The 457,860-nt window shown below is 58.6% G+C and carries 397 protein-coding genes, 10 tRNA genes, 9 pseudogenes and 1 riboswitch (2 of these 417 running past the window's edge); of the genes and pseudogenes, 224 read left to right on the top strand and 192 right to left on the bottom strand.

Annotated features, from left to right (window positions below; all coding sequences use genetic code 11):
- The 4 genes from lon to AB4P97_RS17670 form a co-directional block, all read right to left on the bottom strand.
- Nucleotides 1–1,082, bottom strand: partial view of an endopeptidase La gene (gene lon, locus AB4P97_RS17685; protein ID WP_047302950.1) — the start only. The gene continues 1,342 nt to the left of window position 1, outside the view; the window shows 1,082 of its 2,424 coding nt (coding positions 1–1,082); its start codon is at nt 1,080–1,082; the stop codon falls past the left edge of the window.
- Nucleotides 1,083–1,787: 705 nt separating this feature from the next.
- Complete coding sequence (locus tag AB4P97_RS17680) at nt 1,788–2,162, bottom strand: DUF6124 family protein (protein ID WP_395601419.1); 375 nt, start codon at nt 2,160–2,162, stop codon at nt 1,788–1,790.
- A gap of 507 nt (nt 2,163–2,669) precedes the next feature.
- Complete coding sequence (locus AB4P97_RS17675) at nt 2,670–5,081, bottom strand: glucose/quinate/shikimate family membrane-bound PQQ-dependent dehydrogenase (protein ID WP_047302947.1); 2,412 nt, start codon at nt 5,079–5,081, stop codon at nt 2,670–2,672.
- Between the two features lie 223 nt (nt 5,082–5,304).
- Nucleotides 5,305–6,666, bottom strand: coding sequence for a carbohydrate porin (locus tag AB4P97_RS17670; protein ID WP_395601418.1), 1,362 nt, complete (start codon nt 6,664–6,666; stop codon nt 5,305–5,307).
- A 300-nt stretch (nt 6,667–6,966) separates the two neighbouring features.
- On the opposite strand from AB4P97_RS17670, the gene AB4P97_RS17665 reads away from it, so the two are divergent.
- Together AB4P97_RS17665 and AB4P97_RS17660 are read left to right on the top strand one after the other, a co-directional pair.
- Nucleotides 6,967–7,197 (top strand): VF530 family DNA-binding protein, encoded by a 231-nt coding sequence (locus AB4P97_RS17665; RefSeq protein ID WP_042560787.1) that lies wholly within the window; start codon nt 6,967–6,969, stop codon nt 7,195–7,197.
- Nucleotide 7,198: 1 nt separating this feature from the next.
- A complete protein-coding gene (locus AB4P97_RS17660) occupies nt 7,199–7,849 on the top strand; it encodes a Pr6Pr family membrane protein (RefSeq protein WP_395601417.1) in 651 nt (216 codons plus the stop codon).
- An 87-nt stretch (nt 7,850–7,936) separates the two neighbouring features.
- On the opposite strand, the gene AB4P97_RS17655 is transcribed toward AB4P97_RS17660, so the two are convergent.
- Both AB4P97_RS17655 and AB4P97_RS17650 read right to left on the bottom strand, forming a co-directional pair.
- The gene (locus tag AB4P97_RS17655; protein WP_395601416.1) at nt 7,937–8,719 is read right to left on the bottom strand and encodes a siderophore-interacting protein; all 783 of its coding nucleotides are present in this window, start codon (nt 8,717–8,719) and stop codon (nt 7,937–7,939) included.
- Nucleotides 8,716–9,291, bottom strand: coding sequence for a PadR family transcriptional regulator (locus tag AB4P97_RS17650; RefSeq protein WP_115147762.1), 576 nt, complete (start codon nt 9,289–9,291; stop codon nt 8,716–8,718). Before AB4P97_RS17650 ends, AB4P97_RS17655 begins: the two co-directional genes overlap by 4 nt.
- Before the next feature lie 473 nt (nt 9,292–9,764).
- Here AB4P97_RS17650 and AB4P97_RS17645 point away from each other — a divergent pair, with 473 nt between their 5' ends.
- From AB4P97_RS17645 to AB4P97_RS17620, 6 genes are all read left to right on the top strand, one after another.
- Nucleotides 9,765–10,250: a CS1 type fimbrial major subunit gene (locus AB4P97_RS17645; RefSeq protein ID WP_395601415.1), complete on the top strand. Its 486-nt coding sequence runs from the start codon at nt 9,765–9,767 to the stop codon at nt 10,248–10,250.
- Between the two features lie 107 nt (nt 10,251–10,357).
- Complete coding sequence (locus AB4P97_RS17640) at nt 10,358–12,880, top strand: TcfC E-set like domain-containing protein (RefSeq protein ID WP_395601414.1); 2,523 nt, start codon at nt 10,358–10,360, stop codon at nt 12,878–12,880.
- Nucleotides 12,881–12,900: 20 nt separating this feature from the next.
- Complete coding sequence (locus tag AB4P97_RS17635; protein ID WP_052491569.1) at nt 12,901–14,142, top strand: hypothetical protein; 1,242 nt, start codon at nt 12,901–12,903, stop codon at nt 14,140–14,142.
- A 51-nt stretch (nt 14,143–14,193) separates the two neighbouring features.
- A complete protein-coding gene (locus tag AB4P97_RS17630) occupies nt 14,194–14,934 on the top strand; it encodes a molecular chaperone (protein ID WP_395601413.1) in 741 nt (246 codons plus the stop codon).
- Between the two features lie 25 nt (nt 14,935–14,959).
- A complete protein-coding gene (locus AB4P97_RS17625) occupies nt 14,960–15,448 on the top strand; it encodes a CS1 type fimbrial major subunit (protein WP_200612484.1) in 489 nt (162 codons plus the stop codon).
- 112 nt (nt 15,449–15,560) lie between these two features.
- Nucleotides 15,561–16,820 carry a hypothetical protein gene (locus AB4P97_RS17620; RefSeq protein WP_042560779.1) on the top strand — a complete coding sequence of 420 codons (1,260 nt, stop codon included), beginning with the start codon at nt 15,561–15,563 and terminating at the stop codon, nt 16,818–16,820.
- A 73-nt stretch (nt 16,821–16,893) separates the two neighbouring features.
- On the opposite strand, the gene AB4P97_RS17615 is transcribed toward AB4P97_RS17620, so the two are convergent.
- Together AB4P97_RS17615 and AB4P97_RS17610 are read right to left on the bottom strand one after the other, a co-directional pair.
- Nucleotides 16,894–21,954: an NEL-type E3 ubiquitin ligase domain-containing protein gene (locus AB4P97_RS17615; RefSeq protein WP_395601412.1), complete on the bottom strand. Its 5,061-nt coding sequence runs from the start codon at nt 21,952–21,954 to the stop codon at nt 16,894–16,896.
- 154 nt (nt 21,955–22,108) lie between these two features.
- Nucleotides 22,109–25,240 (bottom strand): transglycosylase domain-containing protein, encoded by a 3,132-nt coding sequence (locus tag AB4P97_RS17610; RefSeq protein WP_395601411.1) that lies wholly within the window; start codon nt 25,238–25,240, stop codon nt 22,109–22,111.
- Nucleotides 25,241–25,512: 272 nt separating this feature from the next.
- On the opposite strand from AB4P97_RS17610, the pseudogene AB4P97_RS17605 reads away from it, so the two are divergent.
- A pseudogene (locus AB4P97_RS17605) lies at nt 25,513–26,550 on the top strand (dermonecrotic toxin domain-containing protein); the annotation flags it as partial.
- Nucleotides 26,551–27,003: 453 nt separating this feature from the next.
- On the opposite strand, the pseudogene AB4P97_RS17600 reads toward AB4P97_RS17605, so the two are convergent.
- Nucleotides 27,004–27,096 (bottom strand): annotated as a pseudogene (locus AB4P97_RS17600) (hypothetical protein); the annotation flags it as partial.
- Nucleotides 27,097–29,049: 1,953 nt separating this feature from the next.
- Here AB4P97_RS17600 and AB4P97_RS17595 point away from each other — a divergent pair.
- The 8 genes from AB4P97_RS17595 to AB4P97_RS17560 all read left to right on the top strand — a co-directional run bounded on the left by AB4P97_RS17595 (nt 29,050) and on the right by AB4P97_RS17560 (nt 36,947).
- The gene (locus AB4P97_RS17595; protein WP_042560776.1) at nt 29,050–30,471 is read left to right on the top strand and encodes an amino acid permease; all 1,422 of its coding nucleotides are present in this window, start codon (nt 29,050–29,052) and stop codon (nt 30,469–30,471) included.
- A gap of 197 nt (nt 30,472–30,668) precedes the next feature.
- A complete protein-coding gene (locus tag AB4P97_RS17590; RefSeq protein WP_042560775.1) occupies nt 30,669–31,031 on the top strand; it encodes a GtrA family protein in 363 nt (120 codons plus the stop codon).
- 41 nt (nt 31,032–31,072) lie between these two features.
- Nucleotides 31,073–32,497 carry a UbiA family prenyltransferase gene (locus AB4P97_RS17585; RefSeq protein WP_325166963.1) on the top strand — a complete coding sequence of 475 codons (1,425 nt, stop codon included), beginning with the start codon at nt 31,073–31,075 and terminating at the stop codon, nt 32,495–32,497.
- Nucleotides 32,494–33,810 (top strand): FAD-binding protein, encoded by a 1,317-nt coding sequence (locus AB4P97_RS17580; protein ID WP_395601410.1) that lies wholly within the window; start codon nt 32,494–32,496, stop codon nt 33,808–33,810. Before AB4P97_RS17585 ends, AB4P97_RS17580 begins: the two co-directional genes overlap by 4 nt.
- Nucleotides 33,807–34,547 carry an SDR family oxidoreductase gene (locus AB4P97_RS17575; RefSeq protein ID WP_395601409.1) on the top strand — a complete coding sequence of 247 codons (741 nt, stop codon included), beginning with the start codon at nt 33,807–33,809 and terminating at the stop codon, nt 34,545–34,547. The genes AB4P97_RS17580 and AB4P97_RS17575 overlap by 4 nt, the downstream gene beginning before the upstream one ends.
- Complete coding sequence (locus AB4P97_RS17570) at nt 34,544–35,485, top strand: YbhN family protein (RefSeq protein WP_395601408.1); 942 nt, start codon at nt 34,544–34,546, stop codon at nt 35,483–35,485. The genes AB4P97_RS17575 and AB4P97_RS17570 overlap by 4 nt, the downstream gene beginning before the upstream one ends.
- A 43-nt stretch (nt 35,486–35,528) precedes the next feature.
- Nucleotides 35,529–35,855 carry a hypothetical protein gene (locus AB4P97_RS17565; RefSeq protein ID WP_395601407.1) on the top strand — a complete coding sequence of 109 codons (327 nt, stop codon included), beginning with the start codon at nt 35,529–35,531 and terminating at the stop codon, nt 35,853–35,855.
- An 18-nt stretch (nt 35,856–35,873) separates the two neighbouring features.
- Nucleotides 35,874–36,947 carry a hypothetical protein gene (locus tag AB4P97_RS17560; RefSeq protein WP_395601406.1) on the top strand — a complete coding sequence of 358 codons (1,074 nt, stop codon included), beginning with the start codon at nt 35,874–35,876 and terminating at the stop codon, nt 36,945–36,947.
- 62 nt (nt 36,948–37,009) lie between these two features.
- Here AB4P97_RS17560 and AB4P97_RS17555 read toward each other — a convergent pair whose 3' ends face one another.
- From AB4P97_RS17555 to AB4P97_RS17535, 5 genes are all read right to left on the bottom strand, one after another.
- Nucleotides 37,010–38,629, bottom strand: coding sequence for an FMN-binding glutamate synthase family protein (locus AB4P97_RS17555; protein WP_042560769.1), 1,620 nt, complete (start codon nt 38,627–38,629; stop codon nt 37,010–37,012).
- Between the two features lie 93 nt (nt 38,630–38,722).
- Entirely contained in the window at nt 38,723–40,120 is a 1,398-nt protein-coding gene (locus AB4P97_RS17550; protein ID WP_042560768.1) for an ATP-binding protein, read from the bottom strand.
- Nucleotides 40,117–41,931 carry a DAHL domain-containing protein gene (locus AB4P97_RS17545; protein ID WP_273877585.1) on the bottom strand — a complete coding sequence of 605 codons (1,815 nt, stop codon included), beginning with the start codon at nt 41,929–41,931 and terminating at the stop codon, nt 40,117–40,119. Before AB4P97_RS17545 ends, AB4P97_RS17550 begins: the two co-directional genes overlap by 4 nt.
- Nucleotides 41,928–42,851, bottom strand: a complete 924-nt coding sequence (locus AB4P97_RS17540) for a cytochrome-c peroxidase (RefSeq protein WP_395602955.1) — start codon at nt 42,849–42,851, stop codon at nt 41,928–41,930. The genes AB4P97_RS17545 and AB4P97_RS17540 overlap by 4 nt, the downstream gene beginning before the upstream one ends.
- Nucleotides 42,852–42,877: 26 nt before the next feature.
- Nucleotides 42,878–44,800: a putative bifunctional diguanylate cyclase/phosphodiesterase gene (locus AB4P97_RS17535; protein WP_395601405.1), complete on the bottom strand. Its 1,923-nt coding sequence runs from the start codon at nt 44,798–44,800 to the stop codon at nt 42,878–42,880.
- 252 nt (nt 44,801–45,052) lie between these two features.
- Between AB4P97_RS17535 and AB4P97_RS17530 the strand changes: the two genes are divergently transcribed.
- The 4 genes from AB4P97_RS17530 to AB4P97_RS17515 all read left to right on the top strand — a co-directional run bounded on the left by AB4P97_RS17530 (nt 45,053) and on the right by AB4P97_RS17515 (nt 48,089).
- On the top strand, nt 45,053–46,411 hold the full coding sequence (locus AB4P97_RS17530) for an HD domain-containing phosphohydrolase (RefSeq protein ID WP_395601404.1): 1,359 nt from the start codon (nt 45,053–45,055) through the stop codon (nt 46,409–46,411).
- Between the two features lie 72 nt (nt 46,412–46,483).
- Entirely contained in the window at nt 46,484–46,918 is a 435-nt protein-coding gene (locus AB4P97_RS17525) for an NUDIX domain-containing protein (RefSeq protein WP_042560763.1), read from the top strand.
- 24 nt (nt 46,919–46,942) lie between these two features.
- Nucleotides 46,943–47,581: a LysE family translocator gene (locus AB4P97_RS17520; RefSeq protein ID WP_042560762.1), complete on the top strand. Its 639-nt coding sequence runs from the start codon at nt 46,943–46,945 to the stop codon at nt 47,579–47,581.
- A 1-nt stretch (nt 47,582) separates the two neighbouring features.
- Nucleotides 47,583–48,089, top strand: a complete 507-nt coding sequence (locus AB4P97_RS17515) for a GNAT family N-acetyltransferase (protein ID WP_042560761.1) — start codon at nt 47,583–47,585, stop codon at nt 48,087–48,089.
- A 28-nt stretch (nt 48,090–48,117) separates the two neighbouring features.
- On the opposite strand, the gene metR is transcribed toward AB4P97_RS17515, so the two are convergent.
- The gene (metR, locus tag AB4P97_RS17510) at nt 48,118–49,035 is read right to left on the bottom strand and encodes a transcriptional regulator MetR (RefSeq protein WP_042560760.1); all 918 of its coding nucleotides are present in this window, start codon (nt 49,033–49,035) and stop codon (nt 48,118–48,120) included.
- A gap of 112 nt (nt 49,036–49,147) precedes the next feature.
- On the opposite strand from metR, the gene metE reads away from it, so the two are divergent.
- Nucleotides 49,148–51,460, top strand: coding sequence for a 5-methyltetrahydropteroyltriglutamate--homocysteine S-methyltransferase (gene metE, locus AB4P97_RS17505; RefSeq protein WP_042560759.1), 2,313 nt, complete (start codon nt 49,148–49,150; stop codon nt 51,458–51,460).
- 156 nt (nt 51,461–51,616) lie between these two features.
- A complete protein-coding gene (locus tag AB4P97_RS17500; protein WP_042560758.1) occupies nt 51,617–52,651 on the top strand; it encodes an alpha/beta fold hydrolase in 1,035 nt (344 codons plus the stop codon).
- A 47-nt stretch (nt 52,652–52,698) separates the two neighbouring features.
- On the opposite strand, the gene AB4P97_RS17495 is transcribed toward AB4P97_RS17500, so the two are convergent.
- The 11 genes from AB4P97_RS17495 to AB4P97_RS17445 all read right to left on the bottom strand — a co-directional run bounded on the left by AB4P97_RS17495 (nt 52,699) and on the right by AB4P97_RS17445 (nt 65,178).
- On the bottom strand, nt 52,699–53,028 hold the full coding sequence (locus AB4P97_RS17495) for a GlpM family protein (protein ID WP_164488128.1): 330 nt from the start codon (nt 53,026–53,028) through the stop codon (nt 52,699–52,701).
- A gap of 8 nt (nt 53,029–53,036) precedes the next feature.
- Entirely contained in the window at nt 53,037–54,317 is a 1,281-nt protein-coding gene (locus tag AB4P97_RS17490) for a sigma-54 dependent transcriptional regulator (protein WP_235378459.1), read from the bottom strand.
- A gap of 44 nt (nt 54,318–54,361) precedes the next feature.
- Complete coding sequence (locus AB4P97_RS17485; protein ID WP_042560755.1) at nt 54,362–56,263, bottom strand: sensor histidine kinase; 1,902 nt, start codon at nt 56,261–56,263, stop codon at nt 54,362–54,364.
- A gap of 155 nt (nt 56,264–56,418) precedes the next feature.
- Entirely contained in the window at nt 56,419–57,153 is a 735-nt protein-coding gene (locus AB4P97_RS17480) for an amino acid ABC transporter ATP-binding protein (protein WP_042560754.1), read from the bottom strand.
- Nucleotides 57,150–57,821, bottom strand: a complete 672-nt coding sequence (locus AB4P97_RS17475; protein WP_042560753.1) for an amino acid ABC transporter permease — start codon at nt 57,819–57,821, stop codon at nt 57,150–57,152. Before AB4P97_RS17475 ends, AB4P97_RS17480 begins: the two co-directional genes overlap by 4 nt.
- The gene (locus AB4P97_RS17470) at nt 57,821–58,567 is read right to left on the bottom strand and encodes an amino acid ABC transporter permease (RefSeq protein ID WP_042560752.1); all 747 of its coding nucleotides are present in this window, start codon (nt 58,565–58,567) and stop codon (nt 57,821–57,823) included. Before AB4P97_RS17470 ends, AB4P97_RS17475 begins: the two co-directional genes overlap by 1 nt.
- Before the next feature lie 190 nt (nt 58,568–58,757).
- A complete protein-coding gene (locus tag AB4P97_RS17465) occupies nt 58,758–59,672 on the bottom strand; it encodes a glutamate/aspartate ABC transporter substrate-binding protein (RefSeq protein ID WP_042560751.1) in 915 nt (304 codons plus the stop codon).
- A 393-nt stretch (nt 59,673–60,065) separates the two neighbouring features.
- A complete protein-coding gene (gene glpD, locus AB4P97_RS17460) occupies nt 60,066–61,601 on the bottom strand; it encodes a glycerol-3-phosphate dehydrogenase (RefSeq protein ID WP_042560750.1) in 1,536 nt (511 codons plus the stop codon).
- A 294-nt stretch (nt 61,602–61,895) separates the two neighbouring features.
- A complete protein-coding gene (locus AB4P97_RS17455) occupies nt 61,896–62,651 on the bottom strand; it encodes a DeoR/GlpR family transcriptional regulator (RefSeq protein ID WP_007916700.1) in 756 nt (251 codons plus the stop codon).
- Nucleotides 62,652–62,746: 95 nt separating this feature from the next.
- The gene (gene glpK / locus AB4P97_RS17450; protein ID WP_042560749.1) at nt 62,747–64,249 is read right to left on the bottom strand and encodes a glycerol kinase GlpK; all 1,503 of its coding nucleotides are present in this window, start codon (nt 64,247–64,249) and stop codon (nt 62,747–62,749) included.
- Between the two features lie 77 nt (nt 64,250–64,326).
- On the bottom strand, nt 64,327–65,178 hold the full coding sequence (locus tag AB4P97_RS17445) for an MIP/aquaporin family protein (RefSeq protein WP_395601403.1): 852 nt from the start codon (nt 65,176–65,178) through the stop codon (nt 64,327–64,329).
- 362 nt (nt 65,179–65,540) lie between these two features.
- Between AB4P97_RS17445 and ybaK the strand changes: the two genes are divergently transcribed.
- Together ybaK and AB4P97_RS17435 are read left to right on the top strand one after the other, a co-directional pair.
- A complete protein-coding gene (gene ybaK / locus AB4P97_RS17440) occupies nt 65,541–66,011 on the top strand; it encodes a Cys-tRNA(Pro) deacylase (RefSeq protein ID WP_047302907.1) in 471 nt (156 codons plus the stop codon).
- A gap of 98 nt (nt 66,012–66,109) precedes the next feature.
- Nucleotides 66,110–66,892, top strand: a complete 783-nt coding sequence (locus tag AB4P97_RS17435; protein WP_395601402.1) for a PhzF family phenazine biosynthesis protein — start codon at nt 66,110–66,112, stop codon at nt 66,890–66,892.
- A 79-nt stretch (nt 66,893–66,971) separates the two neighbouring features.
- Here AB4P97_RS17435 and AB4P97_RS17430 read toward each other — a convergent pair whose 3' ends face one another.
- Complete coding sequence (locus tag AB4P97_RS17430) at nt 66,972–68,081, bottom strand: ABC transporter ATP-binding protein (RefSeq protein WP_273877580.1); 1,110 nt, start codon at nt 68,079–68,081, stop codon at nt 66,972–66,974.
- Nucleotides 68,078–68,998, bottom strand: coding sequence for an ornithine carbamoyltransferase (gene argF / locus AB4P97_RS17425; RefSeq protein ID WP_042560744.1), 921 nt, complete (start codon nt 68,996–68,998; stop codon nt 68,078–68,080). Before argF ends, AB4P97_RS17430 begins: the two co-directional genes overlap by 4 nt.
- 404 nt (nt 68,999–69,402) lie before the next feature.
- Between argF and AB4P97_RS17420 the strand changes: the two genes are divergently transcribed.
- From AB4P97_RS17420 to grxD, 3 genes are all read left to right on the top strand, one after another.
- Nucleotides 69,403–69,693, top strand: a complete 291-nt coding sequence (locus AB4P97_RS17420) for a hypothetical protein (protein ID WP_042560743.1) — start codon at nt 69,403–69,405, stop codon at nt 69,691–69,693.
- A 134-nt stretch (nt 69,694–69,827) separates the two neighbouring features.
- Nucleotides 69,828–71,933 (top strand): molybdopterin oxidoreductase family protein, encoded by a 2,106-nt coding sequence (locus AB4P97_RS17415; protein ID WP_395601401.1) that lies wholly within the window; start codon nt 69,828–69,830, stop codon nt 71,931–71,933.
- 97 nt (nt 71,934–72,030) lie between these two features.
- Nucleotides 72,031–72,372, top strand: coding sequence for a Grx4 family monothiol glutaredoxin (grxD, locus tag AB4P97_RS17410; protein ID WP_042560740.1), 342 nt, complete (start codon nt 72,031–72,033; stop codon nt 72,370–72,372).
- A gap of 177 nt (nt 72,373–72,549) precedes the next feature.
- Here the strand turns inward: grxD and bfr are convergent, their stop codons facing one another.
- Nucleotides 72,550–73,023: a bacterioferritin gene (bfr, locus tag AB4P97_RS17405; protein WP_042560739.1), complete on the bottom strand. Its 474-nt coding sequence runs from the start codon at nt 73,021–73,023 to the stop codon at nt 72,550–72,552.
- A 200-nt stretch (nt 73,024–73,223) separates the two neighbouring features.
- Nucleotides 73,224–73,442, bottom strand: coding sequence for a bacterioferritin-associated ferredoxin (locus AB4P97_RS17400; protein ID WP_003227725.1), 219 nt, complete (start codon nt 73,440–73,442; stop codon nt 73,224–73,226).
- A gap of 313 nt (nt 73,443–73,755) precedes the next feature.
- Between AB4P97_RS17400 and AB4P97_RS17395 the strand changes: the two genes are divergently transcribed.
- Nucleotides 73,756–74,358, top strand: a complete 603-nt coding sequence (locus AB4P97_RS17395; protein WP_003227723.1) for a peroxiredoxin — start codon at nt 73,756–73,758, stop codon at nt 74,356–74,358.
- 72 nt (nt 74,359–74,430) lie between these two features.
- Here the strand turns inward: AB4P97_RS17395 and rnt are convergent, their stop codons facing one another.
- Both rnt and pyrC read right to left on the bottom strand, forming a co-directional pair.
- Nucleotides 74,431–75,108: a ribonuclease T gene (gene rnt, locus AB4P97_RS17390; protein ID WP_042560738.1), complete on the bottom strand. Its 678-nt coding sequence runs from the start codon at nt 75,106–75,108 to the stop codon at nt 74,431–74,433.
- Complete coding sequence (pyrC, locus tag AB4P97_RS17385; protein ID WP_042560737.1) at nt 75,105–76,151, bottom strand: dihydroorotase; 1,047 nt, start codon at nt 76,149–76,151, stop codon at nt 75,105–75,107. The genes rnt and pyrC overlap by 4 nt, the downstream gene beginning before the upstream one ends.
- Before the next feature lie 160 nt (nt 76,152–76,311).
- Between pyrC and AB4P97_RS17380 the strand changes: the two genes are divergently transcribed.
- Nucleotides 76,312–77,220 carry an OmpA family protein gene (locus tag AB4P97_RS17380; RefSeq protein WP_042560736.1) on the top strand — a complete coding sequence of 303 codons (909 nt, stop codon included), beginning with the start codon at nt 76,312–76,314 and terminating at the stop codon, nt 77,218–77,220.
- A 129-nt stretch (nt 77,221–77,349) separates the two neighbouring features.
- Nucleotides 77,350–78,567 carry an argininosuccinate synthase gene (locus AB4P97_RS17375; protein WP_042560735.1) on the top strand — a complete coding sequence of 406 codons (1,218 nt, stop codon included), beginning with the start codon at nt 77,350–77,352 and terminating at the stop codon, nt 78,565–78,567.
- A 134-nt stretch (nt 78,568–78,701) separates the two neighbouring features.
- Here AB4P97_RS17375 and AB4P97_RS17370 read toward each other — a convergent pair whose 3' ends face one another.
- A complete protein-coding gene (locus tag AB4P97_RS17370; protein WP_042560734.1) occupies nt 78,702–79,418 on the bottom strand; it encodes a hypothetical protein in 717 nt (238 codons plus the stop codon).
- 179 nt (nt 79,419–79,597) lie between these two features.
- Between AB4P97_RS17370 and AB4P97_RS17365 the strand changes: the two genes are divergently transcribed.
- Nucleotides 79,598–79,759, top strand: coding sequence for a hypothetical protein (locus AB4P97_RS17365; protein ID WP_155401154.1), 162 nt, complete (start codon nt 79,598–79,600; stop codon nt 79,757–79,759).
- 175 nt (nt 79,760–79,934) lie between these two features.
- Complete coding sequence (locus AB4P97_RS17360; protein WP_042560733.1) at nt 79,935–80,561, top strand: response regulator transcription factor; 627 nt, start codon at nt 79,935–79,937, stop codon at nt 80,559–80,561.
- 90 nt (nt 80,562–80,651) lie between these two features.
- Here the strand turns inward: AB4P97_RS17360 and AB4P97_RS17355 are convergent, their stop codons facing one another.
- The 8 genes from AB4P97_RS17355 to metG all read right to left on the bottom strand — a co-directional run bounded on the left by AB4P97_RS17355 (nt 80,652) and on the right by metG (nt 87,668).
- Complete coding sequence (locus AB4P97_RS17355; RefSeq protein WP_042560732.1) at nt 80,652–80,825, bottom strand: PA3496 family putative envelope integrity protein; 174 nt, start codon at nt 80,823–80,825, stop codon at nt 80,652–80,654.
- Nucleotides 80,826–80,932: 107 nt separating this feature from the next.
- Entirely contained in the window at nt 80,933–81,571 is a 639-nt protein-coding gene (nth, locus tag AB4P97_RS17350; RefSeq protein WP_042560731.1) for an endonuclease III, read from the bottom strand.
- Nucleotides 81,568–82,149 carry an Rnf-Nqr domain containing protein gene (locus AB4P97_RS17345; RefSeq protein ID WP_395598167.1) on the bottom strand — a complete coding sequence of 194 codons (582 nt, stop codon included), beginning with the start codon at nt 82,147–82,149 and terminating at the stop codon, nt 81,568–81,570. Before AB4P97_RS17345 ends, nth begins: the two co-directional genes overlap by 4 nt.
- A complete protein-coding gene (locus AB4P97_RS17340; protein WP_395601400.1) occupies nt 82,146–82,751 on the bottom strand; it encodes an RnfABCDGE type electron transport complex subunit G in 606 nt (201 codons plus the stop codon). Before AB4P97_RS17340 ends, AB4P97_RS17345 begins: the two co-directional genes overlap by 4 nt.
- Nucleotides 82,748–83,731: an RnfABCDGE type electron transport complex subunit D gene (locus AB4P97_RS17335; protein ID WP_395601399.1), complete on the bottom strand. Its 984-nt coding sequence runs from the start codon at nt 83,729–83,731 to the stop codon at nt 82,748–82,750. Before AB4P97_RS17335 ends, AB4P97_RS17340 begins: the two co-directional genes overlap by 4 nt.
- Nucleotides 83,718–84,920, bottom strand: coding sequence for an electron transport complex subunit RsxB (rsxB, locus tag AB4P97_RS17330; RefSeq protein ID WP_395601398.1), 1,203 nt, complete (start codon nt 84,918–84,920; stop codon nt 83,718–83,720). The genes AB4P97_RS17335 and rsxB overlap by 14 nt, the downstream gene beginning before the upstream one ends.
- The gene (locus tag AB4P97_RS17325; RefSeq protein WP_042560725.1) at nt 84,917–85,486 is read right to left on the bottom strand and encodes an electron transport complex protein RnfA; all 570 of its coding nucleotides are present in this window, start codon (nt 85,484–85,486) and stop codon (nt 84,917–84,919) included. The genes rsxB and AB4P97_RS17325 overlap by 4 nt, the downstream gene beginning before the upstream one ends.
- Before the next feature lie 130 nt (nt 85,487–85,616).
- Nucleotides 85,617–87,668, bottom strand: coding sequence for a methionine--tRNA ligase (gene metG, locus AB4P97_RS17320; protein ID WP_042560724.1), 2,052 nt, complete (start codon nt 87,666–87,668; stop codon nt 85,617–85,619).
- 133 nt (nt 87,669–87,801) lie between these two features.
- On the opposite strand from metG, the gene apbC reads away from it, so the two are divergent.
- Nucleotides 87,802–88,896, top strand: coding sequence for an iron-sulfur cluster carrier protein ApbC (gene apbC, locus AB4P97_RS17315; protein ID WP_042560723.1), 1,095 nt, complete (start codon nt 87,802–87,804; stop codon nt 88,894–88,896).
- Between the two features lie 131 nt (nt 88,897–89,027).
- Here the strand turns inward: apbC and AB4P97_RS17310 are convergent, their stop codons facing one another.
- The gene (locus AB4P97_RS17310) at nt 89,028–89,786 is read right to left on the bottom strand and encodes an SDR family oxidoreductase (RefSeq protein WP_042560722.1); all 759 of its coding nucleotides are present in this window, start codon (nt 89,784–89,786) and stop codon (nt 89,028–89,030) included.
- 161 nt (nt 89,787–89,947) lie between these two features.
- Here AB4P97_RS17310 and AB4P97_RS17305 point away from each other — a divergent pair, with 161 nt between their 5' ends.
- From AB4P97_RS17305 to groL, 4 genes are all read left to right on the top strand, one after another.
- On the top strand, nt 89,948–90,679 hold the full coding sequence (locus tag AB4P97_RS17305; RefSeq protein WP_042560721.1) for a HugZ family protein: 732 nt from the start codon (nt 89,948–89,950) through the stop codon (nt 90,677–90,679).
- 65 nt (nt 90,680–90,744) lie between these two features.
- Nucleotides 90,745–91,221, top strand: a complete 477-nt coding sequence (locus tag AB4P97_RS17300; RefSeq protein WP_042560720.1) for an FxsA family protein — start codon at nt 90,745–90,747, stop codon at nt 91,219–91,221.
- Nucleotides 91,222–91,479: 258 nt separating this feature from the next.
- Nucleotides 91,480–91,773, top strand: a complete 294-nt coding sequence (locus AB4P97_RS17295) for a co-chaperone GroES (RefSeq protein WP_007916610.1) — start codon at nt 91,480–91,482, stop codon at nt 91,771–91,773.
- 50 nt (nt 91,774–91,823) lie between these two features.
- Complete coding sequence (gene groL / locus AB4P97_RS17290; RefSeq protein WP_395601397.1) at nt 91,824–93,470, top strand: chaperonin GroEL; 1,647 nt, start codon at nt 91,824–91,826, stop codon at nt 93,468–93,470.
- Nucleotides 93,471–93,670: 200 nt separating this feature from the next.
- Here the strand turns inward: groL and AB4P97_RS17285 are convergent, their stop codons facing one another.
- Nucleotides 93,671–94,414, bottom strand: coding sequence for a phosphatase PAP2 family protein (locus tag AB4P97_RS17285; RefSeq protein ID WP_042560718.1), 744 nt, complete (start codon nt 94,412–94,414; stop codon nt 93,671–93,673).
- Nucleotides 94,415–94,632: 218 nt separating this feature from the next.
- Between AB4P97_RS17285 and colR the strand changes: the two genes are divergently transcribed.
- The 5 genes from colR to AB4P97_RS17260 all read left to right on the top strand — a co-directional run bounded on the left by colR (nt 94,633) and on the right by AB4P97_RS17260 (nt 98,360).
- On the top strand, nt 94,633–95,316 hold the full coding sequence (gene colR, locus AB4P97_RS17280) for a two-component system response regulator ColR (protein ID WP_042560717.1): 684 nt from the start codon (nt 94,633–94,635) through the stop codon (nt 95,314–95,316).
- On the top strand, nt 95,306–96,589 hold the full coding sequence (locus AB4P97_RS17275) for a HAMP domain-containing sensor histidine kinase (RefSeq protein ID WP_042560716.1): 1,284 nt from the start codon (nt 95,306–95,308) through the stop codon (nt 96,587–96,589). Before colR ends, AB4P97_RS17275 begins: the two co-directional genes overlap by 11 nt.
- 152 nt (nt 96,590–96,741) lie before the next feature.
- Nucleotides 96,742–97,410, top strand: coding sequence for a class I SAM-dependent methyltransferase (locus AB4P97_RS17270; protein ID WP_042560715.1), 669 nt, complete (start codon nt 96,742–96,744; stop codon nt 97,408–97,410).
- A 3-nt stretch (nt 97,411–97,413) separates the two neighbouring features.
- Nucleotides 97,414–98,130, top strand: a complete 717-nt coding sequence (locus AB4P97_RS17265; protein ID WP_042560714.1) for a lipopolysaccharide kinase InaA family protein — start codon at nt 97,414–97,416, stop codon at nt 98,128–98,130.
- Between the two features lie 2 nt (nt 98,131–98,132).
- Nucleotides 98,133–98,360: a hypothetical protein gene (locus tag AB4P97_RS17260; protein ID WP_042560713.1), complete on the top strand. Its 228-nt coding sequence runs from the start codon at nt 98,133–98,135 to the stop codon at nt 98,358–98,360.
- A 172-nt stretch (nt 98,361–98,532) separates the two neighbouring features.
- On the opposite strand, the gene AB4P97_RS17255 is transcribed toward AB4P97_RS17260, so the two are convergent.
- The 10 genes from AB4P97_RS17255 to AB4P97_RS17210 form a co-directional block, all read right to left on the bottom strand.
- On the bottom strand, nt 98,533–101,568 hold the full coding sequence (locus AB4P97_RS17255) for a multidrug efflux RND transporter permease subunit (protein ID WP_042560712.1): 3,036 nt from the start codon (nt 101,566–101,568) through the stop codon (nt 98,533–98,535).
- A gap of 13 nt (nt 101,569–101,581) precedes the next feature.
- Entirely contained in the window at nt 101,582–102,730 is a 1,149-nt protein-coding gene (locus tag AB4P97_RS17250) for an efflux RND transporter periplasmic adaptor subunit (protein ID WP_395601396.1), read from the bottom strand.
- 179 nt (nt 102,731–102,909) lie between these two features.
- Nucleotides 102,910–104,010, bottom strand: a complete 1,101-nt coding sequence (locus AB4P97_RS17245; RefSeq protein ID WP_395601395.1) for a DUF1513 domain-containing protein — start codon at nt 104,008–104,010, stop codon at nt 102,910–102,912.
- Nucleotides 104,011–104,024: 14 nt separating this feature from the next.
- Nucleotides 104,025–105,089 (bottom strand): imelysin family protein, encoded by a 1,065-nt coding sequence (locus tag AB4P97_RS17240; protein ID WP_200612408.1) that lies wholly within the window; start codon nt 105,087–105,089, stop codon nt 104,025–104,027.
- Between the two features lie 27 nt (nt 105,090–105,116).
- Entirely contained in the window at nt 105,117–106,544 is a 1,428-nt protein-coding gene (locus AB4P97_RS17235; RefSeq protein ID WP_395601394.1) for a di-heme oxidoredictase family protein, read from the bottom strand.
- 316 nt (nt 106,545–106,860) lie between these two features.
- On the bottom strand, nt 106,861–108,213 hold the full coding sequence (locus AB4P97_RS17230; protein ID WP_047302845.1) for an imelysin family protein: 1,353 nt from the start codon (nt 108,211–108,213) through the stop codon (nt 106,861–106,863).
- 234 nt (nt 108,214–108,447) lie between these two features.
- Nucleotides 108,448–110,499, bottom strand: coding sequence for a bifunctional diguanylate cyclase/phosphodiesterase (locus AB4P97_RS17225; RefSeq protein ID WP_042560705.1), 2,052 nt, complete (start codon nt 110,497–110,499; stop codon nt 108,448–108,450).
- Nucleotides 110,500–110,881: 382 nt separating this feature from the next.
- Nucleotides 110,882–111,478, bottom strand: a complete 597-nt coding sequence (locus tag AB4P97_RS17220; RefSeq protein ID WP_395601393.1) for a superoxide dismutase — start codon at nt 111,476–111,478, stop codon at nt 110,882–110,884.
- Nucleotides 111,479–111,653: 175 nt separating this feature from the next.
- The gene (locus tag AB4P97_RS17215; protein WP_042560703.1) at nt 111,654–112,256 is read right to left on the bottom strand and encodes a LysE/ArgO family amino acid transporter; all 603 of its coding nucleotides are present in this window, start codon (nt 112,254–112,256) and stop codon (nt 111,654–111,656) included.
- A 5-nt stretch (nt 112,257–112,261) separates the two neighbouring features.
- The gene (locus AB4P97_RS17210; protein WP_047302843.1) at nt 112,262–112,663 is read right to left on the bottom strand and encodes an ACT domain-containing protein; all 402 of its coding nucleotides are present in this window, start codon (nt 112,661–112,663) and stop codon (nt 112,262–112,264) included.
- A 96-nt stretch (nt 112,664–112,759) separates the two neighbouring features.
- Here AB4P97_RS17210 and AB4P97_RS17205 point away from each other — a divergent pair, with 96 nt between their 5' ends.
- The 4 genes from AB4P97_RS17205 (at nt 112,760) to AB4P97_RS17190 (ending at nt 116,729) form a co-directional block, all read left to right on the top strand.
- Complete coding sequence (locus AB4P97_RS17205; protein WP_042560701.1) at nt 112,760–113,659, top strand: LysR family transcriptional regulator ArgP; 900 nt, start codon at nt 112,760–112,762, stop codon at nt 113,657–113,659.
- Nucleotides 113,660–113,753: 94 nt separating this feature from the next.
- On the top strand, nt 113,754–114,746 hold the full coding sequence (locus tag AB4P97_RS17200) for an NAD(P)-dependent oxidoreductase (RefSeq protein WP_042560700.1): 993 nt from the start codon (nt 113,754–113,756) through the stop codon (nt 114,744–114,746).
- 125 nt (nt 114,747–114,871) lie between these two features.
- Entirely contained in the window at nt 114,872–115,726 is an 855-nt protein-coding gene (locus AB4P97_RS17195; protein WP_042560699.1) for an ATPase, read from the top strand.
- A gap of 154 nt (nt 115,727–115,880) precedes the next feature.
- Nucleotides 115,881–116,729, top strand: a complete 849-nt coding sequence (locus AB4P97_RS17190) for a cache domain-containing protein (RefSeq protein WP_042560698.1) — start codon at nt 115,881–115,883, stop codon at nt 116,727–116,729.
- A gap of 120 nt (nt 116,730–116,849) precedes the next feature.
- On the opposite strand, the gene AB4P97_RS17185 is transcribed toward AB4P97_RS17190, so the two are convergent.
- Complete coding sequence (locus AB4P97_RS17185) at nt 116,850–118,367, bottom strand: MDR family MFS transporter (protein ID WP_042560697.1); 1,518 nt, start codon at nt 118,365–118,367, stop codon at nt 116,850–116,852.
- Between the two features lie 72 nt (nt 118,368–118,439).
- Entirely contained in the window at nt 118,440–119,633 is a 1,194-nt protein-coding gene (pobA, locus tag AB4P97_RS17180; protein ID WP_273877563.1) for a 4-hydroxybenzoate 3-monooxygenase, read from the bottom strand.
- 178 nt (nt 119,634–119,811) lie between these two features.
- On the opposite strand from pobA, the gene AB4P97_RS17175 reads away from it, so the two are divergent.
- Nucleotides 119,812–120,696: a helix-turn-helix domain-containing protein gene (locus AB4P97_RS17175; RefSeq protein WP_395601392.1), complete on the top strand. Its 885-nt coding sequence runs from the start codon at nt 119,812–119,814 to the stop codon at nt 120,694–120,696.
- 135 nt (nt 120,697–120,831) lie between these two features.
- Here AB4P97_RS17175 and AB4P97_RS17170 read toward each other — a convergent pair whose 3' ends face one another.
- The gene (locus tag AB4P97_RS17170) at nt 120,832–121,008 is read right to left on the bottom strand and encodes a hypothetical protein (RefSeq protein WP_395601391.1); all 177 of its coding nucleotides are present in this window, start codon (nt 121,006–121,008) and stop codon (nt 120,832–120,834) included.
- A 133-nt stretch (nt 121,009–121,141) separates the two neighbouring features.
- Nucleotides 121,142–122,047, bottom strand: coding sequence for a LysR family transcriptional regulator (locus AB4P97_RS17165; protein ID WP_220182553.1), 906 nt, complete (start codon nt 122,045–122,047; stop codon nt 121,142–121,144).
- 115 nt (nt 122,048–122,162) lie between these two features.
- On the opposite strand from AB4P97_RS17165, the gene AB4P97_RS17160 reads away from it, so the two are divergent.
- A complete protein-coding gene (locus AB4P97_RS17160; protein ID WP_395601390.1) occupies nt 122,163–123,041 on the top strand; it encodes an MBL fold metallo-hydrolase in 879 nt (292 codons plus the stop codon).
- Between the two features lie 45 nt (nt 123,042–123,086).
- The gene (locus tag AB4P97_RS17155) at nt 123,087–123,701 is read left to right on the top strand and encodes an NAD(P)-dependent oxidoreductase (protein WP_395601389.1); all 615 of its coding nucleotides are present in this window, start codon (nt 123,087–123,089) and stop codon (nt 123,699–123,701) included.
- Between the two features lie 186 nt (nt 123,702–123,887).
- On the opposite strand, the gene AB4P97_RS17150 is transcribed toward AB4P97_RS17155, so the two are convergent.
- Nucleotides 123,888–124,769, bottom strand: a complete 882-nt coding sequence (locus tag AB4P97_RS17150) for a LysR substrate-binding domain-containing protein (RefSeq protein ID WP_042560691.1) — start codon at nt 124,767–124,769, stop codon at nt 123,888–123,890.
- A gap of 228 nt (nt 124,770–124,997) precedes the next feature.
- Between AB4P97_RS17150 and AB4P97_RS17145 the strand changes: the two genes are divergently transcribed.
- Together AB4P97_RS17145 and AB4P97_RS17140 are read left to right on the top strand one after the other, a co-directional pair.
- On the top strand, nt 124,998–126,635 hold the full coding sequence (locus AB4P97_RS17145; protein ID WP_395601388.1) for a 5-guanidino-2-oxopentanoate decarboxylase: 1,638 nt from the start codon (nt 124,998–125,000) through the stop codon (nt 126,633–126,635).
- A complete protein-coding gene (locus AB4P97_RS17140; protein ID WP_395601387.1) occupies nt 126,635–128,083 on the top strand; it encodes an aldehyde dehydrogenase family protein in 1,449 nt (482 codons plus the stop codon). Before AB4P97_RS17145 ends, AB4P97_RS17140 begins: the two co-directional genes overlap by 1 nt.
- Before the next feature lie 150 nt (nt 128,084–128,233).
- Here AB4P97_RS17140 and AB4P97_RS17135 read toward each other — a convergent pair whose 3' ends face one another.
- Complete coding sequence (locus AB4P97_RS17135) at nt 128,234–129,163, bottom strand: AraC family transcriptional regulator (RefSeq protein ID WP_042560688.1); 930 nt, start codon at nt 129,161–129,163, stop codon at nt 128,234–128,236.
- A gap of 358 nt (nt 129,164–129,521) precedes the next feature.
- On the opposite strand from AB4P97_RS17135, the gene AB4P97_RS17130 reads away from it, so the two are divergent.
- On the top strand, nt 129,522–129,875 hold the full coding sequence (locus AB4P97_RS17130) for a putative quinol monooxygenase (protein ID WP_042560687.1): 354 nt from the start codon (nt 129,522–129,524) through the stop codon (nt 129,873–129,875).
- 43 nt (nt 129,876–129,918) lie between these two features.
- Nucleotides 129,919–130,161 (top strand): hypothetical protein, encoded by a 243-nt coding sequence (locus tag AB4P97_RS17125; RefSeq protein ID WP_395601386.1) that lies wholly within the window; start codon nt 129,919–129,921, stop codon nt 130,159–130,161.
- 4 nt (nt 130,162–130,165) lie between these two features.
- Here the strand turns inward: AB4P97_RS17125 and AB4P97_RS17120 are convergent, their stop codons facing one another.
- The 8 genes from AB4P97_RS17120 to AB4P97_RS17085 form a co-directional block, all read right to left on the bottom strand.
- Nucleotides 130,166–130,795 carry a flavin reductase family protein gene (locus AB4P97_RS17120; protein ID WP_042560685.1) on the bottom strand — a complete coding sequence of 210 codons (630 nt, stop codon included), beginning with the start codon at nt 130,793–130,795 and terminating at the stop codon, nt 130,166–130,168.
- Between the two features lie 272 nt (nt 130,796–131,067).
- On the bottom strand, nt 131,068–131,400 hold the full coding sequence (locus tag AB4P97_RS17115; RefSeq protein ID WP_395601385.1) for a hypothetical protein: 333 nt from the start codon (nt 131,398–131,400) through the stop codon (nt 131,068–131,070).
- Between the two features lie 314 nt (nt 131,401–131,714).
- The gene (locus AB4P97_RS17110; RefSeq protein ID WP_042560683.1) at nt 131,715–133,034 is read right to left on the bottom strand and encodes an MFS transporter; all 1,320 of its coding nucleotides are present in this window, start codon (nt 133,032–133,034) and stop codon (nt 131,715–131,717) included.
- Nucleotides 133,035–133,306: 272 nt separating this feature from the next.
- The gene (locus tag AB4P97_RS17105) at nt 133,307–134,635 is read right to left on the bottom strand and encodes a sigma-54-dependent transcriptional regulator (protein ID WP_395601384.1); all 1,329 of its coding nucleotides are present in this window, start codon (nt 134,633–134,635) and stop codon (nt 133,307–133,309) included.
- A complete protein-coding gene (locus AB4P97_RS17100) occupies nt 134,635–136,395 on the bottom strand; it encodes an ATP-binding protein (protein ID WP_395601383.1) in 1,761 nt (586 codons plus the stop codon). The genes AB4P97_RS17105 and AB4P97_RS17100 overlap by 1 nt, the downstream gene beginning before the upstream one ends.
- Nucleotides 136,396–136,481: 86 nt before the next feature.
- Nucleotides 136,482–139,109 (bottom strand): RHS repeat-associated core domain-containing protein, encoded by a 2,628-nt coding sequence (locus AB4P97_RS17095; RefSeq protein ID WP_052491566.1) that lies wholly within the window; start codon nt 139,107–139,109, stop codon nt 136,482–136,484.
- Nucleotides 139,109–143,602, bottom strand: coding sequence for a SpvB/TcaC N-terminal domain-containing protein (locus tag AB4P97_RS17090; RefSeq protein WP_395601382.1), 4,494 nt, complete (start codon nt 143,600–143,602; stop codon nt 139,109–139,111). The genes AB4P97_RS17095 and AB4P97_RS17090 overlap by 1 nt, the downstream gene beginning before the upstream one ends.
- A 213-nt stretch (nt 143,603–143,815) precedes the next feature.
- Nucleotides 143,816–145,339: a fumarate hydratase gene (locus AB4P97_RS17085; protein WP_042560679.1), complete on the bottom strand. Its 1,524-nt coding sequence runs from the start codon at nt 145,337–145,339 to the stop codon at nt 143,816–143,818.
- 579 nt (nt 145,340–145,918) lie between these two features.
- Here AB4P97_RS17085 and AB4P97_RS17080 point away from each other — a divergent pair.
- The 3 genes from AB4P97_RS17080 to AB4P97_RS17070 are packed head-to-tail and all read left to right on the top strand — an operon-like array spanning nt 145,919 to nt 148,730.
- Nucleotides 145,919–147,025 carry a GGDEF domain-containing protein gene (locus AB4P97_RS17080; protein WP_273877554.1) on the top strand — a complete coding sequence of 369 codons (1,107 nt, stop codon included), beginning with the start codon at nt 145,919–145,921 and terminating at the stop codon, nt 147,023–147,025.
- Complete coding sequence (locus AB4P97_RS17075) at nt 147,018–147,953, top strand: iron-sulfur-binding ferredoxin reductase (protein WP_200612354.1); 936 nt, start codon at nt 147,018–147,020, stop codon at nt 147,951–147,953. The genes AB4P97_RS17080 and AB4P97_RS17075 overlap by 8 nt, the downstream gene beginning before the upstream one ends.
- Before the next feature lie 27 nt (nt 147,954–147,980).
- Nucleotides 147,981–148,730 carry an enoyl-CoA hydratase-related protein gene (locus AB4P97_RS17070; protein ID WP_047302809.1) on the top strand — a complete coding sequence of 250 codons (750 nt, stop codon included), beginning with the start codon at nt 147,981–147,983 and terminating at the stop codon, nt 148,728–148,730.
- Between the two features lie 168 nt (nt 148,731–148,898).
- Here the strand turns inward: AB4P97_RS17070 and AB4P97_RS17065 are convergent, their stop codons facing one another.
- Nucleotides 148,899–150,197, bottom strand: coding sequence for a hypothetical protein (locus tag AB4P97_RS17065; protein ID WP_395601381.1), 1,299 nt, complete (start codon nt 150,195–150,197; stop codon nt 148,899–148,901).
- 270 nt (nt 150,198–150,467) lie between these two features.
- Complete coding sequence (gene pyk / locus AB4P97_RS17060) at nt 150,468–151,919, bottom strand: pyruvate kinase (protein ID WP_042560674.1); 1,452 nt, start codon at nt 151,917–151,919, stop codon at nt 150,468–150,470.
- 172 nt (nt 151,920–152,091) lie between these two features.
- Between pyk and AB4P97_RS17055 the strand changes: the two genes are divergently transcribed.
- Entirely contained in the window at nt 152,092–152,478 is a 387-nt protein-coding gene (locus tag AB4P97_RS17055) for a tol-pal system YbgF family protein (RefSeq protein ID WP_042560673.1), read from the top strand.
- A 240-nt stretch (nt 152,479–152,718) separates the two neighbouring features.
- Nucleotides 152,719–153,078, top strand: coding sequence for a PilZ domain-containing protein (locus AB4P97_RS17050; protein WP_042562190.1), 360 nt, complete (start codon nt 152,719–152,721; stop codon nt 153,076–153,078).
- Between the two features lie 94 nt (nt 153,079–153,172).
- On the opposite strand, the gene AB4P97_RS17045 is transcribed toward AB4P97_RS17050, so the two are convergent.
- Nucleotides 153,173–153,550: a DUF6124 family protein gene (locus tag AB4P97_RS17045; protein ID WP_047302805.1), complete on the bottom strand. Its 378-nt coding sequence runs from the start codon at nt 153,548–153,550 to the stop codon at nt 153,173–153,175.
- Between the two features lie 472 nt (nt 153,551–154,022).
- Between AB4P97_RS17045 and AB4P97_RS17040 the strand changes: the two genes are divergently transcribed.
- The 6 genes from AB4P97_RS17040 to AB4P97_RS17015 all read left to right on the top strand — a co-directional run bounded on the left by AB4P97_RS17040 (nt 154,023) and on the right by AB4P97_RS17015 (nt 170,833).
- Nucleotides 154,023–157,100: a hypothetical protein gene (locus AB4P97_RS17040; RefSeq protein ID WP_395601380.1), complete on the top strand. Its 3,078-nt coding sequence runs from the start codon at nt 154,023–154,025 to the stop codon at nt 157,098–157,100.
- 140 nt (nt 157,101–157,240) lie between these two features.
- Nucleotides 157,241–160,918, top strand: coding sequence for a Tc toxin subunit A (locus AB4P97_RS17035; RefSeq protein ID WP_395601379.1), 3,678 nt, complete (start codon nt 157,241–157,243; stop codon nt 160,916–160,918).
- Between the two features lie 51 nt (nt 160,919–160,969).
- Nucleotides 160,970–165,043, top strand: coding sequence for a neuraminidase-like domain-containing protein (locus AB4P97_RS17030; protein ID WP_042560671.1), 4,074 nt, complete (start codon nt 160,970–160,972; stop codon nt 165,041–165,043).
- Nucleotides 165,036–168,776, top strand: coding sequence for a hypothetical protein (locus tag AB4P97_RS17025; protein ID WP_395601378.1), 3,741 nt, complete (start codon nt 165,036–165,038; stop codon nt 168,774–168,776). The genes AB4P97_RS17030 and AB4P97_RS17025 overlap by 8 nt, the downstream gene beginning before the upstream one ends.
- Nucleotides 168,777–168,843: 67 nt before the next feature.
- Nucleotides 168,844–169,821: a hypothetical protein gene (locus AB4P97_RS17020; RefSeq protein WP_395601377.1), complete on the top strand. Its 978-nt coding sequence runs from the start codon at nt 168,844–168,846 to the stop codon at nt 169,819–169,821.
- A gap of 37 nt (nt 169,822–169,858) precedes the next feature.
- Nucleotides 169,859–170,833 (top strand): hypothetical protein, encoded by a 975-nt coding sequence (locus AB4P97_RS17015; protein WP_115146126.1) that lies wholly within the window; start codon nt 169,859–169,861, stop codon nt 170,831–170,833.
- 65 nt (nt 170,834–170,898) lie between these two features.
- Here the strand turns inward: AB4P97_RS17015 and AB4P97_RS17010 are convergent, their stop codons facing one another.
- The 6 genes from AB4P97_RS17010 to AB4P97_RS16985 are packed head-to-tail and all read right to left on the bottom strand — an operon-like array spanning nt 170,899 to nt 177,606.
- Nucleotides 170,899–172,230: a DUF58 domain-containing protein gene (locus tag AB4P97_RS17010; protein ID WP_395601376.1), complete on the bottom strand. Its 1,332-nt coding sequence runs from the start codon at nt 172,228–172,230 to the stop codon at nt 170,899–170,901.
- Nucleotides 172,227–173,228 carry a MoxR family ATPase gene (locus tag AB4P97_RS17005; protein WP_047302798.1) on the bottom strand — a complete coding sequence of 334 codons (1,002 nt, stop codon included), beginning with the start codon at nt 173,226–173,228 and terminating at the stop codon, nt 172,227–172,229. The genes AB4P97_RS17010 and AB4P97_RS17005 overlap by 4 nt, the downstream gene beginning before the upstream one ends.
- Nucleotides 173,225–174,388 carry a DUF4350 domain-containing protein gene (locus AB4P97_RS17000; protein WP_395601375.1) on the bottom strand — a complete coding sequence of 388 codons (1,164 nt, stop codon included), beginning with the start codon at nt 174,386–174,388 and terminating at the stop codon, nt 173,225–173,227. Before AB4P97_RS17000 ends, AB4P97_RS17005 begins: the two co-directional genes overlap by 4 nt.
- Nucleotides 174,385–175,932 (bottom strand): DUF4129 domain-containing protein, encoded by a 1,548-nt coding sequence (locus tag AB4P97_RS16995; protein WP_395601374.1) that lies wholly within the window; start codon nt 175,930–175,932, stop codon nt 174,385–174,387. Before AB4P97_RS16995 ends, AB4P97_RS17000 begins: the two co-directional genes overlap by 4 nt.
- On the bottom strand, nt 175,919–176,896 hold the full coding sequence (locus AB4P97_RS16990) for a stage II sporulation protein M (protein WP_042560664.1): 978 nt from the start codon (nt 176,894–176,896) through the stop codon (nt 175,919–175,921). The genes AB4P97_RS16995 and AB4P97_RS16990 overlap by 14 nt, the downstream gene beginning before the upstream one ends.
- Nucleotides 176,893–177,606 (bottom strand): RDD family protein, encoded by a 714-nt coding sequence (locus AB4P97_RS16985; protein WP_042560663.1) that lies wholly within the window; start codon nt 177,604–177,606, stop codon nt 176,893–176,895. The genes AB4P97_RS16990 and AB4P97_RS16985 overlap by 4 nt, the downstream gene beginning before the upstream one ends.
- 181 nt (nt 177,607–177,787) lie before the next feature.
- On the opposite strand from AB4P97_RS16985, the gene sbcB reads away from it, so the two are divergent.
- Entirely contained in the window at nt 177,788–179,218 is a 1,431-nt protein-coding gene (sbcB, locus tag AB4P97_RS16980; RefSeq protein ID WP_200612328.1) for an exodeoxyribonuclease I, read from the top strand.
- Nucleotides 179,219–179,315: 97 nt separating this feature from the next.
- Here sbcB and mvaT read toward each other — a convergent pair whose 3' ends face one another.
- Entirely contained in the window at nt 179,316–179,693 is a 378-nt protein-coding gene (gene mvaT, locus AB4P97_RS16975; RefSeq protein WP_007933316.1) for a histone-like nucleoid-structuring protein MvaT, read from the bottom strand.
- Between the two features lie 340 nt (nt 179,694–180,033).
- Between mvaT and purU the strand changes: the two genes are divergently transcribed.
- Both purU and AB4P97_RS16965 read left to right on the top strand, forming a co-directional pair.
- The gene (gene purU, locus AB4P97_RS16970) at nt 180,034–180,882 is read left to right on the top strand and encodes a formyltetrahydrofolate deformylase (protein WP_042560661.1); all 849 of its coding nucleotides are present in this window, start codon (nt 180,034–180,036) and stop codon (nt 180,880–180,882) included.
- A 102-nt stretch (nt 180,883–180,984) separates the two neighbouring features.
- Nucleotides 180,985–181,161 carry a hypothetical protein gene (locus tag AB4P97_RS16965; RefSeq protein WP_395598200.1) on the top strand — a complete coding sequence of 59 codons (177 nt, stop codon included), beginning with the start codon at nt 180,985–180,987 and terminating at the stop codon, nt 181,159–181,161.
- On the opposite strand, the gene AB4P97_RS16960 is transcribed toward AB4P97_RS16965, so the two are convergent.
- The 5 genes and pseudogenes from AB4P97_RS16960 to AB4P97_RS16940 all read right to left on the bottom strand — a co-directional run.
- Nucleotides 181,145–182,143: a lysylphosphatidylglycerol synthase transmembrane domain-containing protein gene (locus AB4P97_RS16960; RefSeq protein ID WP_042560660.1), complete on the bottom strand. Its 999-nt coding sequence runs from the start codon at nt 182,141–182,143 to the stop codon at nt 181,145–181,147. The genes AB4P97_RS16965 and AB4P97_RS16960 overlap by 17 nt on opposite strands.
- Complete coding sequence (locus AB4P97_RS16955; protein ID WP_395601373.1) at nt 182,140–182,916, bottom strand: DUF2334 domain-containing protein; 777 nt, start codon at nt 182,914–182,916, stop codon at nt 182,140–182,142. Before AB4P97_RS16955 ends, AB4P97_RS16960 begins: the two co-directional genes overlap by 4 nt.
- Nucleotides 182,909–184,030 carry a glycosyltransferase family 4 protein gene (locus AB4P97_RS16950; protein ID WP_395601372.1) on the bottom strand — a complete coding sequence of 374 codons (1,122 nt, stop codon included), beginning with the start codon at nt 184,028–184,030 and terminating at the stop codon, nt 182,909–182,911. The genes AB4P97_RS16955 and AB4P97_RS16950 overlap by 8 nt, the downstream gene beginning before the upstream one ends.
- 242 nt (nt 184,031–184,272) lie before the next feature.
- The gene (locus AB4P97_RS16945) at nt 184,273–185,037 is read right to left on the bottom strand and encodes a methyl-accepting chemotaxis protein (RefSeq protein WP_390896373.1); all 765 of its coding nucleotides are present in this window, start codon (nt 185,035–185,037) and stop codon (nt 184,273–184,275) included.
- A 141-nt stretch (nt 185,038–185,178) separates the two neighbouring features.
- Nucleotides 185,179–186,018: pseudogene (locus AB4P97_RS16940) on the bottom strand (cache and HAMP domain-containing protein); the annotation flags it as partial.
- 332 nt (nt 186,019–186,350) lie between these two features.
- Between AB4P97_RS16940 and AB4P97_RS16935 the strand changes: the two are divergent.
- The gene (locus AB4P97_RS16935) at nt 186,351–187,838 is read left to right on the top strand and encodes a helicase HerA-like domain-containing protein (RefSeq protein WP_042562186.1); all 1,488 of its coding nucleotides are present in this window, start codon (nt 186,351–186,353) and stop codon (nt 187,836–187,838) included.
- A 106-nt stretch (nt 187,839–187,944) separates the two neighbouring features.
- On the opposite strand, the gene AB4P97_RS16930 is transcribed toward AB4P97_RS16935, so the two are convergent.
- Nucleotides 187,945–188,400 (bottom strand): DUF721 domain-containing protein, encoded by a 456-nt coding sequence (locus AB4P97_RS16930; protein ID WP_042560657.1) that lies wholly within the window; start codon nt 188,398–188,400, stop codon nt 187,945–187,947.
- A 307-nt stretch (nt 188,401–188,707) separates the two neighbouring features.
- On the opposite strand from AB4P97_RS16930, the gene secA reads away from it, so the two are divergent.
- From secA to AB4P97_RS16910, 4 genes are all read left to right on the top strand, one after another.
- A complete protein-coding gene (gene secA / locus AB4P97_RS16925) occupies nt 188,708–191,443 on the top strand; it encodes a preprotein translocase subunit SecA (protein WP_042560656.1) in 2,736 nt (911 codons plus the stop codon).
- 122 nt (nt 191,444–191,565) lie between these two features.
- Entirely contained in the window at nt 191,566–192,783 is a 1,218-nt protein-coding gene (argJ, locus tag AB4P97_RS16920) for a bifunctional glutamate N-acetyltransferase/amino-acid acetyltransferase ArgJ (RefSeq protein ID WP_042560655.1), read from the top strand.
- A 180-nt stretch (nt 192,784–192,963) separates the two neighbouring features.
- A complete protein-coding gene (locus AB4P97_RS16915) occupies nt 192,964–193,596 on the top strand; it encodes a glutathione S-transferase family protein (protein WP_395601371.1) in 633 nt (210 codons plus the stop codon).
- On the top strand, nt 193,593–194,537 hold the full coding sequence (locus tag AB4P97_RS16910; RefSeq protein WP_042560653.1) for a Nudix family hydrolase: 945 nt from the start codon (nt 193,593–193,595) through the stop codon (nt 194,535–194,537). Before AB4P97_RS16915 ends, AB4P97_RS16910 begins: the two co-directional genes overlap by 4 nt.
- A 131-nt stretch (nt 194,538–194,668) precedes the next feature.
- Here AB4P97_RS16910 and AB4P97_RS16905 read toward each other — a convergent pair whose 3' ends face one another.
- The 3 genes from AB4P97_RS16905 to AB4P97_RS16895 are packed head-to-tail and all read right to left on the bottom strand — an operon-like array spanning nt 194,669 to nt 198,255.
- A complete protein-coding gene (locus tag AB4P97_RS16905; protein WP_042560652.1) occupies nt 194,669–195,253 on the bottom strand; it encodes a cob(I)yrinic acid a,c-diamide adenosyltransferase in 585 nt (194 codons plus the stop codon).
- An 11-nt stretch (nt 195,254–195,264) separates the two neighbouring features.
- Complete coding sequence (locus AB4P97_RS16900) at nt 195,265–197,292, bottom strand: HAMP domain-containing sensor histidine kinase (RefSeq protein WP_042560651.1); 2,028 nt, start codon at nt 197,290–197,292, stop codon at nt 195,265–195,267.
- Between the two features lie 45 nt (nt 197,293–197,337).
- Entirely contained in the window at nt 197,338–198,255 is a 918-nt protein-coding gene (locus tag AB4P97_RS16895) for a putative 2-dehydropantoate 2-reductase (RefSeq protein WP_042560650.1), read from the bottom strand.
- Between the two features lie 139 nt (nt 198,256–198,394).
- Between AB4P97_RS16895 and AB4P97_RS16890 the strand changes: the two genes are divergently transcribed.
- Both AB4P97_RS16890 and AB4P97_RS16885 read left to right on the top strand, forming a co-directional pair.
- Nucleotides 198,395–198,880, top strand: a complete 486-nt coding sequence (locus AB4P97_RS16890; protein ID WP_042560649.1) for a YajQ family cyclic di-GMP-binding protein — start codon at nt 198,395–198,397, stop codon at nt 198,878–198,880.
- A gap of 152 nt (nt 198,881–199,032) precedes the next feature.
- On the top strand, nt 199,033–199,875 hold the full coding sequence (locus AB4P97_RS16885) for a mechanosensitive ion channel family protein (protein WP_042560648.1): 843 nt from the start codon (nt 199,033–199,035) through the stop codon (nt 199,873–199,875).
- 228 nt (nt 199,876–200,103) lie between these two features.
- Here the strand turns inward: AB4P97_RS16885 and AB4P97_RS16880 are convergent, their stop codons facing one another.
- The gene (locus AB4P97_RS16880; RefSeq protein WP_395601370.1) at nt 200,104–201,375 is read right to left on the bottom strand and encodes an OprD family porin; all 1,272 of its coding nucleotides are present in this window, start codon (nt 201,373–201,375) and stop codon (nt 200,104–200,106) included.
- A gap of 896 nt (nt 201,376–202,271) precedes the next feature.
- On the opposite strand from AB4P97_RS16880, the gene AB4P97_RS16875 reads away from it, so the two are divergent.
- Complete coding sequence (locus tag AB4P97_RS16875; RefSeq protein ID WP_047302764.1) at nt 202,272–202,697, top strand: HIT domain-containing protein; 426 nt, start codon at nt 202,272–202,274, stop codon at nt 202,695–202,697.
- Nucleotides 202,698–202,700: 3 nt separating this feature from the next.
- On the top strand, nt 202,701–202,907 hold the full coding sequence (locus tag AB4P97_RS16870) for a SlyX family protein (protein WP_042560646.1): 207 nt from the start codon (nt 202,701–202,703) through the stop codon (nt 202,905–202,907).
- A 71-nt stretch (nt 202,908–202,978) separates the two neighbouring features.
- Here the strand turns inward: AB4P97_RS16870 and AB4P97_RS16865 are convergent, their stop codons facing one another.
- A complete protein-coding gene (locus AB4P97_RS16865) occupies nt 202,979–203,581 on the bottom strand; it encodes a cold-shock protein (RefSeq protein WP_042560645.1) in 603 nt (200 codons plus the stop codon).
- A gap of 311 nt (nt 203,582–203,892) precedes the next feature.
- Here AB4P97_RS16865 and AB4P97_RS16860 point away from each other — a divergent pair, with 311 nt between their 5' ends.
- The 19 genes from AB4P97_RS16860 to nadA all read left to right on the top strand — a co-directional run bounded on the left by AB4P97_RS16860 (nt 203,893) and on the right by nadA (nt 218,974).
- Nucleotides 203,893–204,363, top strand: coding sequence for a Dps family protein (locus tag AB4P97_RS16860; protein WP_042560644.1), 471 nt, complete (start codon nt 203,893–203,895; stop codon nt 204,361–204,363).
- Nucleotides 204,364–204,544: 181 nt separating this feature from the next.
- Nucleotides 204,545–204,883, top strand: a complete 339-nt coding sequence (locus AB4P97_RS16855) for a ribbon-helix-helix domain-containing protein (RefSeq protein ID WP_042560643.1) — start codon at nt 204,545–204,547, stop codon at nt 204,881–204,883.
- A 131-nt stretch (nt 204,884–205,014) separates the two neighbouring features.
- Nucleotides 205,015–205,236, top strand: a complete 222-nt coding sequence (locus AB4P97_RS16850) for an FmdB family zinc ribbon protein (RefSeq protein WP_042560642.1) — start codon at nt 205,015–205,017, stop codon at nt 205,234–205,236.
- A gap of 107 nt (nt 205,237–205,343) precedes the next feature.
- Nucleotides 205,344–207,119, top strand: a complete 1,776-nt coding sequence (aspS, locus tag AB4P97_RS16845) for an aspartate--tRNA ligase (RefSeq protein WP_042560641.1) — start codon at nt 205,344–205,346, stop codon at nt 207,117–207,119.
- A 133-nt stretch (nt 207,120–207,252) separates the two neighbouring features.
- Nucleotides 207,253–207,999, top strand: coding sequence for a YebC/PmpR family DNA-binding transcriptional regulator (locus AB4P97_RS16840; protein WP_042560640.1), 747 nt, complete (start codon nt 207,253–207,255; stop codon nt 207,997–207,999).
- Between the two features lie 158 nt (nt 208,000–208,157).
- On the top strand, nt 208,158–208,685 hold the full coding sequence (ruvC, locus tag AB4P97_RS16835; RefSeq protein WP_007912737.1) for a crossover junction endodeoxyribonuclease RuvC: 528 nt from the start codon (nt 208,158–208,160) through the stop codon (nt 208,683–208,685).
- A gap of 115 nt (nt 208,686–208,800) precedes the next feature.
- Nucleotides 208,801–209,409 carry a Holliday junction branch migration protein RuvA gene (gene ruvA / locus AB4P97_RS16830; RefSeq protein ID WP_042560639.1) on the top strand — a complete coding sequence of 203 codons (609 nt, stop codon included), beginning with the start codon at nt 208,801–208,803 and terminating at the stop codon, nt 209,407–209,409.
- Nucleotides 209,410–210,471 carry a Holliday junction branch migration DNA helicase RuvB gene (gene ruvB / locus AB4P97_RS16825; RefSeq protein WP_200612307.1) on the top strand — a complete coding sequence of 354 codons (1,062 nt, stop codon included), beginning with the start codon at nt 209,410–209,412 and terminating at the stop codon, nt 210,469–210,471.
- A 127-nt stretch (nt 210,472–210,598) separates the two neighbouring features.
- Nucleotides 210,599–211,066, top strand: a complete 468-nt coding sequence (gene ybgC, locus AB4P97_RS16820; protein ID WP_042560637.1) for a tol-pal system-associated acyl-CoA thioesterase — start codon at nt 210,599–210,601, stop codon at nt 211,064–211,066.
- Nucleotides 211,056–211,751: a protein TolQ gene (tolQ, locus tag AB4P97_RS16815; RefSeq protein ID WP_008080223.1), complete on the top strand. Its 696-nt coding sequence runs from the start codon at nt 211,056–211,058 to the stop codon at nt 211,749–211,751. Before ybgC ends, tolQ begins: the two co-directional genes overlap by 11 nt.
- A gap of 23 nt (nt 211,752–211,774) precedes the next feature.
- Nucleotides 211,775–212,227, top strand: coding sequence for a protein TolR (tolR, locus tag AB4P97_RS16810; protein ID WP_161806672.1), 453 nt, complete (start codon nt 211,775–211,777; stop codon nt 212,225–212,227).
- Nucleotides 212,227–213,306 carry a cell envelope integrity protein TolA gene (gene tolA, locus AB4P97_RS16805; RefSeq protein WP_042560636.1) on the top strand — a complete coding sequence of 360 codons (1,080 nt, stop codon included), beginning with the start codon at nt 212,227–212,229 and terminating at the stop codon, nt 213,304–213,306. Before tolR ends, tolA begins: the two co-directional genes overlap by 1 nt.
- Before the next feature lie 17 nt (nt 213,307–213,323).
- A complete protein-coding gene (tolB, locus tag AB4P97_RS16800) occupies nt 213,324–214,604 on the top strand; it encodes a Tol-Pal system beta propeller repeat protein TolB (protein ID WP_395602954.1) in 1,281 nt (426 codons plus the stop codon).
- A 52-nt stretch (nt 214,605–214,656) separates the two neighbouring features.
- Nucleotides 214,657–215,154 (top strand): peptidoglycan-associated lipoprotein Pal, encoded by a 498-nt coding sequence (gene pal / locus AB4P97_RS16795; RefSeq protein ID WP_003178634.1) that lies wholly within the window; start codon nt 214,657–214,659, stop codon nt 215,152–215,154.
- 6 nt (nt 215,155–215,160) lie between these two features.
- A complete protein-coding gene (gene ybgF / locus AB4P97_RS16790; RefSeq protein WP_042560635.1) occupies nt 215,161–215,985 on the top strand; it encodes a tol-pal system protein YbgF in 825 nt (274 codons plus the stop codon).
- A 179-nt stretch (nt 215,986–216,164) separates the two neighbouring features.
- Nucleotides 216,165–216,812 carry a 7-carboxy-7-deazaguanine synthase QueE gene (gene queE / locus AB4P97_RS16785; protein WP_395601369.1) on the top strand — a complete coding sequence of 216 codons (648 nt, stop codon included), beginning with the start codon at nt 216,165–216,167 and terminating at the stop codon, nt 216,810–216,812.
- Between the two features lies 1 nt (nt 216,813).
- Nucleotides 216,814–217,506, top strand: a complete 693-nt coding sequence (gene queC / locus AB4P97_RS16780) for a 7-cyano-7-deazaguanine synthase QueC (protein ID WP_042560633.1) — start codon at nt 216,814–216,816, stop codon at nt 217,504–217,506.
- A gap of 62 nt (nt 217,507–217,568) precedes the next feature.
- Nucleotides 217,569–217,644: transfer RNA gene (locus AB4P97_RS16775), tRNA-Lys, on the top strand.
- A gap of 271 nt (nt 217,645–217,915) precedes the next feature.
- A complete protein-coding gene (gene nadA, locus AB4P97_RS16770) occupies nt 217,916–218,974 on the top strand; it encodes a quinolinate synthase NadA (protein WP_042560632.1) in 1,059 nt (352 codons plus the stop codon).
- Nucleotides 218,975–219,108: 134 nt separating this feature from the next.
- Here nadA and AB4P97_RS16765 read toward each other — a convergent pair whose 3' ends face one another.
- From AB4P97_RS16765 to arcD (AB4P97_RS16710), 12 genes are all read right to left on the bottom strand, one after another.
- A complete protein-coding gene (locus tag AB4P97_RS16765) occupies nt 219,109–219,597 on the bottom strand; it encodes an RDD family protein (protein ID WP_042560631.1) in 489 nt (162 codons plus the stop codon).
- A 97-nt stretch (nt 219,598–219,694) separates the two neighbouring features.
- Complete coding sequence (locus AB4P97_RS16760) at nt 219,695–219,907, bottom strand: cold-shock protein (protein ID WP_003227496.1); 213 nt, start codon at nt 219,905–219,907, stop codon at nt 219,695–219,697.
- A gap of 404 nt (nt 219,908–220,311) precedes the next feature.
- Complete coding sequence (gene gcvT, locus AB4P97_RS16755; protein WP_395601368.1) at nt 220,312–221,436, bottom strand: glycine cleavage system aminomethyltransferase GcvT; 1,125 nt, start codon at nt 221,434–221,436, stop codon at nt 220,312–220,314.
- A gap of 139 nt (nt 221,437–221,575) precedes the next feature.
- Nucleotides 221,576–222,952 (bottom strand): L-serine ammonia-lyase, encoded by a 1,377-nt coding sequence (locus tag AB4P97_RS16750; RefSeq protein ID WP_042560629.1) that lies wholly within the window; start codon nt 222,950–222,952, stop codon nt 221,576–221,578.
- A 177-nt stretch (nt 222,953–223,129) separates the two neighbouring features.
- Complete coding sequence (gene gcvP, locus AB4P97_RS16745; protein WP_395601367.1) at nt 223,130–225,982, bottom strand: aminomethyl-transferring glycine dehydrogenase; 2,853 nt, start codon at nt 225,980–225,982, stop codon at nt 223,130–223,132.
- Between the two features lie 11 nt (nt 225,983–225,993).
- Entirely contained in the window at nt 225,994–226,377 is a 384-nt protein-coding gene (gcvH, locus tag AB4P97_RS16740; protein WP_042560627.1) for a glycine cleavage system protein GcvH, read from the bottom strand.
- 429 nt (nt 226,378–226,806) lie between these two features.
- Nucleotides 226,807–228,315 carry a sigma-54-dependent transcriptional regulator gene (locus tag AB4P97_RS16735; RefSeq protein ID WP_047302747.1) on the bottom strand — a complete coding sequence of 503 codons (1,509 nt, stop codon included), beginning with the start codon at nt 228,313–228,315 and terminating at the stop codon, nt 226,807–226,809.
- A 211-nt stretch (nt 228,316–228,526) separates the two neighbouring features.
- Nucleotides 228,527–228,889, bottom strand: a complete 363-nt coding sequence (locus AB4P97_RS16730) for a DUF5064 family protein (protein WP_042560624.1) — start codon at nt 228,887–228,889, stop codon at nt 228,527–228,529.
- Nucleotides 228,890–228,951: 62 nt separating this feature from the next.
- The gene (gene arcC, locus AB4P97_RS16725) at nt 228,952–229,881 is read right to left on the bottom strand and encodes a carbamate kinase (RefSeq protein ID WP_042560623.1); all 930 of its coding nucleotides are present in this window, start codon (nt 229,879–229,881) and stop codon (nt 228,952–228,954) included.
- A 188-nt stretch (nt 229,882–230,069) separates the two neighbouring features.
- Complete coding sequence (locus tag AB4P97_RS16720; protein ID WP_042560622.1) at nt 230,070–231,080, bottom strand: ornithine carbamoyltransferase; 1,011 nt, start codon at nt 231,078–231,080, stop codon at nt 230,070–230,072.
- A gap of 69 nt (nt 231,081–231,149) precedes the next feature.
- Nucleotides 231,150–232,406 carry an arginine deiminase gene (gene arcA / locus AB4P97_RS16715; protein ID WP_042560621.1) on the bottom strand — a complete coding sequence of 419 codons (1,257 nt, stop codon included), beginning with the start codon at nt 232,404–232,406 and terminating at the stop codon, nt 231,150–231,152.
- Between the two features lie 34 nt (nt 232,407–232,440).
- Nucleotides 232,441–233,868, bottom strand: a complete 1,428-nt coding sequence (gene arcD, locus AB4P97_RS16710) for an arginine-ornithine antiporter (protein ID WP_042560620.1) — start codon at nt 233,866–233,868, stop codon at nt 232,441–232,443.
- 421 nt (nt 233,869–234,289) lie between these two features.
- On the opposite strand from arcD (AB4P97_RS16710), the gene arcD (AB4P97_RS16705) reads away from it, so the two are divergent.
- Complete coding sequence (gene arcD / locus AB4P97_RS16705) at nt 234,290–235,717, top strand: arginine-ornithine antiporter (protein WP_210703344.1); 1,428 nt, start codon at nt 234,290–234,292, stop codon at nt 235,715–235,717.
- A 161-nt stretch (nt 235,718–235,878) separates the two neighbouring features.
- Here the strand turns inward: arcD (AB4P97_RS16705) and AB4P97_RS16700 are convergent.
- The 8 genes and pseudogenes from AB4P97_RS16700 to gap all read right to left on the bottom strand — a co-directional run.
- Nucleotides 235,879–236,406 (bottom strand): annotated as a pseudogene (locus tag AB4P97_RS16700) (methyl-accepting chemotaxis protein); the annotation flags it as partial.
- Nucleotides 236,407–236,784: 378 nt separating this feature from the next.
- Nucleotides 236,785–237,744 (bottom strand): annotated as a pseudogene (locus AB4P97_RS16695) (cache domain-containing protein); the annotation flags it as partial.
- A gap of 488 nt (nt 237,745–238,232) precedes the next feature.
- Nucleotides 238,233–238,628, bottom strand: a complete 396-nt coding sequence (locus tag AB4P97_RS16690; RefSeq protein WP_042560617.1) for a YbaN family protein — start codon at nt 238,626–238,628, stop codon at nt 238,233–238,235.
- Between the two features lie 167 nt (nt 238,629–238,795).
- Nucleotides 238,796–239,392: a biliverdin-producing heme oxygenase gene (locus tag AB4P97_RS16685; protein WP_042560616.1), complete on the bottom strand. Its 597-nt coding sequence runs from the start codon at nt 239,390–239,392 to the stop codon at nt 238,796–238,798.
- A 112-nt stretch (nt 239,393–239,504) separates the two neighbouring features.
- A complete protein-coding gene (locus AB4P97_RS16680; RefSeq protein WP_395601366.1) occupies nt 239,505–242,090 on the bottom strand; it encodes a TonB-dependent receptor in 2,586 nt (861 codons plus the stop codon).
- 122 nt (nt 242,091–242,212) lie between these two features.
- Nucleotides 242,213–243,178: a FecR domain-containing protein gene (locus tag AB4P97_RS16675; protein ID WP_200612277.1), complete on the bottom strand. Its 966-nt coding sequence runs from the start codon at nt 243,176–243,178 to the stop codon at nt 242,213–242,215.
- A 101-nt stretch (nt 243,179–243,279) separates the two neighbouring features.
- The gene (locus AB4P97_RS16670; RefSeq protein WP_047300151.1) at nt 243,280–243,807 is read right to left on the bottom strand and encodes an RNA polymerase sigma factor; all 528 of its coding nucleotides are present in this window, start codon (nt 243,805–243,807) and stop codon (nt 243,280–243,282) included.
- A 202-nt stretch (nt 243,808–244,009) separates the two neighbouring features.
- The gene (gene gap, locus AB4P97_RS16665; RefSeq protein WP_395601365.1) at nt 244,010–245,011 is read right to left on the bottom strand and encodes a type I glyceraldehyde-3-phosphate dehydrogenase; all 1,002 of its coding nucleotides are present in this window, start codon (nt 245,009–245,011) and stop codon (nt 244,010–244,012) included.
- 220 nt (nt 245,012–245,231) lie between these two features.
- Here gap and edd point away from each other — a divergent pair, with 220 nt between their 5' ends.
- The 11 genes from edd (at nt 245,232) to AB4P97_RS16610 (ending at nt 258,824) form a co-directional block, all read left to right on the top strand.
- A complete protein-coding gene (edd, locus tag AB4P97_RS16660) occupies nt 245,232–247,058 on the top strand; it encodes a phosphogluconate dehydratase (protein ID WP_395601364.1) in 1,827 nt (608 codons plus the stop codon).
- Nucleotides 247,055–248,005: a glucokinase gene (locus AB4P97_RS16655; protein WP_395601363.1), complete on the top strand. Its 951-nt coding sequence runs from the start codon at nt 247,055–247,057 to the stop codon at nt 248,003–248,005. The genes edd and AB4P97_RS16655 overlap by 4 nt, the downstream gene beginning before the upstream one ends.
- A 166-nt stretch (nt 248,006–248,171) precedes the next feature.
- Nucleotides 248,172–248,903, top strand: a complete 732-nt coding sequence (locus tag AB4P97_RS16650) for a response regulator (protein ID WP_042560610.1) — start codon at nt 248,172–248,174, stop codon at nt 248,901–248,903.
- Nucleotides 248,893–250,362, top strand: coding sequence for an ATP-binding protein (locus AB4P97_RS16645; RefSeq protein WP_042560609.1), 1,470 nt, complete (start codon nt 248,893–248,895; stop codon nt 250,360–250,362). Before AB4P97_RS16650 ends, AB4P97_RS16645 begins: the two co-directional genes overlap by 11 nt.
- A gap of 187 nt (nt 250,363–250,549) precedes the next feature.
- Complete coding sequence (locus AB4P97_RS16640; protein ID WP_395601362.1) at nt 250,550–251,809, top strand: AGE family epimerase/isomerase; 1,260 nt, start codon at nt 250,550–250,552, stop codon at nt 251,807–251,809.
- A 119-nt stretch (nt 251,810–251,928) separates the two neighbouring features.
- Entirely contained in the window at nt 251,929–253,230 is a 1,302-nt protein-coding gene (locus AB4P97_RS16635; RefSeq protein WP_395601361.1) for an ABC transporter substrate-binding protein, read from the top strand.
- Nucleotides 253,231–253,343: 113 nt separating this feature from the next.
- A complete protein-coding gene (locus AB4P97_RS16630) occupies nt 253,344–254,252 on the top strand; it encodes a carbohydrate ABC transporter permease (protein ID WP_042560606.1) in 909 nt (302 codons plus the stop codon).
- Nucleotides 254,245–255,090 carry a carbohydrate ABC transporter permease gene (locus AB4P97_RS16625; protein ID WP_042560605.1) on the top strand — a complete coding sequence of 282 codons (846 nt, stop codon included), beginning with the start codon at nt 254,245–254,247 and terminating at the stop codon, nt 255,088–255,090. Before AB4P97_RS16630 ends, AB4P97_RS16625 begins: the two co-directional genes overlap by 8 nt.
- Before the next feature lie 2 nt (nt 255,091–255,092).
- Nucleotides 255,093–256,253, top strand: coding sequence for an ABC transporter ATP-binding protein (locus tag AB4P97_RS16620; RefSeq protein WP_395601360.1), 1,161 nt, complete (start codon nt 255,093–255,095; stop codon nt 256,251–256,253).
- 193 nt (nt 256,254–256,446) lie between these two features.
- Nucleotides 256,447–257,796: a carbohydrate porin gene (locus tag AB4P97_RS16615; RefSeq protein WP_042560603.1), complete on the top strand. Its 1,350-nt coding sequence runs from the start codon at nt 256,447–256,449 to the stop codon at nt 257,794–257,796.
- 173 nt (nt 257,797–257,969) lie between these two features.
- Nucleotides 257,970–258,824, top strand: coding sequence for a D-hexose-6-phosphate mutarotase (locus AB4P97_RS16610; RefSeq protein ID WP_042560602.1), 855 nt, complete (start codon nt 257,970–257,972; stop codon nt 258,822–258,824).
- Between the two features lie 147 nt (nt 258,825–258,971).
- Here AB4P97_RS16610 and AB4P97_RS16605 read toward each other — a convergent pair whose 3' ends face one another.
- Complete coding sequence (locus AB4P97_RS16605; protein ID WP_171057240.1) at nt 258,972–259,832, bottom strand: MurR/RpiR family transcriptional regulator; 861 nt, start codon at nt 259,830–259,832, stop codon at nt 258,972–258,974.
- A gap of 226 nt (nt 259,833–260,058) precedes the next feature.
- Between AB4P97_RS16605 and zwf the strand changes: the two genes are divergently transcribed.
- The 4 genes from zwf to AB4P97_RS16585 all read left to right on the top strand — a co-directional run bounded on the left by zwf (nt 260,059) and on the right by AB4P97_RS16585 (nt 263,946).
- On the top strand, nt 260,059–261,525 hold the full coding sequence (zwf, locus tag AB4P97_RS16600; protein WP_042560601.1) for a glucose-6-phosphate dehydrogenase: 1,467 nt from the start codon (nt 260,059–260,061) through the stop codon (nt 261,523–261,525).
- Nucleotides 261,512–262,225 carry a 6-phosphogluconolactonase gene (gene pgl, locus AB4P97_RS16595; protein ID WP_395601359.1) on the top strand — a complete coding sequence of 238 codons (714 nt, stop codon included), beginning with the start codon at nt 261,512–261,514 and terminating at the stop codon, nt 262,223–262,225. Before zwf ends, pgl begins: the two co-directional genes overlap by 14 nt.
- Nucleotides 262,226–262,242: 17 nt before the next feature.
- Nucleotides 262,243–262,908 carry a bifunctional 4-hydroxy-2-oxoglutarate aldolase/2-dehydro-3-deoxy-phosphogluconate aldolase gene (locus AB4P97_RS16590; protein WP_395601358.1) on the top strand — a complete coding sequence of 222 codons (666 nt, stop codon included), beginning with the start codon at nt 262,243–262,245 and terminating at the stop codon, nt 262,906–262,908.
- Nucleotides 262,909–263,220: 312 nt separating this feature from the next.
- The gene (locus AB4P97_RS16585; protein WP_395601357.1) at nt 263,221–263,946 is read left to right on the top strand and encodes an intradiol ring-cleavage dioxygenase; all 726 of its coding nucleotides are present in this window, start codon (nt 263,221–263,223) and stop codon (nt 263,944–263,946) included.
- A gap of 5 nt (nt 263,947–263,951) precedes the next feature.
- Here AB4P97_RS16585 and AB4P97_RS16580 read toward each other — a convergent pair whose 3' ends face one another.
- Both AB4P97_RS16580 and AB4P97_RS16575 read right to left on the bottom strand, forming a co-directional pair.
- Nucleotides 263,952–265,133, bottom strand: coding sequence for an aminotransferase class V-fold PLP-dependent enzyme (locus tag AB4P97_RS16580; RefSeq protein ID WP_273876217.1), 1,182 nt, complete (start codon nt 265,131–265,133; stop codon nt 263,952–263,954).
- Between the two features lie 31 nt (nt 265,134–265,164).
- A complete protein-coding gene (locus tag AB4P97_RS16575; RefSeq protein ID WP_003227425.1) occupies nt 265,165–265,401 on the bottom strand; it encodes a DUF3820 family protein in 237 nt (78 codons plus the stop codon).
- A gap of 204 nt (nt 265,402–265,605) precedes the next feature.
- On the opposite strand from AB4P97_RS16575, the gene AB4P97_RS16570 reads away from it, so the two are divergent.
- Nucleotides 265,606–266,073 carry a PA2169 family four-helix-bundle protein gene (locus tag AB4P97_RS16570; RefSeq protein WP_047300134.1) on the top strand — a complete coding sequence of 156 codons (468 nt, stop codon included), beginning with the start codon at nt 265,606–265,608 and terminating at the stop codon, nt 266,071–266,073.
- 87 nt (nt 266,074–266,160) lie between these two features.
- Here AB4P97_RS16570 and AB4P97_RS16565 read toward each other — a convergent pair whose 3' ends face one another.
- Together AB4P97_RS16565 and AB4P97_RS16560 are read right to left on the bottom strand one after the other, a co-directional pair.
- On the bottom strand, nt 266,161–266,631 hold the full coding sequence (locus tag AB4P97_RS16565) for a MaoC family dehydratase (RefSeq protein WP_003227420.1): 471 nt from the start codon (nt 266,629–266,631) through the stop codon (nt 266,161–266,163).
- A 42-nt stretch (nt 266,632–266,673) separates the two neighbouring features.
- Complete coding sequence (locus AB4P97_RS16560; RefSeq protein WP_042560595.1) at nt 266,674–267,618, bottom strand: alpha/beta hydrolase; 945 nt, start codon at nt 267,616–267,618, stop codon at nt 266,674–266,676.
- Nucleotides 267,619–267,817: 199 nt separating this feature from the next.
- Here AB4P97_RS16560 and fadD2 point away from each other — a divergent pair, with 199 nt between their 5' ends.
- Complete coding sequence (gene fadD2 / locus AB4P97_RS16555) at nt 267,818–269,506, top strand: long-chain-fatty-acid--CoA ligase (protein ID WP_210622711.1); 1,689 nt, start codon at nt 267,818–267,820, stop codon at nt 269,504–269,506.
- 348 nt (nt 269,507–269,854) lie between these two features.
- Nucleotides 269,855–271,552 (top strand): long-chain-fatty-acid--CoA ligase FadD1, encoded by a 1,698-nt coding sequence (fadD1, locus tag AB4P97_RS16550; RefSeq protein ID WP_042560593.1) that lies wholly within the window; start codon nt 269,855–269,857, stop codon nt 271,550–271,552.
- Between the two features lie 170 nt (nt 271,553–271,722).
- On the opposite strand, the gene AB4P97_RS16545 is transcribed toward fadD1, so the two are convergent.
- Nucleotides 271,723–272,100, bottom strand: coding sequence for a hypothetical protein (locus tag AB4P97_RS16545; RefSeq protein WP_042560592.1), 378 nt, complete (start codon nt 272,098–272,100; stop codon nt 271,723–271,725).
- 195 nt (nt 272,101–272,295) lie between these two features.
- Here AB4P97_RS16545 and AB4P97_RS16540 point away from each other — a divergent pair, with 195 nt between their 5' ends.
- The 3 genes from AB4P97_RS16540 (at nt 272,296) to def (ending at nt 274,144) form a co-directional block, all read left to right on the top strand.
- The gene (locus tag AB4P97_RS16540) at nt 272,296–272,487 is read left to right on the top strand and encodes a CsbD family protein (protein WP_042560591.1); all 192 of its coding nucleotides are present in this window, start codon (nt 272,296–272,298) and stop codon (nt 272,485–272,487) included.
- Nucleotides 272,488–272,651: 164 nt separating this feature from the next.
- Entirely contained in the window at nt 272,652–273,608 is a 957-nt protein-coding gene (locus AB4P97_RS16535; protein ID WP_047300128.1) for a YihY/virulence factor BrkB family protein, read from the top strand.
- Nucleotides 273,605–274,144 carry a peptide deformylase gene (gene def / locus AB4P97_RS16530; RefSeq protein ID WP_150597740.1) on the top strand — a complete coding sequence of 180 codons (540 nt, stop codon included), beginning with the start codon at nt 273,605–273,607 and terminating at the stop codon, nt 274,142–274,144. Before AB4P97_RS16535 ends, def begins: the two co-directional genes overlap by 4 nt.
- A gap of 126 nt (nt 274,145–274,270) precedes the next feature.
- Here def and AB4P97_RS16525 read toward each other — a convergent pair whose 3' ends face one another.
- Nucleotides 274,271–274,681, bottom strand: coding sequence for a GNAT family N-acetyltransferase (locus AB4P97_RS16525; RefSeq protein WP_042560588.1), 411 nt, complete (start codon nt 274,679–274,681; stop codon nt 274,271–274,273).
- Between the two features lie 754 nt (nt 274,682–275,435).
- Between AB4P97_RS16525 and AB4P97_RS16520 the strand changes: the two are divergent.
- Nucleotides 275,436–276,164 (top strand): annotated as a pseudogene (locus AB4P97_RS16520) (PAS domain-containing protein); the annotation flags it as partial.
- 51 nt (nt 276,165–276,215) lie between these two features.
- Entirely contained in the window at nt 276,216–276,755 is a 540-nt protein-coding gene (locus tag AB4P97_RS16515) for a methyl-accepting chemotaxis protein (protein WP_224787096.1), read from the top strand.
- A gap of 174 nt (nt 276,756–276,929) precedes the next feature.
- On the opposite strand, the gene AB4P97_RS16510 is transcribed toward AB4P97_RS16515, so the two are convergent.
- Complete coding sequence (locus AB4P97_RS16510; protein WP_042560586.1) at nt 276,930–277,370, bottom strand: PACE efflux transporter; 441 nt, start codon at nt 277,368–277,370, stop codon at nt 276,930–276,932.
- Between the two features lie 122 nt (nt 277,371–277,492).
- Between AB4P97_RS16510 and AB4P97_RS16505 the strand changes: the two genes are divergently transcribed.
- On the top strand, nt 277,493–278,365 hold the full coding sequence (locus tag AB4P97_RS16505) for a LysR family transcriptional regulator (protein ID WP_210622714.1): 873 nt from the start codon (nt 277,493–277,495) through the stop codon (nt 278,363–278,365).
- A gap of 251 nt (nt 278,366–278,616) precedes the next feature.
- Here the strand turns inward: AB4P97_RS16505 and AB4P97_RS16500 are convergent, their stop codons facing one another.
- Entirely contained in the window at nt 278,617–279,648 is a 1,032-nt protein-coding gene (locus tag AB4P97_RS16500) for a LacI family DNA-binding transcriptional regulator (protein ID WP_042560584.1), read from the bottom strand.
- A 216-nt stretch (nt 279,649–279,864) separates the two neighbouring features.
- Here AB4P97_RS16500 and AB4P97_RS16495 point away from each other — a divergent pair, with 216 nt between their 5' ends.
- Nucleotides 279,865–280,398: a gluconokinase gene (locus AB4P97_RS16495; protein ID WP_042560583.1), complete on the top strand. Its 534-nt coding sequence runs from the start codon at nt 279,865–279,867 to the stop codon at nt 280,396–280,398.
- Nucleotides 280,399–280,480: 82 nt separating this feature from the next.
- Nucleotides 280,481–281,833, top strand: a complete 1,353-nt coding sequence (locus AB4P97_RS16490) for a gluconate:H+ symporter (RefSeq protein WP_042560582.1) — start codon at nt 280,481–280,483, stop codon at nt 281,831–281,833.
- A gap of 176 nt (nt 281,834–282,009) precedes the next feature.
- Here AB4P97_RS16490 and alaC read toward each other — a convergent pair whose 3' ends face one another.
- Nucleotides 282,010–283,227: an alanine transaminase gene (gene alaC / locus AB4P97_RS16485; protein WP_042560581.1), complete on the bottom strand. Its 1,218-nt coding sequence runs from the start codon at nt 283,225–283,227 to the stop codon at nt 282,010–282,012.
- A 138-nt stretch (nt 283,228–283,365) separates the two neighbouring features.
- Here alaC and AB4P97_RS16480 point away from each other — a divergent pair, with 138 nt between their 5' ends.
- From AB4P97_RS16480 to AB4P97_RS16470, 3 genes are all read left to right on the top strand, one after another.
- Nucleotides 283,366–284,028, top strand: coding sequence for a LysE family translocator (locus tag AB4P97_RS16480; RefSeq protein WP_042560580.1), 663 nt, complete (start codon nt 283,366–283,368; stop codon nt 284,026–284,028).
- Nucleotides 284,029–284,096: 68 nt separating this feature from the next.
- The gene (locus tag AB4P97_RS16475; protein WP_042560579.1) at nt 284,097–284,582 is read left to right on the top strand and encodes a GyrI-like domain-containing protein; all 486 of its coding nucleotides are present in this window, start codon (nt 284,097–284,099) and stop codon (nt 284,580–284,582) included.
- A gap of 323 nt (nt 284,583–284,905) precedes the next feature.
- Nucleotides 284,906–285,394: a GNAT family N-acetyltransferase gene (locus tag AB4P97_RS16470; RefSeq protein WP_042560578.1), complete on the top strand. Its 489-nt coding sequence runs from the start codon at nt 284,906–284,908 to the stop codon at nt 285,392–285,394.
- Nucleotides 285,395–285,509: 115 nt separating this feature from the next.
- Here the strand turns inward: AB4P97_RS16470 and AB4P97_RS16465 are convergent, their stop codons facing one another.
- Together AB4P97_RS16465 and AB4P97_RS16460 are read right to left on the bottom strand one after the other, a co-directional pair.
- Nucleotides 285,510–286,115: a pyridoxamine 5'-phosphate oxidase family protein gene (locus AB4P97_RS16465; RefSeq protein WP_395601356.1), complete on the bottom strand. Its 606-nt coding sequence runs from the start codon at nt 286,113–286,115 to the stop codon at nt 285,510–285,512.
- A 19-nt stretch (nt 286,116–286,134) separates the two neighbouring features.
- Complete coding sequence (locus AB4P97_RS16460) at nt 286,135–286,620, bottom strand: N-acetyltransferase (RefSeq protein WP_042560576.1); 486 nt, start codon at nt 286,618–286,620, stop codon at nt 286,135–286,137.
- Nucleotides 286,621–286,761: 141 nt separating this feature from the next.
- On the opposite strand from AB4P97_RS16460, the gene AB4P97_RS16455 reads away from it, so the two are divergent.
- Genes AB4P97_RS16455 through AB4P97_RS16445 form a run of 3 tightly spaced genes read left to right on the top strand, consistent with a single transcriptional unit; the run spans nt 286,762 to nt 288,809 of the window.
- A complete protein-coding gene (locus tag AB4P97_RS16455) occupies nt 286,762–287,187 on the top strand; it encodes a nuclear transport factor 2 family protein (RefSeq protein WP_042560575.1) in 426 nt (141 codons plus the stop codon).
- 40 nt (nt 287,188–287,227) lie between these two features.
- Nucleotides 287,228–287,572: a YciI family protein gene (locus tag AB4P97_RS16450; protein WP_008081988.1), complete on the top strand. Its 345-nt coding sequence runs from the start codon at nt 287,228–287,230 to the stop codon at nt 287,570–287,572.
- Nucleotides 287,565–288,809 (top strand): RNA polymerase sigma factor, encoded by a 1,245-nt coding sequence (locus AB4P97_RS16445; protein WP_395601355.1) that lies wholly within the window; start codon nt 287,565–287,567, stop codon nt 288,807–288,809. Before AB4P97_RS16450 ends, AB4P97_RS16445 begins: the two co-directional genes overlap by 8 nt.
- Before the next feature lie 131 nt (nt 288,810–288,940).
- Here AB4P97_RS16445 and AB4P97_RS16440 read toward each other — a convergent pair whose 3' ends face one another.
- Nucleotides 288,941–289,795: a LysR family transcriptional regulator gene (locus AB4P97_RS16440; RefSeq protein WP_042560573.1), complete on the bottom strand. Its 855-nt coding sequence runs from the start codon at nt 289,793–289,795 to the stop codon at nt 288,941–288,943.
- Between the two features lie 89 nt (nt 289,796–289,884).
- On the opposite strand from AB4P97_RS16440, the gene AB4P97_RS16435 reads away from it, so the two are divergent.
- Nucleotides 289,885–290,322 (top strand): multidrug/biocide efflux PACE transporter, encoded by a 438-nt coding sequence (locus tag AB4P97_RS16435; RefSeq protein ID WP_395598224.1) that lies wholly within the window; start codon nt 289,885–289,887, stop codon nt 290,320–290,322.
- 108 nt (nt 290,323–290,430) lie between these two features.
- Here the strand turns inward: AB4P97_RS16435 and AB4P97_RS16430 are convergent, their stop codons facing one another.
- Both AB4P97_RS16430 and AB4P97_RS16425 read right to left on the bottom strand, forming a co-directional pair.
- Nucleotides 290,431–291,933 carry an inorganic phosphate transporter gene (locus AB4P97_RS16430; RefSeq protein ID WP_395602953.1) on the bottom strand — a complete coding sequence of 501 codons (1,503 nt, stop codon included), beginning with the start codon at nt 291,931–291,933 and terminating at the stop codon, nt 290,431–290,433.
- 290 nt (nt 291,934–292,223) lie between these two features.
- Nucleotides 292,224–293,246: a transporter gene (locus AB4P97_RS16425; protein ID WP_042560570.1), complete on the bottom strand. Its 1,023-nt coding sequence runs from the start codon at nt 293,244–293,246 to the stop codon at nt 292,224–292,226.
- 274 nt (nt 293,247–293,520) lie between these two features.
- On the opposite strand from AB4P97_RS16425, the gene AB4P97_RS16420 reads away from it, so the two are divergent.
- On the top strand, nt 293,521–295,143 hold the full coding sequence (locus tag AB4P97_RS16420) for a methyl-accepting chemotaxis protein (protein ID WP_115146163.1): 1,623 nt from the start codon (nt 293,521–293,523) through the stop codon (nt 295,141–295,143).
- A 136-nt stretch (nt 295,144–295,279) separates the two neighbouring features.
- Here the strand turns inward: AB4P97_RS16420 and AB4P97_RS16415 are convergent, their stop codons facing one another.
- Nucleotides 295,280–295,585, bottom strand: coding sequence for a PepSY domain-containing protein (locus AB4P97_RS16415; protein WP_042560568.1), 306 nt, complete (start codon nt 295,583–295,585; stop codon nt 295,280–295,282).
- A gap of 139 nt (nt 295,586–295,724) precedes the next feature.
- Nucleotides 295,725–296,852, bottom strand: coding sequence for a glycerophosphodiester phosphodiesterase (locus AB4P97_RS16410; RefSeq protein WP_395601354.1), 1,128 nt, complete (start codon nt 296,850–296,852; stop codon nt 295,725–295,727).
- Between the two features lie 222 nt (nt 296,853–297,074).
- Here AB4P97_RS16410 and AB4P97_RS16405 point away from each other — a divergent pair, with 222 nt between their 5' ends.
- Nucleotides 297,075–297,401: a DUF2025 family protein gene (locus tag AB4P97_RS16405; protein WP_115146165.1), complete on the top strand. Its 327-nt coding sequence runs from the start codon at nt 297,075–297,077 to the stop codon at nt 297,399–297,401.
- A 133-nt stretch (nt 297,402–297,534) separates the two neighbouring features.
- Here the strand turns inward: AB4P97_RS16405 and AB4P97_RS16400 are convergent.
- From AB4P97_RS16400 to AB4P97_RS16380, 5 genes and pseudogenes are all read right to left on the bottom strand, one after another.
- Nucleotides 297,535–297,621 (bottom strand): annotated as a pseudogene (locus tag AB4P97_RS16400) (antibiotic biosynthesis monooxygenase); the annotation flags it as partial.
- Nucleotides 297,622–297,693: 72 nt separating this feature from the next.
- The gene (locus AB4P97_RS16395; RefSeq protein ID WP_042560565.1) at nt 297,694–298,224 is read right to left on the bottom strand and encodes a DUF1003 domain-containing protein; all 531 of its coding nucleotides are present in this window, start codon (nt 298,222–298,224) and stop codon (nt 297,694–297,696) included.
- 183 nt (nt 298,225–298,407) lie between these two features.
- Nucleotides 298,408–299,727, bottom strand: coding sequence for a methyl-accepting chemotaxis protein (locus AB4P97_RS16390; protein ID WP_395601353.1), 1,320 nt, complete (start codon nt 299,725–299,727; stop codon nt 298,408–298,410).
- Nucleotides 299,728–299,904: 177 nt separating this feature from the next.
- Nucleotides 299,905–300,981, bottom strand: coding sequence for a diguanylate cyclase (locus AB4P97_RS16385; protein WP_395601352.1), 1,077 nt, complete (start codon nt 300,979–300,981; stop codon nt 299,905–299,907).
- A gap of 155 nt (nt 300,982–301,136) precedes the next feature.
- Entirely contained in the window at nt 301,137–301,745 is a 609-nt protein-coding gene (locus tag AB4P97_RS16380) for a TetR/AcrR family transcriptional regulator (RefSeq protein ID WP_395601351.1), read from the bottom strand.
- A 215-nt stretch (nt 301,746–301,960) separates the two neighbouring features.
- Between AB4P97_RS16380 and AB4P97_RS16375 the strand changes: the two genes are divergently transcribed.
- Nucleotides 301,961–303,016, top strand: a complete 1,056-nt coding sequence (locus AB4P97_RS16375; protein WP_115146167.1) for an MBL fold metallo-hydrolase — start codon at nt 301,961–301,963, stop codon at nt 303,014–303,016.
- Nucleotides 303,017–303,083: 67 nt separating this feature from the next.
- Here the strand turns inward: AB4P97_RS16375 and AB4P97_RS16370 are convergent, their stop codons facing one another.
- Entirely contained in the window at nt 303,084–303,401 is a 318-nt protein-coding gene (locus tag AB4P97_RS16370; RefSeq protein WP_395601350.1) for an XRE family transcriptional regulator, read from the bottom strand.
- 93 nt (nt 303,402–303,494) lie between these two features.
- Nucleotides 303,495–304,262, bottom strand: a complete 768-nt coding sequence (locus AB4P97_RS16365; RefSeq protein WP_395601349.1) for an AraC family transcriptional regulator — start codon at nt 304,260–304,262, stop codon at nt 303,495–303,497.
- Nucleotides 304,263–304,374: 112 nt separating this feature from the next.
- Between AB4P97_RS16365 and AB4P97_RS16360 the strand changes: the two genes are divergently transcribed.
- From AB4P97_RS16360 to AB4P97_RS16350, 3 genes are all read left to right on the top strand, one after another.
- Nucleotides 304,375–305,190 carry a sulfite exporter TauE/SafE family protein gene (locus AB4P97_RS16360; protein ID WP_395601348.1) on the top strand — a complete coding sequence of 272 codons (816 nt, stop codon included), beginning with the start codon at nt 304,375–304,377 and terminating at the stop codon, nt 305,188–305,190.
- A gap of 178 nt (nt 305,191–305,368) precedes the next feature.
- Complete coding sequence (locus tag AB4P97_RS16355) at nt 305,369–306,043, top strand: DUF6933 domain-containing protein (RefSeq protein WP_115146171.1); 675 nt, start codon at nt 305,369–305,371, stop codon at nt 306,041–306,043.
- 130 nt (nt 306,044–306,173) lie between these two features.
- Nucleotides 306,174–307,370 (top strand): hypothetical protein, encoded by a 1,197-nt coding sequence (locus AB4P97_RS16350; protein WP_395601347.1) that lies wholly within the window; start codon nt 306,174–306,176, stop codon nt 307,368–307,370.
- A gap of 3 nt (nt 307,371–307,373) precedes the next feature.
- Here AB4P97_RS16350 and AB4P97_RS16345 read toward each other — a convergent pair whose 3' ends face one another.
- Complete coding sequence (locus AB4P97_RS16345; RefSeq protein ID WP_395601346.1) at nt 307,374–308,363, bottom strand: hypothetical protein; 990 nt, start codon at nt 308,361–308,363, stop codon at nt 307,374–307,376.
- 108 nt (nt 308,364–308,471) lie between these two features.
- Between AB4P97_RS16345 and AB4P97_RS16340 the strand changes: the two genes are divergently transcribed.
- Complete coding sequence (locus tag AB4P97_RS16340) at nt 308,472–309,629, top strand: HNH endonuclease (RefSeq protein ID WP_395601345.1); 1,158 nt, start codon at nt 308,472–308,474, stop codon at nt 309,627–309,629.
- On the opposite strand, the gene AB4P97_RS16335 is transcribed toward AB4P97_RS16340, so the two are convergent.
- From AB4P97_RS16335 to AB4P97_RS16325, 3 genes are all read right to left on the bottom strand, one after another.
- Nucleotides 309,626–310,183 carry a Bro-N domain-containing protein gene (locus AB4P97_RS16335; RefSeq protein ID WP_395602952.1) on the bottom strand — a complete coding sequence of 186 codons (558 nt, stop codon included), beginning with the start codon at nt 310,181–310,183 and terminating at the stop codon, nt 309,626–309,628. The genes AB4P97_RS16340 and AB4P97_RS16335 overlap by 4 nt on opposite strands.
- Nucleotides 310,184–310,533: 350 nt before the next feature.
- Nucleotides 310,534–311,784 carry a ribonucleotide-diphosphate reductase subunit beta gene (locus AB4P97_RS16330; RefSeq protein ID WP_042560552.1) on the bottom strand — a complete coding sequence of 417 codons (1,251 nt, stop codon included), beginning with the start codon at nt 311,782–311,784 and terminating at the stop codon, nt 310,534–310,536.
- Between the two features lie 551 nt (nt 311,785–312,335).
- Nucleotides 312,336–312,596, bottom strand: coding sequence for a DUF2790 domain-containing protein (locus tag AB4P97_RS16325; protein WP_042560551.1), 261 nt, complete (start codon nt 312,594–312,596; stop codon nt 312,336–312,338).
- Nucleotides 312,597–313,060: 464 nt separating this feature from the next.
- On the opposite strand from AB4P97_RS16325, the gene acs reads away from it, so the two are divergent.
- From acs to argR, 7 genes are all read left to right on the top strand, one after another.
- Nucleotides 313,061–315,016, top strand: coding sequence for an acetate--CoA ligase (gene acs / locus AB4P97_RS16320; protein WP_115146176.1), 1,956 nt, complete (start codon nt 313,061–313,063; stop codon nt 315,014–315,016).
- 733 nt (nt 315,017–315,749) lie between these two features.
- Nucleotides 315,750–316,523 carry an ABC transporter substrate-binding protein gene (locus AB4P97_RS16315; protein WP_042560549.1) on the top strand — a complete coding sequence of 258 codons (774 nt, stop codon included), beginning with the start codon at nt 315,750–315,752 and terminating at the stop codon, nt 316,521–316,523.
- A gap of 91 nt (nt 316,524–316,614) precedes the next feature.
- Nucleotides 316,615–317,304 carry an ABC transporter permease gene (locus tag AB4P97_RS16310; RefSeq protein ID WP_007912702.1) on the top strand — a complete coding sequence of 230 codons (690 nt, stop codon included), beginning with the start codon at nt 316,615–316,617 and terminating at the stop codon, nt 317,302–317,304.
- Complete coding sequence (locus AB4P97_RS16305; protein WP_042560548.1) at nt 317,301–317,999, top strand: ABC transporter permease; 699 nt, start codon at nt 317,301–317,303, stop codon at nt 317,997–317,999. Before AB4P97_RS16310 ends, AB4P97_RS16305 begins: the two co-directional genes overlap by 4 nt.
- A 1-nt stretch (nt 318,000) precedes the next feature.
- Nucleotides 318,001–319,113, top strand: coding sequence for a M14 family metallopeptidase (locus tag AB4P97_RS16300; RefSeq protein ID WP_115146177.1), 1,113 nt, complete (start codon nt 318,001–318,003; stop codon nt 319,111–319,113).
- A 27-nt stretch (nt 319,114–319,140) separates the two neighbouring features.
- Nucleotides 319,141–319,905 carry an ABC transporter ATP-binding protein gene (locus AB4P97_RS16295; protein WP_003227281.1) on the top strand — a complete coding sequence of 255 codons (765 nt, stop codon included), beginning with the start codon at nt 319,141–319,143 and terminating at the stop codon, nt 319,903–319,905.
- Between the two features lie 246 nt (nt 319,906–320,151).
- Nucleotides 320,152–321,132 (top strand): transcriptional regulator ArgR, encoded by a 981-nt coding sequence (gene argR, locus AB4P97_RS16290; protein ID WP_042560546.1) that lies wholly within the window; start codon nt 320,152–320,154, stop codon nt 321,130–321,132.
- 10 nt (nt 321,133–321,142) lie between these two features.
- On the opposite strand, the gene AB4P97_RS16285 is transcribed toward argR, so the two are convergent.
- The gene (locus AB4P97_RS16285; RefSeq protein ID WP_395601344.1) at nt 321,143–328,930 is read right to left on the bottom strand and encodes a dermonecrotic toxin domain-containing protein; all 7,788 of its coding nucleotides are present in this window, start codon (nt 328,928–328,930) and stop codon (nt 321,143–321,145) included.
- 304 nt (nt 328,931–329,234) lie between these two features.
- Here AB4P97_RS16285 and AB4P97_RS16280 point away from each other — a divergent pair, with 304 nt between their 5' ends.
- The 7 genes from AB4P97_RS16280 (at nt 329,235) to astE (ending at nt 337,105) form a co-directional block, all read left to right on the top strand.
- Complete coding sequence (locus AB4P97_RS16280) at nt 329,235–330,455, top strand: aspartate aminotransferase family protein (RefSeq protein ID WP_115146181.1); 1,221 nt, start codon at nt 329,235–329,237, stop codon at nt 330,453–330,455.
- A 202-nt stretch (nt 330,456–330,657) separates the two neighbouring features.
- Nucleotides 330,658–331,677 (top strand): arginine/ornithine succinyltransferase subunit alpha, encoded by a 1,020-nt coding sequence (aruF, locus tag AB4P97_RS16275; protein WP_042560545.1) that lies wholly within the window; start codon nt 330,658–330,660, stop codon nt 331,675–331,677.
- A 52-nt stretch (nt 331,678–331,729) separates the two neighbouring features.
- Entirely contained in the window at nt 331,730–332,755 is a 1,026-nt protein-coding gene (astA, locus tag AB4P97_RS16270; RefSeq protein WP_042560544.1) for an arginine N-succinyltransferase, read from the top strand.
- Entirely contained in the window at nt 332,752–334,221 is a 1,470-nt protein-coding gene (gene astD / locus AB4P97_RS16265; RefSeq protein WP_164488127.1) for a succinylglutamate-semialdehyde dehydrogenase, read from the top strand. Before astA ends, astD begins: the two co-directional genes overlap by 4 nt.
- Before the next feature lie 166 nt (nt 334,222–334,387).
- A complete protein-coding gene (gene astB, locus AB4P97_RS16260; protein WP_042560542.1) occupies nt 334,388–335,734 on the top strand; it encodes an N-succinylarginine dihydrolase in 1,347 nt (448 codons plus the stop codon).
- Nucleotides 335,735–335,791: 57 nt separating this feature from the next.
- Nucleotides 335,792–336,082, top strand: coding sequence for a topoisomerase II (locus tag AB4P97_RS16255; RefSeq protein WP_042560541.1), 291 nt, complete (start codon nt 335,792–335,794; stop codon nt 336,080–336,082).
- Nucleotides 336,083–336,094: 12 nt separating this feature from the next.
- Nucleotides 336,095–337,105 carry a succinylglutamate desuccinylase gene (gene astE / locus AB4P97_RS16250; protein ID WP_042560540.1) on the top strand — a complete coding sequence of 337 codons (1,011 nt, stop codon included), beginning with the start codon at nt 336,095–336,097 and terminating at the stop codon, nt 337,103–337,105.
- Nucleotides 337,106–337,258: 153 nt separating this feature from the next.
- Here the strand turns inward: astE and AB4P97_RS16245 are convergent, their stop codons facing one another.
- A complete protein-coding gene (locus AB4P97_RS16245; protein WP_042560539.1) occupies nt 337,259–337,768 on the bottom strand; it encodes a 6,7-dimethyl-8-ribityllumazine synthase in 510 nt (169 codons plus the stop codon).
- A 103-nt stretch (nt 337,769–337,871) separates the two neighbouring features.
- A riboswitch (FMN riboswitch) is annotated at nt 337,872–338,044 on the bottom strand.
- A 198-nt stretch (nt 338,045–338,242) separates the two neighbouring features.
- Between AB4P97_RS16245 and ltaE the strand changes: the two genes are divergently transcribed.
- The 8 genes from ltaE (at nt 338,243) to AB4P97_RS16205 (ending at nt 344,354) form a co-directional block, all read left to right on the top strand.
- Nucleotides 338,243–339,247, top strand: a complete 1,005-nt coding sequence (gene ltaE, locus AB4P97_RS16240; RefSeq protein WP_042560538.1) for a low-specificity L-threonine aldolase — start codon at nt 338,243–338,245, stop codon at nt 339,245–339,247.
- Between the two features lie 146 nt (nt 339,248–339,393).
- Entirely contained in the window at nt 339,394–342,012 is a 2,619-nt protein-coding gene (alaS, locus tag AB4P97_RS16235) for an alanine--tRNA ligase (RefSeq protein WP_042560537.1), read from the top strand.
- A 90-nt stretch (nt 342,013–342,102) separates the two neighbouring features.
- Nucleotides 342,103–343,344 (top strand): aspartate kinase, encoded by a 1,242-nt coding sequence (locus AB4P97_RS16230; RefSeq protein ID WP_042560536.1) that lies wholly within the window; start codon nt 342,103–342,105, stop codon nt 343,342–343,344.
- 187 nt (nt 343,345–343,531) lie between these two features.
- Complete coding sequence (gene csrA / locus AB4P97_RS16225; RefSeq protein WP_002554426.1) at nt 343,532–343,720, top strand: carbon storage regulator CsrA; 189 nt, start codon at nt 343,532–343,534, stop codon at nt 343,718–343,720.
- A 62-nt stretch (nt 343,721–343,782) separates the two neighbouring features.
- Nucleotides 343,783–343,873 (top strand) — tRNA-Ser (locus AB4P97_RS16220).
- Nucleotides 343,874–343,980: 107 nt separating this feature from the next.
- A tRNA-Arg gene (locus AB4P97_RS16215) sits at nt 343,981–344,057 on the top strand.
- Nucleotides 344,058–344,128: 71 nt separating this feature from the next.
- A tRNA-Arg gene (locus AB4P97_RS16210) sits at nt 344,129–344,205 on the top strand.
- Nucleotides 344,206–344,277: 72 nt separating this feature from the next.
- Nucleotides 344,278–344,354, top strand: a tRNA-Arg gene (locus AB4P97_RS16205).
- A 19-nt stretch (nt 344,355–344,373) separates the two neighbouring features.
- Here the strand turns inward: AB4P97_RS16205 and AB4P97_RS16200 are convergent.
- Nucleotides 344,374–344,892 carry a cell envelope protein SmpA gene (locus AB4P97_RS16200; protein WP_395601343.1) on the bottom strand — a complete coding sequence of 173 codons (519 nt, stop codon included), beginning with the start codon at nt 344,890–344,892 and terminating at the stop codon, nt 344,374–344,376.
- Nucleotides 344,893–345,213: 321 nt separating this feature from the next.
- On the opposite strand from AB4P97_RS16200, the gene mgtE reads away from it, so the two are divergent.
- Nucleotides 345,214–346,656 carry a magnesium transporter gene (mgtE, locus tag AB4P97_RS16195; protein WP_042560534.1) on the top strand — a complete coding sequence of 481 codons (1,443 nt, stop codon included), beginning with the start codon at nt 345,214–345,216 and terminating at the stop codon, nt 346,654–346,656.
- Between the two features lie 121 nt (nt 346,657–346,777).
- Here mgtE and AB4P97_RS16190 read toward each other — a convergent pair whose 3' ends face one another.
- Nucleotides 346,778–347,104, bottom strand: coding sequence for an Arc family DNA-binding protein (locus AB4P97_RS16190; RefSeq protein ID WP_003178899.1), 327 nt, complete (start codon nt 347,102–347,104; stop codon nt 346,778–346,780).
- Between the two features lie 388 nt (nt 347,105–347,492).
- Between AB4P97_RS16190 and phnN the strand changes: the two genes are divergently transcribed.
- Nucleotides 347,493–348,062, top strand: coding sequence for a phosphonate metabolism protein/1,5-bisphosphokinase (PRPP-forming) PhnN (gene phnN / locus AB4P97_RS16185; protein ID WP_042562179.1), 570 nt, complete (start codon nt 347,493–347,495; stop codon nt 348,060–348,062).
- Here phnN and AB4P97_RS16180 read toward each other — a convergent pair.
- Nucleotides 348,037–348,216 (bottom strand): PA3371 family protein, encoded by a 180-nt coding sequence (locus AB4P97_RS16180; protein WP_042560533.1) that lies wholly within the window; start codon nt 348,214–348,216, stop codon nt 348,037–348,039. The two genes, phnN and AB4P97_RS16180, sit on opposite strands and share 26 nt — an antisense overlap.
- A gap of 20 nt (nt 348,217–348,236) precedes the next feature.
- Nucleotides 348,237–348,473 (bottom strand): hypothetical protein, encoded by a 237-nt coding sequence (locus tag AB4P97_RS16175; protein ID WP_047302687.1) that lies wholly within the window; start codon nt 348,471–348,473, stop codon nt 348,237–348,239.
- Nucleotides 348,474–348,768: 295 nt separating this feature from the next.
- Here AB4P97_RS16175 and AB4P97_RS16170 point away from each other — a divergent pair.
- Nucleotides 348,769–348,845: transfer RNA gene (locus tag AB4P97_RS16170), tRNA-Arg, on the top strand.
- Nucleotides 348,846–348,956: 111 nt separating this feature from the next.
- Nucleotides 348,957–350,297 (top strand): hypothetical protein, encoded by a 1,341-nt coding sequence (locus AB4P97_RS16165; protein ID WP_395601342.1) that lies wholly within the window; start codon nt 348,957–348,959, stop codon nt 350,295–350,297.
- Here AB4P97_RS16165 and AB4P97_RS16160 read toward each other — a convergent pair.
- On the bottom strand, nt 350,275–350,892 hold the full coding sequence (locus tag AB4P97_RS16160) for a recombinase family protein (protein WP_395601341.1): 618 nt from the start codon (nt 350,890–350,892) through the stop codon (nt 350,275–350,277). The two genes, AB4P97_RS16165 and AB4P97_RS16160, sit on opposite strands and share 23 nt — an antisense overlap.
- Before the next feature lie 197 nt (nt 350,893–351,089).
- Here AB4P97_RS16160 and AB4P97_RS16155 point away from each other — a divergent pair, with 197 nt between their 5' ends.
- Nucleotides 351,090–351,956: a TIR domain-containing protein gene (locus tag AB4P97_RS16155; protein WP_395601340.1), complete on the top strand. Its 867-nt coding sequence runs from the start codon at nt 351,090–351,092 to the stop codon at nt 351,954–351,956.
- A gap of 87 nt (nt 351,957–352,043) precedes the next feature.
- On the opposite strand, the gene AB4P97_RS16150 is transcribed toward AB4P97_RS16155, so the two are convergent.
- The 9 genes from AB4P97_RS16150 to AB4P97_RS16110 form a co-directional block, all read right to left on the bottom strand.
- A complete protein-coding gene (locus AB4P97_RS16150; RefSeq protein ID WP_395601339.1) occupies nt 352,044–352,478 on the bottom strand; it encodes a hypothetical protein in 435 nt (144 codons plus the stop codon).
- A 44-nt stretch (nt 352,479–352,522) separates the two neighbouring features.
- Nucleotides 352,523–353,107: a tail assembly protein gene (locus tag AB4P97_RS16145; protein WP_395601338.1), complete on the bottom strand. Its 585-nt coding sequence runs from the start codon at nt 353,105–353,107 to the stop codon at nt 352,523–352,525.
- Between the two features lie 3 nt (nt 353,108–353,110).
- The gene (locus AB4P97_RS16140) at nt 353,111–353,473 is read right to left on the bottom strand and encodes a hypothetical protein (RefSeq protein ID WP_395601337.1); all 363 of its coding nucleotides are present in this window, start codon (nt 353,471–353,473) and stop codon (nt 353,111–353,113) included.
- A gap of 52 nt (nt 353,474–353,525) precedes the next feature.
- Nucleotides 353,526–354,359: a hypothetical protein gene (locus AB4P97_RS16135; RefSeq protein WP_395601336.1), complete on the bottom strand. Its 834-nt coding sequence runs from the start codon at nt 354,357–354,359 to the stop codon at nt 353,526–353,528.
- Nucleotides 354,356–354,574: a hypothetical protein gene (locus AB4P97_RS16130; RefSeq protein WP_395601335.1), complete on the bottom strand. Its 219-nt coding sequence runs from the start codon at nt 354,572–354,574 to the stop codon at nt 354,356–354,358. The genes AB4P97_RS16135 and AB4P97_RS16130 overlap by 4 nt, the downstream gene beginning before the upstream one ends.
- On the bottom strand, nt 354,561–354,992 hold the full coding sequence (locus AB4P97_RS16125) for a hypothetical protein (RefSeq protein ID WP_395601334.1): 432 nt from the start codon (nt 354,990–354,992) through the stop codon (nt 354,561–354,563). The genes AB4P97_RS16130 and AB4P97_RS16125 overlap by 14 nt, the downstream gene beginning before the upstream one ends.
- A complete protein-coding gene (locus AB4P97_RS16120) occupies nt 354,989–355,405 on the bottom strand; it encodes a DUF5681 domain-containing protein (RefSeq protein WP_150647854.1) in 417 nt (138 codons plus the stop codon). The genes AB4P97_RS16125 and AB4P97_RS16120 overlap by 4 nt, the downstream gene beginning before the upstream one ends.
- 734 nt (nt 355,406–356,139) lie before the next feature.
- Nucleotides 356,140–357,513 carry a PIN-like domain-containing protein gene (locus AB4P97_RS16115; protein ID WP_395601333.1) on the bottom strand — a complete coding sequence of 458 codons (1,374 nt, stop codon included), beginning with the start codon at nt 357,511–357,513 and terminating at the stop codon, nt 356,140–356,142.
- A gap of 122 nt (nt 357,514–357,635) precedes the next feature.
- Nucleotides 357,636–357,842 (bottom strand): hypothetical protein, encoded by a 207-nt coding sequence (locus AB4P97_RS16110; RefSeq protein ID WP_395601332.1) that lies wholly within the window; start codon nt 357,840–357,842, stop codon nt 357,636–357,638.
- A gap of 621 nt (nt 357,843–358,463) precedes the next feature.
- On the opposite strand from AB4P97_RS16110, the gene AB4P97_RS16105 reads away from it, so the two are divergent.
- The 5 genes from AB4P97_RS16105 (at nt 358,464) to AB4P97_RS16085 (ending at nt 361,572) form a co-directional block, all read left to right on the top strand.
- Nucleotides 358,464–360,038, top strand: coding sequence for an ATP-dependent nuclease (locus AB4P97_RS16105; RefSeq protein ID WP_395602951.1), 1,575 nt, complete (start codon nt 358,464–358,466; stop codon nt 360,036–360,038).
- A 450-nt stretch (nt 360,039–360,488) separates the two neighbouring features.
- A complete protein-coding gene (locus tag AB4P97_RS16100) occupies nt 360,489–360,716 on the top strand; it encodes a hypothetical protein (protein WP_395601331.1) in 228 nt (75 codons plus the stop codon).
- 105 nt (nt 360,717–360,821) lie between these two features.
- Nucleotides 360,822–361,007 (top strand): hypothetical protein, encoded by a 186-nt coding sequence (locus tag AB4P97_RS16095; RefSeq protein WP_395601330.1) that lies wholly within the window; start codon nt 360,822–360,824, stop codon nt 361,005–361,007.
- Nucleotides 361,004–361,249, top strand: a complete 246-nt coding sequence (locus tag AB4P97_RS16090; RefSeq protein WP_395601329.1) for a hypothetical protein — start codon at nt 361,004–361,006, stop codon at nt 361,247–361,249. The genes AB4P97_RS16095 and AB4P97_RS16090 overlap by 4 nt, the downstream gene beginning before the upstream one ends.
- Complete coding sequence (locus tag AB4P97_RS16085; protein ID WP_395601328.1) at nt 361,246–361,572, top strand: hypothetical protein; 327 nt, start codon at nt 361,246–361,248, stop codon at nt 361,570–361,572. Before AB4P97_RS16090 ends, AB4P97_RS16085 begins: the two co-directional genes overlap by 4 nt.
- A 487-nt stretch (nt 361,573–362,059) precedes the next feature.
- On the opposite strand, the gene AB4P97_RS16080 is transcribed toward AB4P97_RS16085, so the two are convergent.
- Entirely contained in the window at nt 362,060–362,461 is a 402-nt protein-coding gene (locus tag AB4P97_RS16080; protein WP_098965117.1) for a hypothetical protein, read from the bottom strand.
- 302 nt (nt 362,462–362,763) lie between these two features.
- A complete protein-coding gene (locus AB4P97_RS16075) occupies nt 362,764–362,964 on the bottom strand; it encodes a helix-turn-helix domain-containing protein (RefSeq protein ID WP_098965115.1) in 201 nt (66 codons plus the stop codon).
- Between the two features lie 116 nt (nt 362,965–363,080).
- Here AB4P97_RS16075 and AB4P97_RS16070 point away from each other — a divergent pair, with 116 nt between their 5' ends.
- On the top strand, nt 363,081–363,599 hold the full coding sequence (locus AB4P97_RS16070) for a hypothetical protein (protein ID WP_098965114.1): 519 nt from the start codon (nt 363,081–363,083) through the stop codon (nt 363,597–363,599).
- A 4-nt stretch (nt 363,600–363,603) separates the two neighbouring features.
- Here AB4P97_RS16070 and AB4P97_RS16065 read toward each other — a convergent pair whose 3' ends face one another.
- Nucleotides 363,604–364,815: a tyrosine-type recombinase/integrase gene (locus tag AB4P97_RS16065; RefSeq protein ID WP_395601327.1), complete on the bottom strand. Its 1,212-nt coding sequence runs from the start codon at nt 364,813–364,815 to the stop codon at nt 363,604–363,606.
- 308 nt (nt 364,816–365,123) lie between these two features.
- On the opposite strand from AB4P97_RS16065, the gene AB4P97_RS16060 reads away from it, so the two are divergent.
- Nucleotides 365,124–365,510, top strand: a complete 387-nt coding sequence (locus tag AB4P97_RS16060; RefSeq protein ID WP_395601326.1) for a c-type cytochrome — start codon at nt 365,124–365,126, stop codon at nt 365,508–365,510.
- 66 nt (nt 365,511–365,576) lie between these two features.
- Here AB4P97_RS16060 and AB4P97_RS16055 read toward each other — a convergent pair whose 3' ends face one another.
- Nucleotides 365,577–366,950: a lysozyme inhibitor LprI family protein gene (locus AB4P97_RS16055; RefSeq protein ID WP_395601325.1), complete on the bottom strand. Its 1,374-nt coding sequence runs from the start codon at nt 366,948–366,950 to the stop codon at nt 365,577–365,579.
- A 218-nt stretch (nt 366,951–367,168) separates the two neighbouring features.
- On the opposite strand from AB4P97_RS16055, the gene AB4P97_RS16050 reads away from it, so the two are divergent.
- The 4 genes from AB4P97_RS16050 (at nt 367,169) to AB4P97_RS16035 (ending at nt 372,374) form a co-directional block, all read left to right on the top strand.
- Nucleotides 367,169–368,773, top strand: coding sequence for a tetratricopeptide repeat-containing response regulator (locus AB4P97_RS16050; RefSeq protein ID WP_042560529.1), 1,605 nt, complete (start codon nt 367,169–367,171; stop codon nt 368,771–368,773).
- Nucleotides 368,770–369,462 (top strand): sensor histidine kinase KdpD, encoded by a 693-nt coding sequence (locus AB4P97_RS16045; protein ID WP_042560528.1) that lies wholly within the window; start codon nt 368,770–368,772, stop codon nt 369,460–369,462. Before AB4P97_RS16050 ends, AB4P97_RS16045 begins: the two co-directional genes overlap by 4 nt.
- 200 nt (nt 369,463–369,662) lie before the next feature.
- Nucleotides 369,663–370,904: a glutamine synthetase family protein gene (locus tag AB4P97_RS16040; RefSeq protein ID WP_395602950.1), complete on the top strand. Its 1,242-nt coding sequence runs from the start codon at nt 369,663–369,665 to the stop codon at nt 370,902–370,904.
- 69 nt (nt 370,905–370,973) lie between these two features.
- Complete coding sequence (locus tag AB4P97_RS16035; RefSeq protein ID WP_395601324.1) at nt 370,974–372,374, top strand: MFS transporter; 1,401 nt, start codon at nt 370,974–370,976, stop codon at nt 372,372–372,374.
- 65 nt (nt 372,375–372,439) lie between these two features.
- Here AB4P97_RS16035 and AB4P97_RS16030 read toward each other — a convergent pair whose 3' ends face one another.
- The 4 genes from AB4P97_RS16030 to flgA all read right to left on the bottom strand — a co-directional run bounded on the left by AB4P97_RS16030 (nt 372,440) and on the right by flgA (nt 375,044).
- Entirely contained in the window at nt 372,440–373,186 is a 747-nt protein-coding gene (locus tag AB4P97_RS16030) for a flagellar brake protein (RefSeq protein WP_115146191.1), read from the bottom strand.
- A 92-nt stretch (nt 373,187–373,278) separates the two neighbouring features.
- Nucleotides 373,279–373,746, bottom strand: coding sequence for a flagella synthesis protein FlgN (locus AB4P97_RS16025; protein WP_042560524.1), 468 nt, complete (start codon nt 373,744–373,746; stop codon nt 373,279–373,281).
- 48 nt (nt 373,747–373,794) lie between these two features.
- Nucleotides 373,795–374,121 (bottom strand): flagellar biosynthesis anti-sigma factor FlgM, encoded by a 327-nt coding sequence (gene flgM, locus AB4P97_RS16020; protein WP_042560523.1) that lies wholly within the window; start codon nt 374,119–374,121, stop codon nt 373,795–373,797.
- A 161-nt stretch (nt 374,122–374,282) separates the two neighbouring features.
- On the bottom strand, nt 374,283–375,044 hold the full coding sequence (flgA, locus tag AB4P97_RS16015) for a flagellar basal body P-ring formation chaperone FlgA (protein ID WP_080896055.1): 762 nt from the start codon (nt 375,042–375,044) through the stop codon (nt 374,283–374,285).
- Between the two features lie 81 nt (nt 375,045–375,125).
- Here flgA and AB4P97_RS16010 point away from each other — a divergent pair, with 81 nt between their 5' ends.
- The 6 genes from AB4P97_RS16010 (at nt 375,126) to flgE (ending at nt 380,268) form a co-directional block, all read left to right on the top strand.
- Nucleotides 375,126–376,058, top strand: coding sequence for a chemotaxis protein CheV (locus tag AB4P97_RS16010; RefSeq protein ID WP_042560522.1), 933 nt, complete (start codon nt 375,126–375,128; stop codon nt 376,056–376,058).
- Between the two features lie 46 nt (nt 376,059–376,104).
- Nucleotides 376,105–376,932, top strand: a complete 828-nt coding sequence (gene cheR / locus AB4P97_RS16005; protein ID WP_042560521.1) for a protein-glutamate O-methyltransferase CheR — start codon at nt 376,105–376,107, stop codon at nt 376,930–376,932.
- A gap of 369 nt (nt 376,933–377,301) precedes the next feature.
- Nucleotides 377,302–377,712, top strand: a complete 411-nt coding sequence (gene flgB, locus AB4P97_RS16000) for a flagellar basal body rod protein FlgB (protein WP_042560520.1) — start codon at nt 377,302–377,304, stop codon at nt 377,710–377,712.
- A 3-nt stretch (nt 377,713–377,715) separates the two neighbouring features.
- On the top strand, nt 377,716–378,159 hold the full coding sequence (gene flgC / locus AB4P97_RS15995; protein ID WP_042560519.1) for a flagellar basal body rod protein FlgC: 444 nt from the start codon (nt 377,716–377,718) through the stop codon (nt 378,157–378,159).
- A gap of 15 nt (nt 378,160–378,174) precedes the next feature.
- On the top strand, nt 378,175–378,903 hold the full coding sequence (gene flgD, locus AB4P97_RS15990) for a flagellar hook assembly protein FlgD (protein WP_042560518.1): 729 nt from the start codon (nt 378,175–378,177) through the stop codon (nt 378,901–378,903).
- A gap of 30 nt (nt 378,904–378,933) precedes the next feature.
- Complete coding sequence (gene flgE, locus AB4P97_RS15985; protein ID WP_042560517.1) at nt 378,934–380,268, top strand: flagellar hook protein FlgE; 1,335 nt, start codon at nt 378,934–378,936, stop codon at nt 380,266–380,268.
- 465 nt (nt 380,269–380,733) lie between these two features.
- Here flgE and AB4P97_RS15980 read toward each other — a convergent pair whose 3' ends face one another.
- Nucleotides 380,734–383,628, bottom strand: coding sequence for a ribonucleoside-diphosphate reductase subunit alpha (locus AB4P97_RS15980; RefSeq protein WP_042560516.1), 2,895 nt, complete (start codon nt 383,626–383,628; stop codon nt 380,734–380,736).
- Between the two features lie 771 nt (nt 383,629–384,399).
- Between AB4P97_RS15980 and AB4P97_RS15975 the strand changes: the two genes are divergently transcribed.
- Both AB4P97_RS15975 and AB4P97_RS15970 read left to right on the top strand, forming a co-directional pair.
- Nucleotides 384,400–385,122 (top strand): response regulator, encoded by a 723-nt coding sequence (locus tag AB4P97_RS15975; protein WP_042560515.1) that lies wholly within the window; start codon nt 384,400–384,402, stop codon nt 385,120–385,122.
- Complete coding sequence (locus tag AB4P97_RS15970) at nt 385,119–386,729, top strand: ATP-binding protein (protein WP_042560514.1); 1,611 nt, start codon at nt 385,119–385,121, stop codon at nt 386,727–386,729. Before AB4P97_RS15975 ends, AB4P97_RS15970 begins: the two co-directional genes overlap by 4 nt.
- 852 nt (nt 386,730–387,581) lie before the next feature.
- Here the strand turns inward: AB4P97_RS15970 and AB4P97_RS15965 are convergent.
- Both AB4P97_RS15965 and AB4P97_RS15960 read right to left on the bottom strand, forming a co-directional pair.
- A complete protein-coding gene (locus AB4P97_RS15965; RefSeq protein WP_395601323.1) occupies nt 387,582–388,307 on the bottom strand; it encodes a 4'-phosphopantetheinyl transferase in 726 nt (241 codons plus the stop codon).
- Nucleotides 388,308–388,456: 149 nt separating this feature from the next.
- Complete coding sequence (locus AB4P97_RS15960) at nt 388,457–389,248, bottom strand: dienelactone hydrolase family protein (protein ID WP_047302675.1); 792 nt, start codon at nt 389,246–389,248, stop codon at nt 388,457–388,459.
- Nucleotides 389,249–389,390: 142 nt separating this feature from the next.
- Between AB4P97_RS15960 and AB4P97_RS15955 the strand changes: the two genes are divergently transcribed.
- The 3 genes from AB4P97_RS15955 to AB4P97_RS15945 all read left to right on the top strand — a co-directional run bounded on the left by AB4P97_RS15955 (nt 389,391) and on the right by AB4P97_RS15945 (nt 392,167).
- Entirely contained in the window at nt 389,391–389,996 is a 606-nt protein-coding gene (locus AB4P97_RS15955) for a membrane protein (protein WP_042560511.1), read from the top strand.
- A gap of 150 nt (nt 389,997–390,146) precedes the next feature.
- Nucleotides 390,147–390,824: a response regulator transcription factor gene (locus AB4P97_RS15950; protein ID WP_042560510.1), complete on the top strand. Its 678-nt coding sequence runs from the start codon at nt 390,147–390,149 to the stop codon at nt 390,822–390,824.
- Nucleotides 390,821–392,167, top strand: a complete 1,347-nt coding sequence (locus AB4P97_RS15945; protein ID WP_047302673.1) for an ATP-binding protein — start codon at nt 390,821–390,823, stop codon at nt 392,165–392,167. The genes AB4P97_RS15950 and AB4P97_RS15945 overlap by 4 nt, the downstream gene beginning before the upstream one ends.
- Before the next feature lie 587 nt (nt 392,168–392,754).
- Here the strand turns inward: AB4P97_RS15945 and AB4P97_RS15940 are convergent.
- Entirely contained in the window at nt 392,755–393,819 is a 1,065-nt protein-coding gene (locus AB4P97_RS15940) for a S8 family peptidase (RefSeq protein WP_115146195.1), read from the bottom strand.
- A gap of 299 nt (nt 393,820–394,118) precedes the next feature.
- Nucleotides 394,119–394,211: pseudogene (locus AB4P97_RS15935) on the bottom strand (hypothetical protein); the annotation flags it as partial.
- 222 nt (nt 394,212–394,433) lie between these two features.
- On the opposite strand from AB4P97_RS15935, the gene AB4P97_RS15930 reads away from it, so the two are divergent.
- Complete coding sequence (locus AB4P97_RS15930; RefSeq protein WP_115146196.1) at nt 394,434–394,880, top strand: hypothetical protein; 447 nt, start codon at nt 394,434–394,436, stop codon at nt 394,878–394,880.
- A 219-nt stretch (nt 394,881–395,099) separates the two neighbouring features.
- On the opposite strand, the gene AB4P97_RS15925 is transcribed toward AB4P97_RS15930, so the two are convergent.
- Nucleotides 395,100–396,098, bottom strand: coding sequence for an AraC family transcriptional regulator (locus tag AB4P97_RS15925; RefSeq protein ID WP_047302666.1), 999 nt, complete (start codon nt 396,096–396,098; stop codon nt 395,100–395,102).
- Nucleotides 396,099–396,447: 349 nt separating this feature from the next.
- Here AB4P97_RS15925 and AB4P97_RS15920 point away from each other — a divergent pair, with 349 nt between their 5' ends.
- Both AB4P97_RS15920 and AB4P97_RS15915 read left to right on the top strand, forming a co-directional pair.
- Nucleotides 396,448–397,782 (top strand): dicarboxylate/amino acid:cation symporter, encoded by a 1,335-nt coding sequence (locus AB4P97_RS15920; RefSeq protein ID WP_042560505.1) that lies wholly within the window; start codon nt 396,448–396,450, stop codon nt 397,780–397,782.
- Between the two features lie 144 nt (nt 397,783–397,926).
- Nucleotides 397,927–399,108 carry a CaiB/BaiF CoA-transferase family protein gene (locus AB4P97_RS15915; protein ID WP_115146198.1) on the top strand — a complete coding sequence of 394 codons (1,182 nt, stop codon included), beginning with the start codon at nt 397,927–397,929 and terminating at the stop codon, nt 399,106–399,108.
- Between the two features lie 64 nt (nt 399,109–399,172).
- On the opposite strand, the gene AB4P97_RS15910 is transcribed toward AB4P97_RS15915, so the two are convergent.
- Both AB4P97_RS15910 and AB4P97_RS15905 read right to left on the bottom strand, forming a co-directional pair.
- Nucleotides 399,173–399,667 carry a SprT family zinc-dependent metalloprotease gene (locus AB4P97_RS15910; RefSeq protein WP_115146199.1) on the bottom strand — a complete coding sequence of 165 codons (495 nt, stop codon included), beginning with the start codon at nt 399,665–399,667 and terminating at the stop codon, nt 399,173–399,175.
- A gap of 148 nt (nt 399,668–399,815) precedes the next feature.
- Nucleotides 399,816–400,418, bottom strand: coding sequence for a Yip1 family protein (locus tag AB4P97_RS15905; protein WP_042560502.1), 603 nt, complete (start codon nt 400,416–400,418; stop codon nt 399,816–399,818).
- Nucleotides 400,419–400,690: 272 nt separating this feature from the next.
- Here AB4P97_RS15905 and ttcA point away from each other — a divergent pair, with 272 nt between their 5' ends.
- Both ttcA and AB4P97_RS15895 read left to right on the top strand, forming a co-directional pair.
- Complete coding sequence (ttcA, locus tag AB4P97_RS15900) at nt 400,691–401,515, top strand: tRNA 2-thiocytidine(32) synthetase TtcA (RefSeq protein ID WP_042560501.1); 825 nt, start codon at nt 400,691–400,693, stop codon at nt 401,513–401,515.
- Between the two features lie 134 nt (nt 401,516–401,649).
- Nucleotides 401,650–402,324 (top strand): DNA-3-methyladenine glycosylase I, encoded by a 675-nt coding sequence (locus AB4P97_RS15895; protein WP_042560500.1) that lies wholly within the window; start codon nt 401,650–401,652, stop codon nt 402,322–402,324.
- A gap of 113 nt (nt 402,325–402,437) precedes the next feature.
- Here AB4P97_RS15895 and AB4P97_RS15890 read toward each other — a convergent pair whose 3' ends face one another.
- Genes AB4P97_RS15890 through arsC form a run of 3 tightly spaced genes read right to left on the bottom strand, consistent with a single transcriptional unit; the run spans nt 402,438 to nt 403,811 of the window.
- Nucleotides 402,438–402,863 (bottom strand): DUF2069 domain-containing protein, encoded by a 426-nt coding sequence (locus AB4P97_RS15890; protein WP_042560499.1) that lies wholly within the window; start codon nt 402,861–402,863, stop codon nt 402,438–402,440.
- Between the two features lies 1 nt (nt 402,864).
- Nucleotides 402,865–403,461, bottom strand: a complete 597-nt coding sequence (gene wrbA / locus AB4P97_RS15885) for an NAD(P)H:quinone oxidoreductase (protein WP_042560498.1) — start codon at nt 403,459–403,461, stop codon at nt 402,865–402,867.
- A complete protein-coding gene (gene arsC, locus AB4P97_RS15880) occupies nt 403,458–403,811 on the bottom strand; it encodes an arsenate reductase (glutaredoxin) (RefSeq protein WP_042560497.1) in 354 nt (117 codons plus the stop codon). The genes wrbA and arsC overlap by 4 nt, the downstream gene beginning before the upstream one ends.
- Before the next feature lie 113 nt (nt 403,812–403,924).
- On the opposite strand from arsC, the gene AB4P97_RS15875 reads away from it, so the two are divergent.
- Complete coding sequence (locus AB4P97_RS15875) at nt 403,925–404,392, top strand: TlpA disulfide reductase family protein (protein ID WP_115146201.1); 468 nt, start codon at nt 403,925–403,927, stop codon at nt 404,390–404,392.
- A 74-nt stretch (nt 404,393–404,466) separates the two neighbouring features.
- Here AB4P97_RS15875 and AB4P97_RS15870 read toward each other — a convergent pair whose 3' ends face one another.
- Both AB4P97_RS15870 and AB4P97_RS15865 read right to left on the bottom strand, forming a co-directional pair.
- Nucleotides 404,467–404,871 (bottom strand): META domain-containing protein, encoded by a 405-nt coding sequence (locus AB4P97_RS15870; protein WP_047302660.1) that lies wholly within the window; start codon nt 404,869–404,871, stop codon nt 404,467–404,469.
- Complete coding sequence (locus tag AB4P97_RS15865) at nt 404,871–405,305, bottom strand: hypothetical protein (RefSeq protein ID WP_042560494.1); 435 nt, start codon at nt 405,303–405,305, stop codon at nt 404,871–404,873. Before AB4P97_RS15865 ends, AB4P97_RS15870 begins: the two co-directional genes overlap by 1 nt.
- Nucleotides 405,306–405,438: 133 nt before the next feature.
- Between AB4P97_RS15865 and AB4P97_RS15860 the strand changes: the two genes are divergently transcribed.
- Nucleotides 405,439–405,885, top strand: a complete 447-nt coding sequence (locus tag AB4P97_RS15860; RefSeq protein WP_261736521.1) for a hypothetical protein — start codon at nt 405,439–405,441, stop codon at nt 405,883–405,885.
- A gap of 12 nt (nt 405,886–405,897) precedes the next feature.
- On the opposite strand, the gene AB4P97_RS15855 is transcribed toward AB4P97_RS15860, so the two are convergent.
- Together AB4P97_RS15855 and AB4P97_RS15850 are read right to left on the bottom strand one after the other, a co-directional pair.
- On the bottom strand, nt 405,898–406,887 hold the full coding sequence (locus AB4P97_RS15855) for a 2-hydroxyacid dehydrogenase (protein WP_047302707.1): 990 nt from the start codon (nt 406,885–406,887) through the stop codon (nt 405,898–405,900).
- A gap of 81 nt (nt 406,888–406,968) precedes the next feature.
- On the bottom strand, nt 406,969–409,722 hold the full coding sequence (locus tag AB4P97_RS15850; protein WP_200616897.1) for a response regulator: 2,754 nt from the start codon (nt 409,720–409,722) through the stop codon (nt 406,969–406,971).
- Nucleotides 409,723–409,941: 219 nt separating this feature from the next.
- Here AB4P97_RS15850 and AB4P97_RS15845 point away from each other — a divergent pair, with 219 nt between their 5' ends.
- The 7 genes from AB4P97_RS15845 to AB4P97_RS15815 all read left to right on the top strand — a co-directional run bounded on the left by AB4P97_RS15845 (nt 409,942) and on the right by AB4P97_RS15815 (nt 418,549).
- Complete coding sequence (locus AB4P97_RS15845; protein ID WP_047302656.1) at nt 409,942–410,664, top strand: response regulator transcription factor; 723 nt, start codon at nt 409,942–409,944, stop codon at nt 410,662–410,664.
- Nucleotides 410,651–412,093: a histidine kinase sensor domain-containing protein gene (locus tag AB4P97_RS15840; protein ID WP_395601322.1), complete on the top strand. Its 1,443-nt coding sequence runs from the start codon at nt 410,651–410,653 to the stop codon at nt 412,091–412,093. Before AB4P97_RS15845 ends, AB4P97_RS15840 begins: the two co-directional genes overlap by 14 nt.
- A gap of 297 nt (nt 412,094–412,390) precedes the next feature.
- Nucleotides 412,391–413,293, top strand: coding sequence for a cysteine synthase CysM (gene cysM, locus AB4P97_RS15835; protein WP_042560490.1), 903 nt, complete (start codon nt 412,391–412,393; stop codon nt 413,291–413,293).
- Nucleotides 413,293–414,693 carry a 23S rRNA (uracil(1939)-C(5))-methyltransferase RlmD gene (gene rlmD / locus AB4P97_RS15830; RefSeq protein WP_395601321.1) on the top strand — a complete coding sequence of 467 codons (1,401 nt, stop codon included), beginning with the start codon at nt 413,293–413,295 and terminating at the stop codon, nt 414,691–414,693. The genes cysM and rlmD overlap by 1 nt, the downstream gene beginning before the upstream one ends.
- 76 nt (nt 414,694–414,769) lie before the next feature.
- A complete protein-coding gene (relA, locus tag AB4P97_RS15825) occupies nt 414,770–417,013 on the top strand; it encodes a GTP diphosphokinase (protein ID WP_042560488.1) in 2,244 nt (747 codons plus the stop codon).
- A 134-nt stretch (nt 417,014–417,147) separates the two neighbouring features.
- Nucleotides 417,148–417,981, top strand: a complete 834-nt coding sequence (gene mazG, locus AB4P97_RS15820; protein WP_395602949.1) for a nucleoside triphosphate pyrophosphohydrolase — start codon at nt 417,148–417,150, stop codon at nt 417,979–417,981.
- A gap of 25 nt (nt 417,982–418,006) precedes the next feature.
- Nucleotides 418,007–418,549: a DUF2058 domain-containing protein gene (locus tag AB4P97_RS15815; protein ID WP_042560486.1), complete on the top strand. Its 543-nt coding sequence runs from the start codon at nt 418,007–418,009 to the stop codon at nt 418,547–418,549.
- Between the two features lie 69 nt (nt 418,550–418,618).
- Here the strand turns inward: AB4P97_RS15815 and AB4P97_RS15810 are convergent, their stop codons facing one another.
- The 7 genes from AB4P97_RS15810 to AB4P97_RS15780 form a co-directional block, all read right to left on the bottom strand.
- Nucleotides 418,619–418,807, bottom strand: a complete 189-nt coding sequence (locus AB4P97_RS15810; protein ID WP_008079144.1) for a hypothetical protein — start codon at nt 418,805–418,807, stop codon at nt 418,619–418,621.
- 72 nt (nt 418,808–418,879) lie between these two features.
- Complete coding sequence (locus AB4P97_RS15805; RefSeq protein ID WP_395601320.1) at nt 418,880–419,179, bottom strand: hypothetical protein; 300 nt, start codon at nt 419,177–419,179, stop codon at nt 418,880–418,882.
- 21 nt (nt 419,180–419,200) lie between these two features.
- Nucleotides 419,201–420,421: a beta-ketoacyl-ACP synthase I gene (fabB, locus tag AB4P97_RS15800; protein WP_042560485.1), complete on the bottom strand. Its 1,221-nt coding sequence runs from the start codon at nt 420,419–420,421 to the stop codon at nt 419,201–419,203.
- Nucleotides 420,422–420,432: 11 nt separating this feature from the next.
- A complete protein-coding gene (gene fabA, locus AB4P97_RS15795; protein WP_042560484.1) occupies nt 420,433–420,948 on the bottom strand; it encodes a 3-hydroxyacyl-[acyl-carrier-protein] dehydratase FabA in 516 nt (171 codons plus the stop codon).
- Between the two features lie 247 nt (nt 420,949–421,195).
- A complete protein-coding gene (locus AB4P97_RS15790) occupies nt 421,196–423,097 on the bottom strand; it encodes a response regulator (RefSeq protein ID WP_047302650.1) in 1,902 nt (633 codons plus the stop codon).
- Entirely contained in the window at nt 423,094–424,026 is a 933-nt protein-coding gene (locus tag AB4P97_RS15785; protein WP_042560482.1) for an ABC transporter substrate-binding protein, read from the bottom strand. The genes AB4P97_RS15790 and AB4P97_RS15785 overlap by 4 nt, the downstream gene beginning before the upstream one ends.
- Nucleotide 424,027: 1 nt before the next feature.
- Nucleotides 424,028–426,151: a TonB-dependent siderophore receptor gene (locus AB4P97_RS15780; RefSeq protein WP_042560481.1), complete on the bottom strand. Its 2,124-nt coding sequence runs from the start codon at nt 426,149–426,151 to the stop codon at nt 424,028–424,030.
- Between the two features lie 196 nt (nt 426,152–426,347).
- On the opposite strand from AB4P97_RS15780, the gene AB4P97_RS15775 reads away from it, so the two are divergent.
- The 9 genes from AB4P97_RS15775 to AB4P97_RS15735 all read left to right on the top strand — a co-directional run bounded on the left by AB4P97_RS15775 (nt 426,348) and on the right by AB4P97_RS15735 (nt 434,384).
- The gene (locus tag AB4P97_RS15775) at nt 426,348–427,373 is read left to right on the top strand and encodes an NAD(P)H-dependent glycerol-3-phosphate dehydrogenase (RefSeq protein ID WP_042560480.1); all 1,026 of its coding nucleotides are present in this window, start codon (nt 426,348–426,350) and stop codon (nt 427,371–427,373) included.
- A gap of 31 nt (nt 427,374–427,404) precedes the next feature.
- Nucleotides 427,405–427,752 (top strand): DUF4389 domain-containing protein, encoded by a 348-nt coding sequence (locus AB4P97_RS15770; RefSeq protein WP_042560479.1) that lies wholly within the window; start codon nt 427,405–427,407, stop codon nt 427,750–427,752.
- Nucleotides 427,749–428,201: a phosphohistidine phosphatase SixA gene (sixA, locus tag AB4P97_RS15765; protein WP_042560478.1), complete on the top strand. Its 453-nt coding sequence runs from the start codon at nt 427,749–427,751 to the stop codon at nt 428,199–428,201. The genes AB4P97_RS15770 and sixA overlap by 4 nt, the downstream gene beginning before the upstream one ends.
- 168 nt (nt 428,202–428,369) lie before the next feature.
- The gene (locus tag AB4P97_RS15760) at nt 428,370–430,025 is read left to right on the top strand and encodes an AMP-binding protein (RefSeq protein ID WP_395601319.1); all 1,656 of its coding nucleotides are present in this window, start codon (nt 428,370–428,372) and stop codon (nt 430,023–430,025) included.
- Nucleotides 430,026–430,056: 31 nt separating this feature from the next.
- Entirely contained in the window at nt 430,057–430,500 is a 444-nt protein-coding gene (locus AB4P97_RS15755) for a hotdog fold thioesterase (RefSeq protein WP_042560476.1), read from the top strand.
- 194 nt (nt 430,501–430,694) lie between these two features.
- A complete protein-coding gene (locus AB4P97_RS15750; RefSeq protein WP_042560475.1) occupies nt 430,695–431,501 on the top strand; it encodes an alpha/beta fold hydrolase in 807 nt (268 codons plus the stop codon).
- Entirely contained in the window at nt 431,498–432,352 is an 855-nt protein-coding gene (locus AB4P97_RS15745) for an alpha/beta hydrolase (RefSeq protein WP_395601318.1), read from the top strand. The genes AB4P97_RS15750 and AB4P97_RS15745 overlap by 4 nt, the downstream gene beginning before the upstream one ends.
- A gap of 115 nt (nt 432,353–432,467) precedes the next feature.
- Nucleotides 432,468–433,274, top strand: a complete 807-nt coding sequence (locus tag AB4P97_RS15740; protein ID WP_047302641.1) for a DUF4892 domain-containing protein — start codon at nt 432,468–432,470, stop codon at nt 433,272–433,274.
- Between the two features lie 69 nt (nt 433,275–433,343).
- The gene (locus AB4P97_RS15735) at nt 433,344–434,384 is read left to right on the top strand and encodes an AI-2E family transporter (protein ID WP_395601317.1); all 1,041 of its coding nucleotides are present in this window, start codon (nt 433,344–433,346) and stop codon (nt 434,382–434,384) included.
- Nucleotides 434,385–434,483: 99 nt separating this feature from the next.
- On the opposite strand, the gene AB4P97_RS15730 is transcribed toward AB4P97_RS15735, so the two are convergent.
- Together AB4P97_RS15730 and AB4P97_RS15725 are read right to left on the bottom strand one after the other, a co-directional pair.
- On the bottom strand, nt 434,484–435,533 hold the full coding sequence (locus AB4P97_RS15730) for a sensor histidine kinase (protein ID WP_395601316.1): 1,050 nt from the start codon (nt 435,531–435,533) through the stop codon (nt 434,484–434,486).
- The gene (locus AB4P97_RS15725; RefSeq protein WP_390896389.1) at nt 435,533–436,294 is read right to left on the bottom strand and encodes a response regulator; all 762 of its coding nucleotides are present in this window, start codon (nt 436,292–436,294) and stop codon (nt 435,533–435,535) included. Before AB4P97_RS15725 ends, AB4P97_RS15730 begins: the two co-directional genes overlap by 1 nt.
- 285 nt (nt 436,295–436,579) lie before the next feature.
- On the opposite strand from AB4P97_RS15725, the gene pyrF reads away from it, so the two are divergent.
- Complete coding sequence (pyrF, locus tag AB4P97_RS15720) at nt 436,580–437,278, top strand: orotidine-5'-phosphate decarboxylase (RefSeq protein WP_042560469.1); 699 nt, start codon at nt 436,580–436,582, stop codon at nt 437,276–437,278.
- Nucleotides 437,279–437,433: 155 nt separating this feature from the next.
- On the opposite strand, the gene AB4P97_RS15715 is transcribed toward pyrF, so the two are convergent.
- Nucleotides 437,434–438,438 carry an NADP-dependent oxidoreductase gene (locus AB4P97_RS15715; RefSeq protein WP_395601315.1) on the bottom strand — a complete coding sequence of 335 codons (1,005 nt, stop codon included), beginning with the start codon at nt 438,436–438,438 and terminating at the stop codon, nt 437,434–437,436.
- A gap of 250 nt (nt 438,439–438,688) precedes the next feature.
- On the opposite strand from AB4P97_RS15715, the gene AB4P97_RS15710 reads away from it, so the two are divergent.
- From AB4P97_RS15710 to AB4P97_RS15695, 4 genes and pseudogenes are all read left to right on the top strand, one after another.
- The gene (locus AB4P97_RS15710) at nt 438,689–439,450 is read left to right on the top strand and encodes an SDR family oxidoreductase (protein WP_395601314.1); all 762 of its coding nucleotides are present in this window, start codon (nt 438,689–438,691) and stop codon (nt 439,448–439,450) included.
- A 186-nt stretch (nt 439,451–439,636) separates the two neighbouring features.
- Nucleotides 439,637–441,037, top strand: a complete 1,401-nt coding sequence (locus AB4P97_RS15705; RefSeq protein WP_115146214.1) for a PLP-dependent aminotransferase family protein — start codon at nt 439,637–439,639, stop codon at nt 441,035–441,037.
- A 108-nt stretch (nt 441,038–441,145) separates the two neighbouring features.
- Nucleotides 441,146–442,201, top strand: a pseudogene (locus AB4P97_RS15700) (HAMP domain-containing protein); the annotation flags it as partial.
- 27 nt (nt 442,202–442,228) lie between these two features.
- Nucleotides 442,229–443,110: a methyl-accepting chemotaxis protein gene (locus AB4P97_RS15695; RefSeq protein WP_395602948.1), complete on the top strand. Its 882-nt coding sequence runs from the start codon at nt 442,229–442,231 to the stop codon at nt 443,108–443,110.
- Nucleotides 443,111–443,677: 567 nt separating this feature from the next.
- On the opposite strand, the gene AB4P97_RS15690 is transcribed toward AB4P97_RS15695, so the two are convergent.
- A complete protein-coding gene (locus AB4P97_RS15690) occupies nt 443,678–444,436 on the bottom strand; it encodes a hypothetical protein (protein WP_047302627.1) in 759 nt (252 codons plus the stop codon).
- A 384-nt stretch (nt 444,437–444,820) separates the two neighbouring features.
- Here AB4P97_RS15690 and AB4P97_RS15685 point away from each other — a divergent pair.
- From AB4P97_RS15685 to AB4P97_RS15670, 4 genes are all read left to right on the top strand, one after another.
- A tRNA-Glu gene (locus AB4P97_RS15685) sits at nt 444,821–444,896 on the top strand.
- Nucleotides 444,897–444,898: 2 nt separating this feature from the next.
- Nucleotides 444,899–444,974: transfer RNA gene (locus tag AB4P97_RS15680), tRNA-Gly, on the top strand.
- A gap of 104 nt (nt 444,975–445,078) precedes the next feature.
- A tRNA-Glu gene (locus AB4P97_RS15675) sits at nt 445,079–445,154 on the top strand.
- Nucleotides 445,155–445,157: 3 nt separating this feature from the next.
- Nucleotides 445,158–445,233 (top strand) — tRNA-Gly (locus tag AB4P97_RS15670).
- Nucleotides 445,234–445,367: 134 nt separating this feature from the next.
- Here AB4P97_RS15670 and AB4P97_RS15665 read toward each other — a convergent pair.
- The 3 genes from AB4P97_RS15665 to AB4P97_RS15655 form a co-directional block, all read right to left on the bottom strand.
- The gene (locus AB4P97_RS15665) at nt 445,368–446,006 is read right to left on the bottom strand and encodes a LysE family translocator (RefSeq protein ID WP_042560463.1); all 639 of its coding nucleotides are present in this window, start codon (nt 446,004–446,006) and stop codon (nt 445,368–445,370) included.
- A 1-nt stretch (nt 446,007) separates the two neighbouring features.
- A complete protein-coding gene (locus tag AB4P97_RS15660) occupies nt 446,008–446,778 on the bottom strand; it encodes a 2OG-Fe(II) oxygenase (RefSeq protein ID WP_395601313.1) in 771 nt (256 codons plus the stop codon).
- An 89-nt stretch (nt 446,779–446,867) separates the two neighbouring features.
- Nucleotides 446,868–447,494: an alanyl-tRNA editing protein gene (locus AB4P97_RS15655; RefSeq protein ID WP_115146216.1), complete on the bottom strand. Its 627-nt coding sequence runs from the start codon at nt 447,492–447,494 to the stop codon at nt 446,868–446,870.
- A gap of 90 nt (nt 447,495–447,584) precedes the next feature.
- On the opposite strand from AB4P97_RS15655, the gene AB4P97_RS15650 reads away from it, so the two are divergent.
- Nucleotides 447,585–448,583 (top strand): LysR family transcriptional regulator, encoded by a 999-nt coding sequence (locus tag AB4P97_RS15650; protein WP_115146217.1) that lies wholly within the window; start codon nt 447,585–447,587, stop codon nt 448,581–448,583.
- Nucleotides 448,584–448,686: 103 nt separating this feature from the next.
- Here the strand turns inward: AB4P97_RS15650 and AB4P97_RS15645 are convergent, their stop codons facing one another.
- Together AB4P97_RS15645 and AB4P97_RS15640 are read right to left on the bottom strand one after the other, a co-directional pair.
- A complete protein-coding gene (locus AB4P97_RS15645; RefSeq protein WP_042560459.1) occupies nt 448,687–449,094 on the bottom strand; it encodes a PA2817 family protein in 408 nt (135 codons plus the stop codon).
- Nucleotides 449,095–449,182: 88 nt separating this feature from the next.
- On the bottom strand, nt 449,183–451,630 hold the full coding sequence (locus tag AB4P97_RS15640; RefSeq protein ID WP_395601312.1) for an acyl-CoA dehydrogenase: 2,448 nt from the start codon (nt 451,628–451,630) through the stop codon (nt 449,183–449,185).
- Between the two features lie 249 nt (nt 451,631–451,879).
- On the opposite strand from AB4P97_RS15640, the gene AB4P97_RS15635 reads away from it, so the two are divergent.
- From AB4P97_RS15635 to AB4P97_RS15620, 4 genes are all read left to right on the top strand, one after another.
- On the top strand, nt 451,880–452,539 hold the full coding sequence (locus AB4P97_RS15635) for a transglutaminase family protein (RefSeq protein WP_395601311.1): 660 nt from the start codon (nt 451,880–451,882) through the stop codon (nt 452,537–452,539).
- Nucleotides 452,540–452,582: 43 nt separating this feature from the next.
- Complete coding sequence (locus AB4P97_RS15630) at nt 452,583–453,206, top strand: glutathione S-transferase family protein (protein WP_395601310.1); 624 nt, start codon at nt 452,583–452,585, stop codon at nt 453,204–453,206.
- A 136-nt stretch (nt 453,207–453,342) separates the two neighbouring features.
- The gene (locus tag AB4P97_RS15625; RefSeq protein ID WP_042560455.1) at nt 453,343–454,275 is read left to right on the top strand and encodes an ABC transporter ATP-binding protein; all 933 of its coding nucleotides are present in this window, start codon (nt 453,343–453,345) and stop codon (nt 454,273–454,275) included.
- Nucleotides 454,272–455,051 carry an ABC transporter permease gene (locus AB4P97_RS15620; RefSeq protein ID WP_042560454.1) on the top strand — a complete coding sequence of 260 codons (780 nt, stop codon included), beginning with the start codon at nt 454,272–454,274 and terminating at the stop codon, nt 455,049–455,051. The genes AB4P97_RS15625 and AB4P97_RS15620 overlap by 4 nt, the downstream gene beginning before the upstream one ends.
- Before the next feature lie 153 nt (nt 455,052–455,204).
- On the opposite strand, the gene AB4P97_RS15615 is transcribed toward AB4P97_RS15620, so the two are convergent.
- Complete coding sequence (locus tag AB4P97_RS15615; protein WP_210622796.1) at nt 455,205–455,723, bottom strand: DUF2062 domain-containing protein; 519 nt, start codon at nt 455,721–455,723, stop codon at nt 455,205–455,207.
- Between the two features lie 136 nt (nt 455,724–455,859).
- Between AB4P97_RS15615 and AB4P97_RS15610 the strand changes: the two genes are divergently transcribed.
- Nucleotides 455,860–457,860, top strand: the 5' portion of a protein-coding gene (locus AB4P97_RS15610; protein WP_395601309.1) for a DNA internalization-related competence protein ComEC/Rec2. 234 nt of this gene lie beyond the right edge of the window; only the first 2,001 of its 2,235 coding nucleotides appear in the window; its start codon is at nt 455,860–455,862; the stop codon falls past the right edge of the window.

Here is a 457,860-nt window from a genome sequence, read left to right as displayed (position 1 = left end):
TGGTGTTTGTCCAGCACCTTGCGCGCGTGCTTGAGGTCGAGTTTGTCCGCGCCATACACGCCCCACGGCACCGACGTCGCCCAGTCGAGGTAGTTGCGGGTGACCGCGTACTCCGGCGAGCCGGTCTCGAGGATCGACAGTTTGTGCGTTTCTTCGTCGAGGCGTTTCTGCACCTGCGCCGGCAGGACTTTACCTTCCAGGCGCTGCTGGAACTGTTCGAGGTCAGCGCTGCGGTCGTCCTTGGTCAGGCCGAGTTCCTGCTGGATGACTTTGAGTTGTTCCTTGAGGAAGAACTCGCGCTGATGTTCGCCGATCTTGCGGTTGACCTCAGCGGAGATTTCTTTTTGCAGGCGCGCGACTTCGACTTCCTTGCGCAGCATCGGCAGGACTTTTTCCATGCGCTTGAGCATCGGCACGCAGTCGAGCACGGCTTGCAGCTCGGGGCCGGTGGCCGAGGTCAGGGCGGCGGCGAAGTCGGTCAGTGGCGACGGATCGTTGGGGCTGAAGCGGTTGAGGTAGTTCTTCAGCTCTTCGCTGTACAGCGGGTTGAGCGGCAGCAGTTCCTTGATCGCGTTGATCAGCGCCATGCCGTAGGCCTTGACCTCGTCGGTCGGCTCGGTCGGCTGATGCGGGTATTCGACTTCCACCAGATACGGCGGGCGATGATGCTTGAGCCAGGTCTTGATGCGGACGCGGCTCAGGCCCTGGGCGACGAACTGGAGTTTGCCGTTTTCGCGGCTGGCGTGGTGCACCTTGACCAGTGTCCCGTACTCGGGGAGGGCGTCGGTGTTGAAGTGGCGCGGGTCTTCCTGGGGCGTGTCCATGAAGAACAGGGCCAGGGAGTGGTGTTCGGATTTGCTGACCAGTTCGAGGGTTTCGGCCCACGGTTCTTCGTTGACGATGACCGGCAGCACTTGCGCCGGGAAGAACGGGCGGTTGTGGATCGGGATGATGTAGACCTTGTCCGGCAGGTTCTGGCCGGGCAGGGCCAGCCCTTTGCCGGAGGTGGTGTGTTCGATGTGGTCTTCGCTGGCTTCGGTGTAGTCGTCGGAGTTATCGGGGAATTCTTGCTGGTCGCTCATGGGGCACCTGCGCAATTGGGTATGGGTGTTAGATGGGGCAGGGCTTGAGTGGTTTCAATGGGGGTGGGTGTTTCTGGTTGTGTTCAGGGTTTTGACAGGGGTCTCGCTTTGGACTTGGCGGCCTTTGGGCCGACCATGTTCTTGGGGGTTTGGGGGTATATCCGTTTTTGCGGTGCCGCTGCTGGCGGTTTCGCTTTTACAGCGAGTCACTTTTGCAGGCGCCCAAAAGTAACCAAAACGCTGGGCCCCGGCGTTCGGCCCGCTCGCTGGGGCTCGGGGTTCCTTCGCTCCGGAATTGATCCGGGGGCATCGCTTCCGGTTTGCTTCGCTGCACCTCCTTTCGATGTATTCGACTTCGTCGAACGGCGCTTCGCGCCCACCCCCGGATCAATCCCTCCACTCAGCCTGCCGAAGGGGCCAGGTAGATCAAGAGCTGCAGCCGAGCTAACGCTCATCCTGTTGAGTGGTGAGGGGCGTGCGGTTGGCTTTTGACACGTATTTGACCCTCACCCCAGCCCTCTCCCGAGGGAGAGGGAGCCGTTTTTTGGGCTTTTCAGGATTTGAGTTCGACTCGGTATTTTACGTCGGCGTATCTCGCCCAGACACCTCGGTCAGTCCCCTCTCCCTCTGGGAGAGGGTTAGGGTGAGGGCTGCTCCAGAGGCTGTTTGAGTTTGTAGAGCAACCCTCAACTTTTTCCATCAGGCTCAGCTGTGTGGCGCCGGTTGTGGGATTTCGAGGTTATCCAGCACCCGATTCACCGCCAGTTCCGCCAGCATGATGATTTGCTGGATCGCCATAATCGTGCGCCGCTGGGGCAGGTCGATGTAGGCGGCGATGTCGCTGCTCATGAGGCTGGCTTGTGCCAGGGATTCGCAGGCGTGGACCAGCAGGCTTTCGCTGTCCTGGTCTGGCGCGACCTGGAACATGGTGCTGGGTGTGTGGAAGCGCAAGGTGAGTGCGTTGGGTTTGAGGTAGTGGTCGAGCGCGCGTTCGGCGGCTTCGTGGAATTTCTTCGAATCGGGGGATTGGTAGGGCGAGGTGTCGTTGGTTTCTGGTGGGTTGGGTGTGGGCTTTTTCATGGTGAATACTCAGTTGGTGAAAGTGGAGCTGCCTTCGATTGCCGCGACGCAATCTGAGGTGGCAGCTGTACGCGGGTTCGCGGACCGATAACTGAGAAATCGGCATACCTCCAAGGACGGTATCCCGCGCACAGCCGCCATGACACAAACAACGGGCACCGAGGTGCCGTCAGGTTGGCGATTATGCATCAGTTATCGGGCCGCGACGCCCCATCGCTGAATTTGCAGCGACCCACCGAGCCTATCCAGCCGGTTTCCGACGCACAACCGACGCGACTTGTCGGAAAACTCCGCGCAATCTCCAGCATCTGTAGGACAAGCACAATTCCTACAACCCCACACATTCCAACCTGTAGGAGCTGCCGAAGGCTGCGATCTTTTGACGTTGATTGTCAGAAACAAGATCAAAAGATCGCAGCCTTCGGCAGCTCCTACAGGGGGAATTGTTGGTAACAAAAAAGGCGATGCCCCTTTCGGGACATCGCCTTCATTACTACCGGTTAAATCTTATTCCGGCAGTTTGTACGCAATCACGTAGTCACCCATCTTGGTGCCCAGCGAGCCGTGGCCGCCGACAACGAGCAGGACGTATTGCTTGCCGTCCTTGCCGGTGTAGGTCATCGGGGTTGCTTGACCACCTGCTGGCAGACGCGCTTTCCACAACTCTTTACCGGAGTTGACGTCGTAGGCGCGCAGGTACTGGTCGAGGGTGCCGCTGAGGAAGCCAACGCCACCGGCCGTCACGATCGAGCCGCCCATGCTAGGCACGCCCAGGGTGAAGCCGATCGGGATTGGCGAGCTGTCGCGGCTGGTGCCGTTTTTGCGTTTCCACACGACTTTGCCGGTGGTCAGGTCGATACCGGCCACGTAGCCCCAGGCCGGAGCCTGGCACGGCACGCCGAATGGCGACATGAACGGGTGCATGATCACCGCGTAAGGCGCGCCGGTGTTTGGTTGCACGCCAGAGGTTTCGCTTTCGCGTTTGCTGCCGGCGGCGACTTGCTCGCGTGGCACCATTTTCGAAACGAAGGCCATGTAGTTCGGGCTGGTGAACAGCATCTGGCGAACCGGATCAACCGACACGCCGCCCCAGTTGAACACGCCGACGTTGCCCGGGTAGATCAGGCTGCCCTGTTCCGACGGAGGGGTGTACTGGCCTTCATAACGCAGTTCCTTGAACTGGATGCGGCACAGCATCTGGTCGAACGGGCTCGCGCCCCACATGGCTTTTTCGGTCAGTTCCGGGGCCAGCAGGTTGAGGTCCGAACGGGCCTGGGTCGGTGCGGTGAAGTCGCCTTTGACGGCGCCTTGCGGTACCGGGATTTCCTTGATCGGGATGATCGGCGTGCCGTCACGACGGTCGAGGACGTACAGGCTGCCCTGTTTGGTCGGGGCGATCAGCGCAGGTTTCACGCCATCGGCAGTTTTCATGTCGAGCAAGGTTGGCTGGCTGCCAACGTCCATGTCCCACAGGTCGTGGTGGGTGAACTGGTAGTTCCAGCGCACTTTACCGGTGGCCAGGTCCAGAGCGACGATGCCGGCGCTGAATTTCTCGGCACCCGGGGTGCGGTCGGCGCCCCATTGGTCAGGCGTCTGGTTGCCCAGTGGCAGGTAGACCATGCCGAGTTTTTCGTCGACGCTGGCCAGCGACCACATGTTGGCCGAGTTGCGGCTGTAGGTTTCGCCCGGTGCCAATGGTTCGGTGGCGTCCGGCTTGTCGCTGTCCCAGTTCCAGACGAGGTGGCCGTCGTGCACGTCGAAGGCGCGGATCACACCCGATGGCTCGTTGGTCGACTCGTTGTCGGTGACGTGACCGCCCATGATCACCAGATCACGGGTAATCGCGGCAGGCGAGGTGGAGTAATAGCCACCAGCCGTGAACGGGCCGATGCCTTGGGTCAGGTCGACCACGCCCTGGTTGCCGAAGCCTTCGCAGATCTTGCCGGTGTCGGCATTCAGTGCGATCAGGCGAGCATCAGCGGTTGGCAGGTACAGACGACGCGGGCAGGCCTGAGCAACGGCTTTGCCAGCTTCGGAGATGACTGCAGAGGCAGCGTTTTCAGACTTGGCGTAATTGGCTTCGTCGTAGTACGACACGCCACGGCAGGTCATGTGGGCGAAGCCTTTGAAGCCGACAGGGCTCTTGATCTGCGGGTCGAAGCGCCACAGTTCTTTACCCGTGTCCGGGTCCAGTGCCAGCACTTTGCTGTGCGCGGTGCAGGCGTAGAGCATGCCGTTGGCTTTGAGCGGGGTGTTTTCGTTGGTCAGCTCAACCGGGTCATCAGCGCTCGGCAGGTCGCCGGTCTGGATGCGCCAGGCTTCTTGCAGCTTGCCGACGTTGGCCGGGGTGATCTGCTTGAGCGGCGAGTAACGGTCACCGAACTCGCTGCGGCCATAGGCCTGCCAGTCGCCATCAGGCATGGCTGGTGCGGTGCTGGTCATGTCCGCGGTGTCGCGGCCCAGTTCGCCGAACGTTTCGCCCGGGTGGGTGAACAGGCTGGCCACAGCGGTAACGCCGGCCAAAACCACGGCCACGGTCAAGCCGCCAGTACCCATGCGGGCAGGGCCGTTGATCAGCAGTGGACGACGGAACCACGGCAGCAGCATCACGAAACCGAGGGCAAACCACAGTGCCAGACGCGGCACCAGTTGCCACCAGTCCAGACCGACTTCCCACAGCGCCCAAACGGTGCTGGCAAACAGCACGATGGCGTACAGGCCCAGCGCCGCGCGACGACGCAGTAGCAACAGAATACCGGTCAGCGCGATGCCGATACCGGCCAGCAGGTAGTACAGCGAGCCGCCGAGCATGCTCAGCTTGACGCCTCCGGCCAACATGGCCAGGCCCATCAGTAGAAGCAGAATGCCGAGCAGGCTTGGTAGCAGACGGCCCCGACTCGAAGCACTTTCGGTGCTCATAGTGTGATTCTCCGTGACGTTTATGTAGTCCCGCGCTGTAGTCACTTTAGATGACGATTTGGCGTGGGCATGGTTCAGATAAAAACTTGTCTAGCTAACGAATTTTTCCCGATCCCTGTGGGAGCTGGCTTGCCAGCGATGGCGGTCTATCTGCCGGCACATCTGCGGTCTGACCCACCGCTATCGCTGGCAAGCCAGCTCCCACAGGTTTTTTCGGTGTTGGTTAGAACGAGGACTGGATCTTGATTCCGCCGATCAGTGCGTCATCAACCTTGTCCACACCGCCCGGATGGCGGATGTATTGCAGGTTCGGGCGCACGGTCAGCCAGTTCGTTACATGCACGCCGTAATACAGTTCGGCGCTGTATTCGGTGTCTTGCGGCGGCAGGAACGATGGATCGTCGTAGTCGTAGACAGCGCGCGCCTGATTGCTCTTCTCGGCGTTTTTGCGATAGGCCGGGTTGACGTGGACGCGGGCCATGGCGAAACCGATGTCGTCTTTGGCGCGACTGGCGAGCAGGCCTTTGTAGACGAGGCCGGCCTGCACGTAGTTGTCGATGGCGTTGGTTTTCTTGTCGTGCAGCGTGCCGTTGGCGAACACGCTCAGGCCCCGCGAGTTGTCGCTGGCCATGCTGGTGATTTGCTGCTGCACGCCGAGCCACACACCGTGTTTGCTGGAGGCGCTGCGGTAGGCTTCGCCGCTCAGGGCGGCAGGTTGACCGTTGTTGTCCTTATAGACATCGCTGGCCTTGGCGTTGCTGTAGTAGTAACCGGCGCGGTACTCGCCCGGCAGGCCGTTGAATTTCGGCGTCCACACCAGTTCAACCGGCAGGATCGCGCCTTGGGTGCCGCTGCCGCTCAACTTGAAGCCGTTGCCGCGATCGAGGTTCGACGGGTTTTGCTCGTAAGCGCCAACCTGCGCGTACAACTCAGGCGTCAGGTGATATTTGACGCGCATCGCCCACTGGCTGACGGGCCAGTTGTACCAGATGCCGCCCACCCAGTTGCCGACCTGCGAGCCGCAGAACGCCAGGTTCTGGAAGTCGCACGGGAAGCTGTTGAAGTCTTCGCCTTCACCGAAACGGCCGACCTTGATGTCGAGTTTCTGATCGAAGAATTTTTGCTGGTACCACATCTGTGTCAGACGCGTGGTCTGGCCACGGCCCCAGACTTCCTGGGCCGACGTGAAGCCTCCGACGCGCGGATCGTTGATGCGGTCGTTGCTGATGTTGTTGCCGCTGCGCTTGGTGATGGTCAGTTGAAACTCGGCGTCGTCCCAGCCAAGGATCTTCTGCAGGTCCAGGTGCGTGCCGAGGCCGAACTGGTCGCTGTAGCGCGCCGTGCGATTGTGGTCGTAACCGCCGTGCAGGTTGCTGCCCATTTCGCCGGTGTAGTCGAGCTTGAAGTCGTAGCCTTTTTCCGAGAGTTCTGTACGCGTGCCGTTCCAGTCACCGAGCATGTACGGCGATTCACTGTCGAACGCGGGAGCGGCTTGGGCGCAGGTGGCGAGGCCGAGGGCGGTGCAGCCGCCAATCAGGCGCAGGGTTGAGATAGCGCTATCTCGAAACAACGGAAAATCGGGCATAAATGGGTCTTTCTGGGTCTTTTTCTGGGGATAAGCTGGCCGCTACGATTTGTCGCAGGCAGTGAAGCGATTCAGCGGAAGGGCGGCAGGATAATGATCTGTAACAAAAAGACAAAGTGCTTTTGTCGACATGCAGCGTTTCGTATTCGGTAACAGTGCGGCAAACGGGCGCATTGTCGGGCGTCTGCGAGGCTGCGATCTTCGCGGGTTGACCTACATTTGAAGGAAGCACTTCCACCCGGTCTGCCCCTCGGCTAAGGTGCGCGGCTTCTGCATTTTCACTTCGCCCAAAGGCCAGGCATGAACGAACAAACCCCCGATCCGCTGCACGGCGTAACCCTCGAACAGATCCTCACCGCGCTGGTGGCCCACTACGAATGGTCGGGGCTGGCGGAGCGTATCGACATTCGTTGCTTCAAGAGCGATCCGAGCATCAAGTCGAGCCTGACGTTCCTGCGTAAAACCCCGTGGGCGCGGGAGAAAGTCGAGCGTCTGTACGTGAAGTTGATGCGCACCAAGCGACCGCTCTGAGATGGACGCCGTGTGGCGCCATCGCTTGATCACCCTCGCAGCCACCCTTGGCTGGGCCGGGTTGAGCATTCAGCTGTACCTGATTTTTATCGCGCGTTTGAGCGTCGAGGCCAGTCTGCTGGGCGGGTTGGTGAGTTTCTTCAGCTATTTCACGGTGTTGACCAATACCTTGGTGGCCACCGTGCTGACCTGCGCCGTGACCCCACGCGAATCCGCCGCACGGCGCTGGTTTTTGCAACCATGGGTCAGTAGCGGTGTGACAGTCAGCATCGTTGTGGTCGGCCTCGCCTACAGTCTTTTGCTGCGGCATTTGTGGCATCCCGAGGGTTGGCAATTCATCGCCGACGAATTGCTTCACGACGTGATGCCGCTGGTGTTTCTGGGCTATTGGTGGTTTTGCGTACCGAAAGGCACGTTGCGCCTGTGGCATCTGCCGGTGTGGCTGATTTATCCGCTGGTGTATTTCGCTTACGCATTGCTGCGCGGGAATTTGCTCGGGGCGTATGCGTATCCGTTCATTGATGTGGCGGTGTTGGGTTATCCACAGGTGTTCATCAATGCTGGCGGGATATTGGCGGGGTTTGTGGGGATTGGCCTGGCGGTGATTGGCCTTGACCATTGGCGCTCCCGCACGAAGTTAAAGTACCTGTAGGAGTTGCTGCAGGCTGCGATCTTTTGACTTTGGCTTAAAAAAACAAGATCAAAAGATCGCCGCCTGCGGCAGCTCCTACAGGGGGTATCACTCTTCCTCAGAGCCCTCGGCACGCCAGTAGCCGACGGCTTTGACCAACTTGTCATCCAGCCCGTGCTCATCCAGCAGCACCCGGCGAATCTGCCGCGAGACTTTGGTTTCGGTCGCCACCCACGCATACAGATTGCCCTTGGGCACCTGCAGTTGCTTGACGGTGGTCAGCAGGTTTTCCGTGCCGCCCTCGCGCAGTACCCAGATCACATTGACCTGCGCGGCGCTTTCCAGCGTTTGCTGCTCGGCACCGTTTTCCACTTCGATCACCACCAGCGCCTTGCGATTGGCGGCCATACCTTCGAGGCGGCGGGCGATGGCGGGCAGGGCGGTTTCGTCGCCGATCAGCAGATAGCTGTCGAATATATCCGGCACGATCATCGAACCGCGCGGCCCGCCGATGTGCAGGAATTGGCCCGGCGTGGCCTGTTCGGCCCAGGTCGAGGCAGGGCCGTCGCCGTGCAGGACGAAATCGATGTCCAGCTCAAGCGTGTCGAGGTCATAGCGACGCGGCGTGTAGTCGCGCATCTCGGGCATCGGGCCTTCGTTTTTACCGCCGAGCACCATTGTCTCGAGTGCGGCAGTTTGTTCGGCGTTCTGCGGGAACAGCAGTTTGACGTGATCGTCAGTGCCCAGGCTGATAAAACCGGCCAATTCGGGCCCGCCCAGGGTGATGCGGCGCATGCGCGGGGTCAGGTCGACCACACGCAGCACTTGCAGGCGACGGCGTTTGATTTCGTGCATCACGCGGTGAATGGTTTGGGTATCGACTGCAGTCATTCGGCTTTCTCCGGGGCAGGTTGAACGGCGGGGCCGTCGACAATCGCTTTGGCGGTGTTGTTGAGCAGATCCCGTACGCGCAGGATTTCTTCCGGGCTCCAGCGCCCGTGGTGCAACTGCAAAGCGTGGCGCAGGTTGTGCACCGCTTCATGGATTTCCGGCGGCCGGTCATGGCCGCGCAGCGAGCGCTTGCTGACGTCGATGCGCATGCGCACACCATCGAGGGCCACTGTTTGCTCGCTCAGGTACAGGCGCCCGGCGTCGGTCACGCTGTAGCGTTTCTTGCCACCCTCGGCGTCACCGCTGATCAGTTCGCTTTCTTCCAGAAAGGTCAGGGTCGGGTAGATCACGCCGGGGCTCGGGCTGTAGGCGCCGTCGAACATGCCTTCGATCTGGCGGATCAGGTCGTACCCGTGGCAGGGCTGTTCGGCGACCAGTGCCAGCAGCAGCAATTTCAGGTCGCCCGGGGCAAACACTCGCGGGCCGCGCCCACCGCGTTCACGGCCGGGGCGTTTCTCGAAGCCGTCGCGGCCGTCGCCGTGCTCGCGGTGGGGGGAATGATGGTCTCTCATTTCTGTCTTCTCTCGTCGTGTTTAGATACAACTTAAGATATATCTTATGGCCGGCGCAAGACATTCGGATCAGTGGTCGACGCTGCGCTTCAACGAAAATGACGCCGTCGTCGATGCGGGATAAATTTTGTATTTTTTTAGAGTAATTGTGCTAATTACAGCACTGTGAAATCGAATGTCAGTTTCGTTATTAGTGCGTAAGCCCGCAATAACAAGTGTTCTGGATAGTTTTAAATCTGTATGTTTTTTTTGCTGAAAACTGTATGTAGTATAGTTCTGAGAGTCACTGTTATCTTAATTGCTGAAAGCAGTTTTTTTCCTCTTTTACATGGGTATCGGTAACTACGGGTAGTGGTGAAATTTCCTACTTACTTTGTGGTTGAATTACTTGATCATGCCTCCGCGTTGAAAGTTAAGTCGGCAACCGACAAAAGTTTTCACGCGCCAATCCTTATCAAAAGCAGGTACTGATCATGTTCAAGAAGTTTGCAATTTCCGCCCCGATGGCCATCTTGGCACTGAGTTCTTCCGTGGCGTTTGCCGCAGACCCGATTAGCCAGACGATCAATATCAAGGCATTCGTGCCGACTTCGCTGTTCAATGTGGCCCCTCAGACGCCGGGCTTCGGTGTTGATGAAACCATGAACCAGCTGGGCAGCGGTGAACTGAGCCCCATCACTGAAATCTTCAACATGAAGCACACCGATAACAAGGGCGCGATCAATGCCGTGCTCGACGGCACCGCTGCGCTGTACAACGGCCGCGACAGCATCCCGCTGACCGTCAAGGTCGGTGGCGTGGAACTGACTAGCGTCTCCACCGAAATCGTTAACGAAACTGATTCCGTACCTGGCGTGCAGCGGGAAATGGTCATCAAGGCTGCCACGCCAACGGCTACTCAATCGGGTAACTACTCGGGTAGCTTCGCTGTGGTATTCGAGACTGTGTTGAAGCCGTGAAACAACTTTTTGAATAACATAATGGTTATTCAATAGTCTTGGCCCACTGGTCATCTTTTGATGATCAGTGGACGCCAGCTCATCAAGTAACTCGAGTATTAAAGACCATGTTCCCGATGACGCCCATCGCGGCAGCGCTCGCACTTTTTTTATGTGCCAGTGCCTTGGCCGCGCCCACTAATAACGCTAACACGCCGCGCAGTCTGCTCGCTCAGGCCAAAGGGTTGCCGGCGGAATTCGAAGAACACTTCTTCGATGTGCCATTAGCTGTTCGGGTTGAGCGTGATCAACAATTTCTCGGTGAGGCGATGGTCGTGTTAAGCAAGGATGATCGTGTCACTCTGCTGGAATTTACCGACACCGGCGACAGCCAGATCCCTGCCAGTGAACGGGATGTACTGGGCAGTTTTTTGAAGCAGGGGGTAAGCCTGGGAGCCTGTCAGGGCAGTTGCCCCGACCAGGTACTGGCGGTGCATTACAACCTGCAGAATTCGCTGGTTTCGATCGCTACCGAAAATGCTGAGCGCGGCAGTGACGCTCTACGCTATTACGCTCTCCCCGAAAAGGGCAGCACCGGGTTGATCCTGCGTAATCAACTGAATCTCAACGGCGGTCAGGAGCAAGACCTCGGCGGTCGCTATGGCCTCGAGGCGAGCAGCAGCCTCGGCAACTGGACGCAACGCGTCAACCTGCAAGTGGCGCGCCTGGGCGGACCTGACGACAAGCTCTATCACGCGATGCACGAGCTGTACGGCCAGCGTGAATTGCAGGGCAATTTTTTACGCCTGGGCTATTTCACCCCCAGCTCCGAAGGCCTGACGCGGCAGTTGCGTTCATTTGGCGCCAGCCCCGATACGGCGGCGGGCGTGATGTTTGGCAGCTCCGACAGTCTGGCGATCAAAAATCCAACGCCCAGCGTTTATCCGATCTACGTCACGGCCAACCGCCAGGCATCGGTGGAAATTTATCGCAACGGTCTGTTGATCAACACACAAGCGGTCAGTGCCGGCCTGCAAACCCTCGACACCCGGGCGCTGCCCGGGGGCATTTACGAAGTCGAAGTGCGGCTGATCGAAGACGGTCAGATCACCTCAACCACCCAGGATCTGGTGTACAAACCCAGCAACTGGCGCAATCACGAAGAGCGCTGGCGCTACAGCCTGTTCGCCGGCCAGGAAAGCAAGCTGTTGAGCAACTGGGACGAGCAGTCTCGTGGCGACATGACGGCCGGCGCAGCGCTGAATTATCTGCTGCACCCGCGGGTGATCATCGGTCTCTCGGCGCGGCAACTGCAAGGCAAGCAGCAGTTGGCTTCATCGATTGACTGGACGTTGGCCAATAACACCAGCCTGTACGCCAACGTTTACCAGACCGAAGACCACGGCACCGGGATGGATCTGCAAGGCATCTACAATTATGGCTCGGGCAACCTGTTCGCCACGCACAACCGCAGCTGGCTGGACACCACCAATCTTTATGAGACCTTGCCGGACGGTACGCGGGTTCGCCAACGCAACGTGTATATCGGCCAGACCGCCAACACTTCGCTGGCGATCAACCATCGACTCAACAGCAAGCAATCGCTCAATGGCCGGGTTTCCCATAGCGAGGGCAACGTCGAAGGCGTCGGTATCGATCTGGGCTGGACGCAACGAAGCCTGTTGCTCGGCAGCGATGCCAGTTGGCGTTTCTCGGTGTTCGATCGTCCTGCCAGTTTCAGCAGCGGGCAGGCGCGCAATCGCGGGGTCGATTTGAGCGTCAGCCTGGCCCTCGGCGCCAAGGGCGAACAGTGGTCGGGCAGCATCGGTACGCGCACGGCCCGCGAGGGTGGCCGCGACAACAATGCATCACTGACCTACAACAAAACTCTGCAAAACCACGTACTGCAAAACGTCTCGGTCACGGCGCTCGCTGACACCTATGGCGTCGGCGTGTCAGGCCTCGGCAGTTTTAGCACCGAGGCATTCAATGGCGATGCGTTCATTCAGCGCTCTTCCTATAACGGCAATTACACCGGCGGTCTCAACCTCGACAGCACCGTGGCCGTGGGCGCAGACAAGATCGTCATGACCAGCCAGCACGCCAGTGGCGGTGCCGGGATGATCATCGACGTCGAAACCGACCTCGACGACATCGCCCTGCGCGCCGACGACCTCAGTGGCGGCAGCACAACCCTGCGTCCGGGGCGCAATTACGTGTCACTGACTGCCTATAAAAACAGCTCGGTGAGCTTCGATTTCGAAGGCAACCACGTGCCGTCCGCCAGCATTCAACCGCAGCGCGCCCGCTATCACATGAACAAAGGCGGGGTGGGGTATCGCAAGATCACCGTGAGCAGAACCCTGACCGTGCTCGGGCGTTTGCTCGATCCGCAAGGCAAGCCGCTCAAGGGCCACCACATCATCAACCACGCCAGTCGCGGTGTCAGCGAGGTGGACGGCTTCTTCTCGATGGAAATGAACGCCGGTTCACCGACCCTCGAAGTGCGCTCCGGTGAACAGTTGCTGTGCCAGTTCCGTCTCGACCCGGCCAATGCGCGCAGTGAAAACGATGTGCTGATGATCGGGGATCTGCGTTGCACGCCGGATACGTTGGCCGATGCCACGCCTGCCCCGACGACGGCAGGTTGAACCCTTTCAGGAAGCGACTGATGCACATGAAAAATCAATCGAGCAGAGTGATGGGCGGGCTCTTTTCAGCCGCCGTATCGCTATGGCTTGTCGCACTACCCGCTGCTGCGGCTACGCAGGAAATCACGGCCGTGTTCAAGCCTGATCCGAATAATCCGCTGGTGAACAAATTTGTTAATACCACCCCGCAAAGCGGCGTCTGTCCGGGGCATATGCCGGCGCGCTGCGAAGCGCTGGGAATTTTCAGCATTCGAACGTGGGATATCAACTTTCGCTCAAATGGCCCTATGCCGGTGCTGCCGGTCCCGGATATACGCAAAGGCGCGATGTTCAAAGTGCCTTCGCAGTGGCGAAGCTTTGAGGTGATTTCAGACAAGGGCGAGCCCGCAACCGTCGAAATGCGCATTTCAGGGATCGGTAACCGCTTTGATATTCCCGATCCCCCAAGTGTTAATGCGTGGGGCCCCAGTGCGCCTAACTGGACGTTTCCACCTGCGCCTTGCGTGCACACCGGAATGTATGCGGCGGGTTCAACGCTTCGCCTGTGGTTCTGGATCGTGCCTGAAGGGGCGGGGGTCTGCGCCTTGACCGCACCGGTTGAGATCCCCAGCCTTTACTATGCGAACTTCGAGTACGCCTATGAACTGAGAACCCCCAACCCCTTGCGCATGGCTACAGGGCAATACACCGGATCGCTCAGCTACACGTTAGGGCCGGGTCAGGACTTCGACTTTGGCGACATCATGATTCCCAACGATAACCTGTTGACCTTTAACTTCAATCTGGATGTGCAACACGCCCTTAAAGTCGAAGTTCCGCCAGGTGGCAATCGTGTGGAACTGTTGCCGCAGGGCGGCTGGCAGGCCTGGCTGCAGCGCAATCGCCGCCCTGAACGTCTGTTCCGCGACCAGACATTCAGTATCTCGAGTTCCAGCCGTTTCAAGATGCAGCTCGAATGCCAGTACGGCGACGGGAGCAATACGTGCCTGATCCGCGAACCGGTTTCCGGAGATGCCGTGCCGCTGAACATTGCCGTCACCCTGCCGGCCGGAATGATCGATGTCGGGGGGCAGCCAGTCAATCGACGTCCATTATTGCGCGACGGTACGGGCACCGAGCTTTTTGAGCCGGCCTATTACGTTGATCGCAAACCGGCAACGCTGCATTTCGAAGTCGGCCGTGAAGCGGTCGAGCAAATGCTTACCGGTGAGGGGAAAACCTACACCGGCGATGTCACCGTGATCTGGGATTCGCAAGTCTGAGCACCCTGTGTGCGTGTTTCGTCCACCGCTCCACATCCAGAGGCTGAAACCATGAATTATCGACTGGCGCTGCTACTCGCGGGCTGGCTACCGCTTATCTCCCACGCCGGGCCCGCGATCAATGTCGGCGTGGTCTACGACTACCTCGACGGTGACAAGAGCACCTACCTGAAGCGGGTTTTCAACAGCGGCGACTCCACGGCGTTCGTCAAGATCAACATCCTCGAAATTGTTTACGACGCCGACGGCACCGCGCGGGAAATTCCGCTGGTCAATCAGACCGAAGCCAATGCCCGTGATGGCTTGATGGCCAGCCCCGCGCGACTGATCGTCCCCGCCAATGGCATGCAGGGCAGTCGTCTGATGTTCATGGGCGAACGGGAACAGGAACGTTATTTCCGCGTGCGATTCGTTCCGGTGGTGCCGGAAAAAGAAGATGAGTTTGCGGTGGCCGAAGAGGAACGCGATGAATACAAAAAAGGCCTGTCGGCAGGCGTCAACGTGTTGGCCGGCTACGGCACGGTGTTCTTCGTGCGTCCCAGGGAGACTCGGTTCAACAGCGTCATCAGCAACGAAGCGACCCGCTATGAAGTGCGCAACAGTGGCAACAGTACGGTGGTGGTCGACGAGTTCAGAAACTGTTCGGCCGATAATGAACGCGACTGCCAACCGACCACGAAACATCACGTATTGCCAGGCCGGTCCTTCAAGTTCGAGAAACAAAGCGGCCGTGAATACAACTTCATGTTGATCGAGGGCAAGTCGAGCAAACCGATCGAGGTCAAGGGCTGATGCCCGGACGTAAAAGGTGATGAAGATGTCAAACCCCACACGCGCAGCTCTTTCACTGGGGCTGCTGTTACCCATGAGCGGCATTGTGAATGCAATCACCGAACGTGAAACGTTCGAAGTCTCGGTGAGTATCCCCAGCGCGGAGTTTTATGTAATCCCCTCCGAGCCCGACTGGATTCATCAGGAGCAGGCGCTGCCGTTCAATCCGGTATCGGGGAAGTTCACCCCGCTGCGCAAGAACTTCGATGTGAAAAACATCAATGGCGGCATTACGGCGCGCATGAGTACCGAGCCCTATCTGAGTAATGGCAGGGACACGGACAACATCCCGTTGACCGTCACGTTCAACCGCAAACGCCTGAGCCTCGTTGCCGAGCCCGTAATCACTGAACTCGATGGCCAGGCAGGCCAGCGGGTGGGTCTGGAAATAGCCGCGGCGTTACCGGTGGATGCTTACCGGCCAGGCAGTTACTACGGCAGCGTGCACATGATTTTTGAAGCGCTGGCGCCTTGAACGTTCAACCGGGAAGGCATCACTGCGCTGGCCGACATCCGGGTCGTTGGTTGGGTAATTGTCAGCTGTGCGGGCGTCGTTCGGCTCAGGTCTCGCCACAAGGATCGTCAAAATGAAAAGCAGTCGCCGATTCAACGATGCTCTAAAGCGTCTGGTTGCGGGCATTACGTTATCTGCGTCACTGAGCCTGCCGGCACAGGCGCTTACGCAAAATATCGACGCGTCGTTTCGACCCGATGCGGCAAACCCGCAAATGAACAAGTTTCGCAACGACACACCCATATCCGGGGTGTGCGAGGGACATATTCCGGCGCAATGCAAGGCGCTTAACATCTTCACGATTCGTGATACGGCTTTTCGCGCTACATCGATCGGGCCCATTCTGCCCGGCGCCGATCTGAGAAACGCTGCGATGTTCAAGGTTCCGTCTCAATGGCGGCCGTTAGCTGTTACCCACCAAATAACCGGCGAGGTGGAAACCGTCGAGGTGCGTATTGCCGGCATTGGCCACCGGTGGGATTTGCCCCATCCGCCGGGGGTTTCTGCGTGGACCTTGCCAGGACCTCCACAAATTGCCTGGAATCGGCGGTGGCTTGACGGGGTTGCTCCTTGTGTTGGGACCAGGTACATCGCAGCGAGCAGTACTATGGTGCTGTTCTTCTGGCTCGTTCCTGAAAATGCCGGCGCGTGCGGGTTGGCACCTGGCACTGAGATTCCCAAATTTTGGTATAGCCACCTGGAATACGCATACGAGCTCAGAACGCCCAATCCGTTAACCATGTCCACCGGCAACTACACCGGCTCCATCACCTATACCATGGGTCCGGGACAAGATTTCGACTTCGGTGATGTCATGATTCCTGCCGACAACCTCTACACCTTCAACTTCAATTTGTCGGTGCAACACACCCTCAAGGTTGAAGTCCCGCCCGGCGGGCAACGGGTCGAGTTGCTGCCTCAGGGTGGCTGGCAAGCCTGGCTGAATCAGGGGCGCAAACCCACGCGATTGTTCCGCGATCAAACCTTCAACCTGTCGGCTTCTTCGCGCTTCAAGATGAACCTGGAATGCCAGTATCCCAGCGGTAACAACTGCGCACTCTGGGAGCCAAATGCCGGACATGTCGTGCCGCTCGAAGTCAGCGTCACGCTGCCGAGTGGATTGACCGACGCGTCGAACCAGCCGGTCAATCGTCGTCCATTGCTTCGCGATGGTGTCGGTACCGAGCTGTTCCAGCCCGGTATTTACGTAGACCGCAAACCGGGCACGCTGCATTTCGAAGTGCCGCGTGATCACGTTGAGGAGATGATCAAGCAGGGGACCGCGCGCCACTACTCAGGCAATGTCACCGTCATCTGGGATTCACAAGTCTGAGCCTTGCCGTGGGGCGAGCCGCGAGTATGACGACAATCGTCGCCATACCCGAAGAGCGGCTGCGGATGCTGTTTCAGATCCCGGCGTTGGCCATCGCTGTGCGGGTCAATCGTCTGCCCAGCTCCTGCTCCTCATTGCCGATGTCGGTGTACAGCCGTTCGTACACCGCGTCGGTCATGGCTTCACCGGTAAACACCGTAGAGTCGGGCACCGATAGCTGTCGGGCCAGATTTCGCAATGCTTCCTTCAGCGCTGCTTGTTGCGCTTCGGGCAAATCTTTGCCATCGGCCCAGGCTTGTTGCGCTGAACGCAATGCGTCCAGTTGCTCGGCTTTGCTTTCGTAGATCCGTGCGTTGTTTGCGAATTGGCCCGGGTAAGTGTCGCGCAAGTATTCCATCCAGAAAATCTGCTCGAGCATGTTGTTCACCAGACCGTCGCCCTCTTCCAGCGCAACAACCGTGTCATACGCTTGATCAATGGCCTTCTGATCGACGCCGGCGACCTCTGACCAACGCCTGCCCTGAGACTGCCAAGGCAGCTCCAGGCGCTCGGCCAGGCCGGTTTCATAGGCTAAATGCACTTCCACTTCATCCGGTCGGCCTGTCCGGCTGGCCATGTCGGCACGGGCGACTTCGTTGACTTGCTCAAGGCGCGCCGCGCCTCTTGCCAGTGTCACCAGCTTGCCTTCCAGTTCTGCCTGAGATGTCGAATACGAATACGCCTCTGAGGCCAGTACCTTGATCCCCATGTTGTTGAACATCTGCGCGCCGGCATTGGCGCAGGTCGTCGGCGCCGTAGATTCGGTGAACAGTTCATTGCGTGTTTTGGGATCCAGATAAGCGGCGTCGATCATGCGCCAGACGCGATCGGTGAGTTGCATGCGAGCGTCACCACCGTTTCGGTAGTCGGCAGAATCCAGCTGTTTTTCGATGACCTGAAAGAACCCCAGGGAATCGGGTTCTGTCGCCAGGTCGTGCCAGGCTTCGAGCCTGAAGGTCCCGCGCCCGGACTCGCTCGTGCCCCAGAATGTCATGCCAGACAGACGCCAGAGCGCCAGATCCTGCTCGGCCAGATTGCTGTAGTAGTGCTGGGGATCGATGCCGACCGATCTTCGATACTCGTGATAAGCCAGCCGATTGGCTTCAGACAGATCCTCGGCATCAAGGCGTGTACGGGCAATGAGCAGCGCGTGATCGGAACCTGCGGTCACCTCCGGGATTCGACTGATGGGGTTTCTCTGCATGTCCAGAAAGAAACCTCTGGGCCGGCGCTTTTTGAAAATCCCCTCCGGCCAGCCATCGATGCCGGTGTTGTTCAGGCTCAATACTTTCAAGCGTGGCATGCGCTCGACATTTACCGCGCGACCCAACGGATTACCGTCGAGCCGCAAGCTTTCCAGGCGCGTCAGGTTGCGCAGACGCTCGACGTCGGCGACGGTCAGTTCAATCAGGTTGTCACTCAGGCGCAGTGTCTCGAGCATATGCATCTCGCCAATCCCCTCTGGCAATCGAGTCAACTGACATTTTCTGGCACTCAGATGGCGCAACTGCTTAAAGTCTTTCAGCAGGCCTTGGGTGTCGACGTTGAAGCGGGAGTTATCAATATTCAGCGCGGTGATCTGTTCAAGGTACTTGCCCAGTTCGGGCAGTTTTTTCCACCACCGTACAAGATCGCTCGGGAACAAGTCGGTCGACAGGTCCAGCGTATATCCCTCGTCCAGGTGGGCGCTGCGTTTGTCGAGGAACTTTGCTTTGCGTTTGAAACAATCGATCAGTTGGTCAGCGATGTGTTGCCCGCCACCGCCGACGAAATTGCGTGGGTCTGATATTGGGTAATCCGGTTGGTCCCATTGCCACCTGCGAAGGAGTACACGCAGGTCGTCGAGCTCTGTTTCCAACTGTATGAGTGTGGCAATCGGGTCGCCCCGGGTACTCAGCGACTGGACAAACTGCCTGACCTCTCGCTGGTTGAAATGGGGATACAGATCCTCTACTCGCGAGGTGAGGTTCGTGTCATGTCTGGACTGCTTGGGCCCTCGGAGCAACAGTAAATCCTCCTGTGGGCATTCAGGCACACGTCCTCGATCATCAAGGATGACCCGCCGTTCGGCTGGCGTTGCGGTCTGCGTGATGACCCAATGTTTGAACAGGTTCCCTTCGCTGCGGCGCAACCCCAGCGTTTTCAATTGCTCGTCAGGCAGCGCCTGCAAAACGCTTTGATACAGATCACTCGGCCCATACAACGGCGTGCCTTGGGCGTCGTGAACTTCATAAAGGCCGTTGCTGCCCTTGACCAGAATCCGCACGGTGGCGGCATCCTCCGGGCCCACCTGGCAAGTCAGCTCGCCATCGAAACGGGCGTTACGCAGCTCGATGCGCACGCTTTCCAGTGTATTGCTGTAAAGGCGCAGCGCATTGAGCGTCAGGCGTTCGGTATCGACGCTGGTCAGCGATTTTCTGTAAAAACCTTCATACGCCCGTGCGGTTCGCGTTTCCAGTTGCAGCTCGCGGGCGATGCGTTTGAGGCGCAGGGGGAGGCGACTCTCGGCGACCATGATCGCCCGTTCGGCGCGGGTGGCGGTGGCCAGGAGATTGTGGATGCCTTGGGCCGGAATGTCGGGAAATGCAGCGCGGATCAGTGGCGCCAGTTCTTTATTCTCGAATACTTCACGACTGGCGTAATCCTCGTTGAACAATTTACCGCGGCCGTTCTCAGTCACGGCGACGATGCGTTTGCGCAAAGCGCGAACGCGCGCGTCCAGCGATGCCGGAAGGATATCTGCCGGGACATCGAGAATGATCGACGTACCGTTTTCATCCAGTGTCTGCATCACGATCTTCAACAGTTCGCCATTGAACAATTGCCGGTCCTGGAGTTGAACAATCAGCTTTTGACCTGCCGAAGCCTCTTTGCCTGTGTGCTCCCAGATCGTTTTGTGGGTAACGTCAATAATCCGCATCGAGGCTTTTTCGGGCCACATGCCATGAGCGGTGAGTATCTGAAGTTGCGTCACGGGGTCCGCTTTTGCGTAGACCAGCGGGTCGTCGCTGCGCAGGTAGTCGATGAACGACCGGATGTCCGAATCAATATCAAGGCGCTTTATCGTATCGGTCAGCAGCGTGGGAGGGCGCAGGTTCTCGACATACATGCCGCGCAATTCAGCGGGGTCGGTGCCGCTGATCCTGCGCGCGGTTTCGAGCTGGGCATCGCTCAGATCCGCCACGGCAGGGCCAATGCGACGCAATAACGTGGCGTCGTCCCAGGTTCGCGGTTGCTCGCCTTCGAGTACGTAGGCACCGGCGCCATTGAGCGTGACTTGCGGTTGATAGGCTTCAGTGCGATCAGGGTGTTTCAAGCGAATCGTGCCGCTTTGTGCGTCGCGCGCGAGTTCGTAGTGTTTGTCCTGCGTACGCAGAATCTCCTTGCCTTCGTACGCGTGCACGCCTGTTGCATCGGGCTTGGCGTCCTTCGGCAGATCGATTGTTCGCTGTTCATAGGGGGCGTGGTCCGGGTGCCAGAGGGTGTCACGGCCATCGGATAGCTTTACGGGCTTCATGCCCTCGATCAGTGGCGATAGCTTGAACTTGAACGCGCCCGCAATCTCGGCCCCGGCTGCAAATGCCACCAGTTGAATGACATCCGTCACCACGCTGACTACGTGCTCGGCCGCCTCAAGGCCCAGGCCTTCAGCAAGATCGACAATGCCTTCGATCACGTCATAGGTCAGTTGATAAACCGTGTAAGCCATCATCAATTCGCCCAGGCCCGGCACGAAGGGTGTCGCTATCAGCAAGGCTACGTTGAAAATGTCCGATACGATTTTCTTGAAGTTGTCCCACCAGGCCCAGCGCGCCCTGGTGTCCGTGTCGGCGGTGGACACGGCGATGACCTTGGCGTCGTTGAGAATCTTGTTGAGTTTTTGCTGATAGGCATGTGTCCAGTAATCGCGGGGTAGTGGCAGGTGCTCGAACCTCAGGTGCGCATTGGGCTCGTCTTCTGTACGCCATACCGGGTGCGAGTCTGTCGGATCAACCTTTTCGTGCCAGACCACGTGGCTGAGGCGTTGTTCGAGGTCGGCGAAGAAGTGCCCGCGCTGTTGATGGTCTACAAACTGGCTGAAGAACTGGCGATAACTGAGCTGCGATGCCGCGCCGGTTTTGTTTTCACGCAGTTGCCGCGTCAGCTCAGTCATGAAGGCATTGAGTGATGTGTACTCCTTCAGCGGATGCTCCGGATCATGGGGGACATAGGCAATAAGCTGGCGGATGCCTCGGCTGTCTCTCACGGCAGGAATCAGCAGCAGAACACCGGTCAGACGTGTCTCCATTATGGAAAGATCACGGCACTGCATGCGTTGGCCATTGAGCAGCGGCAGAGGGGCGCCTTTTGCCAGCGCGTTGATCAGCCTGTAGGCGTCGAGCTGTATGTCGCCGGTGGTCAATGCCAATTCGGCGGCGGCGCTTAATGCATCCTTCAGACTTTGCGTCACCTTGTACTTCATGGCGGCGACGGCCACCGGTTCGCTGGGCAGCAGGTAGCTTTGCAGGTGTTGGTTGTAGAGTTTGCCGATGTCCAGTTCCCTGCACAGCGTCTGGAACTGGCTGATGGTCATCTTTGCCTTGATCGGCAATATATCGAAGTGCCCGCGCTCGTCGGGCTGGCTGGTGTATTGCGAATCGGCAAGCACCGTTTCGTTGGCGGCGAAGTTGTGCAACGCGGCGTCCAGCAGGGATACGATTCGAGTCGTGACACCGCCCAGGGTATCGATCGTGTACCAAGGTCCTTCCTTGGGGATGTACAGGTGCAGGAAGGTTGTCCTGACGTCGTGGGTGACTGCGTATTGTTCCTGGAGCTTCGCCTGAAGCAGAGGCGCCGCGAATGTCCGCACGTCCTGAAGTTTTTCGAACAGCTTGTCGACCTTGTTCTGAGAGCCCCAGGCCTTGAGGTTGGCGGTTTTCAATTGGGCGTGTCGGGCGGCGGGCGCGGTGTTGTACCAGGGCTCGATTTTCAGTGCAGTGCTCGCCAGTGCCTTGCCCCGGCCGAGGCTCGCGGTTTTGATATTTTCGTGCAGGGTGGAGCGTATGAAATCGTAGTGCCGACCTTTGTTCTGGTCAGGGTTGGAAGTATCAGACATGGCAATCATCCTTGATTGTTTGAGGATGACCAGCCTATCCGTTGGAGGGCAAAACAATAGTCTAAAAGTTGCCGCTTCAGCGGCTGTTTTACCCGTTTATCCGTTGAGTATTTGAATCTGAAAAATAACTGACTACCACCTGCCGGCGCGCCAATTAGTGTTGCTCCAGGCGTGCAACGCTTGAACTTTCAACCGGGCGACACTGAGAGTCGCTGCCCGGCTGCAGATACGCCGTGAGAATCGGCGCCATGCCCTTGAGCACTTGCGTCGGCAAGGCCGAGGTGAATTTGAAGTTCTCCGCCGAACGCCCCGGAACGAATGCGGTGAGGGTGCCGAAATGGTGATCGCCGATGTAGAACACGAAGGTCGCGGTGCGGTTGATCGACTTCGAACTGAGGATGCGTCCACCCGAGCCGATGGCTTCGATACGGTTGTCACCGGTACCGGTCTTGCCACCCATGGCCAGTGGGGTGCCGTCCGCGAGTTTGAAACTGCCGGAAACACGTTTGGCTGTACCGGCGTCGACCACTTGCGAAAGTGCTTCGCGCATTGCTGTGGCGACTTGCGATGGCATCACGCGTTTGCCAACGTGCGGGTCGTTGACCAGCCGGGTTTCGTAAGGGGTGCCGGCGGCAAAATGCAGGCTGTCGATCCGCAGGGTCGGCATGCGCACGCCGTCATTGAGGATGGTGCCGATCAGTTCGGCCAGCGCTGCCGGACGGTCGCCGGAGCTGCCGATGGCGGTGGCCAGCGACGGCACCAGGTGATCGAACGGGTAGCCGACTTGTTGCCAGCGTTGATGAATCTCAAGAAACGCCTCGATCTCGAGCATGGTGCGGATGCGGCTGTCGCGCGCGCCCTTGTGCTTGCTCTTGAACAGCCAGCTGTAAACTTCCTGACGTTCAAATTGACTGGCCTTGACGATCTGGGTGAAGGTCGCGTCCGGATGATTCAGCAGATAGCCGATCAGCCACAGATCGAGCGGATGGACCTTGGCGATGAAGCCTTGATCGGGCAAATCGTAGCTGCCCGGGCCGTAGGCGTCGTAGAGGCGGATGAGGCGGTCGTCGGTCAGTTTCTCGTTGAGCTTGGCGCCTTTGAGGTGTGAGCGCACGAACGTGTTGAAGTCTTCCTGGCTGGCGTTCGGCAACAGATAACGGTGCACGGCGGCCATGCGGATCGGGGTCGGGCGCATGCTGTCGAGGAAGGTTTCGAGCCGCGCCTGGGTGTCTTTGTTACGGTATTTCTTCCAGAACTTGAGCAGGAACGAAGTGCCTTCGCGATCGGCGAAACTCGCCAGGTATTCCTGGCGCCGTGGGTCACTATCATTCTTGAGCAACTCGGCGCTGCTGTTGGGACCGGAATAGGTGGTGTAACGCACGATATCGCGCATCAGCCGAATGAACGGCAGGTTGATCGACTCGCGTAGGGAATCGCGCAGGGTCGGCAGGCGACCGTTATCCTCTTTGCGAAAGTTGTTAAACGTGTGCAGACCTCCGCCGGTAAAAAACGCCTCGCCGGGGCTGGCCGAGTATTTGCGATCCAGTGCAGCACTGAGCAGCTTCGACAGATCGTGATCCTTGTTCTGGATCAGGTAATCGACAACCCAGCGGCTGAGGCGATCCTGCTCCGGCACCTCGACCTTTTTCAGTTCCGGCACGCCCATGGCGCCGTACTTGTCGTGCAACTCGGCGATGATTTGCAGGTAGGTGGTGAGCACGCGCATCTTCGCCGTCGAGCCCAATTCGAGTTTGCTGCCTTCGTTGATGTCGAACGGCTGGTCGGTGCTGTCGGTCTGCACCCGTACGCGCGAACCGTCCGGGGTCAGCTCGAACAGGGTGAAGCTGTAGCGCACCTGAGTGGTGCTGGTCGGCGTCAGCAAGCGTTCGCCGAGCAAACCGACTTCGGCAGCGTAGGCCGGGTCGGCGAGTTTCTTCAGGTAGGCGGTGGCCTGGGCTTGCAGCTCGCCTTGCAAGGTGCTGGTGGCCGACAGGTCGAGGCGGTCGAGGTCGTACAGGGGCCGGTTGAGCATGCTCGCCAGACGACTGCGGGCAGCGCTGATGCCTTTGTTGGTTTCGATTGGCTGAATCGTCGGTTGGGTCTGCCAGTCGCGATAGCTGACGGTGCTGGCCAGTGCAGCATCGGCCAACGCGCTGTCGATCACGCCGCTCTGCTTGAGCAGGCGCAAATGGCTGTCGGTGAGGTTGGCGAGGTCTTCACGGCCCCTGGTCAGATAATACGAAGGGCGACGCTGGGCGATCATCAACGAGAGCATTTCGCGCAGGGCCAGGCCTTTGTCGGCCGTGGTTTTCGGATCGGTCTGCGGGCTGTTGAGCTGCTCGTTGGCCTTGGCGAAATCAGTGCCGTACCAGACCCGCAAACCTTCAGCCATGCCGTGCACTTCACCGTGGCCCGGTACGGCGGACAACGGCACGCTATTCAGATAATCGCGAATGATGTTTTGCCGTGCACCCAGGGTTTGCGGACCGTCCTGATACGCACGCACGCTTGCGGAAATCATCTGACGGATCTTCTCGGCACCGGACGCCGTCAGGCCTTCAGGAGAGTGCCGATATTTTTCCAGTTGCGTCGCCAGCGTACTGCCGCCCGCCGATTGCCCGGGCAGGTGAAGCACCTTCGCCACTTGCGACCAGGCGGCCATGCCGAACCGTGGCCAATCCACTGCCGGGTTGGCCAGCGGTTGTTTGGGGTCGAGCAGAAAGCGGTTTTCGATAAACAGCAGGCTGCTGACCACTACCGGCGGAATCGCTGCAAAATTCGAATACAGTTGTTGCGGATAGTTGTACTTGTACAGCGGCGCGGCGCGGCAATCGGTGATCGACAACCCGGCCTGGATCTTCTCGGAAAAAGGCACAAACAGGCCTTTGTCGGTGTAGCTGAGCAGGGCGGGTGAAAAACGTGTCTGTTCGGTGATCACGTAATTGCGCTTGATCAGGCGCGGCAGGAATTCATCCAGTGAGCTGTAACCCAGGCGCAAATCGAACGGGCCATTGCCCGGATAGCGAATCGCTTCACTGGGGCCAGGTTCCAGTTTGTAGGTCAGCGAGGCGGCATATTGGCTGAGTTCACGGGATTGAAAGCGCGAGGTGCGCATCTCTTTGGACGCACCCAGCCCTGCCACCACCGCAATAATCAGCAGCAACAACCAGAAAGCCTTCCACCCGTGCCGGCTACGGCGGGGTTTTTCAGGGACAGGCGCTTGATCATCCACACGTTCAGTCGGAACCACGGCTTTACTCGAATCGGTTTGCCACAAAGCGCCCATAGTCGATTGATCCATTCACGCAGATTGATCGGACTTGTCTGAAGCTTAGACGGTGGTTGGCGCTGGTGAAAAAATTGTGAGGTTCACAACAGTCGCGAACGAGCCTCAGTCTCATCGCCGACAGTGACGCGCCTGTGATGATCTGATACGCAGGTGTCGAAAGTTATTGCAGGTGTAACTTTTTAAGTTGTTTCTTGTTTTTTGGTTGGTTCTGGTTACATACGCGTGCTATGTGATTGGAAAGTTTCGTTGTTCACTCGCTACTCAATTCGATGAACAAGGAAAGTTGTATGTTTGTAACTCGCTATTCTCCGGTATCGGCTGTTGGTGTTACCAAAAGTGGTCACGTATCTGCGCTCGCTGAAAACTATGAAGTTGTTAGTTCAGCCACGCCTTTATCGATACAGCAAATGTCGAAAGATAATCTGCGCATGTTGAAAAAGGTCCCGGTAGAACCGCCTGACTGGTTAGCCAGCCTGACGGCCAGACAGCGCACTGATGCGCAACAGCTCATCGACAATGCAGTTATCGCGCACACCGCATTCAATGAGCGCATGGACGCCGTCAACGCGGCGCAAGAGTTTGCTGCGCCTCTGCTGAGGAAGGCTATCAGGGACAAAGTGGGGCTGGACGTCGATGTCAATAAAGTTCGAGTAAATCTGTCCGTCAGCCAACTGGGGGATAACAGAAACCTGTCGAGTGTCACACTGTTGGAAGCGGCGTTACATAATTTTCCGAAAGCCGATATGTGGGTGCACTTCCTTTTCCCCAACTGCTTTACCGTCGACTTAGACGGCAAGGTGATGGATATCAAACTGGATGTTAATGCATTCGTTGGTATATGCCGTCAGCTCGATTTGGGTAAAAAATACCAGGCGCATATAAGGGCGGCATTGAAATGGGATGAGCCCCATGGGCGAGAAAGCCTGAATGATCTGTTCGTGGTTTATCAGAAATCGGCTTTGAAGGCCGCGAGTTACGTTGCTCTGTGCAAAAAGGATATCGAGCAGAAGCACCATGACGCGCTGGTGGCGATCGTCGAAGGTGACAAAAACGTAAGGATCGATGGAAAACCTGTCTGGTATCGGAGCCTTGATTTCACGGGCATGCCTGTCCACAGCTGCATCATGTTCGAAATCGCCGACCCTGATGACGAAGGTGTCTGGGACGCTTTGTTACCAACGGTCGACGGCTATGCCAAAAACGATTTCATTGCCTACATCCCTGATGATCCCGATCATCCGGTCAAGCATTACAAAACGCTAACGCAGCTCAAGACCCGGTTGATCGAGCAGTTTTTACGACGCGCCGAAAGTGATCCCGCCAAGGCGCCGTCGGCTTATCAGCAATTCTTCAGTCGGTTCATGCGCCATAAGGATCGAGCGAAGTTTTACTACAGTTTTACCGAAGATGTTCCAACTCCGAGTGGCGCCGTGCCGCTTTACGATCACCGTATTCGCCAGCAAAAAAAGGACTTCGACTTCCTGTTGCAGTTCAGGGTACTGGACCCTTCCGGAGATGAATGGGCGCAACACTACGACCTGTGGACAACATTGCGCAGGGAGTTCGACAAGCGGATTTTTCAGGATGCCGCCGACGCGATCGTGTCCACTGAAGATGCCGATGGGCGCGATGCTCACTCGCTGCTCGAAACACTTCTGGACGTTGGCCTGGTCGCACTGAATTTGTTGTCCTTCGCCGTACCGCCGCTGGGTGTGGTGATGTTGAGTATCTCGGCCGTGCAATTGATGTACGAATTGCTCGAGGGTTTCGAGGCGTTGAGCAAGGGCGATAAGGAGGCAGGGTGGGGGCACATCACCGACCTGCTGGAAAACATCGGAGTCAGCGTGGCGACGCTGCCTTTGTTTGTCGGCCTGCATACGGAGTTCACGGCGATTGAAGCCGCCGCGGGGCAAAAGCGGTTGTGGAAGCCAGACCTTGCGCCTTATCGCAGCCATGTGTCGCTGGAAGGTTTGCAGCCTGATGCGCTGGGGCAATATCGGGTTGATGGCAGGCATTACATTCGGCTGGATGATGCTGTTTTCGAGAAAGTCGTCGAGCCGCTCAGCGGGCAGTCGCGGATCGCTCATCCGAGCAATCCAGAGGCCTACCAGCCGTTCCTTGAGCAGGATGAGGCGGGTCAATGGCACCATTCGCTTACCCGCTCGCCGAAACCGGACGCAGCGAAGTCCATGGGCTTTGCCAATGACGAGTTTCGTCGGTATGCCATCAAACCGTCCGACATTGGCGACCTGACCCCGAGCGCCAAAGGCATCAGTAGAAGTGCCGACGGGCGCTTTTTCATTCGCAATGTCGACGCCAGAGGCAAGGTGGCGGTGTACGGGGTCAGGTCCGACTTCCTGATCAACAGCGACATCGTCGACGTAGTGATCGTCGATCCCCATACCAATCGGGCTCAGGGAGCGCGGCTCATACAAGTCGCTGCGGACCAATGGCAGCCACTGTCTCTGCGCGGCGGCAGTCACCCGGAGGCTGACGTTGAGGGCGAGGTCATCGGCGACACCGTGAGCGGGGATTTTGTCGGTGAGATTGTTGACGAAATACTGGCGACGGCCAGCCCGTCATTGAACCGTGAACGACTGCCGAACGGTCTTTGGGAACCAGTTATCGCGACCGGTATACAGCGTGGCGCGGAAGGTATCCCACTTGATTGGGGTCCCCGTCATGACGTGCCATTCACTGCCGAACGTACTCAGATCAACAGTGCGTTGTCGGTCTCGGAGTTTTCACGATTACCGATCAATACGGATTTGTTTTCTCCTGTAAGAGTTCGCTACTCGAGCAACGTCGGCGCTCAGTTGGCAAATCGGCAGGGAGGCGCCAGCTTTGTCTTCGAGATGCAGCGTGTCAAATACTCCGCAGCGGTGAAAGGCGAGTTCAACGCGATCAAAATTGTCGACATCGGTGCCGGTGAAATACCTGACCAATCCAATGCGGTGTCAGGTTTCTGGGCACCTCAGGGAGGGTATGTCGACATACCGGCCAATCCAGGGTGGGGTGAACCCGATCACGTATTTACCCCAGGCTTCGGGGGTTGCTCACTGGTGGTTGATCAACTTGAGGAAAATCTGCTGCGCGTCAGGCATGTTGAAGGCGGCAAGGAAGATGCGCAGTACAACAAGCTTGCGGCCCGCGAGCATGGCTGGGGCCAAAGTGCAGCCATGGAGTATCGGGATTACGGGATCGTTGCGGATCAAAACAGTAACCTCGACACCCTGTTGGGTGGTTTTGCCTTTATGAAATATGACCGCAAGAGCGGCGTATGGAATATCCACTATCAGGCCATTTTGGGCACGCCGACTATCTCCCGCTACTCCACTGCCAGGCCGGGCCTGTTCGGGCAGTCGGCATCCCGCGCCACGGTGTTCGAGCGAGTAATGGTCCGAAAATCCATGACCAAACAAGTGGTCACGGCGCTGTCTCCTGGACGCCTCACTTCCACAAAAACGTAACCGTCTCGTCGTTGTTTCATGACGGGTGTGGCAATGACGCTGCACCATTGTTGTGCAATACTCGCCGCCGTTTTGGCGGCGAGCTTTCCATCAGGTCTCAGGTGATGTTTGTCATCATCTGCTGTTAATGCGAGACCTTGCGCTGAATCTTGTGATTTATAGAGTGAAAAGCCCTGCCATAAGCTTTTTATACTGCACGCCCCGCTGATCTCGCAGGTTGTCCTGCGAGACGCGTCCGCCCACGAAGCCGGCGCGGTTTCATTCAAGCCAAGGCCTATCGGCCGAGGCTTCGACTCTCGGTGGTCATATCCAATAACAAGACGAGGTTGTATCCCTATGCCAGTTGGCAATCACCTGCCTCACGGCGAAACCGCTAACGGCGGTCCGCTCAAACGCGAACTCGGCGAACGGCATATTCGCCTGATGGCGCTCGGTGCCTGTATCGGCGTCGGTCTGTTCCTCGGTTCGGCCAAAGCCATCGAAATGGCCGGCCCTGCGATCATGATTTCCTACATTCTTGGCGGTCTGGCGATCCTGGTCATCATGCGCGCCCTCGGCGAGATGGCGGTGCACAACCCGGTGGCCGGGTCGTTCAGTCGCTATGCGCAAGATTATCTCGGCCCGTTGGCGGGTTTTCTCACTGGCTGGAACTACTGGTTCCTGTGGCTGGTGACCTGCGTCGCGGAAATCACCGCCGTCGCGGTGTACATGGGCATCTGGTTCCCCGATGTCCCGCGCTGGATCTGGGCCCTCGCGGCGCTGGTCAGCATGGGCTCGATCAACCTGATCGCGGTGAAGGCTTTCGGTGAATTCGAATTCTGGTTCGCCCTGATCAAGATCGTCACGATCATTGCCATGGTGATCGGCGGCATCGGCATCATCGCTTTCGGTTTCGGCAATGACGGCGTGGCACTGGGGATTTCCAACCTGTGGGCCCACGGCGGCTTCATGCCCAACGGCGTGACCGGTGTGCTGATGTCCCTGCAAATGGTCATGTTCGCCTACCTCGGCGTCGAAATGATCGGCCTGACCGCCGGTGAAGCGAAGAACCCACAGAAGACCATCCCCAGCGCCATCGGCTCGGTGTTCTGGCGGATTCTGCTGTTCTACGTCGGCGCACTGTTCGTGATTCTGTCGATCTATCCGTGGAACGAGATCGGCACCCAGGGCAGTCCGTTCGTGATGACTTTCGAGCGTCTTGGCATCAAGACTGCCGCCGGCATCATCAACTTCGTGGTGATTACCGCCGCGCTGTCGTCGTGCAACGGCGGCATCTTCAGCACCGGGCGCATGCTCTACAGCCTGGCGCAGAATGGCCAGGCGCCGGCCGGTTTCGCCAAGACCGCAAGCAACGGCGTGCCGCGTCGTGCACTGTTGCTGTCGATCGGTGCATTGTTGCTGGGCGTGCTGCTCAACTATCTGGTGCCGGAAAAAGTCTTCGTCTGGGTAACCTCGATTGCGACATTCGGCGCGATCTGGACCTGGGTGATGATCCTGCTGGCGCAGCTGAAATTCCGCAAAGGCCTGAGCGCCAGCGAACGCGCCGCACTTAAATACAAAATGTGGCTGTACCCGATCAGTTCGTACTTTGCGCTGGCCTTCCTGGTGCTGGTGGTCGGTCTGATGGCGTACTTCCCGGACACACGAGTAGCGCTGTATGTGGGCCCGGCGTTTTTGGTGCTACTGACCGTGTTGTTCTACGTGTTCAAGCTACAACCGACCAATGTGTCGCAAGGCGCGGTGCGTTCGGCTTCGTAAGTTGTAAGCGCTGAAACACAAAAGCCCCGGTCGAGAGATTGGGGCTTTTTTTTGGGAAGATGCCCGGTCACTGCACGGGTAAAGCAGGCACGACCGTTGGTCGGACTCACCCTCGTACCTGTAATTTCTGACAGTAGACAGGCCCACAGGCCAAGGCCTAGCTTGAAAGCCCGCCAGACGGAAAGGGCAGCAAGGCTATGAAGGGATTCTCTGTAACCGGCGTGATCGGCGTGGTCGATGCGTTTATCCATTGGCAAATATTCTTCGTGCTTTACATAGCGGTCGGCCTCGACCAGGCCGCCAGCAATTTTGCGGCGTTCTGTGTGGCCGCATCGTTCTCGTTTTATGTGAACGCGCTTTACAGGTTCGAGAGAGAAACGTCGGTGTTCGCCTACCTGATGTTTATCGTCGTGATGGGCGCGTTAAGTTTCGGCGTGGGCGTGATTGCCGATGCCCGTCATCTTCCCGGCTTGGTGACGGTGGCTGTTTTTTCGCTGATGAATACTTTGTCGGGGTACTGCTTTTTCCGCTTTGTACTGTTTCGGGTGCGTCGCGCATGAACGTATCAGTGACTGATTGCCCGCCAGCGTCCGAGTCTTGCGTGACTTCACAACCCTTCGTGGTCGATCTGGACGGCACCCTGCTCAAGTCCGATCTGCTGTTCGAATGCGCCATGGCCTTTGTGCGCAGCAAGCCTTTGCAATGTCTGAAACCGCTGGCCTGGCTCACTCATGGCAAAGCGTATTTGAAAGAGCAGTTAGCGCAATCGACGGACATCGACGTCGCAACCTTGCCCTACGATCCCGACGTGCTCTGGATGATTGAGGCACAACGCAACAGCGGCCGAAAAATAGTCCTCGCCACGGCCAGCCACTACTCATTGGCAGTGCGCATTGCCGAGCACCTTCAGGTATTCGATGAGGTTTTGGGGACGACCCTTGAGCGAAACCTGTCAGGGACGCACAAACGTGATGTTCTGGTGACGTCGTATGGCGAGGGAGGATTCGACTACGTCGGTAATTCATTTGACGACCTGCCGATATGGCGCTCGGCCAGGCAAGCCTTTGTCGTCAATCCGTTACCGGGCGTTGCGCTTGCCATTCGGCACCTGGGCAACGTTGTTCAGGTGATCCGCTCTGACGCGACGACATTGAGGAGTTGGTCCAAAGCCTTGCGCATTCATCAATGGATGAAGAATGCGTTGATTTTCGTCCCTCTGCTCGCCGCCCATCAACTGGCACATCCGCTGCAGCTTTGGCACGGCGTGCTGGCTTTCGTGTTTTTCGGGTTGTGTGCATCGGGTGTCTACGTCCTCAATGACCTGCTCGATCTTGCCGATGATCGCAAGCATCCAACCAAGCGTCATCGACCCTTCGCCAGTGGCTCTTTGTCGATCAAGTCCGGGTTGATGGTTTTTCCTTTGCTTTTGCTGGTGTCCTTCACGGGCGCCTGGATTTGGCTGCCTCGGTCATTCGTGGCGGTGCTCGCCTGCTATTACGTGCTGACACTCGTTTATTCACTGGTGTTGAAGCGGCTGATGGCGCTCGATGTGATTACGCTGGCGCTGCTGTACACCCTGCGCATTATTGCCGGTGGCGCCGCTTTTGGACTGGAATTGACTGGCTGGATGCTGGCCTTCTCCATGTTCATGTTTTTGAGTCTGGCATTGGTCAAGCGTTATGCCGAACTGTTGGTCGCCCTGCACAGTGGCATCACCGGGAAAACCGGTGGCCGGGATTACTTTCCCGCCGATCTGGCCATGCTCTCATCATTGGGCGCTGCATCCGGTTATCTCACCGTCATGGTGCTGGCGCTGTATATCCATGACAGCGCGACCACTGCGCTCTATGCACATCCTCGATGGATCTGGCTGGCCTGCCCTGTGTTGCTGTTGTGGATCACCCGGATCTGGCTGCTCACCCACCGCGGCCGAATGAATGACGACCCGGTGGTGTTTGCACTGCGCGATCGCTTGAGTCTGGCGATGGGCGTGTTGTTCTGCCTGATTTTCTGGGTGGCCGCATGAAGTCTTTGCTGACCTCATGGGGAGCCTATCCCCGTACCCCGCAAACCGGCCATCCATGCCATTGGCAAACTGAGGTGGGGCCACAGTGGCAGCAGTTGATCGAAACCCACGGCACAACGTTGCCGTTCGGTAGTGGCCGCAGCTATGGCGACAGCTGTCTGGCCGTCAGTGATCATGTGTTGCAGTTACGTCCCATGAGTCGCTTCATCGAGGCTGACTGGGAGAACGGTGAGATCTGCGCCGAGGCCGGAGTGACCTTGGGCGAGATTTTGCAACTGGCCATCCCGCAGGGCTGGTTTTTACAGGTCACGCCCGGGACGCGGCATGTCACGCTGGGCGGAGCCGTGGCCAATGACGTGCACGGCAAGAACCATCACCGGTGCGGTACGTTTGCCCATTCGGTGGTGAGCTTTGGGTTACACCGATCCATGCAACCGCCGATGGTCTGCTCCCCCACAGAGAATCCCCAGTGGTTTGCAGCTACCCTGGGTGGCTTGGGACTGACGGGCGTCATCACTTGGGTCGCCCTGCGCTTGCGCAAGATCCAGTCGAGTCTGATCGACACCACGCGGGTGCGCTTTGACGGACTGGATGATTTCTTTGCCCTGTCGGCCGAAATGGATGCCCGGCACGAATACAGCGTCGCGTGGATCGATTGTCTGGCCCGAGGCCGTGCGCAAGGGCGCGGAGTCTTCACCGCCGGGGATCATCGTGAAACGGGTGCGCTTCAGGCCGCAGCCCCGCGTTCGCTGCACATGCCGATCCGGCCGCCGGTATCGCTGATCAATCCGATCACTTTGAAACTGTTCAATCGCCACTACTGGAAGCGGCAACCGGCGACCCGACAATGTCAGACGGTCGCCTACAGCCCGTTTTTCTATCCGCTGGATCGTATCGAGCACTGGAACCGGATTTACGGGCGCAAAGGCTTCCAGCAGTTTCAGTGTGTATTGCCAAGCGCGGTGGCGCAGGCGGCATTGGCCGAACTTCTCAACGCTATCGCCCGCAGCGGTACCGGCTCTTTTCTCGCGGTGCTCAAACGTTGTGGCGATATGGCTTCCCCCGGGTTGCTGTCCTTTCCAATGCCTGGCACCTCACTGGCACTGGATTTCCCGCAGAACAATGCTCTGACGGAAAAACTTCTGCCGCGTCTCGACTCCATCGTCCGCGAAGCGCATGGCCGTTTGTATCCGGCCAAGGATGCGCACATGAGCGGCAGGGATTTTCGCCAAGCCTATCCCGCTTGGGAGCAAGTGGAAGCAATGCGCGACCCGGCCCTGATTTCCCGTTTCTGGCAGCGAGTTCTCCAATGAAAAAGATTCTGATTGTAGGCGCCACTTCAGCCATTGCCAGCGCATGCGCACGACTTTGGGCGGCTGAACGGAGCGAGTTTTTTCTCGTCGCCCGGGATGGGCAAAAGCTGCAGCAAACCTGCGCCGATCTGCAGGCCCGAGGTGCGAGAGCGGTGACTTCGTATGAGATGGATGTCAGCGATACCGCCGGCCACGCCCTCATGTTCGAGAGCTGTATGGCGGCGTTGCAGACGGTGGACATCTGTCTGATTGCCTACGGCTCCTTGCCGGATCAAAGCGAGTGCGAACAAAGCGTTGAGGTGGCCGAAAGGGAATTCGCCAACAATGGCAGTTCAACGATTGCCCTGTTGACCCTGTTGGCTAACCAGATGGCCGCCCAGCATCGCGGTACGTTAGCGGTCATTTCCTCGGTGGCCGGGGATCGCGGACGTCCTTCCAACTATCTGTACGGCGCAGCCAAAGCGGCGGTTACGGCTTTTTGCGAAGGCTTGCGCGCGCGCTTGTTCAAAACGGGTGTGCACGTAATCACCATCAAGCCCGGTTTTGTCGATACGCCGATGACTCGAGGGCTGGCGCTGCCGGCGCTGCTGGTGGCGCAACCGGATAGCGTTGCCCGACGAATCGTCTCAGGTATCGAACGCAGGACAGCGGTACTGTATGTGCCCGGATTCTGGGCGTGGATCATGTGGTCGATTCGGGCCATACCGCAGCCGATTTTCAAAAGGCTGAATCTATGAAGCAGGCCCTGATGCTTTCCGGGTGGCGCTATGGGGTTCTGATCGGTTCAGTGGTCTGCTCCGCCCTCGCGTATTTGGCGATTTCCCTGTGGGGAGGGTGGCCGGCCGTTAGCGCGGCCGTCATTCGAGTGGGCTGGTGGCAGGGCGGGCAAGTAGTCGGCCTGGTGCTGCTCGGCTACGGTCTGCGCTTTTTGCGTTGGCAGGTCTACCTCAATGCTCTGCGCCATCCATTGCCCTGGTGGCCGAGTCTGAAAATCTATCTGTCGGGATTTGCCCTGACTACGACCCCCGGCAAGGCTGGCGAGGCGTTGCGCGGAGTTTTGCTCAAGCGCTGGGAGGTGCCTTATTCACACAGTTTTGCTGCGCTGTTCAGTGAGCGCCTGTCGGATTTTCTGGCGATGGTGGTATTGGCCTTGTTCGGCCTGAGCGCGCATCCCGAATGGCTGTCGATGATCATCTCCTGTCTGGTGCTATTGGCGTGCTGCATATTGCTGGTGTCCCGTCCAAGTCTTGTCAGTGCCCTTGATCGACGGATGGATCAACGCAGCGGCTGGCTCCCTCGCCTGTTGCGCCACGTCGTTCAAGTGCTGCACCAGTCCCACAGTTGCTACACCCCACGCCGCCAGGTTGGCACGACGCTGTTGAGTCTTTTGGCCTGGGGGCTGGAAGCGCTGGCGTTTTACTCGATTCTCAATGCCATGGGCGCGGATATACCGCTGACATTCGCGGTATTCATTTATGCCGTTTCCATGTTGGCCGGTGCCTTGAGTTTCATGCCCGGTGGGTTGGGCAGTGCCGAGGCGGTGATGGTGGCGTTGCTGGTGTCGGGTGGTGTTGCGTTGCCGGATGCGATTGCGGCGACGGTTTTGCTGCGGTTGGTGACGTTGTGGTTGGCGGTGGGGTTGGGGAGCGTCGTTTTATTTCAAATAAAAGAATAATACCGGTCAAAGGCTACTTAATTTAGAACGTTGAGAGGGATTTATGCGTGATTTTATAAAAAGGGAATCGAGGGGTGTTTATATTTTATTAGGGGCTATCATCGTTTTGGGTGCGATGCTTAGAAGTTATCAGCTTTTCGAAAAAAGTTTGTGGATGGATGAACTGTTCAGCGCGTGGGCCAGTGATCCGGAGAATGATTTCAATACGGTTTTTCACAGAACCGTTGAGGATGTTCATCCTCCGCTATATCAAATATTGCTTTGGGGGATTTATAAGGTTTTTGGCTATGGCGAAATGGTGGGGCGAGTATTCTCAGTGGTCTTGGGGGTAGCAGTCATTCCGATGATGTATGTTTTGGGGCGTAAGTAATATTGTGTGGAAGTAGGGTTGTTGGCTGCACTTTTTTCAGCGATTAATTTCTTTCTGATAGTGTTTTCTCAAAATACTCGTTCTTACGAGATTTTAGTGTTGTTGACGGTTGTTTCTTTTGTGCTGTTTTTTGATCTTGTAAAGAAGAGAAAGTTTTCAACTGCGCTATGGTACGCGGTGGCGTGCGCGGCGCTGGTGAATACTCATTATTTTGGTTTTTTGCCTGTTATGAGTCAGGCCATATTTTTAATCTATTTATCATGTTGGCCACGATTCGACAGGCGTCTATTCGTTCTTGGTGGAGGGGCAGGTCTTTTTATTCTGGTCTCTATCATTCCAATATTCATTTATATATTGAAAAATCTGAAGAAGACCGATACGTGGATTCCGGTGCCTGATGGCAGTTTTATATTGGATTCATTGTTGTGGCCCTTTGGCTATCCATCTGCGGCATTATTGAGTCTTGTGTTTTTATTTGTAGGGTTGGACTCGTTGATAAAAAATGACAGGGAGCGTATGTCATTATCCTTGCTGTTGAGTTGGTGGTTTGTTGGGTATTCAATTGCTTATGTGAAGTCTTTGTTTTCTACTCCTGTACTGTCCATCAAGAATGTTATTGTATTTGTCCCTGCAATGCTGGTTATCGTGGCTTATGGCGTCGGACGGATAAAGGACTGTTTTGCAAAGGGGGTAGTGCTAGTTTTCATGGTAGTGGTCTCTATTGCTTGTTTTTTAACGAGATCTGACCTGGCTGAGTCTCTGAGACTTGAACATGATTTGAGGTCTCCGGCGCTTGAAATTATCAACAGTGGAAAAAATATTCCTGTGTATGCCAGGTGGGATACGTTGCATGCCACCTATTTTAAATTGTTAGGTGCCCCAATCGATGTGACAGGTCTTGATGCTATTGAGCGTGATTTGGCCACCGGTACGGCACCGACGTGCTTTTTCATGATTGCTGATCAATGGGACAGAGAACGTATCAATAACTACCCCAATGTGTTCGCAGTGGAGTTGAAAGATAAGGCCGAATTCAAGAATTCGGCCGTTCTGCAATATTGTGCAAGCGTCAATTCACCTGAGCGCCGGTAAAGTCGCTTTGCGCATTTACGCTCGAAGTACCAAACGGTTGAATATGGCACTCCGTCTGGACTCTAAGCCACTGCCACTTCCTGCGGCTCAAAACTGTCCGCCCGTGCCATCTGCCACATCCGCGAATAGAACTCGCCGTTCACTTCCCCGCTGAGCAATTCCCCCGGTTTCAGGAATACATGCAACTGCGAGAACAGCTTGATCTCGGTCGCCGACATGCGTCGTACCAGGTGCTTGGCCGACAGTTGCGAGGGGTGATCGAGGCCGGCGGCAGCGAGCATTTCTGCCAGCGCCTTGAGCGTGTTGCGATGGAAGTTGTAGACCCGCTGCGCCTTGTCGGGCACGACCAGCGCGCGTTGGCGCAGAGCGTCCTGGGTGGCGACGCCAGTCGGGCATTTGTTGGTGTGGCAACTCTGCGACTGGATGCAGCCGATGGCGAACATGAAGCCGCGTGCGGAGTTGGCCCAATCGGCGCCGATGGCCAGCACGCTGGCGATGTCGAAGGCGCTGACGATTTTGCCGCTGGCGCCGAGTTTGATCTTGTCGCGCAGATTCAAACCTACCAGCGTGTTGTGCACGAACAGCAGCCCTTCGCGCATCGGCACGCCAATGTGGTCGGTGAATTCCACCGGTGCGGCGCCGGTACCGCCTTCCTTGCCGTCAACGACGATGAAGTCCGGGAGAATGCCGGTCTCCAGCATGGCTTTGGCGATGCCCATGAACTCCCACGGATGGCCGAGGCAGAATTTGAAACCCACCGGTTTGCCGCCGGACAGTTCACGCAGTTGCTGGATGAAATGCATCATCTCCAGCGGCGTGGAAAACGCGCTGTGGCGTGACGGCGACACACAGTCTTCGCCCATCATGATGCCGCGGGTTTCAGCGATTTCCTTGGTGACTTTGTGCTTGGGCAGGATCCCGCCGTGGCCCGGTTTGGCGCCCTGGCTCATCTTGATTTCGATCATGCGTACTTGTGGGTTCTGCGCCTGGGTGGCGAAGCGCTCCGGGTCGAATCGACCGTCGCTGGTGCGGCAACCGAAATAGCCGCTGCCCAGCTCCCAGGTCAGGTCGCCGCCGTGTTCACGGTGATAGGGGCTGATGCTGCCTTCGCCGGTGTCGTGGGCAAAGTTGCCAAGCTTCGCTCCCTGGTTCAACGCGCGGATGGCGTTGGCGCTGAGTGAGCCGAAGCTCATCGCCGAGATGTTGAACACCGACGCCGAATAAGGCTGCGTGCACTGCGGACCACCGACGGTGACGCGGAAACTGCTCGGGTCGCTCAACGGCGCCGGACGCATCGAATGGCCGATGAATTCGAAACCGGATTGGTACACATCGATCAGCGTGCCGAATGGTTTATCGGCGCTTTCATTTTTTGCCCGCGAGTAGACCAGTGAACGCTGGGCGCGCGAGAAGGGCAGGGCGTCGCTGTCGGACTCCAGCAAATACTGGCGAATCTCCGGGCGGATGCCTTCGACCAGATAACGGATGTTGCCCAAAATCGGGTAGTTGCGGCGTACCGCGTGTGGGCTTTGCAATAGATCGAACAGACCGAGCAGGCTTAGCACGCCAGTGACGGCGGTGATCGGCCACAGCCAGTCATGTTCGAGAAAAGGCAGGCTGGCGAGGGTGAAAATCACGCAGACGGCAAAGAAGGCGTAGCGGCTCAGAAGGGACAGGCTCATACGGTTTCCTTGGTTCGGACTTTGTAGGGCAGGCAGGGATTCTGCGCCAACGTAGAAACCGTGAACAGGGAGACTTTCTGACTATTTTCGGCGTCAGGCAACAGACTGACGCAGCGGCAACAGCACACGGAACGTGGTGCCAGCCCCGAGTTCGCTGCGTACCGAAATATCCCCGCCGTGTTTTTTCACGATGCCATAGGACAGGGACAAACCCAGTCCTGTCCCTTGGCCCACCGGTTTGGTAGTGAAGAACGGGTCGAAGATTTTCTGCAAGGTTTCGGGCGCAATGCCTGACCCGGTATCGGCCACTTCGATCCACGCGGCTTCCCCTTGCAGCCCCGTGCGCAGAGTGATGACGCCGCGTTCAGGTCCCATGGCCTGCGCCGCATTGACCACCAGATTCATGATGACCTGATTGATCTGTGACGGCAGGCATTCGATGTCCGGCAGTTTCTGATATTCCCTGACCACATCGGCCTTGTATTTGAGTTCGCTGGCGACAATGTTCAGGGTCGACTCGATGCCTTGTTGCAGATTGGCCCACTGCCATTGCTGCTGGGTGTCGACCCGGGAGAAATCCTTCAGGTCCTTGACGATCTGGCTGACGCGACCGATGCCCTCCTTGGATTCTCGGATCAGTACGGGAATATCCTCAAGCAGGAAATCCAGTTCGAGGTCTTCGCGCATTTTTTGCAGTTGCGCGGCGGATTCGGGTGGCAGCGTTTGTCCGGCGGCCTGATAGGCGTCGAGCATGCTCAGCAACTGCTGGAAGTAACCGTCCAGCGAACCGAGGTTGGAGGAAATGAAGCCGATCGGGTTGTTGATTTCATGGGCAACCCCGGCCGCCAGTTGTCCGAGCGAGGCGAGCTTTTCTGACTGCACCAACTGACCTTCCAGTTGTTTGCGCTCGTCGATCTCGCGCTGCAAGGCCACGCTGGCCTTCTTGAACTGGGCGGTGCGCTGATCCACCAGATGCTCCAGATGATGCATTTGCAATGATGCGCGTTCGGTCATCTGCCACTTGGTCAACAGAGTGTTGGCCATTTGCTGGACTTCAATGTTGTCGAAGGGTTTTTTCAGGATCAGCAGACGGTCGTGAGCCTTCAGGCGATCGAGCAACTCGTCCCAGGAATAGTCGGAATACGCCGTGCAGACGACCACCTGCAATTGCGGATCCTGCTGCCAAAGATGTTCGATGGTTTTCGCGCCGTCCCAGCCGTCGGGCATGCGCATGTCGACAAACGCCACGGCATAGGGACATTGCTCCTGCAGGGCGAGGTTGAGTTTGGCCAGTCCTTCCTCGCCACCATAAGCGGAGTCGAGCACGAAATTCGGTCGTTGCGGGCGGGCTTGAGCACCGAACAGCACTGTTTCCATTTCATCCAGTTCTGCCGAGTGCGCCAGAGGCGGGGTGAGAATCTTGCGAAAGTCTTCGTGAATCGACGGCATGTCGTCGATCAGCAAAATGCGACGGTTCGACAGTTCGCTCATGCGTTCTCCGTTACGGTGATCAGCGGAAGCTGCAAGATGAATAAGGCGCCCAGCCCAGGGCCGTCGCTGTGCGCAGTGAGGTGGCCGTTCATTTCGATCGCCGCCAGCGCGCAACTGTGCAGGCCAAAACCGTGGCCTTCTTTGCGCGTGGTAAAACCGTGAGCAAAGATCCGTGTCATGTTTTCCGGGGCGATACCTTCACCATCGTCCCGGACGCTGATTTGCAGAAAGGTCTCGTCAACGATTTCCACCCCAAGCGTCATTGTCCGAGTGCGGTTGCTGAGGTCGGTCATGGCATATTTGGCGTTGCTGATGAGGTTGATCAGAATCAGCAACAGGCGGTGTTTGTCACCCATCACCTGAGGCACTTCACTGTATTGCCTGACCACGGTGACGTGATGGCGAGTCAGCGCGCCGGCATTCATGCGCAGGGCGTCTTCCAGCAGTTCGTCGATGTACAGCGGTTCGGTCATGCTGTTGGCCCCGGCATAGGATTGCTGGGTGGCGACGATGTCTTTGATGTGGTCGACGCTCTTGTTCATCTGGCCCAGCTCATCGGCCATTTCCTGCTGTTCCTTGGCAATTGCGCTTACCAGTTGGTTGAGATAGTCGGGCAGCAATTTGCCCTTGTCGTCTTCACTGAGGAAATGCCCGAGGTCGTTGGGGTGTGCGTTGATCAACTGCATGGCCTTGCCAAGCCCAATTGCCTTGCTGCTGCGCAGTTTTCGCCCGATCAGCTCGCAGGAGATATTCACGCTGTTGAGTACGTTGCCGACGTTGTGCAACACGTTGGTCGCGATTTCAGCCATGCCCGCCTGCCGCGCAGCATCCAGCAGTTCGCTCTGGGCGTTGTTGAGCTCCCGGGTGCGTTCTTCGACCCGTTGCTCCAGCGCATCGTTGGCGTTTTGCAGGGCGTTGTTGACCCGGTGGATCTCGGCGAAGCTGCGGATCAACCGGACGGCCAGCCACAGCAGTGACAGCATCAGCAGTACAGAGAACAGCAGCATGTAGAAGTGGTACTCGCGATCGATTTTTTCGACCCGTTGCTGATCCAGGTTGAGCATGTGGGTAATGTCGTCCAGACGTTCGGCCACGGGAACGACTGCGATGTTTTCCAGCAGTTCGTTGACGACTGGCTGCTCGCGCAAGATCAGCGCGACGTGACTGCTGAGAACTTTCACCGGGGCATGAAACTCTTGCGGCAAGCGTTGCGCGTTAACCGCCAGTTTGTTCAGGCCCACTTCGATGTCCGCGGCCTTGTCGGCAGAGGTGACCTGGGCGAATTCCAGGGCACTGAGCAGCAAGTCGTAGGTGTCGGTGGCGATGTTTTGTACCTGCAGCTTGTCGAGGTCGGACAAGTCCGCCAATTGCGCCTGGATATCATCTTCGGCGGTCGGCAGGAAGGCCAGGGAGTTACGCAACAAGGCGTTGTGTGACTTGAACTGCTCCACCAGACGAGTCTTTTCCTGCATCGCTTTTAAAAAGCCTTCGTGAGCATCGTTCCATTGCCTGGAGTCCTTGCGCCCATGCCCCGATTCCATTGTGGTGAAACGCTCCCACAGCTGATGCATCTCGATCACCGGAGACACGAGCGGGTCGTAGTTGTGGGAAATCGCCACGCGGGCCTTGAGTATTTCGTTCTCCCACAGGGCGTCCTGTTGGGTGATCTGGCGGATCAGGTCGCGCGATTCGGTGTACGTGACGGTCTGTTCGGAACTGGACTTGAGATAGAGAAACAACAGCGTCGAGGCCAGCAGTATGGCTAGCAGCGTGACCAACAGCAGACTGGTTCTGCGTGACATCTTCTTCATCGCTTGCCCTCCCATTGCCCGGACAGGGTCTTGAGAAACAGGATGATCAGCACTTTGTCTTCTGCGCTCGGCATGCGCCCCAGCTGATACTGGAACATGACATCCACGGCCCGTTCGAGGTCGGGGGCCGAACCGTCGTGGAAGTACGGCGCGGTCAGGGCGACATTGCGCAGACTCGGCACCTTGAAGACCGCGCGATCAGCTTCGTCGCCGGTGACATTGAATCGTCCCAGGTCAGCTACCGTCGGGTTGCCACGATCGGCGATGTAATCACCGAATACGCCGAACTTCTGAAACATGTTGCCGCCGATGTTCACGCCCTGATGGCAGGCGATGCAGCCATAGTCCTTGAAGCGTTGATAACCGTACTTTTCTTCAAGGGTGAGGATGTCGGTATTGCCCAAGAGGTATTGATCGAAACGCGACCCGGGGGATAGCAGGGTGCGTTCGTAGGATGCGAGTGCATTCTGGATATTGGCTTGGGTCACGGCATCCGGGTAGGCGCCGTCGAAGGCCTTGCGGTAGTCGGGATCGTCGGTGATGCGTTGCACGACGGTTTTCCAGTCACCGCCCATTTCGTGGGGGCTGGTGATGACATTGTCGGCTTGCTCCTCCAGAGTCCCGACCCGTCCGTCCCAGAATTGCCGGAAATTGAGGCTGGCGTTGAGCACGGTGGGCGTGTTGAACGCCACCGGTTTTCCATCGAACCCCAGAGACCGGGCACGGGTGTCGGCTCCCCCCTTGTCCAGTTGGTGGCAACTGGCGCAGGACAGCGTGTTGTTCGCCGATAGCCGCGGATCATTGAACAATTGGCGACCCAGCGCGACGCGTTCGCGATTGACGGGAGCCATCTCGGGCAGGGGCTTGAGTGGCTGGTTCAACGGCTCGCTGGCAGCGTTGACACAACCCCCGCTAAACATGAAGACCAGCGCGTAACGGAAAAGAGTCACTGGAGATTGTCCCCCGTGCTGCTCGCCGGACTGTCGCTGGAGCTCGATGGATCTGCCCAGGGCGCCGCAAGCCCTGCGCTCAAAAGCCGGGCAAACGCCGGCGCCGGCAAGGCTTCGCTGAAGTAGAAACCTTGAGCTTCTTCGCAATGGTGATCCTTGAGATATTTCAGTTGCGCTGCCGTTTCCACGCCTTCGGCGATGACGTTCAGGCTCAGGCTTTTACCAAGGCTGATGATCGCGCCGACCAGCGCGGCATCGCTGCTGTCAGTGCACAGACCACGAATGAATGACTGATCGATTTTCAGTACATCGATGGGAAAGCGACGCAGGTAGCTGAGGCTTGAATACCCGGTGCCGAAGTCATCGATGGCCAGCTTGATCCCCAGTGCTTTCAACCGTTGCAACGCGCTCATGGTCGCGTCGACGTTTTGCATCAGCACACTCTCGGTGATTTCCAGCTCCAGCAGGCACGGGGCCAGCCCTGTGTCTGCAAGGACCTGTTCGACGCTCTCGACAAAGTGGCGCTGGCGAAAGTCGATGGCCGAGGTGTTGACCGACATGCGGATCGGCGGCAATCCTGCGGCTTGCCATTGCCGCGCCTGGCGGCAGGCTTCGGCCAACACCCACTTGCTCAGCGGGACAATTAGCCCGCTGTCTTCGGCCACTGGAATAAAGTCTGACGGGTAGACCCAGCCATGCCCCGGTTTTTGCCAGCGAACCAGCGCTTCCGCACCGACAATCCGACCACTCTGCAGGGCGATTTTTGGCTGGTAGTGCAAGACAAACTCGTTTCGCTGCAACGCCTGGCGAATACCTGATTCGATACTCTGCTGTTCCCGTGCGCGCGCATTCATCGCCTCGATGAAAAAACCGAAATTGTCCGGACCGCTGTCCTTGACGTTACGCATGGCCGTTTCAGCTTTTTTGATCAGGTCGATGGCTTCGATCCCGTCGTCCGGGTAAACGCTCAAACCCATGCTGGCGGTGACGCTGACGTCATGCCCCGCGATCATCTGTGGAGTGCGAATGACGCCCAGCAGTTTTTCGGCGATGCTGCGGGTCTGCTGGGGGTGGTTGATATCGGTGAGGATCGCCACGAACTCGTCAGAACCGTAGCGAAAAACCGAGTCCGATCCGCGCACGTTTTTGAGCAACTGCTGACCCACCCGTTTGAGCATTTCGTCGCCGGCCGGATGCCCCAGCGCATTGTTGATGCGTTTGAAGCGATCCAGACCGAGGAACAGCACCACCAGTTTTTTGTCATGGCGTCGGCAGGCAGCAAGGTGCTGAGTCAGGCGGTCACCGAGCAGGGTGCTGTTGGGCAGACCTGTGAGGCTGTCGTAATGCAACAGATGCGACACCTTGAGTAATTCGTGGACCCGGGCCTCGATCGTCTGTTCGAGGTTGAACATTTTCAGTGCGGCGTCCTGAGCCAGTTGCCATTTCCAGGTCAGGGCGTTGGCCATCTGACGAATTTCCAGGGCATCGAAGGGTTTTTTCAGGATCAATAACTGATCGCCGAACTCCAGCCGTTCGGCCATGGCCTCCCAGCTGTAGTCGGTGTAGGCGGTGCATAACGCGATTTGCAGGTTCGGATCGGCTTGCCACAGTCTTTCGATGGTCTCCAGGCCATCCCAACCGGGCGGCATGCGCATGTCAATGAAAGCGAGCGCGTAAGGCTTTCCTTGTTCCAGTGCCAGTTGAACCAGTTTCAGCGCTTCCTGCCCCTGATAGGCGGAGTCGAGCTGGAAGGTCAGGTGCGATGCCTGTCGGCTGCCGAACAGCGTCTGTTCCAGGCTGTTCAGATCGGCTTCGCCGCTCGTGTCGGGGGTGAGTATCTTGCGAAAGTCAGCATGAATCGCCGCGGTATCGTCGACGATGAGTATGCGGCGGTTGATCGGCCCGGCTTGCGCACTCACGGCGCCACGCCAGATCCAGACTCGCTCTTGCTCGGGAGCATCCTTTTTCCCTCCTCGCATGCCCGTACGCAGGCCGTTTGTGTCGATCGACCTCTTGAGCATAGTTGGCCGCAGGGCACTTCGCTTGCAGGTGTGTAACCGATGTATTGCGTGAGCCCCGCGAAAATCATCTAGCCTTGCCCTCAAGCGCAGGCAAGTCAGGATGTCTGTCGGCGCACCTGTCAGGTTCACTGTTTCGCTTGAGGCCACCCCATGGACGAACAATCTGCGCCGATTTCACCGTACCGGCCGAAGGTGTTGCTGGTCGATGACGAGGAGTCGATCCTCAACAGCCTGCGGCGCCTGCTGCGCAGTCAGCCTTACGACGTGCTGCTGGCCACCAGCGGTGCACAGGCACTCGAAATACTGACCCAACAGCCCGTCGATCTGGTGATGAGCGACGCCCGAATGCCCAATATGGACGGCGCTACATTGCTGGCTCACGTCCATGAACTCTATCCGGCGACCACGCGGATCATGCTTACCGGCTATGCCGATCCTGCGGCGATCATCAAAGCCATCAACGAAGGGCGGATCAATCGCTACATCAGCAAACCCTGGAACGACGATGAAATGCTCGTGACCTTGCGTCAGGCCCTGGAGCATCAGCATTCCGAGCGTGAACGTCAGCGTCTGGAGCAGTTGGCCCAGGTGCAGAACGATCAGCTCAAATTGCTTAACAGCACCCTGGAAAAACACGTCGCCGCGCGTACTGCCGAGTTGCAGCAGACCGCCGACATGCTTGATCTGGCCTACGAGGAACTCAAACACAGTTACGTGACTGGCACCGAAGTGTTCTCGTTGCTGGCCAACCTGCGTTTGCCGCCGGCCAAGCAGACCAATCGGCAGATCATCGAACTGGTGCGCGTCTACTGCAAAATGCACGGGATCGATGAAGCCAGCAGTCGTGACCTGACCATGGCCGCTGCGTTGTACAACATTGGCAAACTGAGCTGGACCGACAACATGATGGTCACCCCCGCGGATTTGCTTCGCCATACCGAGCGCGATCGTTATCGCGGTTACCCGAAACAGAGCGAATCGCTGCTGATGACCCTCGACCCGATGAAGGATGCGGCCCGGTTGATCCTGCATCATCAGGAACGCTGGGACGGCAGCGGCTTTCCGGACCGGCTCAAGGGCGAGGCGATCCCGTTGGGTTCGCGACTGCTGAAGCTGGCGGTGGATTTCGTCGAATTGCAGCGCGGGCTGATTCTCGAGCGGCAAATGAACAGCGACGAAGCATTGTTATACCTGCGTCAGTACGCCGGCAAACTCTACGATCCCGAGCTGGTCGAGGACTTCATCCAGGTGTGCGCGGCGTTCCTCAGCGATGTGGTGCTGGCCGACCCGGACGTCAAGGTGCTGGGCACACGGGAGCTGGCGGCGGGAATGATTCTGGCGCGCAATCTGAATGCCGACAACGGCATGTTGCTGCTCAATGCCGGCAAGGTTTTGAGCGAACTGCTGGTGGACAAGCTGATCAGCTTCGAGGCCATGGAGGGGGCCAAATACAAAGTGTTCGTGAAGGTGCCGGAGGACGTAGAAGGGGCGCTTCAGGAACAAAGGTGATGGCATGTGAGGTGACGTTGGCGGGGCAGGCATGGGATCCTTGCGGTTTTTCTCCAGGACCGTGGCTGACCCATGACGTGTGCATCCGCCGTTTCACCTCGCATCATCCACATTGCCGCCGCGCTGTTACTCAACGCCGACGGCCAGACCTTGCTGGTACGCAAACGCGCCACCACGGCATTCATGCAACCGGGCGGCAAGATCGAAGCCGATGAGTTGCCGGTGCAGGCACTGGCCCGTGAGCTGGAAGAAGAGTTGGGATTGGTCATCGATCCCACGCAGGCAACGTTCCTTGGCCAGTTTTCAGCTCCCGCCGCCAATGAACCGGGATTTGTCGTACAGGCAGAAATCTTTCAACTGACCATCGATGCTGAAGTCTCCCCGGCGGCTGAAATCGAAGAGGTCGTCTGGGTCGATCCGGCCACTGATCCGGCGCTCGAACTGGCGCCATTGACACGCGACCTGATCCTGCCGTTTTATCGAGCCTCGCTGACCAGAATCGCCTGATCATTAACGCAAGGGACGCCCGCCATGATCCCGCTTCAAGACCTGCTGATTTTCGCTGCCGCCGCGTTGCTGATGGTCCTCACGCCGGGGCCGAACATGATCTATCTGATCTCGCGTTCGATCTGTCAGGGGCGCAAGGCGGGCGTCACGTCGTTGCTGGGTGTGGTCGCGGGTTTCTTTGTGCATATGTTTGCCGCTGCTGCCGGTCTTAGCGCTGTGTTTCTCGCGGTGCCAATGGCTTATGAAGTGTTGAAGTGGGCCGGTGCGCTGTACCTGCTGTGGCTGGCCTGGCAGGCGCTGAAACCCGGCGCGCGTTCGCCGTTCGAAGCCCGGCAGTTGCCGCCGGATTCGTCGCGCAAACTGATCACCATGGGCTTTCTCACCAGTGCCCTGAACCCCAAAATTGCGGTGTTCTATCTCTCGGTGTTTCCGCAATTCATCAGCCCTGAACACGGCTCGGTGTTCGTCCAAAGCCTCATCCTCGGCCTGACCCAGATCAGCGTCAGTTTCACCGTCAATCTGCTGATTGCGCTGTTTGCGGCGGGCATTGCTTCGTGGTTCGTGCGCAACCCGACGTGGCTCGCGGTGCAGCGTTATTTCATGGGCCTGGTGCTGGGCGGTCTGGCCATTCGCTTGATGCTTGAGCAACGGCGAGCCGCCTGAGATGTGGATCGAAAAGCTGGACGCCAGCCATGCCCTGGCCTATCGGGAACTGATGCTCGAAGCCTACGACCGACATCCGCAGGCATTCACCTCAAGCGTGCGTGAACGCGCGGTGATGCCGTTGAGCTGGTGGGAAGCGCGCCTGACCAGCAAGCTCGATGTGGTGCTCGGCGCATTCGAGGGTGGCACGCTGGCTGGCATTGTCGGTTTGGCATTCGAGCCACGCGAGAAGGCCCGACACAAGGCCACGCTGTTCGGCATGTATGTGTCGGCGGATTTTCGTCAGCACGGTTTGGGGTTTGAGCTGGTGCAAGCGGCACTGGCCGAGGCGCACAATCATCCCGAGCTGAAGCTTGTCCAGCTCACGGTTACTGCTGGCAATGAAGCTGCGTTCAAATTGTATGAGCGCTGCGGTTTTATCCAGTTTGGTCTTGAGCCACTGGCGGTGCGGGTAGGCGAAGACTACTTCGACAAGATCCACATGTGGTGTGAGCTCTCCAGAAAATAAGATCAAAAGCTCGTCCGATCGCAGCGTTTCAGCGCACGGCGCTGACCCCATCCAGTGTCGAGAACGACGTGTCCTTGGCCGTCAGCAAAAAGTCGCGCATGTACGGCGCATCGAGCATGTCGGCGCGTATCCCTGCGTACAGCGTGGCAAACAGGCCTTTCTCGCCCAGCCGCTTGCCTTTCACGTAACCGCGCGAGCTGTACTCATGCAGCGCCCAGTGCGGCATGCCGCAGACGCCACGGCCGCTGGCGACCAGTTGCATCATCATCACCGTCAGTTCCGAGGTGCGCACTTGCGCCGGTTCGATGTCGGCCGGTTCGAGGAAGCGGGTGAAGATATCCAGTCGGTCGCGTTCTACCGGGTAGGTGATCAGCGTCTCAGTCAGCAAGTCTTCGGGCACGATGTACGGTTTGCTCGCCAGCGCATGCTGATTGGCCACCGCGAGCATGGCTTCGTAGGTGAACAGCGGCACATAGGTGATGCCGGCGATTTCCTGCGGGTCGGAGGTCACCACCAGATCCAGATCACCGCGCGCCAGGGCCGGCAGCGGCGCGAAGGAGAAGCCCGATGCGAGGTCGAGTTCTACTTCCGGCCAGGCATCGCGGAACTGGTCGATGGTCGGCATCAGCCACTGGAAGCAACTGTGGCATTCGATCGCCATGTGCAAACGCCCGGCCGTGCCACCGGCCAAGCGGCTGATGTCACGCTCGGCGGCGCGCAGCAGAGGCAGAGTTGCGTCGGCCAGTTGCAGCAGGCGCAGGCCGGCGCTAGTAAAGCGCACCGGTTTGGTCTTGCGCACGAACAACTGCATGCCCAGCCGTTCTTCAAGCTCCTTGAACTGGTGCGAGAGTGCCGATTGGGTCAGGTGCAGACGGTCGGCGGCATCGACCAGGCTGTCGGCTTCGCGCAGGGCGTGCAGGGTTTTCAGGTGACGGATTTCAAGCACCGGCTGGCTCCATGAGGAAAACTTGTGATCAACACGAAAAGGTTGAGTTTGTCTCATGTTGGTTTGACTGTCGACAATGGCGCCATCTTTTATGCAATGGAGCACACTCGACATGGCCGTGGCCCACACCCTTGGTTTCCCGCGCATCGGCGCCGACCGTGAACTGAAAAAAGCCCTCGAAGCCTATTGGCAGGGTGATCTCGATCAGACCGAACTGAATCATGTCGGTCGTGAACTGCGCGCCCGCCACTGGCAATTGCAGAAAGACGCCGGCATCGATCTGCTGCCGGTCGGCGACTTCGCCTGGTACGACCAGGTGCTGACTCACTCGCTGATGTTTGGCGTGATCCCCGAGCGTTTCGACAGCGCGCGCGACGAGCGCGGCCTGCCAACCCTCGACACCCTGTTCGCCATGGCCCGTGGTGCGACCAGTCATTGCTGCGGCGGTGAGCACAGCAAGACTCAATACGCGCAAGAACTGACCAAGTGGTTCGACACCAACTACCACTACCTCGTCCCGGAATTCGGCGCTGATCAAGCATTCAAGCTGAGCTGGAACCAGTTGTTCGATGAAGTCGAAGAAGCCAAAGCGCTGGGCCACAACGTCAAACCGGTGATCATCGGCCCACTGACCTACCTGTGGCTGGGCAAGGCGAAAGGTGACGAGTTCGACAAACTCGAGCTGCTCGAGCGCCTGCTGCCGGTGTACAACCAAATCCTCGTGCGCCTCGCCGAGCAAGGCGTGGAATGGGTGCAGATCGACGAACCGATCCTCACCCTCGACCTGCCGCAAGCCTGGAAAAGCGCCTTCGAACGCGCTTATCACATCCTCCAGTATTCACCGCTGAAGAAACTGGTGGCGACGTATTTCAGTGGCCTCGAAGACAACCTGGGTCTGGCCGTGGGTCTGCCGGTGCAGGGGCTGCACATCGACGCGGTGCGCGCGCCGGAGCAACTTGGCCAGGTGCTCGATCGCCTGCCGACCTACAAGATTCTCTCGGTGGGGCTGGTCAACGGTCGCAACGTCTGGCGCTGCGAACTGGAGCAGGCGCTGGCGCAATTGCAACCGGCGCAGGAGCGTTTCGGTGACAACCTGTGGGTCAGCAGTTCCTGCTCGTTGCTGCACAGTCCGGTGGACGTCGAGCGGGAAGACAAACTCGATCCGGAACTCAAAAGCTGGCTGGCGTTTGCCGTGCAGAAGTGCAGCGAAATCTCCGTGTTGCGTGATGCGCTGAACGATCCGCAGGCGCCCAAGGTGCAAACTGCGCTGGCCGAGAGCCGGGCTGTTCACGCCAGCCGTGCGCAGTCGCCACGCATTCATAAGGCAGATGTGCAGGCGCGGATCAAAGCGATCAATGCCGGCGACAGTCAGCGTCATTCGCCGTTTGCCAAACGCATCGCCAAGCAACAGGCGCGTCTGCAGCTGCCGACGTTCCCGACGACCACCATCGGCTCGTTCCCGCAGACCGGTGCGATCCGTCTGGCGCGTCAGGCGTTCAAGCAGGGCAAGCTGTCGCCCAACGATTACCACGACGCCATGCGCAGTGAAATCCGCCACGCCGTGTTGATTCAGGAGCGCCTGGGACTGGACGTGTTGGTACACGGTGAAGCCGAGCGCAACGACATGGTCGAGTACTTCGCCGAGCAACTCGACGGTTACCTGTTCACGCGGTTCGGCTGGGTCCAGAGCTACGGTTCGCGCTGTGTGAAACCGGCAGTGATTTACGGTGATCTGAGCCGGCCGCACGCCATGACAGTCGACTGGATTACTTACGCACAAGGCCTGACCGACAAGGTCATGAAAGGCATGTTGACCGGCCCCGTGACGATGCTGATGTGGTCGTTCCCGCGTGAGGACGTGTCGCGCAAAATTCAGGCGCAGCAACTGGCGCTGGCCCTGCGCGATGAAGTGGTCGATCTGGAAAACGCCGGCATCAAGATCGTGCAGATCGACGAAGCGGCGTTTCGCGAAGGCCTGCCGTTGCGGCGTGCGCAATGGCAGGAATATCTGGACTGGGCGGTCGAGGCGTTCCGTCTGACGGCGTCCGGAGTGAAGGATGAAACGCAGATTCACACGCACATGTGCTACAGCGAATTCAACGACGTGATCAAGGCCATCGCCGACATGGACGCCGACGTCATCACCATCGAAACCTCGCGTTCGGACATGGAGTTGCTCGAGGCCTTTGAAGCGTTCGACTACCCGAACGACATCGGCCCCGGCGTCTATGACATCCACTCGCCACGGGTGCCGGACACTGCCGAGATGGTCAAGTTGATGAGCAAAGCGGTGCAGCGCATTCCCGCCGAACGTCTGTGGGTCAACCCTGATTGCGGTCTGAAAACCCGCGCCTGGCCGGAGACGGAAGCGGCACTGGTGAACATGGTGGCGGCGGCGCGGCAGTTGCGCAGTCAACTGGCCTGACACTCGCCCACAGGATCGATTAGAGGTCGGAGGCTGCGCCCGCCCCGGATGACCGCTCGGCACTCTTCATCAAACTGTCACGTAACTGTGGCAGCGCGCTTGTACAAACTTCATCAGACTCGCGCTCTACTGGGGTTCTGTGTTTCGGTGTTTTTGATGATGAAGGGATGGTTTTCGATCGCGGCTGTTCTGGCCGCGATTTTTTTCGGCGTGCCGGCCTCTGCGGCGTCGCGATGCGATGTGAATGTGCCCACCGAGCGTGTCGATCTGGCGCAGGTCAGCCTGGCGTACCAGAGCATTGGCCGTGCTTCGGATCCGGCATTGCTGTTGGTGATGGGGCTGGGCGGGCAATTGATCCACTGGCCGGACGAAGTGGTCGAGGCGCTGTGTCAGCAGGGTTTTCGAGTGATTCGCTATGACAACCGTGATGTGGGTCTGTCGACCTGGCGTCAGGCACCGGCGGAGGCCAACCTGACCTTTGAAGTGCTGCGATACAAACTCGGTCTGCCAGTGGCGGCGCCTTACAGTTTGACCGACATGGCCGACGATGCGCTGGGGCTGATGACGGCCCTGCATGTCGAGCAATTCCATGTGCTGGGCGCCAGCATGGGCGGGATGATTGCTCAGCACATGGCGGCCATGGCGCCGCAGCGGGTTGAGAGTCTGACGCTGATCATGACCAGTTCCGGCGCTGAAGGTTTGCCGGCGCCCAGCGCGGCGCTGGTGCAGTTGCTGGCACGACGCGGTGCGCCGAACCGAGAAATGGCGCTGGAGCAGCAGGCAGATTTACTCGCGGCACTGGGCAGCCCGGCGGTCAGCGATGATCGCCAGGCATTGCTGCAGCAAGCGGCGGTTTCTTACGATCGCGCGTTCAATCCGGAAGGCGTCAAGCGCCAGATCATGGCGATACTGGCCGAGCCGAGTCGGGTGGCGCTGCTCAATCAGTTGCGCGTGCCGACGCTGGTGGTGCACGGCACGGCCGATCCGCTGCTGCCGGTCATGCATGGCGTGCATTTGGCCGCGCACATTCGCGGCAGTCAGTTGAGGTTGATTCCGGGGCTGGCCCACCGGTTTCAGGAAGCGTTCAAGGAACCGTTGCTGGCGGCGGTATTGCCGTATTTGCAGGCGCATCGTGAAGACAATTCGCATTGGGCGCAGATTGAGCCGGTGGTGGGGCGGAATCTGCTGTAGCCGCGTTACCTTCGTGAGCAGGCTCTCTCCCACACAGGGGGTAGACGTTAGCCATGTACGCGCACCCAAACAGAAACCAACACCGTCGCCGTCATCAACCAGGCCACCGCCGCCACGGCCAGCGAAGCCTCCAGCCGCATCCGGTCGACCATCACATACAACGTCGCCAGATACACAAAGTACGGAATGATCGACCACATCCCGAACACGATGGTGGTCTTCAGATCATCAACCGAGCGCCCCTTGCCGACGATGTAATGAGCAATCAGCGCAAACGTCGGGAACAGTGGCACCAACCCTGCGATGTAATAGTTTTTCGTCTTGGCCAGTGCCGCGAGAATCAACACAACCGCGGCACCGAGTGCCGCTTTCAGCAACAGATCCATCAGTGGCTCAACCCGTATTTTTTCACTTTGTCGAACAGTGTGGTCTTGGCCATGCCCAGTTCCAGGCTGGCCTGGGTCAGGTTGCCGCCGCTGCGTTGCAGCGCGTCGCTGAGCAGGTTGCGTTCGAAGGCTTCCACCGCTTCGGCAAATGCCAAACCCTGGCCCGCGCTGCCGGCACCGGTTTTCTTGAAGGCCGGCAAACCGAGGGCAAAACGCTCGGCGACGTTGCGCAGTTCACGCACGTTGCCCGGCCAGTCGTGGCTCATCAGGTGCGACAGAGTCTGGTTATCCATTTCCGGTAGTGCGCGGTCGAAGCGCAGGGCCGATTGCTGGGTGAAGTGTTCGAACAGTTGCAGGATGTCTTCGCGGCGTTCGCGCAATGGCGGCAACTCCAGCGTCACCACGTTGAGGCGGTAGTACAAGTCACTGCGGAATTCGCCGGCCTTGCTCGATTCGTCGAGGTCGGATTTGGTCGCCGCAATCACCCGGCAGTCCACCGCCACGCTCTGGTTGGAACCGAGGCGTTCGAGGGTGCGTTCCTGCAACACGCGCAGCAGTTTGATTTGCAGCGGCAGCGGCATGCTTTCCACTTCATCGAGGAACAGCGTGCCGCCGTCGGCGTGTTCGATCTTGCCGATGCGGCGCTTGCCGGCGCCGGTAAACGCGTTGGCCTCGTGACCGAAGATCTCGCTTTCGAAAAGGTTCTCCGGCAAGCCGCCGCAGTTCAGCGCTACGAACTGCTTGCTGTGTCGCCGACTGAAGTCGTGCAGGCAGCGGGCGACCAGTTCTTTACCGGTGCCGGTTTCGCCTTCGATCAAGACGTTGGCCGAGGTGTCGGCGACGTTGGCGATCAATTCGCGCAGGTTCTGCATGGCCGGCGAGCGCCCGATGATCCGGCCTTCAAGCGAATCCCGCTCGGCCAGTTGCCTGCGCAGCGACGAGACCTCACGGGCGAGGCTGCGTTGCTCCAGCGCACGGCGTGCAACATCGACCAGGCGTTCCGGCGAGAACGGTTTCTCCATGAAGTCGTAGGCGCCTTTCTGCATTGCGCCGACTGCCATGGAGATGTCGCCGTGCCCGGTGATCAGAACCACCGGCAAGCTGCGGTCGCGTTGCTTGAGCCGGGTCAGCAGTTCGAGGCCATCGATGCCGGGCAGGCGAATGTCGCTGATGACGATACCGGCAAAGTTGTCGCCGACGCGCTCCAGCGCTTCTTCTGCACTGCCGACGCCGATGCTGGGAATGTCTTCCAGCGTCAGCGCTTGCTGGCAGCCGAGCAACACATGGGGGTCGTCTTCGACGATCAATACACTGAGGTCTTGGTTCATATTGGCTCGGCAGGAGTAGGGCTTACCAACGGTAAACTGAGAACGAAAGTGGTACCGCCGCCACCAGGGTGTTCGACACCCAAATGTCCGCCGGTGGCGGCGGCAAGGCTGGCGGAAAGCGTCAGGCCCAGGCCCAGGCCTTGTTCACCGGGCTTGGTGGTAAAGAACGGTTCGAACAGATGCTTGCGCGCTTCGACGTCGACACCGTGGCCATTGTCGCGCACCCGCAGGCGATATTTGCCATTGAACTCTTCACCTTCCAGCCACAGTTGCGGCAGCGGTTGCGCCTGCATGGCGTCGAGGGCGTTGCCGATCAGGTTGACCAGAATCTGTTCGAGGCGGGTCTGGTCGATGTGCAACTGCACATCAATGAATTGCCGGTGCAGTTGCAGCGCCGGATTTTCCAGGCGCGCTCCGAGCAATTGCAGCGCCGCGTCCACGGCTTTGCCGAGGCTGGCCTGGCCCTGATTGTCACCACGCCGGGCAAACGATCGCAGGCTGGCGGTGATCCGGCCCATGCGGTCGATCAGGTCGTTGATGGTTTTCAGATTGGTGCTGGCGACATCGAGCTGGCCGCGCTCGAGAAAACGCACGGTATTGCCTGAGAGAGTGCGCATGGCCGCCAGCGGCTGGTTCAATTCGTGGGCGATGCTCGTGGACATCTGGCCGATGGCGGCGAGTTTGCCGGCCTGCACCAGTTCATCCTGGGCCCGGCGCAGCGTCTCTTCAGCCTGCCGGCGTTCGCGGATCTGACTCTTGAGTCGATCGTTGCTGGCACGCAGGTCGGCGGTGCGTTCGGTAATCCGACGCTCCAGTTGATTGTTGGCTTCCTGCAAGGCTTCGCGGGCGGCGAGGCGGGTGGCGATGACCTTGCGCCGCTCATTCCAGGCAATCAGCAGGAACGCCACCAGGGCAAATGCGACGGCGACCAGAATTCCTTGGTTGATCGCTTCGCGGCGCAAATCCTGAAGCGGCGTCAGCAGGGTGAAATTCCACGGTGTATCGCTAAGGGGCCGGGTCTGCGCCAGATAGCGGATGTCGTCTTCGTCGGAGTCGATTTCACTGTTGGACGGGAAGGTGAGTTTTTCCACGCCTTCGGACAAGGTTTCCCGGGCCAGCGGTTGCAGTTCGGTGAGCGGGAACCAGTAGTACTGCAAGCTGCGGGCGAGTTTCTCTTTGACTTCGTCGCTCAGCGGGATGACCGATTTGAGGCGTCTGGCCGGATCGCTGGACAGAATGATGATGCCGTTTTCATCGCTGACAAACGCTTCGAGGCGCGCCCGTTGCCAGCGTTCTTCCATGGCTTCGAGGCGCACTTTGACCACGGCGACGCCGATGATCTTGCCGTGTTCTTCCAGGCCATGGGCCAGGTAGTAGCCGGGTTCGCCGTTGGTGCTGCCGATCCCGTAGAAGCGGCCGGGTTCACCGCGTATGGCTTTTTGAAAATAAGCACGGAAGGACAGGTCTTCGCCCAGATAACTGTCGACATCGCGCCAGTTGCTGGTGGCCATCACGCGGCCGGTGGTGTCCATCACGTAGATGGCCCGACTGCGGCTGCGCCGGTTCAGGCCTTCAAGGTAATCGTTGACCGTTTTCCGGTGCTCCGGAGTCGGGTCGGCCAGCAATTGCGGGACACTGGTTTCCAGTTCCAGCAGGCTGGGGAGGTAGGTGTATTTGCTGATTTCGCTCTCGACGGCGCGGGCGTGCAGTTCCAGCTGACGCTGGCCATTCTCGCCAAGGCTGCGGATACCGAAATGTTCACTGGTCCAGAAGCCGATAAAACCCAGTCCGACCATCAGGGCGATGATCAGCGGCGGCAAGAACAGGTGACGAATCAGACGGGGCTTCACGGCAAGTGATGGCTTTGCTGCGCGATAAAGATTGGGGTCGCATTTCATCACAGATGCCTTGGGTCAACCAGCACACTTGCAGCAAGTACGCTGTCCCTGTGGGAGCTGGCTTGCCAGCGATAGCGCTCTATCAGTCGACATCATCTTCAACTGACAAGGCCCCATCGCGGGCAAGCCCGCTCCCACAGGTACTGCAGTGTTTTTTAGTGCTGCAAGATTTTCTCGAGGAAGTGCTGCGCGCGTTCGGAGCGGGCGCTGATATCGCCGAAGAACTCTTCTTTCGGGCAGTCTTCGATGATTTTGCCGGCGTCCATGAAGATCACGCGGTCAGCCACTTTGCGCGCGAAGCCCATTTCGTGGGTCACGCACATCATGGTCATGCCTTCCTGGGCCAGTTGCACCATTACGTCGAGCACTTCGTTGACCATTTCCGGGTCGAGCGCCGAGGTCGGTTCGTCGAACAGCATGACGATCGGGTCCATCGCCAGAGCACGGGCAATCGCCACGCGCTGTTGCTGACCGCCGGACAATTGGCCCGGATGCTTGTGGGCGTGAGCCGACAGGCCGACGCGCTCCAGCAGTTGCAGACCTTTTTTGGTCGCCTCTTCCTTGCTGCGGCCCAACACCTTGATCTGCGCGATGGTCAGGTTTTCGGTGATGGTCAGGTGCGGGAACAGTTCGAAATGCTGGAACACCATGCCCACGCGCGAGCGCAGTTTCGGCAGGTTGGTCTTCGGGTCGGCAATCGAAGTGCCGTCGACCACGATGTCGCCTTTCTGGAACGGTTCCAGCGCGTTGACGCATTTGATCAGGGTCGACTTGCCGGAACCCGACGGGCCGCAAACCACGATCACTTCGCCTTTTTTGACCTCGGTGCTGCAATCAGTCAGCACCTGGAAGTCCCCATACCACTTGTTGATGTTCTTGATAGAGATCATACGGCGAACCTTTTTTGCAGACGCTTGACCAGCAGCGAGGCGGCAAAGCTGATTGTGAAGTACACGAGACCTGCGAAGATCAGGAACTCATTGGAGCGGCCAATGATGTCGCCACTGGCGCGCGAGGCATTGAGGAAGTCCACCAGGCCCACGGTGTAAACCAGTGAGGTGTCCTGGAACAGAATGATGCTCTGTTGCAGCAACAGCGGGGTCATCTTGCGAAAGGCTTGCGGCAGGATGATCAGACGCATCATCTGTCCGTAGCTCATGCCCAGCGCTTGCGCCGCGCCCATCTGACCTTTGGGAATCGACTGCACACCGGCGCGGACGATTTCGCAGAAGTAAGCCGCTTCAAACATCATGAACGCGACGATGCATGAGGTGAACGCGCCGATCGGGGTGTCTTCGCCGGTGATCCAGCGCAGCACGAACGGCACCGCCAGATAGAACCAGGTGATCACCAGCAGCAGCGGGATCGAACGGAAATAGTTGACGTAGGCGCCGGCAACCCGCGACAGCAGTTTGCTCGAGGACAAACGCATCAGCGCCAGGATGGTGCCGAGAATGATCCCGCCCACCACGCCCATCGCCATCAGCTTGAGGGTCATCACCATGCCGTTCCACAAACCGGGAATGGCCGGGACGATGCCACTGAAATCAAATTCCATTATTTACCCCCCACGGAGATCAGGCCGGGCACGGCAACTTTCTTCTCGACCACGCGCATCAGCAGCATGAGGCTCATGTTCAGGGTGAAATAAATCAGGGTAGCGAGGGTGAACGCTTCAAACAGGTTGGCCGAGAACTCGGCGGTCTGTTTGGTCTGCGCGAGCAGCTCCATCAGCCCGATCAGCGAGGCCACGGAGGAGTTCTTGAAGACGTTCAAAAATTCCGAGGTAAGCGGCGGAATGATGATCCGGTAGGCCTGGGGCAGCAGCACGTTCCAGTAGATTTGCGGCAGCTTGAAGCCCATGGCGCGAGCGGCCGATTCCTGGCCACGCGGCAGCGCCTGGATGCCGGTACGCACTTGTTCGCAAACACGCGCGGCGGTGAACAGGCCCAGGCACACGACCACGCTCAGGTAAGCCGAGGTGGTTGGGTTGAGGTCCTGTTTGTACCACTCTTGCAGATCGGCGGGCAGCAGGTCGGGCACCAGGAAGTACCAGATGAACAGCTGCACCAGCAGCGGCACGTTACGGAACAGCTCGACATAGCAGGTCGCAATGCCCGACACGATGCGGTTCGGCACGGTGCGCATGACGCCCAGTATCGAGCCCAGCAGCAGAGCGATGATCCAGGCCACGATGGCGATGGCGATGGTCCAGCCCAGACCGGAAATGAACCAGTCGAGATAGGTCTCGCTGCCCACGCCGGTGGACTTGAAGAACACGCTCCAGTCCCAGTTGTAATTCATTAGGGTCTCCCCTCGATTCGATCGATATACAAGTGCCCGCCTGGGAAACTCCGTTCCCTCTGATCGTGAAGATCAGGCACACGCGATCGGCTCGACAGCCACCGGTTCGAGTGTTTCCAGAATGTGCCAGCAGGGAGTGACAAACTCCTGAAAGGGCCGAGCCCCTTCAGGAGATAAGGTTAGTCAGAAATCAGGATTTCTTGTCGTCAGCCGCTTTATCGGTCGGATTGGCGATCAGAGCCTTGAGCTCGTCGCTCATCGGGAAGTTCAGGTTCAGGCCTTTTGGTGGAATCGGCGCCATGAACCACTTGTCGTAGATCTTGGTGATCGCGCCCGATGCGTAGGTCGCCTTGATGGCGTCATCCACAGCCTTTTTGAACGGCTCGTCGCCTTTGCGCATCATGCAGCCGTAGATTTCGTAGGACTGTGGAGTGCCGGTCACGGCCCAGTCGGTGGCTTTCTTGGCCTTGGCCGCTTCGCCGGCCAGCAGTGCGTCGTCCATCATGAACGCAACGGCACGACCCGATTCCAGCATCTGGAAGGATTCACCGTGGTCTTTGGCGGAGATGACGTTCATGCCCATCTGCTTGTCGGCATTCATCGCCTTGAGGATGCGCTCGGACGTGGTGCCGGCGGTGGTCACGACGTTCTTGCCTTTGAGGTCGTCGAAATCCTTGTACTTGGAGTCAACCTTGGACAGCAGACGGGTACCGATTTCGAAGATGCCGACGGAGAAGTCAACCTGCTGCTGACGCTCGACGTTGTTGGTGGTGGAGCCGCACTCGACGTCCACGGTGCCGTTCTGCACCAGCGGGATACGGGTTTGCGAGGTCACCAGGTTGTATTTGACCTGCAGGTTTGGAAGGTCGAGGTCTTTCTTGATCGCTTCTACGATAGCCAGCTGGATATCGTGGGAGTAGCCGACCGGTTTGCCGGAGGCATCAGCGATGTAGGAAAACGGGATGGAGGCATCGCGGTGGCCCAGGGTGATGACACCGGACTCTTTGATCTTCTTCAGGGTGCCGGTGAGTTCGGCAGCGAAAACTGGCGTGCTGATCAGAGCGGCAGCAATGGCTGCGCCCAGGATATGGGGAACGATGCGCATCAAATTTTCCTCGACATTGTTTTTTTTATGGAGCCAGTTTGTCGGCCCTTTTGTGCTTCGAATGCCTGACGGCTCCTGCAGTGTTGGCACAGCAGGCATTCGTCGAGAGAGTGTAGAGCATGAGTCGTGCCATACCAGTCGGTAACACCTAAGGCTCTGATTTATAACGCTATTAAAATTTTATGGCAGTTTTTTGTGGCGTATCTGATCCGGTTAACCGAATCGACCGCAAAGTCGCGTTCGGAAAACCGAATGGTTGGAGGCCTCTTACCCTGGCCCTTCCGAAACGTTGGACCGCGCAGAGGGGAGAGGGCCGGGGTGAGGCAACTGAACCCACATAAAAAAGCCCCTGAATCTCACAATTCAGGGGCTTTCATTTAAGCGATGGTTATATCAAGCCGCTTCAATCTTGCGATTCTGCTCGACCTTGCCCAGATACGCCGCCAGTTTCTCCTGCTCGGCGGGCGTAGTGAACAGCCCCAGCTTGCTGCGACGCCACAGAATATCGTGCGCGGTCGTTGCCCACTCTTCGCTGCACAGGTAGTCGACCTCGCGGGTGTAGAGCCCGCCACCAATGTGTTCACCCATGTCCGCGAGGGTTTCCACGCCTTCGAGCATGCGCCAGGTGCGGCTGCCGTAGGTGGTGGACCAGCGGCGGGCGATCTCGGTTGGCACGAAGTCGAATTTGTCGCGGATCAACGCGCTCAAGGCCTGCGGGGTAGTCATGTCTTCGCCGCCTGGCAGGGTCGCCGAAGCCGTCCAGCTCGGGCGCATCTGGGTGAAGTGCGGCATCAACTGCGCCATCGCCGACTCGGCGAGTTTGCGGTAGGTGGTCAGCTTGCCGCCGAATACCGACAGCAGCGGTGCTTCTTCACCGCCACCCGACAATGCCAAGGTGTAATCGCGAGTCACGGCCGACGGGTTATCGGACTCGTCGTTGCACAGCGGACGCACACCCGAGTAGCTGTGCTGGATGTCGTCGCGGCTGACTTGTTTCTTGAAGTGTGCGTTGACCACTTTCAGCAGGTAATCGGTTTCGCCGTCGGTGATCGCCACTTTGGCTGGATCGCCGGTGTACTCGCGGTCGGTGGTGCCGATCAAGGTGAAGTGATTCAGGTACGGAATGGTGAAAACGATGCGCTGATCTTCGTTTTGCAGAATGTGCGCATGTTCGCCTTCATACAGCTTCGGCACGATGACGTGGCTGCCCTGAATCAGACGGATGCCGTATGGCGATTCCATCTTCAGGTCGTCGCGAATGAACTTGGCAACCCATGGACCCGCGGCGTTGACCAGTGCTTTGGCAGTGATCGAGAACAGGCTGCCGTCGGCGCGCTCAAGATTCAGATGCCACAAACCTTTGGCGCGGCGGGCGCTGACGCAACGGGTCTGGGTGTGCACATGGGCGCCTTTTTCCCGCGCAGCCATGGCGTTCAGCACCACGAGGCGGGCGTCGTCGACCCAGCAATCGGAGTATTCGAAGCCTTTGGTGATTTCGCTTTTCAGTGCGCTGTCGGCGCCGAACTTAAGACTGCGCGAGCCTGCAAGTTTTTCGCGCTTGCCGAGGTTGTCGTACAGGAACAGACCGGCACGAATCATCCACGCCGGACGCAGGTGCGGACGGTGCGGCAGCACGAAGCGCATCGGCTTGACGATGTGCGGCGCCTTGGCCAGCAACACTTCGCGCTCAGCCAGCGCTTCACGCACCAAGCGGAACTCGTAATGTTCGAGATAGCGCAGACCACCGTGGATCAGCTTGCTGCTGGCCGACGAGGTGTGGCTGGCCAAATCATCTTTTTCGCAAAGAAACACCGAGAGACCGCGACCGGCGGCATCCGCTGCGATCCCCACCCCATTGATCCCGCCACCGATGACGGCGATATCGTAGATCTCGGAGATAGGGGGCGTACGCAAGGTAGATGTGGACATCGGCTGGCCTCGGGCTCTTGTGATTTTCTATATTTGAATTCGAACATTAATGTTCATTTGCGAAAATGGTAGCCCATAAACACGCGCACAGCCAGTCGCATTCGATTGAAAAAACTCATCGAAGGGCCGTTAAAGGAAAATTTCCGAACATTAAGTGCGCGAAGGGGCGCTAGAGGTGTGCTGTTTACTCGATTGCATTCGCGAGCAGGCTCGCTCCCACAGTTTGAAATGCATTCCAATGTGGGAGCGAGCCTGCTCGCGAAGGCGTCGGCGCAGCAAATGAAGATTAGGGGGCTAAACGACTTCCAGGCGAATCTTGTGCTGGCTCAACAACTGCGCCAATGCCGGCACCGGTTGCTGGTCGGTCACCAGGCAATCAATCAGGCTGATCGGCCCGAGCCGGATCATCGCGTTACGCCCGAACTTGCTCGAGTCCGCCGCCAGAATCACCTGGCGTGCATTGGCGATGATCGCCTGCGAAACCCGGACTTCCTGATAATCGAAGTCGAGCAGGCTGCCGTCCTCGTCGATACCACTGATACCGACCAGGGCAAAATCAACCTTGAACTGATTGATGAAATCCACACTCGCCTGACCCACAACACCGCCATCGCGACGGACATTGCCACCGGTCAGCAGCACATCGAAATCATCCTTGGCACTGAGCATCGACGCCACGTGCAGGTTATTGGTGATGATTTTCAGGTGGTTGTGGTTGAGCAGGGCGCGGGCAATCGACTCGGTGGTGGTGCCGATGTTGATAAACAGCGAGGCATGATCGGGAATCTGTGCGGCGATGGCTTCACCAATGCGTTGTTTTTCATCGCGCATCTGATCGGCGCGCATCGCATAGGCAGTGTTTTCGACGCTGGAATCATAGGCAGCGCCGCCGTGGTAACGACGCAGCAGATTGGCTTCCGCGAGCTGATTGATGTCGCGGCGGATGGTTTGCGGGGTAACAACGAACAGCGTAGCCATTTCCTCGATGCTCACATAGCCGCGTTCGCGGACCAGCTCGAGGATTTGCTGCTGACGGGGAGGCAGATTCATGGGGCTTCCTTTGGGCTGCCGTGCAAAATTTGCCCATGATGCCGCAGGAATCTCCTCCCGACCAGTTTCCAGCTTTAGTCAGTCCTCAGACTGGCTTATTCGGCGTCCTCACGCGCCCAGTCACGGGTGCGGCTGACGGCTTTTTTCCAGCCTTTGTACAGCTTCTCTTTCTCGACTTCGTCCAGGCTCGGTTCGAACTCACGCTCGATCACCGCTTTGCCACGCAGTTCATCCAGGCTGCCCCAGAAGCCGCATGCCAGACCGGCCAGATACGCCGCGCCCAGTGCCGTGGTTTCGCGCATTTGTGGGCGCTCGACCTGGGTGCCGAGGATGTCGGCCTGGAACTGCATGAGGAAGTTGTTCGCCACCGCGCCGCCGTCTACGCGCAGGGCCTTCAGGCGTTCGCCAGAGTCCTGTTGCATGGCGTCGAGGACGTCGCGGGTCTGGTAGGCGATCGATTCCAGCGCGGCGCGGATGATGTGATCCACGCGTACGCCGCGAGTCAGGCCGAACAGCGCGCCACGGGCATACGGGTCCCAGTAGGGAGCGCCGAGACCGGTAAAGGCCGGTACCAGGTACACGCCGTTGCTGTCCTTGACCTTGTTGGCGAAGTATTCGGTGTCGTGGGCGTCGTTGATGATTTTCAGCTCATCGCGCAGCCACTGCACAGTCGAGCCGCCGTTGAATACCGCACCTTCCAGCGCATAAGCGACTTCGCCGCGCGGGCCGCAAGCGATGGTGGTGAGCATGCCGTGCTTGGATTTCACTGCCTTGTCGCCGGTGTTCATCAGCAGGAAGCAGCCGGTGCCATAGGTGTTTTTCGCTTGGCCCGGCTCAACGCACATCTGGCCGAACAACGCCGCTTGCTGGTCACCGGCGATACCGCCGATGGCAATGCCGCTTTTGGTGCGGCCATAGATCTCGGACGAGGCTTTCACTTCCGGGAGCATTTCGCGCGGGATGTCGAGGATCTCCAGCATCTTCGCGTCCCACTCAAGCGAATGAATGTTGAAGAGCATGGTGCGTGAGGCGTTGGTGTAGTCGGTGACGTGCACCTTGCCGCCAGTGAATTTCCAGATCAGCCAGCTATCGATGGTACCGAACAGCAATTCGCCGTTGCGCGCACGCTCGCGGCTGCCTTCGACGTTGTCGAGGATCCACTTCAATTTGGTGCCGGAGAAGTACGGGTCGGTGACCAGGCCCGTGGTGTCACGGATGTACTCTTCGTGGCCATCGCGCTTGAGCTGCTGGCAGATCTCGGTGCTGCGGCGGCACTGCCAGACGATGGCGTTGTAGACCGGACGGCCGGTGGTCTTGTCCCAGACTACGGTGGTTTCACGCTGGTTGGTGATGCCGATGGCGGCGACCTGATCGTGATGCAGACCGGCCTGGGCCAGCGCTTCGACCATCACTGCGCTCTGGGTGGCGAAGATTTCCATCGGGTCGTGTTCGACCCAGCCGGCTTGCGGGTAATGCTGGGCGAATTCGCGTTGCGCGGTGCAAACCACGTTCGCATCGCGGTCGAAAATGATCGCGCGGGAGCTGGTTGTACCCTGATCGAGGGCAATGATGTAGTTCTTATTCTGAATGTCGGTCATGTCGATTGCCTTGGACGAAATAAGGGAGAGTGGGCCGTGGCGCAGGTTCTAAAGGGCAGGAACCCGCGCCGACTGTTTCAAGAAGTTCTTGGTTTGCCGTCAATGGCCGGTTCTGCATCCTTTGTAGCAGGTGTGGCGCCGGTCAGGTGACGGGCGATGAGCCCGCGATACCCGGCAGCGCCGAGGCAGGCACCGACAATCGGTGCAAAAATCGGAATCAGGAAATACGGAATATCACGGCCGCCAGTGAAGGAAATTTCACCCCAGCCCGCAAAGAAAGTCATCAGTTTCGGACCAAAATCACGCGCAGGGTTCATCGCAAAACCGGTCAGCGGGCCCATAGAACTGCCGATCACCGCGATCAGCAAACCGATCAGAAGCGGTGCCATCGGGCCTTTCGGCAAGCCATTGTTGTCATCGGTCAGGGCCATGATCACGCCCATCAGGATCGCGGTAATGATCATCTCGACCAGGAACGCCTGGGCGGTCGACAGCACCGGGTTCGGGAATGTCGAGAACACCGACGCCAGCTCAAGGCTGGCGGCCGAGCCACGAACCAGTTGATGGGTTTGTTCGAAATCGAAGAAAAGGTTGCTGTACAGCGTGTAAACCAACAGTGCACCGCAGAAGGCGCCGGCAATTTGCGAGAGGATGTAGAACGGCAGTTTGCGCTTTTCGAAGTCAGCGAAGATTGTCAGGGCGATGCTCACGGCAGGGTTCAGGTGCGCGCCGGAAACACCGGCAGTGAGGTAGATCGCCATGCTCACGCCGACGCCCCAGATGATGCTGATTTCCCACAGGCCGAAGCTGGCGCCCGCGACTTTGAGCGCGGCGACACAACCGGTGCCGAAGAAGATCAGGAGTGCAGTACCCAGGAACTCGGCCATGCATTGGCCCGAGAGCGATGGTTGCTGTAAAGCAGTTGTCATTGAAAACCTCGATTTTTGTTGTTGTCTGGCGCGTTGCCAACAGGGCAAGGCGCGATCTTCTCCGAGGCAGGATCCCCATCCTGTTCCCGGTTTACTGCTGGGTGCTGTAATAACCGTAATTCTTACATTATTCAGATTCGAAAAAATATAGACAAGAAACAAAGCTGTCAAAGGTCGAAAGTGAACTGTCGGTCACAATGTAACTATTCGTGGTGTGAATGATTGCGTGCCGTCGGCGCAGTGATGCGTGCTCGGAATGCTGGCAGGCCGCGGGAAACGTGGCCTGGAATAGAGCCTTTTGTGATGTGATGGCCTAGAATCCGGCGCAGGAATTTCCTGCCACTGCCGAGCCTGGAGTTGCCATGACCCCTGCGTTGGACCTGTTGAAAAAAGTTCGTGCCGAACATCGCGTGCACAGTTACGAACATGATCCGAAGGCCGCGTCTTATGGGCTGGAGGCCGCAGAGAAGCTTGGTCTCGAGCCTGCGCAGGTGTTCAAGACGCTGCTGGCGGCCAGTGAAAAAGGCGAACTGCTGGTAGCGGTGGTGCCGGTCGTCGGAAGCCTCGACCTCAAGGGCTTGGCCCATGCCGCTGGCGTGAAAAAAGCCGAGATGGCAGACCCGGCGGCGGCTCAGCGCTCCACTGGGTATTTGTTGGGGGGTATCAGCCCTTTGGGGCAGAAAAAGCGCCTGCGCACCTTTATTGATAATTCAGCCCACGGTTTTGCTTCTATTTATGTCAGCGCCGGTCGGCGAGGGCTGGAGGTCGAGTTGGCGCCGACAATTCTCGCCGAACATACCCAGGCGAAATTTGCCGATATTGGTCGAGCGTGACAGTCACCTGCGCTGTATGAAGAAATTTCGCCGGATCTGTCACTGGCGCTGATTTCATCGCGGTTGCATGCTCTGCCGACTGACTCAGGGAGAAGGTTATGCAGCTCGAATTTCATCAGGTCGACGCGTTCAGTGATCGGCCGTTCAGTGGCAATCCGGCGATGGTCTATCGGCTCGATGCGTGGCTCGCCGATGAGTTGATGCAGAAAATCGCCGCCGAACACAATCTGGCGGAAACCGCGTTTATGGTGCGTGAAGGCCAGGCTTGGCATATCCGCTGGTTTACCCCGACCACCGAAGTGTCGTTGTGCGGTCACGCGACGCTGGCCAGCGCTTATGTTCTGTTCGAAATCTACAAGGAAAATGCTGAACGTATCGACTTCACCTGCAAGTCCGGGCCGCTGAGCGTAAGCCGTGAGGAGGGCCGCCTGTGGCTGGATTTTCCCTCGATTGTGCCGTCGGAGATTGGTGTGACGCTGGATGTCGAGCGTGCGCTGGGTGTCGAGGCGGTGGATGTGCTGGGCTCCAACGAACTGTTCGTGGTGCTTGAATCGGAGCAGGCGGTGCTCGAGTGCACGCCGGACATGGTCGCGTTGGCCAAACTGCCGTGGCTGGGCGCTATCGTCACTGCGCGCGGCAATCAGCACGATTTCGTCTCGCGTTATTTCGCTCCGGCGATTGGCATCAATGAAGACCCGGTGACCGGTTCGACTCATTGCAGCCTGATCCCTTACTGGTCGAAGCGTCTGGGCAAGTCGAGCCTGACCGCGTGTCAGCGTTCGGCACGAGGCGGAGAGTTGTTCTGTCGGTTCGAGGGGGAGCGGGTGAAGATTGGCGGGAATGCGACGCTGGTTGCGAGCGGCACATTAGTGTTGGGTTGAGAAACGAAAAGATCGCAGCCTGCGGCAGCTCCTACAGGGATCACTGTAGGCGCTGCCCAAAGCTGCGATCTTTTGGTCGTCAGAGAGCGGTGCTGTAGCGCCTAACGCCGTTTTCCACCGCGGGAATCTGCGCCGCCGTGCTACCCGAGGCCTGGAACAACACCAGATGTTCGGCCGCAACGCGAATACCGACTTCAGCACCGACCTGATGATCTGCGTGGCTCGGGAAAATCGATTCAAGTTGTGCACCGGTCGGCAGTTGCAGACGATACAGCGTCGATGCGCCCTGGAACGTCTTGCCCACAATGTGCGCCTTCAGCGGGCTATCCGGCGCATATACGATGTCATCCGGACGCAGCAACACATCCACCGCGCCGCCAATTGGCCAGGTATAAGCCCGATTGCCGCGCAGTTCGCCAAGTTCGGTCTGCACCGATTCCGGGCTTGCGAGCTGGCCGCGAATGAAATAGCCCTGACCGATAAAACTGGCCACGAACTGGGTTGCCGGTTCGTGATACAGGTTGTACGGCGTATCCCATTGCTCCAGTCGACCTTCCTTGAAAACGCCGACGTGATCGCTCACGGCGAAGGCTTCTTCCTGGTCGTGGGTTACCAGAATCGCGCTGGTGCCACGAGCCTTGAGAATGTCGCGCACTTCGTGGCTGAGCTTGCGTCGCAGTTCGCCATCGAGGTTGGAGAATGGTTCATCAAGCAGCAGTAATTGCGGCTCTGGCGCCAAGGCGCGGGCGAGGGCTACGCGCTGTTGCTGGCCACCGGAGAGCTCGTGCGGGAAGCGCTTGCCGAGGTTTTTCAGGTTGACCAGTTCCAGCAGCTCTTCGGTGACGCGCGTTTTGTTCGGGTGCTTGCGAATGCCAAAGGCAATGTTGTCCGCAACACTCAGGTGCGGAAACAGCGCGTAGTCCTGAAACACCATGCCAATCCGGCGTTTCTCGGGCGCCAGGGTGAAACCGGCGCTGGAAATGGTCTCGCCGCCCAGGGTGATTTCGCCCTCATGCACCGGTTCGAAACCGGCAATCGCGCGCAGGGTGGTGGTCTTGCCGCAGCCGGACGAGCCGAGCAGGCAACCGATGTCACCGGCGTTGAGGTGCAGATTAAGGTTCTGCACCACACGTTGGTCCTGATAGCCGCAAGCGAGGTTGCGCAGGTTCAGCAGTAATTCATGGCTCATGCGTGGTGATATGCCGGTTCGACGAGGAACTCGAGCAAGGCCTTCTGTGCGTGGAGACGGTTTTCTGCCTGATCCCAAGCGACGGAGCGCGGGTCATCCAGCAGGTCGAGACTGATTTCTTCGCCACGGTGCGCGGGCAGGCAATGCAGGAACAGCACGTCCTCGGCCGCGAGGTCGAGCAGGGCACGATTGACCTGGAACGGTGCGAACAACTTGAGGCGCTTGGCGGTTTCCTCTTCCTGGCCCATGGAGGTCCAGACGTCGGTGCTCACCAGGTGTGCACCGCGCACGGCATCCTTTGGATCGCGGACGATGGTCACACGATCGCCGGCATTGGCGACGAATTCCGGGTTGGGCTCGTAGCCTTCCGGGCAGGCGATGCGCAGCTGGAAGTCGAACTGGATCGCCGCTTCTATATAGCTGTTGCACATGTTGTTGCCGTCGCCGATCCAGGCGACGGTCTTGCCCTGGATCGAGCCACGATGTTCAAGAAAAGTCTGCATGTCGGCCAGCAACTGGCACGGGTGCAGGTCATCGGACAGGCCGTTGATCACCGGCACGCGCGAGTTGGCGGCAAATTCGGTGAGCGTGCTGTGCGCGAACGTACGGATCATCACCGCATCAAGCATGCTCGACATGACGATGGCGCAGTCGCCGATCGGCTCGCCACGGCCCAGTTGCGTGTCGCGCGGCGAAAGAAAGATCGCCTGACCGCCGAGCTGGATCATGCCGGCCTCGAACGAGATCCGGGTGCGGGTCGAGGATTTCTCGAAGATCATCCCCAGCACGCGGTTTTTCAGAGGCTCGAACAGTACGCCGCGGTTACGCAGGTCCTTGAGCTCAACGCCTCGACGGATCACGCTGACCAGCTCTTCGGGCGTGCAATCCATCAGGGAGAGAAAGTGCCTTGCGCTCATCATTGACTACCTTTTGCTACAAACCGCAGATGCTCAAAGCCTTGTTTAACGGAACAACGGGCGAGACCTGCGGCGTAAGCCGCACAGGGGCGACGAAATAGGGGGAGGCGCGATATTGACACTAAATGTCGCGTTTTTCCAATAGGCTACGGTTTTTGCGGGATTCGGAGGGCGGACGGCAAGTTGCAGTCGCGCATTTGAAGCCGGGTTCAGGACAGCAGCGAGCCTCTTTGTACACTGGCCTTACCGGGCTTGGCAATCAGGCGTGGCGGGTATGGCGCCACGCAGGTCGGTTTGATACCGGGTGATCGCGCAATCGATTGGTCGGATGTTCGCGTTGAAACATTTGCTAAAGCAAAGTGCTGAGTTATAAATAGCCTTCGAGCGACGCAGGAAGCCTCCGCATGGAATCGAAAGAACAACTGTTAATGGATTTGCTGGGCCATACGGCTCGCTCCTTGACCCATCTCACCGCTTCAATGACCTCGATGTCCTTCGAACTGCTGCGCAGCGAGGACGAAGTGGTCAAGGCTGCCAGCCGTCAAATGATCGATCGCATGGCGACCATCAGTACCGGGCTCGACGAGCATTGGCGCCTGATCGGCGAACTCACCGGTGTGCACATCGCCCACGAGCAGATCGAAACCATTCAGGAAATCCAGTTGGCGCCGCCACCCACTCTGCCGATCAATTGATCGCGTCGGGCTATCGGCTCGCCTGATGGCCGCCGATTCACAAGACGAACGTCGCTGGCGCCGTTTCGGCACACGGGCCATAGTTTTGTTCCCGCAGGCGTTGTTGCCTGCCCAGAACAAAACAGAGACTGGCCATGACCAAGACTCTTCATCACCGTGCCTGCCACCTGTGTGAAGCCATTTGCGGCTTGACCATCGAGACCACCGAAACCGATGGCGCTGTCGCGATCACATCGATCAAGGGTGATGCCCTCGATACCTTCAGTCGTGGGCACATCTGCCCCAAGGCTGTGGCCCTGCAAGACATTCAGAACGACCCGGATCGCCTGCGCCAGCCGATGCGGCGGGTTGGCAGCGAATGGCTGCCGATCGAGTGGGACGAGGCATTTGCACTGGTGGCCGAGCGTCTGGCGGCGATCCAGGAGCGGCATGGGCAGAATTCGGTGGCCGTGTATCAGGGCAACCCGAGCGTGCATAACTATGGGCTGATGACCCACAGCAATTACTTCCTCGGTCTGTTGAAAACCCGTAACCGGTATTCCGCGACATCGGTCGATCAACTGCCCCATCACCTCAGCAGTTACCTGATGTACGGCCACGGCTTGCTGCTGCCGATCCCCGATATCGATCACACCGATTTCATGCTGATCCTGGGCGGCAATCCTCTCGCCTCGAACGGCAGCATCATGACGGTGCCCGACGTCGAAAAACGCCTTAAGGCGATTCAGGCACGCGGCGGCAAAGTGGTGGTGGTCGATCCGCGACGCAGTGAAACGGCGGCCATTGCCGATCAGCATTTGTTCGTGCGTCCCGGGGGCGATGCGGCGTTGTTGTTTGGGTTACTCAACACGTTGTTTAGCGAGGGATTGTCCCGCGACAGCCATTTGCCGGTGGATGGCCTGGACGAAGTGCGCGCGGCCGTTTCGACGTTTACCGCCGAAGCCATGAGCCCGCTGTGCGCGGTGCCCGCCGAGCAAATCCGCCAATTGGCCCGCGACTTCGCCGCCGCGCCGAGTGCGGTTTGTTATGGACGGATGGGCGTTTCCACCCAGGCGTTCGGCACGTTGTGCCACTGGGTGGTGCAGTTGATCAATCTGGTCACCGGCAATCTGGATCGCGTTGGCGGGGCCCTGTGCACAGAGCCCGCAGTGGATCTCGTGGCGTCGACCTCGGGCGGGCATTTCAACAAATGGCAAAGTCGTGTTTCCGGGCGTCCTGAGTATGGCGGCGAATTGCCGGTGTCGGCGCTGGCTGAAGAAATGCTCACCGCAGGCGAAGGGCAGATTCGTGCGCTGATCACCGTGGCCGGCAATCCGGTGCTGTCGACGCCCAATGGACGGCAGCTCGAACAAGCGCTGGACGGTCTGGAGTTCATGGTCAGCATTGACCTGTACATCAACGAAACCACGCGCTATGCCGACCTGATTCTGCCGTCGACTTCGGCGCTGGAGAACGACCACTACGACACCACGTTCAACCTGTTCGCGGTGCGCAACGTCACCCGTTTCAATCGGGCGATCCTCGGCAAACCCGAGGGCGCATTGCATGACTGGGAAATCTTTGTCGGTCTGGCCAAGGCCTTCGCCGAGAAAACCGGCAAGGAACTGAAGCCGACCATGCCGCCGGCGAAGATGATCGACATGGGCCTGCGCATGGGGATGTACGGTGACGCCTCAGAGCAAAAGCTGTCCCTGGCCACTCTTTTCGATCATCCCCACGGAATAGATCTGGGCGCGTTGAAGCCTAATCTGGCCGCGCGCCTGAAAACGCCGAGTCAACGCGTACAGGCTGCGCCACCAGAGATCCTCGCTGACCTGGCGCGGTTCGCCGCCTTGCAGGCACCGGCCGCCGATGAACTGTTGATGATCGGTCGCCGGCATGTGCGCAGCAACAATTCGTGGATGCACAACTATCACCGTCTGGTGAAGGGCAAGCCGCGTCACCAGTTACTGATGCACCCGGATGACCTGGCCAGCCGCGGGCTCAATGATGGGCAGCTTGTGCGGGTGAGTTCGCGGGTCGGGCAGATTGAAGTGGAAGTGCTCGGCAGTCTCGACATGATGAAAGGCGTGGTCAGCCTGCCGCACGGTTGGGGGCATGCGCGTCCGGGTGTGCAGATGGCGATCGCCAGCAGTCAACCGGGATCGAGCGCCAATGACCTGACCGATGAATGTCAGCTCGACGAGTTGTCCGGGAACGCGGCGCTCAATGGTGTGCCGGTGACCGTGGCGGCGGCTTGAGCATGTCTGTCGGGGAGACCGAGCATGGCGCTCGGGATTCCGTTACAATGCGCCACCGTGCCGACCCGTGAGTCGGAAAGTTCAGCCGAGGTGCTCCATGGATATCATCGAAACGATTAAAGAGCAGATTGCCAACAACACCATTCTGCTTTACATGAAAGGCTCGCCGAATGCCCCACAATGTGGCTTTTCCGCGAAAGCTGCACAGGCTGTGATGGCGTGTGGTGAAAAGTTTGCGTACGTGGACATCCTGCAGAACCCGGAAATCCGCGCCAACCTGCCAAAGTACGCCAACTGGCCGACTTTCCCGCAACTGTGGGTCGGCGGTGAACTGGTCGGCGGTAGCGATATCATGACCGAGATGTCGGCAGACGGTTCGCTGCAAAGCACCATCAAGGCTGCTGTCGAAGCCGCTGCTGCGAACAAGTCCGAAGCCTGATGGCTTGTAGGGAAGCAAGCTTCTTTGCTTCCCCTCCGGTTCATTCGACACACGCTCCCCTTGTAGGGGCTGTCGAGTGAAACGAGGCTGCGATCTTTTGATCTTCAGCCAATAAAAAGCCCCGCACCTCGAAAGAGGGCGGGGCTTTTTAATGTCTTGAATTTGGCGAGTGTTAAATCACTCTTCGCCCATCTGCGATTGCAGATAGTTCTCAAGACCGACTTTGCCGATCAGGCCCAGTTGGGTTTCCAGCCAGTCGATATGTTCTTCTTCGGATTCGAGGATATCTTCGAGCAGCTCACGGCTGCCAAAGTCGCCAACGGTTTCACAATGGGCAATTGCGGCTTTCAGGTCTGCGTGGCCGGTCTTCTCGATACGCAGGTCGCACTCCAGCATTTCCTGGGTGTGCTCGCCGATGTGCAGCTTGCCCAGGTCCTGCACGTTTGGAAGACCTTCGAGGAACAGGATGCGCTTGATCAGCTTGTCCGCGTGCTTCATCTCGTCGATGGATTCTTTGTACTCGTGCTTGCCCAGCTTGTTCAGGCCCCAATCTTCATACATGCGCGCATGCAGGAAGTACTGATTGATCGCGACCAGCTCATTGGCAAGGATCTTGTTGAGATGCTGGATGACTGTAATGTCGCCTTTCATGATCGGAGTCCTGCCCTGTAATAGCTGTATATAAGGCGGAGTTTGAGCTTCGTACTTATAAGTGTCAAACCTAAGTTATTGAATAATATATGAAAATTAATCGGAATAAGAATGTTTGTGTTCCGCGTCTGGAGCCTAAGCGCTTGATTTACAGGCATAAAAAAACCGGACATAAGTCCGGTTCTTTGGAATAGGGGTAGTTACGCAGCAGTAAATTCTACTGGATAAGGAATCGCGGCCTGGGCGGTTTGCAGCTTGGTCAGGGTTTCGCGAACCACTTCCTTGGCAAGGCAGGCACATTTGCCGCACTGGCTGGCGACGCCGGTGGCCTGGCGGACTTCTTTATAGCTGCAGCAACCTTCATAGATCGCTTCGCGGATCTGTCCGTCGGTGACGCCAGTGCAGAGACAAACATACATAAGTGAGAACCGTCGCTGGTTGTGACTCAATTGCGATGGATCTTAATAATAACGAGAATGATTGTCAAAGTGCTTTGCGAGGCCTTTTCACCGAATCGGCCCATGACTGACGAACGGTGATTACTGGCGATCTGCCTGGCCCCGTAAATGCAGCCCTGTGATCGGCAACTGCGAAAAACCGTTAAGGACAGGCGAAAAACGCAGTGTATGATGGTCGGCCCTTGCGAAGGGGGTTCGTGTCACAGGGCTGTCGCCTGAGGGTGGCAGGCTGGCCCGGACCCTGAACTTCAAGTTTCTACACCAGGAGATATCAATGAGCGTACTCGTAGGCAAACAAGCCCCAGACTTCACCGTCCCGGCCGTACTCGGCAATGGCGAGATCGTTGACAGCTTCACCCTGTCCTCGGCCATCAAAGGCAAATACGGCCTGGTGTTCTTCTACCCACTGGACTTCACCTTCGTCTGCCCGTCCGAGCTGATCGCTCTGGACAACCGCATGGCTGACTTCAAGGCACGCAACGTTGAAGTGATCGCTGTGTCGATCGACTCGCACTTCACCCACAACGCATGGCGCAACACCCCAGTGAACAATGGCGGCATCGGCCAGGTGAAATACACCATGGCTGCCGACATGAAGCACGACATCGCCAAGGCTTACGACGTTGAATCCGAAGGCGGCGTGGCTTTCCGTGGCGCCTTCCTGATCGACGACAAAGGCGTTGTCCGCTCGCAGATCATCAACGACCTGCCACTGGGCCGTAACATGGAAGAGCTGATCCGTCTGGTCGATGCTCTGCAATTCCACGAAGAGCACGGCGAAGTCTGCCCTGCCAACTGGAAAAAAGGCGACAAAGGCATGAACGCTTCGCCAGAAGGCGTTGCGGCTTACCTGACCGAGAACGCTGCTGCCCTGTAAGGCGCAACGTTGCGGTAAAAAAAACCGGCCCACGTGGCCGGTTTTTTTCGCGCGGGAGAAAACCGACCAGGATCAGTCGTTGAAGTCTTCCCAGCCGCCCATCTGTTTCCAGCGATTGACGATGCCACAGAACAGCTCGGCGGTTTTCTCGGTGTCGTAACGCGCGGAGTGCGCCTCACGACCGTCGAAATCGATGTCGGCCGCCTGACAGGCTTTCGCCAGTACGGTTTGGCCGTAAGCCAGACCGGCCAGCGTCGCCGTGTCAAAACTGGAGAACGGGTGGAACGGATTGCGCTTCATGTCCAGTCGCGCAACGGCGGCATTGAGGAAGCCAAGGTCGAAGCTGCTGTTGTGGCCGACCAGAATCGCGCGCTTGCAGCCGTTGGCCTTCAGCGCCTTGCGAATGCCACGGAAGATGTCGGTCAGTGCCGTCTCTTCGCTGACAGCCATGCGCAGCGGGTGGTCCAGCTTGATGCCGGTGAACTCCAGTGCTGCTGCTTCAATGTTGGCGCCTTCGAACGGCTCGACACGGAAGAAGTAGGTGTGATCCGGATAAACGAAACCCTTTTCATCCATGGCGATAGTAGTCGCGGCAATCTCCAGCAACGCATCGGTGGCCGAATTGAAGCCACCGGTTTCTACGTCGACAACAACCGGCAGGTAGCCGCGAAAGCGTGCTGCCATTGGGTGACGGGAACCGCCGCCGCCACTTTGACCGTCCAGTTCGTCGTCGAAATGGTCTTCACTCACGCGTGTTCCTCCAGCAGGCGCCAGCGCAGTTTTTCACCGGCGCGCAGCGGGATAACGGTCAGCTCGCCAAAGGGCAGGCTGGTTGGGGCGGTCCATTCGTCACGAACCAGGGTGATGCGATCGGTGTTCACCGGCAGGCCATAGAAGCGCGGGCCATTGAGGCTGGCGAACGCTTCGAGCTTGTCCAGCGCATTGCGTTGCTCAAACGCTTCGGCATACATCTCGATGGCGGCGTACGCGGTGTAGCAGCCAGCACAGCCGCAAGCGGCTTCCTTGGCGTGCTGGGCGTGCGGCGCCGAGTCGGTGCCGAGGAAGAACTTCGCGCTGCCGCTGGTGGCGGCATCGAGAAGGGCTTCCTGATGGGTGTTGCGCTTGAGGATCGGCAGGCAGTAGAAGTGCGGCCGAATCCCGCCCACCAGCATGTGGTTGCGGTTGTACAGCAGGTGATGCGCGGTGATGGTCGCGCCAACGTTGGCCGGGGCCTCGTTGACGAACTGCACGGCATCGGCGGTGGTGATGTGTTCGAAAACAACCTTGAGCGTCGGGAAACGCTCGACCACGCGACGCATGTGCTCATCGATGAAGATCTTTTCGCGGTCGAACACGTCGACATCGCCACGGGTGACTTCGCCGTGAATCAACAACGGCATCCCGACTTCGGCCATGGCCTCGATTGCCGGGAAGATCTTGTCGATGCTGGTGACGCCAGAATCCGAATTGGTGGTGGCGCCGGCCGGGTACAGCTTGGCGGCGTGCACGAAACCGCTGGCCTTGGCCTCGCGAATTTCTTCGGGCTGGGTGCGGTCGGTAAGGTACAGCACCATCAACGGCTCAAAGCGACTGCCGGCCGGGCGGGCAGCGAGAATCCGCTGGCGATAGCCGTCGGCTTCAGCGGCGTTGCGCACCGGTGGTACCAGGTTGGGCATGATGATGGCGCGACCAAACGTGCGCGCAACATCGGCAACGGTATTGGTCAACACGGCACCATCGCGAAGATGAATATGCCAGTCGTCGGGACGCAGCAGGGTCAGGCGGTCGGACATGAGGGGATTCCAGGCGGGTCAAACTGAGGCGAATGCTACCGGAAAAGACTCTTGCAGGCACTCGCTATCAAGTTTTGCGGGAACCTTCCGATATCCCGTAGGTATGCCGTAAACGTAGTGTGAATCGGTCTTTGTGTTTCAGAAGCCAATGGAGCCTCCCGTGCGCCAGCGATATTTAGCCTTGCTCAGTGTGTTTGCCAGTTTTCCTGCGATGGCGCTTACGTACCAGACTCGCCTGGAGAACATTGAGTGGACGGTCGCCGGCGACAAGTTCGAGTGCCGTCTGACACAACCGATCACGGATTTCGGCTCGGGTGAGTTCGTGCGCAAGGCCGGCGAACAGGCGATCTTCCGTCTGAATGCCTACAACGCCATGCTCGGCGGCGGTTCGGCGACGTTGCTCGCCGCCGCAGCACCGTGGCAGCCGGGGCGCGGCGACATCAACCTGGGCACCGTAAGACTGGGCAGCGGCAACGTCCTGTTCAACAGCTCGCAGTCTCAGGCCGGCGGCTTGATCAGTGGTCTGATGGATGGGCGCAGTCCTGTTGTCCGTCGCGCCTCGGGCGATGGTCGGGTCTCGGAAGTGCGTTTGTTGCCGGTCAGGTTCAACAAGGCCTTCAACGATTACCAGGGCTGTGTGGCGAAATTGCTGCCGCAGAATTTCGAACAGGTTAAACAATCGCAGATCGGCTTCCCCGGCGAAGGTATCGAGCTCGATGCCGCTGCCAAGGCCAAGCTGCAAGTGATGCTCGAGTACATGAAGGCTGATCCGACGGTTAATCACATCGAACTCGATGGCCACTCGGACAACAGCGGCAATCGTCTGACCAATCGCGAACTGTCCCGTCGTCGGGCCTTGGCCGTGGTTGATTTCTTCAAGGCGAACGGCATTCAGGAATCGCAGATCACCGTGCGTTTCCATGGTGAGCGCTACCCATTGGTTCCTAACACCAATGCGAGCAACCGCGCGAAGAACCGTCGGGTCAACGTGCACCTTGCGCGAGTAGCCCCGACGACCGCACCTGCACCCACTGCCAGCACGCCAGCGAACGCTGCGGCAACTTCCTGACCCGCCGGTCATCGTCGCGCCTTCGACAGATTCTGTCGCTTTGTCGTCTTAAGCTGTCGCGCCTCTGTAAATTATCGCGTTTGGGCGGTAGACTCCTCGGCTTTCCGTAGAACCCCGTGGAGTGATGGCATGGCGGACGTAAACAAGGTCGTTCTGGCGTATTCCGGCGGCCTGGACACTTCGGTGATCCTCAAGTGGCTGCAGGATACTTATAACTGTGAAGTGGTGACCTTCACCGCTGATCTCGGTCAAGGCGAAGAGGTCGAGCCGGCCCGCGCCAAGGCTCAGGCCATGGGCGTCAAAGAAATCTACATCGACGATCTGCGCGAAGAATTCGTGCGTGACTTCGTGTTCCCGATGTTCCGCGCCAACACCGTTTACGAGGGCGAGTACCTGCTGGGTACTTCCATCGCACGTCCACTGATCGCCAAGCGCCTGATCGAAATCGCCAACGAAACCGGCGCTGACGCCATTTCCCATGGCGCCACCGGCAAGGGCAACGATCAGGTGCGTTTCGAACTGGGTGCGTACGCGCTCAAACCAGGCGTGAAAGTGATCGCGCCGTGGCGTGAGTGGGACCTGCTGTCCCGCGAGAAGCTGATGGACTACGCCGAGAAGCACGCGATCCCGATCGAGCGCCACGGCAAAAAGAAATCCCCGTACTCGATGGACGCCAACCTGCTGCACATCTCCTATGAAGGCGGCGTGCTGGAAGACACCTGGACCGAGCACGAAGAGGACATGTGGCGTTGGACCGTCTCCCCGGAGAAGGCTCCCGACACCCCGCAGTACCTGGAACTGACCTACCGTAACGGCGACATCGTTGCGCTGGACGGCGTCGAAATGACCCCGGCCACCGTGCTGGCGACGCTGAACAAGATCGGTGGTGCTCACGGTATCGGCCGTCTCGACATCGTCGAAAACCGTTATGTCGGCATGAAGTCCCGCGGTTGCTACGAGACTCCGGGCGGTACGATCATGCTGCGTGCTCACCGCGCCATTGAATCGATCACCCTGGACCGCGAAGTCGCTCACCTGAAAGACGAGCTGATGCCAAAGTACGCCAGCCTGATCTACACCGGTTACTGGTGGAGCCCTGAGCGTCTGATGCTGCAACAGATGATCGACGCTTCCCAGACCAGCGTGAATGGTGTGGTTCGCCTGAAGTTGTACAAAGGCAACGTGATCGTGACGGGCCGCAAGTCCGACGATTCGCTGTTCGATGCCAACATCGCGACCTTCGAAGAGGATGGCGGTGCTTACAACCAGGCCGACGCGGCGGGCTTCATCAAGCTCAACGCGCTGCGCATGCGCATTGCTGCCAACAAGGGCCGCAAGTTGTTCTGATTTTTCAGACTGACGCGCAATAAAAGGGCGGCCCCGTCTTCCAGACGGGCCGCCCTTTTTTTACAGAATTCTTTTGTCCAACACTTCGTTGCAATGTTCCTTGTCCATTTGCATGCGGTGCAATGCCGCAATCTTCAAGCTCTTCCCAACAGTGTGACCGTCTGTGAACACAGATTGTAAATAATACAGAGTGTTGTGCCTGAGCCTTTCTTCGCATGCCTGATCCGCAGTAGCGCTCTTTTCGTCAGTGAAACGTCCGACACATGGTTGGAAAGAAATATGATGACCCGCACCGTTTTCCTGTCGGCTCGTCGGATTCTTTCCAGAATTGTGGCGAGTTCTCTCGACGCATCAATATCTCGTGCATCAATGATGTGCAGGTTGCTGAAAGGTGCGGACAGCTGAAGGCTGTATTGAACCTTCAGGGTCGGCTTCGCGCTGATGCCAGACGGCGGGTCGGATGCATTATGGACTTTGCACGAGTCCCTGCGCCCTGCAGTAGAGGCTTCGCTGGGGACGATATGACTTGATATCCCGAAAGTCGCCTGTGTATCGGGCTCATGCGGCGGCGGGTTCCGTTTGCTGTCGCGGTCATCATTGTCGATGACTTTTAAAAAGCTTTTGTCCTTGCCGAAATCTGAGGGTGAATAAAGCGTGCGGTGATTGAAGTTCAAAGTGATGAAGAAAAGAAATAACAAGTAAAATGGGAAGCTAATAAGAAACCAGACGTAAATCTCTCGATCTTCGTTGTCAAGAAATGGCAAAGATACCGCGGCGGAGCCTTCCGAAATTGCGGCAAATATGGCGATAACCGTCATCGGATTAGTAATTCTCTTTCTGATTTTTAACATGCTCTTGCTCTCCTGTTGAGGTGGTGCGTCATGAATGGGTTGTATGTTTTAGTTTGTGGGTAAGTTGGGGTTTGGTGTTTTCTATGTATAGCAAAAGTATTTGTTTGAATATAAATATCTTGTTTCAAGTGTTTATGGTTTTCTGACTTGTACAAGAGGTTTGTAGGAGATTGCCGTCATTGCTTGATGTTTCTGAATTGCGCAATATTTCAGATGTTATGCAGGCATTTCGCACCGTGCTACCGATTGGCTGTCATGAAAACGGCTTTCGAGGCTGTTCTTCGGCAGATATTGGTCGCGCACTGTTACAAGTGAAAATCGAAAGTTTTGCAGACTGGTGAAAGAGTTTTTTTGTCGGATGTTTATAGTGATACGGGTTTTTTGTAGGAATATTCCTCGATGGCTGTAGGGGACGTCTCTCGATGCAAGTGCATGAGAGACCTGACATGCCATAGAGCAAATGGCTGGGCTATTGTGCGTGTTCTAAAAATTCGAACAGCGAAACTGGACTTGCCCATGAATAAAGTGCTGATCGTGGATGACCACCCCGTCATTCGTCTTGCGGTACGTATGCTGATGGAACGTCATGGCTACGAAGTCATTGCAGAAACGGATAACGGCGTGGATGCATTACAACTGGCTCGCGAACAAATGCCGGATATTGTCATTCTGGATATTGGAATACCGAAACTTGATGGTCTGGAAGTAATTGCACGACTGACGTCGGTCGCAATGCCTATTAAAGTCCTGGTATTGACTTCCCAGGCGCCGGGTCATTTTTCAATGCGGTGCATGCAGTCGGGGGCGGCGGGTTATGTATGCAAACAGCAGGATTTGACCGAATTGCTAAGTGCGATCAAAGCTGTTTTATCTGGCTACAGTTATTTTCCCAATCAGGCGTTGCACACGGTACGTACCAGCCTGGGCAATGCCAGTGAAGCAGACATGGTGGATCGCCTTTCCGGGCGCGAGATGATGGTTCTGCAACAGTTGGCGCGGGGTAAGACCAACAAGGAAATCGCCGATGGAATGTTTTTGAGTAACAAGACAGTGAGTACCTACAAGACTCGCTTGTTGCTGAAACTCAATGCGCGTTCACTGGTTGATCTGATCGAGCTGGCCCAGCGAAACGGGCTTGTCTGAATACTTCAGTCGCTGACGGGGTCATGGGCCGATCGAATTCAGCTAGCCATCAAAAGCGAAAAAGCCTCCGTTTCGGGAGGCTTTCAAATATCAGAAATCAAAGTCGTAATCGGCCAACTTCTTTTGTAGTCGGCGCTCCTCCAGCAGGTTGTCGATCGTGCGGCGTTTGCTCAGGTTGGTCTTGGCGACTTCAACCACGGGTTCGGCGTCGTCCGCGGGGTCATCATCCACTTCCAGTTCCAGTTCCTCTTTATCAGTACTCATCAGATTAACTCCCACCCTAAGACTGCCGTTGGCGCCCCTTATATCGACATTCCGGCGGCGGGTAAAAAAGATTTTTTCAATCGATCACTCATTTATTTCTATAACGATCAATCGTCCGATGTTTTTTGTTTGTATTCGCACAAGTCTTCGATTCGGCAACTGCCGCACCGCGGCTTGCGGGCCAGACACACGTAGCGTCCGTGAAGAATCAGCCAGTGGTGGGAATCGAGCAGGAATTGCTTTGGTACAAACTTCATAAGCTTGTTTTCCACCTCGACCACATTTTTGCCGGGAGCTATGCCTGTGCGGTTGCTGACTCGGAAGATGTGCGTGTCTACGGCCATGGTCAGCTGACGGAAAGCCGTGTTGAGCACCACGTTGGCGGTCTTTCGGCCGACACCGGGCAAAGCTTCGAGCTCCTCACGTGTTTGCGGCACTTCACCGTTGTGGCGTTCGACCAGCAAGCGGCACGTCTCGATGACATTTTTGGCCTTGCTGTTGTAGAGGCCGATGGTCTTGATGTATTCGGACAGCCCGTCGACGCCCAGCGCGTAGATCGCTGCCGGGGTGTTGGCGACCGGGTACAGCTTGGCCGTCGCCTTGTTTACGCCAACGTCGGTCGACTGCGCCGAAAGAATCACCGCAATCAGCAATTCGAAGGGCGAGGAGTAGGCCAGTTCGGTTTTCGGCTCGGGATTGTCTTCGTGCAGTCGGCGGAAAATCTCAAGACGTTTTGCGGCATTCATGGGCGATGCGTTTCCTTGGGAATTGAGTTCGAGCGAGTCCAGGCCTGACGGGCCGCGAGCAGCAGGCCCAACATAATCAGCGCGCCGGGAACCAGGGTTGCCAGAGGCAGGCCCTCGCTGAATAAAACCAGACCTTGCCACTGTTCGAGCAGTCCTCGGCCCAAGCGACCCTGGCCTGCGAGTTCACGCACAACGGCGAGTATCACCATCAAGGCGCTGAACATACCGCTTAGCTTGAGGCGCTCGCTCGGTGTCTGGCGGAAAAATCCGTTGTGTTCGAGTACCAGGCACTGCAAGGCAATCAATCCCGCATACAGACCAAAAGCCTGATGCCACGGAAGAAACCAGCGCTGCGCGAAAACCTCGGCACAACTGGTCAGCGTCGCGGCGAGCAGCAGGGCTGCTGACCAGGTGGCCGCAGGCGTCAGGCGCGAGCGTAAAAAAGACATGCACAAGCCATAGGCGCCCACTACCACTGCGAACATCAAGATCGCGCCCAGCGCGCCAGCCAACGAACTCGTCGTCCCGAGCAAAAGCATGAGCATCAATGAATTCGCCACGTGCGCCGTGCGGTTCATGGTGGGCTCCCCAGCAATGCCACACGATGTTGGTCAAAGTAACGCAGAGCGTCATGGACAGCGTTGACCACTGCACGGGAGGTGATGGTCGCACCGGCCATTTGGTCGAATTGCCCCTGATCCTTTTTGAGCGCCCAACCGGCATCTGTCGGCTCATCACTCGATTTCCCGACAAATAACGAAAGCCATGCATTCGGCCATTCGCCCAGATGTCCGCCGAGCGCGGGCGTTTCATTTTGCTTGAGGGTTTTTACCCCCAGCAATTTTCCATGGTCATCAATGGCAATCAGCAGTTCGATGCTGCCTGTATAACCCTTGCTGCGGCTGCGCAGCAACACCGCGACCGGTCGCCCGGCTTTGCTCGCGCGATAGCCACCGGTGAGTGTGCTGTGGCTCAAGGCAACGTCCGCCAGGGCCAGCGGCTGTTCGAGTGGTTGATTGTCGTAGCTGTCCGGTGCGAGCACGTCGAGCAGTTTGCGACTGTCGAGCAGACGCTGTTCGGCGGCAATCTGCGGCGCATTGCTGCGTTGCACAAGATACGTCGCCGTGATGCCGACGAAAGCCAACAGCAGCAGCGTGAGTGCGCTCTTTGTGCGGTTCATGGGCGCACCGGTGCCTGTCGGCTCAGGGCAAAACGCTCGAGTGCCGGCACGCAGAGATTCATTAACAGCACCGCGAACGCGACGCCGTCCGGGTAACCACCCCAGGTGCGGATCAGGTAAGTCAGCAGCCCGACTCCGGCGCCGAACAGCACGCGCGCCAGTGCATTTTTTGCCCCGGATACCGGTTCGGTGATGATGAAAAATGCGCCGAGCATGGTGGCACCGCTCAGCAGATGAAACAGCGGCGAACCGTGGGAGTCCGAGCCCGAGCCGTTCCAGCACAGCAGGCTGACTAAAAACAGGCTGGCGAGCATACCGACGGGCGCGTGCCAGCCGAATACTCGCCGTTGCAGCAGAAACAGCCCGCCGGCGAGAAACGCCAGATTGATCCATTCCACGCCACGCCCGCCGAAGCGCCCGAAGGCCGGGTTGGCGGCGAACAATTCATCGATGATCAGGCTTTTATTGATGCGCAGGCTGTCCAGGGCCGTGGCCTGAACCCAGGCGTCCGGGACCTGCGCCGGATTGAATACCTGCTGCAAGGCGTCGAGCAGCGCCATGCCATGGGCCGGCCATTGGGTCATTGGCTGCGGGAACATCACGATGACCAAGGCAAAACCGAGCATGGCCGGATTGAACGGGTTTTTGCCCACGCCGCCGTACAGATGTTTGCCAAACAGCAGACCTGCGGCGGTCGCCGTGATAGTCAGCCACCAAGGGCAATAGGGCGGCAGGGCGACGGCCAGCAAAGTCGCGCTGACCAGTGCGCTGCCGTCACCGAGCAGCGGCTGCAACGCTTGCCCGCGCAGGCGTGCCACGCCTGCCTCGACCGCCAGTGCGCAGGTGACGCAAAGGATCAGATTGATCAATACGCCCCATCCGTAAAACCACAAAAAGCTCAGCAGTCCCGGCAGCATGGCAAGCAGCACCAGTCTCATCGCCTGTTGCAGGCGATCGTCGGGTGTCTCAAGGGGCGACATGGTCTTGCACCTGGCGCTCGGCGTCCTGCAGGCGGGCGCGGGCCTTGTCGAGGGTTTCGGCCGGGGTGTCAGCGCGTCGTTCGAGTTTGTTCAGGTCCGCGCGGGCGTAGGCCAATTCGGTTTTCAACTGACGAAGTTGGCTGTCGATCGGGCGTTTTTCCACGCGCACCAGGTCAGGCACAGGCTGATCGCTGGCCGCTTCGGCGGCGTGAAGGGCTTGCTCGGCGTCACGTAACGCCTGTTCCAGCGTGGCAATCTGCTCGGTCGGCGCTTCGGCGGTCTGGGCCTTTTTCAGTTCGGCGCGGCGCATGGCCAATTGAATTTTTGCCCGTTTCAGGTCTGCGTCTTTCGCCGGCGCTGGCGGAGTGGCGGGTGCGCTGCTTTCGAGTTTGGCCAAAGCCTGTTCAGCCACTTCGAATTGCTGCTGCAATACGATCAATTGCGACTGCTGTTCAAAGGTCGGCGGATGGCCGAAGGCTTTCAGCGATTTATGCAGTTGCGCACGGCTCATCGCGACATCGATCTTGGCTTTTTTCAGTGCGGCGTCGGCGCCTGCGGATTTTTGCGCGCGCACGCGTTCCAGTGCAGCTTGCACCGGGTCGAGCGTTGTCACTTCAGATTGAGCGGCGCGCTTGGCTCGCGCCTCGCGCTCAGCCTGTTTGTGTTGTTCTTCGCGTTGCAGACGGGCATTGCGTCGTTCAAAGCGCTGGCGGGCGTGATCACGTTTGGCGGCGCGCGCGCGCTGTTCTTCAAGACTGAACGCGAGGCCACCGACCACCGGCAGTGTGCTCGGTGGCAGGGGATGCATTTCGATGCAGTCCACCGGGCAGGGCGCCACGCACAGATCGCAACCGGTGCATTCGTCGATCAGAACGGTGTGCATCAATTTCGCCGCGCCGACGATGGCATCAATCGGGCAGGCCTGAATGCACTTGGTGCAGCCGATGCATTCTGCTTCGCGGATGTAAGCCACTTGCGCTGGCGCCGAACCGCGACTGACGTCCAGTTCCAGCACCGGCACTTTCAACAGTTCGGCCAGCGCCGCGATGGTTTCATCACCACCCGGCGGGCATTTGTTGATCGGCTCGCCGTCGACGATGCCCTGTGCGTAAGGTTTGCATCCTGGATGCCCGCACTTGCCGCACTGTGTCTGCGGCAGAAGGGCGTCGATGCGTTGAATCAGACTCATGTTTTGATCAGTCCACTGAATCCGAGAAAAATCACTGCGATCAGTCCGGCGCCGATCAGGTCGATCGGCAGGCCGCGAAAGGGCAGGGGAATATCGTTGTCGGTTGTACGCTCACGCAAATCGCTGAACAGACTCAGCACCAGCCAGAAACCCAGCCCGGCACCGAGGCTCATTGCTGTCGCGTGCAGCAGGCCTTGATCGCTCTGCGCATTGATCAGCGCCAGCCCAAGCACGCCGGCGTTGCCCAGCAACAGCGGCCACAAACCCTCGAACGGCAGGTTTGGCAACCCGCGCGCCAACAGTTTCAGCAACGGCGCGATCAGCAACACGCTTAATGGCAAAAACACGAACATGCGCAGCGCTTGCAGTTGCAGGGGTACCAGCAACCAGTGCCAGACTGTGTAGCCAACCACGCCGACGATGACCATCAGGCACAACGTCGCCAGCCCCAGCGCATGCACCTGCCGACGACTGCCCGCCAACAGCGGATCGACGCCCAGCGGCCAGTGCAACACGAAGTTGTTGAGCAGCGCGGCACTGATAAGCGTAAGCACGAGTTCGGTCATGGGGCTGCCGGCAAAACGGGCGGATGTCTCATAAGGTTAGGCATTATCCGGCAGCGACGGTGAGTGGGCCAGATATGAAAAATCCCACAGGCATGCGCGCACGCCTGTGGGATCGATTTGCCGCAGAGTCTTACTTGATGCGCTGACCTGGCTTGGCGCCGCTGTCCGGGCTCAGCAGGTAGATTTCCTCACCACCAGGGCCTGCTGCCATCACCATGCCTTCGGAAATACCGAACTTCATTTTCCGCGGCTTTAGGTTGGCGATCATCATGGTCAGGCGACCGTCGAGCTTGGATGGGTCCGGATAAGCGCTCTTGATCCCGGAGAACACGTTGCGTTGCTCGTCACCGATATCCAGGGTCAGGCGCAACAGCTTATCGGCACCTTCCACGGCTTCTGCCTTGATGATCAGCGCAACGCGCAGGTCGACCGCAGCGAATGCGTCGAAGTCGATTTCCGGCGACAGCGGATCCTTGGCCAGCTCGCCGTTGCCCGCAGGGGCGGCTACGCCGGTATCGGTCTGGCTGGCGGTCAGGTCTTCTTTGGAGGCGTCGCTCATGGCTTGTACTTTTACCGGGTCGATGCGGGTCATCAACGGCTTGAATTCGTTGAGCTGATGATTGGCCAGCAGGGTGGTGTGGTCGTTCCAGGTCAACGGGGCGACGTTGAGGAACGCCTCGGCATCGGCGGCCAGCAGTGGCAGCACCGGCTTGAGGAAAATCACCAGTTGGCGGAACAGGTTGATGCCGGTGGCGCAGATCGCCTGGACTTCATCCTGTTTGCCTTCCTGCTTGTTCAGCGACCACGGTGCCTTGTCGGCGATCCAGGCGTTGGCGCGGTCGGCCAGGGCCATGGTTTCGCGCATGGCACGGGCGAAGTCGCGGGCTTCATAAGCGTCGGCGATGCTTGGCGCGGCGGCGAGGAAAGCCTCGGTCAGCTCCGGCGCGGCATTGTTGTCGACCAGCAGGCCGGCATTGCCCTTTTGAATGAAGCCGGCGCAACGGCTGGCGATGTTGACGACTTTGCCGACCAGGTCGGAGTTGACCTTCTGCACGAAGTCTTCGAGGTTCAGGTCGAGGTCGTCGACGCCACGGCCCAGTTTGGCCGCGTAGTAGTAGCGCAGGTATTCCGGCGACAGGTGATCCAGGTACGTGCGGGCCTTGATAAAGGTGCCGCGCGACTTGGACATCTTCTGGCCGTTGACGGTCAGGTAGCCGTGTACGTTGATTGCGGTCGGTTTGCGGTAACCGGCGCCTTCGAGCATGGCTGGCCAGAACAGGGCGTGGAAGTTGACGATGTCCTTGCCGATGAAGTGGTACAGCTCGGCAGTGGAGTCCTTGGCCCAGAACGCGTCGAAGTCCAGATCCGGCGTGCGGTCGCACAGATTCTTGAAGCTGGCCATGTAGCCGATTGGCGCATCCAGCCATACGTAGAAATACTTGCCCGGCTCGCCCGGGATCTCGAACCCGAAGTACGGCGCATCGCGGGAGATGTCCCACTGTTGCAGGCCGGCGTCCAGCCATTCGGCGATCTTGTTGGCCACGGCGTCCTGCAAGGTGCCGCTGCGGGTCCAGCCTTGCAGCATTTCCTGGAAGTCCGGCAGTTTGAAGAAGAAGTGCTGGGAATCCTTGAGCACCGGGGTGGCGCCAGAGATTGCCGACTTCGGATCCTTCAGATCAGTCGGTGCGTAGGTCGCACCGCATTTTTCGCAGTTGTCGCCGTACTGGTCTTCAGTGCCGCATTTCGGGCAGGTGCCCTTGATGAAGCGGTCGGCCAGGAACATTTTCTTTTCCGGGTCGAAATATTGCGTGATTGAACGTTGGGCGATGTGCCCTGCGTCACGCAGCTTGAGGTAGATCTGGCTCGACAGCTCACGGTTTTCTTCGGCGTGAGTGGAGTGGAAGTTGTCGAAATCAACCAGGAACTCGGCAAAGTCGGCGCTGTGTTCAGCCTGCACGTTGGCGATCAGTTGTTCCGGGGTGATGCCTTCCTTTTCTGCGCGCAGCATGATCGCCGAACCGTGGGCGTCGTCGGCGCAGACGTAGATGCATTGATTGCCGCGATGCTTCTGGAAGCGCACCCACATATCGGTCTGGATGTATTCCAGCATGTGGCCAAGGTGGATCGAACCGTTGGCGTAGGGCAGGGCGCTGGTGACGAGGATCTTGCGTGGCTCGGACATGTGGGGCTTCGCTACTTGATGAAACGGAGGTCGGCCACTATAAAGCGCTGGCGCATATTTTTCACCCTGTGCACCTGTTTCATTCAGGTACGATACTCGCCATCTTTTCCCAGTCTTGTTATCGGAGTTGCCCATGAGTGCCGTCACTCGCGCAGCGGTGGAAGCCGTCCTCAGCCAATACACCGACCCTTACCTGAACCAGGACCCGGTCAGCGCCGGTTGCGTGAAAAACATCGAGATCGTCGGTGACCGCGTCAATGTGCAGCTGGAAATCGGTTACGCCGCCGGCCTGTTCAAAAGCGGCTGGGCGCAATTGCTGCAACTGGCCATCGAAAACCTCGACGGCGTAGTGATTGCCAGAGTCGAGGTCAACACGGTGATCGCTGCGCACAAGGCTCAAGCGCAGATCCCGGGGCTGGCCAACGTCAAGAACGTGGTGGCCGTGGCGTCGGGCAAGGGCGGTGTCGGCAAGTCGACCACCGCTGCCAACCTCGCGTTGGCGCTGGCCCGTGAAGGCGCCAAGGTCGGGATTCTCGATGCCGATATCTATGGCCCGAGTCAGGGCATCATGTTCGGCATTCCCGAGCGCACTCGCCCTGAAATCAAGGATCAGAAGTGGTTCGTGCCGCTCAAGGCCCACGGCGTCGAAGTCATGTCGATGGCGTTCCTGACGGACGACAACACGCCAATGGTCTGGCGTGGGCCGATGGTCTCCGGCGCATTGCTGCAACTGGTTACGCAAACCGCGTGGGGCGATCTCGATTATCTGGTGATCGACATGCCGCCAGGCACCGGCGACATTCAGTTGACCCTGGCGCAGAAAGTCCCGGTGGCAGGCGCTGTGATCGTCACCACACCGCAGGATCTGGCCTTGCTCGACGCGCGCAAAGGCGTGGAAATGTTCCGCAAGGTCAACATTCCGGTGTTGGGCGTGGTGGAAAACATGGCCGTGCACATCTGCTCCAATTGCGGCCATGCCGAGCATCTGTTCGGTGAAGGTGGTGGTGAGAAGCTTGCGACGCAGTACGGCGTCGAGCTATTGGCCTCGCTGCCGTTGTCGATGCTGATCCGTGAACAGGCCGATGGCGGCAAGCCAACGGTGATCGCCGAGCCGGACAGCCAGATTGCCATGGTCTATCAGGAACTGGCCCGCCACGTTGGCGCGCGGATTGTGTTGCAGGAAGCGGCAACACCCGCGATGCCGAACATCACCATCAGCGACGATTGATAATTCAGCAACGCTTGGAAACCTGTGGGAGTGAGCCTGCTCGCGAAGAGGAAGTGTCAGTCAACGAAGAGGTTGTCTGACACTGCGCTTTCGCGAGCAGGCTCGCTCCCACATTGGTTTTGTAGTGTCAGTCAGATACGCAACCCGCCATCCATCTCCAGAATCCGACCGGTGTAGTAGTCGTTCTCGAAGATGTACGCCGCCGAATGGGCGATCTCTTCCGGCTTGCCCATGCGCTTGAGCGGAATTCCCGCGGTCATCTTCTCCAGCGCTTCCGGCTTCATGCCCAGGGTCATCTCGGTTTCGATGAAGCCCGGCGCAATGCCCGCTACGCGAATGCCATAACGCGCCAGTTCCTTGGCCCACGTCACGGTCGCCGCTGCCACACCGGCCTTGGCCGCGGAATAGTTGGTCTGGCCAACGTTGCCTGCGCGGGATATCGACGAGATGTTGATGATTGCGCCGCCGGTCTTCAGCTCGACCATTTTTGCTGCGACTTCGCGCGTGCAGAGGAATACGCCGGTCAGGTTGACGTCGATCACCGCCTGCCATTGGGCCAGGCTCATCTTGGTCATTTCGCCGTCCTTGACCTTCAGTAGCAGGCCGTCGCGCAGAATCCCTGCGTTGTTGATCAAACCATGGATCGCGCCGAAATCGGCGGCGACCTGCGCGACCATGTGCTCTACCTGTTCTTCATTGGCGACGTTGCACAGGTAGCTGCGGGCCTCGACCCCTTTGGCTTTGCAGGCGGCGACTGCGTCGTCGAGCTTTTCCTGGTTCAGATCGACCAGCGCCAGCTTCGCGCCTTTGCCGGCGAAATACTCGGCCATCGAACGGCCCAAACCCTGGCAACCGCCAGTGATAATGATTACTTTGTCGTTGAGTTGCATTCGCATGCCCCGATAGCAGGTCAGAGTGGATTTCCTTTAGAGAGCCTCTCGATCTGCGCCCGATGTGGCCTGGCTGCACATGAGAATTGCCCGATGGTGAGCGGAACATATCCCGCGCACCTGTCCGTTTTTTCGACGGATTCTATTTAAGGAGTCATAAATTGAGCGTTGAAGTGGCGAAGAATGCCCGAGAATTGCTTCTCAAGGAATACCGTGGAGTGCTCTCGACCCACTCTAAATCCATGCCCGGTTTTCCCTTTGGCTCCGTCGTGCCGTATTGCCTGGACGAGCAGGGCCGGCCGTTGATCCTGATCAGCCGCATCGCCCAGCACACGCACAATCTGCAAAAAGACCCGAAATGCTCGATGTTGGTGGGGGAGCGCGAGGCAGATGACGTGCAGGCCGTTGGTCGCCTGACCTATCTGGCCGAAGCGCAAAAGCTTGAAGACACCGCCAGCATTGAAGCGGCGGCCGAGCGTTATTACCGCTACTTCCCCGACTCGCAGAACTACCACAAGGCTCACGATTTCGATTTCTGGGTGCTGAATCCGGTGCGCCATCGCTACATCGGTGGTTTCGGCGCCATTCACTGGGTCGATCAACTGACCTTGGCCAACCCGTTCGCCGGCAAAGCCGAGATCAGCATGGTCGAACACATGAACAGCGACCACGCCAAAGCCATCGCGCACTACGTCGATCTGGCCGGGCTGCCGAAAACCGTGCCGGCGCAACTGGCCGGGATCGACACCGAAGGCATGCACCTGCGCATCGGTCAGGCGCTGTACTGGTTGCCGTTTCAAGCACCATGTCATACGCCGATACAAGTGCGCGAAGCCTTGGTTTCTCTGGCTCACGCCGAGCATTGGCCAAAAAATGCAGTGGCCGACGCTTGAATTCACGAAAGGGCGACGTCATCTAAGGCTTACTGCAAGGCATTTCTTGCGTAGAGGAAAGTTAGATGCGCCCTTTTTTGTTGCTCTTTCTGCTGTTTCCGGTGCTGGAGCTGTTCGTATTCGTCAAAGTGGCAGGGGCTATCGGGTTCTTCCCGGCCCTGCTACTGATCATTCTCGGCTCGATGTTCGGGGTATTCGTGCTGCGCGTCGCCGGCTTGGCCACTGCACTGCGTGCCCGTGAAAGCCTGAACCGCGGCGAACTGCCTGCGCAAACCATGCTTGAAGGTCTGATGCTGGCACTGGCCGGTGGTTTGTTGATTCTGCCGGGCTTCATCAGCGACGTGGTCGGTCTGGTGATGCTGCTGCCGTTCACGCGTCGACTGCTGGCCAATAAAATGCGCCAGCGCGCCGAAGATCAGGCGATGCGCCAACGTGCGTTTGCTGACGATCTGCAACCACGCGGCGGGCCTGCCCCACGCGATACGGTGGGCCGTGAGCCCAACGTGATCGAAGGCGAGTTCGAACACCGCGACACCAAGTGACACCTGGATCGACACGGCACCCTCGGGTGCCGGGTTTTTATGTGGGCTGCATCCGGGCGCTGCGATGAAAAATTTTCTGCGTTCGCCCTTGTAATAAGCTTATGCGCCCTTATGTAACGGTCACCGAAAGGTTTCTGGCATTTGCGCCAGTCAGACTTCCGCGTCTCGCTCGACGAGGCGCACCCGGCGAAGGCCGGATTTGTTAAACCCGCCGGGAATACACCGGCCGATGAAAACCACAATTAGGAGAGATCGACAATGAAGCTTCGTCCTCTGCATGACCGCGTCGTAATCCGTCGCAGCGAAGAAGAAAAGAAAACCGCTGGCGGTATCGTCCTGCCAGGTTCGGCTGCTGAAAAAGCCAACCACGGTGTGATTCTCGCTGTAGGCCCGGGCAAAGCTCTGGAAAACGGCGAAGTGCGCGCACTGTCCGTTAAGGAAGGCGACAAGGTTGTGTTCGGTCCTTACTCCGGCAGCAACACTGTGAAAGTCGACGGCGAAGACCTGTTGGTAATGAGCGAGAACGAAATTCTCGCCGTTATCGAAGGCTGATTACCCCGTCCATTTTCCCGCTACTACAAAGTATTTAAGGAATATCGATCATGGCTGCTAAAGAAGTTCTGTTTGGCGATTCCGCCCGTAAGAAAATGCTCAAGGGCGTTAACGTCCTGGCTGACGCGGTAAAAGCGACCCTGGGCCCGAAAGGCCGTAACGTGATCATCGAGAAGAGCTTCGGCGCTCCGACCATCACCAAGGACGGCGTTTCCGTCGCCAAAGAAATCGAACTCGAAGACCGTTTCGAAAACATGGGCGCGCAGCTGGTCAAAGACGTTGCCTCCCGTGCCAACGATGACGCAGGCGACGGTACTACCACCGCCACCGTTCTGGCTCAGTCGATCGTCAACGAAGGCCTGAAAGCCGTCGCTGCCGGCATGAACCCGATGGACCTCAAGCGCGGTATCGACAAAGCGACCATCGCTATCGTCAAAGAGCTGAAGAACCTGTCCAAGCCATGCGCTGACACCAAGGCAATCGCTCAGGTCGGTACTATCTCGGCCAACTCCGACAGCTCCATCGGCGAAATCATTGCCGAAGCCATGGAAAAAGTCGGTAAAGAAGGCGTGATCACCGTTGAAGAAGGCACTGGCCTGGAAAACGAACTGTCGGTTGTAGAAGGCATGCAGTTCGACCGTGGCTACCTGTCCCCGTACTTCGTCAACAAGCCTGAGACCATGGTTGCCGAACTGGAGAGCCCGCTGGTTCTGCTGGTCGACAAAAAGATCTCGAACATCCGCGAAATGCTGCCAGTACTGGAAGCCGTTGCCAAAGCCGGCCGTCCACTGCTGATCGTATCGGAAGACGTTGAAGGCGAAGCCCTGGCGACTCTGGTTGTGAACAACATGCGTGGCATCGTCAAAGTTGCAGCCGTCAAGGCTCCAGGCTTCGGCGACCGTCGCAAGTCCATGCTGCAGGACATCGCTGTTCTGACCGGCGGTACCGTTATCTCCGAAGAGATCGGCCTGAGCCTGGAAGCAGCCACCCTGGAAAACCTGGGCAGCGCCAAGCGCGTGACCATCTCCAAGGAAAACACCATCATCGTTGACGGTGCTGGCGTAGCAACCGACATCGAAGCGCGTATCGCTCAGATCCGTGCTCAGGTTGCCGAAACTTCCTCGGACTACGACCGTGAAAAACTGCAAGAGCGTCTGGCCAAACTGTCCGGCGGCGTTGCAGTGATCAAGGTTGGCGCTGGTTCCGAAGTAGAAATGAAAGAGAAGAAAGCCCGCGTTGAAGACGCCCTGCACGCAACCCGCGCAGCCGTTGAAGAAGGCGTGGTACCTGGCGGTGGCGTTGCGCTGATCCGTGCACTGGAAGCCCTGACCGAACTGACCGGCGACAACGCTGACCAGAACGTCGGTATTGCTGTGCTGCGTCGCGCTGTTGAAGCGCCGATGCGTCAGATCGCTGCCAACAGCGGCGACGAGCCAAGCGTAGTCGTCAACGAAGTCAAAAACGGCAAAGGTAACTTCGGTTACAACGCTGCGACTGGCGAATACGGCGACATGATCGAAATGGGCATCCTGGATCCAACCAAGGTTACCCGTTCGGCTCTGCAAGCTGCAGCCTCGATCGGCGGTCTGATCCTGACTACCGAAGCTGCAATTGCCGATGCACCGAAGAAAGACGGCGGCGCTGGCGGCGGTATGCCAGACATGGGCGGCATGGGTGGCATGGGCGGCATGATGTAACCCAGCCTTACCCCGTAACGCAAAAACCCCGCCTGCGATAAGCAGGCGGGGTTTTTTATTGCCGCTGATTTGAGGTTCACCTGAAACCTGAGCGCGGCCATCGCTGGCAAGCCAGACTCCCACAGTGATCACTGCTGCTCATGGCATCTCTGAACACTGGAGATCCCTGTGGGAGCTGGCTTGCCAGCGATGACGTCAGTTCAGACGCTGACCGGTTGTGTGTTGACCACCGATTCAGCCTTCACCGCCGGGCGATACAGCACCCAGTAATACGATCCCAGACAAATCAGCCAGCAGAAAATCGCCGTCCACACGTTGTGCGAAAAGAAGTGCGCGCCCTGCATCATCCGGCTGATCGAGAACACCGAGCCCAGGGCAAAGGCAAAGACAAATGCCTGTCGCGCCAGACGCGGTCGCCGGTCACGCAACACGAAGAACAGCGCAAACAACGTGAACCCCGTGGCCGCATGACCGCCGGGCCAGCAACGGCCGGGCTTGTCGGTCGGCGGGCGATGATCCATCAGTTTGCTGTAGGTTTCATGGCCGCCGAATTGCTCCAGGCTCCAGGGGCATTGCACGGCCGTCACCGCTTTGACCGGCGTCACGAACGAAGTCGCCAGCCCAAGGGACAGCACCAGACAGCCCAACTCGCGCTTGAACGGCTTGAGCCTGTTGATGAAGAACGCGCCGATGAAACCGAGAATGGCGAACACCGAAAATGCGATCACTACCTGCTTGGCGCGGTCGTGCAGGATGTCTTCGAGGAAGAAGCTGTGCCGGCCGATGAAGTCCCCCGCAACCGGATCGTAGAACAGCCTGGCCAGATCCATGTCCAGATCGGTCAGTTCGAGCAGCATCAGCACCAGTGCAGCCAAGGCAGGAATGCCCAGGCACAACCAGAAATTCAGAGGCCTTGAAACGGGACGGGCAGAGGTCGACACCATGGCAATTCCTTGGTCGGCAAGTGTTGTGAGAGGCGTAATCGCGCGCAGTCTGCGCCCGAGTGCGTGGGTGATTTGTTAACCGAAAGTGAAAAAATCGTTGGCAGGCACAAACAACCGGTTTATCGATAAACATCCCGCTACATGCCTAGCCCTGAGCCACCGTTGGCCGTAAGCTGCGCGAGCCATGACGGCGGTAACCGTGTACGCAAGAGGTGCCCATGCGAATTCTATTGGTCGAAGACAACCGCGACATCCTGGCCAATCTGGCCGATTACCTGGGGCTCAAGGGCTATACCGTCGATTGCGCCCAGGACGGTCTGTCGGGTCTGCATCTAGCGGCCACCGAGCACTACGACCTGATCGTGCTCGACATCATGCTGCCCGGTATCGACGGCTACACCCTGTGCAAACGCCTGCGCGAGGACGCCCGCCGTGACACCCCGGTGATCATGCTCACCGCTCGCGATCAACTGGACGACCGTTTGCAGGGCTTCAAGTCCGGCGCCGACGATTACCTGATCAAGCCCTTCGCCTTGTCAGAACTGGCTGCGCGGATCGAAGCGGTCATGCGCCGGGCGCAGGGCGGCGGCCGGCGTGCCTTGCAGGTCGCCGATCTGAGCTACGACCTCGACACCCTGGAAGTGACCCGCGAAGGCAAGCTGCTCAAGCTCAACCCGGTCGGCCTCAAACTGCTGGCGGTATTGATGCAGAAGAGCCCGCACGTGCTGCGTCGGGAAATTCTCGAGGAGGCGCTGTGGGGGGATGACTGCCCGGACAGCGACAGCCTGCGCAGCCACGTCCACCAATTGCGTCAGGTGATCGATAAACCGTTTGCCAAACCCTTGCTGCACACCGTGCACGGCGTCGGTTATCGCTTGGCCGAGGGGCGTGATGGAGTTTAAGCAAAGCCTTTCTCAACGGATCATCATCGCCTTTGCGCTGATGAGCGCACTGGTTGCCGGCGCTTTCGCCATGGGCATTGTCGCGACGGTGCATCTGGTCGAGGAAAAACTGATTTCGGCAGGGCTGGGCGGCGATTTGCAGCGCCTGTTGCTGATGGACAATGTCTCCGACTGGAGCCATCGCCCGGAGCCGGATCAACTGTTCTACTTCAGTGGTGGCCCCGGCGACTTCGACTTGCCCAAGGATCTGCGTCATCTGGATGCGGGTTTTCACGAAGTCTTCCGCGAGCAGCTGTCATATCACGCCATGGTCGAAGTCGTTGATGGCCGGCGGTATGTGCTGCTGCAGGATCAAAGCGATTTCGAAGAACGTGAGCGCGTGCTGTTTGCCGTGGTGCTGGTGGGCTTTGTGCTCAGCCTCGCATTAGCGGTATTCCTCGGCTGGGTCCTTGCGCGCAAGGTCATGGCGCCCGTGGTGCGCCTCGCACGCCAGGTTCGCCATCGGGATCAATTGCTGGGTCTTGCGCCGCCGCTGGCGCCGGACTACGCGGCCGATGAAGTCGGTGAACTGGCGGTGGCGTTCGATGCCACGCTGGGGCGTTTGCGCCAGGCTCTGACCCGCGAACGGCTGTTCACCAGTGACGTCAGTCACGAGTTGCGCACGCCGTTGATGGTGCTGGCGAGCTCCTGTGAACTGCTGTTGGAAAACCCGGGAATTGACCAGCGCGGCCGTTCTCAGGTCGAGCGTATTGCCCGTGCCAGCGAGGAAATGCGCGAGTTGGTGCAGACCTTCCTGATGCTCGCCCGCGCACAGAATGAAGAGGCCGGGGCGGCACCACAGCAAAACCTGACGCAAGTGGCAGAAAGTCTGGTGTGCCTGTGGCGCGAGCCGATCGAGCGCAAGGGACTGACCCTCACCCTTGATCCCGGTAACCCAGCGGATACCCGCTATAACGCAACCCTGCTGAATGCCGTGATGGGTAATTTGCTGCGCAATGCATTGCATTACACCGAGCACGGTTTCATTCGCCTGACGCTCACCGCCAACGGATTTGTCGTCGAAGACTCCGGCGTCGGCATTCCTGAAGAGAAACGTGAGGCCATGTTCGAGCCTTTCGTGCGTGGCAGCGAGAAGCGCGGGGAAGGTCTGGGGCTGGGCTTGTCACTGGTACAACGCATCTGCGAAAACCAGGGCTGGACTGTCAGCCTGAGCACGATGGAACCTAATGGTTGCCGCTTCGAGGTAGATCTTGGCCATTTCGGACGCAAATAGTGGCTCTAGGCTACTCCCGTCAACCTGTCTAAATCCTGTATAACGTTGTAATAATTTGTCGGTTTACCTGACATTTTTTTCACATTTGGACGACCTGCTGCTGACACGCCGCTCCCTAAGGTGGTGCCATCAGTAATTCAGGAGTCCTGGTGATGACCGGCCCGATCAAGCTCGATTTTTCCGAAAAGTACGACGATCAACACGCTAAGAAATATCTGCGCAAGCATAAAGAAGGCCTCGGACGTCGTCTTTCCCATCTGCGTGACGAGCAACTGGCGCGCAAGGCTCTGACACTGGCTGGCGAACCCGGTCTGGTGCTTGATTTGCCTTGCGGTGCCGGACGCTTCTGGCCGTTGCTGGCGGAAAAGCCCAATCGGGTGATTATCGGTGCGGACAACTCCGAGTCGATGATCAAGACCGCATTGGAAGGACAACCGGCGGATGTGGTGAAGCGGGTTAAACCCTTGCACACCTCCGCTTTCGATATTGCTTTGCCAGATAACGCCGTCGACAGCATTTTCTGCATGCGCTTGCTCCACCACATCGGAGAAGCCGAGCACCGGATGGCGATTCTGCGTGAGTTCGAGCGCGTGACCCGTGACAGCGTGATCGTCTCGTTGTGGGTCGACGGCAATTTCAAGGCCTGGAAACGCAAGCGCGCGGAGAAGGATCGTCCCAACCGTGATTACCAGAATCGCTTTTTGATTCCGGCGGCTACGATCGAAAAAGAATTTGAAGCAGCGGGCTTCCGCATTCAGGAACAACTCGACTTTATTCCGCTCTATGCGATGTGGCGAGTTTACGTATTACGCAAGAGGTAAAGGATGGCAGTGCAAATGGCAGCAGAAGCGCAAGTGACTTCTCAGGATAGTTTCGACTACTACTGGAGTCAGCGCGGTGAGTGGGTCGAAGAACCCAATGTGCGCCGTGGCGGCGAAAGTGGCGTGCAACGGATCGTCGGTCGCGATGGCCAGTTGCTGTATGCCAAACGCCAGACCGGTCACATTTATCGCAGTTGGCTGCATCCGTTCGGACGCCCGACTGTACTGCGCGAGCTGGATGCCCTGACCGGTGTCAGCAAGCTCGGCGTGCGCGTGCCGCAAATCGTTTTCTGCGGTGCCCAGCCTGATCCGCAGCACAAGTGGCGCGCTCTGCTGGTGACCAAGTCTCTGGACGGTTTCCAGGAACTGGAACACTGGCTGGCGTCTGCCGGTGGTCGCGATCAGTGCGGCGACGCGATCTATGAGCGTGTGCTCAAGGATCTGGCCGAAAACCTGGCGCGTATGCACAAGGGCCGCTGGCAGCACAGCTGCATCTACATCAAACACGTTTTTGTACGGGTGACGGGCGAAGGCGAGTCGGCCACCGCTGAAGTGGCGTTGATCGATCTTGAGAAATGCCGCCAGCGTCTGACCGCTCATCGCGCCGCCTCCCATGACATGAAGCAATTGCGTCGCCACTCGTCGTTCCGCGACGCGGACTGGAAAAAACTCGTCTACTTTTACGAGACGGCGTTTGGCAGCGCTATCAAAGGTTTATAGCGATGAAACTCGAAATTGCACGAGGTTTGTTTTTGGTAGGAGCCTTGGCAGTTGCTTCACTGGCGGTGGCTGCCTGGGAGCAGCCGCGCATGCAGGTTCTCGGCGCATCCACGACGGATGCGCACTGTGCAGTACCACGGGTGGCGAAAGCCTCCGTGGCAACTCAACCCGATCATGATTTGTTGTTGTTCATGTTCGGACTGACGCAAGGCATGAGGCCACAGAGTTGAACCGATTGAAGCCCAAATAAAAGGCCTCGCAGATGCGAGGCCTTTTTTATTGTGCTTTATCAGGGTTCACCCCAGCCCCTGTGGGAGCGAGCCTGCTCGCGAAGAGGGCGTGTCAGTCAACATCTATGTAATTTGACACACCCTATTCGCGAGCAGGCTCGCTCCCACATGGTTATTGGGTTTGTTTGGGATCGGGTTTCGCCAGCAGGGTGTAGATGCAGGGCAAAACGAACAGCGTAAACAGCGTCCCGATCGACATCCCCGTCGCAATCACCATCCCGATATCAAACCGGCTGACGGCCCCCGCGCCGGTCGCCAGAATCAGCGGCACCATGCCGAATACCATCGCTGCCGTGGTCATCAACACCGGGCGTAGCCGAATCGCTGCGGCCTCTTCGACCGCTTCACGCGCCGACAGGCCCTTGTCCTTGCGTAACTGGTTGGCGAACTCGACGATCAGGATCCCGTGCTTGCTGATCAGCCCGATCAACGTCACCAAGCCGACCTGGGTATAGATGTTCATGCTCGACCAGCCGAGGAACAGCGGAATCAGCGCTCCGCAGATCGACAGCGGCACCGTCACCAGAATCACCAAGGGATCACGGAAACTTTCGAACTGCGCCGCCAGCACCAGGAAAATGATCGCCAGCGCTAGCGCGAACGTCACCCACAAGGCACTGCCTTCCTGCACGAATTGTCGCGATGCGCCGCCATAGTCAAACGCGAACCCGGCCGGCGCCTCTTCCCGGGCGATCTGCAATACGGTGTCGATCGCTTCGCCCATGCTCACCAACGGGAAACCAGAGATCTTCGCCGCGTTGAGCTGTTGGAACTGGTTGAGTTGACGCGGTCGTGCGCGGTCGCTGACCTTGATCAGCGTCGACAGCGGCAGCAACTCGCCCTGGGTGTTTTTCACGTAGTAGTTGTTCAGCCAGTCCGGGTTGTCACGGAAGGGGCGTTCGACCTGGGCGATGACCTTGTAGCTGCGCCCTTCGATGGTGAAACGGTTGATTTCCGCCTCACCGAGCAATGTCGCCAGCGTGCCGCCCAGATCCTGCATCGACACGCCCATCTGCGCCGCTTTGGCGCGGTCGATGTCGACCACCACTTCCGGTTTGTCGAACGCCAGATCGAGGTCGACGAAGGCAAACTTGCCTGACTCCATGGCGCGTTTCTTGATCCGGTCGGCCACTTGCAGCAGCAGTTCGTAGTCGTTGGCAGTGTTGATCACGAACTCGAATGGCAAGCCTTCACCCGTGCCGGGCAGGGAGGGCAGGTTGAAGCCGAAAATCTGCAAGCCCGGAATGCTCTGCAGTTTGCCTTGCACCTCGGGCAGGATTTCCATCTGGGTACGGCTGCGCTCGTTCCAGGGCTTGAGCAGGAACCCGCCAATGCCCGCCTGTACGCCGTTGTAGCCGTTGATCTGGAACGAGGAGTAGTACTCCGGAAACTCCTTGAAGATCTTGATGAACTCGTCGGTGTAGGTGCTCAGGTAATCGAGGTTGGTCGGCTGCGGGGCGGTGGCAATCATGAAAATGATGCCCTGGTCTTCGTCCGGCGCCAGTTCCGATTTGGTGAACTTGAGGAACACCGGGATCAGGCACAACACAATCAAGGCGAACACCAGCACCACCGGGCGGGTGTTCAACGTGCCATGCAGGGTGCTCTGGTAGCGGCGCTTGAGGCTGTCGAAGATGCGGTCGAGTCGATGCGCCAGGCCTGTGGGGTTTTCCTCGTGGCGCAGCAAAAACGCACACATCATCGGTGACAGGGTCAGGGCGACGACGCCGGAAATCACCACGGCGCCGGCCAGGGTCAGCGCGAACTCTTTGAACAGCGCTCCGGTCAGCCCGGTGAGAAAACCGATTGGCGCGTAAACCGCCGCCAGAGTGATGGTCATCGACACCACCGGCATGGCGATTTCACGCGCGCCCTCAAGCGCTGCGTCAAACGGGGTTTTTCCTTCCTCGATATGTCGGTGGATGTTCTCCACCACGACAATCGCATCGTCGACCACCAGGCCGATGGCCAGCACCATCGCCAACAGGGTCAGCAGGTTGATCGAGTAGCCCATCATCTGCATGAAGAACATCACGCCGATCATCGACAGTGGAATGGTCACCACCGGAATCACCACCGAACGCAGCGCGCCGAGGAACAGGAACACCACGACGATGACGATCAGCACCGCCTCGAACAGGGTTTTCACCACTTCATCGATGGAGGCCTGAATGAACAGCGTGGCGTCGTAGGCGATCTCGCTTTTGAGGTTCGGCGGCAGCTGCGCCTCCAGCTCTGGCATGATCTTGCGTACTTCCTTGATCACATCCAGCGGGTTGGCCCCCGGCGTGGCCTTGATGCCGATATACACCGAAGGCGTGCCGCCGAACGAGCTGATCGAGTCGTAGTTTTCCGCGCCCATTTCGACCCGCGCGACATCGCTGAGCAACACGCGGCTGTCGCCACTGACCTTCAGCGGAATCGCCGCGAAGGCTTCGGCGGACTTTAATTCAGTGTTGGCGTTGATGCTGGTGACCACGTACTCGCCTTTCACTTCGCCGGCGGCGGAGAGGAAGTTGTACTGGCGCACGGCGTTGGTCACGTCGCTGGCGCTGAGGCCGAAACCGGCGAGCTTCACCGGATCAAGCCACAGGCGCATGGCGAATACCTGATTGCCGAGGATCTCCGCTTCGGCCATGCCCGGCAGGGTTGCCAGTTTTGGCTGGATCACCCGTGACAGGTAATCGGTGATCTGCGGGTTGCTCAGGTCCTTGCTGAAGAAGCTGATGTACATCAGCGCCGAGGCGTCGGCGGACTCCTTGCTCAGCACCGGGTCTTCGGCGTCTTGCGGCAGTTTGTTTTTGACTTCGTTGGCCTTGGACAGCAACTCGGTAAACAGGCGGTCGGTATTGGAGCCGATGCGCGCGTAAATCGAAATCACCGAGAAGTTCTGGCGACTGACCGAGGTCATGTAGTCGATGCCCTCGGCGCTGGCCAGACTCTGCTGCATCGGCTGGGTGATATAGCCCTGAATGGTTTCGGCATTGGCCCCGGGGTAGGCGGTGGTCACCGTGATCAGGGCGTTTTCCATTTGCGGGTATTGGCGCAGCGGCAGCTTGCTCCAGGCCTGGAAGCCCAGTAGCACAATCAGCAGGCTGACCACGGTGGCGAGCACCGGGCGGCGGATGAACGGGTCGGTAAAAGCCATGGGGATTCCTTGATCAGTCGGCGCGGGGCGGACTGTTCTGCTCGCCGAGGGTCTTGTCGTCGCTGATGGCAATGTGCGCGCCGTTGTCCAGTTTGATCTGGCCGGCCGTCACCACGTGTTCGCCGCTCTGCACGCCCTTGTTGATCATCACCAGCCCATCGCGGCGCTCGCCGGTTTCGATGAAGCGCCGCTCGGCAATCAGCACTGGTTGGCCCTTGTCGTCTTTTTCGAGGCTGCCGTCCTCGGCTTTCTTCTGCCCGACCACGTAGATCGAGTTGCCGTAGAGGGTGTAGGTGATCGCGCTTTCCGGCACCACGATGTGTTTCTGCGGATCGGGCAGCAGCACTTCGAGGCTGGCGAACATGCCCGGCAACAGTTTGCCGTCGGGGTTAGCCAGGGTGGCGCGGACCAGCACGTTACGCGTGGAGCTTTCTACGAGCGGGTTGATCGCGCTGATCTTCCCTGAAAAAACCTGCCCGGGGTAAGCGGCGGCGGAGATATTCACCGGTTGGCCGATGGCCAGTTTCGGCACCGATTGTTCGGGCACATAGAAGTCGGCATAGAGGCTGCTCAGATCCTGCAAAGTGGCAATTTTGGTGCCGCTGGCGAGGTAGTCGCCGATGTCGACCTGACGGATGCCGATGGTGCCGCTGAACGGTGCGAGGATGCGTTTTTTCGCCAGCGCTGCGTTGAGCTGATTGACCGTGGCCCGCTCTTTTTGCAGAACCGCCGAGAGTCGGTCGTATTCACCTTTGGAAATGGCGCGACTGTCGATCAGTTGGCTGCCACGCCCGAAGTCCAGTTGCGCCAGGCCCAGGTCGGCTTTGGCGGTCTCCAGCAGAGCGGCTTCAACGGCGCTGTCGAGTTGCAGCAGCGGTTGCCCGACCTTGACCTTCTGTCCTGATTCGAATTTGAGCTCGGTGACGGTGCCGGAGGATTCCAGGCTCAGGTCGACGCCTTGCAGCGCCTTGAGGCTGCCGACGGTGGGCAAACGCATCTGCCACGGGCGCTCGCTGGCAGTGGCCACGGCAACGCTGATCGGCGGTTTCGGCTTGGAGAAGCCTTGAACCATGGTGTAAATCGAAAAGGCTTTGTAACCGCCCAGCACCAGGACAATCAGCAAAACAACACCCAACATGATCAGCATGCGGCGACGCAGCATATTTCCAGTTCCTTGGATAAATCAGGTGAGACAGGCGGGCAACATTACTCCGAGTTCAGGGGGGATTCCAACTGGCAGTTTTTACGGGGAATGGAAAAAGATCGCCGCCGTCTGCCGCGCTCCAGGAGACCGTGATCCCCTGTAGGCGCTGCCGAAGGCGGCGATCTTTTAAAGGCGCGTCACGCCATCAGATGAAGATGGTTGTCCCAGAGCCCTGCCGGTAATTCCAGCGGCTTGGCCAGCAGTTCATCCTGACGGCAATCGTAGTAGCGGCAACGCCCCTGACCCGAAGTCACGACAAAGCCGTCCTGCACCGCACCGACGCCGGCGCAATCGGGCAGCGGTGCGTCGAGGCGGACTTCGCCGCTGTCCAGATCCCAGATGAAAAAGCGGTTACCACGCGGGGCGGTCAGCGCCACCAGTCGCAGGTCGCTGTGCACTGCGACGCTGGCGGTGTAGTGACCCATAGACTGCAACTGATGCTCCGGCACCGGGAACGCCACGAACGGTTGCCCCGGACGTTTGATCGCCAGCAGCTCCGAGCGCTCGTGTGACGCGCCCATGAATTGCTGACCGGCGACGATGGTGCCGTCGCTGGCAATCCCCAGGTGGCGCACGCTGTTCATCTGTTGGGCGAGGGTTTCCTTGCTCAGCAGGGTGCCGTCGCGTTGCATCAGGACCAGGCTCGGCTCCATGGCGCTGAGGTTCATGTCGACGCGGCTTTCCGCCTCGGTCCGAATCCCGCCGTTGGCCACCACCAGCGTCTCGCCGTCGGGCATCCACGACACTTGGTGCGGGCCGAGGCCATGGGTGGAAATCTCGCCGCTGTGCACCAGCCGCTCGCCTTCGAACTTGTACACCCCGAGCAGACCACGACCCGGATCGGTGGTGTCGTTCTCGGTGGCGTACAGGTATTCGCCATCCTTGTGCACCACGGCGTGGCCGTAGAAGTGCCGGTTTGGCTGCGACGTCACGGTTTGCAGCAACGTGCCGTCACGCAGGTCGATCAGGTAGCTTTCGGTCCCCGGCCGGCGGGCGACGAACAGCGCAATCGCAAGCGTCGGATGATTGATGATGTCGTGGCAGCGCTGACCCACCTCGGTGGCGAACACGCGCGTGCCATCCAGCCGATAGCCGACGGCGTAGTGTTTGCCGTCGGTATCGTCGCGAGCCGAAAGCAGCAGCGGGCTCTGATCCTTGCGTTTGAACAGCGTCCAGCCGCCCAGCGTCACTGCTCCCAGCAGCAAACTACCTAAAGTCAGAGCCTGGCGTCGCAGCATGGCACTTGCCCTCATCAGTCACCGTCGTTGGCGTTGAAGCCCAGTTGAATGCCCAGCGCCTTGGCCAGTTCGCCTTCGTGCAGGCGATGGACGACGTTGAGGCTGTCGTAGATATCGTTGAGTTGCTGACGACCCGCGTCGTCTTCAAGCATTTCGCCGAGCGAGCGCTGGGTGCTGTCGAACAGTTTCAGCGACGCGGCGTAGGCAGCATCGATCTTGTCCGCCAGTGGCTTTTGCTCAGCCGGCAACAGACCGCGCAGGCCTTTGTTGTCGACGCCTTCCCAAACGGTCTTGGCGGCGGCGAGGCTGGCTTCCAGCGCGGTCATTGACGACTGGCTGCGCCACGCATCAGCCTGGAATGGCTGCGGCACACCTTTGCTCTGACGGCCCATCGGCGTGCCGAGTTTTTTCTTCAGGGTGTCGAGTGCGGTGACCTGCACACGCAGCAGATCGGCGATCGCTTCGTGGGAGTCGGCGTAGCGCTGGTTGGGGAACTTGCTCATCTGCGCGAGCATGCCGTCGGTGTTGTTCCAGCCTTGCAGAATCTCTTCGGCCAATTGCTTCTGGCGTTCGCCGATGGCGATCAGCAGTGGGCAGTATTTGGCTTTCTGCTCGGCGTTGGCGACGTCTGGCTTGGCGTCGAACAGGATGTATTCATACGCCGACAGGCCTTGCACGACTACGCTCGATTTGGCCAGTGCGGCGGCGTCGATCTGCGGTTGCGCGAGGACCAGTTGCTCGACCTGACGGCCGACCAGGTTCTTCTTGTCGGGCCAGAACTGCACCTGCCAGGAACGGTTGCCCTCGGCCAGTGGCCCGATCAGCAACGGTTGCAGCTCGGCCCAGGCTTTCTGCGCGTGGAGGAAGTCGGCGCGGGCGGTTTCCAGCGTCTCTTTGCCCTGGCAGTAGGCGAGGGCGCTGACGGCCAGTTGCTTGTCGGCCTCGGCCCAGCGCGTGTAGGTCGGCAGGATCACCGATTTGGCGATGGCAGCCGAGGTAACCGCTTGCGGATCCTGCGGCGAACAGGCGCCGAGGGCGATGGCGGCAAGGCTGGTGAACAACAGCTTGGGACGGAACATGTCGGGCTCCCGGATCTTTATCTGTATTTAAAGTGAGTTCAAAAACGCCAGCAGCGCGGCACGCTGCTCGGCATTGAAAGCTAAAACCTGTTGCTGCGCAGCTTGTGCTTCGCCGCCGTGCCAGAGCACAGCTTCGAGCAAATTACGTGCGCGACCATCATGCAAAAACTGGGTGTGGCCACTGACTGCTTGCGTCAGGCCGATCCCCCACAACGGCGGCGTGCGCCAGTCGCGGCCGGAGGCCTGGAATTCGGTGCGGTTGTCAGCCAGACCGTCGCCCATGTCATGCAGCAGCAGATCGCTGTACGGGCGAATCACTTGACTGGCCAGTTCAGGTTCGGCCGCGTTGGCCGCGGTGGTGTATTTCGGTGTGTGACACGACTGGCAACCGGCCTGGAAAAACAGGTTTTTGCCGGCCAGCACTTGCTCGTCGTTAATGCCTCGGCGCGCGGGCACGGCCAGGTTGCGGCTGTAAAACAGCACCAGTCGCAGGATGTTATCGCTGACCTCCGGCTCGCCATTCGGGCCATTGCCGTTCGGTGCCTGTTTGCAGGCGGTTTGCGCGTCGGTGCAGTCATCGAACGGTCTCAGGCTGGTGGTGAGGCCCATATCACCTGAAAACGCGTGAACATTCTGTTGATTGAGGTTGGGTTGCCCGGCTTTCCAGCCAAATCGACCGATGACGGTTTTTTGCAGTTCGTCGTCCCAAACGCGGTTCGGCCGGCCATTGATACCGTTTTTGTCTTTGGCCTGCGCGGCGGCGTTGGCGAGGATCGCGTCTTCGGGGATCGCTTCGAGCAGGCCGAGGCCGATCATCGGCGGGGCGACACGCGCCGAGAAACGCGTGTCGGGGTGCATGGGGCCGTAGCCGAGCTGAGTGATCTGCAACACCGGTTTGCGCAGTTCGACTTCGGTGCCGTCCTTGAAACGCACCGGAACCGGCGTGTACTCGACCCGCACCTTGCCTTCCGGCACAACGCCCGGCACGGCCATGTCCTGGAACTGCCCGCCGTACACCGGCTCCGGCACCACGCCGAGCTGCTCGATGACTTTGGCGTATTGCGGCGCGTCGGGGATCGACAGGCGCACCAGCATCGACACCGAATTGGCCGCGTTCGGCAGTGGCGGATGACCGCGACCGTCCTTGATATGGCAGTTCTGGCAGGCGTTGGTGTTGAACAGCGGGCCGAGGCCGTCGCGGGCGGTGGTGGTCGACGGCGCGGTCACCCATGGGCTGCGAAAGAAACTGTTGCCGACGCTGAAATCCACCCGCCGCGACGGCGGCAGGTTGGCCGAGGGCAGGGAGAATGCGTTCTGATCGGTCTTGCGCACGGTCGCCGCACCGCCCGAGCGTGCTTCACCGGGCTCAGCCTTGGTGAAAAGCGGGGCGTCATCGCAGGCACTCAGGCCCAGGGCCAGAAACAGTGCGGACAAGCGAAGAGGCAGCGAGGGCATCAGACATCCTGCGAACGGGCGAAAACAAAGGCGCAAAGTCTAACAGGGCGAGGGAGTTTGAATAAGAGGAATTATCGTTTACTTGATGTGGCGCAAGCCTGAAGCTCATGCAACCCCTGTGGGAGCGAGCCTGCTCGCGAAAGCGGCGTCCGACGCGCCGGGAATGTTGCGCCAGATGACGCCTTCGCGAGCAGGCTCGCTCCCACAGGGATGGGTGGTGCATTGGATATCGAGCGCACCATGGAGCAGGGTTTAGGGAATAGCAGGCATGAAAAAGGCGCCCCGAGGGTCGCCTTTTTCAGTCAGACGCGGTTGATCAGAACTCGTGATCAGCGTTGTCCGGGTTCAGGTCGCTGATGCCCAGTTTGCCGGCAGCGGCTTCGATCGAACCGGTCTGCTTGACCAGGGAGGCGATGGCGTCACGCACGACCTGATTGCCGGCAGTGTTGCCCGCCGCGATCAGTTGGTCGTAGTGCTCACCCTTGTTGGCGTGATCAACCATGACCTGGATCTTGGCTTCGGTAGCGGCCAGATCGGCTTTCAGCGCAGTGTCGGCAGCCGGATCGGCCTTGGCCACCAGCGACGAGAGGCTGGCGCCGGTCATCTTGGTGCCGTCAACACGGGTGTACTCGCCCAGGTAAACGTTACGAATGCCTTTGGCATCGTAGAAGTGCGAGTAGTGAGTGTTGTCGCTGAAGCAGTCCTGTTCGTCTTCCGGAGAGTTGGCTTCCAGAGAAACCTTCATGCGCTCGCCCGCCAGTTCGCCCAGGGACAGACTGCCCATGCCGAAGAGCATTTTGCGCAGACCGGTTTCGCCCGACTCGGCTTCCAGCGTGGCGCGGTAGTTGTCAGCCACGTTCGGCTTCCAGTTACCCACCATTTCTTGCAGGTCGTTGACCAGCAATTGGGTCACGGACTTAAGATAGGCGCGGCGACGATCATTGTGACCGCCAGTGGCACCGGCGCCTTCCAGGTAGTCGGAAGCAGGACGGTTGCCAGCGCCAGGGCCGGTACCGTTGAGGTCCTGGCCCCACAGCAGGAATTCAATGGCGTGGTAGCCGGTGGCGACGTTGGCCTCGGAACCGCCCAGTTCATTCAGGCTGGCGAGTTTTTCCGGGGTGATGTCTTTGACGTCGACCTTGTCTTCGCCGACCTGGACTTCGGTGTTGGCGATGATGTTGGCAGCGGCGCCCGGGTTACCCAGTGCGTGCTCGTAGGATTTGTCGACGTAGTCGATCAGACCCTCGTCCAGTGGCCAGGCGTTAACCTGACCTTCCCAATCGTCGATGATGGTGTTGCCGAAGCGGAACACTTCACTCTGCAGGTATGGAACGCGAGCGGCGACCCAGGCAGCCTTGGCGGCTTTCAGGGTGTCGGCATTCGGTTTGGCAAGGAAGGCGTCGATCGCAGTTTGCAGGGTTTTCGCGGTGGATTCGGCATCGCTGTAAACGGCAAAGACCATGTCGGCGTAGTGCGCGACCACAGCTTTGGCGGCGGCATCGTCAACTTTACCGGCAGCAGGAGCAGGCGCAGCGGCAGGGGCTGGAGCAGCGCTGCTGGAAGCCGGCGTCATTTCGGAGGCTTTTTCTTTGTCTTTGCCTTCGCCGCAACCGGCGAGAGAAATAGCGATGGCCAGCAAACTGGCGGTAGCCAGAGGCATACGAATCATGGCGAACATCCTGCTTCGGTAGTTGAGTGGACTCGCGCTGGAAGCGCAAAACTGCGACATAATGCAAATCTTTCGCATTATGTGTAAAGGGTAGTGCTTGGAAATATTTCTTATTCGCGCTTCAAGATCAAAAGATCGTCCGATCGCGGCCCGAGCCTGCGGCAGCTCCTGCAGGAGAACGCATTTCAAATGTAGGAGCTGTCGAGTGGAACGAGGCTGCGATCTTTTGATCTTCTAGAGGATTGCCGCGTTGCTGCGCTGCGCCTGCTTGAGATAAACGCTCAGCTCCCGCGCCGGCAGCGGTTTGCTGTAGTGATAGCCCTGACCTTCGTGGCAGCCTTCGGAGATGATGTAGCTCTCCTGCTCGGCGGTCTCCACGCCCTCGGCGATCACCTGCATGCCGAGGCTTTTGCCCAGCTGGATGATCGCGCGAACGATGGTCGCATCGTCGTCGTCGTCCAGCAGATCCTGGACGAAGCTCTTGTCGATCTTGATCTTGTCCAGCGGCAGGCTTTTCAGATAACTCAGCGACGAATAGCCGGTGCCGAAGTCGTCGATGGCGATCAACGCCCCCGAGCGACGCAGGCTCAGTAAGTGCTGGGCAGCGGTGCTGATGTCTTCCATCAGGCCGGTTTCGGTGACTTCCAGTTCCAGACTGCGCGGCGGCAGGCGGTACATCTGCATCAGGTTGTTGACCACCCGTGGCAGCTCGGCGTGGTGCAATTGCACGGTGGACAGATTGACCGCCATGCGCAGATCGGCGAAGCCCTGATCGTGCCATTCGCGCAATTGCTTGCAGGCCTGATCGAGTACCCATTCACCGATGGCGATGATCGTGCCGTTTTGTTCGGCCAGCGGGATGAACAGGTCTGGCGGCACCAGGCCGTGTTCCGGGTGCTGCCAGCGAATCAGCGCCTCGACACCGACCACGCGGTGATCGCGATAGCTGATCTGCGGCTGATAGACGAGGTAGAACTGGTCACGCAGCAACGCATCGCGCAGGTCTTTTTCCAGTTCACGCCGGCGGCGCATCTCGCTGTCGACACTGGCGATGTAGAACTGATAACGGTTGCGCGAGCGGGTCTTGGCCAGCGTCATGGTCTGTTCGGCCTTCTGCAACAGCTTCTCGGTGCTGTCGCCGTCCTCCGGGAACAGGGTGATGCCGATGGTCGCGCGCAGGCGGATTTCCTGATGATCAAGGGCGAACGCCGCTTCCAGGTCATCGAGAATGCTTTGCGCCAGTTCCGCCGCTTCGTAGGGTTGTTCAATATCGGCTTGCACCAGGGCGAACTGATCGCCGCCCAAACGGGCGAGGGCGCCGAGGCGACCGCTGTGGGCGCGCAGTCGATCGGCCAACGCCAACAGCAATTGGTCACCGGTCTGATAGCTGAACTGCTCGTTGATGCCCTTGAAGTCGTCCAGCCCCACGCATAACACCGCGACCCGGCGTTGCAGTTTGCCGGCGTCGACCAGAATCTTGTCCAGTTGCTGCTGCAATTGCTGACGGTTAGGCAGACCGGTGAGGAAGTCGTACTGGGCCATGCGCAGCAGGCTGTTTTCCGCCTCGTGACGCAGATGCGTATTGCGCTCGATCGATTCGAGCAACTGGTTGGCGGTGTTGATCCAGATACCCAGCTCGTTTTTCTCGTGGCCCTTGAGCTGCGGGATCTTGTGCTCGCTGGGACGGTCCGGATTGATCTCGGTAAGGTGCTCGATGATCCGCGACAGCGGTTTGGTCAGCAGCCAGTGATAAACCAGATACAGCACCAGGCCCATGGCCAATGCACGCAGAACGCCAGAGATGAAGATGATCACGGAGCTGACGATAAAACCTTCGCCATAGGTGGCGGTGTCGAGGGTGATGCTCAGGTCGCCGTAATATTCGCTGTAGGGGCCGCGTCCCACCAGTTGCGTGGTGAACGTGCGCTCCTGACCCAGGATCAGGTCGGTCAACCAGCGGCTGCTGGAATGCTGCAATTCGCGGGACTTTTGCGCGAGCATGGCTTCGTTGGGATGGCCGATGGACGCCTGGCGCACGGCCTCATCCTGGAACAGGCCTTCGATTACCTGCATGCCCATTTCCCGATCAAGGCTGTAAACGGCCTGAGTCGACGGATCGCGGAACATGTCGAGGATCCGTTCGGCGTCACCAGCCACCGCCTGACGGGTCTTGTAGGCGTCGAAAACAATCTGCGCGCAGCTCAAGACAACGCCGACGATCAATGCTGACAGGAGCACGACCCGGAGCAACTTCACCGACAAGCTGTTCTTGAGTTCCAGCTTCAAAGGGTTATTCCTTGTTCCGTGCGGGTAGCGTCAATTTGCCATGAGTATTGGCAATCCCGTGTTGGCAGTCAAAGGGACAATCGGGCACAGGATAATTTGCCTGAAGGCTTGGCCTGCACCCTGCCATCTGGAGTATTAGCCCTATTTGCACTATGTCGGTAGTTTTAGCCCTCAACTTGAGCGATGCGGGGCAAATTTTCTTCTGTTGGATGTTAGTCCTCTGTGGCACGGCGGCAAGCGGCCGGTGGCGGCATTGCTCGTGAGAACAACGCTATTCTCCTGCAGGCGCTGCTGAAGGCCGCCCGAACCTGCGGTAGCTCCTATATAAATCGCAGGCATAAAAAAACCCGGCCATGGCCGGGTTTTTTATCTGGCGTACAGCTTAAGCAGTGAAGGTTTTGCCTTCGAACTGCTCAGCAACAAACTTCCAGTTGACCAGGTTCCAGAACGCTTCGACATACTTCGGACGAACGTTGCGGTAGTCGATGTAGTAAGCGTGTTCCCAGACGTCGCAGGTCAGCAGCGGGGTGTCGCCGCTGGTCAGCGGGTTGCCGGCGCCGATGGTGCTGGCCAGAGCCAGGGAACCGTCAGCCTTTTTCACCAGCCAGCCCCAGCCGGAACCGAAGGTGCCGATCGAGGTTTTGCTGAACTCTTCCTTGAACTTGTCGAACGAACTGAAGGCTGCGTTGATGGCTTCAGCCAGTGCGCCGGTTGGTTGACCGCCAGCGTTTGGCGCCAGGCAGTTCCAGTAGAAAGTGTGGTTCCAGACCTGAGCGGCGTTGTTGAAGATGCCGCCCGAGGAAGTCTTGACGATTTCTTCCAGGGTCTTGCCTTCGAACTCGGTGCCTGGCACCAGGTTGTTCAGGTTCACGACGTAGGTGTTGTGGTGCTTGTCGTGGTGAAATTCCAGGGTTTCCTTGGAAATGTGCGGCTGCAAGGCATCGTGTGCGTAAGGCAGCGGCGGCAATTCGAAAGCCATGATGATTCTCCTAATCAGGTCTGTTGCGGTGAGCGCAAGGCCGATCACGGGCGGCCAGAAATGCACCGACGAGTTTTTACTCTTTGCGGCGCAGGGTTCGGATCATAGCACCGGGGTTGCGGCTTAACCACGCAACAACTGTGTGGGATAGAGGTTCCAGAGCGGTTTGGAATATTCAGGAGGCAAGTATCAACTGTCCCGCCACCGTGAACATCATCACCGCCACCAACAGATCGAGAATCCGCCACGTGCCTGGTCGAGCCAGCCAGGGCGCCAACCACGCAGCCCCTATCGCCAAAGTGAAAAACCACAGCAGTGACGCACTCGCCGCGCCCACCACGTAAGCGCCAGGCACCGACTGCTGAGCACCGAGCGAGCCGATCAGCAACACCGTATCCAGATAAACATGCGGGTTGAGCAACGTCACCGCCAGCGCACTGAGCATCACCGCCCGCAGCGAACGCACAGTCTGGTTCCCGCCCTGATCCAGGCTTTGCTTCGAAAACGCCCGGCGTAGCGCCTGGCTGCCGTACCAGATCAGGAAGGTCGCGCCGCCCCAGCGGGCGATCGCCAGCAGCGTCGGACTTTGCGCCAGAATCGTCGCCAGACCGAAAACCCCGGCCGCCACCAGCAGCGCATCGCACACCACGCATAGCGCCGCCACCGGGAGGTGGTGTTCACGTCGCAGGCTTTGCGCCAGGACAAAAGCGTTTTGCGTGCCGATCGCCATGATCAACCCCAACGCCACCAGCAAACCGTTCACATAGCTTTGCCACATAAGATTTACTCCGCGTTGGCTGCGAGATCGCGCAGCACTTGCATGGCGCGCTCGGCGTCGGCCTGGCCGACAAACAAATGATCGTGGTAGTAACCGGCGATCACGTTGCAACTGATGCCGGCCTTGCCCAGTGCGGTGGCGAACGCTGCGGTGAGACCGACGGCTTCCAGCGCCGAATGCACGTTGAGGGTGATCCATGCGGCCACGTAGTCGAAGCTGAAACCGGCCTGCTCGGCGTGGGAACGTTCGAGAATCACGGTCAGCCCTTCCTGTTCACGAAAGCTGCCGACAATCTCCAGACCGCTCGGCAACTGGCTGTCGCGCAGGGTGCAGAACACGTATTCGCCGGCATTGAGTTGCGGACTCATGCTGCGCAGCAAGGTCGTGAGTGAAGTTTCGCCAGCCATTGGGGTAGTCCTTGATAAAGAGTGCTTGCTGGCTATTGTCCGGTCGAAAGCTGTATAAGAAAAACCAATAATGCTGATCGCTCATTAGGAAAACTGATGTTCGACTATAAATTGCTTTCCGCTCTGGCCGCCGTGGTCGAGCAGGCAGGATTCGAACGCGCAGCGCAGGTGCTGGGTTTGTCGCAATCGGCGATCTCGCAGCGCATCAAACTGCTGGAAGCGCGGGTCGGCCAACCGGTGCTGGTGCGCGGCACACCGCCGGCGCCCACCGAGATAGGCCGGCGTCTGCTCAACCATGTGCAGCAGGTGCGCTTGCTTGAGCGCGACTTGCAGACCCTCGTGCCTGCATTGGATGAAGAAGGGCTGCCGGAACGCCTGCGTATTGCCCTCAACGCCGACAGCCTCGCCACGTGGTGGGCGTCAGCGGTGGGGGATTTCTGCGCCGAACAACATCTGTTGCTCGACCTGATCGTCGAAGACCAGACCGTCGGCCTCAAACGCATGCGCGCCGGTGAAGTGGCCGCTTGCCTATGCGCCAGCGAACGTCCGGTAGCAGGCGCGCGCAGTGTCTTGCTCGGCGCCATGCGCTATCGCGCACTGGCCAGCCCGGCGTTCATCGAGCGGCATTTCCCCGATGGCGTGCGCGCTGAACAACTGCCGCGCACTCCGGCGCTGGTGTTTGGCCCGGACGATTTCCTTCAACATCGCTATCTGGCATCGCTGGGTGTGGATGGCGGCTTCGAGCACCATTTGTGCCCGTCCTCCGAAGGTTTTATCCGGCTGACGGAGGCCGGTCTGGGCTGGGGCTTGGTGCCGGAACTGCAAGTGCGCGAGCAATTGCAACGCGGCGTATTGCGCGAACTGTTGCCAGATAAACCGATCGATGTGCCGTTGTACTGGCATCATTGGCGCAATGGCGGTCAACTGCTGGGCTTGCTGACCGAGCAATTGGTACGTTGTTCAGCGCAATGGCTGGTGCCCTTGAAGCAGCTGTAAGCGTCAAGCTGCAAGCGACAAGTGAAGCTTGCGCACTGTTTTTATCTTGCAGCTCGAAGCTTGAAGCTCGCAGCTGGTTTTGTTGGAGCTCTACATGAAAATTCTGGTCACCGGCGCAAGCGGCTTCATTGGCGGGCGCTTTGCGCGTTTCGCCCTGGAGCAAGGCCTGGATGTGCGGGTCAATGGGCGCCGGGCCGAAAGCGTCGAGCATCTGGTGCGTCGTGGCGCCGAGTTCGTCCCGGGTGATTTGACGGATCCGCAACTGGTGCGCGACCTCTGCGCCGACGTCGAGGCCGTGGTGCATTGTGCTGGCGCCGTCGGATTGTGGGGCCGTTATCAAGACTTCCATCAGGGCAATGTGCAGGTCACCGAGAACGTCGTCGAAGCGTGCTTGAAACAACGGGTTCGCCGTCTCGTCCACTTGTCCTCGCCATCGATTTATTTCGATGGTCGCGATCACCTGGGGCTGACTGAAGAACAGGTGCCCAAACGCTTCAAGCATCCCTATGCCGCGACCAAGTACCTGGCCGAGCAAAAGGTCTTCGGCGCACAGGAATTCGGCCTGGAAACCATCGCCCTGCGCCCGCGCTTCGTGACTGGCGCCGGCGACATGAGCATTTTTCCGCGCCTGCTGAACATGCAGCGCAAGGGCCGTCTGGCGATCATCGGCAACGGCCTGAACAAGGTCGATTTCACCAGCGTGCACAACCTCAACGAAGCGCTGCTCAGCAGTCTGCTGGCGGCCGGCTCCGCGCTGGGCAAGGCCTACAACATCAGCAACGGCGCGCCAGTGCCGTTGTGGGATGTGGTCAATTACGTGATGCGCAAAATGGACGTTCCACAGGTCACCAGATACCGGTCCTACGCTCTGGCCTACAGCGCTGCAGCGCTGAATGAAGGTGCCTGCAAACTCTGGCCAGGGCGTCCCGAGCCGACGCTGTCGCGCTTGGGTATGCAGGTCATGAAGAAAAACTTCACCCTCGACATCAGCCGCGCACGGCATTATCTGGACTACGATCCGAAAGTCAGCCTGTGGACGGCCCTCGACGAGTTCTGCGGTTGGTGGAAAGCCCAGGACATTCGCTGAAACGCGTGGATACCAATCGGCCGGCCGGCAATGAACCGCATCGCCGCTTGAGGGTCAATCCCAGCGGCTGCGCGGTTATACTTCGCAGCATTTAGCCATCACCGCGATTCACAAAGGTTGCCTCAATGTCCATGCGTAATGATGCCCACGACGATTTCGATGATGTACCGAGCCTGCGTGCCGATACCTTCGACGACGATGACATTCCGACCACTTCCCGCACCACCGTGCACTCGCGTACACCGCCGGTGGTCAAGGTCAAGGCCGCCAGCACCGGGCCGCTGTGGGCGTTGGTTGGCGCACTGTTCTTCGCGTTCATCGGCTTGGCATGGTGGAGTTTTCAGCAGATATCGCTGATGGAACAGCAACTGGTGGCCACCCAGGAAAGTTTCGCGCGGATCAGCGAGGAAGCGGCGGGGCGCTTGCAGGATATTTCCGGCAAGGTCGTCGCCAGCCAGACCAACGTCAGCACCGACAGCGAGGCCTTGAGGCTGCAGATCAAACAGCTGGAAGGCAAGCTGCTCGATCAAAGCAAACAGCAGCAGGGTGTGGCGGGGCAGGCCAGTGATCTGGACAAGCGTCTGGCGCAGATGTCTGCCCAGACCACCGAGCAGCAGGCTGCCAATACTCAACTGCAAGCGCAGGTAAAAGCCCTGGGCGCAGAGCTGGCAACCATTAAAAGCACTACGGCCGACACCAGTAAGGTCGACGCTCAGCTCAAGGCTTTCGATGCCCAGTTCAAGAGCCTTGGCGCGGATATCGCGGCGTTGAAGAAGCAGGGCAACCCGAGCGCCGAGATTGATCGTCTGGCGCAGGAAATCGTCGTCCTCAAAAGCATGCAGGACAACCGCCCGGCCACGCCACAGGGTGGCGGCAACACGGCCGAGTTCGATGCGTTTCGTGGCCAGATGACCCGCAACCTCAACACGCTGTCGGCGCAGATCCAGAACCTGCAGCAGCAGATCAATGCGCGGCCGTAACGCTTGATCAAATGCCGCGAAGAGCCCTTGCGGTGATGGAGTTGATTCCCCTCACCGCACTGGGCTCTGCAATCCCCTGCATCATTCTGAATATCCATACATAACCCCAACCCGTCTACGCTCTTGGAACACCAACAAGAACGAGGGATGCGTCATGGGGTTTTTGCATAAAGTGGCCTGGCTCGGCGTGATGCTGTTAGTGGGGTTGGGACAAGCCAGCGCCGCAACGACGGAGAAGGATGACAGCAAGGCCGCTATTGCCCTGCTGGAAAAAGCACTGGCCTATTACCACGACAACGGTGACAAGGCGTTCGCCGCGTTCAGTCGCCAGGGCGAGTTTGTCGACAAGGACCGCTACGTGTTTGTGCTCGACACCCAAGGCGTGATGCTTGCCAGTGGCGGCCCGTCATCGGCGTTGATCGGCCGCAATGTCAGTGAAGTGCTCGGTCCTGATCTGCAAAAAGCCTTCAAGGAAGCGTTGCGGGTACCGGAAGGCAACGGCATTCAGCAGGCCGAATACCGTTGGCAGAACTGGTCCGACGGCAAGGTCGAACGCAAGCACGTGTTTTATCAGCGCATCGGCCAGCGCATCCTCGCGGTCGGTTACTACCTGCCCCGTGCGTCGGCAGAACAAGCCAAGGCATTGCTCGACAAAGCTGCCACGGATCTTGGCAAAGACGAAAAAGGCACGCTGACGGCGATCAATTCGCTCAAGGGCGGCTATCTGCAGGATGACCTGTATGTGTTCGTGGTCGATCTGAATACCCAGCGCTATGTCGCCCACGGCACCAACCTGCGCCTGATCAATACCGACTTCGGCAAGATCAAGGACCCGGAGGGCAAGCCGGTGGGCGAGCCGATTCTGGCGCTGATTGGCAAGCAGGATGACGGCGAATACGAATACCGCTGGAAGAACCCGGTGACCGGCAAGATCGAAGACAAGCATGCGTACCTGAAGAAGGTCGGGCATTTTCTGGTGGCTGTTGGGTATTACAGTCCTTGATCACCCAGATCCTGTGGGAGCGGGCTTGCCCGCGATAGCGTCAGATCAGACAAAGCCACGTTGACTGACACGACGCCATCGCGGGCAAGCCCGCTCCCACAGGTTTTTGTCATGCGCGTGCTATTTCGCGCCGTGCTCACGTCCGCGCAGCAGGTTGTTCGGCATCGCAATCGCCGCTGCCAGCCCCAGTAGCGACACCGCCGCGCTGACCCACAGCAAATGCCGGAAGGTCACCGCAAGCTCCGCGCGCAAGGCATTCTGTGCATCACCCGGTGCCGCGTTCAAACCGTCCAGCAGCACATTGCCGGAATGTCCCTCGTTGATCAGCGAACTGCTCGCCAAATGGGCGAAATTCGAATCCTGCAGCAACGCCAGCAACAGCGCCGACATCAACGCCACGCCCACCGCGCCGCCCAGCGAACGAAACAGGTTGGTGGTGCTGGTGGCGACGCCAATGTCGCGTTGCTCCACCGAGTTCTGCGTGCCGACCAATGAAGTCGGGAACTGCATGCCGCCGGCAATACCGCTGAGTACCATGAACAACCCGCTCATCAGCGTCGCCTCGGGCGGGCTGAACGCCATGCCGACAATCGAGATCGGCATCAGGATCGCACCCGTCAGAATTTGCGGTTTGTAGCGCCCGGTGATGGACGTGCGCCGGCCGGCAAAAAATGCCCCGATCGGCAGCCCCATGGCCAGCGGCAGCAGGTGCAGCGCGGCGCTGTCGGCGCCGGCACCGGTGACGGTTTGAAAGCGCAGCGGCATCAACACGATCAGCGAAATCGCCTGGAAACTGGTGAAGAAAATCGTGCACCAGCACAGCAACGCATTACGGTTGGCGAACAGATGCATCGGCAACAACGGCTCCCGTGCGCGACGCTCGTGCCAGACGAAAATCGCCAACACCACGACCGCACAAGCGAACAACCCCAGCACTTCGCTGCTGCGCCACGAATGGCCCTGACCGACCTGCGTGATGCCGAGCAACAACGCGGTCAGGCCAATGATCATCAGTACTGTGCCGAGGTAATCGATGATCGGTTTGCGCTGCGGAATCGGCAGCCCGCGCAGATTGCGATTGGCCACCCACCAGGCCCCGAGGCCCAGCGGCAGGTTGATCAGAAACACCCAGCGCCACGACAGGTACTCGGTCATGTAGCCGCCCAGCACCGGGCCGGCGACGCTCGCGACCGCGTACATGCTGCTGAAATAACCCTGATAGCGGCCACGTTCGCGCGGCGGCACGATGTCGCCGATGATCGCCTGGCTGACCGAGATCATCCCGCCCGCACCGATCCCCTGAAGGATCCGCGCCAGCACCAGTTGCTCCATGCTTTGCGCCATGCCGCAGAACAGCGAAGCCAACGTAAACAGGCCCATGCCGAACAACATCAGTTTGCGTCGCCCGTACAAATCACCGAGTTTGCCGTAGATCGGCACCGCCACGGTCATCGCCACCATGTACCCGGAAATCACCCAGGCCAGCAGGCTGACATCCTTGAACTGTGCGGAGATGGCCGGCATCGACACGGCAACGATGGTCTGATCCAGCGCACCCAGAAAAATCGCCATCATCAGCGCGACCAGCACGCTGCGAATGGCCGGTTTGGGCGTTTCAGGCTGGTTGAGATTGGACACGGACAGAACCTGCGGGCAGAGATGAACCCGCTGGCGAGCGGGGGATGCTCGCCAGTGTAAGTCGGTAGCAGGCTATTCGATAGCCTCGTACGGAAGTCCGACGTAATTTTCTGCAATGGTTTTTCGGCCGGCTTCTGAACTGACGAAGTAGTCCAGTTCCGAGGCGCTGATGCGTTGGCTGAAAGCATCGTGATCGTCGAAGCGATGCAGCATCGAGGTCATCCACCAGGAAAAACGCTCGGCCTTCCACACCCGGCGCAGACAGATCTCGGAGTATTTCTCCAGTAGCTCCGTGCGACCGTCGCGATAGACCTTCAGCAGAATGTTGAACAGTGTGCTGACGTCGCTGGCCGCCAGATTCAAACCCTTGGCACCCGTGGGCGGGACGATGTGCGCGGCATCACCCACCAGAAACATCCTCCCGTACTGCATCGGCTCGACGACAAAACTGCGCAGCGGCGCGATGCTTTTTTCAATCGACGGACCGGTGACCAGTTTCTCTGCAAGCTCTGCGGGCAAGCGACGTTTCAGTTCATCCCAGAAGCGCTGATCGGACCAGTCGTCGACGTTTTCGTCTGCGGGCACTTGCAGGTAATACCGGGTGCGAGTCGCCGAGCGCATGCTGCACAGGGCAAAACCCCGCTCGTGGCGGGCGTAGACCAGCTCGTCATGCACGGGCGGGGTGTCGGCGAGAATCCCCAGCCAGCCGAATGGATACACCCGCTCGAACACCTTCAGGCAATCAGCCGGAATCGACTGGCGGGCGACACCGTGGAAACCGTCGCAACCGGCGATGTAATCGCAATCGACACGCCAGGTTTCGCCATCCTTTTCGAAGGTGACAAAAGCTTCGTCGCTTTTCATGCCGTGAGGAACGACATCGCTCGCTGCGTAAATCGTCGTCGCCCCCGCCTCCCGACGAGCGGCCATCAGGTCGCGGGTGACTTCGGTCTGGCCATAGATCATCACGTTCTGGCCACCGGTCAAAGCATGCAGATCGATGTGCACCTGGCGCCCGTTCAAAGCCAGATCGAACCCTCCGTGCACCAACCCTTCGGCATCCATTCGCTGACCGACGCCCGCCTCACGCAACAGCTCTACCATGCCTTGTTCAAGCACACCGGCGCGGATCCGCCCGAGCACATAGTCAGGTGTCTGACGCTCGATGATGAGGGTGTCGATGCCGGCGTTATGCAGCAGCTGGCCGAGGAGCAATCCGGACGGACCGGCGCCGATGATGGCGACTTGGGTTTTTAGCGTTTTCATTGTTTTTATGACTCGCAAGCTTCACGGGACATTCGCCGGTGAATGATTTTTATGGATCGAGTGCTTGCATTTTTCCCTTGCGGGTCTGTCAATTGAAGGTGAAAACTGAGCCGATACCTGTACATTCTGCCAATCGGGGCGATTATCGCCCGCAACACAAGAGGCCTGGATTGAAGTGATGAACAAGCCCGAGCTGCCTTCGATTCCAGTGTTCAAGCTCTACGGTGAAAGCCTGGACTGGCCGACCCCTGACTTGCTGCACTGTGAAACCATTTCCTCACGCAGTCGCGAACATCAATGGGAAATCAAACCCCACCGCCACGCCGATTTGTGTCAGTTGCTCTTCGTATTCAAAGGTCAGGCAGAGCTTGAAATCGAAGGCCAGCGCACCCAGCTCGAAACACCCGCGATTCAAGTCCTGCCGCCGCTGTCGGTGCATGGCTTTCGCTTTACCGAGGACGTTGAAGGGTTCATCGTTACTCTCGCAACGCCGCTGATCCATCACTTGCAGGCGCAACTGGGCGACGCGGTGCACGCGTTGGCGCAGGCGCATGCCTATTCGGCGGGCAACGATGACGATTATTTGAACAGCCTGTTTTCAGCGTTGCAGGCTGAGTACAACGGCCATCAACCGGCGCGGGAAATGCTCATGCATGCGCTGGTCAGCGTGATCATGGTTTGGGTCAGTCGTCAGGCAATTGTTCGCCACAAGGCCAGCCAGCGGCCACAGCGCCAGCGTGAATACCTCAATGGTTTTATCCAACTGGTGGAAGAGACTTATCGCCAGCATGTGAAGGTTGAGGATCTGGCGCATCGGCTAGGCATTTCGGTGTCGCACCTCAACGGCACATGCCGTGAGCTGGCGGGGCAACCGGCGTTGCAGATCATGCACGAGCGTCAGTTACTGGAAGCCAAGCGCTTGCTGACTTATACCAGCATGACGATTTATGAGATGTCGGAATTGTTGGGGTTTTCCGATCCGACCAACTTCACGCGTTTGTTCAGGCGTCGGGTGGGGATATCGCCAAAGGCGTTTCGCGACCGGTTAAAAGCCGAGCAGTAGCCTCATAAACGCTGCAAAAACCTGTGGGAGCTGGCTTGCCAGCGATGGCGGTGCCTCAGTCGACATCAATGTTGAATGTGAGTCCGCAATCGCTGGCAAGCCAGCTCCCACAGGATCGCATTCCAGTCAGCTGAATCAGCGCAACGCGTTCAGCGTGGCATTGTGCGGAATGCAGCGCTCGAAGTTGCAACTCGCGTAGTCACGGGGCAGTTGTCGCTGCTGCTCGACCCGCCAGGCCGCAGTGCCATACAGCGCGAGCGTGGCGGCGCAGGTGATGAAAATCGCGCAGTACCTTCTTGTTTTGATGTTCATGGTGTTCGACCTCTGAACGAATACTCTGCGGTATTACATTCAGCATAGGTCAGTGCCAAGGACTTGCCAGCCAGCGCGATGGCACATGTAACGCGACATTCAGAACAGTGATGGATCCCTGTGGGAAAAGGGTTTAGAGACCCACATCCCATTCAGGATTCTCGGGAAACCTCACCACCAGAAAATCCAGCAGACTGCGCAACGCCGTCGGCATGTGCTTGCGTGACGCGTACACCGCGTAGATGTTCATCTGTCGCGGCTCGGCATGAGGCAGCAGCCGAATCAATTCACCCGCATGAATATGCCCCCCAGCCTGATACGTCGGCAGCATCGCCACCCCGGCGCCGGCCAGGGTCGCACGTAACAGCGTGCTGGCCTCGTTGGCGCTGATGTTGCCCTGCACCGGCACGGACACCTGCTCGCCGTCCTCTTCGAAGTGCCACAGACTCTTGCCGAAATACGAGTGGGTCAGGCAGTTGTGCCGGCTGAGGTCTTCGACGCGCTGTGGCGGCGGATTTTCACGCAGATACGCCGGGGTCGCGCAGACCACCGAGCGGCACACCGTCAGGCGCCGGGCAATCAGGTTGGGGTCCAGATCATTGCTGGTGCGAATCGCCAGGTCGATCCGCTCATCCACCAGATTCACCGTGCGATCGAGCATCTGCAGGTCAATGCTCACGCCCGGATAGCGCTTGACGTAAGCCGCCATCGCATCGGCCAGTTGCGCCTGGCCGAACGAGGTGCTGACGCTGATCCGCAGCAACCCGCGCGGCGCATCGTCGGGTTCACTGACGGCGGCTTGCATGTCGCTGGACAGTTCGATCATCTGCCGGCAACGCGGCAGGATTTCACTGCCGGCAGCGGTCAGGCTCAATTTGCGCGTGGTGCGGTGCATCAAGCGTGCACCGACCCAGTCTTCCAGTTCTGCCAGATAACGCGAAACCACCGGGCGTGACAGGTCCAGATGATCGGCGGCGGCCGACTGGCTGCCCAGGTCCACCACCGTGACGAATACACGCATTGCTTGGAGACGATCCATGATTTGCCCGCTTTCAGAAACAAACTATGTTCAAGCATCGCATTTTTTGCACTGACTCAGGCAACTAAGCTCTGTCCCATCGCCAGACACGGCATTTCGGACACTGGAGCAACAGATGATCGGCTTCACCACAATCAAACGCGTTTTACTCGCCACGGCCTCCCTCGGCTTCGCCGCCCATGCGGCCGCTGCCAACCTGACCCTTGATGTCTATAACCCGGGCACCCAGGCAATCTTCCCGGTGACCTCGGTGCTGGTCAGCGGTGAAAAAGACGCCATTCTGGTCGACGCGCAGTTCGGCAAATCCCAGGCTGAACAGGTGGTGGAAAAGATCCGCGCCAGCGGCAAGCACCTGACCACCATTTACATCAGCCACGGTGATCCGGATTACTACTTCGGCCTCGATACCCTGACCCAAGCCTTCCCTGACGCCAAGGTGCTGGCCTCGCAGCCGACCGTGGATCACATCAACAAAACCGTCGAAGGAAAACTCGCGTTCTGGGGCCCGAAAATGGGCGCCGACGTCCCTGCCAAAACCATCGTGCCGGGCGTCCTCAAGGGCGACAGCCTGATGCTCGAAGGGCAGAAGTTGCAGGTGATCGGGCTGGACGGCAAACAACCTGATCGCAGCTTCGTATGGATTCCGTCGCTCAAGGCCGTGGTCGGTGGCGTGGTCGTCGCCGAGAACATCCACGTCTGGATGGCCGACACCCAGACCGCGCAATCCCACGCCGATTGGCTGGCAACGTTGCACTCGATCGAAACCCTGAAACCGAAAACCGTGGTGCCGGGACATTACCTGGGTGATGGCAGCCGTTCGCTGGCGAGCGTTAAATTCACCGCCGACTACATTAAAGCGTTCGACGCAGAAACCGCCAAAGCCAAGGACTCCGCCGCACTGATCGCCGCGATGAAAAAGCGCTACCCGACGCTGGGCGAGGAAAGCTCGCTGGAACTGAGCGCGAAAGTCGCCAAGGGTGAGATGCAGTGGTAACCCGATTCTGAACAAGCAGCACTCTCAAGCCAACTGGAGAATGTCATGAGCAAAATCGCAATCATTGGTGCCACCGGTCGTGCCGGTAGCCAACTGCTGGAAGAAGCCCTGCGTCGCGGTCATAGCGTCACTGCCATTGCCCGCGATACTTCGAAGATCGGTTCGCGTGCCGGTGTGGTCGGCAAGAGTGTCGATGTGCTGGATTCAGCAGCGCTGCAAGACGCCGTGGCGGGACACGATGTGGTGATCACCGCCGCGCATTTCGCCACGGTGCCGGCCAGCGCCATTGTCGGGCCGGTCAAGCAGGCGGGTGTGAAACGCTTGTTGGTGGTCGGCGGTGCCGGCTCGCTGTTGCTGCCGGACAACACTCGGGTGATCGACAGTGCAGGTTTCCCGGCGGAGTACAAAACCGAAGCCAGTGCCGGTGCTGCGTTTCTTGAGGCGTTGCGCCAGGAGCAGGAACTGGACTGGGCCTTCCTGTCACCGTCGGCGGAGTTTGTCGAAGGTGAGCGCAGCGGCAAGTTCCGCGTCGGCCAGGATCACCTGTTGGTGAGTGAAGAAGGGCGGAGCTGGATCACTTTTGCTGATTACGCGATTGCGCTGATCGACGAGGTGGAAACGCCGAAGCATTCGCGTCAGCGGTTTACTGTCGGCTACTAAACCGACGCACAGCCCCGCGCTGTCGGCTTCTGAACCCACACACACACACACACACACACACACATCCCGTGTAGGAGCTGCCGAAGGCTGCGATCTTTTGATCTTGTCTTTTAAAAACAAAAGTCAAAAGATCGCAGCCTGCGGCAGCTCCTACAGGGGATTAGGGTTCCTGGTTTGACGAGGTGTTCAGCGGGTGTGCGCCTGCTCAACCAGCCACAGCATCAACTCCTCAAGTGGCGGCGAAGTTTCCCCGCCCTGCGGCACCACCAGGTAGTAAGCCAGCCCGGTCTTCACCTTTAGCTCAAACGGCATCACCAGTCTTCCCGCGTGCAGGTCATCACCGATGAGTGACCAATCACCGATTGCCACCCCCGTCCCGTGGGACGCCATCGACATCGCCTGATCCAGCGTTTCAAAATGCTGACCGCTGCTGACATTGTTCAATTGAAGTGCGGCGGCGCTCAGCCACACCGACCAGTCCTGCACATCGTGAGTCGGATGCAGCAGCAGATGTTGTTGCAGGTCGGCGGGTGTCTTCAGCGCCGGCGAGCCTTTGAGCAGCAGTGGCGAACAGACCGGCGTCAGTTGTTCATCGAACAGATGCAACGCCCCCGGCGAGTTGTCTGGCGGTGTTCCATAAATCACCGCCGCGTCGAACTGCTCACGTTGAAAGTCGACGCCATGTTGCAAAGACGCGGTCAGTTTCACCGGCACGTCCGGGCGCTCCTTCTGCCATTGCAGCAACCGTGGCAAAAGCCAGCGCATCACACAACTCGGCGCCTTGAGTTGCAGGGTCTGACGGCGCACGCCGATCTGCTCCACGGCCTCGCCAAGCAGGCCGAACATCTGTTGCACGCGCAACATCCATTCCCGACCTTCGGCTGTCAGCTTCAACCCTCGAGCCAGGCGAATGAACAGCGGATAACCCAAGTGCTCTTCCAGCCCGGCGATCTGTCGGCTGACTGCACCCTGCGTGATGTGCAACTGCTCGGCAGCCCGGGTGAAGTTGCAGCACTGGGCGGTGATCCAGAACGTGTGCAGGGCGGGCAGGGGCGGCAGTCGTTTCATGTGGATCCAAGCTATGACCTGAGGACATGGCTAGTATGACTTTTAATCGATTGTTGCCGCTACCTGCCGACCGTTCAATGAGCCCATTCCCCCGAATCAATGTGGGAGCGAGCCTGCTCGCGAATACGGTTTCACATTCAGCAATCCTGTGACTGAAACACCGCTTTCGCGAGCAGGCTCGCTCCCACATTCAGTTCGGCGTATCGATCAAACAAGAAGGACAATGACATGGCGACGTGTGGCGAAGTACTGGTCAAGTTACTCGAAGGTTACGGGGTCGAGCAGGTGTTCGGCATTCCCGGGGTGCACACCGTGGAACTGTATCGCGGGCTGGCCCGTTCGAGCATCAACCACGTCACCCCTCGGCATGAACAGGGCGCCGGATTCATGGCTGACGGCTATGCGCGCACCAGCGGCAAACCGGGTGTGTGCTTCATCATTACCGGCCCGGGCATGACCAACATCACCACGGCGATGGGCCAGGCTTACGCCGACTCGATCCCGATGCTGGTGATCTCCAGCGTGCAGTCGCGCAGTCAGTTGGGCGGCGGTCGCGGCAAACTCCACGAACTGCCGAACCAGAGCGCACTGGTCGGCGGTGTTGCCGCGTTCTCCCATACGCTGATGTCGGCGTCGGAACTGCCCGGCATTCTGGCTCGCGCCTTCGCGCTGTTCCAGGCCGGCCGTCCGCGTCCGGTGCACATCGAAATTCCATTGGATGTGCTGGTAGAAGAGGCCGATGAACTGCTTGCCAGCGTCCCGGTCAGCATCGAGCGCGCGGGTGCTGCCCCAACGGCCGTGAGCCGCATGACCGAGCTGCTGGCCGGCGCCAAACGTCCGCTGATTCTTGCCGGCGGTGGCGCCATTGATGCCGCCGCCGAACTCACCGAATTGGCCGAGTTGCTCGACGCTCCGGTGGCGCTGACCATCAACGCCAAAGGCATGCTGGCGTCCCGTCACCCGCTGTTGATCGGCTCGACGCAAAGCCTGGTCGCCACCCGCGCATTGGTCGCCGATGCCGACGTGGTGTTGGCGATCGGCACTGAACTGGCCGAGACCGATTACGACGTCACTTTCGCCGGTGGTTTCGAGATTCCCGGCAAGCTGCTGCGCATCGATATCGACGCCGACCAGACCGTGCGCAACTATCCGCCGCATGTCGCCCTGGTCGCCGACTCGCGCAATGCCGCGCAAGCATTGCTGAGTGCGCTGTCGCACAAACCACTGGCCGAGCGCAGCAGCGATTGGGGTCAGGTTCGTGCTGCGCGTCTGCGCGATGATCTGGCCGCCACCTGGGACGCGCCGACGCGGGCCCAGACGTGTTTCCTCGAAACCGTGCTGCACGAATTACCGGACGCAGTATTTGTCGGCGACTCCACGCAACCGGTGTACACCGGCAACCTCACGTTCAACCCGGAGCGCCCGCGTCGCTGGTTCAACTCGTCGACCGGTTACGGCACCCTCGGCTACGCCTTGCCGGCGGCCATCGGTGCATGGCTCGGTGGCCATTGCGATCAAGGTGCGCGCCCGCCAGTGGTGTGCCTGATTGGCGACGGAGGTCTGCAATTCACTTTGCCGGAACTGGTCAGCGCCGTTGAAGCGCGCACACCGGTGATCGTGCTGCTGTGGAATAACCAAGGCTACGAGGAGATCAAGAAGTACATGGTCAATCGCGCCATCGAACCGGTTGGCGTCGACATTTACACCCCGAACTTCATTGGCGTGGCCAAGGCCCTGGGATGTGCGGCCGAAGCGATCAGCTCGGTTGAACAACTGCGTGTTGCGCTGCGTGCCGCGACCGATCGCCAAGGCCCGACAGTGATTGAAATCGACCAGAGCCAATGGATGCAGGCGGTGGCCCAATGATGAATTTCCCCACCACACTCGACGGCCTCTACATCAACGGCCACTGGTCCGCCGGTCGCGAACATCTGCGGGTGATCAACCCGGCCACTGAGGCGCTGCTGACCACAGTCAATGGCGGTGATGAACTGGCTGTCGATCACGCGGTGAGCGTGGCCGTCGAAGCCTTCAAGGACTGGTCACAAACCACGGGCGCCGAGCGCGGCGCGATCCTGCGCAACATCGCCAACGGCGTGCGCGACGGTCGCGAGCACTTGATGACATTGCAGTCGAGCAACAATGGCAAACCGCTATTCGAAGCGGCCATCGACGTCGATGACGTGATCGCCACGTTCGAGTACTACGCCGAACTCGCCGAAGGCCTCGATGCGCAACAGGACAGCAACGTGCCGCTGCCCAGCGATGATTTCAGCGCACGTCTGCGCCGCGAGCCATGCGGTGTGGTCGGGCTGATCGTGCCGTGGAATTTCCCGATGGTCACCACCGCGTGGAAGCTCGCGCCAGCCCTGGCTGCCGGTTGCTGCGTGGTGCTCAAGCCGTCGGAGGTCACGCCGCTGCCGGAGCTGGAACTGGCGGCGATCATTGCTGAGTCCGGGTTGCCGAACGGTGTGTTCAATTTGGTCTGCGGCACCGGTCTGGCGGTGGGGGCGCCGCTGTCGGCAGACCCGCGTATCGCCAAAATCTCTTTTACCGGCAGCAATGCGGTTGGCGTGCAGGTGATGCAGAGGGCCGCCGAAACCGTGAAGGGCGTGAGCCTCGAATTGGGCGGTAAATCCTCGCTGCTGGTTTTGGCGGATGCGGACATCGATCTGGCAGTTGAACTGGCCTGCGGCGGCGCGTTCTTCAACGCCGGGCAAATGTGCTCGGCCACCAGTCGCGTGCTGGTCGCCGAAGAGTTGGAGGAACAATTCCTCAATCGCCTGCAAAAACGTGCACAAGCGATTCGCGTGGCCGATCCGTTCGACCCGGAAGTAGAAATGGGCGCACTGGTCAATCAGGCGCAATACCAGCGAGTGCTTGGGCATATTGATCGGGGGCTGAGTGCTGGCGCGAAGTTGCTCTGCGGCGGCAATCGTCCTGAACATTTGCCGCGTGGATATTTCTTGCAGCCGACCGTGTTCACTGACGTGCCGCTGGACAGTGCGCTGTGGTGCGAAGAGATTTTCGGGCCGGTGGTGTGTGTGCGCAGTTTCAGCAGCGAAACCGAGGCGATTGCATTGGCCAATGACAGTCAGTTCGGTCTGGTCGCCAGTGTGGTGACCCGTGATGCTGACACGGCGGATCGAGTGGCCAATGCCTTGGAGGCGGGGATGGTCTGGCTCAACGCACCGCAGGTGATTTTCCCGCAAGCTGCGTGGGGCGGTTACAAACAGAGCAGCATCGGTCGTGAATTGGGGCCTTGGGGGTTGGCTGCGTTTCAGGAGATCAAGCATGTGATTCGGGCGGTTTGATCACAGAGATGTGTTGACTGGACTGGCCTCTTCGCGGGCAAGCCCGCTCCCACAGGAATCGCTGTCGTGCATAAAATGTGTGCACACCAATAAACCTGTGGGAGCGGGCTTGCCCGCGAAAAGGTCCGTCGCCGCATCAAATAATCTGGATCAGACCGACAAGCGCAACCGCGCCAGATCCCTTAACGGCGGTGCCCCGAACAAGCGGCTGTACTCACGGCTGAATTGCGACGGGCTTTCATACCCCACCCGATACCCCGCCGCGGAAGCCTCCAGCCCCTCGGCCAGCATCAAGCGCCGCGCCTCTTGCAGGCGCAACTGCTTCTGATATTGCAGCGGACTCATCGCTGTCATTGCTTTAAAACGGTGATGCAAGGTCGAGACGCTGAGGTTCACTTCTTTGGCCAGATCATCAATACGCAGCGGCTGTTCGAAGTTGCCGTTGAGCCACTTGATCGCCTGGCTGATGCGATGGCTCTGGCTGTTGGCAATCGCGATCTCATACAAGCGATGACCCTGCGGGCTGCGCAACAGGCGATAGAGAATCTCCCGGCGAATCAGCGGCGCGAGCATGGCGATGTCTTTCGGTGCATCGAGCAAACGCGCCAGACGCAGCACCGCGTCGAGCATCGCGCTGTCGATTTTCTCGACATACAAGCCGCGTCCGGTCGGCCGGGTCGGCACGGCCATGGGGCCGGCGTCGGCGATCAGTGCGGTGATTTCTGCCGGGTCGATATCCAGGCGTACGGCCAGGATCGGCTCTTCAGGCGACACGTTAACCACTCGCCCGCTCAACGGCATCGAAACCGAGACCACCAGGTAATTCAGCGGGTCGTAATTGAAGAACTCATCGGCCAGCCGCACCTCTTTACGCCCTTGCGCCATGATGCACAGCGCCGGTTGCGCGAGCACTGGGGCGAAGTCGTGGGATCGGGTGTGGCGCGACATGAACAGCGAACCGACAGCGGTCTGATAGCTGCCATCGTCGGTGGTGTTGCGGCGGATGATCGCCGCCAGTTCCGCACGCTGCTTTTCCATGTCAGCACTGGGTTCGGCTTGAAAACGATCGAATGACGTCATGCACGGCATCCTCGGCAAGGGAGGGGGAATGGAGCAGAGCATATGTTTGTGCAAGCACCAGCGGTAGACACATCCTGCCAAATGCTTGCCTGATTCTGCACGGGGGCGCGGCGTTGATTTGTCGTCGAACCCTGTATGAGCTGCCGAAGGCTGCGATCTGTTGATTTTTAAAGGTCAAAGGATCGCAGCCTTCGGCAGCTCCTGCACAAAGCCTGTGTGACGGTGTTGCAACTACTTTCGCAGGATTGTGCAACAGGGCGGCAGGAATCGACTAACGGCGTCTGGCACGCGGCCCTTAACCTTGGATCCTGTCGCAGCCTCCCCCCGGCTGCCACGCGACTCCCTGGGAGGGTTGAACATGTCCAAGCAGATTCCCGTCAGTCATATGGCCTTCGTACGAGCGCGCACCGGACGCTCGGCCGAACTCGGTGTACGCCTGAGCGCGTTGATCGATCCTTCTCGTGCCGCCCCCGGTTGCCTGAGCTTTGCCTTGCAGCATTCGCAGTGTGACCCCGAGTTGTGGCTGGTCTCCGGCTTCTGGAGCAATCAGCAGATGATGACCGCTTACTTCAACAGTCCGGCGATGGAAATCTTCGCCGAGCTGGTGCAGGAACTGGTGGTCAACAGTCTGGATTTCCACACCTTCAAGGATGTCTCGGCGGCGCAGGCGCTCGGCCAGTGTTCAGCACCGATACACAAACTCGTCGGTTGAGGGTTTAATGTCCGGCTTAATTGACTGAGCCAGGACTTGCGACATGGCACGTAAAGAGTTCGAACACTTCGAAGCAGTATCCGCAGTTGTCCCCGTCGAACTGGGTGGCAACAAGGGCTATTACGCGGCAATCGCGGTCAAGGCCCTGGTCGACGGCGGTGCGCCACGCTTTCACAAACTGCTGGAAGATCAGGTGTTCCCCGGCGCCATCGCGGCCGATGAGGCCGCCATCCATGAGCTGGACCGCCTCAAGGGCGTCACCGAAGACGCCGAGTTGATCTGGTAATTCGTTACTTCGCCGCGCCCGGACGCCACATCTTGAACAGGGCTTCAGGTCCCAACTGGAAATAATCCGCCGGCCCGCCGCCGCGCAGAATCGGTTCTGCCGCGGCGGTGTCGTAGACCCCGTCTTTCAACAGCCACTTGGCAATATGCACGGCGACCACTTCGCCGAGGATCAGCCAGCTCGGTACTGTCTCGCCATCAGCGCGCTGCAATTGAATGATCTGCGTGACCTTGCACTCGAAGGACACCGGGCTTTCGGCGACGCGTGGCACTGAAATCACTTTCGACGCCACGGTCGTCAGGCCTGCCAGTTCAAATTCGTTGACCTCTGGCGCGACCATCGCGCAGCTCTGGTTCATCTGTTCGGCCAGCGGACGAGTGGCGAGGTTCCAGACGAATTCGCCGGTCTGCTCGATGTTGTTGAGACTGTCTTTGCGCCCGACGCTTGAGAAGCCAATGATCGGCGGAATGTAGTTGAACGCGTTGAAGAAGCTGTACGGCGCCAGGTTCAACTGGCCGTTGGCATCCTGCGAGGAAATCCAGCCGATGGGACGTGGGCCGACGATGGCGTTGAACGGATCGTGCGGCAGGCCGTGGCCGTTGGCGGGTTCGTAGAAGTGGATGTCATCGGGCATGGCGTGTGTTCCTGAGGGGCTGGGGCTGGCGGCTAATAGTGCAAGCACATTGAGGCAATTTCCAGTCAGCCACAGATATTCCATTTAATGGGCAACCTGTGGGAGCTGGCTTGCCAGCGATGGCATTTTTTCATGCGGCATTAATGTCGACTGGCAGTCCGCCATCGCTGGCAAGCCAGCTCCCACAGGTTCTCCAGTGATTTCATAAAATTGCCATCCCCCAGAAATGACTAAGCCCGGCCGAAGCCGGGCTGTGCGCTGTACAGCGGCGCTTAACTGATGGAAGCGGATTGAGTCCGGTCATAGCCATCTTCAGCAACAGTGGCAGAACCAGTGCGATCGTAACCGTCGGCAGCAACAGTGGCAGAACCGGTGCGGTCGTAACCGTCAGCAGCAACAGTGGCAGAACCGGTGCGGTCATAACCGTCAGCAGCAACAGTGTTGGAACCAGTGCGGTCGTAACCGTCAGCAGCAACAGTGGCGGAGCCTGTGCGGTCGTAACCATCGGCGGCAACGGCCGAGCCAGTGCGATCAAAACCGTCGGCAGCAAAGGTGTTGGCGGCCAGTACGGACAGGGTTAGGGCGAGGATCAGTTTGGTTTTCATGTTCGTTACTCCAGATTCGTTGGCGGGTGTGTCTTGCATGGGTTTCATGCTACGCCAACTAAATTGATTAAAAAGCGCAAAATAATGCTAAAAACTATCGATTAACTTGATGTTAAGGGCGACGCATTTAATGGCTTCCATCATCAGGAGCGAACGTCGCGCAGGTAATCGATCAGGTAGGCACAGGATGCCGAGGCAGAATTAACCGGTGATTAATCGCCGGAAACAAAAAATCGCAGCCTCCGACAACCCCTGTAGGAGCTGCCGAAGGCTGCGATCTTTTGATCTTGCGTGACGTTCAGTCAGTCAATCAGTCAGTCAGTGACGATCCGCGAATGCTTCTGGGTGTCCTTCATGGTGATGTACACCAGCAACGACACAGCGATGCACGCCGTCACATACCAGTAGTAACCGGTTTCCATGCCGATGCTCTTGAACCACAGTGCGATGTATTCGGCGGTACCGCCGAAGATCGACACGGTCAGTGCGTATGGCAGGCCGACGCCCAGGGCGCGGATTTCAGTCGGGAACAACTCGGCTTTGACCACCGCGTTGATCGAGGTGTAACCGCTGACGATGATCAGCGCCGCCATGATCAGGAAGAACGCGCCCCACCAGCTCTGGATGGTGTGCAGAGTCATCAGGATCGGCACGGTGAAAATCGTGCCCAGCACACCGAAGGCGATCAGGATCGGACGACGACCGATCTTGTCCGACAGGCCACCGATGATCGGTTGCAGGCACATGAACAGAAACAGCGTGGCGGCAGAAATGGTTGTCGAGTCGGAGATGCTCATGCCGACGGTGTTCACCAGGTACTTCTGCATGTAGGTGGTGTAGGTGTAGAACGCCAGCGTACCGCCCATGGTCAGGCCAACCACGGTGGCCAGCTCCTTGGGGTGACGCATCAAGGTGCGCATTGCGCTTTCCTTGGACTTCTCTTTCTTGGTGAACGACTCGGTTTCTTCCATGCCGCGACGCAGGTACAGCGCGACCACTGCACACAGCGCGCCGATGGCAAACGGAATGCGCCAGCCCCACGCGTACAACTGCTCGGTGGTGAGTGTCTGTTGCAGCACGATCAATACGCCGAGGGCGATGAGCTGGCCGGAAATCAGGGTCACGTACTGGAAGCTGGAGAAGAAGCCGCGACGGTCCTTGGTCGCCATTTCCGACAGGTACGTTGCGGAGGTGCCGTACTCGCCGCCGACCGACAGGCCTTGCAACAGACGGGCGAAGATCAGCAGGATCGGCGCGCCGATGCCGATGGTGGCGTAGTTGGGGCTCAACGCGATGATCAGCGAGCCGAAGCACATCAGGTACACCGAGGCCATCAACGCTTTCTTGCGTCCGACTTTGTCAGCGTACAGGCCCATCAGCCAGCCACCGATCGGGCGCATCAGGAAGCCCACGGCGAAGATCGCAGCGGTGTTCATCAATTGTGCGGTGGAGGAACCAGCAGGGAAAAAGCTCTTGGCGAAGTACAGCGAGAAGGCGGCGTAGACGTACCAGTCGTACCACTCGACCATGTTGCCAACGGAACCGCTGAAGATCGATTTGATCCGGCTGGCGGTGGTTCTTTCTTTGGCCGGCGCGGCAGCCGACCCAAGTGGCAGGGCGTTGGAGTTATCCATTGAAGGATCCTTCGTTTAATTGTTTTTGTGGAGCGCGTTAAAACGCAGCCTGCGGGGGCTATAGCAGGAGCTGTGCCAACGGGGAGAGGGGCGGTTTAGAAGGGGTAGCGGGTTTTGATGAGCGAAAATCCGCTTATGTTGGGTGGGTGTTGAGCGGATTTTCGCTTAAAAGATCGCAGCCTGCGGCAGCTCCTACAAGTTCAGTGTCATGCGCAAATGATGCGGACACCGGAGCTCTGTAGGAGCTGCCGCAGGCTGCGATCTTTTGCTCTTCAAGGGCCGACAAACATCTCCCGGCTCAACCCATGCCGCTGCATCTTTTCATTGAACGTACGCCGCGGCAGTTGCAGCTCTTCAAGCACCGCTTTCACATCACCCTTGTGCCGCGTCAGTGCCGCGCGCAAACACTGCGCCTCGAACGCTTCCTGTTGCGCCGCCAGCGACTGCCCCGGATCAATTCCCGGTGCCGGTTCATCCAGGCCCAGCACCTGTCGTTCGGCGACGTTCGCCAGTTCGCGCACATTGCCCGGCCAGTCATGGCAGAGCAGATGACTCAGCTGTGCAGCCGTCAACGGTGGGAAGCTGCGGCCCAGGCGCTGCGCCGCACTTTGGGCGAATGATTCGAACAGCAACGGAATGTCTTCGCGGCGTTCGCGCAGCGGCGGCAAACGCAGCTCGGCAACGTTGAGGCGATACGCGAGGTCTTCGCGGAAACGCCCGGCACGCGCCTCGTCGAGCAAGTCGGGTTTGGTCGCCGCAACAATCCGCAAATCCACGCGAATGCTCTGGTTCGACCCCAGTCGCTCAAGCTTCTGCTCTTGCAATACCCGCAACAATTTCACTTGCTGGGCCAGCGGCATGCTTTCGATTTCATCGAGAAACAGCGTGCCGCCATCGGCGTATTCCAGCTTGCCGATGCGCTTGCCGGAGGCGCCGGTAAACGCGCCGCTCTCATGGCCGAACAGCTCGGCTTCGAACAGTTGTTCAGGGATCGCCGCGCAGTTGAGCGCCACGAACGGTTTGTCCGCCCGGGGGCCGAAGTCATGCAGGCAACGCGCAACCAGTTCCTTGCCGCTGCCAGTCTCGCCACGAATCAACACATTGACCGGCAACGCTGCCAGATCCAATACCTGCCGACGCAACGTCTGCAAGCCACGGGACACGCCGAGCAACGTCGAATCGAGTTTGGCGCGGTTGTCGGCCTGCTCGTGCAGGGCGCGGTTTTCCAGGACCAGTCGGCGTTTCTCCAGCGCCCGGCGCAGGCTGCCGAGCAAGGTCTCCGGGCTGAACGGTTTTTCCAGAAAGTCGTAGGCACCGTCGCGCATCGCTTCGACCGCCATCGGCACATCGCCATGACCGGTGAGCAGAATCACCGGCAGGTCGGCGTCGCGGCGCTGCACCTCGGCCAGCAGTTCCAGGCCACTAAGGCCGGGCATGCGCACGTCGCTGAGGATCACCCCGGGAAAGTGCGCGGGCAGGGCGGCGAGGCATTCTTCGGCGCGGCTGAACAGTTGCACCTCGAATTCCGACAGGCTCAGCCACTGCTCGACGGCACTGCGAATGCTGCTTTCGTCATCGACCACCATCACCGAGTTGAGCATCAGTTGTGTGCCTCCAGATCAATCGGCAAAGTCAGGATGAACGTCGCACCGCTGTCGCCATTCTCGACGCTCAGACGACCGCCGGATTCGTGCACGATGGCAAAGGATACCGCCAGCCCCAGGCCGAGGCCGTCACCTACAGGTTTAGTGGTGAAGAACGGGTCGAACACCTGGCCCAGATGCTCTTCGGCAATGCCGCCGCCATTATCGATGACGCTCAGACGCCACAATTGCTCGTCGGCTTGCAGACGAATTTCCAGGCGCTTGCACGGTTTGCCCTGCATGGCATCGAGGGCGTTGCGCAGCAGATTGATCAACACCTGTTCGAGACGGATCGCATCACCGCGCACCCACGCCGGGCGGGTCAGGTGCAGCACCAGGCTGACCTGTTCGTCGCGCAGGCGCGCGTCGAGCAATTGCAGGGATTGATCGACCACCGTCGCCAGATCCAGACGCTCGCGTAAACCACCGGGGCTCTTGCGTGCGAAGGTTTTCAGGTGACCGGTGAGGGCGGCCATGCGCGTGAGCATCTCGTCCACCGGTTTCAGGGCCTTGTAGGCGTCATCGACGCGGCCATGGTCGAGCAGCAGGCGCAAAGTCGCCAGTTGCATGCGCTGAGCGGTCAGCGGCTGGTTGATTTCATGGGCCAGGGCGGCGGACATCTGGCCGAGGGCGGCAAGTTTTGCTGACTGCACCAGGCCTTCTTGCGCAGTGCGCAGTTCGCGGGTGCGTTCTTCGACCAGTTGCTCGAGTTCTTCGCGGTTGCGTTGACGGACCTTCGACAGGCGCCAGCGCTGATTGAGGAACAGCAACAAAAACACCAGCGCCAGCCATACGCCAGCGGCAGCGAGCCCGGCGTTGCGCAGGTCTTCGAAAGCCACTTGCGGGCGGCGCAGTAGATGCAGGGTCCAGCCTTCGGTGGTCAGTGGCAGCGACTCCCACAGATAGTCCGCCGTCCCTTGCGGGCCTTCGACGCGGCGCAGGTCGCTGTTGTCATCGAAGCGGCGCAGCGACAGATGAGTCAGTGGCGTCAGCGACTGTTTGTCGTACTGGCGCGTCGTCTTGATTTCGGCCTGATCGCTGGCACTCAAGGGGCGCAACGAGCGATACCGCCAGCCGGGCTGGTTGGCGATAAAAATGATTCCGCGCGCATCGCTGACCAGCAAGGTGTCGTTGCCCTGGCTCCATTCCCGCTCAAGTTCGGGAAACTCTAGTTTGACCACCATCGCCCCGAGGAACTGGTCGTTGTCGCCCAGCACCGCACTGGAGAGAAAGTAACCGGGAATTCCGCTGGTCACGCCCACCGCGTAAAAACGCCCGGTGCCCTGGGTGCGGGTCTGGCTGAAGTACGGTCGAAAGCCATAATTGTGGCCGACATAGCTGCTGGGCAGACGCCAGTTGCTGGCGGCGACGGCGAGGCCGGTTTGATCGAGCAGTTCAAGGGTCGAGGACTGCGCCGCGCCGTTGATCTTTTCCAGTTTCAGATTCAGTACCGTTTGTAACTCGGCATCGACGGGGCCGGCCAGTGTCGAGCGCAATTGCGGGTCCAGGGCCAGGACGGCGGGGAGGGCGCGATAGCGGTCGATCAGGGTGTGCAGCGAATTGGCATAGAGCGCCAGTTGCTGGTTGGCCCGGGCCGCATCTTCTTCCAGCGCCTGACGTTCGGCGTGGCGGATGGCAAGCGTTGCGGCAAGCGCCGCACCAGCGATGATCAGCAGGGTATACAACGACAGACGCAGGGTACGGGAAGTCGGCGGCATACGGGGGCGAGCAAGGTAGGAGTCGGGCGGGCACCATAGCATGGCGCCCGTCGCAAGAAACAAGAACACTGAAACTTCTGTAGCCCTCAGCGCTTGGCTAATTTGCGCGCTTTCATCGGGACGCGCAAACGTACTTGTCGATCAACGGCTACAGTTTGCGTGGACACCTCTACAGCGCTCTCCAGAGGTCGTAATCGGCCTATTTTTTCCAGCTGATTCATGGAGTCCCAGGTAATCCCCGTCAGCTCTTCAACTTCCAGAACCTGATCACGCAGTGCGTTTTGCGCCTTCCTGGATACCTGGTCCATCACGCGGTGTTCGGCAATCAGGCCGTCGATCCTGTCGATCATTTTTTCTGCCTTGGCGTTCTTTGCTCTTATATTTTGGGTGTTTCTCAAATCGTCGACATAACCTCCCACTATCGGTCCCAGCACCGCTCCTGCCAACGTGGCGGCAAGGGTGGCAGCGACGTTGATTTGATTGAACATTCGGTTGGCATCCTGAGTGACTTCTGCAGGCGGCAAGCCGCCACCGGTTGCCGGATCCCAGCTTCCGGGAGGGGACCAACCTGGATTAAAGAGTGTGGAATGCACGACGACCTGCCCAACACTGGCAACCATTGCTGCAACCATGGCTCCAGTGGCCGGCGATGATCCACCGGTTGGAAGCAGTGCCAGACCGACTCTCGAATTGGCGGCGTTGCGGGCGGTGTCCCTGGCCCTCAGTTTCCAGGGTTTACTGGGTTCAGGTGGCGGCAGTGGAGGCGGATTGTCGCGTGGATTACTCACTGATTCCGGGGGCGTCGAGGGATCAGGACTTATTGTAAGGGTCACTGTTTGCGCCGCTGTCCTCGTCGTCCCTTGCCTATCGATAAAGTTGATCGGGTCGTTCCCCGTCATGCAGTAAAGGTTCAGGCCGTCTATCGAGCCTGACGGATCGGGATTTATCCAGCGCTGTAACCAGGGCGCGTAATACCGTTCACCGTAGTAATACAACCCACTGATATCCATTTCCTTACCGCTATAACGCGCGAACTTGTAGCTGACCTCAATCGCCGATTTCGCGGCCAGCCACGCGGTGGCGCCAAACGGGTAGTAGCCTTCGTGGCTGATGGTTTTTGCGTGCTCGTCGAGTTCCATCACAGAGGAGCCCAAATGGTCGACAAGGCTATAGCGCAGTTGAATGCGCTGCACACCTGAAGGTGGATTTTTTACCCAGTGCAGGCAGCGCGCACTGCCTGCACTGATGACGTGCAACTCTTCGCCATTGTCTTTCGTACGGATTTCCAGCCCTGGCAGGTAACGCACCTGATGAAAGTGTCCGGTGGTACCGGCAAAGGTTTCATGGCGCTTGAATACTCGGGCACCCGCGCTGTAGTGATAGTGCTCGGCATCGGCGCGACCGTCTTCGCGGTGAATCCGGGTGACGCTTTGCAGTTCGTCACGAGCGTTCCATTTCAGTGGTTGGCCGGGTTGTACGGCCAGAAGGTTACCGTGGCGGTCGAACAGTTGATCGAAGTCCGGTTCAGGATCGGTCGGTTGCCAGCGCACGCCACGGTTGCTGTTCGCATCCATGCGCATCTGTCGCGTGTAGCTGGCGTCAGCGCGCACATGGCGCAGTTCGAGCAGATTACCGCCGTTGTCGTATTGATACGTCTGGGTGTAATTGAGGCGTTTTTTCGGATCGGTTGGCTGTGGCAGGCCAGGGATATCTGATGGCGGGCTGTCGTCGTAGCCGGTGGCGCGAGTCAGTCGGTAGAGGGAGTCATAGGTGAAGTCGCGGTGGCCGTCGATAACCTGGTTGGCGTAATGGACCGTCTGGAAGGTGTGGTCCTCGATACGGGTGATGTTGCCGACGCGATCATGGCTGTACTCGAAACTTTGCAGCACCGGATCGCTGCCTTTGCGGCTGGACTGGCTCCGCAAGCGACCATTGGCCGGATCGTAAGTCCACTGGCTGATCACCTCGTTGCCAGCACGTTGCTCGGTGATCTGCCCGGCAGCGTTCAAGCGGATATCGAATATCACCGGTTGCCAATCAGTGTTACCGCTCAGTCGTAATCGCACCTGCTTCAGGTGCCCGGTCAGGCCATAGCGCGATTGCTGTTGATGCCCGCCGGCGTCGGTCTGTTCCAGCACCGCGCCCAGTGGACTGAAAATGCGCTGGCTGGTGAACGCCTCGCCATCAAAAAAAGTGCGGGTTTCTCTCAGCGGTTGGCCGAGCAGACCATAGCTGTCCATGTGCAACGTACCAGACGCGTCCTTTTGTGCCAGTAACTGCCCGCGCCGGTTTTGCCCGGAATCCGCCGTGGCATCGGCGTAGGTAAAAATATCGACATCGGCCTGGCCGTTTTCCTCCACTGTCACCACACGCAACCGAGTGTCGAAGGTCGTGCGCCAATGGCTGCAGCGCTCGTCCCAGCGCTCCAGTGGCTCACCGGCCAACCCCGGAAAATTGAGGCGCCAGCCCGCATCGACGCTGTCGACTTTCAGCACCTGGCCGCCCAATCCGTGAACCATCACAAGGTTTGGCACGGTCAAGCGCGGGTCCTGTTGCGTCACGTTGCGCCCGGTCACGTCGTAACCCTGGCGGGTGATCAGCGCGATTGCAGGCTCCCCGGCGACGCTGCGCAGGTAGCCGATCTGCCGAATCGGCAGGCCACGACCATCATTCACCGTGAGTGATGGCGTGCGCCAGTGCACGCTGGCGTGCATCAGCGTAAACGCCCATTGTCCGGTGCTGCTTCAGCGGTGTCGTTGAAGTCCAGGCTGGTTTGGTACCACGGATGATAGATCTTGCAAGAGAAGTCGCCCTTGGCGTTGATCAGTTTGATCATGCGTCCCAATGGGTCGTAGCACAGCTGATCGAAATAGCCCAGTTCGTGCAGTGACTCGTCGTTGACGTAGCCATGGGTATCGACGAAAAGCGGTCGATACTCGCGGACCGCCAAGCCCTTGTTGTTGTATTCGACCCGAGCGCTGATGCGCCACCTCGGGTCGGCGTATACCTCGACATACTTGCCATCCTCAATGACGAGCGCGCCATCCACCACTTTGTACGCCATGCCCGGGTCAACCAGTTGCTGGGTTTGCAGGGCTCGGCCGAAGCCGTCGACACAGGCCTTGATGATCTGGATTTGCGCCTTCACCTCGTCGTAGGGGTAGCGGTCGGCGCTGAGCACGACGCTGTGCACAGGCTCGCGCCAGGCCGATGTGATCGCTTCGAGCAACGCCTGTTCTGCCGCGGTCAGCGTGCTGCGACGTGCGAGCCGTTGGCGTGCGCTGGCCCGAATATGGCCGCTGGGCAGTAGATAGCCGCTGGCGATCCATTCGCTGCTGGAGCTGTCGCTGAGGGGAATCTGCCCCATCCAGCTGAACAAGTCTTTGCGCAGGGTGCTGGCGGCTTTTTGCACCGCGCCCTCCGGATCGGCTATGGCCAGGTCCGGCCGCAGATCCTCGGGACGTTTGTATTCACTCAGCGGGCAGAACCCTGCCCATTCACCGTTTTCAGTGCCGCAGAAACTGGTCGCCAGCGGCTGGCCAGAAGGTTCGTAAATGGCCTCTTGAGTGTTCTCGTTGGCGTCGATGATTTTCTGCGGTTGCAGGGCGTGGTAGTCGTAGACGATGCGAGTGGTACAGCCATCGGGCAACACGACGCTGGTGATAGCGAGGTTGTAGTCATCGTATTGGGCCTTGGTGTGGCCGTGGCTGGGGGTTTCCCGGTAGCTGCGCACTTTGTAGAACTTATCAAGGCCTGCGTATTCGGCAAACCCGAAGTGCGCCGAGTACAGGGCGGGTTCTGCATCGAACGGGGTTGGTGCTTCAAACCGAAACGGCATCGGCGTGTAGCCGATTTTCATCAACTCCGTATGAATGTTGAAGGGGGGCGGCAGGACGCTGTAGGCATCCAGCGCGGTCTTGTCCAGTTGCGCCAATTCCAGCGGACCTGCCAGTGCTTCGAACTCGGCGACGCCGTCCGCCAGCGCAGCGCCATCGGTGCTCATGTAGCGTTGCACGGACTGAGTGGTCAATAGCCGCGCGGTATTCCAGTGGGACGAATCCTGATGCAACGCCAACTGTTCAAACGATACTTGCGCCGGCGTGAGCCCGGTCGGCAGTGTGCCTTTGGGCAGCACCAGTGCATTGCCGCGCTGCAAGTAGGGCAAGCCCAGCCGCCACTTCTGAAAATCCGTTGTCAGGTTAATGGTTTGCGCACGAGTTTCACTCAGATAAAACGACTGCTGCGCCTCATCATGCGCGTCGCGCCACCACTGCTGTTCATCGGGATCGGTAAAGGGCGGTGTGTCCGTTGCAGCCAGTCGCCGCGCATAGCTCACTTGCAGGGCCTGCGTTGGCGAACCAAATTCGTTGCAACGCAGATTGACCTCATGGCTGCACAACGGATCGTTCATGAATCGGTCGTACTGGTAGTTGATCGTTTCCAGAGTCATTGGCAGCAAAACAGCGGATGCGTACTGGTCCTTTCGACGGATTTCTCGCACCAGATAGCGCAGCTCCTGCACCGCGTACGGGATAGCGCCCGGCTTATCCACATCGGCTAAGGCGTACGTTTCAACGCGCGCAACAGAGCCGGCCAGCGCCCGGGCAATCTGGTATCGGGTATCGTCATTGTGGGGCTCGATCGGTTGATCGAATTCCCCGTCGGCCGGACTGAGACTGAACAAGGTTTTACCAAGCGCGACAGCCTCCTTGTCCCCGTCGAAATAAAAATCACGCGACCGATCCATGGATAACGCGCTAAGAAAATAAGTGCGGACCTGCACCGGCTGGCTGAAGCCGACGGCGTCATCGCCGGTGGCGCTCTCGCTGTCGGTTTGCTTCAGACAGCCGAAACCGCCGAACTTGCGTGCGTTGCTGTCGTACACGCCTTCACACCAGGTGAACGACTGCGTCAGACAATTGCCCGTGATCTCATCCCGTTGCTGCTGTTTTTTCACCACGGTAACCGGAAACGGCAAATGCGAAACCGCTGGGCGTTTGAGAGCAATCAACTGTTGTTTCTCGTCCAGCCATTCCTGTGCCGAACTGCGATAGACCACGCTTGTGCTGCAGCCCATGTTGTTGTTACTGGCCGTCAGCAGATACGGTTTGGCCGCGACGAAATCGTAGCGCCAGTGCTGCGGCTTCATGTGCGTTACGGTGAGTATCAGGCTGGCGCAACCGAGGCCTTGCAGATCGGCAAAGTTCACCTGGCACAAACGGTCGTAACGCACACCTTCGGGCCATGGCACGCTGATCGGCGTTTGCTCCAGGCCGTTGCCGCCACGGTTCAGATAGATCTCGAAAACATCGCTTTTGAGGTAGATCAGCGCCGATGCGCCGGAGCCGTCGAGGTCGGCGAGGCGCACTCGCGACGAATCGAATTGCTCGTAGGCGAAGGGCAGGTCACTGATCTTGCGGCCCTCGCCAAAGCGGCCGTGACCGAGGTTGGGCCAGCAGCGGATTTCGTTGTGTCGAATGCGGCACAGTTCGGGCATGTCGCTGCCCAGCAGATTGCCGAGCAGCACCAGTTCAGTGGCGGTATTGCTGAACAACGGCAAGCGGTCATTGGCCGGTTCGTGCGCCACCTCTTCGGCCGGGGCGAAACCCTGTTCGCGTCGGTTGGCGTAAAGCCGCACCGATTTCGGCCCGATCATGGCAATCGAATTCAGACCATCACCACTCAGGTCGCCCAAGGTCGACAGCGTGTGGAAAAACTCCAGCGGGAAGGCATTGAAGGTGAGGTAGTTGGCGAATTTACCCGTCGCTTCAAGCGTGCGGAAACCGGCGCGTCCGGGCTCTGCTGTGACCCAGTCGAGGCGCCCGTCACCCGTCAGGTCGGTGAGCAGTTGTTGTACCGGACGATTGCGATCGGCAACCGGGATGAGGTCCAGCGCCGTCCACGGGCCATAGCCGATGGCATCGCCTCCGTCCTCTGCACGCAGCGGTTCGCGGTAGTACCAGCATTTGTCGTAGCGGAACAAGAAGCCTGGCACGCCTTCGCCGTACAGGTCGACGCACTGATAAAACCGGCCATCCTCGATGCCCGGTTGATGGTCCGTCTCGAACAGGCGAGTGGGGATCTGATTGATCTCGAAAGCGGAATACTCGAACTCGACCGGTGGTGTGTTTTCCACCATGCCGCTGGCATCGAAGGCCTGATAGTGCGCGGCGCTGATCTGGCTGAGCGGCCAGTGCGGCGTGGCATCGCTGTGTTCCAGCAACAGACGCCGCACCAGCACCGGTTGATCCCCTTGGCTGGGCGGGAAGTGATGAAACATCAGCATTTGCCGACAGAGGCGGCGGGTCCTGACTTCAAAGCCTTGGCCGTAGGTCGAGAAGGGATCTGCCCGCACGGGCCAGGGCTGCAGCGTTGCGCCGTCGTAGGCCGGAACCTCGGTCAGCGAAGTGGTTCGCTCACCGTAGTCGAACAGCAATTGGAAATGCCAATCCAGATCGGCCAGGTTTTCCACCGTCCAGGCGTATAAGTCTTTGCTGGCGGTGAAATTGCCGTAGCACACCCGTTCGAGATAGCGCTGGATGCCGTAATCGATGACCGAGTCGGGGCTCTGGTCGTCAGCCTTGTACACATAGGCGATGTGCTCGCCGTGTGGGTTCATACTCTCGCAGAGCAACCAGGCGCTAATGCGCAGCGGGTTATCCGGATCGGCACTGGCACGGCGTGATGCCGGGGTTTTGCCGTAGATGAGCAGCGAACCGTCGCTGCCATGCACCAGCCAGAAGGGCGCTTGGCCGGTCGTCGGCTGCCACAGCTCATGCAGAGCAAAGTCGCTTTCTACTTTCGGCCAGTAGCGCACCACGTTGTGCGGGCCAATGACGACGCCGTCATACGTGGACTCAAGGCGTGACTTGATGTTGCGGTCGGCCTCAAGCTCCGGCATCCACACCTCGCCATCCGCCCCGACGATCTCGTCGTGCTCGGTATAACGCGGCACACCCTTGTCGGTGCGCCGGCTTATCTGACTCACGCCCAGGCTCCATCCGAACCCGAAGGGTCCATTCCCGTCCTGGCTGCTGTAACCGAGGGACATCTGAGGGGCATAGCCACGCCCGGCGGAAAGCGGAATTGGCAGCTCGAACGATGCGGCTCCGGTCTGGCCGACGCTGCCCCAACTCTTGCCAATGGTGGCGATTGTCGAGCTTTTGGCGATGGAGGGCGTAACGATGCTGAGCTCTTGGTCGGCCATGATTGCGTCCGGTGCAGTTGCTGTGGCGTAGTTGAATCGACGCTACCAACAATGGCACGTGGCGTAACCTGTCAGATGTGACAGGTGCACAAGATCGTTTTGTGTGCTTTTCATCGGTTTTTATCGCTAAACAGCACGAGCGGTGAACGGCGGACACAAAAAAGGCCGGCCCGTCGTATGACGGGCCGGCCTCTCTTTACAGCGGTAAAGCGCTTACTGCACTTCTACTGCCAGGCTCTCGCTGATCTTCTTTTGCCAGATCGCAGGACCGGTGATGTGTACCGATTCACCTTGGCTGTCCACCGCAACGGTGACAGGCATGTCCTTGACCTCGAACTCGTAGATCGCTTCCATCCCCAGCTCGGCGAACGCCAGTACCTTGGATTTCTTGATCGCCTGGGCGACCAGGTAAGCGGCGCCGCCGACAGCCATCAGGTACACGGCTTTGTTGTCCTTGATCGCTTCGATCGCGGTCGGACCACGCTCGGATTTGCCGATCATGCCCAACAGGCCGGTCTGCTCAAGGATCTGACGGGTGAACTTGTCCATCCGCGTTGCAGTGGTCGGGCCAGCCGGGCCAACCACTTCGTCACCGACCGGATCAACCGGGCCGACGTAGTAGATGAAACGACCTTTGAGGTCTACCGGCAGGGTTTCGCCCTTGTTCAGCATCTCGACCATGCGCTTGTGCGCAGCATCGCGACCGGTGAGCATCTTGCCGTTGAGCAGGACGGTTTCGCCCGGCTTCCAGCTCTGCACGTCTTCCGGGGTCAGCGTGTCGAGGTTGACGCGGCGAGCCGAAGGACCGGCTTCCCAGACGATTTCCGGGTAGGCGTCCAGCGGTGGCGCTTCCAGCGAGGCCGGGCCGGAACCGTCGAGCACGAAATGCGCGTGACGGGTGGCGGCGCAGTTCGGGATCATGCACACCGGCAGCGAGGCGGCGTGGGTCGGGTAGTCCATGATCTTCACGTCGAGCACGGTGGTCAGGCCACCAAGGCCCTGGGCGCCGATGCCCAACTGGTTGACCTTCTCGAACAGCTCCAGACGCATTTCTTCAATGCGGTTGGACGGGCCACGCTTGATCAGCTCGTGAATGTCGATGGACTCCATCAACACTTCCTTGGCCATCACCGCCGCTTTCTCGGCGGTGCCGCCGATACCGATGCCCAGCATGCCCGGTGGGCACCAGCCGGCGCCCATGGTCGGAACGGTCTTGAGTACCCAGTCAACGATCGAATCGGACGGGTTGAGCATGGCCATTTTCGACTTGTTCTCGGAACCGCCGCCCTTGGCCGCCACGTCCACTTCCACGGTGTTACCCGGGACGATGGAGTAGTGAATGACGGCCGGGGTGTTGTCCTTGGTGTTTCTACGAGCGCCCGCCGGGTCGGCGAGGATCGAGGCACGCAGGACGTTTTCCGGCAGATTGTAAGCCTGGCGCACGCCTTGGTTGATCATGTCGTCCAGGCTCATGGTGGCGCCATCCCAGCGCACGTCCATGCCTACACGCACAAACACGGTGACGATACCGGTGTCCTGGCAGATCGGGCGGTGGCCAGTGGCGCACATGCGCGAGTTGATCAGGATCTGCGCCATCGAATCACGGGCCGCTGGCGATTCTTCGCGCAGGTAGGCTTCGTGCATCGCCTGGATGAAATCCACCGGGTGGTAATAGGAAATGAACTGCAGGGCGTCGGCAACGCTCTGAATCAGGTCGTCTTGCTTGATCACGGTCATGAGTCGCGCTCCTCTAAAAGACGGGAACATTCTATGGGGCAGCTACAAGCCTCAAGTTTCAAGCTGCAAGTTCAAAGCAGTACGCGGACTGCTTCAGCTTGCGGCTTGGAGCTTGCAACTTGAAGCTGGCCCTTCGGGCCGGGCACGCCGGGGCTGCTGGCGCGACGCTAAAAAGGCGCGGCAGTATACCGCGCCTCGGTGGGGCATACACGCGCCGGCAGTCATTCGTTGGTCGCATGTGTTGGCGAGTTGATGGGGATTGCATTTGCAACTTGAAATCCCTTCCCCCTCTCCCCCAAGAGGGCAATGGGGAAGGGCGCTGATCCTGGTGTTGTTTGAAGCTGGGTTCGGCTCGGTATCTCAGGTCGGTGCAGCTTGTGAAAACAACGCGGTCAGTTCCCTCTCCCTCTGGGAGAGGGCTAGGGTGAGGGACTTGTGGCGATACATGCGGGCCACACTTTTGACGTCAAATTTCGGGCCCGAAAATCGGTGGTCATTTATCGACTACGCCTCTAAAGTGGCAGCCGGTCTGTAGGGTAGGACACTCGGTCAGCCTCCAATCGCACGGTGAGTCAACGATTGACCCATAACGCCATTCAACGTCTTTTGCTCAAACGCTTCGCCCTCGCTGCAGCCACCTATGGATTGGCTTTACTGCTGCTGTGGCTGGCGTTTTTCACCGGGCATTACGACCAGTCCTTGGGCACCATTGCCGTCGGCAGCGCGCTCGTAGTCATCAGTCAAGCCATCCTGTTTGGCCTGTTCTGGTCGGGTTGCAACCAGCGTTTTGACGATCCAAGCATGACCGAAACGCAAGTGTTGCTCGGACTCGGCTGGCAGACCTGGCTGATCGCTCATCTGGATGAAGCGCGTGGCGCCTTTCTGGTGTTCTACGTGCTGATCCTGCTGTTTGGACTGTTTCACCTGAGCCGGCGGGCGTTCATCCGCTGTGCGTTGCTGGTGTTCTTCAGTTTCTGTGCAATTACTTTGTGGGACGCTTACCACTTGCGCTTGCCGGAGCCTGCGCTCGCGGCATTGCAGGTGTGCATCCTGGCGATGGTGCTGGCGTGGCTGGTGCTTTACGCGCGATTTGTTCAGGTATCGCGTCAACGCATGCGCCAGCGCCGGTTTGCCTTGCAAGCGCATCAGGACACCCTGCGCGGAATGATGCGTCAGCTCGAAGACCTTGTGGCCACCGACGAACTGACTGGCCTGTTCAACCGTCGGCACTTCCTGCGTCTGGCCTCGCGTGAACTGAATGCGATGGACAATGATGCCGTGCACGGTCTGGCGCTGATCGACCTCGACCACTTCAAACGCATCAACGACTTCTACGGTCACGCCGCTGGCGATCAGGTATTGCAGGCGTTTGCCGGTGTCGCCCAGGCGTGCCTGCGCGACGGCGACGTACTGGCGCGCTATGGGGGCGAGGAATTCGTCGTCTTGCTGCCCGATTGCGATGCCGAGCGTCTGACTGCCTGCTGTGAACGTCTGCGCATTGCTTTCACCGATGTTGAACTGGTCGGCCTGAACGTGCGTAATCTCAGTCTGTCGGCTGGCATGACGCTGCTGGCCTTGGGTGATGACCTCGATGACGCCCTGCAACGCGCCGATCAGGCGCTTTATCGGGCCAAGCGTGACGGGCGCAATCGCTGTGCGGCCGCGTGGGAGAACGTTGATGCCTGAACTTCGCGTCGGTGACCGGCAATGGTCGGTGGCGGCGGGCGGCAATTTGCTCGACGCCCTTAATCAGAACGGTGTGGCCGTGCCCTACAGTTGTCGCGCCGGCAGTTGCCATGCGTGCCTGGTGCAGTGCGTGCAAGGCTTGCCGGCGGATAATCGGCCGGACGCCCTGAGCGCCGAGCAGCGCCAGCAGGGTTGGCGTCTGGCGTGCCAGTGTCAGGTAATCGAAGATTTGCAGGTGCACACGTTCGACCCGATCGAGGATGGCCACCCGGCCATCGTCGAAGCGCTGGACTGGCTCAGCGACAGCGTCCTGCGCTTGCGCCTGAGTGTGCAACGGCCGCTGCGCTACAGCGCCGGACAGCATCTGGTGCTGTGGATCAACCACATCGCGCGGCCCTATTCGCTGGCCAGCCTGCCGCAAGAAGATCGTTTTCTGGAATTCCACCTCGATTGTCGCCAACCCGGCGAATTCTGCGATGCGGCGCGACGCCTGCAAATCGGCGACCCGATCCGCCTCGGCGAATTGCGCGGCGGTGCGCTGCATTACGACCCCGACTGGCACACCCGACCGTTGTGGCTGCTGGCTGCCGGTACGGGGCTCGGTCCGTTGTTTGGTGTGTTGCGCGAAGCCTTGCGCCAGGATCACCAGGGCGCCATCCGTGTCATTCACCTGGCCCATGACGCCAGCGAACACTATCTGGCCAAACCCCTTGTTGCACTGGCTGCCCAGCGTGAAAACCTCACGATCGACCTGTGGACGGCGGCCGAGTCAGCCGCCGCTTTGGCGCAACTGCGCCTTGTTTCCCGGCAAACCCTGGCCTTAGTCTGCGGCTCAACTGCCAGCGTCGACGCCTTTGCCAAGCGTTTGTACCTGGCCGGACTGCCGCGTAATCAACTGCTGGCCGATGTATTTCTCAGCCGTGGTTGAGCGCTTGTTTTCGTAGCGAGACATGCCATGACCGAAACCATCCTGCTGGAACGCGAACGCGGTCTGCTGACCCTGCGCCTGAACCGTCCCGACAAGAAAAACGCCCTCACCCGTGCGATGTACAGTCGTCTCGCCGAGGCGTTGAAGCAGGCCGACAGCGACCCCGAAATCAACGCCGTGCTGATCACCGGCAGCGCCGAGTGCTTCACTGCCGGCAACGACATCGCTGACTTTATCCAGCAGCCGCCTGGCGACCTCGACAGCCCGGTCTTTCACTTCATGCTCAACCTGCTCGAATGCCGCAAACCGGTAATCGCTGCTGTGGCGGGGGCGGCGGTGGGGATTGGCACGACACTGTTGCTGCATTGCGATCTGGTTTACGTCAGCCGCGATGCGCGACTGCGCATGCCGTTCGTCAACCTTGGTTTATGCCCCGAGTTCGGTTCCAGCCTGATTTTGCCGCGCATGCTTGGGCACGCCAAAGCGTGCGAACTGCTGTTGCTCGGCGAAGGGTTTAGCGGTGAACAGGCCGCCGACTGGGGCATCGCGACAGAGGCGCTGGGCAGTGGCGAGGCTGCACTGACCAAGGCTCGGGAGATGGCGTTGCGCTTCGATGAGCTACCGTCGCAAGCCGTGCGCATCAGCAAGCAATTGATGAAAGCACCGGATCGCGAGTTGATCCGCAAAGTGATCGAGGAGGAGGGCGCCTTGTTCACCCAGCGGCTGCGTTCGCCGGAAGCGTTGGCGGCGTTGACCGGGTTTATCAAACGACACTGAAATTTCGTTGCTCTGGCCACCCCCATTGCTGGCCAGCCAGCTCCCAGAGGTTGGTACCAGCTTGCTCGCGAAAGGGGCGGTTCAGTCGATCATCAGGTCCGTCCATGTATTGAAAAACCCCGCCGTCAAACAGCGAGGCTTTTGCAATGACGCAAGTCCCCGGGATGATCAGCCGTGGTAGCGCAACAGCGCCCCTTTCCTGTTGGGCATGTCTGCGCAGATCAGGATCTTGCCGTCGTCCTGTAAAGCCATGCCAGTTGCCACCTCCACGCCACTCTCCAGGTGAGTGGTTACCCAACCCTGACCGTCATTGAAAGTCGGATCCAGCGTGCCATCAATCGTTCGCATCAAGGCGATGTCAACTTCTCCATTCGGCTCGCCGAGCCCCCCGACTGTGACTGCCTTCCCGTCTTTCTGGATACCCGCCGCCAACCAGGCTGTAGCGGCTCCTTCGCCCAGCTCGGTAAACAGTGGCTTGCCACCGTTGAACTGAATGTTCGGGCTGCCATCGCGTTCGAGGCTGAACATCACGGCGGCGCTATCACCGGTAGCTCTCACAGGTGTTTCGCCTACACCGAGAATTCGCTGATTGGACTGCTGGACCATGGCGTTGAATCTGGGTGACTGAGCGTCCTCCACCATGACAAACCCGCCGTTGCCGAATGTCGGGTCAAGTTTCCCCGTGGTGTCGTAACGCACGAACATGCCAGCTCTTTTCGCATCGCTAAACACATTCCCGCAGCCGAGGTAATTGCCATCGGCCTGGACCATGATGCTTCGCAAAGTCGTGTTGTATGTAAGGGCGTCGGGATGAGCGAAGGTGACGTAGCCAACCTGATTGAAACTCAGGTCTAGAGCGCCGTTTTTGTCGAGCCTGGCTATCAGCCCGACCGTTTTTCGACCGTTGAACCCGGTGGATTTGAAGACCAGAATTTTTCCGTCAGCCAGCGCCTGGATGCCACTGGCACTGGCCCCGCTGCTGCCAATTGCGCTCTTCTCTTCTGGTGGTGCTTCTGCGGCCAGCGGCGACAGTTGAATATCGATCAGCGTACGACCGTTGGTACCGAACTCCAGATCGAGTTGGCCTGACATGTCGTACCTGGCAACGCCCATCCCGTCTGCGACCCGATCGCCTCTTAAACGGTAAGCGATCAGTATTTTTCCATCCGCTTGAAAAGTGAAACCCTGGCAATAAGTAACGTCAAAACCGTCAATCACACCCGTGACAAAGCCCTCATTACCAAACTCGTTGTCCATGCTGCCGTCTGAATTGCACCGGCCGAGGAGGTATAGGCGCTCCCCTTGGAAGGGGGTGGTGGTGCCGGCGAAATAGATTTTCCCGTCCGGTCCGATTCCTACGCTTGAAATGTAGATATCTGGATGACCCGGTACGTCGATTCGCATAACGCCGTTATTACCAAAGTCCAGATCGAGCTTCCCTGCATTATTCAAATGTTGCATGTTCATGAGCGACTCCTTCTGCATAAAGAGGATCCTGTGGCCTCGACGAAAATCGCCGCAGGAACATGCAGTGGATACCTAAAAACAGGTTGCTTCTACTGTCAGATATGACAGTTGACAGGGGCGAATTGCAAAGAGTGAAGCCAGTTTGAATGCAACAGAAAACCGAGCCTCACCCACATCGTGCCGTCGCGCCCGCAACACCTTGACTGCCATGCAAGGCCCAAAAAAAACCCGTCATTCTCATGACGGGTTTTTTGTTCGGCAGTTGATCACTCAGACCTGCGGGTCGCCCACATGCAGGATCTTCATGCCGTTGGTGCCGCCGGTGGTGTGGTAGCTGTCGCCCTTGGTCAGGATGACCCAGTCGCCTTTTTCCACAACGCCGCGCTTGACCAGTTCGTCGATCGCCTTCTGGCTCACTTCGTGCGGCTCAAGTGAAGCAGGGTCGAACGGCACGGTGTACACGCCACGGAACATCGCTGCGCGCGCCTGAGTCTCGCGGTGCGGCGAGAACGCGTAGATCGGCACCGAAGAACGGATGCGCGACATGATCAGCGGGGTGTAGCCACTTTCGGTCAGCGCGATGATCGCTTTGACGCCCGGGAAGTGGTTGGCGGTGTACATGGTCGCCAGCGCAATGCTCTCGTCGCAGCGGGTGAATTCCTTGCCGATGCGGTGGCTGGAGGTCTTGCCGGTCGGGTGCTTTTCAGCGCCGACGCAGATACGTGCCATTGCTTGCACAGCTTCCAGCGGATACAGACCGGCAGCCGATTCTGCGGACAACATCACGGCGTCGGTGTAGTCGAGCACGGCGTTGGCCACGTCGGACACTTCGGCACGGGTCGGCATCGGGTTCTGGATCATCGACTCCATCATCTGGGTCGCAACGATCACAGCCTTGTTGTGGCGGCGTGCGTGCAGAATGATTTTCTTCTGAATGCCTACCAGCTCGGCGTCGCCGATTTCCACACCCAGGTCACCACGGGCAACCATCACCGCGTCGGATGCCTGGATCAGGCCGTCGAGGGTTTCGTCGTCGGCCACGGCTTCGGCGCGTTCGATCTTCGCTACCAGCCAGGCAGTGCCGCCGGCTTCGTCGCGCAGTTGACGGGCGTAGTTCATGTCGGCGGCGTCACGTGGGAAGGACACCGCGAGGTAGTCGACTTCCATTTCAGCGGCGAGCTTGATGTCGGCCTTGTCTTTTTCAGTCAGGGCCGGTGCGGTCAGGCCGCCACCGCGACGGTTGATGCCTTTGTGATCGGACAGCGGGCCGCCGATGGTCACGGTGCAGTGCAGTTCGGTGGCCGTGGCGGTATCAACGCGCATCACCACGCGGCCGTCGTCGAGCAGCAGCTCGTCGCCCACGCCGCAGTCCTTGACCAGATCCGGGTAGTCGATACCGACCACTTGCTGGTTGCCTTCGGTCAACGGATGGCTGGTGGAGAAGGTGAACGGGTCACCGATCTTCAGCTCGATCTTCTTGTTGGCGAATTTGGCGATACGGATTTTCGGGCCTTGCAGGTCACCCAGCAGGGCAACGAAGCGGCCGTGCTTGGCAGCGAGGTCACGCACCAGCTTCGCGCGAGCCTTGTGCTCGTCGGGGGTGCCGTGGGAGAAGTTCAGACGGGCGACGTCCAGACCAGCCAGAATCAGCTGTTCGAGAACTTCCGGCGAGTTACTGGCCGGGCCAAGGGTAGCGACGATTTTGGTACGACGGACGGACATGCAAAGACTCCTGAGTTCAAGCGCAGGCAGAGGCTACTATGCTCCGAGGGTGTAGTCATTGTTCGTTTGCACTACTTATTGTTTTCTTTATTGAACCCGGCAACTTTGGGACAAACGCACCTGAAGATTTCCGACCATGGGTCGATACAGAGCTCAAGACAGGAGAACCCCCATGCGATTGTTGCCCATTGCCGCCCTTGCCCTCAGCGTCCTCGCCGTGACGGGCTGCACCCGTTGGTCGATGAACCATCATTTGAACAACGCCTACAGCGCCTATGACCGGGGCAATTGCGAGCAGGTGATGCTCGAGCTGTCCAAGGTCGAACGCGCCAGCCGTGCCCGCCCGTACGTGTGGCCGGAAGTGTCGATGATGCGCGGCCAGTGCCTGGAGCGACAAAAGATGTTTGTCGACGCGGCGCAGACCTATCAATTCATCATCGCTTCGTATCCAAACAGCGAATACGCCTACCGCGCCCGTGCGCGTCTGGAAACCCTGCAGAGCCTGGGCCACTACCCGACGCGCAGTGCGGCAGCCGTGGTGCGTCCAACGCGCTTTTGATGGCAGTTGTCATACAAAATCTGGCCGGTTGTACAGCCTGAGCTATAGTCGAATGATCTGGTTTTAGAGCCGAGGCTCTAATCCGGGGCAACACCTGCGACTGGTCAGTTGTAATGTGGCGGCGAGGTAGCGACCGTCACACCGGAAGCGGGGAGAGCGTGCCTGTGTCGTCTCTGTCGTACAGCACGTTCCGAAGCAAAAGCGCGGCTCTGTGATGGAGCCTTGCATGGCGAACTGCGCATGTTTACCGACCGCCGCATCGAACGGCATCAGCTGCCGTATTTCCTGAAAGTATTCAACAGCGTCACCGACAAACCCATCGGCTTTCTCGGCAATGTGTCCGCGGACGGGCTGATGTTGATCAGCCAGTTGCCGATGATGATCGGTGTGGATTTCAATCTGCGCCTGAAAATCCCCGGCGACGATGGCTGTCATCAGGTGATCGACTTCACCGCGTGTTGCCTGTGGTGCCACGAAGACGCGACGCCACTGCATTACGACGCCGGCTTCATCCTGCAACGACCGCCCCCGGAATACGGGCAACTGGTCGAGGCGTTGCGCCAGTACTTCAGTTTTCAGCCGTTGCCGGCCTCAGCCTGAACCTCAACAGCAAAAGATCGCAGCCTGCGGCAGCTCCTACAGAGGATTGATGTTCATCCAGCAGGAGCTGCCGCAGGTTGCGATCTTTTGATCTTCAGCCAGAAATACTGATAGCCCGCTCGTTATCCAGCGTCTTCTCCGCCAGCAACAAACCCATCTCGCTCAACTGATAAATCGCCATCGCCAGATGTCGCGGTTTGTCTTCAAGGCTGTCTGCCAGATCGAGCAACAGAATGCTCACCGACGAAAACGTCTCGTACGTCTGAATGGCCACGGCTTCGGGATTGAGATCGGGGGCGATCATGAACATCTGCATGCCGCGATCCACGGAATTGCGCGAGGGCGGCGCTGCGGGTTTGAGGTAATGGTCGAGGGCTTTCTCGGCGGCTTCGTGAAGTTTTTTCGAATCGGCTGATTCGTAGGGGGAGACCGAGTCGCCGGTTTCGGGGGGATTTGGAGTGTCTTTGAACATGATCGCGTTTCCTTTAATAGGGCTGCCACCGTCTCGCGACTAAACGAGGGGGTGGCGGCTGAACGCAGGTTAGTCGACCGGGAGAAACGCGAAAACCGGCGCGCCCGAGGGCGCCCTGCGCACAGCCACCATCGAGTGCGGGGATAGGGAATACCCGACTTGATGACGCTTATGCACCTTCGCGTTACTCCCGGGCGACTAAACCCGACCACTGATTGGCAGCGGCACGGACCAAGTTACGGGGCGTCAGCAAAGCGCACAAGCCGGCGGATTCTGAGGGATGTGTAGGCAAAGGCGCAAGGCAACGTAGCCGCGTGTTGGCAGCTGAAGGACGCGACCGGATTGCCTTGTGGGAATAATTACCGTTGGTCGGGACTGTCAGATTTTACAGGTGTGGGTCGCAGGTTTTTTGGCGTATTTAAAAGCTAACTGAAAGTCATCCCGCCCAAAAGTACAAAGAGAGAACTGCGACATGTCGGATATCAAAGTAACAATAGATAATGATCCAGAGGATTCGCCCGTGGTCGGGGATAACGATCATGTCGGAAATGCTGATACTGTCGCGTCAACTGTTAAAGATAATCCGGCCCCTCCGTTAAAGTTTTATCATGAAAACTTTCAAATGCTGGTCAGTAATAATATGCAGCTAAGATTTCGCATTCCTTCGGGTTTCGCTGGAAGGTATGAGGTATGGATAAATTATCGTAGGGGGCCAAATGTCGAAGTTGTTCTTGAACCTCAGTTGTTCGAGGCAGGTCAGTGGCTTTCGATTTACGTTTCCGGTCTGAAAGACGGTACTGGCCAATTTGAGGGTTATTGGAGTATTTGGGGGGGACCTGCGAAAGCAGGAATTCAACGTGTTCTTGTGGAACCACCGGCCACTTTTGATGATGGTTATATTATTCAAAGGCAACTCACAGGTAGTGCTGTGTGGGGCAGTACTGTATACCTTGTAGAGGATGTCGCGGGGCAACAGATAACCAATGCTGTTACTGTTGGGTCCGACGGTAAGTGGATGTTGACTTTGAATTCGGGTGTCAAGCCAGGACATTTCAGAATCCATGAGAAACTACCTGGCTTAGTTGAAAGGATTTCGCCATCGGTGGTTTGTGTCGAATTAGCTGCAGCCGTTTTAACCAGTCCAGTAGAAGCTGCAGTGATGACGGAATTTAAAGGAACCGCTGCCTCCGGTACTACTCTAGTAGTGGTTAAAGCGTCTGATCATTCTTTCAAATTGTCAGAGAGAAAAGTTGTAGGTTTGAACTGGTCGCTTCCGCTAAGGCCAGATACGCCACTATCTTGGGAGCAATTGCAGATTCAATTACAGTTCCAAATCAAGGGGTCGCAACTCCGTTACTCGAAGCCATATACCGTGCAAGCTTTTGGGTTGCCAGTAATAACTCATCCAGCCTCCGGATCAACGCTTGAAATGGCCGCTACTATTTCGGGCGACCGTGGAGTTTGGGGCGCAGTAATCGAAATTTTGCAGGATGGGGGGGGCAGATTGGGTTGGAAAGCGGCGACCCCCACCTGGGATGTGCGTCTTGACTTGCGCCCAGGACCTATATCGCTTGTACCTGAGACGGTTGTGAACGGTGTGCGATTTGGGCGTGGTGTACCGCGCGCCTTCAAAGTTCGCCCCCCCAAAATTGCCGATGTCAATGTCGAAATGATCGACAAATCCATAACCTTCTCTGGCACTGGCTACCCCGGTGCAACGGTTGTGATCACCGTCCAGGGCTGGCAGGTCACCCTGCCACAGCCGGTTGTTGCCGTAGATGGCAAATGGGAAATCAAGGCGACTGACTTGCCGCTCGGCAAGCTCCCTGCAAGCATTTTGCAGAAGGTTTCCGACAATGCCAGCGGCTGGATCGAGTCGTTGCCATACAACTTCGAAATCAACAATTCACTGCCCGACGTGTATGCCGTGAGTTCCACTGATGATTATCAGCCGACCTTCAGCGGCAAGGGTTTTACCGGTGCCACCGTGAGGCTTTTCAACCCCGGCGGCGGCAGTCAGGCCGCACCCGAGGTGGTCGTGCGGGATGGGGAATGGCAGAGCAAAGCCAGTCAACAGTGGGGGCCGACGCTCAACCGGGAAGTGCATATCAAGCAGTTTCTGGACAGGCATCAGTCGCTTAATTGGGTTAAACATCCCGTCACCATCCCGCCGCAGGCTCCGACTATTGATTTGCCAGTCGAGGACGGTCTGTCACCGACTTTTAGCGGCACCTGTTGGCCGAATGCGCTGGTGAACATTGCGTTCAATGACGACCCCGCTCCGTATAACGCAACCGGGACCGCAGGTATCTGGACCTTCCGCCGCCCCACCGAATTCAAGCACGACATCACTTACACGATCACCGTCAGTCAAACCGTTGCTACCCAGACCTCAACTGTCACGACGAAATCCTTCACGGTTTTGAGGTCCATGATCACTCCGGTCATCACTCACCCCAGCGAAGAGAGTGACGTGGGGCACGAACTCGTGATCAAGGGCTCCGGCGGGATGAAAGGCGCCACGATGCAGGTGCGTGATGTGGTGTACGACAAAAACTTGTCTGCGTCCCAAGTGCTGAGTTCGGATGGGGATTGGGAGGTCCTCGTCCGCAGCCTGAATCTCAGGTCATACGGCATCGAAGCACACCAGAGCGACAAGAACCGCGTCTCCAAGAGCAAGCGGCTCAACTTCAACGTGGTGGTGCTGCCGCCGCAAATCACTCAGCCGACAGCGGGCGGAAAACTGCCCCGAACCGCGAAGCTTAAAGGGCTGGGCCGGCCAGGAGCGCGGGTCCAGGTCTGGGTGGTGGGCGCCACCAAACCTTGGCTAGAGGACATTGTCGTGAGGGCGGATGGTCAGTGGGAGCGCGAGGCGGCATCGCCGGTGGGCGTCAAAAACATTCGAGCCCTGCAGAGTTTTGAAGAGGACGGCACGCAGCACCATTCAAGGTTCACGGACGCTGTGCAATACAGCGTCGTCCCGGCGGCGCCTTTTGTCGAGACGCCGGTTGCTGGCCAGCTCATCGGGCAGCGGGTGGTGGTGTCGGGCTTTGGCGTGCCGGGCGACACCGTCAAGGTGAAACTCGGCGCCGTACAAGCCAGCGCTACAGTCATGGCGGACCGTACCTGGTCGATGAACCTTGTGCTCACTCAAACCGGCGGTATGCACAGCCTGGAAGTGACATCGGCGCTGGATGAATTCGAATCTGAAGCCGCACAGCGTCCAGTGGTGTTGGGCACGTTTGTTCCGTCCATCGATATCCCGGCGGCAGGGCGTCGGGTCGAGAATCCGCTGCTGTTTGCCGGACGAGGGCGGACAGGCGTCGGGGAGATAGTGAGCTGGTACGACCCGGATCAGAAGTGGCTGGCGGATGTTCCCGTCACTGGCAATGGCTGGCGAGGCCAGGCCGCGACCCCCCTGAGCTTGGGCGGTCAATGGGTGCGGTTCAGCCAGACGCTGGCCGGAGGAAATGAGGGATCACACTCGGCCTGGGTTATCAGCCCGCGTTTTGAGGTGGAACCCGAGATACCGGGTAAAGCTGGCCTGTAAATCCGACAGGCGGTCATAAAACCTGTCAGATCTGACAGTAGATCTCGGCGTTGAATCGGCGCCAAATCTAAACCAGAACATTGCAGCCTGACGCCATCGTAAGGCTGCAACAGACGGTTATCGACTCAAGGAACAGGATCATGGCTCAAGCCATCCGCCCGGCAGTGCAACTGTACGAGCAGTTGTTCAGTGAAGAGCAACAGATGCAGATCATCGGTCTGCAAAACCTCAAGACTTACCTTGTGGACGGCGGTTCGATTTTTCCATTGGTGCAAAAGGGCGTACCCGGCCTCGTCAGGGAGTACGGCTTGAGTGTCGAAGATGCGCAGCGTTTTTTGCGTCGGGCCAACAGTATGGCCACGTATGTGCGCCGCCAGTTTATCGAGCACATCCTTGTCGCTGACCGAAGCGCGCAGGGCGCTCCTTCTTCAGGGCTGTTGTCGATGGTCGACGGCCCGAAATATGAAGACATTTTCAAAACCGCTTTTGAAGAAATGAGCCCTCCGGACGCGCTGGAATCGTGCATTTCACCGGTGGCGTATCTGATCGATTTGCTGGTCTGGGTTCGCGACCGTATCGAGACTCAAGGCGACGGGGACAAGATCGCGCTCGATAAGCGCCGTACCGACTTGAAGAAGTTGTCGATCGACTTCAATGCGGTGTACCAATCGTTGTCCTCGGTCGACATCATCACATCGGTGTTGGAAGCCTTTATCGTTGCGAACCAACCGAGCAGCGACATTGAAGACACCTTGATCACATCGCGTTATCCCAACGGCCTGCCCTATTACCAGCATTGGGTCACGGTCGACGGCATCGCTCAGCTCAAAGCGCTGTCGGTGGGCGACTTTGTAGACGCTGTGGATTTGTCTTACCCCTATTTTTTAGGAGGATCCAAGGCTGCCCGCCCCGCTCGGGCCCTTTCACATGCTTCGCGTCTGGGGCCCTATCAGCGAGATTTGCTGACGGAAGCGATGCCTGCCGCAGATGCCTGGGAAGATTTTTATCTCGTTAACTTCGGCGCAGGGGAGACGGAGTGGAAGACGCTGCACCATGTTCCGTACTTCGCCGCGCAAACCAAACTCGACACTTTGTCGCTCGAAAGTCTGTTATCGGTCGAGGCATTCGCTCCGGTGCGTTCGGCCAACGTGACCTATGACTCACCACCGACAACGCAGCAGCCCGAAAGCGGCCGATCCGGCTCGGTTTACATCAATGCCAATAGCCATCCTGGTGTATCTATCACCACGGATACCACTTCGCTTTTAAACCGTTTGTCCGTGAGCCCCGATAGTGTCGAAGGACAGTTTGCCTTCGACCGGATGAACCGCAAGATACGTCTGGACATCTGGCTGCAATTGCCCTGCGATGAAGTGGACGCCTTACTGGTGGCCGCGATGCGGGCCGAGAAGCGTGGCGATTCGAGCGGCGATGGTGAATGGCTGATCTCGGACAAAACTGTACATGCGCTCGGGTTGTTCCAGATTTTGCGCCAACGCTACAAATGCAAAGCAGCAGACTTTGCTGTGTTCCTCGATGGCATGTCGATCTACGGTCGCGGCGAAGCGTTCTCGCAGTTTGATCAGGTGTTCAACACTCAAGCGAACTATGGCCAGCCCATGAAGCTTGATAATGGGGCATTCCCGGTGGTGCCGGAACCGGGTGCGAATGACCTGACGATCAACCAACTGTGCGCCGGCCTGCGAATCGACTTGCGTACTTATCAATACCTTGCGGTGGCCGTTGCCCGCGCGCACAACATGACCAACAACCAACTGCAACGCACCCTGCCGATCATCTCGAGCTTTTACCGGTTGGTGTGGTTGCCCCGGGTGTTGCGCATGACACCGCTCGAAGGCGTGCTGATGTTGCAGTCAATGGGGGGCGATAACTGGGTCAATGGTCTTGCGGGGGCACCTGCAATCAAATCCGCAGCCGGCGATAAACCGGATATCTTGACGCTTATTAGCGCCATGGACGCCTGCGCGCAGTGGTGCGAGCAAAGTGAACTGCCAGTGCTGTGGGTGATGCAGCACGCGGTTGAATTGTCGCCAGGGCGAGAGGCGTGGGAGCGCGATCTGGCGCTCTTCGAGCAACTGCGCAATCTGCTGCCGAACGCGCTGTTTACCAATGCCGGTGTGTTGATGGCCGGCTTGCCTCCTGCCGGAGCATCAGACTGGCTGGACTTTCTGACGCACAGCGTCGACCTGGTGCTGCCCGATGGTAGTTTCGAGTCACTGGGGCCGATTGTTGATGCCAGCGGTTTGGTGCTGGCAGCCGTCGGAACGCCGGACGAATACCTGATCTTTGCCCGTAAACGGCTTGGCTGGGCGGTCGATAATGCGCTTGGCGCCACCTGGGCTACTCAACGCGACGCTCTCGTTGAAAGCATGCTCAACGTGCTTTTGGAAGCCCGTGACGCGCAGGTGTCTGTCGTGAAAGAAACGCTGGCAGCCTATGCCGGCGTTGCGGTGGAACTTGCGATTCCGGTCATCAATTGGGCCGGCACAACGGTTTTCCGTTTGTTGAAGCAATTGATCCAGCGGATCGGTTTAACCGGCGACACCCGGGAGCAGAGGCGCAATGCCGAAACCGATTCGTTGATCGATCTGTTGGCCGATGTGCGACGGCGCAGTGAGGTGGTTTCGACCCTGGAACTCACAGCTGAGTTGTTGCAGGACTATCTGGATTACGGCCATCTGGCCTGGCTCGGTCAGACCGATAAATACGCGATTTCAGTGAACACGCTTTATTACCTGTCGGTACTCAAGCGGGCATTTTCACTCAGCGAACAACCGCAGCAGAAACTGCTCGACTACCTGCGTCAGGTCAATGCACTGCCAACCTTGTCCGTTCACGCCCGGGCCCTGGCGCACCAGGCGTCGACCATCAAACTGGCCGAGTTTTTCGGCTGGAGCGTGCAGGAGGTGCGCGAGTGTATCCGTCACATTGACTCCGCTCTGCCGATACTCAAGAACCTCAAACAACTGGATCTGTTGATGCGGGTCCTGGTGCTGTCCACCAGGACCGGTATAGATGCCCTGACGATTTTGCAGATCGGTACCTTGCCTGCAACTGTGAACGACGGCGATTCCAAAAAGGCGTATGCCGACGCGGCCGAGCGCGCCTTGTTGAGCGAAACCGGTGAACAGGCACCCCCCGTCGAGCTGGCGGCTGATTTGAAACAACTGGTCACTACAACGTGTAGCGTCGATAACACAGAACTCATTGCCAGGAAGCCCGGCGAGAAAGCCACCTTCACAGTGACGGTGAAGGATGCTGCGGGACTGGCACTTGAGGGGGTCACGGTTTATTGGCAGACCACACTGGGCACGGTACAGAAGGGCACAACCGACAACAAAGGCACGTTGAAGGCCGACTACGTGCCCGGCAGGACTATGGGAACGGAGACGCCAAAGTATTGGCTCGATCTTTTCGATCCCGAATACGCTCCGACCATCAACATTGTTGCTGATGCCAAGACCATGGAATTCCCGCTCTTCTACAGATCCCCCGATTCATCGGAAGTGGTGCGCAAGGGCGAGGAGCGCGTGCTCTACGCCACGATGATGGATAAGTATGGAAACCTTGGTCAGGACATGTTGGTGGACTGGCTCGTAAGTAACGTCGAGTCCACAAGACGACCTATAGCGAGTGTGCGGCCCTCACAAACCTTCACCAATCAGGAAGGGCTCACGCGGGTTTTCGTCTCCAGTCCCACCGGGGGAACCTTTGTGTTCAGTGTGCTCAGCCAGGGCAGTGAGCAACAGGCCGTGTTCAACCCCATCACGTTCGAGGGCGATGAAGCCCCGGAGTAATCGGTCGTCTCATCAGGGATTTTTCTCGGGTTTCCCCAAGGAGCAAGGATCATGGCACTGAGTGACATTGGCGTTCTGCTGGAAAAACGCCGTTCTGCACTGCTCGAATACTGCATCGGTCAAGTCAATAAAACGCAATACGGGTTTGTGAAGACACCCGCCGATATCTTCGAGCTCTTGCGGATGGACCCGCTGGATACGTTTGCGGTGCAGAGCTCCTGGGTGGCCGAAGCAACCAGTTGTGTGCAGCAATACATACATGCCGTGTATCGCAAGCTGGAACCTGGCTACACCACGCATCAGTTCCCGCCGAGTGACCTGGCCGAATGGCAGCTATACAGCAACTATCCGGACTGGGCAGCGGTGCAGTTGATTTCAATCTACCCGGAAAACTACATCAACCCCTTTGTCCGGCAACGCAAGTCCAGCCTGTTCAAGAATCTTGAAAACGACCTTAACCAGAGCCGCTTGAACAATGATTCGGTGCAGGCCGCGCTGCAAGGCTACCTGCATAGATTCGAGCAGACCTGTGATCTGGATGTGCTCAGTTGCTACATGGACGGCGCCACGCCTGCCGTGGCTGATTACTATTTTATTGGGCGCCAGCGAGCGCAGCCGTTCCAGCACTACTGGCGCAAGGCCGAGATCGAGCTTACGCCCGGCTGCGTTGGCGTCAATCCCGCGGCCTGGAGTGAATGGCAGGAGATAGGCATTCAGCCGGCCCATCGGGTGCTGGATATGCGCCCGGTGTTCTGGAACGGTCGCTTGTGCCTGGTTTGGGCTGAGTGGCGGGACAAGGTGGCCGGCCAAAAAGCTGATGATTTCCTGCCGGCTCATTTGAGTGTCAAGCTCGCGTTCATGACGCAGAGTGGGCAGTGGTCGGCGCCGCTGGATGTCTACAGTGAAGATGCCGAGTCCGACGATGAGCCGAAGAATTTTCGTTTGGTTGCCACCGTGTTGATGGAGAGGCCCCCGTCGAAGGGCAAGCTGGGGATTTTGATCACGGCGGATCAAAATCCAAACAATTTGAGGGTGCACAGGATTTTCGATGTGCTGATGCGCCTGGACACAATTGACGTCGGCACTTGGCTGGATGTGGCAAGGAAGCGATTTGACTCGCCGGAAACTGTTCAGCATTCACTGGGCAATCAGGTAACGATAACTAGCGAGGGCGCCCCCGAGGGGCCCCTGTCGCCTTTTCTGAGTCTGCAAGCCACCGCCGTGCGTGATGGCCAATTTGACAAGGTGACAGTGATCGGTTCGTGTGCACCAACAGGGTTGCCCAACACCCCGCAAACGCTTCGCTTTGTATTGGGGTTGGTGAATAAAACGGTGGACGATGAGGACCTGATCGTTGACCTTCCCCCCGCCGGTGGCTGGACAACCGAACCGCTGACGGTGAGTCGCCAACAAGGCTCATGGCCGCAACCCACGGAGTTCAGGCTCGATACGGAAACTCCCGATTATGGTGGTAGAAAGTTCAAGCTGACGATTGTCGATCTATCAGACTTCACTGCGCCGACCCTGCTGAAAAACAGCGCTGACGCGGCGCAGTTTCTCTGCTTTAACCTGCCGTCGCCGTATCTGAAGTACGCCCGCCTGAATTCAATGTTCGGCCCTGAACTGGTCGAGCGCGGCAATATTTCCGTGAGTGCAGTACTGGATTGGAACACTCAGTTCATCGTCGAACCGCCACCTGAAGATGATCCGACGTTCAAGGAACCCAACGGGGCGTTTGACGGGGCCAACGGGCTGTTTTTTTGGGAGCTGTTTTTCCATCTGGTGCATTTGGTCGCCAAGCTTTTGTGCAACGAAGAGCGCTTTGCCGATTCGCAGAGCTGGCTGCATTACGTGTTCGACCCACAGGCGACGGCGGATCAGTCTGACGTTAATGGCAAACCACTCTACTGGCGCTGCCGACCGCTGGCCAAAAACCAGGGTAACCCCGGTTGTGAAGCCAAGGCCCCCACCGATCCGGATGCCATCGGCTATTCGAAACCCGAACACTTCAAGATTCTGATGTTCTGCGAATACGTGAGAAATCTAATTGCCTGGGGCGACTGGCATTACCGGCAGTTGACCCGCGATAGCCTTGTGGCGGCCAAGCTGTGCTACGTGCAAGCGGGGTTCCTGATGGGCAAGCCACCCACAGCGCGCACGGTGTCGCATTGGCAGACCTCGACGGTTAAAGAACTGTTGGATCAGTGCAAAACCCGCCCAGAGCTTGAAGCCTTTGAACAATCGCTGAACTTCAGCCTGGCGCAAGTGGCCTCCGGCTCCGATGTGGCACCCATGCTGGGCATGCTGGCCTGCGGGCCGTTCAAGGCGCCGATCAATCAACCGCTCGTGGATCTGATTGCGCTGCCAAATTACCGTATGAATAACCTGCAAAACAACCTCACCATTGACGGCAAACCGCTGAATATTCCGCTGTTCAGCCCGCCAACCGATCCGAACCAGTTGCTGCGTGATCTCGCAGCCGGCGGTGGCGCTGGCCCTCGGCCGATGGGCGGAGGGCAGGTGGCTTGCGCGTTTCGCTGGAAGATAACCTTCGAAACGGCATCGCGCGCTGTGCAGATACTGGATGACCTCGGTGCCAAGGTGTTAAGCACGCACGAACGGCGTGATCGCGCCGAGCAGGATGAGTTGCAGCAAACCCATCTGGTGGAACTGGGCGCGTACTCCAAAACCGTGCAGGAACAGTCCATTGCGCAATTGGAAGCCAGCGTGACGGCGCTTGAGCAAAGTCGTGCCGTGGCGCAGCACCGCGCTGAGGCGTACGCACGCAATTATGACGAAAACGTGTCGGCTGCCGAATACGAGGTCATGGACAGTCTGTACTCGTCCAAACAACTCGCGCTGGCGTCCACCCACCTCAAGCCTGCGGCGGCGTCGGCGGCGGCGCTGCCGAATATCCTCGGGTTTTCCAATGGCGGGCATCGCGTGGACCAGGTGATTGAGGCCGTCAGTTTAGTATTGGGCATTACCTCGTCGGTGAAGCTGATGGACGCCGATAAGCAGGCAACCACCGAAGGCTATCGTCGACGCCGTGATGATTGGCAACTGCAACGTGATCAGGCGTTGTTGGAAGTCGATGCCATCGATGCGCAAATCGAGGCGCAACGTCATGCAGTCACTGCTGCCCGAACCAGCCTGGCGCAAACCCTGCGTACCAATAGCCAGGCGTTGACGATCTACAACTACCTGAAAAAACGCGCGACCAATGCGGAGCTGTTCGGCTGGATGCTCGGTCAGCTCAAGGCTTTGCATTACCAGGCTTATGACGCGGTCGTCAGTTTGTGCCTGACGGCGCAGAACTCGATGAATGCCGAAACCGGCGACTACGATACGCAAATCCCCATACCTCAAGTGTGGTTCGACCAGCGTCATGGCTTCACGGCAGGCGAGCATTTGCGTGGGCACTTGCTGCGCATGGAGCGCGAATATCTCCAACGCTATGAGCGGCGACTGGAACTGACGAAAACAGTGTCTCTGAAAAAGCTTTTTGACGACCCGATCGATCGGCAGAAAAGTGCAGACAGCTGGGATGAAGCGCTCAAGCAGTTGCGGGAAACAGGCTCGCTGGAGTTCAGCCTGTCGCAGTTGCTCTTCGACCGCGATCATCCGGGGCATTACTGCCGCCAGATCAATTCGGTAGAAGTCAATCTGCCGGTGCTGCTTGGGCCCTACGAGGATGTTCGAGCCACGCTGGTGCAGATCAGTAGCAGAACGGCGACCCGGGCCACCACGCAATCGGTGCAGTACTTGCACAATCCGCAAGGGATCGCGCCTTCCGATGTGCTGTTCAATTTGCGCAGCGGTCAGCAAATCGCCTTGTCATCGGGCATCGCCGACACAGGCATGACGGCGATGAAACCCGACGAAGGCCTGCTCAATCCTTACGAAAACACGGGTGCCGTATCCACGTGGAGGCTGGACTTCCCGCGGCCGACAAGTCCATCGCAATCGGAGTTGCTGTATGCAATCACCGACATCGTCCCGGTCTTGAAGTACACGTCCAGAACCAGTGATACAACGTTTGCCAGGCAGGTGACGGAGCTGGTCAACGCGATTGAAAATCCCGAACAAGGCAAATCCGGCAAAGGAGCGCGCAATCATGGATGAACCCGCCATTCAAGCGAATGAAAGTCTGGTGGTCGATGGGGATTTCACCCGTCTGACAGGGTGGAAAAAGGGCGGGTTGGTCGGCATTTCAGCGGATTGGTATGGATCGGAGCGGATCAATTTTCTAGAGGCCTCCGACGGGGGATGGGTTAAGCAGACCATCAAGATCCCCTTGGAGCCAGGCATCAATGCGCGATATGTATTGAGCTTTCTTTGTGAGGTGCGACATGTCCAGTCAGGCTGGATGCGAATCCTCAGGGAAAAGGATGAATTGCTCGCTATCGAGCTTAAGCCCGGTGGCGCGAACCGTCTGGATCAAGTTCAGTCTTCTTTAGCCAGCGGGGAGCCACTGGATTTCGTACCGATTGAATATGCTCAGGACCTCGTGTCGGTTGCACAGGATGATGAGCTGACCATTGAGATCACCAGCCCGAAGAATGACCCTTCGGACAGGCAATCGAAAATCTGTATAACGCGCGTAAAAGTGCTGGTGCATCTGACGCCACTGAAGCTGGAAAAAATGCAGCTCGACGAGCAGACGCTGCTGCCAGGCACCCCGCTATACCTGTGCCTGGGAACCAAAGAAGCTGGCCTGCCCCATCAACTGAAGTTCGTACCCGAATCCGACAGTATTTGGCTGGGCAGTGGCGCGTCGCTCAATGCTGACCTCAATCCGCAGGAAGCGGTGACCGCCAAACCCGGCTGGGGGGTGAATCAGTCGCTGGAATCAGCATGGCTGCTCGATATCCCCCGGATCGATGATCGGCAAGGTCATGAATTCCATCTGAGCCTGCGTAACCGCTACAGCGCCATCCCCTACGCTATCCCCGTGTTGCTTGGGCATCACCGATTGGCGTTCACGGATGAGCGCGAAGCCAGCCATTATCCGGTGCTGGAGTACGCGCAGAATGTCGGGCTGGGTGTGCGAGTGGTGTCGTATTACACCGGTCAGCCGATGGCCGGCCACGCAGTCACCTGGTCGGTTGAAGGACAAGGGTTGAAAGCATCGACCGTCACCGACGAAAACGGCTGGTGTGACTATGTCTATGAACCGACGGCTGCCGGTGGTTTTGTTGTCACCGCGTCGGTTGCCAGCCCCTATTACGCCGACGGTGTCGTCATTCGAACGTTTCCGGTCACGGTGCTGGCGAAGGATCCGTGGTCAGAGCTGCAGACCGTTGTGGATGGCAGGTTGACGGCCTGGGAGGCGCAAGGGTATCCGAACCGGGGCAGTGCCCATCCGGTTCGGCTGAGATTTGCCGGGAACAGCCTCTTTGCAGGTACCGAGCTTTCAATGATTTGGCAGGGTGACAGCGCTGCTCAACTCGGCGTTGATGTCAGCCCGGCGCTGGATACTCCGGTGCCTGTGACATCGGCAGATCTGGTGTGGATGCTGACCAGTGAAGACAGAATTGACGGTCGGTTCCAGCTGATACTGCGCTGTTCGAAACTGTTGCACCTCTCGCCGCCAAAACCGATGTCGCTGGCGCGCAACCGGGTCAAAATCGGCAAGGTGCACGAGGCCAACAAGTCGCCGATTGTGGACGAAGACGAAAGCGTACTGTTGCGGGTGCAGGTGCTGTATGAGGCCTCTTTGGGTGATGGCGCTCCGGTCAGCAATGCGCTGGTGGACTGGCGAACACCTGAAGGTGAGGTCATTAAGTGTGTGACCGGCGCCGATGGCTGGGCGAGCTTGTTGTACACGCCGAAAACCGCAGGCGAGGTTGTCGTCACGGCCAGCATCAAGGCGCATCCCGAAGCGGTCTCGCTCAATCGAGACTTCACCGTCCACGCCCTTGCGACCAGTCCCTGGAAAAGCCATGTGAAGATTTTGCTCGACGGCAAGACAGTCGATCTGAAATCGGTCGGTGTGCTCTGCCGACAGGGGCACACACATACGCTGAAGGTCGAGCCAGTCGCCAACAGCCCCTGGATTGGCAAATTCATCAAGCTGAAGTGGCGTGGCGTTGACCCGGACATCGGTCTGACACCCTCTGACCTTGACGATTACAAGGCGTTGCCGGAAACAGGCGCGGAGTGGACGCTGGATTCTGCGGCAGATAACAGTACCAGCAGCTTGTTCGATCTGGAGTTACACCTTAATGGCGAAATGTCTGTTCGAGCGCTGCCCGGGAGGTTGCTGGCGGCGGATTTGAATAAAGAAGTGCAACTGATGCTCGATCAGGTTCGGGCGCAGTTGGACGACCAATTCCTTTATCCGTGCATGGGGGCCATTCACCATTTCAAAATCCTGCCCAATGCTCTGAGTCCGTTGGTGGGGCTCGAGACTGAATTGAAATGGACGGGAGATTCCGCTGAGAAGCTGAATGCAACGATTGAGCCGGCGCTGGATGTTGTGCGAATCCTGGACGATGGTGGCGTGGCCTGGACGCTGGATTTTTCCGCCAGCGAGCAGCGGGGGCGTTTCGATTTGACCGTCGGCCTGCCTGAACTGGACTTTGTTGCTGTCGCTAAACCGATGGATTTGTATCACAACAAAGTCAGGATTCAGACCCTGCTCGAATCGGCTGTGGATCTGGTCTTTGGTCAAGAACCGGTGTGGCTGTGGGCACGGGTCTTTTCGCACTTCACCGGCCGGCCGGTGGGGCAAGCCAACGTGAAGTGGTGGGACGGCGTCGACGGTGGCATTCAACCGACCGATGATGAAGGCTGGAGCCGATTCCCCTTCGCACCGAAAACGGCCGGCGAGCATTCGGTGACCGCGTTGGTAGACAGCAATTTCGATGACTACGCAGACTCGAGCTCAATACAGGTCAAAGCGCTGGCGAGAGATCCGTGGGACGGGTTGATGGTGAGCTATGAAGGGCGGCCGACCCAGGCGTGGGGTGAAAAAACCTACTTCCCGCGGCGCAAAGGCACGTACACGCTCAGAGTAACGGCAGCGCAAAACAGTGAGTTGTTCAATCACCAGCTCGCGCTGGGGATGACGGGCACCGGGCCTGCGCAATTAGGCGTACGTTTCCTTGAACCTGTGCTCGGGAAGCCGATTCCATTTGGCACCGCAGGGTTCGATTACCAATTCACCGTCGATAGCGTTGTCGATGGCAGCTTCGGATTGTGCTTCGCCTCCAATCGACTGGCGAACTTGTCCCCGGTGAACGCGATGTCCTTGGGTGAAGGCTCGCAGGTGGTAAAAATTGCCGAGCGTCAGATCCTCAACCAGACGTTGTTCTGGGGTGATGAGGTGTTTGAACAGATCACGGTGGTCTCCTCCGTTACGGATCAACCGATGGCGGGCATGACTGTAACCTTGAGCAGTCCTGACCTTGGGGAAGTAACAACCGAGAGCAATTTTTATGGGGTAGCGAGCATTCGTTTTGTTCCCGTTACACCGGGGGCATTTGAGTTGACTGCTACGGTCGGCGATGCGCTGTACTCGGAGTCACTTTCGTTGCCGTTTTTCCTTCATGAACCCCGGCAAATTCGCTCACTCACCAGTCCCAATCCCAGTGGCAAACCCGGAGATCCGGTATCAGCTGTCGTTAATGTAGTGTCGGCCCTTACTGGCGAGCCATTGCCGGACGTCGAAGTGGAGTGGGAATACCCTGACAGAATTCTTGCGCCGACCAGAACAGATATCCACGGCGATGCACGGGTCCAATTCAGATTGGCAGGCAAACAACGTGGGGCGCTCCAGGCCTCTGTAAAGGGTGGGTTGGCCGGATGGCAAGTTCGGTCGATTGAGTTTGTGCTGGTGCCGAGTGCTGACTGACCTTATTGGGGAAGTCATTCATCTATTTAGTTAGTTTGCTCTGGCGTTTTACAAGGGAGTTATAAGCATGAGTACTAATGCGATGCCCCACTCAAATACCTGGCTGCAAGAGTTTGCGCCCTACGTTAATGGTCAACGTGTGAAGTGGCCTGACCTGGCGCTGAATTTATTGGATAACGACGAATGCACACTGACACTGGACTATGAATACAGTTGGCTGATCGGCGATCCGGACGCCTTTATTACTATGCGATACCAGTCCGGCCAAGAGGGACACGGGCTGGTTTTCGATCCTCCCTTAGGGCAGTTGATTGAAATGGCCGAAGGTTCCACTTCGTTGACCTGGACTATCAAAACAGATGGCGCACCCAGCGGAGCTTTTGGATTGGAATTTGCCTTGCCTTTAATTGGCGACCTACCACCGTCACCACCTGTGCCGGGGACGATATTGAATATGGCGCAGGAACTGGAAATCAAGTTTGACGAATTTGATGTTGCCTTTGGAGGTGGTGCTTTTCCATGTCTTGGTGCAAAGCACACGTTTACCGTTCGGCCCAAACCCTCCAGCAAATTACTGGACAAGGCTTTCAAACTGACTTGGGGCGCGGAGCCTGGCGCAGATCTCGGGGTGAAGATTGCACCTGCTCTGGGGGCAGAGGAGCTGCTGACGCAGGAAGGAAAAACGTGGGAACTGGACTGTCTCAACAGTACTCAGTCAGGGGATTTTTCCTTGCAACTGACGTTAGTCGAATCGGGAGTAACGTCATCGCCATTAACTCTGTTATTGGCCCATAACCTTGTAACTGTTCAGCGTTGGACAGAGGAACATTGGCAATATCCAGCCCTTACTTGGTATACGCACCATATTCGTGCTACGTCGGTTTTTTTAAATAAGCCTGCTGCGGGCGTTGTCGTAACTGTAATAAGAGATGATTACATCAGTTACCCGAGAACCAATGGGGGTGGCTTGTTTGTTATGGATAATCGCAATAACGCGAATATCAGTATGTCTGTTTTGAATCACTATAACGGGATCGTCGTCTGATCGACGTTTTTTGAGTTTCCACAAGGAAGTCATGAGTATGAGTAATGATCCAACGCCCGACTCGAATACCTGGTTGCAAGAGTTCATGCCTTTCGTAAATGGCCAGCGGGTGAGATGGCCTGACTTGAAGTTGAATTTATTGCCTGGCGACGTCTGCACGCTGACACTGGACTATGAATACAGTTATTTGATTGGCCTGCCTGAGAGTCGTATTGGTCTGTATTACCTGGCGGGTGATGACGAATCCGGACTGGTTTTCGAACCGCCCCTGGAGCAGTTGATCGATATGGCGACAGGCACCACGTCGGTGAGTTGGACTATCACGGCGCAAAACGCACCCAGCACCGCTTTTGTATTGCAGTTTGAACTTCCACTCTTTGGCTTACCCGGGTCACCGCCCGTGCTGGGGACGTTGTGGAATTTGGCGCAGGAACTGGACATTAAATTTGACGAAGTTGATGTCGCCTTCCCGGGCAGCGCTTTTCCATGTCTCGGTGCAAAGCACAAGTTGACCGTTCGACCCAAACCCTCCAGTCGCTTGCTGAATAAGCCAATAAAACTGGAATGGGAAAAGGCTCCTGGCGCGAATCTCGGTGTGGCGATTTCACCTGCGCTAGGGACAGAGGAGCTGCTCACGCAGGAAGGTATAACGTGGGAACTGGACTGTCTCGACAGTACCCAGTCCGGGGATTTTTCCTTGCAGATAACGCTCGTGGAATGGGGAGTAACGTCATCGCCATTAACCATGTCGTTGGCCCATAATCTTGTGACGGTTGAGCGTTGGACGACGGAACATACAACGCCGATAGGTCACGAAAAGTGGATCAAGCGTCATATTCGCGCGACCTCCAGGTTTTCGGGTAAGAGGGCGAATGGTGTCCGAGTTAACAAAGCCGGTTCCAGTCAAACTTTTAGGATCACCGATTCATTGGGTGAGGCAGCTACAAATGTTCATACACAAGGAGTCCGGCGGCTGGAAATTCTCAACCGATATGACGGAACGATCGTTTGACACGGCTTGAGGGGGCGCTGAGCAATAAACACCTTTTCACTGAGAAAGGGTGTTTTGCTCACCGGTTACAAATTACCCGCCTTCTTTAATGCCAGATACCGTGTCACCAAGCCAACCCCTAGCTCAAAGGGGCGCGAATCCAAAAACTGGATTTTATGAGCACTCAATCGCTCATGCAGTTCTGCCCGTTCGTTCAAATAGCTCACGGTGCCGCAATAGGCTAATGCTTCGGGCAGTGTTTGCACTGGCGACTTACGCAATATGTCGAGTGTGTCCTCGCGCAGGCTCGCCACCAGCACTCGGTGTTGCTGGCTCAGACGCTTGACTGCATTTAGCAGTTCCTCATCGTCCTCATCGCGCAAATTGGTGACCAGCACCACCAGTGCCCGGCGTTTTTGTCGGGCCAGGAGTTGGTTGATGGCGGCTTGGTAATCGGCGGGGCGTTGCGTGCTGTCGAGGTCATAGACGCTATTGAGCAGTACGTTGAGTTGGCCATTGCCTTTCACCGGCGCAACGTAGCGCGGTTGATCACTGGCAAAGGTGCTCAAGCCCACGGCATCGCCCTGGCGCAGGGCCACGTAACTGAGCAGCAGGCAGGCATTGAGCGCGTGATCGAAGTGCGACAGTTCATCGTCCTGACTGCGCATGCGTCGGCCACAGTCGAGCATGAAGATGATCTGCTGGTCGCGTTCGTCCTGATATTCGCGGGCAATCGGTGTGCGTTGGCGGGCGGTGGCTTTCCAGTCGATCTGACGCAGACTGTCGCCCTCACGAAATTCACGCAGCTGGTGAAACTCCAGCCCTTGGCCGCGACGTTGCCGTTGGCGCACGCCGAGCTGGCTGAGCCAGTTGTCTACCGCCAGTAATTGGCCGCCGTAGAGTCGCGCGAAATCCGGATAAACCCGGGTGTTGTCGATAACGCTGAGCAGGCGTTTGCCCGACCATAACCCCAGTGGACTCGGCAGGCTGGTTTCGCACTGTTCGAAGCTGAAATGCCCGCGCTTGAGAGGGCGCAGACGATAGCTGATCTGACTGTGCTGACCCGGTTGCAGCGCAACATTCAACGGCAGGTTTTCGAAACTCAGGCCATCGGGCACATGGTCGAAAATCTGGATGTTCAATGGCTCGGCAAAATCGTGTTCAACCTTGAGCTGCACCTCACCCCAGCGTCCTAATGCGAGGCTGCCGGGCATCTGTCGCTTGATCCGTACGGTGGGCAAACGCTTGAGGCGCACCGCGTCGAGTGTCGCCAACGCCAACAGTGCCAGCAGCAGTCCCCAGTTGATCGACAGCAGACTGGCCGGGAGCTCGATTTGCAGTGCCTGCAAAGTGCCGAGCACGATGGCGATGGCCAGCAGCACGGCGACCCAGCTCAATAACAGTTTCGAGGGTTTCACAGACGCGGCGCCGGGACTTGGTCGAGCAGTTGCTGCAGTACCTGATCGACTTGCAGGCCTTCGATGTCCAGCTCCGGGGCAATGCGCACACGATGGCGCAACACCGCCAGCGCGCAGCCCTTGATGTCATCCGGAATCACGAATTCACCGCCGCGTAACAAGGCTCTGGCGCGGGCGCACCGCACCAGCGCAATCGTGGCGCGTGGCCCGGCGCCGAGGCTCAGGCCTGGCCAGGTGCGGGTGCTGCGCGCCAGGCGAACGGCGTAATCGAGCACCTGATCATCCAGCGGCAAATCGCTGGCGATGCGTTGCAGGGCTTGCACGTCCTTGGCTTGCAGCACGGTGCGCAACGGCTGCACATCAAGCATGTCGGCGCGGGTCGAGCGACTGACCTGACGCACCATGTCCAGTTCCTGTTCCGCGTCCGGGTAGTCCATGCGCACCTTGAGCATGAAGCGGTCGAGTTCGGCTTCGGGCAGTGGGTAGGTGCCTTCCTGTTCGATCGGGTTCTGCGTCGCCAGTACCATGAATGGCTGAGCGATCGGCAGGGCGCGTCCCTCCAGCGTGACCTGGCGCTCCTGCATCGCTTCGAGCAGCGCCGCCTGGGTTTTCGCCGGGGCGCGATTGATCTCGTCGGCCAGCAGCAGATTGGTGAACAACGGGCCTTTGCGCAGCTTGAATTGCTCGGTTTGCAGGTCATACACGGCATGGCCGGTGACGTCGCTGGGCATCAGGTCGGGAGTGAATTGAATGCGTGCGAATTCGCCGCCAAAGCAACGCGCCAACGCCCGCACCAGCAAGGTCTTGCCCAATCCGGGAACGCCTTCGAGCAGCACATGGCCGCCAGCGATCAACGCCGTCAGGACGTCATCAATCACCGGATCCTGGCCGATGACCGCTTTGCGCAATTCGCTGCGCACCGCTTGCGCCAGTTGACTGGCGCGCTGGCGTTGCTGGGCGGCGTGGCTGGCGCTGCCGGGCTCGATCTGTTCAGTCATAGCGTGTTCCTCAAGGTTTGCAGGTGGGCGACCTGGCGGCAGAAATCGGCGCTGGACATCCGCCGGTTCGGCACCGGGCTCAAGGCCTGGCTGATGGCGCGGGTGGGTTGTCGGGTCAGACGCGACAACGCCAGCCATTGTTCGGCAACATTCAATTGATCAAAACCAGGATGGCGGCGGCGGGCACGGCGCAACACGTCTTGTTGCAGCGCCTGCAACAGCGCTTGCTGACCGTTGTGCCGAAGCATGAAATCGGCACTGGCGCGCAAGTGTTCCTGCAACTGCCGGCGGCCATTTGCGGCTGGCGCCTGAAGCGGGCCATGGCGCACGCCGGCCTGCCAGAGCCACAAACCGATCAGCGCAAGAAGGGCGACGATGGCTTGCGGAAAATAGCGCCAGAGCAGCGTCAGCAAGCCATCGTGTTCGGTGTTGTAGATCAGCGTGACATCGGTGTCGGCACTCAGATACCAGAGCAGCCAGGCGTTGTCGTACTGGGCGATCGCCGTGGTTTTCCACAACTCGGCATCAGTGACCACTGTGATCGAACCGAGGCTGTAGGCCAGTTGCATCATGTGTGTGGCCTTGGCGCTGTTGGCCCAGGCTTGCGCAAGATTCTTCGGGTCGTCGAGGTGGAAGTCTGTGTCGAACCCGGCGTAGGCCGGGGCGTCTTCGTCCTCCAGATACAACTTGGTCAATTTCGGGTACGGATCCGTCTCCTGATCGGCGGGCGAATCCTTCAGATCCTTGCTCAGGGATTGATGCAGTTGCACCCGATCAAGCAACAGGTCGTTGCTCTGTTTTGACTGTTCATCCCACAACGATTCGGCGACGAACACCAGCCGCCCGCCCGCCCGCGTCCAGTTCAATACCTGATCGACCTGACGCGGAGTCATCCGCGAGCGGTCGTTGAACAGCAGCAGGGTGTGCCCGTGCGGTTCGATATCCGGCAGCACAGCAAGGCTTTCGGCATGGCTGACGTTGATGCCGCGCTCACGCAAGAACATTTCCGCCGCCAGATAGGGATTGGCCTGTGCGGCGGGCGATGGGCCGTGATCGATCTGTTCCTGATAAGGCTTGGCCACAAGGTAGAGAAAAATGCCCAGCACACTCAGCAACGCGACGAGCAATGCGCCGACCCACCACAGCGTGTGCCGATTCAACGGGACGCTCCATGGCCGAATAACGCGCGCCAGCCATCGCACAATTCCTGTTGCAGGTGCACCGCCGGTACGCGATGCCCGTAGGCCATGTTCTGCCAATGGGTGGTCAGGGTGCGGCTGAATGCGAGCAGCTCCGGACGCTGGAGTTGTTCGACTTGCGCCAGCACCTGATTTTCGGTGTCGGCAGCTTTCAGGGTCAGATCGAAGTCGTGGAGCAAGTGCCTGAGCAGGCCACGATAGAGCAGGCTCAGGGCCGCGCGTGGCTGACTCTGCCAGAGTTGTTCGGCGTGGGCGGCGATATCGTCGGGCAAGGTGTCGCGGTTCAGATCCAGGCCGAAGGCTTGCTGCGGCACGGGCCTTTTTGCCCGGGCGGGCAGGGCTGGACGGCGGCTGATAAACGCTTGCAGAAATTCGCGGTAACGCCAGATCAGCCAGCCCAGCGCAGCGATCAATGTGCCCCACAGCAATACTTCGATGATCGTGGCCAAGGCGTTGAAGTGCTGGCCATCCAGCCAACCCAGCAGGGTTTTGAGCCACTGCGGGGCTTCACCGGGTTGTTCTTCTTTGGCGGTGTTTGCCGGGTCATCGCCAAAGCGGTAACGGGTGACGGATTCCGGGTTCTTGAAGGGTGGTTGTTCGAGCAGTGCCTTGATGCTGTCGCGTGATGCCTGACTGGTCAGTGGCTGATTCAACAGACGCGGAGCGTCCGGCGCATCAACAGGCTCGGCAGCCCAGACCGGTTGCACAGGTGGCAGCAACAGACACACCGCCAGCAGCACGCCGAGCACGCTGCTGCTCAGCCGTTGGCGCAAGCGTCGGAACACCAGTTCAATGTCCCACGCTTCCAGTTGCGTGCGCCGGTTCAGATAAAGGCTGAACCCGCAGGCTACGTAGATCGGCTCCCACACCACCAGCACCAGCGCATAGAAGACATTGGTCAGGTGCTCCAGCCAGCGCCATTCGTGATCCGCCGCGAGAATCAACGACTGCCAGTCCCAATCGGTTTCAATCTGCTGCGGCAACAGCAGGTAGAACAGCACCAACAGGCCGATCCACAGCACCGTTTCCAGATGCACGCCGATGATGGTCAGCCACTGCGCGGCGCCGGCGTTGCGTTGCAGCAGCACCTGTAGACGTTGTTGCCGTTCACTGCCGTCCAGGCCTTCGAGTTGCACCACGGGCATCAGGAAACTGCGGCTGAAACTCAGCCGTCGCCACGTCAGGCTGGCCAGCAATTGTGGCTTGAGCAGGCGCGGCCACTCGCGCATGGCTTGCTTGAGCGTCGGGGTTTCGCCGAACAGGGCTTTGGACAGAATGTACAGCGGCAGGCGTTCGTAGGCCGGCTTCAGCCACCAGAAGATGAACACCGTCAGGGATGGCGAGTCCCACAACAATACGCTGAGCAAGGCGAACAGCGGCAGGGTGACGATTGCCCAACTGGTCATTAACAGGCGCCGGTGTTGCTGGCTCATGAGCACGCCCAGATCCATGGCTTCCCATGTTGTGCGCGGGCGGATCACCACGGTGGCATCACTCAGGCGCATGACGGGTCCTTCCGGCGAACAGCAAATAGCTCGCGACCAATATCCACAGACCGGCGCCGACAAGGTATTTGGTGAGCGGCGCGACGCTGGTTTTCGACGACCAGTACGCTTCGATGAACGCTGCGATCAGCAAGAACAGCATGACCCCACAGATCAGCAGCACGCTCTTGCGGGCGGCGCGTTTCAACGCTTCTGTGCGGGTCAGGCGCCCCGGTGCGATCAATGCCCAGCCAAGTTCGAGCCCCGCGGCGCCGGCCAGGGCGATGGCCGTCAGTTCGAAAGCGCCATGGGCGATGACGAATGACCAGAAGGTCTGGCCGAAACCGATTTCGCTCAGGTGCCCGGCCACGGCGCCGATGACCAGACCGTTGTAGAACAGGAAAAATGCGCTGCCCACGCCCATCAGCAAACCGCTGGCGAACGTCTGAAAGGCAATGCCGATGTTGTGCATCACGTAGTAACCGAACATCATCCAGTCTTCGCTGGCAGCCCGCTCGGCCGGGCGCCCGAGGTGGCCGGCCACCGGGTCGTACATGCTTTGCATTTCACGCACTTGATCGGCGGGGATGAGGTTGTAAACCAACTCGGGGAACATGTAGACCAGCACCGCGACACCGATAAGGCTGCCAAAAAACAGCAGGCCGGCGACCAGCACGAAGGGCCATTCGCTGCGCACCAGCCGGGGGAAACCGGCGAGGACGAAGCCGATCAGGTTGGCGCCCAGTCGACTGCGATGCCGGTACAGCTGTTGATGGCCGCGCAACACCTGTTGTTGCAGAGAGTCGATGAGAAAACTGCTGTAGCCGCGTTCCTGCGCCAGCGCCAGGTGTTGGCAAAGGCGTCGATAAGCCTTGGGGAAACCTGCCACTTGCGAGGTTTCCTTGCCTTGTTCGAGGCGTTCAAGGGCCAGCGCAAAACGCTCCCATTCGGCCTTGTGGCGACTTTCGAAAAGACTTTGCTTCATGTGGGGCCCAACAAACCGCGAGCGATCCCGTTGAGTTCGGCGACGGCTTTGGGGGCGGAAATATGCAGCGGCTGGGCCAGCAAACCGGCCAGCTCATTGACCCGTGCGGGTGACAGTTCACCTTGGCGTTCCGCAAACCCGAGCACAGCACGTTGCTCGCTCAGGGTGAGCGGCACGGGCGCACGGCGGGGTTCGGCGTCGGGTAATTGCGGGCGGGTCAGCGGGCGTTCGCTGTACACCACCAGCGTACCGGCGGCGATATCGCCCAGACGTTTGAAGGTTGGGTGTTGCAGGCAACTGATGGCGCCGAGAAAGTAGCCGAACGGCAGCAGGTCGACAAAACGCAGCAGGTTGCGCAGCAAGGAGGCCGACCAGCCGATGGGGGTGCCGTCGTCGTGCACCACCCGCAATCCCATCCATTGTTTACCCGGCGAGCGCCCCTGATGCAGCACTTCGAACAGCACCATGTACCACCAGCTGATCGCAAACAACAGCAGCGAGCCAAGGCCCATACCGAGTCTGCCGAGCAACGCCAGCACAATAAACAGCACGCCCATGATCAAGCCACGAATCCCCAGATCGATCGCGAAAGCGATGGCCCGCACCATCAACCCGGCAGGACGCAACGGCAAGTCGATACCCTCCGGCGTTTCGACCTGATGCCGCGTATCCAGCGGTGCTTTCCTTGGCGGTGCTGTGGGTTCGAGCATGGGCTACCTGATGTTCGCCTGTTCGGGATGCAAGTGGGGTCGATGCTAGCAGCCTCTCGGGGGAAAACGACATAACTATGTATTGCACATCGTGTGTCGCCCGGTGGTTGAATGACGCGAGGCTGGCCGCGACCGCGGTTGAGCGCCTAGACTTCGCCGATCTTCAGTTCAGGAACCGCCCGTGACTTCCATCTTCTGGTACGACTACGAAACCACCGGCATCAATCCCCGTTGCGACCGGCCGCTGCAGGTTGCCGGGATTCGCACCGACCATGAGCTCAACGAAATCGACGAGCCGGTCAATCTCTACTGCCAGCCCAGCGAAGACATCCTGCCGCACCCGGCCGCGTGCGCGATCACTGGCATTACCCCGAGCCAGCTCGCCGAAAAGGGTTTGAGCGAAGCCGATTTCATGACCCGGGTACACGCGCAATTGGCCGCCCCCGGCACGTGTGGCGCGGGTTACAACACCTTGCGTTTCGATGACGAGATGACGCGCTACAGTTTGTATCGCAATTTCTTCGACCCGTACGCGCGCGAATGGCAGGGCGGCAACAGTCGCTGGGACTTGATCGACGTGGTGCGTGCCGCGTATGCCTTGCGTCCGGACGGGCTGGTCTGGCCGACCGATGACGAGGGGCGGGTGACCCTTAAGCTCGAGCGTCTGACGGCCGCCAACAACATTGATCACGGGCATGCCCACGAAGCCTTGTCGGACGTGCGTGCGACCATCGCGCTGGCGCGGTTGATCCGTGAAAAGCAGCCAAAGCTGTACGACTGGCTGTTCCAGTTGCGCAGCAAGCAAAAAGTCATGGATCAGATTCGCCTGTTACAGCCGATGGTGCATATCAGCGGACGCTTCTCCGCGGCGCGCAGTTATGTCGGCGTTGTACTGCCGCTGGCCTGGCACCCGAAAAACCGCAACGCCTTGATCGTCTGCGACTTGCACCTCGATCCGCAGGGCTTGCTCGATCTGGATGCGCAAACCCTGCGCCAGCGTTTGTACACCCGCCGTGACGATTTGCTGGAAGGCGAGTTGCCGGTGCCGCTCAAGTTGATTCATATAAACCGATGCCCGGTGGTGGCGCCGCTGACGGTATTGCGTGCGCAGGATCAGCAACGGCTGGGCCTGGACATGGCGCTTTATCAGGAACGAACGCTGCGACTAACTGACGCACAACAAGTTTGGAAAGATAAAGTTGCGGCGATTTATGCCAGTGAAGATTTCACCCCGAGCGAGGATCCGGAACAACAGTTGTACGACGGATTTATCGGTGACCGCGACCGGCGTCTATGTGAGCAAGTCAGAGCGGCCGATCCTGCTCAATTGGCGCAAGAGCAATGGCCTTTCGATGATGAACGTTTGCCTGAATTACTCTTTCGATATCGAGCGCGCAACTTTCCAGAGACGTTGAATTCTGAAGAGCAGGAACGCTGGCAAATATTTTCGCGGCAGCGTTTGTCCGAGCCTGAATGGGGTGCACCCAATACCTTGAAATCTTTTACGGAGGCCGCAGAGCAATGGTTGCTAAGTGCGACACCGATGCAGAAAGAGGTGCTCAATGAATGGCAGAATTATGTCCAGGCATTACGCAAACGTTTGAATCTTTGAAATCGAACATAGCCGGGAGCAAATTCCAGGCATAAAAAAACGCCAGCATTCGCTGGCGTTTCTTTTTTCGCGGATCGCTCTGCGAAGGCGTTGCGGCTTAGCCCAGCAGGGTAGCCCAGCCTTCAACCACGTCACCGCCCCACTTGGCTTTCCACTCTTTCAGAGTTTTGTGGTTGCCACCTTTGGTTTCGATGACTTCGCCGTTGTGCGGGTTTTTGTATTGTTTAACTTTGCGAGCACGCTTGGTGCCGGTAGTTTTTACTGCGCCGCCGCGTGGTGCTTTGGTTTTCGATTCCGGATCCAGCAGCGCGATGATGTCACGCAGGGATTTGGAGTATTCGCCCATCAGGGTGCGCAGTTTGCCTTCGAATTCCAGCTCGGTTTGCAGTTTGTCGTCTTGCGACAGGTTCTTCAAACGGGCTTGCAGCTCTTTGATTGCTTCTTCGGTGGCGCGATATTCGTTGATCAAGGACATGATTACTACCTTAGTAGAGTGCTGAATTGCAGGGGACAGTGGCGCAATAATAGTCAGGCTGTTTCATCAAGTAAACATTTAACCGGGTTTTTTATTTAAATGAGTTACAAGAATTAGCGGCAAATTGAATGTCCAGTTAAATAGTGTGATGCAGTCATCACAGATATTCACAGTGAACGGCACAAGAGGGGCCATTGGTGGGTGGGCAAAGTTGACGGTGGTCCCGTGAAAAAAACGCCATGCTGCGGGGCCGGTCGCGCGTGCGCGTTCATCAATACTGCAGTTTTCCTGCGCAGTCGCTAGAATGGCGGCCTTTGCGAAGTTCTGGAGTTACCCCCTCATGCGCACTTTTCGGCTGGTGATTTCTTGCCCGGACCGCGTTGGCATCGTTGCCAAAGTCAGTAATTTTCTGGCATCCCACAACGGCTGGATCACCGAAGCGAGCCACCACTCCGACAATCAGGTTGGCTGGTTCTTCATGCGTCACGAGATTCGTGCCGATTCGCTGCCGTTCGGTATTGAAGTATTGCGCGAGAAGTTTGCGCCAATCGCCGAAGAGTTCTCGATGGACTGGCGCATCACCGATACCGAGCAGAAAAAACGCGTGGTGTTGATGGCCAGCCGCGAATCCCACTGCCTGGCTGACCTGCTGCACCGCTGGCACAGCGATGAGCTGGATTGCGAAATATCCTGCGTGATTTCCAATCACGACGACCTGCGAAGCATGGTCGAGTGGCATGGCATTCCTTATTACCATGTTCCGGTCAATCCGCAGGACAAGGAACCGGCCTTCGCCGAAGTGTCGCGTCTGGTCAAACAGCACGACGCCGAAGTTGTAGTGCTGGCGCGCTACATGCAAATCCTGCCGCCGGCGCTGTGCCGCGAATATGCGCACCAGGTCATCAATATTCACCACAGCTTCCTGCCGTCGTTCGTCGGCGCCAAGCCTTATCATCAGGCGTCCCTGCGGGGCGTGAAGCTGATCGGCGCGACCTGCCATTACGTGACTGAAGAGCTGGACGCGGGGCCGATCATCGAGCAGGACGTTGTGCGCGTCAGCCACAGCGACAGCATCGAAGACATGGTGCGTTTCGGTCGTGACGTCGAGAAGATGGTTCTGGCGCGCGGTCTGCGTTATCACCTCGAAGATCGAGTGCTGGTGCACGGCAACAAGACTGTGGTGTTCTGATCGAACTCACGCATGCTTGAAAAAGGAAGGGCCTGGGCGTTCAATCGTCCAGGCCCTTTTTTGTATAAATCCCTTTGCCGTTTTTTGATCCGAGGAAAAGCCATGAGCGATCCACTGGACAAAGCCACTTCCAAAGCACCCGCCACTGTGGGCGAGGGTTGTTTGAGTCGCTATGACCCGGATGACATGAGCCCGGAGGATGGCACCGAGTTTCCCGGTGCGGCCGAGTTGTGGGAACAACTCATGGATGAACAGGATGAGGCTAAGAAGCCTGCCTGACTTTCATCAGTTTCCTCAGCAACGGTCGCCCAAGCATCAGCAGAAACACCGGCCCACCCACCACCAGATAGAAATAAAACGTCACCACCCGCCAGATCAGAATCGCCGCCGCTGCTGTCGATTTGCCGACCATGGGTGCCAGCAGCGCCGCCGAGGTCAACTCCGCAGCGCCCGCGCCACCGGGCAACAGACTGAACTGCCCGGCGCCCAGCGAAAGCATCTGCACCAGAAAACTCCAGGCCCACTGCAAATCCGCTCCCAGGCCGCGCAATGCCAGATACAGCACGCTGTAGCGCAGCAGCCAATGCACACAGGTCAGGGCGAAGACTTTGCTCAAGGTTTGCCATGGCAATTTCAGCGTATCGATAAATGCCGCGAGAAAATGCAGCAGCTTGCGTGCCCAGCGGCGCCGGGTGTTGGGTTGCACGTTCATGCGTGCCAGCACCCGGCCGCTCAGGCGGATCAGTCGGCGATGGTAGCGCGCCAGTAGTACGCAACTGCACAACCCGCCGAACAGCGACACGGCGCTGATAATCAGCAGCCACTCCATACGGTCGCTGAGGTGTTGAAACAGGGCGTAAATCAGAATTCCGCTCAGGGCGCAGAGAAAAAACAGCAGATCACTGAGTTGATCCATGGCAAACACCGCACTACCACGGGCCGGCCGTACGCCGCAGCGGGCCAACAGCGCCATGATTGTCAGCGGTCCGCCGCTGCCGCCGGGTGTCGCGCAATAGGCGAACTCTGCCGCCATGACCACGCCCAGACTTTTCAGCGGCGTGACGCGGTCGCGTTGATCGCCCAGCAACAACCGCAGGCGCAAGGTGTTGATGCCCCAGCACAGCAGAATCATGCCGAACATGATCAGCAGCCACTTCAGGGGAAAACTTTGCAGGCGCGCCCAGATTTCACTGCCGCCGAGCAGCAGCGGAATCAGCACCGCAGCGAGGAGTCCGATCAGCAACACAATGCCGCGGTTCATGCGGCGTGCTCCATTTGATCGCGCTGTTGGGCCAGCCAGTTGATTTTGGTCATCGGTACTCGTCCATCCGTCAGCAACCGTTCGAGGGTATTGCGCCAATATTCGCGGGAGAACCCGTGGCGCATGTCCACCGGGTGCAATCCTAGCCGAATCACCGGCGCTTGGCGCCAGCGCTGTTCACGTTGCTCGCTGAGAATTTTTGACAGGCCACGACGCCAGGCGCTGCGGGCACTCCAGACCAGGCCCGGTGCGTCGATCGGGGTGAAATCCGGCAAACGATACAGATGCTGCGGATCACTGGTGTAGCGCAACGGCAACTCGCGCAGCGCCAGGCGTGTGCCTTCGCTCATCAACCAGGCCGGGGCGACGAAACCGTGCAGTGGCCAGTCGTAGCGCTGGAACATCTCTATGCCGGCGCGAAGACGGGCGAGGGCGGCCTCGTGGGACAATCGATAGAACTCGCCCTCATGGGTATAGACGCGGCGCATGAACCAGTCTCTTGGTGTGCGCGGTCGAGGCTCCTGGTCATCATGGAAAAAACCGTGAAGGGCCAATTCATCGCCACGGGCAACGCGCTCGCTCAGAAGTCGACGAAAGTCCGGGTGCGCATCAAGATTGTCGTGGCGATGAAAGTCCGGCACCACCAGCCAGGTCATCGGCACGTTGCCCAGTGCGTCGACCGCCTCGACAAACGGTTGGTAATCCGCCCAGGTCGATGGCGCCACATCGTGCAACACCAGCAGCACAGCGGGTCGGTTCATGAGATCAGCCATTCGCCACCCGAGGCATCGCGTGGCCGAGGACTGCGTGGTAGTGACTCAGCAGGCTATCGACGACCGTGTCCCAGGCGTAATGGTGTTCGACATGTTGGCGCGCCTGAGCACCGAGTTTGCTAACGCCGCGACTGAACAATTCGCGCACGGCATTGGCCATCGCCTGCGGGTTATTCGGTGCGCAGAGCAGGCCGCAGGAATCGGGGACGATTTCTTCAAACGCCCCGGCCGCCACCGCCACGACCGGAATGCCGCAAGCCATGGCCTCAAGGATCACCAGACCGAAAGTTTCCTGATCACCGGCGTGCAGCAGCGCATCGGCACTGGCCATCAGTCGTGCAACGGTTGGTGCGGTGCAGAATTCATTGATGACACTGACGTTATCCGGCACCACAGCAGGCATCGACGAACCGACCAACAACAAGTGATAGCGCGGGCCGAGGCGTTGCATGCATTTGAGCAGCACCGGCAGGTTTTTCTCTTTCGAACCACGCCCGGCGAAGACCAGCAGGCGTGTGTCTTCGTCGATCCCCAGTTCGGCCCGCAGGCCTGAATCACGGGCGGCAGGGTTGAAGGTTTGCAGATCGACACCCAGCGGTTGCACAAAGACGTTGCGCACGCCGAGGCCGATGAGTTTGTCAGCCATGACCTGACTGGGCGCGAGAACCCGGTCAAAGTTGCCGTAGAGCTTGGTGACGTAAGCCTCGATGTTCGGCGTGACCCAATGGCCCATGCGGTTACTGACCAAAAGCGGCAGGTCGGAATGATAAAAGCCGATCACCGGCACATCCAGTTGTCGCCGGGCATCCAGAGCGGCCCACGCAGTGAGGTACGGATCGCCGACTTCGATCAGATCCGGCTGCAAATCCTGAAGGACATTTCGCCACGGGGCCAGGCGTACCGGAAAGCGATAACCCTTGCCGAAGGGCAGGGCGGGGGCGGGAACCGTGTACACACCATCGTGTTCGCCGAATTTTGCGCCGGGAATCAGCAAGCTGTGGCGAATCCCGGATTTGATGCCCAGCCGACGGTGCTTGGCATCCAGATAAGTGCGTACGCCGCCGCTGGCCGGGGCGTAGAACATGGTGATGTCGGCAATGTGCACGGTGATCATCCCTCCGCTGTTGTTCTCCCTTGGTTGACCTTTATGAAGAATAGATGTTCTGTCGGGATTTTTGCGTTGGAACGAAGAGTCCCCTCTCCCGGGGGGAGAGGGGACTGATCGGGGTGTTTGGGGTTGCTGTGTCGACCTGAGCTTCTGAGCCGAACTCAGATTTGAAAAGCTTGAAGATCGGCTCCCTTTCCCCTCGCCCCCTCTGGGGGAGAGGGTTCGGGTGAGGGGGTAAGCTCTTGATCTTAAATGCGGAAACTCCCCACCAATTGCGTCAACCGCGAAGCCTGCTGCTCCAGATCCGAACACGCGCGCAGCGTTGCGTGCAGGTTCTCCACGCCTTCCTGGTTCAGCGTGTTGATCTCGGTGATGTCGACATTGATCGACTCAACCACCGCCGTCTGCTCCTCGGTCGCGGTCGCCACCGACTGGTTCATCCCGTCGATCTCGCCAATCCGCTGAGTCACGCTGTTCAGACGCTCACCGGCAAGGTTGGCAATCTCGACGCTGTCCTGGCTGTGACGCTGGCTCTCACTCATGGTGCTCACCGATTCCCGCGCGCCGACTTGCAGCTCTTCGATCATGGTCTGCACTTGCTGCGCCGATTCCTGCGTGCGGTGTGCCAGGTTACGCACTTCGTCCGCCACCACGGCAAAACCACGACCGGCCTCACCGGCACGCGCCGCCTCAATGGCCGCGTTGAGCGCCAGCAGGTTGGTTTGCTGGGAAATGCTGGTGATCACTTCGAGAATTTGCCCGATGTTCACGGTTTTGCTGTTGAGCGACTCGATGTTGCTGCTCGACGCACTAAGCATGCTCGACAGTTGATTCATCGCCTTGATGCTGCGATCCACCACTTGCTGGCCGTCTTCGGCGAGGCCGCGGGCGTCGCTGGCCTGATTCGAGGCCTGGGCGGCATTGCGGGCGATCTCCTGCGCGGCGGCGCCGAGCTGATTGATCGCGGCGGCGACACTGCTGGTGCGTGAAGCCTGCTGATCGGAGTTGTACATCGACGAATTAGACGCAGCGACCACGCGCAGGGCGACTTCGTTGACTTGGCCGGTGGCCGACGACACTTCGCGGATCGAGCCGTGGATCCGCTCGACGAAGCGGTTGAACGCCGTACCCAGTACACCAAATTCATCGTTATTGACGATGGTCAGGCGCTTGGTCAGGTCACCTTCGCCATCGGCGATGTCTTCCATGGCACGGGTCATGACGTGCAAAGGCTGAATCAGGATGCGGATCAACATGCCGAGCAGAGCAAGGATGATGCCGACGGCGATGATGGTCGCAATGACGGCAGAGGTGCGGAATTCGCTGAGCATCGCGAAGGCCTGGTCCTTGTCCACCGACAGGCCGATGTACCAGTTCACCGACGGCAAGCCTTTGATCGGCGCGAAGGTAACGATGCGGGTTTTGCCATCGACGGTGACTTCACTGAAATCGCCGCTGATGCGCGGGGTGTCCTGTGGATACGCTTCCTTGAGTGATTTCATCACCAGGGCTTTGTCCGGGTGCACCAAAATCTTGCCGTCGGCGCTGACCAGGAACACATAACCCATGCCGTCGAAATCCCGGGCGGCGAGGGTGTCGACCAGTGATTGCAGGCTCAGGTCGCCGCCGACCACGCCGACGCTCTGGCCGGATTTTTTCGAGGCGGTGGCGACGGAGATGATCAACTGACCGGTGGCCGCGTCGATGTACGGTTCAGTCAAGGTCGAGGTGCTGCTGCTCTCGGCACCTTTATACCAAGGGCGAACCCGCGGATCGAAACCGTCGGGCATCTTCACGTCCGGGCGGATGGTGAAGTGGCCAGTGGCATCGCCCAGGTAGGTGGCCATAAACGTCGACGTCAGGGTTTTCTGTTCCAGCAGACTGGCGACGTTGGCGGGTTCGGGGTTGATGGCGATGTTCTGGGCGGCGTTCTCGACCAGCATAATGCGGCCGCTTAGCCAGGTCTGGATGCTGCCGGCAGTGACTTCGCCCATCTCGTTTAGATAGTTATCCAGATCTTCACGAATCGCGTTGCGCTGCAGCCAGTCGTTGTAAAGCGTAAACGAGGCAAAAGCGGCGATGACGATGAGGGCGGCGGCAAGCAAAATTTTATGGCTGAAGCGCAGATTTTTGTTCATGGCTTGGGGTTCCGCTAAGGTCTTAATGTCCTGGGCGTGCTTTTATAAAGACGCGCAATATGGGCAAAGGTGAATAAAAGCTGATATTTCCGTCTCTCCTTAGGGAAATGTCCTACCGACTTTTCAGTCAGGTCTACGCCTTTATCTATCGGCCATCGCGAATTAAAGATTAACCATTGGGTGACAAAATGCCTGACTCATCGCAACTCGTAATCGGCGCCGATCTCGCGGGGCAACCGATCGCACAGGCCCTGCGCCTGGCAAACCGTCACGGTCTCATCGCCGGCGCCACCGGTACCGGTAAAACCGTGACCTTGCAGCGCCTGGCAGAAGCCTTCAGCGACGCCGGCGTCGCTGTATTTGCTGCCGACATCAAGGGCGACCTGTGCGGCCTCGGTGCTGCCGGCAACCCTCAGGGCAAGGTCGCCGAACGCATCGCCGGCATGCCTTGGCTCAATCACCAGCCGCAGGCTTATCCGGTGACGTTGTGGGATATTCACGGCGAGTCCGGTCATCCATTGCGCACCACGTTGAGCGAAATGGGCCCGCTGTTGATCGGCAGTCTCTTGGAACTCACCGACAGTCAGCAGTCGGCGTTGTATGCCGCATTCAAGGTCGCGGATCGCGAAGGGCTGTTGCTGCTGGATCTGAAGGATCTGAAAGCGCTGCTCAACCACCTCAAGGACAACCCGCAGTTGTTGGGCGAAGACGCGGCGCTGATGACCACCGGTTCCAGTCAGGCGCTGTTGCGCCGCCTGGCAACCCTGGAACAGCAGGGCGCCGAAGCCTTGTTCGGCGAGCCGGCGCTGCAGCTCGAAGACATCCTGCAACCGGCCGCCGATGGCCGTGGGCGCATTCATCTGCTGGATGCAAGTCGTCTGGTGCACGAGGCGCCGAAGGTGTATGCGACGTTCCTGTTGTGGCTGTTGGCCGAATTGTTCGAGCAGTTGCCGGAGCGCGGCGATGCCGACAAACCGCTGCTGGCGCTGTTTTTCGATGAGGCGCATTTGCTGTTCGGCGACACTCCCAAGGCGTTGCAGGAGCGGCTGGAGCAAGTGGTACGGTTGATCCGTTCCAAAGGCGTGGGTGTGTATTTCGTTACTCAATCGCCAGCCGACTTGCCGGACGACGTGCTGGCGCAGTTGGGCCTGCGCGTTCAGCACGGCTTGCGCGCGTTCACCGCCAAAGAGCAGAAATCCCTGCGCGCGGTGGCGGACGGCTTCCGGCCCAATCCGGCATTCGACAGTCTGTCGGTGCTGACTGAGCTGGGGATCGGCGAGGCGCTGGTCGGCACACTGACGGAAAAAGGCACGCCGGAAATGGTTCAGCGCGTGCTGGTGGCGCCACCGCAGTCGCGGATCGGGCCGCTGACGGAAACCGAGCGCACGGTGCTGATTACCGGGTCACCGTTCAAAGGGCGCTATGACAAACCGATCGATCGCGAGTCGGCGTATGAAATCCTCATGGGGCGTAAAGGCCTGACGCCGGAAGCAGAGGCGCCGGTGGGCAAACCTGCGGCCGAGGAACCCAGCCTGGCTGATCGTGCCGGGGAATTTCTCGGCACGGCGGCGGGCCAGGCCTTGAAGTCAGCCATGCGCCAGGCAGCCAACAACCTGGGCAAACAACTGGTGCGCGGCCTGATGGGCTCGCTGCTCGGCGGCAGCAAGCGCCGCTAAAAAGCAAAGATCGTCCGATCGCGGCCCGAGCCTGCGGCAGCTCCTAGAGAGGAATGCATTTCCAACTGTAGGAGCTGCCGCAGGCTGCGATCTTTTGATCTTGCTTTCAGGTTTTGTCTTTTGCGTGTGCCGCCAACCGCTCCAGTGCCGCGCGCAACCCCGGGTCACTGATCCCGTCTGCCGTGGCCTGAATGGTTGCCGCCGCGTTCGTCGACAGATCCATCGTGTGCCCGGTCGCCCCGCGCTGAACCGTCGGCGGCTGCACCTTGAACAGAATCCGCGTCAGGCTGGCGAACTCATCGAACATCTGCAATTGCCGTTGCAGGCGTTTTTGCTGATAACGCAGGCGCGTGGCCCAGTGGCCATCTGTCACGATCAACAGCAGATTGCCTTCACGCCACGACGCTACATGGCAATGTTCGCGGGCAGCGGGTTGCAGTTGGCTTTCGAGCAGGCGTTGCAGATGACCCAGTCGATGGGCATGGCCGAGGATGGCTTTGAGCGGCTTGGCTTCGCGTAGCAAAACGGCGGGTGCTTTGGCCGTAAGAGGGCGAAATGCCATGATCGAACACCTGAAGTAACAGAAGCGCCATGGTAGCAGAAAGCACCGAAATCACTCGCCCATTGCTTTTGACCCTGCTTTACCCATTAAATCAACGACTAACTTCTTTCCCGTGTGGGTTGAAGTTGAGCAAAACGCCCCTATTTTAAGTGAGCCCCGTCAAAGCGCAGTGCCAGCATCGTGGAACATCGCCACTTTCCTCACCACCGTTTCCGGGTAGAATGCTCGTTCGCATGCGGCCATGAGGGCTGCTCGGGCGACTCACGGGGCCGCCCTCCATCCCTTTAGTGTGGAAGATCCTGCCGATATGTTTGCGCCTTTGTTAAAGAAACTTTTTGGAAGCAAGAACGAGCGTGAAGTAAAACGCATGCTCAAGACGGTACAGAACGTCAATGCCTTCGAAGAGCAAATGGTAGCCCTTTCGGACGATCAATTGCGCGCCAAGACTGAAGAGTTCAAGGCCCGCATCGCCAAAGGGGAAACCCTCGACAAGCTGTTGCCAGAAGCCTTTGCGGTTGCCCGTGAAGCCGGCAAGCGCGTCATGGGTATGCGCCACTTCGACGTGCAACTCGTCGGTGGCATGACCTTGCACGAAGGCAAGATTGCCGAAATGCGTACCGGTGAGGGTAAAACCCTCGTGGCGACCCTGGGTGTTTACCTCAACGCACTGTCCGGCAAGGGCGTGCACGTTGTGACGGTGAACGACTACCTGGCGCGTCGTGACGCCAACTGGATGCGCCCGCTGTATGAATTCCTCGGCCTGACTGTCGGCGTCGTGACGCCGTTCCAGCCGCCGGAAGAGAAGCGCCAGGCTTACGCTGCGGACATCACCTACGGCACCAACAACGAATTCGGTTTCGACTACCTGCGCGACAACATGGCGTTCAGCATGGAAGAAAAATTCCAGCGCGAACTCAATTTTGCCGTGATCGACGAAGTCGACTCCATCCTCATCGACGAAGCACGTACCCCGCTGATCATTTCCGGTCAGGCCGAGGACAGCTCCAAGCTGTACACCGAGATCAACAAACTGATCCCGCAGCTGGAACTGCACGTTGAAGAAGTCGAAGGGGAAGTCACCAAGGCTGGTCACTACACCGTTGACGAGAAGACCCGTCAGGTCGAACTCAACGAAGCCGGTCACCAGTTCATCGAAGACATGCTCACCCGCGTCGGCCTGCTGGCTGAAGGCGAGAGCCTGTACTCGGCACATAACCTGGGCCTGTTGACCCACGTTTATGCCGGTCTGCGTGCGCACAAGCTGTTCAATCGCAACATTGAATACATCGTGCAGGACGGTCAGGTCGTACTGGTCGACGAACACACCGGTCGTACCATGCCGGGCCGTCGTTTGTCCGAAGGTCTGCACCAGGCCATCGAAGCCAAAGAAGGCTTGAACATTCAGGCCGAGAGCCAGACCCTGGCATCGACCACGTTCCAGAACTACTTCCGTCTTTACACCAAGCTGTCCGGCATGACCGGTACCGCTGACACCGAAGCGTTCGAATTCCACCAGATCTATGGTCTGGAAGTGATGGTCATTCCGCCGAACAAGCCGTTGGCGCGCAAGGACTTCAACGACCTGGTGTTCCTGACTGCCGAAGAGAAGTACGCGGCAATCGTTACCGACATCAAGGAAAGCATGGCTGCCGGTCGTCCGGTGCTGGTGGGTACTGCGACCATCGAAACTTCGGAGCACATGTCCGCATTGCTCGTGAAGGAAGGCATCGAACACAAGGTTCTGAACGCCAAGTTCCACGAAAAAGAAGCCGAGATCATCGCGCAGGCCGGTCGTCCGGGCGCACTGACCATCGCGACCAACATGGCCGGTCGTGGTACCGACATCCTGTTGGGCGGCAACTGGGAAGTTGAAGTGGCATCGCTGGAAGATCCGACGCCTGAGCAGATCGCCCAGATCAAGGCCGACTGGCAGAAGCGTCACCAACAAGTGCTGGAATCCGGCGGCTTGCAGGTGATCGCGTCCGAGCGTCACGAATCCCGTCGTATCGACAACCAGCTGCGTGGCCGTGCCGGTCGTCAGGGTGATGCCGGTTCCAGCCGCTTCTACCTGTCGCTGGAAGACAGCCTGATGCGCATCTTCGCCTCTGACCGGGTGAAGAACTTCATGAAAGCCCTGGGCATGCAGCCGGGCGAAGCGATCGAGCACCGCATGGTGACCAACGCGATCGAGAAGGCGCAGCGCAAGGTTGAAGGCCGTAACTTCGACATTCGCAAGCAACTGCTCGAGTTCGATGACGTCAACAACGAACAGCGTAAAGTGATCTATCACATGCGTAACACGTTGCTGGCCGCTGACAACATTGGCGAGACCATCGCTGACTTCCGTCAGGACGTACTCAACGCCACCGTCAGCGCGCACATTCCGCCGCAATCGCTGCCAGAGCAGTGGGACGTCGCCGGTCTGGAAGCTTCGCTGCAGAGCGATTTCGGTGTGGCGCTGCCGATCCAGCAGTGGCTCGACGAAGACGATCACCTGTACGAAGAAACCCTGCGCGAGAAGCTCATGACCGAGCTGATGGCCGCGTACAACGAGAAAGAAGATCAGGCCGGTGCCGAGGCACTGCGCTCCTTCGAGAAGCAAATCGTTCTGCGCGTGCTGGATGATCTGTGGAAAGACCACCTGTCGACCATGGATCACCTGCGTCACGGCATTCACCTGCGTGGCTACGCCCAGAAAAACCCGAAGCAGGAATACAAGCGCGAGTCGTTCACGCTGTTCTCCGAACTGCTCGATTCGATCAAGCGCGACTCGATCCGTGTGCTGTCGCACGTTCAGGTCCGCCGCGAAGATCCGGAAGCCGAAGAGCAACGTCTGCGTCAGGAAGCCGAAGCACTGGCCGCCCGCATGCAGTTCGAACACGCCGAAGCGCCAGGTCTGGAGCAACCGGAATTGCTCGGTGAAGAGGTCGATGTGGCCCTCGCCACCGCCCCGGTTCGCAACGAGCAGAAGCTGGGCCGCAACGAACTGTGCTACTGCGGTTCGGGCAAGAAATTCAAGCATTGCCACGGGCAGATCCAGTAAAACCCGTTTCAACCGCTGAAATACCCCGCGCCGCGACCGGCTCCTGCCGTCGCGGCGTTTTGCCATTCAAACCACTGCCTGCAAATGGGCGGTGCAGACATCATTGAGTAAGGAGCGCATTCATGGCTGTTGGTCTTGGTCCTTTGCCAACGTTGCACCCGGTTGCCGGTTTTGAACTCGGTATTGCCTCGGCCGGCATCAAGCGCCCCGGGCGCAAAGATGTCGTGGTGATGCGCTGCGCCGAAGGTTCGACGGTGGCGGGCGTGTTCACGTTGAACGCCTTTTGTGCAGCGCCGGTGATCCTGGCGAAGAAGCGCGTTCAAAACGATGTGCGCTACTTGCTGACCAACACCGGTAACGCCAACGCCGGTACCGGTGAGCCGGGCCTGGCCGCCGCCGAGCGCACCTGCGCGAAGCTCGCTGAGCTGACCGGCGTCGATGCAAACCAGATTCTGCCGTACTCCACCGGTGTTATCGGCGAGCCACTGCCGGTCGAGAAGATCGAAGGTGCACTGCAAGCCGCACTGGACGATCTGTCGGAAAACAACTGGGAAGCGGCTGCCACCGGGATCATGACCACCGATACGTTGCCCAAGGGCGCCAGCCGCCAGTTCCAGCATGACGGCGTGACCATCACCGTCACTGGCATCAGCAAAGGCGCGGGCATGATCCGCCCGAACATGGCAACCATGCTGGGCTACATCGCTACCGACGCCAAAGTCTCCCGTGACGTCTTGCAAAACCTGATGCTCGACGGCGCCAACAAGTCGTTCAACCGCATCACTATCGACGGCGACACCTCGACCAACGACTGCTGCATGCTGATTGCCACCGGCAAGGCTGCACTGCCGCAAATCACCCGTGCCGAAGGCGAGCTGTTCGCCAAGTTGAAGCAGGCAGTCTTTGAAGTGTGCATGGACGTGGCCCAGGCCATCGTGCGTGATGGCGAAGGCGCGACCAAGTTCGTGACCGTTGAAGTGAACGGCGGCGGCAATCACCAGGAATGCCTGGACGTTGGCTACACTGTTGCGCACTCGCCGCTGATCAAGACCGCGCTGTTCGCCTCCGACCCGAACTGGGGCCGTATTCTGGCGGCTGTCGGTCGTGCCGGCGTGCCGGATCTGGACGTGAGCAAGATCGACGTGTTCCTCGGCGAAGTGTGCATCGCCAGCCGTGGCGCCCGCGCCGCGACCTACACTGAAGCGCAGGGTTCGGCGGTGATGCAGCAGGAAGAGATCACCATCCGCATCGAACTGGGTCGCGGCGATTGCAGCGAAACCATCTGGACCACCGACCTGTCGCACGAATATGTGAAGATCAACGCCGAATACCGCACCTGATCCAGAAGGTGGGAGCGGGCTGCCGGCCTCTTCGCGGGCAAGCCCGCTCCCACAGTGATTGAGTTCGTACACAAATTTTGTGTACACCCGCAGAACCTGTGGGAGCGGGCTTGCCCGCGATGACGGACGACCAGACGCCAGACATTCTGGATTGTTTCCCTGACAAGAAGGCACTCAACCATGTCCCTGCACCTGATCATCGGCGACAAACTGCTTTCCTCGTGGTCGTTACGCGCCGCGCTGGCGCTTGAGCTGACCGGCGCCCCATACACCGAAGAGTTGATCAAACTCGGCAAGCCTGACACCCGCGCGCTTTTGCTCAAGCATTCGCCGACCGCCAAGGTACCGCTGCTGAAAACCGCCCGCGGCACTGTTGCCGATTCGCTGGCGATTGCCGAATACCTGGCCGAGCAGTTTTCTTCCGAGCAACTCTGGCCAACCGATATCGCCGCCCGGGCCCAAGCCCGATCAGCCTGTGCGCAGATGCACAGCGGCTTTTTCGCCATGCGCAACCACATGCCGTTCAACCTGAGCCACGACGCGCCGCTGAATCCGGTGCCGCCCGAGGTTAAGGTCGATATCGAGCGCATGCTCGCGCTGGGGGCAGAATGCCGTGCCGTCGCCACCGAGTCCGGGCCGTACCTGTTTGGCCGGGTGAGCCTGGCCGATGCGTTTTTTGCGCCGATCGCCGTGCGCCTGCGTACCTATCAGGTGAAACTGCCGGACGCCGACGAAGCCTATGTTGAAACCGTCTACCAATGGCCCGCCTTCCAGGCGTGGCAAAAGGCTGGACTGGAGGAATTGAATCCGTGAAACGCGTACACGTCGCCGCCGCAGTCATTCGTGACAGCAGTGGCAAAATCCTTATCGCCCGCCGTGCCGACACCCAGCATCAGGGTGGTTTGTGGGAGTTTCCCGGCGGCAAGGTCGAGGCCGACGAATCGGTCGAAACCGCGCTGGCCCGAGAGCTGCAAGAAGAATTGGGCATCACCGTGGGTGCCGCTCGGCCGTTGATCAAGGTGCGTCACGATTACCCGGACAAGCAGGTGTTGCTGGATGTCTGGGAAGTGTCGAGTTTCAGCGGCGAGCCGCACGGCGCCGAAGGCCAGCCATTGGCATGGGTGACGGCGAAGGAGCTGGTGAACTACGAGTTCCCTGCCGCCAACCAGCCGATCGTCGCAGCGGCACGCTTGCCTGCCGAATACCTGATCACACCGGAAGATCTGGAACCCCCGGCTTTGCTGCGCGGGATTCAGAAAGCGATTGCCGGCGGGATCAAATTGATCCAGCTGCGCGCCCCCAATGGCTATGACCCGAAGTACCGCGATCTGGCGGTGGACGCCGCGGGGCTGTGTGCAGGCAAGGCGCAGTTGATGATCAAGGGGCCCTTCGAATGGCTCGGTGATTTTCCGTCTGCCGGGTGGCACATCACGTCCGCGCAGTTGCGTAAATACGCGGCAGCGGGGCGTCCATTACCGGCGCAGCGCTGGCTCGCGGCGTCTTGCCATAACGCCGAAGAACTGGCGCTGGCCGAGCAGATGGGTGTGGATTTTGTGACCTTGTCGCCGGTGCAGCCGACCTTGACGCATCCTGATGCGCAGCCCTTGGGCTGGGAGCAGGCTTCGACGTTGATCGAGGGCTTCAGCAAACCCGTGTTTTTGTTGGGGGGAGTTGGCCCGGCGGAGCGCGAAAAGGCCTGGAGTGTTGGCGCGCAGGGTGTAGCAGGGATTCGGGCGTTCTGGCCTGAGGCTTGATTATGTAGAGCGGCCACCGGCCTCATCGCTGGCAAGCCAGCTCCCACAGAGATTTGTGTCGTTCACTGATGATGTGCACACCAATGGAACCCGTGGGAGATGGCTTGCAAGCGATGGCGTACCGACAGGCCCTAATCCTTTGTCGGTTTCGCTGCCGGCTGCCACAAAATCTCCGCAATGCCCTGTCGCCGCGCAATCACCCGTGCCGCGACAAACAACAAATCCGACAATCGATTGATATAAGCCAACCCAACCCCGGCCAAGGGTTCTTCGGCATTCAAGTGCTGACAGCGCCGCTCGGCACTCCTTGCCAGACTCCGGCACACATGTGCCTGAGCGATCAGCATCGAACCGCCCGGCAAGATGAAATTCTCCAGCGGCCCCAACTCTTCATTCCATACATCAATCGCCGCTTCCAGCCGTTCGATTTCCGCCTCGTTCAGTGCCTGATACTGCGGCATCGCCAACTCGCCCCCGAGGTCGAATAGCCGATGCTGACAAGGTGCCAACACCTCGACCAGCTCGTTCAAGCCTGGATACGTCTCACGCTCGGCAATCAAACCGGCCAGTAACACGCCGACCTGACTGTTCAGCGTATCGACCTCGCCAATGGCCTCGATGCGTGGGTGATCCTTGGGCACGCGGCGGCCATCGCCCAGGCCGGTTTCGCCTTTGTCGCCGGTGCGGGTGTAGATTTTCGACAGGCGAAAGCCCATGGGTTACCTCGTTAATTGATTGGTTGAGCCGCGATAGGCAGCGGTTGGGCCAGCGGCAGACGCAAAGTGAAACACGTTCCTTGCCCCGGCGCCGACTGCACTTCCATCTGCCCTTTGTGGTTATTGGTGATGATGAAGTACGACACCGACAAGCCGAGCCCTGTGCCCTGGCCGATTTCCTTGGTGGTGAAAAACGGCTCGAAGGTGCGTTTGCGCACGTTCTCGCTCATGCCGATGCCGTTGTCCTCGACCTGAATCTCGGCCCACGGCGGATTGAGCCGCGTGCGCAGGATGATCCGTCCTGGCTCGCTGTCCTCTTCGCGCTGATGAATGGCTTGCGCGGCGTTTTTCAACAGGTTGAGCAGCACTTGCTCCAGCTCGTTGGCGGTGCCCGGCACCGGGCCTAGCGCCGGATCGAACTGGCGGATGATCGCCTGACCCTTGAAGTCAAAACCGATCGCCAGGTCGAAGTCGTTACCGGCGATTTCCACCGCTTGATCAATCAGCGCTGGCAAATCGCACGGTGCCATCTGACGAGTGCTGCGGCGACTGAAGCTGAGCATGTGGGTGACGATTTTCGCTGCCCGCGCCCCCGCCTGTTGAATACCATCGAGCAGTTTCGGGACTTCCCGGCCTTGCAGATAGCGGTTGACCGTGTCCAGCTCAATGCCCAGTTGCTCGGCGGTTTCGAGGTTCTTTGGCAGGTCTGTCGACAGGCGCCGACGGATGTTTTGCACGTTGTGCAGGATCGCACCGAGCGGGTTGTTGATTTCATGGGCCATGCCCGCCGCGAGGCCGCCGACCGAGAGCATTTTTTCTGACTGCACCATCATTTCTTCCAGCGACAGGCGCTGGGTGATGTCGTCGATACGGATCACCACGCCACGCCCGGTACCGCCCATCAGCGGGTAGAAGGTCAGCGCGTAATGTTTGGGTTCATCGTCCTTGAACCAGGTCACCCGTTCGATCTTCGCCACGGTGTGCTGCTCGACCGTCTGCTTGAGCTGCGGCAAAAACGGTTTCAGCGGTTCGAACGCGAGGAAGATCGGCTGGTTCAGCGCTTCGTCCAGACGCGTGCCGGAGAGGGCGCTGGCTTCCTGGTTCCATTGGGTGACGTAGAGCTGCTCGTCGAGCGCAATCAGCGCCGACGGCATCGAGTCGATGATGCTGTTGAGGTAATTCTGGAAACCGGTGAGTTTCTTTTCGATCTTGCTGCGCACCTGAACTTCCAGCTCAAGCTTGCGGTTGGTGTGGCGGGTTTCCTCGGCCAGCCCCTGCGCCTGATCGTAAGCGGCTTGCGAGTCATCGCGGGCGCGTTTGAGCTGCTGTTCGCGGGCTTCGATACGCGACAGCATGGTGTTGAACGCCTCGGCGAGACTGCCGATTTCGTCATGGTTGCCGCGTGAGGCGCGCAATGCGTAATTCTCTTCGCGGGTGACCTGACGCGACAGTTCTTCTAGCTGATGGATAGGGCGGGTGATCAGCCGTTTGATCTGCCGGGCAATCACTAGCCACAACAGCACGCTGAAAATCAGGATGCCGAGGCTGGCCGTGAGCGTGCCGGTGTAGAACGCCATCGGCAGTTCGCTGCTGGCTACCAGCAGCAGATGACCCGGCTCGGTGCCGGGGCGGGGCAGGGTAATCACCTGGTTGGTGCGAAATTCGGTGAGTTGCCAGGCTTCGATGTGCCGGTAACGTTCCGGCAGGTGGAGTTTGTCGCCGTGTTGCAATTGCGCCAGCCGTTCGCCTTTGCCGTCATACAGGGCGGCGGCGCGCAGTGGTGAATAACTGTCGAGTTCCTTGAGCAGGCGTTCGGCGCTTTGCGGTGATTGCAGGGCTTCACTCACCAGGCTCGGGTTGGCGATCAGACGGCCGATGGTCTGCAAGGCCTGCGGGGCCATGCTCTCTTGGGAAATGTAATAGGCGGCGCTGATAAAAGTCAGGTTGGCGACCAGCAACACAGTGGTCAACAGCACCAGCAGGGCGGCCAGGAGTTTCTGGCCGACCGGCAGGTTTTCGAGGCGCTGGCGCAATGGCATCGGGTTTTTCGCAGCAAAGGAACAAGTCGCCAGCGTAGCCGCTGCTCAGTCGCTGGGCAATCCGAGGCTGCGCAGATGAGCGATCAGGCGTTGCTGCAGTTGATTGAGGTGCGGCAGATTCAGCTGGTGGCGTGCGGCGACTTTGCAGGCGTGGCCCAATAGATAGCTGATCTCCGTGCGGCGCTGATTGGCGACATCTTGATACATCGATGAGTAATTGGCCGCGGTGGCCTGGATCACCCGTTCGACTTCCTGTTGCAGGTTTTCCGCCGCCGCAGGTTGGCCACAGCGCTGCAGCAGTTCGGCGAGCTCGGCGCAGAGCGTGGCGACTTCGCAATGATGCGCCTGTAAGCCACCGTTGCGGCAGTTGTGCAGCACCGTCAGCGGATTGATCGCACAGTTGAGCGCCAGTTTGCGCCACAGCCGTGTGAGGATGTCGGTGCTCCATTCGTGGGGGATTTTCGCCGCCTCAAGATCATCCAGCCAGATCGGCGCCACCGGATGAGCGGCATCACCGAGCCAGGTAAAACCGTGGCCGGCGAACACCACACGCCAGTCGCCATCGCGGAACGCGCCTTCGGTACTTGAAGCGCTGATGCAGCGTGCATGCGGTACTCGCGCGGCGACGGCGTCCTGACTGCCGAGGCCGTTTTGCAGCAGAATAATTTCCGCATCGGGCGTCAAGCGTGGGGCGAGGCGGGCCACTGCGTTTTCGGCGTCGTAGGCCTTGCAGGCCACCAGCAGGCGACGGATCGGTTCGGGATTGTCCGGAGTTTCGCCGGGAACTGCATAAGTGTTGGCTTGTCCGTTTTCTACAAGGGTCAACCCGTCGGCTGCGTTATAGCTGCGCAAACGCGTCAGGTCGCGCACGATCAGCCTCACTGGCAGGCCGGCCCGGGCCAGCCGCGTAGCCCAGAGTGTGCCGAGACTGCCGGCGCCGAGAATGTGCCAAGGGGTAGACATCAGTTTTTTGCTCGATTGGGGACAGGCATGCGCGGCTCGCGTGTCGACAGGAAAAGACCCGTTATAATGAGCCCGATTTTAACCGCAAGCCAAGCGCGCTCCATCCATATAGAGCGCGCCTTTTTATTGGAGAAATTACATGCCGTCGTTCGACGTGGTATCCGAACTGGACAAACACGAACTCACCAACGCGGTCGAGAACGCCGTGAAGGAACTCGATCGTCGTTATGACCTGAAAGGTAAAGGCAGTTTCGAGTTCAAGGAAAAGGACCTGACTGTCAGTCTGACCGCTGAAGCCGGATTCCAGCTGGAAGCGATGATCGAAATCCTCAAGTTGGCCCTGGTCAAGCGCAAGATCGACGTGCAGTGCCTTGAAGTCAAGGATGAGTACGCCTCGGGCAAGCTGATGAAGCAGGACGCCGTGCTCAAGGAAGGCATCGACAAGGAACTGGCGAAGAAGATCGTCGGCCACATCAAGGACGCCAAACTCAAGGTACAGGCTGCCATTCAGGGCGAGCAGGTGCGTGTGACCGGCAAGAAGCGCGACGACCTGCAAGAAGCCATCGCGGCCTTGCGCGCCAAGGAATTCGGCATGCCGCTGCAGTTCAACAACTTCCGCGACTAAGCGTTATCCGTGGAGACGGTGGGAGCCAGCCTGCTCGCGAAAGCCGCTGTGTCAGTCAATTCATTGCTGAATGACACAGCGCTTTCGCGAGCAGGCTCGCTCCCACATTTATTTGTGCACATCCCGGGTAGCCGGAAATCAGGAGATAGAATATGGATTTGAATGCTGAAGTAGACCACCTGGTCAAGGCATCCCAGGCGTGGATCCCGATGATCATGGAATACGGCAGCCGCGTGCTGCTCGCAGTGATTACCCTGGGAATCGGCTGGTGGCTGATCAACAAGGTCACGCAAAAACTCGGTGGTTTGCTGGCCCTGCGTAACGCTGACCTGGCACTGCAAGGCTTTATCAGCAGCCTGGCCAACATCATTCTCAAGGTGCTGCTGATCGTCAGCGTGGCTTCGATGATCGGTGTCGAAACCACCTCGTTCGTTGCCGCGATCGGTGCTGCGGGTCTGGCCATCGGTCTGGCGTTGCAGGGCAGCCTGGCGAACTTCGCCGGCGGCGTGCTGATTTTGCTGTTCCGTCCGTTCCGCATCGGCGACTGGATCGAAGCGCAAGGCGTGGCGGGTACCGTCGACAGCATCCAGATTTTCCATACCGTCCTGCGTACCGGCGACAACAAGACCGTCATCATGCCAAACGGCAACCTGTCGAACGGCATCATCACCAATACCAACCGTCAGCCAACCCGCAAGGTTGTGTTCGATGTGGGCGTGGATTACGAAGCCGATCTGCAAAAGGCCCGTCAGGTACTGCTGGATCTGGCCAAGGATGAACGTGTTATGCAGGACCCGGCGCCGCAGGCAGTGGTTTCGACACTGGGCGACAGTTCGATCACGGTTTCCCTGCGTGTGTGGGTTAAAACTGCAGACTATTGGGATGTGATGTTCATGTTAAATGAACTGTCCCGCGATCGTTTAAAAGCTGCAGGCATTGATATTCCGTTTCCGCAGCGAGTTATTCGTGTGGTTCAGGAAGGGGCACCGCAGTAAGCGATCGATTATTTGCCCTGACGGTCAAGTAAGGCAATTAAACCCAAGAGCTGCAAAGTCTCTTGGGTTTTTTATTGTTCGCAGTAAGCCCGCTTCGGTCGACATAATTAGCTTGCTATTCAAATATGCTTAGGCCGCTATTGAATAAGCAAAAAAAACCGCCCACCTGTCAGGGTGAGCGGTTCTAATTAGAGCAGAGCTCTACAGTACTGCTGAACTACATCCGGATTACAAGATGCTCAGCGGGTACTCAACGATCAGACGCAGATCGTTGTTGTCACCGCCGTTATAAGCGGTGTTGGAGCGGTACCAGGCGCTACGCAGGCGGAAGGACAGGTCTTTTGCCGGGCCATTCTGCATTACGTACTTGGTTTCGAAGTCCAGCTCGTGTTCCTTGCCTTCTTCAGCACCGGTAGAGATGTTGTCGCCTTTGATGTAACGGGTCATGAAGCTCAGGCCCGGTACGCCGTAGGTTTTCATGTTCAGGTCGTAGCGACCCTGCCACGAACGCTCGTCTGCACCGTTGAAGTCGGAGTACTGCACGGAGTTGGCGAGGAAAATGGTGCCGCCGCCGTCTACGCCGTATACGTAACCGGTATCACCGGTCGAACGCTGGTGAGCGAGGGTGAATTTGTGGGCGCCGATGCTGTAAGCGGCAGCCAGGGACCAGATGCGGTTGTCGATATCACCCGACAGTTCCTGACCTTGGCTCTTGCTCTTGTACCCGTTGAAGTCGAAGTTCAACGACTGTTCATCGTTGATCGGCAGGGTGTAGTTGGCGTTGAGGTACTGCTTCTTGAAGTGGTCATCCACGTCGGAAGCCGCAACACCGGCGACGAAGTTGTCGGTGAACTGGTAGGTGGCACCACCGATATTGGCAGACGGCAGGCCGCCGTCAACGATGGTGTCATGGCCCATGCCGGTCTGGGAGCTCATCGCGGTGAAGCGACCAGCGCTCAGTTCAAGGCCAGGGATTTCCTTGGATACGAGCAAGGTGCCGGTGGTGGCTTCAGGCAGCAAACGGCTGTCGTCAGTGGAGAATACCGGGCTGGCGACGAATTGGTCGCCATACTTCAAGACAGTATTGGACAGGCGGAATTTAACTGCGCCACCCGCTTTGGACTGAGTGTCCTCAGGTGTGCCATCGCTATCGGCAGCGAACAGGCCGTTGCCAGTGCGACCGCGGCCGCTGTCGAGTTTGATCGAGCCCAGACCGAAAGCGTCAACACCAAACCCGATGGTGCCTTGAGTGAAGCCGGATTCGAAGATGGCGTGCATGCCAATACCGGTTTCTTCGCGGTAGCCTTGGCGCTCACCCGATGGGCTGGTTTTCAAGTTTTCATTCTTGAAATCACGATTCATATACAGCATGCGGGTCTTTACATTGAAGGTACCGTCTTCAATGAAGCCTTGGGAATCATCCTGGGCGGACGCCATTGCGAACTGCGAGGTGCCTGCTGAAACAGCCAGTGCGATCATGCTCCACTTCATCACGCGCATCGTGATTTGCTCCTTTGGTTTTTAGAAGAGTACTGCCGTCCCACCTGTTTTATTATCTGGGCGGCTCTTTCTTTTTGTGTCGGCGCAAACTTATATCACGCCGACATTGTTGGCGATACTTGCTAATCGAACCTTTCGCCTTCTTTACGACGCTGTCGCAGATGGCTTGGTAGATGTCGCAAATTCACAGTACCGATGCAATCGGACCGACAACTTTTTCGCTGTTTTTCTAGCCTTTTGCATCGCTAAAAAAGAGTCCCTGGCAAAACACTTGAATCTCCATCGGGCAACCCTGCCACTGTTTTTATCGGGCTTAAGGCTCCCACATCCCGTGGTGCGCTTATAGACCATATGAGTACGCTTGCAACAAGCGTGCACAAACTGCAATTTCGGTGCGGTTATTTTTCAACACGCTTGTCTTTACCTGTAAAAGCCTCATAAATACGGGGCGCCAAGCCGCTTTTTGTAAGGGCTTGACGCGATTGTTCGTATGGTGTTGCCACGCCGTAATTGGCGCGCGACAACCAAAAACGTTACCGGTTCACCCCGCCAGTGAGTATTCGGCGGATGCCCGACGCACTGAGCGTAGACCCACTGTGCGGTTTTGGTGCAAAAAATTTACGCGCTGTACTGTATTCATACAGACCTGTCTGCGAGCGATCGTGAGCACCTCACGGTTTTGCGGTCATTTCAGCGCACTGGTCATCTGGTCGGGTTCCGAGCTGGTGCATCAAATCAAAAAATGTCACATGTCGGGGCGTCCGGAGAAATGGCCAGGGCACAGTCCTCGTGAAGGCGAGCGCATTCGCAGGTATGCTGCGGTTCTGTCGCTTGGTGCGCTGCCTGTCGGGTGGCCCGCCAAGCTGAATTATGTAGATCAGCCGGGAGTGCGCGCAGTGTTTGCTTTAGATTCACGACTACAACAGGACACACTGGCCATCGGCGACTTTCCGCTCTGCCGTCTGTTGCTGTCCAACGACGCCAACTACCCGTGGTTCATCCTGGTGCCACGCCGCAACGATATCAGCGAGTTGTTTCAGTTGGATGTCGCCGATCAGCAACAGCTCTGGCTGGAAACCACCGCGCTGGCCGAGTTGCTCAAAGACTTGTTCGATGCCGACAAAATGAACGTCGCTACGCTGGGTAACGTGGTCAGCCAGATGCACATGCATGTGATCGTGCGCAAACGCGACGACGCGGCGTGGCCTGCGCCGGTCTGGGGCAAGCATCCGGCAAAGCCTTATGACAGCGAACAGGTGGCCGCCATTCGCGCGCAGTTGCGTGTGGTGCTGACCGAAGATTTCACCTTTTTGGAGGGCTGAGTCATGACCCTGGAAGAACGCGTTAACGATCTGGAAAGCCGTCTGGCGTTTCAGGACGACACTATCCAGACGTTGAACGACATCCTGGTGGCGCAGCAGCGGGTGGTCGAGCGCCTGCAATTGCAAATGGCTGCGTTGCTCAAGCGTCAGGAAGAAATGGTCGGGCAGTTCGAATCCTTCGAGGAAGAAGCACCTCCGCCACACTACTAAGGCGCGGTCTTTTCATCAGGCGTAAAAAAACCGCGAACAGCACGCTGCTCGCGGTTTTTTTATGCCTTGGATCAGCGGCGCGGCAGCGCGGCGATCACGTCCTCGGCTTGCAGGCCTTTGTCCCGGTTCATCACCGAGAACTCCACGCGCTGGCCTTCGACCAGAACGCGGTGGCCTTCGCCACGGATCGCGCGAAAGTGCACGAAAATGTCATCACCGGAATCCCGGGAGATAAAGCCGAAGCCTTTGGAAGTGTTGAACCACTTGACGGTGCCGGTATCGCGGTTGGTCATGTCGTAGGTGGTTGGCGTGGCTGCCGGTGAAGATCGATAAAAGCTGACGGCCAGGTGCAGGACCACGGCAACCAGGGCAATCACCAGGCTGAACAACACGGCTGGCTGGCCGGCGATGACAGGCATCGGCGCGATCAGGGTCAAGGTTTGGAGGACGACAGTCAGCACCAGAAGAGCGCTGACCAGATTTTGCAGATGCTGGCGCGGGCCTTTGTTCCAGTAAGGAATCACCGGGGCAATGACCAGGTTCAGCAGGCCGAAAAAGGCCAGGTAAAGTGCATCGGGTTGTTGCAGGTAGGGAACGGCTTCGGATTTCAAGCTAGGTATGAACGACAGCAGCAGTGCCGCTGCGCCCATTAGCAGGTGGACGATTTTCAACATTTTGATTGGCTCACGTTATTAACGGCTCACAAGGAAGAGCTGGAGGCGCACGGTTCGCTTCGGGACAAAATAAGAGGCGGTGGACACGGACGCAGCATCAGCCTATGCGCAAATCCCCGGAAAATGGGGCATAGCGACACACTGCCTATTTAACAGCAAAGCCTGCAGCTACTCAAATCAGGCCGGCCAGCGGCAGCAAAGTGGTCGATTTGTCGCAGTGCGAGTGTCGATTCGGGGCTGCGAGGGATCGACAGCCTTGCTAGAGTGGGGCGGTACCTTGGATGAATTCAAATCGCCGTTAGGGGGTAAACATGGCAATCGATATCGGTATCAGTGAAGAAGACCGCAAGTCCATCGTCGAGGGGCTGTCGCGTCTGCTGTCGGACACCTACGTGCTGTATCTGAAAACCCATAACTTCCACTGGAACGTCACAGGCCCGATGTTCCGTACGCTGCACTTGATGTTTGAAGAGCAATACAACGAGCTGGCACTGGCCGTCGATTCAATCGCCGAGCGCATTCGCGCCCTTGGTTTCCCGGCCCCAGGCGCTTATGCCACGTATGCGCGGCTTTCTTCTATCAAGGAGGAGGAGGGGGTGCCCAGCGCCGAGGACATGATCAAGCAACTGGTCGCCGGTCAGGAAGCCGTGACCCGCACCGCGCGCGGCATTTTCCCGCTGCTCGACAAGGTCAGTGACGAGCCGACGGCCGACCTGCTGACCCAGCGCATGCAGGTTCATGAAAAAACCGCGTGGATGTTGCGCGCATTGCTCGAAGCCTGACCCAAGTGCGCGGGCAGGCCTTGGGGATGCCCGCGCTGTCCACAGTCTTACTTCTATCGTTGGCTTATCCTACGGGGATGGTCAATTAGTCATCTGGATATAACTTTGCGTCTGCGCTTTTATGAAGTCACAGGATGTGACTTTGAAAAACCCGCAGAGATGGCAAAGGAGTGTCACCGATATGATAGAGGGAGACAGGCGAGGCGACAGGAATGTCGGCTTGCAACATGAATTGAAGTTCGATCCGTTCGTCAACGAATTCGACATGTCATTGGTACAGCCGCTGTCCCGATCCGTGCGTTTGAACGGATACGCGACGTGCCTGCGGCTGGAGCAGGTGTACTGGAACATCCTCGGCGCCATGGCCAAAGACAACTGCTGTTCGATCAGCTCACTGTTATCCCACGTTGACCGTGAGGTGCATCTGCGTCACGGCGGGGTGAAAAATTTCAGTGCGCTGGTACGAGTGGTGTGTGTCATGAACGGGATCAAAGTCGCTGAGTCAGCGAAATCGCTCTGAAACAGCGGTTGCAAAGGAGGTTGCGGCCTGTGCAGTCTTACGGCTGCACAGGCCGCATTTAATGGATATAATCCCGCTCTTTCGCCGCAAAGCCCTGCGCGCGGTGGCAATCTGATCGCCGAGACACCTCCATGCCGATGTACGATTATCAATGTGCTTCCTGTGGTCATCAGTTGGAAGCCATTCAAAAGATCAGCGATGCACCGCTGGTCGACTGCCCTGCCTGCCAGGCGCCAGAGCTCAAGAAACAGCTGTCGATGCCCGGCTTTCGCCTCAGCGGCAGCGGTTGGTACGAAACCGATTTCAAGACCGGAACCAAGAAGAACCTGGCCGGTAGCGACAAATCTGACTAGGGTTCAGGCCCAGGTCGAACGACACGCGTGAGTTTCCCCACGTCGCACAAGCTTGAGCGCGACGGGATCTCCACCGAATTTCGAATTACGAGAAGCGAACCACTACCATGATGCGCAGCCACTATTGCGGCCAACTGAACGAAAGCCTGGAAGGTCAGGAAATTACCCTTTGCGGATGGGTTCACCGTCGCCGCGACCACGGCGGGGTGATTTTCCTCGATATCCGTGATCGTGACGGTCTGGCCCAGGTGGTGTTCGATCCGGATCGCGCCGAGAGCTTCGCCGCCGCCGATCGCGTGCGCAGCGAGTACGTCGTGAAGATCACCGGTAAGGTGCGTCTGCGTCCGGCCGGTGCAACCAACGCCAACATGGCGTCGGGCATGATCGAAGTGCTGGGTTACGAACTGGAAGTGCTGAACGAGTCGGAAACCCCGCCGTTCCCGCTCAACGAATACTCCGACGTTGGCGAAGAAACCCGCCTGCGCTATCGCTTCCTCGACCTGCGTCGTCCGGAAATGGCCGAGAAGCTGCGTCTGCGTTCGCGCATGACCACCAGCATCCGTCGCTTCCTCGACGAAAACGGCTTCCTCGACGTTGAAACGCCGATCCTGACCCGTGCAACTCCGGAAGGCGCACGCGACTACCTCGTGCCAAGCCGCACTCACGCCGGTTCGTTCTTCGCGCTGCCGCAATCGCCGCAGCTGTTCAAGCAACTGCTGATGGTGGCCGGCTTCGACCGTTACTACCAGATCGCCAAGTGCTTCCGCGACGAAGACCTGCGTGCCGACCGTCAGCCGGAATTCACCCAGATCGACATCGAGACCAGTTTCCTCGATGAAAAAGAGATCATGGGCCTCACCGAGCAAATGATCCGCAACCTGTTCAAGGAAGTGCTGGGTCTGGAATTCGGCGAATTCCCGCACATGACTTTCGAAGAAGCCATGCGCCGCTACGGTTCCGACAAGCCAGACCTGCGTAACCCGCTGGAGCTGGTCGACGTTGCCGATCAACTCAAAGAAGTCGATTTCAAGGTCTTCAGCGGCCCGGCCAACGATCCGAAATGCCGTATTGCCGCACTGCGCGTTCCAGGCGGGGCGAGCATGCCGCGCAAGCAGATCGACGACTACACCAAGTTCGTCGGCATCTACGGTGCCAAGGGCCTGGCGTACATCAAGGTCAACGAGCGCGCTGCCGGTGTTGAGGGTCTGCAATCGCCGATCGTGAAAAACATCCCGGAAGACAAGCTGAACGTGATCCTCGATCGCGTTGGCGCAGTCGATGGCGACATCGTGTTCTTCGGCGCCGACAAGGCCAAGATCGTCAGCGAAGCACTGGGTGCACTGCGCATCAAGCTCGGTCACGACTTGAAGCTGCTGACCTGCGAGTGGGCGCCAATGTGGGTCGTCGATTTCCCGATGTTCGAAGAAAACGACGACGGCAGCTTCTCCGCGCTGCACCACCCGTTCACCGCGCCGAAATGCACGCCGCAAGAGCTCGAAGCCAACCCGGCCGGCGCTCTGTCTCGCGCGTACGACATGGTGCTGAACGGTACTGAGCTGGGTGGCGGCTCGATCCGTATCCACCGCAAGGAAATGCAGCAGTCGGTGTTCCGTCTGTTGGGCATCAACGAAGCGGAACAGGAAGAGAAATTCGGCTTCCTGCTCGACGCCCTGAAGTACGGTGCACCGCCGCACGGTGGCCTGGCCTTCGGTCTGGACCGTCTGGTGATGCTGATGACCGGCGCCCAGTCGATCCGTGAAGTGATCGCCTTCCCGAAAACCCAGAGCGCTGCCGACGTCATGACGCAAGCACCGGGTGTGGTGGATGCCAAGGCATTGCGCGAATTGCACATTCGTTTGCGCGAAACGCCAAAGGCTGAGTAAGACGGGCCTGAAGGCGCATCTTCGGATGCGCCTTTTTTCTTTCTTATAGATTGAAAGCTGTTCAAGATTTTTTGTTTGCCGGCCGCTGCAAGAGCAGGGCGGGCAACGTTTCAAAGAGAATTCGGAGCGAGTTATGGCGGGTCATTCCAAGTGGGCGAACATCAAGCACCGCAAAGAACGTCAGGATGCCAAGAAAGGCAAAATCTTTACCAAGTGGATTCGTGAGCTAACCGTTGCTGCCCGTCAGGGTGGCGGTGATCCGGGTTCCAACCCGCGTTTGCGCCTGGCTCTGGACAAGGCCCTTGGTGCGAACATGAGCCGCGATATCATCGATCGCGCGGTTGCTCGTGGTGCCGGTGCCGCCGACACCGACGACATGGTCGAGCTGAGTTACGAAGGTTACGGTCCGGGCGGCGTGGCGGTGATGGTCGAGTGCATGACCGACAACCGCAATCGCACCGCAGCGGCTGTGCGCCATGCGTTCAGCAAGTGCGGCGGTAACCTGGGCACCGACGGTTCGGTAGCGTACCTGTTCGAGCGCAAGGGCCAGATCTCCTTCGCTCCGGGCGTTGATGAGGACGCACTGATCGAAGCGGCGATGGAAGCAGACGCCGATGATGTGGTTACGAACGAAGATGGTTCGATTGACGTGTTCACTTCGTTCGCCGGTTTCTATTCCGTGCGTAACGCGTTGGAAGCCGCCGGTTTCAAGGGTGATGACGCGGAAATCGTTATGCTGCCGACCACCAGCGCCGAACTGGACCTGGACGGCGCGGAGAAGGTGCTCAAGCTGATCGACATGCTTGAAGACCTGGACGATGTGCAGAACGTTTATTCCAACGCGGATATTCCAGAAGACGTCGCTGCTCAGCTCGGTTAAGAGCGACTAGGCTTTCATGTGGGAGCTGGCTTGCCAGCGATGGCGTCGGCACATCAGAAAATGATGTGGTCTGACACTCCGTCATCGCTGGCAAGCCAGCTCCCACATTTGTTATTTGTTGTACCGAATTTCGTGCTTTTTCCGAACCCGCAGGCGTTATGACTTTAATTCTTGGTATCGACCCCGGTTCGCGCATCACCGGTTACGGCATTGTTCGCGATACCGGACGTGGCGGCTGCATCTACGTCGCCTCTGGTTGCATCCGCACCGGCGCTGGCGAGCTGCATGAACGACTGCAAATCGTCTATCGCGGCGTGCGTGAAATCATTCAGACCTACGGCCCGGTCACCATGGGCATCGAAAAAGTGTTCATGGCGAAAAACGCCGACTCGGCGCTCAAACTCGGGCAGGCCCGTGGCGCGGCGATTGTTGCCGGTGCCGAAGAAAGTCTGGAAATTGCCGAGTACACGGCCACCCAGGTCAAACAAGCAGTGGTCGGCACGGGCGCGGCGAATAAAGAGCAGGTGCAAATGATGGTCATGCACATGCTGAAGTTGACCAGCAAACCGCAAATCGATGCTTCGGACGCCCTGGCCATTGCCATTTGCCACGCTCACACTCGTTCCAGTCTGCTGCCGCATGGCTTGGGAGCGGCACGCAGTCGTGGCGGGCGCCTGCGTCTCTGATAGCATCAGCAATCAAATTTTCCGGAATGCGGGTTTCGCGCCTGGGTCGTCGGCCTGAAGCACGCTTTCCGTCAGTCGCCAGCCCACGGCTGGCCAACGCTCAAGGATCTGAAACGTGATTGGACGCTTGCGCGGCACCCTGGCTGAGAAACAGCCGCCGCACCTGATTCTCGATGTAAATGGCCTCGGGTATGAGCTGGAAGTGCCCATGACCACCCTCTATCGCCTGCCGCCGGTCGGTGAACCGCTGACCCTGCACACGCACTTGGTCGTACGCGAAGACGCGCAGTTACTCTATGGTTTCGCCGGCAAGCGTGAGCGAGACTTTTTTCGCGAGTTGATCCGTCTCAATGGTGTCGGGCCGAAATTGGCCCTGGCATTGATGTCGAGCCTGGAAGTCGATGAACTGGTCCGCTGTGTGCAGTCCCAGGACACGTCGGCGCTGACCAAGGTGCCGGGCGTCGGCAAGAAAACCGCCGAGCGTTTGCTCGTCGAGCTGAAGGATCGCTTCAAGGCCTGGGAAACCTCGCCGGCCATGTTCGCCCTGGTGCCAAACCAGCCGGACGGCCCGGCGCCGGTCAATACCGCCGAGAACGATGCGGTCAGCGCGTTGATTTCCCTGGGTTACAAGCCGCAGGAAGCGAGCAAGGCAATTTCGGCCATCAAGGACAAGAATTTGAGCAGTGAAGACATGATCCGCCGCGCCCTGAAGGGAATGATTTAAGTGATTGAAGCTGATCGTCTGATCGCCGCTGCGCACATTCCGCGCGAGCGCGAAGAAATCCAGGATCGCGCCATTCGCCCGGTCAGTCTGGCTGACTACATTGGCCAGCCGACCGTGCGCGAGCAGATGGAACTGTTCATCCAGGCTGCTCGTGGCCGTAGCGAATCGCTTGATCACACGTTGATCTTCGGCCCGCCGGGGCTGGGTAAAACCACGCTGGCCAACATCATCGCCCAGGAAATGGGCGTGTCGATCAAGAGCACCTCGGGGCCGGTCCTGGAGCGTCCGGGTGATCTGGCGGCATTGCTGACCAATCTTGAGCCGCATGACGTGCTGTTCATCGATGAAATCCATCGTCTGTCGCCGATCGTCGAAGAAGTCTTGTACCCGGCGATGGAAGATTTCCAGCTCGACATCATGATCGGTGAAGGGCCGGCAGCACGCTCGATCAAACTCGACCTGCCGCCGTTCACCCTGGTCGGTGCGACGACTCGTGCAGGCATGCTGACCAACCCGTTGCGTGACCGCTTCGGTATCGTCCAGCGTCTTGAGTTCTACAGCACCGCGGATCTGTCGACGATTGTCAGTCGTTCGGCGAATATTCTTGGTTTGCCCCTGGACCCGGAGGGCGCCTTCGAAATCGCTCGACGTGCCCGTGGCACACCGCGAATTGCCAATCGATTGCTGCGCCGTGTGCGCGATTTCGCTGAAGTGCGCGCCAAGGGCCACATCACCAAAGCGGTGGCGGATCTGGCGTTGAACCTGCTGGATGTCGACGAGCATGGTTTCGATCATCAGGATCGGCGCCTGCTGTTGACCATGATCGAGAAGTTCGATGGTGGGCCCGTCGGTATCGACAGCCTTGCAGCGGCCATCAGTGAAGAACGCCACACGATTGAAGACGTGCTGGAGCCGTATCTGATCCAGCAGGGCTACATCATGCGCACGCCACGGGGCAGGGTAGTGACACGGCATGCGTATCTGCATTTCGGTTTAAACATTCCGTCACGAATGGGTGAGACGCCCGTGGTAGACGAGTTTCTCGATGCCGTGGACGATTAATACACATTTGTTGTCGATTTATTCAGGGTTTGTACTGTCAGAGGACGGTACTTTTGCGATAAAGCCCTGAAACAACGAAAAACAGTTGTCTGGCCGGATTGGCAACATGAGGAGTAAGCACTAGAGTATGCGCGCGCAAAACGGGCTTGAGCCGTTCGCACATCGTTGTCGCGTTTATTACGAGGACACCGATGCGGGCGGCATCGTGTATTACGTTAATTACCTCAAGTTTATGGAACGGGCTCGAACCGAGCGGCTCCGCGAACTGGGCTTTGCCCAATCGCAGCTTGCCGGGGAGGATCTGTTGTTTGTCGTGCACTCCAGCGAAGCGCGTTACCACGCGCCGGCGCGACTGGACGACGAGCTTCTGGTAAGTGCTGAAGTAATCGAATTGAACCGTGCCAGCCTGCGTTTCAAACAGCAGGTCAGGCGGGCAACGGATAATGTGCTGCTCTGTGAAGGGCAGTTTTTGGTGGCCTGTGTGCGCACTAACAGTTTGAAACCCCGGGCCCTTCCCGAAGACTTGCGTGCGGCTTTCGCCGACGCGGTCGGCCCGGGTAAACACTCAAAGCAGGAGATAAAGCGTGGAAGCTAACGTCGTCGACCATTCCTCCATGTGGAGCCTGGTCAGCAATGCCAGCATCGTGGTGCAGTTGGTAATGTTGACTCTGGTGGCCGCATCGGTGACCTCATGGATCATGATCTTTCAGCGCAGCAACCTGCTGCGTGCCGGTCGACGCGCCCTGGAGAGCTTCGAAGAGCGCTTCTGGTCGGGTATCGATTTGTCCAAACTGTACCGTCAGGCCGGCAGCAACCCTGATCCGGATTCGGGCGTCGAGCAAATCTTCCGCGCCGGTTTCAAAGAGTTCTCCCGTCTGCGCCAGCAGCCAGGTGTCGATCCTGAAGCGGTAATGGAAGGCGTGGCTCGCGCCATGCGTGTGGCCATCTCCCGCGAAGAAGAGAAACTGGAGCAAAGCTTGCCGTTCCTCGCCACTGTGGGTTCGGTCAGCCCGTATATTGGTCTGTTCGGTACCGTATGGGGCATCATGAACTCCTTCCGCGGTCTGGCCAGCGCCCAGCAAGCGACCCTGGCCACCGTGGCTCCGGGTATCGCCGAAGCACTGATCGCCACGGCGATCGGCCTGTTTGCGGCAATCCCTGCAGTAATCGCTTACAACCGTTTTGCTGCTCGCAGCGAAACCCTGCTGGGCCGTTACTACACCTTCGCCGATGAATTCCAGGCGATCCTGCACCGCAAAGTGCACACCAGCGAAGAATAAGCAGGTAATTTCCAATGGCTTTAATCGCTCGAGCTCGCAAAAAGCGCAAGCCGGTCGCCGAGATGAACGTGGTGCCTTACATCGACGTGATGCTGGTACTGCTGGTCATTTTCATGGTGACCGCGCCGATGCTCAATCAGGGCGTGAAAGTTGATCTGCCCAAGGTTTCCAGCGAAGCCTTGCCGCAGGACAACAACACCCAGGTCCTGACCATTTCGATCAAGGCTGACAAGACCTATTACTGGAACCTTGGCAGCGAAGTCGACACCGAGAAGCAACAGGACAGGGCCATGACCCTGCCGCAGATGACCGACGCGGTGACCAAGATCATTCGCGCCGGTACCGAAGGCGGCAAGCGTACCCAGGTCTTCATCCGCGGCGACAAAACCGTCGACTATGGTTCCGTCATGGGCGCCATGGGCGGATTGCAGAAAGCCGGGGTCGGTAACGTTGGTTTGATTACCGAGGCCCCCTGATGCAGCCACTGCGAGAGCCGTCTGCCTCGGAAAGCTACTTCTGGCCTAGTGTTCTGGCGATTGTCCTGCACGTGCTGGTGTTCGGCATGCTGTTCGTCAGTTTCGCCTTTACACCAGAGCTGCCGCCGGCCAAGCCGATTGTCCAGGCGACCCTGTACCAGCTGAAATCGAAAAGTCAGGCAACCACCCAGACCAATCAGAAGATTGCGGGTGAGGCGAAGAAATCCGCCGCGCGCCAGACTGAAGTCGAGCAGATGGAACAGAAAAAGGTCGAGCAGGAAGCGGTGAAAGCTGCGGAACAAAAGAAAGAAGAAGCGGCTCAAAAGGCCGAGGAAGCCAAGAAGGCCGACGAGTCGAAAAAAGCGGACGAGGCGAAAAAGGCTGATGAAGCCAAAAAAGCCGATGACGCGAAGAAGACCGCCGAAGCCAAGAAGGCAGAAGAGAAACAATTGGCTGATATAGCCAAGAAGAAATCTGAAGAAGAAGCCAAAAAGGCTGCTGAAGAAGAGGCCAAGAAAGCGGCCGCTGAAGAAGCGAAGAAAAAGATCGTCGAAGACGCGAAGAAGAAAGCCGCCGAAGACGCCAAGAAGAAGTCTGAAGCTGAAGAGGCGAAGAAGAAAATCGCCGACGAAGCGAAGAAGAAAGCTGCTGCCGATGCTGCGAAGAAGAAAGCGCAGGAAGCGGCACGTAAATCTGCCGAAGACAAAAAGGCTCAGGCCTTGGCAGATTTGCTTTCCGACACGCCGCAGCGTCAGCAGGCCTTGGCCGATGAACAGGGTGACGAAGTCGCGGGCAGTTTCGATGACCTGATTCGTGCGCGGGCAGCGGAAGGCTGGGCTCGTCCACCTTCGGCACGCAAAGGCATGACGGTCGTGTTGCAAATCGGCATGTTGCCGGACGGTACGGTGACTTCGGTCAGCGTGTCCAAATCCAGTGGCGATGGTCCGTTCGATGCTTCGGCAGTAGCGGCGGTCAAGAATATTGGACGTTTGACAGAAATGCAGGGAATGAAGCCGAGCGATTTCGCTCCGTATCGTTCATTCAAGATGACATTCACACCTGAGGATCTAGCCTTGTGAGAAACCTTCTTCGAGGAATGCTGGTCGTGATCTGCTGCATGGCAGGGATCGCGATGGCTGATGAAAAGAACATTCTGGTCACCAGCGGCAGCGATCGGGCTACTCCGATCGCCGTCGTACCGTTCGGTTTGCAGGGCGGCGCCGTCCTGCCGGACGACATGGCTGAAATCATTGGTAACGATTTGCGTAACTCGGGCTACTACTCGCCGATTCCAAAGCAAAACATGATCAGCCAGCCAAGCCAGGCGAGCGAAATCATCTTCCGTGACTGGAAGGCGGTAGGTGCTCAATACATGATGGTCGGCAGCCTCGCCCCAGCGGGCGGTCGTCTGCAGGTGCAATGGGCACTGTTCAACGTAGCCACCGAGCAGAAAGTGGCTGACGGCAGTGTTTCCGGTACTACGGAGCAGTTGCGCGATATGGCGCACTACATCTCTGACCAGTCGTTCGAGAAACTCACCGGTATCCAGGGCGCGTTTTCGACCCGCCTGCTGTACGTGACGGCTGAACGCTTCTCCGAGAAGAACACCCGTTACACCTTGCAGCGTTCGGACTATGACGGTGCTCGCGCCGTGACTCTGTTGCAATCGCGCGAGCCGATCCTGTCGCCGCGTTTCGCACCGGATGGCAAGCGCATCGCTTACGTGTCGTTCGAGCAGAAGCGTCCACGTATCTTCATGCAGAACATCGACACGGGTCGTCGTGAGCAGATCACCAACTTCGAAGGCCTGAACGGCGCACCGGCCTGGTCGCCGAATGGTGATCGTCTGGCGTTCGTGTTGTCTAAAGACGGTAACCCGGATATCTACGTGATGAACCTGGCTACGCGTCAGATCAATCGTGTAACAGCGGGCCCAGGCATCAACACCGAACCGTACTGGGGCAAGGATGGTTCGACCATCTACTTCACCTCGGACCGCGGCGGCAAGCCACAAATCTACAAAACCAGCGCCAGTGGCGGTGGTGCCGAGCGTGTGACGTTCGTAGGTAACTACAACGCCAACCCGAAACTTTCGGCAGATGAAAAGACGCTGGTGATGATCCATCGCCAGGATGGTTTCACCAATTTCAAGGTGGCAGCCCAGGATTTGCAGCGAGGTAGTGTAAAGATCCTCACTGATAGCACTCTGGACGAGTCACCCACTGTTGCACCCAACGGCACCATGGTAATCTACGCCACCCGCCAGCAGGGCCGGGGAGTCTTGATGCTCGTGTCCATTAATGGACGCGTTAGGCTCCCGCTTCCTACCGCTCAAGGCGAAGTCAGAGAACCGTCCTGGTCCCCTTACCTGAAGTGAGCGGGCGCTACACGTTTTACTTAACACACTGGGGTTCATTAGGAGTTTCACGATGGAAATGCTGAAGTTTGGTAAATTTGCTGCGCTGGCTCTGGCCATGGCTGTAGCTGTAGGTTGCTCGTCCAAAGGCGGCGACAACGCCGGTGAAGGCGCTGTTGATCCAAACGCTGGTTACGGCGCAAACACTGGTGCCGTTGACGGTTCCCTGAGCGAAGAAGCTGCTCTGCGCGCAATCACCACCTTCTACTTCGAATACGACAGCTCGGACCTGAAGCCAGAAGCCATGCGCGCTCTGGACGTTCACGCCAAAGACCTGAAAGCAAACGGCGCTCGCGTTGTTCTGGAAGGCAACACCGACGAACGTGGTACTCGTGAGTACAACATGGCACTGGGCGAGCGTCGTGCGAAAGCCGTTCAACGCTACCTGGTACTGCAAGGTGTTTCCCCAGCTCAGCTGGAACTGGTTTCCTACGGCGAAGAGCGTCCAGTTGCTACCGGCAACGACGAGCAGTCCTGGGCTCAAAACCGTCGCGTCGAACTGCGTAAGTAATTCGATATGCGAACGTGCCGTCGTGCTGTAACTGTTCTGGCTCTCAGTCTCGCACCGCTTGCGGTGTGGGCTGCGGTTCCTGTGGTCGATGACAACTCCGGTTATAACAATAGCGGGAGCAGTTATCCGCCTGCGGGTTACGGTACGAACGGCGCCTATGCCGGGGGAGCGGCTTCGGCCCCTGCCTCGGCACAAGGCATGCTGTTTAACCAACTGCAACAGATGCAGGATCAGATATCCCGCCAGCAAGGTGTGATTGAAGAACTGCAGAACCAGGTTGCGCGTATGAAGCAAGAATCCCTGGAGCGATACCAGGATCTTGATCGACGCATAGGATCCGGTGTTGCACCTGCCGCGACTCCTGAGAATTCTTCTGCCGGTGGCGATGCAAGTGCTGCCGCTGGCGCCGGGGCTGCTGCCGCCCAGGCACCTGCTGCGGGTAGCGAACCGGCTGATCCGGCCAAGGAAAAGCTGTATTACGATGCCGCTTTCGACCTGATCAAAGCCAAGGATTTCGACAAGGCCAGCCAGGCTTTCTCGGCATTCCTGCGCAAATACCCGAACAGCCAGTACGCGGGCAACGCCCAGTACTGGTTGGGCGAAGTGAACCTGGCCAAGGGTGATCTGCAAGGTGCAGGTCAGGCTTTCGCCAAGGTTTCGCAGCTGTATCCCAAGCACAACAAGGTGCCGGATTCGCTGTACAAGCTGGCTGATGTAGAGCGCCGCCTCGGTCACACCGACAAGGTGAAAGGCATTCTGCAACAGGTGGTGGCCCAATATCCGGGTACATCCGCCGCTCAGTTGGCGCAACGCGATTTGCAGCGCATGTAAGCCTGAGCTTTTCAGGTGCTGCACCCGTTTAGAAGAAACCCGCGCCTGTCGCGGGTTTTTTCGTTAGAATTCACGCCCTTTTTCTGAAACACGCTTCTTGTGGTCCGCGCGTTGGCGCGATTGCCTGAAGTGCCTGACGGAGGCGGACAGCCTGTTTAGCTGTTACGCCCGTGGCGACTATGCAAGACACATTGAGAATTACCGAAGTTTTCTACTCTTTGCAGGGGGAAACGCGGACTGCCGGGCTGCCCACTGTTTTTGTGCGCCTGACCGGTTGCCCATTGCGTTGCCAATACTGCGACAGTGCCTACGCGTTCAGCGGCGGCACCGTCCGCACGCTCGACGATATCCTCGAGCAAGTGGCCGGATTTCGTCCGCGTTACGTCTGTGTCACCGGCGGTGAGCCGTTGGCGCAGCCGAACGCCATTCCCTTGCTCAAACAGCTGTGTGATGCCGGTTATGAGGTCTCGCTGGAAACCAGCGGTGCTCTCGACATTTCGGCGGTCGATCCGCGCGTCAGTCGCGTGCTTGATCTGAAGACGCCGGGCTCGAAAGAAGCCCATCGCAACCTTTACGAAAATATCGAAATGCTGACGCCCAACGATCAGGTGAAGTTTGTCATCTGCTCGCGGGAAGACTACGACTGGGCGGTGTCCAAACTGATCCAGTACGGGCTCGACCGGCGTGCCGGCGAAGTTCTGTTTTCTCCAAGTCACCATGACCTCAACGCAAGGGATCTGGCGGATTGGGTGGTGGCGGACAACCTGCCAGTGCGGTTGCAACTGCAGCTGCATAAATATCTATGGAATGATGAGCCGGGGCGCTGAAATGACTGAACAACTGAACACAACCGAAAAACGTGCGGTGATCCTGCTGTCCGGTGGTCTGGACTCGGCAACGGTCGTGGCCATGGCCCGCGCTGAAGGCTACGCCTGCTACACCATGAGTTTCGATTACGGCCAGCGCTCCCATGCTGAATTGCATGCCGCTGCGCGCGTCGCTCGCGACCTGGGTGTGGTCGAGCACAAGGTGATCGGCATCAACCTGAATGGCATGGGCGGCTCGGCACTGACCGACACCAGCATTGATATCCCTGAAGAGCTGGGCGAGGGCATCCCGGTCACTTACGTGCCGGCACGCAACACGGTGTTCCTGTCTCTGGCGTTGGGTTGGGCTGAAGTGCTCGGCGCTCGCGACATCTTCATCGGTGTGAACGCGGTGGACTACTCCGGCTATCCGGATTGCCGTCCCGAGTTCATCGAGTCGTTCGAGCGCATGGCCAATCTGGCGACCAAGGCCGGCGTCGAGGGTGATGGTTTCCGCATTCAGGCGCCGCTGCAGAACCTGAGCAAGGCGCAGATCGTCCAGGCGGGCGTGAAGCTGGGCGTTGATTACGGGCTGACTGTTTCCTGCTATCAGGCCGATGATGAAGGCCGTGCCTGCGGTAAATGCGATAGCTGCCGCCTGCGCGCAGAAGGCTTCGCAGCGGCCGGCGTGAGCGATCCAACACCTTATTTTTGATTATTTTCAAAAAGGTGTTGAATAGTCCTTAAAAATCAGTATTATACGCGCCACCACACAGCGGGTCGTTAGCTCAGTTGGTAGAGCAGTTGGCTTTTAACCAATTGGTCGTAGGTTCGAATCCCACACGACCCACCATTTTTGGCGGTTTAGAAAATCCGGAAGGCCCACGCAAGTGAGGATTTCCGGGTTTTTTTTTGCCTGTGATTTGGACGTGCGTTGTTCCAGTGCAAGTTGCGCTGACGCAGGTCAGAATCATCTTTTGTATCCCCGGGATATTCTGTAGCCTTGCGCAGCTTCAACGCTGTCCGTGCCTGATAAAACTCACTCTCCCGGCGGTACCCTCAAGCGGTCCGGAGCCGGGTGTATACTCGACTTTCGCGCGAAAGCGCCTGCAGGTCTTGCGAACATGACGCAGATTTCCGAACGCCTTCTGGTTCAAGCCCACCTCGATGCCAAACAGCCCAAACCGCTGACTGCCGAGGAAGAGGCTTATTACCGTTCTGCCATCGCCGCCGAGCTCAAGGCTCAGGACGCGGTGCTGGTTGCCCACTTCTATTGCGATCCGGTGATTCAGGCCTTGGCCGAAGAAACCGGTGGCTGTGTATCCGACTCTCTGGAAATGGCCCGCTTCGGCAATGCCCATCCGGCCAAGACCGTGGTAGTCGCCGGCGTAAAGTTCATGGGTGAGACCGCCAAAATTCTCAACCCGGAAAAACGCGTGCTGATGCCAACCCTGGAAGCGACGTGCTCGCTGGACCTGGGTTGCCCGGTTGACGAATTCTCGGCGTTCTGCGATCAGCACCCGGAGCGCACGGTGGTGGTCTACGCCAACACCTCCGCTGCCGTCAAAGCCCGGGCCGACTGGGTGGTGACGTCGAGTTGTGCGCTGGAAATCGTCGAAAGCCTGATGGACAACGGCGAGACCATCATCTGGGGGCCTGACAAGCATCTGGGCACCTACATTCAGCGCAAGACCGGCGCGGATATGTTGCTGTGGGACGGAGCCTGCATCGTCCACGAGGAGTTCAAGTCCAAGCAGCTTGAAGACATGAAGGCCTTGTACCCGGACGCCGCCATTCTGGTGCACCCCGAATCGCCGACTGCCGTGATCGAACTGGCAGATGCCGTGGGCTCCACCAGTCAATTGATCGCCGCGGCGCAGTCCCTGCCGAACAAGACCCTGATCGTTGCCACCGACCGCGGCATCTTCTACAAGATGCAGCAGCTGTGCCCGGACAAGGTCTTCATCGAGGCGCCAACCGCCGGTAACGGCGCCGCGTGCCGCAGTTGCGCACATTGTCCGTGGATGGCCATGAATACCCTTGAGCGTACGCTCAAGAGCTTGAAGGAAGGGACGAACGAGATATTTGTTGATCCGGCGTTGATTCCGCAGGCGATTCGACCTTTGAAGCGGATGCTGGATTTCACCCAGGCGGCGCGGATGAAGCTGGCCGGTAACGCCTGAGATCTATAAGCAGAACACAAAACCTGTGGGAGCGAGCCTGCTCGCGAAGGCGGTGTATCAGTCGACTTGAACATTGACTGATACACCGCCTTCGCGAGCAGGCTCGCTCCCACATTGGTTTGTGGTGTGAAGAGTTACTTGGTCTTCTTCGGAACCCGCACCACGCAGGTGTCCGAGTAGATGTCATGCCACGTGCGTTTCTGCTTGTCGTACAGCGACCAGAAGAAACCCAGCCCCACGCACAACCACGACGCAATCGACACCATAAACCGCAGCAACGCCTGCCACAGGCTGATTGCGGTGCCATTGGCGTTCTGCACACGAATGCCCCACACCTGCATGCCCAGCGTCTGCCCACCATGGGTCCAGAACTTGGCGAAGAATCCAAACAACACCAACAGCAGCACGGTCGAGTACAACGGATCACCGTCGAGCTGTCCGGCGTCGGTCATCACCCGCAGGCGTTCTTCACCGATGATCAAACCCTGGATGAGCTTGTAAACGAAGCCGGTCACAATCAGCAGGGCGGTGCACAACAGAAAGTCGTAGAACATCGCGGCCAGACGACGGCCGAGGCCAACGGCAGGAAAATCGCCCTGGGGAGTGAGCAGGTTTTTCGACATGGCAGCCTCTGGACGCTTTAAGGAATTGCCATTTTACGGATTCGCGCGCACAAAAAAGCCCCTGATATCAATATCAGGGGCTTTTTTGTTAGACAGATCAGGCTTCTGCTTGTACTTCGTCAGCCTGCATGCCTTTTTGGCCTTGCACCGCAACGAAGGTCACTTTCTGGCCTTCTTTCAGGCTCTTGAAGCCGTTGCCCTGAATGGCGCGGAAATGCACGAACAGATCCGGACCGCTTTCTGGAGTGATAAAACCAAAACCTTTCTCGTCGTTAAACCACTTGACGGTACCGCTCTGACGTGTGGACATTTCTTATTTCCTTTGACGCAATAAATTAATGACAGCCTCTTTCTCATGAAAGAGTACTGGGGCTGGTTGCAGGAGAGTAAGAAGACGTCGAACGGGATGTAGCTAACTTGTAGGCTACTGCCCAGGTCACGATTCCAAGCTGACCCATGCAAACACAGTGGTGGAACTCTACGCCAACTACTGGAGAAAAAACAAGCCCCTTGCAGGCCCGGTTTTGCTGCGCTTGATGGCACTTAGTCAATCCACTAGTGCGGGCTTAGACGATTAGCTTGTTCAAATGTTTTCGAAGGTTATAAGTAAAGTTCATATTCGAATCGGTTGTTAGGAACTGCACTGTTTTATGGCGATTGCGTTACACATTAGTGCACGCATAACGCAATCGCGTTACTTATAGAAACAGTCAATCAACCACGGTAGTAGCGTTGTGGAACAAATGGCATTTTGCTTACAAGCATTTGCACCTTTTTCCCACGAACGATTGCCCACACGGGCGTATCTAGCGAGACATAAGCACTGTCGAGGTAACCCATTGCCAATGGCCCGCCCAGCGTCGGACCGAAGCCGCCACTGCATACGCTACCGATGATGTCGCCGGCTTCGTTGACGATTTCCGCGCCTTCGCGCACAGGCGTGCGTTCCTGCGGCAGCAGGCCGACGCGTTTGCGTGCGACGCCATTTTGTTGTTGGGCGAAGATAGGTTCTGCCCCCGGGAAACCGCCGGCCCGTGCGCCATCGGCGCGGCGTGGCTTGGACATCGCCCACAGCAGGCTGGCTTCGACGGGCGTGGTTTCGGTGTTCATGTCGTGGCCGTACAGGCACAGACCGGCCTCCAGGCGCAACGAATCGCGAGCGCCGAGGCCGATGGCCGCTACTTCAGGTTCGGCGAGCAGGGCGCGGGCGAGTTTTTCTGCGTCGGCGGCCGGCACCGAGATTTCGAAACCGTCTTCACCGGTGTAACCGGAACGGCTGACGAAGCAATCCACGCCGAGTAGCTGCACGCGGTTGAATTGCATGAAGGTCATCTTCGCCACTTCCGGAGCAAGACGCGCCAGTGCTGTTACCGCCGCAGGACCTTGCAGCGCGAGCAGTGCGCGCTCCTCGAACAGCGCCGTAATGGTGCACTGATCGCCAATGTGTTTTTGCAGATGCGCCAGGTCCTGATCCTTGCACGCGGCGTTAACCACCAGGAACAGTTCATCATTGCCGAGGTTGGCAACCATCAGGTCATCGAGAATGCCGCCGTGCTCGTTGGTGAACATCGCGTAACGCTGCATGCCCAGCGGCAGGTCGATGATGTCTACCGGCACCAGGGTTTCCAGGGCTTTGGCGGCATTCGCGCCGGTCAGGTGGATCTGGCCCATGTGCGAGACATCGAACAGCCCGGCCTGCTCGCGGGTGTGCTGGTGCTCTTTCATCACGCCGAGGGGGTATTGCACCGGCATGTCGTAGCCGGCGAACGGCACCATACGGGCGCCGAGTTCGATGTGCAGGGCGTGCAGCGGGGTTTTCGACAGTTGTTCGGTGGACATGCGTGGCTCCTTGAATAACGGGTCAGGATCAAAAGCCCCTCACCCCAGCCCTCTCCCGGAGGGAGAGGGGGCTAAGTACGATCCTCTTCCAAAGGAAGAGGACATCAAATTCACTTTCTGCTGACGGAGACGACGTCAATCAGCATTCGATAATGTTGACCGCCAGACCACCGCGGGCGGTCTCTTTGTATTTGCTTTTCATGTCAGCGCCGGTCTGGCGCATGGTGCGGATGACCTTGTCGAGAGAGACGAAGTGTTTTCCGTCACCCCGCAGTGCCATGCGCACCGCATTGATCGCTTTCACCGAGCCCATCGCGTTGCGCTCGATGCACGGCACTTGAACCAGCCCGCCAATCGGGTCACAGGTCAGGCCGAGGTTGTGTTCCATGCCGATTTCCGCAGCGTTTTCGACTTGCTGCACGCTGCCGCCGAGGACTTCACACAACGCACCCGCCGCCATCGAACAAGCCACGCCGACCTCGCCCTGACAACCGACTTCGGCGCCGGAGATCGAGGCGTTTTCCTTGTACAGAATGCCGATTGCCGCCGCCGTGAGCAGAAAACGCACAACGCCGTCGTCATTTGCACCGGGAATAAAGCGAATGTAGTAGTGCAGCACCGCCGGGATGATCCCCGCTGCGCCGTTTGTAGGCGCGGTCACTACGCGCCCGCCATTGGCGTTTTCTTCGTTGACGGCCAGCGCGTAGAGGTTGACCCAGTCGAGTACCGACAGCGGATCACGCAGCGCGGATTCCGGGTTTTTGCACAGTTGCCGATGCAGCGCCGCCGCACGGCGTTTGACCTTCAACCCTCCCGGCAAAATGCCCTCGTTGCGGCAGCCGGCGTCCACGCAATCCTGCATTACTTGCCAGATTTTCAGCAGACCGGCGCGGGTTTCCGCCTCCGGACGCCAGGCGCTTTCGTTGGTCAGCATCACCTGGCTGATCGACAGGCCATACGTGCTGCAATGAGCGAGCAAGTCCTTGGCGCTTTTGAAGGGGAACGTCAGTGGGGTGACATCTTCGACAATGCGGTCGGCACCGGCCGCGTCCTCGTCGACAACAAAACCTCCGCCGACCGAGTAGTACTCGCGGCTGCGGATCTGAATCCCCGCCGCGTCGAACGCACGGAAGATCATGCCGTTGGGGTGATAGGCCAGCGGCTTGCGGATCATCGCCAGGTGCTCTTTCTCGTTGAACGCAATGCTGTGTTCGCCGAGCAGATTCAGGCGTGCGTTGCTGCGAATTTCCTGTAAACGCGCGGCGACGGTTTCGGTATCAACGGTGTCGGGGTGTTCACCTTCGAGGCCTAGCAGCACGGCTTTGTCGCTGCCGTGACCTTTGCCGGTGGCGCCGAGAGAACCGTACAACTCGACGCGAACGCTGGCGGTAGCAGTCAGCAGGTTTTCACGACGCAAACCCTCCGCGAAGCGCGCAGCTGCGCGCATCGGGCCGACGGTGTGGGAGCTGGAGGGGCCGATGCCAATCTTGAACAGGTCGAACACGCTTAATGACATAGGGGCTCCTGCGGAGCAGTTGCTAGCTGCGAGCTGCAAGCTGCAAGTAAAAGCGGATCGGATTTTCCTTGCAGCTCATGTTCAAGGCGCGGTGCAAGCAATTAGACACAAGCCGCAAGTAAAAAGCAGATCAGCCCTTACTTGCAGCTTGTAGCTCAAAGCTCGCAGCTGCTTTCCTTAAGCGTAGCTTTCGATCGACGGGCAGGCGCAAACCAGGTTGCGGTCGCCGAACACGTTGTCGACGCGACCGACCGGTGGCCAGTATTTGCCTTCGATCAACGAGGCCACCGGGTAAACGGCTTGCTCGCGGCTGTATGGGTGAGTCCACTCGCCGACCAGTTCCGCTGCGGTGTGCGGAGCGTTTTTCAGCGGGTTGTCTTCCTTGTCCAGCGTGCCGTTTTCCACTGCGCGGATTTCTTCGCGGATGCGGATCATGGCGTCGCAGAAGCGGTCGAGTTCTTCCCTGGATTCGCTTTCGGTCGGTTCGATCATCAGCGTGCCGGCCACCGGGAACGACATGGTCGGGGCGTGGAAGCCGAAGTCGATCAGACGCTTGGCGACGTCATCAACGCTGATGCCGCTGCTGTCTTTCAGCGGACGCAGGTCGAGGATGCATTCGTGCGCCACCAGACCGTTGCTGCCGGTGTACAGCACTGGGTAGTGCTCTTCGAGGCGACGGGAAATGTAGTTGGCATTGAGGATCGCCAGTTGCGAAGCGCGCTTCAGACCGGCGCCGCCCATCATGCGGATGTACATCCAGGTGATCGGCAAAATGCTTGCGCTGCCGAACGGTGCCGCGCAGACCGCGCCTTCCTTGCGTTCCATCTGGCCGTGGCCTGGCAGGAATGGCGTCAGGTGCGATTTGACGCCGATCGGGCCGACGCCCGGGCCGCCACCGCCGTGGGGAATGCAGAAGGTTTTGTGCAGGTTCAGGTGCGACACGTCGCCGCCGAACTTGCCTGGCGCGCAGAGGCCGACCATCGCGTTCATGTTGGCGCCGTCGATGTACACCTGACCGCCGTTGTCATGAATGATCCCGCAGATTTCGCGGATGCCTTCTTCGAACACGCCGTGGGTCGACGGGTAAGTGATCATCAGCGCGGCGAGATGATCGCGGTGCTCGATGGCTTTGGCGCGCAGGTCTTCGATGTCGACGTTGCCACGAGCATCGCACGCGGTCACGACCACGCGCATGCCGGCCATGTTGGCAGTAGCCGGGTTGGTGCCGTGGGCGGATGACGGGATCAGGCAGATGTCGCGACGGTCATCGCCACGGCTCTGGTGATAGGCGCGGATCGCCAGCAGACCTGCGTATTCACCTTGCGAACCGGCGTTCGGTTGCAGCGAGATCGAGTCATAACCGGTGGCGGCGCAGAGCATTGCTTCCAGTTCATCGGTCAGTTGCTGATAACCGGCACTTTGTGCGGCTGGTGCGAACGGGTGCAGGGCGCCGAACTCGGCCCAGGTCACCGGGATCATTTCGCTGGCGGCGTTGAGTTTCATGGTGCACGAGCCCAGCGGGATCATGGTGCGATCCAGTGCCAGGTCCTTGTCCGCCAGTTTGCGCAGGTAGCGCATCAGCTCGGTTTCGGAGTGATAACGGTTGAACACCGGGTGGCTGAGGATCGGCGACTGGCGTACCAGCGCAGCAGGAATGGTGCTCTGCACGGTGGCGGCGAGGGCGGCGAAGTCCGGCAGGGTTTTGCCGTCGGCGAAGACGCTCCACAGGGTTTCGATATCAGCCTCAGCGGTGGTTTCGTCAACCGACAGACCCAGACGCTGGGCGTCAATGACGCGCAGGTTGATCTGCTGGGCGTGAGCCTTGTCGTGCAGCGCAGCGGTTTGCGCGCCGGTAGCCACTGTCAGGGTGTCGAAGAAGCTTTCCTGCTCGACATTCAGACCCAGCGCAGTCAGGCCCTTGGCCAGAATCGCGGTCAGGTGATGGATGCGGTTGGCGATCTGCGTCAGGCCTTTCGGGCCGTGATACACGGCGTACATGCTGGCGATGTTGGCCAGCAGCACTTGCGCGGTGCAGATGTTGGACGTGGCTTTCTCGCGGCGGATGTGTTGCTCGCGGGTCTGCATCGCCAGGCGCAGGGCAGGCTTGCCGAAACGGTCAACCGAAACGCCGACCAGACGGCCCGGCATGTCGCGCTTGAACGCATCTTTGGTGGAGAAGTAAGCCGCGTGCGGGCCACCAAAGCCCAGCGGCACGCCGAAGCGTTGTGCGGAACCGATGGCAACGTCAGCGCCGAACTCGCCCGGGGCGGTCAGCAGGGTCAGGGCGAGCAGGTCGGCGGCTACGGCAACCAAGGCGTTGGCGGCGTGGAAGCGCTCGGTCAGTTCGCGGTAGTCGAACACATCACCGTTGCTGGCCGGGTATTGCAGCAATGCGCCGAAGAATGGCGTTACATCGGTCAATGCGTGCTCATCGCCCACGACCACTTCAATGCCCAACGGCTCGGCACGGGTGCGCAGCACGTCGAGGGTTTGCGGGTGGCTGTGGATCGAGGCGAAGAATTGGTGGCTGCCCTTGTTCTTGCTCAGGCGTTTGCAGAAGGTCATCGCTTCGGCAGCGGCAGTCGCTTCGTCGAGCAGGGAGGCGTTGGCGATCGGCAGGCCGGTGAGGTCGCTGATCAGGGTCTGGAAGTTCAGCAGCGCTTCGAGACGGCCCTGGGAAATTTCTGGCTGGTACGGGGTGTAAGCGGTGTACCAGGCCGGGTTTTCCAGAAGGTTGCGCAGGATCGGCGACGGCGTGTGGCAGTTGTAATAGCCCTGGCCGATGTAGGTCTTGAACAGCTGGTTCTTGCCGGCGATGCCCTTGATCATGGCCAGTGCATCGGCCTCGCTCAGGCCATCGTCCATGCCGAGCACGCTGGTGCCCTTGATGCTTTCCGGGATGACGCTGGCGCTCAGGGCTTCGAGCGAGTCGAAGCCGAGGCTGTTGAGCATGGCTTGCTCGTCACCGGCGCGCGGGCCGATGTGACGGGCGATGAATTCGTTGGCGGTGCCCAGGTTTACTTGTGTCATGTCGGCTCTCCTCAGGCTTCGGCTTGGGCTTTGATCAGACGGTCGTAAGCGTCTTGATCAAGCAGTTTGCCGACAGCGGCGGCGTCGCTTGGTTTGAAGCGGAAGAACCAGCCTTGGCCCAGTGGATCTTCGTTGACCAGTTCAGGGCTGTCTTCCAGCGCCGGGTTCACTTCCAGCACGTCGCCGTCGAGGGGCATGTACACGCCGCTGGCAGCTTTCACCGATTCGACGGTGGCGGCTTCGGCGCCTTTTTCGTAAGCCTGCAGTTCAGGCAGTTGCACGAATACCACGTCGCCCAAGGCGTTCTGCGCGAAAGCGGTGATGCCGACAGTAACGCTACCGTCAGCTTCGGCGCGCAGCCATTCGTGATCTTCAGTAAAACGCAACTCGCTCATGGAAACTCCTCAGGGACCAGACTCGTCTGGTGGACGCGGTGGAAGGCTTGGGCCGGGAAGCCCTTATTTATGAGGAATTAATTAGCAAGATCGCGGCCAATGTAAATTTATCTATATAAAACAATGGCTTATTGATTTTTGGCGGCAGAGCTGAAGATGCGCGTGTAGCGAAATCGCTACAGCATGAGGCGAGGAAAAAAGCTGAACGGGATCAAAGCCTTGCACAGCGGTGACGGGAGGAGGGTGTAGCGATATCGTTCCGCTGTAGCGCTTTCAGTACAGATGGAGGTCGTTTTTGAACGGATTTCGAATCCGTCACATTCCCTGTGGGAGCTGGCTTGCCAGCGATTGCGGTGGATCAGTCACCCTCAATCGTGGCCATGCCGACGTCATCGCTGGCAAGCCAGCTCCCACAGGTATGCGGTGTTTTCAGGGTTTGTTAGGGATGCCGTACTTGCGCAAACGATGGGCGATGGCGGTGTGCGACGTTTGCAGGCGGCTGGCCAGTTGGCGGGTCGAGGGGTAGCTGGCGTAGAGTTTTTCCAGCAGCGATTTCTCGAAGCCTTCGACCGCTTGTTCAAGGCTGTCGACGTCACTGTCGGCCTGGCGCGCAACGGACGTGCCGGCGATGTCGAGGTCGCCGATGTCGACCAGGCTGCTCTCGCAGATCGCGGCAGCGCGGAAGATCACGTTCTGCAGCTGCCGCACGTTGCCCGGCCAGCGATTGCCGAGCAGTGCCGGGTAAGTGCCGGGTGCGAGGCGGCAGACCGGGCGCTGAATCTGCGCACACGCCTGCTGCATGAAATAACGCGCCAGCAACAGAATGTCCTGACCGCGTTCGCGCAGCGGCGGCACCTCAACATTGAGCACGTTAAGGCGGTAGAACAGGTCTTCGCGAAACGAACCTTCGCTGACCATTTTTTCCAGGTCGCGGTGGGTCGCGCTGAGAATTCGCACGTTGACCTTCACCTCACGGTCACCGCCGACCCGACGGAAGCTGCCATCGTTGAGAAAACGCAGCAATTTGGCCTGCAAGTACGGTGACATCTCGCCGATCTCGTCGAGAAATACCGTGCCTTGGTTGGCCAGTTCCATCAGCCCCGGTTTGCCGCCACGCGCCGCGCCAGTGAAGGCGCCGGGGGCGTAGCCGAACAGTTCGCTCTCGGCGAGGTTCTCCGGCAGCGCTGCGCAGTTCAGTGCCAGGAATGGCGCACTGTGCCGCGCACTGATCGCGTGGCAGGCACGGGCGACCAGTTCTTTACCGGTACCGGTTTCGCCTTGGATCAGCAACGGCGCATCAAGGGCGGCAACGCGCTGCGCACGAGCCTTGAGGGTGCGGATCGCCGGGGATTCGCCGAGCAGCGCGTCGAAACCTTCAGCGTGGTCGTGGTGCAACGCCGAGAGCTGCTCGCCGATGCGGTTCGGTTGATACAGCGTGAGCAGGGCGCCAGCGTCGGTGATTGGCGTAGCGTCGAGCAACAGCGTCTGGCCGTTGACGGTGATCTCGCGTAGCGGCAGGCGAAAGCCGTGCTCGAGCAGGGTTTCCAGCAGACCGGGATCGTTGAACAGCTCAGAGACGCCTTCGCCCGCCGGCTCACGCCCGTACAACGCGATCAATGCCGGGTTGGCCAGCAGCACTTTGCCCGCACTGTCGAGGGCCAGCACCGGGTCGGTCATCGCCGCGAGCAACGCATCGAGTTGCAGATGCCGACGCTGGCCGGGGAGGATGTCGACCACCGTTACCGCTTCCACGCCGAGCACGCGAAACAGCGCATCTTTGAGTTCTTCGAGCACTTGCGGGCTCAGGGTCGGGGCGTCGATGTAGACGTTCGGCGGGATCATCTCCACGGCATCCAGATTAAGGTTGCGCCCACCGAGAATGGCCAGTACTTCCTGGGTGATGCCGACGCGGTCGATGAAGCTGACGTGGATACGCATGGGGGCGGTTCAGTGTTCTGCAGTGCGGAGGGTGGCAAGTATGCCTTGGGGCGGGCTAATGGTGAAATTTACGGCGATTTTCAGAGCTACGTAGTTCCCTTGTGGGAGCGAGCCTGCTCGCGAATGCGGTGTGTCAGAAATGAAGAAGTTGACTGACAGATGGCGTTCGCGAGCAGGCTCGCTCCCACAGGGGGAATGTGGCGGGTGCGGGTTATTCAAAATGCTCAAGATTGACCGGATCGCCGGATTTCATATCCAGCTGCTTGCGGATGTCTTCAAACATCATGTCGTAATGCTTGTGAACCGAGCCGATCTGGCTGTGAGTCTTGGGAATGCCGTACTTCTCGGCGATTTTCGTCACATTGTTGGCAAAGTTGTAGGCCTCTTCTTTGGGCAGGAAGAAGGTCTCTTTCATGTCCTTGCCCTGAAGGTTGCCATGCATCGTGAACTGGATGCCTCTGCCTTTCTGAGGATCGGTGAACACCTCGTAGTCGAGGTGCACGTTGTAACTGACGTCGTCCGGGGTCAACGCGTGCCGCTCAATGTGCAAGTGACCAGGTTCAAACTGGGCCATGGATTTCTCCTTTCAAGGCATGGGAGAAGGGCAGACCCTGGGCCTGCCCCCGGCGTTTCTGATTATCGATAGGTGATACCGGGTTTCGCCGTGCTGATCCGCGTACCGGCTGTGCCCTGGACAATCGCTTCGATGTCCGCCAGCGAACCGATCACCGCGACCTTGCCAGTATGGCGCGCGAATTCGCAGGCTGCCTGAACCTTTGGTCCCATGGAGCCCGCGGCGAAGCCCAGGCGTTCGAGTTCGTCCGGGTGGGCCTCGGCGATGGCTTTCTGCGTCGGCTTGCCGTAATCGATGAACGCGGCGTTGACGTCAGTGGCAATCACCAGCAAATCCGCCTCCAGCTGTTCTGCCAGCAGCGACGAGCACAAGTCCTTGTCGATCACCGCCTCGATGCCCTTGAGGTTGCGGTTTTCGTCGTACATGGTCGGAATCCCGCCGCCACCGGCGCAGATGACGATGCTGCCCTTGTCCAGCAGCCACTTGATCGGACGGATTTCGAAGATGCGTTTTGGTCGTGGACTGGCGACCACACGGCGGAACTTGTCGCCGTCCGCAGCGATGGCCCAGCCTTTTTCGGCGGCAAGTTTTTCTGCCTCGGCTTTCTCGTAGACCGGGCCGATCGGTTTGGTCGGGTTCTTGAAGGCCGGGTCATTGGCGTCGACTTCGACCTGGGTGAGCAGGGTGGCGAACGGTACTTCGAAGTCCAGCAGGTTGCCCAGTTCCTGTTCGATGATGTAGCCGATCATGCCTTCGGTTTCGGCACCGAGCACGTCCAGCGGGTAAGGGGTGACGGAGGTATAGGCCGCTGCTTGCAGCGATAGCAGGCCGACTTGCGGGCCATTGCCGTGGGCGATGACCAGTTGGTTGCCGGGATGGATCTTGGCGATTTGCTCGGTGGCGATGCGGATGTTGGCGCGCTGGTTGTCAGCGGTCATCGGCTCACCACGGCGGAGCAGGGCGTTACCGCCCAACGCTACGACGATACGCATGGTGCATGTCCTTTTGAGCAGAGAAGTTTCGAGCGACGCAATCTTTCTATGTGTACTCGATCCATGTGGGAGCTGGCTTGCCAGCGATGGCGTCACCACGGGTTGTCTGAAAGCCCGGGTTGATCCCATCGCTGGCAAGCCAGCTCCCACAGGATCGGTGATCCTGCAGGAAGGATTGCGTCAGGCTTTTAGATATCCGCCAACGCCGACACGATAATCGCCTTGATCGTGTGCATGCGGTTTTCCGCTTGCTCGAAGGCGATGTTGGCCGGGGATTCGAAGACTTCTTCCGTTACTTCGACGCCATTGGCCAGGTGCGGATAGCGCGCGGCGATGTCTTTGCCCACCTTGGTTTCGCTGTTGTGGAACGCCGGCAGGCAGTGCATGAATTTCACCCGTGGATTACCGGAGGCTTTCATCATCTGCGTGTTGACCTGGTACGGCAGCAGTTGCTCGATGCGCTCGTCCCACGCTTCTACCGGTTCACCCATCGACACCCAGATGTCGGTGTGGATGAAGTCGACACCCTTGACCGCTTCTTTCGGGTCTTCGGTGATGGTGATGCGCGCGCCGCTTTCTTCGGCGAACTCTTTGCATTGAGCGATGAAGTCAGCGTGTGGCCACAGGGCTTTCGGCGCAGCGATACGCACGTCCATGCCGAGTTTGGCGCCGATCATCAGCAGCGAGTTGCCCATGTTGTAGCGGGCGTCGCCGAGGTAGGCGTAGCTGATGTCATGCATCGGCTTGTCGCTGTGTTCGCGCATGGTCAGCACGTCAGCGATCATTTGCGTCGGGTGGAATTCAGCGGTCAGGCCGTTGAACACCGGGACGCCGGCGTACTTGGCCAGCTCTTCGACGATTTCCTGTTCAAAGCCACGGTACTCGATGGCGTCGAACATCCGGCCGAGGACGCGGGCGGTGTCTTTCATGCTTTCTTTGTGGCCGATCTGGGACGACACCGGGTCGATGTAGGTGACGTGAGCACCCTGATCGTGGGCCGCGACTTCGAACGCGCAACGGGTGCGGGTCGAGGTTTTTTCGAAGATCAGCGCGATGTTCTTGCCTTGCAGGTGTGGACGCTCGGTGCCGGTGTACTTGGCGCGTTTGAGGTCGCGGGACAGGTCGATCAGGTAATTCAGTTCGCGAGTGGTGTGGTGCATCAAGCTCAGCAAACTGCGGTTACGCATATTAAAAGCCATGATGGATCTCCTTCGGTATCGGTTATCCCCCTGGCCGCACGTTGTAAGTGCCGGCCAGGGCTCAGAGGTTTAGTAATCGATTGGATCGCGGATGATCGGGCAGGTCATGCAGTGGCCGCCGCCACGGCCACGGCCCAATTCACCGGCGCTGATGGTGATGACCTCCACGCCTGCCTTGCGCAGCAGGGTGTTGGTGTAGGTGTTGCGGTCGTAGCCGATGACCACGCCCGGTTCCACGGCCACCACGTTGTTGCCGTCGTCCCATTGCTCGCGTTCGGCGGCGAAGCTGTTGCCGCCGGTTTCCACCACGCGCAGCGCTTTGAGATTGAGCGCGGCCGCGACGGTGTCGAGGAAGCTGGTTTCTTCGCGGCGAATGTCGATGCCGCCCTGTTTGCTTTCATCAGGTCGCAGGGTGAACGCGACGATCTGGTTGACCACTTCCGGGAAAATCGTCACGAGGTCGCGGTCGCAGAAGCTGAACACGGTGTCCAGGTGCATCGCGGCGCGAGACTTCGGCAGGCCGGCAACGATGACTTTCTCCACGGCTTTGTTCTTGAACAGATTCAGCGCCAATTGACCGATGGCCTGACGGGATGAGCGCTCGCCCATGCCGATCAACACCACTCCGTTGCCGATTGGCATGACGTCGCCGCCCTCAAGGGTGGAGTTGCCGTGGTCCTTGTCCGGGTCGCCGTACCAGATCTCGAATTCGGCGTTGGTGAACTGCGGGTGGAATTTGTAGATGGCGGTGGTCAGCAGGGTCTCCTGGCGACGCGCCGGCCAGTACATCGGGTTCAGCGTCACGCCGCCGTAGATCCAGCACGTGGTGTCGCGGGTGAACTGAGTGTTCGGCAGCGGCGGCAAAATGAAGCTGGAGTGGCCGAGGAAATCGCGATACATCTGAATGATCTTGCCGCCGAAGCTGTCCGGCAGATCATCGGCGGACACGCCGCCAATCAGGAATTCGGCGATGTGCCGTGGCTCAAGGCTTTTCAGCCAGGACTTCACTTCGCTGATCAGGCCCAGGCCGACCGAATCGGCGGTGACCTTGCGATCGAGAATCCAGTCCAGCGCTTCGGGAATGGCGACGATGTCGGTCAGCAGGTTGTGCATTTCCAGCACGTCGATCCCGCGCTCACGCATCTTGGTGACGAAGTCGAAGTGGTCGCGCTTGGCCTGGGCAACCCACAGCACATCGTCGAACAGTAATTCATCGCAGTTGTTCGGGGTCAGCCGCTGATGGGCCAGACCTGGGGAGCAAACCATGACTTTGCGCAGTTTGCCGGCTTCGGAATGGACGCCGTACTTAACTTTTTCCGTGGTCATTGCAGTGATCCTCCAGAGATAAAACGTTTGGCAATTACAGAGTCAGGAAGCCGTCATACAGTCCGTAGGCAGCCACCAGGGCGCCTACGACCACTGCGGCGAAAATCAGCTTCTCGACGTTGGTGAAAACCGGTTGTTTGAGTTCGAGCTTGGCCTTGGCGAACAGGATCGCGCCGGGCGCATAGAGCAGGGCCGAGAGCAGCAGGTACTTCACGCCACCGGCGTACAGCAGCCACACCGCATAGATCAGGGCAATGCCGCCGATGATCAGATCCTTGCGCCGCTCGGCCGCGAAACCTTCATAGCTTTCGCCGCGCACTGCCAGCAGCAGGGCGTAGGCGGCCGACCACAGATAGGGCACCAGAATCATCGACGTGGCGAGGTAGATCAGCGACAGGTAAGTGCTGGCCGAGAACAGGGTGATGATCAGGAAAATCTGCACCATCGCGTTGGTCAGCCACAGGGCGTTGACCGGTACGTGGTTGGCGTTTTCCTTGCGCAGAAACTCCGGCATGGTGTGGTCTTTGGCGGCGGCGAACATGATCTCCGCACACAGCAGCACCCACGACAGCAGCGCCCCCAGCAGCGAGATGATCAGACCGACGCTGATCAGCGCTGCGCCCCACGGACCGACCACGTGCTCAAGCACGGCCGCCATCGACGGGTTCTGCAATTTGGCCAGTTCTGGCTGAGTCATGATGCCCAGCGACAGCACGTTCACCAGCATCAAAAACAGCAGCACGGTGATGAAGCCGATCACGGTGGCTTTACCCACGTCGGAGCGTTTTTCAGCGCGGGCCGAGAAAATGCTCGCGCCCTCGATGCCGATGAACACCCACACAGTGACCAGCATCATGTTGCGTACCTGGTTCATCACGCTGCCCAGATCCGGGTTTTTCAGGCCCCAGATGTCGGCGGTGAAGATGTCCAGTTTGAAGGCGAAGACGGCGATCAATACAAACAGCACCAGCGGCACGACTTTGGCGACGGTGGTCACGAGGTTGATGAACGCCGCTTCCTTGATCCCGCGAAGTACCAGGAAATGCACCGCCCACAACAGAATCGAAGCACCAATGACCGCAGCAACCGTGTTGCCTTCACCGAAAATCGGGAAGAAATACCCCAGGGTGCTGAACAGCAGAACGAAGTAACCGACGTTGCCCAGCCATGCACTGATCCAGTAGCCCCAGGCGGAAGAGAAACCCATGTAATCGCCGAATCCGGCCTTGGCGTAGGCGTAGACACCGCCGTCCAGGTCAGGCTTGCGATTGGCGAGGGTTTGGAAGACAAAAGCGAGGGTGAGCATGCCGACAGCGGTGATCGCCCAACCGATCAATACCGCGCCGACGTCGGCACTGGCGGCCATGTTTTGTGGCAAGGAGAATATCCCGCCACCGATCATTGAGCCGACGACTAATGCAACCAGTGCGCCGAGTCTTAGTTTTCCGGGAGCTTCAGACATTGCATGACTCCATTGCAGGAAGAGATCACAGCGTAGTTCCGTTGTCTGTTCAAATAGCTGACATAGATCAGTTCATGGTCACATTCCATTGTTAATGAATGACTTAGGGAATCGCTTCAGGCATAAAGCGACCGTCTGCAAGGCCCGTTCTAGAAGGGTTTTCGCGATGTGGTTGGGAATGGCTATTATTACTTTCGAGTTATGACGCTAGTTCTTTTTCCGGGTTTGGCAAATTTTTCCCTTCTGTTTTCAGTACAGAATTGATTTATCAGGATCAGCGCACAAAACTGTCTTAACGTGGTAGGCATTAGCTTTATCCGCTATATATTTATTGGCTTTAACTGATAGGCGTCATCCTGTTTTATTCATCTAATTAATTGTTCTTATAAATAATCGCTCACCACATTAGAGGGAGACTGGAATGTCGCAACCGACGCAAAAGCTGCGCCTTGGTGCGTTGATCGCCCTGGTGGTGGGGTCGATGATTGGCGGCGGAATTTTCTCGCTGCCGCAGAACATGGCGGCACGCGCCGATGCGGGGGCGATCCTGATCGGTTGGGGGATTACTGCCATCGGTATGCTGACCCTGGCCTTCGTGTTTCAAACCCTGGCCAATCGCAAGCCCGAGCTGGATTCCGGCGTCTATGCCTACGCCAAGGCAGGGTTTGGCGACTACATGGGCTTCTCGTCGGCCTGGGGTTACTGGATCAGCGCATGGCTGGGCAACGTCGGTTACTTCGTTCTGCTGTTCAGCACCCTCGGTTATTTCTTTCCGGTATTCGGCCAAGGCAATACGCCGATCGCCATTGGCTGCGCGTCGGTGCTGCTGTGGGCTGTGCACTTTCTGGTGATGCGCGGGATCAAGGAAGCGGCGTTCATCAACCAGGTGACCACCGTGGCCAAGATCGTGCCGCTGATCATGTTTATCGTCATCGCCGCGCTGGCGTTCAAGGCTGACATCTTTACCCGCGACATCTGGGGCCGCAGCAACCCGAGTTTCGGCGGGGTGATGGATCAGGTGCGCAACATGATGCTGGTGACGGTGTTCGTCTTTATCGGCATCGAGGGCGCCAGCGTGTACTCGGCGCGAGCGGAAAAACGCAGCGATGTCGGGCGTGCCACGGTGATTGGATTCATCGGCGTACTGGCGCTACTGGTGCTGGTCAACGTGTTGTCACTGGGGATCATGAGCCAGCCGGAACTGGCCAACCTGCAGAACCCGTCGCTGGCGGCGGTGCTTGAGCACATCGTCGGGCCGTGGGGGGCGCTGGCGATCAGCATCGGTTTGGCGATCTCGCTGCTCGGGGCGTTGCTGTCGTGGGCGTTGCTCTGTGCCGAAATCCTTTTCGCCACGGCCCGTGACAAAACCATGCCGGCGTTCCTGAAAAAGGAAAACGCCAACCATGTGCCGGTCAACGCGTTGTGGCTGACCAACGTGATGATTCAGATATTCCTGCTGATCACGCTGTATTCCGCCGGCACTTACACCAGCCTGATTTATCTGGCGTCATCAATGATTCTGGTGCCGTACCTGTGGTCGGCGGCCTACGCGGTGTTATTGAGCGGACGCGGCGAAACCTACGAACATGCCTCGGCCGAGCGCACCAAAGATCTGCTGATCGGCGGCATCGCCCTGAGTTATGCGGTGTGGTTGTTGTATGCCGGCGGGATGAAATATCTGCTGCTGTCGGCGTTGCTGTATGCGCCGGGGGTGATCCTGTTTGCCAAAGCCAAACATGAGCAGGGCGAGCCGCTGTTCACCACGGTCGAGAAAGGTATTTTTACCTGCGTGATCATTGGCGCGGGGTTGGCGGCTTATGGGTTGTACAGCGGTCTGTTGTCGCTTTGAGAACGCTCCCCTCACCCCAGCTCTCTCCCGGAGGGAGAGGGAGCCTTTGACCCTGTGGGAGCTGGCTTGCCAGCGATAGCGGTGCGTCAGTCGACCCCTGTATCAACTGACCCGCCGTCATCGCTGGCAAGCCAGCTCTCACAGGGAATTGAGGTGATCCACTAGACGCGGAACTGATCCATCAACTTCATCTGCTGACTGGCCAGCGCATTGAGCTGGCTGCTGATCGCCGCCGACTCCGTGGCTTGCCCGGTCAAGGTTTCAGTCACCGTACGAATCGCCGAGACGTTGCGGTTAACCTCTTCAGCCACTGCGCTCTGCTGTTCGGCGGCGCTGGCGATTTGCAGGTTCATGTCACTGATCACGGTTACCGCATCACTGATCTTGCCCAGCGCATCCACGGCCTGGCGGATCTGCCCGGCGTTGTTGTGCGCCTGGGTCTGGCTCGAATGCATGGTTGCAACCACGCCGCGAGTGCCGGTCTGAATCTTCTCGATGACGATGCGAATTTCTTCCACCGAATCCTGCGTACGCTTGGCCAGGTTGCGCACTTCATCTGCGACCACAGCAAAACCGCGACCGCTTTCACCGGCGCGGGCGGCTTCGATGGCGGCGTTGAGCGCCAGCAGGTTGGTCTGTTCGGCGATGCTGCGGATCACTTCCAGTACCGAACCGATCTGCTCGCTGTTGACCGCCAGTGCCTCGACTTCGGTCACCGCTTTGCTGACTTCATCGGCCAGTTGATTGATGTCGCGGGTGCTGCGCTCGATGATCGACATGCCGTCCTTGGCTGACTGGTCGGCACCTTTCGCGGCGTTGGCCGCGTTCGATGCGCTGTTGGCGACATCGTGGGCGGTGGCGCTCATTTCGTTGGACGCGGTGGCGACCTGGTCGATTTCGCGGAACTGCACCTGCATGCCTTCGCTGGTCTGACGGGCGATTTCCGAAGACTGGTCGGCAGTGCCGCGAGCCTCGGTGATGCTCTGTTTGATCTGGGCGATGGTCGGTTGCAGCTTGTCGAGGAAGCGGTTGAACCAGTTCACCAGTTCGCCCAGTTCATCCTTCTTGCTGTAGTTCAGGCGTTGGGTCAGATCACCTTCACCGCTGGCGATGTTTTTCAGCATCTCGGCGACGCTGTTGATGGGACGAGTGACGCCGGAAGCGGTGAGCCATATCAGCAGCAGGCCAATCAGACCCGCGACCACAGCCACTGCCAGCGCAGTGATCACACCGGTTTGCTGTGCTTCGTGGAGCACCGCTTGCAGCTTGACCGAGTCGGCCAGCAGCACTTGTTTGGGCAGGTCGATGACCACGCCCCAAGCGCGCGAGTTGCCAATCGGATCGACCGGATACACCGCCCGGATCAGGTCGCCCTGTTCAAGGATTTTCGGCGTTGCGCTGCTAAGCAGTTGCAGCACTTCATTGCCATCGGCACCGAGGGTGTCGCTGATCTTTTTGCCGACCTTGGCCGCGTCAGAACTGTCGGCTGCCAACACGCCGCTGCCTGAAACGATCAGCATGTGCCCGGCGTGGTTGAACAGGTCGCGCTGCGACTCGATGGCCGCTCCTTGCAAGGCATCGAGGGCGATATCGATGCCAGCGACACCGATGGTTTTACCGTCGACGATCAATGGCACGGAAATGGTCGTCATGAGCATTTCCTTGGTGCCCACGGTGTCTGAATACGGGTCGAGCAAGCAGGTGCGCTTGCTGTCGCGAGGGCAGGTATACCAGCTGTTATAGGGCGTACCGTTGAGGCTTAGGGTAGTTTTGGTCAGGTCCTCTTCGACCATGATCGTGTTGAGTGATGCGCCACCGGAGCGGCTCCAGTAGGTGGCGAAACGCCCGGCTTCGTTGGACTGACGCGCGGCGTCGTTGACGAACTCGCTGTCCTTGCCATCGAGGCCATCGGGTTCGAAAGCGAGCCAGATGCCGAGCACTTTATCGTTGCGTTCGAAGGCGGTTTTCAGGCTCAGGTTCAACTCTTCACGCAGGGCCCCGGCGTCCAGCGAACGCTTGGCAGCCATCACGCGCATGTCCCTGATCTGGTCAGCGAGGGCGGTGATCACCAACAGGCTTTCGCCGAAGGTTTTCTGCACCCGCACCGCCTGTTCGGCGGCTTTGGCCTGCAGCAAATCTTGCACACTGGCCGTGAGCATCTTGCTGCTGGAATGGCTGACTAGTTCGTCGTTCTGGTTGGTCTGGTAAATGTTCATGCCGACGATCAGCGCAACCACACCGAGCAGGCACAGGCCGGAGAGCAGAACGATTTTCAGGCGAATGGAAAGAGAGTCGAACATAGGGCGATCTCGCGAATGAATAAACGGGGGGCTGTGGGTACGAGGTACCCGAATCGCCAAATCCATTCAGCGCCATTCAATGCTCATCGGCGTGGAACGAGAGCGCATGAGGTGTTTGCCGACGGACGGTCAGCGCTAAACGTTTGCGCCGGGGAATGTGCTGAAAAGGGGATTAATTACAGGGATGTTTCAGCTGTGAGACGCAGTGCGTTGTATCAGGAAGGATTTGTGCGGGACTCGGGCCGCGACCAGATCCACAGATTGCCCAACCCCATCCCGGCCATTGCCAGATAGATCGGCCAGCCGTGATCGAGCATCACCAGCATCAACGTCGCACACAGCAACATGCTCACCGTGGCGCTGACTTTGGCCTTGCGCGCGATGATCTTGCCGTTGCGCCAGTTACTCAGAATTGGCCCGAACAGCCGATGATTTTCCAGCCAGGCACTCAGGCGCGGCGAACTGCGGGTGGCCGCCCAGGCGGCGAGGAGGATGAACTCGGTGGTCGGCAATCCGGGTACGACAATAGCGATCAGGCCGATGCCGAGGCTGACATAGGCCAACAGACCGAACAGCAGGCGGGCGAGTTTGGAGGAGGCTGGTTGCGGCATGGGCTCGGGATTGCTGTGAGGCGAGATGGGGATCTTACAGACTTGCGTTGTTCCCTGTGGTAGCTGGCTTGCCAGCGATAGCAGTGGGTCAGGCAACATAAATGGAGACTGACCAGCCCTCATCGCTGGCAAGCCAGCTCCCACAGGGTTTTGTGGCGTGTCGGGTATCAGGCCATTTCGGCTTCTGTGGCGTAAGCCTGTTCCAGCAGCACGGTGAAGCGGTTGAACGCATCGAGCGCGCCTTGCTCGACTTCAGCCTCTTCTTCAGCGCTGAACTGCAGCGAGTCGAGAGTACGCACAAAGCGCTTCCAGCCTTCAGCACGGCCACCTTCAGGCTCGCCCAGATGACGGGCGCCAAAGGTTTCACTCAGCTCCAGCGCCACGGCGCGTTTGATCAGGAACGCAGCACCGAGCTTCGAACCTTCAGAAACAAAGATCCAACCCAGTGCACGCGCCTTGCTCGGATTCTTCACCGCACCGGCGACCGGGCCCGGCACTTCGGTGTCGAGATCTGCCAGGTCGGCCTTCGCCGCGTCGGCGCGGCAACGGGCGGGCAGGTCGGGGACGATCCTGATCAGTTCGGCATCGTTGTAGAGCTCAACCAGTTCCGACTGGAACAGGTATTGCGCGACCACGAAACGGGCAAAGTTGGCGCGGGTTTCAAACGGCGCATGGGCTTTGACCAATGTGTCGAGTTTGCTGTGCGGCTCGTGGGTGATCTGGTTCAGGCGTTGTGAACGCAGGGCTTTTTCCGAAGAGGTCATGACGTGTCCTTGATAAATGAGGCGCTTGATAACAAGACGAACGGGCAAGCGCCGGACAGTAAAAAAAGCCTCACGGCGCGGTGCTTGAACACGCGCAGTGAGGTGGATGGGGTCAGATGTCCCAGATCAGATTGATCGCGAAGTTGCGACCCGGTTGGGTCAGGCGATCAAGGTTGGCCGGTTGCGTCACCGAAGCTTCGCCGACGCTGTCGTAACCGCGCACGTCATCCCACAGCCAGTATTTCTTGTCGGTCAGGTTGTAAATGCCGCCGCTGACGGTGACGTCGTTGGTGACTTTGTAGAACCCGGTCATATCAAGAATGCCGAACCCCGGCGACTTGAACTGGCTGCTGACGCCGTCCGGCGACTTGAAGTTGCTGTCGTCGACGCGATCTTTCTTCTTCACCACGGTCCAGCTCAGCAGGCCGCCGTAGTTGTCCTGGTCGTAGCCCAAACCGAACACACCGGTCAGCGGGTTAACGCTGTTGAGCGGCTCGCCGCTGTCGTTGTTGCGACCGTAGGCATAGGCAATCGAGCCTTGGGTGTAGAGGCCCTGCGGTGCGCCGAACGCGTCAAGGTTCAGACGACCTTTGACTTCAGCACCCTTGATGGTCGCGTGCTTGATGTTGCTCGACTGGAAAGTCAGCTCGTTGTAACCCGGTGACACCGCGTCTTCGTTGATGAAGTCGCGGTACTTGTTATAGAACACCGCCACATCGAATGAGCCATGCTCGAAGTTACCGCGCAGGCCGGTTTCGTAGCTTTTGCTTTTTTCCGGTTCCAGGTCCGGGTTCGGCGCGACGTGGTAACCGGTGGTGCCGTTCTCGAAGCGGCCGTACAGGGCTTTCGCGGTGGGCGTGCGGAAACCTTCGGCGTATTGACCGTACCAGGTGTAGTTTTCGCTCAGGGCGTAGGTCAGGCCGAATTTTGGCGAGACTTTGTGCCAGGTCTTGTTCTTGTCGCTGACCGTGCCTTGGCCATCGGCCGCCACGGTATTGAGGAACTCCTGAGTGATTTTCGGCTTGAGCTGGGTGTAGTCGTAGCGCAGGCCTGGCAGGAAGGTCCAGTCATTCCAGCTGATCTGATCCTGGGCGAACAGGCTGTAGGTGTTGATGGTCGGATCCGGGAAGTCGGTGGCCTTCACCAACACGTCAGCGGTACTGGTCGCGCCGATCGCGGTACAGCCACGGCCAACCGCCAGGCACTTGCCGTCGCCGCTGCGCGAACCGGTGACTTTCTGTTGCTTGATGGTGGTGCCGTAGGTCAGGACGTGATCGGTGTCACCGATGGCAAAAGCCTTGTCCAGTTGCGCGTCGAATACCCACTGTTTTTCTTCGTAATCGGTATCGCGGGTGCGCAGTACTTTTCGGGTGATGGGGTAGTAATACTCTTCGGTGCTCTGGTCTGTCTTGGCGATCTGGTGGTTGAGGCTCCACTTGACGTTGTCCACCAGCAAGCTGTCGAGCGCGAAGCGGTGTTCAAGGCCGAAACGCTCACGGGTAATGGTGTCGTTGCCGGTGCGCCACTGGTACATGCCGCCGGGCAATACGCTGTTGGGGATGGTTGGCGCGCCATTGAAGTACGGGCCGCCGTACGCGCTTTTCTGATCGGTGTCGCGATCATCCTTGTACTTTTCGTAAGTCAGGCCCAGGCGCGAATCTTCGCTGTAGTTCCAGCCGATCTTGGCCAGCACGTTGCTCGCCTTGACGTCTTCCGGGTTAGCGGCGGTGCGCTCAAGGCCGGTGCCGTTGTGGCTACCGTAGGAGTCGGTTTCGTGACCGTCGCGCTGGCTGTAGTGCAGCAAACCGTCGAATTGATCGGCACGGCCGGCGACGGTGGCGGATTTCAGCCAGCTCTCATCGGCGGAGCTGTAACCGGTTTTCAGGCGCGCGCCAACATCGTTGCCAGGCTTGATGATGTCGTCCGGATCGAGCGTGTAATAGCTGACGGCGCCGCCAATGGCGTTGCTGCCGTACAGCACCGACGCCGGGCCACGGAGAATCTCGACGCGTTTGACGATTTCCGGGTCGACGTAATTGCGCTGAGTCTTGGCGTACGGACCGTTGAAGAAACCGTCCGGCACTTCGACGCCGTCAACCTGAGTCAGGATGCGGTCGCCGTCGATGCCGCGGATGTTGTAGCCGCTGATGCCGCCACGCTGACCGGCGCCGCCGACAGACACGCCTGGCTCATAGCGCACCAGATCCTTGATGGAGTTGACGTTGTTGCGATCGAGTTCTTCACGGGTGTGCACGGTGACGGTGCTTGGCACGCTGTTCACCGACTGTTCCTGGCGGGTGGCGCTGATGGTCACCTGATCCAGATTCAGTGCGCCGCTGCTGCTGCGCTTCTCCAGCACGACGTTGTTGTTGCTCAGCTTGCGGAAGCTCAGGTTGGTCCCCACCAACAGACGCTCCAGAGCTTCTTCCGGTGGCAGTGACCCGCGCACACCCGGCGACGATATGCCCTGACCCAGTTCTGCCGGCAAGCCGATCTGCCAACCCGTCACGGTGGTGAAAGCGTTGAGCGCCGACACCAGCGGCTGCTGACTGATGGAGAAAGAGTAATCACCCATGTTGCGTGCCGGTTGCTCGGTCGCAGCCATCAGCGGCGCGGTGCCGGCCATGAGGATGGCCGCGGTCAGCAGCGACAATACGCGGGAAGGGGAAGAAGTCTGGCGGGTAAGGCGAAGGGACATCGATAGCGCTCCGTGTCGCACGAATCTTTATAGTTGCTGATTCTCATCCGAGGATGCGAATCAATTGCATTGGCTATAACTAGACGAACGCGCTCACGCTATCGAGTAAAAATAATTCTCATTTAGTTCAAGATGACCAGCGCCGGGAATTCCTGCAAACGCGCCGAGGTGATGTGCGCGAGAGAACGCACCACGTCGAGCGGCTGATCGAGGCGGTAATTGCCGGTCACGGCAACGTCGGCCAACTGCTCATTGTTGTTGATGATCCAGCCTGGATAGTAACGGCGCAATTCGGCCAGCACCTGATTCAGCGGGCAATTCTCGAACACCAGTCGACCTTGCACCCACGCCAGTTCGGTGGCCGCGTCGAGTTTGGCCGGGCGATCGAAACCGTTGGGGCCGATGCGGATACTTTCCCCGGCAGACAGGCGCATCCGCGCATCGTTGTGGGTGGCGCGCAAATCGACATCGCCACGCTGCACATTGACCTGCGCGATCCCGTCCAGATAGCGCACGGCGAACGCGGTGTCGCGCACGCTGGCCTTGACCGGGCCGGCATCAATTTCCAGCGGTTGAGTGCGATTGGCTGCGACCTCGAAAAACGCTTCGCCCTGATACAACCGCGCGACGCGCTGCTGATCATCGATGGTGCTGGAGAACGCCGAGTTGGTGTTGAGCAGGACCTGCGAACCGTCCTCCAGTTGCAAGCGCTGACGTTCGCCGACCACGGTCAGGTGATCGGCCTGCAACCGCATCGGCAGGTTGCTGAAACTGAACAGACCAAGCACCAGAACGGCGGCGGTGGCCAGCGGTTTCCAGTGTGGACGCAGGCGCTGGAGGAAGGTGACTTTCGCGGGGTTCAACGCCAGGTTTTGCGCGCACTGGGCGATTTGCGGACCGTCCCAGATCGCCTGAGCCTTGGCGAACGCCTCGGCATTCAACGGATCCGCTGCCAGCCAGGCATGGAACTGCCGGGTCTGCTCCTCATCCGGGCTGCCGAGCACGATGAGCCAGTCCAGGGCCTGGTCCATTGCCAGTGCGGCATCCTGCGCCGATGAGGGCGAAGGCGAGCGATGGGTGTCCGTCACGGTGTTTCCTCGGGCTTCTGGCGAAGCAGTTTCAAGTTTCAAGCTGCAAGCTGCAAGCCAGACGCGTGAACTGCTTTTCGTTTTTACTTGGGGCGTGAAGCTTACAGCTTGCCGCTGCTGTCGTGTCGTTCGGCGACGCCGATGCAAATGCTCATGATCAGTTTGAGTTCTTTCTGCACGGTGCTGAGGGACACGCTCAGTTCTTGCGCGATTTCCTGATAACTGTGCCCGTGCAGGCGGCTGAGGATGAAGATCTGCTGCTGGCGCGGGCTGAGTTGACTGAGACTCACGTTCAAGCGCTCCAGCATTTGTTCGGCGTGGGCGGCGTCTTCGGCGCTACTGGCCGGGGCGGCGATGCTGTGCACAATTTCTTGCGGCACGTCATCGACCATGGTTCGCGAATGGATCTTGCGCGCACGCAGATGATCGAGCGCAAGATTGCGCGCGGTCTGGAAGACAAAGGGTTCGAGGTGATCGATGGCCCGCTCGTTCAGCGCCCGTGCCACGCGCAGATAGGTCTCCTGCAGCAGGTCTTCAGCGGTGCTGTGATTGTTGACCATCCGTTCCAGCGTACGCAGCAAAGACATGCGCTGGGTGAGGAAGACGTGGTTGAAGCGCGATTGACTCACGGGAGGACCTGATCCATTTCAAGCGAATGATAATGCTTATCATCTAGCTGAATGGTCAAGTATTGATTTTGAATTGGAATAACCGACCTTGTGGGAGCTGGCTTGCCAGCGATGGCGATGGGCCAGGCAATATCCATGTTGGATGTGCCTGCCTCATCGCTGGCAAGCCAGCTCCCACAGGGATCAGGGGCGGGGCGGGTAATTACTCGGCGTTACACAGCGCCAGGCAGTTATCCAGCATGCGGTTGGAGAAGCCCCACTCGTTGTCGTACCAGGCCAGCACTTTCAGCAGTTTGCCGCTGGATTTGGTGTGGTTGGCGTCGAAGATCGACGACAGCGGGTTGTGGTTGAAGTCGCTGGAAACCAGCGGCAACGTGTTGTAACCAAGAATTTTCGAGTGCTGACTCGCCGCTTTCAGCAAAGCGTTGACTTCTTCGGCAGTGACCTCTTTCTTCAACTGCACGGTTAAATCCACCAGCGACACATTGATCACCGGCACCCGCACGGCCATGCCGGTCAGTTTGCCCGCCAGTTCCGGCAGCACCAGGCCCACTGCTTCAGCGGCGCCGGTCTTGCTCGGGATCATGTTCTGCGTGGCCGAACGCGCGCGGTACGGGTCGGTGTGGTAGACGTCGGTCAGGTTCTGATCGTTGGTGTAAGCGTGGATCGTGGTCATCAGACCGCTTTCGATGCCCAGTTCGCGGTGCAGCACTTGCGCCACCGGTGCCAGGCAGTTGGTGGTGCACGAGGCGTTGGAGATGATCTGGTGCGACTGGCGCAGAATATCGTGGTTCACACCGTAAACGACGGTGGCATCGGCACCTTTGGCCGGGGCCGAGATGATCACTTTGCGCGCGCCGGCAGTAATATGCGCAGCGGCTTTGGCACGGTCGGTAAACAGACCGGTGCATTCGAACACTACATCGATTTTTTCCGCAGCCCATGGCAGCTCGGCCGGGTTGCGAATGGCGCTCACCGCAATGCGGTCGCCGTTGACGGTCAGGCTTTCGTTGTCATGCGCCACTTCGGCGTCGAACGTGCCATGAACGGTGTCGTATTTGAGCAGATGCGCATTGATCGAGCTGTCGCCCAGATCGTTGATGGCGACAATCTGCAGATCCTGTCGATAGCCTTGGGTATACAGTGCGCGCAGGACATTACGGCCGATGCGGCCAAAACCATTGATTGCAATTCGAAGAGTCATGGAACAGCGCCGCCGTCGTTTTGTTGTTGGAATTACAAGATTATTCGCATAAAAATAGAAAACAAGCCTTTTTAGTGGCAATATTTTGTTTTATCTACAACGAGTGACCTGAATCAACTGGTCCGAATGATCAAGAAAACCGTCCGTCATCCCGAATGTGCGGGCCCTTGATCAGCATAGACAATCAGGTCGCCATTTCCGTTAGCCTGGAGTTCTACACATGCATCCCCGCGTCCTTGAGGTCACCGAACGGCTTATCGCCCGCAGCCGCGCCACGCGTCAGGCTTACCTTGCGCTGATTCGCGGCGCTGCAACTGACGGCCCGATGCGCGGCAAGCTGCAATGCGCCAACTTCGCCCACGGTGTGGCCGGGTGTGGCACTGAAGACAAGCACAGCTTGCGGATGATGAACTCGGCGAACATCGCCATTGTTTCTTCGTATAACGACATGCTTTCGGCGCACCAGCCGTACGAGGTCTTCCCTGAGCAGATCAAAAACGCCTTGCGTGAGATCGGTTCGGTCGGCCAGTTCGCTGGCGGCACTCCGGCGATGTGTGATGGCGTGACCCAGGGCGAGCCCGGCATGGAGCTGAGTCTGCCGAGCCGTGAAGTGATCGCAATGTCCACGGCGGTGGCGTTGTCCCACAACATGTTCGACGGCGCGCTGATGCTCGGCATCTGCGACAAGATCGTGCCGGGCCTGATGATGGGCTCGCTGCGTTTCGGCCATCTGCCGACAATCTTTGTGCCGGGCGGGCCGATGGTCTCGGGCATATCCAACAAGGAAAAAGCCGACGTTCGGCAGAAGTACGCCGAAGGCAAGGCGACCCGCGAAGAGCTGCTGGAATCGGAGATGAAGTCCTATCACAGCCCTGGCACCTGCACGTTCTACGGCACCGCCAACACCAACCAGTTGCTGATGGAAGTCATGGGCCTGCACTTGCCGGGCGCCTCTTTCGTCAACCCGAACACGCCATTGCGTGATGCGCTGACCCGCGAAGCGGCGCATCAAGTCACGCGTCTGACCAAGCAGAACGGCAACTTCATGCCGATCGGCGAAATCGTCGACGAGAAGTCGCTGGTCAACTCGATCGTCGCGCTGCACGCCACTGGCGGCTCGACCAACCACACCCTGCACATGCCGGCCATCGCCATGGCAGCGGGCATTCAACTGACCTGGCAAGACATGGCCGACCTCTCTGAAGTCGTGCCGACCCTGAGCCACGTTTATCCGAACGGCAAAGCCGACATCAATCACTTCCAGGCAGCGGGCGGCATGTCGTTCCTGATCCGTGAACTGCTGGGTGCCGGCCTGCTGCACGAAGACGTCAACACCGTGCTCGGCCACGGCTTGAGCAAGTACACCAAAGAGCCGTTCCTCGATAACGGCGAACTGGTATGGCGTGAAGGCCCGGTCGACAGCCTCGACGAAAACATTTTGCGCCCTGTGGCACGCGCGTTCTCGCCGGAGGGTGGTCTGCGGGTGATGGAGGGCAACCTCGGTCGCGGTGTGATGAAGGTGTCTGCCGTGGCTCTGGAAAACCAGATTGTCGAAGCGCCGGCCATGGTGTTCCAGGATCAACAGGATCTGGCCGATGCGTTCAAGGCCGGTTTGCTGGAGAAAGATTTCGTCGCCGTGATGCGCTTCCAGGGCCCGCGCTCCAACGGTATGCCCGAGTTGCACAAGATGACGCCGTTCCTTGGCGTGCTGCAGGATCGCGGCTTCAAAGTGGCACTGGTGACTGACGGGCGCATGTCGGGCGCCTCGGGGAAAATCCCGGCGGCGATCCACGTCAGTCCGGAAGCTTATGTCGGTGGTGCTTTGGCTCGCGTGCAAGAGGGCGATATCATCCGCGTCGATGGCGTCAAAGGCACTTTGGAAATTAAAGTGGACGCCGACGAATTTGCAGCGCGCGAATCCGCCAAAGGCCTGTTGGGCAACAACATCGGCAGCGGTCGCGAACTGTTCGGTTTCATGCGCGTGGCCTTCAGCTCGGCGGAGCAGGGCGCCAGCGCCTTTACTTCTGCCCTGGAGACGCTTAATTGAAACTGGCTTTGGTCGGTGACATCGGAGGCACCAACGCACGATTCGCGTTGTGGAAAAACCAGCAACTGGAATCGATTCAGGTGCTGGCCACGGCCGACCATGCCAGCCCGGAAGAGGCCATCAGCCTCTACCTGAGCGGGCTCGGTCTGGCGCCGGGCGCTATCGGTTCGGTATGCCTGTCGGTGGCCGGCCCGGTCAGTGGCGATGAATTCAAGTTCACCAACAACCACTGGCGGCTGAGCCGCGAGGCGTTCTGCAACATTTTGCAGGTCGAGCAGTTGTTGCTGGTCAACGACTTCTCGGCGATGGCGCTGGGCATGACTCGTTTGCAGCCGGGTGAATTCCGTGTGGTTTGCGAAGGCACCCCAGAACCGTTGCGTCCTTCGGTGGTGATTGGTCCGGGCACCGGCCTTGGCGTCGGTACTTTGCTCGATCTGGGCGAGGGTCGATTTGCGGCGCTGCCGGGCGAGGGTGGTCACGTTGATCTGCCGTTGAGCAGCCCGCGTGAAACACAGCTCTGGCAGCACATCCACAACGAGATCGGCCATGTCAGCGCGGAGACTGCGTTGAGTGGTGGTGGTTTGCCGCGTGTCTATCGGGCGATTTGTGCGGTGGATGGCCATGAACCGACGCTCGAAACGCCAGAAGCCATTACGGCCGCAGGCCTTGCAGGCGATCCGATTGCCTTGGAAGTGCTGGAGCAGTTCTGCTGCTGGCTCGGCCGCGTGGCCGGTAACAATGTGCTGACCACGGGCGCACGGGGTGGGGTGTTTATCGTCGGTGGGGTGATTCCGCGCTTTGCCGACTTCTTCCTTGAAAGTGGTTTTGCCCGCAGTTTTGCCGACAAGGGCTGCATGAGCGATTACTTCAAAGGCATTCCGGTGTGGCTGGTGACGGCACCGTATTCCGGGCTGGTTGGCGCCGGCGTGGCCCTCGAACAGGCTTGATACCGAGTTGCTCTCATCGCTGGCAAGCCAGCTCCCACAGGTTGTGTGAACGACAAAGATCTTTGTGGGAGCTGGCTTGCCAGCGATGGGGCCAGAACAGACAACAAATTTCCAAGGTTCATCAGGCATAATCCGCCCCAATTCCAACAACAAGGATGCCTTCGAAGTGAGCTCAGTCAACAAGTCGATATTGTTGGTCGATGACGACCAGGAAATACGCGAGTTGCTGGAAACCTATCTGACCCGCGCCGGGTTTCAGGTACGGGCCACAGCCGATGGCGCCAGTTTCCGTCAGGCCCTCAACGAGGCGCCGAGCGATCTGGTGATCCTCGATGTCATGCTTCCCGACGAGGACGGTTTCAGTCTGTGCCGCTGGGTGCGTCAGCATCCGCGTCAGGCGCAGGTGCCGATCATCATGCTCACCGCCAGTTCCGACGAGGCCGACCGGGTCATCGGTCTGGAGCTTGGCGCCGACGATTACCTCGGCAAACCCTTCAGCCCCCGCGAACTGCAGGCGCGCATCAAAGCGCTGCTGCGCCGTGCACAATTCGGGCAGGAACGCAGCGGCAGTGAAGTGCTGGCGTTTGACGATTGGCGGCTGGACATGGTCAGTCATCGGCTGTTTCACACCGACGGCGAGGAAGTGATTCTGTCCGGTGCCGATTTCGCTCTGCTGAAACTGTTCCTCGATCACCCGCAGGAAATTCTCGACCGCGACACCATCGGCAATGCTACCCGCGGCCGTGACCTGATGCCGCTCGATCGCATTGTCGACATGGCCGTCAGCCGCTTGCGCCAACGTCTGCGTGACACGGAAAAGCCGCCACGGCTGATTCGCACGGTACGCGGCAGCGGCTATCAACTGGCAGCCAACGTGGTTGCCGGCAATGGTCACTGAGTCGCTGCGCCGGCTCGCCAGCAAAGTGCCGGTGCCGCGTTCGCTGCTGGGGCGGATGTTGCTGCTGACCTTGCTCGCGGTGCTGTTTGCGCAGACCTTGTCGAGTGTGATCTGGGTTTCGCAATTGCGCGCCACTCAGCTCGAAGGCCTGGTCACCAGCGCCCGCAGCCTTGCTCATTCGATGACCGCCAGCGTCAGTTATTTTCGTTCGTTGCCGGTGGCCTATCGGCCGCTTGTGCTCGATCAGTTGCGCAGCATGGGCGGCACGCGATTTGTCGTAACGCTCAACGACAAGCCGCTGGGCATGGACGTGCTGCCGGTCACTGCGCGTAAAGCCGCGGTAATGAAAGCGGTCGACGAAGTGCTGCGTCAGTCTCTCGGGCAAGACACCGACATCTCGGTGTCTTTCGTCAGTCCCGAGGATCTGCGCATCTTCAACGCCGGGCTGAAACTCGATGAATTGCCGCGCTCCTGGGCGCACTACGCCCTGACCCTTGAGCCGGTGAATCCGCCAGTGCTGGTCACGCAGATTCAGATGGCGCCGGGCGAATGGCTGTACATCGCCTCGCTGTTGCCCGAGCCCTACACCAGCCTTGAAGAGCAAGGCCTGCCGTCGCAGCAAGTGTGGTTCATCGTCCTCACCAGCGGCTTTCTGCTGCTGTTCATCGGTGTGCTGGTGCACTGGCAGAGCCGGCCGCTCAAGCGCCTGGCCCTAGCCGCGCGGGATCTGTCGCTGGGCGCCGACGTCGAACCGGTGGCCGAGGGCGGCGGCAGTGAAGTGGTCGAGGTCGGCCGTGCGTTCAACACCATGCGCGAGCGCATCAGCCGTTACCTGACCGAACGCAGCCAATTGTTCAGCGCGATTTCCCATGACTTGCGCACGCCGATCACCCGTCTGCGTCTGCGCGTCGAACTGCTCGAAGACGAACAGCTGCAAATCAAGTTTGGTCGTGATCTGGATGAGTTGGAACTGCTGGTCAAAGGCGCGTTGCAATGCGTGAAAGACACTGACATCCACGAAAACATCGAACCGGTCGATCTCAACCATGTGCTCGATTGTCTGGTGGAACCGTATCTGGCGCCTAACGGCAATGGTCGCGTGACCCAGCATGGGCGGGCGCTGGCAGCGTATTCGGGCAAACCTTTGGCGTTGAAGCGCTGCATCGGCAACCTGATCGACAATGCGTTGAAGTACGGACAGAACGCGCATCTGCACATTGATGACGATGAAAGTGCATTCGTCCTGCACGTCGATGATGAAGGGCCGGGCGTGCCGGAGCAGCGGCTGGAGCAGGTGTTTGAGCCGCACTTCAGGTTGGCGGGGCAGCAGCAGGGTTATGGCCTCGGCCTCGGGATTGCGCGCAATATCGCTCATAGCCATGGCGGTGAGGTGACGTTGCAGAACCTGCGTGAGGGCGGGTTGCGGGTGACGTTGCAGTTGCCGCGGTCGATGGATTGAAGATCAAAAGATCGCAGCCTTCGGCAGCTCCTACGCCGATCCCTGTAGGAGCTGCCGAAGGCTGCGATCTTTTGACTTTGCTTTTCATGTCACGAATCAGTGACAAAACCCGTCCCCTTCGTTACAAGCCCACCCCGGCCCGTTGTTTAGACTCCCCGCAGTCATAACAACAAAAAAGGCCCCCCCCATGGACCACTTCGAACCCGGCTTCAGCAGCTGGCTCAATGCCCCCGCGCACCAGCAATGGCTTGCCGCCGAAGGCCAGCGCCTGCTGGATTTCGCCAGGGCGTCACGCCTGCCCGAAGGCTTCGGTAACCTCGACGAACGCGGCCGTTTGCCTGCGAACGCAAGAGCCGAAACCATGAACACTGCGCGCATGACCCACAGCTTCGCCATGGCCCACATTCAGGGGTTGCCGGGGTTTGCCGAACTGGTCGATCACGGCATTGCCGCCCTGCGTGGGCCGCTGCGTGATGCGCTGCACGGTGGCTGGTTTGCGGTGGCCGAGCATCGCGATGACAACACCGGCAAGAACGCCTACCTGCACGCCTTCGTTGCACTGGCGGCGAGCTCGGCGGTGGTCGCACAACGTCCCGGCGCGCAGGCGCTGCTAGATGATGCGATCGACATCATCGACACCTATTTCTGGAGCGAAGAAGAGGGCGCCATGCGCGAATTCTTCAATCGCGACTGGAGCGAAGAGGAAGCCTATCGCGGCGCCAACAGCAACATGCACGCGACCGAAGCGTTCCTCGCCCTGGCCGACGTCACTGAAGACCCACGCTGGCTGGTGCGCGCCCAACGCATCGTCGAGCGGGTAATTCATGGTCATGCTGCTGCCAACGATTACATGGTCATTGAGCACTTCGACCGCGACTGGCAACCGCTGCGCGAATACAACCATGACAATCCCGCCGACGGTTTCCGCCCTTATGGCACCACGCCGGGACACGGTTTCGAGTGGGCGCGGCTGTTGCTGCACCTCGAAGCGGCGCGAGTGCAGGCCGGCATGCTTACCCCCGGTTGGCTCGCCACCGACGCGCAGAAACTCTTCGAGCAAAACTGCCGTTACGGTTGGGATGTCGATGGCGCGCCGGGCATCGTCTACACCCTCGACTGGAACAACAAAGCCGTGGTCCGCCATCGCTTGCACTGGACGCATGCCGAGGCCAGCGCTGCGGCCAGCGCTTTGCTCAAGCGCACCGGCGATGAGCAATATGAAACCTGGTACCGCCTGTTCTGGGATTTTTGCGATGTGAATTTCATCGACCGTTGCGACGGCAGTTGGCACCACGAACTCAATCCGCAAAACATTCCAAGTGCCGATATCTGGCCGGGCAAACCCGATCTGTACCACGCCTGGCAGGCGGTGCTGATCCCGCGTCTACCCTTGGCACCTAGCATGGCCACTGCGCTGGCGCGCTTGTCCCAGAGCATTCCTGTGTAACCATGTGGTGACATTCGCGCGTCCCTTCGTTACCTGCGAGGGGAATCGCCCTGTTTAAACTCCTGTGCAGCGCAAGCACCAGACTTGCAATGCATAACAACAAGAAAGGTACATCTCAGATGAATGCGATTTCTCGCCTCGCTACTGTCATTTCTGTCGCCTCCCTGTTCCCGCTCGCAATTCTGCCTCTCAGTGTTTCCGCTGCCGAATCCAAAGGTTCGGTGGAAGTCGTGCACTGGTGGACCTCAGGTGGCGAAAAAGCTGCCGTTGATGTGCTCAAGGCCCAAGTCGAAAAAGACGGTTTCACCTGGAAAGACGGCGCTGTCGCCGGTGGTGGCGGTGCGACTGCCATGACTGTGTTGAAAAGCCGTGCAGTGGCCGGCAACCCGCCAGGCGTTGCCCAGATCAAAGGCCCGGACATCCAGGAATGGGCGTCGACCGGCCTGCTCGACACCGACGTTCTGAAGGACGTTGCCAAGTCGGAAAAGTGGGACAGCCTGCTCGACAAGAAAGTCTCCGATACCGTGAAGTACGACGGTGATTACGTGGCCGTGCCGGTGAACATTCACCGTGTGAACTGGCTGTGGATCAATCCGGAAGTCTTCAAGAAAGCCGGCATCGATAAAGCCCCTACCACCCTCGAAGAATTCTACGCCGCTGGCGACAAGCTCAAGGCTGCGGGCTTCATCCCGCTGGCGCACGGCGGTCAGCCTTGGCAGGACAGCACCGTGTTCGAAGCCGTTGTGCTTTCGGTCATGGGCGTTGATGGCTACAAGAAAGCCCTCGTCGACCTCGACAACGCTGCGCTGACTGGCCCGGAAATGGTCAAGGCGCTGACCGAGCTGAAGAAAGTCGCGACTTACATGGACGCCGACGGCAAAGGTCAGGACTGGAACCTGGAAGCGGCCAAGGTCATCAACGGCAAGGCCGGCATGCAGATCATGGGTGACTGGGCCAAGTCCGAATGGACCGCCGCGAAGAAAATTGCCGGCAAGGACTACCAGTGCGTAGCGTTCCCGGGCACCGATAAGGCGTTCACCTACAACATCGACTCGCTGGCCGTGTTCAAGCAGAAAGACGCGGGCACCGCGGCTGGTCAGCAGGACATCGCCAAAGTCGTGCTGGGTGAAAACTTCCAGAAAGTCTTCAGCATCAACAAAGGCTCGATCCCGGTACGAATCGACATGTTGAACGACATGGAGAAACTCGGTTTCGACTCCTGCGCACAAACTGCTGCCAAGGACTTCCTGGCGGACTCCAAGTCCGGCGGCCTGCAGCCGAGCATGGCGCACAACATGGCGACCACGCTGGCCGTACAAGGCGCGTTTTTTGACGTAGTCACCAACTACATCAACGACCCGAAAGCCGACCCGGCCGACACCGCCAAGAAACTCGGCGCGGCGATCAAGTCGGCCAAATAAGCCTTAGTGGCAAGCGGCAAGTTGAAAGCTGCAAGTAAGAGCACTGCCCTGCTTATCTTGCAGCTTGAAACTTGCAGCTTGTAGCTGCTCTTCTCTTTTTTATGGATTTCCCCATGAGTTCTGTTGCTGTGTTCAGCAAAGCCTCGCCGTTCGATGCATTGCAGCGCTGGCTACCTAAACTGGTGCTGGCGCCGAGCATGTTCATCGTGCTGGTGGGCTTCTATGGCTACATCCTGTGGACGTTCGTGCTGTCGTTCACCACCTCGACATTCCTGCCCAACTACAAGTGGGCCGGTCTGGCGCAATACGCGCGGTTGTTCGACAACGATCGCTGGTGGGTCGCGAGCAAGAATCTCGCGATGTTCGGCGGTATGTTCATCGGCATCACCTTGGTGATCGGCGTATTGCTGGCGGTGTTCCTCGACCAGCGTATCCGTCGTGAAGGCTTTATCCGCACCATTTACCTGTACCCGATGGCGCTCTCGATGATCGTCACCGGTACCGCGTGGAAGTGGCTGCTCAACCCGGGCATGGGCCTGGACAAATTGTTGCGTGACTGGGGCTGGGAAGGCTTCCGTCTCGACTGGCTGATCGACCCGGATCGCGTGGTGTATTGCCTGGTGATCGCGGCTGTATGGCAAGCCTCGGGCTTCATCATGGCGATGTTCCTCGCCGGCCTGCGCGGGGTTGACCAATCGATCATCCGTGCCGCGCAGATCGATGGCGCGAGCATGCCGCGCATCTACTGGAAAGTCGTGCTGCCAAGCCTGCGTCCGGTGTTCTTCAGTGCCGTGATGATTCTGGCGCACATCGCAATCAAGAGCTTCGACCTGGTCGCGGCGATGACGGCCGGTGGTCCGGGTTATTCCTCCGACCTGCCAGCGATGTTCATGTACTCCTTCACCTTCAGTCGCGGCCAGATGGGCATGGGCTCGGCCAGTGCGATTCTGATGCTCGGTGCGATTCTCGCGATCATCGTGCCTTACCTGTACTCCGAGCTGAGGACCAAGCGTAATGACTAGTCTCGCTGCCAAATCCCCCATCAGCCTGAGTCGCATCGCGATCTACGCGGTGCTGATCCTCGCGGTGCTCCTGTATCTGGTGCCGCTGGTGGTCATGCTGCTGACCAGCTTCAAGACCCCGGAAGACATCGGCACCGGCAACCTGCTGAGCTGGCCGACCGTGGTCACCGGCATCGGCTGGGTGAAAGCCTGGGCCACCGTCGACGGCTACTTCTGGAACTCGATCAAGATCACCGTCCCGGCCGTGATCATCTCCACCGCCATCGGTGCGTTGAACGGCTATGTGCTGTCGTTCTGGCGCTTCCGCGGTTCGCAACTGTTCTTCGGCCTGCTGCTGTTCGGCTGCTTCCTGCCGTTCCAGACCGTGCTGCTGCCGGCCTCGTTCACCCTCGGCAAGATGGGCCTGGCGAGCACCACTACCGGCCTGGTGTTCATTCATGTGGTTTACGGCCTGGCGTTTACCACGCTGTTTTTCCGTAACTACTACGTGAGCATTCCCGATGCATTGGTGAAAGCCGCACGCCTTGATGGCGCAGGGTTCTTCACCATTTTTCGGCGGATCATTCTGCCGATGTCGACGCCGATCATCATGGTTTGCCTGATCTGGCAGTTCACCCAGATCTGGAACGACTTCCTGTTCGGTGTGGTGTTCTCCAGCGGTGATTCGCAACCGATCACGGTGGCGCTGAACAACCTGGTCAATACCAGCACCGGCGCCAAGGAATACAACGTTGATATGGCAGCGGCGATGATCGCCGGCCTGCCGACCCTGCTGGTCTATGTGGTCGCAGGCAAGTATTTCGTGCGCGGGCTGACGGCCGGCGCGGTCAAGGGGTAATCATGGCAACGCTCGAACTTCGCAACGTAAACAAGACTTATGGCCCCGGCCTGCCGGACACCCTGAAGAACATCGAACTGTCGATCAAGGAAGGTGAGTTCCTGATCCTCGTCGGCCCGTCGGGCTGCGGCAAGTCGACGCTGATGAACTGCATCGCCGGGCTGGAAACCATCACCGGCGGCGCGATCATGATTGGCGATCAAGACGTCAGCGGCATGAGCCCCAAGGATCGCGACATCGCCATGGTGTTCCAGTCCTACGCCTTGTACCCGACCATGAGCGTGCGCGAGAACATCGAGTTCGGTCTCAAGATTCGCAAGATGCCGCAGTCGGCGATCGACGAAGAAGTCGCTCGCGTGGCCAAGCTGTTGCAGATCGAACACTTGCTCAACCGCAAGCCGGGCCAGCTCTCCGGTGGTCAGCAACAGCGTGTGGCGATGGGCCGTGCGTTGGCGCGTCGGCCGAAGATTTATCTGTTCGACGAACCGCTGTCCAACCTCGACGCCAAGCTGCGCGTCGAGATGCGCACCGAAATGAAACTGATGCACCAGCGCCTGAAAACCACCACGGTGTACGTGACCCACGACCAGATCGAAGCGATGACCCTGGGCGATAAAGTGGCGGTGATGAAAGACGGCATCATTCAGCAGTTCGGCACGCCAAAAGAGATCTACAACGACCCTGCCAACCTGTTCGTGGCGAGCTTCATCGGTTCGCCGCCGATGAACTTCATCCCGCTGCGTCTGCAACGCAAGGACGGTCGTCTGTTGGCGCTGCTCGACAGTGGCCAGGCCCGTTGCGAACTGCCGATGGGCATGCAGGACGCCGGTCTTGAAGACCGCGAAGTGATCCTCGGCCTGCGCCCGGAACAGATCGTTCTGGCGAACGGCGAGGGCAACGGCCTGCCGAGCATTCGCGCTGAAGTGCAGGTTACCGAGCCGACCGGTCCGGACACGCTGGTGTTCGTCAATCTGAACGACACCAAGGTCTGCTGCCGTCTGGCGCCAGACGTGGCGCCGCAAGTGGGCGGGAGCCTGACGCTGCAATTCGATCCGTCGAAAGTGTTGTTGTTTGATGCCAAGACTGGCGAGCGGTTGGGCGTTGCCAGTCAAGCACAGACCGATGCGCGGTCTGCGAACGTGGCCCAATTCAAAGGCCGGTGAAGAACAAATGTGGGAGCGAGCCTGCTCGCGAAAGCGGTCTGACATCCAGCACTGATGTCGCCTGATACACCGCATTCGCGAGCAGGCTCGCTCCCACAAAGGAGCACGCGGTGGATTGCCTGTAATCCATCGCACTTTATGTAAACCGCGTTAGATAAAAACAGTTAATAACAATAAAGACGAGGATGTAGGGATGAAAATGAAACACGTCAATGCCCGGTTGATCTGCCAAGTGTCAGCTGCGGCAGCACTGGTGCTGGCCGGCAATGCGATGGCGGCGGATGCTTTCAGCTCCGACTCCAAATGGATGACCGGTGACTGGGGTGGCGAGCGGACCAAGCTGATCGAGCAGGGTATCGACATCAAGGCCGACTACGTTGGGGAAGTCGGTGGCAACCTGAACGGTGGCTTCAACGACGACAAGACTGCGCGTTACGCTGACCAGTTCGGTCTGGGCGTGGCACTCGATCTGCAAAAGCTGTGGGGCTGGGACAACACTCAGGCCAAGATCCAACTGACCAACCGTAACGGCTACAACATCTCCAACGACCGTGTTGGTGATCCACGTGCCGGCACCTTGAGTTCGTCGCAGGAAGTCTATGGCCGTGGCCACATGGTGCGTCTGACCCAGTTGTGGATTCAGCACCAGTTCTTCGACAACAAACTCGACGTCAAGGCCGGTTACTTCGGTGAAGGCGAAGACTTCAACACCTTCCCATGCGACTTCCAGAACCTGGCGTTCTGCGGTTCGCAAGTGGGTAACTGGGCGACCAACATCTGGTACAACTGGCCCGTCAGCCAGGCCGCGATCCGTGTGAAGTACAACATCAATGATGAGCTCTACGCTCAGATCGGTGCGTACAACCAGAACCCGTCGCAACTTGAGCACGGCAACGGCTTCAAACTCAGCGGCAGCGGCACCAAAGGCACCGTTTTGCCGGTCGAACTGGTCTGGTCGCCGAAGGTTAACAGCCTGCCGGGCGAATACCGCGTCGGTTACTACAAGAGCACGGCGGACGCTGATGATGTTCGTGAAGACATCAATGGTTTCGACGCTGCCACTACTGGCGATGCCTACAAGACCCACAGCAGCAAAAGCGGTTACTGGTTCGTGGCGCAACAGCAACTCACCAGCCATAACGGTGATGCGACCCGCGGCCTGAACATCGCGGCCAACGCCACGTTCCACGACAAGGACACCAACTTCATCGACAACTATCAGTCGGTGATGTTTGTCTACAAAGGCCCGTTCGACGCACGTCCCAAGGATGACGTCGGTATCGGCGCGGCGCGTATCCACGTCAACAAGGACGTGAAGCGCAACGCTGAACTGCTGAACGCTTCCAACGGTGTGTCCGACTACGACAATGCCGCGTTCTCGCCAATTCGTGAAACCGAATACAACTACGAGATCAACTACGGCTTCCACGTCACCAACTGGCTGACCGTGCGTCCTAACCTGCAATACATCACACACCCGGGCGGTGTTGATGAAGTGGACAACGCTCTGGTCGCCGGCCTGAAAATTCAGTCGGTGTTCTAACGCGTCTGCGATAAGCTCCTCTCTATGTGCGCATATTTGCGGACAGCGAGGGGCGTTCTCAATTGTTTGTACCCGCCACGGTGGGAAAAACAATTGAGAGCGCCCCTTAGGCTGTCCGCTTTTTTTTGGGGCAGGCGCCGCCCTGTGAAAGACGATTTCAGGACTGTGGTCCCATGCATGAGCATCCGCTGCAACGCTTCTTCAAATCCCTGCGCGAGCAACCTGTTTTCGCTTGGGAGCGCTATCAGATGCGCGACGTTTTGGTGATCGATCATCCGCTGTGTCAGGCGGTGTTCAGTCGTCAGGGCGCGCAGTTGCTGCACTTTCAGCCGCGCGGGCAAAAGCCGTGGTTGTGGTGTGCGGCGAAGTGGCCGCATGTGGGTGCGATTCGTGGTGGCGTGCCGGTGTGCTGGCCGTGGTATGGCCGCCATCCAAGCGAAAACGCGTGGCCTTCCCATGGTTGGGCGCGCCTGCTCGACTGGAAGTTGCTAGACAGCAGCAGCGCTGAAGATGGCGTGCGCCTGCACTGGCAATTGCAATTGTGCGACTGGCAGGTTGACCTCCACGCTCACCTTGGGGAACGCATGGAGTTGCGCTTGAGCACCGAGCACCAGGACGACATGCCATGCCAGTTGAGCCAGGCTTTGCACGCTTACTGGCGTATTGGTGATGTCGGTGAGATAGCGCTGTCTGGGCTCGAAGGCGCGCAAGGTTATGACCAGTTGAACCGCCAGGCTTGCCAGCAGGAAGGCGAGTTGCGGGTCGACGGCGGCTGTCAGCGGGTGTTCCAGCACGACGGCGAATTACAGCTCAAGGATCACGCCTGGCAGCGCGAGTTGTGCATCGATACGGGTGACAGTGCAGACACGGTGGTGTGGCATCCGGGCTCGCGGCCGTTGCTGGGCGTTAGCTGGGATGAGGTGTTGGAGTTTGTGTGTGTTGAAGCGGCGGCGGGGGGCACCGACAGTCTGCATCTGGCGCCGGGGGAGAAGGCGCATTTGAGTTTGCAGGCGTGGGCGGCTGCCTGAATTTGTACTGTTGCTGCTGGCCCCATCGCTGGCAAGCCAGCTCCCACAGGTTCGGTGGTAGTCATCGATTTTGCGTACGACGCCGACACTGTGGGAGCTGGCTTGCCAGCGATGAGGCCGGATCATTCAATAAAGAATCATCAGACCTCAGTTGAACTCATCCCCAACCGGATACCGGCTCGCATTCAAGCTCTCTTTGATCTTGCGCAGATGCGGCTGGAAATCCACCCCGCGACGCAGCGTCATCCCGGTCGCCAACACATCCAGTACGGTCAACTGAATGATCCGCGAAGTCATCGGCATATAAATGTCGGTGTCTTCAGGCAATGGGATGTTCAGGCTCAAGGTACTGGCCTTGGCCAGCGGCGAATTCTCGGCGGTCAAACCCAGCACCGAAGCACCGTTCTCGCGAGCAATGCGCGCCACTTCCACCAGTTCACGGGTGCGGCCGGTGTAGGAGATGATCACGAACAGCTCGCCGGTGTGCGCAACCGAAGCAATCATCCGCTGCATCAATACATCGGCATGCGCTGTCACCGCCAGGTTGAAACGGAAAAACTTGTGCTGCGCATCCAGGGCCACCGGCGCCGAAGCCCCGAGGCCGAAGAAGTGAATCTGCCGCGCCTGAATCAACAGGTCGACGGCACGGCTGATCAGGTTCGGATCAAGCGCCTGACAAGCGCTGTCCAGTGAGGCAATGGCACTGCCGAAAATCTTCTGCGTGTACGCTTCGGGATTGTCATCGGCCTCGACCGCCCGGCTGACATACGCCGCGCCGCTGGCCAGGCTCTGCGCCAGTTGCAGCTTGAGCTCGGGGTAGCCGCTGACGCCGAACGAGCGGCAAAAACGGTTGACCGTCGGCTCACTCACCGACGCAGCCTGGGCGAGGGCGGCGATGCTGAAGCGGGTGGCCTGCTGCGGGTTGAGCAGGATCACTTCGGCGACTTTGCGTTCGGCCTTGTTCAGGTCTTCAAGGCGACTCTGGATCTGTTCCAGTAAATTTCGCACGCGATCCATATGGAATTCCTAATTCACCTGCGCAAAGGTGCGCCGGGCTATGCAAATTGGGCCTTTGATATCGCCCGTAACGGTGGCCTATCCTACTGATGGCTCCGACCGACCACCACTCGGAATCTATATTTTGCGAAAATGTTGTGTTTATTACTACATTTTCCCTTGAGTGATGCCTTGAAAAAAGGTATTTGTAGCTTAACTTGATAAAAGAACAAACATCATGCCTTCGATTACGGTTGAACCGTGCACCTTTGCCTTGTTCGGCGCTCTTGGCGATCTGGCCCTGCGCAAGTTGTTTCCTGCCCTTTATCACCTCGATGGCGCTGACCTGTTGCACGAGGACACGCGCATCATCGCGCTGGCCCGTGAAGACGGCACCGAGCAGCAGCACCTGGCATTCATCTCCGCCGAATTGCGCCGCTACGTCGGCAACGAGTTGAACGAGGCCGTCGCCGAACGTTTTCTGGCGCGCCTGACCTACCTGCACGTCGACTTCCTCAAGGCTGAAGATTACGTCGCGCTGGCCGAAATGGCCGGCAGCACGCAACGCATGATTGCCTACTTCGCCACTCCGGCGGCGGTGTACGGCGCGATCTGCGAGAACCTGGCGAATGTCGGGCTGGCAGAAAACACCCGCGTGGTCCTGGAAAAACCGATCGGCTCCGATCTGGAATCCTCGCGCAAGGTCAACGACGCCGTGGCGCAGTTCTTTCCGGAGAACCGCACCTACCGTATCGACCACTATCTGGGCAAAGAAACCGTTCAGAACCTGATCGCCCTGCGTTTCGCCAACAGCCTGTTCGAAACCCAGTGGAACCAGAATTACATCTCCCACGTGGAAATCACCGTGGCCGAGAAGGTCGGTATCGAAGGCCGCTGGGGCTATTTCGACAAGGCCGGCCAACTGCGCGACATGATCCAGAATCACCTGTTGCAGCTGCTCTGCCTGATCGCCATGGACCCGCCGGCCGACCTGTCCGCCGACAGCATCCGTGACGAGAAAGTCAAAGTGCTCAAGGCGCTGGCGCCGATCAGCCCGGAAGGCCTGACCACTCAGGTCGTGCGCGGCCAGTACATCGCCGGACACAGCGAAGGCAAATCCGTACCGGGCTACCTCGAAGAACCGAATTCCAACACCCAGAGCGACACCGAAACCTTCGTCGCCCTGCGTGCCGACATCCGCAACTGGCGCTGGGCCGGCGTGCCGTTTTACCTGCGTACCGGTAAACGCATGCCGCAGAAACTCTCGCAGATCGTCATCCACTTCAAGGAACCGTCGCACTACATCTTCGCCCCCGAGCAGCGCCTGCAGATCAGCAACAAACTGATCATCCGCCTGCAACCGGACGAAGGTATTTCCTTGCGCGTGATGACCAAAGAGCAGGGCCTGGACAAAGGCATGCAATTGCGCAGCGGTCCGCTGCAACTGAATTTCTCCGACACCTGGCGTAGCGCGCGGATCCCCGATGCCTACGAGCGGTTGTTGCTGGAAGTGATGAACGGCAATCAGAACCTGTTTGTCCGTAAAGATGAAATCGAAGCCGCGTGGAAGTGGTGTGACCAGTTGATCGCCGGGTGGAAAAAATCCGGTGACGCGCCCAAGCCGTACGCGGCCGGGTCGTGGGGGCCGATGAGCTCCATTGCATTGATCACGCGGGACGGGAGGTCGTGGTATGGCGATATCTGATGTGAAACTGCCTGCGGGCGTGAATGCCCACGCATTCAGGAGCCCGGTGCTGTTGGCCGAAGGTCTGGCGCTGAATGTGGCCAAGCAACTGAGCGATGCCATCGCCGCACGCGGCAACGCGGTGCTGGTGGTGTCCGGCGGGCGCAGCCCGGTGGCGTTTTTCCAGCACTTGGCCAAGCAGGAGCTGGACTGGTCGAAGGTCGTCGTGACTCTCGCCGACGAGCGCTGGGTGCCGGTTGAACATGCCGACAGCAACGCCGGTCTGCTCAAGCAATATTTGCTCAAGGGCCCGGCCGCCAAGACGCAATTCCTCAGCCTCTACAGCGCTGCGGCGAATGTCGAGCAGGCTGCCGAACAGGCTGACCGTCTGCTCGCCGAATTGCCGCCGATTGATGTGCTGGTGCTGGGCATGGGCGATGACGGCCACACCGCGTCGCTGTTCCCCGACAGCCCGAACCTGGCCCAGGCGCTGCAAACCGACGGCACGCGTCGTTGCTGGCCGATGCTGGCGCCAAGTGTGCCGCGTCAGCGCCTGACCATGAGCCGTGCGCTGCTGGCTTCGGCCAAACACAAGATTCTGTCGATTTCCGGTCAGTCGAAACTGACCACCCTGAATGCCGCGCTGGCATCCGATGACGTCGCGGCCATGCCGGTGCGCGCGTTTCTGCAACCTACGTTAGAGATTTACTGGTGCCCATGAGCCAAGGAACAGCCGCTATGACAACCCTATCCCCGACCGTTTCCATGGCGGACAAAGTTGCCCTGATCGACAGCATCTGCGCCAAGGCACGGATCCTGCCGGTGATCACCATCGCCCGCGAACAGGACGTGCTGCCGCTGGCCGACGCCCTCGCTGCCGGTGGTCTGACCGCGCTGGAAGTCACCCTGCGCTCACAGTTCGGGCTCAAGGCCATCCAGATCCTGCGTGACCAGCGCCCGGAGCTCATGACCGGCGCCGGCACTGTGCTGGATCGCAACATGCTCGCGGCAGCTGAAGCGGCCGGCTCGCAATTCATCGTCACCCCAGGCATTACCCGTGACCTGCTCGAAGCCAGTGTCGACAGCCCGATTCCGCTGTTGCCAGGCATCAGCAATGCCTCCGGGATCATGGAAGGCTACGGTCTGGGTTATCGCCGCTTCAAGCTGTTCCCGGCGGAAGTCAGCGGCGGCGTGGCCGCGATCAAAGCCCTCGGCGGTCCGTTCGGCGAAGTGAAATTCTGCCCGACTGGCGGCGTCGGCCCGGCCAATATCAAGAGCTACATGGCGCTGAAAAACGTCATGTGCGTGGGCGGTAGCTGGATGCTTGATCCTGAGTGGATCAAGAACGGCGACTGGGCCCGCATTCAGGAATGCACCGCCGAAGCGTTGGCGCTGCTGGACTGATCAATACCTGACACTTCGTTGTGTGTTCTACGGCTTTACGGTGCGCTTGGTCGGTGCACCGTTTTTTTTTGCCTGTAGAAAACGGGCGCTCCCTTGTTTAAAAACCACATCAAAAGATCGCACCCTGCGGCAGCTCCTACAGGAGGCGTGACAGTTTTTCTGTAGGAACTGTCGAGTGAAACGAGGCTGCGATCTTTTGATCTTGCTTCTAATGAACCAGGTCATCGGTTACTCAGCGATACATAGTTACCGCACCGCAAATTTTTCGTGGCGCTAACCTTGCGTTCATCTTATGGAAGAGAGGACGTACTCATGGAGCGAGATCTCGCATCAACCGCGCAGCAGTCGCTGTATCAACTGGCTCCCGAGCAAATCGCCGGGCCATTCTTTCGCAACCCCAAACTCTTGCGGCGCAACATCAGCGAAGGTGCTGAAGGGGTGCCGCTGATCCTGCGTCTGACCATCGTTGATGCCATGACCGGCGAGCCCGTCAACGGTGCGCTGGTGGATATCTGGCATTGCAACGCAAGGGGCGCGTACTCGGGCTGGAGCCGCCTCAATCCGGACGCGGAAGTCGATGTCGCGGCCATCGGCTCTATCCCGCGCACGGACGATGACACTTACCTGCGCGGCAGCCAGTTCTGTGATCACATGGGCCGCGCCCGATTTACCACCGTCTATCCCGGGTTCTATGCCGGGCGCGCGCTGCACATCCATGTGGCGGTGCGCATCGTTGCCGGTAACGAATACCTGGAGGAGCGCAATGTCGCCTGGGTCGGCCAGCTGTATTTTCCCGAGGTGGTTTCCCGGTCAGTGCTCAATGCCCAGGCCTACCGCGGGCGAGCGTCGTTGCCGCTGAACAACGCCGAGGACGTTCTCTATGCCAGCCAGAACGGTGAAGCCTCGACGCTGGCGGTCTGGCCGATCGGTCGAGAGTCGCACGAGGACGGCTTCTTCGGCCACCTGACTATCGGCATCGACACCTTCTCGGTGTCGTCGCAGATCAAACCCGAGGACTTCGACAAGTACACGGTTTGAGCCAGTCAACGCAGCTCGTTGAGCGCGCGGGTCAGTAACTGCATGTCGATGGCGGTGGTGGTCACCCCCGGCGTAATACGGATGCATGGCCCACACGCGGCGCCGGTGCGCACCACGGTGAACAGCTTGTATTCATTGAGCAGTCGCTCGGCCATCAACTGTTGATCGTCATGGCGGGTGAACCGCATCGCCGTGATCCCGCAATACAGTCGCGGATCATCCGGGGTCATGACTTCGATACCGGGCAAGTGTCGCACGGCGCTGACCCAAAGATTGCGCAGGTAGTTGAGCCGCGCACCTTTGGCCGCAGCGCCTCCAAGTGAACGATGTTCCTCGAACACCAGCGGCAAAGTCATCAGCGCCGGGATGTTCGGCGTGCTGTACGACGTGCGTGCGCGGATGTCGTTGCGTGGGTAATGCATCTCGCCCATGTCCGGATCGATATCAGCCAGGCGTTGCGGAGCGATATAGAGAAAGCCGAGGGTCAGCGGCGCGCCGATCCATTTGTGCAGGTTATAGCCGGCGAACGCGATACCCATGGCTTCGAGATCGAATTCGATCTGACCCAGCGCATGGGCGCCGTCGAGGATGATATCGACGCCATGTTCCTTGGCCAGCGCGGCAATCGCCTGTACCGGCATTACCAGGCCGGTGCGGTGGGTAACATGGGTCAGCGCCATCAACTTGAGTTTCGGGTGGCGAATGAACGTCTCGCGATACGTCTCCAGCAGGCTGTCGAAACTGGCCGGATGCGCGTGCGCTATCTCGATCACCTCGACGCCGCGATGCCTTGCCAGCCAGCGCATGGCCCCCTTGACCGTGTCGTACTCCAGATCACAGATCAACACCTCATCGCCCGGTTGCAGGCGGTTGTAGTTGCGGATCAGCGATTGCAGGCCTTCGGTGGCGTTGCGGGTGAACGCGATACTCTGCGCACGCACGCCCATCAGCTCGGCCAACTGTGCCCGGATCTCGAGGTTGTCGTGCTGTTCGAAGCGTTGGCGTACATACACCGAGTTGCTGTTGTTGATCATCTCGATGTTGCGCTGATACTCCTCGATCACCGTGCGCGACATGCGCCCGAAGTAACCGTTCTCCAGGTTTATCGGCGCGGATTGAGCGTCGTAGCGATTGCTGAACGTTTGCCAGAAGTCTTCATCACGGGCGCGGCGGGTGTTATCAGGCATGGTCGGCTTAACTCTGATAGAGAAGGGCGCTTCAGTGGCGCGGGGCAGGTTTGCCGTGTTTGGCGCGCAGTGGTTCGAGCAAGTCCGAGAGGCCGTTGTGGTCGATCTCCTGCATCAATGCCAGCAAGCCACCGAGTTCGCCGTGGGGAAACCCCTCTCGGGCAAACCAGTTAAGGTAAGGCCCTGGCAGGTCGGCAATGATCCGGCCCTTGTATTTGCCGAAGGGCATTTCGCGGGTGATCAGCAGTTCGAGTTTTTCTGGATTCATCGGTTTTCGTCTGGATTCAAATCAGATTGAAAAATACAGGCATTCTGCATGCAGGCCAAATGACAGATCATGCAAATTACCGAGATACAGATAGTTCATTTATCTTTAAATTGTTGATTTATAAAGGTTTTTAAAAAATAAGAAAGCTGGCACGCACTCTGCAATATCCCTTGCATCTTTCATCAACCCGCAAGGAATTGAAAAATGACCGACGTTAATAAAGAAGCCATCTCTGTACTGAACGACCTGATCGAAACCAGCAAAGACGGTCAGGAAGGGTTCAAGACTTGCGCTGAAGACATCAAGCATCCTGAACTGAAAACCCTGTTCGCGACTCGCTCCGCCGATTGCGCCACTGCCGCTGCCGAGCTGCAAGCTGAAGTTCGCAAACTGGGTGGCGATCCGGAAACCTCCACCAGTGTCAGCGGTGACCTGCACCGTCGCTGGGTCGACGTCAAAGCCATGTTTACCGGCAAAGACGAAGAAGCCGTGCTGAACGAAGCCGAGCGCGGTGAAGACCACGCCCTCAAGGCTTATCGTGAAGCCATCGAAAAAATCAACAAACACAACCTGGTCGGTATTCGTGATCTGGTTGAACGTCAGTACCACGGCGTACAACGTAACCACGACCAGGTGAAAGCCCTGCGTAACCAGGCCCGCGCACGCTCGTAAGCGTTCGTAGGCTGTATAAAAAACGCCAGCTAGCCTGGCGTTTTTTTATGTCTGGGTGGAAAGATTTTCCTGACGCAGCGCAATCAATCAGCCAATGCTGATCGCCGGCAACGTCGGCAGCGTCACTGTCTGCTGCTTGCGCGGCGCCAGAATCTCGGCCTCGCCATCCACGACCAACTCATCACGCTGGTTGAACACGCGAGTGGCAATGCGCACGCGAAACTTCGGCAGCTTCTCGAGAATTTCCAGACGTACAGTCAAGGTATCGCCAATCTTCACCGGCTTTTGAAAGCTCATCTGCTGACCGATATAAATGGTGCCCGGCCCAGGCAGTTCGCAGGCCACCGCCGCACTGATCAGCGCGCCGCTGAACATGCCGTGGGCGATGCGCTCCTTGAACATGCTGGCGGCGGCGAACTCGGCGTCCAGGTGCACCGGGTTATGGTCGCCCGACATCGCGGCGAACAGCTGAATGTCACGCTCTTCGACAGTCTTGCTGTAGCTGGCGGTCTGGCCGACTTCGAGGGCTTCGTAAGGGATGTTGGTAACCTGGGTCATCGGTCTCGATTCCTGTGATGGATTGGATCAATCCACAAAAATTTATTCGCTGCGCTGAGGGCGTGGATGGCTCAGGGTCTGGTCGATCCAGGCCAGCACATCGGCGATCACTTCGTCGCGATTGGTTTCGTTAAACAATTCGTGCCGCGCCTGCGGGTAGATCTTCAGTTGCAGGTTCTGGCTGCCGGCCGAGCGCAATGCATCAGCCAGATCTTTCAGACGTTTGCCATCGCTCACCGGATCACATTCACCACCGATTACCAGCAACGGCAGGCCCGGAGCGATCTGGGCGAGATTGGACGCTTTGCTGATTTGCTGCAAGCCGCCGAGCAAGTCGATCCACAGCTGATTGGTGCAGCGAAAACCACACAGTGGGTCGCTGGCGTACTTGTCGACTTCAGCCGGATCGCGGCTCAGCCAGTCGAAAGGTGTGCGCACCGGTTTGAATTTTTTGTTGAACGAGCCGAACGACAGCCACTCGATCAGCGCGCTGCGTCCCTTGCCGCCCTGGCGCAGCTTCTCCAGACGGGCGATTTGCCGCGCCGCACCATAGAGCGCCACTGGTTGAAAATTCGAGCCACTGAGAATTGCCCCATGCAGACTGGCGCTGTGATGCAGCAGATAACCCTGGGCGAGGTAACTGCCCATGCTGTGTCCGAGCAGGATGATCGGCACGCCGGGGTGCTGCTGGCCGATGTGCTGGTTGAGACTGGCAAGATCACCGACGACTTTGCACCAGCCGTCGTCATCGGCGAAATGTCCGAGGGTGCCGTTATCGGCGGTTTTGCCATGTCCGCGAAGATCCGGGGCATACACGCCGTAACCTTTGTCGCAAAACGTGTCGGCTAATCGGGCATATCGAGCGCTGTGTTCCGCCATGCCGTGGGCCAGCAGGATCACCGCTTTGAGTGGCCCGGGCGGCAGCCAGCGATTGACGTACAGGCGGCTGCGGTCACTCGCGTCCAGCCATAAGGTGTCGTGGGTCATGGCGATTCCTTTGCTCAGAGTCGGCACATTGTATAGCGCGTCTGATCAGCCCACGCCACGGCACGAAGATTCACACGATCAATGAGGACCTCGCCCATATTTGCCTGAATGGCCATAACTGCTAGTGTCCGTGAAGCTCCGCTTTTTCAGAAATGACAGAAAGCGGCCCGGATCGGCTCAGGTAAAGAGGACAAGAACAATGCAACCTGATTTCTGGAATGACAAACGCCCCGCCGGCGTACCGCTGGACATCGACATGGGGGAGTTCAAGTCGGTGATCGAGGTGTTCGAGCGTTCCTGCAAGAAGTTCGCGGATCGCCCGGCGTTCAGCAACATGGGCGTGACCTTGACCTACGCCGAGCTTGAGCGCCAGAGCGCAGCCTTCGCCGGTTACCTACAGGCGCATACCGATCTGGTGCCGGGGGATCGCATCGCGGTGCAGATGCCCAACGTCCTGCATTACCCGATTGCCGTGTTCGGTGCGTTGCGTGCCGGGCTGATCGTGGTCAACACCAACCCGCTGTATACCGCGCGGGAGATGCGCCACCAATTCAAGGATTCCGGCGCGCGGGCGTTGGTCTACCTGAACATGTTCGGCCAGAAAGTCCAGGAAGTGCTCCCCGACACCGACATTCAATACCTGATCGAAGCGAAGATGGGCGACCTGATGCCCACCGCCAAAGGCTGGCTGGTCAACACCGTGGTCAGCAAAGTGAAGAAGATGGTCCCGGCGTATTCACTGCCGCAGGCGATCTCCTTCAAAAGCGCGCTGCGCATGGGGCGCGGTCTGGGCATCAAGCCGCTGAAGGCCGGCCTCGATGATATCGCCGTGTTGCAATACACCGGCGGCACCACAGGCCTTGCCAAGGGGGCAATGCTCACCCACGGCAATCTGGTGGCGAACATGCAGCAAGTGCGCGCCTGCCTTGCGCAACTCGGCCCGGATGGTCAGCCGCTGCTGCGCGAAGGCCAGGAAGTGATGATCGCGCCGCTGCCGCTGTACCACATCTATGCCTTCACCGCGAACTGCATGTGCATGATGGTTTCCGGCAACCACAACGTACTGATCACCAATCCACGGGACATTGGCGGGTTCATCAAGGAGTTGAAGAACTGGAAGTTTTCGGCGCTGCTGGGCCTCAACACCCTGTTTGTCGCATTGATGGAGCATCCGGATTTCAAGACCCTGGATTTCTCCACACTGAAACTGACCAACTCCGGCGGCACGGCGCTGGTGAAGGCGACGGCCGAACGCTGGGAGCAGATCACCGGTTGCCGCATCACCGAAGGTTACGGCTTGACCGAAACCTCACCGGTGGCCTGCACCAATCCGTACGGCGATCAGTCGCGTCTGGGCACAGTCGGTTTGCCAGTGCCGGGCACGCTGTTGAAAGTGATCAACGATGACGGCGTCGAGCAGCCCATGGGCGAGCGTGGCGAGTTGTGCATCAAAGGCCCGCAGATCATGAAAGGCTATTGGAACAAGCCCGAAGCCACCGCCGAAGTGCTGGATGCTGAGGGCTGGTTCAAATCCGGCGACATCGCGGTCATCGATACGGACGGGTTCGTGCGCATTGTGGATCGCAAGAAAGACATGATCATCGTTTCCGGTTTCAACGTGTATCCGAATGAGATCGAGGACGTGGTCATGGCCCACCCGAAAGTCGCCAACTGCGCGGTGATCGGTGTGCCGGACGAGCGTTCGGGCGAGGCGGTGAAATTGTTCGTGGTGGCGCGGGAAAGCGGGGTCAGCCTTGAAGAGCTGAAGGCTTATTGCAAGGAGAATTTCACAGCGTACAAAGTGCCCAAGCACATTGTGTTGCGTGAGTCGTTGCCGATGACGCCGGTCGGGAAGATTCTGCGGCGTGAGTTGCGCGATATCGCATAAAGGGCAAAAGCGCAAAGATCGCAGCCTTCGGCAGCTCTTACATGGGAATGCGTTTCCTGTAGGAGCTGCCGAAGGCTGCGATCTTTTGCTTTCAAGGCCCAAAATTCAGGGGCCTTAGGGGTGTTCTAGGATTTTTGCTCTAAAATGACTGCTAGAAAGTCTTGAGTCATCAATGTGACTGTAGGGGCCGCTTTTGGCTCTAGTCGACCCTCGGCAAAGCTGCTACTCTCGGCGCGCTTTGTGACTTCTCGGCCTATATACAAGCCAGATTCACCAATACAAAACACACACCAATAATAATCGCATCAAATGCGGTGAAGAATTCGCGTTGCTGAGGAGTGGGCTTCCATGATCGAAGACTTTTGGAAGGATAAATACCCGGCTGGAATTGCTGCCGACATCAATCCAGACGAGTATCCGAACATTCAGGCAGTGTTGAAGCAATCCTGCCAACGCTTCGCCGACAAACCGGCTTTCAGCAACCTGGGCAAGACAATCACCTACGGTGAATTGTATGAATTGTCCGGCGCGTTTGCCGCGTATCTGCAACAGCATACCGATTTGCAGCCCGGTGATCGAATCGCCGTGCAACTGCCCAACGTTCTGCAATACCCGGTGGCCGTTTTCGGTGCCATCCGCGCCGGGCTGATCGTGGTCAACACCAACCCGCTGTACACCACGCGGGAAATGGAACACCAATTCAACGACTCCGGTGCCAAAGCGCTGGTGTGCCTGGCGAACATGGCGCACCTGGCCGAAGCCGTGGTGCCGAAAACCGGCGTCAAACACGTCATCGTCACCGAAGTCGCCGACCTGCTGCCGCCAATCAAGCGCTTGCTGATCAACAGCGTCATCAAGTACGTGAAGAAAATGGTCCCGGCTTATCACTTGCCAAAAGCCGTCAAGTTCAACGACGTGCTGAGCAAGGGCCAGGGGCAGCCTGTGGCAGAAGCCAACCCGCACAGCGGGGATGTGGCGGTGCTGCAATACACCGGCGGCACCACCGGCGTGGCCAAAGGCGCAATGCTGACCCACCGCAACCTCGTCGCCAACATGCTGCAATGCAAGGCGCTGATGGGTTCCAATCTTAATGAAGGTTGCGAGATCCTGATCACGCCGCTGCCGCTGTACCACATCTACGCGTTCACCTTTCATTGCATGGCGATGATGCTGATCGGCAACCACAACATCCTGATCAGCAACCCGCGCGACCTGCCGGCGATGGTCAAGGAACTGTCGAAGTGGAAGTTCAGCGGTTTCGTCGGCCTGAACACACTGTTCGTGGCGCTGTGCAACAACGAAGGTTTCCGCAAGCTGGATTTCTCGGCGCTGAAAGTCACCCTGTCCGGCGGCATGGCCCTGCAACTGGCCGCTGCCGAACGCTGGAAAGCGGTCACCGGTTGTGCGATCTGCGAAGGTTACGGCATGACCGAAACCAGCCCGGTGGCCACGGTCAACCCGATCCAGCACATCCAGATCGGCACCATCGGTATTCCGGTGCCATCGACCCTGTGCAAAGTCATCGACGATGCCGGTGTCGAGCAGCCGCTGGGTGAAATCGGCGAGCTGTGCGTCAAGGGCCCGCAGGTGATGAAGGGTTACTGGCAGCGTCAGGACGCCACCGATGAAATGCTCGACAGTGACGGCTGGCTGAAGACCGGTGACATCGCGCTGATCCAGCCGGATGGCTACATGCGTATTGTCGATCGCAAGAAAGACATGATTCTGGTTTCCGGTTTCAACGTGTACCCGAACGAGTTGGAAGACGTGTTGGCAACCCTGCCGGGTGTGTTGCAGTGTGCAGCCATCGGCGTGCCGGACGAGAAGTCGGGCGAGGCGATCAAGATTTTCATCGTCGCCAAACCAGGCGTGACGCTGACCAAAGAACAGGTGATGGAGCACATGCGCGCCAACGTCACCGGTTACAAGGTGCCGCGCTCGGTGGAGTTCCGCGATGCGCTGCCGACCACCAACGTCGGCAAGATCCTGCGCCGCGAACTGCGCGACGAAGAGCTGAAGAAGATCAAGGCGAAAAACGCCGCGTAAACAAAAAGCCCCGCAGATGCGGGGCTTTTTGTTGGTGCAGACTGTAGATGTGCGTTGCCTGTAATGGCGTCTTCGCGAGCAGGCTCGCTCCCACTTTTGACCGTATTTCAACTGACGGAGCGCGGTTGAATGTGGGAGCGAGCCTGCTCGCGAAGCTTTGGCTTTTTCTGTTACTGCCGAAACGGCGCGAAATTCACGTTAGTCCCCGTCGGACGCATGTCCTGCAGATACGAATCCTTGTCCGCACTCAACTCCAGGCTCAACGCAGCCTTGCGCTTGCCTTCGTTACGAATCACCAGCCCTTCGAGCTTCTCACGCAGAAACACGGTCGGCACTTTCAGGTGCAGCAGTTCGTCGGTAGCCGGTGTGTGCATCAGCAGGTGAATCCACTCGTACTGACCGACGGCCAGACGCGCCACCGGCAGGTCGAACCACCAGATGTTGCGGTTACGGTTCAGTTCGGCGAAGTGGCAGTTGTTGACGCCGAGCACGGCACCGCCCAGTTCCTGGTTTCTACGGGCAATGGCCAGCTTTTTATCGAGTTTCATAACATTCCTGCGGGATCGGTTCTCTGGCGCACGGCGCCCATAGGTGCGCATTCTCGGGGCTGGGCGAGTAAACATAAAGCCCAACCTGCTCGCTGCGACGAAATGAGCCGCTAAAAATAAATGAAACTTGGCGCAAAAGCGGCCTGTCAATGATTACGTAATGACTTTCCCCTAACTGCACCAAGGAGAAACACCATGAGTAGCACAGGCGATAAAGTAAAAGGCATGGCCAACGAAGCAGTCGGCAACGTCAAGCAAGGCATCGGTAAAGCTACCGACAATGACAAAATGCAGGTCGAAGGCAAAATCCAAGAGAAGAAAGGCGAAGCCCAGCAAGCTGTTGGCAAAGCCAAAGACGCAGTGAAGAACACTGTCGACAAGGCGTAATCCGGCCTTGAACGAAAGACACGAGCGGCCATCCAAGGATGGCCGTTTTTGTGTCAAAAGCCTGCGGTTATCCTGCAAGGGTCGCCAAACAGGCTACCGTGATGTAAAAAACGGCCCCTGAGTCGCCACGACTTCAACCTGTATTGCGGCGAAAGGAGACGCGAATGATTTTTCCGAACATGAAAGGTCTGCCCCTGCACCGGGTGATGGTGCGCACGGTCACTGAATTCATCGACGACGAGATGTCGACCTACGCCTCGGCACTGGCCTACCAGATGCTGTTCTCGCTGTTCCCGTTCATCCTGTTTCTGATTGCCCTGATCGGTTTCCTGCACCTGCCGGACTTCTTCTCCTGGCTGCGCCTGCAGTCGGAGCTGGTGCTGCCGCCGCAAGCGCTGGAGCAGGTCAACCCGGTGATTGATCAGCTGCAGCAGTCCAAGGGCGGCTTGCTCTCGGTGGGTATCGTCATTGCCCTCTACACCGCGTCTGCCGGCGTGCGCCTGATGATGAGCGCAATGAACGCCGCTTATGACGTTGTCGAAGGCAGACCTGTCTGGAAGCGCTTCCCGTTGTCGATCGTCTACACCGTCGGCATTGCCGGCATGTTGCTGGTGGCGGCGGCGCTGATGGTGCTCGGGCCGCAGGTGATGGGCTGGATCGCCGCGCAGGTGGGGCTTGAGGAATTCATCGTCACCCTGTGGACCATCGCGCGCTGGCCGGTCATCGTGATTCTGATGATGGTCGCCGTGGCACTGATCTACTACGTGATGCCGGACGTCAAACAGGAATTTCGCTTCATCACGCCGGGTTCGGTATTGGCCGTGGTGGTGTGGATCATTGCCTCGTTGGGCTTTGCTTTTTACGTCAAAACCTTCGCCAACTACAACGCGATGTATGGCAGCATCGGGGCGATCATTGTGCTCTTGCTGTACTTCTACATTTCCGCTGCCGTGCTGCTGCTCGGCGCGGAGATGAATGCGGTGATCGAGCACATGTCGAGCGAAGGCAAGGACGCGGGCGAGAAAGTCCCCGGCGAACTCGATGAAACTCCCAAACAACACGTCTCGGGCCTGGGTCGCGATCACTCGATCAAGCCGGACACTGACGAAGCCAGATCATGATTCGTGAAATTCTTAAAATGGGCGACGAGCGCCTGCTGCGTATCGCCCCCCCGGTTCCGCCCGAAATGTTCGACAGCCCTGAGCTGTGGCAACTGATCGACGACATGTTCCAGACCATGGAAAGCGTCGGCGGTGTCGGCCTGGCCGCGCCGCAGGTCGGTGTCGATCTGCAACTGGTGATCTTCGGTTTCGAGCACAGCGAACGTTACCCGGACGCCGAAGCGGTACCGCAGACCATCCTGATCAATCCGCTGATCACGCCGCTCAATACGTTGACGGAAGAAGGTTTTGAAGGCTGTCTGTCAGTGCCCGGTTTGCGGGGGGCGGTGGATCGCTTTCAGCTGATTCGCTACGAAGGCTTTGATCCGAAGGGCGAGCCGATTGTGCGGGTCGCTTCAGGTTTTCATGCACGGGTGGTGCAGCATGAATGCGACCATTTGATCGGCCGGTTGTACCCGTCGCGGATTACTGACTTCAGCAAGTTCGGTTTTACCGAAGTGATATTCCCCGACCTTGATCCCGCAGCGGACGAATAAACCGAGTCCACAAATAATCCCCTGTGGGAGCGAGCCTGCTCGCGAATGCGGTGCATCAGTGGCAGAAACTGGTCTGACACACCGCTTTCGCCATCAGGCTCGCTCCCATATTGGTTTTTATCCGCTTCAAGGGTTCAACCCCATCGCAATCATCGGTTTGCTCCGCGCATACCGGCTCAACCGTTCCGCCATCGCCTGGGGCAGGGCGGGGTCGACACTGAACCCGCGTCGCTCATAAAACCCGCGCAAATCCGGATGGCAGAACAGCCACACCGGCTCTGTCACATCCTTCACCGCAATGCTGATCAACTGCGCAGCAACTCCCTGCTCACGGCATTGCGGATCAACAAACAACCCCGTCAACCAACGCCCACCCGCCACCGGCCGCAGGCATAGCGCCGCAACAATGTCGCCACGTCGCGCCACCCACAGCTGCGCCTCGCGCACGGCTTTCATCGAAGATTGGTGGCGGCGGTAAAACTTGTTCATCAAGGGCCATAACGATTCGTCGAGCAGGCTGTACTGGGTGTCGGGCATGGGATCGGACTGGCGGTGGAGGAGGCGGCGATTATAAAAGAACGTGCGTCACTGGATAGGTGTATACCTGAGCCTACAGTCATGTGAGTGGAGTCATCATCATGTCCAAAGGTATGGATTCAAAGAAAGCCGCGAAGAAGAAACCGGCCAAGACCGCGATTGAGAAGCGGGCGGAGAAAAAAGCCAAGAAAGTAGACGTATTCGGTCACTGATCACGCCATTCGGGAGCCCGGTTCTCGGGCTCCTGCCTCTATCAGAAATAATTTGCCTAGATCTCGCTTGCCATTGCACAAAAGCCTCCTGGAGGCTTTTTTTGTTTCTGGCTGAACCGATTTTTGTGCAAAAAATGCCAGATACTGGCCGACTAGTGGCCTTGCATCAGGCTTTGCGCTGGCTATGCTGACCCATAACTAACTATGTCGACCGTCGTGCCAGGCATGCCGAGTGCATAGGGTTAGTTCGTGATTCATGCTGCCAGAGTGCGCAACCCGAGGCACCGACACTGAACCAACAAGGAGCGTTATCTAAATGGACTTTCTTCAAAACGTTAGGGCTGGCCCTCAACCGGGCTATCAAGAGAAGGATGTCTTGATTAGAGCGTTGCTGCATGGACGCTCCGATTAATCATCATTTATCACCTGACAACTTCCTCCCGTGGAGGAATGCGTGTGCCTGTTCTGTGGAACGTAGTGGTGGATTCTGAAAGACCTGAACTTTCATCAAATCAAAAGAACGCGCGGAAGGTGATACAACCATGTTCAACCTACATCACAAGGCTGACCTGAAGGAAATCGAGCGCTTCAGCTGCGCCTTGACTGAAACCAATGCCAAGTTGGCAGCGATCAGCCGTTCGATGGCGATGATCGAGTTCAGCCCCGATGGCATCGTTCTGGATGCCAATGAAAACTTCTGCAAGACCATGGGTTATGGCGCCGAAGAAGTGCGCGGCAAACATCACCGGATCTTTTGCGAAGAAGCGTTTTATCGCAGCGAGGAGTACGCGAAGTTATGGCGCGACCTGGCCCGGGGCGAGCCGATCAGCGGGACGTTCCTGCGTTTGAACAAGAGCGGCAAGGAGGTCTGGCTCGAAGCCAGTTACATGCCGGTCTATGGCCAGGACAAACAAGTAAAAAGTGTGATCAAAGTGGCGTCGGACATTACCGCGCGGATCAATAAGGAACATGAAGAGGAAAGCATGCTGGCGGCGATTGGTCGCTCGATGGCGGTGATCGAGTTTACGCCGGAGGGCAATGTGATCACCGCCAACGAAAACTTTCTGAAGACCACGCAGTACACGCTCAGCGAAGTCGTCGGCCACCATCACAGCATGTTCTGCCATCGGGCCGAAGCCGAGTCGGTGCAATACAAGGCATTCTGGGCTTCGCTCAATCGCGGCGAATATCACTCCCATCGCTTCGAGCGCAAGAACAAGTCCGGGCAGATGGTTTACCTCGAGGCTTCGTATAACCCGTTGTTCGACGCCAAGGGCCGCTTGTACAAAGTGGTCAAGTTCGCCAGCGACATCACCCATCAGATGACCACGTTGCAGAACGCCGCGGAATCGGCCCACAGCACTTCGGTACAAAACGACGCCTGCGCGCAAAAAGGCTCACAGGTCGTGCAGCAAACGGTGCAGATCATTCAGGACATTTCCCGCGATCTCAACGAAGCGGCGGTCAGCATCGATGCGGTCAGCAAGCAATCGGACATCATCGGCACCATCGTCCAGACCATTCGCGGAATTGCCGATCAGACCAATTTGCTGGCGCTCAACGCGGCCATCGAAGCGGCGCGGGCCGGCGAACACGGGCGGGGTTTTGCGGTGGTCGCGGATGAGGTGCGCAGTCTTGCTGCTCGCACCAGTCAGGCGACGCTGGAGATTGTCGAGGTGGTGCGCAAGAACCATGATCTGTCGCTAAGCGCGGTATCGAGCATGCAATCGAGTCTGAGCCGCACCGGGCTTGGGGTTGAATTGGCGAACGAGGCGGGCGAGGTGATTCTGGAAATCCAGCAAGGCTCGCGGCATGTGGTAGATGCGATCAGCCAGTTCAATGAGACCCTGCAACTGAACTAGCACCGCATAAAAACTGTAGGAGCTGCGGCACGCTGCGATCTTTTGATCTTTAAATTCCAGATCAAAAGATCGCAGCGTGCCGCAGCTCCTACATCATGTTTCATGCTGCCTTGAGGTCAAAGTGCAGCAAGAAACTTGTCGCCTGTCCTTGACGTCACTGCAGTGGCTGACGATTTATGTCGCCGCCGCAGAATCCGGCAACGCCGAAGCAGGCAGACCAAACACCCGATCAAACAGCCAGTTGAAGGCAAACGTGTAGCAAGGGATGAAGATGATCAGCGCCAGATCCAGCAGGAAAGCCTGCACCAGGCTGATATTCATCCACCACGCGATCAACGGAATCAGGAACACGATCAACGTCAGTTGAAAACCGATTGCGTGGGCGATGCGTCGTTTTACGGTGCGGGTGCGTGATTGCTGACGACTTTCCCAGTGCTCGAACATCGAGGTATAGATGAAATTCCAGGTGACGGCGATGGTCGTGATGATCACCGCCAATGGCCCGGTGCTGCCCGGCGAGGTGCCCGACAACAGTGCCAGACCAAGGGCGGAAAAGGTCATGCCGATCACTTCGTAGAGCGACACATAGACCAGTTTGCGTTTGACGCCTTGCATGCAGATTTGCCTCTTTCTTGCCATTTGTTGGCCAGTGGGACTGGCGGAGACGGCGAAAGATAGCTTCAATAGGGCTGACAGAAAAAGTCAGAAGCTTTCAGTTCTATTGATAGGTTGATCCATTGAATTTCAACAGCGACAGCATCGAACTGTTCCTTGCGGTGATTGAGCGCGGCTCGTTTTCCGCCGCCGCCCGCGCATTGGGCAAAGTCCCATCAGCCGTGAGCATGGGCATCGGCAACCTTGAGGCCGAACTGGGTTATTCGCTGTTTGATCGCAGCCATCGCGAACCGCAACCGACGGCAATGGCGCTTTCACTGGTCCCTCATGCCCGGCTGATCGCCGGGCAGCTCAAGCAACTGCAAGTACACGCGGTGGAGTTGTCATTGGGGCTGGAGAGCAAGTTGTCGATCGGCGTGGCTGCGGACATCGACCGTCGGCGTTTGCTGGCGGCGATCAAGGCTATTGCCGAGCGTCATCCGCTGCTCGACATCGAAGTACTGACGGCGCCGCAGGATGATGTGCTGGCGATGCTGCACAGCGGCCGCGTCAGTGTGTGTCTGGCGTTCGCCGGGTTGAGCATGAACGTGCTGGAGCGCTTTCAGTTTGTCGGCAGCGAACGGATGATCGCTACGCTGGCGGCGGACAGTCCGCTATTGCAGGGCCAGGATCTGTTTCTGGAAGACCTGGTGCACGTACGACAAATCTTCGTCGCCAGTCGTGACTTGCCGATCAGTGAGACGCGGCCGTTGGTGGCTGAATCTCACTGGCGCACCGATACGCTGGAAACAGCGATGGAGATGGTCGAGGCGGGATTGGGCTGGGGCAATTTCCCGCTGTCGGTGGTGCAGTCGCGACTGGATGCCGGGCGTTTGAAACGGCTGAATTTTCGCAACATTGAAAATGGCCTGGTGCTGCCGGTGCACGCGGTTTGGCTCAAGAGCCAGCCGCTACAGAAAGGCGCATTGGCCCTCGTTGACCTGCTCAGTCACTAGAGACGGTGGAGATCCAATGTGGGAGCGAGCCTGCTCGCGAAAGCGCCGTGTCAGTCGTCAATTGCTTATCTGACACGACGCTTTCGCGAGCAGGCTCGCTCCCACCGGGATTGTAATTCAACCTTGAATTTTGCGAATACCACAAAATCTGTGGGAGCTGGCTTGCCAGCGATAGCGGTGTATCAGCCAGAAATGTATCGACTGACCGGACGCCATCGCTGGCAAGCCAGCTCCCACAGGAATTTCAGGGGTTATGTGCTTTCGCGGATCTTCAGTTCGAAGCCCATGTCTTCCACCGGCCGTGCCACCTTGTTCCCGGCCATCAACGTCAGCATCTGCTCCGCCGCGCGCCGGCCAATTGCCTCACGCGGTGTGTTGATGCTGCTCAGGCGCGGCACCATGTGCTCGGACATCGGCAAGTCGTTGAAGCCCAGAATCGCCACTTGCTCAGGGATTTTGATGCCGTGGCGCAGCGCCTCTAGCAATGCGCCCTGTGCCAGGTCATCGTTACCGAAGAAGATCGCATCGACATCCGGGTGCGCTGCGAGCAATTGCAAAAACAACTCGCCACCCAATCCCACTGACGAAGCGCGAGGCGTCAGCACTTCCAGATCCGGGTCATAACGCCCGGCCTTCTGCAACGCTTTGCGAAAACCTTCGCCACGCAGCAACGTGCGCTGATCAAGTTGCGCACCGATGTAAGCCAGACGTTTGCGCCCTCGCGAGAGCAAATGCTCAGCCGCCGTTTCGCCGGCGCTGAGCTGGGAGAAGCCGACGCAATTCACTCCGGCGGCGCTGTCCAGTTCCATCATGTACACGCAGGGAATGTTGCTGGCCTCGATCATCCGCCGCGAACTTTCGGTGCGATCAAACCCGGTCAGCAGAAACCCGCGCGGCTGATACGCCATGTAGTTGCGCAGCAGGTTTTCTTCTTCATCACGGGAGTAATGGAAGTTACCGATCAGTACTTCGAAGCCTTTGGGCGTCAAAACCCGATGAATGGCTTCCAGCGTATCGATGAACAACAGGTTGGACAGTGACGGCACCAAAACCACCACCGAATGGCTCTGCGCCGAGGCCAGGGCGCGGGCGGCAGGGTTGACCACGTAGTTGAGTTCGAGGGCGGCCTTGCGGACTTTGTCCACCAGTTCGGTGGCCACGGTGCTGACTCCGCGCAAGGCACGGGAAGCGGTAATCGGGCTGACGCCGGCAAGGCGAGCAACTTCATTAAGGGTGGGACGGCCGGTGGTGCGGGTATTTTTATCGTTTTTAGGAGTGGTCATCGGGCGGCTTGCCAAACAAAAATCAAGGCACTAAGGTAGCGCTGTCCTGATGCAGCTGCAAATGCGTAAGCGAGGTCCTGCCTGATCTTCGCTTTTTGGTGTTGGGAACAAACCTGCTGCAACCCAAAAAAACGACAAGAAGGCGTCGGCAACTTCTATCTGTGCACTAGAGTCATAGCTTGCAAAGGTAGCGCTGTCTGCGCGCTGAGGTGTTTCATGAATCATCCCATCACCGCCCTGGTCATCATGGGCGTTGCCGGTTGCGGCAAGACGTGCGTCAGCGAGGCCCTGTGCCAATTGAGCGGCGCCACTGCCATTGAAGGCGATACTTTCCATCCGGCCGCGAACATCGAAAAGATGAGCGCGGGGATCCCCCTGAACGACGACGACCGTGCCGGCTGGCTCGACAGCCTGTGCGAGGAGCTGCGTCGCGTTGACGCCACGGGCCAGCGCCCGGTGCTGACCTGCTCGGCCCTCAAACACAGTTATCGTGAAGTCTTGCGCAGTGCCCTGCCGGGCCTGGGCTTCGTGTTCCTTGAATTGACCCCTGAAGTTGCCGCCGAGCGTGTGTCCCATCGTCCGGGCCACTTCATGCCGGCCACGCTGATCGAAAGCCAGTTCGCCACCCTCGAATCGCCCAAAGGCGAGCCGTTGACCCTGGCGTTGAACGCTTCGATCCACAGCGTTGAAGAACTGGCAGAGCAAGCTCACGTCTGGTGGCAGGCCAATGGCCTGAAACAGGCGGTATGAGTGTGTTCATGCAGACAGCGCTGTCCTTACGACTTCTGATTAACCCGCTTTAATAACAACAACAAACCAGGAGACACCCCCAATGTTTGGCATGTCCCACGACGCCTACCTGCTGCTTGATGCAGTGGTCACGGTGATCGGACTTATCATCCTGATCACCAAGTTCAAGATTCACCCTTTCATTGCCCTGACCATCGCCGCCGCATTCCTCGGCCTGACGTCCGGCATGCCGATCGGCACCATCATCAAAGCGTTCCAGGACGGCTTTGGTGGCGTGCTTGGTTTTGTCGGCATCATCCTCGCGCTGGGCACCATGCTCGGCAAAATGATGGCCGAGTCGGGCGGGGCAGATCAGATTGCCCAGACCCTGATTCGCGCGTTCGGCAAGGACAAAGTGCAGTGGGCAATGATGTTCGCCGCGTTCCTGGTGGGCATTCCATTGTTCTTCGAAATCGGCTTCGTGCTGCTGATTCCGCTGGTGTTCATCGTTGCCCGCCGCACGGGCGTGTCGATCATCAAGATCGGTATCCCGTTGCTCGCCGGCCTGTCCGCCGTGCACGGTCTGGTGCCACCGCACCCGGGCCCGCTGCTGGCCATCGGCGTGTTCGGCGCTGACATCGGCAAGACCATTCTCTACGGTCTGATCGTTGCGCTGCCGACTGCAATCATTGCCGGGCCGATCTTCGGTACGTTCATCGCCAAGCACATTCCGGGTCACCCGAATCAGGAGCTGGTCGATCAACTGGCCCGCGAAAACGATACCGCTGTCCTGCCGAGCTTCAGCATCACCCTGATCACCGTGCTGCTGCCGGTGTTCCTGATGCTGCTGAAAACCTTCGCTGACGTGGCGTTGCCGGACGGTAACTTCTTCCGCACCTGGATGGACATGATCGGTCACCCGATCTCAGCACTGCTGCTGGCATTGCTGCTGTCGCTGTACACCTTTGGCTACAAGCAGGGCATCGGTTCCAACCAGATCCTCAAGTGGCTGGATGCGAGCCTGGCGCCAACCGCCGCGATCATCCTGATCATCGGTGCCGGCGGTGGCTTCAAGCAGATGCTGGTCACCAGCGGCGTGGGCGATGTGATCGGCCACATGGCGGTCAGCGCACAGATCTCGCCGATCCTGCTGGCATGGCTGGTGGCGGCGGTGATTCGTATTGCCACCGGTTCGGCAACTGTTGCGACCATCACTGGCGCGGGCATCGTGGTGCCAGTGGTCGGAATGGTTCCGGGCGTCAACCGTGAACTGCTGGTGCTGGCCACCGGTGCCGGTTCGTTGATCCTGTCCCACGTCAACGACGCCGGTTTCTGGCTGGTGAAGCAGTATTTCAACATGACCGTGGCCGAAACGTTCAAGACCTGGACGGCGATGGAAACCATCCTCTCGGTGGTCGCGTTGGGCTTTATCCTGCTGTTGTCGATGTTCGTTTAACAGCAAACGCCACTCACAAAAAAACCGCAGCGATGCGGTTTTTTTGTGGGTGATGATTCGTGACACAGACAAACCAATGTGGGAGCGAGCCTGCTCGCGAATGCGATGTGTCAGTCGATATGGATTTCAGCTGACTCGACGCTTTCGCGAGCAGGCTCGCTCCCACAGGGAAGGTGTCAGGTGCTGGATTTCGGGGCTAACCCATCCGCCCGGAACATCCCGCGAATGCCGCGTACAGCCTGGCGAATGCGGTCCTGGTTTTCGATCAGCGCGAAGCGCACGTGATCATCGCCATACTCACCAAACCCCACCCCCGGCGAGACGCAAACCTTGGCCTCGGACAGCAGTTTCTTGGCGAATTCCAGCGAACCCAGATGCGCATAAGCCTCTGGGATTTTCGCCCAGACGTACATCGAAGCCTTCGGGTTTTCGACCATCCAGCCCAGTTCATGCAGGCCTTTGACCAGCACATTACGGCGCTGGCGATATTGCTCGGCGATGTCTTTCACGCACTGCTGATCGCCTTCCAGCGCAGCAATGGCGGCGACTTGCAGTGGGGTGAAAGTGCCGTAGTCGTGGTAGCTCTTGATCCGCGCCAAGGCGTTGACCAGTTCCGGATTGCCGACCATGAAACCGATGCGCCAACCGGCCATGTTGTAGCTTTTGGACAGGGTGAAAAACTCCACCGCGATGTCCTTGGCGCCCGGCACTTGCATGATCGACGGGGCTTTCCAGCCGTCGTAGACGATGTCGGCGTAAGCCAGATCGTGGATGACCAGCACGTCGTATTGCTTGGCGAGGGCGATCACCCGTTCGAAGAAATCCAGTTCCACGCACTGCGCAGTCGGGTTCGACGGGAAGCCGAGGATCATCATCTTCGGCTTCGGGATCGAGCCGCGAATCGCCCGTTCCAGTTCGTCGAAGAAGTCCACGCCCGGCACCAGCGGTACGGAACGCACCTGAGCGCCGGCAATTACCGCGCCGTAGATGTGAATCGGGTAGCTGGGGTTCGGCACCAGTACGGTGTCGCCCTGATCAAGGGTCGCCAGCATCAGATGCGCCAGGCCTTCCTTGGAACCGATGGTGACAATGGCTTCGCTTTCCGGGTCGATATCGACCTCGTAGCGTTGCTTGTACCAATTGGAAATCGCCCGACGCAGACGCGGAATGCCCTTGGATGTGGAATAACCATGGGTGTCGTCACGCTGGGCGACTTGCACGAGTTTTTCGACAATGTGCGGCGGCGTGGCCCCGTCGGGGTTGCCCATGCTCAAGTCGATGATGTCTTCACCACGACGCCGCGCGGCCATCTTCAGCTCGGCGGTGATGTTGAAAACGTAAGGGGGGAGTCGATCTATGCGCGCAAAGCGGCGCGGCGAACCTTGTTCAGCCATTGTTGCCTCGGATAACGTAAGCGCCCGGAACCGTCCGAGCGACGCTGGTCACTGCGGTGACCTGTTGGCGAAGATAAGGGCTGTGATGGCAGACTGTCCAGCCTGCGCGTAAACAAATTTTTCCAAGGAAATCGGTTGATGGAATTCACCAGCGGCTTTTTGCTGAGCCTCTCGCTGTGCCTGGATATCGGCGTGGCCAACATCGCAATGATCACGCTGGCCATGCAGCGCGGTTATTTTCAGGGCTTCGCGCTGGGCCTCGGCACCTGTGTCGGCGATCTGATTTACGCGGTGCTGGCGCTCGCCGGGATGACCGTGTTGCTGCAATACGAAACCGTGCGCTGGGTGCTGTGGATCGGCGGTTCGGCGCTGCTGATCTACTTTGCGGCGAAGATGATCTATTCGGCAATCCATCACGAGGCGCTGCTGGCCGAGACGGCTGAGGTAGGGCAGAACTCCCATCGCAAGGAATTCTTGCGGGGGATCTTCCTCGCCATGTCCTCGCCGAGCGCGATTCTCTGGTTCGCTGCGGTAGGCGGCACGTTGATCGCCCGCTCGGGCGGGGGCGGGCCTTTGAGCTCGGCGTTGTTTCTCGGTGGGTTTCTGTGCGCCGGGCTGTTGTGGTCGGCCGGTTTGTGCTTCGCCGCAAGCCATGGTGGCAAGCTCCTGGGCGATAAGCTGCTGCGCTACTCGTATATGGCATCTGCAGCGATCTTCTGCTATTTCGCGGTGTACGTGATCGTATCTGGCTACAACGAGTTTGTCGGGTCAGGTGCGGCCGAGGCCCTGCATACGCTCTGATGTTGCGAATCGGGTTTGGCTTCTATACTCCCAGCCGAACCCACTTTTTTCGTTCCAGGAGTCGAGTCATGGATGAGCAAACACGCGTCGAAGTGGCAGAACCTCGCTTCGAACATGGACAATTCCTGCTGATAGCAGGGCTTGGCGGACGATTTACTCAGGACACCACCGATGGCATCCCCGAGCTGTGGGAAAAATTCATCCCGCATCTGGGCAAGATTCCCGGGCAAAAGAACGAAGTGACGTTCGGCGTCTGCTGCAATGCGGACGGCAAGGGTGGTTTCGAATACATCGCCGGGGTCGAGATCAGCAAACTCGATGACCTGCCGGATCAGTACCGTTGGATCGAAGTGCAACCGCAGGATTACGCGGTGTTCGAGCACAAAGGTTCACTGGATCAGTTGCCAGAGACCTTCCAGTACATCTGGAAAACCTGGCTGCCGCAGTCCGGACGCGAAGCCGCCGATGCGCCTGAGTTCGAACGCTACAGTGAGGATTTCAACCCCAAACTGCATACCGGCACGCTGGAAATCTGGCTGCCACTCAAGGCCTGACACACGTTGATGGACGGATCAGCGATCCGTCCATCAACGCTTTCAGCCGCGCTTGCCCTTGCCCACACGTCGCGCCCGCAACAGGTCGATGCCCAGGGTTATAAAGCCGAATGTACTGATGCCCAACACCATCAACAGGCCGATTTCTACGCTGCTCATAAACGGTTTCCCCCAAGGGTAATCAGAGACACGCCACAGAAATAGCCGCCCGCGAGGCGCAAGAAAAGCGCTTATACGCAGGCTTTACGCCGCCCGCGCGGATCGATATGCACTCCTTATTCCTTTATGCTCTGCGCACTTTTCCCGCTGATTTCCGAGCTGCCATGAACACCGTTATCCGCAACGTCACCGCCACTGACCTGGATCGCTGCTACGCCATCGAAACCGTTGCCTACGAAGGCGATGAAGCCGCCACCCGCGAAAAGATCGCCACGCGCATTGCGACCTGGCCGGAAGGCTTCATCGTTGCCGAGGTCGATGGCGAGGTCGCCGGGTTCGTCAACTCGGGCGCGGCGTTCGATGTGCAGATGTCGGACGAGGCGTTCAAGGAACTGATCGGGCATGATCCGGTGGGGCCGAACGTGGTGATCATGTCGGTGGTGGTGCACCCGGATTACCAAGGGCAGGGCCTGGCCAAGCGCTTGCTGGCCGAGTTCATCGAGCGCATGCGTGGGATGGATAAAGCGACGATTCATTTGATGTGCAAGGAACAGCACATCCCGCTGTATGCCGGGTTTGGCTTTGCCTACATCAAACCGTCGGAGTCGGATCACGGCGGGATGGCGTGGCACGAGATGATTCTGACCCTGTAAATACTTCCCCCTGTAGGAGCTGCCGAAGGCTGCGATCTTTTGATCTTGCTTGTAAAAAACAGGATCAAAAGATCGCAGCCTTTGGCAGCTCCTACATGGGGGGGGGCGTGGTGCGTCAGTAAAGGCTGTCGCGGACCCTGATCGGCGCTTCGCGGTCGTACGTGTCGGCGTCGAATTGCCCATCGTTCAGGCGTTTATGAAAGGCGCCAGCCGTGGGCAGTGCCGAGCGCGGCAGATGCGTTTCCGGGTTCCACGCATCCGAACGCACAAACGCCTTCGAACAATGGAAAAACGCCGCTTCCACCGTCACCAGCAACACCGTTTTTGCCGGTTTGCCGTTCACCGCAAAACTCTCCAGCAACGTCGGATCAGCGCTGATGGTGGCCGTGCCGTTGACCCGCAGTGTCTCGCCTATACCCGGAATAATGAACAGCAGCGACACCCGTGGATCGTGCAGCACATTGCGCAAGGTATCGATGCGGTTGTTGCCCGGGCGGTCCGGCAGGGCCAGCGTGCGTTCATCGACGATCCGCACAAACCCCGGGGCATCACCGCGCGGCGAATTGTCGAGACCATCGGCACCCACCGAGCTGACGATTACCAGCGGCGAGACCTGCACCATCGCCTGATAGTCTTCGTTGAGAAAAGTGATCTGCTTGCGCACCGCACGTTCGTGCGGCAATCCGTAAATAGCTTCCAGTGCTTCGATTGAATCGATCATCGTGCATCCCCTCGATGACTTAAAAAAACAGACCCATGCGCCGCTCGTAACCGATTCGGCCCTTGTACGCTTCGCCGCTGTCGACGTAGCCGTGTTTGGCGTACAGCGCGATGGCAGCCTCGTTGTCGGCGTCCACCGACAGTTCCAGTCCCTTGATCTCCGGCCAGGCCTGGCGCGCAACCTCGGGCAACGCATGCAGACACGCCTTGCCGTAACCCTTGCCCTGCGCCCGGCGATCGACCTGCAACGCATGCAGCGTGGCGCTGTGTTCATCGGCCCATGCCGGTAACACCGGCGGACGCTTGAGCAGCAGGAACGCCACCGGCACTTCATCGGCCAGCAGTGCAAAACCCTTCACGCCAGGGCCGGGTTTCGACAGCAAGGTGTGCAGGGCGCCGTGGATGTCGCCGGAGAACTTGATTTGCTCGGGGTGGATTTCAATCGCCTCGACTTGCTCACGCTGCTGGGCGTTCAGGCTGTCGTACGGCACGAGTTGGGCTGACACGGGAATTTCCTTTTTCCTACAAAGATGAGCCTCGGATTCTAGCGACTTTGCTTCCTTCGGAATTTTTTTGTTTCGCCTGTCGATCTGCCGACGTGCCGAACGACTAAGGGTGTCTTTCCAACAAAAATCACGGAGAACACCATGAGCGCACAAGCTGACATCCAAACTCTGATCAATACCTACCGCGACGCCGTCATGACCAAGGACGTGGAGAAAGTCATGGCGTTGTATGCCGATGACATCGTCTCGTTCGACGCGATCAAGGCCCTGCAATTTAAGGGCAAACCGGCCTACCGCGCGCATTGGTTGGACTGCATGCAAATGTGCCCCGGGCCGCACATCTTCGATTTTCAGGAAGTCGTCATCGAAACCGCCGACAACATCGCCTTCGCCCACTGGGTCGCCAATTGCGGCGGCACCAACGAGAAGGGTGAAACCCAAAGTTGCTGGATGCGCGTCACTGCATGCTATCGGCAGGTCGGCGGCGCGTGGCGGATTGCCCATGAACACTGGTCGGCACCGTTTGATCCGATGAGCGGCGCGACGCTGTTCGATGTGCAACCGTGATCTTCAGCCATAGTTGATCCGTTCGAATCAGGAGAGCGCCATGAAATATCTATGCCTGGTCTACAGCGATGAACGCCTGCTGCATTCGTCGCCCGACAGTCCCGAAGACGCTGAATGCTGGGCCTATGCCGAGTCGATTCAGGGCAGCGGGCGGATGGTTGCCGCCGAGGCGCTGGAGTCAGTGCAGACCGCCACCACGGTACGAATGCGCAACGGCAAATTGTCGATCACCGATGGGCCGTTCGCCGAAACCAAGGAGCAACTGGCCGGCTTCTACCTGATCGACGCCAAGGATCTCAACGAAGCGATTCAGGTCGCCGGGAATATCCCGGCGGCCCGAGTGGGCAGCGTTGAAGTGCGCCCCGTGCGGCAGTTGAATGTCTGAGGTCGCGGCGCGGGTCGAGCAGGTTTATCGCGAAGACTCGCGGCGGATTCTGGCGACATTGATCCGCCTGCTCGGCGATTTTGACCTTGCCGAAGAAGCCTTGCACGAGGCGTTCTTCGTCGCGGTCGAGCGTTGGCAGCGTGACGGCGTGCCGGACAATCCGCGCACCTGGCTGGTGTCGACCGGGCGCTTCAAGGCAATCGACGTGCTACGCCGCCGTGCACGCTTCAAAGCCTCGCAGCCATTGTTGCTGGCGCAACTCGAAGAGCTCGAAGATGCCGACTGGAGCGACGAAGACGTGGAAGACGATCGCCTGCGGCTGATCTTCACCTGCTGTCACCCGGCGCTGGCGGCGGATGCGCAAGTGCCGCTGACCTTGCGTGAAGTCTGCGACCTGACAACCGAGGAAATTGCCCGCGCCTTTCTCTCGGCGCCGGCGGCCATTGCCCAGCGCATCGTGCGCGCAAAAGCCAAGATCCGTGACGCGAAAATCCCTTATCAAGTCCCCAGCCTGAGCGAACTGCCCGAGCGTCTGGACAGTGTGTTGCGGGTGATTTATCTGGTGTTCAACGAGGGCTATTCGGCGTCGATGGGTGCTGAGCTGACTCGCGAGGACCTGACCCGTGAAGCGATCCGGCTCGGGCGACTGCTGATGGAATTGTTGCCGGAGCCCGAGGTGATGGGGTTGCTGGCATTGATGCTGCTGCATGAGTCCCGGCGTCCGGCGCGCACTTCTCCCGATGGCGAATTGGTGCTGTTGGACGATCAGGATCGCTCGCAGTGGGATGCTGAGTTGATCGCTGAAGGTTGTGCGTTGGTGGAGAGGGCGCTGACCACACGACGATTCGGGCCGTACTGTCTGCAAGCGGCGATTGCCGCCGTGCACGCCGAGGCGCCAACCGCCGAGGAAACCGATTGGCAGCAGATCGTCGGGCTGTATGACGTGCTGTTGCGGGCGATGCCTTCCCCGGTGATCGAGTTGAATCGCGCGGTGGCGGTGGCCAAACGAGATGGGGCGTTGGCGGGGTTGACGTTGATTGAAGAGATTCTGGATCGCGGCGAATTGCAGGACTACCACTTGGCGCATTCGGCGCGGGCGGAGTTTTGTCGGCAGTTGGGCCGGGTCGAGGGGGCGCGGGTGGCTTATTTGCGGGCGTTGGAGTTAACCCGGCAAGAGCCTGAACGGCGGTTCATCGAGGCGCGCTTAAACCAACTACCGACACCCAACCCCCTGTAGGAACTGCCGAAGGCTGCAATCTTTTGATGTTGATTTTCTTCAATCAACAACAAGATCAAAAGATCGCAGCCTTCGGCAGCTCCTACATGGGTTGCAACTGTAGGAGCTGCGGCACGCTGCGATCTTTTGATCTATTCCAGCATCTTGCTCAGCAACCAGCTCCCCGCTGGCCCCGGCGGATATAGCCGCGACCACAAGGCATCGACAAACACCGGTTTCGGCCAGCCGCGCACTGTCAGCTCCACCAGCGTGCCATTGCCGAAACGCCCCACCAGCCAGCGCGGCAACGGCGCCCAGCCGAAACCCATTTCGGCCATTTCCATCAGCATCAGATAACTCGGCGCCGACCACACCCGGCCCTTGGCGCGACTGTCGTAGGGATTGACGATCGTCGCCAGACGCAACTCGCGATGCTGCTCCAGGATTGGCTGATCGACGTTTTCCAGTGTCGCCAGCGCATGTCCGCGACTGACGAACAGGGCGATATCGGTGCGCTCGGCCACAGTCGAGGTCACCAGATCCGGCGGGTAATTGTCCTGCATCTCGGCAAACGCCAGATGCGCCCGACCGCGCTGCACCAGTTCGATCAAGTCATCGCATTCGGCAATCAGGCATTCGAGTTCCAGATCCGGATAGCGCTGTTCAAAACCGAACAGCGCCGCTTCGAAACGCGCGGATTGATAAGTGTCGGAAATCGCCACGGTCAATTTCGGCTCAACGCCTTGGGACAATTGCCGCGCGGTCATTTCCAGGCGACTGTTGGCCGTAAGGATCGCCTCGGCGCGTTGCAGCATGACGTGGCCGGCAGGTGTCAGCGTTGGTTTGCGGCTGCTGCGATCAAACAACACCAGGTCCAGATCAATCTCCAGACTCGCCACCGCCGCACTGATAGTCGACTGACTGCGCCCGAGTTTGCGCGCCGCCGCCGAAAACGATCCCTGGGTCGCCGCCTGGACAAATGCCAAAAGCACTTCTTGCGATGCCATGAACTATCGCCTCAATCGATGGTTATTGGTTTTGAAGTATCGATGCGAGGATGGATCATGGCAACCATCTTCACTCAAGGAGTCAGGCCATGACTGCCCAAAAATCCATCACTGAACGTATCTTCCAGGCTATCGGTTTCGAATTGCTGGCGATTCTGATCTGCACGCCACTGCTGGCGTGGATCATGAAAAAACCGCTGCTCGACATGGGCGCGGTGACGGTTTTGATCGCGATGCTGGCGCTGGGCTGGAACGTGGTCTTCAACCGGTTTTTCGACCGCATGCTCGAGCGCATGAATGTTGCCCACAACGCCTGGGTGCGGGTCGTTCACGCCTTGCTGTTCGAGGGTGGTTTGATCGTGATGGGTGTGCCGCTGATTGCCTGGTGGCTGTCAGTCAGCTTGTGGCAGGCGTTCTTGCTCGACATCGGCGTGTTGCTGTTTTTTCTGCCGTACACCTATGTGTATCACTGGGGCTACGACGTACTGCGCGAGCGCTTCCTGATGCGCAACGCCTGCCAGGGCTAAACCTCATTTTCGTGTAGGAGCTGCCGAAGGCTGCGATCTTTTGATTTTGATCTAAAAAAGATCAAAAGATCGCAGCCTTCGGCAGCTCCTGCAGCGGGATTATTTCGGTTAGAAGATCTGGGTGAACAGCCAGTAGAGGCTACCCGACAGCAGGATCGCCGCCGGCAGCGTCAGCACCCACGCCATCAGCAGATTACGGATAGTCCTCATCTGCAATCCACCGCCATTGGCGACCATGGTCCCGGCCACGCCCGAGGACAGCACATGCGTCGTCGACACCGGCAAACCAAACATGTCCGCTGCACCAATGGTCAGCATCGCCACGGTTTCCGCCGAGGCGCCTTGCGCGTAGGTCAGGTGGGTGTTGCCGATCTTCTCGCCCACCGTCACCACGATGCGTTTCCAGCCGACCATGGTGCCGAGCCCCAATGCGATAGCAACGGCGATCTTCACCCACAGCGGGATAAACCGTGTGGCGTTGTCGATCTGTTGCTTGAACAGTTGCAGCTTGCCAGCGGTGTCGGCGTCGAAGTTGCCGACCTTGTTCTTGTCCATCAGGCGAATCGATTCGCTGGCCAGGTACATGTCGTTACGCACGTTGCCCATCGCCTCGGCCGGGACTTTCGCCAGCGAACCGTAGCCTTTGACTTCCTCGCCAATGTGCCCGGTGAGTGCGGCGAGGGCGGGGATCAGTTGCGGCGTGGCCTCCTTGCTGCGCACGTAATCCGAGAGGATCGGGCGCGGATCGGCAGGTGCCGGCTGCGGCGCACTTTTCATCAGGGCTTGTTGGGTGACTTGCGCCACGGCGGCGAACTGCAGCGATTGTTCTTCGGGCATGGTGCGGTTCAATGCATAGGCCATCGGCAAGGTGCCGACCAGAATCAGCATGATCAGGCCCATGCCTTTCTGGCCGTCGTTGGAGCCGTGGGCGAACGACACGCCGGTGCACGTCAGGATCAGCAGACCACGAATCCACCATGGCGGCGGGGTGTTGCCTTTCGGTGCCTTGTACAGCGCGCGGTTCTTCACGAATGCACGCAAGGCCAGCAGCAACAGCGCCGCACAACCGAAACCCACCAGCGGTGAAAGCAGCAACGCATAACCAATCTTGGTGGCCTGCGCCCAATCGACACCGCTGGTGCCGTCGCGGCCATGCATCAAGGCATTGGCCACGCCGACGCCGATGATCGAACCGATCAAGGTGTGCGACGACGAGGCCGGCAAACCCAGCCACCACGTGCCGAGGTTCCACAGGATCGCTGCGATCAACAGGGCGAAGATCATCGCGAAACCAGCAGACGAGCCGACCTGCAGAATCAGCTCCACCGGCAGCAGGGCGATGATGCCGAATGCCACCGCACCGCTCGATAGCAGCACGCCGAGGAAGTTGAAAAACCCCGACCAGACCACCGCAACATTCGGCGGCAGCGAGTGGGTGTAGATCACCGTAGCCACGGCGTTGGCGGTGTCGTGGAAACCATTGACGAACTCAAAACCCAGCGCAATCACCAACGCCACGCCGAGTAGCAGAAATGGCGTCCAGGTGGTGACCGTCGTGCCGAGCTCCTGCACGTCGTGCATCAGACTGTAGGCGGTGAACAGCATCCCCATGGCCAGCACTGCGAAAAACAATACGTAAGTGAACGGGCTGGTTTTCTTGTCGAGGGAGGGCCTGCCGCTGGCGGCGGACGCTGGGCTGGCGGTCAGGGAGGGAGTAGCCATGAGAGGACAATCCTGAGCGAGGGAAGGAATGTCGCCCATGATCGTTGCAGAATGTTACAGAGAGACTGCCTCAGGTCAGTGTTTGGATGAATCGCTGGAGGCAAAGTCAAAAGATCGCAGCCTTCGGCAGCTCCTGCAGTGGCAGTGTGGGAGCTGCCGAAGGTTGCGATCTTTTGATCTTAATAATCTCCACGCTTACGAAACGCCCACCGCCCCGCAATCACCGTAAACGTCGCCACCAGCGCGACCAGTATCCAGAACCCATGCGCGTCTTGCGACAGCGGCACGCCGCCGACATTCATCCCGAAGAAACCGGCAATGATGTTGATCGGCAGCGCCAGCACCGTCACCACGGTCAGGGTGAACAGCGTGCGGTTGCTCTGTTCGTTGAGGTTGGCGGCGATTTCTTCCTGCAACAGTTTGATGCGCTCGCCGAGGGCCGTGAGGTCATTGATGATCAGCGCAAACTCCTCGGTGGATTTGCGCAGTTCCTTGACGTCCTCCTTCTGCAACCACGGCGGCGGGCGGTTGAGTAGACGCAGTAGCGAACCTGGCTCCAGTGCCAGCAGCCGTTGCAATCTCACCAGCACTCGGCGGTTGGCACCGAGTTCGGCGCGGTTGGTCGACAGGCGCGAGGAGAGCAACTCGTCTTCGACCGTATCAACGCTCATGCTGGTCTTGCGCACGATCTGCGTCAGCACTTCGCCCTGATCGCGCAGCAGGTGCACGAGCAATTCCGAGGGCGAACGAAAACGCTCGCCGGCCTTCACCGACGAGCGCAGTTTATCCACCGAGTGCAGCGGTTGCAGGCGCGCACTGACGATCAGTTTGCTGCGCACGCACACCCACAACGTCGACACGTCCGACGACACCATGCTGCTGAGGTTGAACACCACATCGTTGACCACTGCAAGCAACGCCGAGTCAACGTGCTCGATGCGCGTCGAGCGCGAACCTTCGTGCAGTGCCTCGAAAAATTCTTCGGGTAATTGCAGATGGCTTTTCATCCAGCGTTCGCATGCCGCGTGGGCCAGGTTCAGATGCAGCCAGAGGAATTCGCCGCTGTCGTTGTCGTCTTGCAGGCAACGCAATGCAGTTGTCGAGTCGACTTCGCGACCCCGTTCGCCGGGCAGGAAACGAAAGCCGTAAAGCAAACCGAACAGGTCCGGATCGCGATGGCTGATATCGAGGCTGTGGTTCATGGAGGCTCGCTGCGAGGAGGGCGCTGGGCGGGATTTTCAGATTCACCTGTGCCGAATCATCGCAATGTCACATGACGTTTGTGTGACAGCTAAATGACGTCAAATCAAAGTGTTACCGGTGGTCGGGATTTGTTCAAGAAGCACTCTGGCGCGCCGATCTCAGGTGAGTTAGGTTGCGCGCCACTGGCCGTTGGCCAAGGTTCGCCGACAGGGACGTCCGGCAATATTTCACGCCTTTTGCTGGCGTGCCTCATCCCTGTCCTGAGTATCTGCGATGCTGCAAAAATCCCTGAGAGCGCAAATTCTCGCCCTGCTGAGCGGCAGCCTGCTGGCGGTCTTGTTGATCGCGCTGGCGTGTTTCCATTTCCTGTCGAATGGCGTGCAAAGCTACAGCCAATTGATTGCCGGCCCGTTGCACACTTCGCAATTGATCGATGAAGCCAACCTGCAATTCAAGGTGCAGGTACAGGAATGGAAAAACGTCCTGCTGCGTGGCAAGCAGCCGGCGGATCTGGCCAAGTATTGGAGCCAGTTTGAAGACCGCCAGCGCGATGTGCAGAGAATCCTCGGCGAACTGGCCAGCCAGAAAGGCATCGAGCCAAGCCTGAAAACCCGCATCGAACGCTTGCAGGAAGAGCATCGTCAGTTGGCAGGCGCCTACCAGAAGGGCCGTGATGCCTACGTCGCCGCGGGTGGCGATTCTGCTGTCGGCGACGCCGCTGTCAAAGGTGTCGATCGCGCTGCCAGCGATCAGATGAGCGAGCTGGTCGCCGAATTGCGCAAGCAGGGCACCGAGCAGTCGGCGCTGATCAGTGCTGATGCCGATCGCACCGTATGGCTGGGGCTGTTGGTGATGCTCGCTTCGGGTCTGTTGATCGGGCTGTTGAGCCTGTGGCTGGTCAACCGCAACCTGATCGAACCGATCCGCAAACTCATCGACTACGTCACCCAACTGAGCCGCGGCAAACTGGCCGAGCGTGTGGTCAGCGACCGTCAGGATGAGCTGGGTAACCTCGCCGCCGCAGCCAATACCCTGCGCGACTTCCTCGCTGATACGTTCACCCGTTTGCAGCGCAGCGCCAGTGATCTGGACAGCGCCAGCGGCGAATTGAACGCCATCGCCACGACCATGGCCGGCGGCACCAACGAGCAGTTCAACCGCACCGACCAGGTGGCCACGGCGATGAACGAAATGTCCGCCACCGCCCAGGAAGTCGCGCGTCACGCCGCCGATGCCGCGCGAGCCGCCGACGATGCCGACCAGTCCGCCCAGCAGGGTGAAAAGGTCATGCAAAGCACCATTCACTCCATCACGCTGATGCGCAGCGAAATCGCCAACACCGCCACGGTCATTCGTCGTCTCGAAACCGACAGTGGCCGCATCGGCAAAGTGCTGGAAGTGATTCGCGGCATCGCCGAACAGACCAACCTGCTGGCGCTCAACGCCGCGATTGAAGCGGCGCGCGCCGGTGAGGCCGGGCGCGGTTTTGCGGTGGTCGCTGACGAAGTGCGCAACCTGGCGCAGCGCACGGCGGAGTCGATCATCGAGATCAACCAGATCATTCAGAGTGTGCAGACTGGCGCGATAGACGCGGCGCAAGCCATCGATAGCGGCCAGACCCGCAGCGACGAAAGCGTTGAGCAAGTGACGCAGGCAGGCGCCATGCTGGAACGCATCACCCACGCGGTGGAAGCGATTCGCGACATGAACCGTCAGATCGCCACGGCCGCGGAAGAGCAGACGTCGGTCGCCGAGGACATCTCGCGCAACCTGACCGAAATCACCTCGATTGCCAGCACCAACCTGGACAACGTGCAGCGCACCGAAAGCGCCAGCCAGAATCTGCACGGCCTGTCCGGGCAACTCAACGAAGTCACCGCCCGCCTGAGCGCGTGACGCCATTTCCCCTCACCCTGGCCCTCTCCCGGGGTGAGGGGGGACGATCTTTCTTGCGACACATCATTCAGGCCAGACCCCAGACGTAAAAAAGCCGCACGATCTTTCAATCGTGCGGCTTTGGTTAAACGGTGTATCAAGTGTCTTGCTTGTTGCTCAGCACTTTGCCGGTGGTGGCGTCGAAGTCGACATCGAACTCTCTGCCATCAGCCATTTTCAATTCAACTTCATACACGTAACCGTTGAAGTGGTTGTCCAGGTCAGTGTCAGTGATGGTTGCACCCGGGTGCAGTTTCAATGCCTCGGCGTTCATCGACTCCAGCGACTTGATCTTGCCAGACTTGACCAACTCAGGGATCTCATCAACGCGAACATCAGCCTGAGCGATACCAGCGGTGAGGGTCAGGGCAGCAGCGGTAAACAGGGCAGTCAAAGTTTTCATCGGTTCGTTCCTTGGGTAAATCGTTTAAGTGGGCTCAGGTTAACCACCGCAACTTAACTCACCCTTAAAACCCCGCATCGTTCGCAGATTGCTCTTGTGGGAGCGAGCCTGCTCGCGATGCGGATACCTCGTTAACTGATCAGAACCCGTTGTTCTTCAACACCTGATCAACACTACCGGCCGCCGGGCGTTTGTAGAACTTCAACAGTTCACTGGCGCGGTTGGTGAAGATGCCGTCGACGCCTGCGGCCATGACTTTGTCGAAGTCCACCGGTTCATCGACCGTGTAGACATGCACCAGCATTCCTTGGTCGTGGGTGTACTGGTTCATCCACGGTTGCACCAGATCCGAATAGCTCTGGTCGCCCCCTTGGGTGAGCTTCGCCGAAGGGCCTGTGCCGATAGCGCCCTGAGCCTTGGCGTAATCAACCCATTTTTTAAATTCAGCTTCGGATTTCGGCTCCTGCTTGCCGTAGAAAGCGTTTTTGTCTTTCTCACCGGACTCGGCAAACGTCACCTTGGATTTCGGCTCGATGCTGCCTTCGCCGACCCACAGCAGCAGAATCTTCGGCACCTGCGGCATTTCCTTTTGCAGCAGTTCGAGGCTGTTTTTCTCGAAGGTCTGCAGAATCACCTTGCCTTTGCCCTGACCGACACCCAGCGCACTTTTCGCCAGTTTCGAGCCGGCCGGGCTGAGCCAGCCGCGATCCTGCAGTTTCTCCTTCAGGTCTTTTTCGAGGCCGGGGAACAACTGCGGCTCTTTGGTCTCGATGTACAGGCCCGGTTTGTGCTGCGGATTGGCTTGGGCGATGTCGATGACTTCATCGAGGGTGAGGATTTTCAGCCCGGCGTAGGACGGGCGCGCGCGGTCCGGGTATTTGGTGTTGTACCAGGTGCCGGCATCGAGGGTTTTCAGCTCGGCCATGGTGAAGGCGTTGGCCGGGCTGTCCTTGCGATCCGGGAATTTGCTGGCAACGTCGGTGGTGCGCTGCAGATTATCGTCGTGCAGCACGAACAACACGCCGTCCTTACTGCGTTGCAGGTCCATTTCCAGATAGTCGGCACCGAGGTCACGGGCCAGTTTATAGGCGGCAGCGGTGGATTCCGGTGCATCGAAGGACGCGCCACGGTGAGCGATTACCGCCGGGTGCGGGATGCCGTGAGCTCCAGCCACGGCGTTCGGATCGCTGTGCGTGGCGGCATGCGCCTGACTGAAGCCGAGCAACAGGCTCAGCATGAGGGCGCTTTTGGTGAAAGTGGCGGGCATGGTCGAGGTCCTTTCGCAGGGCATTTTAAAAGACGTACCTTTTAACAACTGAATCGATTGCATGCTATCGCCAGACCGACATAAACCTATTAAAAGCGATATTTCCTGCACTTTTGTGGTGCTGTTTGCAGTACGCTTGCCCTCGGCAGACGTCCCGGCAGAGGGCGCGCCGTTCAGTTGTCCTGCGTGTAAACCATCGATCAACATTTCGTGAGGTTTACCATGCGCATCACCTCCCAACTCATCTGCCAGGCGGCCGACGACCTCAAGGGCTTTGTCGGCCTCAACCGCAAGACCGGCCAGTACATTGTGCGTTTCAGCGAAGACTCATTCGGCATGGACGTAGCGGATGACGGCATTATCCCGACCAGCGAATTCGTCTGGGCCCCGATTTCGCCAACGACCATGACGTTGAAGCGTGAGCTGATTCAGCTGCTGCTGGATCAGAATATCGATGACCGGATCAACATCACTGAGCCGTTGCGGGTGTATATGAGCAAACGTGAAGTGCCGGAGATTGAAGCGGTGCGGAGTTTGGTGCGGGGCTGAGGTTTTTGCTGTTGCTGTCAGGGCCTCATCGCTGGCAAGCCAGCTCCCACAGGTACGGCGTGGTCTTCAGAGCAACACCTAACCTGTGGGAGCTGGCTTGCCAGCGATGGGGCCTGTGAGTACATCGCAATACTCACTGGCCAAATCGATATTCTCGCTCCACCCGACACACCCGCGTATGAAACGCCGAATACCAGATCGACCGCCCACGCTGCTGAATAAATTCCGTAGATCGTGGCCATCATGCGCTGGGCGGTCACGTGAACCAGGGCGAGCCTTGCGTTTGCCCTGATCAGCGCTGTGGGTTCTGGCACACGTGAGCGTGCAACTCGCTGGTCAGGCCTTCGATGCGCTCCGTGAGGTTTTTCGTCATTTCGGTAAGGCGGGTGTTTTGTTCAAGCAACGCCAGCAATTGCGCGGAGTTCTTCGCCGCCTCAGCCTGACGTTCGGTATTGGCCTGTGCCAGCGCTTCACGGTGCTGCGCGTCGGCGTCGGCCTGCGCTTTGTCGCGTGCGGCCTGACGGGTTTGTGCGAGCAGGATCAGTGGCGCGGCGTAGGCCGCCTGCAGGCTGAAGGCCAGGTTCAGCAGGATGAACGGGTAGACGTCGAATTGAGTCACGCCCCAAACGTTGAGGCCGATCCACACCGCAACAATCAAGGTTTGCGCGCCAAGGAACAGCGGCGTGCCGAAGAACCGCGCAAAGGCTTCGGCGCGCAGTGCGAAGGCGTCGTTGCCGAAAGTCGTGTTCAGGTGGGCGTGGGGCCGATGAAAGCGCAGGTGATCGATGGGGGCGGGGGATGTTTCGGGTTTTTCGCTATTCATGGTGTGCTCGGCAGGACTTCGGACGTGCCGTCACTATAGCTCTGCGTTGTGGCGGCCGGCCTCTTCGCGGGCAAGTCCGCACAGGTTCGGCAGTCGTACACAGCATGTGTGATTGACTCATTCCCTGTGGGAGCGGGCTTGCCCGCGAAGGTCGCGGCTCGGTCTATCGCTCCAGCACGACCCTCAATTGGGCGCCCGCTCATTGGCAAACATGCTCACCGCCTGCACCGCTTCACTGGCGCCATCACGAATCTGCAAGATCACCGTACCCGCCTGATCCGCCAGTTCCACGCCCTGGGCCGCGCGATCGCGGGTGCCGTCCATGCTCTTGATCGCCTGGCGGGTTTCGCTCTGGATCAAACCGATCATGTTGGAAATTTCCGCTGTGGAGCCGCTGGTACGCGCCGCCAGTTGCCGCACTTCATCGGCCACCACCGCAAAACCACGGCCCTGTTCACCGGCGCGAGCCGCTTCGATGGCTGCGTTGAGCGCCAGCAAATTGGTCTGGTCGGCAATCCCGCGAATGGTGTTGACGATGGCCGTGATCTGCTCCGAGCGTTCACCCAGGTGGGCGATCAGCGTCGAAGACGCGGCAATGTCTTCAGCAATTTCGCGCATTTCGCTGGCCGCTTGTTGAATGACCTGAGTGCCTTGTTCGGCGACTTTCCGCGTCTCGACCGAGATGTGATAGGCGGCGCTGGCACTGCGTGCGTCTTGCTCGTGCTGTTCGACCCTAGCGGTGACGTCCGAGGCGAATTTCACCACTTTGCACAAACGGCCGGAGGCGTCGTAAACCGGGTTGTAATTGGCCTCCAGCCAAACGGTCTGGCCGCGCTTGTCGATGCGTTCGAACTGGCCCTGAAAGAACTCCCCCTGATTCAACCGTCGCCAGAAATCCTGATACGCGCTGCTGTTGACCAATTCTGCGGTGCAGAACAAACGGTGATGTTTGCCTTTGAGCTCGGCGAGTGTGTAACCCATGCGCGTCAGAAAATTCTGGTTGGCCGTGATAATGCTGCCGTCGAGGTTGAATTCAATCACCGCCATCGCCCGGTCGATCGCCTCCAACTTGGCGTTGGCCTCGCTTTCCTGCTGCACCTTGGCCGTGACGTCCATCGCGTACTTGACCACTTTCACCACGTGCCCGGCGGCATCCTTGATCGGGTTGTAACTGGCTTCGAGCCAGACCGATTCGCCTTTGCTATTGATGCGTTCGAACGTGCCGGACTGAAATTCACCTCTTTTCAGGCGTGACCACAACTCGCTGTACTGAGCACTGCGGCCAAACTCAGGCGTGCAGAACAGACGATGGGGTTGGCCAATGGCTTGTTCGGCGCGGTAACCCATGGTTTTGAGGAAGTTGTCGTTGGCGCTCAACACCACTGCGTCGAGATCGAATTCGATCACCGCCATGGAGCGGTTGATTGCATCGAGCAGGCCGTTCTGTTGAGTGAGGGTCTGTTGAAGGTCGTCGAGGGCTGATTTGTGGCGATTGAAAAACATGGCGCATACCTGGAAGTAGGGGAAGACGGGGTTTTGTCCCTGTTTCCGCGGGGCAGACCAAGCTGAGGGTTATTGGCATTGGCTGCAAAGTGCCAGCATCCAGGCTGACCAATGAATCTTATACAGACTTATAGGTTCTGTACAAGAAACTGCTGCTTCGAAATTGTACGAACGTGCTCAGATGCCAAGCAGACTGGCGTCATTTGAGGCCGGATCGCTCATCGCCACGCCGATGGTGTTGCGGCCGGCATGCTTGGCTGTGTACAGCGCCTTGTCGGCGGCATCCAGCCAGACAATCGCATCGCAATAGGAGGGCTGGAACTGCGCCAGACCGATACTGAGGCTGACCCGTAGTTGTGGCACATCGGGATGGCGATACTGATCCAGCGCCTGGCGTAGTTGCTCCATCAGTGCTTCGGCCTTGTACAACGGCAGGTTCGGCAGAATCACGCAGAACTCATCGCCGCCGTAGCGCCCGGCCGGTTCATTTTCGACCAGCAGACGTTTCAACTCGCGACTCAACTGTTGCAGCACGGCATCGCCGACGATATGCCCGTAGCTGTCATTGATGACCTTGAAATGATCAATGTCGATCAGCGCCACAATGGCTTGGCTGTTGTGCTGGTGACATTGTTGAAACTTCAGGTGCAGCACATCTTTCCAGGACCCGTGATTGAGCAATCCGGTCAGGCTGTCAGTGCGGCTCAGGGCGCTGAGCGCGCGTTTGTGTTGGGCCAGTTTGATCGCCAGTTGGTAACAGACCATGCCCAGTGCCAGCGGATACAGGGTCAGCATCGGCAAGCAGGCCAAGACCTGGATTTGCGTCATGATCGGGTTGAATTTGAAGCCCAGCAGCATTGCGCTGAGCAGCACGCCGGCCACTTGGGCGAGAGCGCCGAAGACGAACAGGCGACGGCCACCGGCCGCGACATTGTTCATGGTCATCATCGACAAGACGGTCACGGTGGCCAGCGGATTGAACTGGAAACACGCGACCCAGAAGCCGCCACACAGCGAGTCGTACAACAGGTTGCGGCGTTCGGCCTGATAGGGAAATGCCGAGTGGGTCGACATTTGATAGGCCACGTGCGGCCAGAAAAATCCGTTGAACACCAACAGCGCCCATAGCCAGGTCGGCGTGCTCAGCGGATACAGCGCCGCGGCGACGCTGAAAAAACCGACACCCAGCCCAATGGCGCGTGGCAGGTAAATACGTCTGGAGAATGACAAGCCTTTGCCGCGTTGGTTTTCCATGATGTCCTGCGCCAGATCGCCCTGAAATACTTTGCAGTATTTTTATCGAATTGACCGTTCGTCGGTCATTGGCGGACATTGTCATTTATTCCAGCGGAAATAATCAGTGTCCTTTCGAGCCATTTGATTTGGGGTATGCGCAGGGGATGGTCGATCTAGAGCTGATAGTGCGCCAGAAACATCTCCAGAGCCGATTCGGCCACGGTGTTCTGCATGGCCTCATCAAGCGGTGGCCGCCCCATGGAAATCTGTGGCCAAAAGCCGAACGACTTCAGCAGACCCTGCAACTGTTGCGCAGCAAAATCCGCATCAACGGCTTTCAACCGGCCATCTGCCTGGGCGGCACGAATCCATACCGTCAGGCCTTCTTCCCGCTCTCCCATGCGGGCCACCATGTTCTGCGCGCGTTCCGGGGAGTGAATGGTCGCGGCAATTGCCACGCGAGCCAGGCTCAGAAAATTGTCATCAGCCAACAATTGCAGTTTGGCCAACAACATCAGCCGCAACTGATCCCGCAGCGGCTGATCGGCTCGGTAAATGACCGACTGCTCGGCGCTGATCCGCGCCCACAACTGGTTGAGAATTTCGGCGAAAAGCTCTTCTTTGCTGGGGAAATGGTTGTACACCGTGCGCTTCGACACACCGGCAGTCGCCGCGATTTTGTCCATGCTGGTGATCTCGAAACCGTTGGCACGGAATTCAGCAATCGCCGCTTGAATGATGGCTTCGCGTTTGCGGTCGGTGAGGCGCTGTGGAGCTGTCATAAGTACGCTTCGGCAGGAAAAGGGTGAAGTTACACTTGGCAGTTTACTTGTCATCTCGTTTGATGCAACCTAGAAACTACACCGTCGAGTGTAATGTTGCGTTAATCCTCGCAACCTAAAAACAGACCGTTCGGCTGATGCGTGCGTGCTTTGGCCATTTATCGTCCCACCGAGGAAAACCGTGAATCGCGCGGGTTTTCTGGAGTCACTCAGTCATGGCCAATCCAGTTTCCGTTCCGGATAAAACATCCACGCCTGAAGCCTCTCGACAGGATCAGGGGCTGTTCCGCAATCATGCGCCGGTGCAACGCGAAGGTGTGCGCAAAATGCTGCGGATCATGTGGAACATGATTTTCCACAAACCGAGCAACACCCGACCTGCTGCGGCAATCCCGGTGCAACCGCTTACCCGTGAAGATCTGCTGGCAGCGCCAAACCACAGCGTTTTTCGTCTCGGCCACTCGACTCTGTTGCTGAAGATGCAGGACAAATTCTGGATCACCGACCCGGTCTTCGCCGAACGCGCCTCGCCCGTGCAATGGGCCGGCCCAAAGCGTTTCCATCAACCACCGATCAGCCTCGACCAGTTGCCACCGATTGAGGCCGTGATCCTTTCGCACAACCACTACGACCACCTCGATTACGAGGCGGTGCTCAGGCTGGCGGTCAAAACCAATCTGTTCCTGACCCCGCTGGGCGTCGGCGACACGCTCATCAAGTGGGGCATCGACGCGAACAAGGTGCGCCAGTTCGACTGGTGGCAAGGTACAGAAATCGCCGGTGTCCGATTCATCGCCACTCCGTCGCAGCACTTTTCCGGTCGTGGCCTGTTCGACGGCAACAGCACCTTGTGGGCGTCATGGGTGATGATCGACGGCGATACACGAATCTTCTTCAGCGGCGACAGCGGCTATTTCGACGGCTTCAAACGCATCGGCGAACAGTTCGGCCCGTTCGACCTGACATTGATGGAAACCGGCGCCTATAACGTCGAATGGCCGCATGTGCATATGCAACCCGAACAAACCCTGCAAGCCCACATCGACCTAAAGGGCCGCTGGCTGTTCCCGATCCACAACGGCACTTTCGATCTGGCGATGCATGCGTGGCATGAACCGTTCGACCGGATACTGGCGCTGGCCTGGGAGCGGAGCATTTCGATCACGACGCCGCAAATGGGGGAGGCGTTCAACATCAGTCAACCGCAGCGCGGCAATGCCTGGTGGTTGGGGATTGAAGGGGAGAGTGAGGGAGTTGTGCAAAACGCCTGATCCCCTTCAGTCAGTGCTGAAGTTGATTTTCGTGGTGACGAGGAATCTATCCCGTCGCCACAAACCCTCACTCAGCCATCGCATATTCCCCATGCCCTGCTGATTCCGAAGTCATCGCGTTCAAACTCGCACTACGGCCCGGCGCAAACCCGGGAAAGAACACCAGCCCCCGCGACTCAAACCGGTAGGCCAACGCCAGGCGTGCCGCATCCGCCACTTCTTGCTGCGCTTCAAACCGTTGAATGTCGCCTACCGAAACTTCAGCCTCCCGCGATAGCTGTTCCACGCTCCAGCCCAGCATTACTCTGGCCTGCACGCAGTGCGTCGGGGTGAACTGGAAAAGGGCAATGCGTTCGAGGATGTGGTTCATCGCAAGAGAGGCCATGGTGTGCTCCGGGCTCAAGAGTGCTGATTGAAAATGTACTGTGTTTTTGTACAGTTGTTTTCAGTCGGGATCAAACGCATTTTTTGATTTTGCCTATTTTGCCGCCTCCAACCAGACGGACGGTGGCTGACCGAGGATGCGCCGGAACATCGTCGAAAACGCTGCGGGGCTTTCGTAGCCGAAGTCCAGGGCGATCCGAGTCACCGTTTCACCCGCCGCCAACCGTGCCAGTGCGAGCACCACGCAGGCTCTTCGCCGCCATTCGCTGAAGCTCATTCCAGTCTGCTGGCGAAACACTCTGTTGAAGGTCCGTAAGCTTATGTGTAACTGCTCGGCCCAATGTTGTGGCGACTGATGGGCGTTGGGCTGATGCAGAAAGTTCTGACACAGCGCGAGTAGTTTTCCGTCGTTCGGCAACGGAATGTGCAGGGGCAAAGGAGCACTGCGTGTAACTTCGTGCAGCAACAAATCGATCAGCAAACCGTCTCGCCCACTCGGGTCGTAGGCCTGCGGAACCTCCACCGCTTCCATGAGCAGATGGCGCATTAACGGTGACACGTCGATAACCTGACAGCGTTCGCCCAAATCAACCGCTCCCGGTTCGATGTACAAACTTCGGGTACTCACCCCAAGCATCAACACCTCATGCGCCACCCCCGGCGGAATCCACACCGCCCGTTGCGGCGGCACCACCCAGTTGCCGTCATGGGTGCTGACCTGCATCACTCCCGTCGCGCCGTAGAGCAATTGCGCTCGACGATGCGTATGAAATGGCAGCAGATGGCCGTGGGAATAATCCGTACCGATCGCCACCACCGGGCGCGGTGTGTCATCCAGCAAATTGATTGAAACATTGCGCATCGAACGGCACTCAGCGGTTGGCGTAAACGCAAATATTATTGGCTGATTTGCTGAAGCAGGCCAATCCATGTCGCTCTATCGTCGACCGCTCCCCATCACCGGAAGACGCGTCATGTTCTACCTCCTGCTAACCCTCTTTGGCTGCCTGACCGGCATCACCGCCGTACTCTTCGGCTTCGGTGGCGGCTTCGTCGTTGTGCCGCTGCTGTACCGCATGCTCACCGCCAGTCACGGGGCCGACGACCCCATCGGCCAATCAGCGATGCACATTGCCGTCGCCACTTCGACCTGCGTGATGATCGTCAACGCTCTGATAGCCATCGACAAACACCGCCGCGTCGGCAATCTCATTCGCGATTACCTTTGGCCGTTGGGCGGGTTCATCGGATTGGGCGCGATCCTCGGCGCGATAGCGGCGGTATGGGTCAGCGGCGAAGTCATCCGCTATGCGTTCATCGCCTACCTTGGCGTGACCATCGTCGATTGCCTGCTGCGACGCGGATTTCTCACACACGCTAAAGACGTAGTCCCACGCCGATTGGGCAGGATGGAAACGTCCGGCGGCGGTGTAGGCATTGGCGCTATCGCGACGTTTCTTGGCGTAGGAGGAAGCGTCATGACCGTGCCGCTCCTGCGCCGCAGCGGGTTGAGCATGTCGCAGGCGACGTCCATGGCCAATCCGTTGAGCGTACCGGTGGCAGTGGCCGGGACCCTGACGTACATGGCGCTGGCCGGTTTCAGCGAGACAGATCTAGGGCCATGGTTTATCGGGTATGTGGATTTGCTGGCGTTTGCGCTGTTGACGGTGGGGTCGTTACTGGGGATTCGATTGGCGACGCGATGGATCGGGCGGATACCGGATCGGGTGCATGCGTGGGTCTATATTGGATTGTTGATAGTCGTGATGCTGGGGATGGTGATCAGATGAGTGATTATTCGGCTCAGCTCAGGCAAAGGTCACGGCGCGGTGAGGAAGCGATCGGTTCTGAGTGATGAGATGCGTGAGAAAATCTCGTACGCTGTACGCCAGCCTTTCGGAATTGAATGGGCAGAAGAAATCGAACGCGATGATTGAACATCGTTAACCGTCTTAGCAGAGAACCAGGATGTTGATCTTCAATTGCACCGAGGCTGCCAGCAAGTTCTTCAGCCGCATCCATAAGGGCAAAAAGATTTCGCCCGTGGATAACAAACCGCCGTCGCCGGCCATCGAAGACGACGAGGCCAGCAGATCTGTAGAGCAGTGGCTAGTCCATGCGATCACTGTGCAACGTAAGCACGTATTGTTTGTTATCCATGTGAAAACCCGTTACTGCATGGTCTTCGCCGATGCGAAAAAGGCTGACGCAGAAGGTTTTGTTGCCTGGTTTGCTGATCGCTGGCGTGAAGGCTTGATTCGCGATGCGATCAATCATGGTCTTATGGATTGGGTCGATGCCGGCATCATGCCGGAGCGTATGGATCAAAGCTGTCGCGAGTACAGGTTTTATCGGCGCAGCCATCGCAGCGCACAAAAACACATTGATGAAATCGCCTGGTATTTCCAGGGCAGTGCAGCTGAGTGGGGCTGTTTACCACAAGGTGAACGTGCAGCCATTGGTTTCGATGCCGCGATGAATGACACGCCCAGGAGCAGCAAAGGCCAGAAAGATACGTACTGGCCAAATGTCGAAATGGTCGCTCACTGGTTACGTGATTATTGCGCTGTTAATGAGGCGGGTATCAAACGTGCCTTGGAGCGACGACTGGCGGCGTGGCGAGAGATCGAAGCTTTTCATTAAGCGCCAGGGTGAGGCCGAAATGTGCGGTTGCACTCGATTCTCTGGTTTAGCCTCGCCATAATCCGCCCCGACTTTAACCGCGCCGGCGTGCAAACACCGGCGCCGCCTCCGCCTCTTTCAAGGATCGATCATGCTCAAGGGACTGCTGCGCCTGGCGCCATACGCCGCGGCGCTGTTCACACTGATTTCCGCCGCCCATGCTGAAGATGGCCGACGCGTGTTCACCGGTACGTTGGGTAAAACACCGATTGTGGTGGAGCTCAATACCACGCAGCCGGACGAAGTGAATGGCCGCTATTTCTACGAGAAATACCATCGCGATCTGGCACTCAGCGGCTCGTTGCACGAAAGCACTTTGACGCTGGTAGAAGGTGAAAACCGCTATGGCGAAGATGAGCCGTTACCAACTTTGAAGCTGGAAGAAACCAGCAATGGCTGGCAGGGCGAATGGCAAAGTCCACAGGGTAAAAAACTGCCGGTGAAGCTGGCTGAGGCCAAACTCCCAGCGCCGACCTCAATGACTTTGCCATTTATTGCCACGCTGCCCCAAAGTGCACCGTATGAGTATTTGCGCCTACAGGGACTTAAGCTCAAACCCGCGAAGAAAGAAAACTTCATGGGCTACGACCTGCAATGGTGGACTGAGCCAGAGTCGAAGATCTCCTTGTTCAGCGTGGAATCCGGTTTACCAAAAGATGACCTTCGGCGGGTCAATCAGCAGTTGCTCGGCAGGTTGTGGCGCGAGGTGATCAGTTATCACGGTTGCCTGCTGCAAGGCGGCGTGAACACCGACTTCATGCAACAAGCAGAACCGAAGATGATCTCGCCAGCGGTGGTCAGTCTTAACATCTCCACCAGCTATTACTGTGGCGGTGCACATCCGGACTTCGGCGATTCACCCCTCAATATTGATGTACAAACCGGCCATCCGCTGTCTTTGGCAGACGTGTTATGGGTCGGAGCGGGCAAGCCACTGTCACATGCCGACCGCGACAGCACAGGTGACCAGCCGTTGAGTGCTTCGGAAAGTGAAGCGTATTCAACTTATCAGCGCGAAGTGCTAGTGCCTTGGCTGATCAAGCAGTTCACCACGCTTTACCCCAATGAAATGAAGAAACCAGCGGAGGACGACGACAACGCTTGCGACTACAGCGACGAAAGCATTTGGGGATACTCACCCTGGTACTTCACCACGAAAGGTCTCTATCTCGGCCCTTACTTTGCTCGTGTGGCCCGCGCTTGCGATGCGCCAGACTGGTCGATCCTGCCGTACTCCGTCGTCAAACAACACCCCGGTGCCGTCAACCTGCAACTGCCCCAGGGCTAACCGTCACTCCAGACCCGGCGCTTCACGAATAATGAAGTGATCCAGGTTCTCGATATTGGCATTGAAGACCTCGAAAGGCTTTTCGGGGTTCTTCTTGCCCGGAACCTGCTTCAACTCCGGCGTCACACCATAGAAGAAACAGAACAATGCCTTGTCGCTATCAGCAGCGTGCTTGATCTCCTCCAGAAACGCCTTGCGCTTGCGGTAGTTGTCGATCAGCTTCTTGTTCAGATAAACACTGACCGCATAAGGCTTCTTCTTACTGTCCTCCGGCTTCTTGAACCAGACCTTGTCTTCGAAATCGATCCGGAAACTGGCGCCGCTGTGAAAGTCTTCAATCTTCTTGATCCGCCCCCAGTAAATCAGCCCCTTGTTGTCCGTCAGATACTCAATCTTCTTGAAGAACGAACTGTACGGCGCCGAGTGTTCGCCGACCTTCAACGGCATGCGCTTGAGCAAATCCTTGTCGGCGAAGTTAGAAACAAAGCACTCCACCGGATGCGCGAAAACGCTGGTCTTGTCCGGCGCCGACTCGCGACTTGCGGACTCTTTACCACTGTCCGCCGTCACTCGTACCGGATCATCGCGCAACACATCCGCTTCTCCCGCGGGCGCGACAGGCTTGCGCACATACTCACGCCGCGTCAGCAACAACTCCGATGGGAAGTGCTCCTCGCGACCGTCATCCGCCTCGCCATCCGCCGTTTCAACACCCGAGGCTGAAGCTTTCAAACTCACATACGGACAACCCGCCACATGCTGCGTCGTGGGCAGATTCTTGAAGTGCGGCGTGCGCACGTAATTCACATTCTTGGCGTTGAACGTACCCAACTCGTTGGAAGCCTCGAACGCCGAACGACAGGCATCGTTGGGGCACTGGAAATGTTCTTTTGCGGAATCGAACGCCACCGTCTCATCGAAATTGAGATCGCGAACGTCATAGATCGACAACTTGTCGTCGAGGCTGAGGCAATAGGCGAGATCGAATTTCATGGTGGGGCTCGGATCCTTGAGTGGGGGAGGGTGTTAATAGTGGGAGGCGAGTATGGCGCACGCTTGAACAATTAGTGGCTCTTCGCCCTGTCACGTATTGAAACCCTTTTGCTGTTTAGCGACTATAGGAATTTTCCTACAGACGTTGGCGAAAAAGGGGCAGCTCCCGTGGCGATCAAGGCGGTTTCGAAGGAACGAATAGTCAATGCGATGCTGGAGTTTGATCATAAATTCCGAGGCAAGCCTGATTGGAGGGGGTGGGAAGACAACCAAGCTCACCGTTACGCCGTTCACGCGGGCGGTGAACTGTATCCAGCGAAGAAGATCGTCTCCTTGGCGACAGGAGTTGCAGTCGGTGAATTCTCCGGGGGGCATCCGACTAACAGTTACCTAAAAAAGCGCGGTTTTAATATTGTGGAGTTGCCGCGTGGCGAAGGCGAACCAGTGCTTCAGTTCACGCAGGGGGCTGTTTACGATCGAATAACAGAGATCAATGGACCTTTTGGCGGAAGCCGACAAAACGGCATCGCAAGCTCCAGAACCTACCCTGTGATTTTTTTGTTCACCGGTGATAGCGGTAAGCAATACGGGTATGCCGATGATTGGGAACACGGTGCTTACCTTTACACCGGTCAAGGACAGCGCGGGCCGATGACTCTGAGTAGCGGCAACCGAGCCATTGCCGAGCATGCCGTGAATGGCCGAGCGCTGCATATGTTCAGATCGCTCGGTAAGGGTGAGGGCTACGTTTATGAGGGCGAGTTTTCTTGTGCCGATATGTTTGAGCGCACCCAGCCGGATGTGAACGGCGAAGCTCGGACGGCGATAGTTTTTCGGCTAGTTCCTGTGGGCCTTGCAAATGGAGTGTTTGAGTCTGAGATAGATGATGAGAACGTGGCTGACCTTCCTGGCTCTCTGGAGGCTGCGCGTTTGGTTGCGCTTGCTGCATGCAAGCCTGACAGTGATGATCTAAAACTATCTGCTCCGCGTAAGATTTATCAGCGCAGTCGAAAGGTTGCGCACTATGTGTTGATGCGTGCCCAGGGAGCATGCGAGAGCTGTCAACGACCGGCCCCTTTCATGAAAAAGGATGGCACACCCTACTTAGAGCCTCATCACGTAAACCGTGTTTCCGATGGCGGTTTGGACCATCCACGTTACGTGGCGGCCGTATGTCCAAGTTGCCACCGGGAAATTCATTCTGGAGCGCACGGAGCGTTGGTGAATGAGAGGCTCAAGCGACGGTTGGAAGTAATTGAAAGCTAAGAGCTCCAATCATTCATGCACTTTCCGTATCTACGTCTCAACGATTGAAACGCCTGCGCCAATCGCCTCCATAAAGACGTGGTTCCGGCGACGCCGCGCTGTGGCTGGCCGCTCAACAGATAGGGCATGTCCCGCAGCCGAATCCAACCTTCGTTCTGCCAATGCAACAGACTCAACGACATCTCCGGCCAATCCAACAAACTCAACATCGGCCGATCTGAATGGCCTAAATGTTCAGCATCGCGCAAGGCCGGCACCACCTGATGAGTCAGCCACTCACGCAACAATCGATTCCCCGGAACGTAGTGATACACCAATAGCGCGTAGACGCCGGACTCGCTGAGCATCAGTTGTTTTTCGGGTTGCCGGAAATACTCAATCCACAAAACGCGACGCTGATCCTTGTCCAGTTTGTTGACCATGCGCTCGCTCAGATGAACACCCATCAAACGGCCGATATCGCGAGCGCAGAACCATGGTTGGTTTTCGAGTAGAAGGGCATGAAGAGCGAGGTTGTGGCGAGAGAAGACGGTTACAGAAAAAGGATCGGGCATATCCATGACCTCTACATTTAGATATTGGAGAGCCTGGCCCCAACGTAGAGTGGACTTAAGAAATCCCAACGAGCAGGCAATCACCACTGACGACGTGTGCGTCTGTGGGTTGACCATGCTTTCTACGTTGGGCGTTTCTTAGGCACCTGCGGTTGAGCTTAGAGGTGCTTGTGGAGCGTATCAATGCGGAAGCGGCTGTAACTGCTGTAGGAGATTTAGCGCTCGGATGTAGGGATGGAAACGGATTACCCATCGCCCATAAAAAAGCCCCGATTAAATCGGGGCTTTTTGCTTTCTCGACTTGTCGACTCAGACCGCAACCGTCAAATCGTGGCGAGCGAGACTATTAGTTAGTCCCAGCTCAGAGCACCACCAGTTTGGTATTCGATCACACGAGTCTCAAAGAAATTCTTCTCTTTCTTCAAGTCCATAATCTCGCTCATCCAAGGGAACGGGTTAGTCGTCCCTGGGTACTCTTCCTTCAAACCGATCTGGCTCAGACGACGGTTAGCGATGAACTTCAGGTAATCCTCCATCATCGCCGCGTTCATGCCCAGTACGCCGCGAGGCATGGTGTCACGGGCGTATTCGATCTCCAGCTGCGTACCCTGCAGGATCATCTGGGTCGCTTCTTCCTTCATTTCGGCATCCCACAGGTGCGGGTTTTCGATTTTGATCTGGTTGATCACGTCGATGCCGAAGTTCAGGTGCATGGATTCGTCGCGCAGGATGTATTGGAACTGCTCGGCGACGCCGGTCATTTTGTTGCGGCGGCCCATGGAGAGGATTTGGGTGAAGCCGCAGTAGAAGAAGATGCCTTCCAGAACGCAGTAGTAGGCGATCAGGTTGCGCAGCAGCTCTTTGTCGGTTTCGACGGTGCCGGTTTCGAACTTCGGATCGGAGATCGAACGGGTGTATTTCAGGCCCCAGGTGGCTTTTTTCGCGACCGATGGGATCTCGTGGTACATGTTGAAGATCTCGCCTTCATCCATGGCCAGCGATTCGATGCAGTACTGGTAGGCGTGGGTGTGGATCGCCTCTTCGAAGGCCTGGCGCAGGATGTACTGGCGGCACTCCGGGTTGGTGATCAGGCGGTACACGGCCAGGACCAGGTTGTTGGCAACCAGCGAGTCGGCGGTGGAGAAGAAGCCGAGGTTGCGCATCACGATGCGGCGCTCGTCGTCGGTCAGGCCTTCCGGGTTTCTCCAGAGGGCGATGTCGGCGGTCATGTTGACTTCTTGCGGCATCCAGTGGTTTGCGCAACCGTCCAGGTACTTCTGCCAGGCCCAGTCGTACTTGAATGGCACGAGTTGGTTGAGGTCGGCGCGGCAGTTGATCATGCGCTTTTCGTCAACGGCGACGCGGGCGGAGGCGCCTTCGAGTTCGGCGAGGCCTTCGGCGACGTCGAGGGAGTTCAGTGCAGCCTTGGCGCGGGCCACGGCAGCCGAATCACTGGCCGTTACGGCCCGTGCTTCGAGGGCGGCGGCACCGCCGGCGCTGTCGAGGCGGTCCATGTTGGCTTCGGTAGCGTGGCCGGCGTTGGCGCCTTTCACTGCTGCTACTTCACTGTCTTCTTTGTCGAATTCGTCCCAGCTCAGCATGACGTGTCGTCTCCTGCGTGAGGGCCTGTCGCCCGTGTGAAACCTGATGGTTGGTTTTTCACACGGCCATACAGACCGCGTTGGATCTAAAGGAATCGTTTTTTGCAGCAGCTATACGCAGGCAATAAAACAGAATTTTGTTCGGGGTTCCGAGAGCCTCTGACGGGCGCAATCAGCGTTGAACGATGCTGCGGGGCTTCAGACTGGCTTTTCATCCCTGTAAGGGAATATTGCTGTCCCGATTAGGGCGGCATTATAGGGAAAAAAACACGGCTGTGCTGAGGCGAATCCGCACATGGAGCGGTCGAGGAGGATGGTTTTTCGAGGAGAGTGAGGGTTTACAGGGCTTTGCCGGGGAAAGATTTTTTTTTGGAAAAATATCGCAGTTGTGGATTTGATCAAAAAACGTACAAAAAATCGCGGTTTTCACTACATCTAGTGTTTTGCAACCCTTTTGAACGACTTCAGACACAACTGAGCCCGACCGAAGTCGGGCTGGAATCGACCCTCAATGTTGCGCAGAGCGGTTCAATTCGGTGCAGTCTCAATCATCAATTGGTGCAGCCGTTGCCCATCACGCTATAGCGCAGGATGTGGCGCTGGCCTTTGGAGTCGTCGTACTCCATTTTCGCCGGTACCACTTCGCAGACATTGGGAATCTCGCTCATGGATACAACGTTGGCGATGTCCAGGTGGGTCGAGTAGGTGTATTCCTCGATGATCGGTTGTTGCTGTGCGACATCAGTCGGGACCTCGTCTGCCATGGCGGTTACGCACAGACTGCTGAGGGCCAGAACCAATAAAGCTTTCATTTCAAAGTTACCTTTTTGAGGTCGAGTGGGGTCACGCAACCTTTTTGGGGTTGCGTGTGGAGCTTGAGTATTTGATGCATTACCTGGAGAGCTGGATTAACGGCCTTCGTGGGGGCTGTAACGTTGTTAATCGCGTTTGCCGTGTTGGCGAAGTGAATTTTAGGGAGGTAGGGCGGGGGTAAACAGAGCGGGTTTTGATAAACACTTTTGGCAGATTTGGTAACAATCGCCGGATGTCGTGTTTGCGGCGATGCGGTGTGTCTGATAGACCGAGTCGTCTGAATCGCTGGCAAGCCAGCTCCCACAGGGGCGCGCGGTGATTTGACCGAACGGTGTAAGGCCTGCACGAGGGGTATCTGGACGTTTTGTAGGGGCTTGTTACTACCATCGTCGAATGGTTCTATGGGCCCGGCCCCGTTACAACAGGGTCATACAAAAACAACTATTACACCGAGGTAGGAAAGATGAGTGCGGCTTCTCTGTATCCCGTTCGTCCCGAGGTTCTGGCTAACACGCTGACTGACGAGGCGACCTACAAAGCCATGTACCAGCAGTCGGTCGTCAACCCTGACGGTTTCTGGCGCGAGCAGGCCAAGCGTCTCGACTGGATCAAGCCTTTCACCACGGTGAAGCAGACGTCGTTCGACGATCACCATGTCGACATCAAGTGGTTTGCCGATGGCACCTTGAACGTTTCCTACAACTGCCTCGACCGTCATCTGGCCGAGCGCGGCGATCAAGTCGCGATCATTTGGGAAGGTGACGATCCTTCCGAAAGCCGCAACATCACCTACCGCGAACTGCACGAACAAGTGTGCAAACTCGCCAACGCCCTGCGTGGCCAGGACGTACACCGCGGCGACGTGGTGACCATTTACATGCCGATGATTCCCGAAGCCGTGGTCGCCATGCTGGCCTGCACCCGGATCGGCGCGATTCACTCGGTCGTGTTCGGCGGTTTCTCGCCGGAAGCGCTGGCCGGTCGCATCATCGACTGCAAATCGAAAGTGGTGATCACCGCCGACGAAGGCATCCGTGCCGGCAAGAAAATCCCGCTCAAGGCCAACGTCGACGACGCGCTGACCAATCCGGAAACCAGCAGCATCCAGAAAGTCATCGTGTGCAAGCGCACCGGCGGCGATATCAAGTGGAACCAGCATCGCGACATCTGGTACGAAGACCTGATGAAAGTGGCGGGCACTGTCTGCGCGCCGAAAGAGATGGGCGCTGAAGAAGCGCTGTTCATCCTTTATACCTCCGGCTCGACCGGCAAGCCGAAGGGCGTGCAACACACGACTGGCGGTTACTTGCTGTACGCGGCGATGACCCACGAGCGCGTGTTCGACTATCGCCCGGGCGAGGTTTACTGGTGCACCGCCGACGTCGGCTGGGTCACTGGCCACAGCTACATCGTCTACGGCCCGCTGGCCAATGGCGCGACCACGTTGCTGTTCGAAGGCGTGCCGAACTATCCGGACATCACCCGGGTGGCGAAGATCGTCGACAAACACAAGGTCAACATCCTCTACACCGCGCCGACCGCGATCCGCGCGATGATGGCGTCGGGTCAGGCAGCCGTTGAAGGCGCTGATGGCAGCAGCCTGCGTCTGCTGGGTTCGGTGGGCGAGCCGATCAACCCGGAAGCCTGGGACTGGTACTACAAGAATGTCGGCAAGTCGCGTTGCCCGATCGTTGATACCTGGTGGCAGACCGAAACGGGCGGCAACATGATGAGCCCGCTGCCGGGGGCTCACGCGCTCAAGCCGGGTTCGGCGGCGCGTCCGTTCTTCGGTGTGGTGCCGGCGCTGGTCGACAACCTCGGTAACATTATTGAGGGCGAGGCCGAAGGCAATCTGGTGATTCTCGATTCGTGGCCGGGTCAGGCGCGTACGCTGTATGGCGACCATGACCGCTTCGTCGATACCTACTTCAAGACCTTCCGTGGCATGTACTTCACCGGTGACGGTGCGCGGCGTGATGCCGATGGTTACTACTGGATCACCGGGCGTGTCGACGACGTGCTCAACGTGTCTGGCCACCGCATGGGCACAGCCGAGATCGAAAGCGCCATGGTTGCCCACCCGAAAGTCGCTGAAGCAGCGGTGGTCGGTGTGCCGCACGACATCAAGGGGCAGGGCATTTATGTCTATGTCACGTTGATTGGCGGTGAAGAGCCAAGTGAGCAACTGCGTCTGGAATTGAAAAACTGGGTGCGCAAGGAGATCGGGCCGATCGCTTCGCCGGACGTGATCCAGTGGGCGCCGGGCTTGCCGAAGACGCGTTCGGGCAAGATCATGCGCCGGATTCTGCGCAAGATTGCTACGGCGGAATATGACGGGTTGGGCGATATTTCGACCCTGGCTGATCCGGGTGTGGTGCAGCATTTGATTGATACGCACAAGACGATGAATGTGGCGTAAGCATTCGGTCTGATGCATTGAAAGCCTCGCCCGGTGATTGCCGGGCGGGGCTTTTTTTGTCTGGAAGTTTTGTTGTGGCAGGTCTGGCCCCATCGCTGGCAAGCCAGCTCCCACAGGTTTTGTGGTGTGTTTGGGATTCTGGTTTCAACCGAGATCCCTGTGGGAGCTGGCTTGCCAGCGATAGCCATCTGGCAGACCCCGGTATAGCCACTGTCAGTCCGCAAACCCACCCAACCAATAATTATCGATCTGCGCCGTAAGACATTTCCCACTGTTACCGGGCCAGATCCACGTAACCCAATATGTAACCGCTGGCGCCAAACCGGGGCATAGGGAAACGCATCGCCCCGTTTTAGAGCCTCAAACCCTCCAGTGAAAAATAAGACATAACGCTGCGCTTGCCGGATTAGAAGGGTTTGCGAATAATAGGCCCGCAATTTGCAGCATAGATCGGTTCACAATCGTTCGCTCTTGCATGAAAATGCAGGGCTGTCAATGTGCTCAAGCGGGTTTCTCTGTGCATCTGTAATTAGTTGTCGCATTGAAGAAATATCGGCTTCGGGCCTGTCGTTAGAATGCCGATCACCCGCTCATCGTGGCTGACGTTGAAACCTGCGACGGTTTCAATGGGAAATTTCCCACCGATGCAGCAACCGATTTCTCGATTCACCCATTCGCATATTGGGCTGTCGCTCACTCTGCCGTTTTTGCCCTTTACCGATGGAGTCCCAAGATGAAGAAACTTGTGCTGCTTGGCGCCCTGGCACTGTCCGTGCTGTCGCTGAATTCCTTCGCAGATGAAAAACCTCTGAAAATCGGTATCGAAGCGGCTTACCCTCCGTTCGCGTCGAAGTCGCCGGACGGCAACATCGTCGGTTTCGACTACGACATCGGCAACGCGCTGTGCGAGCAGATGCAGGTCAAGTGCGTGTGGGTCGAGCAAGAATTCGACGGTCTGATCCCGGCACTGAAAGTGCGCAAGATCGACGCGATCCTGTCGTCCATGTCGATCACTGAAGATCGCAAGAAGTCTGTGGACTTCACCAACAAGTACTACAACACTCCGGCCCGCCTGGTCATGAAGGCCGGCACTCAGGTCAGCGAAGGTCTGGCTGAGCTCAAGGGCAAGAACATCGGCGTGCAACGTGGTTCGATCCACGAACGTTTTGCCCGCGAAGTCCTGGCCCCACTGGGTGCCGAGATCAAGCCATACGGTTCGCAGAACGAAATCTATCTGGACGTGGCCGCCGGTCGCCTCGACGGCACCGTGGCTGACGCGACCCTGCTGGATGACGGCTTCCTGAAAACCGACGCTGGCAAAGGTTTCGCCTTCGTTGGCCCGGCATTCACCGACGTCAAATACTTCGGTGACGGCGTAGGCATCGCAGTGCGCAAGGGCGACGCCCTGAAAGACAAGATCAACACCGCTATCACGGCTATCCGTGAAAACGGCAAATACAAAGCAATCCAGGACAAGTACTTCGCCTTCGATATCTACGGCAAGTAATACGTCTCTGCGACAAGTCCGAAATGGCGCAAGCAACAGGATCTCTGAGGTTTGCGCCATTTTTTCATCCCAACTTTCGAGGACCTGAATCATGTTGAAAGGCTACGGGGCTGTCATCCTCGATGGCGCATGGCTGACGCTTCAGCTCGCCTTGTCTTCCATGGCCCTGGCCATCGTTCTCGGGCTGATCGGTGTCGCGTTGCGCCTGTCGCCGGTGCGCTGGCTGGCCTGGCTGGGCGATCTGTATTCCACGGTGATCCGCGGCATTCCCGATCTGGTGTTGATCCTGCTGATCTTCTACGGTGGTCAGGACTTGCTCAACCGCGTCGCGCCGATGCTGGGCTATGACGATTACATCGATTTGAATCCGCTGGCCGCCGGTATCGGCACCCTCGGTTTCATCTTCGGTGCGTACCTGTCGGAAACGTTCCGTGGTGCGTTCATGGCCATTCCCAAAGGCCAGGCCGAGGCAGGCATGGCGTACGGCATGAGCAGTTTTCAGGTGTTCTTCCGGGTGATGGTGCCGCAGATGATTCGTCTGGCGATTCCGGGCTTCACCAACAACTGGCTGGTACTGACCAAGGCCACTGCGCTGATTTCCGTGGTCGGTCTGCAAGACATGATGTTCAAGGCCAAGCAGGCGGCTGATGCTACCCGCGAGCCTTTCACCTTCTTCCTTGCAGTGGCGGCGATGTACCTGGTCATCACCAGCGTTTCGTTGCTGATACTGCGTCAACTTGAGAAGCGCTACTCGGTAGGCGTAAGGGCGGCTGATCTATGATCTTCGACTACAACGTCATCTGGGAGGCTCTGCCGCTGTACTTCGGCGGCTTGGTGACCACCCTTAAATTGCTCGCGTTTTCGCTGTTTTTCGGTTTGCTGGCAGCGTTGCCACTGGGCCTGATGCGCGTCTCGAAGAACCCGGTCGTCAACGGCGCCGCGTGGCTCTACACCTACGTGATTCGCGGCACGCCGATGCTGGTGCAGCTGTTTTTGATCTACTACGGTCTGGCGCAGTTCGAGGCAGTACGTGAAAGCTTCCTCTGGCCATGGCTGTCCAGCGCGACGTTCTGCGCGTGCCTGGCGTTCGCGGTCAACACCAGCGCCTACACCGCTGAAATCATCGCCGGCAGCCTCAAGGCCACGCCGAACGGTGAGATCGAAGCGGCCAAGGCCATGGGTATGTCGCGCTTCAAACTGTACAAACGCATCCTGTTGCCGTCGGCCCTGCGCCGGGCGCTGCCGCAGTACAGCAACGAAGTGATCATGATGCTGCAGACCACCAGTCTGGCGTCCATCGTGACCCTGATCGACATTACCGGTGCGGCGCGTACCGTCAACGCGCAGTTCTATCTGCCGTTCGAGGCGTACATCACCGCTGGCGTGTTCTACCTGTGCCTGACCTTCATTCTGGTGAAGCTGTTCAAGCTGGCCGAGCGCCGCTGGCTGAGCTACCTGGCCCCGCGGAAGCACTGATATGGAACGCATCGATCACGTATTACCGTGGAGCCATCTGGGCAGCGAGCGCAAGATTTCGGTGTTCCGTTTCGGCGGCGGCGAGCGCAAGGCCTACATTCAGGCCAGCCTGCACGCTGACGAATTGCCGGGCATGCGCACCGCTTGGGAGCTGAAAAAGCGCCTTGGCGAACTTGAAGCAAAAGGCTTGCTCAACGGCGTGATCGAGTTGGTCCCGGTGGCCAACCCGCTGGGGCTGGGGCAGTTGCTGCAAGGCAATCACCAGGGCCGTTTCGAGGCGGGCAGTGGCAAGAACTTCAACCGTGATTTCGTTGAGCTGAGCGCGCCGGTTGCGGCTGCTTTGGCCGACAGCCTCGGTGATGATCCACACGCCAACGTTCGCCTGATCCGTCAGGCGATGGCTGATCATCTGGCGGCGTTGCCTGCGGCGAGCAGCCAGTTGCAAGGCATGCAACGCGTCTTGCTCAGCCACGCGTGCAACGCTGATGTGGTGCTCGACTTGCACTGCGACGCCGAAGCCGCGCTGCACATGTACGCGCTGCCGCAGCACTGGCCGCAGTGGCGTTCGCTGGCAGCGCACCTGAATGTGAAAGTCGGTTTGCTGGCGGAAGATTCCGGCGGCAGCTCCTTCGACGAAGCGTGTTCGCTGCCGTGGTTGCGCCTGTCGCGTCAGTTCCCCGATGCGCAGATTCCATTGGCGTGCCTGGCAACGACCATTGAGCTGGGCGGTCAGGCCGACACTGGCCGCGCTGAAGCCCAGGCGTATGCTGAAGGCATTCTGGCGTTCCTCGCCGAGCAAGGTTTGATTACCGGCGAGTGGCCGAATGCGGCGCACGAAGCGTGCGAAGGCATGCCGTTTGAAGGCACGCAATTGCTGTTCGCGCCCCACCCGGGCGTGGTGAGTTTTCTGCGTAAACCCGGCGAGTGGGTTGAAGCCGGTGACGAGATTTTTGAAGTGATCGACCCTGTGTCCGATCGGGTCAGCACGGTGTGTGCTGGTACGTCCGGGGTGCTGTTTGCCATTGAACGGCTGCGCTATGCCCAACCCGGTTTCTGGCTGGCCAAGGTGGCGGGGCGCGAAGCGCTGCGTCACGGGCGCTTGCTCAACGACTGACTGACTGTTTTTGTGAGAACCGACCGCATGTACAAACTTGAAGTCCAAGACCTGCATAAACGCTATGGCAGTCACGAAGTGCTCAAGGGTGTTTCCCTGAAAGCGGCAGCCGGCGATGTGATCAGCATCATCGGCTCCAGTGGCTCCGGCAAAAGTACTTTCCTGCGCTGCATCAACCTGCTCGAGCAGCCGCACGCGGGCAAAATTCTGCTCAACAACGAAGAGCTGAAACTGGTCGCCAACAAGGACGGCGCGCTCAAAGCCGCTGATCCGAAACAGCTGCAACGCATGCGTTCGCGCCTGTCGATGGTGTTCCAGCATTTCAACCTGTGGTCGCACATGACCGCGCTGGAAAACATCATGGAAGCGCCGGTGCATGTGCTCGGCGTCTCCAAGGCCGAAGCCCGCGAGAAAGCCGAGCACTACCTGAACAAGGTTGGCGTGGCGCATCGCAAGGACGCGTTCCCGGGGCACATGTCCGGTGGCGAGCAGCAGCGTGTGGCGATTGCCCGAGCGCTGGCGATGGAACCGGAAGTGATGCTGTTCGACGAACCGACGTCGGCGCTCGACCCGGAACTGGTCGGCGACGTCTTGAAGGTGATGCAGGCGCTGGCTCAGGAAGGCCGCACCATGGTTGTCGTGACCCACGAAATGGGCTTCGCCCGTGAAGTGTCGAACCAGTTGGTGTTCCTGCACAAAGGTGTTGTTGAAGAGAGCGGTAACCCACGCGAAGTGCTGGTCAATCCGCAATCGGAACGTCTGCAGCAATTCCTGTCGGGTAGCCTCAAGTAAACGGGGCTGCCGATATGCACCGGAATAGTGCATGCTTCGCAGCCTGAAGGCTGGCTACAATTCCTGTGGGAGCTGGCTTGCCAGCGATAGCGGTGGGCCAGTTGGCATATCTGGTGCAGATACACCGCCATCGCTGGCAAGCCAGCTCCCACAATGGATCTGCGCCGGTTTTGCGATTTACGTTCATTTACGGGCTAGCATTGGCCCATGCCTTCATCACCGTTGTTCGTTTCGGATCGCCCACCCATGACTGCCCATCGAATTGGTTTCCTGATTTGGCCCAGCACTAAAGCGTTGACGCTGGCGCTGGCGGAGGAGGCCTTGCGTGTTGCTCAGCGTGTGCATCCGGACGTGGTCTACGAACTGTCGTTCTTGCAGGCCGAGCCGCCGAGCGACGGCGCCTGGCAATTACCCGGCGAGCCGTGGGCCGGCAAGCTGGAAAACTTCCAGAAACTGTTTTTGGTCGCCGATGAACCGCCGACTACCCTGGCTCCGGCACTCAGCAGTGCGCTCAAGCAACTGGTGCGTGCCGGTTGTGTGATCGGTGGTTTGTCCGCCGGTGTTTACCCGTTGGCGCAAATGGGTTTGCTCGACGGTTACCGCGCGGCGGTGCACTGGCGTTGGCAGGACGATTTCGCCGAGCGCTTTCCGAAGGTCATCGCTACCAGCCATCTGTTCGATTGGGATCGTGATCGCCTGACCGCGTGCGGCGGCATGTCCGTGCTTGATCTGCTGCTGGCATTGCTGGCCCGTGATCACGGTGCAGAGTTGGCCGGCGCCGTTTCGGAAGAACTGGTGGTCGAGCGCATCCGCGAGGGCGGCGAGCGTCAGCGCATTCCGTTGCAGAATCGCCTCGGTTCTAGTCATCCAAAGCTCACGCAAGCCGTGTTGCTGATGGAAGCCAACATCGAAGAACCGCTGACCACCGACGAAATCGCCCAGCATGTGTGCGTGTCCCGTCGACAGCTTGAGCGGATCTTCAAGCAATACCTCAACCGTGTGCCGAGCCAGTACTACCTGGAACTGCGCCTGAACAAGGCCCGGCAAATGTTGATGCAGACCAGCAAGTCGATCATCCAGATCGGCTTGTCGTGTGGCTTCTCCTCGGGGCCGCATTTCTCCAGCGCCTATCGCAATTTCTTCGGTGCCACGCCGCGGGAAGATCGCAACCAGCGGCGCAGCAGCAGCCCGTTTGAATTGTCGTCGGTGCCGTCAGAGCGCGGTTAACCGCCGCCGGTCATTCTGAAAGATCGGATGAGTCGATCGACATGACTGATCCTTCCGTTTCTGTGGAAATGGATGTCGACTCGGACGGCGTCGGAACTCGCTCTGTTTGTCGCTCTGCCAGTGCGGCATTTCTTCTGAGTCGATAACGTTCCACGCGTTGCTCACTTTGCGCGGATAGCGGATTACCGCTGAAATCGAACTCGGTAGTGCTGGCGTTCCAGAAGTTTTCCGGTAACTCGACAATCGCATTGTTGGAGAAATTGACGTACTCCAGGCGCTGCACGGGGAGCGTGAGCGGTGGTTCGCTGATACCGGTATTGCTCAGATCCAGCCAGGACAACTGCTTCAGGCGGCCGAGATCGGGGGTGAGGCCTAGCGGGTTGTCTCTTAGGATCAGCGTGTTGAGATTGCTCCTCGTGGCCAGCACCTCAACGCTGGCCGGGGTCAGCGTGATGTGGCAGCCCGACAGTCTCAATGCAGTGAGTTTTTCCATGGACGTCACGACTGTTGCAATGTCGTTGAGCTGATAACCCTGAATCGCCAGCTTCTCTGCGTTAGGAAACAGCTTCAGAAACTCACCGAGACGCGACGGCGCGCCAGACCCGTTCAACAGGAAGACAGTGCGCACATGCGCGAAGTCTGCTGTAGGTGTGGGCAGGTCCCCCCTCACAGGGACGTTGAAGTTGAATTCGAATTCGTTGTGCCCCTGTGCAACGATCCGGCGCCAGCAGTTTTCCAGGGTTTGCTTGAGCGACTGTCTGTTGGCCTGTTCCTCTCTCAGAGCGTTGCCCGTCAGTGGACTGCGGTTGGCCGGATCCAGCGGTGTCTCGTTGGCCCATAAATCGAGCTCGTGTGTCAGCGTGGCGAGTTCAGTGGTGCGGCGTACCAGTTCGGCATGACCATCAGCTAGCGTGCCGGGCAAACTGTAGACAAGTTCGTTGATTTGGCTGTCAGTCAAACTTGGGTAAAGCGTAAGGGCCAGCTCCCTGTCCGTGGCTTCGACCGGCACGCTGAATGTGTAGCCGCTGGTTTGGTAGCAGACTTTGATGCGTTCCCGCGCAGCTGCCGAGATAGGGTTGTCATGCAAGTCGATAATCTGGGCGACGTCGGCGGGGAGGTTGAGCAGTTCATCGGACAGTTCGCTGATGTTGTTCTCAGAAAGCATTACGTCCTCCAGAAGCGGCAGGCTGGAGAGTCCGGGCGGTACACGGTCGATCGAGGTTTTGGAGAGATCCAGAAATATCATTTCGGTCAGCGCCGAGACGTCTGGCGCTTCGACCAATGGGTTGTTGTGAAGATCCAGTGCCCTGAGTCGCGACAGTGAAGAGAGCGCAGCTTGCCCCTCGGCATCGAAGATGACGCCGCAACTACTCAGCACCAGCGATCTGAGCGTAGGCATTCGATTGAGCACCGGGGGAATCCGCCCCAAAGCGAATGTGCGCAGCTCCAAAGCCTGTAGCCTGCTGAAGCCGCTCAGAAAGCCATCAGACACTGTCAGCGCATCGTTGCCCAGCAAAGAGAGCTGGGCGACATGACTGAAATCAGCAGTCAGTGTCGGCATGTCGCCGATAAACCTGAGTTCGGCAGCGAAGATATTGGAGCGTACTTCAGTTTTTTCGACATGTCGGCTGCGCCAGAAAGTCTGCAACTCTCGACTGAAATTCGTCCGGGCAAAATGCTGGTTGGCTCTTTCGACCGCATCGATGAAACGACCCGTGCTCGGGTCGCGTGGGGGAATGCGTTCGGCCCACTCGGCGAGGTCGCTGATCATCGTCGCTATCTCGGCTTCCCAACGCAGCAGTTGAGCGCTGCCAGCCGCCAGCGTGCCGGGCAGGGAATAGATCATGTTGACGGCGCCTTTGGACTTCAGTGCTGGAAACAGTACCTTGGCTTTGGCGATATCGGCTGTATCGGGGAGCACTCCGAAATTGTTGAGGGCGTGGTAATGCCCCTTGATTCGATTGCGACTGGTCGCAGACAGCGGATTGCCCGCCAGGTTGATGCCATCGGCAAGGTCGGGAACAACCTCAAAAAAGGAGTCGGGCAGATCGACGATCCCGTTGCCATCAAGCCTGACATCGCGCAGGTTGGGATGGTCAGCGAGACCTTCCGGCAAGCTGGAAATACCGGTATTGGAAAGGCGAAGATCATTGAGCAGCGGCATTGTCTCAACGTTAGGCGCGACCCCCAGCGGGTTGTTGCGCAGATCAAGCAGCTCAAGTTCACTCAATGATTCCAGAACGCTCTGCCCGTCGGCTGTCAACGTAACGCCGCAGTTAATCAGCGACAGCTCCCTGAGCTCTTTCAGGCGAGTGAGGTTGTCTGGCATTTGACCCAGCGCGAAATCGCGCATTTCCACCACTTGCGCGTAGGGGAAGAGCTCTAGAAAACCACCGACTTCGGTGATGCCCGGATTGCCGGTGAAATCCACCGTCAAAACGTGACTGAAGTCGACCGTCAGCCTTGGCATATCTCCCGAAAAAGCCAGGTTCGCTTCGAAGAAGTCGTTACGCGTGTCGGTGCCGTCCGAGCGGCTTTCCCAGAGTCGTAAAATCTGCTCGCGAAAGTCCTCTCGCGCCCGGAAGTCATTGAGAAAATCCATGGGCGGGCGAGCTTCGCCGGTCACCGGGTGATGCGTCGAGCCTTGGGTAGTCCACGCAGAGAGATCCGCCCTCAGGGTTTCGCGCTCTGCTTGCCAGTGTTGCAATTGAATCCTGCCCTCTGCCAGGGTGCCGGGCAGGGAGTAGATCATGTTGCTCGCATCCTGCGCGTCGAGTGACGGAAACAGCTCTCTGGCGAGTTCGACATCGGCGGTGTCTGCTGACACTTCGAAGTCATGACTGGTCTTGCGGAAGTAGGTTTTTATCCGGTTACGCGATTCGGTTGAAAGCGGGTTCTCAGCAAAGTCGAATCCTCGTGTATGGTCCAGCGGTAGCTTGAACAGCGCTTCTGGCAACTGCGTGATGAAGTTGTCGCGCAGAACCGCGATGTGCAGTTCGGGAAGATCGAGCAGCCTGGGCGGGAGTTCGTTGATGCCGGTCAGGGACAGATCGATGCTCCTGAGCATGGGCAAAAGATTCAAATCAAACAGGGAGCCTAATGGGTTGTCGCTCAGCTCCAGGATCTCGATCTGATTCATCTTCAGCAAGGCTGCCTGGTTTTCAGGCGTGAGTACGAAGCCGCAGCTCTTGAGCTCCAGTGCGCAGAGCCGGGGCAGGTCGAGGGTTGGCAGAAGACCCGGCTCCAGATCAAAAAAACGCAGTTCCAGAATGGTCAGACTCTTGAACCGTTGCAGGAACGGTGACAACGCCGTAATGCTCTTGTTGCCGTTAAACGTCAATCGGGTCACATGGCTGAAGTCTGCGCTGAGCACGGGCATGTCCCCCATGAACTCGAGGGTCGCCACCAGATGGCTGTCTCTGGCGCCGGGCTGGCGAGGCGACCTGTTGCGCCAGAAATGCTCCATTTTTTCGGCGAAGTCCTCCCTCGCCAGATGCTCACTTACCTGTTCGTTGTGATTCAAGCGTTGGCCACTGGAAGCCGAGTGCTCCGGGATCCGGGTTTTCCATTGAGCAAGATCAGTGCGTAATTGCGTGACCTCTGCCTCCCAGTTGGCGAGTTGGCTTCGGCCTTCGGCCAGTGAGCCGGGCAACTTGTAGAGCAGGTCATTCGCTTGCTCAGCGCTCAGTGCTGGAAACAGTTCGGTGGCGCGATGAATATCCGCCTGCTCGATCGTCACCCCGAAATTTTTCTGCGTTCGGTTGAAGAGGGTCTTGACCGACTCCCGAGTGGCGGCGGATAGCGGGTTGTTGGTAAAGCTCAGTTGCCCGGTCAAATAGTGCGATGACGTCAGCAACTCTTCGGGGATTTCAGTGATCTGGTTGTCGTCGAACTTGCCGGTAAACAGGTTTGGATGGTCGAGCAATCCCGGGGGCGTGGTGGAGATGCCGGTATTGTCGAGGTTAAGGTAGTGCAACGCAGGCAGGGTGCTGATGTCGGGCGGCACGCCCAGCGGGTTGTCTTGCAAATCAAGGATCGAAAGCTGTTCCATGGGTGGGAAGCCAGCGGAGTCCGCGGTCGAAAGCCTTATGCCGCAGTTGCGCAGCGCCAGATGCTGCAGGTTTGGCATGTTGGCAAAGCTCTGCGGTAAATCGGGCACGTTCAGGTCATGCATGTCGAGGTAGCGCAGGGACGGGAAATACTGCAGAAAACGCTCAACACCGCGTGTACCGGCGCTGCCCTTGAAGGACAGCATGGTGACATGGCTGAAATCGGCATGCAGCGACGGCAGTTCTCCCGCTACTGGCTCCAGAATCTGCAGCATGTAGGTGTCGGCCCCTCCTGGTTCTCTACGCCAGCAACCCTCTACGGCTTTCTTGAACAGCGCACGGTTCTGCGCGGCGGCCCGGCGCTGGATGTCCGTCAGTGCTACCCCGGTGTCCGGGTCATTCACAGGCGCCTCGTTCTTCCAGCGCCGCAGGTCATCCTTGAGTCGGCTGAATTCCGTCCGCAAGCGCGACAGTTCGTTGCTCAGCCCGGCTCGATCATGCTGAAACCGGGCTGCGAATGCCCGTGCATCTTCAGGGGTAAAGGTCGGAAAAATCGCCCGTACCCGTTCTACATCCGTTGCTGCGGCATCCGGCGCGCCGAAGGAATAAGCCGCATCAATCCCGGCGCCGCCACCACGGCCACCGCGCCCCACAAGCCGCAGCGTGTCCACGGTCGGTTCCGGGATCGGCGCAGGAGAAATCGCGAGGCGCAACTCGCTTCGCTCCATTGGCCGTTTGCGGATCGCTGTCTTGAGGTTGTCGCCCTGACCGATCTGGATACTCAGGTTTTGGCGTTCGCTATCGGGCAGGGCGTAGAGAATGCCGGAGTACAAGTCGGTCGCTGAATGCAGTTCCTGACCTCGCTCGTCATAGGGTTGATAAGTGCCGTCGCTTTGCCGCACCAGGACTTTTTGAACGGGCGCCTCCACGCTTCCGGTGCTGTCGACTAATCGTCCTTCGTAATGCCCGTCACGAATCTCCAGTCGCACCTCACCGCTCCAGCCGGGCAGACGTTTAAGGCTGTGCAGTGCCAGGGTGTCGGTATCCGGACTGTTGACCGAGTCCAGCTCCAGCCCCTCGTAAGCGCGGGTGACACGCAGCTCCTGATTGGCCAGTTGCATGAGCGCCTGTTGGCGCGGGGGCAACTGACCTTCGCTGATTTGCACCAGCTCTTCTCCGGTCGCGGTGCCGAGCAGTTCGCGCGTGACGCTGGCGGGCAATCCTGAATCGTGTTGTGCGAGCAGGTTGGCCAGCGGATCGTCATTGCGCTGAAGGGCGTCGTAGCGGGATTCGAAGATTGAAGTTCGCTGCTGTGTGGCGATCTCTGCCAGCTGCTGTCTCAACTTCTGGCTTCGCACATCCAGCGCCAGCGTCGGACCGGCGAACGACTCGCCGAGCAGGGCCTTGGCTTGCTGCTCGTCGAGGGAGGAGAGCAGGGTCTTGAGCAGGTCGCCGTCCTTGAGGCTGCCTTGGCCAAGGGTTGTCAGCGGCAGGCGCTCATCGCTGGACGACTGCCAGACGAGTTCGCCCGCAGGGTCGAGCAGGCGCAAGCGCTGGCCCTTCGGCCAACGACCCTGTTCGGTCAACAGTTGTAACTGCAAAACAGGATCGGCGCGCAAATACGCCTCGGGCGATTCGCTGTGTAAATCATCGGCAAAGCGTTGCAGGTCCTGATCGATCCTGAAGCGCTGGATGCTGTCCGCCAGCAGCGGCGGAACCGTTTCCTGATCGACGTGCATGGTGCGCAGCACTTCTTCGTCGAGGCCGCTGACCTGCAGGATCGTTTCTCGCTGGGCGGCTGAAAACGACTCGACCGAATGGCCGATGCGGCGCAGTGCTGTCGGTCTGTCCCACGCCAGCGGTTGTTCGATTTCGCTGTGCCAGGCGCCTTCGCCGTTATGGCGAACCCAGGGTTGATAGGCGTCGGCCTGGGTCGGGTGGGCAATCCGGTATTCACCGGCATCGGGTGTTTCGCTCACGGCAAAATGCGCGTCATCAAGGGGCAGCAGTTGACGGCCCTCGTGTGCGTGCAGGCCCAGTTCATTCGGTGCGGAATTTGCTGCGGGAGACGCTGTGTGCTCGTACCGGGCCAGGTTCGGCTCCCAGTATTTGGTCTGGCCGCCGGGCATTTGCACAGGTTTGAAGCGGTCGATGAACTCGACGATTTCCGTGGGCAGGACTTTGCGGAACTCACCGGCGCCAATCGCCCCGCCGATGGCGAAAATGCCTAACTGCACCAGTGATTCGAGGGTGCCCATCAGGTAGGTGAACGCTTCGGTGGTTCGGCCTTGCGCCCAGGCAATGATCCCCTCGAACACTTCGTCGAGCAGTTGATAAGCCATGTAAGCCATCATCAGTTCACCGAGGCCGGGCACGAATGGCGCGATGATGAACGCGACCGTCTGCAGGATCGTCGAGACAATGTTGACGACCGAGTCCCAGAACGCCCAGCGCACTTTCTGATCAACCGTTGCCGTGGGCACTGCGATGATCGCCGCATCATTGAGGATCTTGTTCAGCTTGCTCTGGTAGAGGTGCTGCCACAGTGGAGCGCTGATCGGCGTGACGGTCAGTTGCAGTTTGGGCTGCTCAAGTGGGGTCTCGCGCCAGGGCGGCTCGGTGCTGCCGGCGACCGGTTCGTGCCATTTTATCCCGCTCAGTCGTGCGTTCAGCGTGGCGAAGTACACGCCGCGCTGTTCGAGATTGACGAACCGGCTGAAGAATTTCTGGTAATCACTGGAGCGCAGTTGTCGCGTCAGTTCGGTGTACATCTCGGCGGGTGAGGCATATTCCTTGACCGGATGCTCCGGGTCATCCGGTATGTAGGCCACAACGCGCGCCGACGTTCGCGGCTCGAGCAACTCGGGCGCAAAGACGACGATGCCGGTCAGGGGCGTTTCCAGCATCGACAGGTCCTGGCATTTCAATGCTGGCCGATCACCTGGCGCAGCCGGTGCTGCATCGAGCAGTGCTTCGATCCGCAGGAAATAGTCCTCGCTGATGTCACCGCTCATCCGTGCCCATTGCAGCGCGGCCTGCATCGCGGCCTTCTGGCTCGCGTCGATTTTGTGTCGCAGCACCGCCGCTGCAACGGGATGGCTGGAGCCAAGGGCTTCCCGCAGGTAGGTCTGGTATCGGGCGCCGATATCCAGCTCGCGGCACAGTTTGGTGAACGCCACGATGCTCAGCCTGGCCTTGAGCGAGGGCAGGGTTTCAAACTGCCCTCTGGCGTCGGGTTGGGTGATGAAGGTCGACTCGGGTTCGTAGGAGTCGTCTTCGGTCTCGGCGAGTTCGAAGTTGTGCAGTGCGGCATCCAGCAACGAGACCGTCCAGGCGCGCGCCCCGGTTTTGATTGGGAACCACGGCGTCTTCGCGGGAACATAAAGGCGCACGAACGTGGTCCTGACATCTACATCCAGATCGAATTTCTCCTTCAGCTCTGCCTTGAGCAGCGGTTCGGCGAAGGCGCTGGCGTCCTGCAGGTGTTCAAGGCGTTTCTCAACATCGTTTTGCGCGCGCCAATGCGTGGCGTTCAGCGCCATGAGGGCTTGATGCCTGACGTCCGGTTGCGTCTTCAGTTTTGGCGGCAGGAAAGGAGCCTGGCGCCCAAAGGCTTGACGCCTGGCGGCCGAAGCGGTGCCGAGCCAGTCAGGGATGCCGGCTATGAGCGGGTGGAAGTGGGCGTCATGTATGTCGTCATAAGGTGGTTTGGGGAGCTTGGCAGATTGCCGATCTGGGATTGGGTGCATCGGGACCGTTCCTTGGTCTGGAAAGGCCCCAGCAAATCAGAGTCATGCGATGGCGGTGCGGTACATATATATACCGCTGGCACCGGGTTGAATTGATATCCTCCCGGGCCTGCCGCAAATCGGCGGCGGCAGTTTAAACTGCGCCTTTGCGACGTTATTTGTCGCATTGCCGTAAACCCGGAAAAATCCGGGGTTGGCGCTATAAGAAGTTGTCGCCTGGCGGCAAGGCCGGGCCGATAACTGTCCTTACAATCCCCCCATCGCTCGCCAGTTTCCGGCGGGTGGCCCTCATCAGGAGACTCCGATGTCCGTTGAGCACGCTGCGGTACAACGCGCCGATTTCGACCAGGTTATGGTTCCCAACTACGCGCCTGCCGCTTTCATTCCGGTGCGTGGCGCCGGTTCCCGCGTCTGGGATCAGGCCGGCCGCGAGCTGATCGACTTCGCCGGCGGTATCGCCGTCAACGTATTGGGTCATGCGCATCCGGCGCTGGTCGGTGCCTTGACCGAGCAAGCGAACAAGCTGTGGCACGTTTCCAACGTGTTCACTAACGAGCCAGCCCTGCGCCTGGCGCACAAGCTGATCGACGCCACGTTCGCCGAGCGCGTGTTCTTCTGCAACTCCGGCGCTGAAGCCAACGAGGCCGCGTTCAAGCTGGCCCGTCGTGTTGCATTCGACCGTTTTGGAAGCGAGAAATACGAAATCATTGCCGCGCTGAACAGCTTCCACGGCCGTACCCTGTTCACCGTCAACGTCGGTGGCCAGTCGAAGTACTCCGACGGTTTCGGTCCGAAAATCACCGGTATTACCCACGTTCCTTACAACGATCTGGCTGCCCTCAAGGCCGCCGTTTCCGACAAGACCTGTGCGGTCGTGCTGGAACCGATTCAGGGCGAGGGCGGCGTGCTGCCGGCCGAGCTGGCTTACCTGCAAGGCGCCCGTGAACTATGCGACGCGAATAACGCGCTGCTGGTGTTCGACGAAGTGCAAACCGGCATGGGCCGTAGCGGCAAGCTGTTCGCCTACCAGCATTACGGTGTGACCCCGGACATCCTGACCAGCGCCAAGAGCCTGGGCGGTGGTTTCCCGATCGCAGCGATGTTGACCACCGAAGCGTTGGCCAAACATCTGGTCGTCGGCACCCACGGCACCACTTACGGCGGCAACCCGCTGGCATGTGCTGTCGCGGAAGCGGTGATCGACGTGATCAACACCCCAGAGGTGCTGAACGGCGTCAATGCCAAGCACGACAAGTTCAAGACCCGTCTGCAGCAGATCGGCGAGAAGTACGGCCTGTTCACTCAGGTGCGTGGCCTCGGTCTGCTGATCGGTTGCGTGCTGAGCGATGCCTGGAAAGGCAAGGCCAAGGACATCTTCAACGCCGCTGAACAAGAAGGCCTGATGATTCTGCAAGCCGGCCCGGACGTGATCCGTTTCGCTCCGAGCCTGGTGGTGGAAGATGCCGATATCGATGCCGGTCTAGACCGCTTTGAACGTGCCGCAGCGAAGTTGACGCAAGCCTGATAGACCCTTCGGCGCCCGAACTTCTCGGGCGTCGATCAAAATTTTTGATACCGGGCGAATTCCATTGTGGGAGCGAGCCTGCTCGCGAAGAGGGCGTGTCAGTCACCATTTTTGCTGACAGATAGACCGCTTTCGCGAGCAGGCTCGCTCCCACAATATCCGGTGTTTTTTTCAGTAAATTTTAAGAGAAAGGAGTGACACCATGCTGGTGATGCGCCCCGCGCAAATGGCTGATCTGGGCGAGGTACAGCGTCTGGCTGCGGACAGCCCGATTGGTGTCACTTCCTTGCCGGATGACGTGGAACGTCTGAGCGACAAGATCGCGGCGAGCGAAGCCTCGTTCTCTGCCGAAGTGAGCTTCAACGGTGAAGAGAGTTACTTCTTCGTTCTCGAAGACACCGCCACCGGCAAACTGGTTGGCTGCTCGGCCATTGTTGCTTCGGCCGGTTACTCGGAACCGTTCTACAGCTTCCGCAACGAGACCTTCGTCCACGCTTCCCGCGAGCTGAAGATTCACAACAAGATCCACGTGCTCTCGCAGTGCCACGACCTGACCGGCAATAGCTTGCTGACCAGTTTCTATGTGCAGCGCGAGTTGGTCGGGTCGCCGTGGTCGGAGCTCAACTCCCGTGGTCGCTTGCTGTTCGTCGCCAGCCACCCGGAGCGTTTCGCCGATTCGGTGGTGACCGAGATCGTCGGTTACAGCGACGAGAATGGCGACTCGCCGTTCTGGGATGCCATCGGTCGCAACTTCTTCGACCTCAACTACGCTGCGGCTGAACGCCTGTGTGGCCTGAAAAGCCGTACGTTCCTCGCCGAACTGATGCCGCATTACCCGATCTACGTGCCGCTGCTGCCGGATTCAGCCCAAGAGGCGATGGGCCAGGTGCACCCGCGTGCGCAGATCACCTTCGACATCCTGATGCGCGAAGGCTTCGAGACCGATCACTACATCGACATCTTCGACGGTGGCCCGACCCTGCATGCGCGCGTTTCGGGGATCCGTTCGATCGCCCAGAGCCGCGTTGTGCCGGTAAAGATCGGCGAGCCGGTCAAAGGTGCCGGGCGTCAGTATCTGGTGGCCAACGCGCAGCTGCAGGATTACCGCGCCGTGTTGCTCGAGCTGGATTACGCGCCGGGCAAACCGGTGACTCTGGATCTGGAAGCGGCCGAAGCCCTGGGCGTCGGTGAAGGTGCCAGCGTGCGCCTGGTGGCGGTTTAACGCCTTAGCGAGTTTTACGGGTGGCCGCAGGCGGCCCGTTTGAGGAGATAGCATGATTGTTCGTCCCGTACGCAGCAGCGATTTAGACGCGCTGATCGACCTGGCCCGCAGCACCGGCACTGGCCTGACCACGTTGCCGGCCAACGAAGAACGCCTGACCCACCGGGTTGGCTGGGCCGAGAAGACCTTTCGCGGCGAAGCCGGCCGTGGCGATGCGGACTACCTGTTCGTGCTCGAAGACGACGACGGTCGCGTGGTGGGGATTTCCGCCATTGCCGGCGCGGTCGGTCTGCGTGAGCCCTGGTACAACTTCCGTGTCGGCCTGACCGTCAGCGCTTCGCAAGAGCTGAACATCTATCGCGAGATTCCGACGCTGTTCCTGGCCAACGACCTGACCGGCAATTCCGAGCTGTGCTCGCTGTTCCTGCACGCCGATTACCGCAACGGCCTCAACGGTCGCATGCTGTCCAAGGCGCGGATGCTGTTCATCGCCGAGTTCCCGGAGCTGTTCGGTAACAAGATCATTGCCGAGATGCGCGGCGTGTCCGATGAAGCCGGCCGTTCGCCGTTTTGGGAAAGCCTGGGGCGTCACTTCTTCAAGATGGAATTCAGCCAGGCCGATTACCTCACCGGTGTCGGCAACAAGGCATTCATTGCTGAACTGATGCCGAAATTCCCTCTGTACACCTGCTTCCTGTCGGAAGACGCGCGCAGTGTGATCGGCCAGGTTCACCCGGACACCGAACCGGCGCTGGCGATGCTCAAGAGCGAAGGCTTCAGCTACCAGGGTTACGTCGACATCTTCGACGCCGGCCCGGGGATTGAATGCGAGACCAGCAAGATCCGCGCGGTGCGTGACAGCGAAGCTTTGGTGCTGGCCATTGGTACGCCGGGCGATGACGCTACGCCGTTCATCATCCATAACCGCAAACGCGAAGATTGCCGCATCACCGCCGCGCCGGCCCGTTTGGCTGCCGGCACGCTGGTGGTCGATTCGCAGACTGCCAAACGTCTTCAACTTAACGCAGGCGACCAGGTTCGCGCCGTGGCGTTGTCCGCTGCTCGGGAGTCGAAATAATGAATTCGCTATACATCGCAGGTGAGTGGCTGGCCGGACAGGGCGAAGCCTTTCAATCGCTGAACCCGGTGACCCAGCAAGTGCTGTGGTCGGGGGAGGGCGCTACCGCCGCTCAGGTTGAGTCGGCGGTGCAGGCTGCGCGTCAGGCGTTTCCGGGGTGGGCGCGTCGTACGCTGGAGGAGCGCATCAGCGTTCTTGAAGCCTTTGCCACCGCGCTGAAAAACCACGCTGACGAACTGGCTCGCACCATCGGTGAAGAGACCGGCAAACCGTTGTGGGAAGCCGCGACCGAAGTCACCAGCATGGTCAACAAGATCGCGATTTCGGTGCAGAGCTACCGCGAACGCACAGGCGAGAAGAGCGGCCCATTGGGCGACGCCACCGCTGTATTGCGTCACAAGCCGCACGGCGTGGTAGCGGTGTTTGGCCCCTACAACTTCCCGGGTCACTTGCCGAACGGTCACATCGTGCCGGCGCTGCTGGCCGGTAACAGCGTGCTGTTCAAGCCAAGCGAATTGACGCCGAAAGTCGCCGAGCTGACGGTCAAGTGCTGGATCGAAGCCGGCCTGCCCGCAGGCGTGTTGAACCTGCTGCAAGGCGCTCGCGAAACCGGCATCGCGCTGGCCGCGAATGCCGGTATCGACGGTCTGTTCTTCACCGGTTCGAGCCGTACCGGCAATCATCTGCACCAGCAATTTGCCGGACGTCCGGACAAGATTCTGGCTCTGGAAATGGGTGGCAATAATCCGCTGGTCGTCGATCAGGTTGCTGATCTGGATGCGGCGGTTTACACGATCATTCAGTCGGCGTTCATTTCTGCCGGCCAGCGCTGCACCTGCGCCCGTCGTTTGCTGGTGCCGCAAGGCGCGTGGGGCGACAGCCTGCTCAAGCGACTGGTTGAAGTGAGCGCGACCATTGAAGTCGGTGCATTCGATCAGCAACCAGTGCCTTTCATGGGTTCGGTGATTTCCTTGGGCGCTGCGAAAGCGCTGATGGATGCTCAAGAACATTTGCTGGCCAACGGTGCCGTATCGCTGCTGGAAATGACTCAGCCGCAAGCGCAAGCCGCACTGCTGACGCCGGGCATTGTTGATGTGACCGCGGTTGCCGAGCGTCCGGACGAAGAACTGTTCGGCCCGTTGCTGCAAGTGATTCGTTACGCCGATTTCGCAGCGGCAATCAGCGAAGCAAACGACACCGCTTATGGCTTGGCCGCCGGTTTGTTGTCGGATTCTGAAGATCGCTACCAGCAATTCTGGCTGGAAAGCCGCGCCGGTATCGTCAACTGGAACAAGCAATTGACGGGTGCTGCGAGCAGCGCACCGTTCGGCGGTGTGGGGGCCTCTGGCAACCATCGCGCCAGCGCCTACTACGCAGCGGATTATTGCGCGTACCCGGTGGCGTCGCTGGAAACGCCGAGCCTGGTGATGCCTGCGACGTTGACCCCCGGCGTGAAAATGGTGTGATGCCTATCGCTGGCAAGCCAGCTCCCACAGGGATTGAGTCGTCCACAAAATCTGTGAACACCGCCAATCCTGTGGGAGCTGGCTTGCCAGCGATGGCCGCGACGCGGTCGCACTGAACAGTTAGTTACTGAAGCCTATAACAACAGATTCTCGTGGAGCCTCGCTGATGAAATCCTATGAAGTCAATTTTGACGGTCTAGTGGGGCCGACTCATAACTACGGCGGTCTGTCCTACGGCAACGTCGCGTCCCAGAGCAACAGCCAGCAATCCTCGAACCCGAAGGAAGCCGCGCTGCAAGGTCTGGCAAAAATGAAAGCGCTGATGGAAATGGGCTTTCAGCAAGGCGTACTGGCACCGCAGGAACGTCCGGACGTGGCCGCACTGCGCCGTCTGGGTTTCAGTGGCACCGACGCTCAGGTGATCGAGCGTGCCGCCAAAGAAGCGATGCCGCTGCTGGTTGCCAGTTGCTCGGCATCGAGCATGTGGGTGGCCAACGCCGCCACCGTCAGCCCGAGCGCCGATACCGCTGACGGTCGTGTGCATTTCACCGCCGCCAATCTCAACTGCAAATATCACCGTAGCATCGAGCACCCGACCACCAGCCGCGTACTCGGCGCGATGTTCGCCAATCAGCAGCACTTCGCCCATCACGCGGCGCTGCCGGCAGTGGCGCAGTTCGGTGACGAAGGCGCGGCCAACCACACGCGTTTCTGCCGTGAATACGGTGAAGCCGGTGTCGAGTTTTTCGTGTTCGGTCGCAGTGCCTTCGACAACCGCTACCCGGCGCCGCAGAAGTACCCGGCGCGCCAGACTCTGGAAGCCTCGCAAGCTGTTGCGCGTCTGCACGGTCTGCGTGACGAAGGCGTGGTTTACGCGCAGCAGAATCCTGGCGTGATCGATCAGGGCGTTTTCCATAACGACGTGATTGCGGTGGGTAACGGCGAAGCACTGTTCTATCACGAGGACGCGTTCCTCGACACCGAGCAGATGCTGGCCGAGTTGCAAGGCAAGCTCGCCAGGGTCGGCGGCAATTTCCAGTCGATCTGTGTGCCGCGTTCGGCGGTAACCGTGGATGACGCGGTGCGTTCGTACCTGTTCAACAGTCAGCTGCTGTCACGTCCTGATGGCTCGATGCTGTTGATCGTGCCGCAAGAGTGCCAGGCCAATGAGCGCGTGTGGAATTACCTGCAAGGCCTGACCAGCTCCGGCGGCCTGATCCGCGAAGTGAAGGTGTTCGACCTCAAGCAGAGTATGCAGAACGGCGGTGGCCCGGCGTGCCTGCGACTGCGTGTCGCGCTCAACGAAACCGAACTGGCGGCGGTCAACCCAGGGGTTATCATGACGGCCCCGTTGTACGGTTCGTTGACCGCATGGGTTGAAAAGCACTACCGCGACCGCCTGAGCGAAACCGATCTGGCGGACCCGCAATTGCTGCTTGAATGCCGGACGGCACTGGATGAACTGACGCAAATCCTTAAACTGGGCGCGGTTTATCCATTCCAGATCAATTGATGGCCGGCGCGTCGCCTGAACGCGGCGCGCGGCTTGTCTTCACAAGAGAGTAAAAACATGAGCGATTCCCTGCGGCTGATCCTTGAAGACACCGACGGCAAGCAACTGGAAACTTCCTGCACCCGCGTCGCGGTCATGTGGCAAGGCAAAGAGCTGTGGATCCAGCAGGACGGCCGCGGCCAGCTGTTGATCGGCGTAGACGTCGAAGAAGGCGATGCCGAGTACGCCAACCTGCTGTTGCGCCCATTGGCGACTAATCTGGTAAGTCTGCAACTGGAAATGGAACCGGCCGAAGTCGGCGACGACGAAGAACACGTGCACGGCCCGGATTGCAACCACGACCACTAAGGAAACCGCTCTATGCTCGCTCTCGGCAAACTGCTTGAACTGACCCTCGCCGGCCGCGAACCGGCGGAGAAGACTCAACTGACTGTCGAAGGCGTGCGCATGCGCTGGTTGAGCGAGGGCGCGCTGGAAGTCCGGCCTCCCGAAGCTCGCGACAATGGCCTGGATCTGCTGCTCTCGGCAGGCATCCATGGCAACGAAACAGCGCCGATCGAGTTGCTTGATCGGCTGCTGCACGACATCGCTCGCGGCGATCTGAAGCCGCGCGCACGCATTCTGTTCCTATTCGGCAACCCCGAGGCGATTCGCAAAGGCGAGCGCTTTATCGAACAGGACGTCAATCGGCTGTTCAACGGCCGTCACGAGCAAAGCAGCGGCAGCGAAGCGCTGCGTGCCTGTGAGCTGGAACGGTTGGCGGCGGTTTTCTTCAGTCAGCCGGATCGCCAGCGTTTGCACTACGACCTGCACACAGCGATTCGTGGCTCGAAGATCGAGCAGTTCGCCTTGTATCCGTGGAAGGAAGGTCGCCAGCATTCACGTCTCGAGCTGGCGCGTCTGCGCGCGGCCGGGATGGAAGCAGTGTTGCTGCAAAACAAGCCATCGATCGTGTTCAGCTCGTACACCTACGACAAGCTCGGTGCCGAGTCTTTCACGCTGGAACTGGGCAAGGCGCGGCCGTTCGGGCAGAACGACGGGGTCAACGTATCGTTGCTGGAAACGCGTCTGAAACAGATCATCGAAGGCAACGAACCGGAGCAGATCACGCAAGAATTGGACGGTTTGCAGTTGTTTAGCGTGTCGCGGGAAATCATCAAGCACAGCGATGCGTTCCGCCTGAACCTGCCGGCGGACGTTGAAAACTTTTCGGAGCTGGAAGTGGGTTATGTACTGGCCGAGGATCTGGCCAATACCCGCTGGATCATCGAAGAGCCGGGCGCGCGGATCATCTTCCCCAACCCCAAGGTCAAGAACGGCTTGCGCGCTGGCATCCTGATCGTCCCGGCCACTGACGAAAACCTCGCCTGACCTGATCGCCATAAAACCCTGTGGGAGCGGGCTTGCCCGCGATGGCGTACGGTCAGTCGACATCTGTGGCGACTGATACACCGCTATCGCGGGCAAGCCCGCTCCCACAGTGCATTGAGTGAAGCTCTAGACCTCACTCAACGCGGGATAAGCTCAGACCGCCAGAGCGCGCGGCTCGCTACGGCGTAGCGCACGAACCTTTTGCAGTGTATCCGCACACGTCTTCGCCGCTTCCTGACCCTTGTGCACAAAGTGCTCGAAGAAGAACTTGTGGTGTTCTTCGCCGGCATGGAAGTGGTGCGGGGTGAGTGACACCGAGAACACCGGCACTTCGGTTTCCAGCTGAACCTGCATCAGGCCGCTGACGACCGACTGGGCGACGAACTCATGACGATAGATCCCGCCGTCCACCACCAGGGCTGCCGCAACGATACCGGCATAGCGACCGGTTTTGGCCAGCAGCTTGGCGTGCAGGGGCATTTCAAAGGCACCGCCGACTTCAAAGAAGTCGATGTCCGATTCCTGATACCCCTGGGCAAGCATTTCGGTGACAAAGCCTTTACGGCTCTGGTCAACGATTTCCTTGTGCCAGCAGGCCTGGATGAACGCGACGCGCTCGCCGTGAGGGTGTTTGCTTTTGCTGTCGATAGCGGTGGGTTGCATGTTCTGACTCCTGTTTGTGTGAAAAACAGGGCGTTATGAATCGAAAGGGATTCAAGGGTGCGCACGCTGGCACGAATGCACGCGGACGGCCCTCTGGCGTTAATCCCGTTCTCTCTTCATCCGGACTATGACCGTCGGCCCCGGGATCACACCGGGTCTGCTGACCTTGCCGTCGACCACCGGTCAAAACCGTGTTCGTCGCCAAGCGCTCGCGGGCTATGCGCATTTCGCGCAATTACCGCCGGTGGGGAATTGCACCCCGCCCTGAGAACGTTTTTGCCGCCCCTTTTTGGGCGACGCAGCGTTTTTAACACAGATTGTGAGTCCGTGCATTGCGCCTATCTGATGATTGTTATCGAGTTTTTTAAACGCTCTCGTGGTGTTTTCCTGCGCCAAGGGTTGATTAATCGAGGCGATGACCGCAGTAATTCACCTTCGTAAAGGGATTTCCCCTGCTGACTTGAGGCCAGGTTCATGAGCGTTATCGATCTTCGCAGCGACACCGTCACCCAACCGACCCCCGCCATGCTCGACGCGATGACTGCGGCGGACACCGGTGACGACGTTTATGGCGAAGATCCGACGGTCAATCGTCTGGAAGCGGAACTCGCAAAACGGCTGGGTTTCGCTGCTGCGTTGTTTGTGCCGACGGGCACTATGAGCAACCTGCTGGGGTTGATGGCGCATTGCGAGCGCGGTGACGAATACATCGTCGGCCAACAGGCGCACACCTATAAGTACGAGGGCGGCGGTGCGGCAGTGCTCGGTTCGATTCAGCCGCAGCCGCTGGAAGTTCAGGCTGACGGTTCGCTGGATCTTGCGCAGGTCGCGGCGGCGATCAAGCCTGATGACTTCCACTTCGCCCGGACCCGGCTGCTGGCGCTGGAAAACACCATGCAAGGTAAAGTGTTGCCCCTGGAGTATCTGGCCCGCGCGCGTAAATTCACCCAGGACAACGGTCTGCAACTGCACCTGGACGGCGCGCGCCTGTATAACGCGGCGGTCAAATTGGGCGTTGATGCCCGTGAAATCACTCAGCACTTCGACTCGGTGTCGGTGTGTCTGTCCAAAGGCCTTGGCGCGCCGGTTGGCTCGGTGTTATGTGGTTCGGTCGAGCTGATCGGCAAGGCTCGGCGCCTGCGCAAAATGGTCGGCGGCGGCATGCGTCAGGCCGGATTGCTGGCGGCGGCGGGGCTGTATGCGCTGGATCACAACGTCGAGCGTCTGGCCGAGGATCACGCCAACGCGCAATTTCTCGCCGAAGGCGTGCGTAGCGCCGGTTTCAGCGTCGAGCAGGTGCAGACCAATATGGTTTATGTGCAGATGGGCGACAAAGCTGAAGCGTTCAAGGCATTTGCCGCCGAGCGCGGGATCAAATTGAGCGCCGCGGCACGTCTGCGCATGGTCACGCACATGGACGTCAATCACTCGCAAATCGAACGAGTGATCGCGACATTCGTCGAGTTTTCACGCAAGTGACAGCGTTACCCGTCCAATTGACCGTTTCTATCGTATAAACACGCTGTACCCCGCGCGCAGGGCCGATATAATGCGGCCCTTTGCCGTCGCTTCGTCTGTTGACGTTTCGAACAGGCCTTTGGCCGCAGCCTCCGTGGAAGAACCTAATGAAAAGCGCAGAAATCCGTGAAGCCTTCCTTCGCTTCTTCGAAGAGCAAGGCCACACCCGTGTAGCCTCCAGCTCTTTGATTCCGGGCAACGACCCAACCCTGCTGTTCACTAACGCGGGGATGAACCAGTTCAAGGACTGCTTCCTGGGCCAGGAAAAACGTGCGTACACCCGTGCAACCAGCAGCCAGAAATGCGTGCGTGCCGGTGGCAAGAACAGCGACCTGGAAAACGTCGGTTATACCGCTCGTCACCACACGTTCTTCGAAATGCTCGGCAACTTCAGCTTCGGTGACTATTTCAAGAAAGACGCGATCACCTTCGCATGGACTTTCCTGACCGGCGTGCTGCAATTGCCGAAGGAAAAACTCTGGGTCACCGTCTACGCCTCGGACGACGAAGCGTATGACATCTGGACCCAGGAAATCGGTGTGCCGGTCGAGCGCATGATCCGCATCGGCGACAACAAAGGCGCGCCTTACGCGTCCGACAACTTCTGGACCATGGGTGATACCGGCCCATGCGGCCCTTGCACCGAGATTTTCTACGATCACGGCGACCACATCTGGGGCGGCCCACCGGGTTCGCCGGAAGAAGACGGCGACCGTTACATCGAGATCTGGAACAACGTGTTCATGCAGTTCAACCGCACCGCCGATGGCGTGTTGCATCCGTTGCCAGCGCCGTCGGTCGATACCGGCATGGGCCTGGAGCGGATCAGTGCGGTGATGCAGCACGTCAATTCCAACTACGACATTGACCTGTTCAAGAACCTGCTAAAGGCTTCGGCTGAAGCGATCGGCTGCGAAAATGGCGATCAGTCTTCGCTGAAAGTTGTTTCCGACCACATCCGTTCGTGCGGTTTCCTGATTGCCGACGGCGTGCTGCCGTCCAACGAAGGTCGCGGCTACGTGCTGCGCCGGATCATCCGTCGCGCCTGCCGTCACGGCAACAAACTGGGCGCCACCGGCAGCTTCTTCTACAAGATCGTCGCGGCGCTGGTTGCCGAAATGGGCGAAGCGTTCCCGGAACTGAAGAAGCAGCAGAGCAACATCGAGCGCGTCCTCAAGGCCGAAGAAGAGCAGTTCTCCAAGACTCTGGAGCACGGCCTGAAGATTCTTGAACAGGATCTGCTGGAACTCAAAGGCACCGTAGTGCCGGGCGACGTGGTGTTCAAGCTCTACGACACCTACGGTTTCCCGATGGACCTGACCGCGGACATCGCCCGCGAGCGCAGCCTGACCGTCGACGAAGCCGGCTTCGAGCGTGAAATGGAAGCTCAGCGCGTCCGCGCACGTTCGGCCAGCTCGTTCGGTCTGGACTACAACACGTTGGTTAAAGTTGACGTGGCCACCGAGTTCACTGGCTACGCCGCCACCAGCGGTTCGGCCAAAATCGTGGCCATCTATAAAGAAGGCCAGTCGGTCGACGTCCTAAGTGAAGGCGAGGAGGGCGTGATCGTTCTCAACCAGACGCCTTTCTACGCCGAATCCGGCGGCCAGATCGGCGACTGCGGTTTCCTTCAGGCCGGCAACGCACGTTTCGATGTGCGCGACACCACCAAGACTGGCGGCGCGTTTCTGCACCACGGCGTGTTGGCGTCGGGCAGCCTGATCATCGGCGCGCCGGTTGAAACCCACGTTGATGCCGAAGTGCGTCACGCCACTGCGCTCAACCACTCGGCGACGCACTTGCTGCACGCCGCATTGCGTCAGGTGCTGGGCGAACACGTTCAACAGAAAGGCTCATTGGTCGACAGTCAGCGCCTGCGCTTCGACTTCAGCCACTTTGAAGCAATCAAGCCTGAGCAGATAAAAGCACTGGAAGACATCGTCAACGCCGAGATTCGCAAGAACTCCGCAGTTGAAACCGAAGAAACCGACATCGAAACCGCCAAGAACAAAGGTGCGATGGCGCTGTTCGGCGAGAAATACGGCGACAACGTGCGCGTGCTGAGCATGGGCGGCAATTTCTCCGTCGAGCTGTGTGGCGGCATCCACGCCAACCGTACCGGCGACATCGGCCTGTTGAAAATCATCAGCGAAGGCGGTGTGGCATCGGGCGTGCGTCGTATCGAGGCAGTCACCGGTGCAGCCGCACTGGCCTACTTGAACGCTGCGGAAGAACAACTCAAGGAAGCGGCCAGCCTGGTCAAGGGCAGCCGTGACAATCTGATCGACAAGCTGTCGGCTGTGCTGGAGCGCAACCGTCTGCTGGAGAAGCAACTCGAGCAGTTGCAGGCCAAGGCTGCCAGCGCTGCGGGCGACGATCTGTCGGCTTCGGCACTGGATGTCAAAGGCGTGAAGGTATTGGCCGTGCGTCTCGACGGTCAGGATGCCAAGGCGCTGCTGGCGCTGGTCGATCAGCTGAAAAACAAACTCGGCCGCGCAGTGATCCTGCTCGGCAGTGTCCATGAGGAAAAGGTCGTTCTGGTTGCAGGCGTAACCAAGGACCTGACTGGCCAACTCAAAGCCGGTGATTTGATGAAACAGGCTGCTGCGGCAGTGGGCGGGAAGGGCGGTGGTCGTCCGGACATGGCGCAGGGCGGCGGTGTCGACGCCGGCGCGCTGGATGGCGCACTGGCGCTGACCGTCCCATTCGTCGAGCAGGGTTTATAAGACGGCCCGCCGGGCCCGCAGTCTAGTGGCGGGCCCGGTGGCTGTTCGAGAAATTATTGGGCGCCCTTCATGGGCTGAGGCGGCTTTGAAATGGCTTTGATCGTACAGAAATTTGGAGGCACCTCGGTCGGTACTGTCGAGAGAATCGAGCAGGTCGCCGACAAGGTTAAGAAGTTCCGTGATGCCGGCGATGACCTGGTGGTTGTGCTGTCTGCAATGAGCGGCGAAACCAACCGTCTGATCGATCTGGCCAAGCAAATCAGTGGTGACGGTCAACCGGTTCCGCGTGAGTTGGACGTGATTGTCTCCACCGGTGAGCAGGTGACGATTGCCCTGTTGGCCATGGCGCTGATCAAGCGCGGTGTGCCGGCGGTGTCGTACACCGGTAATCAGGTGCGGATCCTGACCGACAGCGCACACAATAAAGCGCGTATCTTGCAGATTGATGACCAGAAGATTCGCGGTGATCTGAAGGCAGGCCGCGTTGTTGTTGTCGCCGGATTCCAGGGTGTCGACGAGCACGGCAATATCACCACGCTGGGGCGTGGCGGTTCGGACACCACCGGCGTGGCATTGGCTGCAGCGCTGAAAGCCGATGAATGCCAGATCTACACCGATGTCGATGGTGTCTACACCACCGACCCGCGTGTCGTGCCGGTCGCTCAGCGTCTGGACAAGATCACCTTCGAAGAGATGCTGGAAATGGCCAGCCTCGGTTCCAAGGTGTTGCAGATCCGTGCGGTGGAATTCGCCGGCAAGTACAACGTACCGCTGCGCGTACTGCACAGCTTCAAAGAGGGTCCGGGCACCCTCATTACTATTGATGAAGAGGAAACCATGGAACAGCCGATCATTTCCGGCATCGCTTTCAATCGCGATGAAGCCAAGCTGACCATCCGTGGCGTGCCAGACACCCCGGGTGTGGCGTTCAAGATTCTCGGCCCGATCAGTGCCGCGAACATCGAAGTCGACATGATCGTGCAGAACGTTGCGCACGATAACACCACCGACTTCACCTTCACCGTGCACCGCAATGACTTCCAGGCCGCACAGACCGTGCTGGAAAACACCGCTCGCGAGATCGGTGCCCGTGAAGTGGTTGGCGACATCAAGATTGCCAAGGTCTCGATCGTCGGCGTCGGCATGCGTTCCCACGCAGGTGTGGCCAGCCGCATGTTCGAATCGCTGGCGAAAGAAAGCATCAACATCCAGATGATCTCGACGTCGGAAATCAAGGTTTCCGTGGTAATTGAAGAGAAGTACCTGGAACTGGCCGTGCGCGCCCTGCACACGGCTTTCGAACTGGATGCTCCGGCCCGCCAGGGCGAGTAATTCCGCTTCTTGAAGGGCGCGGTCTGACCGCGCCCTTTATTTTTTGAATGGCGCGAGCCCTGATCTGTTCTTTTGCTCGCGCTGGTCAATACTCAGGCATGTAGGGCTACGATCGCTCTGGTTGTAGGTCGGGTGCCTTTTTTTTGCAGACTGTTGTCCCTGAACTGAATTGCGTAAGGAGAAAGGTATGTTGATTCTGACTCGTCGGTGCGCAGAAAGCCTGATTATCGGTGATGGCGAAATCACCGTGACCGTGCTCGGCGTTAAAGGAAATCAAGTGCGTATCGGCGTCAACGCCCCGAAAGAGGTTGCCGTGCACCGTGAAGAAATTTACCTGCGTATAAAGAAAGAGAAGGACGAAGAACCAAGCCATTAATTTTTATCGATTTTTATGTTTGCAAACGGGGAAGAAGCTGGTTAATATACGCCCCGTGTTGCGGAGAGCTGGCCGAGTGGCCGAAGGCGCTCCCCTGCTAAGGGAGTACACCTCAAAAGGGTGTCGGGGGTTCGAATCCCCCGTTCTCCGCCATTATTTGCTTAGTACGTCGTGATCTGGCTTTTTCGGTAAGTTGTTGAAATTACTAGAAAAAGTGGTTGGAATAGAGATTGGACGGGCTATAATGCGGCGCAACAAATGCACTCGTAGCTCAGCTGGATAGAGTACTCGGCTACGAACCGAGCGGTCACAGGTTCGAATCCTGTCGAGTGCACCATTTAAGAGTCAGTTACAGCAATGTAAGTGACTTGCTTCAACCAGGTGTGATCTGGTCTAAAAAACACAAATGCACTCGTAGCTCAGCTGGATAGAGTACTCGGCTACGAACCGAGCGGTCACAGGTTCGAATCCTGTCGAGTGCACCATTTAAGAGTTAGTTGCAGCAATGCAAGTAACTCGGTTTCAGCCAGTTGTGGTCTGGTCTAAAAACACAAAATGCACTCGTAGCTCAGCTGGATAGAGTACTCGGCTACGAACCGAGCGGTCACAGGTTCGAATCCTGTCGAGTGCACCATATACCGAAAAGCCCGCGTTTAACGCGGGCTTTTTGCTGTCCGGGATTTGGCTTTTGCCTTCACGCAGCCTCTCTCATCAAAATCGACTTGAGCACTTCGGCCTCGTTTGAGGTCGTATCGATAGCTTGTCGTCGACGTCCGAATATTCACCTTGTCCGGTTTGCCGAGCGCGCTTTCTACATCCTGCTGACTCATGCCGGCAATCACGCGTCGATTGATGATTGCTTCGCGGCGTTGTCTGGCGTCGATCAGATTTCCGCATTTGTCTTGTGTGTGGCCAACGATGCCCGGTTCGCGGCCCGTGTTTTTCATACCGGATATTTCTTCGTGGTTGTGCTCAGGCATGATTGCCACGACCGATCCGGGGAGGTAGGGATGAACCTCCTGAGCTGAAAGTTTTTCACCGTTCGCGCAACTCATCGACGTGAACGTGATGCTGCCGTCGGGGGCTTCGCAGCGATGGAGGCTGGTTGCAGCGCCGGCAGGTGGTAGGAAGAGCAGGCTGGTCAGTACAAAAAGGGATGTTTTCGATGGCATTCGACGTCCTCCATGACGATCTCCGTTCAAGGGTAGTCGCTACAATCTTCCCTACCGGTGTGTTTTCTTTTCAGGATGAGTCGTCGCACTTACATGGATCAGGATGGCGCTCAGGTTTGTCTCGCAAGCGCTTGTTTCAGCCACGATTTTTTAGCGTGTTAAACCGTTAGGCGGTGTATCATTGCGCCCGTCAGCCCCGCCGGGGCTTATGGAAAACCTCCATGGACTTACCCAGTAGCTACTCAGTACCCCGTTTTTCCAATCATGAATTGACTGATTGATCCTTCCGGCGTGCCCCGCTGCTGGGAGTGGAGTTCGCCTATGTCTGAAATCGAAGTAAAGAAAACACAGGAAAGCCTGCAGGACCGCCTGGCTCAGGTCGTCGAGTTGCTGCAGCGCCAACGGGTCGTCGAAGACCTGACTCACCGCCAGGAAGGCGCGCATCACGACCGGGTGGAAAACCTGGTTCACCGGCAAAATCTGGTCGAGCTGCAACGCAAGCTCGATGATCTGCACTCCGCCGACGTCGCCTACATACTTGAAGCCTTGCCGCTGGACGATCGTCTGACGCTTTGGCAACTGGTCAAGGCCGATCGCGACGGCGACATTCTTCTCGAAGTATCCGATTCCGTTCGTGAAACGCTGATCGCCGACATGGACGATCACGAGCTCCTGGCCGCCGCCAAGGACATGGACGCCGACGAACTTGCTGACCTGGCCTCCGAGCTGCCGCGAGACGTCGTTCATGGGCTGATGGAGAGCCTGGATAACCAGCAGCGCGAGCGTGTGCGTTCGGCCCTGTCTTATGACGAGGATCAGGTCGGTGCGCTGATGGACTTCGAGATGGTGACTATCCGTGAGGATGTCAGCCTTGAAGTGGTTCTGCGGTACCTGCGCCGTCTAAAGGAGCTGCCGGGGCACACCGACAAGCTGTTCGTGGTCGATTACGACGGCGTGCTCAAAGGCGTGCTTCCGATCAAGCGATTGCTGGTCAATGATCCGGAAAAGCAGGTTGCCGAGGTGATGGCCAGCGATCCGGTGAGTTTCCACCCGGACGAAGACGCCTACGACGCCGCACAGGCGTTCGAGCGTTACGATTTGATCTCCGCCCCTGTGGTCGACAAGACCGGCAAGCTGATCGGTCGTCTGACCATCGACGAGATGGTCGACCTGATTCGTGAAGAGAGCGAAAGCGAAGTTCTCAACATGGCCGGTCTGCGTGAGGAGGAAGACATCTTCGCCTCCGTGTGGAAATCACTGCGCAACCGTTGGGCATGGTTGGCGATCAACTTGATCACCGCGTTCGTCGCCTCTCGAGTGATTGGTTTGTTCGAAGGCTCGATCGAGAAGCTGGTAGCGCTCGCGGCGCTGATGCCGATTGTGGCGGGTATCGGCGGCAACTCGGGTAATCAGACGATCACCATGATTGTGCGAGCCATGGCGCTGGATCAGGTGAGCACCGGCAACACTTCACGGTTGATGCGTAAAGAGTTGGCAGTCGGGCTGATCAACGGCCTGGTCTGGGGTGGGGTGATTGGCGTAGTCGCTTACCTGCTTTATGGCAGTTGGTCGCTGGGCGTGGTGATGACGGCGGCGATGACGCTCAATCTGTTGCTCGCTGCACTCATGGGTGTATTAATTCCCATGACCTTGGCGAAGATGGGCCGCGACCCCGCAATGGGTGCTAGTGTGATGATCACCGCAGTAACGGACAGTGGCGGCTTCTTCATTTTCCTGGGGCTGGCAACAATCTTCCTGCTCTGATCTGCTGCAATTAAACAGCCCGCTAAATTGGCGGGCTTTTTTATGTCTGCGAAAACTGCCAAGCCAAATTCCGGGCAAAAAAAAGCCAGCAATAACGCTGGCTTGAGATGTTCGATAGGGCTCAGGACGCGTCTGCGGCCATTTCGGCGTCGTGTGCAATCAAGGACACCAGTGCGTTCTGTTGACGGTGAGACAGCTGGCGGAAGCGTTGCAGCAGTTCGCGTTCGTGCAACGACAGCTCAGGGCTGTCCAGGCGCATGCTCAGTTCTTCGCCCAATGCACCTTCCTGAATAAGACTCTGCTCAAGGCGCGCAATGATTTCAGAGTTCATGCTGCGATGATGATTGCGAGCCACCTCGGCAATGCGTTCACGCATTCCGTCTGGCAGACGTACGACAAACTTGTCAGCCGTACGGCTGGAATAAATTGCCTGTTTCAATGGGCGCATATATTTAACCGGTTAGTTCAGGGGAGCGGTTCTCGGGATTGGCCGCAGGATGTGTGGTAGGACACGCATTTGCGCCAAATGGTTCAACCTGAATTGTTAAGAGGCCCGCATCATGCCTCAAAATTGCCGGATCATTGGCGTCAATTCTGTGACAAATATTGATCCGGATAAAGGCTTAATGCCAGCACCAATTATCAGAAATGCGGACTGGTTTGAAAACTTTGTCCTGAGTCGCATTGCTGCTCGCTTCCTGACGCACACCAGTTGATGTCCAAAGACGTCAGACGGTGCATGCTATGTGGCTTTCGATCCTTGTCCCTTATCTATACAGGATAGTGGCATTTTGCCGATTTACTAGCGCTGAAGCATGCCGGAGGGCGTTTTCGAGATGGATGGCAGGCTTATTTATCTGATGGGACCGTCCGGTTCCGGCAAAGACAGCTTGATTGAGGCTGCACGTGAGCCATTGCGCGCGCTCGGCTGCGAAGTGATACGCCGGGTGATAACGCGATCGGCCGAATCGGTAGGCGAGGATGCGATTGGCGTGACGCCGCAAGAGTTCGAGAGACGTCAGCGCGCAGGAGACTTTTCCCTGGCGTGGCAGGCCAATGGCCTTGCCTATGGCATTCCTGCGCAAATGGATCAATGGCTCAAGGATGGGCGGCACGTGCTGGTAAACGGCTCTCGCGCCAACCTTCGGCAAGCCCTGGAGTGCTATCCGACGCTGTTACCGGTTTTGCTGACAGTCAAGGATGAGGTGTTGCGTGAGCGTCTGCTCAGACGTGGCCGTGAGACGTCTGAGCAAATTGATGCGAGGCTGGCCCGCAACGCTTTGTTCAAGGACAGGCGATCAACTGACGAGGTTGTTTACCTGATAGACAACTCGGGTGACCTGGCTGACGCGGTCAGCCATTTACTGGACTTGGTCCGACTCAGCGCAGAACCGGATCAAACTTGAATTTGCGCCCGGCCACCAGTGCCAATACGAACAACACCGCAAATACGCCACAGCCAACCAGAGGCAGGGTGATTTCGGTTTCCTCGAACAGCGAAAAATGCAAAACGCCACTGACTAAGGCGAGGATCAGAAATCCTGCAGCTGACTTGGACATGCTGTACTCCTGAAGATATTTCAAAAAACCAGACGTTCGGTAGCGTGAGCTGGCAATGCCTGCTCAGGCTCGCTGACCGCCTGTGGGACGAAACTGTGCTGATCGCTCAACACCGCTAGCTGCGGCGCTTTTTGCACCTGCAAGTAATGCGGCATGCGTTGAGCCACCGACTCCGGCGCAGCTCGCTCCGGGATGAAGTGAAAACCCATCAAAACCGCGAATGCAATTGCGTTTGCAAGCAAGAGAGTGCTGTTCATGGGACGGTGCTCCGATTGTTCTTCTATGGAACAGACAAAGCAGCCGTCGTGCCAACAGTCTAACCGCTGTTAAGTCCTTTAAAAACAAGGATTTGAGAGGGCTTATCGGATGTTGTGGGTTGCAATCTGCAATGCTGGCATTTTGCAGTAGTGCAAAATGCACGGTAAAGCTTCCCGCAACATTGCGAGGCGCCTGCCTACACTCAAAAAGCCCTACGGATGACATGACAAATCGGGGCCCGGCCGTTAACATGCACGCCGTCCGTCGCGCAGCGTCTGCTGCCGACAACTCAGTGTCTCAGTAGCTCAATTGGATAGAGCATCCCCCTCCTAAGGGGAAGGTTGGCAGTTCGAACCTGCCCTGGGACACCATATTTTAAAGGCTTTTAGCGTTTACCTACCCTCCAATGCCAAACCCATGGGTGCAGGGCGGGTGCAGTTGTTGATTTCTATCGATGTCCTACTGCTACTAAGGAGGGTAAAATGCACAAGGTTTTTACCGAAATTCTTTCTCAGCTCAATGCGATCGCAGAGTTCATCGAGTCAACGGTTCCAGCAAATGTTCCTTTAGGACAAGCGGTAGGTCATTGGGGTGTGGCGGCCGTTAGTCGATCGAATCTTGTCTCATGGATAAATTCAATTTCCGGAAAGCTGTTATCCGCTGATCCGGACGAGCCAGGCAGCGATTTGCCTGAGTTGACCGAGTTCGTTGCCGCGCTTCAATGGACACGTGCTAACAGCTTGGCGCAGGTTGCTTCGCAAAACGCGACATCGGCTCTTCCTGCGCTTGTTATCACTCTCCAGGCGTTGGAGAGACTGTTACAGCCCTTTATTGAGCCCAATAACAAACAAGCATTAGAAAATAGTAAAGCGCTTCGAAGAGCTGCCGCCCAAATTAGGGGGATGGAAAGCCGCCTAAGAGAAATTTCACCTAAGGCTGCGTCTGTTCAGACAATGGTGGAGGGAATCGAGCGAGCGTACGAAGCAGCAGATCAGCTTCCTACTGATCTTGAGATGTTGAGCGAGGCACGGCACAAGATCGAATCTATTTCTGTGGATGCAGAGAAGGATAGGGCTCAAATCTTGGTGGCCCGTGAAGAAATCATGGCGCTCAAGATCGCTCTTGATGCGGTTAACACTCAAGCTGGCGAAGTGCTGAAAAAATGTGAGTCGGTTTATTCTTCAGCCACAAGCGTTGGGTTGGCGGCCGCTTTTACTGAGCGCTCTGCGTCACTCGATAAATCTATGTGGTGGTGGCTAGGCGGGTTGGTCACTGCTCTCGCCGTCGGAGGCTTTGTTGGAACGGGCCAGCTGAAAGCTCTGACTCTGCTGATCACGCAGCCAGGCGGTGCGCCTGTTTTCTTAATAGTTTTGAACATCACCCTCGCCGTTCTCTCGGTAGGGGCGCCAGTCTGGTTTGCATGGTTAGCAACAAAGCAGGTCGGCCAGCGCTTCCGGCTTTCTGAGGATTATGCGTTCAAGGCCTCAATATCCAGAGCTTATGATGGATATAGTCGAGAGGCTGGGCGAATAGATCCTAAGCTAGAAGCGAAGCTTTTGGAGTCAGCACTTTCACGGCTGGATGAACAACCACTGCGTCTCGTGGAAAGCGCAAGTTACGGCAGTCCTTGGCATGAGCTATTTGCATCGGATGTAGTCAAGGACGCCATGAAATCGATTCCCAATTTCGCGAGTCAGATGAAGGATTTTGCGAGTGCTGCCTTGGACAAGCTAAAAGCTCGGCCAGAAAACGTCGCAGCAAATTCAGCCCAAGTGGTGGTTCCACCCGGCGAAGAAAAAACTAATCCTGCATCGACTGCCTAATACGCAGCACCGTGGTTGTGGAGCAGCTTGCGTGCCTAGCTGTTGCGCGAATCCCCAGCCCCGCAGCGAGTAATTCATTTACTCGCTTGTGCAGATCCTCGTTGACCGGCCGACCCTGGTACTTGCCGGCTGCTTTCGCCTTCTCGATACCCTGAGCCTGCCGTTCGCGCCGCTGCTCGTAATCCTTGCGTGCGATCGCCGCCATCATATCCACCAGCATTGAGTTGATCGCTCCCAACATCCGACCGGTGAATTCGTCGCCTTTGGTGTCCCGCATTCCCTGGTGGCTTGTCGGTAGATCGAGCGCGACGATGCGCAACCCCTTGGAATCGATCGCCGTCTTTAGCTTCTGCCAATCCTCGACAGGAAGGCGCGAGAGGCGGTCTATCGACTCCACCAGCAGTACGTCACCCTTTCGCGCATCTTTGAGCAGGCGCAGCAGCTCAGGCCGATCTGCCGACGCGCCGCTGGCGTTCTCCAGGTACACACTCGCGATCACCTTGTTGTGGTCGGTGGCGAATTGCTCAAGTGATGCTCGAGCGCGGCCGGCGTCCTGCTCTTCGGTCGATGCTCGGAGGTATGCGCGGATGAACATGATGTGCTGTCCGTATCAGTTAAGGTGTTCTACTAATACTGTTGCACTTTGAGTGTTACTTATCAAGCGGGAAGGGTAAATAAACCCGAATTTGTGCGTATCAGCTCAGGCATACGCAAAAACGTTGGAACGCGGTAGCATCGCTTCAAGCGGGTCCGTCGCCATCAAGCCAATATGCGCTCAGTAAGGAAGGTATCGTGGAAGGAAAACCAAGCGTTTTTATCGCTTCATCAGCGGAAGCTCTCACGGTCGCGGAGGCAGTCAATATAAAGCTTTCGTTCGAAACAATTGTCAAACAATGGGATAACGCGTTTGATTTGTCTTCAGTAACTATTACTAGCTTGATACAACGGGCGAAAGAGACTGATTTTGGTGTCTTTGTTTTTCATAAGGATGATGAAACAACTATTCGAGGAGATAAGTACAGCTCTGTTCGCGATAATGTTTTGTTCGAGTTGGGTCTGTTTATCGGTGTGCTAGGTATCGAGAAATGTTTTATTGTGGTACCGGAGTCAAAGAAGGGAGAGTTTAGGCTCCCGACCGATTTGGCGGGCCTCACAATGACTTATTATGACGACCAATTGGATGATATGGTTGATGCAGTTACAACAAGCTGCGCCAGAATCAAAGCATCTATCAGAAAGCAACTTGCAGTTACCTTGCCGCAGGCTCCTGAAGAGTCTGTAGTAGCCTTGCTTCAGCAACAGCTTGGGGCTACCCAGTCGCAGCTCTGGAGCTTAGGGCACGAGACTGACCGAGCTCGCTCTGATGCAGCGAAGCTACTCGAATCCATTAAGAATCACTTCTTCTCCGTTGCTAAACCTGCAACGCCGTCTGAGATTTTGGCTTGGGAGGTCGGCGCCAAAGACGCGTATTTAAAGGAAGTAAAAATCTCCCGAAGAGATACATATTTTGTGGACAAGGATGTAGTTATCCCACCGCTTTACGGTGCTGCGTCGATTTCGGTTTTAGTTGCAAGTGGGGTAAGGGTGTTCGGTCTGGATAAGTGGAGCCATAACACAGTGTATTATATGGATGGATTTAGGTCGGACGGGGCTATATAGTTTCAGTGGGTAGGGGGAAGTGGTAGCCACAACATCTTCGCAATATAGTGAATGCTGCATTCACTATATTGCTTGCACTCAATTAAATTAGATCGAGCTGGGGCGAATATCGGTGCCGTTCTGCGTGCCTGATATCCGGTATTTTTGCAATTCTCCGGCGACGACTTCAGTCGAGGTCTCTCTCACTGGCTGCCCGATCTGCATTGCGCACAGGCCGCTACCGTCTTCATCACCGCTGATGCCGATTATGTGTCGCCCTGGCTTAACGTGGAATTTTGCTACCTCGCCAATATCCACGCGAGCCGCCCTCCTGCCATCAATGAGCAGCGTAGCGAAGCATCCACCCGCCGCCCAAAAACCATTGTCACGGCTGACAATAAGCGTCGCCCCGCCTGGTGTCTCAGTTTGATAGGAGTAGACGCGATCGGCCGGAACTCGCTTGGCGGAGCCAGAATCCACGGGGGTGCTTGAGCACCCAGCAATCAGCGCGATGGCTGCGGTAGCTGGCAAAATCCTGTGCATGATTCGTTCTCAATGTTTAGAGGGCTGACTTTACACCAGGTTAGCTAGGTCTTGTCTTCGGCGTGGATCGACGCCGAAATGATGATTCCGCCCCACCGGCGTTCGCCTATGCAGATCGGCACGGGATTTCCGCTGGCTGTTGTGTTCCTCGCGCTGCCGAAGGCGTAGGACGGAGCGTTTTCAGGGGATGCGCTTTGCTTCAGGCCGGTTGCCTGTGGGCTGAGCATCTGTATAACACCACCCGCTGCGAAGGCGATGCCCGGCGCCAACGTTGTTCCATTCGTGAAGGGACTCATGACGATCAGAGCGACGCCGAGGATTGTTTGCAGCAGGCCAGCCCGTTTGCTGCCGGCGATAACCGGAACAATGCGGATCTCCTTCGCACCGCCCATCTTCAATTCGCTCTCGCCAATGTTCTTCCGATTCCGGAACACCGCGAACTCGAGACCCATCCGTTTTGCATCAGCAAGGTATTTCGCGAAACCTGGGTGATTGACGTCGATAGCCTTCACAGCCTCTCGTGTGTCGCCGGTGGATAGCTCGTAGATGTGCTCGCGCCCGAACAGCTTTGCGGCTGAACCGCCTAACAGGATTCGGGTTTTGGTGCTGTAGTTGGTGGCCATAGCCATCGTTTACTCCTTGGCGCCCTGGACGCTGTTGTTGGGTACTTCAACACCCAGTCGTATGGCGAGCAGCGAGCGCGACATATTCGCCTGGTCGATCGTCACCTGTTCGCGCCTTGGGTCGTAGTTCCAGATCCGGTCATAGATTCCTTGGTAGGCCCTGGCACCGCGGAAGGTGCCGCGCAGAAGATCGGCCGACACCCTGGCTTCGTCCTCGGTAAAGAAAGGCCCGTCAATCGTCACCTTCTGGCCGTCGCGGACGTGCTGGACATCCCACACCACGTAACCGGAGTTGGGGCCTTGCTTAAGTGGGTACGACGCAAAGCAATGTGTCTTGCACGCCTCGGCGAAGCGCTCTTGGTAAGTGTTCACGGTATTTGCTCTCAGTTGGCGGCCGCACTTTGACGGCCGCACGCCGAACTGCTTACGCGGCTTCGGATTCTTCTGCTTCTGTTTTTGGTTTTCCTCGGGCCGGGATCTTGTCCAGCCAGGCGCGCAGAGCTTCCGAGCCTTCACAGCCGGATCGCCACTTTTCGAATCGACCGGCATAACCCGTGGAGTTGGCAATCATGCTGCTAAGCGATACGCCGACCTGCGAAGTGGTAGCAAGTACATCGTCGTAGACGGCCAGCATTTGACGAAGAGCTTCAATGTCTTCTGCGCGGGAGGCGGCAATGCCAGCTCGGGAAAGGCTCGCTGCTGCTTCAGAGTTGAGGCCAGAGAGCATTGGATTTGCTCTTAGCACTGCTTCGACGATATCGGGGTGACCACCTTGGCGCGATTCGGACATGAGGGTGCGGCGTTCATCCGGACTGAGACCTCGCACAAGGGCTCTCAGTTCTTGGTCTGCCAGAAAGCCTGCGATATCGCTACTCGCGCGCGGAGTGACAGGAGAGAAACCTTGGGTGACGGTTTCGGCCAGGGTGAGCATATCCTTCGCGACCGACTGCATTGCGGGAAGGAGGGTGTCTGTCACACCTGCGATTTTTTCTTTGCTCAAGCGCTCGATCGCGGACGAGTTGAAATCTTTGTTTTCCCGGATCGAGACGATCTCTTCGCCGAAGTCTTTGAAGGTCTCCAGCGCCAGTGTTTGAAGCTGGCGAGCGGACTTCATCAAACCGCCGGCTTGCCATACACCTTTGGTCCCGTCCGGACGCTGGATAGAGAAGGTGTGAGACTCAATGCGGGAGTGCTCGTATTCGGAGTAGTGGAGGTTGGCCAAGCCGACCTTGAGAACTGAGCGTTTGCCGATTTTCATTGCGTTACCTTTGGATTGTTTGGGATTGGAGTCGGGCGGTCGGAGCACGTAGTGGCGTTGAGAATTTCGAGGAGAGACGTTTCCCCAACAGCGGCGCCGCCGACGGCTTCGGCGCTCAACTCGTCCATAAGCCGACTGATCTGCCGAACGTCGCTGCTAAACTGGGAGTCGCCGGCGGTCTGCTTCAGGCGGGCGATTTGGTTACGGATGTTCATTACGCGCCTCCACGATCCGTTGGTATTGCTCTGCAGCGTGCTGCTCAAGCGAGACACCTTCAGGAGGCCAGGTAACGATCCAAGCCCCTTCCTCGGGCGCGGCGCGCATATCGAGAATGCCGACTTGAGCTGTCCGGCCGGCGCGCTCAATTTGTCGGGTGTGAAGAATGATGGCTTTCGCCATTTGCTCACCCTGGTCGCTATCCATCTCTGCGAAGGGGAAGAAGAGCGATACGTTCCGCCCCTGAATTCGATAGTCGACTTGGTGCCCAGCGGTTTTCGGGAAGTCTTCTTCCGCTTGGATCTCTCTGGAATTTGCTCGGATCACCGCGAGCACAATCAGCAGCACTGTTTCATCTGCGGCGCCGATCTTTTGGGCGATCCTTTGCAGTTCTGCTTTCAATGACTTGATGCTCATTGCTGCATTCCCTCCATTTGCGTGCGGAGTTCTTCGACGGCCTTTTGAAGCTCAGCGACCTCTATCACCCGGGCTACGGCGCTCAAGCCTTCGATGAGCGACTTACCCTGGTCGGGCGCGAGTTGTCCGCCGGCAACTGCACGCATGATTGACTTGGCTGCGCTCGGTAGGTCCGTATCGTCGAGTTCGAATTGCACCGGCTCGGAGGTCGGTTTGATTGGCGGGACAAGGCGCTCAAGAATCAGTCGGCAAGCCTGCATATCGCCCTTCTTGGCAGCCGTGAGCACCTTCTTCGTAACTGCGTCCGCACCCTCGGCAAGTCGAGCGCGAAGCTCCTGTGTTTGCCCGGAGCGTCCACCTGGGTTGCCTGACTGCCCGGGCTTCCATTTCCCGCTCTTGTCGCGCTCAGTCATGCGGTGGGAGATTCCATGGCAATGACCGGTTTGTTTTCCGCAAGCGCGATGAGGAGGGCGGATGCCTGGATACTTCCTTCGCTGGCAGCGTCGCGCAGGCGACCCCACGCCGCGGCTACCTCTGAGCGAGTCGGTTTGTGTTGTCGACCTCGAGCGGTCTTGGCTGTGTTCATGGGATGGCCTCGAGTGGATTTGAATTGGCTTCAAACCCACATTAGGCATGATCTGATCTTATATCCAGTGTTTTTTGGGTGCACATTAAGTGCTACACGCAACCGGATTAAACAGGACTGAAATAGTTGGTTTGCAGCGGATCGAGGAGGGTGTTTTCGTTGCAGTAAATCAGCGATAGGCAAAGTGATACAGGGCCGGGTTTTCGGCTCAGTCCTCAACCTGAGGAAGTTGGTCGGATTTCAAATCCATCCCACCCCCAGGGGGCTGAACCTGGCCTCCCATTTCGGTATGGCAGGTGTCGCGACACGTTTTGCGGGATCTGAAAACGTGTCGCGTACTTGATGATCCAGATTTGGATGAGTCTTCCCCCAGCGGGGTAATACCTCGGATATGAGGGGTTTCGAACTACCGAGAAATCCTCGGCAGTTCGCAGCTCAGGCAGATTGAGAGAACCCCACATCGGTCAGGATGGTTTAAGGTGAACAAGGATCACAGTTGAACGAAGGTGTTGCTGTCATCGCAACACCTGCTCCAGCCTGCTGTCAGGTTATGTTGTCTTATTAAAATTGATAACTTACGAGGTCTTTCAGTCGAGATAAAGTTGATAGCTTTAACTTTGGGTTGGCGCTCTCATCAAAATATCCTATAGCTAGATAGACACTCTCCGGCACTCTTGATATTTCAAATTTTTGAAAGGAATTTATTATATCGCTAGTTGTTATGTCTAGGCTCGGAATTAGGAATATTGTGGTTGTTGTGAAATTTGAAAATTCACTGATGTTAATTGCATGTTGGCAGATTTTTGATATGACAGTTGAGGGTAGTTTTTCAAGGAATCTTATATCGTATGCATGGTTTTCGCTGCCGTTATTAGCTATGAAATCGGTATAGCCTTGGAACGATTCCTCCAGCATCGGGTGAGTATCAAGAATCCATTTTGCGATTTCGTTATAGAGGCTGGATCTTGGGTTCGCCGGATTAAGAAGGCTGAACGTATTTTTGTTGGCAGATGATATCTCCCTAACTTCGTTTAGTGTTTGTTCAGATATGTTGGTTTTTAGATAAACCTGCGATTGTTTTAAGAAGCCTTCAGGTTTGTACATTAGAAAAGTATTTAACTTGCCTACTCTGAATGCTTCGTCAACCAATTCTACTCTAGGGCCAATTGTCTTAGGGCCTTCCATGTCGATCTGCAGCCACCAATCCTCTTTACTGTCGTCGGTAATAAAGATTATGTTTTTTAGTTCGCTGTTTGCAGTGTGGGTTAATAGTTGACTCCATACAAAATAGTCACCGAATTTCTTCTTGTATGTAACTCCGTTGTAAATAAATTCGTCAATTTCTTCTTTTTCTTTTGCTTCGTCCTTATACCCCGGAGGTGTTTTGTTTTTGTACCTTTCCTCCGCTATCTTACTGGCGCTATTTACCTCTTCTTGATCAGAAAAGGCGGGGCCAACCTTTCCCTCAAAAAGATCTTCAATGCGCTCTTTTAAAGGGTCTGGTGCTGTAAGGGTTTGCTGGGCCTCTTGCAATGTTTCAAGTTCGCGAAGGAAATCATCTGCGAGCTTTTCGAAACCGCTCACCAACGGCTCAGGGTTTATAAGGGCATGCCTTTTCTTTAGTCTGAGCTTTTCAATGTCTCTTGAAAGATTTAGTTTTGATGTTTCTATTACTCTTCGTATTTCGGAAAAGCGCTTACCTTGTCCTGCAATTACGGATAGTCGGTTTCTTTGGAATTCGAGTGCGACGTGGTGAGGGATCCAAATTCGATTTTCTAATTTTGATATTACATTTAATAACTCTTCCCTAGTACTTTCTTGGTAGCGATAAAGATTAAGTAGAACGTTCGTATCGAAAACGAAGGTCGCGGTTTTCCATGCCTCCGCATGGTCGACTTTGCTCGAGTGATCGTATTGAGGAAAGAGTCCCTTCATGTGCCCTCCAGGCGCTTGACACCCAGGCAAGTGGGTGGCCATTGAAATGGCATCATCTTGCAGGCTTTTCGTTCGATTGTCGAAAGACCCCTACAGTAAAGATTCCATCACCATCCGCGGAATCAGCCCGAAACGGTCAGCTCTGCAATTCCCTGCCTGATGAAGTTTAGGTTCTCGTCCAGTGTGGAGAGCGCGCCGCGCACGTTCTCTGCTACGTCCGCAGAGCCGCGCTGTTCCACCCAATTGGAAAGCTCCTCTACGGCAGCGCCCAAGGCGATCTGGTTTTGATTCAGTGCATTGAGCAGGCCAGCGATCAGTGTGTTGTTCATTTCATCCCTCCGTGTGAGCTGGAAGGGTAGCAGGCAGGAGGCAAGTGATGGCTTGCGGGTGACGCCCCAATTAGCGTTGACAGGTTGGCCGTTGGTGCTCAATCAGTGAGACCAGACCGTCTCACTGAGACCAAAACGACACACCTCGCGATATTTCACTGTGGGAGCGAGGTATCACCGGATGTTTACCTGCAGGACGCAAAACTGAGGGTATCGGTGAGGTAAACGCGGTGCTCGTCATTACACCTATGGTATCCATTCGTGAGCCTGATGTTCGTTCAATTTGAGCATTGTCTACAAGACGTAGCGGATACCTATCCTGTCCGAATATACGGTGGATGAGGTGTGCTGGACAGGATGATGGCGAATCGGTAGCGTCGAGCAACCCGTACGGCAGCACCGCCAAAATTGGGTTAATGGGAGAAGAACTTGTCGGACGTAAGGATTAGCTCCGTTAAATTCACAAACTTTAAAGCTCTGAGTAATTACTCCGTGAGCCTTACGGAAACCAATATTTTAGTGGGGCCTAATAATGCTGGAAAGTCCACTATCATCAGTGCCTTTAGAATATTGGACGTCGCCCTCAGGCGAGCTAGGCGCCTTAAGGCTGAGCGTGTCCCATTGCCTGATGGTGGTTTTGGTCTCGGTCACCGCATACCCGAGCAGCAGATAAGTGTGTCATTAGAGAATGTGGCAACAAATTACAATGGGGAAGATAGTAGGATTGAATTTAAACTAACTAATAAGAATAAGCTCTGTCTTTTTTTTCCTAGTGATGGTGGCTGTATATTGCACTGGGAGAGCGAAGGTCCTTTAATTAGTACGACGTTAAAGTTTAAAAGTGCTTTCCCTATAATTATCCAAGTAGTCCCAGTGCTAGGCCCGCTTGAGCACGAGGAGGCTTACGTATCAGAGGATACTGTAAAAAATGCGTTGAATACCCATAGGGCTTGTAGGCATTTCCGTAATTACTGGTACTATTTTCGGGAGGACTGGGAAAGATTCTCCCAAATGGTGACAGCAACCTGGCCAACTATGTCCATGAGTAAGCCTGAGTTGGATGTCGGCAGCAAGAAACTGCGAATGTTTGTGGCAGAGGAGAGGATTGATCGCGAGGTTTACTGGGCCGGTTTTGGTTTTCAAATCTGGTGTCAACTTCTGACGCACCTGTCTAGGGCTGACGAAGCTAGTATCGTCGTGATAGATGAACCTGAAATATACCTTCATCCAGATATTCAACGTCAATTGCTTAGTATTCTAAGAGCTCTGGATTCTGATGTTTTATTAGCAACACACTCAGTCGAAATTATGGGTGAGGCAGATCCGTCAGAGATTTTGCTTGTAAGCAAAGGGGCTAGGCAGGCACGTCGCCTTAGAGATATTGAAGGGGTTCAGTTTGCTGTTGAGGAACTAGGTTCGGCGCAGAATATAACTTTAAGTCATCTCGCTAGAACAAAGAAGATACTCTTTGTCGAGGGCATGAGCGATTATAAAACAATTCGTCGTTTTGCAAAAAATCTTGGGTTTCCCGATCTTGCGTCTGGTAATGATTTGACTGCTTTCGAGTCTGGTGGGTTTTCTTCTTGGGAAAAAATTAAAGCATTTGCATGGGGTATAAAGAATACTATTGACGCTACTATGAAGCTTTTCGCGGTTTATGATAGGGATTATTATTGTCAGGAAGAGATCGAGTCTATTCTGTGTGGTTTGAGATCGGAGTTGACTGCTGCGCATATTCACAGCCGCAAAGAGATGGAAAATTATCTTCTTGTAATACCGGTACTCCAGCGAGTTCTGGAAAAGCGTGTAGAGGCGAGAGGTAGAAGAGCTGGAGAAAAAGTAGCCTTGACTAAAGGCGTGGTTGATTATCTTGAGGAAATCACCGCTGGCCTGAAAATTGATGCGCAATCGCAGTACATAGGTAGGCGGCTTGGCTATCATCAAGGTAGGAGGGAGGATACGAGTACTATCAGTAGGGCAGCAATCGAAACGTTTGAGAAAATGTGGGCTGATATAAACTCTCGGATGCTTGTAGTGCCTGGAAAAACCACCTTGAGATTACTAAGGGAAGCGATACAAACTGACTACAGTGCCAATCTCACAGATGTTCAAGTAATAGATGAGTTTAACGTTGAAGAGGTTCCGGAGGACTTACGAGATTTGATTGCAAGTTTAGACGTTTTTCGCAAAAGCTGAATGCTTCCAGCGACGAGTCGCAAAAATACGAAAATAATGACCAGTGGACCAGAGGTCGCTGAGTCATTTGTGACAATTAGCAACCATCTGCAGGTCGATCCCTTCTAGAGCTTCAGGGGCTCTACCTCGATGGGGGGGCTACTCCTCCACGATCGTCTCGCTTTACCCATGAGCCTAGCGATATTCCCGACCTCGAAATCGGAAAAGCGGGAATTCCCACTTTCAGATCTGTAACGCAGATGTGAGCAGCTTTGCGCGCATCTGCCTGACAAACTGTCGCGATGATGGTGATGGGAGATAGCGGAAATTCTCCCGGCATCTGTGATGTGCTCAGTTTTGAGCACACCTCTCTCAAGTGTTAGGGGGTGAAATTATTTTGCACCCTCCCCCTTGCGTGACTGCTAACGATGATCCATTATTGGCTTGTCGTGACTGCTAACGGAGGTTGTTGTGAAGAGAGAGGAACCGAAAGGCCCGCTATCTGCGGCCGATCGCCAGAGGATCTACAAAGAGCGTCAGCGCGAAGCTGGTTTTAGGCAAACAACCGTATGGATTCACGGTGAAACCGAGGAGGAGGGCAGGCAAGCGGCGCGGGATGGCAAGCCACTCAAGCCGATGGGCACGAAAGACCCCTTGAGCTGGGCAGCGGGCTGGATAAGCGAAAAGAGCAAGCAGTAACGAGTCAAGCGGTGGCTCAGACTTGCGCCATCTAGAGAAGAGGTGCCAACCCGGTGCGCTAACACCGGGTTGGCGATCACACGACGAAACTTGAAGGTACACGTCATGCAATTTAAACAGAATACCATCCAAATTTTGGACGCGCACGGCCAGATCATCACCACCATGGTGTTGCCGGCCAACATCAAGCTGGCCCAGTTGGCGCCACTGAAGATCCTCGGCGACATCAGCGTGAAGGTTTTGCCAAGCGCGGCGCCATTCCGCGGAATCTGCGTAGGGGGTGTGCAATGAGCCAGCCCGCCGCCCGCATCGCCGACGAAGCCCTTGAGCTTCTGCGCGCCACGCACGAACGCATCAGCAATATGCGGGTGCTGTTCAACGCGATCACCAAGGATTTTAAGCACGGAAAGTCGCATGACATCGAAGAGCTGGCCAGCCTCGGCAGCTTCCTTGGCTACGACTGGGCGAACTACGTCGATAGCGAAGTTGAGCAGATGCAGAAGGCGCTCGACGCGGCAGAGGTGATCCAATGAGCGCCGCTATTCGATCACGGGATGATCTGAGCTTCACCAAACGCGATGATGCCGGCCGGCTCATCAATTGGCCTCGGTACAACTACGGCGTGCCTGGAGACTGGGAAAAGGGCAACGCCTGTTTCGATGTCGAGATTTCCGAACTGGCTGCTCACGACGAAACTGAGGCGTTCCATGCGATCCAATTTGCGATCGTGGGAATGGGAGGGCGATGTACAAGTCTGGAAACGGGATTCATCGATCGCGTAGCTCGGGCGGCGGTGATTGGTCTCCGTTCGCTGCGGTCTGGTGCTGAGCAGTTCGCTCCTACAGACATCGACTGACAAACTACGGAAGCTTCGTGGCATCCAAGGCACTACCCCGTTACAGGGTGGTGCCTTTTTTTCGTTTGATGGCAGGCGACGACTATCGGCCTTTGCCCTTTTCAACTTGGTAGATCAGATCCTTCCTCACTTCTTCCGCACACGGCCGACACATATCGATCAGTGTCCAAGGGAGGAAGTCGAGAACAAGAAAGGTGAAGCCTCCAGCACGTTTACATTTGACCGTGTGACCATGCGTGCAGCGAGACTGTTTGTAGGTCTTGGTGCCCATATAAATAAACCCGGTGGTGGTAATTTAATAAGACTGGGATTTTTTCCGTTTACTGCTATGCCCTGAAAGCCCCGGTTTACGGGAAAACCACTGGGAAAAAATCCCAGTAGATGCTCGGTACGCCTGAACGACCGGACGCAACCAGACATTTCGCCAATGCTGAGTGGGAAAAAATCCCAGTAGCAGGCGGAAAAAATCCCACCGAAAAATTCGAAATCAGATGAACTTGAATGTAGGGGGACCTGGTCTCACTTCCAGGTCTTTCCCTGGGCACTCGTCTATTGCCGCCCAAGTGATCGCGTACAGCGCACAACGTGCCATTCCTTTTTCACGACCCTTCCTATACGCCCGAGTGCGAACGATAAGTCCAACATCCAGAAGCTCCTGTAGAGCGGAGGCGAGTGTCTTTGCATCCATAGGCCTTCCTTTGGCCAGCATTTCGACGGTGCACGCGAGATCGCCGTTATTCCGACCGTTGTAATTTCTGGCCAGCTTTATGAGTACGGCAATTGCTTTAGGCGTTAGATTGTCGAATGCAGGATGAGCCAGTAGCCGATATGGAAGCGCCAGTACACGACCGCCACCGAAATCGACCTTGTAGCCTTTCTTTCTGGCCATTAGAAGCTCACAGGCAGGCGCGGACGCTCACCCCAAGGCTGAGGAGAGCGCCGCAAGTCTGAATTAGGAAACTTTACGCATAGCGCCGGAAGTACGGGACGAGAACTCCCGCCTCAGCTCTTCATATGCCTGCAGTTTTTTTCCAGCAGCGCTCTCCCTAATGAGTCGCTGGCAATTTGGTGCACTGGCGTTCATCCAAGCGCGGGCAGTAGAATCTGTTTGTCTCATCTGTGGCTTCCCAAAGCATTCCGATGCGATACGTCGAGTCAGTGGTGCAAACACTGGCTCGACACTTTTTCCTCTCATCGTGCACCTTCTTTGGCTGCGCGTTCGACCCACGCCTTAAGCTCAGTCATCAAAATCAACCGTCGCCGGCCTAGTTTGAAGGCCTTCAGATCTCCGCTAGCTATAAGTTCGTAGATCCCGGAGCGCGAGTGGCCGACGATCCTCGCGGCATCCTCGACGCTTACCGAAAGCGGTGCGAACTGTTCTGCCTGGCTCATGTGTTTATCCTTGATCGATGGGGCGGACTGTACGATACTCGTCCGGACGTAAACATCGTATTTGTAAGTAACACGATCTGCAAGCACGAATTTTGTAAACTCTTTGGAGTCGCCCAATGGCAAACCGCTCAAAAAAGGTAGTTCTGTCGACCAGGATTGCCCCCTACCTAAAGAGTGGGCTTGAGCTATGCGCCCGCGCTCGAAACATGAAAATTGTCGAGACGATAGAGGAACTCATTGAGCACGCGCTTATGACGAACAGCATTGACTCTCCCTTTCCAGATAAAAATGGGGTCAGAGGCAAGGCGTCGGTCTTGAGTGTTGTGGAATGGTTGTGGAACGATGATCCGATTATCTACACGCTTCGCCTAGGGTTCATCAGCGACCAGTTGGTCGATCGAGAAACCTATGTGGTATGCGCTGAGACCACGACCGCTAGGTTCAAGGGAGATTTTGACCTGTTTGAGGAGCCACGAAAACGGGCTACTTACCAAGACGTGTACAAAACTACCGCTTTGAATATAGAAAAAATCCGGGAGGAGTGGGAGGACCTTTGCGCTTACGCTAAGTTTGTTGAGGCGAATAAGCCTATGAAGATTGATTACGAGGATTTTCTGAGAATGGCCAAAGGTTAGGGGGCTATATCAACTCGACTGCTGCGGCCTTTGTTCCAGGTGCCAAGTGTGCATACCTAAGTGTCATCTTGATATCGGCGTGCCCCAGCAGATCCCGTACTGTGTTGAGCGGTACGCCGGCCATCACTAGACGTGACGCGAAATCGTGACGCATATCGTGCCAGCGGAACCCTTCGATATTGGCTCGCTCTAGCAGCTTAAGCCAGGCGCTTTTAACGTCCTCCAGACGACCGCCTTCCTGACTCGGGAACACATATCGAGATTTGCCGGCCAGCTTCTTCCAGTCTTCCAGCACGCGCACCGTTTCCTTGTTCATCGGGATGTGTCGTGTGTCGCTTGTTTTGGTGGTAGCGCCGGCGGCGGTGATCGTCTTCGTTTGGAAGTTCACCGCGGACCATTTCAGGTCGAAAAGCTCTCCGCGTCTCATGCCTGTATTCAGCGATACCAGGACCATAGGCTTTAGGTGGTCAGTGAATGGGACCTGCAGCAAGCTCGGCATTAGCTCCTTACCGCGATCTGCTCTCCACTTGTTCGCACTCCCACGCTCCACCCGCGCTTCGTCTTGGCGGGCGTCCAGCGCTTCCCGGAGCCGTTTTGTCTCTTCAGCATTCAAGTAGCGGACCAGTCCCATCGAGTCGACTTTTAAGGCTTTGAGCCTATCCATCGGGTGGGCATCGATGTACTCCCACTCAACGGCTCTACTGAATACACCGCTGATAGAGCCCATCTTCCGGTTGACCGTCGACGGCTTGTTGCCCGACTGCATCCATCCGGTGCGGATTTGGTCCAGGTCGCGGCCGGTGATCGCGTCGAGCCGCTGAGGCATGATCGCCTCGAAGTTGCTGTCGAGCGTGTGCAGAGTTTTCTCATGCCCCTTATGGTGCGTCTTGAACCAGGGCATATACGTGTCGTCGATAAACTCCCGCAAGGAGGGCAGGGTGGCTCCTCTTCGTCCTTGAGTAACGGCTAGCGGTTCCCCTAGAGTTCTTGCCTCTGCAAGATATTGAGTAGCCTCCGCTCGCGCTTGCTCCAACGTCAGTATGCCAATGCGACCCAATGTTTTCTTGCGGCCCCTGGCCCAGGTCACTACATAGGACTTGGCGCCGGCGGCAGTGACGCGCACGAATAGACCGCCAACGGTGGTATCATGGACCTCATATTCGTGGCCGGTTATCTGCAGGGACGCCAGCAGCTTGGCGGTTAGCTTCTCTTTCAATTTGTTCCCATGGGTGCATGGTGGGTGCAAAAAGAACTATACGGCGTCGTTTTTACGGATACAACCGGACGTTGAGCCCAATGAATACTGGGTTTGGTTCGTGTTTGTTGGAGGTTGGATAGCCCTCCTAAGGGGAAGGTTGGCAGTTCGAACCTGCCCTGGGACACCATATATTCAGGCCTTCTGGCCACTCCTCTGCCAGCCGCGTTCACTGCGATAGCAGCGCGGTAGCAGCAGGACAAAATAAAGCCCCTTTCAGAATGATCTGGAAGGGGCTTTTTCGTATTCACAGTTTAAGGATGTTGCCAATGGATGGCGTGCAAATACTCTTCATCGTTTCGATTGGATGTTTATCGTTGATGCAAGCGTCGCGGTCCTCTGCAGATGATGTCAGCGGGAAGAACCTCTATTCACAGCGTTGCGTCATGTGCCACGGGACAGATCTCAAAGCAACAGGGCCATTGGCTGATAGAAGCAACCCACCCACGCCTGATCTGACAACATCCGCTTTCAAACAACGACTGAAGGCTTATCCGGGCGTTATCGTGTCATCAATAATTCTTCGCCCAAACGGGGATTTGATCCCCCGGACCTTGCAAGAGAATGGTGTAAAACTGGCGCCGCACGTTTGGACGGTTAAGGATTTTCGCGATTTGAATCAGTACATGAGTGGTGTTATTTCGAAGAGCCGATGATTTCAGATCAAGCAAAGCCCCGCGTAGCGCCGGTTGTCGGGGCTTTTTCATGCGCGGGCATCGAGACTACTCCTCGGCGCCACCTCCGGGTTTGCCGATTGAAGTGCTGATCTCGGTAATGCGCCGACGGCCGTTAACCTTGTAGTCACGTTCTTGTTCTGCTTCGCCCGGTTTGCGCACAGTCATTTGCGCGTACAAGCCATCCTTCGCACTGTAGGTGCCGAACCAGTTATTCATTCTCGCAATAAAACACTCGCCACCGATGATCACCGGGAAGTCGGCGACTGGTTCGATGGCGTAATAGCCTGCTCCGTAGCCGTAATACTCCTCGCTGTCTGTGGCGGACTCAGGAATGGGGCAGAGGGGCTTTCTTTCTTGTGCGGTGTCGGGCGTGTGTTCCTCGACGGTAGCCAGGCCTTTGGCAAGTTCATGGTGCAGGTCTGGCTTCAGCTTATAAGTGGTTTTGTGATCATCAGACTGAATGCGGGGGATACTGAGTCGATAGCGATAGCGAACCGTCAGCTTCGGCACTTCGCGGTTTACCTGCAACGGACTGAGCAGGTAGACATCATCAATGCCGTACCCGCTGTCGCGATAGGCGGCATAGACCTTGCCGCGAATGCTGATCCAGTTCACGGACTGGTTGGCGCCGCGATCACTAGTGGAATAGAGGACGCCGCCAATTGATTCTCCGTCCGACGCTGGGGTCCTGCGGGTGAACTTATCTCCGTCACGGCGATAAGTTCCAACTGAAGTGTACAGACTGGTACCGCCGTTATAAGTCTGAACAATCAGGTCACGTTGCCCGTCACTGTCGAGATCCCGCAGCGTAAAGGATGTCGGGCCCAGTGCGGTGTCAGCCTCGAAATCAGTGGCGCTCAAGGCCTTCCACTCATTCCGCGAAACGCCTTTGGGGATGGTTTTAGGGAAGTGCGTTTTATCAGAATATTGATCGGCGTCCGGCTCTGCAGAAAATGTGGTTTCAGTGTTTTTTAACGACAGTGAAACGAGTGCTCGTTCCAGGGCAAACTCCGGATCATTTTTACTGATTGCCCGAATACTGTTTTGCAGATCATCCAATACCTGTTTGTCGACGCCACTCGGCTGATGGGCGACAACTTCTGTCCACTGCGCCTGCAAAACCTTCAGTTGCTCGCGGTAGCGTTGATCCAGGCAGGCGACATCTTCAACGCATCCGTTGCGCGCTTTCAACCAAAGCCGCTGAGTACGTTTGAGCTCGGGTTGTGCATCGACAGAAGCCTTCATCAACCCCCGATAAACCGTCCCCATCTGCGCATCCAGTTCATACAAACCTTTATTCGCGCAGATAGTGTTTTCAACGGCATTCGCCGCTTTGCTGCAGTCCATTGCGTTCGCCATTGCCTGCTGGAGAAACAGCAGCGCACAGGCGGACACGATGTAGCGTCCTTTGATGTACACGAAGTAAGCCTTGTAGTGGAAGTTGTGCAGGCGCGCAGAGTAATCGTAGTGCGAGGAATGTTGTAGCACCCGCTTCAGGGAACGCGACTTCTGGCCGATAACCCAAACGGTGAGTTCAGACTTGCGTGAAAACGCTTGATAGCATTTTGCCGGCAGTTATCATCTGCACGCCTGAAATCGTCCTTGGTTCATCTACTTCAATTGCCTGGAAATCCTCGATGCTGTCGTATCACCAAAAGCGTTTTCTGATCGTCGATGATTTCTCGGATTTTCGCAGTTCCGTGCGCTCGATGTTGCGCGAGCTGGGCGTCAAGGACGTGGATACGGCAGACAGCGGCGAGCAGGCGCTGAAGATGTGTGCGCAGAAGTCTTATGATTTCATCCTGCAGGATTTTCACCTCGGCGACGGTAAAAAGAACGGCCAGCAAGTCCTCGAAGACTTGATGGTGGAAAAGCTCATCAGCCATGAAGCGGTGTTCGTCATGGTGACCGCCGAGACCAGTCAGGCGATGGTGCTCAGTGCTCTTGAGCATGAGCCGGATGCCTACCTGACCAAACCGTTCAACCGCTCGGGTCTGGCTCAGCGCCTTGAGCGTCTGGAGCAGCGCAAGACGTTGCTCAAGCCGATCCTGCAAGCGCTCGATCGTGGCAAACCGGTCGAGGTGCTCAATGCCTGCATCGCCCTGTGCAAGCAGGACATCCGCTATTCGCCGCTGTGCCTGCGTTACCGCGCCGATGCGCTGCGCGACCTGAATCAGAACGAAGCGCTGGAGCGTTTGTACGACGGCATCATTGCTGATCGGCCGCTGCCTTGGGCATTCGCCGGGCTGGGCAAGTTGTTGTTCAAGCGTGGCCAGGTTGCCCAAGCCAAAGGCGTGTACGAGAAAGCCCTGAAAGCGTTCCCGCTGATGCCGTCGCTGTATGACGGCATGGCCGATGTGCTGGTTGCCGAGGGCGATACCAAAGGCGCGCAGCGGGTGCTGGAAGAGGCGATCCGGTTATCGCCACTGGCAGTGCGTCGACAGGCGTTGCTGGGCAAACTGGCGATGGCCAACGAAGATTTCGACACCGCCTCGCGCGCTTATCGTCAGGCCGTGGCGCAAGGCGCGCAGTCGCGATTCAAAGATGCGGAAAGCAACCTCGGCCTGGCCCACGCCTTGATCAGCAAGGGCAGCGAGCGCGGTCTCGACACCCGCACGCGGCTTGAGATCAACACCACGCTCAGCGCGGTGGCCAAAGAGAACCCGAGCGATCCGGGCCTGCAGATTCGGGCGCGGCTGATGAAGGCCACCAGCCTGCTGCTCAACGATGCCGAAACCGCTGACAAGCTTACCGAGCAGGCAATGATGCGCCTCGACGGCATGGAGCAGTTCATGAGTCCGGAGGCGGCGTTGCTGGTCGCCAAGCAGTTGCAGATGCTCGGTCAGGCCGAGGCGGGTAACTCGATGCTCAAGAGCTGTGCGGAAATCTACGGCGACGATCCGGCGGTGATGAAAGACATCGCCAAGCTCACCGATGACCCAACTATCCTCAGTTCCAGCAACGCCGCCGCCGACCTCAACCGTCAGGGTGTGCGCGTGTACAAGACCGGCAATCTGGTGGAGGCCCGCGAGGTGTTCCGCAAGGCGCTGAAGATGCAACCGAAGAACATCAGTATTGCGCTGAACATGGCCCAGTCGTTGCTGCACGGCACCGACACCAGTGTGCCGTCGGCGGAGCTGGAAGAATGTCGGGCCTGCCTGAAAATGGTCGGCCTGATGCCCGACACCGACGCGCGTCATGCGCGTTATCAGAAGCTGAAAAGCAAGGCCTTTGGCGAATGAACCAAGACGAGCAGGCTCTCGATTTTTCCACGGTGATTGCCTCCACCGTCCACGACATGAAGAACTCGCTGGCCATGCTCATGCAGGCCCACAGCCAATGGCTGGCGCGCTTGCCGCAGGGGCAACGCGAAGGCACGGAGCAGGGCGTGATCGACTTCGAGTTCGCCCACCTCAACGGCATGCTGGTGCAACTGCTCGGGCTGTATAAGCTCGGCGTCAACCAGATGCCGTTGCAGCCGGCGTACCACGAGCTCGATGATTTCATCGAGGCGCAACTGGCGGCGCATCAAGAGGTGTTTGCCAGTCGCGGGATCATCGCGACCTACGAAGTTGATCCGTTGAGCCCGCTGGGCTTCTTCGACCGTGAATTGGTCGCTTCGGTGCTGGGCAACTGCATCAACAACGCCATTCGTTACGCCCGCGAGTCGTTGCTGATTACCGTCAGTGACGAGGCCGGGCAATTGGTAATCAGCATCAACGATGACGGCGACGGTTATCCGGCCCAGATGCTCGAGCGTCAGGCCGACTACGTGCAGGGCATCAATCACAGCAGCGGCAGCACCGGGCTAGGCCTGTATTTCGCCAATCGAATTGCGGCGTTGCATCAGCGCAATGGCGTTGAAGGGCGCACCGAAATCGGCAATGGCGGGCCGCTGGGTGGCGGGGTTTTCAGTCTTTATCTACCGTGACGCGGGATTTTGTTTGACGCTGCTTGATATTGCGAACAGCCGGAGCCTATTTTGTACGGGTCGCCGTTCGCGGCTCGCAAAATAACAAGGATTGCGTCATGACAACCGATGGCCAGCGTTCACTCGCACAGCGACTGACGGGCATTGATGAGATTGAATGTGTCACGCCGGATTTGAACGGCGTACCACGGGGCAAGGTAATGACTGCCGAGGGTTTCCTCGAAGGGCGCCGTTTGCAGTTGGCCCGGGGTGTGTTGCTGCAATGCATCATGGGCGGATATCCGCCGGCGCGGTTTTACGGCAGCGATGACGGCGATCTGGCGCTGATTGCCGAGCCAGGCCAGATTCATCGCTTGCCGTGGAGCGACGAACCGCGTGCCCTGGCGATTTGCGATGCTGATGAGCTGACCGGCGAAAGCTCCAACCTGTCGACCCGCGGCCAGCTCAAGGCAGTCATCGCCCGTTACGCGGCGCGCGGCCTGGCACCGGTGGTGGCGACAGAACTGGAGTTCTTCGTGTTCGCGCCTAACACCGATCCAACCCAACCGTTTCGCCCGCCAGTCGGCCTCGATGGTCGCCGCGAGGACGGTTTGTCGGCGTTCAGCGTCAGCTCCAATAACGGTCTGCGGCCGTTCTTCAGCGAAGTGTACAAATGCATGGCGGCCCTTTGTTTGCCGCGCGATACCTTCATGCATGAAATGGGCGTCAGCCAGTTCGAGATCAACCTGCTGCATGGTGACCCGCTGCTGTTGGCCGACCAGACGTTCCTGTTCAAGCATCTGCTGAAAGAAGTCGCGCTCAAGCACGGCCTGACCGTGGTGTGCATGGCCAAGCCGCTGGCGCACACGCCGGGCAGCTCGATGCATATTCACCAGAGCATCGTCGACATCGCTACGGGCAAAAACGTCTTCAGTGACAATCACGGCGAGCCGACCGCGATGTTCCGCCACTTCATCGGTGGGCAGCAGGCGGGGATGGCCGACTTCACAGCACTGTTTGCACCGAATGTGAACTCGTACCAGCGTCTGTGCCATCCGTACGCGTCGCCGAACAATGCTTGCTGGTCGCACGATAACCGTGCGGCCGGGTTGCGGATTCCGGCCAGTGCGCCGGTCGCTCGTCGGGTGGAAAACCGTTTGCCGGGCGCCGATGCCAACCCCTATCTGGCGATCGCCGCCAGTCTGGCCGCCGGTTTGCATGGCATCGAGCATGAGCTTGAACCGAGCGAAGCGATCCAGGGCGAGTTCGAGGTGCCGGACAATCTTTCGCTACCGTGTACCTTGCACGCCGCGCTCGAGCGTCTGAAGCGTAGTCAATTGGCGAGGGAACTGTTTGGACAGGAGTTCATCGAAGGCTACATCGCTTCGAAGACCATGGAACTGACCAGCTTCTTTGATGAAATAACTCCCTGGGAACGGCGTGTTCTAGCAGCCCAGGCCTGACGTACCATCGTCACCGGGCTATCGTTCTGGTAGCCCGATCTTTACTGCAAGGAGCCGCTCGGAACGCCGATGCGCCAAATCTGGAAATCCTTTCGAGCGCTGTATTTCGCCTCGCTGATGATGCTGATCGGCTCGGGCCTTTTGTCTACGTATCTGGCGTTGCGCCTGGCGGCCGAGAATGTCGACGGACTATGGGTCGGTGCGCTGATGGCGGCCAACTATTTCGGTCTGGTGCTGGGCGGCAAGATCGGCCACCGGTTGATCGCCCGCGTCGGCCATATCCGGGCGTATTCAGCGTGTGCCGGGATCGTCGGTGCGGCGGTCCTTGGCCATGGCATGGTCGATTGGTTGCCGGCGTGGCTGGTGCTGCGGACCATCGTCGGTCTGGGCATGATGTGCCAATACATGGTGATCGAGAGCTGGCTCAATGAGCAGGCCGATGCCAATCAACGTGGGCTGGTGTTCAGCGGCTACATGATTGCTTCGTACCTGGGGCTGGTGCTCGGTCAGCTGATTCTGGTCATGCACCCGGGGCTGGGTCTGGAACTGCTGATGCTGGTCGCGCTGTGCTTTGCCCTGTGCCTGGTGCCGGTGACGCTGACCCGGCGGATTCACCCGGCGCCACTTCATCCGGCACCGATGGAGCCGCGCTTCTTTATCAAGCGCGTGCCGCAGTCATTGAGCACGGTGCTCGGTGCGGGATTGATCATCGGCGCGTTCTACGGTCTGGCACCGTTGTATGCGTCGCAGCAGGGGCTGTCGACCGAGCAGGTCGGTCTGTTCATGGGTAGCTGCATCTTCGCCGGATTGCTGGTGCAGTGGCCATTGGGCTGGCTGTCTGATCGTTATGACCGTGCGTTGCTGATCCGTTGCTTCGCCGGCTTCCTTGCGGTGGCGGCGTTGCCATTGGCGATCTTGCCGCAGGTGCCGCTGGAGGTGCTGTTCGTGGTCGGCTTCCTCTGTTCGCTGGTGCAGTTCTGTCTGTATCCGTTGGCGGTGGCGTTTTCCAACGACCACGTAGAGGGGGATCGGCGCGTGTCGCTGACGGCGATGCTGCTGGTCACTTACGGTGTTGGTGCGAGTATCGGGCCGTTGCTGGCGGGGGTGCTGATGAAGTTTCTCGGCAGCCAGAGCCTGTATGCGTTCTTCAGCTTCTTTTCGCTGGTGCTGGTGTGGCGAATCCGCCCGAAAGCCGTGACCAATCTGCATCAGGTCGACGACGCGCCGCTGCATCACGTGGCAATGCCGGACAGCATGTCGAGTTCGCCGCTGGTCGCTGCGCTTGATCCGCGAGTGGATGAGCAGGTGGTGCAGGAGCAGATGCAGAATCCGGTGCCGCCGGAGCCGGAGCCAGAGCCCGATCCAGCGCCGGAACCAGAGCCTGAAAAAGAACCAGAGCCTGAGCCAGCAACAAGCCCGGATGAGGACAGCGACAGACCCACGCCGGATATCAGTGGCGCCAGACCTTGAAAATCGGTCGTGCATAAAAAAGGGCCGTCCCTTCAAGGACTGCCCTTTTTATTTGCGCGTACGACTCACATATCGTCTTTGTCGAAACGCCGTGCTTCACGTTGCAACTGATAGACGAAACGCTCGACGTTGCGCGCGGCCGGGCCACTGATGTTGTGGAAGCGCAAGCCGGCGAAGGTGATGTTGAGTTTTTCTTCGAAGTGCAGATAGCGCAGTTCGACGGAAATCGGCTGATTGCCGAACAGTGGCGGGGCGATCATGCGGTCGTAGACCTGGCCCAGTTGCAGCCGGTCAGTGATGTCGCCTTCGAAGCGCAGCTTGCAACCGGTGGCGGAAATATCCAGCAGTTTGCCCTGGATCGGCGCCTTGAGCTTTTCGCCACCCAGTTCAACGCTGACCAGATCGGTCAGTTTCAGTGCTGCGCGAAACGCGTTGCGGCGCTGGTGGTAAACCACTTCGCTCGGCAGCTCGCCGGTGTAAAAGCGGTCGCCGTCGGATTCTTCGATGTTCAGCGTACCGTTGCATTCCCAGGCGATGCGCACACCATCATGGAAGCCTTCAACCCTGAATGGTTCGCCGGCGAGCAGAAAGCGTTCGCCGTCGCGTGGGATCATTTCATCGAGGGTAATCGAGGCGCTGTCGCGGTCGACTTTGATCAGGTAGCTCTGGAAGCGCTGGCTGCGTTCATGGAACGTGATGATCAGCGGGTCGTGACTGTCTTGCAGTTGACGCAGGTTGCTGGAGATTTCCAGTGGCGTGGTGAGCACCTTAGGGGGCTGCGGAGCATCATCCGCGCTTAGGGCGTTTGGCACGTTCTCTCAATCTCCAGACAAAATTTGACGATGAATGGCCAGCATTTTGCCAGCATGTTCCGCGTGTTGATAGTGCAGGCACATCGAATGGCTCACGCCTGGCTGAAGGTGCGCGGCTTGACGGGTCTGGCGAAAGTGCCGCTCGCGTCATACAGCGCTGGCGGTTCGCCCCCGGTGAGGATTTTCAATTGATTGGACGTCGCGGCCTGCTGGATCTGGATCGACTGGCCGTTCTTGGCGTTGGCTGCCTGACACTGGCTGATGAGGTCCGTGAGGGCATCGCCCTGCGTCATCAACTGCTCGCCAATGCTCGACTGGCTGGCCAGTTGCTCGAGCCCTGTGCGGTCAGTCGGCAGGTTCAGGCTGGCGAGGATTTCGCTGCGCTTGCGGCCATGCTGTTCAAGCAGAATGATCAATGCCTGTTTGCGCGCCAGAATTTCTTCCAGCAAGGGCATGTCGCGACCGTGCAAAGCGAGGGCCTCGGTTTGCAGTAACTCCAGCAATTGTTGAGCTGGAGCAAAGTCGTCGTTGATCAGTTGCAGTAAATTAGTGTCGTGCATGGCTGGCCTTGGGTTTTAAGCGTCCAAAAGCCTGGCGCAGGCGAAGGCCTAGCGCTGGGCTTCGAAGTTGAGCAGTTTGCTGGCTACACGGTTGCTGTCGACTTTATAGCTGCCATCGGCAATCGCGGCTTTCAACTCGGCCACACGGGCTTTGTCGACAGCAGGTTGATCGCGCAGCTTGTCAGTGACCTTCTGCAACTGTTGAGCCTCATTGCTGAGGTGTACCGATTCCCCGCTTTTAGCGGTACTGGCCGATTCGGCCGGGGTATTCAGCGGCGCGGAGGTGCCGTTTTCGGCGGTTTCCTTGGCGTTGCTGGTACGCGTACTGCCCGTAAGTGACGAGGAGCTGTTCAAACGGCTGAAATCGATGACCATGATAAAAACCTCTGGGAATTTGGACGCTTGCCATGTTTTCGGCTATCCCCTGGAAAACTTTAGGCCCATTTGCCAATGAGTCTGCATGCGCCGGCGCGTGTCCTGCTGCGGCACAGTTTAGGGAAGCGACGGGGTCCGCGCCAGTTTTCTCACTAGGGCTTCTACATGGCGACTTCCACTTGGCCCGGCGCGGTGACTTGCGCCTTGATGACCCGTTGCGAGTTGAGGTTTTTCACCCGGATCTGTTCTCTCAAGCCGCCATTGGCAAGGGCTTCACCGGGCATGCGCACGGCGAGCGTGCCGCTGCGGGCGATGATGACCACTTGATCGCCCTTGCGCACCACTTCCGCCTGTTCCAGATGCACCAGGGTAATGACCTGATCGGCGACCGTTGGTCGGGTTAATTTCTGCCCAATCGCTTCGTCTACCGACGTCAAAAAACCTTGGTTGATTGTGCTGACGTCGCGCTCGCGCAATGTCACGTCCTGAGGCTCGATAATTCCGGCGCGCTTGAGTGGCCGGGTAGTGGTCACAATCTCGCGAAACAGGCGGACTTGAGCGGGTACGAACACGGTCCAGGGGGATGCGCCCTCACAGCGAATCTTCACCGTTACCCGGCCCAAAGGACGTGCCGGACTCTCCAGTGAGGCTGTCAATTCCTTGTCGCACATGGGCATGCGCATGCGGGGATCCAGCTGGTTCACTTCGATTTCGTAGCGGCCTTCCGTTTGACTGGTTGCCAGATAGTCTTCTACGGTGAACTCAAGAAAGCCCTGAGTGACGCCGATAAGCATGTCAGGCATGGTAACCGCATCAGCAATGGCAGGGCTGCCAGCGAAACAGCAGCAAATGGCGGACACCGCGCAAAGCCCTCTGCGGAGGGAAGATGTCAGGTGTCGGAAAAATGTCGTTTGAGCGTTCATACGAGTTAAAAAGCAAGCGCCGTGCCGTTTAGCAATGAATGTGCGTCGCAACAACACTTGGCGTTGGTTTAGGAGTCTGGCATGGCTGGTGTAATGGATTCGGTGAACCAGCGCACGCAACTGGTAGGGCAGAATCGCCTGGAGCTGTTGTTGTTCCGTCTCGACGGTCAGCAGCTCTACGGGATCAACGTGTTCAAGGTTCGGGAAGTGCTGCAATGCCCTTCGCTGACGTTGATGCCCAAGTCCAGTCCTGTCGTGTGCGGGGTGGCAAGTATTCGGGGGGCGACCATTCCGATCCTTGATCTGGCAATGGCGACCGGCTCCGGTGCGTTGAAAGACAAGAAAAACCCGTTCGTGATCATCACGGAGTACAACACCAAGACCCAGGGTTTCCTGGTCCGCTCGGTGGAGCGCATCGTCAACATGAACTGGGAAGAGATTCATCCGCCGCCCAAAGGCACGGGTCGCGATCATTACCTGACCGCTGTGACTCGGGTGGACAATCAGTTAGTCGAAATCATCGACGTCGAGAAAGTGCTGGCGGAAGTCGCACCGACGCCGGAAGCGATTTCGGTCGGCGTGGTCGATGTCGAGACCCAGACCAAAGCGTTGTCGCTGCGAGTGCTGACGGTCGATGACTCGTCGGTGGCACGCAAGCAGGTCTCGCGGTGTCTGCAGACGGTCGGCGTTGAAGTCGTGGCGTTGAACGACGGCAAGCAGGCGCTGGATTACCTGCGCAAGCTGGTCGACGAGGGCAAGAAGCCGGAAGAAGAGTTCCTGATGATGATCTCCGACATTGAGATGCCGGAGATGGACGGGTACACCCTGACGGCGGAAATCCGCAGCGACCCACGCATGCAAAAGCTTCATATCATCCTGCATACTTCGTTGTCGGGAGTGTTCAATCAGGCGATGGTCAAGAAAGTCGGTGCCGATGACTTTTTGGCCAAATTCCGTCCTGATGACCTGGCATCCCGGGTAGTCGACCGGATCAAAGCAGCAGATATCAGCTAGGGGCCTTCTGCCCCTGGCGGTCAACACGATTTAAGAGGCGGCATCATTGTCTACGGGTAATTTGGATTTCGAACAATTCCGGGTATTTCTGGAAAAAGCCTGTGGCATTTTGCTCGGTGAAAACAAGCAGTACCTGGTCTCGAGCCGTCTCAACAAACTGATGGAAGTGCAAGGCATCAAGTCACTGGGTGAGCTGGTTCAGCGCATCCAGACCCAGCCGCGCAGCGGTTTGCGCGAACAGGTGGTCGATGCCATGACGACCAACGAAACCCTGTGGTTTCGTGACACCTATCCGTTTGAAGTCTTGAAGAACAAGGTGCTGCCCGAAGCCATCAAGGCCAGTCCCAACCAGCGTCTGCGGATCTGGTCGGCGGCATGCTCGTCGGGTCAGGAGCCATACTCGCTGTCGATGTCGATCGACGAGTTCGAGCGCAGTAACCTTGGTCAGTTGAAGATGGGCGTGCAAATCGTTGCCACGGACTTGTCCGGTCTCATGCTGAACAACTGCAAGACCGGCGAGTACGACAGCCTGGCGATCGGTCGCGGTTTGTCCGCCGAGCGCTTGCAGCGTTATTTCGACCCGAAAGGGCCGGGTCGCTGGGTCATCAAGGCGCCGATCAAGAGCCGGGTGGAATTCCGCTCGTTCAACTTGCTCGACAGCTATGCAGCGCTGGGCAAGTTCGACATCGTGTTCTGCCGCAACGTGTTGATCTACTTCTCTGCCGAGGTGAAGAAAGACATCCTGTTGCGCATTCACAGCACGTTGAAGCCGGGCGGTTATCTGTTCCTCGGCGCTTCCGAAGCGCTGAACGGTTTGCCGGATCATTACCAGATGGTTCAGTGCAGTCCGGGGATCATTTATCAGGCGAAGTAACTGGCATCGGCAACACAAGAACGGGAGTCCTCAGGGGCTCCCGTTTTTTTGTGCCTGGCGTTTAATCCGAAATCACCGCAAAACCCTGTGGGAGCGAGCCTGCTCGCGAAAGCGGTTTCCCAATCAGCATCATTGGTGGCTGACCCACCGCCTTCGCAAGCAGGCTCGATCCCACATTTGCTCTCTAGTGTTCTTGAGGGCAGGGGCAAGCGGCAGAAAAGCGGCATCTGGCGGAAAACGGTTGCCGCTTTTCTGGCATTGCCGCTTTGCCGATAACCCGCAAGGCCCCGGTTTACGGGTGTTTCTCGCATTGGCACGCAGCTTGCTAAAGCTCAGTTACGAAAAACCGGTCACCTGAAGGTTCCCGACATGAGCATCAGCTTCGATAAAGCGCTCGGCATTCACGAAAAGGCTTTGGGCTTCCGCGCCCAACGCGCCGAAGTGCTGGCCAACAACATCGCCAACGCCGATACCCCGAACTACAAGGCTCGGGATCTGGACTTCTCCAAAGTGCTGGAAGCACAGACCGAGAAAACCAAAAGCGGCGGCCACTTCGCCCTGAACATGACCAACAGCCGTCACATCGAGGCTGAAGGCTTGGGCAATGGCGACGAATCGCTGCTGTATCGCACGCCGATGCAACCGTCGATTGACCAGAACACCGTTGACGCTCAACTGGAACAGTCCAATTACGCGGAAAACGCCGTGGGCTTCCAGGCCAGCTTCACCCTGCTCAACAGCAAATTCAAAGGGCTGGTTTCAGCCCTGCGCGGAGAGTAATTCATGTCCCTGTCCAGCGTTTTCAACATTGCCGGCAGCGGCATGAGCGCACAAACCACGCGTCTGAACACCGTGGCATCGAACATCGCCAACGCCGAGACCGTCTCGTCGAGCATCGACCAGACCTACCGTGCCCGTCACCCGGTATTCGCCACCATGTTCCAGGGTGGCCAGAGTGGCGGCAGCAACTCGCTGTTCCAGAACCAGGACGCTGCGGGTCAAGGCGTGCAGGTGCTGGGTGTCGTCGAAGACCAGAGCAACCTCGAAGCGCGCTACGAGCCGAATCATCCGGCTGCCGATGGCAAGGGCTACGTCTACTACCCGAACGTCAACGTGGTGGAAGAAATGGCTGACATGATTTCCGCGAGCCGGTCCTTCCAGACCAACGCCGAAATGATGAACACCGCCAAAACCATGATGCAGAAAGTACTGACCCTCGGTCAGTAATAAGGTGCGACTGCCATGAGCGTTACCGATACCACCAATAACCTCAGCATGAAAGACATCCTGGCGAACTCCTCGAAGAAGACGAGCAGCACTACTTCGGGCGGCATCGCTTCGGCCACCAACAGCGCCACCGGTGGCCAGGCCTTGGGCAAGGATGCGTTTCTGCAACTGCTGGTTACCCAGCTGAAAAACCAGAACCCGCTTGATCCGCAGGACAACAGTGCGTTCGTTGCACAGTTGGCGCAGTTCAGCAGCCTGGAAGGCATTACCACGCTCAACAGCACCGTTAGCGGGCTGGCCGGCAACTACAACTCTTCGCAAGCGTTGCAGGCGTCGTCTCTGGTTGGGCGCAACGTAATTGTGCAGACCAACACCGCACAGCTCGACGATCCGACCAAAGGCCTGACCGGTTCGGTAACCGTGCCATCGTCCATCGCGGGCGGCACCGTGACCATCACCGACAAGGACGGCAAAACGGTGCGCACCATCGACCTGGGCAGCCGCGCCGCTGGCGCCGCCAGTTTCACGTGGGATGGCAAGGATACCAGCGGCACCGTGGTGCCCGTCGGTACCTACACCTTCAAGGCCAACGCACCGATCAACGGCGCCGCGACGGACCTGGCGACTTACCTGCCAGCCACGGTCAACAGCGTGACGATCAGCCAGACCGGTGGCGAGCTTATGCTCAACCTGGCCGGCAAGGGCTCCGTCGCCCTGTCCAAAGTACAAACCATTGGTATATAGAGCCGACTAACCGGCACAAAGGAGTGGAATATGTCTTTCAATATCGGCCTTAGCGGTCTCTATGCAGCCAACAAACAACTGGACGTGACCGGCAACAACATCGCCAACGTCGCGACTGCCGGTTTCAAATCTTCTCGTGCAGAGTTTGAAGACGTCTATTCGGCGACCAAACTGGGCACCGGCAGCAAGGTCATCGGTAACGGTGTGCGCCTGGCCAACGTTTCGCAGCAGTTCACCCAGGGTGACATCAGCAACACCGGTAACGTGTTGGACATGGGCATCAACGGCTCGGGTTTCTTCACCATGAGCAACAACGGTTCGATCTCCTATACCCGTGCCGGTACATTCAAGGTCGATGACGCCGGTTTCATCACCAACACCGATTACACCTCGCGTCTGCAAGGCTACGGCGTGGATGCCAACGGCAAGATCATCAACGGTGTGTTGACCGATCTGAAAATCGACACCTCGAACCTGGCGCCGAAGTCGACTTCGGCCGTTGGATCGAGCATCAACTTGAACTCTTCGTCCCCGGTGATCGTTGATACTGGCGCCACCGCCGTCAAGTTCGATCCGTCCAAGGTCGAGACCTACACCAAGTCGTTCAGCACCCCGATCTATGATACGCAGGGCAACAAGCACGACATGGATCAGTATGTGGTGAAGACGGGCCAGAATACCTGGAAGGTTTACACGTTGGTGGACGGTCGTAACCCGGATGCAGCAGGTAGCGATCCAACCAAGGTCGACCCGATTGCTTCGACACTGACGTTCGACTCTTCCGGCAAGTTGCTTCAGGTAAGTACGCCAAACCCGGCAGATCCAGCCAATCCGATCATCAGCAGCGACCTGAAGATGACAGGCTGGAGGCCGGGCAATGTTATCGGCGGTAACTTTGTTCCTAATGGCGCATCAGCAAACCCGGCTGGCGTGACCATTTCGATGGCCAAGACCACCCAGTACAACGCGGACAACTCGCGTACGATTCCGACTCAGGATGGTTACGCCACTGGCCAGATCACCAATCTGACCATCGACGGCACCGGTACTCTGTTCGCCAACTTCAGCAACAATCAGAACAAGGCCATCGGCCAGGTTGCGCTGGCCAGTTTCACCAACGAGCAGGGTTTGCAGGCTGTTGGTGGTACTAGCTGGAAAGAAACCTTTGCTTCGGGTATCCCGGGCTACGACGCTCCGGAAACCGGTACTCTGGGTTCCATCCAGTCCAACTCGCTGGAAGAGTCGAACGTTAACCTGACCAATGAGCTGGTTGATCTGATCAAGGGTCAATCGAACTATCAGGCGAACGCGAAAACGATTTCGACTCAGAGCACGATCATGCAGACCATTATTCAGATGGCTTGATTCTGGGTTTTTGGCTGTAAAGGGAGCCCCTCTTTTTGAGGGGCTTTTTTGTGGATGGCGTTTTTGGGGGGCGGGGGATATCCGTTGCTGCGATGATGGCTGCTTGAGGTTGTGCCCTGACGTCGGGGCCACTTTGGCAAGCGCCGGAGTGCCGGCCCAGTCCAAAGCAACCAAAGGTCTGTGCCCTGACGTTCGGCCATCTCCCGAGGAGGAGGGAGCGGACTTGTGGGCTATTCAGAGCTTGAACTCGACTCGGTATGTCTCTACCAATCACCACGGTCAGTCCCCTCTCCCTCGGGGAGAGGGCTAGGGTGAGGGGCTTTTGATCTTTTGCCCCTTCAGCACACCGAGCGAAGGCGATGCCCCCAACCCCAAAAAAACAAAACCCCCGACAAACCAGAAGTCTGTCGGGGGTTTTTTTGCCTGGAAGAATCAGGCGTTTCGCAACGCCTGATTCAGCTCAGCTTATTGGCAAGCTTCGCAATCCGGCTCGTCAATCGCGCAAGCCTTTGGCACTGGAGCAGGACCGGCAGGAGCAGCCAGGACCGAATCTTCACCGTGGTTACCGCCGCTGGAAACAGCGTTCAGCTTGCCGGTGTTGATGGTCGACTTCTCGGTGCTGGTCGCGGCCAGGGCACGGAGGTAGTAGGTGGTTTTCAGACCACGGTACCAAGCCATGCGGTAGGTCACGTCAAGCTTCTTGCCCGATGCGCCGGCGATGTACAGGTTCAGCGATTGGGCCTGGTCGATCCACTTCTGACGACGGCTGGCCGCGTCAACGATCCACTTGGTGTCCACTTCGAACGCGGTAGCGTAGAGCTCTTTGAGTTCTTGCGGGATGCGCTCGATCTGCTGAACCGAACCGTCGTAGTACTTCAGGTCGTTGATCATGACCGAGTCCCACAGACCGCGAGCCTTGAGGTCGCGAACCAGGTACGGGTTGATCACGGTGAATTCGCCCGACAGGTTCGATTTCACATACAGGTTCTGGTAGGTCGGTTCGATCGACTGCGATACGCCGGTGATGTTGGCGATGGTCGCGGTCGGTGCGATGGCCATGATGTTGGAGTTACGAATGCCTTTCTGTACACGGGCGCGAACCGGTGCCCAGTCCAGGGATTCGTTCAGGTCAACGTCGATGTACTTCTGGCCGCGTTGTTCGATCAGGATCTGTTGCGAATCCAGCGGCAGGATGCCTTTGGACCACAGCGAACCCTGGAACGTCTCGTAAGCGCCGCGCTCGTCAGCCAGGTCGCAAGAGGCCTGGATGGCGTAGTAGCTGACCGCTTCCATCGACTTGTCGGCGAACTCGACAGCAGCGTCGGAGCCGTAGGCGATGTGCTGCAGGTACAAAGCGTCCTGGAAGCCCATGATGCCCAGACCTACCGGACGGTGGCGGAAGTTGGAGTTCTTCGCCTGCGGTACCGAGTAGTAGTTGATGTCGATCACGTTATCGAGCATGCGCACGGCGGTGTTCACGGTGCGTTGCAGTTTAACGGTGTCCAGCTTGCCGTCGACGATGTGGTTCGGCAGGTTGATCGAGCCCAGGTTGCAGACCGCGATCTCGTCCTTGTTGGTGTTCAAGGTGATCTCGGTGCACAGGTTCGAGCTGTGAACCACGCCGACGTGCTGCTGCGGGCTACGCAGGTTGCACGGGTCTTTGAAGGTCAGCCATGGGTGGCCGGTTTCGAAGAGCATGGACAGCATTTTGCGCCACAGGTCTTTGGCCTGGATGGTCTTGAACAGCTTGATCTTGCCCGGGTACTGGGACAGGGCTTCGTAGTATTCGTAACGCTCTTCGAACGCCTTGCCGGTCAGGTCGTGCAGATCCGGTACTTCGGATGGCGAGAACAGGGTCCACGGGCCGTCATCGAAGACGCGCTTCATGAACAGGTCAGGGATCCAGTTGGCAGTGTTCATGTCGTGGGTACGACGACGATCATCACCGGTGTTCTTGCGCAGCTCGATGAACTCCTCGATGTCCATGTGCCAGGTTTCCAGGTAAGCACACACAGCGCCTTTGCGCTTGCCACCCTGGTTAACGGCTACAGCGGTGTCGTTCACGACTTTGAGGAACGGAACCACGCCTTGCGACTTGCCGTTGGTGCCTTTGATGTACGAACCCAGCGCACGGACCGGAGTCCAGTCGTTGCCCAGGCCACCAGCAAATTTCGACAACATGGCGTTGTCGTGAATCGCGTGGTAAATGCCCGACAGGTCATCCGGCACGGTGGTCAGGTAGCAGCTCGACAGCTGAGGACGCAGGGTACCGGCGTTGAACAGGGTCGGAGTCGAAGCCATGTAGTCGAACGAGGACAACAGGTTGTAGAACTCGATCGCACGGTCTTCTTTGTTCTTCTCTTCGATCGCCAGGCCCATGGCCACGCGCATGAAGAAGATCTGCGGCAGTTCGAAACGCACGCCATCCTTGTGGATGAAGTAGCGGTCGTACAGGGTCTGCAGGCCCAGGTAGGTGAATTGCTGATCGCGCTCGTGGTTGATCGCCTTGCCCAGTTTTTCCAGGTCGAAGGTGGCCAGCACAGGGTTCAGCAGTTCGAACTCGATACCTTTGGCGATGTAAGCCGGCAGGGCCTTGGCGTACAGGTCGGCCATTTCGTGGTGAGTGGCGCTCTCGGCCACTTCCAGGAAGTTCAGGCCTTCGGCACGCAGGGTGTCCATCAGCAGGCGGGCGGTCACGAACGAGTAGTTCGGCTCGCGCTCGACCAGCGTACGGGCGGTCATCACCAGGGCGGTGTTGACGTCGGTCAGGGCCACGCCGTCGTACAGGTTTTTCAGGGTTTCGCGCTGGATCAGGTCGCCGTCGACTTCAGCCAGGCCTTCGCAGGCTTCGGTGACGATGGTGTTCAGGCGACCCATGTCCAGCGGCGCCAGGCTGCCGTCGGCACGGGTGATGCGGATCGACGGATGCGCATTGACGGCTTCTTCGGCCGGGGCGTGTGCAGCGCGTTCTTTCGAACGACCGTCACGGTAGATCACGTAGTCGCGAGCGACTTTCTGCTCACCGGCACGCATCAGGGCCAGTTCGACCTGGTCCTGGATTTCTTCGATGTGGATGGTGCCGCCCGAAGGCATGCGACGCTTGAAGGTCGCGGTGACCTGTTCGGTCAGGCGGGCAACGGTGTCGTGGATTCGCGACGAAGCGGCAGCAGTGCCGCCCTCAACTGCGAGAAACGCTTTGGTGATAGCGACGGTGATCTTGTCATCGGTGTAAGGAACGACAGTGCCGTTACGCTTGATCACGCGCAGTTGACCAGGCGCGGTGGCTGCCAGATCCGAATTCGAATCAGCGGCCTGCGGCAAGGTGCCCTGCGGGTTCTCGCGAGTTGTGTCGGTTTGCATGAGGGATTGTCTCCACATTCTCTATGTTTGTTTGGGCACCATCATGGTGCTCACCGTTCTGTCCCGAAGCACTACAACCGACGAGAGTCGGCATTCACAACTTCGGAGCAGTAGGAAAAAGGCTACGACGCCGCATCCTTGCCGAAGTTTTTGGTTGCGAGCACAGGCTCGAACCGGATTCCTTTCGGATGACAGTAATGACTGCAACACCCATACCGTTTTGCCCGTTCGGGGCTATAAAAACGGTGCCATCCGCCAGTGCGGTTTGGTCTTCGAAAAACTTGCTGCGTTCAAGCTGAAACTCGCCATAAATCGCTTGAGTTTCAGCTCTGAAATGTGGTTGGCCTTTTAAGGCGAAAACCCTACATGTAGGGTCTCTGTTTTCGCTGCGCTACAAGATAATGCGTTTTAAGGGGTGTTGCAACGTACGGACTGTGGATAAACCTGTGCGTAAATTGTGTAAGAAACCTGGAATTCCCGTGTAGGCCGCGAACCTGCTGACCTAGACCGTTTGTCACTGTTTTTCCGCTGACAAAATCGCTTCAGCGGTTTTTTAAGGGCGCGAACCCTATCACAAAATCTGGCCTTGTCCGAACGCATTTACCGACTTGTGTTCTGGCTGTACGCCGTTTATACAATCGGCCCATGCACAGGCATTCTTATCCTCCCAGGACATGACAAATGAACGGGAGGATTCAGAAAAATGTAGGACCGTGCCTGGCAGGGCATCGCCTTCCTTCTATTAATAAAAACAGCAAGCAGAGGTCACCGGTGGAGCAACAAGCCTTTCAGATATTGATAGTCGAGGATGATCAACGTCTGGCCGAACTCACTCGGGACTACTTGCAAGCCAATGGATTGCGCGTGGAGATCGAAGGCAACGGCGCGCTGGCGGCGGCGCGGATCATCGCCGAGCAGCCGGATCTGGTGATCCTCGATCTGATGCTCCCCGGTGAAGATGGCCTGACGATCTGCCGCAAGGTGCGCGACCGTTATGACGGGCCCATCCTGATGCTGACCGCGCGCACCGACGATGCCGACCAGATCCAGGGGCTTGACCTCGGCGCCGACGATTACGTGTGCAAACCGGTGCGTCCGCGACTGTTGCTGGCACGCATTCAGGCATTGCTGCGACGCAGTGACACACCCGAGCCGAGCGCGGAAAAAAGCCGTCGCCTGCAATTCGGTCCGCTGGTGGTCGACAACGCCTTGCGCGAGGCCTGGCTGAGCGACAACGGCATCGAGTTGACCAGCGCCGAATTCGACCTGCTTTGGCTGCTGGTGTCCAACGCCGGGCGCATCCTGTCGCGGGAGGAAATCTTCACTGCGCTGCGTGGCATCGGTTACGACGGCCAGGACCGTTCGATCGATGTGCGTATCTCGCGCATCCGCCCGAAAATCGGTGATGACCCCGATCACCCGCGCCTGATCAAGACCATCCGCAGCAAAGGCTATCTGTTTGTCCCTGAAGCCTGCGTAGACCTGACGCTGTGAACTCGATCTTTCTGCGCATCTACGGCGGCATGTGCGCAGCGCTGATTCTTGTGGCGGTGCTCGGGGTATTGGCGCTGAACCTGCTCAATCAGGTGCGCAGCGAGCAATATCGCGAGCGTCTGGCCCACGGCACGTTCTCGCTGATGGCTGACAACCTGCAGCCGATGAACGAAACCGAGCGCCATCGTGCGCTGCTGGTGTGGGAGCGACTGCTGGGGATTCCGCTGACCCTGAAGACATTTGCCGAAACCGATCTCGATTTGTCTCAGCGGGCCCGGGTGCAGCGCGGGCAGGCGCTGGTCGAACAGACCGGGCCGCACGCGGCGAAAGTTTATCGACTGGTCAGCGACAAGGAGCAAATCGTCCTCACCGGCGAAGTGCAACAGATCAGCGAGCAACTGGCCCGGGCGACGATTTATCTGCTGGCTGATGAGCTGGTGCGCGTGCCAGTGGCCGAACAACCGAAACGGCTGGCGCAGATAAAGAAAGACAAGGGTTTTGGTTTTGACCTGCGGCTGGTCACGATCAGTGACGCCGACATGGACGAAGACCAGAGCCGGCGCGTGTCCGAGGGCGATACGGTGATGGCGCTGGGCAAGGGCGGCGATTCGATCCGTGTCTTTGCCGGCATGGTCGGCACGCCATGGGTGCTGGAAATCGGCCCGTTGTATCAGATGAATCCGTACCCGCCGGAGTGGCTGGTGCTGATCGCCGCGCTCGGTCTGAGTTTGATCGGCCTCATCGTTTATCTATTGGTGCGTCAGTTGGAGCGGCGTTTGCGCGGTCTCGAAGCAGCGGCCACGCGCATCGCCAAGGGCAGCCTGGAAACCCGCGTGCCGGCGCGCGGTGCCGACTCGGTCGGGCGCCTGGCCTCGGCGTTCAATGGCATGGCCGAGCACTTGCAGCAGTTGCTGGCGATCCAGCGCGAACTGGTGCGCGCGGTGTCTCACGAATTGCGCACGCCGGTGGCGCGCCTGCGTTTCGGTCTGGAGATGATCGGCTCGGCGACCACCCCGCAAGCACTGGAAAAGTACCGTGAAGGCATGGATCACGACATTGAGGACCTCGATAAGCTGGTCGACGAAATGCTCACCTACGCGCGGCTGGAGCAGGGTTCGCCGGCGCTGACGTTTCAGCGCATTGACCTCGACGCGTTGGTTGATCAGGTGATCGAAGAGCTGGCGCCGTTGCGCGCCGAGGTCACGGTGCAGCGTGGGTTGTGCCTGTCGGCTGCCGACAACGATGATGCCTGGGTCGAGGCTGAGCCTCGGTATCTGCACCGCGCCCTGCAGAATCTGGTGGGTAACGCGATGCGCCACGCGCACTCGAAGGTCACGGTGAGTTATCAGGTCGGGCAATTGCGTTGTCGGGTTGATATCGAAGATGACGGGCCGGGTGTACCGGAGGTGGCGTGGGAACGGATTTTCACGCCGTTTCTACGTCTGGACGACAGTCGCACACGGGCGTCGGGCGGGCATGGCTTGGGGTTATCGATTGTGCGGCGGATCATCCACTGGCATGACGGCCGGGCGATCATTGGCAAAAGCAAAAGCCTGGGTGGAGCTTGCTTTAGCCTGAGTTGGCCGAGGAATCAGGAACGCCGCTGAGTCTTGAGCTGGCCGGGCTGGCCCCATCGCTGGCAAGCCAGCTCCCACAGGTATGAGGTGGGTCCATCAACTCAGCCACAGGTGTGAGGTGGGCCCATAAGTTCAGCCACAGGTGTGAGGTGGGCCCATAAGTTCAGCCACAGGTGTGAGGTGGGCCCATAAGTTCAGCCACAGGTGTGAGGTGGGCCCATAAGTTCAGCCACAGGTGTGAGGTGGGCCCATAAGTTCAGCCACAGGTGTGAGGTGGGCCCATAAGTTCAGCCACAGGTGTGAGGTGGGCCCATAAGTTCAGCCACAGGTGTGAGGTGGGCCCATAAGTTCAGCCACAGGTGTGAGGTGGGCCCATAAGTTCAGCCACAGGTGTGAGGTGGGTCCATAAGCTCAGCCACAGGTGTGAGGTGGGTCCATAAGCTCAGCCACAGGTGTGAGGTGGGTCCATAAGCTCAGCCACAGGTGTGAGGTGGGTCCATAAGCTCAGCCACAGGTGTGAGGTGGGCCCATAAGCTCAGCCACAGGTGTGAGGTGGGCCCATAAGTTCAGCCACAGGTGTGAGGTGGGCCCATAAGTTCAGCCACAGGTGTGAGGTGGGTCCATGAGTTCAGTCACAGGTGTGAGGTGGGCCCATGAGTTCAGTCACAGGTATGAGGTGGGCCCATGAGCTCAGTCACAGGTATGAGGTGGGTACATAAGCTCAGCCACAGGTATGAGGTGGGTCCATGAGCTCAGCCACAGGTATGAGGTGGGCCATGAGTTCAATCAGAGGTTTGAGGTGAGTCCACAATATCTGTGTTCATCACCGACACTGTGGGAGCTGGCTTGCCAGCGATGAGGGCCCATCAGGCAATAATGATCTCAGGCCTTGATGCTGACCAGGCTCAACAACTGACCATCCTGCACCCCGAACTGGGCATCCAGCTCGGTGCCGTTGCGCCACTCAGCCGACAGATCGGTCAACAAGCGCAACCGGACGGATCCCGCCGCGGTCCACTCCAGCACCTCGGCGTGCTCAAAGTAAAAGCGCTTCTGCACGATCGGGTAGAGCGCCTTGAACAAACTCTCTTTCACCGAAAACGTCAGTGTCACCCACAGGGCCGTTTGATCCGGAGATGCCGCAGCCATGCGCTGCATTTCCGGCGCGGTCAGAATTTCTCCGGCCAGGCGCTCGGCGCGTTCGCGGTTGAGCAGGTTTTCCAGGTCCATGCCCAAACCGCGCCAATGCTGCTTGTTGGCGACAATCGCCGCCGCGCGGCCGGTGCTGTGGGTGATCGAGCCGCAGATGTGCGCCGGCCAGACTGGCGCGCGATCTTCGCCAATTGGCGGAACCACGCCGCTGCCCTGAAGTTGCTGCAACGCCGCGCGGGCGCAGATGCGCCCCGCGAGAAACTCCGCCTGCCGCTTGGCCACCGAACGCTGAATACTCGGCGGCGGCTCGATGGCGCTGCGCTGGAAGTCATTGCCAAGCAGTTGTGACGGATCGAAATGCGTACTGAGCAGCACCGTGTCGGGCAATACCGTCGGCAACGGCCAGTGAGCATCGAGCGGGGTGCAACAGGCGGGGAGGGCTGGAGTTGGATTCATGACGGGCATTTTGCCGGTTAGTCGGGACAAGGTCGAGATCAGTGGCGCGGCTTTCGCGAGCAGGCTCGCTCCCACAGGGAATTTGTGATCAACGCAGATTCAATGTGGGAGCGAGCCTGCTCGCGAAGGCCGCGCCGCGGTCTTTCAGGTCAGCCAAATATTTTTTGGAAGAACGCTTTCATGTCCGCCCAGGATTTTTCATCGGCGGCCTTGTTGTAGCCGATATCCGGGCCACCGTGCTCGCCATGACTCAAGCGATCAGCATCCGGATTGCTGAAGCCATGCTTGGCACCCTCAAGGCTGACAAATTTATAGTCAGCGCCAGCCTTGTCCATTTCTGCTTTGAAGGCGCTGACGTTGTCCGGTGTGACCATGCTGTCGAGCGCGCCATGTTCCACCAGGATTTTCGCTTTCACACTGCCAGGCGTGGCCGGGGTTTTGGTTGCCAGTGCGCCGTGGAAACTCACCACACCCGCCAACGGCACACCCTGACGCGCCGCGTTCAACACCACCGCACCGCCAAAGCAGTAACCGATGGCCGCCAGTTTGTTCACGTCGGTCTGCGGCTGTTTCTTCAGCAAATCCAGCCCGGCTTCGAAACGCTTGCTGGCGGCCGCCGCGTCCGCGGTCGCTGCCTGCATGAACGCCATCGCATCTTTCGGGTGCTCGGTGTTCTTGCCTTCGCCGTACATATCGATCGCCAGCGCGCTGTAACCGAGTTCGGCCAGATCCCGCGCGCGGCGCTTGGCGTAATCGTTCAGCCCCCACCACTCATGCACCACGACGATCCCCGGACGCTTGCCTTTGATGGCGTCGTCGTAGGCGTAGTAACCGAGCAGCTTGGTGCCGTCGGCGCTCTGGTAGGGGATTTCCTCAGTCTTGATCGCAGCCTGGGTGAGGCTGCTGACAGCGAGCAACGTGAGGGCGAGGAACAGGCGCATGGTCGGTCTCCTTATTGATAAGTGGTCAAAACAGCCTAGTCGATTTGGTTCAGGTCAGGTTCAGAGAGCGTTCAGGGTCGGTACAGGGGAGGGGCAGTAATCTTGCGCCATACCCAAACAGCACTGTGAAAGAGGAAATACCATGACTCGTTTAAACAAACTGCTGCTGGCATTTACCGTAATGAGCGCCAGCATCGCGGCCCATGCCGACACCACTTCCAACTTCGCTGGCCTGACTTTCGGCCAGACGAGCGACAAGATCAAAAAGTCCCACGCACTGAACGATAACCTTGATCACCCGAACGCCACTGGCGCGATCGACGGCAACAACACCTACGGCGTACGCCTCGGTCAGCAAAACTCGCAAGGTCGCTACTACGCCACCTACGACAATGTGTCCGGTTCGCACAATGGCATTAAACTGCGTCAGGAAAACCTGCTGGGCAGCTACGATCTGTTCTACCCGGTGGGCAGCAGCACCAAACTGTTCGGCGGCGCGACGGCGGGTCTGACCAAGCTGACTCAGGAATCCCCAGGCTTTAGCCGTGACAGCGACATCGGCTATGCAGTCGGCGGCCAGTTCGGTGTGATGCAGCAAGTTTCGCAAAACACGTCGGTGGAACTCGGTTACCGTTACCTGCGCAGCAATGCCAGCACCGAGATGAGCGAACGTGGTGGCAGCAAGCAAGGCTCGCTGGACCTGACCAGCAGCGCGCAGACGTACTTGTCGGCCAACTACTTTTTCTAAGAAGTTGCCGCCAGGCTAAATGTGGGAGCGAGCCTGCTGGCGAAGCGATGTGTCAGTCGACATCTTCATTGACTGATCCACCGACTTCGCGAGCGGGCTCGCTCCCACAGGTGTGTTTTTGGAGATTTCTGATTTGCCCGGGAGAGCGTCATGAAGCTATTGGTCGTCGAAGATGAAGCGCTGTTGCGCCATCACCTGCAAACCCGCCTGACGGAGAGCGGTCACGTGGTTGAGTCCGTGGCCAATGCCGAAGAGGCGCTGTACCAGACCGGCCAGTTCAACTTTGACCTGGCGGTGATCGATCTCGGTCTGCCGGGTATGGGCGGTCTCGACCTGATTCGTCAGTTGCGTTCAGGCGGCAAGACCTTTCCGATCCTGATTCTCACCGCGCGCGGTAACTGGCAGGACAAGGTCGAAGGCCTCGCCGCCGGCGCCGATGATTACGTGGTCAAACCGTTCCAGTTCGAAGAACTCGACGCGCGCCTGAATGCCTTGCTGCGCCGTTCCAGCGGCTTCACCCAGTCGACCATCGTTGCCGGCCCGCTGTTGCTTGATCTCAATCGCAAACAGGCGAGCCTCGATGAGCAACCGCTGGCGCTGACCGCTTACGAATACCGCATCCTTGAATACCTCATGCGCCATCACCAGCAAGTGGTGCCCAAGGATCGCTTGATGGAGCAGCTCTATCCGGACGACGACGAGCGCGATCCAAATGTGATCGAAGTGCTGGTCGGCCGCTTGCGCCGCAAACTCGAAGGCCCGGCCGGGTTCAAGCCGATCGATACCGTGCGTGGCCTCGGTTACCTGTTCAATGAGCGCTGCACTTGATTCGTTCCCTTCGCGTTCGGCTGATGCTCGCCGCCACCACGTTGGCGGTGTTGTTCATGCTTGCCCTGCTGCCGGCGATGCAAGGCGCATTCAGCCTTGCCTTGCAGGATTCGATCGAGCAACGCCTGGCTTCGGACGTCACCACGCTGATCTCTGCCGCGCGCGTTGAAAACGGGCGATTGATGATGCCGTCGCAGTTGCCCGACGAGCGTTTCAACCTCACCGACTTCCGTTTGCTCGGTTACATCTACGACCGTGAAGGGCACTTGGTCTGGCGTTCCAGAGCGACTCAGGAAGAACAGATCAACTACAAGCCGCGTTACGACGGACTCGGCAATGAGTTCGCGCGGATACGCGAAGCCAATGGTCAGGAGTTCTTCGTTTACGACGTTGAAGTCAAACTGCTCGGCGGCAAAAGTGCGGCGTTCAGCATCGTCGCCCTGCAACCGGTGCGCGAGTACGAAACCACCCTCGAAGGCCTGCGCGAAAATCTTTATCTGGGCTTCGGCGCAGCCTTGCTGGTGCTGTTGGCTCTGTTGTGGATCGGCCTGACCTGGGGCCTGAAAGCCTTGCGTCAACTCAGTCAGGAGCTCGACGAAATCGAAACCGGCACTCGCGAAAGTCTCACCGAACAACATCCGCGCGAACTGCTGCGCCTGACAGGCTCGCTGAACCGCTTGCTGCTGAGCGAGCGTCAGCAGCGCAGCCGCTATCGCGATTCTCTGGATGATTTGGCGCACAGCCTGAAAACGCCGTTGGCGGTGTTGCAAGGCGTCAGTGAGGACATGGCTCAGCGGCCTAAAGACGTCGATCAGGCCTGGGTTCTGCAGAGTCAGATTGAGCGCATGAGTCAGCAGATCAGTTATCAGCTGCAGCGGGCGAGTTTGCGTAAAAGTGGGCTGGTGCGGCATCAGGTGCGGTTGCGTCCGGTGCTGCAAAGTCTGTGCGATACGTTGGACAAGGTGTATCGCGACAAGCGTGTGCGGGTGGTGTTTGATCTGCCGGAGCATTGTTATGTGCCGATCGAGCAGGGCGCCTTGCTGGAGATGATGGGGAATTTGCTGGAGAACGCTTATCGGCTTTGTCTGGGTGAGGTGCGCATCAGTGTGCGTGAGAGCCTGACCGGGGTTGAGTTGTGTGTTGAGGATGATGGGCCGGGTGTGCCGCCGGATCAGCGGGCGCGGATTCTGGAACGTGGTGAGCGCCTGGATCGGCAGCATCCGGGGCAGGGGATCGGGTTGGCGGTGGTGAAGGATATTATTGAGAGCTATAACGCCAAACTCGCGCTGGGCGATTCGCCGATGGGTGGGGCGGCGTTCAGGATTCACTTTCCTGCGGTTTGAGTTTTGACCGGGGGTTTGGTTTTGGGGTTGGGGTTGGGGTGTATATCCGTTGCTGCGGTTATGGCGGCTTAGGGTTTCGCCCTTACGGCGAGTCACCTTTTCCAGACGCCGGAGTGCCGGCCCAGCGAAAAGGTAACCCAAAAGGCTTTGCCCTGACGTTCGGCCCACTCGCTGGGGCTCGGGGTTCCTTCGCTCCGGGATCCATCCGGGGCATCGATTCCGGTTTGCTTCGCTGCACCTCCTTTCGATGTCTTCCCCGGATGAACCCCTACACTCAGCCTGCCGACGGGCCTTTTAGATCAAGATCAACAGCTGCACTCGAGCTAACGCTCATTGTGTTGAGTGGTGGAGAGGCCGGGCGGTGTGCGCTTTGCATTGAGTTCAAAATTGTGGGAGCTGGCTTGCCAGCGATGGCGGGCTGCCAGCCGGCAGTTTTTTGCGTGTACTCGGTTCAACTGTAGGAGCTGCCGGAGGCTGCGATCTTTTGATCCTGATCTTTGCGGTGCTTTTCTGGATGCGAGCCCGGCTCGATATACCGCAGGTATGTACCCTCGCCCAAACACCTCTGTCAGTCCCTCAAAACTGCATCAATCAATGCTGGAGTCCGGCGCTTGGCGGGAGGCGGCTTCTAGGTCCAGCAGTCCTTGTCCGTAGGCTTCGCTGTTGCCGTAAATGCCCGTCCGGTTGGCGGTGGCCAGCAAGTGCGCGCGCACTTGTTGTGGCGTGAGTTCGGGATAACGACTTTGCAGCGCTGCCATGGCGCCACTGACCAGTGCGGCGGCTGGAGATGTGCCGGCAGTCTGCACGTATTGACCATCCTTGTTGGTGGTCAACAGACCTTGGTCAGCACCTGAGTCGCCACCCGGTACGGCGATGCACCAGGCTGCTGCGACGCCGCAGTAGTTGGATTTGGCATTGATGGCGCTGCCATCGTTTTTCAGTGCAACCACGGCGATCCAGCCTTTTTCAAGTTCTGGCAGGGCGAGCGGCAAGCCAGGTTCGGCCAAGGGTTCTCGTTTCAATTCGTTACCGGTCGGGAAGACAAATACCGCGCCGTCCTGCACCAGTTTTCGGGCGGTTGCCAGCGATTCCGGCATGACCTGCTTGTAGCGTGCTTCATTGATCTCCGTCGCCGGGATGGCATTGGCCCACGAGTTATTGAGGATCAGTGCGCCTTTGTCGAAACCGGCCTGCCAGGATTGGGCAATCTCGCTGTCGAAGAAAAACGGCTCATTGTCGTCACCGAAACGAAACGGAATCAGCTGTGCGTTGAACGCAACGCCGTGCATACCCTGGTCGTCCTTGTTGGCGGCGAGAATGCCCGCCATCTGGGTGCCGTGACCGATTCGGTCAAAGGTGCCGACCCGGTTTTCGACATGATCAAACCCCGGATCACGCAGCCGTCCCTGAAATTCCGGCACGTTGCTGTTCAATCCCGAGTCGATCAATGCGACGGCCACGCCCTGACCGGTGCCGCCACGGGCATATAGAGATGAAGCATGAATAATCGCCAGGCCTTTCTGGGCTTGATATTCCGGCGTCTCGAACGGCGTCGGATCGATAGCGGGCTGTACGGGGTTTGTCAGGCATCCGGTTAACAGCAGCGGCAGCGCAAGCGCGGGGATGATTGAGATATTGGCTATTTGAAGCATGATCGTTCCTTGATAAGGCTCCGTGCAGGGCAGGCTTTCTGGCCTGAGCAAATGTCGCGGAGGAAGGTTTTGATGAAGCGAGAACCTTACCGGTGAGAAGCGGTGAAACGTCATGGAGGCAAAGTGCCCCGTCTGTTTCAAAGGATGGCGAATGGAAAGGTTTGAAGTATCGAAGTTTGAGGCGAGGGAGCGCAGCGCCCGGATTTACTTACCTGACCTGCCTGAATCACTTCCAACGAAGCGGTTCAACCGACATCTTCAGACATGCTTTCACTACACATCGCGACCTGTGAGCGTTTTCAATGCTCTTGAGCGCGATAGGCCCCCGGCGTCAGCCCCGTCCACTTCTTGAGCGCCCGATGAAACGCCGACGGTTCGGAAAAATCCAGTTTTCGCGGGTCAGGTCATCTTTTTATGTGAGTAAAAGGTAATGCCGTTGAAGGCCTTTGGTTTATATCGAAGTTCGAGGTTTAGAAGGGTTTTTAGTCGCTGTTGTTATTAAAACCTGTCAGTTCTTACAGGTGTCAGTTGGGTGCTCCGACGTTATTGTGACGTACCGGAACCTCGTTTGAAGGGCCGGATTTCCACTGCGGTGAAAACATGAGGGGCTCAAAGTGAACGACAAAACAGATAATTTCGATGATTTTACGGATTTTAATAACTTCGATTTTAACGGGTGGGAGGGGAGTGATAGCAGTGTTCATATCGTTAACATCAAGGGAGCTTTCTTTCTGGAAGCGCTGCCGGGTGGCGACACCAAAGTGCGTAAAAGCTTCGTAGGTTTGCCTGAGGGAAAGGCCTACCAGGTTACCTTTACTTATGAAACTCCCCATACTGGCTATGTGAGGCTTCAATATGATACCGGCCGGTTTGAACAGGCCATCACTGCTACGCAGGGAATCCTGAAAGAACATCACATATTTTTAAATTCGGGAGCTCTTCAGAAAACATTGGAGCTGTACGTGTACACCAATAGCATAGTCGGTATTTCCAATGTCAAGTTGGGTGAAATCCGAGTGCGTCAGGTTACTCAAAAATATATTGATAGTCTGGGAGGCTGATGCCACGCAATATAATGTGCATTCATCGAGTCATTGAGCGATGAATGCACACCAACCGCTGGCACGGTTATGAGGTCGCTATAAATCCATGCAAGTCGACCATCCTTCATGGGGTAACAAGCTCACAATTAGCGGCGGGCAAGATCCGTGGCAACGAAACAATCTTCGGTTTCTCGCCTCAGGTAATTAATGATTGAGATTTTTGGTCGGGCTAGCGTCTCACAACTCTTGCGCCCGATAAGCCCCCGGCGTCAGCCCCGTCCACTTCTTGAACGCCCGATGAAACGCCGACGGCTCGGAAAAACCCAGCTGTTCAGCGATCTGTTGCAACGACAGATCCGCGCGGCCCAAATGGTAGATGGCGATATCCCGCCGCAGCTGATCTTTCAGCTCTTGAAAACTGGTGCCTTCCTCGCGCAAATGCCGGCGCAGGGTTTGCGGGCTGATGTGCAGGTGCGCAGCGACGGCGTCGAGATCCGGCCAGCGTGTGCTGTCGCGGCTGAGCAAGCGGCGCAGGCGGCTGCTCAGGCTGTCGCCGTCGTCGGGGCGTGACAGCAAATCAGCGGGGGAGCGTTCGAGGAAGTGTTTGAGGGTGCGTTCATCCTGCAATAACGGCATGTGCAGGTAGCGGCTGTGGAACAGCAGGCTGCTTCGATCTGCTGAAAACACCAAGGGGCAGGGGAACAGCAGGTCGTATTCGGCGCCGTGCGCAGGTTTCGCATAGCTGAATGTCGCCTGCTCCAAGCGGATTCGCTGGCCTATCAGCCAACTGCCGAGACGATGCCAGATCACCAGCAGGCTTTCGCTGAGGAAGTGATCCGGGTCCCACAATTGCGAATCGTCGAGGCTCAGGCGCACCCATTCGTCCTCGCGGCTCAGGGTCAGGCGCGGTGCGTCGGGGAACAGGCTGTAAAACAGCAGGCCGCGTTGCAGGGCCTTCTCCAGGTTGCGGCAGTGAATCGAGGCGTGGCACATCATGGCGAAGCTGCCGGGTTTGCTCGCGGCCTTGCCGAAGCCCAGGTATTCGTCGTCCAGTGCCAGCCACAGGCTCTGGATCAGGCGGGTGAACTGTTCCGGGGCGATGCGCGCACGGGGCTCGTCAAGCAGTTCGGGGCTGATCCCCAGTTGCAACAGCAGGCCCGAGTAATCGAACCCCAGGCGGCGTGCGCCACCCAGGGCGGCACGGGCGAAATGACTGGCAACGGTGCGTTCGCGCATAAGCGGCAGATCCTTCCTCAGGCGTCGGATGGTAGCCGGGGGGTGGCAGGGGAACAAGGCGGATTTCCGCCAAATTGTAGGACGAGAACCGGCGAGTTGGCGGATATCCGCCACCCTTGAGTAACCAGGTTGTGACGAAAAAAACCTGTAACCCCTGATATCGAAAGGCTTGTAGCCATCTGCACCAAAGTGGCACGACGTTTGCGATATGAGCGATAGAAACGTGCGTTGAGCCTGTGCGCAAGGTGCCGTTCCAACAACAAATCCCTCCAGTGCAGGAGGGTTCGCAATTCAGGTGTCGCGGTCAACAGATGGATGCTGCCACGCGGGACTCTTGAGGAAACTTGCAATGACGACTCGTCAGCCAATTTACAAATCCCTGTATTTCCAGGTGATCGTTGCCATCGCTATCGGCATTCTGCTCGGTCACTTCTATCCGCAAACCGGTGTGGCCCTCAAACCGCTGGGTGACGGGTTCATTAAACTGATCAAAATGGTCATCGCCCCGATCATCTTCTGCACCGTTGTCAGCGGCATCGCTGGCATGCAGAACATGAAATCGGTGGGCAAGACCGGCGGCTACGCGCTGCTGTATTTTGAAGTCGTATCCACCATTGCCTTGCTGATCGGCCTGATCGTCGTCAACGTCGTGCAGCCGGGCGCCGGCATGCACATCGACGTGACCACTCTGGATGCTTCGAAAATCGCCACCTATGTGACGGCCAGCCAAGACCAGAGCATCGTCGGCTTCCTGCTCAACGTGATCCCGAACACCATCGTCGGCGCGTTTGCCACAGGCGATATCCTGCAAGTGCTGATGTTCTCGGTGATCTTCGGCTACGCCCTGCATCGTCTGGGTTCGTATGGTCGTCCGCTGCTGGACATGATTGATCGCTTCGCTCACGTGATGTTCAACATCATCAACATGATCATGAAACTGGCGCCGCTCGGTGCGTTCGGTGCCATGGCTTTCACCATCGGTGCTTACGGTGTCGGCTCGCTGGTGCAACTGGGCCAGTTGATGATCTGCTTCTATATCACCTGCGTGCTGTTTGTGTTGGTGGTGTTGGGTGGGATCTGCCGCGCGCACGGTTTCAGTGTGTTGAAACTGATTCGCTACATCCGCGAAGAGCTGCTGATCGTACTGGGCACTTCGTCCTCTGAATCGGCACTGCCACGCATGCTGATCAAGATGGAGCGTCTGGGTGCGAAGAAATCGGTAGTCGGTCTGGTAATCCCGACCGGTTACTCGTTCAACCTCGACGGTACTTCGATCTACCTGACCATGGCCGCGGTGTTCATCGCTCAGGCGACCGACACCCACATGGACATCACCCACCAGATCACTCTGCTGCTGGTGCTGCTGCTCTCCTCCAAAGGTGCGGCAGGTGTGACCGGTTCGGGCTTCATCGTGCTGGCGGCTACGCTGTCGGCGGTAGGTCACCTGCCGGTGGCCGGTCTGGCGCTGATCCTGGGTATCGACCGTTTCATGTCCGAAGCTCGCGCACTGACCAACCTTGTTGGTAACGCTGTTGCGACCATCGTTGTCGCCAAGTGGGTGAAAGAGCTGGACACCGACGTGCTGCAATCAGAGCTGGCCTCTGGCGGTCGCGGTATCTCCGACCAGCGTGAAGAAGACGACCTGGGTGTGGCTGAAGGCCCAACTCCGGTCAATGTGAAGTAAGCATCGCTTGTAGGAAAAACCCGCTTCGGCGGGTTTTTTCATGCCCGCAATTTGAGCGTAACGGTCACGGCTGGTGACACTTACGGTGATTGCTGTACCGGCCATCGCTGCCTAGGCTGAAGGCATCGTCCAAGGAGTTCGCCCATGTCCGCACCGCTGGCCTCATTGAAGATTCTCGATTTCTCGACGCTGCTGCCGGGGCCGTTTGCTTCGCTGTTGCTGGCGGACATGGGCGCCGAGGTGTTGCGCATCGAGTCGCCGACGCGCATGGATCTGCTGCGAGTCTTGCCGCCGCATGATCAGGGGCTGTCGGCCAGTCACGCTTATCTGAACCGCAACAAGCGCAGTCTCGCGCTCGACCTGAAACAGCCCGAAGCGCTGGAGCTGGTCAAGCAGTTGCTGGCCCATTACGACATCGTCCTCGAGCAGTTCCGCCCCGGTGTGATGGAGCGTCTGGGCCTGGGTTACGAGGCCCTGAAGGCGATCAATCCGAAGCTGATTTACGTGTCGATCACCGGTTACGGCCAGACCGGCCCGTACAAGGATCGCGCCGGGCATGACATCAACTACCTGGCGCTGGCCGGTCTTGCCAGTTATACCGGCCGGGCCGACAGCGGGCCGTTGCCGTTGGGTATGCAGGTTGCGGATATCGCGGGTGGTTCGCTGCACGGGGTGATTGGTCTGCTTGCTGCGGTGATCGCCCGTCAGCAAACCGGGCAGGGCACGCATCTGGACGTGAGCATGACCGATTGTGCATTCAGCCTGAATGCCATGGCCGGTGCCGGTTTTCTCGCCTGTGGTGCAGAGCCGGGTTGGGAAGACCAGATGCTCAATGGCGGCAGTTTTTATGATTATTACCGTTCACGGGATGGCCGCTGGATGTCGGTGGGCAGTCTGGAACCGGCATTCATGCAGCCATTGTGCGCGGCACTGGGGCGGCCGGAATTGGCGGCGCAGGGCTTGTCGCCCAAGCCCGAGCATCAGCGAGCGCTCAAGGAAGCCTTGAAGGTCGAGTTTGAAAAGCATGACTTTGCCGAACTGTGCGAGTTGTTTGCCGGGATCGATGCGTGTGTCGAGCCGGTGTTGAATCTGAGCGAAGCAGCCGAACATCCGCAATTACAGGCGCGGGAGTTGGTGACGCAAGTGCCGCGCGGGGATGGTTCGACGCAGGCGCAAATGGCATGCCCACTGAAGTTTTCCCAAGGGTTGCCGGCGCCACGGCATGTCGGGGCGGTGTTGGGACAGCATACGGATGAGGTGTTGGGAGAGTTGGGGTTGAGTCCTTCGAAAATTGAAGAGCTGCGCCGGGCCAAAGTCATTCTTTAGTGCCTGTTCTGGCTTCATCGCTGGCTTGCCAGCGATGGGGCCAGTCAGGGCAACACAACACTGACTATTCCACCCGCATCTCACCACTGAACACCAACGTGTTCCGGCATCTGCGGCACAGATACCGCCGCCCTTGCCGCACCAGACTATGGCGCTGCGCCGAAAACGGAAAATCACTTTCCGCACACGGGCATTTGTAGATGTAGCGGGTCACGCTGCGGCGTTTGACTGCATAAGTGTGGCAGCGATCCGGCGGCAGTTCGTAAACGCCGCGCATGATCAGTTGCCATTCTTCGCCGTGGGGCTGGATGCGGTCGCCGAACAGCTGATGGGCGATCAGGTGCGCAACTTCGTGGGCCACGGTTTGCTTGAGGAAGTGTTCGGCGTTTTCCCGGTAGAGCTGAGGGTTGAAGCGCAGCAGGTTCTCGTGCAGATGCGCGACCCCGGCTTTTTGTCCGCGCAGCTTGAGACTCACCACGGGGCGTTGGAAATGACGTTTGAAAAAGGATTCAGCGAGTTGGTAACAGTCTTCGACGCGAGTATTGAGTTGCTCGGGCATGCTTGATGGATCTCCAGAGGCGTCAAGTATGCCGCAACCCTCGAGAGTTGCGAATCGCCGAACCGCCGAATGGTCATCCTCCACACGAGAAGGCCGCCTTGCGGCGGCCTGTATTGGCAGATCTTGTTTTTCTCGGGGAGTCATTGCGTCAGTTGGTATAGACGGGGCCTACGCCCAGTCCCCAGACAATCACGGTGAACGCCATGATGGCTACCAGCACCACCAGACCCACCGCCAATACCGAGCTGGAAAACAGAAAACCTTCGTCCGACGGTATATTCATGAACGTCGGTAGCCCCACGTACAACAGGTACACCGTGTAGCAGATGGCCGCCGTGCCAACGATCATGCCCAGCCACATATGCGGATACAGCGCCGCCAGCCCGCCGACAAACAGCGGCGTCGCGGTGTAGGTGGCAAACGCCACGCAACGCGCCAGGCTGGGGTTGGCGTCATAAGTGCGGGCCATCCAGTGCACGAAGGCACCCATGACCGCGACCCCGCCGAGCATCGCCAGGTATGACATGACCGTCATCCACGCCGCACTTTCTACGGTGAGCATGACCGGCGCGCGATTACCAATCACCCAGCCGACCTGGGTGGTGCCGATAAACGCCGAGACAGCGGGGATCGCCGCCAGAATCAGCGTGTGCGTCAGGTACATGTGGCTGATGCTTTCCTCTTGGTCGCCACGGATTTCCTTCCATTCCTGATCGGGGTGGGTAAAAAGTCCCACTACGTGATGGATCATGCCATTCACTCCTCTTGTTATTGCCATCGCCCCCCAACGGAGCGCCTACGGGCCAAGGTGGCCGAGCAAATTCAGGTCTTCAGATGTGTGCGACCTTACGTCGCAGTATAGAAAGGTCTTAACCGCACAGGCACTAGGGGCTTAGAGCAAATTGCGCTGTAAACACGGGGCTTAATCGCGGTGGGGTCTTGCCGCAGCCCGACGGCCCTTCGCCCTCACGATTTTTTTGCGTAAAATGCCGGCCTTTCGTCACACCTCACGGATTTCGCGTCATGGGCACTCTTACGGTCAACCAGAACAAGCTGCAAAAGCGCCTGCGCCGTCTGGCGGGCGAAGCTGTCGCCGATTTCAACATGATTGAAGACGGCGACAAGGTCATGGTCTGCCTGTCCGGGGGCAAGGACAGCTACACCATGCTCGACGTGCTGATGCACTTTCAGAAGGTTGCGCCGATCAGGTTCGAGATCGTCGCCGTGAACATGGACCAGAAGCAGCCGGGCTTCCCCGAGCACGTGCTGCCTGCCTACCTCAAAGAGCTGGGCGTCGAGTATCACATCGTCGAAAAAGACACTTATTCGGTGGTCAAAGAGCTGATCCCGGAAGGCAAGACCACCTGCTCGCTGTGCTCGCGTCTGCGTCGCGGCACGCTGTACACCTTCGCTGACGAAATCGGCGCGACCAAAATGGCCCTCGGTCACCACCGTGACGACATCGTCGAGACGTTCTTCCTCAACATGTTCTTCAACGGCAGCCTCAAGGCAATGCCGCCCAAGCTGCGCGCCGACGACGGCCGTAATGTGGTCATCCGTCCGCTGGCCTACTGCAGCGAGAAAGACATCCAGGCCTACTCGGACCTCAAGCAATTCCCGATCATCCCGTGCAACCTCTGCGGCTCGCAGGAAAATCTGCAGCGTCAGGTGGTCAAGGAAATGCTTCAGGACTGGGACCGCAAGACCCCGGGCCGAACTGAAAGCATCTTCCGCAGTCTGCAGAATGTGATTCCGTCACAACTGGCCGACCGCAATCTGTTCGACTTCACCAGCCTCAAGATTGACGAGACCGCCGCTTCGCGCTTCGTCAACGTCGTTAACCTGTAAACACCTTCAAATGTGGGAGCGAGCCTGCTCGCGAAGAGGGAGTATCAGTCAACAAATCAGTTGAATGACACACCGCTTTCGCGAGCAGGCTCGCTCCCACATTGGTTTCTTCGCTTTATTCAATAGGAGAGGGCATGCGCGATTACAAGTGGCTGCACGAATACTGTCTGAACCGTTTCGGTTCGGCGGCTGAACTGGAAGCCCATCTGCCCGTCCCCAAGACTGCGGCACAACTGCGCAAGATCAGCGACGACCGCTACCTCTCGACCATGGCCCTGCGTGTATTCCGCGCCGGCCTCAAGCACAGTCTGGTAGACGCCAAGTGGCCGGCCTTCGAAGAAGTGTTCTTCAAATTCGACCCGGAAAAAGTCGTGCTGATGAGCGCCGAACACCTTGAACGATTGATGCAGGACGCGCGGATTATCCGTCACCTGGGCAAGCTCAAAAGCGTGCCGCGCAACGCGCAGTTCATTCTCGACGAGGAAAAAGAACGCGGCAGCTTTGGCGCGCTGATTGCCGACTGGCCGGTGACCGACATTGTCGGTCTGTGGACGTACCTGAAAAAGCGTGGACATCAACTGGGTGGGCTGTCGGCGCCACGGTTTTTGCGCATGGTCGGCAAGGACACTTTTGTGCCGAGCTATGACGTGGTGGCGGCGCTGAATGCGCAGAAGATCGTCGACAAAGTGCCGACCAGTCTGCGTGATCTGGCGATTGTGCAGGATGCGTTCAATCAGTGGCATGAACAGAGTGGCGGGCGGGCGATGAGCCAGATTTCGATGATGCTCGCTTACACCGTCAATCATTAAGACCGCGTCGCCCCAATCGCTGGCAAGCCAGCTCCCGCAGGTTTTGCGTCGATCACAAATTAGTGTTCCAACACAGATCCTTTGGGAGCTGGCTTGCCAGCGTTGGCGTCAGCTCAGGCGACTGAGATTTCACCCTCGCCAGCCAATTTGCGATTCAACTGATACCGCCAGCGCACATACAGCAGCGCCGAGCAGAACACCGCCAGGCTTGCCGCCATTTCCAGCACGCCAAACCACTGTCGGTTCGGGTCATACGCGGCCAGTGCGCCTTTGATGAAATACAGATTCACCACAAAGCACATCCATGAATGCCCGCGGGCGCTGCCCATGATCATCGCCGGAGCGAGGATCAGCCACGGGACCAGTTCGACCAGCAGAATCACCCACGGCCGCGCACCATGCAGGTCGGCGAATATCAGGTAATAGACGGCGAGCAATCCGGCCAGGGCGAAAAAGCTCAGCAGACTGATGATCCGCATCGCCTTCACGCGCGGCTCCAGCCACTCGACAGAGGGCAGGACTTTCGGCTTCTTGGCCACCTCAGCCCTCCAGTTTCTGCGCGGTTTTGGCCAAGCGCAGACCGAGGGCGCGACACAGCGCCACTTCGTGCTGATCAAGACCTCTTTTGCCATCCGCGCCGGCGTGGTGGCTGGCACCATAAGGCGTGCCGCCGCCTTGGGTTTCCAGCAGCGCCGACTCGCTGTAAGGCAGGCCGGTGATCAGCATGCCGTGGTGCAGCAGCGGCAGCATCATCGACAGCAGGGTGGTTTCCTGACCGCCGTGCAGGCTGGCGGTGGAGGTGAACACGCCGGCCGGTTTGCCGACCAGCGCGCCGGTCAGCCAAAGGTTGCTGGTGCCATCGAGGAAGTACTTGAGCGGCGCGGCCATGTTGCCAAAACGCGTCGGGCTGCCCAGTGCCAGACCGGCGCAGTTTTTCAGGTCGTCGAGGGTGGCATAGAGCGCACCTTCGTCCGGGATGCCTGGCGCTACGGCTTCGCACTCGGTGGAGATCGCCGGCACGGTACGCAGGCGCGCTTCGAGGCCGGCCTGTTCTACACCGCGGGCAATCTGCCGCGCCATCTCGTTGGTCGAGCCGTTGCGACTGTAATAGAGGACCAGAATGTATGGCGCGCTCACGGCAGCAACTCCAGAATATTCTCCGGTGGACGACCGATGACGGCTTTGTCGTCGGCTTCGAGAATCGGCCGCTCCATCAGTTTTGGATGTTCGGCAATCGCGGCGATCAACTGTGCTTCACTGAGGCTGTCGTCAGCGAGCTGAAGCATTTTGTATTCATCTTCCCCGGTACGCAGCAATTGCCGCGCGCTGATTCCGAGCTTGCCGAGCAGGGCCTTGATTTGCGCGGCATTCAGCGGGGTTTCGAGGTAGCGCACGACGTTCGGCGTCAGGCCGCGGGCTTCAAGAAGCTCCAGCGCACCGCGGGATTTCGAGCAGCGCGGATTGTGATAAAGCGTCAGATCGGTCATGTCGGGTCGCTTCTGGCGTAGAGTGGCGGCTATTCTAACTGTGCAGCGCGCAATCCAGAACCTTCAGAGGCGATGGGTCGCAGGCGTTTTCAAATTTTCACAAGGAACAGGACATGACACGGCGATTGGCAGCGGCATTGACGATAATCGGGGCGTTGATGCTGGGGGGTTGCGGCAACGATTACGGGATTGACCAGAACGGTCAGAAGGTCGCATCCGAGCGCCTCGACAAGCAATGGGTAATCGTCAACTACTGGGCTGAATGGTGTGGCCCGTGCCGAACCGAAATCCCGGAGCTCAACCACTTGGCTGAAGAGCTCAAGAGCAGGAAGGTCGGTGTGTTCGGGGTCAACTTCGACAACGTGCAGGGTGAAGAGCTGAAGAGCGCCAGCGAAAAACTGGGCATCAAGTTCACCGTGCTGGCGCAGGACCCGGCGGAGTTGTTCGAGCTGCCACGCAGCGAAGCGCTGCCAGTGACATACATCATCGACGACAAGGGCAAGGTTCGGGAACAGCTGATGGGCGAGCAGACGGCGGCCGGGGTGATGGCGAAGCTTGAGGCGTTGCAGGCTGCGAAGTAGCTTTCAAAAGCCCCTCACCTCAGCCCTCTCCCAGTGGGAGAGGGCCAGGGTGAGGGGCTTGGCGATTCAAGCGATCAACCCTCTTCCAGCCACCAGCGCAACGGTTTGCCTTGCGCCGGCCAGAAGCGCATCTGCTCGATTGGCGAAATATCCCAGCGCTCGACATGCTCCAGCGCCTCCAGGAACCGTTGTTCCTGTTCCATCAGCGCCGGTGCACACAGTTTGCGGGTCTTGCCGATCTTGCCGAAGGTCAGCTTGTCGCCATCCAGGGTGTACGGCGCGAACCAATGGTTGCAGCCGCCGTTACCGTAGGCACGACCGTCATCGCCAAGGGTCACGGTCAGATGGCTGTAATCCATCAATGGCCGCTCGCCGATCCATTCCAGAATGTAGCTGCGGTTCTGTTGCAGTTGCACAGGCTCGGCGGCGCAGCCCGCGAGGCCAATACCGACCAGAGCGGCCAGGGCAAAGCGTTTCATCACGCAGGCTCCTGGCATTTCGGGCACAGGTGCTTGTCGCCAACGGCCTTCCAGCCCAGCTCGGCAATGCGCGCGGTGGCGGCCGGTTTTTCTGCCGTTTTGCCCAGCTTGGCGTCCACTGCAAACTCGAAGTTCAGCGCTTTGGCGCAGCTGTCGCAATTGACCTGCCAGGTGTGGATCGCCAGTTCGCCGAACACCGGGCCCGTGGTCATCGCGGTCCATTGGCCCGGCGGGTTGATCAGGTGGCGGACGGTTTCAACGGTCAGGCGCATGGACAAATCCTTGCTGCCTTTGAGGGTGACCAACAGCGCGTCACCGATGCGGATCGAGCCACCGTTGCCGGTGACCTGATAGCGGCCCGGTACGAGGGCGCGGCATTCGGTGAGGGTGTGTTGCGGGTTCATCAGGTTGTAGCGGAAATCGTGTTCGACCATGGGTCCTCCAAATATGCGCGACATGCTAGCACGGGCTGGATTGCAGAATGATGCACGCGTGCGACCTTCGATCAGGTTCAAATCGACCTGCGCACATGGCAAACTGCCGCCCTCGACTCTGAAGGAACGGAACATGGCGCTGATCGAATGTTATGAATGCAAGCGGAGCATCAGTTCCGAAGTCAAAGCGTGCATTCATTGCGGGGCTCCGATGGCGGAGCACCAGGCCCACGCACAAGCGCAGACCGCAGGCGCATCGGCTCAGGCTTCGACGATTTCTTTCGGCAGTCTGCCGCGTAACAGCGCGGTTCCTGAGGCCGCGGTGTTGCCGCAAGCTTCGCAGGGTTTGCCGAAAGTCATGCCGGCTGCGGCGGGGCGTCGGCGTCGACAACAGGCCGCGCAAGCTGCGCAGATCAATGAGGACGGCAGCCGCCCGGTGGAAGGCTGGCTGAAGATCATGGTGTTCCTGATTCCGTGGATTTTCGTCTGGTTCCTGCTGCGCAGCGGCCATTCGGCGAAACAGCGGTTGTTCGGCTTCGGCTGGCTGGCGTTGCTGATTCTGGCGTCGTCGCTGAAGTAAGCGGTTAAGCGATCAACCTTCGACCTGATTCTGCGGTGATCCCGCCGCCCAGGTCGCGATATTGCGCAGGGTCGTCGCAGCAATCGCGCCCAGCGCCTCTTGCGTCAGGAACGCCTGGTGCGCGGTGACGATCACGTTAGGAAAGGTCAGCAGACGCGCCAGCACATCGTCCTGCAACGGCAAGTCGGAACGATCCTCGAAAAACAGCTGCGCTTCTTCTTCATACACATCCAGCCCCAAATAGCCGAGTTGACCGTCCTTGAGGGCGTCAATAAGCGCCGGGGTGTCGACCAGCCCGCCGCGACCGGTGTTGATCAGCATGGCGCCGGCTTGCATGTGCGCCAATGAATCGCGATTGATCAGGTGTTTGCTCTGCTCGTTCAGCGGGCAGTGCAGGCTGATGATACGCGACTGCGCGAGCAAGTCCGGCAGGCTCAGATAACGTGCGCCGAGTGCCAGAACATCGGGATTTGGATACGGATCGTACGCCAGCAATTCACAGCCGAAACCGTGCATGATTTTCGCGAAGGCGGCGCCGATCTGTCCGGTGCCGACGATGCCGACAGTCTTGCCGACCAGATCGAAACCGGTCAGGCCATGCAGACTGAAATCACCCTCGCGGGTGCGGTTGTAGGCGCGGTGCAGGCGACGGTTGAGGGCGAGGATTAGCGCCACGGCATGCTCGGCCACGGCATGCGGCGAGTAGGCCGGAACCCGCACGACGGCCAGCCCCAGACGTTTGGCCGCGAGCAGATCGACATGGTTGTAACCGGCCGAACGCAAGGCAATCAGCCGGGTACCGCCCGCCGCCAGACGTTCCAGCACTGCGGCGCTGAGATCGTCATTGATAAAGGCGCAGACCACCTCATGCTGGTCGGCCAATGCCGCCGTATCGAGACTGAGCCGGGCCGGTTGAAAATGCAGTTCAATCTCTGCCGGGCAATCGGCATCGAGGAAACTCTCGCGGTCGTAGGTCTGGCTGCTGAAAATGATCGTGCGCATGGAATCCTCCTGGAGCATCACCGGGGCTGCATCACCCGAGTCCACTTTAGCCGTGACGGCGTTGACCGGCATTGCGCTGGATCAGGCGCTGATCTTCGCTTGCGCGGCCAATCGGTTGATTGCAAGTTCCAGCTCATCCAGCGCCATCGCTGCTTTCGGGTCTTCCTGTTTGAGCAGGGTTTCACTGCGCTGGCAGGCTGCGCGCAATTGCGGTACGCCGCAGTAACGCGTGGCGCCATGCAGGCGATGCACGCGTTCAATCAGTGCATTCTGGTCGTGGTTGTCGCGCGCGCTGCGGATGGCTTCGCGGTCGGCCTCCAGTGAAGCCAGCAGCATCGCCAGCATGTCCGCCGCCAGATCTTCTTTGCCGGCAGCCAGACGCAAACCTTCCTCGTGATCAAGCACTGGCAGTTCGTGATTGCCCGCAGCACCTTCGCTGACGCGCTCCGGTGCCTGATTGCGCAGTGCCAGACCGGTCCATTTCAGCACCACTTGCGCCAGTTGCCGCTCGCTGATCGGTTTCGTCAGGTAGTCATCCATGCCGCTTTGCAGCAACGCACGTTTTTCGTTGGCCATGGCATGGGCGGTGAGGGCGACGATCGGCAGCGGTGTGCAATGCCGCTCGCTTTCCCACTGGCGGATGGTTTCGGTGCTCTGGCGACCGTCCATGCCCGGCATCTGCACGTCCATCAGCACCAGATCGAACGATTCGGTCTGCACTGCTTTGACCGCGGCATAACCGCTTTCCACGGCCAATACCTTGGCGCCCATGTCTTCGAGCAAGGTCTGCACCAGCAACAGGTTGGCCGGGTTGTCGTCGACACAGAGCACTTTCGGCGCGCGACTCGACAGCGGTTCGCCGGGTTCGTTGCGCGGTTGGCGCGGGTTGGCCAGGTCCGAAAGGGCGCGGCGCAGTTTGCGCGTGCAGGCCGGTTTGGCCTGCAGCTGGCTGTGCGGGTTGGGCACCGACAGATGGAACAGCGTCTGCTCAGTGGTCGGGCACAGCACCAGCACTTTGCAGCCCAGGTGTTCGAGGTCCCAGATATGCTGGTTCAGGCGTTCGGGCAGCATGTCGTTACTGGTGATGCCGATCACCGCCAGATCAATCGCCTGATCGGTCTGGTGTGCGCCAGTAACGCCATTGGTCAGGCTTTCCAGGGTATTGAACGGGGTGACCATAAGCCCGCAGTCTTCCAGTTGATGCTGCAAGGCCTGACGCGCCAGTTCATGGTTTTCCAGCACGGCGACCCGGCGGCCGAGCAGCGGCGCCGAGGGCAAGTCTTCGGCATCGTCGCGGGCTTTGGGCAGGCTCAGGCTGATCCAGAATTCCGAACCTTCGCCCGGCGTGCTGTCGACGCCGATCTCGCCGCCCATCTGTTCGATCAGGCGCTTGGAGATTACCAGACCCAGTCCGGTGCCGCCGGGCTGGCGCGATAGCGAATTGTCTGCCTGGCTGAAGGCCTGGAACAACGCGCGCACGTCCTGATTCGACAGGCCGATGCCGGTGTCCTGGATGCTGATGCGCAGCTGCACGCTGTCATCGTGCTCTTCTTCCAGCATTGCACGGGCAACGATGGTGCCCTCGCGGGTGAACTTGATGGCGTTGCTGACCAGGTTGGTGAGGATCTGCTTCAGGCGCAGCGGATCACCGACCAGCGACAACGGGGTGTCGCGGTACACCAGACTGACCAGTTCCAGCTGCTTGGCGTGAGCGGCGGGGGCGAGAATCGTCAGGGTGTCTTGCAACAAGTCGCGCAGATTGAACGGAATGTGGTCGAGCACCAGTTTGCCGGCCTCGATTTTCGAGAAGTCGAGAATCTCGTTGATGATCCCGAGCAGGCTGTCGGCGGACTTTTCGATGGTGCCTAAATAGTCGAGCTGGCGCGGGGTCAGTTCACTTTTCTGCAACAGGTGGGTGAAGCCGAGAATGCCGTTGAGTGGCGTGCGGATTTCGTGGCTCATGTTGGCGAGGAATTCGGATTTGATCCGGCTCGCCTCCAGAGCCTCTTTACGCGCCAGATCGAGTTCGATGTTCTGGATTTCGATGGTTTCGAGGTTCTGGCGCACGTCCTCAGTGGCTTGATCGACGCTGTGCTGCAATTCTTCCTGGGCGTTTTGCAGGGTGCCGGCCATGCGGTTGATGCCCGACGCCAGTTCGTCCAGTTCCTGACTGCCGAGGGGTGGCAGACGGGTTTCCAGGTGACCGTCCTTGAGTTGCGCGACGGCCTGTTTGATCTGGCTCAGCGGCCGATTGATGGTGCGGCCCATGCGTAGTGCGAGCAGCGCCGCACCGGCGAGGCCTGCGGCGATCAACAACAGGCTGGCAAACAGGCTGCGATACCCGCGCAGCAACATGCCGTTGTGCGACAGCTCGAGTTCAACCCAGCCGAGCAGGCGCTCGGATTCTTCCGGGATCAGTTCGCCGGCGAGGTTGCGGTGCTTGCCGAAGACCGGCATCAGGTAACGGGTCGCGTCATTGCCGCTGCGTCGTTGCAAGTGCGCGCTGTCGCCGCTCGGCGCCTGATTGAGCATGGTCGGGCCGGCGTGGGCCAGTGGCGAGCGATCCGGCGCGAGAAAGGTCACCGCGCGCACGTCCGGTTGTTCGAGGGACTGAGTGGCAATGCGTTCGAGCAGTTCGCCATTGCCGTGGCCCATCGCCGGCGCCACCAAGGGTGCCAGTTGCTCGGCGATCATTTCGCCACGCTGGAGCAATTGGGTTTGCAGGTCGGACTGCTGCGTCCAGGTGAAATATCCACCCAGCACCAGCGCCATCAGGCTGGTCGGCAACAAGGTCAGCAACAACACGCGACCTTTGATTCCCAGTTTCTTGAGCACGCCTATCTCCTGCATCCCGCTGATCTGTTGACTCATGCGTGCATCCGGCACGCGACTTGGGCGCAGTGTAGCGATTTGCTCGCGGGCAATCTCCGGAAAAATACCGGCGTTGTCGTTCGGCCTGGCAAGGCGCGTTTGTCCGACAGTGCAACCTTGGGTTGCCCGGTGTCCGCCAATCTTGAATAATCGCGCCTAACTGAGAATTACTTGCAGATACTCATGACTCCTGTTTCCGTTGGCCAGCCACGCATTCTTTCCATCGAGGACGATCCGGTCCTGGGTGCCTATGTTCATGAACATCTGGGTCGCAGCGGGTTTCAGGTGACCTGGTGCCAGAACGGCCAGGAAGGCCTGAACATCGCCCAACGCCAGCCGTTCGACGTGGTGTTGATGGACATCCTTTTGCCGGGGCTGGACGGTCTGAACGTGCTCACTCAACTGCGCCAGAGCCATTCGACGCCAGTGCTGCTGATGTCGGCGCTTGGTGCCGAAGCCGATCGCATCAGTGGTTTTCGCCTGGGTGCCGACGATTACCTGCCCAAGCCGTTCAGCATGGCCGAACTGCATGTTCGCATCGAAGCGATCTTGCGCCGGGTCGCCCTTGATCGGCGTCCTCCAGAGCGCTCGGCGCCAGTGGCGACCGGCACGCTGCGCTTCGACGATGAACAGTGCGACGTGTATTGGCGCGAGCAACCCGCTGGCCTGACCCGAAGCGAATTCCGTCTGCTGGAAACCCTCAATCGCAATGACGAGGAGGTCCTGAGCAAGGCCTTCCTTTATCAGCACGTTCTGCAACGCGGCTATGCCGCGCACGATCGCAGCCTCGACATGCACATCAGCCAGATCCGCCGCAAACTCAAAGCCATCGGCTACACCGAGCGCGAAGTGCGCACCGTGTGGGGCAAGGGCTACGTGCTCAGTGGTGCCGATGAAAGTGTCTGAGTTGCCGGGGCGTCACTCGCTGTTCTGGAAACTGGCCTGTTTGCTGGTGGCGTTCTGTCTGCTAATGATCTGGCTGAGTTGGTCGTGGGGCCGATACATGGAGCAGCGCAACCAGTTCCTGTCTGACGTCGCCCGCGACACCCTTACACGTTACGCCGCTGAAGCCGAGCGGGCGTGGCAGCAAGGTCGGCGTGACGGCGTCGATAGTTGGCTGCAGAGTATGGAATTGCGCGAGGCTGGCTGGGTCGGCGTAATTGACAGCAATTTGCAGTCGCTGGCCAATGATCCGTTGAACGAGCAGGAAATCCAGCGCCTGACTTTTCTGCGCGGGCTCGATTGGCCGATTCATAAAAAGGGCCGGCCCGGGCTGCGCATACCGTTTCCCAAGGATCCTTCCGCCGGCAGTCTGGTGATCGAGTTGCCCGAGCGTTTCCTGCCGGGCAAATATCGACTGTTTTGGCGGGTGATCACCAACGGGGTGATTCCGGGGTTGTTCACCTTGCTGCTGTGCGTGGGGCTGTATCGCCTGCTGGTGGTGCCGCTGAACAATCTGCGCGAACAAGCCAATGCCTGGCGTGCCGATCAATTGAATGTGCGGTTATCCAGCGGTATCACCCAGCGCCCGGACGAACTCGGTGAACTGGCCCGGGCGTTCGACTCGATGTCCGAACGTCTGCAGTCCACCGTCGCCCTGCAACAGCAACTGCTGCGAGACCTGTCCCATGAACTGCGCACGCCCCTGAGCCGATTGCGGGTAGCGAGTGAAAGCGAGCAGGGCCTGGTGCAATTGCGCGCACGCATCGGTCGTGAAGTCGACGGCATGCAGCGACTGGTCGAAGACACGCTGCAACTGGCGTGGCTCGACACCGAACGCTCACCATTGCCCGACGAGGCGATCCAGATTCAGGCGCTGTGGGAAATGCTCACCGATAACGCCTGTTATGAAAGCGGCTGGCCGAGCCTGCAGTTGCAGTGCTCGGTGCAGGCTTCTTGCTGGGTGCGCGGCAATCTCAACACCTTGGCCCAGGCGCTGGAGAACATTCTGCGCAACGCCATTCGTCATTCGCCCGAGGGCGGGATTGTGCGGCTGGAAGGACGGCGGGACGGGGATTACTGGCATCTGTGGCTGGAAGATCAGGGCGGCGGCGTGGCTGAAGCGGATCTGCAGCGGATTTTTGATCCGTTCACCCGACTCGACGGCTCGCGCCCGGGGGATGGCGGGTTTGGTCTGGGGTTGAGCATCGCCAGGAATGCGGTGCAGCGCCAGGGCGGAACGCTTTGGGCGGAGAATAGCGGGGCGGGGTTGCGGGTGAATTTGCGGTTGGTGGCGGATGATGCTGTTGTCAGCCCAGACGCCATCGCTGGCAAGCCAGCTGCCACAGGTGCCAGCGGCGCTCACCCAACCTTCACCCACCCCCAGGCCCTGTAGGAGCATTCGAGTGAAACGAGGCTGCGATCTTTTGATCTTGTTTTGTTAGACGCCAGATCAAAAGATCACAACGTGCCGCAGCTTCTGCACGTATATAAGCAACACCAAAATTCTGTGGGAGCTGGCTTGCCAGCGATGAAGCCTTTTGCACCCCTGCTGAATCGGAAATGTCTCACCACTGGCGAGACAATTGCTGCTTATTCCCATAAACCATAAGCACCGCACTTTGCGTGATATGGCCTTCGCGGGTTTGCCGGTATGATAGGCGCCCCCGCACGTCTGGATTGCGAATACGCCATGACCCTGCAGTACCCAACCATCGCCGATTGCGTCGGCAACACTCCGCTGGTGCGTTTGCAGCGCCTGCCCGGTGTCACCAGCAACACCTTATTGCTCAAGCTCGAAGGGAATAACCCGGCGGGTTCGGTCAAGGACCGTCCGGCGCTGTCGATGATCACCCGTGCCGAGTTGCGCGGGCAGATTCACGCCGGCGATACGCTGATCGAAGCGACCTCGGGCAACACCGGAATTGCGTTGGCGATGGCCGCCGCGATCAAGGGTTACAAGATGATCCTGATCATGCCGGACAACTCCAGCGCCGAGCGCAAAGCGGCGATGACCGCTTATGGCGCCGAGCTGATTCTGGTCAGTCAGGAAGAGGGCATGGAAGGCGCTCGCGATCTCGCCCAACGCATGGAGGCCGAAGGTCGTGGCAAGGTGCTGGATCAGTTCGCCAATGGCGACAATCCAGAAGCGCATTACACCAGCACCGGCCCGGAGATCTGGCGTCAGACCGAGGGCACCATCACTCACTTCGTCAGCTCGATGGGTACCACCGGGACCATCATGGGCGTCTCGCGCTACTTGAAAGAGCAGAGCGACAAGGTGCAGATCGTTGGTCTGCAACCGATGGAAGGCTCGGCCATTCCAGGTATTCGCCGCTGGCCGCAGGAATACCTGCCGAAGATCTATCAGGCCGATCGTGTTGATCGCATTGTCGACATGGCGCAAAGCGAGGCCGAGGACGTCACCCGTCGTCTGGCCCGCGAAGAAGGCATTTTCTGCGGCGTGTCCTCGGGCGGTGCGGTAGCAGCGATGCTGCGTCTGTCCCAGGAAGTTGAAAACGCGGTGATCGTCGCGATCATCTGTGACCGTGGCGACCGATACTTGTCGACCGGCATTTTCGACGCGCCCAACTGATGGCCAAGCAAGAGAGAGGCCTGCGCTTCCAGCCCACCGGCGGCAGCAAGGCCCCGCAAATCCCGACTGGCAAGAAGCAGCGCTTGAACATCGAGCGCCTGGCGAATGACGGGCGCGGTATCGCGTTTTTCGAAGGCCGGACCTGGTTCGTGCTCGGCGCGCTTGCCGGTGAAGAGGTCGAAGCGCGAGTGCTCGGCGCCCACGGCAAAGTGGTCGAGGCGCGCACCGAACGCGTGTTCAAGGCCAGCGAACTGCGCCGGCCGACGCCGTGTCAGCACGCCGGTCGCTGCGGTGGCTGCAGCGTTCAGCACTTGCCCCACAGTGAACAGCTCGCCCTGAAACAGCGCATGCTCGCCGAGCAATTATCCAAAGTTGCCGGTGTCGAACCGCAAGAGTGGGTAGCACCGTTGACCGGTCCCGAGTTCGGCTATCGCCGTCGCGCCCGCGTTGCTGTGCGCTGGGACATGAAAGCGAAGAAACTCGAAGTGGGTTTCCGCGCCGCCGGCAGTCAGGACATCGTCGGCATTAACGAATGCCCGGTGCTGGTACAGCCCTTGCAGCCGATCATGAGCCGTTTGCCGGAGATGCTCCGTCGTTTGAGCAAGCCGCAAGCGTTGGGCCATGTCGAATTGTTCGCTGGCTCGTCGCTGGCCGTGTTGCTACGGCACATGGCGCCGTTGTCTGAAGCAGATCTGACGATCCTCAAGGACTTCTGCCAGTTTCATGAAGCGCAGTTGTGGTTGCACGGCGAAGGCGGGCCGCAACCGGTCGATGCCACGCAGGCGCTCAGTTATCGCCTGGAGCAGTGGGATCTGGATCTGGCTTACCGGCCGGGGGATTTCATCCAGGTCAACGCGGGCGTCAACGAAGCGATGGTTGCGCAGGCACTGGACTGGCTGAAGCCGACCAGCGAAGAGCGCGTGCTGGACCTGTTCTGCGGGCTCGGCAACTTTGCTTTGCCACTGGCCAGAACGGTGCGCGAAGTGGTGGCGGTGGAGGGTGTGCAGACCATGGTCGAACGTGCCGCTGCGAATGCCGCCAGTAACAATTTGCATAACACAAAGTTTTTTCAAGCCGATTTATCCCAGCCTTTAACGGGTGTCGAGTGGATCGGAGATGGCTTTTCTGCGGTACTCTTGGACCCACCGCGTGACGGTGCTTTCGAGGTGGTGCGCAAGCTGGCGACCCTGGGTGCGAAGCGGTTGGTGTATGTGTCGTGCAACCCTGCAACGCTGGCGCGCGACACGGTCGAATTGATCAAGCAGGGCTACCGGTTAAAACGTGCCGGGATTCTCGATATGTTTCCTCAGACGGCACATGTCGAGGCCATGGCGTTATTTGAAGCGAGCCAGGATGGCTCGTCTGATCCGTCTGGTCCGTCCGTACAGCGCTCGCTTTAGCCCCACGAGTGCAAACGGGCAACGAAGGTCAGCGATTTGACGCATTGAATCTGCGTCGTAGGGAAGGTAAAGCAAGATGGTACAGGTGAGAGCACACCAGCCGATCAACACTGACGGCAGTATCAATCTCGAGGCTTGGCTCGATCACGCGGTCAGTGTCGATCTGGCACTGGATCGCGAAGCCTTGAAAGAAGCCTGCGAGTTCGCTCGCGAGGCCGAACAACAGTCCAATGCTGCGAAAAACCTGTGGGCCGAGGGCTCCGGGAGTTTCAGAACCGGCCTTGAGATCGCCGAGATTCTCGCCGACCTCAAGCTCGATCAGGATTCGCTGGTCGCCGCGGTCCTGTACCGCGGTGTGCGCGAAGGCCAGATCGAATTCGCGGCTGTCAGCCAGCGCTTTGGTCCGGTGGTTGCCAAGCTGATCGACGGCGTGCAGCGCATGGCCGCGATCAGTGCCAGCCTCAGTCCGCGCCAGTCCATGGTCATGGGCACGCAAGGGCAGGTGGAAAACCTGCGCAAAATGCTCGTGGCCATGGTCGACGACGTGCGTGTTGCCCTGATCAAACTGGCCGAACGCACCTGCGCCATTCGTGCGGTGAAAACCGCCGACGACGAGAAGCGTAACCGTGTCGCCCGGGAAGTCTTCGACATCTATGCGCCGCTCGCGCACCGGCTCGGCATCGGTCATATCAAATGGGAACTGGAGGACTTGTCCTTCCGTTATCTGGAGCCTGATCAATACAAGCAGATCGCCAAGTTGCTCCATGAGCGACGGCTTGATCGCGAGCGTTTCATCGCCGACGTAATGACCCAGCTCAAGGATGAACTGCAGGCCACCGGCGTCGACGCCGACATCAGCGGTCGAGCCAAACACATCTATTCGATCTGGCGCAAAATGCAGCGCAAGGGTCTTGAATTCAGCCAGATCTACGACGTGCGTGCGGTGCGCGTGCTGGTCCCGGAAATGCGCGATTGCTATACCGCGCTGGGTATCGTCCACACGCTGTGGCGGCACATCCCGAAAGAATTCGACGACTACATCGCCAACCCGAAAGAGAACGGCTACCGCTCGTTGCACACGGCCGTGATCGGTCCGGAAGGCAAAGTGCTTGAAGTGCAGATTCGTACGCACTCGATGCACGAAGAAGCCGAGCTCGGGGTTTGCGCGCACTGGCGTTACAAGGGCACTGACGTCAAATCCGGCTCCAATCACTACGAAGAGAAAATTTCCTGGCTGCGTCAGGTGCTCGAGTGGCATGAAGAGCTGGGTGATATCGGTGGTCTTGCCGAACAGCTGCGCGTTGATATCGAACCGGATCGGGTCTACATCTTCACGCCCGACGGTCACGCCATCGACTTGCCGAAAGGCGCAACACCGCTGGACTTCGCCTACCGCGTACACACCGAAATCGGTCACAACTGCCGTGGCGCCAAGATCAACGGGCGCATCGTGCCACTCAACTACAGCCTGCAGACCGGCGAGCAAGTCGAGATCATCACCAGCAAACACGGCACCCCCAGCCGAGACTGGCTGAACTCGAACCTCGGTTACGTCACCACGTCGCGGGCGCGGGCGAAGATTGTTCACTGGTTCAAGTTGCAGGCCCGTGACCAGAACGTCGCCGCCGGTAAAACCCTGATCGAACGCGAGCTCACACGCCTCGGCTTGCCGGCGGTGGATTTCGACAAGTTGGCCGAGAAGGCCAACATGAAAACCGCCGAAGACATGTTCGCCGCCCTCGGTGCCGGTGACCTGCGCCTGGCGCAACTGGTCAACCTGGCGCAGCAACTGGTCGAGCCGGAGCGCGGTAACGAACAGCTGGAACTGATCCCGCGCAAAGCGACTGGCTACAAGCCGGGCAAGCGCGGCGACATTCAGATTCAGGGCGTTGGTAACCTGATGACGCAAATGGCCGGCTGCTGCCAGCCCTTGCCGGGCGATGCGATCGTCGGTTACATCACCCAGGGCCGTGGCGTGAGTATTCACCGCCAGGACTGCGCCTCGGTGCTGCAACTGGGCGGACGAGAGCCAGAGCGGATCATTCAGGTCAGCTGGGGGCCGGTGCCGGTGCTTACCTATCCGGTGGACATCGTCATCCGCGCCTACGACCGTTCGGGTCTGCTGCGTGACGTCTCGCAGGTGCTGCTCAACGAGCGGATCAACGTGTTGGCGGTCAACACCCGCTCGAACAAGGAAGACAACACTGCGCTGATGTCCCTGACCATCGAGATCCCGGGTCTGGATGCACTGGGGCGGTTGCTGGGACGGATTTCGCAGTTGCCGAACATCATCGAGACACGGCGTAATCGCACCCCGTGACGCAATTGATTGTTCCCTGTGGGAGCGAGCCTGCTCGCGAAGAGGGCGTGTCAGTCGACATCTTTGTTGCAGGCACACCGCTTTCGCGAGCAGGCTCGCTCCCACATGGGTTTTGTGGTGAGACAGAAAACATGATGTACAGCCTTGAAGACCTGCTCCATCTCATGAGCCGGCTGCGCGATCCGCAGTTCGGTTGCCCGTGGGACATCAAGCAAACCTACGCAACCATCGTCCCGCACACCCTCGAAGAAGCGTACGAAGTGGCCGACGCCATCGAGCGCGGCGATTTCGATCATTTGCAGGGCGAGCTTGGCGACCTGTTGTTCCAGGTTGTCTATTACAGCCAGTTGGCGCGCGAAGAAGGGCGCTTTGAGTTTGCCGGTGTGATCGACAGCATCACCCGCAAGCTGATCCGTCGTCATCCTCACGTTTTCCCCACCGGCGACCTGTACGCGCCGCTGGACGTGCCGCGTTTGAATGAAGAGCAGGTCAAGCAGCGCTGGGAGGAAATCAAGGCCCAAGAGCGTGCCGAGAAATCCGCCGCGCCACAGCAACTGTCACTGCTTGATGACGTACCGGCCACGTTGCCTGCATTGTCGCGCTCAGCCAAGCTGCAGAAGCGTGCGGGGCAGTTGGGGTTCGACTGGCCGGACGCCTTGCCGGTGTTCGACAAAGTGCGTGAAGAGCTCGATGAAGTGCTCGAGGCGATGTCCGAAAACGATCCCGTAGCGGTGGCTGACGAGATCGGTGATCTGCTGTTTTCCGTGGTCAATCTGGCCCGGCATCTGAAGGTTGACCCGGAAACTGCACTGCGTGGCGCCAACGGCAAGTTTGAAAGACGTTTCCGTTTTATCGAACAGGCATTGCGCGACACCCACCGTCCCATAGAAGATTGCACCCTCGAAGAGTTGGACGCCCTGTGGGGTGAAGCCAAACGTCAGGAAAAGAATTTGCCCAGCTGTGGCTGAGCAACTGCCCAAGTGAGTAAGCACCATGAGTATTTCCCTTCGCGATCAGTTGCTCAAAGCAGGCCTGGTCAATCAAAAGCAGGCCAAGCAGGTCAGCAAGGACAAGCAGAAGCAGCAACGTCTGGCCCACAAAGGTCAGATCGAGCTGGACGACTCGCAGCAGCGCGCCGCCCAGGAAGCCATGGCCGAGAAGGTCAAGCGCGATCAGGAGCTGAACCGTCAGCAGAAAGAGAAGGCCGAAGCCAAGGAGCGCGCCGCTCAGGTCAAGCAATTGATCGAAGTCTCGCGTCTGCCGAAGCTGACCACCGAGGACTACTACAACTTCGTTGACGACAAGAAGGTCAAGCGTCTCTCGGTCAACACGCTGATGCGCAACAAGCTCAGCAGCGGTTCGCTGGCGATCGTGCATCATGCCGGCGGCTATGAAGTGATCCCGCGTGAAGCGGCCCTGAAGATCCAGGAGCGCGACCCACAGCGCATCGTGCAACTCAACGTGAAGACCGAAGAGGTCAACGCCGAGGACGATCCGTACGCGGCCTATCAGATCCCCGACGATCTGATGTGGTAAATCGTCAAGCCGTAACAACGACAAACCCCGCTGATCGCGGGGTTTGTCGTTTTCAATGCTGTGGTTGATTCAGGCGGATCGTAAATCCCGTTGCTGCTCTTGCACTTCCAGTTCGGCCTTGTAGTTGTGGGCGTCAATCTCGTTGTGGAACATCCCGACCAGCAAGTCTTGTTGATGCACATCCCAGATCCGGATACCGGCGGCTACGCCTTCATGGGACATGTGTGAATCGTCGCGTTCAGTTACTTTTACAGTCATCTGCTAGCTCCAAATCTCAAGTTATCTGCAGCAAGGCGTGTGCAGGACTCTTTTATAGAATTTGTTAGGCAGCTAAGTAAACGGCTTATTCGAGCAAGGTGTTGTTGCGTTTTTTGCAACAGTGCTGCAGGCCGCTGAATCCGCGACATTCGGTCGCAGGGCGGTAAGTTTCATGACAGAAGTTTCATTTTCAGGGCATGCATAGAAACCTGTGGGAGCTGGCTTGCCAGCGATGACGTCGGCACAGCAAACATCTTCGTTACCTGACACTCCGCTATCGCTGGCAAGCCAGCTCCCACAGGGATCAGCGGTGTCCCGGTTATTTTCTTCAAACGAAAAAAAACGCCCCGAACCAGTCGGGGCGTTTTTCATGTGTGGCTCAAGCCTTGGGAATTACTTGCCTTCCCAGCGCTTCATCACCAGCGTGGCGTTGGTGCCGCCGAAGCCGAAGCTGTTGCTCATCACGGTGTTGATGGTGGCGTTTTCGCGAGTCTTGGTCAGAATCGGCATGTCAGCCACTTCCGGGTCCAGTTCGTCGATGTTGGCGGAACCGGCAATGAAGTTGCCTTCCATCATCAGCATGCAGTAGATCGCTTCGTGAACGCCGGCAGCGCCCAGGGAGTGACCGGACAGGCTCTTGGTCGAGCTGATCGCTGGAGCCTTGTCGCCGAACACTTCACGCACACCTTTCATTTCCGCGACGTCGCCGACCGGAGTCGAAGTGCCGTGGGTGTTCAGGTAGTCGATCGGGGTATCAACGGTGGACATCGCCATCTGCATGCAGCGGATCGCGCCTTCGCCACTTGGGGCAACCATGTCGTAGCCATCGGACGTCGCGCCGTAGCCAACGATTTCCGCGTAGATCTTCGCGCCACGGGCCAGAGCGTGTTCCAGCTCTTCAACCACGACCATACCGCCACCACCGGCGATGACGAAACCGTCACGGTCGGCGTCGTAGGCGCGGGAGGCCTGTTCCGGGGTGTCGTTACGCTTGCTGGACAGGGCGCCCATCGCGTCGAACAGGAACGACTGGCTCCAATGCTCTTCTTCGCCGCCACCGGCGAAGACGATGTCCTGCTTGCCCATCTGGATCTGTTCCATGGCGGTACCGATGCAGTGAGCACTGGTGGCGCAGGCAGAAGCGATGGAGTAGTTCAGGCCCTTGATCTTGAATGGCGTGGCCAGGCAAGCGGAAACGGTGCTGCTCATGGTCCGCGTTACACGGTATGGGCCGACGCGCTTCACGCCTTTCTCGCGCAGGATGTCCAGCGCTTCCATCTGGTTCAGCGTGGAAGCACCGCCGGAGCCGGCGATCAGGCCGGTACGCGGGTTGGACACTTGCTCTTCGGTCAGGCCGGAGTCAGTGATCGCGTCTTTCATCGCCAGGTAGGCGTAAGCCGCGGCGTGGCCGACGAAGCGAAAGATCTTGCGATCGATCAGCTCTTCGAGGGGAAGGTCAATGGAGCCGGAAACCTGGCTACGCAGACCCATTTCGGCATATTCCGGGTTGAACCGGATGCCAGGGCGACTTGCACGCAGGTTAGCGGAGACGGTCTCTTTGTCATTGCCCAGGCAAGAAACGATACCCAGACCAGTGATAACGACGCGGCGCATGCGGATAACCCTTAGAAGTTTTCAGTGGAGGTAAACACGCCGACCCGAAGGCCTTCGGCGGTGTAGATTTCGCGACCGTCCACAGAGACCGAACCGTCAGCGATAGCCAGGTTCAGCTTGCCCTTGAGGACGCGCTTGATTTGAATGTTATAGGTGACTTTCTTGGCGGTCGGCAGAACCTGGCCGAAGAACTTCACTTCGCCCGAACCCAGCGCACGGCCGCGGCCCGGCAGACCTTGCCAGCCCAGGAAGAAGCCAACCAGTTGCCACATGGCGTCAAGGCCCAGGCAGCCCGGCATCACCGGATCGCCCTCGAAGTGGCAAGCGAAGAACCACAGGTCAGGGGTGATATCCAGCTCGGCGACCAATTCACCTTTGCCGTACTTGCCGCCTTCTTCGCTGATATGGGTGATGCGATCCACCATCAGCATGTTCGGGGCGGGCAGTTGCGCGTTACCTGGGCCGAACAGCTCACCGCGACTGCAGCGCAGCAGGTCTTCCCGAGTAAAGGCGTTTTGTTTGGTCATGCGAGCTCCTCAATAATCCCATGCGGCAGGTGGGGCAAATCTTCCCGACCGTTCGAAGCATTCATGCCTCGAACCGGCAGCCTACTCATAGACTATTGCGTTGTGGTGAAAGTCACAGCACCAAGGACATGAATGTACACTTGTGCACTGAAATTTTTAATCAAGCCTCTTTTGAGGCTCGTTCGGGTGCCTAAGACTGCCGCACTTTCGCTTTTCATGCCAGTCGCAGATGCTCGAAAAGCCGACACTAAGACACCCACCGCTGCAGAATCTGCTGCAGATCATTACGTTTGAACGGCTTGGCCAGATAATCGTTCATCCCCGCCGACAGACAGGTTTCCCGGTCGCCCTGCAAGGCATTGGCGGTCAGCGCGATGATCGGCACGTTGCCGCGTCCGGGCAGGTTGCGGATCTGTCGGGTTGCTTCATAGCCGTCGATGATCGGCAGGCGACAATCCATCAGAATCACTTCGAACTCACTGCTCTGGGCACTGCGCACTGCCTGAGCGCCATCGGTGGCGACACTGACAGTAAAGCCCAGACTGCGCAGCATCGCTTCAATAACCGTCTGATTGACCGGATTGTCTTCAACCAGCAACACAGTGCGTCCAGCGCCCTGGCCGTCACCGTTCAATGCGCGCGGTGCGACCTGTTTTGGCAATGCCTGCTTATAAAGAGCCAACGGGATTTCCAGGGTGAACACCGACCCAAGACCTTCCTCACTCTGCGCTCTTAATGTGCCGCCCATGCGTTCGGCGAGTGTGCGGGCGATCGGCAGGCCCAGGCCGGTGCCGCCGTAGCGTCGCGAAATCGAGCTGTCGGCCTGCTGGAACGCGTTGAACATCAGCTCCAGGCTCTCGGAGGAAATGCCGATGCCACTGTCGCGCACCGAGCAGGTGAACCACAGCAATTCGTGATCCAGCGACTGCCACTGCGCCTCGATACTGACCCGGCCCTGTTCAGTGAACTTCAAGGCATTGCCGACCAGGTTGACCAGAATCTGCCGGATCCGCGTCGGATCGCCCTGCACCTGCAAGCCGCGCATGTCTTCGGGAATCCGCAGGTTGAGCGCCAGACCACGTTGCACTGCGCTGTGCTGGAACGACTGGGCGCACGCGCCGATCAGTTCGGCGAGGTTGAACGGGATGTGTTCCAGCTCAAGCTCGGAACGCTCGATGCGCGAAAAGTCGAGGATGTCGTTGATGACCTTGAGCAAGTGTTCAGTGGACTCCGAGGCGAGCGCGGCGTACTCGATCTGCTCCTCGGTCATGTCGGTGGTTTCCAGCAATTGCAGCATGCCGAGCACGCCATTCATGGGCGTGCGCAGTTCATGGCTCATCATCGCCAGGAAGTCGGATTTGGCGTTGTTGGCCTTTTCCGCTTCCTCGCGTGTCTGGATCAACTGTGCCATCGCCTGATGCTGTTCACGACTGGCCTGCTCCAGCGCCTGAGCGAGATTGTTGATGTGCTGCGACAGCGCGCCCAGCTCGGTGTCATCGACGATCGGCAGCGGGGTTTTAAAGTCGCCATCCTGGATCGCCTTGACCGCGTTGCCGATATCGCGAATCGGCTGCGACAGGCTGCCGGCCAGTCGCCGCGCCAGGACAAACGTAAAGAGCAGGGCGAACAGCGCCAGAATCCCGGCCTTGAGCAGAATTTCCTGTTGGCGCTGACTGAAGGCATCGTTGGACAGACCGACGATCACCCGCCCCAGATAATCCTCGCTGGCCGCGCCGCTGCTGACTTTGGCGTCCTGGAAAAAATCATTGTTCAGGGCAATCCGTTGCAGTCGAACCGGCGCCTGGAACACTTCGACCTGATGCGGACGACTGTGGGAATCCGCCGGTTGTTCGACATACACCAGAATCCGGTTGGCGCTGTCCTGTACTTCAAGGAAGCGCACGTTGGGCGTTGCCAGCGTCGCCTTGAGCAGACTTTCCAACACGTCGTTGTTGCCGGAAATCACCCCGTATTCGGTGGCGGGCGCCAGTTGGTTGGCGATCAGTTGACCGGTGTGGTTCAGCTCCTGGCGCAAATCCTGAATGCGCACGAACGTGAAGAAACTGATCAACAACAACGTCAGCAACAGCGCCGGGCCGAGGCTGATCAATTGGGTACGGGTGTTGATGTCCCAACGTCGAAAATTCATGGGCGGCTTTCTCCTTCAGCCAACGCGCTGGCGACAGACGCTTCATTCAGCGGTTCTATACCCAAGGAACGAGCGACCTGGGCATTACTTGAGACCTTAAAGCGTTCGGGATAGAGCGATCGCGGCCAATGGATCGGCGGCTGGTCGAGCAACCGGTCGAGAACGCTCAGCCAATCGCTCTGGTCGCTGTAAGTGCTGGCCAGGCTGCCGGCGCGCACGAACGCGGCGTTTGGCCCGACCAGCGCCATTTGCCGGGAATAGCTGCTGAGCAGCAGATTTTTCGCGGTCTTCGGGTTGTACAGATCCGGATCATCCAGGCCCAGCAGCACGTCACTGTTTTTCAGCACGGCTTGCAGGGGGCGGCTGTCGTGAGTGTTGTCCCAGCGCTGGCTGACCACTTGCAGATTCAGCGGCTCGGCAGCCAGAAGCAGTTCTTTGAGGAGGAACTCGCTGTGTTCATCGAACAACACGCCAATCCGGCTCGCCTGAGGCAGGATGCGTCGGATCAATTGCAGCTGTCGGCTCAGTGGCGGATCACTCCAGAGCAAACTCAGGTGCGCCGGTTGCGCCGCGCCGAGGCGTTGTCGGGCTTGCAGACGGCTGATACGCAGCACCAGCGTCGCCGGGCCTTGAGGTTCTTGCAGGCGCCAGTCGAGGCTTGGCAGGTCGAGCAGAATCAGGCGCAGGCTGGACGGCAATTTGCCTGGCGCGGGCAGACTGGCCAAGGGCTGGAAACGCACGTTGTCGGTGGGACGCAATTCGCTCAGCGCCTGCACGAACGCCTGCACGCCGGGGCTTTCTTCGGCGCCGGTCAACAGAATGTCGGCGGCCTGCACCGCCATGCCGTGCAGCCACACGGTCAGAAACAGGCCAAGTCCGGCCAGCCAATGGCCGAGGGTCGGCGTCTTCCTTGACAGACCGTGGCGCATCCTAGAACTCCAGCTCGGCGCTGACATACATCACGCGGCGTTCGTCGTAATTGTTGTCGACGAACGTGGTCGGCTCGTGATCGAGGCGCTGCTGCAGCACGCCGGCCAGTTCCAGTTGGGCCTTGCCCAGCTTGATGCGTTTGGCGATTCGGGTGTCGACGCGCTCGAAGCGATAGCCGTTGAGCGCGTTGTCGCCGTAATAGAAGAGGGCGCTGTTCCAGCCGTGGCCCCAATCGCGCAGCCATCCGGCAGAACCGCTGTGACTGGCGGTAAATTGCTGATCCAGCGGATTGCTCGCTTCGGCTTCGACGTAGGCGTAAGTGAAGCGCAAGCGGTCGACTGTGTTCACGCGCCAGTCGAGTTGGGTTTCGGTGCCGCGAAAACGTGAGCTGTTGGCGTTGCTGGCGATGTACTGATTGTTGCGCAGCGGTTCGCTGATCATCCCGGTGATCTCGTCGTAGAACAGTTTGACGTCGACCGCCAGACCCCACTCGGCGAAGTAGCCGTTGTAGCCCAGCTCTCGCGAGCGCATGTGTTCCTGATCGAGATCGCCGGGGCCGCGCGTCTTGACGAAATAGCGCGCCGAAGACTTGCCGTACGCCGAAGGTCGCAATTTGCTGACCTGATAGCTCCAGTTGACGTTGTTCTCGAACATATCCGGCGAGCGGATCGCCTCCGAGTACACCGCGCGCAGGCCGTGACGCGGGTTGATCAGGTAATTGATCGCGAAGCGTGGGGTCAGCGAACTGCCGATCAGTTGCGTGTCTTCGAACATCGCACCGCCCTGTAACAGCCAGTGTTCAGTGGCGCGCCACTCCAATTGGCCGAACGCACGCCACGTGGTGTCGTCCAGCGTGCCGTTGAAGTAGGTCTCGGAACTGGCGCGGTCATAACGATAGTTCAGGCCGCTGACCAGGCGCAGGCTGTCGGACAGGCTGAGGGTGTCTTGCAGTTCGAGGTCGTAGCGTGACTCGCGAGCGCTTTGGTCGATGTCGCCGCACAGGGTCTGACTGGCGCCGTTGCGCCACTGCTCGAGCACTTGGTTGGCCAGCGCCATTTCCTGCGGCGTGCCGGGCGCAGCGCCTGGGCCGGTGAAGCGTGTGATGTTGCGCGCTAAACGTTCGGTGTAATTCGGGTTGAGCTGCCACAGCTGTGTCAGCTCCGGGCTGAAGGACACCTCGGCATCACAGGCGCGCCACACCTGCTGACGATCCCAGTGCTGCGCCGAACCTTGTACATAGAGACTGTGCTCGGGATTGATGTCGAGATTCCAGCGCACCGAGCCGGCATAGTCCTTGGCGACAACGTCGGAATTGTTGCCGCTGTCAGTAATCCCCGAGAACACCGGGCGGTAGGTATAAGGCCGTTGATTGCTGCCGTCCTTCGCGTTGACCTGCCAGTCGAGGCTCTGGTTGTCATTCAGCGTGTGGCTGACCGCGAGGCTGAAGCGGTTCAAACGGCGGCTGTCACGGTAATCGGCGCCCGTGCGATCGCTGTCGAAACCGTCATCCTCCTGGCCGGACAGCGACAGACGCAGATCACCGCCATTCCATCCGGTGCCCTGGCTGGCATAGAAGTCATTGATGCCGCGCTGGCCTCGGGTGATTTTCAGCCGCGTGCCGTGGCTTTCCGCCGGGTGGCGCGTGATGATATTGACCACCGCCATCAGCGCGTTGGCACCGTAGCTGACGGTGTTGGGGCCGCGAAAGACTTCGATGCGGTCGATGTCCTCCATGGCCACCGGCATATCGCTCCAGTCCACCGTGGCCAGACCTGCGCGGTACACCGAGCGGCCGTCGATCAATACCTGCATGCGCCGCGCTTCGGTGGCGTTGGTGCCGTGGTAATTGACCGCCGCCTGATTGCCGCTGATGTTGCCGACCATCATGCCCGGCACCAGCCGCAGCAGTTCGCTGATGTCGCGGGCGCCGCTGGCGCTGATCAATTCGCTGTCGAGTACGGTCATGCTCCCCGGCACTTCCGCCGGCGTCTGTTTTAGCCGAGTGGCCGTCAGTACCTGCGGCAGCGCCTGGCCGTCCATGAACAGGTCGTCCGCCAGCAGCACCGGGCTGAACAACAGCGCCAGTAGCAGGGAAGAACGCGGTGGGGGAGGAGCGAAAAACACGACGCGGCCTATCGAACGAAGAGTTGGCGCGCATGTTAACCGAGGACAGCGACTTTTCCAGTTACGTTGCGGGCATTTTCCCAGGATTTATTGGTCTTCTTCCTATAACTGTCGGTTATTGACGCAGGGGCTGGCCGCGACCGGGTCGCCCCGTATAATGCCGGCATCGCCACTGGTATGGATTAACGGATTGCATATGACTGAGCAGCGCCCGATTGCGGTCCTGGGAGGCGGAAGTTTTGGTACCGCCGTGGCCAATTTATTGGCCGAGAACGGCCATCAAGTCCTGCAGTGGATGCGTGACCCCGAGCAGGCCGAGGCCATCCGGGTCAATCGCGAAAATCCGCGTTACCTCAAAGGCATCAAGATTCTGCCGGGAGTGACGGCGGTCACCGACTTGCAGCAGACCCTCGACGCCTGCGATCTGTGCTTTGTTGCGCTGCCGTCCAGCGCACTGCGCACAGTGCTCGCCGCGCACGCCGAGCGTTTGAGCGGCAAGATGCTGGTCAGCCTGACCAAAGGCATCGAAGCCCAGACCTTCAAGCTGATGAGCCAGATCCTCGAAGAGATCGCCCCGCAGGCGCGCATCGGCGTGTTGTCCGGGCCGAATCTGGCGCGGGAAATCGCCGAGCACGCGCTGACGGCCACGGTGGTCGCCAGTGAAGACGAAGAACTGTGCAAACAGGTGCAAGCCGCGCTGCATGGCCGCACCTTTCGTGTTTATGCCAGCGCCGACCGTTTTGGTGTCGAACTGGGCGGGGCGTTGAAAAACGTTTACGCGATCATCGCCGGCATGGCGGTGGCGCTGGAAATGGGCGAGAACACCAAGAGCATGCTGATCACCCGCGCCTTGGCCGAGATGACCCGGTTTGCGGTGAATCAGGGCGCCAACCCGATGACCTTCCTCGGTCTGGCGGGTGTTGGCGATCTGATCGTCACGTGCTCGTCGCCGAAAAGCCGCAACTATCAGGTCGGATTCGCCCTCGGCCAGGGCCTGAGCCTCGAAGAAGCGGTATCGCGCCTCGGCGAAGTCGCCGAAGGGGTCAATACCCTGAAAGTGTTGAAAGCCAAGTCCCAGGAAGTCGGCGTATACATGCCGCTGGTCGCAGGCTTGCACGCGATCCTGTTCGAGGGGCGCACGCTGGAACAGGTCATCGAACTGTTGATGCGGGCCGAGCCGAAAACCGATGTCGACTTTATTTCCACCAGTGGTTTCAACTGACTGCTGTTATTCACGGGTAGGGGAGCTGAACATGAACGAATCAAAATCCGAAGCCAGGTACGAATCCATCCTCCTGCGGGTGTTGTGGATGATCGTCTACCTGCTGGTCTGGCAAGTGGCGCAGTTTATTCTCGGCGCAGTGGTGCTGGTGCAACTGATCTATCGTTTGATCTATGGCGCACCGAGCGCCAGCCTGATGAACTTCGGTGACAGCCTGAGCCAGTTTCTGGCGCAGATCGGCCGCTTCGGCAGTTTTCACAGCGACCAGAAGCCTTGGCCGTTTGCCGACTGGCCAGCGCCGCGTACGCCCGAAGGTGAGGCGCCACATGCCGTGCCGCCAGCACCGCATCCGGTTCGCGATGAGGAACCCAAGCTATGAAACTCTGGGTATTGCGTCACGGTGAGGCCGTGCCTTACGGCTCGTGCCCCGACTCCGAACGGGAGCTGACCGAGCATGGCCGTGAAGAAGCATTGCGCAGCGCTGCGCAGTTGATCGGGCAACCGATCACCGCGATCTACGCCAGCCCGTACCTGCGCGCGCAACAGACCGCGCAGATTGTCCGCGAGGCGCTGGGCTTCGAGCCCGAGATCCGCACGGTCGAGTGGCTGACGCCGGAGGTCGATCCGGACAAAGTCGCCGATCAGCTGGTTTCGGTGAGCAATGCGCTGCTGGTCAGTCACAATCCGCTGGTGGGCAATTTGCTCAGCTATCTGCAGCATGGCGCCGGGTATCCGCCGGAGAAGGTCGGCACGGCGGGGTTGGCCGAGCTTGAGAGTGCTGAACTGCTGATTGGCTCGATGACTCTCAACAGCCTCAAGCACCCTTAAAGCAAAAGATCGCAGCCTTCGGCAGCTCCTACATGGGATCGCATTCTCATGTAGGAGCAGCCGAAGGCTGCGATCTTTTGATCTTGTTTCTTTTAGTAAAAATTCCAACCAAGCACTTGCTTGGTTGACTACGCTTGCTCCAGACCTAAAAAAACAGGAGCGAGTCGCATGTCTGCCGCATTCCGTTTGCCGCTGGACGTGTTTTACGAACGTGAAGCCCGGCATCCACGCCAGCGCTTTCTCGTGCAGCCCATCGGGGGTGGCGAGGTCGAGACGCTGACCTGGGCCGACGTTGGCCATCAGGCTCGCTGCGCCGCACACTGGCTGCGTGCACGGGAGTTGCCGCAAGGCAGCCATATCGCCCTGATCTCGAAAAACTGCGCGCACTGGATCATTGCCGATCTGGCCATCTGGATGGCGGGGCACGTTTCCGTGCCGCTGTATCCCAACCTGACGGCCGACTCCGTCGCTCAAGTGCTCAATCACTCGGAGAGCGTGCTCGCATTTATCGGCAAACTTGACGATTGGCCGAGCATGTCGATCGGCGTGCCGGCGGACTTGCCGACCATCAGCCTGCCGCTGCATCCGCCCGGCGATTTCGATTTCAGCTGGGCTGAGTTGCAACGCAGTTCGCCGATCCAGGACGACCCACGTCCCGCCGCCGAGCAACTGGCGACCATCATTTACACCTCCGGCACCACTGGCCTGCCCAAAGGCGTGATGCACAGTTTCGCCAATCTGGGGTTCGCCACCAGCCGTGGCACGCAGCTGTTCGGGCTCAACGAGAACGATCGGCTGCTGTCGTACCTGCCGTTGTGCCACGTCGCGGAACGCATGTTCGTTGAAATGGCTTCGATTTATACCGGGCAGACAGTGTTCTTTGCTGAAAGCCTCGACACCTTCATCACCGATCTGAAGCGGGCGCGGCCGACGGCAATGTTCGGGGTGCCGCGGATCTGGACCAAATTCCAGATGGGCGTTTACAGCAAGATCCCGGCGAAACGTCTGGACTTGCTGCTCGGTCTGCCCTTCATCGGTAAGCGGGTCGGGCACAAAGTGTTGGCGGGCCTGGGGCTGGACGCCTTGCGCGTGGCCCTTTCCGGTGCAGCACCTGTGCCGCAGACATTGCTCGCCTGGTATCAGAAACTCGGCCTCGATGTGCTGGAGGTCTACGGCATGACCGAGGGTTGCGGTTACTCGCACATCTGTTTGCCCGGCGAATACAAACAGGGCTGGATCGGCAAACCGTGTCCGGATGTCGAGGTGCGCATCGATGCATCCGGCGAGGTCCAGGTGCGCAGTCAGGCGAACATGCTTGGCTATTTCAAGGAGGCGCAGAAAACTGCCGAGACCCTCACCGCAGACGGCTTTCTGCGCACTGGCGACAAGGGCGAACAGGATGCCGAAGGGCGCTTGCGCCTGACCGGGCGACTGAAGGAAATCTTCAAGACCAGCAAAGGCAAATACGTCGCCCCGGCGCCAATCGAAAACCGTTTGGCCGTGCACTCGCGCATCGAACAGGTGTGTGTGGTCGGTGATGGTTTGAGTGCGCCGCTGGGCCTGTGCGTGCTCTCGAGCGTCAATCAGGAAGAGCCACGAGCGAGCCTGCATTCGAGCCTGGAAAAGCTGCTGGAGGAGGTCAACGCCGTGCTCGACAAGCACGAGCAACTGCGCCGGCTGGTGGTGGTCAAGGACAGCTGGGCGGTGGAAAACGGTTTTCTCACGCCGACCCTGAAGATCAAACGCAACGTCATCGAAGACACCTACGGCGCCCGATTCGAAGAATGGAGCGCGCGCAGTGAGGCGGTGCTGTGGCAGGATTGAGCGACGACTAAAACAACAAAGGAAGTCTGCGATGAGCTTGTGGCGCACCACTCCCAACATCGAGCAGTTGAACGCGATTCAGAAAAACACCATCGGCGAAGTGCTCGACATCCGTTTCGAAGCGTTCGACGAAGAATCGCTGACCGCGAGCATGGTCATCGACCACCGTACGCATCAGCCTTATGGCTTGCTGCACGGCGGCGCGTCAGTGGTGCTAGCGGAAACCGTCGGTTCTATGGCCAGCTATCTGTGCATCGATGCCAGCAAGTTTTATTGCGTGGGGCTTGAGATCAACGCTAACCATTTGCGCGGCCTGCGCAGTGGTCGGGTGACAGCGGTGGCCAAGCCGATTCACATCGGTCGCACCACGCATGTCTGGGATATCCGCCTGACCAGCGATGAGGGCAAGGCCAGTTGTGTGTCGCGGTTGACCATGGCGGTAGTGCCACTGGGTGAGCAGCCGCCAGCACGGTGAGATCGAAAAAGCCTCTCATTCTGGCCCTCCCGACACGTCGGACCGTCCAGAGGTCTGGGGTGAGGGGGAGGGATTCCCTTGGCACACCATAACCCTGACCAGACTGTCACCATTCCTGGCAGTTACAGTCATTGCCGCCGGGCGCGGTCTTACGGACAATCAACGCCACGTTTCCCGCTCATGGATTTGCCCGCATGTCGCAACCTATCTTTTTCGCCCACGCCAACGGGTTTCCCTCGGGCACCTACGGCAAGTTGTTCGCGGCGCTGGCGCCCGAGTATCGGGTCGCGCATCTGGAGCAGCACGCTCATGACCCGCGTTTTCCAGCGGATGACAACTGGTACAACCTTGTCGACGAATTGATCCACCATTTGCAGCAGCAAGATCAGCCCGTGTGGGGCGTCGGTCACTCCTTTGGCGGTGTGCTGCACCTGCATGCGGCGTTGCGTTGCCCGGAGTTGTATCGCGGGGTGGTGATGCTCGATTCGCCGGTGCTGACTCGCACCGACCAATGGGTGATCCGCGCGGCCAAGCGCTTCGGTTTCATCGACAGGCTGACCCCGGCCGGCCGCACCCTTGGCCGACGTGAAGAATTTACCGACCTCGCCAGTGCGCGCAGCTATTTCGCCGGCAAGAGCCTGTTTCGTGGTTTTGACCCGGAATGTTTCGACGCTTACCTGCAACATGGCTTGCACAAGGTGGGCGACAAACTGCGCCTGCGCTTCGACCCGGCCACCGAAATCAGCATTTATCGCGGCGTGCCGCACACCAGCCCCGGCCGCACCCGCCAGTTGCAGGTGCCGCTGGCGGTTGTGCGTGGGCACACGAGCCGGGTGGTCATGCGCCATCACACGCGCTTCGTTTCGCGGCTTGCCCAAGGTGAGGCGCTGAGCATGCCCGGAGGGCACATGTTTCCCCTTGAACGTCCACAGGACACGGCACGCTTGCTGAAAAACCTGTTTAGCCGCTGGGAAAACCGCCAGGACAAGGATTGCGCATGAGCCCGACCTTCGAAGAAGTGCGCCTGAGCCTGCCGCATATCGAACTGGCCGCGCATTTGTTCGGACCCGAGGACGGTGTGCCGGTCATCGCCTTGCATGGCTGGCTCGACAACGCCAACAGCTTTGCCCGTCTCGCGCCGAAGCTCAAAGGTCTGCGCATTATCGCGCTGGATATGGCTGGGCACGGGCATTCCGGGCATCGGCCGCACGGCGCCGGATATGCGCTGTGGGACTACGCCCATGACGTACTGCAAGTCGCCGAGCAATTGGGCTGGAAGCGTTTCGGCCTGCTCGGGCATTCCATGGGCGCGATTGTTTCCATGGTGCTGGCGGGATCGTTGCCGGATCGGATCACTCATCTGGCGTTGATCGATGGGGTGACTCCTCCTACAGACAAGGGCGAAAACGCTGCCGAGCGCATGGGCATGGCCCTGCAAGCGCAACTGGATCTGCGCGAGAAGCGCAAACCGGTCTACACCACCCTCGACCGTGCCATCGAGGCGCGGATGAAAGGCCTGGTCGCGGTCAGTCGGGAGGCCGCAGAGTTGCTGGCCCAGCGCGGCTTGATGCCGGTTCCCGGCGGTTACACCTGGCGCACCGACAATCGCCTGACCCTGCCATCGCCGCTGCGCCTGACGCAGGAGCAGGCGATGGCCTTCGTCCAGCGCATCGGTTGCCCAGCACAATTGGTGGTCGCGGCGGACGGCATGCTGGCCAAACATCCTGAGCTGCTGGAGCGTCTACCCTTTAGCCGGGAACAGCTGCCCGGTGGGCACCATTTGCACCTGAACGACGAGCCCGGTGCGGATCTTGTCGCAGACTGTTTCAATCGGTTCTTCGCCATTCCTTGACTTGCACCGGGCAACTGTCGAGGCTGGGCGGGTTGAAATGGGAGACAACCACGATGGATTTCTATACCGCTACGACCCCGATCCGCCAAGCCATGCCGATCCGATGAGCCTGACTATGCGATCACTCAGTCTGTTGGCGCTGTGCTGCTTCAGTTCCATTTCGTTCGCCGCCGATGTGCCGGGCAGTCAGGACCTGCAGATCGTGCCGCGACTGGCCGACGCGCAAATCGTCGACTATCGCCCTCCGGCAGAGCAGGAGCGGATTTACCCATTGGGCTCGATCCGCAAGATCAGCGGCCAGTTGCGCTTTGACGGCCAGGTCACTGCCCGTGGCCAGACCACCTCGGTCACTTATGAGTTGCCACCCGAACACGCCGCCACCGAAGCCTTCACCGCCGCCCGCGAGGCCCTGCAAAAGCAGGACGCCGAGTTGCTGTTCTGGTGCCAGGCCCGCGACTGCGGCGAAAGCAGCCTCTGGGCCAACGAGGTGTTCGGCAATGCCAAACTGTACGGTTCCGACGAGCAACAGGCGTACTTGTTGCTGAGGCTGGCCGCGCCGCGGGACAACACGCTGGTGGCGCTCTACAGCATCACGCGCGGCAATCGCAAAGCCTATCTGCATGTCGAACAGTTCGAAGCGGCTGCGCCGCTGGGTGAACTGCTGCCGACCTCGGCGACCCTGTTGCGCCAGCTTAAGAGCACCGGCGAGCTGGATTTCCCCAAACTCGTCAATGACCCGGATGACACGTGGTTGCGCCTGATTTCCCGTGGACTGAATCTCGATACCACGCAGCGAGTGACAGTGTCCGGGCCGAAAGCCGAGGCCTGGCGCCAGGCATTGATCAATCAGGGCGTGCGTGCGGCACGGATGGAAACCGGCAAAGTCGATGGCGTAGGTTTGCGCATTGATTTGTTGCGATAAGCTGCATCGGGCGAGCGCGCGCCGCGTGTTCGCCTACTCTTTGCCTGACTGACTTTTTCGAGACCTTACATGCTCAATAACGATCGACTGCTGGTGCAGATCCTGCTGCTGGTGTTGTTTGGCGCCAGCCTGTGGGTGATGGCGCCGTTCTGGTCGGCGCTGTTCTGGGGCGCAGTACTGGCGTTCGCCAGTTGGCCGCTGATGCGTCTTTTGACCCGGCTGCTCAATGGCCGTGAATCGCTGGCGGCGGCGGTTCTGACCTTGGGCTGGATGTTGTTGGTGGCGGTACCGTTGGTCTGGCTGGGCTTCAACCTGGCCGATCACGTGCGTGACGCGACGGCGTTCATCAAGGACGTGCAGGTCGATGGTTTGCCGGAGGCGCCGACCTGGCTCGGCAGTGTCCCGCTTGTGGGCGAACGGCTGGTCGGCATTTGGGACAGCATCGATCAGCAGGGCGCCGCGTTGATGGTGTCGATCAAGCCTTATCTGGGGCAGGTCGGTAACTGGTTGCTGGCGCGCAGTGCGCAGATCGGCGGCGGGATTCTCGAGCTGTCACTGAGCATTGTCTTTGTGTTCTTTTTCTATCGCGACGGGCCGCGTCTGGCGGCGTTCGTGCACGGTTTGCTGGAACGTTTGATTGGCGATCGCGCCGGGTACTACATCGAACTGGTTGCCGGGACGGTGCAGCGAGTGGTCAACGGGGTGATCGGCACGGCAGCGGCGCAGGCGGTTCTGGCGTTGATCGGGTTCCTGATTGCCGGGGTGCCCGGGGCGTTGGTGCTGGGTATCGTCACGTTTCTGCTGAGTCTGATTCCGATGGGGCCACCGTTGGTGTGGGTGCCGGCCACCGCCTGGCTGGCCTGGAAGGGCGAGTATGGGATGGCGGTATTTTTGGGTATCTGGGGGACGTTTATCATCAGTGGCGTGGATAACGTGCTCAAGCCGTATCTGATCAGCCGAGGCGGGAATTTGCCGTTGGTGATTGTGTTGCTTGGGGTGTTTGGCGGGTTGATTGCGTTCGGGTTTATCGGGTTGTTTATCGGGCCTACGCTTTTGGCGGTGGCTTATAGTTTGTTGACGGATTGGAGTAAGAGTCATGCTCGGGTTTAAGGGCGCTTCAAGGTTTTTGGCTTGGGGTATATCCGTCGATCTTGATGTCGACTGACACGCCCCATCCCGGCAGGCTCACGCCTACCGGGATGGTGCTTTTCAGGTGCGCGGCAGGCGAATGATGGCGGTGAGACCACCGCCCGGTGTTTCTTCCAGATTCAATTGCCCGCCCAGTCGCTGCGCGGCTTCCCGGGCGATGGTCATGCCCAGCCCGACGCCACCGGAATTGCGGTTGCGCGATCCTTCCAGACGAAAGAATGGCTCGAACACCGCTTCACGTTTGTCCTCGGCAATCCCCGGCCCATGGTCGATCACGCAGATCAGCAGTTGCTCGCGCTGATCGTGCAATTCGATGCGCGCCTGCCCGGCGTAACGCAGGGCGTTATCCATCAGGTTGTTGAGGCAGGAACGCAGTGCCATCGGTTGCACCGGCAGCGGTGCGCAATGTCCGCTGACGTATACGTCCGCACCTTGATCCTGAGCGTTTTCGCACAATGATTCGACCAGCGCCTGCACGTCCATCAGCTGTAGGGCTTCGCTGGTGCGTTGCTCATGCAGGTAGGTGAGGGTGGCGTCGAGCATGGCGATCATGTCGTTCAAATCCTGCCGCATCTGGCTTTGCAGTTTGTCGTCGCTGATGTTCTCCAGGCGCAATTTCAGTCGTGACAAGGGGGTGCGCAGGTCATGGGACACTGCGCCGAGCATGCGCGCACGTTGCTGGACTTGTTCTCGAATGCGCCGCTGCATCAGGTTGAAGGTATGCGCCGCTTGCCGCGCCTCGCGTGGGCCTGACTCGTCCAGCGGGGGGCTGTCGAGGTCTTCGCTGAGACGTTCGGCGGCGTCGCTCAGGCGTTGGATCGGCCGACTGAGCAACTTGGCGCCGTACCAGGCGGCGACCATCAAGGTGATGAACTGAAAAGTCAGCGGCACGATCGGGCCACCGAACCAGGGGCGCGGTGGGCGTGGCGGGTAGCGAGAATCGTGCGGCGACGGTTGGCCTTCGATGGTTTGGGAGAATTCCGGTGGCGGCGGAGGCGGGGGCGGGCCGTAGAGGCGGAACCAGGTAAAAGCGAGCAAGTGCGCCAGGACGATCGCCACGAACAGCACGCCAAACAGCCGGCCGAACAGCGTGTCGAAGCGCGCCCGCATCAGCCGATGTCTCGGGCGTCGAACAGGTAACCTTCACCGCGTACGGTTTTGATCAACTGCGGGGCTTTCGGATCATCGCCGAGTTTCTGTCGCAGGCGCGAGACCAGCAAATCGATGCTGCGGTCGAACGCTTCGATTGAGCGACCGCGCGCAGCGTCGAGCAATTGTTCGCGGCTGAGCACCCGACGCGGACGTTCGATAAACACCCAGAGCAGGCGAAACTCGGCGTTGGACAGCGGCACCACCAGGCCGTCGTCGGCGACCAGTTGGCGCAGGACGCTGTTCAGGCGCCAGTTGTCGAAGCGGATGTTCGCCCGCTGCTCGGTGCGATCATCGCGCACGCGGCGCAGGATGGTCTGGATCCGCGCGACGAGTTCGCGCGGTTCGAACGGTTTGGCCATGTAGTCGTCGGCGCCGAGTTCCAGGCCGATGATGCGGTCGGTGGGTTCGCAGCGTGCGGTGAGCATCAGGATCGGGATGTCCGATTCGGCGCGCAGCCAGCGGCACAGCGACAAACCGTCTTCGCCGGGTAGCATCAGGTCCAGCACCACCACATCGAAATGCTCGGCTTGCATGGCCTGGCGCATCGCTGTGCCATCGGTGACGCCGCTCGCATGGATGTTGAAACGCGCGAGGTAGTCGATCATCAACTCGCGGATCGGCACGTCGTCGTCGACGATCAGTGCACGAATGCTCCAGCGCTTGTCGTCTTTTTGCTCATCCGTCACGGTGGTTTGGGTGTTGTGCATGGGGCTGTTCATCTGCCAGTAGGCCGCCAACCACAAAGATGGGCTGCGAGGTGGTGGTTTCAGCATAGGCGTCCGGCGGTGAGGCGGGAAGTGCTGATGTAAGGACGTATTGCGGCTGGCGAGGCTAGCGCGGGCGCGTGTTGGCGACATGTCGGTTGTGTATCGGAGTCGACACAATAGCAGCGAGCGCTATGCTGATCTCGGCTGGCGCGACGATTTTACCGATCATCGGGTGCCGCGCCGCCGCCGGTTCCGCTACAATGCGCGCCGATTTCGACCTGCCTGAGAGCCCTCCCAATGTCCGTCTGCCAGACTCCTATCATCGTCGCCCTGGATTTCCCCACCCGTGACGCCGCACTGAAGCTGGCCGACCAGTTGGACCCGAAACTGTGCCGGGTCAAAGTGGGCAAGGAGCTGTTCACCAGTTGCGCCGCTGAAATCGTCGGCACCCTGCGTGACAAGGGTTTTGAAGTATTCCTTGATCTGAAATTTCACGATATTCCCAACACCACTGCGATGGCCGTAAAAGCGGCTGCCGAGATGGGCGTGTGGATGGTCAACGTTCACTGCTCCGGCGGTATGCGCATGATGGCGGCCTGCCGTGAAGTATTGGACAAGCGTAGCGGCCCACAGCCGCTGCTGATCGGCGTCACTGTGCTGACGAGCATGGAGCGCGAAGACCTGGCAGGTATTGGTCTGGATATTGAGCCGCAAGAGCAGGTCCTGCGTCTGGCAGCATTGGCCGAGAAAGCCGGGATGGATGGTCTGGTGTGCTCGGCACTGGAAGCCCAGGCGCTGAAAACTGCGCATCCGTCGCTGCAACTGGTGACCCCGGGGATTCGCCCGGCGGGCAGCGCGCAGGACGATCAACGACGCATTCTGACCCCGCGTCAGGCGCTGGATGCAGGCTCCGATTATCTGGTGATCGGCCGTCCGATCAGCCAGGCGGCTGATCCGGCGCAGGCGTTGGCCTCCGTCGTCGCCGAAATCGCCTGATCAGACCCTGCACAAAACCCTGTAGGAGCTGGTGCAGCCTGCGATCTTTTGATCTTCCCTCAGCTGATATAAATGGCTGCAAGCGGTAAAAAGATCGCAGCCTTCGGCAGCTCCTGCATGGGCTGCCTACAGGCTGAGATCCTTTTGACTTTGCTTTAGACCTTCAACACCAACTTGCCGAAATTCTCGCCGCTGAACAATTTCATCAGCGTCTCCGGGAACGTCTCCAGCCCCTCGACAATATCTTCCTTGCTCTTGAGTTCGCCCTTGGCCATCCAGCCGGCCATTTCCTGTCCGGCGGCAGCGAATTGTGCGGCATGGTCCATCACCACAAAACCTTCCATCCGCGCACGGTTGACCAGCAGCGACAGGTAGTTGGCCGGGCCTTTGATCGCCTCCTTGTTGTTGTATTGGCTGATCGCACCGCAGATCACCACTCGCGCCTTCATGTTCAAACGGCTCAGCACCGCGTCGAGAATATCGCCGCCGACGTTATCGAAATAGACGTCGACGCCTTTCGGACATTCACGTTTAAGCCCTGCAACCACGTCTTCGCTCTTGTAGTCGATGGCGCCGTCGAAGCCCAATTCATCAATAAGGAATTTGCACTTGTCGGCACCGCCGGCAATGCCGACCACGCGGCAACCTTTGATCTTGGCGATCTGGCCGGCAATGCTGCCCACCGCACCGGCCGCGCCGGAAAGCACCACGGTTTCGCCGGCCTTTGGTGCGCCGACATCGAGCAGGGCGAAGTAGGCGGTCATGCCGGTCATGCCCAGCGCAGAGAGATAAACCGGCAACGGCGCCAGTTTCGGATCGACTTTGTAGAAACCTCTGGGCTCGCCGAGGAAAAAATCCTGCACGCCAAGGGCGCCGTTGACGTAGTCCCCGACTGCAAAGCCCGGATTGTTCGATGCGACGACTTTGCCTACGCCCAAGGCGCGCATGACTTCGCCGATACCGACCGGCGGAATGTAGGACTTGCCTTCATTCATCCAGCCGCGCATGGCCGGGTCGAGGGACAGGTATTCGTTCTTGACCAGAATCTGTCCTGCCGCAGGTTCTCCGACCGGCACTTCCTGATAGGTGAAGGTCTCGCGGGTGGCGGCACCCACCGGGCGTTTGGCGAGCAGGAACTGGCGATTGGTCTGGGAAGTCATGACAGGCACTCAAGTTGAATGAAGCCTTGTTGATAGACCTTCATGGGCGATGCCGCAAGGTTGGCTGATGCGGCGAATGCACGTCGATCCAATGCAGTGATAGTCATAGGCATGGATTTATCACTGCGACGCATGGGGGCATAAACAGCCCTCTGATAGTGCTGACGTCCGGCAAACCCTTGTCGCTATGCTGCAATTGCGCTGCATGTCTACACAGCCCCCCTGCATCTATCCGTTCGAGGACATAACAATGAGCATGACGTTTTCCGGTCAGGTCGCCGTAGTCACGGGAGCCGCCAATGGCATCGGCCGCGCCACGGCCCAGGCATTCGCCGCCGAAGGTCTGAAAGTGGTGGTGGCCGATCTGGATACTGCCGGAGGGGAGGGCACTGTCGCGCTTATTCGTACAGCCGGCGGCGAAGCTACCTTCGTGCGCTGCAACGTTACCGTCGAAAGTGAAGTAAAAAATCTGATGGACGAGGTGATCAATAACTACGGCCGTCTCGACTATGCCTTCAACAATGCCGGGATCGAAATCGAGAAGAGCAAACTGGCCGACGGTTCCATGGACGAGTTCGACGCGATCATGGGCGTCAATGTCAAAGGCGTCTGGCTGTGCATGAAATATCAGTTGCCGCTGTTGCTGGCTCAGGGGGGCGGAGCGATCGTCAACACCGCCTCGGTGGCAGGCCTGGGGGCGGCGCCGAAGATGAGCATTTATGCCGCGTCGAAACACGCGGTGATCGGTCTGACCAAGTCGGCAGCTATCGAGTACGCGAAGAAGAAAATCCGCGTCAACGCCGTGTGTCCGGCAGTCATCGACACCGACATGTTCCGTCGTGCCTATGAGGCCGATCCGAAAAAAGGCGAGTTCGCCAATGCCATGCATCCGGTGGGGCGCATCGGCAAGGTCGAGGAAATCGCCAGCGCGGTGTTGTACCTGTGCAGCGACGGTGCAGCGTTCACCACGGGCCATTCGTTGGCGGTGGATGGTGGCGTTACCGCGTTCTGAATCACATGGCTGAAAAAACCCGCATTCGTGCGGGTTTTTTTATGGGCTGCGTTGAGTTCACTTAAACCACTAAACAATGTGTATCAAATGATTAGAACAGTCGCTTTTGACGGCGTTGTCGCACAGCCTGTGCCGCGCGGCTGTGATTAACTGCCGCCAGCAAAACGGACAGGAGTTTGCTTGCTCATGGAATTGAGAATTGACCGACAGGCAATGGTGCCCGTCGTACAGCAGATTGTTGACGGGCTGACTGAGTGGATCCTGCAAAGCGGGGTACCGCCGGCCACCCGTTTGCCCTCGGTTCGGCAAATCGCCCGGGGTAATCTGCTCAGCCAGTCGTGTGTCGTCGAGGCGTGCGAGCGGTTGGTTTCGCAGGGCGTCCTGACCACCCGTCAGGGCGCGGGATTTATCGTGGCAGCATCGCCGTCGACGGCGAACGCAGAGGATGAGTCGGTGCCCTTCGAGGACCGGCTTGCCTGGTGTGATGCGGTGTGTGGGGCCGCGAGTGGTTTGAAACTTGGCGGCGGCGGTTTGCCGCAGAGCTGGCGCGAGCCTGACGATCTCAGCTATGCGCTGCGAGAGGTGGCGCGCACCGACATGGCCAGCCTGTTCAACTACAGCACGCCGCTGGGCCTTGCGGCATTGCGCGAGCAGATCGTCAAACGCCTGCGACTGTTCGGTATCGAGGCTCGCAGCACGCAGTTGCTGAGCACGAGCGGCGCCAGTCACGCGCTGGACCTGATCGTTCGAACCTTGTTCAAGGCCGGCGACTGCGTGGTCGTCGAAACCCCCGGTTACGCGCCGCTGTTCGACCTGTTGCGGCTGCACGGGGTGCAGATGCTTGAAGTGCAGCGCACGCCGAGCGGGCCGGATACCGTCGCGCTCGAGGCGTTGCTGCGCCAGTTTCAGCCCAGGGCGTTGTTCATTAACAGCCATCACCAGAACCCGACTGGCAGTTGCCTGACGCCGGCGGTGGCGCAGCGCATCGTGCAATTGAGCAAGACCTACGATTTGCGCGTGATCGAAGACGATGTCTACGCCGACCTGCACACGGGCAACGGTACTCGACTGGCGGCGCTCGACGATGAAGGGCGGGTGATTTATGTCGGCAGTTTTTCCAAGACACTCAGCAGTTCGTTGCGGGTCGGGTTTGTTCTCGCCGACAGCGAGATTGTTGCGCGGCTTGCCCAGGTCAAGATGATCAGTGGTCTGGGGGCCTCAAGGTTTTCCGAGGCGGCGCTGGCCAACCTGATGGCGACCGGTGCTTATCGCAAACTGGTGCAGCGCCAGCGGCAGCGTTTGAATGCCGATCGCGCCGCGGCGTTGCAGGCACTGGAAGACGCCGACTGGGAAGTGTTCGGCAAACCGACTGGCGGCTTGTTCATCTGGGCACGTGCGCGGGTAGCGGATCAGGCGCGAGTGCGCGCACAGGCTCAGCGTTGCGGTGTTTTGCTGTCCGCCCCGGACGCCTTCAGCCCCAGTGGCGAGGCGGGCGACTGGCATCGCATCAACGTGGCTTACGCCTGTGATCCGCGGGCTCGACAGTTTTTTCGGCATACCGGTTCGGATCGACCTCAAATGTTCTGAAAACGACGCAGGCGTAGCTTTTTGCCATTATTCCGACGCCAGAGACTTGTGCTTGTTCATGGCCATTGCGACTCTTCGTCAACTGACTTTGGCAGGGGACTACGCGCAATGATTTCGGCCGTGCAAGGACGTTTTGCCAACCTCGGTATGGCGAAAAAACTGGGTATCGGGTTTGTGCTGGTTTTGCTGCTGACCGCACTGGTGGCGGCGATTGGCGTCTGGTCCCTGCAAACCATCAGTCACCGGTTCGACGGACTGAAACAGATGTCCTCGCTCAATAGCGGCCTGCTCAAGGTGCGTTTGCTCGAGCAGGAGTATGCCTTGCGCGGTAATCCGAAAACGGCCGACGCCTTGCGTGAGGGGGTGGATGGCTTGATTGCCCTGGCCAACGAGCTCAAGGCGCAATCGCCGGCCAACGTCCCGGTCATGCTGGATGTCGAGCAGTCGCTGGGCGCCTATCGCAAGGCGTTCGACGAGTTTGTCTCGTTGACCCAGACCAAGGATCTGGCGCTGGAAATGGCCAGTTGGTCGGTCTCAAGCGTGGCCAACAACCTCGACGTGTTGCAGGCCGGGCTGGCGGACGACGGTGCCTATACCTTGAAGGACACCGAAGGCAAGGACGGTGCGCAGTTCATCGAACAGGCCAATCAGATCAGCCAGGTGTCGAGGCTGATGCTGCAAGCGATGAATGAGGCGCGGGTCCGTCTGGATCAAAGTCGCAAGGGCGATGACAGCGCTGGCAAGGGCAATATCGAACAGGCCGCGCAAGCCCAGAGCCAGGCCGAAGCGCTGAAGTCCACGGTCAAGGACGATGGGTATCTGACGGTGCTCAATGAAGTCTCGGGGCACATTGCCGGTTTCAACGACAAGCTGGCCGAGTACACCGGATTGCTCGAACAGGAAAAAACTGTCTACGAGCAATTGCATCAGCGCGCGGCACAAGTGATGGAGCGGGTGGATCAGGCTTACGTTGCCGAAGACGCCGCCATGCAGGCCGAGCTGAAAAAGAATTCACTGTTGATTGTGGGTTCTTCGGCATTGGCGCTGTTGGTCGGTTTGATTGCGGCGTGGCTGATTACTCGGCTGATCGTCGCGCCGTTGCGCAGTGTGATCAATGTCGCGCAGCGCATTGCGGCCGGTGATTTAAGTGCGACCGTGGAAGTCACCCGCCGTGACGAGATTGGCCAACTGATGTTGGCGATGCAGCAGATGGGCGCGGGGTTGAGCACAATTGTCAGTGGGTTGCAGGCCGGTATCGAACAATTGGCCAGCTCCGCGCAGTCGCTGTCTGCAGTCACCGAGCAGACCAATCTTGAGGTCAGCAGTCAGAAGGAAGAAACCGAACAGGTGGCCACGGCCATGAACCAGATGACCGCCACCGTCCACGATGTCGCGCGCAACGCTGAAGAAGCGGCGTTTGCGGCGCAGACGGCGGATGGCAAGGTCGAGAGTGGTCAGCAGGTGGTGCGCCAGAGCATGGCGCGGATCGAGCAACTGGCGGAATCGGCGAATTCGGCCAGCTCAAGCATCGAGAGTCTCAGTGCCGAAATCCAGAATATTGGTACGGTGCTGAGTGTGATCAAAAGCGTTGCCGAGCAGACCAATCTGTTGGCATTGAATGCGGCGATCGAAGCGGCGCGGGCCGGGGAGCAGGGCCGGGGCTTTGCGGTGGTGGCCGATGAGGTACGAGCATTGGCTCGACGCACGCAGCAATCGACCGAAGAAATTGAGCGGCTGGTCAGCGCGTTGCGCTCGGCGGCGCATTCGTCGGTGCAGCAAATTCAAAGCAGCGGTGAGTTGGTGAAGCTCGCGGTAAGTGATGCGTTGCAGACTGAAAGTGCGTTGGGGAGTATTGCGGCGGCGGTTTCGTTGATTCAGCAGATGAATCAGCAGATTGCGGCGGCGGCGGAGGAGCAGAGTTCGGTGGCGGAGGAGATCAATCGCAGTGTGACGAGTATTCGCGCGAGTGCGGATCAGTCGTCGATTGCGATGCGTGGGAACGCGGCTTCGAGTATTGAGCTGGCGCAGTTGGGGAGTGAGTTGCGGGGGATGGTTGGGCATTTTCGGCTTTGACGCTTTTGACTTGGCGGCCTTTGGGCCGACCATGTTGTGGGGGTTGGGGTGAATATCCGTTTTTTTTGGTGTTGCGGCTGGCGGTTTCGCTTTTACAGCGAGTCCCTTTGGCAAACGCCCCAAAGGAACCAAAGGTCTGGGCCCCAACGTTCGGCCCGCTCGCTGGGGCTCGGGGTTCCTTCGTTCCGGGATCCATCCTCTCAGCCTGCCGACGGGGCCTTGTAGATCAAGAGCTGCAGTCGAGCTAGCGCTCATTCTGTTGAGTGGGGCGGCTGCGCCGCGGTGGTGCTGCTTGCTGTTTTGCTTGTATTTGGGAGCGGGTCTGCCAGCCAACCAATCTCTCGGTGGGGACTCCCTGTAGGAGCTGCCGAAGGCTGCGATCTTTTGATTTTGCTGTTGCTCTTTGTGTGAGCTGGCCAATCCCTAGTTGAATGCATCCATTCCAAACTGTAGGTGTGAGCCTGCTCGCGATGGCGATCTGTCATTCGCCTTGCTTGTGCAAATGAAACACCAACATCAGCCCACAAAAAAGCCACCTATCGGTGGCTTCTCTTTCAGCATCTGCGATCAGTCGTAGATGACTTTTTTCTTCCAGTCCGCATCGGCTTCAACGTCTTTGAGCCCTGCAGTCAGTTGGTTCTCTTCACCTTCCACTGGAGCGATTTTGTCCATGACCTGGGCGTTGGCGCGAGCCAGCAGTTTCTCCAGGTACTCCAGTTGTTCGGCATACATTTTCGGGTCTTGTTGTTTGCGCAGGTATTGCACGCCGCGTTCGAAGGCGAGGCGGGCCTGGCCGGGTTGGTTTTGTTGCAGGGACTGTTGGCCGAGGTTGTTGAAGAACTCGATGTGCAGCAGTACCAGAATGTGGCGGACTTCGCGAATCCATTGTTTGGCTTCGTTCGGTGGCAGGAAGCCGTCATGGGCGGCGCGGGTGATCTGGCCGTGCAGGGCTTCGAGGAGGAAGCGTACGTCTTTGGCTTTGGCTTCGGTCAGGATCGGCGCCGGTGGATTGTTGACCGGGATCGATTCGCCTTGGGCTACCAGTGCATTCAGTTCGGTGATGCGGGCTTTGGTGGCTGCGCTGGTTTTCTCAAGGTTCAGCAGGCGCTGACAGACGTTGAGTTCCAGACGAGTCAGTAACAGCTTGAGGGCCGGTGTCATGAACTGGCCGGGGAAGGTCTCGGTCAGTTCACCGCAACGGCGCAGTCGGTCGTTGAGTTCGACTTTGGTGCGGGCCTTTTCCAGTTTGTTGTTTTCCACCACATGGTTCATGTAGCCAATGGCGATCAGAATTGCGATCCCGGCTACTACTAGCAGGGTGATCATGAGTGGTGTCACCGGTAAGACCTCTTTATAGGGTTCGCATGCGAGTGTAGTGGTTGGAGATTTACGCGCCTAGCGCCGTTCGACGAGCTGGCGCGGCGGGTTCTATCTGTATCGGCCATACACCGCTTATATGAATGCTGGCGCATGATGTGCAGATTGCCATCACTGTGCGGTGGACTATAACGTCTTGGCGACTGCCGGAATATAGGCGTCAATCGTCGGGCGACGGAAAAGTCGGATCGGTGCCTTAAAGCAGGTCGAAGTCATTGATTTAAATAAATTTATATCAGGGGGTTGACGACCTCCCAATCCATCCATAGAATGCGCGCCACTTACAGCGTAAAGCACACAGCGAAACGCGGTAGGGAGTGAATGTTGTAGTGTGTCCCCTTCGTCTAGTGGCCTAGGACACCGCCCTTTCACGGCGGTAACAGGGGTTCGAGTCCCCTAGGGGACGCCAATGCGGGAATAGCTCAGTTGGTAGAGCACGACCTTGCCAAGGTCGGGGTCGCGAGTTCGAGTCTCGTTTCCCGCTCCATTTTTAAACAGCACTGCTTTCGGGCGGGGCTGAGTGAAACCAGAACCAAGTCTTCGGGCTCGGATCTGGACACCGAAACACACACCATGTGTTCCGGGTAGCGTGTCCCCTTCGTCTAGTGGCCTAGGACACCGCCCTTTCACGGCGGTAACAGGGGTTCGAGTCCCCTAGGGGACGCCATTTGCGGGAATAGCTCAGTTGGTAGAGCACGACCTTGCCAAGGTCGGGGTCGCGAGTTCGAGTCTCGTTTCCCGCTCCAAATTCACAAAAACGCCGCTCAGTGATGAGCGGCGTTTTTGTATGCGCGTTATTTGGATTCTTCTCCCAGGTATCTCCAGGCAAAAAAAGGCCCACCGATGAAAATCGGTGGGCCTTTTTGCGTTGCGGGACAGATTACCAGGACAGCATCAGTCGACCGGCAAACAGAATCAGCACAACGCCCATGGTGCGTTCGAACCAGTGCCCCATGCGCATGAACAACAACCGTACCTTGCTGCTCGAAAAAAACAGCGCGACCACCACAAACCACAGCGCATTCACAAAACACATCCACACACCGTAAAGCGCTTGAATCTTCAGCGGTGTGCTGGCGCTGATGATCGTGGTGAAGATTGCGAGGAAGAATAGCGTGGCTTTAGGGTTGGTGGCATTAGTCAGAAAACCGGTACTGAAGGCTTTGAACAGCGTTTGTTCGGCGACGGGTTCATCGGCAGTTTTGTCACCTTCGAGTGTCGATTTCGGCTTGCTGCGCAGCAGGCTGATACCCAGATACAAAATGTAGGCACCGCCAATCACCTTGGCGACCGTCAACAGCCACGGGGTGGTGTGCATCAATGCGCCGACGCCCAGCAAGGTGTACAGCACATGTACGGAAATGCCGGCGCCGATACCCAATGCCGTGCAAATCCCGACCAAGCGTCCAAAACGCACACTCTGGCGAATGGTGACAGCGAAATCCGGTCCGGGAGCGACCACGGCCAGAAAGTGAATGGTGGCCAGCGCCAAAAACTCGCCCAGGTAGTTCGATAACATCTCAGCTCCAGAAGGTCAGGGGTGAAGCATTGCCGCGGTAGCCGACAAAGAAGGAAAGGCTCAAGCGCGGATCGGCCACGCCCGGCGTGACCGAGTGCATGCAGCGCGAATTGAACATGATGAAATCGCCGGGCTCAGGCTGCACTTCCAGGGTTGGCGGGCCGAGCAGTGCCGGATCGATGCCGTAGCTGTCGCCGCGCATTTCGTCGAATTGATCCGGCGTAATGTCGTCATCCCACATTTGCAACGCGCCGCCCTCGGTCGGCATGTTCAGGTATACGTTGCAGGCAAATTGCGCCTCGAGGCTGCGGGCCTGAAAACTCTCTGGCGCGTCCTTGGCGAAAATGTCGTGGTGGGCCAAGAAGCACACGCCGGGTTTCACCACGCGCGAAAGACCGACATACATTTTGCGTCCGTAGAGGTTTTCCAGATGTGCGCCGGCTGGCCAGGATTCGTCGAGCATACAACGCAGCGTGTCGACAGGCGAAGAGTAGGGCGCACAGCGCTGACGCAGTTCGGCGATGTTGCTGGTGGCCCGTTCGAAATAATCCTCGATCAGTAGCGGCTGGTTTTCCGCTTCATAAAACGCCATGCCGATGCGGCCGATACTCGGTGCGTTGATGTAGCCCTCAAAGCCTGGAGCAAGAATCCTGTCGCCAACCTGGATCGCCAGCGGCTCGGGCAAAAAACCTTTGACGCGGATGGCAAGGACTTCTTCGTTGGCCAGTTTTTTTATGCACGTCTCATCGAGACGCTCGACGTCTAGCATCATTTTTTTTAGGTCCATCTATCGATAGTCAACGGAATCCGCGCGTGCGGTTCCCCCGCGCCGGCCACTGCGCGGGGCAGTGGCCGAAATGCTCAATCCACGCTGTAGTGGACGGACAGCGTGCCTTTCTTCTGCGAAAGGGACGCGATCGTGACTGTGCCCAAATCCTTCAGGCTACGTACGTGGGTGCCGCCGCAGCCATAGGCTGGCAACTCGCCAAAACCGATTTCCCGCGCGCCTTCGCGCAGTGACGTCAGGCGTGGCAGATCGTGTTCTACCCATTGATCGATACCGAGTTGAACGGATTGCGCGTCGATCTCCTGCGCGTCATCGCCCGGCTTGAATTGCACGCGTCCTTCGTCTGGCCAGTGGTGCGCCTTGATCGGCGTCCAGCCCAGCGTCTGAATGAAATGCCCGATCAAATGACCGGCCGAGTGCATGCGGGTATTAAAACAGCGGCGCTGTTCGTCGACGCGGATGCAGGTCATACCGAGCGGTACCGGTCGGTCAACGAAGTGGATGATTCGATCCGGTTCCTGCACCACGCGCAGCACCAGACTCTCGCCAATCCAGCCGGTATCACACGGCTGGCCGCCACCTTGCGGATGGAACAAAGTGGCGCGCAGCACTACTGCGAATTCGTTCTCTTGGGGCGTGCAGTCGAGGACTTCCACATTGGCCTTGAGGTCATCACTATGGAAAAAGAGGCGAAGCGTCATATTCCATGCCCTGATTAAAGTTCCTGTTTTTATTATATGAATCGTGCAATAACGTGATAATCCGTTCAAACCTCAAAGGACTTGTGCGCTGTGAGCATCAATCTACCGCTACCACTGCTTGGCGAAATGGCGATTTTCGTCAAGGTGGTGGAGACCGGCAGCTTTTCTGAGGCGGCGCGCCAGCTCGGCTCTTCTCCATCGGCGGTCAGTCGCAGCATTTCTCGGCTGGAAAAGGCTTTGGCTACGCGGCTGTTACAGCGCACCACGCGTAAGCTGCGGCTGAGTGACGGCGGGGAAGAGGTGTTCAAGCGTTGTCAGGAGATGGTCAGCGCCGCCAAGTCGGTGATGGAGATCAGCGGCCAGTTCACCCATGAGGCCGAGGGCCTGATACGCGTCAGTGTGCCGAAGGCGGTGGGGCGTTTCGTGATTCATCCGCACATGCCCGAGTTTCTGCGGCGTTACCCCAAGGTCGATGTCGAGTTGTTGCTGGAAGACCGGCAGGTCGACTTGATTGACGATCATGTCGATCTGGCGATCCGCATCACGGATCGGCCACCGGCCGGGCTGGTTGGGCGGCAACTGCTGACCATTGATCATTTGCTGTGTGCTTCCCCGCAATATCTGGCCGAGCACGGTACGCCGACGCATCCCCACGATTTGCTCAATCACAGCTGCATTTATCTGGGCGAAACCCCAAGCGATGCGCGCTGGAAATTCAAGAAGGGCACCAAAGCAGTAACGGTGGGGGTGCGCGGGCGCTATGCCGCCAATCACACCGGCGTGCGCTTGGGGGCGGTGTTGCAGCACATCGGTATAGGCAGCCTGCCGTATTTCACCGCGCGCTATGCGCTGGAGCAGAAGTTGGTGGTGCAGGTGCTGCCAGACTGGACGTTCCTGGCTTCGTACCACGGGGGGCTGTGGTTACTGCATTCGCCAACGCGCTACCTGCCGCCAAAGTTGCGGGTGTTTATCGACTATCTGGTGGCGTGTCTGGAGAAAGAGCCGACGTTGAGTAAGCCGGGGAAATCGGGTGACGTTATCAACGCAGCGATGGCGTATGAGCTACCGGAAAGCGAGGGGTTGTTGTAGCGCAAAAGCAAAAGATCGCAGCCTTCGGCAGCTCCTACAGGAGAGTACGTTCCCATGTAGGAGCTGCCGAAGGCTGCGATCTTTTGATCTTCAGCAGATAAAATCAGTGCTTGCTGTCCTGAGCGGACATCGCCAACAGCTGTTTTTCCTGATTCCAGTCGAACGGCTCATCGTTCTGTTCAGCCTCGAAGCGACGCTCTTCCAGAGCCTGATACATGTCGATCTCTTCATCAGACAGGTAGTGCAGGCAATCGCCGGCAAAGAACCACAGCAGATCCCGTGGAATCAGGTGGGCAATCTGCGGATAGCGGCTGATCACTTGAGTCAGGATGTCCTGGCCCAGGTATTGGCTTTCGATCGGTTCGATTGGCAGTGAAGCGAGCAATTCGTCGAAGCGCTCCAGGAACAAGGCATGGCTTTCTTCGGGAACCTGTTCGGCCTCACCTACGGCGACCAGAATACTGCGCAGATGGTCGAGTAACACAAGATGATCGGCAACGACGTTGGACACGAGATAAGTCCTCAAGAGCAAAACGGGCGCAGGAGTATAAAGCTCCTGCGCCCTTTTTTCACGGCTAACGGTTAGGCGGTAGCGCCGATCAGCGCACTTTGCCCTCTGTCAGCAGCAGTTCTTCTTTGTCGAAGTCATCGACATCGATCACCTTGCGCCGTGCTGCTTCGGCATCGCGCAGGCTCTGCGCTTCAAGCGGTTGCAACACACCTGCTTCCAGGGCCGCATCAATGGCGTGCTCGCCCGCCACCGGTTTGACCTGGCCGCTTTTCAACGAAGTGTGCAGTTTTTTGTGCAGTGGCTGCGCGGCATTCAGCAGATCGCTGGCGTGTTGCAGCGCACCGACAGCATCGTCCGCCGATTGCGGGCGATAGCAGCCGGCAAGCAGTTCTTCCAGCGCCGGATCACCTTTGGCGCGGCCGATGACACCTGCCACTTCGGCACCGAGTTTGTCCGACGGGCCTTTATGACGACGACCGAACGGGAACACGATCACGCGCAACAGGCATCCGAAGACCTTGTTCGGGAAGTTGCTGAGCAGTTCATCCAGCGCCCGTTCCGACTGACCAAGGCTTTCTTCCATGGCCCACCTGAACAACGGCTCCATGTAGGCCGGCGAATCCAGATCGTGATAACGCTTGAGCGAGGCCGACGCCAGATACAGATTGCTCAATACATCACCCAGGCGTGCCGACAGGCGTTCGCGACGTTTCAGTTCGCCGCCCAGCAGCATCATGCTGAAGTCGGCGAGCATGGCGAACGCCGCCGCCTGACGATTGAGTGCGCGGAAGTAACCCTGACTGATCTTGTCGCCCGGTGCTTTTTCGAAATGACCGAAGCCGAGGTTCAGCACCAGCGTACTGGCGGCGTTGCCCACGGCGAAGCCGATGTGTTTGAGCAGCAGGCCATCGAACTCTTTCAGTGCCTGGTCCTTGTCCTCGCGACCGGCCAGGGCCATTTCCTTGAGCACGAATGGATGGCAGCGAATCGCACCCTGGCCGAAGATCATCAGGTTGCGCGAGAGAATGTTCGCGCCTTCCACGGTGATGAAAATCGGTGCACCGTTCCAGCTGCGTCCCAGGTAATTGTTCGGGCCCATGATGATCGCCTTGCCGCCGTGTACATCCATGGCGTGGCTGATGCATTCGCGACCGCGTTCGGTGAGGTGATACTTGAGGATCGCTGACAGCACCGAAGGTTTTTCGCCCAGATCCACAGCGTTGGCGGTGAGCATCCGCGCGGCGTCCATCATCCACGCGTTACCGCCGATGCGTGCCAGCGCTTCCTGAATACCTTCGAATGCCGACAGCGGCACGTTGAATTGCTCGCGAATCTGCGCGTACTGGCCGGTCACCAGGCTGGTGAACTTGGCCGCGCCGGTGCCCACTGCAGGCAACGAAATCGAGCGCCCGACCGATAGGCAGTTCATCAGCATCATCCAGCCTTTGCCAAGCATTTCCTGACCGCCGATCAGGAAGTCCAGCGGGATGAACACGTCTTTGCCCGAGTTCGGCCCGTTCATGAACGCGGCCCCCAGTGGCAAGTGCCGACGGCCGATCTCCACGCCGGCTGTATCGGTCGGAATCAGCGCAAGGCTGATACCGAGGTCGGTCTTGTCGCCCAGCAGGTGATCCGGGTCATAGGCCTTGAACGCGAGGCCGAGCAGGGTGGCCACCGGGCCGAGGGTGATGTAGCGCTTCTCCCAGTTCAGGCGCAGGCCGAGAACTTCCTCGCCTTCCCATTGGCCTTTGCAGATGATCCCGGTGTCGGGCATCGCGCCGGCGTCGGAACCGGCCAGTGGTCCGGTGAGGGCGAAGCACGGGATATCGTCGCCTCGGGCCAGCCGTGGCAGATAGTGATTACGTTGTTCGTCGGTGCCGTAATGCAGCAGCAGTTCGGCCGGGCCGAGGGAGTTGGGCACCATCACGGTGGAAGCGAGGTCGCCGCTGCGCGTGGCGAGCTTCATTGCCACTTGGGAGTGGGCATAGGCCGAGAAGCCTTTGCCGCCGAATTCCTTGGGAATGATCAGGGCGAAGAAGCCGTGCTCCTTGATGTGCGTCCAGGCTTCTGGCGGCAGGTCCATCGACTGACCGATCTGCCAGTCCGTGACCATTGCGCAGAGTTCTTCGGTCGGGCCATCAATGAACGCCTGTTCTTCTTCGCTCAATTGAACCTTGGGATAAGCCAGCAGTTTGTCCCAGTCCGGACGACCACTGAACAGCTCGCCATCCCACCACACTGTGCCGGCATCGATCGCGTCGCGTTCGGTCTGGGACATCGGCGGCAGGGTTTTCTGGAACCAGTTGAACAGCGGCGCACTGAAATGTTTACGGCGCAGGTCGGGCAGCAGCAAGGGGGCCGCGACTACCGCCAGGACGACCCAGAGCACCAGCAGCAGCAAGCCTGGCGCGTGGCTGAAAATCCCCATGGCCACCAGATAAACAGCAACGATGCCCAGCGCGGGCAGCGGGGCGACGCGCCGGTGGGCGAGGTACGCCACACCAATGATCAAAACCAGTATCCACAACAACAGCATATTCAGTCCTCCGTGAACCAAGGCAAATCGACCCTCCACAGCTTAGACGGCATCTGCGAAACCGGGTGGTCAGAGCATGGTGATTGAAATCGTGGGAAACCCCGGATGGTTTTCGTAGGTTCGGTGGGCAACACGTGTGGGAAATCGTTCGCTTATCCCGCGCCTTTGCGTCCAAGTTTGGCCGAAACGTCGTTATCTCTGTGCTTTGGCTATCGCTAGACTCGGCTCTCACCCAGGAGATCTGTCGTCATGCGCGAGTATCTGAATCCCGGCCGCTTCATCGATAGTGACCACCCGGCGGTGATGGAGTTCGCCGAATTGCATCGTGGTGTCAGCCGCGATCCGCTAGCGCAGGCGATCAGCCTTTATTACGCCGTGCGCGAGGCAGTGCGTTACAACCCGTACACCTTCAGCCGTGACCCGCAAACCTTGTGCGGCAGCTATGCGCTGGCGACGGGGGAGAGTTACTGCGTGCCCAAAGCCACGCTGCTTGCCGCCTGCGCGCGCCATTGCGGTATTCCTGCGCGCATCGGCCTGGCGGATGTCAGAAATCACCTGTCGACCCCGCGATTGCTTGAACTGCTGAAAAGCGATGTGTTCGCCATGCACGGCTACACGGAACTGTTGCTAGACGGTCGCTGGGTCAAGGCGACTCCAGCGTTCAACCAGCAGCTCTGCGAGATGTTCAACGTCGCACCGCTGGAATTCGATGGCATCAATGACAGTGTTTTCCACCCGTTCAACCGTGACGGTGCGCAGTTGATGGAGTATCTGGTCGATCACGGCCAGTTCACCGATGTGCCGGAAACCTTCTTCTTCGAACACCTGGAAAAATGCTATCCGCACCTGTTCGGTGATCACTTGCCGCCACTGTTGGGCGACATGCAGAGTGATGTCAGGAGAGTCTGATCCGGCGTATGCTGCCTGCCCACTCAAGTGCAAAGAGGCGGTCATGCTGAAGATCTGGGGACGGAAAAACTCATCGAATGTCAGAAAGCCGCTTTGGGCCGCCGAGGAATTGGGCCTGGATTACGAGGCGCTTGATGCCGGTGGCGCATTCGGCGTGGTCGACACGCCTGAGTACCGGGCGATGAACCCGAACGTTCGGGTGCCGGTGATCGAAGATGACGGTTTCGTGCTGTGGGAATCGAACGTCGTCGTCCGCTATCTGTTGGCCAAGCATGCGCCGGCCAGCAACTGGTACCCGGCAGATCCGCAAGCGCGCGCGATTGCCGACAAGTGGATGGACTGGGCCACCGCGAGTTTTGCCGGCCCTTTCCGCACCGTGTTCTGGGGCGTGTTGCGTACTCCGGCGGACCAGCAGGATTGGCCGGCCATCCGCGCCGCGATCAAGGAGTGCACCGAGTTGCTGGCCATGGCCGATCAGGCCCTTGCCGACAAACCCTACTTGTCCGGTGACGAAATCGGCATGGGCGATATCCCGCTCGGCAGTTTCATTTATGCCTGGTTCGAGATGCCCATCGAGCGCGCGCCGCAACCGCATCTGCAAGCCTGGTACGAGCGCCTGAAGCAGCGTCCGGCGTACCGCAAAGCAGTTATGACCGCGTTGACTTAATACCTACTATCGACACGCTTGACTGTACTTGTGCGGCGGCGGCACGCACCATTGCGCTCTTGCGCCGCGGTTGAATTCGCCGTCGCGCGCCCTTATTCAGTTCTTTCTTCCCTTCACCATGGTGCGTAAATCAGATATGAGTTCCGCTCTGTCCATCCGGCAGCTAACCAAAACCTACGGCAACGGGTTCCAGGCCTTGAGTGGTATCGATCTGGACGTCGCCGAAGGTGACTTTTTCGCCTTGCTCGGCCCCAACGGCGCCGGCAAATCCACGACCATCGGCATTCTCTCGACTCTGGTGAACAAGACCAGCGGCACGGTGAATATCTTCGGTCATGACCTGGACAAGAACCCTGCGCAGCTCAAGCGCTCGATTGGCGTGGTGCCCCAGGAATTCAACTTCAACCAGTTCGAAAAGACCTTCGACATCGTCGTGACCCAGGCCGGTTACTACGGCATTCCAGCGAAGATCGCCAAGGAACGCGCCGAGCAGTACCTGACCCAGCTCGGTCTGTGGGACAAACGCGATGTGCCGTCGCGTTCGCTGTCCGGCGGCATGAAGCGGCGGCTGATGATTGCCCGCGCGCTGGTGCATGAGCCGCGTCTGCTGATCCTCGACGAACCGACTGCCGGCGTCGACATCGAGCTGCGCCGTTCGATGTGGACGTTCCTCACCGAACTTAATCAGAAAGGCATCACCATCATCCTCACCACGCACTATCTGGAAGAGGCTGAGCAACTGTGCCGCAACATCGGCATCATCGACCACGGCACCATTGTCGAGAACACCAGCATGCGTCAGCTGCTCGGTCAGTTGCATGTGGAAACCTTTCTGCTCGACCTGAAAGGTGATCTGGCTGCCGCACCGCAACTGGTCGGCTATCCGGCGCGTCTGGTGGATGCGCGCACGCTGGAAGTCCAGGTCGACAAATCGATGGGCATTACCGCGCTGTTCGGCCAATTGGCGTTGCAGAACATCGAAGTCCTGAGCCTGCGTAACAAAACCAATCGCCTTGAGGAGCTATTCGTGTCCCTGGTGGAGAAAAATCTGTCGAAGGTGGCGGTATGAGTTCCGAGTTCCGTCCCAACCTCGTCGCTCTCCAGACCATCGTTTACCGCGAGGTCAAACGCTTCACGCGGATCTGGCCGCAGACGCTGCTGCCGCCGGCGATCACCATGGTTTTGTACTTCGTGATCTTCGGCAACCTGATCGGTCGGCAGATCGGCGAGATGGGCGGCTTCACTTACATGGAGTACATCGTGCCGGGGCTGATCATGATGTCGGTGATCACCAATTCCTATGGCAACGTGGTCTCGAGCTTCTTCGGCAGCAAATTCCAGCGCTCGATTGAAGAACTGATGGTCTCGCCGGTATCACCGCACACGATTCTGATCGGCTACACCTGCGGTGGCGTGCTGCGCGGTTTGATGGTCGGGGTGATCGTGACCATCCTGTCGCTGTTCTTTACTGATTTGCAGGTGCATCACCTGGGCGTGACCATTCTGGTGGTGGTGCTGACAGCGACGATTTTCTCGCTGCTGGGCTTCATCAACGCCGTGTTTGCACGCAACTTCGATGATATTTCGATTATCCCGACCTTCGTGCTGACACCCCTGACGTATCTGGGTGGCGTGTTCTACTCGATCACTCTGCTGCCGCCATTCTGGCAGACCGTGTCGATGGCGAACCCGGTGTTGCACATGGTCAATGCGTTCCGTTACGGCATTCTCGGTGTGTCGGATATCCGCATCGGCATCGCGATCACGTTCATGCTGGTGGCGACGGTGGTGTTGTATATCGGCTGTGCGCGGTTGCTGGTGAGTGGGCGCGGGATGCGTACGTAATGCCCGTGTAGGAGCTGCCGAAGGCTGCGATCTTTTGATCTGGTTTTTAAAGGCAAGATCAAAAGATCGCAGCCTTCGGCAGCTCCTACAGTGGGATTGTTGTCAGTTCAGGCAACACAAAAAACGGCCTCCATTGCGGAGGCCGTTTTGCATTCACGACATGCGTTTTTTCTTGCGCCGCGCCCATTGCCGGGACACCCACCAGCGCCAGTACATCATCACGCCGAAATAGGCGATGACGCCAAGCACCAGCCCGACCACTATCGAGCCCAGCAAAAACGGTTGCCAGAGCGTCGACAGTTCACCGCTGATCCATTCCCAGGTCAGCTCATCCGGCAAGTGCCGCGCCGGCACGTCCATCAACCAGGCGCCGGCCTGATAGGTGCAGAAAAACACCGCCGGCATGGTGATCGGATTGGTCAGCCACACCAGGCTGACGGCAATCGGCATGTTGCCCCGAACCACGACTGCCAGTGCCGCGGCGACCAGCATCTGAGCGGGAATCGGCAGGAAAGCGGCGAACAGCCCAACCGCCATTCCTCGGGCCACCGAGTGGCGATTGAGGTGCCAGAGGTTTGGGTCATGCAGCAACTTGCCGAGAAAGCGTAAGGATTTGTGTTCCCTGATGCTCGTCGGGTCGGGCATGTAACGTTTGAATAAGCGCCGGGGCATAAGGCTTCTCGGTCGGTTAAGGCGGCAAGTATGTCTGGATTCCATGAACGGCCCATTCAGACTTTGTGACAATTGTTGACGGCGGTCGTGCCAAATACCCGCTATGCCTAAGTTCGGGACTCTCAAGGACGGGCTTATGCGCACAGGGATGATGGCGCTGGCAGTCGGTTTGCTTGCTCCGATATTTATGCCGGCCTTACCGCCGGTCTGGTTGATGGTGTTGCTGGCGGTCGTGGCTTTGATGTTGCTGCCGTTTCGCAGCTATCCATTGGCTTTTCTGCTTTTTGGTTTCACCTGGGCTTGCGTCAGCGCGCATTGGGCGTTGCAGGATCGCTTGCCGGTGGCGCTGGATGGCGAGACCCGTTGGCTCGAAGGGCGCGTGGTCGGGTTGCCACAAAACAGCGACGGCGTGGTTCGTTTCGAATTGGCGGACGCCCATTCGCGCCACGGCAAACTGCCGTCACTGATGCGCCTGGCCTGGTACGCCGGGCCGCCGGTCAACAGCGGCGAGCGCTGGCGCCTGGCGGTCAAGCTAAAGCGCCCGGGCGGTTTACTCAATCCGGACGCCTTTGATTACGAAGCCTGGCTACTCGCCCAACGCATTGGTGCAACGGGCACGGTCAAGGAGGGTCAGCGCCTTGGCGAGGCGCGATGGGCGTGGCGCGACAGCATTCGTCAGCGCTTGCTGGCGGTCGACGCGCAGGGCCGGGGAGGGGCGCTGGCGGCGCTGGTGCTGGGCGATGGCTCGGGCCTGAGTCGCGAGGATTGGCAAAGTCTGCAAGACACCGGCACCGTGCATCTGCTGGTGATTTCCGGCCAGCACATCGGCATGCTGGCGGCGGTGATGTACTTGCTGGTCGCCGGGCTGGCCCGATATGGTCTGTGGCCGCTGCGTTGGCCGTGGCTGCCTTGGGCCTGTGGTCTGGCCTTCGCCGCGGCACTGGGTTACGGCTTGCTCGCCGGATTTGATGTGCCGGTGCAAAGGGCCTGCGTGATGGTCGGGCTGGTGCTGTTGTGGCGCCTGCGCTTTCGGCATCTCGGCGCCTGGTGGCCACTGTTGCTGGCGTTTAATGGCGTGCTGTTGCTGGATCCGCTGGCCAGTCTGCGCCCCGGTTTCTGGTTGTCCTTCGCGGCGGTGGCGGTGCTGATCTTCACCTTTGGCGGGCGCCTTGGGGCATGGCGCTGGTGGCAGACCTGGACGCGGGCGCAATGGTTGATCGCGATCGGCCTCTGCCCGGTGTTGTTGGCGCTGAATCTGCCGATCAGCCTCAGTGGGCCGTTGGCGAATTTGCTGGCGGTGCCTTGGGTCAGTCTGGTGGTGCTGCCCCCGGCATTGCTTGGGACTCTGTTGTTGCCAGTGCCGTATGTCGGCGAAGGGCTGTTGTGGCTGGCGGGTGGTTTGATCGACTGGCTGTTCCGCGGCCTAGCGCTGATCGCCGGGCAGTGGCCGGCGTGGATTGCGCCGTCGCTTCCCGGTTGGGCGTTGGCTATCGGCAGTCTCGGTGCGGCGCTGTTGCTGTTGCCGCGAGGGGTACCGCTGCGTCCCTTGGGCTGGCCATTGGTGTTGATTCTGGTCATGCCACCCCGGGAGCGGCTGGACGCCGGACTGGCCGATGTCTGGCAACTCGATGTCGGCCAGGGCCTGGCGATTCTGATCCGTACTCGTCATCACGCGCTGCTCTACGATGCCGGGCCGCGGTTCCGCGATTTCGATCTTGGCGAACGTGTTGTCTTGCCGGCCCTGCGCAAATTGAATGTCGAGACACTGGACCTGATGCTGCTCAGCCATGCCGACGCCGATCATGCCGGTGGTGCTTTGGCCGTTGCGCGCCGTTTGCAGGTGAAGCAAGTCATCAGCGGCGATCCGCCGGGGCTGCCAGCCGAACTGAACGCGCACGCGTGTGAAAGTGGCCGGCAATGGCAGTGGGACGGTGTCAGTTTTCAACTCTGGCAATGGGCGGACGCTCAGGACAGCAATCAGCGCTCCTGCGTGTTGCAGATCGAGGCCAATGGTGAGCGCCTGCTGCTGACCGGCGATATTGATAAACACGCCGAGCGAGTCTTGCTGCAAGGCCCTCTGAACGTGCCTACTCAATGGTTGCAAGCCCCGCACCACGGCAGCCGCAGTTCATCATCG

The organism is Pseudomonas sp. A1230, from assembly GCF_044218825.1.
Lineage (GTDB): Bacteria > Pseudomonadota > Gammaproteobacteria > Pseudomonadales > Pseudomonadaceae > Aquipseudomonas > Aquipseudomonas iridis.
This window is presented reverse-complemented; position numbering and strand designations above follow the sequence as displayed.

Excerpts from the sequence above, each read along its gene's own strand:
- AB4P97_RS17680 (WP_395601419.1), bottom strand. The coding sequence starts at position 2,162 with ATGAAAAAGCCCACACCCAACCCACCAGAAACCAACGACACCTCGCCC.
- AB4P97_RS17675 (WP_047302947.1), bottom strand. The coding sequence starts at position 5,081 with ATGAGCACCGAAAGTGCTTCGAGTCGGGGCCGTCTGCTACCAAGCCTG.
- AB4P97_RS17670 (WP_395601418.1), bottom strand. The coding sequence starts at position 6,666 with ATGCCCGATTTTCCGTTGTTTCGAGATAGCGCTATCTCAACCCTGCGC.
- AB4P97_RS17665 (WP_042560787.1), top strand. The coding sequence starts at position 6,967 with ATGAACGAACAAACCCCCGATCCGCTGCACGGCGTAACCCTCGAACAG.
- AB4P97_RS17660 (WP_395601417.1), top strand. The coding sequence starts at position 7,199 with ATGGACGCCGTGTGGCGCCATCGCTTGATCACCCTCGCAGCCACCCTT.
- AB4P97_RS17655 (WP_395601416.1), bottom strand. The coding sequence starts at position 8,719 with ATGACTGCAGTCGATACCCAAACCATTCACCGCGTGATGCACGAAATC.
- AB4P97_RS17650 (WP_115147762.1), bottom strand. The coding sequence starts at position 9,291 with ATGAGAGACCATCATTCCCCCCACCGCGAGCACGGCGACGGCCGCGAC.
- AB4P97_RS17645 (WP_395601415.1), top strand. The coding sequence starts at position 9,765 with ATGTTCAAGAAGTTTGCAATTTCCGCCCCGATGGCCATCTTGGCACTG.
- AB4P97_RS17640 (WP_395601414.1), top strand. The coding sequence starts at position 10,358 with ATGTTCCCGATGACGCCCATCGCGGCAGCGCTCGCACTTTTTTTATGT.
- AB4P97_RS17635 (WP_052491569.1), top strand. The coding sequence starts at position 12,901 with ATGCACATGAAAAATCAATCGAGCAGAGTGATGGGCGGGCTCTTTTCA.
- AB4P97_RS17630 (WP_395601413.1), top strand. The coding sequence starts at position 14,194 with ATGAATTATCGACTGGCGCTGCTACTCGCGGGCTGGCTACCGCTTATC.
- AB4P97_RS17625 (WP_200612484.1), top strand. The coding sequence starts at position 14,960 with ATGTCAAACCCCACACGCGCAGCTCTTTCACTGGGGCTGCTGTTACCC.
- AB4P97_RS17620 (WP_042560779.1), top strand. The coding sequence starts at position 15,561 with ATGAAAAGCAGTCGCCGATTCAACGATGCTCTAAAGCGTCTGGTTGCG.
- AB4P97_RS17615 (WP_395601412.1), bottom strand. The coding sequence starts at position 21,954 with ATGTCTGATACTTCCAACCCTGACCAGAACAAAGGTCGGCACTACGAT.
- AB4P97_RS17610 (WP_395601411.1), bottom strand. The coding sequence starts at position 25,240 with ATGGGCGCTTTGTGGCAAACCGATTCGAGTAAAGCCGTGGTTCCGACT.
- AB4P97_RS17595 (WP_042560776.1), top strand. The coding sequence starts at position 29,050 with ATGCCAGTTGGCAATCACCTGCCTCACGGCGAAACCGCTAACGGCGGT.
- AB4P97_RS17590 (WP_042560775.1), top strand. The coding sequence starts at position 30,669 with ATGAAGGGATTCTCTGTAACCGGCGTGATCGGCGTGGTCGATGCGTTT.
- AB4P97_RS17580 (WP_395601410.1), top strand. The coding sequence starts at position 32,494 with ATGAAGTCTTTGCTGACCTCATGGGGAGCCTATCCCCGTACCCCGCAA.
- AB4P97_RS17575 (WP_395601409.1), top strand. The coding sequence starts at position 33,807 with ATGAAAAAGATTCTGATTGTAGGCGCCACTTCAGCCATTGCCAGCGCA.
- AB4P97_RS17570 (WP_395601408.1), top strand. The coding sequence starts at position 34,544 with ATGAAGCAGGCCCTGATGCTTTCCGGGTGGCGCTATGGGGTTCTGATC.
- AB4P97_RS17565 (WP_395601407.1), top strand. The coding sequence starts at position 35,529 with ATGCGTGATTTTATAAAAAGGGAATCGAGGGGTGTTTATATTTTATTA.
- AB4P97_RS17555 (WP_042560769.1), bottom strand. The coding sequence starts at position 38,629 with ATGAGCCTGTCCCTTCTGAGCCGCTACGCCTTCTTTGCCGTCTGCGTG.
- AB4P97_RS17550 (WP_042560768.1), bottom strand. The coding sequence starts at position 40,120 with ATGAGCGAACTGTCGAACCGTCGCATTTTGCTGATCGACGACATGCCG.
- AB4P97_RS17545 (WP_273877585.1), bottom strand. The coding sequence starts at position 41,931 with ATGAAGAAGATGTCACGCAGAACCAGTCTGCTGTTGGTCACGCTGCTA.
- AB4P97_RS17540 (WP_395602955.1), bottom strand. The coding sequence starts at position 42,851 with ATGTTTAGCGGGGGTTGTGTCAACGCTGCCAGCGAGCCGTTGAACCAG.
- AB4P97_RS17530 (WP_395601404.1), top strand. The coding sequence starts at position 45,053 with ATGGACGAACAATCTGCGCCGATTTCACCGTACCGGCCGAAGGTGTTG.
- AB4P97_RS17525 (WP_042560763.1), top strand. The coding sequence starts at position 46,484 with ATGACGTGTGCATCCGCCGTTTCACCTCGCATCATCCACATTGCCGCC.
- AB4P97_RS17520 (WP_042560762.1), top strand. The coding sequence starts at position 46,943 with ATGATCCCGCTTCAAGACCTGCTGATTTTCGCTGCCGCCGCGTTGCTG.
- AB4P97_RS17515 (WP_042560761.1), top strand. The coding sequence starts at position 47,583 with ATGTGGATCGAAAAGCTGGACGCCAGCCATGCCCTGGCCTATCGGGAA.
- metE (WP_042560759.1), top strand. The coding sequence starts at position 49,148 with ATGGCCGTGGCCCACACCCTTGGTTTCCCGCGCATCGGCGCCGACCGT.
- AB4P97_RS17500 (WP_042560758.1), top strand. The coding sequence starts at position 51,617 with ATGATGAAGGGATGGTTTTCGATCGCGGCTGTTCTGGCCGCGATTTTT.
- AB4P97_RS17485 (WP_042560755.1), bottom strand. The coding sequence starts at position 56,263 with ATGAAATGCGACCCCAATCTTTATCGCGCAGCAAAGCCATCACTTGCC.
- AB4P97_RS17480 (WP_042560754.1), bottom strand. The coding sequence starts at position 57,153 with ATGATCTCTATCAAGAACATCAACAAGTGGTATGGGGACTTCCAGGTG.
- AB4P97_RS17475 (WP_042560753.1), bottom strand. The coding sequence starts at position 57,821 with ATGGAATTTGATTTCAGTGGCATCGTCCCGGCCATTCCCGGTTTGTGG.
- AB4P97_RS17470 (WP_042560752.1), bottom strand. The coding sequence starts at position 58,567 with ATGAATTACAACTGGGACTGGAGCGTGTTCTTCAAGTCCACCGGCGTG.
- AB4P97_RS17465 (WP_042560751.1), bottom strand. The coding sequence starts at position 59,672 with ATGCGCATCGTTCCCCATATCCTGGGCGCAGCCATTGCTGCCGCTCTG.
- glpD (WP_042560750.1), bottom strand. The coding sequence starts at position 61,601 with ATGTCCACATCTACCTTGCGTACGCCCCCTATCTCCGAGATCTACGAT.
- AB4P97_RS17455 (WP_007916700.1), bottom strand. The coding sequence starts at position 62,651 with ATGAATCTGCCTCCCCGTCAGCAGCAAATCCTCGAGCTGGTCCGCGAA.
- glpK (WP_042560749.1), bottom strand. The coding sequence starts at position 64,249 with ATGACCGACATTCAGAATAAGAACTACATCATTGCCCTCGATCAGGGT.
- AB4P97_RS17445 (WP_395601403.1), bottom strand. The coding sequence starts at position 65,178 with ATGACAACTGCTTTACAGCAACCATCGCTCTCGGGCCAATGCATGGCC.
- ybaK (WP_047302907.1), top strand. The coding sequence starts at position 65,541 with ATGACCCCTGCGTTGGACCTGTTGAAAAAAGTTCGTGCCGAACATCGC.
- AB4P97_RS17435 (WP_395601402.1), top strand. The coding sequence starts at position 66,110 with ATGCAGCTCGAATTTCATCAGGTCGACGCGTTCAGTGATCGGCCGTTC.
- AB4P97_RS17430 (WP_273877580.1), bottom strand. The coding sequence starts at position 68,081 with ATGAGCCATGAATTACTGCTGAACCTGCGCAACCTCGCTTGCGGCTAT.
- argF (WP_042560744.1), bottom strand. The coding sequence starts at position 68,998 with ATGAGCGCAAGGCACTTTCTCTCCCTGATGGATTGCACGCCCGAAGAG.
- AB4P97_RS17420 (WP_042560743.1), top strand. The coding sequence starts at position 69,403 with ATGGAATCGAAAGAACAACTGTTAATGGATTTGCTGGGCCATACGGCT.
- AB4P97_RS17415 (WP_395601401.1), top strand. The coding sequence starts at position 69,828 with ATGACCAAGACTCTTCATCACCGTGCCTGCCACCTGTGTGAAGCCATT.
- grxD (WP_042560740.1), top strand. The coding sequence starts at position 72,031 with ATGGATATCATCGAAACGATTAAAGAGCAGATTGCCAACAACACCATT.
- bfr (WP_042560739.1), bottom strand. The coding sequence starts at position 73,023 with ATGAAAGGCGACATTACAGTCATCCAGCATCTCAACAAGATCCTTGCC.
- AB4P97_RS17400 (WP_003227725.1), bottom strand. The coding sequence starts at position 73,442 with ATGTATGTTTGTCTCTGCACTGGCGTCACCGACGGACAGATCCGCGAA.
- AB4P97_RS17395 (WP_003227723.1), top strand. The coding sequence starts at position 73,756 with ATGAGCGTACTCGTAGGCAAACAAGCCCCAGACTTCACCGTCCCGGCC.
- pyrC (WP_042560737.1), bottom strand. The coding sequence starts at position 76,151 with ATGTCCGACCGCCTGACCCTGCTGCGTCCCGACGACTGGCATATTCAT.
- AB4P97_RS17375 (WP_042560735.1), top strand. The coding sequence starts at position 77,350 with ATGGCGGACGTAAACAAGGTCGTTCTGGCGTATTCCGGCGGCCTGGAC.
- AB4P97_RS17370 (WP_042560734.1), bottom strand. The coding sequence starts at position 79,418 with ATGTTAAAAATCAGAAAGAGAATTACTAATCCGATGACGGTTATCGCC.
- AB4P97_RS17360 (WP_042560733.1), top strand. The coding sequence starts at position 79,935 with ATGAATAAAGTGCTGATCGTGGATGACCACCCCGTCATTCGTCTTGCG.
- AB4P97_RS17355 (WP_042560732.1), bottom strand. The coding sequence starts at position 80,825 with ATGAGTACTGATAAAGAGGAACTGGAACTGGAAGTGGATGATGACCCC.
- nth (WP_042560731.1), bottom strand. The coding sequence starts at position 81,571 with ATGAATGCCGCAAAACGTCTTGAGATTTTCCGCCGACTGCACGAAGAC.
- AB4P97_RS17345 (WP_395598167.1), bottom strand. The coding sequence starts at position 82,149 with ATGAACCGCACGGCGCACGTGGCGAATTCATTGATGCTCATGCTTTTG.
- AB4P97_RS17340 (WP_395601400.1), bottom strand. The coding sequence starts at position 82,751 with ATGAACCGCACAAAGAGCGCACTCACGCTGCTGCTGTTGGCTTTCGTC.
- AB4P97_RS17335 (WP_395601399.1), bottom strand. The coding sequence starts at position 83,731 with ATGTCGCCCCTTGAGACACCCGACGATCGCCTGCAACAGGCGATGAGA.
- rsxB (WP_395601398.1), bottom strand. The coding sequence starts at position 84,920 with ATGAGTCTGATTCAACGCATCGACGCCCTTCTGCCGCAGACACAGTGC.
- AB4P97_RS17325 (WP_042560725.1), bottom strand. The coding sequence starts at position 85,486 with ATGACCGAACTCGTGCTTACGCTTATCAGTGCCGCGCTGCTCAACAAC.
- metG (WP_042560724.1), bottom strand. The coding sequence starts at position 87,668 with ATGTCCGAGCCACGCAAGATCCTCGTCACCAGCGCCCTGCCCTACGCC.
- apbC (WP_042560723.1), top strand. The coding sequence starts at position 87,802 with ATGAGTGCCGTCACTCGCGCAGCGGTGGAAGCCGTCCTCAGCCAATAC.
- AB4P97_RS17310 (WP_042560722.1), bottom strand. The coding sequence starts at position 89,786 with ATGCAACTCAACGACAAAGTAATCATTATCACTGGCGGTTGCCAGGGT.
- AB4P97_RS17300 (WP_042560720.1), top strand. The coding sequence starts at position 90,745 with ATGCGCCCTTTTTTGTTGCTCTTTCTGCTGTTTCCGGTGCTGGAGCTG.
- AB4P97_RS17295 (WP_007916610.1), top strand. The coding sequence starts at position 91,480 with ATGAAGCTTCGTCCTCTGCATGACCGCGTCGTAATCCGTCGCAGCGAA.
- groL (WP_395601397.1), top strand. The coding sequence starts at position 91,824 with ATGGCTGCTAAAGAAGTTCTGTTTGGCGATTCCGCCCGTAAGAAAATG.
- AB4P97_RS17285 (WP_042560718.1), bottom strand. The coding sequence starts at position 94,414 with ATGGTGTCGACCTCTGCCCGTCCCGTTTCAAGGCCTCTGAATTTCTGG.
- colR (WP_042560717.1), top strand. The coding sequence starts at position 94,633 with ATGCGAATTCTATTGGTCGAAGACAACCGCGACATCCTGGCCAATCTG.
- AB4P97_RS17275 (WP_042560716.1), top strand. The coding sequence starts at position 95,306 with ATGGAGTTTAAGCAAAGCCTTTCTCAACGGATCATCATCGCCTTTGCG.
- AB4P97_RS17270 (WP_042560715.1), top strand. The coding sequence starts at position 96,742 with ATGACCGGCCCGATCAAGCTCGATTTTTCCGAAAAGTACGACGATCAA.
- AB4P97_RS17265 (WP_042560714.1), top strand. The coding sequence starts at position 97,414 with ATGGCAGTGCAAATGGCAGCAGAAGCGCAAGTGACTTCTCAGGATAGT.
- AB4P97_RS17260 (WP_042560713.1), top strand. The coding sequence starts at position 98,133 with ATGAAACTCGAAATTGCACGAGGTTTGTTTTTGGTAGGAGCCTTGGCA.
- AB4P97_RS17255 (WP_042560712.1), bottom strand. The coding sequence starts at position 101,568 with ATGGCTTTTACCGACCCGTTCATCCGCCGCCCGGTGCTCGCCACCGTG.
- AB4P97_RS17250 (WP_395601396.1), bottom strand. The coding sequence starts at position 102,730 with ATGCTGCGTCGCCGCATGCTGATCATGTTGGGTGTTGTTTTGCTGATT.
- AB4P97_RS17245 (WP_395601395.1), bottom strand. The coding sequence starts at position 104,010 with ATGCTGCGACGCCAGGCTCTGACTTTAGGTAGTTTGCTGCTGGGAGCA.
- AB4P97_RS17240 (WP_200612408.1), bottom strand. The coding sequence starts at position 105,089 with ATGTTCCGTCCCAAGCTGTTGTTCACCAGCCTTGCCGCCATCGCCCTC.
- AB4P97_RS17235 (WP_395601394.1), bottom strand. The coding sequence starts at position 106,544 with ATGCCCTCGCTGCCTCTTCGCTTGTCCGCACTGTTTCTGGCCCTGGGC.
- AB4P97_RS17230 (WP_047302845.1), bottom strand. The coding sequence starts at position 108,213 with ATGATTCGTATGCCTCTGGCTACCGCCAGTTTGCTGGCCATCGCTATT.
- AB4P97_RS17220 (WP_395601393.1), bottom strand. The coding sequence starts at position 111,478 with ATGGCTTTCGAATTGCCGCCGCTGCCTTACGCACACGATGCCTTGCAG.
- AB4P97_RS17215 (WP_042560703.1), bottom strand. The coding sequence starts at position 112,256 with ATGTGGCAAAGCTATGTGAACGGTTTGCTGGTGGCGTTGGGGTTGATC.
- AB4P97_RS17210 (WP_047302843.1), bottom strand. The coding sequence starts at position 112,663 with ATGGCTGGCGAAACTTCACTCACGACCTTGCTGCGCAGCATGAGTCCG.
- AB4P97_RS17205 (WP_042560701.1), top strand. The coding sequence starts at position 112,760 with ATGTTCGACTATAAATTGCTTTCCGCTCTGGCCGCCGTGGTCGAGCAG.
- AB4P97_RS17200 (WP_042560700.1), top strand. The coding sequence starts at position 113,754 with ATGAAAATTCTGGTCACCGGCGCAAGCGGCTTCATTGGCGGGCGCTTT.
- AB4P97_RS17195 (WP_042560699.1), top strand. The coding sequence starts at position 114,872 with ATGTCCATGCGTAATGATGCCCACGACGATTTCGATGATGTACCGAGC.
- AB4P97_RS17190 (WP_042560698.1), top strand. The coding sequence starts at position 115,881 with ATGGGGTTTTTGCATAAAGTGGCCTGGCTCGGCGTGATGCTGTTAGTG.
- pobA (WP_273877563.1), bottom strand. The coding sequence starts at position 119,633 with ATGAAAACGCTAAAAACCCAAGTCGCCATCATCGGCGCCGGTCCGTCC.
- AB4P97_RS17175 (WP_395601392.1), top strand. The coding sequence starts at position 119,812 with ATGAACAAGCCCGAGCTGCCTTCGATTCCAGTGTTCAAGCTCTACGGT.
- AB4P97_RS17170 (WP_395601391.1), bottom strand. The coding sequence starts at position 121,008 with ATGAACATCAAAACAAGAAGGTACTGCGCGATTTTCATCACCTGCGCC.
- AB4P97_RS17165 (WP_220182553.1), bottom strand. The coding sequence starts at position 122,047 with ATGGATCGTCTCCAAGCAATGCGTGTATTCGTCACGGTGGTGGACCTG.
- AB4P97_RS17160 (WP_395601390.1), top strand. The coding sequence starts at position 122,163 with ATGATCGGCTTCACCACAATCAAACGCGTTTTACTCGCCACGGCCTCC.
- AB4P97_RS17155 (WP_395601389.1), top strand. The coding sequence starts at position 123,087 with ATGAGCAAAATCGCAATCATTGGTGCCACCGGTCGTGCCGGTAGCCAA.
- AB4P97_RS17150 (WP_042560691.1), bottom strand. The coding sequence starts at position 124,769 with ATGAAACGACTGCCGCCCCTGCCCGCCCTGCACACGTTCTGGATCACC.
- AB4P97_RS17145 (WP_395601388.1), top strand. The coding sequence starts at position 124,998 with ATGGCGACGTGTGGCGAAGTACTGGTCAAGTTACTCGAAGGTTACGGG.
- AB4P97_RS17140 (WP_395601387.1), top strand. The coding sequence starts at position 126,635 with ATGAATTTCCCCACCACACTCGACGGCCTCTACATCAACGGCCACTGG.
- AB4P97_RS17135 (WP_042560688.1), bottom strand. The coding sequence starts at position 129,163 with ATGACGTCATTCGATCGTTTTCAAGCCGAACCCAGTGCTGACATGGAA.
- AB4P97_RS17130 (WP_042560687.1), top strand. The coding sequence starts at position 129,522 with ATGTCCAAGCAGATTCCCGTCAGTCATATGGCCTTCGTACGAGCGCGC.
- AB4P97_RS17125 (WP_395601386.1), top strand. The coding sequence starts at position 129,919 with ATGGCACGTAAAGAGTTCGAACACTTCGAAGCAGTATCCGCAGTTGTC.
- AB4P97_RS17120 (WP_042560685.1), bottom strand. The coding sequence starts at position 130,795 with ATGCCCGATGACATCCACTTCTACGAACCCGCCAACGGCCACGGCCTG.
- AB4P97_RS17115 (WP_395601385.1), bottom strand. The coding sequence starts at position 131,400 with ATGAAAACCAAACTGATCCTCGCCCTAACCCTGTCCGTACTGGCCGCC.
- AB4P97_RS17110 (WP_042560683.1), bottom strand. The coding sequence starts at position 133,034 with ATGGATAACTCCAACGCCCTGCCACTTGGGTCGGCTGCCGCGCCGGCC.
- AB4P97_RS17105 (WP_395601384.1), bottom strand. The coding sequence starts at position 134,635 with ATGCTCAACTCGGTGATGGTGGTCGATGACGAAAGCAGCATTCGCAGT.
- AB4P97_RS17100 (WP_395601383.1), bottom strand. The coding sequence starts at position 136,395 with ATGCCGCCGACTTCCCGTACCCTGCGTCTGTCGTTGTATACCCTGCTG.
- AB4P97_RS17095 (WP_052491566.1), bottom strand. The coding sequence starts at position 139,109 with ATGCACGCCAGCGTGCACTGGCGCACGCCATCACTCACGGTGAATGAT.
- AB4P97_RS17090 (WP_395601382.1), bottom strand. The coding sequence starts at position 143,602 with ATGGCCGACCAAGAGCTCAGCATCGTTACGCCCTCCATCGCCAAAAGC.
- AB4P97_RS17085 (WP_042560679.1), bottom strand. The coding sequence starts at position 145,339 with ATGACCGTGATCAAGCAAGACGACCTGATTCAGAGCGTTGCCGACGCC.
- AB4P97_RS17075 (WP_200612354.1), top strand. The coding sequence starts at position 147,018 with ATGCCTGAACTTCGCGTCGGTGACCGGCAATGGTCGGTGGCGGCGGGC.
- AB4P97_RS17070 (WP_047302809.1), top strand. The coding sequence starts at position 147,981 with ATGACCGAAACCATCCTGCTGGAACGCGAACGCGGTCTGCTGACCCTG.
- AB4P97_RS17065 (WP_395601381.1), bottom strand. The coding sequence starts at position 150,197 with ATGAACATGCAACATTTGAATAATGCAGGGAAGCTCGATCTGGACTTT.
- pyk (WP_042560674.1), bottom strand. The coding sequence starts at position 151,919 with ATGTCCGTCCGTCGTACCAAAATCGTCGCTACCCTTGGCCCGGCCAGT.
- AB4P97_RS17055 (WP_042560673.1), top strand. The coding sequence starts at position 152,092 with ATGCGATTGTTGCCCATTGCCGCCCTTGCCCTCAGCGTCCTCGCCGTG.
- AB4P97_RS17050 (WP_042562190.1), top strand. The coding sequence starts at position 152,719 with ATGTTTACCGACCGCCGCATCGAACGGCATCAGCTGCCGTATTTCCTG.
- AB4P97_RS17045 (WP_047302805.1), bottom strand. The coding sequence starts at position 153,550 with ATGTTCAAAGACACTCCAAATCCCCCCGAAACCGGCGACTCGGTCTCC.
- AB4P97_RS17040 (WP_395601380.1), top strand. The coding sequence starts at position 154,023 with ATGTCGGATATCAAAGTAACAATAGATAATGATCCAGAGGATTCGCCC.
- AB4P97_RS17035 (WP_395601379.1), top strand. The coding sequence starts at position 157,241 with ATGGCTCAAGCCATCCGCCCGGCAGTGCAACTGTACGAGCAGTTGTTC.
- AB4P97_RS17030 (WP_042560671.1), top strand. The coding sequence starts at position 160,970 with ATGGCACTGAGTGACATTGGCGTTCTGCTGGAAAAACGCCGTTCTGCA.
- AB4P97_RS17025 (WP_395601378.1), top strand. The coding sequence starts at position 165,036 with ATGGATGAACCCGCCATTCAAGCGAATGAAAGTCTGGTGGTCGATGGG.
- AB4P97_RS17020 (WP_395601377.1), top strand. The coding sequence starts at position 168,844 with ATGAGTACTAATGCGATGCCCCACTCAAATACCTGGCTGCAAGAGTTT.
- AB4P97_RS17015 (WP_115146126.1), top strand. The coding sequence starts at position 169,859 with ATGAGTAATGATCCAACGCCCGACTCGAATACCTGGTTGCAAGAGTTC.
- AB4P97_RS17005 (WP_047302798.1), bottom strand. The coding sequence starts at position 173,228 with ATGACTGAACAGATCGAGCCCGGCAGCGCCAGCCACGCCGCCCAGCAA.
- AB4P97_RS16995 (WP_395601374.1), bottom strand. The coding sequence starts at position 175,932 with ATGCGCCTGAGTGATGCCACCGTGGTGATCCGCCCGCGCACAACATGG.
- AB4P97_RS16990 (WP_042560664.1), bottom strand. The coding sequence starts at position 176,896 with ATGAAGCAAAGTCTTTTCGAAAGTCGCCACAAGGCCGAATGGGAGCGT.
- AB4P97_RS16985 (WP_042560663.1), bottom strand. The coding sequence starts at position 177,606 with ATGCTCGAACCCACAGCACCGCCAAGGAAAGCACCGCTGGATACGCGG.
- mvaT (WP_007933316.1), bottom strand. The coding sequence starts at position 179,693 with ATGTCCTTGATCAACGAATATCGCGCCACCGAAGAAGCAATCAAAGAG.
- purU (WP_042560661.1), top strand. The coding sequence starts at position 180,034 with ATGCGCACTTTTCGGCTGGTGATTTCTTGCCCGGACCGCGTTGGCATC.
- AB4P97_RS16965 (WP_395598200.1), top strand. The coding sequence starts at position 180,985 with ATGAGCGATCCACTGGACAAAGCCACTTCCAAAGCACCCGCCACTGTG.
- AB4P97_RS16960 (WP_042560660.1), bottom strand. The coding sequence starts at position 182,143 with ATGAACCGCGGCATTGTGTTGCTGATCGGACTCCTCGCTGCGGTGCTG.
- AB4P97_RS16955 (WP_395601373.1), bottom strand. The coding sequence starts at position 182,916 with ATGGCTGATCTCATGAACCGACCCGCTGTGCTGCTGGTGTTGCACGAT.
- AB4P97_RS16950 (WP_395601372.1), bottom strand. The coding sequence starts at position 184,030 with ATGATCACCGTGCACATTGCCGACATCACCATGTTCTACGCCCCGGCC.
- AB4P97_RS16945 (WP_390896373.1), bottom strand. The coding sequence starts at position 185,037 with ATGTACAACTCCGATCAGCAGGCTTCACGCACCAGCAGTGTCGCCGCC.
- AB4P97_RS16935 (WP_042562186.1), top strand. The coding sequence starts at position 186,351 with ATGCCTGACTCATCGCAACTCGTAATCGGCGCCGATCTCGCGGGGCAA.
- AB4P97_RS16930 (WP_042560657.1), bottom strand. The coding sequence starts at position 188,400 with ATGGCATTTCGCCCTCTTACGGCCAAAGCACCCGCCGTTTTGCTACGC.
- secA (WP_042560656.1), top strand. The coding sequence starts at position 188,708 with ATGTTTGCGCCTTTGTTAAAGAAACTTTTTGGAAGCAAGAACGAGCGT.
- argJ (WP_042560655.1), top strand. The coding sequence starts at position 191,566 with ATGGCTGTTGGTCTTGGTCCTTTGCCAACGTTGCACCCGGTTGCCGGT.
- AB4P97_RS16915 (WP_395601371.1), top strand. The coding sequence starts at position 192,964 with ATGTCCCTGCACCTGATCATCGGCGACAAACTGCTTTCCTCGTGGTCG.
- AB4P97_RS16905 (WP_042560652.1), bottom strand. The coding sequence starts at position 195,253 with ATGGGCTTTCGCCTGTCGAAAATCTACACCCGCACCGGCGACAAAGGC.
- AB4P97_RS16900 (WP_042560651.1), bottom strand. The coding sequence starts at position 197,292 with ATGCCATTGCGCCAGCGCCTCGAAAACCTGCCGGTCGGCCAGAAACTC.
- AB4P97_RS16895 (WP_042560650.1), bottom strand. The coding sequence starts at position 198,255 with ATGTCTACCCCTTGGCACATTCTCGGCGCCGGCAGTCTCGGCACACTC.
- AB4P97_RS16890 (WP_042560649.1), top strand. The coding sequence starts at position 198,395 with ATGCCGTCGTTCGACGTGGTATCCGAACTGGACAAACACGAACTCACC.
- AB4P97_RS16885 (WP_042560648.1), top strand. The coding sequence starts at position 199,033 with ATGGATTTGAATGCTGAAGTAGACCACCTGGTCAAGGCATCCCAGGCG.
- AB4P97_RS16880 (WP_395601370.1), bottom strand. The coding sequence starts at position 201,375 with ATGCGCGTGATGAAGTGGAGCATGATCGCACTGGCTGTTTCAGCAGGC.
- AB4P97_RS16870 (WP_042560646.1), top strand. The coding sequence starts at position 202,701 with ATGACCCTGGAAGAACGCGTTAACGATCTGGAAAGCCGTCTGGCGTTT.
- AB4P97_RS16865 (WP_042560645.1), bottom strand. The coding sequence starts at position 203,581 with ATGTTGAAAATCGTCCACCTGCTAATGGGCGCAGCGGCACTGCTGCTG.
- AB4P97_RS16860 (WP_042560644.1), top strand. The coding sequence starts at position 203,893 with ATGGCAATCGATATCGGTATCAGTGAAGAAGACCGCAAGTCCATCGTC.
- AB4P97_RS16855 (WP_042560643.1), top strand. The coding sequence starts at position 204,545 with ATGATAGAGGGAGACAGGCGAGGCGACAGGAATGTCGGCTTGCAACAT.
- AB4P97_RS16850 (WP_042560642.1), top strand. The coding sequence starts at position 205,015 with ATGCCGATGTACGATTATCAATGTGCTTCCTGTGGTCATCAGTTGGAA.
- aspS (WP_042560641.1), top strand. The coding sequence starts at position 205,344 with ATGATGCGCAGCCACTATTGCGGCCAACTGAACGAAAGCCTGGAAGGT.
- AB4P97_RS16840 (WP_042560640.1), top strand. The coding sequence starts at position 207,253 with ATGGCGGGTCATTCCAAGTGGGCGAACATCAAGCACCGCAAAGAACGT.
- ruvC (WP_007912737.1), top strand. The coding sequence starts at position 208,158 with ATGACTTTAATTCTTGGTATCGACCCCGGTTCGCGCATCACCGGTTAC.
- ybgC (WP_042560637.1), top strand. The coding sequence starts at position 210,599 with ATGCGCGCGCAAAACGGGCTTGAGCCGTTCGCACATCGTTGTCGCGTT.
- tolA (WP_042560636.1), top strand. The coding sequence starts at position 212,227 with ATGCAGCCACTGCGAGAGCCGTCTGCCTCGGAAAGCTACTTCTGGCCT.
- tolB (WP_395602954.1), top strand. The coding sequence starts at position 213,324 with ATGCTGGTCGTGATCTGCTGCATGGCAGGGATCGCGATGGCTGATGAA.
- pal (WP_003178634.1), top strand. The coding sequence starts at position 214,657 with ATGGAAATGCTGAAGTTTGGTAAATTTGCTGCGCTGGCTCTGGCCATG.
- ybgF (WP_042560635.1), top strand. The coding sequence starts at position 215,161 with ATGCGAACGTGCCGTCGTGCTGTAACTGTTCTGGCTCTCAGTCTCGCA.
- queE (WP_395601369.1), top strand. The coding sequence starts at position 216,165 with ATGCAAGACACATTGAGAATTACCGAAGTTTTCTACTCTTTGCAGGGG.
- queC (WP_042560633.1), top strand. The coding sequence starts at position 216,814 with ATGACTGAACAACTGAACACAACCGAAAAACGTGCGGTGATCCTGCTG.
- nadA (WP_042560632.1), top strand. The coding sequence starts at position 217,916 with ATGACGCAGATTTCCGAACGCCTTCTGGTTCAAGCCCACCTCGATGCC.
- AB4P97_RS16765 (WP_042560631.1), bottom strand. The coding sequence starts at position 219,597 with ATGTCGAAAAACCTGCTCACTCCCCAGGGCGATTTTCCTGCCGTTGGC.
- AB4P97_RS16760 (WP_003227496.1), bottom strand. The coding sequence starts at position 219,907 with ATGTCCACACGTCAGAGCGGTACCGTCAAGTGGTTTAACGACGAGAAA.
- gcvT (WP_395601368.1), bottom strand. The coding sequence starts at position 221,436 with ATGTCCACCGAACAACTGTCGAAAACCCCGCTGCACGCCCTGCACATC.
- AB4P97_RS16750 (WP_042560629.1), bottom strand. The coding sequence starts at position 222,952 with ATGTCATTAAGCGTGTTCGACCTGTTCAAGATTGGCATCGGCCCCTCC.
- gcvP (WP_395601367.1), bottom strand. The coding sequence starts at position 225,982 with ATGACACAAGTAAACCTGGGCACCGCCAACGAATTCATCGCCCGTCAC.
- gcvH (WP_042560627.1), bottom strand. The coding sequence starts at position 226,377 with ATGAGCGAGTTGCGTTTTACTGAAGATCACGAATGGCTGCGCGCCGAA.
- AB4P97_RS16735 (WP_047302747.1), bottom strand. The coding sequence starts at position 228,315 with ATGCGTATCCACGTCAGCTTCATCGACCGCGTCGGCATCACCCAGGAA.
- AB4P97_RS16730 (WP_042560624.1), bottom strand. The coding sequence starts at position 228,889 with ATGGCCCAGTTTGAACCTGGTCACTTGCACATTGAGCGGCACGCGTTG.
- arcC (WP_042560623.1), bottom strand. The coding sequence starts at position 229,881 with ATGCGTATCGTCGTAGCGTTGGGCGGTAACGCCCTGCTCCGCCGTGGT.
- AB4P97_RS16720 (WP_042560622.1), bottom strand. The coding sequence starts at position 231,080 with ATGGCTTTTAATATGCGTAACCGCAGTTTGCTGAGCTTGATGCACCAC.
- arcA (WP_042560621.1), bottom strand. The coding sequence starts at position 232,406 with ATGACCACGGAAAAAGTTAAGTACGGCGTCCATTCCGAAGCCGGCAAA.
- arcD (WP_042560620.1), bottom strand. The coding sequence starts at position 233,868 with ATGTCTGAAGCTCCCGGAAAACTAAGACTCGGCGCACTGGTTGCATTA.
- arcD (WP_210703344.1), top strand. The coding sequence starts at position 234,290 with ATGTCGCAACCGACGCAAAAGCTGCGCCTTGGTGCGTTGATCGCCCTG.
- AB4P97_RS16690 (WP_042560617.1), bottom strand. The coding sequence starts at position 238,628 with ATGCCGCAACCAGCCTCCTCCAAACTCGCCCGCCTGCTGTTCGGTCTG.
- AB4P97_RS16685 (WP_042560616.1), bottom strand. The coding sequence starts at position 239,392 with ATGACCTCTTCGGAAAAAGCCCTGCGTTCACAACGCCTGAACCAGATC.
- AB4P97_RS16680 (WP_395601366.1), bottom strand. The coding sequence starts at position 242,090 with ATGTCCCTTCGCCTTACCCGCCAGACTTCTTCCCCTTCCCGCGTATTG.
- gap (WP_395601365.1), bottom strand. The coding sequence starts at position 245,011 with ATGACTCTTCGAATTGCAATCAATGGTTTTGGCCGCATCGGCCGTAAT.
- edd (WP_395601364.1), top strand. The coding sequence starts at position 245,232 with ATGCATCCCCGCGTCCTTGAGGTCACCGAACGGCTTATCGCCCGCAGC.
- AB4P97_RS16645 (WP_042560609.1), top strand. The coding sequence starts at position 248,893 with ATGGTCACTGAGTCGCTGCGCCGGCTCGCCAGCAAAGTGCCGGTGCCG.
- AB4P97_RS16640 (WP_395601362.1), top strand. The coding sequence starts at position 250,550 with ATGGACCACTTCGAACCCGGCTTCAGCAGCTGGCTCAATGCCCCCGCG.
- AB4P97_RS16635 (WP_395601361.1), top strand. The coding sequence starts at position 251,929 with ATGAATGCGATTTCTCGCCTCGCTACTGTCATTTCTGTCGCCTCCCTG.
- AB4P97_RS16630 (WP_042560606.1), top strand. The coding sequence starts at position 253,344 with ATGAGTTCTGTTGCTGTGTTCAGCAAAGCCTCGCCGTTCGATGCATTG.
- AB4P97_RS16625 (WP_042560605.1), top strand. The coding sequence starts at position 254,245 with ATGACTAGTCTCGCTGCCAAATCCCCCATCAGCCTGAGTCGCATCGCG.
- AB4P97_RS16620 (WP_395601360.1), top strand. The coding sequence starts at position 255,093 with ATGGCAACGCTCGAACTTCGCAACGTAAACAAGACTTATGGCCCCGGC.
- AB4P97_RS16615 (WP_042560603.1), top strand. The coding sequence starts at position 256,447 with ATGAAAATGAAACACGTCAATGCCCGGTTGATCTGCCAAGTGTCAGCT.
- AB4P97_RS16610 (WP_042560602.1), top strand. The coding sequence starts at position 257,970 with ATGCATGAGCATCCGCTGCAACGCTTCTTCAAATCCCTGCGCGAGCAA.
- zwf (WP_042560601.1), top strand. The coding sequence starts at position 260,059 with ATGCCTTCGATTACGGTTGAACCGTGCACCTTTGCCTTGTTCGGCGCT.
- pgl (WP_395601359.1), top strand. The coding sequence starts at position 261,512 with ATGGCGATATCTGATGTGAAACTGCCTGCGGGCGTGAATGCCCACGCA.
- AB4P97_RS16590 (WP_395601358.1), top strand. The coding sequence starts at position 262,243 with ATGACAACCCTATCCCCGACCGTTTCCATGGCGGACAAAGTTGCCCTG.
- AB4P97_RS16585 (WP_395601357.1), top strand. The coding sequence starts at position 263,221 with ATGGAGCGAGATCTCGCATCAACCGCGCAGCAGTCGCTGTATCAACTG.
- AB4P97_RS16580 (WP_273876217.1), bottom strand. The coding sequence starts at position 265,133 with ATGCCTGATAACACCCGCCGCGCCCGTGATGAAGACTTCTGGCAAACG.
- AB4P97_RS16575 (WP_003227425.1), bottom strand. The coding sequence starts at position 265,401 with ATGAATCCAGAAAAACTCGAACTGCTGATCACCCGCGAAATGCCCTTC.
- AB4P97_RS16570 (WP_047300134.1), top strand. The coding sequence starts at position 265,606 with ATGACCGACGTTAATAAAGAAGCCATCTCTGTACTGAACGACCTGATC.
- AB4P97_RS16565 (WP_003227420.1), bottom strand. The coding sequence starts at position 266,631 with ATGACCCAGGTTACCAACATCCCTTACGAAGCCCTCGAAGTCGGCCAG.
- AB4P97_RS16560 (WP_042560595.1), bottom strand. The coding sequence starts at position 267,618 with ATGACCCACGACACCTTATGGCTGGACGCGAGTGACCGCAGCCGCCTG.
- fadD2 (WP_210622711.1), top strand. The coding sequence starts at position 267,818 with ATGCAACCTGATTTCTGGAATGACAAACGCCCCGCCGGCGTACCGCTG.
- fadD1 (WP_042560593.1), top strand. The coding sequence starts at position 269,855 with ATGATCGAAGACTTTTGGAAGGATAAATACCCGGCTGGAATTGCTGCC.
- AB4P97_RS16545 (WP_042560592.1), bottom strand. The coding sequence starts at position 272,100 with ATGAAACTCGATAAAAAGCTGGCCATTGCCCGTAGAAACCAGGAACTG.
- AB4P97_RS16540 (WP_042560591.1), top strand. The coding sequence starts at position 272,296 with ATGAGTAGCACAGGCGATAAAGTAAAAGGCATGGCCAACGAAGCAGTC.
- AB4P97_RS16535 (WP_047300128.1), top strand. The coding sequence starts at position 272,652 with ATGATTTTTCCGAACATGAAAGGTCTGCCCCTGCACCGGGTGATGGTG.
- def (WP_150597740.1), top strand. The coding sequence starts at position 273,605 with ATGATTCGTGAAATTCTTAAAATGGGCGACGAGCGCCTGCTGCGTATC.
- AB4P97_RS16525 (WP_042560588.1), bottom strand. The coding sequence starts at position 274,681 with ATGCCCGACACCCAGTACAGCCTGCTCGACGAATCGTTATGGCCCTTG.
- AB4P97_RS16515 (WP_224787096.1), top strand. The coding sequence starts at position 276,216 with ATGACCACGTTGCAGAACGCCGCGGAATCGGCCCACAGCACTTCGGTA.
- AB4P97_RS16510 (WP_042560586.1), bottom strand. The coding sequence starts at position 277,370 with ATGCAAGGCGTCAAACGCAAACTGGTCTATGTGTCGCTCTACGAAGTG.
- AB4P97_RS16500 (WP_042560584.1), bottom strand. The coding sequence starts at position 279,648 with ATGACCACTCCTAAAAACGATAAAAATACCCGCACCACCGGCCGTCCC.
- AB4P97_RS16495 (WP_042560583.1), top strand. The coding sequence starts at position 279,865 with ATGAATCATCCCATCACCGCCCTGGTCATCATGGGCGTTGCCGGTTGC.
- AB4P97_RS16490 (WP_042560582.1), top strand. The coding sequence starts at position 280,481 with ATGTTTGGCATGTCCCACGACGCCTACCTGCTGCTTGATGCAGTGGTC.
- alaC (WP_042560581.1), bottom strand. The coding sequence starts at position 283,227 with ATGGCTGAACAAGGTTCGCCGCGCCGCTTTGCGCGCATAGATCGACTC.
- AB4P97_RS16480 (WP_042560580.1), top strand. The coding sequence starts at position 283,366 with ATGGAATTCACCAGCGGCTTTTTGCTGAGCCTCTCGCTGTGCCTGGAT.
- AB4P97_RS16475 (WP_042560579.1), top strand. The coding sequence starts at position 284,097 with ATGGATGAGCAAACACGCGTCGAAGTGGCAGAACCTCGCTTCGAACAT.
- AB4P97_RS16470 (WP_042560578.1), top strand. The coding sequence starts at position 284,906 with ATGAACACCGTTATCCGCAACGTCACCGCCACTGACCTGGATCGCTGC.
- AB4P97_RS16465 (WP_395601356.1), bottom strand. The coding sequence starts at position 286,115 with ATGATCGATTCAATCGAAGCACTGGAAGCTATTTACGGATTGCCGCAC.
- AB4P97_RS16455 (WP_042560575.1), top strand. The coding sequence starts at position 286,762 with ATGAGCGCACAAGCTGACATCCAAACTCTGATCAATACCTACCGCGAC.
- AB4P97_RS16450 (WP_008081988.1), top strand. The coding sequence starts at position 287,228 with ATGAAATATCTATGCCTGGTCTACAGCGATGAACGCCTGCTGCATTCG.
- AB4P97_RS16445 (WP_395601355.1), top strand. The coding sequence starts at position 287,565 with ATGTCTGAGGTCGCGGCGCGGGTCGAGCAGGTTTATCGCGAAGACTCG.
- AB4P97_RS16440 (WP_042560573.1), bottom strand. The coding sequence starts at position 289,795 with ATGGCATCGCAAGAAGTGCTTTTGGCATTTGTCCAGGCGGCGACCCAG.
- AB4P97_RS16435 (WP_395598224.1), top strand. The coding sequence starts at position 289,885 with ATGACTGCCCAAAAATCCATCACTGAACGTATCTTCCAGGCTATCGGT.
- AB4P97_RS16430 (WP_395602953.1), bottom strand. The coding sequence starts at position 291,933 with ATGGGGATGCTGTTCACCGCCTACAGTCTGATGCACGACGTGCAGGAG.
- AB4P97_RS16425 (WP_042560570.1), bottom strand. The coding sequence starts at position 293,246 with ATGAACCACAGCCTCGATATCAGCCATCGCGATCCGGACCTGTTCGGT.
- AB4P97_RS16420 (WP_115146163.1), top strand. The coding sequence starts at position 293,521 with ATGCTGCAAAAATCCCTGAGAGCGCAAATTCTCGCCCTGCTGAGCGGC.
- AB4P97_RS16415 (WP_042560568.1), bottom strand. The coding sequence starts at position 295,585 with ATGAAAACTTTGACTGCCCTGTTTACCGCTGCTGCCCTGACCCTCACC.
- AB4P97_RS16410 (WP_395601354.1), bottom strand. The coding sequence starts at position 296,852 with ATGCCCGCCACTTTCACCAAAAGCGCCCTCATGCTGAGCCTGTTGCTC.
- AB4P97_RS16405 (WP_115146165.1), top strand. The coding sequence starts at position 297,075 with ATGCGCATCACCTCCCAACTCATCTGCCAGGCGGCCGACGACCTCAAG.
- AB4P97_RS16395 (WP_042560565.1), bottom strand. The coding sequence starts at position 298,224 with ATGAATAGCGAAAAACCCGAAACATCCCCCGCCCCCATCGATCACCTG.
- AB4P97_RS16390 (WP_395601353.1), bottom strand. The coding sequence starts at position 299,727 with ATGTTTTTCAATCGCCACAAATCAGCCCTCGACGACCTTCAACAGACC.
- AB4P97_RS16385 (WP_395601352.1), bottom strand. The coding sequence starts at position 300,981 with ATGGAAAACCAACGCGGCAAAGGCTTGTCATTCTCCAGACGTATTTAC.
- AB4P97_RS16380 (WP_395601351.1), bottom strand. The coding sequence starts at position 301,745 with ATGACAGCTCCACAGCGCCTCACCGACCGCAAACGCGAAGCCATCATT.
- AB4P97_RS16375 (WP_115146167.1), top strand. The coding sequence starts at position 301,961 with ATGGCCAATCCAGTTTCCGTTCCGGATAAAACATCCACGCCTGAAGCC.
- AB4P97_RS16370 (WP_395601350.1), bottom strand. The coding sequence starts at position 303,401 with ATGGCCTCTCTTGCGATGAACCACATCCTCGAACGCATTGCCCTTTTC.
- AB4P97_RS16365 (WP_395601349.1), bottom strand. The coding sequence starts at position 304,262 with ATGCGCAATGTTTCAATCAATTTGCTGGATGACACACCGCGCCCGGTG.
- AB4P97_RS16360 (WP_395601348.1), top strand. The coding sequence starts at position 304,375 with ATGTTCTACCTCCTGCTAACCCTCTTTGGCTGCCTGACCGGCATCACC.
- AB4P97_RS16355 (WP_115146171.1), top strand. The coding sequence starts at position 305,369 with ATGTTGATCTTCAATTGCACCGAGGCTGCCAGCAAGTTCTTCAGCCGC.
- AB4P97_RS16350 (WP_395601347.1), top strand. The coding sequence starts at position 306,174 with ATGCTCAAGGGACTGCTGCGCCTGGCGCCATACGCCGCGGCGCTGTTC.
- AB4P97_RS16345 (WP_395601346.1), bottom strand. The coding sequence starts at position 308,363 with ATGAAATTCGATCTCGCCTATTGCCTCAGCCTCGACGACAAGTTGTCG.
- AB4P97_RS16335 (WP_395602952.1), bottom strand. The coding sequence starts at position 310,183 with ATGCCCGATCCTTTTTCTGTAACCGTCTTCTCTCGCCACAACCTCGCT.
- AB4P97_RS16330 (WP_042560552.1), bottom strand. The coding sequence starts at position 311,784 with ATGCTGAGCTGGGACGAATTCGACAAAGAAGACAGTGAAGTAGCAGCA.
- AB4P97_RS16325 (WP_042560551.1), bottom strand. The coding sequence starts at position 312,596 with ATGAAAGCTTTATTGGTTCTGGCCCTCAGCAGTCTGTGCGTAACCGCC.
- acs (WP_115146176.1), top strand. The coding sequence starts at position 313,061 with ATGAGTGCGGCTTCTCTGTATCCCGTTCGTCCCGAGGTTCTGGCTAAC.
- AB4P97_RS16315 (WP_042560549.1), top strand. The coding sequence starts at position 315,750 with ATGAAGAAACTTGTGCTGCTTGGCGCCCTGGCACTGTCCGTGCTGTCG.
- AB4P97_RS16310 (WP_007912702.1), top strand. The coding sequence starts at position 316,615 with ATGTTGAAAGGCTACGGGGCTGTCATCCTCGATGGCGCATGGCTGACG.
- AB4P97_RS16305 (WP_042560548.1), top strand. The coding sequence starts at position 317,301 with ATGATCTTCGACTACAACGTCATCTGGGAGGCTCTGCCGCTGTACTTC.
- AB4P97_RS16300 (WP_115146177.1), top strand. The coding sequence starts at position 318,001 with ATGGAACGCATCGATCACGTATTACCGTGGAGCCATCTGGGCAGCGAG.
- AB4P97_RS16295 (WP_003227281.1), top strand. The coding sequence starts at position 319,141 with ATGTACAAACTTGAAGTCCAAGACCTGCATAAACGCTATGGCAGTCAC.
- argR (WP_042560546.1), top strand. The coding sequence starts at position 320,152 with ATGACTGCCCATCGAATTGGTTTCCTGATTTGGCCCAGCACTAAAGCG.
- AB4P97_RS16285 (WP_395601344.1), bottom strand. The coding sequence starts at position 328,930 with ATGCACCCAATCCCAGATCGGCAATCTGCCAAGCTCCCCAAACCACCT.
- AB4P97_RS16280 (WP_115146181.1), top strand. The coding sequence starts at position 329,235 with ATGTCCGTTGAGCACGCTGCGGTACAACGCGCCGATTTCGACCAGGTT.
- aruF (WP_042560545.1), top strand. The coding sequence starts at position 330,658 with ATGCTGGTGATGCGCCCCGCGCAAATGGCTGATCTGGGCGAGGTACAG.
- astA (WP_042560544.1), top strand. The coding sequence starts at position 331,730 with ATGATTGTTCGTCCCGTACGCAGCAGCGATTTAGACGCGCTGATCGAC.
- astB (WP_042560542.1), top strand. The coding sequence starts at position 334,388 with ATGAAATCCTATGAAGTCAATTTTGACGGTCTAGTGGGGCCGACTCAT.
- AB4P97_RS16255 (WP_042560541.1), top strand. The coding sequence starts at position 335,792 with ATGAGCGATTCCCTGCGGCTGATCCTTGAAGACACCGACGGCAAGCAA.
- astE (WP_042560540.1), top strand. The coding sequence starts at position 336,095 with ATGCTCGCTCTCGGCAAACTGCTTGAACTGACCCTCGCCGGCCGCGAA.
- AB4P97_RS16245 (WP_042560539.1), bottom strand. The coding sequence starts at position 337,768 with ATGCAACCCACCGCTATCGACAGCAAAAGCAAACACCCTCACGGCGAG.
- ltaE (WP_042560538.1), top strand. The coding sequence starts at position 338,243 with ATGAGCGTTATCGATCTTCGCAGCGACACCGTCACCCAACCGACCCCC.
- alaS (WP_042560537.1), top strand. The coding sequence starts at position 339,394 with ATGAAAAGCGCAGAAATCCGTGAAGCCTTCCTTCGCTTCTTCGAAGAG.
- AB4P97_RS16230 (WP_042560536.1), top strand. The coding sequence starts at position 342,103 with ATGGCTTTGATCGTACAGAAATTTGGAGGCACCTCGGTCGGTACTGTC.
- csrA (WP_002554426.1), top strand. The coding sequence starts at position 343,532 with ATGTTGATTCTGACTCGTCGGTGCGCAGAAAGCCTGATTATCGGTGAT.
- AB4P97_RS16200 (WP_395601343.1), bottom strand. The coding sequence starts at position 344,892 with ATGCCATCGAAAACATCCCTTTTTGTACTGACCAGCCTGCTCTTCCTA.
- mgtE (WP_042560534.1), top strand. The coding sequence starts at position 345,214 with ATGTCTGAAATCGAAGTAAAGAAAACACAGGAAAGCCTGCAGGACCGC.
- AB4P97_RS16190 (WP_003178899.1), bottom strand. The coding sequence starts at position 347,104 with ATGCGCCCATTGAAACAGGCAATTTATTCCAGCCGTACGGCTGACAAG.
- phnN (WP_042562179.1), top strand. The coding sequence starts at position 347,493 with ATGGATGGCAGGCTTATTTATCTGATGGGACCGTCCGGTTCCGGCAAA.
- AB4P97_RS16180 (WP_042560533.1), bottom strand. The coding sequence starts at position 348,216 with ATGTCCAAGTCAGCTGCAGGATTTCTGATCCTCGCCTTAGTCAGTGGC.
- AB4P97_RS16175 (WP_047302687.1), bottom strand. The coding sequence starts at position 348,473 with ATGAACAGCACTCTCTTGCTTGCAAACGCAATTGCATTCGCGGTTTTG.
- AB4P97_RS16165 (WP_395601342.1), top strand. The coding sequence starts at position 348,957 with ATGCACAAGGTTTTTACCGAAATTCTTTCTCAGCTCAATGCGATCGCA.
- AB4P97_RS16160 (WP_395601341.1), bottom strand. The coding sequence starts at position 350,892 with ATGTTCATCCGCGCATACCTCCGAGCATCGACCGAAGAGCAGGACGCC.
- AB4P97_RS16150 (WP_395601339.1), bottom strand. The coding sequence starts at position 352,478 with ATGCACAGGATTTTGCCAGCTACCGCAGCCATCGCGCTGATTGCTGGG.
- AB4P97_RS16145 (WP_395601338.1), bottom strand. The coding sequence starts at position 353,107 with ATGGCTATGGCCACCAACTACAGCACCAAAACCCGAATCCTGTTAGGC.
- AB4P97_RS16135 (WP_395601336.1), bottom strand. The coding sequence starts at position 354,359 with ATGAAAATCGGCAAACGCTCAGTTCTCAAGGTCGGCTTGGCCAACCTC.
- AB4P97_RS16130 (WP_395601335.1), bottom strand. The coding sequence starts at position 354,574 with ATGAACATCCGTAACCAAATCGCCCGCCTGAAGCAGACCGCCGGCGAC.
- AB4P97_RS16125 (WP_395601334.1), bottom strand. The coding sequence starts at position 354,992 with ATGAGCATCAAGTCATTGAAAGCAGAACTGCAAAGGATCGCCCAAAAG.
- AB4P97_RS16120 (WP_150647854.1), bottom strand. The coding sequence starts at position 355,405 with ATGACTGAGCGCGACAAGAGCGGGAAATGGAAGCCCGGGCAGTCAGGC.
- AB4P97_RS16115 (WP_395601333.1), bottom strand. The coding sequence starts at position 357,513 with ATGAAGGGACTCTTTCCTCAATACGATCACTCGAGCAAAGTCGACCAT.
- AB4P97_RS16110 (WP_395601332.1), bottom strand. The coding sequence starts at position 357,842 with ATGAACAACACACTGATCGCTGGCCTGCTCAATGCACTGAATCAAAAC.
- AB4P97_RS16095 (WP_395601330.1), top strand. The coding sequence starts at position 360,822 with ATGCAATTTAAACAGAATACCATCCAAATTTTGGACGCGCACGGCCAG.
- AB4P97_RS16090 (WP_395601329.1), top strand. The coding sequence starts at position 361,004 with ATGAGCCAGCCCGCCGCCCGCATCGCCGACGAAGCCCTTGAGCTTCTG.
- AB4P97_RS16085 (WP_395601328.1), top strand. The coding sequence starts at position 361,246 with ATGAGCGCCGCTATTCGATCACGGGATGATCTGAGCTTCACCAAACGC.
- AB4P97_RS16080 (WP_098965117.1), bottom strand. The coding sequence starts at position 362,461 with ATGGCCAGAAAGAAAGGCTACAAGGTCGATTTCGGTGGCGGTCGTGTA.
- AB4P97_RS16075 (WP_098965115.1), bottom strand. The coding sequence starts at position 362,964 with ATGAGCCAGGCAGAACAGTTCGCACCGCTTTCGGTAAGCGTCGAGGAT.
- AB4P97_RS16070 (WP_098965114.1), top strand. The coding sequence starts at position 363,081 with ATGGCAAACCGCTCAAAAAAGGTAGTTCTGTCGACCAGGATTGCCCCC.
- AB4P97_RS16060 (WP_395601326.1), top strand. The coding sequence starts at position 365,124 with ATGGATGGCGTGCAAATACTCTTCATCGTTTCGATTGGATGTTTATCG.
- AB4P97_RS16050 (WP_042560529.1), top strand. The coding sequence starts at position 367,169 with ATGCTGTCGTATCACCAAAAGCGTTTTCTGATCGTCGATGATTTCTCG.
- AB4P97_RS16045 (WP_042560528.1), top strand. The coding sequence starts at position 368,770 with ATGAACCAAGACGAGCAGGCTCTCGATTTTTCCACGGTGATTGCCTCC.
- AB4P97_RS16040 (WP_395602950.1), top strand. The coding sequence starts at position 369,663 with ATGACTGCCGAGGGTTTCCTCGAAGGGCGCCGTTTGCAGTTGGCCCGG.
- AB4P97_RS16035 (WP_395601324.1), top strand. The coding sequence starts at position 370,974 with ATGCGCCAAATCTGGAAATCCTTTCGAGCGCTGTATTTCGCCTCGCTG.
- AB4P97_RS16025 (WP_042560524.1), bottom strand. The coding sequence starts at position 373,746 with ATGCACGACACTAATTTACTGCAACTGATCAACGACGACTTTGCTCCA.
- flgM (WP_042560523.1), bottom strand. The coding sequence starts at position 374,121 with ATGGTCATCGATTTCAGCCGTTTGAACAGCTCCTCGTCACTTACGGGC.
- flgA (WP_080896055.1), bottom strand. The coding sequence starts at position 375,044 with ATGAACGCTCAAACGACATTTTTCCGACACCTGACATCTTCCCTCCGC.
- AB4P97_RS16010 (WP_042560522.1), top strand. The coding sequence starts at position 375,126 with ATGGCTGGTGTAATGGATTCGGTGAACCAGCGCACGCAACTGGTAGGG.
- flgB (WP_042560520.1), top strand. The coding sequence starts at position 377,302 with ATGAGCATCAGCTTCGATAAAGCGCTCGGCATTCACGAAAAGGCTTTG.
- flgC (WP_042560519.1), top strand. The coding sequence starts at position 377,716 with ATGTCCCTGTCCAGCGTTTTCAACATTGCCGGCAGCGGCATGAGCGCA.
- flgD (WP_042560518.1), top strand. The coding sequence starts at position 378,175 with ATGAGCGTTACCGATACCACCAATAACCTCAGCATGAAAGACATCCTG.
- flgE (WP_042560517.1), top strand. The coding sequence starts at position 378,934 with ATGTCTTTCAATATCGGCCTTAGCGGTCTCTATGCAGCCAACAAACAA.
- AB4P97_RS15980 (WP_042560516.1), bottom strand. The coding sequence starts at position 383,628 with ATGCAAACCGACACAACTCGCGAGAACCCGCAGGGCACCTTGCCGCAG.
- AB4P97_RS15965 (WP_395601323.1), bottom strand. The coding sequence starts at position 388,307 with ATGAATCCAACTCCAGCCCTCCCCGCCTGTTGCACCCCGCTCGATGCT.
- AB4P97_RS15960 (WP_047302675.1), bottom strand. The coding sequence starts at position 389,248 with ATGCGCCTGTTCCTCGCCCTCACGTTGCTCGCTGTCAGCAGCCTCACC.
- AB4P97_RS15955 (WP_042560511.1), top strand. The coding sequence starts at position 389,391 with ATGACTCGTTTAAACAAACTGCTGCTGGCATTTACCGTAATGAGCGCC.
- AB4P97_RS15950 (WP_042560510.1), top strand. The coding sequence starts at position 390,147 with ATGAAGCTATTGGTCGTCGAAGATGAAGCGCTGTTGCGCCATCACCTG.
- AB4P97_RS15940 (WP_115146195.1), bottom strand. The coding sequence starts at position 393,819 with ATGCTTCAAATAGCCAATATCTCAATCATCCCCGCGCTTGCGCTGCCG.
- AB4P97_RS15925 (WP_047302666.1), bottom strand. The coding sequence starts at position 396,098 with ATGCGCGAACGCACCGTTGCCAGTCATTTCGCCCGTGCCGCCCTGGGT.
- AB4P97_RS15920 (WP_042560505.1), top strand. The coding sequence starts at position 396,448 with ATGACGACTCGTCAGCCAATTTACAAATCCCTGTATTTCCAGGTGATC.
- AB4P97_RS15915 (WP_115146198.1), top strand. The coding sequence starts at position 397,927 with ATGTCCGCACCGCTGGCCTCATTGAAGATTCTCGATTTCTCGACGCTG.
- AB4P97_RS15910 (WP_115146199.1), bottom strand. The coding sequence starts at position 399,667 with ATGCCCGAGCAACTCAATACTCGCGTCGAAGACTGTTACCAACTCGCT.
- AB4P97_RS15905 (WP_042560502.1), bottom strand. The coding sequence starts at position 400,418 with ATGATCCATCACGTAGTGGGACTTTTTACCCACCCCGATCAGGAATGG.
- ttcA (WP_042560501.1), top strand. The coding sequence starts at position 400,691 with ATGGGCACTCTTACGGTCAACCAGAACAAGCTGCAAAAGCGCCTGCGC.
- AB4P97_RS15895 (WP_042560500.1), top strand. The coding sequence starts at position 401,650 with ATGCGCGATTACAAGTGGCTGCACGAATACTGTCTGAACCGTTTCGGT.
- arsC (WP_042560497.1), bottom strand. The coding sequence starts at position 403,811 with ATGACCGATCTGACGCTTTATCACAATCCGCGCTGCTCGAAATCCCGC.
- AB4P97_RS15875 (WP_115146201.1), top strand. The coding sequence starts at position 403,925 with ATGACACGGCGATTGGCAGCGGCATTGACGATAATCGGGGCGTTGATG.
- AB4P97_RS15870 (WP_047302660.1), bottom strand. The coding sequence starts at position 404,871 with ATGAAACGCTTTGCCCTGGCCGCTCTGGTCGGTATTGGCCTCGCGGGC.
- AB4P97_RS15865 (WP_042560494.1), bottom strand. The coding sequence starts at position 405,305 with ATGGTCGAACACGATTTCCGCTACAACCTGATGAACCCGCAACACACC.
- AB4P97_RS15860 (WP_261736521.1), top strand. The coding sequence starts at position 405,439 with ATGGCGCTGATCGAATGTTATGAATGCAAGCGGAGCATCAGTTCCGAA.
- AB4P97_RS15855 (WP_047302707.1), bottom strand. The coding sequence starts at position 406,887 with ATGCGCACGATCATTTTCAGCAGCCAGACCTACGACCGCGAGAGTTTC.
- AB4P97_RS15845 (WP_047302656.1), top strand. The coding sequence starts at position 409,942 with ATGACTCCTGTTTCCGTTGGCCAGCCACGCATTCTTTCCATCGAGGAC.
- AB4P97_RS15840 (WP_395601322.1), top strand. The coding sequence starts at position 410,651 with ATGAAAGTGTCTGAGTTGCCGGGGCGTCACTCGCTGTTCTGGAAACTG.
- cysM (WP_042560490.1), top strand. The coding sequence starts at position 412,391 with ATGACCCTGCAGTACCCAACCATCGCCGATTGCGTCGGCAACACTCCG.
- rlmD (WP_395601321.1), top strand. The coding sequence starts at position 413,293 with ATGGCCAAGCAAGAGAGAGGCCTGCGCTTCCAGCCCACCGGCGGCAGC.
- relA (WP_042560488.1), top strand. The coding sequence starts at position 414,770 with ATGGTACAGGTGAGAGCACACCAGCCGATCAACACTGACGGCAGTATC.
- mazG (WP_395602949.1), top strand. The coding sequence starts at position 417,148 with ATGTACAGCCTTGAAGACCTGCTCCATCTCATGAGCCGGCTGCGCGAT.
- AB4P97_RS15815 (WP_042560486.1), top strand. The coding sequence starts at position 418,007 with ATGAGTATTTCCCTTCGCGATCAGTTGCTCAAAGCAGGCCTGGTCAAT.
- AB4P97_RS15810 (WP_008079144.1), bottom strand. The coding sequence starts at position 418,807 with ATGACTGTAAAAGTAACTGAACGCGACGATTCACACATGTCCCATGAA.
- AB4P97_RS15805 (WP_395601320.1), bottom strand. The coding sequence starts at position 419,179 with ATGAAAAACGCCCCGACTGGTTCGGGGCGTTTTTTTTCGTTTGAAGAA.
- fabB (WP_042560485.1), bottom strand. The coding sequence starts at position 420,421 with ATGCGCCGCGTCGTTATCACTGGTCTGGGTATCGTTTCTTGCCTGGGC.
- fabA (WP_042560484.1), bottom strand. The coding sequence starts at position 420,948 with ATGACCAAACAAAACGCCTTTACTCGGGAAGACCTGCTGCGCTGCAGT.
- AB4P97_RS15790 (WP_047302650.1), bottom strand. The coding sequence starts at position 423,097 with ATGAATTTTCGACGTTGGGACATCAACACCCGTACCCAATTGATCAGC.
- AB4P97_RS15785 (WP_042560482.1), bottom strand. The coding sequence starts at position 424,026 with ATGCGCCACGGTCTGTCAAGGAAGACGCCGACCCTCGGCCATTGGCTG.
- AB4P97_RS15775 (WP_042560480.1), top strand. The coding sequence starts at position 426,348 with ATGACTGAGCAGCGCCCGATTGCGGTCCTGGGAGGCGGAAGTTTTGGT.
- AB4P97_RS15770 (WP_042560479.1), top strand. The coding sequence starts at position 427,405 with ATGAACGAATCAAAATCCGAAGCCAGGTACGAATCCATCCTCCTGCGG.
- sixA (WP_042560478.1), top strand. The coding sequence starts at position 427,749 with ATGAAACTCTGGGTATTGCGTCACGGTGAGGCCGTGCCTTACGGCTCG.
- AB4P97_RS15760 (WP_395601319.1), top strand. The coding sequence starts at position 428,370 with ATGTCTGCCGCATTCCGTTTGCCGCTGGACGTGTTTTACGAACGTGAA.
- AB4P97_RS15755 (WP_042560476.1), top strand. The coding sequence starts at position 430,057 with ATGAGCTTGTGGCGCACCACTCCCAACATCGAGCAGTTGAACGCGATT.
- AB4P97_RS15750 (WP_042560475.1), top strand. The coding sequence starts at position 430,695 with ATGTCGCAACCTATCTTTTTCGCCCACGCCAACGGGTTTCCCTCGGGC.
- AB4P97_RS15745 (WP_395601318.1), top strand. The coding sequence starts at position 431,498 with ATGAGCCCGACCTTCGAAGAAGTGCGCCTGAGCCTGCCGCATATCGAA.
- AB4P97_RS15740 (WP_047302641.1), top strand. The coding sequence starts at position 432,468 with ATGCGATCACTCAGTCTGTTGGCGCTGTGCTGCTTCAGTTCCATTTCG.
- AB4P97_RS15735 (WP_395601317.1), top strand. The coding sequence starts at position 433,344 with ATGCTCAATAACGATCGACTGCTGGTGCAGATCCTGCTGCTGGTGTTG.
- AB4P97_RS15730 (WP_395601316.1), bottom strand. The coding sequence starts at position 435,533 with ATGCGGGCGCGCTTCGACACGCTGTTCGGCCGGCTGTTTGGCGTGCTG.
- AB4P97_RS15725 (WP_390896389.1), bottom strand. The coding sequence starts at position 436,294 with ATGAACAGCCCCATGCACAACACCCAAACCACCGTGACGGATGAGCAA.
- pyrF (WP_042560469.1), top strand. The coding sequence starts at position 436,580 with ATGTCCGTCTGCCAGACTCCTATCATCGTCGCCCTGGATTTCCCCACC.
- AB4P97_RS15715 (WP_395601315.1), bottom strand. The coding sequence starts at position 438,438 with ATGACTTCCCAGACCAATCGCCAGTTCCTGCTCGCCAAACGCCCGGTG.
- AB4P97_RS15710 (WP_395601314.1), top strand. The coding sequence starts at position 438,689 with ATGAGCATGACGTTTTCCGGTCAGGTCGCCGTAGTCACGGGAGCCGCC.
- AB4P97_RS15705 (WP_115146214.1), top strand. The coding sequence starts at position 439,637 with ATGGAATTGAGAATTGACCGACAGGCAATGGTGCCCGTCGTACAGCAG.
- AB4P97_RS15695 (WP_395602948.1), top strand. The coding sequence starts at position 442,229 with ATGTTGGCGATGCAGCAGATGGGCGCGGGGTTGAGCACAATTGTCAGT.
- AB4P97_RS15690 (WP_047302627.1), bottom strand. The coding sequence starts at position 444,436 with ATGATCACCCTGCTAGTAGTAGCCGGGATCGCAATTCTGATCGCCATT.
- AB4P97_RS15665 (WP_042560463.1), bottom strand. The coding sequence starts at position 446,006 with ATGTTATCGAACTACCTGGGCGAGTTTTTGGCGCTGGCCACCATTCAC.
- AB4P97_RS15660 (WP_395601313.1), bottom strand. The coding sequence starts at position 446,778 with ATGATGCTAGACGTCGAGCGTCTCGATGAGACGTGCATAAAAAAACTG.
- AB4P97_RS15655 (WP_115146216.1), bottom strand. The coding sequence starts at position 447,494 with ATGACGCTTCGCCTCTTTTTCCATAGTGATGACCTCAAGGCCAATGTG.
- AB4P97_RS15640 (WP_395601312.1), bottom strand. The coding sequence starts at position 451,630 with ATGCTGTTGTTGTGGATACTGGTTTTGATCATTGGTGTGGCGTACCTC.
- AB4P97_RS15635 (WP_395601311.1), top strand. The coding sequence starts at position 451,880 with ATGCGCGAGTATCTGAATCCCGGCCGCTTCATCGATAGTGACCACCCG.
- AB4P97_RS15630 (WP_395601310.1), top strand. The coding sequence starts at position 452,583 with ATGCTGAAGATCTGGGGACGGAAAAACTCATCGAATGTCAGAAAGCCG.
- AB4P97_RS15625 (WP_042560455.1), top strand. The coding sequence starts at position 453,343 with ATGAGTTCCGCTCTGTCCATCCGGCAGCTAACCAAAACCTACGGCAAC.
- AB4P97_RS15620 (WP_042560454.1), top strand. The coding sequence starts at position 454,272 with ATGAGTTCCGAGTTCCGTCCCAACCTCGTCGCTCTCCAGACCATCGTT.
- AB4P97_RS15615 (WP_210622796.1), bottom strand. The coding sequence starts at position 455,723 with ATGCCCCGGCGCTTATTCAAACGTTACATGCCCGACCCGACGAGCATC.